At 65.1% G+C, this 461,373-nt stretch carries 437 protein-coding genes, 31 pseudogenes and 1 riboswitch (2 of these 469 only partly in view); of the genes and pseudogenes, 221 read left to right on the forward strand and 247 right to left on the reverse strand.

Annotated elements, in window-relative coordinates:
• The 8 genes in view from OG874_RS16915 to OG874_RS16950 are tightly spaced (at most 12 nt apart) and all read right to left on the reverse strand, a layout consistent with a single transcriptional unit that may run on beyond the window.
• A protein-coding gene (locus tag OG874_RS16915; protein ID WP_330256093.1) for an MCE family protein crosses the window boundary here: on the reverse strand, positions 1-613 show its 5' end (the start). It extends 806 nt beyond the left edge of the window; the window shows 613 of its 1,419 coding nt (coding positions 1-613); the start codon lies at positions 611-613; the stop codon falls past the left edge of the window.
• On the reverse strand, positions 610-1,752 hold the full coding sequence (locus OG874_RS16920; protein ID WP_330256094.1) for an MCE family protein: 1,143 nt from the start codon (positions 1,750-1,752) through the stop codon (positions 610-612). Before OG874_RS16920 ends, OG874_RS16915 begins: the two co-directional genes overlap by 4 nt.
• Complete coding sequence (locus OG874_RS16925; protein WP_330256095.1) at positions 1,752-3,032, reverse strand: MCE family protein; 1,281 nt, start codon at positions 3,030-3,032, stop codon at positions 1,752-1,754. The genes OG874_RS16920 and OG874_RS16925 overlap by 1 nt, the downstream gene beginning before the upstream one ends.
• Entirely contained in the window at positions 3,029-4,144 is a 1,116-nt protein-coding gene (locus OG874_RS16930) for an MCE family protein (protein ID WP_330256096.1), read from the reverse strand. Before OG874_RS16930 ends, OG874_RS16925 begins: the two co-directional genes overlap by 4 nt.
• Complete coding sequence (locus OG874_RS16935) at positions 4,144-5,163, reverse strand: MCE family protein (protein ID WP_330256097.1); 1,020 nt, start codon at positions 5,161-5,163, stop codon at positions 4,144-4,146. Before OG874_RS16935 ends, OG874_RS16930 begins: the two co-directional genes overlap by 1 nt.
• Positions 5,160-6,362 carry an MCE family protein gene (locus OG874_RS16940; protein WP_330256098.1) on the reverse strand — a complete coding sequence of 401 codons (1,203 nt, stop codon included), beginning with the start codon at positions 6,360-6,362 and terminating at the stop codon, positions 5,160-5,162. Before OG874_RS16940 ends, OG874_RS16935 begins: the two co-directional genes overlap by 4 nt.
• Positions 6,363-6,374: 12 nt before the next feature.
• Positions 6,375-7,196 carry an MlaE family ABC transporter permease gene (locus OG874_RS16945; protein WP_330256099.1) on the reverse strand — a complete coding sequence of 274 codons (822 nt, stop codon included), beginning with the start codon at positions 7,194-7,196 and terminating at the stop codon, positions 6,375-6,377.
• Between the two features lie 2 nt (positions 7,197-7,198).
• A complete protein-coding gene (locus OG874_RS16950) occupies positions 7,199-7,915 on the reverse strand; it encodes an MlaE family ABC transporter permease (protein ID WP_330257315.1) in 717 nt (238 codons plus the stop codon).
• A 363-nt stretch (positions 7,916-8,278) separates the two neighbouring features.
• Between OG874_RS16950 and OG874_RS16955 the strand changes: the two genes are divergently transcribed.
• A complete protein-coding gene (locus OG874_RS16955) occupies positions 8,279-9,616 on the forward strand; it encodes a C40 family peptidase (RefSeq protein ID WP_330256100.1) in 1,338 nt (445 codons plus the stop codon).
• 144 nt (positions 9,617-9,760) lie between these two features.
• Here the strand turns inward: OG874_RS16955 and OG874_RS16960 are convergent, their stop codons facing one another.
• On the reverse strand, positions 9,761-10,936 hold the full coding sequence (locus tag OG874_RS16960; protein WP_330256101.1) for a helix-turn-helix transcriptional regulator: 1,176 nt from the start codon (positions 10,934-10,936) through the stop codon (positions 9,761-9,763).
• A 14-nt stretch (positions 10,937-10,950) separates the two neighbouring features.
• On the reverse strand, positions 10,951-12,090 hold the full coding sequence (locus tag OG874_RS16965; RefSeq protein WP_330256102.1) for a LuxR C-terminal-related transcriptional regulator: 1,140 nt from the start codon (positions 12,088-12,090) through the stop codon (positions 10,951-10,953).
• A 327-nt stretch (positions 12,091-12,417) separates the two neighbouring features.
• Here OG874_RS16965 and OG874_RS16970 point away from each other — a divergent pair, with 327 nt between their 5' ends.
• The 7 genes and pseudogenes from OG874_RS16970 (at position 12,418) to OG874_RS17000 (ending at position 21,363) form a co-directional block, all read left to right on the forward strand.
• Positions 12,418-13,398 (forward strand): NAD(P)H-dependent flavin oxidoreductase, encoded by a 981-nt coding sequence (locus OG874_RS16970; protein ID WP_330256103.1) that lies wholly within the window; start codon positions 12,418-12,420, stop codon positions 13,396-13,398.
• Between the two features lie 196 nt (positions 13,399-13,594).
• Entirely contained in the window at positions 13,595-15,193 is a 1,599-nt protein-coding gene (locus OG874_RS16975; RefSeq protein ID WP_330256104.1) for an acyl-CoA carboxylase subunit beta, read from the forward strand.
• 8 nt (positions 15,194-15,201) lie between these two features.
• The gene (locus OG874_RS16980; protein WP_330256105.1) at positions 15,202-17,208 is read left to right on the forward strand and encodes an acetyl/propionyl/methylcrotonyl-CoA carboxylase subunit alpha; all 2,007 of its coding nucleotides are present in this window, start codon (positions 15,202-15,204) and stop codon (positions 17,206-17,208) included.
• Entirely contained in the window at positions 17,205-17,969 is a 765-nt protein-coding gene (locus OG874_RS16985; RefSeq protein WP_330256106.1) for an enoyl-CoA hydratase/isomerase family protein, read from the forward strand. The genes OG874_RS16980 and OG874_RS16985 overlap by 4 nt, the downstream gene beginning before the upstream one ends.
• Positions 17,969-18,769 carry a TIGR03084 family metal-binding protein gene (locus OG874_RS16990; protein WP_330257316.1) on the forward strand — a complete coding sequence of 267 codons (801 nt, stop codon included), beginning with the start codon at positions 17,969-17,971 and terminating at the stop codon, positions 18,767-18,769. The genes OG874_RS16985 and OG874_RS16990 overlap by 1 nt, the downstream gene beginning before the upstream one ends.
• 13 nt (positions 18,770-18,782) lie before the next feature.
• A complete protein-coding gene (locus OG874_RS16995) occupies positions 18,783-20,573 on the forward strand; it encodes an acyclic terpene utilization AtuA family protein (protein ID WP_330256107.1) in 1,791 nt (596 codons plus the stop codon).
• Positions 20,573-21,363, forward strand: a pseudogene (locus tag OG874_RS17000) (acyl-CoA dehydrogenase family protein). The gene OG874_RS16995 and the pseudogene OG874_RS17000 overlap by 1 nt, the downstream one beginning before the upstream one ends.
• 42 nt (positions 21,364-21,405) lie before the next feature.
• Here the strand turns inward: OG874_RS17000 and OG874_RS17005 are convergent.
• The 8 genes from OG874_RS17005 to OG874_RS17040 form a co-directional block, all read right to left on the reverse strand.
• Entirely contained in the window at positions 21,406-21,726 is a 321-nt protein-coding gene (locus tag OG874_RS17005; protein WP_330256108.1) for a GYD domain-containing protein, read from the reverse strand.
• Between the two features lie 211 nt (positions 21,727-21,937).
• Entirely contained in the window at positions 21,938-22,942 is a 1,005-nt protein-coding gene (locus tag OG874_RS17010) for a ketopantoate reductase family protein (RefSeq protein ID WP_330256109.1), read from the reverse strand.
• Positions 22,939-24,594 (reverse strand): ABC transporter ATP-binding protein, encoded by a 1,656-nt coding sequence (locus tag OG874_RS17015; RefSeq protein WP_330256110.1) that lies wholly within the window; start codon positions 24,592-24,594, stop codon positions 22,939-22,941. The genes OG874_RS17010 and OG874_RS17015 overlap by 4 nt, the downstream gene beginning before the upstream one ends.
• Positions 24,591-25,487, reverse strand: a complete 897-nt coding sequence (locus OG874_RS17020; protein ID WP_330256111.1) for an ABC transporter permease — start codon at positions 25,485-25,487, stop codon at positions 24,591-24,593. The genes OG874_RS17015 and OG874_RS17020 overlap by 4 nt, the downstream gene beginning before the upstream one ends.
• A gap of 1 nt (position 25,488) precedes the next feature.
• Entirely contained in the window at positions 25,489-26,445 is a 957-nt protein-coding gene (locus OG874_RS17025; protein ID WP_330256112.1) for an ABC transporter permease, read from the reverse strand.
• A gap of 37 nt (positions 26,446-26,482) precedes the next feature.
• Entirely contained in the window at positions 26,483-28,168 is a 1,686-nt protein-coding gene (locus OG874_RS17030) for an ABC transporter substrate-binding protein (protein ID WP_330256113.1), read from the reverse strand.
• A gap of 70 nt (positions 28,169-28,238) precedes the next feature.
• Positions 28,239-29,417 carry an acyl-CoA dehydrogenase family protein gene (locus OG874_RS17035; RefSeq protein ID WP_330256114.1) on the reverse strand — a complete coding sequence of 393 codons (1,179 nt, stop codon included), beginning with the start codon at positions 29,415-29,417 and terminating at the stop codon, positions 28,239-28,241.
• Positions 29,414-30,601 (reverse strand): LLM class flavin-dependent oxidoreductase, encoded by a 1,188-nt coding sequence (locus tag OG874_RS17040; protein WP_330256115.1) that lies wholly within the window; start codon positions 30,599-30,601, stop codon positions 29,414-29,416. Before OG874_RS17040 ends, OG874_RS17035 begins: the two co-directional genes overlap by 4 nt.
• Positions 30,602-30,872: 271 nt before the next feature.
• On the opposite strand from OG874_RS17040, the gene OG874_RS17045 reads away from it, so the two are divergent.
• Together OG874_RS17045 and OG874_RS17050 are read left to right on the forward strand one after the other, a co-directional pair.
• Entirely contained in the window at positions 30,873-31,751 is an 879-nt protein-coding gene (locus OG874_RS17045; RefSeq protein ID WP_330256116.1) for a LysR family transcriptional regulator, read from the forward strand.
• On the forward strand, positions 31,751-32,623 hold the full coding sequence (locus OG874_RS17050) for a sulfurtransferase (protein WP_330256117.1): 873 nt from the start codon (positions 31,751-31,753) through the stop codon (positions 32,621-32,623). The genes OG874_RS17045 and OG874_RS17050 overlap by 1 nt, the downstream gene beginning before the upstream one ends.
• Before the next feature lie 7 nt (positions 32,624-32,630).
• Here OG874_RS17050 and OG874_RS17055 read toward each other — a convergent pair whose 3' ends face one another.
• From OG874_RS17055 to OG874_RS17075, 5 genes are all read right to left on the reverse strand, one after another.
• Positions 32,631-33,980, reverse strand: a complete 1,350-nt coding sequence (locus tag OG874_RS17055; RefSeq protein WP_330256118.1) for an FAD-binding oxidoreductase — start codon at positions 33,978-33,980, stop codon at positions 32,631-32,633.
• A gap of 466 nt (positions 33,981-34,446) precedes the next feature.
• Positions 34,447-35,505 (reverse strand): endonuclease/exonuclease/phosphatase family protein, encoded by a 1,059-nt coding sequence (locus OG874_RS17060; protein ID WP_330256119.1) that lies wholly within the window; start codon positions 35,503-35,505, stop codon positions 34,447-34,449.
• A 368-nt stretch (positions 35,506-35,873) separates the two neighbouring features.
• Positions 35,874-40,250, reverse strand: coding sequence for a HAMP domain-containing protein (locus tag OG874_RS17065; protein WP_330256120.1), 4,377 nt, complete (start codon positions 40,248-40,250; stop codon positions 35,874-35,876).
• Between the two features lie 57 nt (positions 40,251-40,307).
• A complete protein-coding gene (locus OG874_RS17070) occupies positions 40,308-40,727 on the reverse strand; it encodes a response regulator (protein ID WP_330256121.1) in 420 nt (139 codons plus the stop codon).
• A gap of 731 nt (positions 40,728-41,458) precedes the next feature.
• On the reverse strand, positions 41,459-42,340 hold the full coding sequence (locus OG874_RS17075; protein WP_330256122.1) for a LysR family transcriptional regulator: 882 nt from the start codon (positions 42,338-42,340) through the stop codon (positions 41,459-41,461).
• Positions 42,341-42,428: 88 nt separating this feature from the next.
• On the opposite strand from OG874_RS17075, the gene OG874_RS17080 reads away from it, so the two are divergent.
• Entirely contained in the window at positions 42,429-43,640 is a 1,212-nt protein-coding gene (locus OG874_RS17080) for an MFS transporter (protein WP_330256123.1), read from the forward strand.
• Between the two features lie 416 nt (positions 43,641-44,056).
• Positions 44,057-45,550, forward strand: coding sequence for a wax ester/triacylglycerol synthase family O-acyltransferase (locus OG874_RS17085; RefSeq protein ID WP_330256124.1), 1,494 nt, complete (start codon positions 44,057-44,059; stop codon positions 45,548-45,550).
• Between the two features lie 518 nt (positions 45,551-46,068).
• Here the strand turns inward: OG874_RS17085 and OG874_RS17090 are convergent.
• Positions 46,069-47,211, reverse strand: a complete 1,143-nt coding sequence (locus OG874_RS17090) for a N(5)-(carboxyethyl)ornithine synthase (protein WP_330256125.1) — start codon at positions 47,209-47,211, stop codon at positions 46,069-46,071.
• 69 nt (positions 47,212-47,280) lie between these two features.
• A complete protein-coding gene (locus OG874_RS17095; protein WP_330256126.1) occupies positions 47,281-47,472 on the reverse strand; it encodes a hypothetical protein in 192 nt (63 codons plus the stop codon).
• Positions 47,473-47,775: 303 nt separating this feature from the next.
• On the opposite strand from OG874_RS17095, the gene OG874_RS17100 reads away from it, so the two are divergent.
• On the forward strand, positions 47,776-48,627 hold the full coding sequence (locus OG874_RS17100) for a hypothetical protein (RefSeq protein ID WP_330256127.1): 852 nt from the start codon (positions 47,776-47,778) through the stop codon (positions 48,625-48,627).
• Positions 48,624-49,292, forward strand: coding sequence for a hypothetical protein (locus OG874_RS17105; protein WP_330256128.1), 669 nt, complete (start codon positions 48,624-48,626; stop codon positions 49,290-49,292). The genes OG874_RS17100 and OG874_RS17105 overlap by 4 nt, the downstream gene beginning before the upstream one ends.
• A gap of 186 nt (positions 49,293-49,478) precedes the next feature.
• On the opposite strand, the gene OG874_RS17110 is transcribed toward OG874_RS17105, so the two are convergent.
• Positions 49,479-50,228: a hypothetical protein gene (locus OG874_RS17110; RefSeq protein ID WP_330256129.1), complete on the reverse strand. Its 750-nt coding sequence runs from the start codon at positions 50,226-50,228 to the stop codon at positions 49,479-49,481.
• 387 nt (positions 50,229-50,615) lie between these two features.
• On the opposite strand from OG874_RS17110, the gene OG874_RS17115 reads away from it, so the two are divergent.
• From OG874_RS17115 to OG874_RS17125, 3 genes are all read left to right on the forward strand, one after another.
• Positions 50,616-52,493, forward strand: coding sequence for a peroxidase family protein (locus tag OG874_RS17115; RefSeq protein ID WP_330256130.1), 1,878 nt, complete (start codon positions 50,616-50,618; stop codon positions 52,491-52,493).
• A complete protein-coding gene (locus OG874_RS17120) occupies positions 52,490-53,614 on the forward strand; it encodes a catalase family protein (RefSeq protein WP_330256131.1) in 1,125 nt (374 codons plus the stop codon). Before OG874_RS17115 ends, OG874_RS17120 begins: the two co-directional genes overlap by 4 nt.
• 125 nt (positions 53,615-53,739) lie before the next feature.
• Positions 53,740-56,340 carry a LuxR C-terminal-related transcriptional regulator gene (locus tag OG874_RS17125; RefSeq protein WP_330256132.1) on the forward strand — a complete coding sequence of 867 codons (2,601 nt, stop codon included), beginning with the start codon at positions 53,740-53,742 and terminating at the stop codon, positions 56,338-56,340.
• Between the two features lie 609 nt (positions 56,341-56,949).
• Here OG874_RS17125 and OG874_RS17130 read toward each other — a convergent pair.
• Positions 56,950-57,516 carry a dihydrofolate reductase family protein gene (locus OG874_RS17130; protein ID WP_330256133.1) on the reverse strand — a complete coding sequence of 189 codons (567 nt, stop codon included), beginning with the start codon at positions 57,514-57,516 and terminating at the stop codon, positions 56,950-56,952.
• Positions 57,517-57,897: 381 nt separating this feature from the next.
• Complete coding sequence (locus OG874_RS17135; protein WP_330256134.1) at positions 57,898-58,335, reverse strand: MarR family winged helix-turn-helix transcriptional regulator; 438 nt, start codon at positions 58,333-58,335, stop codon at positions 57,898-57,900.
• Positions 58,336-58,420: 85 nt separating this feature from the next.
• Between OG874_RS17135 and OG874_RS17140 the strand changes: the two genes are divergently transcribed.
• Together OG874_RS17140 and OG874_RS17145 are read left to right on the forward strand one after the other, a co-directional pair.
• Complete coding sequence (locus tag OG874_RS17140; protein ID WP_330256135.1) at positions 58,421-59,662, forward strand: epoxide hydrolase family protein; 1,242 nt, start codon at positions 58,421-58,423, stop codon at positions 59,660-59,662.
• Between the two features lie 111 nt (positions 59,663-59,773).
• Positions 59,774-60,262, forward strand: a complete 489-nt coding sequence (locus OG874_RS17145) for a DUF6228 family protein (RefSeq protein ID WP_330256136.1) — start codon at positions 59,774-59,776, stop codon at positions 60,260-60,262.
• 358 nt (positions 60,263-60,620) lie between these two features.
• Here OG874_RS17145 and OG874_RS17150 read toward each other — a convergent pair whose 3' ends face one another.
• The 6 genes from OG874_RS17150 to OG874_RS17175 all read right to left on the reverse strand — a co-directional run bounded on the left by OG874_RS17150 (position 60,621) and on the right by OG874_RS17175 (position 63,801).
• Positions 60,621-61,382 (reverse strand): ABC transporter permease, encoded by a 762-nt coding sequence (locus OG874_RS17150; protein WP_330256137.1) that lies wholly within the window; start codon positions 61,380-61,382, stop codon positions 60,621-60,623.
• A complete protein-coding gene (locus tag OG874_RS17155; RefSeq protein ID WP_330256138.1) occupies positions 61,379-62,191 on the reverse strand; it encodes an ABC transporter ATP-binding protein in 813 nt (270 codons plus the stop codon). Before OG874_RS17155 ends, OG874_RS17150 begins: the two co-directional genes overlap by 4 nt.
• Positions 62,188-62,556 carry a DUF1048 domain-containing protein gene (locus OG874_RS17160; protein WP_330256139.1) on the reverse strand — a complete coding sequence of 123 codons (369 nt, stop codon included), beginning with the start codon at positions 62,554-62,556 and terminating at the stop codon, positions 62,188-62,190. Before OG874_RS17160 ends, OG874_RS17155 begins: the two co-directional genes overlap by 4 nt.
• Before the next feature lie 2 nt (positions 62,557-62,558).
• On the reverse strand, positions 62,559-62,888 hold the full coding sequence (locus tag OG874_RS17165) for a PadR family transcriptional regulator (protein WP_330256140.1): 330 nt from the start codon (positions 62,886-62,888) through the stop codon (positions 62,559-62,561).
• Between the two features lie 33 nt (positions 62,889-62,921).
• The gene (locus OG874_RS17170) at positions 62,922-63,143 is read right to left on the reverse strand and encodes a hypothetical protein (RefSeq protein WP_330256141.1); all 222 of its coding nucleotides are present in this window, start codon (positions 63,141-63,143) and stop codon (positions 62,922-62,924) included.
• A gap of 85 nt (positions 63,144-63,228) precedes the next feature.
• Complete coding sequence (locus OG874_RS17175) at positions 63,229-63,801, reverse strand: alpha/beta fold hydrolase (protein ID WP_330256142.1); 573 nt, start codon at positions 63,799-63,801, stop codon at positions 63,229-63,231.
• 150 nt (positions 63,802-63,951) lie between these two features.
• On the opposite strand from OG874_RS17175, the gene OG874_RS17180 reads away from it, so the two are divergent.
• Positions 63,952-64,101: a hypothetical protein gene (locus tag OG874_RS17180; protein ID WP_330256143.1), complete on the forward strand. Its 150-nt coding sequence runs from the start codon at positions 63,952-63,954 to the stop codon at positions 64,099-64,101.
• A gap of 141 nt (positions 64,102-64,242) precedes the next feature.
• Here OG874_RS17180 and OG874_RS17185 read toward each other — a convergent pair whose 3' ends face one another.
• The 3 genes from OG874_RS17185 to OG874_RS17195 all read right to left on the reverse strand — a co-directional run bounded on the left by OG874_RS17185 (position 64,243) and on the right by OG874_RS17195 (position 68,404).
• Entirely contained in the window at positions 64,243-66,252 is a 2,010-nt protein-coding gene (locus OG874_RS17185; protein WP_330256144.1) for an APC family permease, read from the reverse strand.
• Between the two features lie 555 nt (positions 66,253-66,807).
• Complete coding sequence (locus tag OG874_RS17190) at positions 66,808-67,476, reverse strand: ammonium transporter (protein ID WP_330256145.1); 669 nt, start codon at positions 67,474-67,476, stop codon at positions 66,808-66,810.
• 265 nt (positions 67,477-67,741) lie between these two features.
• The gene (locus OG874_RS17195) at positions 67,742-68,404 is read right to left on the reverse strand and encodes a hypothetical protein (protein WP_330256146.1); all 663 of its coding nucleotides are present in this window, start codon (positions 68,402-68,404) and stop codon (positions 67,742-67,744) included.
• 447 nt (positions 68,405-68,851) lie between these two features.
• Here OG874_RS17195 and OG874_RS17200 point away from each other — a divergent pair, with 447 nt between their 5' ends.
• The gene (locus tag OG874_RS17200; protein ID WP_330256147.1) at positions 68,852-69,283 is read left to right on the forward strand and encodes a hypothetical protein; all 432 of its coding nucleotides are present in this window, start codon (positions 68,852-68,854) and stop codon (positions 69,281-69,283) included.
• 129 nt (positions 69,284-69,412) lie between these two features.
• Here OG874_RS17200 and OG874_RS17205 read toward each other — a convergent pair whose 3' ends face one another.
• The gene (locus OG874_RS17205; RefSeq protein ID WP_330256148.1) at positions 69,413-69,589 is read right to left on the reverse strand and encodes a hypothetical protein; all 177 of its coding nucleotides are present in this window, start codon (positions 69,587-69,589) and stop codon (positions 69,413-69,415) included.
• 29 nt (positions 69,590-69,618) lie between these two features.
• Here OG874_RS17205 and OG874_RS17210 point away from each other — a divergent pair, with 29 nt between their 5' ends.
• On the forward strand, positions 69,619-69,891 hold the full coding sequence (locus tag OG874_RS17210) for a hypothetical protein (protein WP_330256149.1): 273 nt from the start codon (positions 69,619-69,621) through the stop codon (positions 69,889-69,891).
• A gap of 78 nt (positions 69,892-69,969) precedes the next feature.
• Here the strand turns inward: OG874_RS17210 and OG874_RS17215 are convergent, their stop codons facing one another.
• From OG874_RS17215 to OG874_RS17225, 3 genes are all read right to left on the reverse strand, one after another.
• Positions 69,970-70,152, reverse strand: coding sequence for a hypothetical protein (locus tag OG874_RS17215; RefSeq protein ID WP_330256150.1), 183 nt, complete (start codon positions 70,150-70,152; stop codon positions 69,970-69,972).
• 834 nt (positions 70,153-70,986) lie between these two features.
• Positions 70,987-71,553 carry a cytochrome b gene (locus tag OG874_RS17220; RefSeq protein ID WP_330256151.1) on the reverse strand — a complete coding sequence of 189 codons (567 nt, stop codon included), beginning with the start codon at positions 71,551-71,553 and terminating at the stop codon, positions 70,987-70,989.
• Positions 71,543-72,670, reverse strand: a complete 1,128-nt coding sequence (locus OG874_RS17225) for a catalase (protein WP_442943354.1) — start codon at positions 72,668-72,670, stop codon at positions 71,543-71,545. Before OG874_RS17225 ends, OG874_RS17220 begins: the two co-directional genes overlap by 11 nt.
• A gap of 916 nt (positions 72,671-73,586) precedes the next feature.
• Between OG874_RS17225 and OG874_RS17230 the strand changes: the two genes are divergently transcribed.
• Entirely contained in the window at positions 73,587-75,389 is a 1,803-nt protein-coding gene (locus OG874_RS17230; protein WP_330256152.1) for a serine/threonine-protein kinase PknD, read from the forward strand.
• A gap of 579 nt (positions 75,390-75,968) precedes the next feature.
• Here the strand turns inward: OG874_RS17230 and OG874_RS17235 are convergent.
• From OG874_RS17235 to OG874_RS17250, 4 genes and pseudogenes are all read right to left on the reverse strand, one after another.
• Positions 75,969-76,331, reverse strand: a complete 363-nt coding sequence (locus tag OG874_RS17235; RefSeq protein ID WP_330256153.1) for an alpha/beta fold hydrolase — start codon at positions 76,329-76,331, stop codon at positions 75,969-75,971.
• Between the two features lie 8 nt (positions 76,332-76,339).
• The gene (locus OG874_RS17240; protein ID WP_330256154.1) at positions 76,340-77,368 is read right to left on the reverse strand and encodes a molybdopterin-dependent oxidoreductase; all 1,029 of its coding nucleotides are present in this window, start codon (positions 77,366-77,368) and stop codon (positions 76,340-76,342) included.
• A gap of 215 nt (positions 77,369-77,583) precedes the next feature.
• Positions 77,584-78,049 (reverse strand): annotated as a pseudogene (locus OG874_RS17245) (DUF7144 family membrane protein).
• 682 nt (positions 78,050-78,731) lie between these two features.
• Positions 78,732-79,487, reverse strand: a complete 756-nt coding sequence (locus OG874_RS17250) for a nuclear transport factor 2 family protein (protein WP_330256155.1) — start codon at positions 79,485-79,487, stop codon at positions 78,732-78,734.
• A gap of 149 nt (positions 79,488-79,636) precedes the next feature.
• Between OG874_RS17250 and OG874_RS17255 the strand changes: the two genes are divergently transcribed.
• Positions 79,637-80,302, forward strand: a complete 666-nt coding sequence (locus tag OG874_RS17255; RefSeq protein WP_330256156.1) for a TetR/AcrR family transcriptional regulator — start codon at positions 79,637-79,639, stop codon at positions 80,300-80,302.
• Positions 80,303-80,605: 303 nt separating this feature from the next.
• Here OG874_RS17255 and OG874_RS17260 read toward each other — a convergent pair whose 3' ends face one another.
• Both OG874_RS17260 and OG874_RS17265 read right to left on the reverse strand, forming a co-directional pair.
• Positions 80,606-81,352, reverse strand: a complete 747-nt coding sequence (locus OG874_RS17260) for an SDR family NAD(P)-dependent oxidoreductase (RefSeq protein WP_330256157.1) — start codon at positions 81,350-81,352, stop codon at positions 80,606-80,608.
• Positions 81,349-81,717 (reverse strand): annotated as a pseudogene (locus OG874_RS17265) (phosphotransferase); the annotation flags it as partial. The gene OG874_RS17260 and the pseudogene OG874_RS17265, both read right to left, overlap by 4 nt.
• Between OG874_RS17265 and OG874_RS17270 the strand changes: the two are divergent.
• Positions 81,683-81,952 (forward strand): hypothetical protein, encoded by a 270-nt coding sequence (locus tag OG874_RS17270; protein WP_330256158.1) that lies wholly within the window; start codon positions 81,683-81,685, stop codon positions 81,950-81,952. The pseudogene OG874_RS17265 and the gene OG874_RS17270 overlap by 35 nt on opposite strands.
• Before the next feature lie 33 nt (positions 81,953-81,985).
• On the opposite strand, the gene OG874_RS17275 is transcribed toward OG874_RS17270, so the two are convergent.
• Positions 81,986-83,500, reverse strand: coding sequence for an aldehyde dehydrogenase family protein (locus OG874_RS17275; RefSeq protein WP_330256159.1), 1,515 nt, complete (start codon positions 83,498-83,500; stop codon positions 81,986-81,988).
• Positions 83,501-83,778: 278 nt separating this feature from the next.
• On the opposite strand from OG874_RS17275, the gene OG874_RS17280 reads away from it, so the two are divergent.
• The 4 genes from OG874_RS17280 to OG874_RS17295 all read left to right on the forward strand — a co-directional run bounded on the left by OG874_RS17280 (position 83,779) and on the right by OG874_RS17295 (position 88,126).
• A complete protein-coding gene (locus OG874_RS17280) occupies positions 83,779-85,371 on the forward strand; it encodes an AMP-binding protein (protein ID WP_330256160.1) in 1,593 nt (530 codons plus the stop codon).
• Positions 85,372-85,413: 42 nt separating this feature from the next.
• Entirely contained in the window at positions 85,414-86,220 is an 807-nt protein-coding gene (locus OG874_RS17285) for an enoyl-CoA hydratase/isomerase family protein (protein ID WP_330256161.1), read from the forward strand.
• A gap of 37 nt (positions 86,221-86,257) precedes the next feature.
• Positions 86,258-87,397, forward strand: coding sequence for an acetyl-CoA hydrolase/transferase C-terminal domain-containing protein (locus tag OG874_RS17290; protein WP_330256162.1), 1,140 nt, complete (start codon positions 86,258-86,260; stop codon positions 87,395-87,397).
• Between the two features lie 69 nt (positions 87,398-87,466).
• Positions 87,467-88,126, forward strand: a complete 660-nt coding sequence (locus tag OG874_RS17295; RefSeq protein WP_330257318.1) for a GntR family transcriptional regulator — start codon at positions 87,467-87,469, stop codon at positions 88,124-88,126.
• Here OG874_RS17295 and OG874_RS17300 read toward each other — a convergent pair.
• The gene (locus OG874_RS17300) at positions 88,113-89,927 is read right to left on the reverse strand and encodes an acyclic terpene utilization AtuA family protein (protein ID WP_330256163.1); all 1,815 of its coding nucleotides are present in this window, start codon (positions 89,925-89,927) and stop codon (positions 88,113-88,115) included. The genes OG874_RS17295 and OG874_RS17300 overlap by 14 nt on opposite strands.
• A gap of 3 nt (positions 89,928-89,930) precedes the next feature.
• Positions 89,931-91,115, reverse strand: a complete 1,185-nt coding sequence (locus OG874_RS17305) for an acyl-CoA dehydrogenase family protein (RefSeq protein ID WP_330256164.1) — start codon at positions 91,113-91,115, stop codon at positions 89,931-89,933.
• A gap of 231 nt (positions 91,116-91,346) precedes the next feature.
• Here OG874_RS17305 and OG874_RS17310 point away from each other — a divergent pair, with 231 nt between their 5' ends.
• From OG874_RS17310 to OG874_RS17325, 4 genes are read left to right on the forward strand one after another with little or no spacing between them, the layout of a single operon-like run.
• Positions 91,347-92,105, forward strand: coding sequence for an enoyl-CoA hydratase/isomerase family protein (locus OG874_RS17310; protein ID WP_330256165.1), 759 nt, complete (start codon positions 91,347-91,349; stop codon positions 92,103-92,105).
• Entirely contained in the window at positions 92,102-93,001 is a 900-nt protein-coding gene (locus OG874_RS17315) for an SDR family NAD(P)-dependent oxidoreductase (protein ID WP_330256166.1), read from the forward strand. Before OG874_RS17310 ends, OG874_RS17315 begins: the two co-directional genes overlap by 4 nt.
• A complete protein-coding gene (locus OG874_RS17320) occupies positions 92,998-93,762 on the forward strand; it encodes an enoyl-CoA hydratase/isomerase family protein (RefSeq protein ID WP_330256167.1) in 765 nt (254 codons plus the stop codon). Before OG874_RS17315 ends, OG874_RS17320 begins: the two co-directional genes overlap by 4 nt.
• Entirely contained in the window at positions 93,759-95,651 is a 1,893-nt protein-coding gene (locus OG874_RS17325) for an acetate--CoA ligase (protein ID WP_330256168.1), read from the forward strand. Before OG874_RS17320 ends, OG874_RS17325 begins: the two co-directional genes overlap by 4 nt.
• Positions 95,652-95,744: 93 nt before the next feature.
• Here OG874_RS17325 and OG874_RS17330 read toward each other — a convergent pair whose 3' ends face one another.
• On the reverse strand, positions 95,745-96,947 hold the full coding sequence (locus OG874_RS17330; protein WP_330256169.1) for a cytochrome P450: 1,203 nt from the start codon (positions 96,945-96,947) through the stop codon (positions 95,745-95,747).
• 79 nt (positions 96,948-97,026) lie between these two features.
• Between OG874_RS17330 and OG874_RS17335 the strand changes: the two genes are divergently transcribed.
• Together OG874_RS17335 and OG874_RS17340 are read left to right on the forward strand one after the other, a co-directional pair.
• Positions 97,027-97,689 carry a TetR/AcrR family transcriptional regulator gene (locus tag OG874_RS17335; RefSeq protein ID WP_330256170.1) on the forward strand — a complete coding sequence of 221 codons (663 nt, stop codon included), beginning with the start codon at positions 97,027-97,029 and terminating at the stop codon, positions 97,687-97,689.
• A 418-nt stretch (positions 97,690-98,107) separates the two neighbouring features.
• Complete coding sequence (locus OG874_RS17340) at positions 98,108-98,968, forward strand: SDR family NAD(P)-dependent oxidoreductase (RefSeq protein ID WP_330256171.1); 861 nt, start codon at positions 98,108-98,110, stop codon at positions 98,966-98,968.
• Here OG874_RS17340 and OG874_RS17345 read toward each other — a convergent pair.
• Positions 98,946-99,170, reverse strand: a complete 225-nt coding sequence (locus OG874_RS17345) for a hypothetical protein (protein WP_330256172.1) — start codon at positions 99,168-99,170, stop codon at positions 98,946-98,948. The two genes, OG874_RS17340 and OG874_RS17345, sit on opposite strands and share 23 nt — an antisense overlap.
• 1,125 nt (positions 99,171-100,295) lie before the next feature.
• Here OG874_RS17345 and OG874_RS17350 point away from each other — a divergent pair.
• The 6 genes and pseudogenes from OG874_RS17350 (at position 100,296) to OG874_RS17375 (ending at position 104,662) form a co-directional block, all read left to right on the forward strand.
• Positions 100,296-101,576 (forward strand): family 2 encapsulin nanocompartment cargo protein terpene cyclase, encoded by a 1,281-nt coding sequence (locus OG874_RS17350; protein ID WP_330256173.1) that lies wholly within the window; start codon positions 100,296-100,298, stop codon positions 101,574-101,576.
• A gap of 401 nt (positions 101,577-101,977) precedes the next feature.
• Positions 101,978-102,244, forward strand: a complete 267-nt coding sequence (locus OG874_RS17355; protein WP_330256174.1) for a hypothetical protein — start codon at positions 101,978-101,980, stop codon at positions 102,242-102,244.
• Positions 102,245-102,282: 38 nt separating this feature from the next.
• On the forward strand, positions 102,283-102,582 hold the full coding sequence (locus tag OG874_RS17360) for a hypothetical protein (RefSeq protein WP_330256175.1): 300 nt from the start codon (positions 102,283-102,285) through the stop codon (positions 102,580-102,582).
• A gap of 191 nt (positions 102,583-102,773) precedes the next feature.
• The gene (locus tag OG874_RS17365; protein ID WP_330257319.1) at positions 102,774-103,091 is read left to right on the forward strand and encodes a WXG100 family type VII secretion target; all 318 of its coding nucleotides are present in this window, start codon (positions 102,774-102,776) and stop codon (positions 103,089-103,091) included.
• Between the two features lie 41 nt (positions 103,092-103,132).
• A pseudogene (locus OG874_RS17370) lies at positions 103,133-103,378 on the forward strand (WXG100 family type VII secretion target); the annotation flags it as partial.
• 9 nt (positions 103,379-103,387) lie between these two features.
• On the forward strand, positions 103,388-104,662 hold the full coding sequence (locus tag OG874_RS17375; RefSeq protein ID WP_330256176.1) for a hypothetical protein: 1,275 nt from the start codon (positions 103,388-103,390) through the stop codon (positions 104,660-104,662).
• Between the two features lie 13 nt (positions 104,663-104,675).
• Here the strand turns inward: OG874_RS17375 and OG874_RS17380 are convergent, their stop codons facing one another.
• Both OG874_RS17380 and OG874_RS44745 read right to left on the reverse strand, forming a co-directional pair.
• Positions 104,676-104,987 carry a hypothetical protein gene (locus tag OG874_RS17380; protein WP_330256177.1) on the reverse strand — a complete coding sequence of 104 codons (312 nt, stop codon included), beginning with the start codon at positions 104,985-104,987 and terminating at the stop codon, positions 104,676-104,678.
• Between the two features lie 422 nt (positions 104,988-105,409).
• A pseudogene (locus OG874_RS44745) lies at positions 105,410-105,490 on the reverse strand (helix-turn-helix domain-containing protein); the annotation flags it as partial.
• A 95-nt stretch (positions 105,491-105,585) separates the two neighbouring features.
• On the opposite strand from OG874_RS44745, the gene OG874_RS17390 reads away from it, so the two are divergent.
• From OG874_RS17390 to OG874_RS17405, 4 genes are all read left to right on the forward strand, one after another.
• Positions 105,586-105,981 (forward strand): hypothetical protein, encoded by a 396-nt coding sequence (locus tag OG874_RS17390; protein WP_330256179.1) that lies wholly within the window; start codon positions 105,586-105,588, stop codon positions 105,979-105,981.
• An 80-nt stretch (positions 105,982-106,061) separates the two neighbouring features.
• Entirely contained in the window at positions 106,062-106,226 is a 165-nt protein-coding gene (locus OG874_RS17395; RefSeq protein ID WP_330256180.1) for a hypothetical protein, read from the forward strand.
• A 286-nt stretch (positions 106,227-106,512) separates the two neighbouring features.
• Positions 106,513-107,454: an RNA polymerase sigma factor SigJ gene (sigJ, locus tag OG874_RS17400; RefSeq protein ID WP_330256181.1), complete on the forward strand. Its 942-nt coding sequence runs from the start codon at positions 106,513-106,515 to the stop codon at positions 107,452-107,454.
• A gap of 82 nt (positions 107,455-107,536) precedes the next feature.
• Complete coding sequence (locus OG874_RS17405) at positions 107,537-108,724, forward strand: NAD(P)/FAD-dependent oxidoreductase (RefSeq protein ID WP_330256182.1); 1,188 nt, start codon at positions 107,537-107,539, stop codon at positions 108,722-108,724.
• A 432-nt stretch (positions 108,725-109,156) separates the two neighbouring features.
• On the opposite strand, the gene OG874_RS17410 is transcribed toward OG874_RS17405, so the two are convergent.
• The 15 genes and pseudogenes from OG874_RS17410 to OG874_RS17480 form a co-directional block, all read right to left on the reverse strand.
• Positions 109,157-109,756: a PaaI family thioesterase gene (locus OG874_RS17410; RefSeq protein WP_330256183.1), complete on the reverse strand. Its 600-nt coding sequence runs from the start codon at positions 109,754-109,756 to the stop codon at positions 109,157-109,159.
• Entirely contained in the window at positions 109,753-110,664 is a 912-nt protein-coding gene (locus OG874_RS17415; RefSeq protein ID WP_330256184.1) for an LLM class F420-dependent oxidoreductase, read from the reverse strand. Before OG874_RS17415 ends, OG874_RS17410 begins: the two co-directional genes overlap by 4 nt.
• An 8-nt stretch (positions 110,665-110,672) precedes the next feature.
• Positions 110,673-111,848, reverse strand: a complete 1,176-nt coding sequence (locus OG874_RS17420) for an acyl-CoA dehydrogenase family protein (RefSeq protein WP_330256185.1) — start codon at positions 111,846-111,848, stop codon at positions 110,673-110,675.
• Positions 111,849-111,859: 11 nt separating this feature from the next.
• Complete coding sequence (locus OG874_RS17425; protein ID WP_330256186.1) at positions 111,860-112,444, reverse strand: flavin reductase family protein; 585 nt, start codon at positions 112,442-112,444, stop codon at positions 111,860-111,862.
• 13 nt (positions 112,445-112,457) lie between these two features.
• The gene (locus tag OG874_RS17430) at positions 112,458-112,748 is read right to left on the reverse strand and encodes an alpha/beta fold hydrolase (RefSeq protein ID WP_330256187.1); all 291 of its coding nucleotides are present in this window, start codon (positions 112,746-112,748) and stop codon (positions 112,458-112,460) included.
• Positions 112,749-112,784: 36 nt separating this feature from the next.
• Positions 112,785-113,984, reverse strand: a complete 1,200-nt coding sequence (locus tag OG874_RS17435; protein ID WP_330256188.1) for a thiolase family protein — start codon at positions 113,982-113,984, stop codon at positions 112,785-112,787.
• Between the two features lie 26 nt (positions 113,985-114,010).
• Positions 114,011-115,519, reverse strand: coding sequence for an aldehyde dehydrogenase (locus OG874_RS17440; protein WP_330256189.1), 1,509 nt, complete (start codon positions 115,517-115,519; stop codon positions 114,011-114,013).
• Positions 115,520-115,557: 38 nt separating this feature from the next.
• On the reverse strand, positions 115,558-116,352 hold the full coding sequence (locus OG874_RS17445; RefSeq protein ID WP_330257320.1) for an enoyl-CoA hydratase/isomerase family protein: 795 nt from the start codon (positions 116,350-116,352) through the stop codon (positions 115,558-115,560).
• Positions 116,353-116,475: 123 nt separating this feature from the next.
• A pseudogene (locus tag OG874_RS17450) lies at positions 116,476-117,957 on the reverse strand (AMP-binding protein); the annotation flags it as partial.
• Positions 117,958-117,967: 10 nt separating this feature from the next.
• On the reverse strand, positions 117,968-119,521 hold the full coding sequence (locus OG874_RS17455) for a class I adenylate-forming enzyme family protein (protein ID WP_330256190.1): 1,554 nt from the start codon (positions 119,519-119,521) through the stop codon (positions 117,968-117,970).
• Between the two features lie 60 nt (positions 119,522-119,581).
• On the reverse strand, positions 119,582-120,112 hold the full coding sequence (locus tag OG874_RS17460; protein WP_330256191.1) for an aromatic-ring-hydroxylating dioxygenase subunit beta: 531 nt from the start codon (positions 120,110-120,112) through the stop codon (positions 119,582-119,584).
• Positions 120,109-121,434, reverse strand: coding sequence for an aromatic ring-hydroxylating oxygenase subunit alpha (locus tag OG874_RS17465; protein WP_330256192.1), 1,326 nt, complete (start codon positions 121,432-121,434; stop codon positions 120,109-120,111). The genes OG874_RS17460 and OG874_RS17465 overlap by 4 nt, the downstream gene beginning before the upstream one ends.
• The gene (locus tag OG874_RS17470) at positions 121,431-121,904 is read right to left on the reverse strand and encodes a Zn-ribbon domain-containing OB-fold protein (RefSeq protein ID WP_330256193.1); all 474 of its coding nucleotides are present in this window, start codon (positions 121,902-121,904) and stop codon (positions 121,431-121,433) included. Before OG874_RS17470 ends, OG874_RS17465 begins: the two co-directional genes overlap by 4 nt.
• Entirely contained in the window at positions 121,901-123,052 is a 1,152-nt protein-coding gene (locus OG874_RS17475; RefSeq protein ID WP_330256194.1) for a thiolase family protein, read from the reverse strand. Before OG874_RS17475 ends, OG874_RS17470 begins: the two co-directional genes overlap by 4 nt.
• Complete coding sequence (locus OG874_RS17480; RefSeq protein ID WP_330256195.1) at positions 123,049-123,333, reverse strand: hypothetical protein; 285 nt, start codon at positions 123,331-123,333, stop codon at positions 123,049-123,051. Before OG874_RS17480 ends, OG874_RS17475 begins: the two co-directional genes overlap by 4 nt.
• A gap of 280 nt (positions 123,334-123,613) precedes the next feature.
• On the opposite strand from OG874_RS17480, the gene OG874_RS17485 reads away from it, so the two are divergent.
• The 10 genes and pseudogenes from OG874_RS17485 (at position 123,614) to OG874_RS17530 (ending at position 132,204) form a co-directional block, all read left to right on the forward strand.
• The gene (locus OG874_RS17485) at positions 123,614-124,543 is read left to right on the forward strand and encodes an alpha/beta fold hydrolase (RefSeq protein WP_330256196.1); all 930 of its coding nucleotides are present in this window, start codon (positions 123,614-123,616) and stop codon (positions 124,541-124,543) included.
• Positions 124,536-125,360 (forward strand): 2-oxo-hept-4-ene-1,7-dioate hydratase, encoded by an 825-nt coding sequence (hpaH, locus tag OG874_RS17490; RefSeq protein WP_330256197.1) that lies wholly within the window; start codon positions 124,536-124,538, stop codon positions 125,358-125,360. Before OG874_RS17485 ends, hpaH begins: the two co-directional genes overlap by 8 nt.
• Entirely contained in the window at positions 125,357-126,151 is a 795-nt protein-coding gene (locus OG874_RS17495; RefSeq protein WP_330256198.1) for an aldolase/citrate lyase family protein, read from the forward strand. The genes hpaH and OG874_RS17495 overlap by 4 nt, the downstream gene beginning before the upstream one ends.
• A 74-nt stretch (positions 126,152-126,225) precedes the next feature.
• Complete coding sequence (locus tag OG874_RS17500) at positions 126,226-127,398, forward strand: acyl-CoA dehydrogenase family protein (protein ID WP_330257321.1); 1,173 nt, start codon at positions 126,226-126,228, stop codon at positions 127,396-127,398.
• Between the two features lie 15 nt (positions 127,399-127,413).
• A complete protein-coding gene (locus OG874_RS17505; RefSeq protein WP_330256199.1) occupies positions 127,414-128,442 on the forward strand; it encodes an acyl-CoA dehydrogenase family protein in 1,029 nt (342 codons plus the stop codon).
• A complete protein-coding gene (locus OG874_RS17510; RefSeq protein ID WP_330256200.1) occupies positions 128,439-129,590 on the forward strand; it encodes an acetyl-CoA acetyltransferase in 1,152 nt (383 codons plus the stop codon). The genes OG874_RS17505 and OG874_RS17510 overlap by 4 nt, the downstream gene beginning before the upstream one ends.
• 20 nt (positions 129,591-129,610) lie before the next feature.
• Positions 129,611-130,345 (forward strand): annotated as a pseudogene (locus OG874_RS17515) (class I adenylate-forming enzyme family protein); the annotation flags it as partial.
• The gene (locus OG874_RS17520; RefSeq protein ID WP_330256201.1) at positions 130,342-131,055 is read left to right on the forward strand and encodes a tyrosine-protein phosphatase; all 714 of its coding nucleotides are present in this window, start codon (positions 130,342-130,344) and stop codon (positions 131,053-131,055) included. The pseudogene OG874_RS17515 and the gene OG874_RS17520, both read left to right, overlap by 4 nt.
• A gap of 20 nt (positions 131,056-131,075) precedes the next feature.
• On the forward strand, positions 131,076-131,270 hold the full coding sequence (locus OG874_RS17525) for a ferredoxin (protein WP_330256202.1): 195 nt from the start codon (positions 131,076-131,078) through the stop codon (positions 131,268-131,270).
• 70 nt (positions 131,271-131,340) lie between these two features.
• Positions 131,341-132,204 (forward strand): mycofactocin-coupled SDR family oxidoreductase, encoded by an 864-nt coding sequence (locus OG874_RS17530; RefSeq protein ID WP_330256203.1) that lies wholly within the window; start codon positions 131,341-131,343, stop codon positions 132,202-132,204.
• 126 nt (positions 132,205-132,330) lie between these two features.
• On the opposite strand, the pseudogene OG874_RS17535 reads toward OG874_RS17530, so the two are convergent.
• Positions 132,331-132,438 (reverse strand): annotated as a pseudogene (locus OG874_RS17535) (aldehyde dehydrogenase family protein); the annotation flags it as partial.
• A gap of 1 nt (position 132,439) precedes the next feature.
• Between OG874_RS17535 and OG874_RS17540 the strand changes: the two are divergent.
• Positions 132,440-132,763 (forward strand): FCD domain-containing protein, encoded by a 324-nt coding sequence (locus tag OG874_RS17540; RefSeq protein ID WP_330256204.1) that lies wholly within the window; start codon positions 132,440-132,442, stop codon positions 132,761-132,763.
• Between the two features lie 75 nt (positions 132,764-132,838).
• A complete protein-coding gene (locus OG874_RS17545; protein ID WP_330256205.1) occupies positions 132,839-133,621 on the forward strand; it encodes an enoyl-CoA hydratase in 783 nt (260 codons plus the stop codon).
• Between the two features lie 221 nt (positions 133,622-133,842).
• Here OG874_RS17545 and OG874_RS17550 read toward each other — a convergent pair.
• The 4 genes and pseudogenes from OG874_RS17550 to OG874_RS17565 all read right to left on the reverse strand — a co-directional run.
• Positions 133,843-134,211: pseudogene (locus OG874_RS17550) on the reverse strand (SDR family NAD(P)-dependent oxidoreductase); the annotation flags it as partial.
• A gap of 4 nt (positions 134,212-134,215) precedes the next feature.
• On the reverse strand, positions 134,216-134,659 hold the full coding sequence (locus OG874_RS17555) for a Zn-ribbon domain-containing OB-fold protein (RefSeq protein WP_330256206.1): 444 nt from the start codon (positions 134,657-134,659) through the stop codon (positions 134,216-134,218).
• Positions 134,660-134,665: 6 nt separating this feature from the next.
• Positions 134,666-135,490, reverse strand: coding sequence for an enoyl-CoA hydratase/isomerase family protein (locus tag OG874_RS17560; RefSeq protein WP_330256207.1), 825 nt, complete (start codon positions 135,488-135,490; stop codon positions 134,666-134,668).
• 66 nt (positions 135,491-135,556) lie between these two features.
• Positions 135,557-135,826: pseudogene (locus tag OG874_RS17565) on the reverse strand (cytochrome P450); the annotation flags it as partial.
• 413 nt (positions 135,827-136,239) lie between these two features.
• Here OG874_RS17565 and OG874_RS17570 point away from each other — a divergent pair.
• Complete coding sequence (locus OG874_RS17570; protein ID WP_330256209.1) at positions 136,240-136,848, forward strand: cysteine hydrolase family protein; 609 nt, start codon at positions 136,240-136,242, stop codon at positions 136,846-136,848.
• Positions 136,849-136,865: 17 nt separating this feature from the next.
• Here the strand turns inward: OG874_RS17570 and OG874_RS17575 are convergent, their stop codons facing one another.
• The 4 genes from OG874_RS17575 to OG874_RS17590 all read right to left on the reverse strand — a co-directional run bounded on the left by OG874_RS17575 (position 136,866) and on the right by OG874_RS17590 (position 139,569).
• Complete coding sequence (locus tag OG874_RS17575) at positions 136,866-137,663, reverse strand: SDR family NAD(P)-dependent oxidoreductase (protein WP_330256210.1); 798 nt, start codon at positions 137,661-137,663, stop codon at positions 136,866-136,868.
• Between the two features lie 29 nt (positions 137,664-137,692).
• The gene (locus OG874_RS17580) at positions 137,693-137,908 is read right to left on the reverse strand and encodes a hypothetical protein (protein WP_330256211.1); all 216 of its coding nucleotides are present in this window, start codon (positions 137,906-137,908) and stop codon (positions 137,693-137,695) included.
• Positions 137,909-138,043: 135 nt separating this feature from the next.
• Positions 138,044-138,865: an SDR family NAD(P)-dependent oxidoreductase gene (locus OG874_RS17585; protein ID WP_330256212.1), complete on the reverse strand. Its 822-nt coding sequence runs from the start codon at positions 138,863-138,865 to the stop codon at positions 138,044-138,046.
• Positions 138,866-138,879: 14 nt separating this feature from the next.
• Positions 138,880-139,569: a TetR/AcrR family transcriptional regulator gene (locus tag OG874_RS17590; RefSeq protein ID WP_330256213.1), complete on the reverse strand. Its 690-nt coding sequence runs from the start codon at positions 139,567-139,569 to the stop codon at positions 138,880-138,882.
• Between the two features lie 42 nt (positions 139,570-139,611).
• On the opposite strand from OG874_RS17590, the gene OG874_RS17595 reads away from it, so the two are divergent.
• The gene (locus OG874_RS17595) at positions 139,612-140,403 is read left to right on the forward strand and encodes an SDR family NAD(P)-dependent oxidoreductase (RefSeq protein ID WP_330257322.1); all 792 of its coding nucleotides are present in this window, start codon (positions 139,612-139,614) and stop codon (positions 140,401-140,403) included.
• Positions 140,404-140,432: 29 nt separating this feature from the next.
• Here OG874_RS17595 and OG874_RS17600 read toward each other — a convergent pair whose 3' ends face one another.
• Positions 140,433-141,167, reverse strand: a complete 735-nt coding sequence (locus OG874_RS17600; RefSeq protein WP_330256214.1) for an alpha/beta fold hydrolase — start codon at positions 141,165-141,167, stop codon at positions 140,433-140,435.
• Between the two features lie 107 nt (positions 141,168-141,274).
• Positions 141,275-142,030: an SDR family NAD(P)-dependent oxidoreductase gene (locus OG874_RS17605; RefSeq protein ID WP_330256215.1), complete on the reverse strand. Its 756-nt coding sequence runs from the start codon at positions 142,028-142,030 to the stop codon at positions 141,275-141,277.
• Between the two features lie 329 nt (positions 142,031-142,359).
• Between OG874_RS17605 and OG874_RS17610 the strand changes: the two genes are divergently transcribed.
• A complete protein-coding gene (locus OG874_RS17610; RefSeq protein WP_330256216.1) occupies positions 142,360-143,082 on the forward strand; it encodes an alpha/beta fold hydrolase in 723 nt (240 codons plus the stop codon).
• Positions 143,083-143,340: 258 nt separating this feature from the next.
• On the opposite strand, the gene OG874_RS17615 is transcribed toward OG874_RS17610, so the two are convergent.
• From OG874_RS17615 to OG874_RS17645, 7 genes and pseudogenes are all read right to left on the reverse strand, one after another.
• Entirely contained in the window at positions 143,341-144,096 is a 756-nt protein-coding gene (locus OG874_RS17615) for a hypothetical protein (RefSeq protein WP_330256217.1), read from the reverse strand.
• A gap of 81 nt (positions 144,097-144,177) precedes the next feature.
• A pseudogene (locus OG874_RS17620) lies at positions 144,178-144,297 on the reverse strand (acyl-CoA dehydrogenase family protein); the annotation flags it as partial.
• Positions 144,298-144,307: 10 nt separating this feature from the next.
• Positions 144,308-145,879, reverse strand: coding sequence for an AMP-binding protein (locus OG874_RS17625; protein ID WP_330256218.1), 1,572 nt, complete (start codon positions 145,877-145,879; stop codon positions 144,308-144,310).
• 5 nt (positions 145,880-145,884) lie between these two features.
• Complete coding sequence (locus tag OG874_RS17630) at positions 145,885-146,385, reverse strand: hypothetical protein (RefSeq protein ID WP_330256219.1); 501 nt, start codon at positions 146,383-146,385, stop codon at positions 145,885-145,887.
• Positions 146,386-146,801: 416 nt separating this feature from the next.
• Positions 146,802-147,578, reverse strand: coding sequence for an SDR family NAD(P)-dependent oxidoreductase (locus OG874_RS17635; RefSeq protein WP_330256220.1), 777 nt, complete (start codon positions 147,576-147,578; stop codon positions 146,802-146,804).
• The gene (locus OG874_RS17640; RefSeq protein WP_330256221.1) at positions 147,575-148,861 is read right to left on the reverse strand and encodes an acyl-CoA dehydrogenase family protein; all 1,287 of its coding nucleotides are present in this window, start codon (positions 148,859-148,861) and stop codon (positions 147,575-147,577) included. The genes OG874_RS17635 and OG874_RS17640 overlap by 4 nt, the downstream gene beginning before the upstream one ends.
• A gap of 39 nt (positions 148,862-148,900) precedes the next feature.
• Positions 148,901-149,944, reverse strand: a complete 1,044-nt coding sequence (locus OG874_RS17645; RefSeq protein WP_330256222.1) for a phosphotransferase family protein — start codon at positions 149,942-149,944, stop codon at positions 148,901-148,903.
• Between the two features lie 146 nt (positions 149,945-150,090).
• On the opposite strand from OG874_RS17645, the gene OG874_RS17650 reads away from it, so the two are divergent.
• A complete protein-coding gene (locus tag OG874_RS17650; RefSeq protein WP_330257323.1) occupies positions 150,091-151,077 on the forward strand; it encodes an NADPH:quinone oxidoreductase family protein in 987 nt (328 codons plus the stop codon).
• 62 nt (positions 151,078-151,139) lie between these two features.
• Here the strand turns inward: OG874_RS17650 and OG874_RS17655 are convergent, their stop codons facing one another.
• The 9 genes from OG874_RS17655 to OG874_RS17695 all read right to left on the reverse strand — a co-directional run bounded on the left by OG874_RS17655 (position 151,140) and on the right by OG874_RS17695 (position 161,380).
• The gene (locus OG874_RS17655) at positions 151,140-152,360 is read right to left on the reverse strand and encodes an amidohydrolase family protein (RefSeq protein WP_330256223.1); all 1,221 of its coding nucleotides are present in this window, start codon (positions 152,358-152,360) and stop codon (positions 151,140-151,142) included.
• Between the two features lie 388 nt (positions 152,361-152,748).
• Positions 152,749-154,311 (reverse strand): ABC transporter substrate-binding protein, encoded by a 1,563-nt coding sequence (locus OG874_RS17660; RefSeq protein WP_330256224.1) that lies wholly within the window; start codon positions 154,309-154,311, stop codon positions 152,749-152,751.
• A 3-nt stretch (positions 154,312-154,314) separates the two neighbouring features.
• Positions 154,315-155,907: an ABC transporter substrate-binding protein gene (locus OG874_RS17665; protein ID WP_330256225.1), complete on the reverse strand. Its 1,593-nt coding sequence runs from the start codon at positions 155,905-155,907 to the stop codon at positions 154,315-154,317.
• Between the two features lie 68 nt (positions 155,908-155,975).
• A complete protein-coding gene (locus tag OG874_RS17670; RefSeq protein ID WP_330256226.1) occupies positions 155,976-156,926 on the reverse strand; it encodes an ABC transporter permease in 951 nt (316 codons plus the stop codon).
• A 49-nt stretch (positions 156,927-156,975) separates the two neighbouring features.
• Positions 156,976-157,803 (reverse strand): ATP-binding cassette domain-containing protein, encoded by an 828-nt coding sequence (locus OG874_RS17675; RefSeq protein WP_330256227.1) that lies wholly within the window; start codon positions 157,801-157,803, stop codon positions 156,976-156,978.
• Positions 157,800-158,867, reverse strand: coding sequence for an ABC transporter ATP-binding protein (locus OG874_RS17680; RefSeq protein ID WP_330256228.1), 1,068 nt, complete (start codon positions 158,865-158,867; stop codon positions 157,800-157,802). The genes OG874_RS17675 and OG874_RS17680 overlap by 4 nt, the downstream gene beginning before the upstream one ends.
• A complete protein-coding gene (locus tag OG874_RS17685; protein WP_330256229.1) occupies positions 158,860-159,786 on the reverse strand; it encodes an ABC transporter permease in 927 nt (308 codons plus the stop codon). Before OG874_RS17685 ends, OG874_RS17680 begins: the two co-directional genes overlap by 8 nt.
• The gene (locus tag OG874_RS17690; RefSeq protein ID WP_330256230.1) at positions 159,786-160,970 is read right to left on the reverse strand and encodes a thiolase family protein; all 1,185 of its coding nucleotides are present in this window, start codon (positions 160,968-160,970) and stop codon (positions 159,786-159,788) included. Before OG874_RS17690 ends, OG874_RS17685 begins: the two co-directional genes overlap by 1 nt.
• On the reverse strand, positions 160,967-161,380 hold the full coding sequence (locus OG874_RS17695; RefSeq protein WP_330256231.1) for a Zn-ribbon domain-containing OB-fold protein: 414 nt from the start codon (positions 161,378-161,380) through the stop codon (positions 160,967-160,969). The genes OG874_RS17690 and OG874_RS17695 overlap by 4 nt, the downstream gene beginning before the upstream one ends.
• Positions 161,381-162,054: 674 nt before the next feature.
• On the opposite strand from OG874_RS17695, the gene OG874_RS17700 reads away from it, so the two are divergent.
• On the forward strand, positions 162,055-163,257 hold the full coding sequence (locus tag OG874_RS17700; RefSeq protein ID WP_330257324.1) for a CaiB/BaiF CoA transferase family protein: 1,203 nt from the start codon (positions 162,055-162,057) through the stop codon (positions 163,255-163,257).
• Positions 163,258-163,679: 422 nt separating this feature from the next.
• Here the strand turns inward: OG874_RS17700 and OG874_RS17705 are convergent, their stop codons facing one another.
• The 3 genes from OG874_RS17705 to OG874_RS17715 form a co-directional block, all read right to left on the reverse strand.
• A complete protein-coding gene (locus OG874_RS17705) occupies positions 163,680-164,813 on the reverse strand; it encodes an NDMA-dependent alcohol dehydrogenase (protein ID WP_330256232.1) in 1,134 nt (377 codons plus the stop codon).
• A 31-nt stretch (positions 164,814-164,844) separates the two neighbouring features.
• Entirely contained in the window at positions 164,845-166,281 is a 1,437-nt protein-coding gene (locus OG874_RS17710) for an aldehyde dehydrogenase family protein (RefSeq protein WP_330256233.1), read from the reverse strand.
• A gap of 69 nt (positions 166,282-166,350) precedes the next feature.
• A complete protein-coding gene (locus OG874_RS17715) occupies positions 166,351-167,463 on the reverse strand; it encodes a TIGR03857 family LLM class F420-dependent oxidoreductase (RefSeq protein ID WP_330256234.1) in 1,113 nt (370 codons plus the stop codon).
• A 122-nt stretch (positions 167,464-167,585) separates the two neighbouring features.
• Here OG874_RS17715 and OG874_RS17720 point away from each other — a divergent pair.
• The 5 genes and pseudogenes from OG874_RS17720 to OG874_RS17740 form a co-directional block, all read left to right on the forward strand.
• Positions 167,586-168,401 (forward strand): annotated as a pseudogene (locus OG874_RS17720) (phosphotransferase family protein); the annotation flags it as partial.
• A 291-nt stretch (positions 168,402-168,692) separates the two neighbouring features.
• Positions 168,693-169,142, forward strand: coding sequence for an FAS1-like dehydratase domain-containing protein (locus OG874_RS17725; RefSeq protein ID WP_330257325.1), 450 nt, complete (start codon positions 168,693-168,695; stop codon positions 169,140-169,142).
• A complete protein-coding gene (locus OG874_RS17730; protein WP_330256235.1) occupies positions 169,139-169,567 on the forward strand; it encodes a MaoC/PaaZ C-terminal domain-containing protein in 429 nt (142 codons plus the stop codon). Before OG874_RS17725 ends, OG874_RS17730 begins: the two co-directional genes overlap by 4 nt.
• Positions 169,568-169,632: 65 nt before the next feature.
• Entirely contained in the window at positions 169,633-170,961 is a 1,329-nt protein-coding gene (locus OG874_RS17735) for a TetR/AcrR family transcriptional regulator (RefSeq protein WP_330256236.1), read from the forward strand.
• Between the two features lie 174 nt (positions 170,962-171,135).
• Positions 171,136-171,906, forward strand: coding sequence for an SDR family NAD(P)-dependent oxidoreductase (locus OG874_RS17740; protein WP_330256237.1), 771 nt, complete (start codon positions 171,136-171,138; stop codon positions 171,904-171,906).
• 110 nt (positions 171,907-172,016) lie between these two features.
• Here OG874_RS17740 and OG874_RS17745 read toward each other — a convergent pair whose 3' ends face one another.
• Positions 172,017-173,201, reverse strand: a complete 1,185-nt coding sequence (locus OG874_RS17745) for a CaiB/BaiF CoA transferase family protein (RefSeq protein WP_330256238.1) — start codon at positions 173,199-173,201, stop codon at positions 172,017-172,019.
• Between the two features lie 322 nt (positions 173,202-173,523).
• On the opposite strand from OG874_RS17745, the gene OG874_RS17750 reads away from it, so the two are divergent.
• The 6 genes and pseudogenes from OG874_RS17750 (at position 173,524) to OG874_RS17775 (ending at position 178,827) form a co-directional block, all read left to right on the forward strand.
• The gene (locus OG874_RS17750) at positions 173,524-175,038 is read left to right on the forward strand and encodes a class I adenylate-forming enzyme family protein (RefSeq protein ID WP_330256239.1); all 1,515 of its coding nucleotides are present in this window, start codon (positions 173,524-173,526) and stop codon (positions 175,036-175,038) included.
• 51 nt (positions 175,039-175,089) lie between these two features.
• Entirely contained in the window at positions 175,090-175,395 is a 306-nt protein-coding gene (locus tag OG874_RS17755) for a hypothetical protein (RefSeq protein ID WP_330256240.1), read from the forward strand.
• A gap of 4 nt (positions 175,396-175,399) precedes the next feature.
• The gene (locus tag OG874_RS17760; RefSeq protein WP_330256241.1) at positions 175,400-176,500 is read left to right on the forward strand and encodes a CaiB/BaiF CoA transferase family protein; all 1,101 of its coding nucleotides are present in this window, start codon (positions 175,400-175,402) and stop codon (positions 176,498-176,500) included.
• Positions 176,491-177,585, forward strand: coding sequence for a CaiB/BaiF CoA transferase family protein (locus OG874_RS17765; RefSeq protein WP_442943355.1), 1,095 nt, complete (start codon positions 176,491-176,493; stop codon positions 177,583-177,585). Before OG874_RS17760 ends, OG874_RS17765 begins: the two co-directional genes overlap by 10 nt.
• Before the next feature lie 28 nt (positions 177,586-177,613).
• Positions 177,614-178,423, forward strand: a complete 810-nt coding sequence (locus tag OG874_RS17770; RefSeq protein WP_330256243.1) for a crotonase/enoyl-CoA hydratase family protein — start codon at positions 177,614-177,616, stop codon at positions 178,421-178,423.
• Positions 178,424-178,827: pseudogene (locus OG874_RS17775) on the forward strand (SDR family oxidoreductase).
• Positions 178,828-179,090: 263 nt separating this feature from the next.
• Here the strand turns inward: OG874_RS17775 and OG874_RS17780 are convergent.
• Positions 179,091-179,951: a 3-carboxyethylcatechol 2,3-dioxygenase gene (locus OG874_RS17780; protein ID WP_330256244.1), complete on the reverse strand. Its 861-nt coding sequence runs from the start codon at positions 179,949-179,951 to the stop codon at positions 179,091-179,093.
• Between the two features lie 102 nt (positions 179,952-180,053).
• Here OG874_RS17780 and OG874_RS17785 point away from each other — a divergent pair, with 102 nt between their 5' ends.
• On the forward strand, positions 180,054-180,335 hold the full coding sequence (locus OG874_RS17785) for a transposase (RefSeq protein WP_330256245.1): 282 nt from the start codon (positions 180,054-180,056) through the stop codon (positions 180,333-180,335).
• 349 nt (positions 180,336-180,684) lie between these two features.
• Entirely contained in the window at positions 180,685-180,969 is a 285-nt protein-coding gene (locus OG874_RS17790) for a transposase (protein WP_330256246.1), read from the forward strand.
• A 17-nt stretch (positions 180,970-180,986) separates the two neighbouring features.
• Here the strand turns inward: OG874_RS17790 and OG874_RS17795 are convergent, their stop codons facing one another.
• A complete protein-coding gene (locus OG874_RS17795; RefSeq protein ID WP_330256247.1) occupies positions 180,987-182,027 on the reverse strand; it encodes an IS110 family transposase in 1,041 nt (346 codons plus the stop codon).
• A gap of 254 nt (positions 182,028-182,281) precedes the next feature.
• On the opposite strand from OG874_RS17795, the pseudogene OG874_RS17800 reads away from it, so the two are divergent.
• Positions 182,282-183,151 (forward strand): annotated as a pseudogene (locus OG874_RS17800) (IS3 family transposase); the annotation flags it as partial.
• A 19-nt stretch (positions 183,152-183,170) separates the two neighbouring features.
• On the opposite strand, the gene OG874_RS17805 reads toward OG874_RS17800, so the two are convergent.
• The 4 genes and pseudogenes from OG874_RS17805 to OG874_RS17820 form a co-directional block, all read right to left on the reverse strand.
• Positions 183,171-183,854, reverse strand: coding sequence for an IS4 family transposase (locus OG874_RS17805; protein ID WP_330256248.1), 684 nt, complete (start codon positions 183,852-183,854; stop codon positions 183,171-183,173).
• A gap of 175 nt (positions 183,855-184,029) precedes the next feature.
• On the reverse strand, positions 184,030-184,947 hold the full coding sequence (locus OG874_RS17810; RefSeq protein WP_330256249.1) for an NmrA family NAD(P)-binding protein: 918 nt from the start codon (positions 184,945-184,947) through the stop codon (positions 184,030-184,032).
• A 163-nt stretch (positions 184,948-185,110) separates the two neighbouring features.
• Positions 185,111-185,935, reverse strand: coding sequence for an alpha/beta fold hydrolase (locus OG874_RS17815; protein WP_330257326.1), 825 nt, complete (start codon positions 185,933-185,935; stop codon positions 185,111-185,113).
• A 178-nt stretch (positions 185,936-186,113) separates the two neighbouring features.
• Positions 186,114-186,275: pseudogene (locus tag OG874_RS17820) on the reverse strand (4-hydroxy-2-oxovalerate aldolase); the annotation flags it as partial.
• Positions 186,276-186,319: 44 nt separating this feature from the next.
• Between OG874_RS17820 and OG874_RS17825 the strand changes: the two are divergent.
• The gene (locus tag OG874_RS17825) at positions 186,320-186,574 is read left to right on the forward strand and encodes a hypothetical protein (RefSeq protein WP_330256250.1); all 255 of its coding nucleotides are present in this window, start codon (positions 186,320-186,322) and stop codon (positions 186,572-186,574) included.
• A gap of 397 nt (positions 186,575-186,971) precedes the next feature.
• Here OG874_RS17825 and OG874_RS17830 read toward each other — a convergent pair whose 3' ends face one another.
• Positions 186,972-187,175 carry a hypothetical protein gene (locus OG874_RS17830; protein WP_330256251.1) on the reverse strand — a complete coding sequence of 68 codons (204 nt, stop codon included), beginning with the start codon at positions 187,173-187,175 and terminating at the stop codon, positions 186,972-186,974.
• A gap of 127 nt (positions 187,176-187,302) precedes the next feature.
• On the opposite strand from OG874_RS17830, the gene OG874_RS17835 reads away from it, so the two are divergent.
• From OG874_RS17835 to OG874_RS17850, 4 genes are read left to right on the forward strand one after another with little or no spacing between them, the layout of a single operon-like run.
• A complete protein-coding gene (locus tag OG874_RS17835; RefSeq protein WP_330256252.1) occupies positions 187,303-187,794 on the forward strand; it encodes a nuclear transport factor 2 family protein in 492 nt (163 codons plus the stop codon).
• Positions 187,795-187,848: 54 nt separating this feature from the next.
• Positions 187,849-188,658 carry an MFS transporter gene (locus OG874_RS17840; RefSeq protein ID WP_330256253.1) on the forward strand — a complete coding sequence of 270 codons (810 nt, stop codon included), beginning with the start codon at positions 187,849-187,851 and terminating at the stop codon, positions 188,656-188,658.
• Positions 188,659-188,684: 26 nt separating this feature from the next.
• Complete coding sequence (locus OG874_RS17845; protein WP_330256254.1) at positions 188,685-188,849, forward strand: hypothetical protein; 165 nt, start codon at positions 188,685-188,687, stop codon at positions 188,847-188,849.
• Positions 188,850-188,897: 48 nt separating this feature from the next.
• Complete coding sequence (locus OG874_RS17850; protein WP_330256255.1) at positions 188,898-189,119, forward strand: hypothetical protein; 222 nt, start codon at positions 188,898-188,900, stop codon at positions 189,117-189,119.
• Between the two features lie 185 nt (positions 189,120-189,304).
• Here OG874_RS17850 and OG874_RS17855 read toward each other — a convergent pair whose 3' ends face one another.
• On the reverse strand, positions 189,305-189,709 hold the full coding sequence (locus OG874_RS17855) for a hypothetical protein (RefSeq protein ID WP_330256256.1): 405 nt from the start codon (positions 189,707-189,709) through the stop codon (positions 189,305-189,307).
• A gap of 523 nt (positions 189,710-190,232) precedes the next feature.
• Between OG874_RS17855 and OG874_RS17860 the strand changes: the two genes are divergently transcribed.
• On the forward strand, positions 190,233-191,582 hold the full coding sequence (locus OG874_RS17860) for a family 1 glycosylhydrolase (protein ID WP_330256257.1): 1,350 nt from the start codon (positions 190,233-190,235) through the stop codon (positions 191,580-191,582).
• Positions 191,583-191,684: 102 nt separating this feature from the next.
• Here the strand turns inward: OG874_RS17860 and OG874_RS17865 are convergent, their stop codons facing one another.
• The gene (locus OG874_RS17865; RefSeq protein ID WP_330256258.1) at positions 191,685-192,194 is read right to left on the reverse strand and encodes a TolB family protein; all 510 of its coding nucleotides are present in this window, start codon (positions 192,192-192,194) and stop codon (positions 191,685-191,687) included.
• Between the two features lie 211 nt (positions 192,195-192,405).
• Between OG874_RS17865 and OG874_RS17870 the strand changes: the two genes are divergently transcribed.
• The 3 genes and pseudogenes from OG874_RS17870 (at position 192,406) to OG874_RS17880 (ending at position 193,555) form a co-directional block, all read left to right on the forward strand.
• The gene (locus OG874_RS17870; RefSeq protein ID WP_330256259.1) at positions 192,406-192,651 is read left to right on the forward strand and encodes a hypothetical protein; all 246 of its coding nucleotides are present in this window, start codon (positions 192,406-192,408) and stop codon (positions 192,649-192,651) included.
• Between the two features lie 91 nt (positions 192,652-192,742).
• Positions 192,743-192,910 (forward strand): annotated as a pseudogene (locus OG874_RS17875) (tyrosine-type recombinase/integrase); the annotation flags it as partial.
• Positions 192,911-193,402: 492 nt separating this feature from the next.
• Entirely contained in the window at positions 193,403-193,555 is a 153-nt protein-coding gene (locus tag OG874_RS17880; protein ID WP_330256260.1) for a hypothetical protein, read from the forward strand.
• Positions 193,556-193,681: 126 nt separating this feature from the next.
• Here OG874_RS17880 and OG874_RS17885 read toward each other — a convergent pair whose 3' ends face one another.
• On the reverse strand, positions 193,682-194,359 hold the full coding sequence (locus OG874_RS17885; protein WP_330256261.1) for an MmyB family transcriptional regulator: 678 nt from the start codon (positions 194,357-194,359) through the stop codon (positions 193,682-193,684).
• 509 nt (positions 194,360-194,868) lie between these two features.
• Between OG874_RS17885 and OG874_RS44750 the strand changes: the two are divergent.
• The 3 genes and pseudogenes from OG874_RS44750 to OG874_RS17895 all read left to right on the forward strand — a co-directional run.
• Positions 194,869-195,099: pseudogene (locus OG874_RS44750) on the forward strand (hypothetical protein); the annotation flags it as partial.
• Positions 195,100-195,205: 106 nt separating this feature from the next.
• A complete protein-coding gene (locus tag OG874_RS17890; protein WP_330256262.1) occupies positions 195,206-195,400 on the forward strand; it encodes a hypothetical protein in 195 nt (64 codons plus the stop codon).
• 104 nt (positions 195,401-195,504) lie between these two features.
• Complete coding sequence (locus tag OG874_RS17895) at positions 195,505-196,155, forward strand: hypothetical protein (protein WP_330256263.1); 651 nt, start codon at positions 195,505-195,507, stop codon at positions 196,153-196,155.
• A 353-nt stretch (positions 196,156-196,508) separates the two neighbouring features.
• On the opposite strand, the pseudogene OG874_RS17900 reads toward OG874_RS17895, so the two are convergent.
• Positions 196,509-196,835, reverse strand: a pseudogene (locus OG874_RS17900) (TerD family protein); the annotation flags it as partial.
• A gap of 174 nt (positions 196,836-197,009) precedes the next feature.
• Positions 197,010-197,486 (reverse strand): TerD family protein, encoded by a 477-nt coding sequence (locus OG874_RS17905; protein WP_330256264.1) that lies wholly within the window; start codon positions 197,484-197,486, stop codon positions 197,010-197,012.
• A 257-nt stretch (positions 197,487-197,743) separates the two neighbouring features.
• Between OG874_RS17905 and OG874_RS17910 the strand changes: the two genes are divergently transcribed.
• Both OG874_RS17910 and OG874_RS17915 read left to right on the forward strand, forming a co-directional pair.
• Entirely contained in the window at positions 197,744-197,917 is a 174-nt protein-coding gene (locus tag OG874_RS17910; protein WP_330256265.1) for a hypothetical protein, read from the forward strand.
• 214 nt (positions 197,918-198,131) lie between these two features.
• On the forward strand, positions 198,132-198,332 hold the full coding sequence (locus tag OG874_RS17915; protein WP_330256266.1) for a hypothetical protein: 201 nt from the start codon (positions 198,132-198,134) through the stop codon (positions 198,330-198,332).
• 1,270 nt (positions 198,333-199,602) lie between these two features.
• Here OG874_RS17915 and OG874_RS17920 read toward each other — a convergent pair.
• The 7 genes and pseudogenes from OG874_RS17920 to OG874_RS17950 form a co-directional block, all read right to left on the reverse strand.
• The gene (locus OG874_RS17920; RefSeq protein WP_330256267.1) at positions 199,603-200,058 is read right to left on the reverse strand and encodes a hypothetical protein; all 456 of its coding nucleotides are present in this window, start codon (positions 200,056-200,058) and stop codon (positions 199,603-199,605) included.
• Positions 200,055-200,279, reverse strand: coding sequence for a hypothetical protein (locus tag OG874_RS17925; protein ID WP_330256268.1), 225 nt, complete (start codon positions 200,277-200,279; stop codon positions 200,055-200,057). Before OG874_RS17925 ends, OG874_RS17920 begins: the two co-directional genes overlap by 4 nt.
• Before the next feature lie 63 nt (positions 200,280-200,342).
• Positions 200,343-200,558 (reverse strand): hypothetical protein, encoded by a 216-nt coding sequence (locus tag OG874_RS17930; protein ID WP_330256269.1) that lies wholly within the window; start codon positions 200,556-200,558, stop codon positions 200,343-200,345.
• A complete protein-coding gene (locus tag OG874_RS17935) occupies positions 200,555-201,997 on the reverse strand; it encodes a glycoside hydrolase domain-containing protein (RefSeq protein ID WP_330256270.1) in 1,443 nt (480 codons plus the stop codon). Before OG874_RS17935 ends, OG874_RS17930 begins: the two co-directional genes overlap by 4 nt.
• 126 nt (positions 201,998-202,123) lie before the next feature.
• Positions 202,124-202,861, reverse strand: a complete 738-nt coding sequence (locus tag OG874_RS17940; protein ID WP_330256271.1) for an IPT/TIG domain-containing protein — start codon at positions 202,859-202,861, stop codon at positions 202,124-202,126.
• Between the two features lie 640 nt (positions 202,862-203,501).
• Positions 203,502-204,009, reverse strand: a pseudogene (locus tag OG874_RS17945) (IS110 family transposase); the annotation flags it as partial.
• Between the two features lie 326 nt (positions 204,010-204,335).
• A complete protein-coding gene (locus OG874_RS17950; RefSeq protein WP_330256272.1) occupies positions 204,336-204,773 on the reverse strand; it encodes a hypothetical protein in 438 nt (145 codons plus the stop codon).
• Between the two features lie 500 nt (positions 204,774-205,273).
• Between OG874_RS17950 and OG874_RS17955 the strand changes: the two genes are divergently transcribed.
• Positions 205,274-205,543, forward strand: a complete 270-nt coding sequence (locus tag OG874_RS17955; protein ID WP_330256273.1) for a hypothetical protein — start codon at positions 205,274-205,276, stop codon at positions 205,541-205,543.
• On the opposite strand, the gene OG874_RS17960 is transcribed toward OG874_RS17955, so the two are convergent.
• The 3 genes and pseudogenes from OG874_RS17960 to OG874_RS17965 form a co-directional block, all read right to left on the reverse strand.
• On the reverse strand, positions 205,522-208,341 hold the full coding sequence (locus tag OG874_RS17960) for a P-loop NTPase fold protein (protein WP_330256274.1): 2,820 nt from the start codon (positions 208,339-208,341) through the stop codon (positions 205,522-205,524). The genes OG874_RS17955 and OG874_RS17960 overlap by 22 nt on opposite strands.
• 730 nt (positions 208,342-209,071) lie before the next feature.
• A pseudogene (locus OG874_RS44755) lies at positions 209,072-209,269 on the reverse strand (integrase core domain-containing protein); the annotation flags it as partial.
• Between the two features lie 12 nt (positions 209,270-209,281).
• Complete coding sequence (locus tag OG874_RS17965; protein WP_330256275.1) at positions 209,282-209,995, reverse strand: IS3 family transposase; 714 nt, start codon at positions 209,993-209,995, stop codon at positions 209,282-209,284.
• A gap of 202 nt (positions 209,996-210,197) precedes the next feature.
• Between OG874_RS17965 and OG874_RS17970 the strand changes: the two genes are divergently transcribed.
• The 3 genes from OG874_RS17970 to OG874_RS17980 are packed head-to-tail and all read left to right on the forward strand — an operon-like array spanning position 210,198 to position 213,039.
• Entirely contained in the window at positions 210,198-211,115 is a 918-nt protein-coding gene (locus tag OG874_RS17970; RefSeq protein ID WP_330256276.1) for a site-specific integrase, read from the forward strand.
• Positions 211,115-212,053, forward strand: a complete 939-nt coding sequence (locus OG874_RS17975) for a tyrosine-type recombinase/integrase (RefSeq protein ID WP_330256277.1) — start codon at positions 211,115-211,117, stop codon at positions 212,051-212,053. Before OG874_RS17970 ends, OG874_RS17975 begins: the two co-directional genes overlap by 1 nt.
• The gene (locus tag OG874_RS17980; RefSeq protein WP_330256278.1) at positions 212,050-213,039 is read left to right on the forward strand and encodes a tyrosine-type recombinase/integrase; all 990 of its coding nucleotides are present in this window, start codon (positions 212,050-212,052) and stop codon (positions 213,037-213,039) included. The genes OG874_RS17975 and OG874_RS17980 overlap by 4 nt, the downstream gene beginning before the upstream one ends.
• Before the next feature lie 49 nt (positions 213,040-213,088).
• On the opposite strand, the gene OG874_RS17985 is transcribed toward OG874_RS17980, so the two are convergent.
• From OG874_RS17985 to OG874_RS17995, 3 genes are all read right to left on the reverse strand, one after another.
• Positions 213,089-213,406, reverse strand: coding sequence for a transposase (locus OG874_RS17985; RefSeq protein ID WP_330256279.1), 318 nt, complete (start codon positions 213,404-213,406; stop codon positions 213,089-213,091).
• 170 nt (positions 213,407-213,576) lie between these two features.
• Positions 213,577-214,218 carry a LysE family translocator gene (locus tag OG874_RS17990; protein WP_330256280.1) on the reverse strand — a complete coding sequence of 214 codons (642 nt, stop codon included), beginning with the start codon at positions 214,216-214,218 and terminating at the stop codon, positions 213,577-213,579.
• A gap of 606 nt (positions 214,219-214,824) precedes the next feature.
• Positions 214,825-215,136 (reverse strand): EthD family reductase, encoded by a 312-nt coding sequence (locus OG874_RS17995; protein ID WP_330256281.1) that lies wholly within the window; start codon positions 215,134-215,136, stop codon positions 214,825-214,827.
• Positions 215,137-215,291: 155 nt separating this feature from the next.
• Here OG874_RS17995 and OG874_RS18000 point away from each other — a divergent pair, with 155 nt between their 5' ends.
• The 3 genes from OG874_RS18000 (at position 215,292) to OG874_RS18010 (ending at position 217,665) form a co-directional block, all read left to right on the forward strand.
• Entirely contained in the window at positions 215,292-216,194 is a 903-nt protein-coding gene (locus OG874_RS18000) for a LysR family transcriptional regulator (RefSeq protein ID WP_330256282.1), read from the forward strand.
• Between the two features lie 629 nt (positions 216,195-216,823).
• Positions 216,824-217,051 (forward strand): hypothetical protein, encoded by a 228-nt coding sequence (locus OG874_RS18005; protein WP_330256283.1) that lies wholly within the window; start codon positions 216,824-216,826, stop codon positions 217,049-217,051.
• Positions 217,052-217,362: 311 nt separating this feature from the next.
• Complete coding sequence (locus OG874_RS18010; protein WP_330256284.1) at positions 217,363-217,665, forward strand: hypothetical protein; 303 nt, start codon at positions 217,363-217,365, stop codon at positions 217,663-217,665.
• Between the two features lie 129 nt (positions 217,666-217,794).
• On the opposite strand, the gene OG874_RS18015 is transcribed toward OG874_RS18010, so the two are convergent.
• Together OG874_RS18015 and OG874_RS18020 are read right to left on the reverse strand one after the other, a co-directional pair.
• The gene (locus tag OG874_RS18015) at positions 217,795-217,938 is read right to left on the reverse strand and encodes a hypothetical protein (RefSeq protein ID WP_330256285.1); all 144 of its coding nucleotides are present in this window, start codon (positions 217,936-217,938) and stop codon (positions 217,795-217,797) included.
• Positions 217,935-218,069: a hypothetical protein gene (locus OG874_RS18020; protein ID WP_330256286.1), complete on the reverse strand. Its 135-nt coding sequence runs from the start codon at positions 218,067-218,069 to the stop codon at positions 217,935-217,937. The genes OG874_RS18015 and OG874_RS18020 overlap by 4 nt, the downstream gene beginning before the upstream one ends.
• A 129-nt stretch (positions 218,070-218,198) precedes the next feature.
• Between OG874_RS18020 and OG874_RS18025 the strand changes: the two genes are divergently transcribed.
• The 3 genes from OG874_RS18025 to OG874_RS44760 all read left to right on the forward strand — a co-directional run bounded on the left by OG874_RS18025 (position 218,199) and on the right by OG874_RS44760 (position 220,439).
• Positions 218,199-218,642, forward strand: coding sequence for a phosphotransferase (locus OG874_RS18025; RefSeq protein ID WP_330256287.1), 444 nt, complete (start codon positions 218,199-218,201; stop codon positions 218,640-218,642).
• A gap of 638 nt (positions 218,643-219,280) precedes the next feature.
• The gene (locus OG874_RS18030; RefSeq protein WP_330256288.1) at positions 219,281-219,574 is read left to right on the forward strand and encodes a hypothetical protein; all 294 of its coding nucleotides are present in this window, start codon (positions 219,281-219,283) and stop codon (positions 219,572-219,574) included.
• Positions 219,575-220,238: 664 nt separating this feature from the next.
• On the forward strand, positions 220,239-220,439 hold the full coding sequence (locus tag OG874_RS44760) for a hypothetical protein (RefSeq protein WP_442943409.1): 201 nt from the start codon (positions 220,239-220,241) through the stop codon (positions 220,437-220,439).
• A gap of 48 nt (positions 220,440-220,487) precedes the next feature.
• Here the strand turns inward: OG874_RS44760 and OG874_RS18040 are convergent, their stop codons facing one another.
• Complete coding sequence (locus tag OG874_RS18040) at positions 220,488-221,411, reverse strand: helix-turn-helix domain-containing protein (protein ID WP_329411390.1); 924 nt, start codon at positions 221,409-221,411, stop codon at positions 220,488-220,490.
• Positions 221,412-221,528: 117 nt separating this feature from the next.
• Between OG874_RS18040 and OG874_RS18045 the strand changes: the two genes are divergently transcribed.
• Positions 221,529-222,572, forward strand: a complete 1,044-nt coding sequence (locus OG874_RS18045; protein ID WP_330256289.1) for an NAD(P)-dependent alcohol dehydrogenase — start codon at positions 221,529-221,531, stop codon at positions 222,570-222,572.
• A gap of 1,326 nt (positions 222,573-223,898) precedes the next feature.
• Here OG874_RS18045 and OG874_RS18050 read toward each other — a convergent pair.
• The gene (locus tag OG874_RS18050) at positions 223,899-224,141 is read right to left on the reverse strand and encodes a hypothetical protein (RefSeq protein ID WP_330256290.1); all 243 of its coding nucleotides are present in this window, start codon (positions 224,139-224,141) and stop codon (positions 223,899-223,901) included.
• Between the two features lie 129 nt (positions 224,142-224,270).
• Here OG874_RS18050 and OG874_RS18055 point away from each other — a divergent pair.
• Positions 224,271-224,678, forward strand: a pseudogene (locus OG874_RS18055) (IS1380 family transposase); the annotation flags it as partial.
• A gap of 177 nt (positions 224,679-224,855) precedes the next feature.
• Here OG874_RS18055 and OG874_RS18060 read toward each other — a convergent pair.
• The 9 genes and pseudogenes from OG874_RS18060 to OG874_RS18095 form a co-directional block, all read right to left on the reverse strand.
• Positions 224,856-225,899: a 3-oxoacyl-[acyl-carrier-protein] synthase III C-terminal domain-containing protein gene (locus OG874_RS18060; protein WP_330256291.1), complete on the reverse strand. Its 1,044-nt coding sequence runs from the start codon at positions 225,897-225,899 to the stop codon at positions 224,856-224,858.
• Position 225,900: 1 nt separating this feature from the next.
• A complete protein-coding gene (locus OG874_RS18065) occupies positions 225,901-227,982 on the reverse strand; it encodes an AMP-binding protein (protein WP_330256292.1) in 2,082 nt (693 codons plus the stop codon).
• Positions 227,983-228,243: 261 nt separating this feature from the next.
• A pseudogene (locus OG874_RS44765) lies at positions 228,244-228,474 on the reverse strand (transposase); the annotation flags it as partial.
• A gap of 48 nt (positions 228,475-228,522) precedes the next feature.
• On the reverse strand, positions 228,523-229,524 hold the full coding sequence (locus OG874_RS18070; RefSeq protein ID WP_330256293.1) for a ketoacyl-ACP synthase III family protein: 1,002 nt from the start codon (positions 229,522-229,524) through the stop codon (positions 228,523-228,525).
• Between the two features lie 65 nt (positions 229,525-229,589).
• Positions 229,590-229,853 (reverse strand): acyl carrier protein, encoded by a 264-nt coding sequence (locus OG874_RS18075; protein ID WP_330256294.1) that lies wholly within the window; start codon positions 229,851-229,853, stop codon positions 229,590-229,592.
• A gap of 15 nt (positions 229,854-229,868) precedes the next feature.
• Complete coding sequence (locus tag OG874_RS18080) at positions 229,869-230,807, reverse strand: acyl-ACP desaturase (RefSeq protein WP_330256295.1); 939 nt, start codon at positions 230,805-230,807, stop codon at positions 229,869-229,871.
• A gap of 67 nt (positions 230,808-230,874) precedes the next feature.
• Positions 230,875-232,578 carry an AMP-binding protein gene (locus tag OG874_RS18085; RefSeq protein WP_330256296.1) on the reverse strand — a complete coding sequence of 568 codons (1,704 nt, stop codon included), beginning with the start codon at positions 232,576-232,578 and terminating at the stop codon, positions 230,875-230,877.
• A gap of 1 nt (position 232,579) precedes the next feature.
• A complete protein-coding gene (locus OG874_RS18090) occupies positions 232,580-232,966 on the reverse strand; it encodes a hypothetical protein (protein ID WP_330256297.1) in 387 nt (128 codons plus the stop codon).
• A 624-nt stretch (positions 232,967-233,590) separates the two neighbouring features.
• Positions 233,591-234,724 carry an IS701 family transposase gene (locus OG874_RS18095; protein ID WP_442943356.1) on the reverse strand — a complete coding sequence of 378 codons (1,134 nt, stop codon included), beginning with the start codon at positions 234,722-234,724 and terminating at the stop codon, positions 233,591-233,593.
• 224 nt (positions 234,725-234,948) lie between these two features.
• Here OG874_RS18095 and OG874_RS18100 point away from each other — a divergent pair, with 224 nt between their 5' ends.
• Both OG874_RS18100 and OG874_RS18105 read left to right on the forward strand, forming a co-directional pair.
• The gene (locus tag OG874_RS18100; protein WP_330256298.1) at positions 234,949-236,241 is read left to right on the forward strand and encodes an IS4 family transposase; all 1,293 of its coding nucleotides are present in this window, start codon (positions 234,949-234,951) and stop codon (positions 236,239-236,241) included.
• A gap of 917 nt (positions 236,242-237,158) precedes the next feature.
• Entirely contained in the window at positions 237,159-237,311 is a 153-nt protein-coding gene (locus OG874_RS18105) for a hypothetical protein (protein ID WP_330256299.1), read from the forward strand.
• A gap of 130 nt (positions 237,312-237,441) precedes the next feature.
• On the opposite strand, the gene OG874_RS18110 is transcribed toward OG874_RS18105, so the two are convergent.
• From OG874_RS18110 to OG874_RS18120, 3 genes are all read right to left on the reverse strand, one after another.
• Positions 237,442-238,344 (reverse strand): helix-turn-helix transcriptional regulator, encoded by a 903-nt coding sequence (locus tag OG874_RS18110; RefSeq protein ID WP_330256300.1) that lies wholly within the window; start codon positions 238,342-238,344, stop codon positions 237,442-237,444.
• A gap of 65 nt (positions 238,345-238,409) precedes the next feature.
• Positions 238,410-239,624 carry a hypothetical protein gene (locus OG874_RS18115; protein ID WP_330256301.1) on the reverse strand — a complete coding sequence of 405 codons (1,215 nt, stop codon included), beginning with the start codon at positions 239,622-239,624 and terminating at the stop codon, positions 238,410-238,412.
• A 15-nt stretch (positions 239,625-239,639) separates the two neighbouring features.
• Positions 239,640-240,212, reverse strand: coding sequence for a hemerythrin domain-containing protein (locus tag OG874_RS18120; protein WP_330256302.1), 573 nt, complete (start codon positions 240,210-240,212; stop codon positions 239,640-239,642).
• 266 nt (positions 240,213-240,478) lie between these two features.
• On the opposite strand from OG874_RS18120, the gene OG874_RS18125 reads away from it, so the two are divergent.
• From OG874_RS18125 to OG874_RS18135, 3 genes are read left to right on the forward strand one after another with little or no spacing between them, the layout of a single operon-like run.
• Positions 240,479-241,963, forward strand: coding sequence for a flavin-containing monooxygenase (locus OG874_RS18125; RefSeq protein ID WP_330256303.1), 1,485 nt, complete (start codon positions 240,479-240,481; stop codon positions 241,961-241,963).
• The gene (locus tag OG874_RS18130; RefSeq protein ID WP_330256304.1) at positions 241,960-242,856 is read left to right on the forward strand and encodes a short-chain dehydrogenase/reductase; all 897 of its coding nucleotides are present in this window, start codon (positions 241,960-241,962) and stop codon (positions 242,854-242,856) included. Before OG874_RS18125 ends, OG874_RS18130 begins: the two co-directional genes overlap by 4 nt.
• Positions 242,857-242,869: 13 nt before the next feature.
• On the forward strand, positions 242,870-243,493 hold the full coding sequence (locus tag OG874_RS18135) for a TetR/AcrR family transcriptional regulator (protein WP_330256305.1): 624 nt from the start codon (positions 242,870-242,872) through the stop codon (positions 243,491-243,493).
• 3 nt (positions 243,494-243,496) lie between these two features.
• Here OG874_RS18135 and OG874_RS18140 read toward each other — a convergent pair.
• A pseudogene (locus OG874_RS18140) lies at positions 243,497-244,933 on the reverse strand (thioester reductase domain-containing protein); the annotation flags it as partial.
• 318 nt (positions 244,934-245,251) lie between these two features.
• Here OG874_RS18140 and OG874_RS18145 point away from each other — a divergent pair.
• Positions 245,252-245,881 (forward strand): peptide deformylase, encoded by a 630-nt coding sequence (locus OG874_RS18145; protein WP_330256306.1) that lies wholly within the window; start codon positions 245,252-245,254, stop codon positions 245,879-245,881.
• 31 nt (positions 245,882-245,912) lie between these two features.
• Here the strand turns inward: OG874_RS18145 and OG874_RS18150 are convergent, their stop codons facing one another.
• Positions 245,913-246,683 (reverse strand): SDR family NAD(P)-dependent oxidoreductase, encoded by a 771-nt coding sequence (locus OG874_RS18150; protein ID WP_330256307.1) that lies wholly within the window; start codon positions 246,681-246,683, stop codon positions 245,913-245,915.
• 125 nt (positions 246,684-246,808) lie between these two features.
• Here OG874_RS18150 and OG874_RS18155 point away from each other — a divergent pair, with 125 nt between their 5' ends.
• The gene (locus tag OG874_RS18155) at positions 246,809-247,444 is read left to right on the forward strand and encodes a TetR/AcrR family transcriptional regulator (RefSeq protein WP_330256308.1); all 636 of its coding nucleotides are present in this window, start codon (positions 246,809-246,811) and stop codon (positions 247,442-247,444) included.
• Positions 247,445-247,734: 290 nt separating this feature from the next.
• On the opposite strand, the gene OG874_RS18160 is transcribed toward OG874_RS18155, so the two are convergent.
• A complete protein-coding gene (locus OG874_RS18160; protein ID WP_330256309.1) occupies positions 247,735-248,787 on the reverse strand; it encodes a fatty acid desaturase family protein in 1,053 nt (350 codons plus the stop codon).
• A 292-nt stretch (positions 248,788-249,079) separates the two neighbouring features.
• On the opposite strand from OG874_RS18160, the gene OG874_RS18165 reads away from it, so the two are divergent.
• Positions 249,080-250,531: an MFS transporter gene (locus OG874_RS18165; RefSeq protein WP_330256310.1), complete on the forward strand. Its 1,452-nt coding sequence runs from the start codon at positions 249,080-249,082 to the stop codon at positions 250,529-250,531.
• 218 nt (positions 250,532-250,749) lie between these two features.
• On the opposite strand, the gene OG874_RS18170 is transcribed toward OG874_RS18165, so the two are convergent.
• Positions 250,750-251,628: an alpha/beta hydrolase family esterase gene (locus OG874_RS18170; protein ID WP_330256311.1), complete on the reverse strand. Its 879-nt coding sequence runs from the start codon at positions 251,626-251,628 to the stop codon at positions 250,750-250,752.
• A 115-nt stretch (positions 251,629-251,743) separates the two neighbouring features.
• Here OG874_RS18170 and OG874_RS18175 point away from each other — a divergent pair, with 115 nt between their 5' ends.
• Positions 251,744-252,619, forward strand: a complete 876-nt coding sequence (locus OG874_RS18175; protein ID WP_330256312.1) for an LLM class F420-dependent oxidoreductase — start codon at positions 251,744-251,746, stop codon at positions 252,617-252,619.
• A gap of 49 nt (positions 252,620-252,668) precedes the next feature.
• Here the strand turns inward: OG874_RS18175 and OG874_RS18180 are convergent, their stop codons facing one another.
• Positions 252,669-253,508 carry an alpha/beta fold hydrolase gene (locus OG874_RS18180; RefSeq protein ID WP_330256313.1) on the reverse strand — a complete coding sequence of 280 codons (840 nt, stop codon included), beginning with the start codon at positions 253,506-253,508 and terminating at the stop codon, positions 252,669-252,671.
• A 101-nt stretch (positions 253,509-253,609) separates the two neighbouring features.
• Here OG874_RS18180 and OG874_RS18185 point away from each other — a divergent pair, with 101 nt between their 5' ends.
• The 3 genes from OG874_RS18185 to OG874_RS18195 all read left to right on the forward strand — a co-directional run bounded on the left by OG874_RS18185 (position 253,610) and on the right by OG874_RS18195 (position 257,818).
• Positions 253,610-254,695 (forward strand): LLM class flavin-dependent oxidoreductase, encoded by a 1,086-nt coding sequence (locus OG874_RS18185; protein WP_330256314.1) that lies wholly within the window; start codon positions 253,610-253,612, stop codon positions 254,693-254,695.
• Positions 254,695-256,107, forward strand: coding sequence for an NtaA/DmoA family FMN-dependent monooxygenase (locus OG874_RS18190; RefSeq protein WP_330256315.1), 1,413 nt, complete (start codon positions 254,695-254,697; stop codon positions 256,105-256,107). Before OG874_RS18185 ends, OG874_RS18190 begins: the two co-directional genes overlap by 1 nt.
• A gap of 115 nt (positions 256,108-256,222) precedes the next feature.
• Positions 256,223-257,818, forward strand: coding sequence for a GMC family oxidoreductase (locus OG874_RS18195; protein WP_330256316.1), 1,596 nt, complete (start codon positions 256,223-256,225; stop codon positions 257,816-257,818).
• Positions 257,819-258,362: 544 nt separating this feature from the next.
• Here the strand turns inward: OG874_RS18195 and OG874_RS18200 are convergent.
• From OG874_RS18200 to OG874_RS18210, 3 genes are all read right to left on the reverse strand, one after another.
• A complete protein-coding gene (locus tag OG874_RS18200; protein ID WP_330257327.1) occupies positions 258,363-258,683 on the reverse strand; it encodes a DoxX family protein in 321 nt (106 codons plus the stop codon).
• A 203-nt stretch (positions 258,684-258,886) separates the two neighbouring features.
• A complete protein-coding gene (ilvD, locus tag OG874_RS18205; RefSeq protein WP_330256317.1) occupies positions 258,887-260,593 on the reverse strand; it encodes a dihydroxy-acid dehydratase in 1,707 nt (568 codons plus the stop codon).
• A 239-nt stretch (positions 260,594-260,832) separates the two neighbouring features.
• Positions 260,833-261,306, reverse strand: coding sequence for an HAD-IIIC family phosphatase (locus OG874_RS18210; RefSeq protein ID WP_330256318.1), 474 nt, complete (start codon positions 261,304-261,306; stop codon positions 260,833-260,835).
• A 327-nt stretch (positions 261,307-261,633) separates the two neighbouring features.
• Between OG874_RS18210 and OG874_RS18215 the strand changes: the two genes are divergently transcribed.
• A complete protein-coding gene (locus OG874_RS18215) occupies positions 261,634-262,854 on the forward strand; it encodes a PucR family transcriptional regulator (RefSeq protein WP_330256319.1) in 1,221 nt (406 codons plus the stop codon).
• 258 nt (positions 262,855-263,112) lie between these two features.
• On the opposite strand, the gene OG874_RS18220 is transcribed toward OG874_RS18215, so the two are convergent.
• Complete coding sequence (locus tag OG874_RS18220; RefSeq protein WP_442943357.1) at positions 263,113-263,844, reverse strand: esterase/lipase family protein; 732 nt, start codon at positions 263,842-263,844, stop codon at positions 263,113-263,115.
• A 170-nt stretch (positions 263,845-264,014) separates the two neighbouring features.
• Between OG874_RS18220 and OG874_RS44770 the strand changes: the two are divergent.
• Positions 264,015-264,332, forward strand: a pseudogene (locus OG874_RS44770) (FAS1-like dehydratase domain-containing protein); the annotation flags it as partial.
• A gap of 148 nt (positions 264,333-264,480) precedes the next feature.
• Here the strand turns inward: OG874_RS44770 and OG874_RS18230 are convergent.
• The gene (locus OG874_RS18230; protein ID WP_330256321.1) at positions 264,481-265,530 is read right to left on the reverse strand and encodes an LLM class flavin-dependent oxidoreductase; all 1,050 of its coding nucleotides are present in this window, start codon (positions 265,528-265,530) and stop codon (positions 264,481-264,483) included.
• Positions 265,531-265,709: 179 nt separating this feature from the next.
• Here OG874_RS18230 and OG874_RS18235 point away from each other — a divergent pair, with 179 nt between their 5' ends.
• On the forward strand, positions 265,710-268,433 hold the full coding sequence (locus tag OG874_RS18235; RefSeq protein WP_330256322.1) for a discoidin domain-containing protein: 2,724 nt from the start codon (positions 265,710-265,712) through the stop codon (positions 268,431-268,433).
• A 49-nt stretch (positions 268,434-268,482) separates the two neighbouring features.
• Here OG874_RS18235 and OG874_RS18240 read toward each other — a convergent pair whose 3' ends face one another.
• The 5 genes from OG874_RS18240 to OG874_RS18260 all read right to left on the reverse strand — a co-directional run bounded on the left by OG874_RS18240 (position 268,483) and on the right by OG874_RS18260 (position 273,629).
• Positions 268,483-269,673 carry an ABC transporter permease gene (locus OG874_RS18240; protein WP_330256323.1) on the reverse strand — a complete coding sequence of 397 codons (1,191 nt, stop codon included), beginning with the start codon at positions 269,671-269,673 and terminating at the stop codon, positions 268,483-268,485.
• Positions 269,670-270,548, reverse strand: coding sequence for an ABC transporter ATP-binding protein (locus OG874_RS18245; protein WP_330256324.1), 879 nt, complete (start codon positions 270,546-270,548; stop codon positions 269,670-269,672). The genes OG874_RS18240 and OG874_RS18245 overlap by 4 nt, the downstream gene beginning before the upstream one ends.
• An 85-nt stretch (positions 270,549-270,633) precedes the next feature.
• On the reverse strand, positions 270,634-271,656 hold the full coding sequence (locus OG874_RS18250) for an alpha/beta hydrolase (RefSeq protein WP_330256325.1): 1,023 nt from the start codon (positions 271,654-271,656) through the stop codon (positions 270,634-270,636).
• On the reverse strand, positions 271,653-272,603 hold the full coding sequence (locus OG874_RS18255; protein WP_330256326.1) for an acyl-ACP desaturase: 951 nt from the start codon (positions 272,601-272,603) through the stop codon (positions 271,653-271,655). Before OG874_RS18255 ends, OG874_RS18250 begins: the two co-directional genes overlap by 4 nt.
• A 45-nt stretch (positions 272,604-272,648) precedes the next feature.
• Entirely contained in the window at positions 272,649-273,629 is a 981-nt protein-coding gene (locus OG874_RS18260; protein WP_330256327.1) for a transcriptional regulator, read from the reverse strand.
• A gap of 431 nt (positions 273,630-274,060) precedes the next feature.
• Between OG874_RS18260 and OG874_RS18265 the strand changes: the two genes are divergently transcribed.
• Positions 274,061-275,608, forward strand: a complete 1,548-nt coding sequence (locus tag OG874_RS18265) for an acyl-CoA carboxylase subunit beta (protein ID WP_330256328.1) — start codon at positions 274,061-274,063, stop codon at positions 275,606-275,608.
• Positions 275,609-275,630: 22 nt separating this feature from the next.
• Here the strand turns inward: OG874_RS18265 and OG874_RS18270 are convergent, their stop codons facing one another.
• The 7 genes from OG874_RS18270 to OG874_RS18300 all read right to left on the reverse strand — a co-directional run bounded on the left by OG874_RS18270 (position 275,631) and on the right by OG874_RS18300 (position 283,073).
• Positions 275,631-276,239 carry an Rv1733c family protein gene (locus OG874_RS18270; RefSeq protein ID WP_330256329.1) on the reverse strand — a complete coding sequence of 203 codons (609 nt, stop codon included), beginning with the start codon at positions 276,237-276,239 and terminating at the stop codon, positions 275,631-275,633.
• Entirely contained in the window at positions 276,236-276,883 is a 648-nt protein-coding gene (locus tag OG874_RS18275) for a TetR/AcrR family transcriptional regulator (protein WP_330256330.1), read from the reverse strand. Before OG874_RS18275 ends, OG874_RS18270 begins: the two co-directional genes overlap by 4 nt.
• 55 nt (positions 276,884-276,938) lie before the next feature.
• Positions 276,939-277,775 (reverse strand): SAM-dependent methyltransferase, encoded by an 837-nt coding sequence (locus OG874_RS18280; RefSeq protein WP_330256331.1) that lies wholly within the window; start codon positions 277,773-277,775, stop codon positions 276,939-276,941.
• 88 nt (positions 277,776-277,863) lie between these two features.
• Positions 277,864-278,832 (reverse strand): helix-turn-helix domain-containing protein, encoded by a 969-nt coding sequence (locus OG874_RS18285; protein ID WP_330256332.1) that lies wholly within the window; start codon positions 278,830-278,832, stop codon positions 277,864-277,866.
• 91 nt (positions 278,833-278,923) lie between these two features.
• Positions 278,924-280,027, reverse strand: coding sequence for a fused (3R)-hydroxyacyl-ACP dehydratase subunits HadA/HadB (locus OG874_RS18290; protein WP_330256333.1), 1,104 nt, complete (start codon positions 280,025-280,027; stop codon positions 278,924-278,926).
• Positions 280,028-280,220: 193 nt separating this feature from the next.
• Positions 280,221-281,624 carry a lipase family protein gene (locus OG874_RS18295; RefSeq protein WP_330256334.1) on the reverse strand — a complete coding sequence of 468 codons (1,404 nt, stop codon included), beginning with the start codon at positions 281,622-281,624 and terminating at the stop codon, positions 280,221-280,223.
• Positions 281,625-281,879: 255 nt separating this feature from the next.
• Complete coding sequence (locus OG874_RS18300) at positions 281,880-283,073, reverse strand: lipase family protein (RefSeq protein WP_330256335.1); 1,194 nt, start codon at positions 283,071-283,073, stop codon at positions 281,880-281,882.
• Between the two features lie 303 nt (positions 283,074-283,376).
• Here OG874_RS18300 and OG874_RS18305 point away from each other — a divergent pair, with 303 nt between their 5' ends.
• On the forward strand, positions 283,377-283,619 hold the full coding sequence (locus OG874_RS18305; protein ID WP_330256336.1) for a hypothetical protein: 243 nt from the start codon (positions 283,377-283,379) through the stop codon (positions 283,617-283,619).
• Between the two features lie 5 nt (positions 283,620-283,624).
• Here OG874_RS18305 and OG874_RS18310 read toward each other — a convergent pair whose 3' ends face one another.
• Entirely contained in the window at positions 283,625-284,734 is a 1,110-nt protein-coding gene (locus OG874_RS18310) for a lipase family protein (RefSeq protein WP_330256337.1), read from the reverse strand.
• Positions 284,735-284,874: 140 nt separating this feature from the next.
• Here OG874_RS18310 and OG874_RS18315 point away from each other — a divergent pair, with 140 nt between their 5' ends.
• The 4 genes from OG874_RS18315 (at position 284,875) to OG874_RS18330 (ending at position 287,020) form a co-directional block, all read left to right on the forward strand.
• Positions 284,875-285,429, forward strand: a complete 555-nt coding sequence (locus tag OG874_RS18315; RefSeq protein ID WP_330256338.1) for a DUF2599 domain-containing protein — start codon at positions 284,875-284,877, stop codon at positions 285,427-285,429.
• Positions 285,430-285,450: 21 nt separating this feature from the next.
• Positions 285,451-286,146 carry an SDR family oxidoreductase gene (locus OG874_RS18320; RefSeq protein ID WP_330256339.1) on the forward strand — a complete coding sequence of 232 codons (696 nt, stop codon included), beginning with the start codon at positions 285,451-285,453 and terminating at the stop codon, positions 286,144-286,146.
• A gap of 32 nt (positions 286,147-286,178) precedes the next feature.
• Positions 286,179-286,481 (forward strand): putative quinol monooxygenase, encoded by a 303-nt coding sequence (locus OG874_RS18325; protein ID WP_330256340.1) that lies wholly within the window; start codon positions 286,179-286,181, stop codon positions 286,479-286,481.
• 311 nt (positions 286,482-286,792) lie between these two features.
• Positions 286,793-287,020 carry a hypothetical protein gene (locus tag OG874_RS18330; protein ID WP_330256341.1) on the forward strand — a complete coding sequence of 76 codons (228 nt, stop codon included), beginning with the start codon at positions 286,793-286,795 and terminating at the stop codon, positions 287,018-287,020.
• Between the two features lie 38 nt (positions 287,021-287,058).
• Here the strand turns inward: OG874_RS18330 and OG874_RS18335 are convergent, their stop codons facing one another.
• Positions 287,059-287,700 carry a TetR/AcrR family transcriptional regulator gene (locus OG874_RS18335; RefSeq protein ID WP_330256342.1) on the reverse strand — a complete coding sequence of 214 codons (642 nt, stop codon included), beginning with the start codon at positions 287,698-287,700 and terminating at the stop codon, positions 287,059-287,061.
• A 57-nt stretch (positions 287,701-287,757) separates the two neighbouring features.
• Between OG874_RS18335 and OG874_RS18340 the strand changes: the two genes are divergently transcribed.
• Positions 287,758-288,426 (forward strand): class II aldolase/adducin family protein, encoded by a 669-nt coding sequence (locus OG874_RS18340; protein WP_330256343.1) that lies wholly within the window; start codon positions 287,758-287,760, stop codon positions 288,424-288,426.
• Positions 288,423-289,376 carry a carbohydrate kinase family protein gene (locus tag OG874_RS18345; protein ID WP_330256344.1) on the forward strand — a complete coding sequence of 318 codons (954 nt, stop codon included), beginning with the start codon at positions 288,423-288,425 and terminating at the stop codon, positions 289,374-289,376. Before OG874_RS18340 ends, OG874_RS18345 begins: the two co-directional genes overlap by 4 nt.
• Positions 289,377-289,404: 28 nt before the next feature.
• Here the strand turns inward: OG874_RS18345 and OG874_RS18350 are convergent, their stop codons facing one another.
• Positions 289,405-290,292 carry a helix-turn-helix domain-containing protein gene (locus OG874_RS18350; RefSeq protein WP_330256345.1) on the reverse strand — a complete coding sequence of 296 codons (888 nt, stop codon included), beginning with the start codon at positions 290,290-290,292 and terminating at the stop codon, positions 289,405-289,407.
• An 88-nt stretch (positions 290,293-290,380) separates the two neighbouring features.
• Positions 290,381-290,605 (reverse strand): DUF397 domain-containing protein, encoded by a 225-nt coding sequence (locus tag OG874_RS18355; RefSeq protein ID WP_330256346.1) that lies wholly within the window; start codon positions 290,603-290,605, stop codon positions 290,381-290,383.
• A 440-nt stretch (positions 290,606-291,045) separates the two neighbouring features.
• On the opposite strand from OG874_RS18355, the gene OG874_RS18360 reads away from it, so the two are divergent.
• From OG874_RS18360 to OG874_RS18425, 14 genes are all read left to right on the forward strand, one after another.
• Positions 291,046-291,843, forward strand: a complete 798-nt coding sequence (locus tag OG874_RS18360; protein WP_330256347.1) for an SAM-dependent methyltransferase — start codon at positions 291,046-291,048, stop codon at positions 291,841-291,843.
• 203 nt (positions 291,844-292,046) lie between these two features.
• Entirely contained in the window at positions 292,047-292,283 is a 237-nt protein-coding gene (locus OG874_RS18365) for a hypothetical protein (RefSeq protein ID WP_330256348.1), read from the forward strand.
• Between the two features lie 231 nt (positions 292,284-292,514).
• Positions 292,515-292,712: a hypothetical protein gene (locus OG874_RS18370; RefSeq protein WP_330256349.1), complete on the forward strand. Its 198-nt coding sequence runs from the start codon at positions 292,515-292,517 to the stop codon at positions 292,710-292,712.
• Positions 292,713-292,765: 53 nt separating this feature from the next.
• A complete protein-coding gene (locus OG874_RS18375) occupies positions 292,766-293,068 on the forward strand; it encodes a hypothetical protein (RefSeq protein ID WP_330256350.1) in 303 nt (100 codons plus the stop codon).
• 302 nt (positions 293,069-293,370) lie between these two features.
• The gene (locus tag OG874_RS18380) at positions 293,371-294,630 is read left to right on the forward strand and encodes a PucR family transcriptional regulator (protein WP_330256351.1); all 1,260 of its coding nucleotides are present in this window, start codon (positions 293,371-293,373) and stop codon (positions 294,628-294,630) included.
• Between the two features lie 139 nt (positions 294,631-294,769).
• Positions 294,770-295,204, forward strand: a complete 435-nt coding sequence (locus OG874_RS18385; RefSeq protein WP_330256352.1) for a CBS domain-containing protein — start codon at positions 294,770-294,772, stop codon at positions 295,202-295,204.
• Positions 295,205-295,328: 124 nt separating this feature from the next.
• Positions 295,329-296,666, forward strand: coding sequence for an aminotransferase class V-fold PLP-dependent enzyme (locus OG874_RS18390; RefSeq protein ID WP_330256353.1), 1,338 nt, complete (start codon positions 295,329-295,331; stop codon positions 296,664-296,666).
• Between the two features lie 2 nt (positions 296,667-296,668).
• The gene (locus tag OG874_RS18395) at positions 296,669-297,955 is read left to right on the forward strand and encodes a heavy-metal-associated domain-containing protein (protein WP_330257328.1); all 1,287 of its coding nucleotides are present in this window, start codon (positions 296,669-296,671) and stop codon (positions 297,953-297,955) included.
• Positions 297,952-299,556, forward strand: a complete 1,605-nt coding sequence (locus OG874_RS18400; RefSeq protein WP_330256354.1) for a decarboxylase — start codon at positions 297,952-297,954, stop codon at positions 299,554-299,556. Before OG874_RS18395 ends, OG874_RS18400 begins: the two co-directional genes overlap by 4 nt.
• The gene (locus tag OG874_RS18405; protein ID WP_330256355.1) at positions 299,556-300,875 is read left to right on the forward strand and encodes a pyridoxal-phosphate dependent enzyme; all 1,320 of its coding nucleotides are present in this window, start codon (positions 299,556-299,558) and stop codon (positions 300,873-300,875) included. Before OG874_RS18400 ends, OG874_RS18405 begins: the two co-directional genes overlap by 1 nt.
• A gap of 56 nt (positions 300,876-300,931) precedes the next feature.
• Positions 300,932-301,558 (forward strand): TetR/AcrR family transcriptional regulator, encoded by a 627-nt coding sequence (locus OG874_RS18410; RefSeq protein ID WP_330256356.1) that lies wholly within the window; start codon positions 300,932-300,934, stop codon positions 301,556-301,558.
• A 120-nt stretch (positions 301,559-301,678) separates the two neighbouring features.
• Positions 301,679-301,849, forward strand: a riboswitch (M-box (ykoK) riboswitch).
• Between the two features lie 126 nt (positions 301,850-301,975).
• The gene (locus OG874_RS18415; protein WP_330256357.1) at positions 301,976-302,149 is read left to right on the forward strand and encodes a hypothetical protein; all 174 of its coding nucleotides are present in this window, start codon (positions 301,976-301,978) and stop codon (positions 302,147-302,149) included.
• Positions 302,146-303,882: an ABC transporter permease gene (locus OG874_RS18420; RefSeq protein ID WP_330256358.1), complete on the forward strand. Its 1,737-nt coding sequence runs from the start codon at positions 302,146-302,148 to the stop codon at positions 303,880-303,882. Before OG874_RS18415 ends, OG874_RS18420 begins: the two co-directional genes overlap by 4 nt.
• 25 nt (positions 303,883-303,907) lie before the next feature.
• Positions 303,908-305,242, forward strand: coding sequence for an ABC transporter ATP-binding protein (locus tag OG874_RS18425; RefSeq protein ID WP_330256359.1), 1,335 nt, complete (start codon positions 303,908-303,910; stop codon positions 305,240-305,242).
• Positions 305,243-305,260: 18 nt separating this feature from the next.
• On the opposite strand, the gene OG874_RS18430 is transcribed toward OG874_RS18425, so the two are convergent.
• Together OG874_RS18430 and OG874_RS18435 are read right to left on the reverse strand one after the other, a co-directional pair.
• Complete coding sequence (locus OG874_RS18430; RefSeq protein ID WP_330256360.1) at positions 305,261-306,055, reverse strand: FHA domain-containing protein; 795 nt, start codon at positions 306,053-306,055, stop codon at positions 305,261-305,263.
• A 73-nt stretch (positions 306,056-306,128) separates the two neighbouring features.
• Positions 306,129-309,065, reverse strand: coding sequence for a tetratricopeptide repeat protein (locus OG874_RS18435; RefSeq protein ID WP_330256361.1), 2,937 nt, complete (start codon positions 309,063-309,065; stop codon positions 306,129-306,131).
• A gap of 154 nt (positions 309,066-309,219) precedes the next feature.
• Between OG874_RS18435 and OG874_RS18440 the strand changes: the two genes are divergently transcribed.
• The 6 genes from OG874_RS18440 to ligD all read left to right on the forward strand — a co-directional run bounded on the left by OG874_RS18440 (position 309,220) and on the right by ligD (position 314,221).
• Positions 309,220-310,137 carry a hypothetical protein gene (locus OG874_RS18440; RefSeq protein ID WP_330256362.1) on the forward strand — a complete coding sequence of 306 codons (918 nt, stop codon included), beginning with the start codon at positions 309,220-309,222 and terminating at the stop codon, positions 310,135-310,137.
• Positions 310,138-310,202: 65 nt separating this feature from the next.
• Positions 310,203-310,436: a hypothetical protein gene (locus OG874_RS18445; protein ID WP_330256363.1), complete on the forward strand. Its 234-nt coding sequence runs from the start codon at positions 310,203-310,205 to the stop codon at positions 310,434-310,436.
• 46 nt (positions 310,437-310,482) lie between these two features.
• On the forward strand, positions 310,483-311,583 hold the full coding sequence (locus OG874_RS18450) for an SPFH domain-containing protein (RefSeq protein WP_330256364.1): 1,101 nt from the start codon (positions 310,483-310,485) through the stop codon (positions 311,581-311,583).
• 31 nt (positions 311,584-311,614) lie between these two features.
• The gene (locus tag OG874_RS18455) at positions 311,615-312,013 is read left to right on the forward strand and encodes a cold-shock protein (protein WP_330256365.1); all 399 of its coding nucleotides are present in this window, start codon (positions 311,615-311,617) and stop codon (positions 312,011-312,013) included.
• Between the two features lie 112 nt (positions 312,014-312,125).
• Positions 312,126-313,211: an ATP-dependent DNA ligase gene (locus OG874_RS18460; protein ID WP_330256366.1), complete on the forward strand. Its 1,086-nt coding sequence runs from the start codon at positions 312,126-312,128 to the stop codon at positions 313,209-313,211.
• On the forward strand, positions 313,211-314,221 hold the full coding sequence (gene ligD / locus OG874_RS18465; RefSeq protein WP_330256367.1) for a non-homologous end-joining DNA ligase: 1,011 nt from the start codon (positions 313,211-313,213) through the stop codon (positions 314,219-314,221). Before OG874_RS18460 ends, ligD begins: the two co-directional genes overlap by 1 nt.
• A gap of 11 nt (positions 314,222-314,232) precedes the next feature.
• Here the strand turns inward: ligD and OG874_RS18470 are convergent, their stop codons facing one another.
• Complete coding sequence (locus tag OG874_RS18470; protein WP_330256368.1) at positions 314,233-314,982, reverse strand: hypothetical protein; 750 nt, start codon at positions 314,980-314,982, stop codon at positions 314,233-314,235.
• A 316-nt stretch (positions 314,983-315,298) separates the two neighbouring features.
• Here OG874_RS18470 and OG874_RS18475 point away from each other — a divergent pair, with 316 nt between their 5' ends.
• Positions 315,299-315,667, forward strand: a complete 369-nt coding sequence (locus OG874_RS18475; RefSeq protein WP_330256369.1) for a hypothetical protein — start codon at positions 315,299-315,301, stop codon at positions 315,665-315,667.
• A gap of 26 nt (positions 315,668-315,693) precedes the next feature.
• On the opposite strand, the gene OG874_RS18480 is transcribed toward OG874_RS18475, so the two are convergent.
• From OG874_RS18480 to OG874_RS18490, 3 genes are all read right to left on the reverse strand, one after another.
• Positions 315,694-316,341 carry a TetR/AcrR family transcriptional regulator gene (locus OG874_RS18480; protein WP_442943410.1) on the reverse strand — a complete coding sequence of 216 codons (648 nt, stop codon included), beginning with the start codon at positions 316,339-316,341 and terminating at the stop codon, positions 315,694-315,696.
• A 25-nt stretch (positions 316,342-316,366) separates the two neighbouring features.
• Positions 316,367-317,512 (reverse strand): acyl-CoA dehydrogenase family protein, encoded by a 1,146-nt coding sequence (locus OG874_RS18485; RefSeq protein ID WP_330256370.1) that lies wholly within the window; start codon positions 317,510-317,512, stop codon positions 316,367-316,369.
• A gap of 224 nt (positions 317,513-317,736) precedes the next feature.
• On the reverse strand, positions 317,737-318,825 hold the full coding sequence (locus tag OG874_RS18490) for an NAD(P)H-dependent amine dehydrogenase family protein (RefSeq protein WP_330256371.1): 1,089 nt from the start codon (positions 318,823-318,825) through the stop codon (positions 317,737-317,739).
• A 117-nt stretch (positions 318,826-318,942) separates the two neighbouring features.
• Between OG874_RS18490 and OG874_RS18495 the strand changes: the two genes are divergently transcribed.
• Both OG874_RS18495 and OG874_RS18500 read left to right on the forward strand, forming a co-directional pair.
• Positions 318,943-319,683 carry a glucose 1-dehydrogenase gene (locus tag OG874_RS18495; RefSeq protein WP_330256372.1) on the forward strand — a complete coding sequence of 247 codons (741 nt, stop codon included), beginning with the start codon at positions 318,943-318,945 and terminating at the stop codon, positions 319,681-319,683.
• 171 nt (positions 319,684-319,854) lie between these two features.
• The gene (locus tag OG874_RS18500) at positions 319,855-320,940 is read left to right on the forward strand and encodes an S-(hydroxymethyl)mycothiol dehydrogenase (RefSeq protein ID WP_330256373.1); all 1,086 of its coding nucleotides are present in this window, start codon (positions 319,855-319,857) and stop codon (positions 320,938-320,940) included.
• A 17-nt stretch (positions 320,941-320,957) separates the two neighbouring features.
• On the opposite strand, the pseudogene OG874_RS18505 reads toward OG874_RS18500, so the two are convergent.
• From OG874_RS18505 to OG874_RS18520, 4 genes and pseudogenes are all read right to left on the reverse strand, one after another.
• A pseudogene (locus OG874_RS18505) lies at positions 320,958-321,395 on the reverse strand (cholesterol oxidase); the annotation flags it as partial.
• Between the two features lie 93 nt (positions 321,396-321,488).
• The gene (locus OG874_RS18510; protein ID WP_330256374.1) at positions 321,489-322,841 is read right to left on the reverse strand and encodes a cytochrome P450; all 1,353 of its coding nucleotides are present in this window, start codon (positions 322,839-322,841) and stop codon (positions 321,489-321,491) included.
• 275 nt (positions 322,842-323,116) lie between these two features.
• Positions 323,117-323,692, reverse strand: coding sequence for a TetR/AcrR family transcriptional regulator (locus OG874_RS18515; RefSeq protein ID WP_330256375.1), 576 nt, complete (start codon positions 323,690-323,692; stop codon positions 323,117-323,119).
• A gap of 274 nt (positions 323,693-323,966) precedes the next feature.
• Complete coding sequence (locus OG874_RS18520) at positions 323,967-324,518, reverse strand: nuclear transport factor 2 family protein (protein WP_330256376.1); 552 nt, start codon at positions 324,516-324,518, stop codon at positions 323,967-323,969.
• Between the two features lie 233 nt (positions 324,519-324,751).
• On the opposite strand from OG874_RS18520, the pseudogene OG874_RS18525 reads away from it, so the two are divergent.
• Positions 324,752-325,060 (forward strand): annotated as a pseudogene (locus OG874_RS18525) (aldehyde dehydrogenase family protein); the annotation flags it as partial.
• Between the two features lie 271 nt (positions 325,061-325,331).
• Positions 325,332-326,210: an SDR family NAD(P)-dependent oxidoreductase gene (locus tag OG874_RS18530; protein WP_330257330.1), complete on the forward strand. Its 879-nt coding sequence runs from the start codon at positions 325,332-325,334 to the stop codon at positions 326,208-326,210.
• Between the two features lie 37 nt (positions 326,211-326,247).
• Here OG874_RS18530 and OG874_RS18535 read toward each other — a convergent pair whose 3' ends face one another.
• Both OG874_RS18535 and OG874_RS18540 read right to left on the reverse strand, forming a co-directional pair.
• Positions 326,248-326,484, reverse strand: coding sequence for a hypothetical protein (locus OG874_RS18535; RefSeq protein ID WP_330256377.1), 237 nt, complete (start codon positions 326,482-326,484; stop codon positions 326,248-326,250).
• A 116-nt stretch (positions 326,485-326,600) separates the two neighbouring features.
• A pseudogene (locus OG874_RS18540) lies at positions 326,601-326,806 on the reverse strand (SDR family NAD(P)-dependent oxidoreductase); the annotation flags it as partial.
• 96 nt (positions 326,807-326,902) lie between these two features.
• Between OG874_RS18540 and OG874_RS18545 the strand changes: the two are divergent.
• The gene (locus OG874_RS18545) at positions 326,903-327,319 is read left to right on the forward strand and encodes a hypothetical protein (RefSeq protein WP_330256378.1); all 417 of its coding nucleotides are present in this window, start codon (positions 326,903-326,905) and stop codon (positions 327,317-327,319) included.
• 83 nt (positions 327,320-327,402) lie between these two features.
• Positions 327,403-327,831: pseudogene (locus tag OG874_RS18550) on the forward strand (aldehyde dehydrogenase family protein); the annotation flags it as partial.
• Between the two features lie 244 nt (positions 327,832-328,075).
• On the opposite strand, the gene OG874_RS18555 reads toward OG874_RS18550, so the two are convergent.
• On the reverse strand, positions 328,076-328,639 hold the full coding sequence (locus OG874_RS18555) for a TetR/AcrR family transcriptional regulator (RefSeq protein ID WP_330256379.1): 564 nt from the start codon (positions 328,637-328,639) through the stop codon (positions 328,076-328,078).
• Between the two features lie 373 nt (positions 328,640-329,012).
• On the opposite strand from OG874_RS18555, the gene OG874_RS18565 reads away from it, so the two are divergent.
• From OG874_RS18565 to OG874_RS18585, 5 genes are all read left to right on the forward strand, one after another.
• Complete coding sequence (locus tag OG874_RS18565) at positions 329,013-329,195, forward strand: hypothetical protein (RefSeq protein ID WP_330256380.1); 183 nt, start codon at positions 329,013-329,015, stop codon at positions 329,193-329,195.
• A 107-nt stretch (positions 329,196-329,302) separates the two neighbouring features.
• Complete coding sequence (locus OG874_RS18570; protein WP_330256381.1) at positions 329,303-330,508, forward strand: hypothetical protein; 1,206 nt, start codon at positions 329,303-329,305, stop codon at positions 330,506-330,508.
• A gap of 106 nt (positions 330,509-330,614) precedes the next feature.
• Entirely contained in the window at positions 330,615-332,084 is a 1,470-nt protein-coding gene (locus OG874_RS18575) for an SDR family NAD(P)-dependent oxidoreductase (RefSeq protein WP_330256382.1), read from the forward strand.
• A gap of 73 nt (positions 332,085-332,157) precedes the next feature.
• Positions 332,158-332,937, forward strand: a complete 780-nt coding sequence (locus OG874_RS18580) for an O-methyltransferase (RefSeq protein WP_330256383.1) — start codon at positions 332,158-332,160, stop codon at positions 332,935-332,937.
• Between the two features lie 58 nt (positions 332,938-332,995).
• On the forward strand, positions 332,996-333,385 hold the full coding sequence (locus tag OG874_RS18585; protein WP_330257331.1) for a DUF2784 domain-containing protein: 390 nt from the start codon (positions 332,996-332,998) through the stop codon (positions 333,383-333,385).
• On the opposite strand, the gene OG874_RS18590 is transcribed toward OG874_RS18585, so the two are convergent.
• The gene (locus OG874_RS18590; RefSeq protein ID WP_330256384.1) at positions 333,325-334,083 is read right to left on the reverse strand and encodes a thioesterase II family protein; all 759 of its coding nucleotides are present in this window, start codon (positions 334,081-334,083) and stop codon (positions 333,325-333,327) included. The two genes, OG874_RS18585 and OG874_RS18590, sit on opposite strands and share 61 nt — an antisense overlap.
• Positions 334,084-334,149: 66 nt before the next feature.
• Positions 334,150-335,067: a dienelactone hydrolase family protein gene (locus tag OG874_RS18595; RefSeq protein ID WP_330256385.1), complete on the reverse strand. Its 918-nt coding sequence runs from the start codon at positions 335,065-335,067 to the stop codon at positions 334,150-334,152.
• A 165-nt stretch (positions 335,068-335,232) separates the two neighbouring features.
• On the opposite strand from OG874_RS18595, the gene OG874_RS18600 reads away from it, so the two are divergent.
• Both OG874_RS18600 and OG874_RS18605 read left to right on the forward strand, forming a co-directional pair.
• The gene (locus OG874_RS18600; protein WP_330256386.1) at positions 335,233-336,579 is read left to right on the forward strand and encodes a CoA transferase; all 1,347 of its coding nucleotides are present in this window, start codon (positions 335,233-335,235) and stop codon (positions 336,577-336,579) included.
• A gap of 88 nt (positions 336,580-336,667) precedes the next feature.
• Positions 336,668-336,790: a hypothetical protein gene (locus OG874_RS18605; protein ID WP_330256387.1), complete on the forward strand. Its 123-nt coding sequence runs from the start codon at positions 336,668-336,670 to the stop codon at positions 336,788-336,790.
• Between the two features lie 4 nt (positions 336,791-336,794).
• On the opposite strand, the gene OG874_RS18610 is transcribed toward OG874_RS18605, so the two are convergent.
• Complete coding sequence (locus OG874_RS18610; RefSeq protein ID WP_330256388.1) at positions 336,795-337,367, reverse strand: TetR/AcrR family transcriptional regulator; 573 nt, start codon at positions 337,365-337,367, stop codon at positions 336,795-336,797.
• A gap of 102 nt (positions 337,368-337,469) precedes the next feature.
• On the opposite strand from OG874_RS18610, the gene OG874_RS18615 reads away from it, so the two are divergent.
• From OG874_RS18615 to OG874_RS18625, 3 genes are all read left to right on the forward strand, one after another.
• Positions 337,470-338,678 carry an FAD-dependent monooxygenase gene (locus tag OG874_RS18615; RefSeq protein WP_330256389.1) on the forward strand — a complete coding sequence of 403 codons (1,209 nt, stop codon included), beginning with the start codon at positions 337,470-337,472 and terminating at the stop codon, positions 338,676-338,678.
• A 71-nt stretch (positions 338,679-338,749) separates the two neighbouring features.
• Positions 338,750-339,778 (forward strand): nucleoside hydrolase, encoded by a 1,029-nt coding sequence (locus OG874_RS18620; RefSeq protein ID WP_330256390.1) that lies wholly within the window; start codon positions 338,750-338,752, stop codon positions 339,776-339,778.
• Positions 339,775-340,662 (forward strand): amidohydrolase family protein, encoded by an 888-nt coding sequence (locus OG874_RS18625; protein WP_330256391.1) that lies wholly within the window; start codon positions 339,775-339,777, stop codon positions 340,660-340,662. The genes OG874_RS18620 and OG874_RS18625 overlap by 4 nt, the downstream gene beginning before the upstream one ends.
• 1 nt (position 340,663) lies before the next feature.
• Here the strand turns inward: OG874_RS18625 and OG874_RS18630 are convergent, their stop codons facing one another.
• From OG874_RS18630 to OG874_RS18645, 4 genes are all read right to left on the reverse strand, one after another.
• On the reverse strand, positions 340,664-340,831 hold the full coding sequence (locus OG874_RS18630) for a hypothetical protein (protein WP_330256392.1): 168 nt from the start codon (positions 340,829-340,831) through the stop codon (positions 340,664-340,666).
• Between the two features lie 89 nt (positions 340,832-340,920).
• The gene (meaB, locus tag OG874_RS18635; protein ID WP_330257332.1) at positions 340,921-341,940 is read right to left on the reverse strand and encodes a methylmalonyl Co-A mutase-associated GTPase MeaB; all 1,020 of its coding nucleotides are present in this window, start codon (positions 341,938-341,940) and stop codon (positions 340,921-340,923) included.
• A gap of 23 nt (positions 341,941-341,963) precedes the next feature.
• On the reverse strand, positions 341,964-344,246 hold the full coding sequence (scpA, locus tag OG874_RS18640) for a methylmalonyl-CoA mutase (protein WP_330256393.1): 2,283 nt from the start codon (positions 344,244-344,246) through the stop codon (positions 341,964-341,966).
• Positions 344,246-346,090 (reverse strand): methylmalonyl-CoA mutase family protein, encoded by a 1,845-nt coding sequence (locus OG874_RS18645; RefSeq protein WP_330256394.1) that lies wholly within the window; start codon positions 346,088-346,090, stop codon positions 344,246-344,248. The genes scpA and OG874_RS18645 overlap by 1 nt, the downstream gene beginning before the upstream one ends.
• Before the next feature lie 181 nt (positions 346,091-346,271).
• Between OG874_RS18645 and OG874_RS18650 the strand changes: the two genes are divergently transcribed.
• Positions 346,272-346,949 (forward strand): TVP38/TMEM64 family protein, encoded by a 678-nt coding sequence (locus tag OG874_RS18650; protein ID WP_330256395.1) that lies wholly within the window; start codon positions 346,272-346,274, stop codon positions 346,947-346,949.
• A gap of 78 nt (positions 346,950-347,027) precedes the next feature.
• Here OG874_RS18650 and OG874_RS18655 read toward each other — a convergent pair whose 3' ends face one another.
• The 4 genes from OG874_RS18655 to OG874_RS18670 all read right to left on the reverse strand — a co-directional run bounded on the left by OG874_RS18655 (position 347,028) and on the right by OG874_RS18670 (position 349,229).
• The gene (locus OG874_RS18655; RefSeq protein ID WP_330257333.1) at positions 347,028-347,930 is read right to left on the reverse strand and encodes a S1C family serine protease; all 903 of its coding nucleotides are present in this window, start codon (positions 347,928-347,930) and stop codon (positions 347,028-347,030) included.
• Positions 347,931-347,993: 63 nt separating this feature from the next.
• On the reverse strand, positions 347,994-348,233 hold the full coding sequence (locus OG874_RS18660) for a hypothetical protein (protein ID WP_330256396.1): 240 nt from the start codon (positions 348,231-348,233) through the stop codon (positions 347,994-347,996).
• A 122-nt stretch (positions 348,234-348,355) separates the two neighbouring features.
• On the reverse strand, positions 348,356-348,724 hold the full coding sequence (locus tag OG874_RS18665; protein WP_330256397.1) for a nuclear transport factor 2 family protein: 369 nt from the start codon (positions 348,722-348,724) through the stop codon (positions 348,356-348,358).
• A 112-nt stretch (positions 348,725-348,836) separates the two neighbouring features.
• Positions 348,837-349,229 carry a hypothetical protein gene (locus OG874_RS18670; protein ID WP_330256398.1) on the reverse strand — a complete coding sequence of 131 codons (393 nt, stop codon included), beginning with the start codon at positions 349,227-349,229 and terminating at the stop codon, positions 348,837-348,839.
• 163 nt (positions 349,230-349,392) lie between these two features.
• Between OG874_RS18670 and OG874_RS18675 the strand changes: the two genes are divergently transcribed.
• The 3 genes from OG874_RS18675 to OG874_RS18685 are packed head-to-tail and all read left to right on the forward strand — an operon-like array spanning position 349,393 to position 351,096.
• Positions 349,393-349,710 carry a hypothetical protein gene (locus OG874_RS18675; RefSeq protein ID WP_330256399.1) on the forward strand — a complete coding sequence of 106 codons (318 nt, stop codon included), beginning with the start codon at positions 349,393-349,395 and terminating at the stop codon, positions 349,708-349,710.
• 4 nt (positions 349,711-349,714) lie between these two features.
• A complete protein-coding gene (locus OG874_RS18680) occupies positions 349,715-350,260 on the forward strand; it encodes a DUF6879 family protein (RefSeq protein ID WP_330256400.1) in 546 nt (181 codons plus the stop codon).
• Entirely contained in the window at positions 350,257-351,096 is an 840-nt protein-coding gene (locus OG874_RS18685) for a helix-turn-helix domain-containing protein (protein ID WP_330256401.1), read from the forward strand. The genes OG874_RS18680 and OG874_RS18685 overlap by 4 nt, the downstream gene beginning before the upstream one ends.
• A gap of 12 nt (positions 351,097-351,108) precedes the next feature.
• Here OG874_RS18685 and OG874_RS18690 read toward each other — a convergent pair whose 3' ends face one another.
• The 4 genes from OG874_RS18690 to argS form a co-directional block, all read right to left on the reverse strand.
• Entirely contained in the window at positions 351,109-351,912 is an 804-nt protein-coding gene (locus OG874_RS18690) for an LLM class flavin-dependent oxidoreductase (protein WP_330256402.1), read from the reverse strand.
• Positions 351,913-352,029: 117 nt separating this feature from the next.
• The gene (locus OG874_RS18695) at positions 352,030-353,358 is read right to left on the reverse strand and encodes a YhgE/Pip domain-containing protein (protein ID WP_330256403.1); all 1,329 of its coding nucleotides are present in this window, start codon (positions 353,356-353,358) and stop codon (positions 352,030-352,032) included.
• 185 nt (positions 353,359-353,543) lie between these two features.
• On the reverse strand, positions 353,544-354,044 hold the full coding sequence (locus OG874_RS18700) for a CorA family divalent cation transporter (RefSeq protein WP_330256404.1): 501 nt from the start codon (positions 354,042-354,044) through the stop codon (positions 353,544-353,546).
• Between the two features lie 46 nt (positions 354,045-354,090).
• Positions 354,091-355,848, reverse strand: a complete 1,758-nt coding sequence (gene argS / locus OG874_RS18705; protein WP_330256405.1) for an arginine--tRNA ligase — start codon at positions 355,846-355,848, stop codon at positions 354,091-354,093.
• Between the two features lie 208 nt (positions 355,849-356,056).
• Between argS and OG874_RS18710 the strand changes: the two genes are divergently transcribed.
• Positions 356,057-356,596, forward strand: a complete 540-nt coding sequence (locus tag OG874_RS18710; protein ID WP_330256406.1) for a DUF3558 family protein — start codon at positions 356,057-356,059, stop codon at positions 356,594-356,596.
• A gap of 55 nt (positions 356,597-356,651) precedes the next feature.
• On the opposite strand, the gene OG874_RS18715 is transcribed toward OG874_RS18710, so the two are convergent.
• Both OG874_RS18715 and OG874_RS18720 read right to left on the reverse strand, forming a co-directional pair.
• A complete protein-coding gene (locus OG874_RS18715) occupies positions 356,652-357,881 on the reverse strand; it encodes an SPFH domain-containing protein (protein ID WP_330256407.1) in 1,230 nt (409 codons plus the stop codon).
• Positions 357,881-358,312: an NfeD family protein gene (locus tag OG874_RS18720; RefSeq protein ID WP_330256408.1), complete on the reverse strand. Its 432-nt coding sequence runs from the start codon at positions 358,310-358,312 to the stop codon at positions 357,881-357,883. Before OG874_RS18720 ends, OG874_RS18715 begins: the two co-directional genes overlap by 1 nt.
• A 191-nt stretch (positions 358,313-358,503) precedes the next feature.
• Here OG874_RS18720 and OG874_RS18725 point away from each other — a divergent pair, with 191 nt between their 5' ends.
• The 4 genes from OG874_RS18725 (at position 358,504) to OG874_RS18740 (ending at position 362,617) form a co-directional block, all read left to right on the forward strand.
• A complete protein-coding gene (locus OG874_RS18725; protein ID WP_330256409.1) occupies positions 358,504-359,709 on the forward strand; it encodes a DUF7373 family lipoprotein in 1,206 nt (401 codons plus the stop codon).
• 57 nt (positions 359,710-359,766) lie between these two features.
• Positions 359,767-360,594, forward strand: a complete 828-nt coding sequence (locus OG874_RS18730) for a DUF3097 domain-containing protein (protein ID WP_330256410.1) — start codon at positions 359,767-359,769, stop codon at positions 360,592-360,594.
• Between the two features lie 192 nt (positions 360,595-360,786).
• A complete protein-coding gene (locus tag OG874_RS18735; RefSeq protein ID WP_330256411.1) occupies positions 360,787-361,605 on the forward strand; it encodes a hypothetical protein in 819 nt (272 codons plus the stop codon).
• A gap of 241 nt (positions 361,606-361,846) precedes the next feature.
• Positions 361,847-362,617: a serine protease gene (locus OG874_RS18740; RefSeq protein WP_330256412.1), complete on the forward strand. Its 771-nt coding sequence runs from the start codon at positions 361,847-361,849 to the stop codon at positions 362,615-362,617.
• Between the two features lie 404 nt (positions 362,618-363,021).
• Here the strand turns inward: OG874_RS18740 and OG874_RS18745 are convergent, their stop codons facing one another.
• The 8 genes from OG874_RS18745 to OG874_RS18780 all read right to left on the reverse strand — a co-directional run bounded on the left by OG874_RS18745 (position 363,022) and on the right by OG874_RS18780 (position 371,424).
• Positions 363,022-364,083, reverse strand: coding sequence for a ferrochelatase (locus OG874_RS18745; protein ID WP_330256413.1), 1,062 nt, complete (start codon positions 364,081-364,083; stop codon positions 363,022-363,024).
• 21 nt (positions 364,084-364,104) lie between these two features.
• Complete coding sequence (gene inhA, locus OG874_RS18750; RefSeq protein WP_330256414.1) at positions 364,105-364,941, reverse strand: NADH-dependent enoyl-ACP reductase InhA; 837 nt, start codon at positions 364,939-364,941, stop codon at positions 364,105-364,107.
• 74 nt (positions 364,942-365,015) lie between these two features.
• Positions 365,016-365,732, reverse strand: a complete 717-nt coding sequence (gene fabG1, locus OG874_RS18755) for a 3-oxoacyl-ACP reductase FabG1 (RefSeq protein WP_330256415.1) — start codon at positions 365,730-365,732, stop codon at positions 365,016-365,018.
• Between the two features lie 96 nt (positions 365,733-365,828).
• Positions 365,829-366,833 (reverse strand): VWA domain-containing protein, encoded by a 1,005-nt coding sequence (locus OG874_RS18760; protein ID WP_330256416.1) that lies wholly within the window; start codon positions 366,831-366,833, stop codon positions 365,829-365,831.
• Positions 366,830-367,786 carry a DUF58 domain-containing protein gene (locus tag OG874_RS18765; protein WP_442943411.1) on the reverse strand — a complete coding sequence of 319 codons (957 nt, stop codon included), beginning with the start codon at positions 367,784-367,786 and terminating at the stop codon, positions 366,830-366,832. Before OG874_RS18765 ends, OG874_RS18760 begins: the two co-directional genes overlap by 4 nt.
• 26 nt (positions 367,787-367,812) lie before the next feature.
• Complete coding sequence (locus OG874_RS18770) at positions 367,813-369,018, reverse strand: AAA family ATPase (protein WP_330256418.1); 1,206 nt, start codon at positions 369,016-369,018, stop codon at positions 367,813-367,815.
• 138 nt (positions 369,019-369,156) lie between these two features.
• Positions 369,157-370,584, reverse strand: a complete 1,428-nt coding sequence (locus tag OG874_RS18775; protein ID WP_330256419.1) for an NlpC/P60 family protein — start codon at positions 370,582-370,584, stop codon at positions 369,157-369,159.
• 264 nt (positions 370,585-370,848) lie between these two features.
• The gene (locus OG874_RS18780) at positions 370,849-371,424 is read right to left on the reverse strand and encodes an Rv1476 family membrane protein (RefSeq protein WP_330256420.1); all 576 of its coding nucleotides are present in this window, start codon (positions 371,422-371,424) and stop codon (positions 370,849-370,851) included.
• Positions 371,425-371,776: 352 nt separating this feature from the next.
• On the opposite strand from OG874_RS18780, the gene OG874_RS18785 reads away from it, so the two are divergent.
• Both OG874_RS18785 and OG874_RS18790 read left to right on the forward strand, forming a co-directional pair.
• Positions 371,777-374,608: an aconitate hydratase gene (locus OG874_RS18785; protein WP_442943358.1), complete on the forward strand. Its 2,832-nt coding sequence runs from the start codon at positions 371,777-371,779 to the stop codon at positions 374,606-374,608.
• 144 nt (positions 374,609-374,752) lie between these two features.
• On the forward strand, positions 374,753-375,319 hold the full coding sequence (locus OG874_RS18790; protein ID WP_330256422.1) for a TetR/AcrR family transcriptional regulator: 567 nt from the start codon (positions 374,753-374,755) through the stop codon (positions 375,317-375,319).
• Between the two features lie 14 nt (positions 375,320-375,333).
• Here the strand turns inward: OG874_RS18790 and OG874_RS18795 are convergent, their stop codons facing one another.
• Positions 375,334-376,128, reverse strand: coding sequence for a hypothetical protein (locus tag OG874_RS18795; protein WP_330256423.1), 795 nt, complete (start codon positions 376,126-376,128; stop codon positions 375,334-375,336).
• Positions 376,129-376,212: 84 nt separating this feature from the next.
• Positions 376,213-376,722 carry a MarR family winged helix-turn-helix transcriptional regulator gene (locus OG874_RS18800; protein WP_330256424.1) on the reverse strand — a complete coding sequence of 170 codons (510 nt, stop codon included), beginning with the start codon at positions 376,720-376,722 and terminating at the stop codon, positions 376,213-376,215.
• A gap of 149 nt (positions 376,723-376,871) precedes the next feature.
• On the opposite strand from OG874_RS18800, the gene OG874_RS18805 reads away from it, so the two are divergent.
• The 3 genes from OG874_RS18805 to OG874_RS18815 all read left to right on the forward strand — a co-directional run bounded on the left by OG874_RS18805 (position 376,872) and on the right by OG874_RS18815 (position 379,001).
• Complete coding sequence (locus OG874_RS18805; protein ID WP_330257334.1) at positions 376,872-377,294, forward strand: cupin domain-containing protein; 423 nt, start codon at positions 376,872-376,874, stop codon at positions 377,292-377,294.
• Positions 377,295-377,567: 273 nt separating this feature from the next.
• Entirely contained in the window at positions 377,568-378,026 is a 459-nt protein-coding gene (locus OG874_RS18810; protein WP_330256425.1) for a hypothetical protein, read from the forward strand.
• Positions 378,027-378,038: 12 nt separating this feature from the next.
• Positions 378,039-379,001, forward strand: coding sequence for a hypothetical protein (locus OG874_RS18815; RefSeq protein WP_330256426.1), 963 nt, complete (start codon positions 378,039-378,041; stop codon positions 378,999-379,001).
• 130 nt (positions 379,002-379,131) lie between these two features.
• Here OG874_RS18815 and OG874_RS18820 read toward each other — a convergent pair whose 3' ends face one another.
• The 3 genes from OG874_RS18820 to OG874_RS18830 all read right to left on the reverse strand — a co-directional run bounded on the left by OG874_RS18820 (position 379,132) and on the right by OG874_RS18830 (position 382,440).
• On the reverse strand, positions 379,132-379,365 hold the full coding sequence (locus OG874_RS18820; protein ID WP_330256427.1) for a helix-turn-helix domain-containing protein: 234 nt from the start codon (positions 379,363-379,365) through the stop codon (positions 379,132-379,134).
• Between the two features lie 151 nt (positions 379,366-379,516).
• On the reverse strand, positions 379,517-381,148 hold the full coding sequence (locus OG874_RS18825; RefSeq protein WP_330256428.1) for an ABC-F family ATP-binding cassette domain-containing protein: 1,632 nt from the start codon (positions 381,146-381,148) through the stop codon (positions 379,517-379,519).
• A 263-nt stretch (positions 381,149-381,411) separates the two neighbouring features.
• Positions 381,412-382,440, reverse strand: a complete 1,029-nt coding sequence (locus tag OG874_RS18830; RefSeq protein ID WP_330256429.1) for a transglycosylase SLT domain-containing protein — start codon at positions 382,438-382,440, stop codon at positions 381,412-381,414.
• Positions 382,441-382,716: 276 nt separating this feature from the next.
• Between OG874_RS18830 and OG874_RS18835 the strand changes: the two genes are divergently transcribed.
• Positions 382,717-383,835 (forward strand): TetR/AcrR family transcriptional regulator, encoded by a 1,119-nt coding sequence (locus tag OG874_RS18835; protein WP_330256430.1) that lies wholly within the window; start codon positions 382,717-382,719, stop codon positions 383,833-383,835.
• A 308-nt stretch (positions 383,836-384,143) separates the two neighbouring features.
• Here OG874_RS18835 and OG874_RS18840 read toward each other — a convergent pair whose 3' ends face one another.
• Positions 384,144-385,262 carry a TetR/AcrR family transcriptional regulator gene (locus OG874_RS18840; protein WP_330256431.1) on the reverse strand — a complete coding sequence of 373 codons (1,119 nt, stop codon included), beginning with the start codon at positions 385,260-385,262 and terminating at the stop codon, positions 384,144-384,146.
• Positions 385,263-385,416: 154 nt separating this feature from the next.
• Here OG874_RS18840 and OG874_RS18845 point away from each other — a divergent pair, with 154 nt between their 5' ends.
• The 4 genes from OG874_RS18845 to OG874_RS18860 are packed head-to-tail and all read left to right on the forward strand — an operon-like array spanning position 385,417 to position 389,278.
• Entirely contained in the window at positions 385,417-386,226 is an 810-nt protein-coding gene (locus OG874_RS18845) for a polyprenyl synthetase family protein (protein WP_330256432.1), read from the forward strand.
• Complete coding sequence (locus tag OG874_RS18850) at positions 386,223-387,581, forward strand: cytochrome P450 (RefSeq protein WP_330256433.1); 1,359 nt, start codon at positions 386,223-386,225, stop codon at positions 387,579-387,581. Before OG874_RS18845 ends, OG874_RS18850 begins: the two co-directional genes overlap by 4 nt.
• A 27-nt stretch (positions 387,582-387,608) precedes the next feature.
• Complete coding sequence (locus OG874_RS18855) at positions 387,609-388,502, forward strand: UbiA family prenyltransferase (RefSeq protein WP_330256434.1); 894 nt, start codon at positions 387,609-387,611, stop codon at positions 388,500-388,502.
• A gap of 11 nt (positions 388,503-388,513) precedes the next feature.
• The gene (locus OG874_RS18860) at positions 388,514-389,278 is read left to right on the forward strand and encodes an SDR family oxidoreductase (protein WP_330256435.1); all 765 of its coding nucleotides are present in this window, start codon (positions 388,514-388,516) and stop codon (positions 389,276-389,278) included.
• 103 nt (positions 389,279-389,381) lie between these two features.
• On the opposite strand, the gene OG874_RS18865 is transcribed toward OG874_RS18860, so the two are convergent.
• Genes OG874_RS18865 through OG874_RS18890 form a run of 6 tightly spaced genes read right to left on the reverse strand, consistent with a single transcriptional unit; the run spans position 389,382 to position 397,806 of the window.
• The gene (locus OG874_RS18865; RefSeq protein WP_330256436.1) at positions 389,382-391,655 is read right to left on the reverse strand and encodes an MMPL family transporter; all 2,274 of its coding nucleotides are present in this window, start codon (positions 391,653-391,655) and stop codon (positions 389,382-389,384) included.
• Positions 391,656-391,674: 19 nt separating this feature from the next.
• Positions 391,675-393,093 carry a cytochrome P450 gene (locus OG874_RS18870; RefSeq protein WP_330256437.1) on the reverse strand — a complete coding sequence of 473 codons (1,419 nt, stop codon included), beginning with the start codon at positions 393,091-393,093 and terminating at the stop codon, positions 391,675-391,677.
• Positions 393,094-393,139: 46 nt separating this feature from the next.
• The gene (locus tag OG874_RS18875) at positions 393,140-394,192 is read right to left on the reverse strand and encodes an NAD-dependent epimerase/dehydratase family protein (RefSeq protein ID WP_330256438.1); all 1,053 of its coding nucleotides are present in this window, start codon (positions 394,190-394,192) and stop codon (positions 393,140-393,142) included.
• Positions 394,165-395,862, reverse strand: coding sequence for a fatty acid CoA ligase family protein (locus tag OG874_RS18880; protein ID WP_330256439.1), 1,698 nt, complete (start codon positions 395,860-395,862; stop codon positions 394,165-394,167). Before OG874_RS18880 ends, OG874_RS18875 begins: the two co-directional genes overlap by 28 nt.
• Positions 395,859-396,767, reverse strand: coding sequence for a hypothetical protein (locus OG874_RS18885; protein WP_330256440.1), 909 nt, complete (start codon positions 396,765-396,767; stop codon positions 395,859-395,861). Before OG874_RS18885 ends, OG874_RS18880 begins: the two co-directional genes overlap by 4 nt.
• Position 396,768: 1 nt before the next feature.
• Positions 396,769-397,806 carry a 3-oxoacyl-ACP synthase III family protein gene (locus OG874_RS18890; RefSeq protein WP_330256441.1) on the reverse strand — a complete coding sequence of 346 codons (1,038 nt, stop codon included), beginning with the start codon at positions 397,804-397,806 and terminating at the stop codon, positions 396,769-396,771.
• A gap of 458 nt (positions 397,807-398,264) precedes the next feature.
• Between OG874_RS18890 and OG874_RS18895 the strand changes: the two genes are divergently transcribed.
• From OG874_RS18895 to OG874_RS18905, 3 genes are read left to right on the forward strand one after another with little or no spacing between them, the layout of a single operon-like run.
• Positions 398,265-399,389, forward strand: a complete 1,125-nt coding sequence (locus OG874_RS18895) for a lycopene cyclase family protein (protein ID WP_330256442.1) — start codon at positions 398,265-398,267, stop codon at positions 399,387-399,389.
• Positions 399,389-400,309 carry a non-homologous end joining protein Ku gene (gene ku / locus OG874_RS18900; protein ID WP_330256443.1) on the forward strand — a complete coding sequence of 307 codons (921 nt, stop codon included), beginning with the start codon at positions 399,389-399,391 and terminating at the stop codon, positions 400,307-400,309. Before OG874_RS18895 ends, ku begins: the two co-directional genes overlap by 1 nt.
• Positions 400,310-400,343: 34 nt before the next feature.
• Positions 400,344-400,694, forward strand: coding sequence for a hypothetical protein (locus OG874_RS18905; RefSeq protein WP_330256444.1), 351 nt, complete (start codon positions 400,344-400,346; stop codon positions 400,692-400,694).
• Between the two features lie 24 nt (positions 400,695-400,718).
• Here OG874_RS18905 and OG874_RS18910 read toward each other — a convergent pair whose 3' ends face one another.
• The gene (locus OG874_RS18910) at positions 400,719-401,099 is read right to left on the reverse strand and encodes a nuclear transport factor 2 family protein (protein WP_330256445.1); all 381 of its coding nucleotides are present in this window, start codon (positions 401,097-401,099) and stop codon (positions 400,719-400,721) included.
• An 86-nt stretch (positions 401,100-401,185) separates the two neighbouring features.
• Here OG874_RS18910 and OG874_RS18915 point away from each other — a divergent pair, with 86 nt between their 5' ends.
• Positions 401,186-401,977: a helix-turn-helix domain-containing protein gene (locus OG874_RS18915; protein WP_330256446.1), complete on the forward strand. Its 792-nt coding sequence runs from the start codon at positions 401,186-401,188 to the stop codon at positions 401,975-401,977.
• A 20-nt stretch (positions 401,978-401,997) separates the two neighbouring features.
• Here OG874_RS18915 and OG874_RS18920 read toward each other — a convergent pair whose 3' ends face one another.
• Both OG874_RS18920 and OG874_RS18925 read right to left on the reverse strand, forming a co-directional pair.
• Positions 401,998-402,618 carry a hypothetical protein gene (locus tag OG874_RS18920; protein ID WP_330256447.1) on the reverse strand — a complete coding sequence of 207 codons (621 nt, stop codon included), beginning with the start codon at positions 402,616-402,618 and terminating at the stop codon, positions 401,998-402,000.
• A gap of 54 nt (positions 402,619-402,672) precedes the next feature.
• Positions 402,673-403,260, reverse strand: a complete 588-nt coding sequence (locus tag OG874_RS18925; protein WP_330256448.1) for a helix-turn-helix domain-containing protein — start codon at positions 403,258-403,260, stop codon at positions 402,673-402,675.
• 141 nt (positions 403,261-403,401) lie between these two features.
• Here OG874_RS18925 and OG874_RS18930 point away from each other — a divergent pair, with 141 nt between their 5' ends.
• Positions 403,402-404,457 carry an isopenicillin N synthase family dioxygenase gene (locus OG874_RS18930; protein WP_330256449.1) on the forward strand — a complete coding sequence of 352 codons (1,056 nt, stop codon included), beginning with the start codon at positions 403,402-403,404 and terminating at the stop codon, positions 404,455-404,457.
• A 16-nt stretch (positions 404,458-404,473) separates the two neighbouring features.
• Here OG874_RS18930 and OG874_RS18935 read toward each other — a convergent pair whose 3' ends face one another.
• Complete coding sequence (locus OG874_RS18935) at positions 404,474-405,865, reverse strand: MFS transporter (protein WP_330256450.1); 1,392 nt, start codon at positions 405,863-405,865, stop codon at positions 404,474-404,476.
• Positions 405,866-406,062: 197 nt separating this feature from the next.
• The gene (locus OG874_RS18940; protein ID WP_330256451.1) at positions 406,063-406,929 is read right to left on the reverse strand and encodes a MetQ/NlpA family ABC transporter substrate-binding protein; all 867 of its coding nucleotides are present in this window, start codon (positions 406,927-406,929) and stop codon (positions 406,063-406,065) included.
• A gap of 132 nt (positions 406,930-407,061) precedes the next feature.
• Between OG874_RS18940 and OG874_RS18945 the strand changes: the two genes are divergently transcribed.
• The 3 genes from OG874_RS18945 to OG874_RS18955 are packed head-to-tail and all read left to right on the forward strand — an operon-like array spanning position 407,062 to position 409,653.
• A complete protein-coding gene (locus tag OG874_RS18945) occupies positions 407,062-407,934 on the forward strand; it encodes a MetQ/NlpA family ABC transporter substrate-binding protein (RefSeq protein ID WP_442943359.1) in 873 nt (290 codons plus the stop codon).
• Positions 407,931-408,938, forward strand: coding sequence for a methionine ABC transporter ATP-binding protein (locus OG874_RS18950; RefSeq protein ID WP_330256452.1), 1,008 nt, complete (start codon positions 407,931-407,933; stop codon positions 408,936-408,938). Before OG874_RS18945 ends, OG874_RS18950 begins: the two co-directional genes overlap by 4 nt.
• 52 nt (positions 408,939-408,990) lie before the next feature.
• Positions 408,991-409,653, forward strand: coding sequence for a methionine ABC transporter permease (locus OG874_RS18955; RefSeq protein ID WP_330256453.1), 663 nt, complete (start codon positions 408,991-408,993; stop codon positions 409,651-409,653).
• A gap of 57 nt (positions 409,654-409,710) precedes the next feature.
• On the opposite strand, the gene OG874_RS18960 is transcribed toward OG874_RS18955, so the two are convergent.
• Both OG874_RS18960 and OG874_RS18965 read right to left on the reverse strand, forming a co-directional pair.
• Positions 409,711-410,145, reverse strand: a complete 435-nt coding sequence (locus OG874_RS18960) for a DUF4189 domain-containing protein (RefSeq protein WP_330256454.1) — start codon at positions 410,143-410,145, stop codon at positions 409,711-409,713.
• A 100-nt stretch (positions 410,146-410,245) separates the two neighbouring features.
• Positions 410,246-410,452: a hypothetical protein gene (locus tag OG874_RS18965; protein WP_330256455.1), complete on the reverse strand. Its 207-nt coding sequence runs from the start codon at positions 410,450-410,452 to the stop codon at positions 410,246-410,248.
• Between OG874_RS18965 and OG874_RS18970 the strand changes: the two genes are divergently transcribed.
• Positions 410,451-410,774, forward strand: coding sequence for an SDR family oxidoreductase (locus OG874_RS18970; RefSeq protein WP_330256456.1), 324 nt, complete (start codon positions 410,451-410,453; stop codon positions 410,772-410,774). The genes OG874_RS18965 and OG874_RS18970 overlap by 2 nt on opposite strands.
• Positions 410,775-410,778: 4 nt before the next feature.
• Here the strand turns inward: OG874_RS18970 and OG874_RS18975 are convergent, their stop codons facing one another.
• Genes OG874_RS18975 through OG874_RS19005 form a run of 7 tightly spaced genes read right to left on the reverse strand, consistent with a single transcriptional unit; the run spans position 410,779 to position 417,250 of the window.
• Positions 410,779-411,144: a metal-sulfur cluster assembly factor gene (locus OG874_RS18975; protein ID WP_330256457.1), complete on the reverse strand. Its 366-nt coding sequence runs from the start codon at positions 411,142-411,144 to the stop codon at positions 410,779-410,781.
• A complete protein-coding gene (gene sufU / locus OG874_RS18980; protein WP_330256458.1) occupies positions 411,141-411,635 on the reverse strand; it encodes a Fe-S cluster assembly sulfur transfer protein SufU in 495 nt (164 codons plus the stop codon). The genes OG874_RS18975 and sufU overlap by 4 nt, the downstream gene beginning before the upstream one ends.
• A gap of 3 nt (positions 411,636-411,638) precedes the next feature.
• On the reverse strand, positions 411,639-412,892 hold the full coding sequence (locus OG874_RS18985) for a cysteine desulfurase (protein ID WP_330256459.1): 1,254 nt from the start codon (positions 412,890-412,892) through the stop codon (positions 411,639-411,641).
• 1 nt (position 412,893) lies between these two features.
• Complete coding sequence (gene sufC, locus OG874_RS18990) at positions 412,894-413,712, reverse strand: Fe-S cluster assembly ATPase SufC (protein WP_330256460.1); 819 nt, start codon at positions 413,710-413,712, stop codon at positions 412,894-412,896.
• Between the two features lie 39 nt (positions 413,713-413,751).
• On the reverse strand, positions 413,752-414,999 hold the full coding sequence (sufD, locus tag OG874_RS18995) for a Fe-S cluster assembly protein SufD (RefSeq protein WP_330256461.1): 1,248 nt from the start codon (positions 414,997-414,999) through the stop codon (positions 413,752-413,754).
• Positions 414,999-416,435 (reverse strand): Fe-S cluster assembly protein SufB, encoded by a 1,437-nt coding sequence (gene sufB, locus OG874_RS19000; protein ID WP_330256462.1) that lies wholly within the window; start codon positions 416,433-416,435, stop codon positions 414,999-415,001. Before sufB ends, sufD begins: the two co-directional genes overlap by 1 nt.
• Entirely contained in the window at positions 416,432-417,250 is an 819-nt protein-coding gene (locus OG874_RS19005) for a helix-turn-helix transcriptional regulator (protein WP_330256463.1), read from the reverse strand. The genes sufB and OG874_RS19005 overlap by 4 nt, the downstream gene beginning before the upstream one ends.
• 272 nt (positions 417,251-417,522) lie before the next feature.
• On the opposite strand from OG874_RS19005, the gene mptB reads away from it, so the two are divergent.
• From mptB to OG874_RS44775, 5 genes are all read left to right on the forward strand, one after another.
• A complete protein-coding gene (gene mptB, locus OG874_RS19010; RefSeq protein WP_330256464.1) occupies positions 417,523-419,205 on the forward strand; it encodes a polyprenol phosphomannose-dependent alpha 1,6 mannosyltransferase MptB in 1,683 nt (560 codons plus the stop codon).
• The gene (locus OG874_RS19015) at positions 419,202-420,134 is read left to right on the forward strand and encodes an ABC transporter ATP-binding protein (RefSeq protein WP_330256465.1); all 933 of its coding nucleotides are present in this window, start codon (positions 419,202-419,204) and stop codon (positions 420,132-420,134) included. Before mptB ends, OG874_RS19015 begins: the two co-directional genes overlap by 4 nt.
• Entirely contained in the window at positions 420,131-420,922 is a 792-nt protein-coding gene (locus tag OG874_RS19020) for an ABC transporter permease (protein WP_330256466.1), read from the forward strand. The genes OG874_RS19015 and OG874_RS19020 overlap by 4 nt, the downstream gene beginning before the upstream one ends.
• A 121-nt stretch (positions 420,923-421,043) precedes the next feature.
• Positions 421,044-422,018 carry a COX15/CtaA family protein gene (locus OG874_RS19025; RefSeq protein WP_330256467.1) on the forward strand — a complete coding sequence of 325 codons (975 nt, stop codon included), beginning with the start codon at positions 421,044-421,046 and terminating at the stop codon, positions 422,016-422,018.
• A gap of 249 nt (positions 422,019-422,267) precedes the next feature.
• Positions 422,268-422,603, forward strand: coding sequence for an NAD(P)-dependent oxidoreductase (locus tag OG874_RS44775; protein ID WP_442943360.1), 336 nt, complete (start codon positions 422,268-422,270; stop codon positions 422,601-422,603).
• On the opposite strand, the gene OG874_RS19035 is transcribed toward OG874_RS44775, so the two are convergent.
• The gene (locus OG874_RS19035; RefSeq protein ID WP_330256468.1) at positions 422,501-423,064 is read right to left on the reverse strand and encodes a PadR family transcriptional regulator; all 564 of its coding nucleotides are present in this window, start codon (positions 423,062-423,064) and stop codon (positions 422,501-422,503) included. The two genes, OG874_RS44775 and OG874_RS19035, sit on opposite strands and share 103 nt — an antisense overlap.
• Positions 423,065-423,187: 123 nt before the next feature.
• On the opposite strand from OG874_RS19035, the gene OG874_RS19040 reads away from it, so the two are divergent.
• Positions 423,188-423,604 (forward strand): nuclear transport factor 2 family protein, encoded by a 417-nt coding sequence (locus tag OG874_RS19040; protein WP_330256469.1) that lies wholly within the window; start codon positions 423,188-423,190, stop codon positions 423,602-423,604.
• A gap of 14 nt (positions 423,605-423,618) precedes the next feature.
• Here OG874_RS19040 and OG874_RS19045 read toward each other — a convergent pair whose 3' ends face one another.
• Entirely contained in the window at positions 423,619-424,455 is an 837-nt protein-coding gene (locus OG874_RS19045) for a hypothetical protein (protein ID WP_330256470.1), read from the reverse strand.
• A gap of 189 nt (positions 424,456-424,644) precedes the next feature.
• Here OG874_RS19045 and OG874_RS19050 point away from each other — a divergent pair, with 189 nt between their 5' ends.
• The 4 genes from OG874_RS19050 to OG874_RS19065 all read left to right on the forward strand — a co-directional run bounded on the left by OG874_RS19050 (position 424,645) and on the right by OG874_RS19065 (position 428,012).
• The gene (locus OG874_RS19050) at positions 424,645-425,337 is read left to right on the forward strand and encodes a type 1 glutamine amidotransferase domain-containing protein (protein ID WP_330256471.1); all 693 of its coding nucleotides are present in this window, start codon (positions 424,645-424,647) and stop codon (positions 425,335-425,337) included.
• Positions 425,338-425,361: 24 nt separating this feature from the next.
• A complete protein-coding gene (locus tag OG874_RS19055) occupies positions 425,362-425,955 on the forward strand; it encodes a TetR/AcrR family transcriptional regulator (protein ID WP_330256472.1) in 594 nt (197 codons plus the stop codon).
• A gap of 148 nt (positions 425,956-426,103) precedes the next feature.
• Complete coding sequence (locus tag OG874_RS19060) at positions 426,104-426,976, forward strand: aldo/keto reductase (RefSeq protein WP_330256473.1); 873 nt, start codon at positions 426,104-426,106, stop codon at positions 426,974-426,976.
• A gap of 370 nt (positions 426,977-427,346) precedes the next feature.
• Positions 427,347-428,012 (forward strand): respiratory nitrate reductase subunit gamma, encoded by a 666-nt coding sequence (locus tag OG874_RS19065; protein WP_330256474.1) that lies wholly within the window; start codon positions 427,347-427,349, stop codon positions 428,010-428,012.
• Positions 428,013-428,017: 5 nt separating this feature from the next.
• Here OG874_RS19065 and OG874_RS19070 read toward each other — a convergent pair whose 3' ends face one another.
• Complete coding sequence (locus OG874_RS19070; protein ID WP_330256475.1) at positions 428,018-428,368, reverse strand: hypothetical protein; 351 nt, start codon at positions 428,366-428,368, stop codon at positions 428,018-428,020.
• Positions 428,369-428,430: 62 nt separating this feature from the next.
• Here OG874_RS19070 and OG874_RS19075 point away from each other — a divergent pair, with 62 nt between their 5' ends.
• Positions 428,431-429,396: a quinone oxidoreductase family protein gene (locus OG874_RS19075; protein ID WP_330256476.1), complete on the forward strand. Its 966-nt coding sequence runs from the start codon at positions 428,431-428,433 to the stop codon at positions 429,394-429,396.
• Between the two features lie 112 nt (positions 429,397-429,508).
• Here the strand turns inward: OG874_RS19075 and OG874_RS19080 are convergent, their stop codons facing one another.
• Positions 429,509-430,111, reverse strand: coding sequence for a TetR/AcrR family transcriptional regulator (locus OG874_RS19080; RefSeq protein ID WP_330256477.1), 603 nt, complete (start codon positions 430,109-430,111; stop codon positions 429,509-429,511).
• A gap of 85 nt (positions 430,112-430,196) precedes the next feature.
• Between OG874_RS19080 and OG874_RS19085 the strand changes: the two genes are divergently transcribed.
• Together OG874_RS19085 and OG874_RS19090 are read left to right on the forward strand one after the other, a co-directional pair.
• Complete coding sequence (locus tag OG874_RS19085; RefSeq protein WP_330256478.1) at positions 430,197-430,595, forward strand: FAD-dependent monooxygenase; 399 nt, start codon at positions 430,197-430,199, stop codon at positions 430,593-430,595.
• 26 nt (positions 430,596-430,621) lie between these two features.
• The gene (locus tag OG874_RS19090; protein WP_330256479.1) at positions 430,622-431,323 is read left to right on the forward strand and encodes an FAD-dependent monooxygenase; all 702 of its coding nucleotides are present in this window, start codon (positions 430,622-430,624) and stop codon (positions 431,321-431,323) included.
• Positions 431,324-431,347: 24 nt separating this feature from the next.
• Here the strand turns inward: OG874_RS19090 and OG874_RS19095 are convergent, their stop codons facing one another.
• Complete coding sequence (locus OG874_RS19095) at positions 431,348-432,337, reverse strand: heme o synthase (RefSeq protein ID WP_330256480.1); 990 nt, start codon at positions 432,335-432,337, stop codon at positions 431,348-431,350.
• Between the two features lie 385 nt (positions 432,338-432,722).
• Between OG874_RS19095 and tkt the strand changes: the two genes are divergently transcribed.
• From tkt to pgl, 5 genes and pseudogenes are all read left to right on the forward strand, one after another.
• Complete coding sequence (tkt, locus tag OG874_RS19100) at positions 432,723-434,864, forward strand: transketolase (RefSeq protein ID WP_330256481.1); 2,142 nt, start codon at positions 432,723-432,725, stop codon at positions 434,862-434,864.
• A 6-nt stretch (positions 434,865-434,870) separates the two neighbouring features.
• A pseudogene (gene tal, locus OG874_RS19105) lies at positions 434,871-435,989 on the forward strand (transaldolase); the annotation flags it as partial.
• Positions 435,990-436,077: 88 nt separating this feature from the next.
• Positions 436,078-437,637, forward strand: a complete 1,560-nt coding sequence (gene zwf, locus OG874_RS19110) for a glucose-6-phosphate dehydrogenase (RefSeq protein ID WP_330256482.1) — start codon at positions 436,078-436,080, stop codon at positions 437,635-437,637.
• Positions 437,634-438,542: a glucose-6-phosphate dehydrogenase assembly protein OpcA gene (gene opcA, locus OG874_RS19115; protein ID WP_330256483.1), complete on the forward strand. Its 909-nt coding sequence runs from the start codon at positions 437,634-437,636 to the stop codon at positions 438,540-438,542. Before zwf ends, opcA begins: the two co-directional genes overlap by 4 nt.
• Entirely contained in the window at positions 438,535-439,284 is a 750-nt protein-coding gene (gene pgl, locus OG874_RS19120) for a 6-phosphogluconolactonase (RefSeq protein WP_330256484.1), read from the forward strand. Before opcA ends, pgl begins: the two co-directional genes overlap by 8 nt.
• Before the next feature lie 20 nt (positions 439,285-439,304).
• Here the strand turns inward: pgl and OG874_RS19125 are convergent, their stop codons facing one another.
• Positions 439,305-440,075 carry an amidohydrolase family protein gene (locus OG874_RS19125; protein ID WP_330256485.1) on the reverse strand — a complete coding sequence of 257 codons (771 nt, stop codon included), beginning with the start codon at positions 440,073-440,075 and terminating at the stop codon, positions 439,305-439,307.
• A 67-nt stretch (positions 440,076-440,142) separates the two neighbouring features.
• On the opposite strand from OG874_RS19125, the gene OG874_RS19130 reads away from it, so the two are divergent.
• The 3 genes from OG874_RS19130 to OG874_RS19140 all read left to right on the forward strand — a co-directional run bounded on the left by OG874_RS19130 (position 440,143) and on the right by OG874_RS19140 (position 443,603).
• Positions 440,143-440,517 carry a MerR family transcriptional regulator gene (locus OG874_RS19130; RefSeq protein ID WP_330256486.1) on the forward strand — a complete coding sequence of 125 codons (375 nt, stop codon included), beginning with the start codon at positions 440,143-440,145 and terminating at the stop codon, positions 440,515-440,517.
• 254 nt (positions 440,518-440,771) lie between these two features.
• Positions 440,772-442,991, forward strand: a complete 2,220-nt coding sequence (locus OG874_RS19135) for a thiamine pyrophosphate-dependent enzyme (RefSeq protein WP_330256487.1) — start codon at positions 440,772-440,774, stop codon at positions 442,989-442,991.
• Positions 442,992-443,123: 132 nt separating this feature from the next.
• Positions 443,124-443,603: a hypothetical protein gene (locus tag OG874_RS19140; protein ID WP_330256488.1), complete on the forward strand. Its 480-nt coding sequence runs from the start codon at positions 443,124-443,126 to the stop codon at positions 443,601-443,603.
• Between the two features lie 48 nt (positions 443,604-443,651).
• Here OG874_RS19140 and OG874_RS19145 read toward each other — a convergent pair whose 3' ends face one another.
• The gene (locus OG874_RS19145; protein WP_330256489.1) at positions 443,652-444,641 is read right to left on the reverse strand and encodes an alpha/beta fold hydrolase; all 990 of its coding nucleotides are present in this window, start codon (positions 444,639-444,641) and stop codon (positions 443,652-443,654) included.
• Positions 444,642-444,695: 54 nt separating this feature from the next.
• Between OG874_RS19145 and OG874_RS19150 the strand changes: the two genes are divergently transcribed.
• Positions 444,696-445,544, forward strand: coding sequence for an SDR family NAD(P)-dependent oxidoreductase (locus OG874_RS19150; RefSeq protein ID WP_330256490.1), 849 nt, complete (start codon positions 444,696-444,698; stop codon positions 445,542-445,544).
• Positions 445,545-445,606: 62 nt separating this feature from the next.
• Here OG874_RS19150 and OG874_RS19155 read toward each other — a convergent pair whose 3' ends face one another.
• Positions 445,607-446,440 carry a LysR family transcriptional regulator gene (locus OG874_RS19155; protein ID WP_330256491.1) on the reverse strand — a complete coding sequence of 278 codons (834 nt, stop codon included), beginning with the start codon at positions 446,438-446,440 and terminating at the stop codon, positions 445,607-445,609.
• A gap of 70 nt (positions 446,441-446,510) precedes the next feature.
• Here OG874_RS19155 and OG874_RS19160 point away from each other — a divergent pair, with 70 nt between their 5' ends.
• The gene (locus OG874_RS19160) at positions 446,511-447,656 is read left to right on the forward strand and encodes a YbfB/YjiJ family MFS transporter (RefSeq protein WP_330256492.1); all 1,146 of its coding nucleotides are present in this window, start codon (positions 446,511-446,513) and stop codon (positions 447,654-447,656) included.
• On the opposite strand, the gene secG is transcribed toward OG874_RS19160, so the two are convergent.
• Positions 447,643-447,876, reverse strand: coding sequence for a preprotein translocase subunit SecG (secG, locus tag OG874_RS19165; RefSeq protein WP_063043223.1), 234 nt, complete (start codon positions 447,874-447,876; stop codon positions 447,643-447,645). The genes OG874_RS19160 and secG overlap by 14 nt on opposite strands.
• Positions 447,877-447,934: 58 nt before the next feature.
• Positions 447,935-449,545, reverse strand: a complete 1,611-nt coding sequence (locus OG874_RS19170; protein ID WP_330257336.1) for an MFS transporter — start codon at positions 449,543-449,545, stop codon at positions 447,935-447,937.
• A 1,425-nt stretch (positions 449,546-450,970) separates the two neighbouring features.
• Here OG874_RS19170 and OG874_RS19175 point away from each other — a divergent pair.
• From OG874_RS19175 to OG874_RS19205, 7 genes are all read left to right on the forward strand, one after another.
• On the forward strand, positions 450,971-452,455 hold the full coding sequence (locus OG874_RS19175) for a phenylacetate--CoA ligase family protein (protein ID WP_330256493.1): 1,485 nt from the start codon (positions 450,971-450,973) through the stop codon (positions 452,453-452,455).
• Between the two features lie 6 nt (positions 452,456-452,461).
• Positions 452,462-452,944, forward strand: coding sequence for a hypothetical protein (locus OG874_RS19180; RefSeq protein ID WP_330256494.1), 483 nt, complete (start codon positions 452,462-452,464; stop codon positions 452,942-452,944).
• The gene (locus OG874_RS19185) at positions 452,941-454,155 is read left to right on the forward strand and encodes a cytochrome P450 (RefSeq protein WP_330256495.1); all 1,215 of its coding nucleotides are present in this window, start codon (positions 452,941-452,943) and stop codon (positions 454,153-454,155) included. The genes OG874_RS19180 and OG874_RS19185 overlap by 4 nt, the downstream gene beginning before the upstream one ends.
• A 7-nt stretch (positions 454,156-454,162) precedes the next feature.
• Positions 454,163-454,543: a VOC family protein gene (locus tag OG874_RS19190; protein ID WP_330256496.1), complete on the forward strand. Its 381-nt coding sequence runs from the start codon at positions 454,163-454,165 to the stop codon at positions 454,541-454,543.
• Positions 454,540-455,748 carry a cytochrome P450 gene (locus OG874_RS19195; RefSeq protein ID WP_330256497.1) on the forward strand — a complete coding sequence of 403 codons (1,209 nt, stop codon included), beginning with the start codon at positions 454,540-454,542 and terminating at the stop codon, positions 455,746-455,748. The genes OG874_RS19190 and OG874_RS19195 overlap by 4 nt, the downstream gene beginning before the upstream one ends.
• A gap of 310 nt (positions 455,749-456,058) precedes the next feature.
• Positions 456,059-456,199 carry a hypothetical protein gene (locus OG874_RS19200; RefSeq protein ID WP_330256498.1) on the forward strand — a complete coding sequence of 47 codons (141 nt, stop codon included), beginning with the start codon at positions 456,059-456,061 and terminating at the stop codon, positions 456,197-456,199.
• Between the two features lie 122 nt (positions 456,200-456,321).
• Entirely contained in the window at positions 456,322-456,537 is a 216-nt protein-coding gene (locus tag OG874_RS19205; RefSeq protein WP_330256499.1) for a tail fiber domain-containing protein, read from the forward strand.
• Positions 456,538-456,561: 24 nt separating this feature from the next.
• Here OG874_RS19205 and OG874_RS44780 read toward each other — a convergent pair.
• The 4 genes and pseudogenes from OG874_RS44780 to OG874_RS19215 all read right to left on the reverse strand — a co-directional run.
• Positions 456,562-456,681: pseudogene (locus tag OG874_RS44780) on the reverse strand (cytochrome P450); the annotation flags it as partial.
• Positions 456,682-456,694: 13 nt separating this feature from the next.
• Positions 456,695-457,111: pseudogene (locus tag OG874_RS44785) on the reverse strand (cytochrome P450); the annotation flags it as partial.
• Positions 457,112-457,171: 60 nt separating this feature from the next.
• A complete protein-coding gene (locus tag OG874_RS19210; RefSeq protein ID WP_330256500.1) occupies positions 457,172-457,735 on the reverse strand; it encodes an AraC family transcriptional regulator ligand-binding domain-containing protein in 564 nt (187 codons plus the stop codon).
• A gap of 11 nt (positions 457,736-457,746) precedes the next feature.
• Positions 457,747-458,715, reverse strand: a complete 969-nt coding sequence (locus OG874_RS19215; RefSeq protein ID WP_330256501.1) for an AraC family transcriptional regulator ligand-binding domain-containing protein — start codon at positions 458,713-458,715, stop codon at positions 457,747-457,749.
• A 382-nt stretch (positions 458,716-459,097) separates the two neighbouring features.
• Between OG874_RS19215 and OG874_RS19220 the strand changes: the two genes are divergently transcribed.
• Positions 459,098-459,799 carry a response regulator transcription factor gene (locus tag OG874_RS19220; protein ID WP_330256502.1) on the forward strand — a complete coding sequence of 234 codons (702 nt, stop codon included), beginning with the start codon at positions 459,098-459,100 and terminating at the stop codon, positions 459,797-459,799.
• Positions 459,800-459,958: 159 nt separating this feature from the next.
• Here the strand turns inward: OG874_RS19220 and OG874_RS19225 are convergent, their stop codons facing one another.
• Positions 459,959-461,353 carry a hypothetical protein gene (locus OG874_RS19225; RefSeq protein WP_330256503.1) on the reverse strand — a complete coding sequence of 465 codons (1,395 nt, stop codon included), beginning with the start codon at positions 461,351-461,353 and terminating at the stop codon, positions 459,959-459,961.
• A protein-coding gene (gene idsB / locus OG874_RS19230) for a geranylgeranyl diphosphate synthase IdsB (protein WP_442943412.1) crosses the window boundary here: on the reverse strand, positions 461,353-461,373 show its end. 1,014 nt of this gene lie beyond the right edge of the window; 21 of the gene's 1,035 nt are visible here — the last part of the coding sequence; its start codon lies off the right edge, out of view; the stop codon is at positions 461,353-461,355. Before idsB ends, OG874_RS19225 begins: the two co-directional genes overlap by 1 nt.

Consider the following 461,373-nt stretch of genomic DNA (forward strand, 5'->3'; position numbering starts at 1 on the left):
CCGAATCATTGATCAGGGTGGTCATCGAATCGGTATCCGCGTTCGCCTGATCCAACACTCGGTCCGCACCGTTGAGGAGGCGCTGCAAAGCGTTGCCGGTGCCCCCGAACGCGTTGTGCGTCTCCTCGATCAGGGTGGTCAGCTTGTCCTGGGGAATGGAGGTGAGGCTCGCGTTGAGCGTGTCGATCAGCGGGGCGATGTCCTGCGGCACCGTCGTCCGCGTCACCGGCACCACATCACCGTTGTGCAGGAACGGCCCCTCTGATGACGTGGGCACGAAATCCACATACTGCTCGCCGATGGCCGATCGGCTGTGCACATTGGCCTTGGCCGACACCGGAATTCGTGCCGAGCTGTCCATATTCAGCGTCGCCACCGCACCGGCCGCCGTCGGTGCGACCCCGGTTACGATCCCGACCGTCTTGCCCCGATAGGTGACGTTGGCGCTGTTGTACAGCCCGCCGCTCGTCGCGAGTTCGATCGATACCGTGTAGCGGCCGACGCCGGCCAGCGAGGGCAGGCGCATATAGACGATACCCATGATGACCAGCGCGATCACCGTGAGAATGGCGAAGATGACCAACTGGATCTTGACGAATCTGGAGAGGATCATTTCCCACCTCGGATCGCGACCGAGTCCAGGCCGGCGGTCAACGGATTCTTCGTCGATAACGCCGGGACGCGATCGACAGTTCGCCCGAGGGCCGTTTCGGCATTGGTCAGCAGACCTTCGAGCGCAGTCCCCTGGAGCAGTCCGCGATCGAGCCGCCCGAGCGTCAAATCGACCGTGCCGCTGAGATTTCCGGCATCGCCACGGAAGAACTTCGGGATATTGGCCAGCGGCCACGGATAGGTCGGCAGCAGACCGAGCGCGTTCGGCAGATCGGGACCCGCGTCGGCGAGCGCGCGCATAGCGGGCTCGATATCGCGCAGGTTCTGCTGCAAATCCGCGGAGCTGGCGGTGACCACCCGGTTCGCCGAATCGGCGAAGCCTCCGAGCGAAAGCAAGGTATCGGTGAGCCGCTGCCGCTGCTCTTGCAATATCACCAATGCGGGCGGGATCCGGTCCAGTGCCCCGGCAAGGACGTCGTTCTGCTGCCCGACCGTCGCGGCGAGCCGGTCGAGTCCCTCAGCGGCCGTGAGGATGTCGTCACGCTGGCCGTTGAGGCTCGCGCTGAAGGTGTCGGTCCGGGTGAGCAGATCGCGAATCTCGGACTCGTGGCCGGACAGCGACGCGTTCGCCTGGGTGCTGATCTCCTGTATCTGCGCGAGCCCGCCGCCGTTCAGCACCGTCGACAATGAGGCCAGGGTCTGCTCGGTCGTCGGGTAGGTGCTGGCGTGTTCCATCGGAATGACGCTGCCGTCCTTCAGTTCTCCCGACGCGGGTTCGTTCAGCGGTGCGGCCAGCTCGATGTGCAACGAGCCGAGCAGACTGGTCTGACCGATCTTCGCGGTGGCATTGGCGGGCAGATGCACATCCCGGTCCAGTCGCACCGTGACAAGTGCGTGCCAGCCCTCCAATTGGACGTCGGCGACATTGCCCACCGTGACGTCATTCACCCGAACGCGCGAATTGCGTTGGATGGACATCACATTCGGCATCTGGATCTTGACCGCGTACGCACCGGCCCCGCCGCCCTCGGTGCCCGGCAGCGGCAACGAATTCGGCCCCTGCCAGTCACATCCGGACGCCATGGTCAGGCTGCCGATCAACGCCAATGTCGCGATACAAGAGCGCTGCTCGAACCGCATTACCGACCACCTCCTTGGTTCGGGATGCCGAGCAATCCGGGCAGACCGGCGGCCGCGTCCACCGGTTGGGTGGCCGTCGGAGCGGGTGCCGCACCGCGCAGCCACTGTTCGCTGTAGTCGATCTGCTCCGGGCGCGTGGACAGGCCTGATACCGGATTGATGCCTGCGGGCGGGTAGTTCATCGTGAGCAGTCGCAACACCGGTGCCAGCTGCGAAACGCACAACTTCGCCGCCTCGGCCGCGCCGAGTTGGCTCGCCGATTGGATTGCGCCACAGATGAACTGGACCGGATTGCGGAACTGCGTGACGGCCAGCGCGCCGGTGAACGAACCCTGTGCCGGGTTGTAGATGTTGTAGAAGTTCTGAATCGCGGTCGGCGCGACATGCAGCAGCTGCTCGATATTCGGTCGAACATCGTTGAGCGCCTTGGTCACCGCCGCCAGATCCTCGACCGATTTGGTGGCCCCGTCTCGGTTGTCGGTGACGAACTGCTCGAGTCGGCTCGACATCGCGTCGACACTTTGCAGCGCGCGACCGAGCTCCTGATCGGAGTCGTCGAGCGCGCTCGACACCGAGGCGACATTCTGGTTCAACCGGACGATCTCGGTGTCACTGGCCGACAGTGCCGTCATGAACGCCTGCAGATTCCGCAGGGTGGCGAAGAGATCGTCACGCCCGTCCGACAGCGTCGACATGGCATTCGACAGCTTGGTCAGCGTGTCGTTGATCTGATCACCTCTGCCGCTCAACGCATTCGCCGCCGAGTTCACGAAATCGCCGAGTGCACCGGCCTTGTTCTGCTCCGTCGGATTGATCGACTCGGCCAGCGACTGCAACTGCTTGCGCAGGTCGTCCCATTCGACCGGGACCGCGGTGCGCTCGAGCGGGATTTCGGCGCCGTCGGGCAGCTCGGGACCGCCGGTATAGGCGGGTGTCAACTGGATCGCCCGTGCCGATATCAGGCTCTGTGCAAGGACTACCGCCTTGGCCTGCGCGGGAATCCGGTAGTCGGAGTCGTAGTGGAACTTCACTCGCATCCGGTCGCCGCGCGGATCGATAGCGTCGATCGATCCGATATCGACGCCGAGCATCTTGACGCGGTCACCGACGAACAGGCCGTTGGTGTTGTCGAAGTAGGCGATCGCGGATTTCGTGGTGACCTGGTCGTATACGTGCCAGCCCAGTCCGGCGGCCGCCGCCAGCATCACGGCGCTCACGCTCAGAATCGCGATTCTGGTCTTGGTCGACCGGCCTTTGATGATGGATCGCAACACGGTCATCCTCCCAATCCTGGAAGCGGCGGCAGCCCGGGCAGCGGGGGCAATCCCGGCAGCGCCGGTGCCGGCGCGGGTGCGGGTGCCGGGTCGGTCGACTGCCCGGTCAGTGCGCCGGGATCGATGCCGGCGTCCTTGAATGCCGCGTCGATGAACGGCTGCAGGAACTGTCCCGGAAGCAGATTCATGATGTAGGCCTTGAAGAACGGCCCGGACGCCACCGATTCACCGAGCGAGGTGATGTATTGGCTGGCGGGCAGGATGGCCTTTGCCAGATCGTCCTTGCGCCGATTCAGCAGGTCGGTGACGCCGTTGAGTTGCTCCAGCACCGGGCGCAGCTGCTGCTGGTTCTCGTCGATCAATGCCGCGATATTCGACGTCACGGCCGAAAGGTTGGTCAGCAGGGTCTGGATCGCCTGTCGTCGCTGATTCAGCGCGCCGAACAGCGTATTCGCGTCCAACAGCAATTTGTTGATCTGGTCGCTGCGGCTGCCGAGCACCTTCGTCAGGGATTCGGCGTTGTGGAACAGGTCCTGCACCATCCTGTCCCGCGATCCGACCGAATCCGACAGTCGCGCAACGCCGTTCAACGCGGCGCCCAGATTCGGCGCGGTCTGGTCCAAGGTGCGGCTCAGCGTATCCAGCGCACCGGTCACCTGGCCGAGATCGAGGTTGCTGACGGTTGTCGACAGATCCCCGAGCGCGTCGGTCAGCAGATACGGCGTCGTCGTGTGCTCGATCGGAATCGGCCGATCCGGCGGCAGCTCCTTGTCACCGCGGGGCGTGACCTGAAGGAACTTCTTGCCGAGCACGGTCAACGTCTTGATCGACACCTCGGTGTCGACGCCGAGCGCCGGACCGTCGACATCGAACTTCATCAGCACTTTGTCGCCGTCGAGTTCGACCTTCTCGACCTTCCCGACCTGAACACCGGCCAGAAATACCTTGTCCCCCGCCACCACTCCGCCGGTGTCGCCGAAGTACGCCGAATAGGTGGTGGCCGAACCGAACCAGGAGGTGATCGTGTCGAAGCTCACCGCGACGACGACGAGCGCGATCACGACGAGAATGCCGATCAGGCCGGTCCGTGCGGTCTGCGATTTCTTGATGTTGCTCATCAGGGTGTGCACCTTCCTGCCCGCTGCCCGATGATCGGGATGTAGACCGGATTGCCGCCGGGGCCGTTCACCTTGAGCTGCACGTCGCAGAGATAGAAGGTGAAGAAGTCGCCGTAGAGGCCCAGCCGCGACAGCCGGTTGTACGCGTCGGGCAGACTGCCGAGCGCCCAGTCGACGTATCCCTTATCGGCATTGAGCACACCGGCGAGCCGACCGGCCTCGGTGATATCGGATTTGATGGTGGGCCGCGCGTTCGTCAGCAGATCCGATACCGACCGCGACGCATCGTTGACCCGGACGAGCGCGTCGCCGATGGGATCGGACTGCTCGGCCAGACCGCTGATCAGCTGCTGCAGTTTGTCGATGCCGTCGTTGAATTGGGCGTTGCGCTGATCGACGGTGCCGAGCACGGTGTTCAGGTTGTGGATGACCGATCCGATCAGCTGATCGCGGTCGGCCAGCGTCGAAGTCAGTTCTCCCGCCTGCTGTAGGACGCCGTTGATCGTTCCGCCCTGCCCCTGGAGCACGGCAACCAGCGAGGTCGACAGCCGGTTGACCTGATCGGGTTCGAGCGCCTTGAACAGCGGACGGAATCCGTTGATCAACGCATCGAGATCCAGTGCGGGTACCGTGCGGTCGGCCGGGATGGTCGAATGCTCGGGTTGCGGTGTCGTCGAACCCGGGTTGTCCAGGAGTTCGAGATAGTGTGCGCCGACCAGGTTTTCGTAGCGCACGGCGAGTTTGGTCGACTCGGTCAGCGGCACATCACGATTGAGCGCGAACTCGACCAATGCGGTGCCCTTGCCGACCACCTCGACCGACTTCACCTTGCCGACCTCGACGCCGGCGACGCGGACGAATTCCGCGGACTTCAAACCCGATGCGTCGGAGAATTCGGCTTTGTAGGTCCGCTCCGAGCCGAACCGCATCTGTGCGAACACGATGACGACCGCGGTGGTGAAGAAGAGCATGACCACTGTGAAGACGGACAGCCTGATGATCGTTCCGGATATCTTCATCGTTGCGCAGGCCCTCCCAGGATGTTTCCGAACAGGTATTCCGCGAAGTACGGCGATCCGATGCGGGGCGCGGTCGAGTTGACGATGTTCGCGCCGGTATCGGTGACGAGCACCGGAGCCGGATACATCTCCCGCGTGATCATCGGGTAGCAGCCCGGCTGTCCACCCGGACCGCCGGTAGCGGCTACCTTCGGCAGATTCTCCGGATACCGGTAGGGATCGGCGCCGCCGAGGAATCCGATATCGAGATCGGCGGAATAGCCGGTATTTCCGCCGAACGAGTGCAATTGCGCGTCCCGGGCATCGACGCTCTGGTGCAGCAGACAGGTCAGCTCCGGGCTGTACTTCGACAGCAGTCCCGCGGTGGGGACCAGCAGTCGCATCGAATCGACCAGACCGTGCTCGAGATCGTTGGTCAGCCCAGCGCCCTCCTTGCCGAAGGTGACCGCCGCCTGCAATATCGACACCAGTTCGGATTCCCGCGCGACGACGGAGTCGGCGGTGGTCGTCGCGTAGCCGAGCATTTCGAGCAGCCGTGGCGCGATATCCGCGTAAACACCGGTGACGTCCGCCAGATCGGTCAGGTCGCGCTGGAACTGCGGCAGCGCCGGATTGAGCCGGACCAGCATCGAATCCGCTTTGACCGCAGTGTCGCCGAGCTCCTGTCCCTTACCACGCATGCCGTCCGCAACGGCCGAGAGCGCCGCGTTGAGTTTCGCGGGGTCGATATGCCGCATGACCGATGCGAGGTTCTCGAAGACGGTATTCACCTCGGTGGTGACATTCGTCGATCGCACCTCGGCACCGGCCGCGAGCGGCCGCTGCTGTGGTGCCGACGATGTCTGCAGAGCAACGTATTTGGAGCCGAACGCGGTTGTCGCCTTGATCTCGGCACTGGTGTCCGCGGATAGCAGCGAGAACCGTTTCGAGTCGATATCCAGATTCAAACGCGCCCGGCCGTTACCCTGTGCGACATCGCGGACCCGCCCGATGACGACGCCGTTCAGCTTGACCTTCGCACCCGGTTCCAGGACCAGCCCGGAGCGGTCGGCGACTACGGTGATCGGCACCGTCCGCTTCAGGTTACCGTGAAATGTCAAGGTGCAGAGCAGGATTGCGCCGAGTAGCCCGGCGGTCATCGCGAGGCCGGCCCGCACCAGCGGCGGTTTCTTGTAGTGGTTCTTCCTACCCGTACTCATGGCCCGCGTCCCCTATCCCGCCAGATCGAAGTTGCCGGATACGCCATAGATGGCCAGGGATGCGAACAGCACGACCATCACCACCGCGGCGAGCGACGTGCGCACTGCCCGACCGACGGCCTCCCCCACGCCTGCCGGTCCACCGGCGGCGTTGTACCCGTAGTAGCAGTGGATCAGCATGACCACATTCGCCATCAGCAGCGCCTGCAGAAAGGACCAGGAGATATCGCTGGGCCGCAAGAAGGTGAAGAAGTAGTGGTTGTAGACGCCCGAGGATTGACCGTAGATATTGACCGTGGTCACCTGTGCGGCAAGGAAAGACATCACAACCGCCATCGCGTACAGCGGCACGATCGCCACCATCCCGGCGATCACCCGCGTCGACACCAGATACGACATCGATCGGATTCCGGTGACCTCGAGCGCGTCGATCTCCTCGCTGATCCGCATCGCGCCCAATTGCGCGGTCGACCCGGCGCCGATGGTCGCCGACAAGGCGATCCCGGCGGTGATGGGCGCCATGATGCGCACATTGCAGAACGCGGCGAAGAACCCGGTCAGCGCCTCGACACCGATATTTCCCAGCGAATTGAAGCCTTGGATGGCGGCCAGCGTGCCGCCCGCGAAGGTCATGAACCCGACGATCGCGACGGTGCCGCCGATGACAGCGAGTGTGCCGGTGCCCATGCCGATTTCGGCGATCAGGCGCAGTGTTTCCCGGTTGTAGGCCCGCAGCGCGTGCGGCGCGTAGCGGGCGGCCTTCCAATAGAACAGCGCTTGGTCACCGAGGGATTCCAGGGTCCGGCGCGGTGTCGCGAAAGATAGTGTGGCCATGGTCATTTCCCCGTTCCGTACTTGACGCCGACCGCGGTCGCGACGACGTTCACGGCGAACAGGGCCATAAACGCATAGACCACTGTTTCGTTCACCGCGTCTCCGACGCTCTTCGCCCCGCCCTTCACCGTGAGCCCGCGGTAGCAGGCCACCAGACCGGCGATCAGACCGAAAATGCAGCCCTTGGTTTCAGAAATGACGACCTCCGGCGTACCGGTGACGAAGGTCAGCGAGGATACATAGGCACCCGGCGTGACGTTCTGGAAGAAGACGGAAAAGATGAATCCGCCGACGATGCCGATGGTGATGACCAGACCGTTCAGCAACAACGCAATCAGGGTCGAGGCCAATACCCTTGGCACGACGAGCCTTTGGATCGGATCAATGCCGAGTACCCGCATCGCGTCGATCTCCTCACGGATGGTGCGTGCGCCGAGATCGGCGCATATCGCGGTCGCACCGGCACCAGCGACGACCAATACGGTGACCAGGGGTCCGATCTGCGTCACCGCGCCAAGGGCAGCGCCGGCGCCGGAGAGATCCGCCGCGCCGAATTCCACCAGTAGGACATTCAGCGTGAACACGACCAGGACCGTGAAGGGCACCGCGACGAGCAGTGTGGGCACCAGCGATACCCGGACGATGAACCATGCCTGCAGCACGAATTCGCGCCATTGAAATGGCGGCTTGACCATTGCCCGAAACGTCGCGGCACACATCTCGAAGAAGGCGCCGATCGGGCGCAGTGTGCTTTTCACCGGACAAACGTATGACGCGAATCACCGTGGCCGCGATATCCCTTGGGGGGAAGCGGACCATCCGACCGGGGGATATCCCGAGCGGGCAATCGCTGCCGATCATGCGCGCCACCTGGCCTTTTCCACCGATGCGTGTCAACGGATATCGGCCGATCGGCGAACTACACGACCACCCCGCCCGCGTCGACCTCCCCATTAGGAGGGGGTATCGCCTCTCCGGGGAGGATGTGCTGAAAGTCGTGGCCCCGACATGATGTTTTCGTAATCCGCTTTCGCTGCCGAATTTTCGAGCCGGGCGGAAAGAATACAGAAGGGTGAGAAGCGATGTCGGATCCGATTTCCGTGATCGCCACTATCGTGGCGGCCGCGACAGGGGCGGTCGATAACTCCGAACTTCCGGACGATGCCAAAGTATCGGTGCGGGCGGCGGTCCAATCCGGTGGCGATGCGGCGATGTCGCTCACCGTCCAACTCGACAATGCGGTCGCGCAGCTGCCCGAACCGGCACAACAGGTCGCGCGGCAGGGAATTGGCGACGCCATCGATCGGGTCGCGGCCATGGTGCCGTCGAATGTTCCAGTGACACAACCCGATACCAGAACCGTGTTGCCCGAAGCCGAGGCCGACACCTATGACAGCCAACCCCTGCCGGTTGCGGGTATCACGACGCCATCGTCGAATCCCACCCAATATGCGATCGGCCCAGCACATTTCGCGACCGTGCCGGTGAGCAGTGCCTCGGCAGTGCCCGTGGCGAGCGGTGGGAATATCGCCACGTTCGTGCCCTGGTTCCGGCAGGCAGGTGGTTTGTGCCCGGGTATCAAGGCTCCGACCCTGGCGGCGCTCTATGCGGCCGAGAATGGATTCCGTTACGGCCCAACGGCACCGGTGTCACCGGCCGGGGCACTCGGGCCGGGCCAATTCATGCCCGCCACCTGGGCGATCTACGGTAAGGACGTACACGGCGACGGGATCGCGGACGTCTTCGACGTCGGAGATTCGGTGATGGCCTCCGGTCACCTGCTCTGCGATACCTATCGGGAGATCGAATCCTGGAAGCTGAGCGGGCTGGTCACCGGGGACACCCTCGATCTCACCCTCGCCGCCTACAACGCCGGAGCCGGAGCCGTGCTCCGGTCGGGCGGAATGCCATCGGGAAGCCCGGATTACGAGCATCAGACCAAACCTTACGTCGCCCGGATCCGCGCCACCGAAGAGCATTACGGCTGGCTGCTGGCGCCGGAAGACAGCCTCCGGCACGCCGAGGACAACCTGCACCACGCCGCGGATCTCGGACGCCGAATCATCGATCAGGCGATGAAATATCTTGGCATCCCCTATGTTTGGGGCGGCGGCGGCAGCAGCGGCCCGACCCTCGGCGGCTTCGACTGCTCCGGACTCACCTCCTTCGCCGTGCACGCGGCCTCAGGCGGTGCGGTTTCCCTGCCACGCACATCGCAAACCCAGTGGCAGATCGGCACCGAAATCCCGCTGTCCGAGGCGGCCCCCGGCGACCTGCTGTTCGGCAATTGGGGTCCCGGTGGTCCCGGACATGTCGCCATCTACCTCGGCAACGGCCAGATGATCCACGCCCCCACCCCCGGCGACGTGGTCCGCATCAGCCCGATCATGAATGACATGCAGGCCCGCCGAGTGCGCTGAACGGTGGAGTTGGTTGCCGCGGCACCCCCAGGAAAACGCACCGGGGGTGCTGCGACCTATTCAAGGAAAGCATGTGTGCCGCAACGGCCGCGCCGTCCGCTGGGGGGATTTCGGCAACCCGAAAGGGTGAAGTGCGCTGGGAGCTCACTGTCCCCGCAGCGACCACGCGATGGCCTGCGACCGATTCGCCGCGCCGAATTTGCGCAGAATATGTTTGACATGCGACTTCACGGTGCCCTCGGTGATAACCAGCTCTTCCGCGATCGCGCGATTGGTGGCACCGGCGACCATCAGCCGAAAGACATCCGCCTCACGCTCGGTGAGATCTCCGGTATCGCCGTACGCTCCTGGTGCGGTGATCGACGCGGCTTCCTGCCGTGCGCCCGCACTTTGCCGGGCTAGCTCGACTCCCGTTTCGCACAGTTCGTCCATGCGATCCACGGCGGCGCCGACGAGTTCGCGAACCTGATCACGTTGCCGCCGAAGACGTTCCAGCAGCACCGTCCGCTCATAGATGTGGCTGAAGCCATCGGTGAACGCCCACAGCACATCTCGATCGCCCTCATCGGTGCGACGCGTCAAGGGATAGTGATCGGCGTGCACGAATCCGACGACATCCTCGCCGTGCACGATGGGCGCCACGACATAGGACTTGGACCGACCGGCATCGACGATGATGGGCCGGTATACCGGGGCGTTCGAGGTGTCGTACACCAGCGACGGCCGACGTTTCGACATCAGCTGCGTCTCCGGCGCGCGGGAGTCGAGGGGGATGCTGTGATTGATCCAGTCCACGAACCACGACTCCGCTTCCCGTTCCGCCGAGAAGTGCGCCATCCAGGGCCGCCACGATTTGCCCTCGACCCGCGACAGCACCGCCCGCTGGAATCCGCAACGCAGCACGATCTCCTCGCAGGCCACGTCCAGCAGCGCCGTCGTATCCGGAATGCCGCGCAACCGGCTCAGCCCCGCCGCGCAGTCGGCGAGTCGCTGACTGCGCTGACTCGTATCGTGCAGGTAGAGATCCATTGCGAGCTGCTGCAATTCAAGGATCAAACCGCACAGCCGCTCGGCGGTTTCGATGTCGGTACTGCGCGTATTCCGCAGGCGCGCGATGCAGAAATGGATCAGGTTCGCGACCACCTCCGCCGACCGCCACGGTCCGTCCCACGCCACTCGTGGCAGCGTCGTTTCCGCACCGGCCGTCTCGAATACCGCGTCGCGCAGCACCGCGAGTCGGCTGATCAGATCGCCTTCCCGTCGCCGCCAGCCCTGCCGGAGGCGGCCGGTCGGACTGATACCGATGCCATCGGTTGCCATTGCTATCGCCATTGTCAAACCCGCCGCTCGTTGTTCTCGGCGCGCACATAGCGCGCTATCGCACTGGCGCGATTCGGTGCGCCCATCTTGTGCAGGATGTGCTTGACATGGGATTTCACGGTGCTCTCCGCCACCGTGAGTTGATCTGCCACTTGGGCATTCGTGGCGCCGCTCGCCAATAGCGCGAGCACTTCCCGCTCCCGGCCGGTGAGCTGCGAAAGTCCTTCGCGCACCGACGGTTCGGTGACCTCCGCGGCAAGCAGCACCGCGGGCTCGACATCCGGTATCGCGACCGCGGCGCGAATGGCGGGGCCGGGCAAGTGAACCGGCGCCTGCGCGGGACCGTCTAGTATCCGCTCGGCAGCCCGGAAGGTCTCGGCCAAGCGTTCGCGCTGTTCGGCCAGGCGTGATTCGAGGACCGCCCGTTCGTAGATCAGCCCGACCCCCTCCGCGAAGGTGCGCAGACTATCTCGATCGGCCGTGGCGAGTGGGCGTTGCGACAGATAAGCGTCGGCATGCAGCAAGCCGATCACCGCACCGCCGACGACTATCGGTGCCACCACGTACTCCTGTGTTCGCGACGCCGCCATCAATGGGCGGAAGGTCCGCGGCTCGTACTGCGCGTCCTGCACCAGGGCGGGCAGCCGCCGCCGCACGATCTCCGCTTCCAACATCGGCGATGCCAAGGGGATCTGCAGGTCCGAGATGTAGTCGCTCAGTTCACGATTGAAGCCGCTGTCCTGACCATCGGACAGGAACAACAGTCGCGGCGCCCACATCGAACCGCGCACACTCGAGATCATCGCGCGATCGAATCCACCAGCCGCGCACAGTTCGGCGGGCGCGATGTCGAAGACCTCATCCGGAGTGGTCTTCCTGCGAACGCGCCCGAGCGCCTCGAAGATGCGTCCCGGCGCGTAACTGGGTTGCGCCAAGGCGTGTTTGCGCAACGTGGACTGCACGGCGCTGACATCGGTGAGGAGCTCGCACAGGTCGGTGATATCGGGCGAACCCGCCTGGACGGCGGCCAGCCGCCTGCTCGTTCGCTCGATTGTCAGACCGAGCAGCTGCATGTACGGACGGTTGGCGCCACCACCGGCGGCCTGGCGCGCCAGCTCGTTCACTCGCTCGTTCAGGTCGGAAATCCGCGCCAACAGTTCAGCAAACCTTTGGCCCGGTATCGCTGCCTGTGCCCTCATCATTCCTCGAGCTTCTGCTACCTCGCCGACGAAAAGCCCACTCGGCGTTCCGGATTGACGTCGGGCGTGGCCCGACTTCCGGTCCAACGATCGCGCCACGTTAACAATGTGTTGCACGATTTACTTTCCCGCCCATAATCGGTGATGCAGGTCACTGTGTCAAGGGGTCGCTATCAGCTTTTCTCGCTGTACATCGACGCAGAAACGGCCGATCGGCCGCCAACCGCTCCCAGGACAGCGGCGCTGCTGCCGTTTCTTAGTTACTCGTGATTTACTTTGTAGATGGCTGTACCCGACACCCTCTCGAACCGATTGACGCTCCCGGCCATCGCCGCGCCGATGACCAGCGTGTCCGGGCCTGATCTCGTGATCGCGGCCTGCCGCAACGGCGTGATCGGCGCATTTCCGACGCACAACGCGGCCACCACCCGGCAACTCGATGCCTGGCTGCGGGATATCACCGCGGCACTCAACCCTGACGGCACCGCTCGGATCGCCCCGGTGGCCCCGAATCTGGTGGTGCACCGCACGAACGATCGACTGCGCGAGGACCTCGACTGCCTGGTCCGGCACGGTGTCGAACTGGTGATCACCAGCGTCGGATCACCGCAACCGGTGATCGCGCCGCTGCACGCGATCGGCTGTCGCGTCTTCGCCGATGTCTCGAGCATGGCCCACGTGCGGCGCGCACTCGACGCGGGTGTCGATGGGCTCGTGCTGCTCACCGCGGGCGCGGGCGGACAGACCGGATGGGCGAATCCGTTCGCGTTCGTACGCGCGGTGCGACCACACTTCGACGGGCCGATCGTGCTCGCGGGCGGCGTCAGTGACGGCGCGTCGATGCTCGCGGCCCAGGTGCTCGGCGCCGACCTGGTGTATCTCGGGACCAGGTTCATCGCCACCACGGAGAGCTCGGCGGGGGACGACTACCGCGCGGCGCTGGTCGAATCGACACTCGACGATGTACGGCTGTCCACCCGGGTCGGCGGCATCCCCGCCAGCTTGCTGACCGCCTGGCTCGCACTCGACGACGAATCGCCGCCGGCGATCGCGGCCGAGGGCTTCCAACAGGACCGGCTACTGCGCAATCGGACGGCCTGGAGTGCCGGACACAGCGTGGCGGGCGTCGACGCGATCACCTCGGTCGACGAGCTGGTCCGGACCCTGACGACGCAGTACGAGCTGGCCAGGAACGCGCTCGCGGGGTTCGGACGGCGGCCCGCCGCGGATCTCATATCTGCGGATGCGAACCATGGCCTTTAGTTACTCACAAATCGCATAATCAGCTGCCCGCCGAACTGCCAGTCGCTCAGCTTCCAGCTTTCCCCAGCAAATCGGCAAAGACAAAGCCACTTCCGTGTCCGCAATTTTTGCGTTAGTGTATGGCCATTCACTAACTCGTACGGCTCCAGTCTCCGCGCAAGCCGTGATCGCGACACTCGAATCGAAAGGCGTACGGATGCCCGTACTCAAGTCCGAGGTCGACACCACATCGTCGACGTATCTCGACAACCACCGTGTGCAGTCGGCCGCCATCGGCGCCCTGGAGGAGCAACTCGCCCTGGTCGCCGCGGGCGGCGGCGAGCGCTATGCCAAACGCCATCACGATCGCGGCAAGATGCTTGTCCGCGAGCGGATCGAGCTGCTGATCGATCGCGACGCGCCCTTCATGGAAGTGTCGGCGCTTGCTGCCTGGGGCACCGAATTCAATGTCGGTGCGGCGATCGTGACCGGTGTCGGGCAGGTGTCCGGCGTCGAATGCATGATCATCGCGCACGACCCGACGGTGCGCGGCGGCACCATGAATCCGTACACGCTGCGAAAGAACCTGCGGGCGTTGGAGATTGCCCGCGTCAACCGGCTGCCGGTGGTGTACCTGGTCGAATCGGGCGGCGCCGACCTGCCGACGCAGGCGGAACTGTTCGTGCACGCCGGTCGGATCTTCCACGAGCTGACCGAACTGTCGTCGATGGGCATTCCGACGATCGCCCTGGTATTCGGCAATTCAACCGCCGGTGGGGCCTACGTGCCGGGCATGTGTGATTACGCGGTCCTGGTCGACAAGGGCGCCAAGGTCTTTCTCGGCGGCCCGCCGCTGGTGAAGATGGCCACCGGTGAGGATGCCGACGACGAAGCGCTCGGCGGCGCGGATATGCACTCCCGGATGTCGGGTCTGGCCGATTACTTCGCCGTGGACGAAACCGATGCCATCCGCATCGGGCGCGATATCGTCGCCCACCTGAACTGGCGCAAGCTCGGGCCGGGGCCGACCATGCCCGCCGACGAACCGTGCTACGACCAGGAGGAACTGCTCGGCATTGCTTCCGGCGATGCGCGCGTGCCGTTCGACCCGCGCGAGGTCATCGCCCGCATCGTCGACGGCTCCCGCTTCTCCGAGTACAAACCTCGCTGGGGCACCAGCATCGCGACCGGCTGGGCGTCGATCCACGGCTTTCCGGTCGGCATTCTCGCCAACACCCGCGGCGTGCTGTTCAGCGAAGAGGCCAAGAAGGCAACGGAATTCATCCTGCTGGCCAACCAGACCGACACGCCGCTGATCTTCCTGCACAACGTCACCGGGTTCATGGTCGGCACCGAATACGAGCAGGGCGGCATCATCAAGGACGGCGCCAAGATGATCAATGCCGTTACCAATAGCGACGTCCCGCACATCAGCATCAATATGGGTGGCTCGTTCGGCGCGGGAAACTACGGAATGTCCGGCCGCGCCTACGATCCCCGCTTCATGTTCACCTGGGCCAACGCCAAGCTGGCGGTCATGGGTGCCCAACAGCTGGCCGGTGTGCTCTCCATCGTCGGCAAGGCCGCGGCAGCCGCCGCGGGACGCGAATTCGACCTCGAGGCCGACGCGCAGCGAACCACCGCCATCGAGCGGCAGATCGAGAACGAATCGCATCCGTTCTTCGTCTCCGCCCGCATCTACGACGACGGCGTGATCGATCCGCGCGATACCCGTTCGGTGCTCGGCATGGCCCTGTCCGCTGCCCATTCCAATACAGTCGCCGGACGCCGCGGCTTCGGCGTTTTCAGGATGTGAGTACTGCCATGCCTTCGATCACCAAACTGCTCATCGCCAACCGTGGTGAGATCGCGTCGCGGATCATCCGCACCGCGCGGCAGATGGACATCGCCACCGTGGCGCTGTACTCCGACGCGGACCGCAACGCGCCCTATGTGCTGGCGGCGGACGAATCCGTCCATCTGCCCGGCACCGCGCCCGCCGACACCTACCTGCGCGCTGACCTGGTTCTCGCCGCCGCGCAGCGCACCGGCGCGGACGCGATCCATCCCGGCTACGGATTCCTTTCCGAGAACGAACAATTCGCGCGCGACTGCGCCGCAGCCAGGGTGACCTTCGTCGGCCCGAGCCCCGAGGCGATCGCCGCGATGGGCTCCAAGATCGAGGCGAAGAGCCTGATGGCCGCGGCCGGTGTGCCGGTCCTGCCGGGTGCGACCGTGGCGAACGCGGCGGATACCGACCCCGAACGCCTGCAGGCGGCGGCGCTGGAGATCGGCTTTCCGATCCTGGTGAAGGCGGCCTTCGGCGGCGGTGGGCGCGGTATGCGGATCGTCTCCGAGCAGAGCGAGCTCGTCGAGGCGGTGCACAGTGCCCGGCGCGAGGCCACCTCCGCGTTCGGGAACGGCACGGTCTTTCTGGAGAAGTTCGTCGAAGCACCGCGGCACATCGAGGTGCAGATCTTCGGCGATAGCTTCGGGACCGTGGTGCATCTCGGTGAGCGCGAATGCTCGATTCAGCGCCGTTACCAGAAGATCATCGAGGAATCACCGTCGACCGCCGTCGACGATGCGCTGCGTGACGAACTCGGCCGCGCCGCGGTCGCGGCGGGCAAGGCGCTGTCCTACGAGGGTGCAGGCACGGTGGAATTCGTGATGGCACAGGATGGTTCGTTCTACTTCCTCGAGGTCAACACCCGGCTGCAGGTCGAACATCCCGTCACCGAACTCGTTACCGGCATCGACCTGGTCCGTGGCCAGCTACTCGTCGCATCGGGTGCGCCGTTGCCGGAGGAGATGCTCGATGCCGCGCCGAAGGGGCACGCCGTCGAGGTGCGTCTCTACGCCGAAGACGTTGCGGCGGGCTTCATTCCGGTATCCGGCACGCTGACGACGCTGGAGTTTCCGGTTCTCGACGGCGTCCGTATCGACGCCGGATTCACCTCCGGTTCAGAGGTCAGCACCTACTACGATCCGATGCTCGCCAAGGTGATCGGCTACGGCACGGACCGCAACGCGGCCTGCGACGTGGTCGCCCGTGCACTCGAGGAGGCCCGAGTGCACGGTGTGACGACAAATCGGGATCTACTCATCGGCATCCTGCGCGAGAACGAATTCCGTTCCGGCGCCATCGATACCGGATACCTCGACCGGCACGACCCGGCGGGACTGATGGTTCGCCGCGGGGTCACCGAATCGGTTGTCGCGACACATGCGCTCGTAGCCGCCTTGGCGGCGCAAGCGGACCGGCGCGGCCGATCCGCGATACTGCCCGGTCTGCCATCGGGTTGGCGAACCCTGCCGAGCGCGCCTCAGTCGGTCTCGTTCACCTCCGGCGACGAGCACGTCGATGTGGAATACCGCTTCGACCGCACGCGCCTCACAGCCCGGGTCGGTGACTGGCAGCCGCAGACCATCGAGGTGAATGAGGCGACAGCCGAACTTGTCGATGTGGTCATCGACGGTGTACGCCGCAGATACCGCATAACACGTTCCGGGCCACTGCATTTCATCGATAGCGCGCTCGGCGCGACCGAGCTCCGCGAGGTCGAACGGTTCCCCGATCCCAGCGATATCCAGGAGGCCGGGTCGCTGCTCGCACCCATGCCCGGGACTGTCGTACGCATCGAAGTCGCTGAGGGCCAATCAGTTTCGGCCGGAGATCCGGTACTGGTACTCGAGGCGATGAAGATGGAACACACAATCCGCACACCCGCCGACGGCATTGTCACCAAGATCCCGGTTTCACTGTCCGCGCAAGTCGACGCGGGCCAGGTGCTGGCGATCGTGCATGACGGACAGGCGGCGGACGCATGACCAATGAGGTGCTCTACGAAGTTCGCGATGGTGTCGCGTGGCTGACCATCAACCGGCCCGACGCCCGCAACAGCCTCAACAAGGCGGTCCGGGACGGCCTGTTCGAGGGCGTGCGCCGATTCAACGATGACGACCTGGCCAAGGTGCTCGTACTCACCGGCGTCGGCGACAAAGCGTTCTGCGCCGGTGGCGACCTCAAGGAGATGTCCGAATCGAAGCTCACCATCCCGCCGATCGATTTCGTCCCACAGTTCGGGCGCAATATCGAGGTCGACAAGCCGACGATCGCCGCGGTCAACGGTGCGGCCTTCGCGGGCGGATTTCTGCTGGCGCAGACCTGCGACCTCTGCGTCGCCTCGACCACCGCGACCTTCGCCATCTCCGAAGTGAAGGTGGGACGCGGATCGCCATGGGCCGCACCACTTCCGCTGATGATACCGCGACGCGTCGCCATGGAGATCGTGCTGACCGGCGCACCGATGACCGCCCAGCGGGCGCACGAGATCGGATTCGTCAACCTGCTGGTCGCACCCGACGAGTTACACAGTCGCACAAAGACTCTCGCACAACAGATCGTCGCGAATGCCCCGCTGTCGGTGCTGGCCGGCAAGCGAACCACCACATTGAGCGCCGAGTATCCGTTGCGCGAAGCCTTCGAGCGCGCCGAAAAGATCTGGGCACCGGTGTATTCGAGCGAGGACGCACAGGAGGGCATGTTGGCCTTCGCTCAGAAACGTGCTCCGAAATGGCAGGGGAAGTAATGGCTCTGGACTACACCGCGTTACTGCGCGACGTCGAACAGGAATCGGATCGACTGATCGACGGCCTGTACTCATCGTCGGCCGACGCCTGGGAAACCCCGACCCCGGCAGCCGGATGGGCAATCCGAGACCAGATATCACATCTGGCGTTCTTCGACGATTTCGCACACCTGGCCCTGACCGACGCCGACCAATTTCGACTCGACGCCGCCCAATTGATGGCGCGCGGAACGGATTTCCCCGATCGAGTGGCCGAAGACTACCGGCGCCTCTCCCCTACCGAACTGCTGAATTGGTTCACCGAATCGCGCAACCGGCTCATCACCGCGTTCGCCACGGACGATCCACGGCGTCGGCTGCCGTGGTTCGGACCGGATATGAGCGTGGCCTCCTCGGCCACCGCGCGGCTGATGGAGACCTGGGCACACGGTCAGGACGTCTACGACGCTTTGGGCGTCGGTCACCCGCTCAGCTCAGGGCTGCGCAGCATCGCGCACCTCGGTGTGAGCACATTCGCCTTCGCCCACCGCCTCAATGGCCGCCAGGTACCCGAGGAACCGGTACGCGTCGAACTGGACGCACCCGACACCAACGAGATCTGGACGTGGGGACCCGATGATGCGATGAACCGGGTGACCGGGCCCGCGGAGGATTTCGTCCTCGTGGTCACCCAGCGCCGCCATCCGGACGATACCGACCTGACCGTCGAAGGTGATATCGCGGCGTCGTGGCTGGAAATCGCGCAGGCCTATGCGGGTGCGCCCGGGCGCGGACACGCTCGCCGAATCGCCGCTCATTGAAGGGAAATGACTCATGACGGAGACGACAACTCCGCGTCGACCGGTCCGCATCGGTAACGCGTCGGCGTTCTACGGCGACCGGATCGCGTCCTTCGCGGCGATGGTCGAAGGCGGGCCCGTCGACGTGGTAACCGGCGACTATCTCGCCGAGCTCACCATGTTGATTCTGTGGAAGGCCGAGCAGAAGGATCCCGAGACCGGTTATGCGCGAACGTTTCTGACGCAGTTCGCCCAAGTCGTGCGAACGTGTGCCGAACGTGGCATCAAGGTCGTCGTCAATGCAGGCGGACTCAACCCCGCGGGATTGGCGGCGCGTGTTCGAGCCATCGCCGAGGAAGCGGGCGTCGCGCTGTCGGTCGCGCACATCGAGGGTGACGACATCTCGCAACGCCTGACCGAACTTCAGGCCGCCGGACACCCGCTGCGCCATCTCGACAAGGGGCTGACGCTGGCCGAATCGGGCGCCGAACCGATTTCGGCGAACGCCTATCTCGGTGGCTGGGGGATCGCCGCCGCGCTGGCCCAGGGTGCCGATGTGGTCATCACGCCGCGCGTGACCGACGCGGCGCTGGTGCTCGGTGTGGGCGCCTGGTGGCACAACTGGCGGCGCACGGACTTCGACGCACTGGCCGGGGCGGTGGCGGCGGGTCACATCATCGAGTGCGGACCACAGGCGACCGGCGGCAACTACTCGCAGATGCACGAAATCACCGACCGCCGTTATCCGGGTTCGCCGATCGCCGAGCTGGCCCACGACGGCAGCTTCGTGATCACCAAGCACGAGGGGACCGGCGGATTGGTATCTCCCGGAACCGTTACCGCGCAACTGCTCTACGAGGTCGACTCCGCCGTTTACCTGAACCCGGATGTCGTCGCGCATTTCGACACGCTCGAGCTGATCCAGGATGGCGCGAACCGGGTCCGGGTGTCCGGCGCCACCGGATCCGCCCCGCCCTCGACACTGAAGGTCGCGATGAACTACATCGGCGGCTATCGGAACACGATGACCCTCGTGCTCACCGGGCTGGACATCGAGGAGAAGGCGCGGTGGGCGACCGAGCAGCTGTTCGAAATCCTTGGCGGGCGTGACTCTTTCGACGAGCTGGATGTGCAACTGCTGCGCTATGACGTGGCCGACCCGGTCCGCTTCAGCCAGGCGACCGCGCACCTGCGGGTCACCGTCAAAGATCGTGACCGCGCCAAGGTCGACCGGGCCTTCTCGAATGCCGTGCTGGAACTGGCGGTCGGCGGCTACGCCGGATTCCACACCACGACCCCGCCCACCTCCGCGTCGGAATTCGGGGTGTACTGGCCGACGGTGGTACCGGCCACGGAAATCGAACAGGTCGTCGTGCACGCCGATGGCACGCGCGAGAACATCGCGCACTGTCCGCAGACCGACGACCGTTTCTCGGCGGTCGCCGCCAGCGACGAATACGACACTGTCGCCATCGATTTCGGCCCTACTGCGCGCCGTCCGCTGGGTTCCATCGTGGCGGCTCGATCCGGCGACAAGGGCGGCAAGGCGAATGTCGGAGTCTGGACCGACACCGACGAACGCTGGAATTGGCTGCGGTCACATCTGACCACCGAGAAGTTCACCGAATTGGTCTCCGACGCACAAGGACTCGAAGTGCGCCGCCACGAGTTCCCCAACCTGCGCGCCCTGAACTTCGTCGTCGTCGGCTTCCTCGGCGACGGGGTCGCCTCCTCGACCCGAACCGACCCGCAGGCCAAGGGACTCGGGGAATTCCTTCGCGCGACCTACACCGACGTACCCGACAAACTCGTAGGAGCCCACTGATGGACTTCGCCGAATCGACCGAACAGCAAGAACTTCGGCGGGCAGTCGGGGCGATCACCGACAAATACGGGCCGCAGTACTACGCCGAGCGGGCAGTAGCGCACGAACCGACCACCGAGCTCTGGAAAGACCTGGCCGACCACGGTTTCATCGGGATCAACTTCCCCGAGGAATACGGCGGTGGCGGCGCCGGGATGACCGAATTGGCGATCGTGTGCGAGGAGACCGCCGCACACGGCTGCCCCCAGTTGCTCCTGCTGGTCTCGAGCGCCATATCCGGCGAGTTGCTGACAAAGTACGGCACCGACGCGCAGCGCCGGGAATGGTTGCCGCGCATGGCAGCCGGAACGACCAAGGTCGTCTTCGCCATCACCGAGCCCGATGCCGGATCGAACAGTCACCAGATTTCGACGATCGCTCGGCGCGATGGCAGCGACTACGTGCTCAATGGCACCAAGTACTACATCTCCGGCGTCGACGAGGCGGGCGCACTCATCGTCGTGGCCCGCACCGGCCGTGACGAGTCCAGCGGTGCCGCGCGCATGTCGCTGTTCCTGGTGCCCACCGACACACCCGGTCTTCCAACATCGCGAAGTACGCGGCGGCCGAAGCCGCCGTCGCCGCCGTCGACCAGGCAATCCAGATCCACGGCGGAAACGGTCTCAGCGCCGAGTACGCGCTACTCCCCCAGTGGGGGCTGGCCCGCTTGCTTCGCATCGCCCCGGTCAGCCGAGAGATGATCCTCAACTATGTCGCCCAGCACAGCCTGCGACTGCCCAAGTCGTACTGAACCTCACCGATGTGGATACGAACCCGACCGCGCCACCCTCAGCTATTTGCCCGGTGGCCGGTACTCCGTAGTGCGGTGCACCGCGTCATCCACCTGTTCCGGCGTCAACAGCGGCACGGACTGCGACCGCGCCGCACCGGAAGCGGCCGTCTGAATCGCAAGCACCGCAGCCGCTTCCTCATCGGGAACCGTCCCGATTACGAACAAATCCCGCGCACCCAGTGCGAAATAGCATGATTCGACGGTCCCGCCGATACTTTCCACCATTCGAGTTATCGCGTCACGCCGGGCAGAACCACCCTCCGCCAACAGCCCACCCGCACCCGCGGACGAATAGGTGACCTCCCACAGAAACCTCGGCATATCACCCTCCATACATAGACGAAGACGATGTCCAGCAATCGTTCACTTACGACAGCACAGATGCAAGCCACCACCCCGCGCAGCAGCGGCGCAAGCGTCTGCAGTGACGGAACGCCCGCGATCCGCGGCCGCCCGCTATGGACAGGCCCATGCGGCGCACTATTTGATTCGTCCTGATCAAATACTCTTCGGCGAATCGTCAGCGAAATTTCTACGCGAGATCCGCCAACGATTCCAGACCGGGCAGTTCGAGCCCGCCGCCGGCGCGTGCCGCACGCCCGAGCAGTTGCTGCAGCCGCGCATTGAGCGGGGCCGAAACGCCGTGCAGGCGAGCGAGCATGGCTATTTCGCCATTGAGGTAGTCGACTTCGTTCGAGCCGGCCCCGCGCGCGAAGCTCTGCCAGGTGGACTGTTGGCCGGGCGATACGCCGACCTGCTCGATACCGGCCTGCCGCACGCTCCGGACCAGTGCGGAGGGCTCATGGTGTGCGATCCCGGCCACCGCGAGCACAGCCCGTGTCTCCGCGACCAACGCGGCACCGACGGCATCCTTGACCGTGCGGTCACCGGCCAGCACCTCGAGGCCGTTCTTGACGCTGAACAGAATCTTCGCCGCCTTGTAGGCCCCGATATCCGGCACCGATTCGACCAGGAAATTCGCGGCCCGCACGTCCTCGACGAAGGTCTTCAGCGCGCGTTCCCCGGACGTCGGCGCACCCGCGGCGACCCCGGCGATCACGCTGCCCACATAGGGGCTCCCGCCGACCTGCACCTCGCCGAGCCGCACGTAGTGTGCCGAGATCAGGAAGGTGGCGCCGATGACGGTCGTGAACCATCTGGCTGCCGCGCGCTCGGCGTCTAGGCCGTTCTGCAGGGTGACGACCGGCAGGTGATCGGCGGCGACGCCCACCACTTCGCCCCGCGCATCGCGAACCTCGTGCCAGGCGAGCGCCTGCGCGGCATCGCGCACATCCTGCGTCTTCGACGCGAGTACCAGAATATCGTCGTGAGCCAGTTCGAGATCGTCGGTGATCGCCGCGACCGGCAATCTGATCGCCCGCGTGCCCGCTGCCGTCCGGTAGGAGACCGGGTGCAGCGCGAAGTGGCGCAGCGTGTCGCCGCGGGCGATCAGGCAGACTCCGTGCCCGCACGCACCCAGTTCCGCCGCCAGGCTCACGCCGACCGCCCCGGCGCCGACGATCACATAGCGCGTCATCGGACCGCGATGTCGATCGGCGCGGCGGAGCGACGCCCCGGAATCGCGTCCAGTAGACGTTGCGTGTACGCATGTTGTGGATCACGGAAAACCGCTGCGGCCGAACCCGATTCCACCACTCGCCCCTTATCGAACACCGAGACCGTATGCGCGATCCGCCCGACAACGGCCAGATCGTGCGAGACGAAAAGATAGGTGAGCCCGAGCCTGTCCTGGAGTTCGGTGAGCAGGTTCAGGATCTGCTCCTGCACCGAGACGTCCAGCGCCGAAACCGGCTCATCGAGCAAGACCACCTCGGGTTCGAGCGCGAGCGCCCGCGCGATTGCCACCCGCTGACGTTGGCCGCCGGAAAGTTCTGCGGGCCATCGATCGAGAAAGGTGCGTGGCAGTGCGACCTGATCGAGCAATTCTATCGCCCGCGCCCGGCGACTGGTCCTGGTGCCGATCCGAAACGACACCAACGGCTCGATTACGCTCTCGCGCACCGTGAATCGCGGATCCAGCGAGGCGAACGGATTCTGGTGCACCAATTGGAATCTGCGCCGCAGCGGTCGCACGGCGCGCCATGACAGGTGCGTGATATCCGCGCCACCGAAACGCACCGTGCCGGAGCTAGGTTCGGCCAGTGCCATGGCGATCCGCAGCGTTGTGGTCTTCCCCGAACCGGATTCGCCGACGAGCGCGTGCGTCCGCCCCTTGGCCACCCGGACGGATACGTTGTCGAGCGCGACGAACCGTGCCCGCCGCCCCGCACCGCGGGACCGGAAAACCTTGGTCACCGAATCGAGTTCGAGAATCGGATCGTCCACCTCGATCGCATCGGGCGACAGCACGAATCGTGGCTCGATGACGCCGCCGTGGGTCAGCGCGGGAGCGGCGGCGATCAGCTGGCGGGTGTAGTCGTCCGTCGGATCGACGAGAATGTCGGTGGGAGAACCTTCTTCGACGATCCGACCTTCGCGCATGACGATGACGCGATCGGCACGATCCGCGGCGACGGCCAGATCGTGCGTGATGATCAAAAGGGCGGTTCCGGTATCGCGCACCAATGATTCGAGGTGATCGAGAATGCGTGCCTGCACGGTCACATCGAGCGCGCTGGTCGGTTCGTCGGCGATGATCAGCTCGGGCCGCCCGGCCAGCGCGATGGCGATCAGCACCCGCTGACGTTGCCCGCCGGACAGTTCGTGCGGATACCGCCGGACGCGTTGCTCGGGATCGTCGAGCCCGGCGGTGCGCAGAATATCGAGCACTTCCGTATCGACCTGTGGGCCACGAATCCCGCGCTGCCGCACTGCCTCGGCGACCTGGGCGCCGATGCGCTGGGTGGGGTTGAGGCCGACCATCGGATCCTGCGGTATGAGGCCGACCGTCGATCCGCGCAGTGATCGAACGACTTTCTCACTCGCGCCGCCGATCTCGACCCCGGCGACCCGGATGGTACCGCCGGTGATGCGTCCCGCCTCGGGCAGCAGCCCGATGACGGCATTGGCGGTCGTGGTCTTTCCGGAGCCGGATTCCCCTACCAGAGCGACGATTTCGCCCGCGCGCACGCGTAGCGTCAGATCGTGCACCGCGGGAACCACGACACCATCGCGGGTGTACCCCACAGCCAAGTGATCGATCTCGACAATGGCTTCGGATGCGCTCATCGTCGCAGCTCCTGCAGGGTTTTGGCGAGATGGTTGAGCGACAGCACGGTCGTCGCGACGACCAACCCGGGCATCAATGACACCCATGGCGCGGTCACCAGGAAGTTGCGCCCGTTGGCGACGAGCGTGCCCCATTCGGCCTGTGGCGGCGCCGCGCCGAATCCGAGGAAGCTCAGCGCCGCGACGGCGATGACCGCGGTGCCGAAATCGAGTACCGCCAACACCATGACCGGCCCCCACGAGTTGGGCAGGATGTGCCGCAACAGCACTCGCGTCCAGGACGCGCCACCGGCCCGAGCGGCCTCCACGTACGGCAGCGTCTTCACCCGCAGCACCTCCGAACGGGTCGTGCGGGCGAATCCGGGCAGGATCCCGATGCCGACCGCGATCGCTACCGGAACGGTGCCGAAACCGAGCGCGGTCACGATCGCCAGCGCGAGCAGCAATGCTGGAATCGCCAGCAGTACATCGACCGCGCGCATGATCACCGAATCGGCTATGCCGCCGAAGAATCCGGAGAGCACACCCAGCGCCAAGCCCGCCACCAGGGCGATACCCACCGCGATGAGTGCGGCCTGAATGGTCAGCGTCGAGCCGTAGAGGGTCCGGGCCCACAGATCTCGGCCCACATCATCGGTCCCGAAAAGGTGTGTTCCACTGGGAGCTTGCAGTCGTTCGCTGGGCGAGGTCGCATACGGGTCATAGGAGGTGAAGGTCGACGGCGCGAAGGCGGCCGCGATCACGAACGCGACCACGGCGCCCGTGAGCAAGAACAGTGGCCTGCGGATCAGCCGGACGGCCCGCGCCCGCCGCGGCGCCCATTTGCCGGGTTCCACCGTGGGGCTCGGTGGAACCGATACGGTGGCAGTCGGTTCGATCAGCGTCTGCACCATGTCAGCTCACCTCGGCTCTCGTGGTGTGGGTGATCCGGGGATCGAGCAGCGGATAGATCAGATCGATGAGCAGGTTGACGACGACGAAACCGGTCGCCGCGATCACGACAATCGCGAGCACCACCGGAACGTCCTTGGCGAGCACCGCTTCCTGGGCGAGCTTGCCGATCCCGTTACGGTTGAACACCGTTTCGACGACGATGGCGCTGGTCACCGTGACCCCGACCAGCAGCCCGAAGATGGTCAGCGCGGGGAGTGCGGCATTGCGGAAGGCATGGCGCAACTGCACCTCGCCGCGCGAGAGCCCCTTGGCTCGCGCGGTCACGATGTACTGTTCACGCAGCGTTTCGTGGAAGCTGCGCGTCAGCACCTGCGCGAGTTGGGCGGCCGCGGGGATCGCCATCGTGATCACGGGCAGCACCAGGTGCCGCCAGCCACCGGTACCCATCGACGGCAACCAGCCGAGGTCGAAGGCGAAATACTGAATCAGGACCAGCCCCACCAGGAATGACGGCACCGCGACACCGAGAGCGGGCAGCCGATCCAGCAGCAGGCGCAGCGGCCGATTACGCACAAACGCAGCGAGATAGGCCAGACCGGTGCCGAGCACGACGGCCAGCAGACCCGCGAGTGCGCTGAGCGTCAGGGTACCGCCGAGCCTGACCCCGATCAGGTCGGTGACCGGCACCTGTTTGGCGATGGAGGTCCCGAAATCGCCGTGCAGCGCACCGGACAGCAGCGAGAAGTACTGCTCCAACACCGGGCGGTCGAGCCCGTACTTCGCCTTCGCCGCCGCCAGCTGCTGCGGGGTCAGCGAATCGGTTTCGATGCCCGCGGCGCCGAGCTGAATGGAAACCGGGTCGCTCGGCAACAGGTACAGCACGATGAACGTGACGGTGAAGGCGGCCCAGAGCACCAGGATCGCCTGGGCGACCCGGCCCGCGATATATCGGGTCATCGTCGCGGTTCCTCCTTCCGAGAGTGCGCGGTCGGGGCTACGGCTGGATCCAGGTGTCGTTCAGGGCGAGGAAGCTCTCCGAGGTGAGCCGGAATCCGTTGACCTTGTTGCTGATTCCGGCGTATTGCAGCCGTTCGAACAGCGGGAATGTCACACCCGCGTCGATCAGTAGGTTCTGCAGCTCGCCGTATGCCTGCTGGCTCTTGGTCTTGTCGGTGGCCTGCACGGCCTGCTGGAACAACTGCTGAACCCGGGCCGCGGTCGCCGGTGTCTGCGCGTTGCGGGCCAGCGCCTTCGAGTTGGCCAGCTGCTCGACCAGAATGAACTGCAGCGCACCGGGATCAGCCCTGGTGAAGTAGGTTTCAGCGAGATCGTAGCGACCGCCGGTGATGACACCGGGCCGCTCGGCGGCGGTCACTACATCGATCCGCAGCTCGATCCCGGCCTTGCGCAGCTGATCCTGGAACAATTCCGTTCCGGCTCCGGATTGGGTGGTCAGCAGCGACAGGGTCAGTCGTTTGCCGTCCTTGGCGCGGTATTGCTCACCGGGCGCGAGGCGCCACCCGGCGGCGTCGAGGATACGCCCGGCCTCCTGCGGGTCGTAGCCCAGTTTGCCTGCCTGCGAAACGAAATACGGTGTGGTGCTGTCGAAGCCGCCGCCGACCACCGGGTAGTCGGCACCGTATACCGTTGCCGCATAGGTCTTTACGTCGGTGGCACGGTAGAGCGCCTTGCGCACCTGATCGTCGGCGAGCGGATGCCCCTCCGACACATTGGGGAACAGCGCGAACGACACTCCGGGCAGTGGGCGCGAGCGGATGTATCCGCCGGATCGCTCGATGAGCCGCTGGTCTTCGACTGTGAACGGATTACGCGGCCAGGCGATGTCGATCTGACCGCTGACCAGGTTGCCGGTACGGACGCTGTCCTCGGCCACGTAGGTCACCTGCACTTTGTCCAGGTAGGCCTCGCCGGTGTTCTTGCTCAGCTTCGAACCCCACTGGTATCCGGGCCGTCGGCTCAGCGAAACACCCTGTCCCGGCGTGTATTTATCCAATACGAACAGGCCCGAGCCGACAATGTCGCCCTGGCAGCGCTGCTGGGGCGTCTTCTGGAAGGAAGCGGGCGAGAGCAGTGCGAGATTGGTCGTCGACGTCGCCTGCAGGAACGACGAGTTCGGTTGGCTGAAATGGAATTTCACGGTCTTGGCGTCGAGGACCTCGGTCGACTCGAGGCCGACGATATAGCTGGCGCCGAAGGCGCTGCCGCCGGTCTGGCGCACCAGGTCGAGGAACGCGTCGAAATTCGTCTTCACCGCCGCGGCATCCAGCGGTGCACCGTCCGCGAAGGTGACACCGTCACGCAGAGTGAAGGTGTAGTCACGTCCGTCCGGGCTCACCTGCCAGCCGGTGGCCAGCCACGGGACGATCTCGCCGGTGTCGGGATCCTGATCGGTGAGCGAGTCGGCGAAATTGCGGATCAGGGAACGGTGTTCGATCCAGTAGACCTGGAACGGGTCGACGCACGCGAAGGCCGCGTTATCGGGCCAGAAGGCGATATCGAGGGTGCCGCCGCGCACCGGGTCCTGGCCCGCGCCGGATGGGCCGCTGTCTTTACTCCCCCCGCCGCAGGCCGTCGCTACCAACAGCGTCAGCGCCGCGACAGCGGTTGCGGCCGTGCGTCGACCGGATCTGGCGCGCACGGCATGGAACATCTTCGACATCGTGGGGTGATTCCTCATCGTGAGTCCGAAAGCCGTTGCCCGGCTCGGTACTTGGTTGGTGGGTGGGCGACTATTCGCCCGGCCGCAGCACGGCCCGGCCCGCGGCCAGTACGGCGGCGTCTTCCTGTGGTGGATGCACCCGCACACACAGCACATCGCGTAAGTGCCGCTCCAACGGATTACGGCGGGTCAGGGCCGCGTTGCCGAGAGCGGCGACCGCGGTTTCGACCGCCGCGATCACTGATCTGGCGATCAGCACCTTCACCGGAGACAGTCGATTCGCGACGTCCGGTTCGTCGGCAGCCAGCCGCAGCAGCGTGCCGTACAGCAGCGTTTCGGCCTGAATGATCTGTGTTTCGATCTCACCGGCCACGGCCTGGATGCGTTCGGTGTCGGCGATCGGGTGGCCGAGCGCGGTCGGCACCCTGGTTCGGGCGTACTCGACGAATGCGGTGCGGGCCGCCCGAGCCACGCCCACATAGAGTGCGGCGTGTCCGAACGACGAGGGACCGGCGGTCGCCGCCGGATCCCGGTAGACGCCGTCCTGCTGCGGTATCTCCAGGAAGTTTCCGCGCGGTACGGCGACATCGGTGTAGCTGACATCGTGGGTGTTCGAGGCGCGCAGACCCAGATGGTCCCAGGAATCGCGCCAGGCGATACCGTCCGCATCGGCGGGCACGATGAAATGTCCTACCCGCAAGGGAGTTTCGTCGGTCACGGCCCACACGAGGTGGTAAGCGAGTGCCCGTCCGCCGGTGGCGAAGGTCTTGTGCCCATTGAGAATCCACCCGGACTCGGTACGGCCGGCAACGGTGGCGGGCAGTCCGCCCCGAGCGGGTGCGCCCAGTTCGGGCTCGGCCCGGATCGCGTTCACCAGCGCCGGACCCTCGGCCGATCGGCGCAGCAGCTCGGCGTACACGTCCTCCGGCCAGCCACCGGCTACAGTCTGGATCCGGTGTGCCGCAAGATTATTGGCGGCGATCAGCGCGACCGACGGATCGCCCTCACCGAGTGCCACCAGGATTCGCACCACCTCGAGCGGATCGAGCTCGGGTCCGCCATAGCGCGCGGCCACCGTTGCGGTGAGATAGCCGCCGCGATGCGCGGCCGCCAGACCCGCGGCCGGGATCTCGCCACTGCGGTCGTAAGCGGCTGCAGTGGCGGCGATTTCGGCTGTCAGCGCGGCAAGCGCGGCAGGCGAGGTATCGGGAACGGTCAGGGTGACCGGCCCGGCCGATACGGTGGTCACGACCGCCCCGCCGCGGCCAGCGCACCCGGATGCTCGGCCTGCAGGGTGCCGCGCCGCCCGGTCGCTTCGCGATGCGCCAATTCCTGGCGGACCAGCGGCAATACATAGCGGCCGTAGTCGATAACGTCATTGAGGGTGTCGTAGCCGCGAATAGATACCAGATCAGCGCCGAGGTCGATGTAGTCCACGATCGCCGCGGCCACCGTCTCCGGGCTGCCGACCAATGCGGTGGACGCACCGGCGGCATTGGTCGCCGCGGCCGTGCGGGTCCACAGCGCGCGATCGTAAACGTCTTGGCGACTGGCGAATTCGAGCAGACGCTGCGACCCGACGTTCTCCGGCTTCGCTCCCGCATACTGCTTGCGCAGCGCACCGGTCCGGAAGGTGTGCTCGATCCGAGCGACGTAGTCGTGGGCCTTTGCCCAGGCGAGTTCGTCGGTTCGGTCGATGATCGGACGGAAGGTCACCCAGATGCGCGGGCGATCGGTGCGCCCGGCCGCGGCCGCGATCGCGTGCACCCGTTCGATCTGACTCTTGATATCGGCCAACGGTTCGCCCCAGAAGCTGAATATATCCGCCTTCCGGCCGCCGATGCCGAACGACGCGTCGGAGGAACCGCCGATCGAGATCGGAATGGATCCGGCGTACGGAGCGAATCCGGGTCCGAACCCGTCGAACCGGTAGTGCGCGCCGTCGTGCGAGAACGGCTCGGTCTTCGTCCACGCGTCGCGCAGGATGTCGATGTACTCGTCGGTGCGGGCGTAGCGCTGCTCCTTCGACAGGTAGTCGCCTTGCCGTGCCTGCTCGGCGGCATTGCCGCCGGAGATCAGATGGACCACCGCGCGGCCCTCGGTGAGCTGGTCGAGCGTGGCCAACTGCTGTGCGGCGACGGTCGGGAACACGGTGTTCGGCCGCAGCGCGACAATGGGCTTCAGTCGCTCGCTGAGCTGCCCGACCGCTGAGGCGAGTACGAACGAATCCGCGCTGGCCGACGCGTAGGGCAGCAATGTCAGATCGAAGCCGCCGTCCTCGAGCGCCCGGACATAGCGGCGCAGGAAGGCAAGATCGATGCCGCGGCTGGGTATCGGGTTCAGTTCGGTGGCGGGGTTGAGGTGCGTCAGGCTGATGAACTCCACCTTCGACGCGGCAGTGGCGGGCACCGAATCCCCTGGATCGACTGTCATGCTGGTCCTTCCCGGTCGGCGTGGCGCGGGCGCGCGGCCGTACCGAATTCGCTAGGGCTCGACGGTGGGATGTCATGGTAGGGAGCAGCTGCGCGCCGAAACCAGAGTTTCGATCATGGTTTTCGATCTATATCGCCGATCGGAACCGATAGCCCGGATACCCCCGCTACCAGGATGTTCCGATCTCACAGATTCAAAGGGTGCGCATTTCGGGCCGAATGTAGTTGCGTGGTGCCATCCGAATGTCGAGGCGGAGGCAGGTGGGCGCGCAATGGCAGATCCCTTGGACTTGGTGCATCTACAGACCCTGGTGGCCATCGCCGACACCGGCGGCTTCCGGCGGGCGGCCGACGCACTGCATTTGAGTCAGCCGACCGTCAGCCAGCATGTGCGGTTGTTGGAGCGTCGGCTGAAGCGAACGCTGGTCGAAAAGGACGGCCGCGGTTCACGTTTCACCGTCGACGGCGAACGTTTCGTGGTCGAGGCGCGCACGCTGCTCGCAGCGCACGACCGGCTGCTCGAGCGCTTCGTCGTGACGGATCCGAATCGGATCACCATCGGGTCCACCGAACACGCCGCCGATGGACTGCTGCCGGAACTGCTCGGTGTATTGCGTGGTGCGTATCCGGATGTGTACCTGCACTTTCGGATCGATCGATCCACCAGCCTCACCGAATCGGTGACCAAGGGCGCGCTCGATCTCGCGGTGGTGCTCGGCGGTAATGCCGAACCGGTCGGTGCGGAGGTCGGTGAACTCCAGTTGCGCTGGGTCGCCGCCCCGGGATGGCAGTTGGCCCCCGCCCAGGGCCCGATTTCCCTGGTTGCTTTCGAGGAACCGTGTAGCTTGCGCAAACGCGCCCTGCACCGCCTGGCCGAGTTGGGCTACGACGTCTCGGTCGCCGCCGAATCCGGGAGTCTCGACGGTGTTCTAGCCGCCGCACAGGCAGGCCTTGGTATCGCGCTGCTGCCGTTCCATGCGGCCGTCCCCCGCGGTCTCGCGGAAGTGACCGATTTGCCAACGATGGGCTGCATCGACGTGCGACTGGTCGCCCGACGTGGACTGGGCCCCGATATCGAACTAACCGCCGTCGAGGCGATCACCACGCATTACCGGTCGATGACCGGACGTCAACTGAGGGGAGTCGCGTAATGGGCGCGCACACGGACACACTGATCACCGTCGCGGAACTGGCCGACCTGATCGACGCCGCCGAACCGGTCACCATCCTGGATGTGCGCTGGCAGTTGGGTCGGCCCGACGGCCGCCTCGCCTACGGGGACGGCCATCTTCCCGGCGCGGTCTACGTGGATCTGGAAACCGAGTTGTCCGATCATTCGGCGCGAGGGCGCGGTCGACATCCACTGCCGAGCGGATCCGCCGTACAGGCCGCGGCGCGGCGCTGGGGCGTGCGCGCCGGAGTTCCGATCGTGCTGTACGACAACTGGAATCGAGCAGGCTCGGCGCGGGCCTGGTGGGTGCTGCGGGCCGCGGGTATTCCCGACGTTCGGATTCTCGATGGTGGACTGGCCGCGTGGGTTGCGGCCGGGCGGGGACTCGCGACCGGTGGCGAACATCCACACGATGGTGATATTGAAGTGCCGCACGAAAACCTGTACACCGGAGCGCTTCCAACATTGACCGCCGCGCAGGCCGCCGCCATCACGAACAGCGGCGTGCTGATAGACGCTCGCGCACCCGAACGATTCCGCGGGGAGTCCGAACCGGTCGACCTCGCCGCCGGACACATCCCCGGCGCGCGCAACGTGCCCAACGGCGCCCTCCTCGACGATCGTGGATTCTTCCGCCCCGCAGCGGAACTCGACGCAGTGTTCACCGCCGCCGGCGTCCGCGACGCGGCCGCAGTGGGTGCCTACTGCGGGTCCGGTGTCACCGCGGCGGTGGACATCGCCGCACTCCGGATCATCGGCATCGACGCGGCACTGTTTCCCGGATCGTGGTCGGAGTGGAGCACGGACCCCACTCGTCCGGTCGCGACCGGCCCGGCAGAGGCACGCGCCTGACCGATCATTACACCTTCCCCGGATTGAACAGCCCCGAGGGGTCGAGCGCGGCGCGCACCGCACGCTGTACGCGTAATGCGTCCGGCCCCAGTTCGCGCTCCAACCAGCGCCGCTTGAGCACGCCGACCCCGTGTTCGCCGGTAATCGTGCCACCCAATTCCAGTGCGGTTGCGAATATTTCGTCGGCGGCGTCGGACGCACGCCGCTCGGCCGACGCGTCCTCGGGCGGTACCACGATGATCGGATGCAGATTGCCGTCACCCGCATGGCCGAAGGTGTAGATCTGACTGCGGTGTCGCTCGGCGATCTCGGTGATACGGCGAACGGCATCCGCGATCCGAGTCCTCGGCACCGCGATATCCTCGATCAGCACCCGGCCGTACCGTTCCAGCGCGGGCAGCGCCGAACGGCGGACCGCGAGCAGTTCGTCGGCCACATCCGGATCGTCACCCACCAGGACGCGAGACGTGAACTGCCCAAAGGTGGATTCGATAATCCTGGCCTCCGCGTCGGCACCGAATCCGTCGGTCTGCGCGACCACGAACGCACCAGCCGACTGCGCTCGAACGCCCAAGAAGTCCTGCGCTTCCCGCAGGGACCGCTCATCGAGCAACTCGAGCAGCGACGGCCGCACGCGCGCGGACAGCACCGCGGCCGTGGCCGCGGCGGCCTGCTCGACATCGGCGAAGTAGGCCGCGACGGTCACGGTGCGCACCGGAATCGGGTGCAGCCGCACCGTCGCCGACACGATCACGCCCAGCGTGCCCTCCGATCCGGTGAACAAACTGGTCAGATCCAGGCCCGCAACACCTTTCGCAGTACGCCGTCCGGTGTGGATCAGTCGGCCATCGGCGAGCACAACGCTCAACCCGAGCACCGAATCACCGGTGACGCCGTATTTGACGCAGCGCAGCCCACCGGCATTCGTGGCGATATTGCCGCCGATGGTAGAGATGGCGACGCTGGCCGGATCGGGAACGTAGCGCAGACCGTGCCGCCCGGCCTCGGCGTCGAGTTGTGCCGCGCTGACACCGGCCTGCACCACCGCGAGCTCATCCGCGGGTGCGATCTCGAGTATCCGATCGAGACGGCTCACATCGAGAATCAAGGATCCCGCACCGGCACTCGCGCCCCCGGCCAACCCGCTGCCACCACCCCGCACGACCACCGTCAGACCGGCATCGGCCGCGAGAATCACCGCCCGCCGCACATCGTCGACGTCCGCGGCGACGACCAGCACCTCTGGCGCACTCGACGGCACATAGCCGGAACGGTCGGTCCGGTAGGCGACCGGGATGTCCTCGCCGACATAGACGGCACCGGAGATCGACTCCGTCCAGGTGGTCGAAACAGACATCGAATGGACTCCCTACTTCAGTGGCGTGGGCGGCACGGAAACCGACCATTCATCATGTCCGATCACGGCGCGTACCGATAAGCCAGGAATGATCGAACTGTCCGATAAGTGCCGTCCAATCCCGCGCTGCTGGCCGCGGTCCACGGGTCTCGGTACTGCCACCGTGCCAGGTGTTCAATGGGAGCACCCGGATCTGTCGTACCGCGGACGCACCAGCGACAACGGCCATCACCGCACCGGCCGCGAGCGCTCCGGCCGCCCCTGCCGACCCAAGTCATCAGTGTCACCGGTGTGCCGGCGGGCTGTGATTGTTCGGGTGGGGCCGACTGGTCGGTTTTCTGGCTGGTACAACTGGTCAGAACTGTCGCAGAGGCATTTTCCGCGCCGGCACACTCCGAAGTCCGCGGTGTAGAGGACTTAACGCGATACGACCTCTCAGCCGATGTACACACCCCATCCTCATCTGTCAGTCGGCGAGTTGGTATGTCGCGACGATGCCTTTGTGGTCGCTGCCCCACTGCGCTGGCGAGGCGAGGAAATTGTCCTGGGTTGGTTCCTGCGCTCGGGTATCGCGCACGACGGACCCGCGCGGGCCGATGATGCCGACCGCAGACAGACACAGCGCGGCACCATGAGCGAAGATGTAGTCGACTCGGTCGCGTTCGTCGGCCTCAGGAGCCCAGGCGAGTTCGGAGACATCCACATCGACGTTGTCCGACGGCCAGGTGAGTCCGGGATGGGTTGCCGGGTCCGGATACATCGATCGGTACGCATCGATGAAACCGGCTTGTTGCAGGCGTCGAGTGGTCTCCCACGCCAACACCACACCGTTGTGGTCGAACAAGTTCGCTGTGGCGGGCGTCCAATCCAGCAGGGACGGCTCGTTCAGGTCGCCACCCATGATGACCGAAGACCCGTCGGCGATCTCGGCTTTCGCGTCGGCGAGAAAGTTGCTGATGACCCCGGAGCGGCCCGAAGCCGCGTTGATGCGCTGGATCACGGCAAGGTCGGTCACTGGACCGTCCGGCAGCTTGTTCCACTCGTGCTCGGCGAACTCGCCCGGCGCCGGGGCTCCGGGTCCGTACCCTCGGGGCAGGTTGCAGGCATACCAGCGATACTCCAGATGCGCGGAGTAGACGGTGAGGAGCTTTCCGTCGATGTTCAACCGCGCCTTGACCATCCATTGCAGATCGGCGCTGTCCTGGACCGGAAACACCGACAGAATTCCCGTGTCGTGCGAGGGGACGGCGTTGAACTCGCGCCCCCGCCGCACCAGTTCGGCCGCGACGGCCGTGGTCGCTTCGGTTGCCTCCGAGAGCAGCACGATCGAGGCCTGTGTCGAGATGATGAGATCGGTGATCAGCTGAATACCATTGGAGATTTTGCTGCCGCTGTGCCACGTGTTCAATGCGAGCACCCGGATCTGTCGTGCCGCGGGCACAGCAGCGGCAATGGCCATCACCGCACCGGCCGCGAGCGCTCCGCCCGCCCCTGCCGACCCCAAGTCATCATCGCTTCGCGTCATCAACCCATCATGGCCTCCATCGAGATGCCCACGATTGCGAGCAGTGCTGCTGCAGCACATCCAGGCTCAGGTGAGGGCCTACCGGCTGTCGCGCCGGAAGGATGGCCGTGCTGTTCGACGGCTCACTGGAACCCGCGAAGCGGCATCTCCGGACGGCCGCGAACGCATGGCCGTGCCGGCTCATACGGCTGTCCTGGGGCGGGGACATGCCGATCGGGATCGTGCGGCCCGCATTGCAATTCCCCGATCAGCGCGTCGAATCGGTGACATGATTGGCTTCAGTTTCCTACATCTACCTGCCTAGACTCGAGTCCTGACCACCGGCAGTGCGGTTCCCGCGTGCGCGGTCGCCATTGTTGGCACGTGGCCTATGCCCGGACATCGAGTTCCGCCACCGGGCCTGGTTCGTCGCCCGGCTGGTCGACGGCTTGCAACCACCGGTCGATGCACTCCAGCAGTTCGTCGGGGTCGACGGGTTTGGTGATGTAGTCACTGGCGCCGGATGCCAAGCTCTTCTCCCGATCGCCCGCCATGGCCTTCGCGGTGACCATGATGATCGGGAGCCGGTCGAAGCGGGGCATTCTCCGTATCGCTGCGGTCGTGGCGTGTCCGTCCATCTCCGGCATCATCACGTCCATCACGATTACATCGACACCCGGGTTGGCCTGCAGTGTTTCGATGCCTTTTCGCCCGTTGGGCGCGTGGTCGACCGACATCCCGTTCAGTTCCAGCACTCCCGCGATCGCCAGGACATTGCGTGCATCGTCATCGATGATCAGAACCTTGCGTCCGGCCAGTCTGGGCTGCCCTGCCTGCCGCGCCGGTGTTTCGAGCTCCGTCCGGTGCGGATGGGTCAACAACAGGATGAACCGTTCGCAAAACTCATCAGGCGAAGCCACCAGTTCGACCCGATGGTCGCGGGCATCGGACTCGATAAACCGTTCCTGATCGGGACCGAGTTCACGGACCGGATGGGCAAGCAGCGGAATACTTCTCGACTCCGTGCCCTCGCGCAGCTCACGCAGGAACTCCGCCGTGCAGACGCCCGGCAGGCTCGCGTCCAGCAGGACACACCGATATGGATGGGCCGGCAATGCCTCGAGTGCTTTGTCGGCGGTACCGACGGACTCGATGCGGACCGTTCCCGCGGTGTCCGCAAGTGCCCCGACGACCCCACGGACCAGCCGGGTCAGCGGCCTGCGGCTCTGGTCTTCAATGACAAGTACGGAACGATCGATCGGCTTCGACCGCATCCTCGACTCGGCCGCGACCTCCAGTTGCGGTGTCACCGAAATATAGAGCGTGAACGTACTCCCGACGCCGAGCCGGCTTTCGGCACGAATCTCGCCACCGAGCAAGTTCGCCACCTGCCTGCTGATCGACAGGCCGAGGCCGGTACCGCCGTATCGCCGGCTGGTGGTGCCGTCGGCTTGCTGGAACGCGGTGAAGATGGCCTCCAGGTTTTGCTCTGCGATACCGATTCCGGTGTCGCTCACGGAGAACGCGATGCGGTCGTCCTGCCGCCACACCCTGAGCCGGATCATGCCCTTCTCGGTGAACTTGACCGCATTGGACAACAGGTTGCGTAGCACCTGCCGCAGCCGCTGCTCATCGGTGTTGAGGTGGGTGGGAACGCCCGGTTCGACATCGACGTCGAACTCGAGGCCCTTCTGGCTGATGAGTGGCCGGAACGTGGTCTGCACGTATTCCAGCAACTGCCGCAGCGGCACCAGCTCCCTTTGAATATCCATCCTCCCGGCCTCGACCTTGGACAGGTCGAGAATATCGTCGATCAGCTGCTGTAGATCCTTGCCGGCGGACTGGATCACATTGGCGAATTCGACCTGCTTCGCGGTCAGATTCCGGGTTGTGTTCTGCGCCAATATGCCCGCCAAGATTAGCAGGCTGGTCAACGGTGTGCGCAGCTCGTGCGACATGTTCGCGAGGAACTCCGACTTGTACTTCGACGCCAGCGCGAGCTGTTGGGCACGCTCCTCGATCTCCCGCCGGGCCTGTTCAATTTCGAAGTTCTTGATTTCGATATCGCGGTTCTGGCGGACCAGCAGCTCTGCTTTTTCTTCGAGTGCCGCATTGGACTGTTGCAGCTCTCCCGCAAGTCGCTGCGATTCCTCGAGTAGGGCGTCGGTGCGCGCGTTGGCCATGATCGTGTTGGAATTCACGCCGATGCTTTCCATCAGCTGTTCGAGAAAATCTTGCTGTACCAGCGTGAACCGGCTGAAGGAGGCCAGTTCGATCACACCGAGCACCTGGTCCTCGAACACTATCGGCAGCACGATCAAGTTGACCGGTCGCGCGGCCCCGAGACCGGAGCTGATCTGGATGTAGTCCGACGGTGTCCGGTCGACCACGATCGCCTTTTTGGTCAGCGCCACCTGCCCGACCAGCGACTGGCCGAGCTCGAATACGACGTTGTCCTCATTGCGCCCGTAGCCCGCGATCAGCCGCAGCTCAACTCGGTTTTCTTCGGATTCCATGAAGAAGAACGCGCCGTACTGAGCGCCGACGAGCGGGGTGAGCTGGTTCATGATCAGCTGGGCGACCGCGCTGAGATCCCGGTGTCCCTGTAAGCGTCCGGACATCCGCGCCAGGTTGGTATTGAGCCATGCCTGCTCTTCGTTGGTGCGAGTGGTTTCGCGTAGGGACTGCACCATTGCATTGATGTTGTTCTTGAGTTCGGCGACCTCACCTTGCGCCTCGACAGAAATCGATCGGGTGAGATCTCCGGTCGCCACCGCGCTCGCGACCTCCGCGATGGCACGCACCTGACGCGTCAGGTTGCCGGCGAGCTCATTGACGTTCTCCGTCAGCCGCTTCCAGGTTCCGGATACGCCCTCGACCTCGGCTTGTCCGCCGAGCCGGCCATCCTTACCTACCTCGCGTGCCACCCTGGTCACCTCGGCGGCGAACGCCGACAACGTGTCGACCATGGTGTTGATCGTGGTCTTGAGCTCCAGGATCTCCCCGCGCGCATCGACGTCGATCTTCTGCGAGAGGTTGCCGCGCGCCACGGCCGTGGTGACCTGGGCGATGGACCGAACCTGACTGGTCAGATTGCCTGCCATCGAGTTCACATTATCGGTGAGGCTTTTCCAGGTACCGGCGACATTGGGCACGCGCGCCTGCCCGCCGAGGATGCCCTCGGTGCCCACCTCGCGCGCAACGCGGGTGACCTCATCGGCGAACGACGACAAGGTGTCCACCATCGTATTGATGGTCTGCGCCAGCGCGGCGACCTCGCCCTTGGCTTCGACGGTGATTTTCTGCGATAGGTCGCCGCGAGCAACCGCAGTGGCGACCTGGGCGATCGACCGCACCTGATCGGTCAGATTGTCCGCCATCACATTGACGGACTCGGTCAGACCTTTCCAGGTGCCGGATACGCCTTTCACGTCGGCCTGGCCGCCGAGCCGCCCCTCCGTACCAACCTCGCGGGCGACGCGGGTGACCTCATCGGCGAACGAAGACAAGGTGTCGACCATCGTATTGATGGTGTCCTTCAGCTCGAGGATCTCGCCCCGGGCATCGACCCGGATCTTCTGCGACAAATCCCCACGAGCAACCGCAGTCGTGACCTGGGCGATCGACCGCACCTGATCGGTCAGATTGTCCGCCATCACATTGACGGACTCGGTCAGACCTTTCCAGGTGCCGGATACGCCTTTCACGTCGGCCTGGCCGCCGAGCCGCCCCTCCGTACCAACCTCGCGGGCGACGCGGGTGACCTCATCGGCAAACGCCGAGAGCTGATCCACCATCGTATTGATGGTGTCCTTCAGCTCGAGGATCTCGCCCCGGGCATCGACCCGGATCTTCTGCGACAAATCCCCACGAGCAACCGCAGTGGCGACCTGGGCGATCGACCGCACCTGATCGGTCAGATTGTCCGCCATGAAGTTCACCGACTCCGTCAGGCCCTTCCAGGTGCCCGAGACTCCCAGCACCTGGGCTTGGCCACCGAGTTGACCTTCAGTACCGACTTCGCGGGCGACGCGGGTGACCTCGTCGGCGAACGAAGACAAGGTGTCGACCATCGTATTGATGGTCGACTTCAGCTCCAGGATTTCGCCACGTGCATCCACGGTGATCTTCTGCGACAGGTCGCCCTTCGCCACCGCAGTCGTCACCTCCGCGATCGACCGAACCTGCGCTGTGAGATTGCTCGCCATGATGTTCACCGATTCGGTGAGGTCCCGCCATGTTCCCGATACGCCGGGCACCTGCGCCTGGCCACCCAACCGTCCTTCATTGCCCACCTCTCGGGCGACACGGGTCACCTCGTCGGCAAACGCCGAGAGCTGATCCACCATCGTATTGATGGTGTTCTTCAGCTCCAGCAGCTCTCCTTTGACATCCACGGTGATCTTCTGCGACAGGTCGCCCTGCGCCACCGCTGTGGCTACACCGGCGATGTCGCGGACTTGAGCGGTGAGGTTGTCCGCCATTGCATTCACCGACTCGGTCAAATCCTTCCAAGTGCCCGAGACCCCAGGCACCGACGCCTGGCCGCCGAGCTTGCCCTCGGTGCCCACCTCCCGGGCGACGCGGGTGACCTCGGTGGTGAATAGTGAGAGCTGGTCCACCATGCCGTTGAACACGGTGGCGATCTCGTCCAGCAGCGGATCACCGACCTTGGGCAGGGACCGCCGGAAGTCACCATCGCGTACCGCTTTGAGCCCATCCAACAGGGGCTGCAGGCGTTCGTCGTTGTTGCTTACTCGATCCATGCTGGCAGTGTCTTGGACCATAAGCTGTACCTAACCTAACTTCGCCTCTGCAGCCAGTCAGTGTCCGAGGTCGACGTCGAAGTAATCGTGGCCGGCGGCGACCTGCCGAATGGCGTCCAGTAGGTCGTCGAATACTCCAGTCTTGAGCACCAGGCCAGCACCACCCGCCGCGATCACCCGATCGACCATGGATTGGTTCGCATCCCCGGTAAAGACCAGGACCCTGGTATCCGGGGACACGGCGCGCAGCCGGTCGATCGCATCGATCCCATCGCCATCGGGCAGCCGACGGTCGAGCAGGATGACGTGCGGATGGTGACGGCTCGCAGCACCGATGGCGTCCTCGACCGACCTCGCTATTTCGATGACCTCGATGTCGTCGACGAGCTCGAAGGCGGAGTCCAACGCCATCACCACCATAGGGTGATCTTCCGCCACCAGTAGCCGAGTATGACCAGGGTCGACATCAGCCGACATAGCTGTCAGTCTACATCGACGCCTGTTCGTTGCTGCCAGATTTATACGAGTCGCACTTTCTCATAGAATTTCATGATCTTAATTGACTAGACACAATATTTATCCCGAACTGCGATCCGGATCTCAGGAAGGTAATCAAACCTTCGGAAATCTGTTCATGTCGGTGCAATACCGCTGCAGCCTACCGCCGATACAGCGGTTGACACAGGTCTAGTCGTGATTGATGCCGCATCATCGTATTTCCACAGATCGGAGCACACCTTTATCAGCGGCAATCCTCGTCACCACACCGCGAGTGGAGCAGCATCGAGCTTGCCATCCGCTGATGTCACTGCGACGCTCGGATAACATGCTATTGAGGGCACATGCGGCGGGGCAGCCTTCGCGCTTCACGTGATGGTTATCGGCACCGGGGAGACAAAATATGCGGGGAATATACGACATACACATATCCGGCAATGGGTTGATGGAACGACATCGGACGGTCGGGTGATATATTCAACAATCGCGACTGTCTGTCGATCACTCGAGACCGGTCATCGGTCCTCGCCAGCCAGCGTGCGAGCGTAGTCGCGTAACCGGGTCGCGTCGTGATCAGCCTGGGACGTGCCGAAGTGTCTTTGGAGGATCTGGGTGACTGCGCCGTCTTCGGCCTCGGCCCTGCGGTGCCCGCGTTCTGGCAAGAATCGATGCCGCCGAAGTGTCCTCGGCAGCACCGCCGGGCGTGCGAGCTAACTGCCCACCGCACGCAATGCCTCCAGCACCGCGACCAGCCCCCGGCTACGCGGTTTGTCCCGCCGGATCACCAGCGCGATCGTCCGATGCAGTCGCGGCGTGAGGGTTCGGACGGCCACGAGCGCGTCATCCGCCGGTATCGCCATCCTCGGCAGTACCGCGTATCCGAGCCCGGCACCCACCAACTCTTTGATCGCTGCGACGCTGCCGAGTTCCATCACCGGCTTCACCGTGATGCCCGCCTTGGCGAACCACTGGTCGACGAGTCTGCGGGTATTGCCGCCGGATTCGAACAACACCAGCGGGCGGGCGGCGAGCGTCGCGGGCGTGATCCTGGCAGGTAACCCATGATCGTCAGCTGCGGCGACCACCACGAATTCGTCCTCGAGCACCGGCGTCACCTCGAAGGCGCGCCCTGGTGCGGGCATGGTGATGAACCCCAGATCGATCCGGTTCTCTTCCAGCGATTGCAACAGCCGATCGGTATTGCCGGTATGGACGACCAGTTCCAGCGACGGAAAGCGGCGGCGCAGGTCACGCAGGATCGGTGGCAACAGGTAGACGCATGCGGTCTCTCCGGTGCCGAGCCGAACGCGCCCCGTCGTGCCCTCGGTATACGCGGCAAGGCTTTCCACCGCGGCCACCACGGCGCCCTCGATGCGAGCGGCGTGTTCCAGCAACTCCGACCCGGCCGCTGTCGGCACGACGCGCTTGCCGACCCGTTCGAGCAGCAACACCCCGAGCCGCTGCTCCAGCTGATTGATTCTCAGGCTCACCGCGGGCTGCGTGATGCCGATGCTTTCTGCCGCCGCCGAAAAGCTGCCGTGCTCGATGACCTCGGTAAAGGCGTGCAGCTGGTCGAGATTCAGTTCGGACACGTCTAAGTATTCCTTATGGATTCCATGAGAAATATTAGCACTATTTATACTCGATTTCTCTGATAGACCGGTGCGGGGAGAAGTCGCTGTGGTAGTCGAATGTCGTGCGCGCAAGAACAGCGCCGTTCCCCGCCGGGCACTGCTCTGCCTCGGTATCTCGCAGATGGTCTGCTGGGGTGTCACCTACTATCTGATCGGCATCTTCGGCGACCGGATCGCCGCCGACCTCGGCTGGTCGAGCACCCTTGTACAGGGCGGGTTCTCGGTGGCCCTGCTGATCATGGGCCTCACCTCGGCCGTCACCGGCCGGTGCATCGACCGTTACGGCGGTCGACCGGTGATGGCGGCGGGTTCGGTCCTCGCCGCGTTCGGTTGCGCGGGAGTCGCCGTCGCGACTACTCCGATCGGATACTTCGCGGCCTGGGCCTGTCTCGGATCGGCCATGCGCTGCACGCTGTACGACGCGGCCTTCGCCGCCTTGGCCCGGATCGGCGGTCCGGCGGCGAAACAATCGATGTCGCAGATCACGCTGCTCGGCGGGTTGGCGTCCAGCGTCTTCTGGCCGATCGGCCACGGCCTGGCCGAACTGCTCGGCTGGCGTGGCGCACTGCTCTGCTACGCCGCCTGCGCACTGCTGACGTTGCCACTGCATCTGGTGCTACCGAATAGCACTTACGTTCAACAACTTTCGACGGATGGCGTGGTTACGCCCGCGCCAACGGCGGACGGTCCGCGCGATCGATGGATCGCGGGCGGGCTGTACGCGGTGGTCGTGGCCGGGGCCGGGTTTCTCGCGTCCGGGCTGTCCGCGCACCTGATCGGCATCCTCACCGGCCTCGGACTGGCCGCGACCGCGGCGGTCTGGGTGTCGACTCTACGCGGCATCACCCAATCCGTGGCCAGGCTCTTCGATGTGCTGTTCGGTCGACGTCGACACCCACTCGATCTCAATGTGATAGCCGTTGCGCTGCTGACACTTTCGTTCCCGCCGGGATTCGGCGGCGGGCAACTGGTGATCCTCGCCTTCGCCTGCACCGCCCTCTACGGCGCGGGCAACGGCTTGGCGACCATCACCCGCGGCACCTTGCCGCTCGTCCTGTTCGACCACCGGGACTACGGCTCGTTCACCGGGCGGCTACTGTTGCCCAGTTTCGTCCTATCCGCAGCGGCACCGGTCACCTACGCTGTCATGATCGAAAACTATGGCGCAACAGGCGCTTTGGGTCTGTCGACCGCCGTCGCCCTCGGAATGCTCGCAGCGGCCGTGATACTGCGCGCACGATACCGAGTGACGTCATGAGCGCGATGCTCAGCCGGCCCGATCCGCGAATCCGGGCTTCTCGAGTCCAGATCAATATCTTTCGCGGAAATCCGAGACCACCGGTTACATCGTGCTGGACTCCGGCGGCCACTGCGGTGGTTCGCCAAAGCTAACGCAGTACCGGCACACCCGCGAGTAGAAGGCAGGGATCGCACGTTTGCACAGAATTAACGTATAGAGCACACGATCGCGACCGACAGCACCCCGCCGATCACTAAGCTCAATGACGCGTCTTCGACACCGACATAGGCGTCACCGGAAGAGCGGAGCGGCTCGAACCGGTTCTCTTAGCGCCCGCAGATACCGACAGACCGTAAATGCGTCGCGGCACCAGCGCACCGCCCGTTGAACTGAATCGGCAGTCTGTCCTGACCCAGCGACAACGCGGAGACCCCATGTCCCACGCCGACCTGAAAACCGCCCGCCACCTGGACGTCCGCATCATGACGCCGGGCCAACTCGACAGCGGCACATCCGCTGACCGAGCGACACCTTCGCAAAGAATTCCGCTATCGGGCGACAACGGACCATCCCGGCAACTCAGCTCGCTCGACGTCGCGCTGCTCGATGCCGAATCACCCACCATGCTGCTCCACGTCGGGTCCGTCACGCTGCTGGAACCACCCACCGCAGGTAGCAGCGCGTTGGACATCACGGTAGTGCGGCGGTTGATCGCGAGCCGACTACATCTGATCGCACCCCTGAGGTGGCGATTACGCACCGTCCCGTTGGGTCTGGACCTCCCCTATTGGGAAGACAGCGACACCATCGACCTCGGGTATCACGTGCGCGATACGCGCCTTCCTGAAGGTTCGACCGACTTGGCGCTGGCCGATCTCGCCGCCCGCCTGCACGTGCAGCCGCTCGACCGAAGTCGACCACTGTGGGAATGCCACCTGATCTCGGGGTTGGCCGAAGGTCGCCAAGCCATCTACACCAAGGTGCACCATGCATTGATCGATGGCGTATCCGGGGCCGAGGTCATGGCCGCACTCTTCGATATCGTGCCCGAGCCCCAGCCCGTGCCGCCACCACCCGACGGGGTCCAGTTGGGACGAACGCCCAATCCCGCCGAAATACTCGGCCGCGGCATCGCACACACGATGACCCGCCAGGCCGATCGGGTGCGCCTGCCGCTGCGCCTGGGACCGATGCTGCCGAACGCACTCGCCGACATGCGCAAAGTGAATCCCACGCTACCGGGCAACGGCCCCAACGGCACCGACCGGTCCTTCGCCTTCGTCTCGCTATCGCTCGACACCGTCAAACAGGTCAAGAACAGCTTCGGCGGCACCGTCAACGACGTGGTAATGACATTGTGCACCACCGCATTTCGCCGCTGGCTACTGGACCACGACGCACCGGCCGACGACCCGGCCGTGGCCGCGATCCCAGTATCGGTACGCACCCAGGAGCAACTCGGCACCGCAGGCAACCAGTTCTCCATCATGCTGTGCGAACTACCGATCGGCGAACCCGACCCACAACACCGCCTGAAACTCACCCACGCCGCAATGCTGGCCGCCAAGGACCGCTTCCAAGCCACCCCACCGGCCCTGCTGCACTACGCCACCGCGGCCCTACCGCAGATCCTGCACGGCCTGGCCACCCGCCTACTCCTGCGCGTCGCCGCCCCCGCACTCCCACTGGCCAACATGGTCGTCTCCAACGTGCCCGGGCCGCAGATACCGTTGTACGCCGGGGGAATTCGGGTCGCCGGGAGCTACCCCATCTCCGTACTCACCGACCTGTCCGGCCCGCTCAACATCACCGTCATGTCCTACAACGGCCACCTCGACTTCGGCATCCTCGCCTGCACCGACACCATCCCCGACGTCTGGAACATCGCCACCTACCTCCGAGACGCACTCGCCGAACTAGTTCAATAGCCGCTCACCCGGACCCAGGCATCCACTCGAGCCAAAGCCCCGTGCTGACAACTATCGACAATCAGGATCCTGACAACCCTCACCTACGAATCCTGCCGTCAGCAGGATGGTCTTATCAACCCACCTCGACACGGGTGGCATCAGCTGCTTGGACCGGTCACGCAACCCGTTCACACCCTCGGACCTCGTGGCAACGCATCCGCATTGCAGCGGGACAGCTACATCACGTACTGGAGAATTATCGCGGCGCCGAGAGCGGCAAACGTATCCGAACAACCCACCGCTGTTCTACGAATTGGCGCTGAGAATGGCTGAGGTGCGTCCAACAACGTAGCCGCACTTCATCCAGTGGCACGCAGCTGTCCATTCTGGACGAACTGGCGCCCCCGAAGAACGACAGCGAGGGAGAGCTGTTCACCGTATTGCCCGATGCCGCTCAATCCGCGATACGTTGCAACAGCGGACGACACGAAAAGCGCTGTTGTATCGGGGCGGTGCATGCTGGTGCACCAGCCCGGTCAGACGACCGCGTACGGGTAGGCCGCGGCGCGTCCCTGGAACGAGAGAATCCGTAGATTCTGGACCCGGCCCTCGCGAATCTCGATCGCGCGCCGAATCGTCTCGTTGCCGTCCCAGGCGTCGGGACCGGACATAACGATCGGCAGGTACTCCAGCAGTGCCTCGGAGTTCTCCCAGGTGGCGGAGTTCCACAGGTATGAGGGGGTGTGGTCGACGCCGTAATAATGCAGGTCCTCGCCGAGACTGAACATCGGGTCCGCGAACGAGGTCGGACGGGCCCACTCGAAGCCCATGCCCTCGTCGCAGGAGACGTCGACGAACAGCGTGCCGGGCGTGAACAGTGGCAGATCCTCGTTGAGCACGAACATCAGCGGCTCGTCGGTGTCCTGGAGGATGCAGTTGACGACCACATCGTACTGGGCCAGCATCTGCGCGAGCGGTCCCGGTTCCGGCGCCTTCAGCGCGAGGATCCGGCCGGTGTTGTCCGGGTCGCGCTCGAAATGCTGCATCCGCACCGACGCGAACGGTGCGGCAACCGCTGACACGCTGCGTTGCGTCAGCACCGTCACGTCACTGATGCCGAGCGCCGAGAGGGCACGGACCGCACCGCGGGCAGTGGCGCCGAAACTGATTACAGCCGCCCGCAGCCGCCGCCCGTAGTCCCCACAGGAGCCCCGCAGTTGCAGCGCGTGCAGGACCGAGCAATAGCCGGCCAACTCGTTGTTCTTGTGGAAGACGTGGACGCTGAAGTTACCCTCCTTCGTCCAGTGATTCATCGCCTCCCAAGCGATCAGGGTCAGGCCCCGGTCCACGGCCAGCTGCGTCAGTCGCTCGTCCTGAACACAGTGCGGCCACCCCCACACGACCTGCCCGGGCCGCAGATTCTCCAGATCTTCGGCCGACGGCTTGGGCAACAGCAGCACATCACATTCGGCGAACAACTCCTCGCGCGTGCGGTGCCCAGCGACCAGCGGCTCGAGGCGTTCGTCGGAGTAGCCGAACCGATCGCCGTAGCCGTGCTCCAGAAAGACCCGACTGCGAAGCTTCGGATCGATCCGGTCGACATGCGCCGGATGGATTGCCAATCGGCGCTCATCCGCCTTGCGGGAGGTCCCGATGACACCGACAGTTAGTTGCTTCACCAAACGAGCCTACGCGCAGCAAACGCGCTGCTGCCCCGTAGAGCGCGCCGCGAAGATGTCAGCAATGTGTCAGCTCGCCGGGCCCATCGTGATTGTGCGAATCCTGTTTCGGGCCTCCTCCGCCGCCGCGCTGTTATCGCTGGCGCCGACGACCTCGATGAAGGTCCTTGATCCCTGCGACAGGCAGGTGACCAGCACCGCGACCCCGGATCCGTTGAGGTCACCGGCACCTCCGATGTGTGGGTCGGAGGTGAAGGTCACCGCGAGGCCCTACGACGCGCGTCCCGGACATTGCCAGGGCACGTCTCGAGGGGCCGGATTCGCTTTCGCGATCGTCTTGAATTCGCTGGATCGTGACACGCTGACGACGGCGGAATCGGTGCAGTCCCGCCGCCGTCTATTGCGGCAGCTCCAATAGGTTTGCCCAACTTCGAATGTCGAAATTCCGGTGCAATGGACAGCATCGTCGAAACAGGTAGCGGCCTACCCGCGTCGATATGTCGAGCCGGGGACAGACTGGCTTCGGGACACGAATCCTCGGAGTCTCCATCTCGGAGGGATGACATGAAATGCGACGCACGAGTATTTCCCGTCGTGGTCGCCGCGGCGGCAGTGCTCGGCGTCGTATCGGTGTCGATCGCGGCGGCCCAGCCGTCGACAACCACACCGGTCTCGCCGACAAAGCCGAGCGAAACGACAACCCCGACATGGACGACCTCGACACCGAAATCACCCGGTAGTTCTTCCACGCCCCCGGGATCGACCGGCAATCCCGAGCCCAACTTCAAGCCCACCCTCGAGGCCGTGCCGCCGACTGCCGAACGTGGCACCCAGATCACCGTTCGCGGTAACGGCTGGCCTTGCGACACGGTAAGCATCGCGCCGGACTGGTCGGCACCGGTGACCAGGTACATCGACCAGACCTCGTTCGATACTTCGGTCGAGGTGCCCGCCCGGGCCGCACTCGGCGCACATTGGATCTCGGTCACCTGTGACGCGGGATCGAGCTACCTCGCCCGAAGGACGTCCGTCGAGTTCATCGCCGCACCGGTCACCACCGAAACCACCGAGCCGACAACCCCGCCCGTTACGCCGACACCTGTCTCGCCACCCGCTACGCAACCACTGACCGCGGCGCCACCGGGCGGCAATGACAAGCGGGACAACCACATCGACGACATATTGGGCCTCAGCGCCTTACTCCTCGCCATCGGCGTGGCGACATTTGTGCTACGTCGGCGGGCCACGCGTCCGACTGAACCGGAGCACTCACAACGCCTGCCGCAGGTACGCGTGCAGGTGGTCGAGGATATGAGCCCCGCTGTCCGCATCCGCGAAGTCGCCCGCGCTCCGGCCGTACGGGTTTGGGTGTGCGTCGGCGAGCCACAGCTACACATCAGAGAGGTTCCCCGATGACGAATACGACGACGATCACGACGCGGGGGATTCTTTTCTACGGAAGCACCCGTGAGTCCGGGCTGAACGAGTTGACCGAACATCTCCGCGAGCGCGGTATCGAGCAGTTGGCACTGCGTCGCGCACCGGCTGTCAGCGCCCTGTTGCGATTATCGGCACTGCACGAGGTCGCCGAGGCGGTCGACGGACTGCTCCAACTCGACCTGGGCGGCATCACGGTCGCAGGTTGGCGTCGTTACGAACGACTGCGCAGCGCGGCGATACGCACCCACTCGGGAGGTAGCGAGCAGGTCGAGCTGTTCGAACACGAAATCACCCAAACCTACTGCCCCCGGCTCGATGTCACCATCGACGGAAACCGAGTGGGCGAGTTGAACCTCGAACTCTGCGTCGCCTTACTGCTTCAGCCGCTCACCGCTACCGTCCGCGATGGCCTGCTGGTCGCATTGGGGCCGGGTGACTGCACCATCACGGTATCGATCACCGTGCCGGAACTAGGGCCGATCATGGAGCGCAAACGTACGCTCCACGTTGCGACCCTGGTCGATCTGCGGCGACCGATACCGCTCGTCTACCGCCAGCCCGCGGCACCCACCTCACCGATCGGTCGCACGCAGCGGTATTCGCCGGCCACTCGGGGAGTCTCGGAACAGCGGCGGAGCTGAGCGCGGACCACCTCCCGGCACAGGATGCCGATCTGGTCTGTCCTGGCAGAATGTGCAACCAGTTGACCAGGACGGTGCTCGTCTCGGGGAGTTCGACGAGATTTGCCGAGGGTGTGGCCGGCTCATGCGGGGCGGCGGGCCGTGCGGGTCGAAGGTTGCCCGCGCCGCGGTTCGTCGGCGAAGGGATCACCGGCGGATCGATCGCGCTGTCAACGCGGCGAGCACCTGTTGGGTCTTGGTTTCGCCGGTCTCGATGTGCAGACCACGTCGACGGACTGCGGTCTCGAATCTGCGTTGTCGGTCGATGGCGCGGTTTCGTACTTCGGTGTGTGACTCACTGTGTTCGGGAGTGACTCTCAGTGACAGTTCGAGCAGATCGAGGTCGGCGATCCTCCAGCGTTCAGCATCGACCTCCAGATCCCCTACGCGCACCTCCGTCCACTTCGTCGACGAGATGGGGCCCATGGCCGAGAGGCGGTCGACCGCTACGCCCGGTGGTGTGCAGCTCACCAGGAACTGGCGCTGGGCCGGGTCCAGGGCGGTGGTGACGTCGGCACCGAGCATCGTGGCGTCGTGCAGGGATCCGGCCGGTCGCTCACTGACTGCCGAGGCGGACAGCACCCGGCGTTCTGAGCTCCAGTCTTCTTCGATGCGGTACCGCAGTGCATCGTCGGTGAAGGGGGTGGTCCATCTGCCGACCAGTTGCGAGTGCAGGCAGGGGCGCAGTTTGACGGTGAGGTCGTCGTTCTCGCCGCTGCGTAGCCGGATGACGATCCGGCTCGACAGCAATGTCGGCGCTGTGTCGGGACCGGCGGGGCGGGGCTCGGCGAACCAGATGCGACGGTCGATCGCTGGACGGCCCGTACATTCCAGCCGGGTCAGTGCGTCCGCGACGTCCCCTTCGAGGTTGACCTTGATTTCGATCGGAGTGATCACCCGAGCGCCCTTCCTGTTGCTCGCCGCGGGTGCCGCCCGCGATCGGGTAGCACCATCGAAGACAGCGTCGCCCGATCCGGGGCGGACCGGCGCGCGTACCGCGCTACCCGATTGCTCGGCGTCGGCACCCGCTGCCGCATTACGTCGACGGCGTCACAGCGATACGGGGAGCAACAGCCCGGGTTGCTCGCAATCGAACGGCGCGCCCGCGCGGGGAGGTCGTCGCTACGGAATACGTCGCTCCCCCAGGACTGGCACTTCTGGTGTGGCTATCGGTGTTTGGAGTAGTCCACTACCCGCGACGGGGTGTCTTCTCGCCCCGGAGACTGGGCATTCGATTCGATCTTGTGCGCGCCGCAGCTCGCGCCAGCCAACTGGAGGTTCTCGATGGTCAGGGCAAAGTCGATGATTCCGCCGCCGGTGACCGCTACGCCGCCGCCTCGGTCGGCCCGTCGCCTGTCGCCCGTGGCCCGCTTGTTGGTGGCGGTTGCCGAGGCGCTCGACCGCGGCGTCGGCTGGTTCAGGTTGCCCACCCCGGTGGGGTTGGCTGTCCTTGTCGGCCTGCGCAGTCGGCTGCGGTCGGAGAATCTCTTCGACACCGGTGCCCATCCGGCCGGGCCGCTGCCCACTGACGGGTCTGCCGTCGATGAACACCTGCGTGCACGTACCGTCAACGGGACCTACAACAGTCTCGACGAGCCCCGTGTGGGTTCAGTCGGCTGCCGGTTCGGGCGCAACGTCCCGCTGAAATACACCTACCCGGAAGATTCCGACCGGGTACTGGAACCCAACCCGAGGCTCATCAGTCAGGATCTGTTGACCCGCGACCGATTCCAGCCAGCGACCACCTTGAATCTATTGGCGGCGGCCTGGATTCAATTCGAGGTCCACGATTGGCTCAGCCACGGCGAAGCCGACACCGAGCCCTGGACGGTTCTGCTGCCCGATCGTGATCCGTGGCCGGCGCCGTCGATGACAATCCCGCGCACCCCCACGGTCCCCAGCCCTGAATCCGGCGGCCCACCGACCTACACGACCGATGACACCCATTGGTGGGATGCCTCCCAAATCTATGGCAGCACAGCCAAATTCGCCGCAGCGCTACGGACCGGGGAGAAGGGGCGGCTCGAGGTCGACGAACTGGGACTACCGCCGCTGGATGTGGAGGGCCTGCTGGATCTGTCCAGTGCGGCGGCCAATGCCTGGGTCGGACTCGCTTTGCTGCATTCGCTGTTCATGCGCGAACACAACGCGATCTGCGAGCGCCTTACCCGCCGCTACCCGGACATGAGCGACCAGCAACTCTACGACACCGCACGGCTGGTCAACTCGGCGTTGATCGCCAAGATCCACACCATCGACTGGACACCGGCCATCATCGCCCACCCCACCACCATCGCTGCCATGCGCGCAAACTGGTTCGGTGTCCTCGGTGAGCGGATCGCTCGCAGGTTCGGTCGGCTCAGCAGCAACGAAGTGCTGTGCGGCATACCCGGATCCGCCATAGCAGACCACGGGATCCCCTACTCGCTGACCGAGGAATTCGTCGCCGTGTACCGGATGCATCCCCTCATCCCCGACACCTTCGTGGTCCGCAGCCTGATTGACGACAGTGTCCTCGCCGAGCACCCCTTCCCCGATCTAGAAGTCGCCCACATCCGCGAGCGCCTCGCCGAGACATCCATGGACGCATTGTTCTACTCCTTCGGCCGCGCCCACCCCGGTGCTCTGACCCTGCACAACTATCCGGGCCACCTACAGAAACTTGCTCGCCCCGGCCACCCGCTGATGGACCTCGCGACCGTGGACATCTTGCGGGTCCGTGAACGGGGAGTGCCGCGCTACAACGAGTTCCGCCGCCAGCTGCGCCTACCACCCGCCGCTTCGTTCGAGGAATTGACCGACAACCCGGGGTGGGCGCGTGAACTCGAGCGGGTCTATGGCGATGTGGAACGTGTCGACCTCATGGTCGGGCTCTACGCCGAGCCCAAACCACCTGGATTCGGCTTCAGCGACACCGCATTCCGGGTATTCGTGCTGATGGCCTCGCGACGGCTGTCGGGTGATCGGTTCTTCACCACCGACTTCCGGCCCGAGATCTACACCGAGGCCGGTATGGCGTGGGTACGCGACAACACCATGCGCAGCGTCCTGCTGCGTCACTTCCCCACCTTGGCGCCCGCTCTCGACGGTGTCACCAACCCCTTCGCGCCGTGGCACAGCGTCGACCCGCCGCAGGAGCAGGAAAGGAAACGACCGCGATGACCGACGTGGCAGCACCACACACGACCACCCGCACCTACCTTCGCTACCGAGACGACCTCGAACAACCGCGCCCCGACGAAGAACAGGACATCGACAAGATCATCACGGTGCTGCGGAGCAACAACGAACGCGCCTACCGCAAATACAAACACGGCCTACGCGACGCGCACGCCAAAAGCCACGGCATCCTGCGCGGCGAACTCACCGTCCACCCCAACCTGCCACCCGAACTGGCCCAGGGCCTGTTCGCCACCGCCGCCACCTATCCCGTCATCGCCCGGCTGTCCAGTACCTCCGGCGTGATCCGCAGCGACCAGCTCCGTGGCGTGCGGGGCCTGGGAATCAAGGTGCTCGAAGTAGACGGGCCACGCGTGCTGCCCGGCGACGAGGCCACCACGCAGGACTTCATCATGGTCACCCACCGTGAATTCCTCTTCGCCGACGCCCACGCCTACCTCACCCGGGGAATGCCCACCGCGTGGGTGCTGGCCCGCCTGCCCGACCCCGTCCTGAGGACGGGCAGCGCGATCCTTTCCGCGCTCGACAAGCACGTGTTGCGGCGTATCGGACATCCCCTGCCACCCAACCTGAACGTGTTCGTGCGACCCAACACCCACATCCTGGGCGAAACCTTCTACTCCTCGGCGCCTCTGCGCTACGGCGACTACATCGCCAAACTCCTCTACATCCCGGTCTCACCGGAAGCCAGCGCATTGCAGGGCCAGCCGGTGGGCCGCGACGCGGGCATCAACGCCCACCAGGACATGGTCGTCGACTTCTTCGCCTCCCACAGCGCCGCATATGAGCTTCGCGTGCAGCTGTGCACCGACCCGGACACCATGCCGATCGAGGACGCCACCGTCGCCTGGCCCGAAACCGAGTCACCACACCGCACCGTCGCTACCATCCGCTTCGACATCCAAGACCCCTACACCCCGCAACGACGCGCGTTCGGCGACGACGTACTGTCCTTCAACTCCTGGCGCGGCCTCGACGCCCACCGGCCACTGGGATCGATCAACCGGCTCAAACAACGCGTGTACGAGGCATCCAGCAACTACCGCCACAATGTCAACAACGCCCCCCGCCTCGAACCCACGCCCGACCAGCTTCCACAATGACCACCGCACCGCCCCGACACCCGCACCGGTCATACCCGGCGCAAGACTGGGCCCGCGCCGACGCAGGGCGCTCGCCAGCGAAAACTCGTCGCCGCGGCGGCGGACAAGATCTACACTTATTGCTCATGGGGGACCGCTGGCAGCTGCTGGATCGCCCCGCCGAATACGAGGCGGTTCGTACAGCGTTGACGAGCAGTGACATCGGCGGTGTCGTACTGGTCGGTGCCGCCGGCGTCGGTAAGACCACCCTCGCCCGGCTCGTCACCTTGGCGCTTGACTCTCCCGTGCGGTGGGCGGCTTGCACCGAGTCATCTCAGGCCATCCCCTTGGGTGTATTCGCGCCATGGATCGCCCCGTCGGCCTCGCGCGATCCCATCGCTCTGCTGTGCTCGGCGCGGGAAAACCTTCTCGCCCAACAAGGCACCGTGATAGGAGTCGATGACGCGTATCTGCTCGACAAACTCTCTGCGACCCTGCTGCACCAGATCGCCGTCGACCGCAGCGCTCACATCGTGGCTACCGTCCGCACCGGTGAACCCGTCCCCGACGCAGTCACATCGTTGTGGAAGGACGGCTACCTCGAACGTCTCGAACTGAAGCCGCTGACCAAACAACAGTGCGTCGGCCTCGTCGAGACGGTCCTGAGCGGCATCCTCGAAGGCCTCAGCGCTGACGTCATGTGGGAATCCTCGGGTGGAAACCCTCTGTTCCTACGCAACATGGTCGAAGGTGCGGTCGAGGCAGGCACCCTGACGGAAGTCAACGGGGTCTGGCAACTGCGAGGACCGACCGCGGTGCCCTCCGGGATGGCCGCACTGCTCGACGGGCGGCTCGCCCGCGTGAGCGAGCCGGTCCTGGACGCACTGAAGATGCTGGCCCTCTACGAGCCACTCGACATCGACGTCCTCACCGACCTCGTCGGCGAGGACGCCGTCGATGCCGCCGAGATCGCCGGCCTTATCCGCACCAGCCGTGACGGCTGGTGCGTCAGTGCCCGGTTCAGCCACCCACTACTCGGTGAGGTAGTGCGCCGACGGATCGGCACGGCCGCTGCACGCACGCGCCGGGGCCGCATCGTCGAGATGTTGCGCGACAAGGATCTCAGCACCGCCGCCCACCGGATCCGATTGGCACAACTATGCGTCGACAGTAGCCAGCCCATCGACAACGAACTGTTGATCACCGCCGCCAAAGACGCTGTCGCCCTGTCCAACCTGCCGCTAGGCGAACGCCTCGCGCGCGCCGCCTGTGACCGCGGCGGCGGGCTACCCGCAGCCGAACTGCTCTCGCGGGCCCTGCTGTGGCAGGGCAGGCCGCTCGAAGCCGACGAGATCCTCGCAGACTTCGATCCCGATCGACTCGATCAACTTCAACTCGTCCAATGGGGTATTCCGCGCGCCAGCCTGCTGTTCTGGTGCCTGGGTGATGTCGAACGCGGCCACGAAATATTGGACCTGCTCGGCGACCGCGTCGAACATCCCGCGCTGCACCTGATCGTCGATGCCGCGAACGCGGCAATGGCGGTACACGAGAACAAGATCGCTGCCGGTATCGAGGCCGCCGAAAGTGTGCTCGATGACCCGAACTCGCCGAAACAAGCTATCGACTGGGCGGCGTTCGCCCTCGGCCTTGCGATGCCGGTCGCCGGGCGCGGCGCAGACTTCGCGCCGATAGCGGCCCGGAGCCAGGCCCAGCAGAAAGCCACCGACGGCATGATCCGGGTGATGGTGCGCTACGGCGACGTGCTGGCACTGACTATCATCGGCGAACTCGACCTCGCCGAGCAGCGGGCCAACGAATATAGCGAGTTCTCCTCCGCCGCACAGTTTCTCGGCTGGGCGATCGCCAAAATCGCCGGCGGTGTCGTAGCCACGTACCGCGGCCGCTTCCGGGAGGCGATCACCGCCCTCGAACAGGCACTGGCGGCACTCAACGCCGAAACCTCACTACCGTGGAAACTGCCGGCGCGCCTATTTCTGGCCCGTGCCTACGCGGCGCTCGGCGATATCCGACAAGCCGAACGGGTCATCGGAGACGCCGAGGAACATACCGGACCACACCTGGCCTTGCACGAGCCGCAACGCATGATCGCCCGCGCATGGCTGGCGGCCGGGTCCGGCAGTCAGCATTCTGCGGTCGAACTGGCTCGCAAGGCCGCCGACATCGCTCACACTGCGGGCCAGTACGCGCTGGAAGCCGAAGCGCTGCACCACGCCATCCGATTCGGCGACCGTACCCTCGCTCCACGGCTGGCATCACTCGCCAGCCGTGTACAAGGGCCCGTAGTGGCGATCTACGCACGCCATGCCGCCGCCTTCCAACACTCCGACACGCACGCGCTCTGCACAGTCAGTGTCGAGTTCGAAAACGCCGGACTACTACTGGCGGCCGCAGACGCTGCCGCGCAAGCGGTACCGATTCACGACCACGCGGGACAACGCCGACTCAGCGCGCAAGCCGCAGCCCGCGCCCTGGACCTCGCAGCCCGGTGCGACGGAGCGACCACGCCCGCCATCGCCTCCGCTGCCCACCCCTTGCCGATCACCGAACGCGAACGTGAGATCACCGCCCTCATCGCGCGCGGACTGTCCAACCGTGAGATCGCCGAGCGGCTGTGTGTCTCGGTCCGCACCGTCGAGGGCCACATCTACCGGGCCTGCACCAAACTCGACGCCGCCGACCGCGAACAACTCGCCAAACTGATCTGGGGCGACGTCAAACGATAGCCGCCATGCGTCGCGAGAAACCGCGACGGCGATTCGGAGGCGTTTGCCCGCCGGTACGTCATGGCATCACAGCCACGTGGCACGTGCTGATGTCGAGGACACGGAGGTTCGCTCGATGGGGCGAAACCGCGCTCGAAGCACGACGATCTCGAAGCTACACAAACTACCGGCCCCTACTCAACGAGGTGATCCGGAAGAATACAGACCAGTTGAATACAAGCCCTTACCCAATGGTCAGTCCTGAAACCCCATCTACAAATTCGCACACATCCCAGTACCAACCCACTGATCCCGCAGACCCCGTCGGCACAAACGGCTACCCGGTCGATGAGCCGTGTTGCGACCGTGAACGAGTCAAAGTCCTCCCCAACGGCGCCACGCCAGGCCGCGGGCCGCCGACGGTGTCGCTGCCAGCTGACGGTGTGCGACGGCTCTGCTTCGGGTGAGGCTGGAGCGTCTGTCTATTCTCTTGCGGCAGAATGTGTTTCGGTGATTGAAAGGCGCGGTTCACGGTGGTGAACGCAAGCCGAGACAGCCCGATGTGGACGCTGAGGCGGGCACATCCTGGTGATGAGGCGCGGTTGCGTGCACTGCGGATACAGGCGCTGCTCACCGACGGGTCGGCGTTCCTCGAAACACTGTGCGAGGCAGCGGCATTGGACGCTGCTGCCTGAGAAACCCGCATAGCCCGCTACAGCCGTCGCGGGCACCAGGTCCTGGTGGTCGCGGAGGACCCAGGCAACTCCTCGTGGGTGGGAATGGCGGGCGCTTTCCTGGATTCGGAGCGCGACAGCGATGAGTTCGATCATCCGCCGGTTGGTGCTGGTGCGCCGTCCCTTGCCGCGTGACGCCGGGACAGACCCGCATCTGGACTTCGTCGACGAGACCGGCATCCAGCAGGGCGTGCATGAGGCTCGAGCTCCCCCACAGCCAGATGTTCTTGCCGCTCTGCTCCTCGAGCTCCCGGATGGTGGCGGCCGGGTCGCGCGTCACGGTCGCGGCGGGAAAGTCGCCGCAGGGGGCGTCATCCAGTTTCGACGAGGCGACGAACTTGGTGAGGTTGTTGAGCTTCTCGCCGTACTCGCCCTGTTCATCGGCGTACGGCCAGTAGTCCTTGGCCTGGGCGTAGGTATTCGCGCCGAGAATCATCGCGTCGACCGAGTCGATGACCCCCATCACGCTGTCCTTGAACGCACTGTTGGTGGTATCGGAAAAGGGCTCCCCCCGACACGAAGCTCAGTCCGCCGTCTTCCTCCGCGGCGAGCTGTCTACGGTAACCCACCGCTGGACTATGAGCTTTCGCATAGCGGTGATTCTCCTTCGTCGCGCGGCTCGTTATGGCCGCTCTGTCCCTGGGACGGAGCCAGCGCTACGTTCTCGACATCCGCCAAGCGTGACAAGTGAACGGCTGCGAAAAATCCGGATCGCCGCCGCCGCGATCGTCCGCGATCTCACTACAGCCGCCTATCGCGCGTTCGGCGAACGAGACACGTTGCGGCTCAAAACATCCGATATTGCCGATGAGCGAGCGGTCGGTCGCCGGGTAGATCCTGCGTGTCAGCGCTCTCGCTCCAGCTGGGCGAGCCGGGTGAGGGCGGGCAGCGCGGCGGCGAGTGCCCGACGGTGTGCGGGGCTCAACTCGGAGACCATCGGAACCAGGTACCGGACCCGGTCGTCGTGGCGGGTTTGCCGCACCTGCCGGCCTGCCTCGGTGAGGTGCACGATGACGGCCCGTCCATCGCCAGGGTCACGGCGGCGCAGCACAAGCCCGTCGCGCTCCAAGCGCGCGATGAGTTGAGTGATGCCCGGCTGGGTCAGGTGCTCGGTCTCGGTCAGATCGGTCAGCCGCGCGGGGCCCCGGTGAGCCAGGGTGTCGAGCACCGACAGTGTGGTGAACGGCAGCTTCTCCTGTACCGGGATGCGGATGTAGACGCGGTTGAAGTCCTCGATTACCGCGGCGAAGGCGTCCACGTCGAAATCGTCGATGTCGTCCACACGAACAACTATATCCTGGACTTATATAAGTTGCTTAAATAAGCCACTTATATAAAGTGGGACACCAAACGGCTCAGGAGGCCAGATGAGCGACAGAACCCACGATGCCCGACCGTTCCCCTTGACGCCGACGAAGATTCACGTCCCCGACAGCGTGCTCACCGACCTGCGGCAGCGCCTGGATCTGACCCGCCTGCCCGACGATGTCGGCAATGAAGACTGGTATTACGGCGTGCCTCACAGCTATCTCCAGGAGCTCGTGGACTACTGGCGCAGCGGATACGACTGGCGCGCAGCCGAAGCCGAGATCAACACCTACCAGCATTTCAAGGTCGAAATAGACCGTGTACCAGTGCATTTCATGCGCAGGCCCGGCGTCGGTCCGGATCCGACGCCACTGATTCTGACACATGGCTGGCCCTGGACGTTCTGGCACTGGTCCAAGGTCGCCGACTTGCTGGCGGATCCGGGGGCGCACGGCGGTGATCCGGCCGAGGCGTTCGACGTGATCGTGCCCTCGTTTCCCGGCTTCGGGTTCTCCAGCCCGCTGGAGAACCGCCCGGATGTGAACTTCTGGAAGGTCGCCGACCTCTGGCACACGCTCATGACCGATGTTCTGGGCTACGAGAAATACGGTGCCGCCGGCTGCGACGTGGGCGCGCTGGTCACCGCGCAGCTCGGCCACAAGTACGCCGACGAGTTGTATGCCATCCACATCGGATCCGGACTGAAACTCACCCTGTTCAACGGCGATCGCGCCTGGGACTTCAGCGGCGGACTGCCGATTCCCGACGGCCTGCCCGCCGAGGTACGCGCACGAATCGTGGAGCTGGACAAGCGTTTCGCCGTCCACCTGGCCGCACACCTCCTCGCCCCCAGCACCCTCGCCCACGCCCTGTCCGATTCCCCGGCGGGCATGCTGGCATGGATCCTGGAACGTTGGTTCAAATGGAGCGACAACGGCGGCGACATCGAAACCGTGTTCAGCAGAGACGATCTCCTCACGCACGCCACGATCTACTGGGCCACCAACACCATCGGCACCTCGATACGCCTCTACGCCAACCACAACCGCTACCCCTGGACGCCTTCCCACGACCGTCTCCCGGTCGTGCAGGCCCCCACCGGCATCACCTTCGTGGGCTACGAGAACCCACCCGGCATCAGCACCGCCCAACGCGTCGAACACTTCCGCGCCAGCGACCGCGCCCCGTGGTACAACCACGTCAACCTCACCGTCCACGACCACGGCGGCCACTTCATTCCCTGGGAAATCCCCGACCAATGGACCGGCGACCTACGCCGCACCTTCCGGGGACGGCGCTGACACGCAACAAACTCAGCACCAGGCGAATACCCGCTCATGGCTCCCCTCTCGTGTCAAGGCACGGTCGGCGGGACCCGGCCGAGGAGCGTGGATAGCGGATAACATGCGGTGATGGAGTGCGACTGTGGCCAGGAAGCAGACCAGGGCACGGAAGTATCCCTGGGCGCTCCGGGCGACGGAACGTGGGCTCGGCTGTGGAACCGGGTCGACCCTTGGGGCGATGACTCGATCCAGGTGTGCGTTCAGATCGGGGCTCCCGGGCTACTGGCCGCTGTGCACCAAGTGACACTGACCGTTATGGGCGAGAGCGATCTGGTCTGGTTCTTCGACGACCTGGCTGGCAACTTCACTGGCTGGGACGGTGCCCGCGTCTGGGAGAGCATGGACCACGACCTACGGGTTGAGGCGGTCTTCGCCTCTCGGGGCTATGTAAGCCTGACGTGGACAGTCACGCCGTGGCGGCAAAAGGACGGCAACTGGACGGCCTCGACAACCGTTGTACTCGAGGCGGGTGAACAGATGCTGCAGCTTGCCAGGAACCTCAACCGGTTCCTGGGCCCACCTGCCCCAGGGGAGCTCAGCCCCGGCACGACACGTTGAAACGCCGATCAACCGTTTCTACGGCGCGACGAAGCTGCGCAGCAGCACGGCGAGCACGATCATGATCAGGACCGCTGGAACACGATTGTGCAGTCGTGCGTCATCGCATCCTGGAAGTCGGCGGCCAGCCCATCGCTCGAAACCGTTGGCGCACCTACCTGACTCACGCCGGAGACCGTGGCGAGTACCAACACGGTAGGCGGTGAGCTGGTCGTTTTCGGGCGGCGCCGGTTGTCGAACGCAACAGCACTTGTGACGGCTGAGTGGCACCCGCAGGCAGCCCTTGACCAGTTCCTTGTTATAGCGCGTTAACGCCGGATCCCGCATCGCTACACCACCACCCGACTTGCGGTGGGTGTTAGGAGATCTTGCGGCGGTAAGTGTTCATGGCGAAGAGGTAGGCGACGATGAGGATGCCGACACACCAGGCCAGGGCGGTCCAGATGCCGGTGCCGACCGGCTGCTGTGTGAACAGGTCGCGGATGGTGTTGACGATGGAGGTTACCGGTTGGTGTTCGGCGAAGGCGCGTACCGGGCCGGGCATGGAGTCGGTGGGTACGAATGCCGAGCTGATGAACGGCAGGAATACCAGCGGGTAGGAGAACGCGCCCGCGCCGTCCACGGACTTCGCGGTGAGACCGGGGATGACCGCGAGCCACGTCAGCGCCAGGGTGAACAGGCCCAGGATGGCGGCGACCGCGAGCCAGGCCAATACTCCCGCGCCGGAGCGGAAACCCATGAGCAGGGCAACGAGCACGACGACCACGAGCGAGATCAGGTTGGCGACCAGCGAGGTCAGCACGTGCGCCCACAGGATGGACGAGCGTGCGATCGGCATGGACTGGAATCGCTCGACGATGCCGTTGCTCATATCCATGAAGAGCCGGTATGCGGTGTAGGAGATGCCCGAAGCAATCGTGATGAGCAGAATGCCGGGCAGCAGGTAGGTCACATACGAATCCGTCCCTGTGTTGATCGCGCCGCCGAGCACGTAGACGAACAGCAGCATCATGGCGATCGGCGTGATCGCGGTCGTGATGATGGTGTCCGCGCTGCGTGTGATGTGGCGCAGGGATCGTCCCAGCAGGTATGCGGTGTCGCCGAAGAAATGCGTGGTCATCGTTGTTCCTTGCTCATCCGTGCCGATGCTGCGGCATCGCCGTCCTTGCCTTCGTCACCGACGATGGCGAAGAAGACGTCCTCGAGGGTCGGCTGCTTCTCGACGTACTCGACCTTGGCCGGCGGGAGGAGTTGCTTGAGTTCGGCGAGGGTGCCGTTCACGATGATCCGGCCCTCGTGCAGGATCGCGATCCGGTCGGCGAGTTGTTCGGCCTCGTCGAGATACTGCGTCGTGAGCAGCACCGTGGTGCCGTGCTCGGCGAGTTCCTTGACGGTCTGCCACACCTCGATGCGCGCCTGGGGGTCGAGCCCGGTCGTGGGCTCGTCGAGGAAGATGACCGACGGATTCCCGATGAGGCTCATGGCGATGTCGAGGCGGCGGCGCATGCCACCCGAATACGTCGACACCTTCCGCGTGGCCGCGTCGGTCAGCGAAAAACGCTCGAGCAGGTCATCCGCGATCCGGCCCGGGTCCTTCAAGCGCCGCAAGTGGGCGATCAGCACGAGATTCTCACGCCCGCTGAGGATTTCGTCGACGGCGGCGAATTGTCCGGTGAGGCTGATGGACTCCCGCACGTTCGCCGGTTGCGTGGCGACGTCGAAGCCGTTGACGCCTGCCGTTCCCGCGTCGGCACCGAGTAGCGTGGACAGGATTTTCACGACCGTGGTCTTGCCCGCCCCGTTCGAGCCGAGCAATGCGAAAATGCTTCCCCGCGCCACATCGAAGTCCACGCCGCGCAGCACATGCAGCTCCTTGTAGGACTTCTCCAGACCCTGCACATGGATCGCCGGAGCTTGCCGTGTCGTCATCGACCGGCCCTGCCTTCATTTCCGGTGTCTTCTCCGGCTGCCCGGTCGATGGCGCTGATCAGCCGTTCCCGTTCGCGGTTGATCCACGACTCCTCCTGGTAGTTCCGGGCGAACGCCTCGATGAACTCCACAGGGTCCTCCCCGACGACCGCGCGGATCGGGGTTCGGTCCGCCGCGCTCTGCTCGAACAGATCGACAAGGTCCTCGAACAGCGAAACGCCGCCACCCGATCCGAAGTAGTTCAGGTACCGCTCGCAAGCATCGACTGCCGTGCGATAGCTCTCGGGAAGCTGTTTCGCGCGCGCCTTGTACTGCCACCACCGCCGCTTGTCGCCGATGTCGCCGATCACCTTTTCAATGAACATGATTATTTGCCTCCTTCGTGGAGCTGTTCGAGCCGTTCGGAGAGGAAGCTCCAGGTCCTCCAGAACTCGTCGAGATATTCCTGTCCCTGCGCGTTGAGGGAATACACCTTGCGCGGCGGCCCCTTCTCCGACGGGACCTTCTCCACGTCGACCAGGCCCCTTTTCTCGATCCTGACGAGCAGGGCGTAGACGGTGCCTTCGGCGATGTCGGAGAAGCCCTGATCCCGCAGCCACGCCGTGATTTCGTAGCCGTACGCGGGCCGCACGAACAAGATCGCGAGGACGATGCCTTCCAACGTGCCCTTGAGCATTTCCGTTATCTGCTTGCCCATGGACCACCTCCTTGCGCTACTCAGTGCTACTGACTACTGGTAGATAGTAACACTGAATAGTGGCGGCGCAAGCTGGTTGTCATGAATTCCGACATCGGTTCGTCCATCTCGGTTCGTGGTGTAGAGGGCGGCGCTGCCGTTGGTGGCGGCCTTGTGGGGCGAGCCGGTGGCATCAGCGGCGGCCATCAGCGAGACGGCGCCGTACGCGGCGGTCCGCAGGGTGGTCTTGTTCTGGTCGGTGAGGGTGATGGACATGGTGATGTGCTCCTTGAAATCTGTTGTGATTGAATCGAATTGAACGGACGATGGTGGAACGCGGTCGGGTTGGTGCCCGGGGTATTCAGATCGACGAAACCTCCTGGTCGAGGGCGGCGACCTCGCGTGCGGCGTCGGCGACGGCGCGGAAGTCCTTGCGCAGGATGTGGTCGTGGTTGCTGGCGACCTTCGCGCTGATCTGGATGTTCGGGTTGCGGACAGTCACCGCATCGAGGCCGGCGCGAATCCGTTCCTGCTCATCACCTTTGCTTCCGAACGACGACCCCGAAGCAACCACATACCGCGCCGGGACAGCGATGTTGTCCAGCACCGGACCCAGCTCGCTCTCGCGGGCGAGCCAACCGAGCTCGATGTTGCAGTCCGCCTGCTGCGCGGCGCTCAGCCGCGGGGTCAGGCCCGTCGGGCGCAGCAGCGGCGTGAACCAGCCCAACCGCTTGAACAGCTTCCGGATCCGCGCCTCCATGGCCTCGTCCATCCAGTCATACGGCTGCGCGCCCTCGACCAGGACCGCGCCCACGGCACGGTCAGGATTGCGGCTGGCCCAGTGCGCCGCGACGAACGCCCCGTAGGACCAGCCCACCACCAGCACCCGGTCCACCCCCTGGCCGCCAGAACGGCATCGACGTCGCGCACGCACGCCTCGAAGGAATAGTCGGCCGAGGTCTTCGACTTCTTGCCGCGGGCCCGCTCGTCGTAGGTGATGTGCCGAAAGCCGGGACCAAGCTCGGCGATGACCTTCCGCCAGTACCCCTGAGTGGCGAACTGGCCATTGAGGTAGACCACCGGGATGCCGGAACCGCCGGTGTCGGTGACGGCCAGGGCCGTATCGTCGACCGACACCATGCCGGTCCAGGTCGAGCTGGTCGAGGAAGTGCTGTTGTTCGTCATGCCAGTAACTATCAGCGTCTGGCCTGACACCACCCTGTCACCGACCTGACACGACCACTGAGACGGTGCACTACCAGATCACCAGGCGGGAGATATTGTCAAGAACCTGTGGATCGGCACGTTTCAGGCGACCTCCGTCCCGGAGATTTCGGTCGGGTATTTGAAGAACTAGAGCAGCACGTCGAGACAACTACTCCCCGCCAGGATGCGAACCCGTTATGCCTCTTCGTATTTCGCCGGGACTGTGCTCCTCGCGCGACAGGTCTCGCCGGTTCGAGGACTGCAACTGCCATGGCACGCTGGTCACCATCACGCCCGGTTCGAACAGCAGTCGGGCTTTCAATCGGAGCGAGCTCTGGTTGTGCAGCAGGTTCTCCCACCATCGGCCGACGACGTATTCCGGGATGAAGATACTGATGACATCGCGGGGGCCGGCCTTACGCAAGCGTTTCGTGTAATCCAGGACCGGGCGCGTGATCTCGCGATACGGCGACTCGACCACTATCAGCGGAATGATCACGTTGTGGCGCTCCCAATCCTGGCTCAGCAGGCGGGTTTCGGCGTCGTCCACGTTGACGGTGATCGCGGTGAGGGTATCCGGTCGGGTGGCACGCGCGAACTGCACGGCACGCCGCGACGCCTTGGTCCAGCCCGATACCAGCACTACCGCATGCACCCGGGGTGGCAGTGTTTCCTCGTCGCCGTCCTCGACGGTGAGTTCGGCGCGAACCCTCGTGTAGTGGCGGTGGATCAGGTACATCAGCACGACCAGGACCGGGATTGCGATGACAACCAGGTACGCGCCGTGGGTGAATTTGGTGATCATGACGACGACGAGGACGACACCGGTGAAGCAGGCCCCGAACGCGTTGATCGCCCGCGCTTGGTGGATACGCCTGCGCTCGGCAGGTGTTGTGGCGTCGGCTAATTCGCGGTTCCAGTGCCGGACCATGCCAGCCTGGCACAACGTGAACGAGGTGAACACACCGACGATGTAGAGCTGGATCAATCTGGTCGCCGAACCATCGAAGGCATAGATCAGCGTCCCCGCGATGACGGCGAGCAAGATGATGCCGTTGGAGAATGCCAGCCGGTCGCCGCGGGTGTGGAGCTGGCGTGGCATGTACCGATCCTGCGCCAGAATCGAATTCAGCAGCGGGAACCCGTTGTAGGCGGTGTTGGCCGCCAGGATCAGGATCAACGCGGTCATCACCATGAGGTAGTAGAAGGCGATGCTGTTGCCGCCGAATACCGCCGCCGCGATCTGCGCGATCACCGTACGTTGTGGATCGGTGTGGCAGTCACCGGGGAAGCCGATCAGATCGCAGGCGTTCTCCGTGACACGGGTGTGGGAGATCATGGCCAGTGCGGTCACACCGGAGAACATCGCGATCGAGATGAGCCCCATCGCCGACATCGTGCGGGCCGCGTTGAGCGCCTTGGGTTTGCGGAACGCGGGCACACCGTTGGAGATTGCCTCGACACCGGTCAGGGCGGTACATCCGGAGGAGAACGCACGCAACACCAGGAAGGCCAGCGCCGCGGTGCTGAGGCCGACCTGCTCGGCGCGGATCTCATAGTGGGCGCTTTCGGCGACCGGTGCGTCCCCGAACAGCGCCTTGCCGAGACCGACGACGACCATGAGCATGACCCCGGCGACGAACGCATACGTCGGCACCGCGAACGCGCGACCCGACTCCCGTACACCGCGCAGGTTCATCGCGGTCAGCAACGCGATGAACCCGATATTGATCGCGACTCGATGCGCATTCAGGTCGGGCACCGCGGAGATGATGTTGTCCACTCCTGCCGCGATCGATACCGCCACGGTCATCACGTAGTCGACCAGCAATGCCGCAGCCACCACCAACCCTGGGATCGGTCCCAGGTTCTTCGCGACTACTTCATAGGAGCCGCCGCCGGACGGATATGCCTGCACGACCTGCCGGTAGGACAGCACGACAACCGCGAGCAGGACGACGACCGCGCCGCCGACCCACGGTGCCATATGGATGTAGGCGAGCCCACCCAAGGTGAGGATGAGCAGAATCTCCTGCGTCGCATACGCCACCGACGACAAGGGGTCACTGGCAAAGATCGGCAGCGCCAGTCGCTTCGGCAGCAACGTCTCACCGAGCCGGTCACTACGAAACGGGCGCCCGAGAACAAGACGCTTGACCACGTCGACCGGTGAAACCACGATAAGCGAGCCTATGGCCGACTCGTGGAATTCGGCCTACTCAGTGCCGTAGAGATTCCGTAAAGAAACTAGCGGAAATCCGCAAAATCGCATCAAGAACCGGGCCAGTCAGTGAATGTGCCGCTATTTTCCGCTATTTGATGTACGCCACGACGAGGAGGCCGCCTCGATGAACGACGGACCCGCGGACCTTACGAGCCTGCGCGCGGTGGTGAACCACCGCCACGTCGTGGAGATCCTCAGCGCGCACGGCATGCGCTATCTCGCCGCGGCGGCCCGCGACGGCAGCGCTCAACAAGGCGCTCGTGCAGGGTCGGTTCGACAGGGGCCAACCAGCCTGGCGGGTATCGCTGGCACTCGGGTTGCTGGTGTTAGTCGCCGCCGTCACCTGGTTCGGACATCTCGGCCGCACCCTGCTCGCCGTGCTGACCATGTTGCGGGGACCTCGTCCCAGGACAAGACGGCGCCACGGAACGGCGGCAGGGCTGGGGGCAAATGCCCGGGAACCGTATGCTGGCACTATATCGCGCCTGATGACATCGCATAGCTGATCACCTAATTCGCGGGTTTCAGCGAAGAGTTCTGCGCCCATTTGGTTGTACCGTCGGGCGCGTTGAGCGCGTCGATCAGCTCCACGGCCGAAAGCACCAGGACCGGTCCCCCGGCAGCAATTGTCCCCAGAATGCCGCCGATCCCCGCACCGGCGATCGCGGCAGGTATGCAGCCCACCCCGAACAGGGGCAAACCGACAATGCATCCGGTAACGCCTCCGATGACCAGGCCGATCGCGGTGCCGACGAATGTGCCGATCGTGGCGGCGAGCCCGAGCCGGGTCGAGAACTCCGCCATCGCGGCCTGGTTCTCGACCGGTGATGCGACCGGCGACGCGGCCGGCGCGGCGGGTCGCAGCTCACCGGGCGTCAACCACAACTCCTTTGCGTCTTTGCCGAGTGCGGAGTCGACTGTGAGCACCTTGTCGCCAACGGTGAATCGCGTTGGCACGACCATCACGGGTGCGCCGCTCTCATCGCGAATCGTGAACGAGCTGTGATCGTGGTCGAGCACGAAGGTGCCTCCCGATAGCGTGGTTGTCACTACACGTTCCACCGAGGTGATCTTGTACTCGATGTCATGTTCGGCGGGTGCTTCCGCGCGGGCGGTTACCGGCGCGATTGCTGCAACGCATGCGATACCGATCGCCGCGATGCGCGAGGTTTCGATCACGAAATGTCCTTTTCTATTTCATGGATTCTATTTCACGGACCAGGCAAGCGAGACGGACCTACTGAAGGTGCGCGGCCGTAGACCGGTGGCGATGAGCCAACACAAAACCACAGCCGCAATGTTCTGACCAGCTTCACTGCGAGAAATAGGTGATGGGTGCGGGCAAATGTCGGGAGATCAGGCAACGCACATACCGAAAGCGCGCTTCCCCGCAAGCGTCCGCTGACATCGGATTGCGATATGGGATGGCATCGATGTCCGCGCCTCAGTCGCCATCGTGCCCGTCCGAGAAGTAACTGGGGACGCACGCACGATCCAGCCGGGCGGGATAGGGGTCGCCCAATCGGACCGGTAGGTGACCCTTTCGGTATGCACGGTCCACGTGGATCTGCGATAGCGGTTCGGACCCGAGTGCCCGGAACTCCCACCGTGTTCCCGTGGAATCCGGGTGCCAACCGCCCGGGTCGATCGCGTATACCCGCTGGACCAGTCGGTCGACGACAACGATGGCGTAATGGGCGTTGCGTCTCGCGGCGCTGCTCACCCGCCACCATCGCCGATCTCGCTCGTAGAGCGCTTCGGGAGACCGGAGGGCAGACGGCCCGGCATCCGGCCACGGCTGCGAGATGATGAGCGCAATACGTTCACCGACCGCGGTGAGGGCGCCCCAGCGCTGATAGGTATGCGCCCGGTCCAGGCCCGTGACGGAGGCGACGTCGCCCAGCCCGGCCGTATGGTCGAGGGCGGCGGCAGCAGCTTCAAACATCCCGGCGTCGATCTCGTTCGCGAGCACACTGTGCACTCGCAGCAGGGCTAGTTGGAACTCACGCGCCTCGACGAATTCCAGCTCACCGTCTTCATAGCGAGTCCATGCCTGTGGTCCGAGCCCGCTCAGTTGGCCGGCGAGTCCGACGAGGATAGTCCGCACGGACCGTGACAGCCATAACCTTTCAGTTGCCCACATATCGCGCGCAAAGGCACACTCGCCGCCGTTTACTTGTACATCAGTCATAGCCAAGGACTCTAGCGGCGATATATGCCCAGTTCAAAGATTTACCGGATCGATCTTAATTAAACTTCTTCCGTGATAGCTAGACATTATCCACATGCCCAGTAGTTGGTTCGCAGCTATCTTCTGCTCAATTTCGAGGACATCAGCCGAAACGGTCTTCCGGTCCACGACATCCGCTCGAACAAGACCTGGACCCCAGATAGCAGACCTCGGGCAAGGCGAATGCCCGATGCCCTCCCCCAACCGATCGGCCAGCGTAACGATATGGCGTCCCGCCACCGACGTCTGGGCATATGCGCCTTCCGCGAACACTGTCGATGCTCGAAAAGGGAGTACACACTCATTGCGACACCGACGAATTCAATGACGTCCACGTCCGCCGCCGAACCCGCCGCCACGGCCGACCGGTTCGATTGGTCGATCAGCCACGCCGACGACATGCTTGTGGTGACGTTCGGAGTAGATCGCGCCGGAATCGAGCTACCCGCTCCGCTGCGAATCGGGGTGGAGTTGTTTTTCCAAGACAACGGCCTGTCGGGACCCACCGTCGCTATCGGTGGTCCGGTCGGGCGCCATATCCGGCTCGTCACTGGCATCAGCAAAGCCGATCGGGCCATTGAGTACCTCCAACACTGCGGGGCGGTGCTCCACGTCGGCCGCGCCGCATGGCCCCTGCCCCCCGTTTCGGGACTCGGCCTCGCATGGTCGGCGGGCGGCGGCCACGGCCATCGCATACCCCCGCTCGTAGCGGTCGCCGCCGCGGTTCGAGCGGTACGTCTGTACACCCCCGACTGACTCGAGCAACTCCCGCAGGCGTCACGAACGAATCGTCGCTGACCGCTCGGAAGATGCCGATTCGGCTGCGGCCGAGCAGCATTCGACCTGCGGCCACCACATCCGACGGCGGCTGGCCCGGATGCGGGATCAAACCGTCGAGTTGACGGGCAGCACGCTCGGCGACATCTTCGGTATCTGCTGGTTCTGCACGATGTGGGCGACGCGCATACGGGCGAGTTGGCTGCGTTCGACCGCGATTCCGGCGTCGACCTGGTGGACGCGGCCACCGCGAGCTGCGCGCTGCCCGGGTTGGTCCCCACGCACTCAACGGCACCCGCTACATCGACGGTGGCGTGCCCTCTCCCGACAACGCCGACCTTGCCTCGGGCTATGCGAACGTCGTGGCGCTCTCGCCGTTGGGCGGACGGAGCCGGATGGGGGCAGGCCTGGCAGGCCAGGTCGAGGGCCTGCGCAGGCAGGGCAGCCGCGTCGAGGTGATCACACCGGACGCCGATTCCCGAGCGACATTGGGCACGAACCTGATGGATCCGGCGACCCGCATCCCCGCCGCCCGTGCCGGTTTCGCCCAGGGCAAGCAGGAAGCGACCCGCGTGACGTTCCTCTGACGATGGCACGCCGCCACCCTCCCGTACCCGAACCCCGACCCTGACGTCGGAATTCACCTGGAAATACCTGGTAAACCGTCAGAAACTGAGCACCACACCCGGCAACGGCTCGAGATGATCCAGAATCACCTGAAGCTCCTCCGGCAACACGGTCCCCGCATGCGCGGTCGGCACCGTCGGCACATCCGCCAACCGGTACAGATGCGCCTTCTCCGCAGCATCCAACGACAGCGTCCGCGCCACCGCATTCAACACCTGCACACTGACATTGATGCTGCGCCCTTGTTCCAGCCAGGAGAACCACGGAAAGGGGTACAGATGGACGGACGGATCAACCCACCGCCCAGCAGCTTTAAATCACCAGCTCAGACGGCGTCTTGGTCTTCGCTGCACAGTCCGTGCACGTCCCACAGCACGTATATGATGCTCGACGCCATCCTTCCTTCCCACGGATAACTGTTCGTCGGCGACTCGATCTAGCAACAGGTCGTTCAACGCGATCCCGACGGCTCACTCGTTCCGCATGCCGACCTTTCCGTTACATCCGACAAGCCCTGGAACCACACCACGATCGACGACGGCGCGATGTCCGACTGGCCGCACTCCGGTGTCACGGCGACATCAGCACCGAGGACACGAACGGTCGCGACGCAGACGTGCATCTCAGAATGACAGGATTTGAACCTGCGACCGCTTGACCCCCAGGGAACCGGGATTCGTTGTGGAGAGCCCGGCTAGTGTTCTCCCGTCCAGGTCAGAGGCTTTTCGACGTCCCGCCTGTACCGCTATGTCCTGCCTGTACCGTCCGGTCTTAGCAAGCTCTAGGCACGCTGGATATCGCCTACTAACTGCACTGTGGGCATAGGGTCCGGCTCGACGGAATTCGCAGTGTCGAGCGCGCCGTCGTGCCGGACACCTCCAGTTCTAGCTTGATTTTTAACCTTTGCGGCGAGGCCGCGGTCCGGCGGGTTTCGATGCTGTCTGATTGCTGACAGCCACACCGGTTTCGGGATCGCGCCCGAGGGCAGAGGGCCGACGTCGAGGCGGATCACGGTGCCCTCGATCACCGGTACGTACATCTCACAGGCCTTGCCCTCACGGCTGTTTCACAGGCTCGGGCGTTCGGTTGCGCACCCGCCCGAACGTCATCCGGTAGAGCACGCCGTCCCGGACCACGAGCGTGTGCCACAGCACGCCGGCCAGGTGCGCGGCGAAGGTGAAGTACAGGACGTAGGCGGCGACGATGTGCGCCCACAGCAGCGCGGCGAACACGGTGATGTTCGCCGGCGCGATGGCCGGTAGATACCATGATCCGAACAGGACGATCGGCTGCCCCGACGCCGAGACGAGTCCCCACCCGAACAACGGCTGCAGCACGAGCAGTACGTAGAGCAATCGCTCGGAGTACTTGGCCACCAAGCGGTCCAGTCGCGTCATGCCGGGCGGCCACGGCGGCGGCGTGTGCCGCAGCCGCCAACCGATCCGGATCAGCGCGAATAGCAGGATCGCGAGGCCCAGCGGTTCGTGAATAGTGACAAGCAGGTGGAAGTCGCTGATCGAGCCGACCATGAACACCCCGATAAAGAGCATGGCGATCACGAGCACGGCCATGAGCCAGTGCAGGCAGCGTGCCACAGCGGTGAACCTGGCATCACTGCTCATCGTCGACCGCCGCCACGTTGACCGCGCTGGGAGTGTGCGGTTCGCGGGTCCGCCGCTGGTAGGACTTCGCGTACACCGATGACCGCGCCGCAAGCAGCGGATCGTCGGACGCGTCGATCCCGGTCGGCAGCACGAGCGGGTCGAAGTTGTTGTCGCGGGCGTTGCCCGGCGCCTCGGTCGACACCGAGTCGATGCTGAGCGTGCCGACCTCGACCTGTCGCCGGTTCGCAGGCCAGGCCTGCGTCGCGTCGTTTGTCGGGTCACCCGGCTCCGCGACCGTGACCACCAGCCGCCAGCGCACCGGCTCCCGCGCGACCCGCTCTATCAACGCGTCGAATAGGTAGTCCCGGCCCGCCCCCTGCGTACCCGCGACGAACGGGTCCTCGGCACACAGGCTCCACCGCACCGGCACCGTCGTGCCCGCCGCGTTGGTGAACCGGAACGCGTTGAGCCCGTGGAACGGGCTGTTGAAAAACCCGCTCGACGGCGGCGTCTGGTTGACGACAGCCATCGCGCGCGCCGTCTCCGGGTATTCGGCGAGGAACGCGGCAAGCTTCGCCGGGTCCGGTCGGCCGGTCGCGGCCACCGGCTTCGTGGCGAGCAGCCGGTCGTAGAACCCCTGCGGCACGCGGTCGAGGAAGACCGGGATGTTCACCATCGCGGTGCGCCACTGCTCGCGGTTGGCCAGGTGGAACAGCACCGCGAGCCCGCGCACGGTCGCGTTCGCGTTCGCGTCAGAGACCACTGGCATACCGCCGGACAGCGAGAACCGCGCCGTCACCGGCGTGGCCCCTGGCCGGAACACCGACGCGCTCGACAGCGCGACGCCTGCCCCGTTGCTGGTGAACGTGCCCGAAGCACTCAGGCCCTTGGCGTGGTTGCGTCGGAAACCGTCATGGCGGCCGTAGACCCGCTCGAACCGGTCTACGAACCTCGACGGGCTCAGGCTCTCCGGCGTCAACCAGCCGCCCGCCCACAGGAACGCGCCGACGTTGACCACGGAGATTCCGCCCACCGCGGCCATGCCCACCAGCGCGCCGCGCCGGGGCAGCTCACGTCGCCGCAGGTCCTGACGCTCGGCTGATGGTGCGGGGTCGGGCTGTGTGTGGTCGTCCACACTCTTCTCCCTCGCGACGGTGACGCTGGAAGTATGTCCCGTTGGATGCTACGCAGTGCGCACGCCGACGCGGGCCACGCAGATGGTGACGGGCCGATGCGGCTGCGTGTCGTTCGAGGGGCTCGTCATTCAGCGGCGTTCCAGGCGGGTGCCAGGTCGCAGTGGTCGTAGCGAGTCTGCTTGCGCTGGGTGTAGGACTTCACACGCTACGGATCGGCGATACCCAACTGCTCGGCCAGGTACACGACCACCTCCGCCGGAACTTCGAGTGGGTCCGGGCTGGCGGTAGCGGTGCGGTTTCAGCGCTGTCGATGTAGATGGCCGCTTCCGGCCAGCGGCGGCGCAGGCGGGCGGCAAGGGCTGGACCGCGGTCGATGGCGGCGGTCCCATCGGCCCGGTTGCTAGTCCGGTGCCGGCACCGAGTTCGACGACCGGTGTGCCGCGACGCAGTAGCCCGTCGTCGTGGAGTCGTTGCCATAGGCGCGGCCGGGCAGGGCGGTCTGGCGCGATCGTAGACCTCGGCGTTGGCATGGAAGTGTGCAGCGGTTCGAGCACCCGGGCATCGTAATCGGTTCGCTGTCAGACGGGCCTTTTATGCAAGATGGCCCGGCCTCCGAGTGGTGCTGGACGGCCGGCTTCACGAAGTTGGTCGTATGGCTCAGAGGTACGCTTGACTTGCGACAGGTTTGTTGGCGGATTTCTGACACGATCCGCGCACTCGCACCGGTGGCGGGGCAGCGCCCCGCCGCGTACTTGTCGGCACGAGGATGGCTGGAAATTCGCGCGCCGACGATAGCGCCGACTACTCGGCTGTCTGGCCTGGCTAAATCAACTAGTGTGGGGCTGCCCGCTCGGGCTGGGGTTGGAATGCAAGCAAGTACACCGTTTACCAGTCGGGTGGTTACGGGACGGCACAATGGATGACACGGCAGTGAGTGGCGGGGACGCCACTCGGGGGTCAGCGGAGACGTTCGGACGCTATCGGCTTCTTTCGCTGCTGGGTCAGGGCGGCATGGGCCAGGTGTGGCGGGCGCATGATTCACTGACCAACCGGGTGGTGGCGCTCAAGGTGTTGCCCGAGCGCTTCGCCGATGACGAGCAGCTGCGCGAGCGGTTCCGCCGGGAGTGCCGGGCGGTAGCGCAGTTGACCGAGCCGCATGTGATCCCCATCCACGACTTCGGCGACATCGACGGTCGGCTCTATCTGAATATGCGCTTGATCGAGGGCACCGACCTGCGCAAGGTGATCGCGCAAGAAGGGGCCTTGTCGCCGCAGCGAGCAGTGGCGATCATCGCACAGGTGGCCGGCGCGCTGCAGGCGGCCCACGATGCCGGGCTGGTCCACCGCGATGTCAAACCCACCAACATCCTGCTAGGGGCCGATGAGTTCGCCTCCCTGATCGACTTCGGGATCGCCCACGCCGCCGACGACCGTACGCTGACCACGATCGGCGAGACCATCGGCACGATCGCCTACATGGCGCCGGAGGAGATCGGCGCGGAGATCAAGGCCGATGCCCGAGTGGACGTATACGCGTTGACGTGCGTGCTGTACGAGTGCCTCACCGGCCGGCCGCCGTTTGCGAGCTCAGCGGGGGTGCAGGGTGTGATCGCCCATCACCTGCACACCCCGCCGCCGCGTCCCAGCGCCACTACACCCGACGTACCGCCTGCGTTCGATGCGGTCATCGCCAAGGGAATGGCCAAAAACCCCGACAAGCGTTACCAGACCGTGCGCGAGCTGGCCGCGGCGGCCTGCGCCGTGGTAGACGGTTCCGCGGTCAGCACCACCGGGGGCGTGGCCGCGCGCTATACGCGGCGAATCAGATTGTCGCCCAAGACCGCCGGGCTGCTCGCCGCCGCGGTCGCGGTTACGGTGGTGGCCGCCGTAGCTGTCTTCATCGGTGTCCAACGGGAATCAGGCGGCGGTGGCAGCTCGCCCGCACCTATCGCCTCGGCCTACTCGTCACAGATTCCGCTGCCGTTCACCGGCGTCAGCCTGCCCACCGATGTGGCGGTCGACACGGCGGGCAATGTATACGTCACCGACATGGGTAACGATCGGGTGGTGAAACTGGCGGCAGGCGCGTCGACGTCGACCCCGCTGCCGTTCACCGGCCTGAATAATCCCCAGGGGGTGGCGGTCGACACGGCGGGCAATGTATACGTCACCGACACGAGTAACGATCGGGTGGTGAAACTGGCGGCAGGCGCGTCGACGCCGACCCCGCTGCCGTTCACCGGGCTCAAAGATCCCCAGGGGGTGGCGGTCGACACGGCGGGAGACGTGTACGTCGGCGACCGGGGTAATGATCGGGTGCTGAGGTTGGCGGCGGGCGCGTCGGCGCCGACGACGCTGCCGTTCACGGGGCTCCAAGATCCCCAGGGGGTGGCGGTCGACGCTGCGGGCAACGTATACGTCACCGAATTGAGTACCGAGCGGGTGCTGAGGTTGGCGGCGGGCGCGTCGGCGCCGACCACGTTGCCGGTCATTGGGCTCAAAGATCCCCAGGGTATGGCGGTCGACACGGCGGGGGACTTGTACATCGTCGACTGGGGTAGCCAGTGGGTGGTGAGGTTGGCGGCGGGCGCGTCGACGCCGACCCCGCTGCCGTTCACCGACCTGAAGAATCCCCAGGGTGTGGCGGTCGACACGGCGAACAACGTATACGTCACCGACCTGGGCCCCAATCCGGTGGTGAAACTCCCGGTCGGCTGAACCCACGTTCCGCGTAATTCGGGGGTTCCGGAGATCCTGTATGCAGGCGTCGCACGGACCGAGTACTCGACAAGTCATCGGACATCCGATTCGTCGTTGTGACAGAACATGTCTCAGCAGATCGGCCAGTTGCTCACGACCAACCGTATTCCGGGTGGGACCGGCGAGCTCGAGTTTCGGGAAGGGTGTCCGCTTACTCCGGAGCAGATCGCGGTGGAAGTTGTTCAGGATCATCGCTGGCCCGTACGTCCACAAACTCGGCGCGACGATCTTCCACCGCTACCCCTGGGGCTGGAGCGGCCGAGCCCGACCCGCACGGTCACTTCGGCAACGGGCCACTGTGAAGACGACCGGATCGGGGCCGCCACTCCGCCGCAGCGTCGCCCAGATCTCCCCTGCAGACAGCGAGTTGGTGAGTGCAGGCCGAGGCAGCCCGATGTGGATGCTGAGGCGGGCACATCCTGGTGATGAGGCGCGGTTGCGTGCGCTGGCGCTGCTCATCGACGGGTCGGCGTTCCTCGAAACACTGTGCGAGGCAGCGGCATTGGACGCTGCTGCCTGGGAAACCCGCATAGCCCGCTACAGCCGTCGCGGGCACCAGGTCCTGGTGGTCGCCGAGGACGAATTGCCGACTCCTCGTCGAGGGCCTTCATCAGGCAGACCACATTGCCAACGAGATGTGTCTGGTCGTATTCGTCGACATCGTTGGCCGCGTCGGGACCGGCCATGGCCACGCTGGTCCGGAGCCACCATACGGTAGCCGGCGGCGGCGAGGACCTTGATCTGGTGCCGCGACAAGTACCAAAGGGTGGGGAAGCCGTGGAGCAGGACGACGAGCGGGCCCTCCCCCTTATCGACATAATGCAGGCGTATTCGATTGACCTCCGCGAGGCAATGATTGAACTCCCCCGGATCGTCAACGTTGGGCATGCTTGCGGTCATTGATCGCCTCAGCTCACGGTCACTTCGGTCTTGTACACGCCGGTCCACTCGTAGCCGTTCGGGTTCCAGTAGACCGAGCCGTCAAGCGGCTGGCTTCGGCCGAGATAGTCGAGGGCCCGCGACCAGATCTGGTGGACGCCCGGTTCGAGCGTGGTGCGCGTCGTCCACTGGTACCAGGCGAACGGGCTCTCAGGGGTCTCGAACTCGGCCGACTGCCAGCTACGGCCTTCGTCGAATGAGACCAGCACCGACTCCAGGCGCGCCTTCCCGTCGTTGTACGCGACACCGCTGACCGTGACCTCGCCCGTGCCTAGGGTCGCACCCTGCTCGGGATCGAGGATGTAGCTCATCAGGCGGATGTCCCACGTGGGCCTGCTGTTCTCCAGCGTGAACCGGAACCTTTCCCCCGCTTTGACGGGCGACAACGGCACGCGGTACTCGGTCGCGTGGTAGAAGCACGTCGACTCGGAGGTCTCGAACCGCAGCCGTGACAGCCATTTCAGCTGCATGGTCCCGAAGAACCCTGGCGTCACCAGACGCACCGGCCCGCCATGGATGCCGGGCAGCGCTTCTCCGTTGAGTTCCAGGGCAAGAATGCTCCGCTCCAGGACGTCTCCCACGGGGAGGCTGTGCTCCATGTCCGGCAGCTCACGTCCCGTAGGCAGGTCCCGACCTTCCGCGGTCACGAACTTCACCTGGGAGTCGATCGTAACGTTGTGCTTCTCGAGCACGGCCGAGAGCGGCACACCCCTGAACCTGACGTTGCCCACGCCGCCCTGATTCCACGGGATCCCCGGGATGTCGCGGTACTGCGACCGTCCGTTGCCCGAGCACTGGAGGACCATCTCGTACTCGACCTGCTCCATCTCGAGCAGCTCCTCGGCATGAACGACCAGCCGCGAAGGCTTGATGAGTCCGGCCAGCTCGATCTCCCAACCTTCGACGGGCAGGGGGGCGAGCGTGAGGCCCTCTTCGAGGTCCTGGATGTTGCGCACAAAGAGGGTGTGGGTGTCCGTGATCCGGTGCCCGGCGAGCATGCTGGTCGGGGTTGCCAGGACAAGAGGTCTCTCGGAAAGTACCTCGAGGCACCTGTCCTTGCCCTCAATCCACATCGGACCGTCGCGATCGGTCTGAGCGTCACACATTTTCTCTCCGATGATCGCTGTCGTCTGCTCCCAGCATCAGGATGATTCCGAGATGGCGGTCGCTGTTCCGACGACGGCAGCGATGCGGGCTCACGCTGAACGGTTCGTCAGCTCCAGCAGCGTTCATGAATCAGCTCCGATCGGCGGCTAGATATCGGCCACCTCCAGGTGTATGCCCAGTCGCGCCCGGTGTCCCAGGTCGTCACCGCCCAGATGACAACTACATCCAGCGCGATGATCAGGACCGACCACCACGGGTAATACGGCAGCCACTGGAAGTTGGCAATGATCGACAACCCCGCGATGACAATCGCGACAACGCGCGCCCAGGTCGCACCGGCGACCAAGGCAAATCCGATGACCGCGATAAGAACGCCGAGCGCGAGATGGATCCAGCCCCGCGCCGTGACACTCCAGTTGTAGGTATATTCCACGCCGATGACGATGATGTCGTCCTTCGCCAGCGCAATGCCCTGCACGACCTGGAGAACGCCAACGGTGATGAGAAAAAACCCCGGCAACAATAGCGGTACCCGCGGAAAAACCCTGCTTTACGCTCGAACCCTCGGTCACGACGGTTCACCTCCGCATATTCAGGTTATGGTTCTTCCAGTATGCGCATCGCCGCGTGACCAAGTAGCAGGATAGCGATATCGCCCGAGCACCCGACTCATCGCCCCAACGAGGCATCCCCCGCTCAAAGAATGCGATAAAACCACTGGCCAATCCCCTTCAGGATCGGCTTACAGGATCGCGATCCATGAAACGGGCGACGCTTCTGCTATGCACCAGACGCGAACGACATCCACTGGATTCGTAGGCGCAGACACACTCGTCGGCCGCGCACCGACCAATGGGGCTGGTGGGCGTCTATCCCGAGAGACTGATCGAGGATCCAATAATTCCTGTCGAAAGCGGGTATTGGGTGGAACTCGCGGGCCATTTCATATGTGCACAACATCGTTTGCTTCGGGCAGTCTGACGGCGTCCCATGGCACCCATTGGCGCTCGGGCAAACCCCTCTTCAGCCATTCCCGGCACGGCACCCGGCAAGATGCAAGCCATGTGAGAGCCATACCAATGACACAGGCAGGCAGCCGATTTGGGGGCATCTCACCGGTCACCTGGACCCGATCCTGGCCGGGATCGAGCCCTACCACCAGTCTCTAAGTAGCCGATATGCGCGCACTGACGCCGCCGCCCGAAGCAGCCTGGGGCGACCGCTCGATCCTGTGGGCGCAAGCGTGCTACGTGGTTAGCGGGTGGCGCCGAACGGGATCGTGTTGCGTGCCTTGCGCAGGATCGATGGCAGTCGTGAGGCTTGTGTGATTGCGCGGAACTGCCAACTGTCTTCTGCGGGAACGATTCCTGCCGACTTCATAGCGTCGAGTAGGTCGAAGAGGGTCTCGCCCTCGTACATGCGGCCGTCGGGGGTGAAGTGGTAGCGGTCCACGGCGGTGCATTGGACGAAGGTCCCGACACCATGGATCGCGGGCGCGGACTCGTCGTAGGGGTAGAACCGCAATGGTCCGTCGTGGTGTCCACTGCCGATGTAGCGGATGACTATTCGGGTTTCGCCCTCCGGTGTGATGTCGATGTAGACCTGCCCCGGTAGCGGGTCGTAACGCCAGTCCGGGATGGCGTCGAAGAACGCGAAGTTGTATGTGACGAACTCCTCCTGGCCGACCATCACACGACCGAAGGTGGTCGGATCCTTGTATCGGAGGTCGTCGGTGTACAGCTCGTCGTTGCGCGACATGTCCCGTGCCAGCCAGCTCCACCAGTACTTCTTCGCCCATTCCAGCATCCAGGCGATATCGACACCGAAGGTCTTGTAGTGCTGGATCTTTCGTTCGAAGTCGGCGAACCATTGGCGGGTCATGGCATTGAGCTCGTCCTCGGTGAGCACCGGGACCCGGCCGCCTGCGCGGTTGCCTGCCAGAAACTGCGGTAGCGGCTGCCGCAGGCGCGGTTTCGCCAGTGCCTGCTCGAATAATGCTTCGTCGAACATGTGCCGACTCCTTCTTCATCGGGTGAACCGCCCAACAGGAAACGGCCGATTCCAGTTCATGATGGCATGGCATCGGACTAGAATCAACCGTTTCCAGTTGGCGTTCGGGAGTCGATGTGACAGAAGAAGGACCAAGCGGCGGAGCCGATGTGTCTTCGCCCCCTACCGTCAGGCAGTGGCGCGGCCAGTCCTTGGCCGACCGCTCGCTCGTCCGCCGACGGCAGCTGTTGCAGGCCGGATACGAACTGCTCGGCGGTGGCGGAGTCACCGATGTCACGGTGCGGGCGGTCTGCCGACATGCCCAGCTGAGCCCGCGCTATTTCTATGAAAGCTTCACCGACACGGATGAATTGATCGTCACCATCTACGACGAATGCAATAGCGAAATCGCGTCCGCTATCGCCGTTGCGGTGCCGCGGGCAGATCTCACGGAGTCTGTGCGGGCCGCGATCGATGCCGCAGTCCAGTATTTCGAGACCGACATTCGCCGCGTCCGGATCCTGCTGCGGGAACCGTTGACCAGCCAATTGCTCGCCACGCGGCGAGCGGCCGTGGCGCCGGCTTTCCTGACCTCGATCATGGCGGCCGCTGGGATGACCGACTTGTCACCCCTCGGCGACGCCGAACTCGCCATGTCCGCCAGTGCGCTGTCCGGCGCGCTGGTATCGCTGATGCTCGACTACACCGACCAGCGTCTCGCTGTCACCGCCGCCCAGGTCGCTGACTATGCGACCCGACTCGTCCGGGCCACCGTGCTCGACCTGTCGTTGCCGAAACGGACCCCGGACCCACATGGCATCGGCTACGACAAATGACGATCGAGCCGCAAATCATCCGGTGGCCGCTTCCCGCGCGGTTCGCAGCGGCCACACGGCGCGTCCCGAAGGTCAACGGCCCGAGATTATCTCGGGCCGTTGGTGGTCGGCGGAACTTTGAACTGCCGATTACACGACGTTGGCGCTCGGCGAGTACGGCGGACAGGAGAGCTCAGGTCCACTCGCCGAGCCACTCCCAGCCCCTGTCCTGCGCCCGTAATCGTCCTAATCCCTCGGTGAGGCACTGGTCGAGACTTCGTGCATCCACGCGAAGGCTTGTCGTGAGGGGACGCCTGAACCTATTCATGCACGGTAGCCGTCGGTTCCGGCCCGCGACATGACGATGTTCGGAACCACGGCGCGGGCGGACAAACGCAGTAGCGAGTCGACCATCTCGACCACGTCGTTCACCATCAGCATCTTCTCAGGTGGGATTCGGTCGTGGATCCAGGCACTCATGTCGGTGTCGACGTAGCCGGGGGCGATCGTGGTGGCGGTGACGCCGCGACCGGATTCCTCGGCGTTGAGTGTCGCGACCAGTGAGACGAGTGCGGCTTTGGCCGCGCCGTACATCGACAGGCCGGCTTCGGCGTACACCCCGGTGATCGAGGACAGTGCGATCACCTTCGCGCCGCGGGCGGGTTCGGCCGCCGCCGCAGTCCGCAGCAGTGGGAGCGCGTCCTGGATGAGTTGCAGCGGAGCACGCAGGTTGACGGCGAAGGTTTTGTCGAACCGGCGCATGGACGCGTCCGCGACCGGTTCGGCGTAGCCCACTCCGGCATTCATGATCAGCGCCGACAGCACGCCGAAGCGACGGGAGTGTTCGGCGAGTACTCCGGCCACACCCTCGGCATCGGACATGTCCGCAGCCACGGCGGCGACGTCCACGGCGCCGCCCTCGCGCAACCGGTCTGCGACCGTGTTCAGGCGGTCGGCGTCACGTGCGGTGATGGTCAGTGAATATCCTTGGCGGGCAAGGCGGTCGGCGATGCCCAATCCGATTCCGCGGGATGCGCCGGTGATCAGGGCGGTTCTGTTCGTCTTGGTCAACTCCGGTCTCCTTTCAAGGCGCGCAGTCCGGCTGCCATGAATTCTGGTGTCGCCTCGGCCGCGCGCTCCGCAGCTGATCCGGCATCGGATCCGCGGCGAGCGCGGTGGGTGATGCCTTCGGCAATCACCCCGAGTTTGAAATTGGCCAGTGCGAGATAGAAACCCCAATTGTCCAGAGCACGACCGGATGCGGTGGCATACGCCTGGGCGAGGGTGTCGGGGCGCGGTAGCCGTTCGCTGGTCCACGCCGCATGCGTGCCGAGCACCAGGTCGAATGCCGGGGACCGGTATACGCACATCAGCGCGACATCGGTGAGCGGATCTCCCAGCGTGGACAGCTCCCAGTCCACGACAGCGCGAATCGATGCCGGATCCGACGGGTCCATTCTCGATGAAGGCATTGTTGCGGCGATCACCGAGGAGGGCCTGCCCCACGACCACACACATGTCGCCGGTCGGGCAATCGCAACCATGTGTACCGCACTGCCACAATGGTTTCGACTCGATGGGCCCACTTCACCCGAGCAGATCGCAGCACAGTACGCCGATTTCGCCTTGGGATTGCTCGGACTTCGTCCGGCACTCACACACGCACGATGAAGTGCAACCCATCCGCGGTGTACTGAGCCTCGATCAGAACGTGACGAACACAGACTTGGGCTCGGTACACGAGTGATACCAGTCGAGTCCGAAGTCGCGACCGATGCCCGACTGCTTGTAGCCACCGAAGGGCATCCGAGGATCGAGCTTGAAATAGTCGTTGACCCAGACTGTTCCGGCTTTGATACGCCTCGCGACCGTGTGAGCGCGACGTATGTCGCTAGTCCACACAGCGGCAGCAAGGCCGTATTCGGTGTCGTTGGCCAACCGCACAGCCTCTTCCTCGTCGTCGAACGGAATGACGGCGAGCACTGGGCCGAAGATCTCCTCACGAGCGATCCTCATGTCGTTCGTGACTCCGACGAAGACAGTCGGCTCGACGAAGTAGCCGGTACCGCCGCACGCATTTCCTCCGACAGCCGCGACAGCGCCCTCGTCCTTGCCCAGCGCCAGGTAGGTCGAGACCTTGTCGAGCTGCTGGCGTGATGCCAACGGCCCCACTGCGGAAGCGGGATCCAGGGGGTCACCCACCGTCAGTTCAGACACCTGCTTCACCATCGCTTCGACAAAACGATCGTGGATTCCCCGCTGTACGAACAGGCGGGTACCGGCAAGGCAGACCTGCCCGGTGATCGACACGAAGCCGATGAGTGACGCAGTGACAGCTGCGTCGAGATCGGCATCGTCGAACACGATGTTGGGCGACTTGCCACCGAGTTCGAGCGAGACTCTCTTGAGGTTGGACACCGAGGCGGCCAAAATGCGCCGGCCGGTAGGGGTGGAACCTGTGAACGCGATCTTGTCGATGCCCGGATGCTCGGAAATCGCGCTTCCGGCAGGGTGACCGAGGCCGGTAATGATATTGACGACGCCCGCAGGTAGTCCCGCTTCCACCAGCAGCTCACCGAGTCGCACAGCTGTCAGCGGCGTTGTTTCCGCCGGCTTGATGATGAGCACGTTGCCCGCCGCCAGGATCGGCGAGGACTTCCAGACGAAGTTCGTGACCGGCGAGTTCCACGGAATGATCGCTCCGCATACACCGATCGGATCCCGCAGTGTGTAGTTGAACGAACCGGGGCCCGTCTGCGGGGTGTCACCCTTGATGTGCTCGGCACCGCCCGCGAAGAAGCGGACGGTCTCGGCGGCGTCAGTGATCGATGCAACGGCGGTGGCCAGCGTCATACCGTTGTTCAACGACTCCAGGTGCGACAACTCCGCCCTATGCGAGTCGATGAGGTCGGCCCATTTTCGCAGAATCTTCGCCCGATCGAGTGGTCCCATGAGAGACCACGGTCCCGATTCGAATGCGGCCCGTGCCGCGATGACAGCCTGGTCGACGTCGGCGGCCCCGCCTGCCGCAACACGCCCGATCACCTGTTCGGTGGTCGGATCCAGAACATCGAGTACGTCACCGGATTCGGCCGGCACCCATTCCCCGCCGATGAAAAGCAGCTTGCTCGAATCGCCAAGGAATGCATCGACTTCGGCGTTTCGCGTCCGCTGGGGAGTATCGGATATCCGATCCAAGGTCATCTGTGTCTCCGTCATCTCGAAGTCGGCATCGCTACGCGGCTCGACACCGAGCTCTGCGCCTGGGCGCTGACCGGCTCAAGGTAACGCACGTCACAGTGCGTCGTCAATATTGGAGCCAAACTTACATCCATCTCGCCTGCCGCACAGAGAACGACACGAAGGAGCTTGACCGACTTGTGGTTGCCATCACAGTCTGCTGTGCTAGTTTGGCAACTAAATTGTATCCAGTTTCACAGAACCCGAGTTTCGGCGAATCCGAGGTCGGCGTACTGCTCTACTGCAAAAGGAACGGCGTGGACGATCGCACAATTCTTGGCGCCCTCATCGCATCCGACACGAACGCGCCGGGTGAGATCCGTCTTCGTTTGGTGGGCGACCGCGGCTACACGGCCGGCGAGATACTGGCGAGAGCGGCAAAACTCGCGGGATTGCTCACCAACGTCGGTGCGACGAAGGGCGATCGCATCGCCATCATGATGTCGAACCGCATCGAATTCCTCGACACCTTCTTCGCGGCAGCACACATCGGAGCCCTGTCCGTTCCACTCAACACCAGCCTCAAAGGCCCGATCCTCGAACATATGCTCCGAGACTCCGCACCGGCTGTTCTCGTCATCGACGCATCGTTCGCCGAGGTGATCGGACGAGCTCTCGAGAACACCGGTACCACTGCGCGCGTGCTGGTAATCGACCGTGTTCCGACACCGTTCGCGATGGAGACGCTCGACTACGCGAGTTCGCTCGAACACGCTGCGCCGATACCGTCGGCCGACGTCACAAGATACGACGATGCCTGCATCCTGTACACGTCAGGCACCACCGGACCGTCGAAAGGCGTTCTGCACACTCATAATTCGATCATCTCGTTCGGCGAGAAATCCGACTGGCTGTTCGGATACACGGCGACCGATGTCGCGCACAACTGCCTACCTCTGTTCCACGCGAACGCCCTGTGCGTGACGTTGCTGCCAGCTCTGCGCGCCGGCGGAACCGTCGTTTTCGGTCAGCGTTTCTCCGCCTCCGGGTTCTGGCAGGAGATCCGCGACGAAGGCGCGACCGTCATCTCGATTCTGGGCGCCATGGTTCCGATTCTGTGGGGTGCGAAGCCGCGCGACGATGATGCCGAAAACAATGTGCGGGTCGCCCTGTGCGTTCCTACCCCGTCGTCCGAGATCTACGACTCGTTCGAGCACAGATTCGGCCTGCGTCTGGTGTCGCAATACGGAATGACCGACACGTCCTCGATCATCGGAACACCTCCCGACAAGCCCGGTCGTCCGGGATACGCAGGGGTGGCGCACCCGGACTTCGAATGCGTCGTGGTCGACGAGCACGACGTTCCGTTACCCGATGGAGTCGCCGGTGAACTGGTGGTACGGCCGCGTAAGCCGGAAATCATCATGAGCCGCTACTGGAACAACGCACAAGCGACCATGGAAACGTGGCGCAATCTGTGGTTCCACACCGGTGATGTACTCGTTCGCGAACCGGACGGGTGGTTCAAGTTCATCGACCGGCAGAAGGACGCCATGCGTCGATTCGGCGAGAACATCTCGTCATTCGAGGTCGAGAGTGTCGTCGCGATGCATCCGTCCGTGCACGAAGTCGCCGTCTATGCAGTACCTTCCGAGCTGTCGGAGGACGAGGTCATGGCGGCAATCGTGCTCGTTCCGGGCGTCGACGACGATCTCAGCGACATCGGGCGCTACTGCGACGAGCACCTTCCCTACTTCGCGTCGCCGAGATATCTGGTCTCGGTGGAACAGCTCCCGAAGACGAAGAACGAGAAGGTTCTCAAAAACGAGTTGCGCCGAATCGGCATCACCGATCGGACCGTGGACCGCGGAGCCCGCGGCAGGAAAGCCGCAGCGGCAACACAAAACTGACGACATCACTCGCCACGACTGCTAGTACAGAGGAGCCTTTCCATGTCCCCGGAATACGCCACACGGTTCAAGACTGCCGCTGTGTCCATCGACGACCTCGGAGTGCTCACCATCAGGTTGCATTCGCGGGGCGGCCCGCTCGGATGGAACGGACTCCCCCACCGGGAATTACCGGAACTGTTCGCGAATGTCGCCGCCGATCGCAATGTCCGGGCAGTCATCCTCACTGGAACAGGGGACAGATTCATCGACTTGATCCCATCCTTCGAGGAAGGAGTCGCCCGCGGTGAAGCAACCGCGGCGATGATGGACGAGGGTCTGTTCGAAGGCAACCGATTGATGTCCGCGCTGCTCGGTATCGAGGTCCCGATCATTGCGGCCGTCAACGGTCCGGTGGACGTTCACGCCGAACTCGCCCTCCTCAGTGACATCGTGCTGTGCACGCGGGACACGTACTTCCAGGATGCGGCACATGTGCCGCTGGGCCTCGTGCCCGGTGACGGCGTGCAGGTTGTGTGGCCGATGTTGCTGGGCATCAACCGCGCCCGCTACTTCCTCCTGACCGGTCAGAAGATCGCTGCCGCAGAGGCTCTTCAGCTCGGTGTGGTGTCGGAAGTCGTTGCTGCCGAGGCTCTCACCGATCGCGCCGTTGCCCACGCCCGCCGGTTGGCGGTCTGCAATCCGGTCTTCGTACGAAACACGCGCTTGGTCTTCATCCATCAACTCCGCAGGGCGATGGCGGCCGACTTGTCGGCCGGTCTCGCGCTGGAGGCCGTCGCGTCGCTCTCGGGCGCCAATTGGGACGGACCGTCCGCACCCGAGCCGATCGACACCATCGCCACGACATGACCACCCACACAACGTCGTACGCCGCGGGTCGACGTCAGTGAGAACCGTGCTGTGCGCGGAAGGGCCGGTCGAGCCGCAAGCCGCAATCGAACGCTTCCTCGAACTCCATCCGCCGACTCCGCAGGACCCTGTTCATCTGGTATTCGGTATGCGGCGATCACCACCGACCCTTCCGTTCGCCACCGCGGCCGACGGCTTCACGGTGGGATCGTTCCTACCCGGTCGCGGTTTACGGAACATCGAGCAGCTGACCTACCACCGTATGTCGTACAACCAGATCTGCCGGTCGCTCGCCGATGGCTCGTTTCGCCCCGACGTGCTGATCGCCTGTGCGACAAGTCCCGACGAGCACGGACACCGATCGCTGGGCGGTGTGAACGGATACTTCGATTCCGTCTTGAGGACGGATCCGGCGGTCTTCGTCGAGGAGGTGCCGTGGCTGCCGCACATCACCGGTGCCACCACGCTCACGAGAACAGATGGCGTCGTTCCCAGTCGTGTTACCGACAAGGACACGCAACCCCACTTCTCCGCCTCGTTCGACGAAGTGGACGAGGCGGTGGCCCGTGAGGTGGTCCGACTCCTCCCCGCCAACCCGCGCCTTGCCCTCGGCATCGGGCGGGTGAACGACGCCGTCGCTCGCCAACTCGCCGGTCGCGGAGACGTCGACGTGCTCACCGGCGTCGTCACCGATGCCGTGCGCTGGATGTACAACAGTGGCGCCCTCGGCAGCCGAACGATGCGGGCCATGTCCGTCATCGGGTCTCCGGCGCTGTTGAGGTGGGCATCGTCGTGCGGTGACGTTGAATTGCTGCCGTCGACTCAGATTCACGAACCGAGCTGGTTGTCGGCCCACGACCGTTTCGTCGCAATTCTCGGTGCCATCGATCTGGACCGCTGCGGAAACATCAACTCCGAACGAGCCGGCGGTATAGCCGTGTCCGGAAAAGGAGGTGCGCCGGACTTCGCTCGCGGCGCGCACGACAGTGCGGGCGGCCTGAGCATCGTCGCTCTGCGCAGCAGCGACAAACACCACCGGTCGAAGCTGATCGGACACCGAGAAGACCCGAGCATCAACGGTTCGTTGATAGATGCGGTGGTCACAGAGAAGGGCTCTGCTCTAATCGCAGGTCTGGATGCCGAACAGCGCGCACATGCCCTCGCCGACATTTTCTGACGAGACCGATTTCGGTCCGGAATACCTCGATTGCCCCCTCCCGGACCGTCTCGTAGGATCAACGCTGTGATGACCGCCAATTTTGCCGACGATTTTGCCTCCGACACGCCTGGCGGTGCGGTCGTGCGCGCGGCAACCGACATCCGCGAACTCATCCTTCAGCGCGTGCTTCTGCCCGGTGAGCAGGTACGACAGGAAGACCTGGCGAGCCGACTCGGTATCAGCAGGGGTCCGATCCGCGAAGCACTGCAGGTGCTGGCGGTCGAGGGTGTTGTGCGGTACGAGCGCAACCGCGGCTACTTCGTCACTCGCTTCACTGCCGAGGAAATGCGGCAGCTGTATTTGATTCGCGACCTTCTCGAATCAGAGGTGCTTCGAAGTCTTCCTCCGATGTCGGCGAAGAATCTGAACAGTCTTCGCAAAATCAACAAAAAGATCCAAGAAGATAACAACTCCAGCAGCATTATCCGCCTGAACCGTACATTTCACGACACCCTCACCGAGCATTCCCCCCTCTCGTTACTCAAGAGCGAGCTGGCACATATCGGACGCATGACGACGGCTTATCAGTCACTATCGATCAATTCGCTCGCCAATCGACACCTCGTCGTATCGGATCACGAAGAGATGATCACAGCGCTCGCCGCGAACGACAACGATCTCCTGGTGATCATTTCGCGCCGCCATCGTGAGGCGTCACTCGACCGGCTCACTCCTATTCTGGGATGATCTCCCGCGGCCCGGCCAGCGCAGCGGGGATCTCGACCATACGACTCGCCAAGTACTCGCCAAGACCCTTGCCTTGAGGGTCGATGCGAGTACACGCGGACACACCGTCGCCCAGGTACTGGTAGATCATGAAATTCATCCCGCGCAGATTCGAGAACACATACCGCTCGACACGAAGATCCCCCAGCTCCGGCATCAGCGAGCGCAGCCGGTCCACGGTCAGGAAGTCGTCGAGCCATCGGAATGTCTCGTCGTCACGCGCCCACGCCCCGAGGTTCGCAGATCCCGCTTTATCGCCGGATCGGGTACCGATGATCGAACCCAGTGTCGCCGTGACGGTTCCACTGTCTGCCGACACCGAGTGAACTACGTGTGGGCGACGGCCTTCGGCAACCGGATAAGGCTCGTCGGCAACGCCGTCGATCACCGGCCACGCCACCGGCACCCCGGGCTCCTCGTCGATCAGCACCGATGTGTGCACGAGCTTCTTCTCGATCAGCGCCGGCCATTGGACTCCGAAGAGACGCTCCGACTGCGGCGGAGTCGTCATATAGAAACCCGGAACACTCGATGTCGCAATGGAAACGACTCGGCTCGAGAAGTTGGCACGATCGACGCGCTTGCGATCCCTGTCTCGTACCGTCAGGATCAGCCAGGCCGTCGCCTCTTCGAAATTCCCGTGGATGTCGGCCGGACCGACAGTGGACCAGCGGCACTCGTCGAATGTCTCGGGCTTGCCGATCTCAGCCTCGATCTGTCGGCGCACCCACTCGGTCTTCGCAGCCAGATGAGTACCGGTGAGACCGATCGTCATGGTATTGCGGTATCCGCCTTCGAACGTCAGCGACAGCTTCGCGGTCGACGTCGGCGCAAAACCTACCGTGCCTGAAATACGCACCCGATCCGGGCCGACTCCCTCGACCCGCACGCTTGTCAGATCGGTCACGACGTCGGGGTTCTGATACGCATGACCGTTCACCTCGTAGAACAGCTGTGCCAGAACGGTATCGGCGGTGACCAGACCTCCACTGCCGACACTTTTGCCGATGATCGCAGAGCCGTCGCTGGAAATGTCGGCCAGCGGCATTCCCGGTAGGCCGAGGTCGCCGTGCTCGGCGAAGTAGGAGAAGTTTCCGCCCGTCGCCTGAGCACCGCACTCGATGATGTGCCCCGCAACCACGGCGCTGGCAAGCTTGTCGTAATCGGTTGCCGACCAACCGAATTTCCACGCGGCGGCGCCCACCAGGAGCGACGCGTCGGTGGTACGTGGACAGACCACGATGTCCGCACCTCGCTCCAGGGCCGCCACGATCGGCCAGGCACCCAGGTACGCGTTTGCCGTCAGAACCCGGTGCTGTGACAGGTCGAGCGTCTCATCGGTGTCGATGTTGACCAACTCGAGGTCGGTGTGTTCCGCCAGAACGGTTCGCACATCGTCGCCGACGACGGCAGCGACGCGCAGAGAAATCCCACGCGAGGCGCAGAGTTCTCTGATCGCCGCGGCCAAACCGGGGGCGTCCAGACCTCCGGCATTGGTCACGACTTTGATACCGCGTCGGGCTATTTCGTCGAGATGCAACGCCAGGACGTCGACAAAGGCCGAGACGTATCCGTGGCCACCACGTTGCTCGTTCTTATGCAGTACCAACATGGTGAGTTCGGCGAGGTAATCGCCGATGAGTACGTCCACGTCACTGTCGAGCAACTCGGCCATACCGTCCGTACGGTCACCGTGCCAGCCGGTGAACTGACCGACGCGGAGAGTGTCGCCAGTCGTGCGATACTTCGTTTCGATTGTCATGGGTCAGTAGCTCTTCGGTAGGCCGAGGGTACGTTCTGCGATGAAATTCAGAATCATCTGGTTGTTCACCGGTGCTACTCGCGGAAGTCTCGACTCGATCCACTGACGTCCGATGTGGTACTCCCGCGCAAACGAATAGCCCCCGAAGACCTGCATCGCCGCATCGGTGGACGAGACTGCGGCTTCGCTGCACAGATACTTGGCGGCATTCGCCAACGCGCCGATAGCGGCTCCACCCTTGATGTCGTACTCGTCGACGGCTCGATAGAGCACTTCGGCGGCGGCAAGAAGATCGAGATAGCTCTTGGCCAGCGGGTGCTGGACGCCTTGGTTCTTGCCGATCTGCCGGCCGAACACGACGCGGTCGAGGCTGTACTGCGTCGCCGCTGCCAATGCCCACCTGCCTAGTCCGATGGTCTCCGCCGCGACGAAGAGTCGCTCGCTGTTCAGACTGTGCATGAGATGGTAAAAGCCCTGTCCCACTTCACCGATCACGTCTTCGTAGGCGACCTTCGTACCCTCGAAGAACACTTCGCACGACGCGACCGCGTTCCGGCCGATCTTCGGGATCGGCCGTATCTCGACCGACTCGGCGTGCAGATCGGCGAGGAACAACGTGATCCCCAGCCCGCGACGCTCAGTTGGCCCCGGCTCGGAGGTACGTGCCAGCAGCAATACCTTGTCGCCCCGCAGCGCACCGGTGTTCCAGACTTTGGTTCCGGTGATCCGCCACGAGTTTCCGTCGTCGACTGCCTTCATCGCGATCCGGGTGGTGTCGGTTCCCGCGTCCGGCTCGGTCACTCCGAACGTAGTGTACAAATTTCCTGCGGCGATCTTCGGAAGCCATTCTGCTCGCTGCTTCTCGGTGCCGAATTCGAGGATCGTGGGTGCACAGAGAAGTGGAGTATGAATTGTGCTGCACGCGTTCAGCCCACCACCGCTGGCACCCACTTCCTCGAGGATCGCCACCATATCGGACGTCGATCCGCCGCCGCCCCCGTACTCTTCGGGAATGAGGGTGCCGAGGAATCCCGAGTCCGCGAAGTCCCGGAAGAAGTCCTCGGGGAATTCCTGATCGGCGTCCTGCTGATCCCAGTACGCGACGTCGTACTTCTTGCACAGGTTGCGGACGGCTCGTCGCAAGTCCGCATCCCGGGCCAAGTGCGGAAAGTGGTCGTCGATCGACATTTCTTCTCCAAACGGCAGCAATGCCAATTCGTCGGCAGTATTGTAGCCAATCTACGCGGATGCCTTCCGTTTCGTCAACAAAAAGCAGGCAGTTTTGGATACAATCTTGACGCCAACTCGGCCCTGTGTTCGAATGACCTGGTCACGCTGCCTGCACACAGTGCAGGTTGTAGGACCACTCGGTAGCGGTACAACACCGGTCGATCGTCCGAGAACAGGAACGGCGGATCCATGTCATTGCAGAACTACGAGAACCTACGAACCCACTCCGAGAACGGGATCGCGACGATCACGTTGAGTCGGCCCGGAGGCCGAAACGCGTTCAACACCAACTTCTACGCGGAACTCCGTTCCGCCATCAGGGAAGCCGACGTAGATCCGGGCGTTGCCGGCGTCATCGTGGATTCGGCAGCGGAGCACTTCGCCGTCGGCGGTGATCTGAAGGAGATGCTGGGATACCTCGAGGGTGACCCACCATCGCGGGACCTGTGGAAGTTTCGTGACAGTCTGCCGTTCGAGGCGATCCGGGCGTGCCGCAAGCCGACGATAGCGGTGGTCGACGGCATATGCTGCGGCGGCGGGTTCGCCACCGCAATTTCGTGCGACTTCATCATCGCCTCGCCGGGTTCGCGTTTCGGCACACCGGAGACCAAAGTCGGGCTTATCGACGGGCTGGTCGGTCCAGCTCTGTTCGGTCAGGTGCCGCTACCGGTGCTGAAGTATCTGCTGTTCTCGGGTGAGCTGATCGACGCCGAGTACGCCCGGAGCGTCGGGCTGGTGTTCGAGGTCCTCGAGGCCGACTCACTGCACGCGCGAGCTCAGGAGTTGCTGGCCTCGTTCGCCGCGAACGGGCCCGAGATCCTCGCCGAGTACAAGCGAACTTTCCGTAGCTACGAGCTCCCGGTGAACTACGAAGACACGATGCGCAATCTCTACTCCGACGCGGCAACCCAGGACCGGGTCCGCGGATTCTTCACCCGAAAGAAGTGATCCCCATCGACAACGGAACAACCGAGAACTCGACCCCAGCGCAGACCGCACTCGTCACCGGCGGCGCCAGCGGGATCGGCCGATCGACGGTGCGACTGTTCCTGACCCGAGGATGGTCGGTGGTCGCTGCCGACCTCAACGAATCCTCCGGCCGAGCCCTCCTCGATGAACACCCGAACGAGGTGGCCGCAGGCCGCCTCGCATTCGCCCGAGCGGACGTATCGAGCGAAGAAGACGTCGAGCGGGCCGCGGCACAAGCGGCGTCGCTCACGGGCCATCTCGCGTGCGTAGTGAACAACGCGGGGATCGGAGGCGCGTTCGGACGGATCACGGAAACGTCCGTCGAGGATTGGGACTACACGTTCGCAGTGCTCAGCCGCGGGGTCTTTCTGGGTGTCAAACATGCCGCGAAGATCATGCAAGCGCAGGGAACCGGCGGGGCGATTGTGAACGTCGCCTCGCTTGCCGCGCTCACCGGAGACGCAGGCCCCCAGGCATATTCGGCCGCGAAGGCGAGTGTCGTACACATGAGCCGCGTATTCGCGACCGAACTCGGGCCCCACCGTATCCGGGTCAACTGCGTATGCCCCGGAGCAATCGCGACCCCACTCAATCCATCCGCTTCGCGAGGATTCGACGGCAGTGAGCTGGCACGCGCGCAGCCACTGCCCTTCGTCGGTGAGCCCGAGCATCTGGCCAGCGCTATCTACTTCTTGGGTTCGAGCGAATCCTCCTTCGTCACCGGTCAATACCTCGCGGTAGACGGTGGACTCGAGGCGGCGGGTCCGCGTCTCGGGCAGTACCTCGGGACGGATCCTCGCTACGGCTCCCTGGTGGGCGTCAATAGAGGCAACACCGGTGTCAAGTCCACCGTCCACGGGAAGGCGACCCAGTGAGCGAGGACGTGTGCCTGGTGCGGCGCGAGGGCCGAGTTCTTGTGGTCACCCTGAACCGACCAGCACAGCGCAATGCTCTTAATGCCGAACTGCGGCAACGCCTTCGGGATGCATTCGACGAATTCGAGGCCGACGACGACCTGCGGTGCGCGGTCCTCACCGGAACCGGGAAGACGTTCTGCGCAGGCGGTGATCTAAAGGAGATGGCCTCGCAGTCCGTGCAGATCCCTCCCGAAGAGTGGGGCCTGCTGCTGAGTTCACGTGGGCACGTACCCAAGCCGGTGATCGCCGCGGTCAACGGACACGCCCTTGCGGGCGGCTTCAGGCTCGTTCAACAGAGCGACCTCTGTCTGGCAGCGGACACGGCAGTCTTCGGCATCAGCGAGGTCAAGCGCGGCCGGGGTGCACCGTGGGCGGCTCCACTCATCGACATCGTCTCCAAGCGCGTGATGATGGAACTGTTGCTGACCGGCGAGCCGATGACGGCACAGCGGGCGTACGAGGTGGGGTTCGTCAATCGGGTCGTCCCCGCCGACCGCCTGCTCGACGAAGCACTCTCGATGGCACAGACGGTGGCCGCCAACGCACCGCTGAGCATCGAAGCAGGCAAGAAGCTCGTCGAGATCTCGACCGAGATGGGCTCGACGCTAGCAACGGAATACGCGAACACACTGTACGAGAAGGTATATCGCAGCGACGACGCCATTGAGGGCCCGCGCGCATTCGCTGAGAAACGAGAACCCGTATGGATGGGGCAATGAGCGCACGCTACGACGAGGCACACAAAGCCGCCCTGTCCGACCCGGAGCGGTATTGGGCTCGGCACATCGATCTGATCGACTGGGTGACACCGCCGACGATCATGCTCGATTCGTCCGAGTCACCGCTGTACAGATGGTTTCCCGACGGAACTCTGAACACCTGCTTCAACGCCGTCGATCGACACGTCCTCGCCGGCCACGGTGACCGCACCGCCATCGTGTACGACAGCCCCGTCACGGGAAACTCGGCGTCCGTAACGTACGCAGAGCTGCTCGACAAGGTCAGCGCCGCCGCCGGCGGCCTGCGCGAGTTGGGGGTCGACGCGGGAGATCGTGTCGTCATCTACATGCCGATGATTCCCGAGGCAGTCATCGCGATGTTGGCATGCGCCCGACTCGGTGCCGTTCATTCGGTGGTCTTCGGTGGTTTTGCGCCGCGAGAGCTCGCGGCGCGTATCGACGACGCCCTGCCGGTCGTCGTGATCACCGCCTCGTGCGGCATCGAGCCAGGGCGGATTCTCGACTACAAGACGATGGTGGACGAGGCTCTCGACCTCGCTACGCACGAGCCCGATGCGCTGGTGCTGGTGCAGCGACCTCAGTTGCCTGCCCGCCTCGGCGTTGCGCGCGAACACGATTGGGCCGATGTTCTTCGTCGCGGAGCGGCAGATCCCGCCGGTCCCGTCACCGTCCGAGCAACCGATCCGCTGTACATCCTCTACACATCGGGAACCACCGGCAGGCCCAAGGGTGTGGTTCGCGACAACGGCGGGCATGCCGTCGCAATGGCCTGGTCACTTCCCAACGTGTACGACATCCACCCCGGACAGGTGTGGTGGTCGGCGTCGGATATCGGGTGGGTGGTGGGCCATTCGTACATCGTCTACGCCCCACTCATCAACGGCTCCACCACAGTTCTCTACGAGGGCAAACCCGTCGGCACGCCCGATGCCGGCGCCTTCTGGCGGGTCATCGCGGAACACTCCGTCGAGGGGTTGCTCGCCGCGCCGACCGCAATTCGTGCGATCAGGAAAATGGATCCGGATGGACAGTTGGTCGCCGACCACGACGTGACGTCGCTGCGCAACCTGTTCCTCGCGGGAGAACGACTCGATCCCGACACCTATTCCTGGGCAACGGATCTCCTCGGCAAGCCGGTCGTGGACAACTGGTGGCAAACCGAGACCGGCTGGCCGATAGCTGCCAACCTTCGAGGGTTCGATCCGATGCCGATCAAACCTGGATCACCGACTGTCCCGATACCCGGTTTCGACGTTCGAATACTCGACGAACACGGAGTGCAGGTCGAGCCCGGTACGGACGGAGCGATCTGCATTCGCCTGCCACTGCCACCGGGAACCTTGCCGACGCTGTGGGGTGACGACACCCGATTCGTCGAGTCCTACCTGTCGGCTTTCGACGGGTACTACCTGACCGGGGACGGCGGCCACATCGATGAGGACGGGTATCTCTTCGTCATGGGACGAACCGACGATGTCATCAACGTTGCTGGGCATCGTTTGTCGACCGGCGCCATAGAGGCGGTGCTCTCCGGACATCCTGCCGTCGCCGAATGTGCCGTAATCGGCGCCGCGGACGGTTTGAAGGGCCAGATCCCACGCGGGTTCGTGGTACTGAAGTCCGGTTCGCAGCATGACCGAGAGCAGCTCGCGTCCGAACTGATCGCCTTGGTGCGCAAAGAGATCGGCGCCATCGCGACGCCCAAGGACATCGTTGTCGTAGACGGTCTGCCCAAGACGAGATCTGGCAAGGTCCTCCGCAAGTCGATGCGTGAGATTGCCGACCTCGGCACCACCACCGTGCCGGCAACGATCGAAGATCCGGCCGTTCTCGAGAGCATCCGGTCGGCGCTAGGACCGCTGCGATGACACCGAAACGAGAACAGCGTCAGCCGATTCGGCTGACGCTGTTCTCGCCTTCGTACTGTCTGCTTCCACATCGAAGCCGACCGCCGGTCGTCGTCACGGTCGCAGCGTCACCGGCAACGTGAGAAGCGAACGCAGGATGGCATTGTCGGCGTAGCGAGGCTCGAAGTCGGGGTCCGTCAGCTGTATCGACCCGAATCGGTCCAGTAGGGCATTGAGCGCAATTCCAGCTTCCAGCCGTGACAAGGCAGCACCCACGCAGAAGTGAATTCCCTTGCCGAACGAGACGTGCGCTGCCGGCCCGCTCGCCAGGTTGACTTCGTCGGGGTTCTCGAATTGAGCCGAATCACGATTGGCGGCACCGATCATGACCATCACGCGGGAACCGGCAGGAACCGGCACCCCGTTGATCTCGCTGTCGACGGTCGCCACCCGAGGGAAGCCCTGAATCGGAGACTGCAGCCGAAGGGCCTCCTCGATCGCCGACGGGATCAGCGATCGGTCGGCCCGTACGCTCGCCATCAGATGTGGCTCCTGCAAGAGCATCAACAGGACGGATGACACCAAGTTGACGGTCGTCTCGTTGCCGGCGACCAGGACCACATACGCGATCGCGATTATTTCCTCGGTAGTCAATCGACCCTCGTCCGCCTCGACGAGTGCACCGAGAAAATCGGAGGTGGGAGTGCCACGACGGTCTTCGGTACGTTCTGCAAAATACTGGAGGAGTTCCTGCAGCGACGTGTTCACCTCGATCTGCCGCTGTTCCGACAGGGTGCCGCCGAGCACCTCGGCGGCGTCGTCGGACCACCGCTTGAAGATCGCGAGGTCATCCTTGGGCACGCCCAAGAAGTCGGCGATCACGATCAGCGGTAGCGGCTGCGCGAAGTCGCGGACGAAGTCGACCTGCTCGACCTTCTCGATCGTGTCGACCAGCGCTGCGACGGTATCCGTGACATCCAGCGCGAGTGCACCGAGACGGCGCGGGGTGAACGCGCTGGCGACGATGCGGCGGTAGCGGCGGTGGGACGGCGGATCGTTTGTCAGGAGAGTGCGAACAATTCGATGGCCCTGCGAAAGAACAGCTCTTGCTGCCGGTGCCTGCCTCTGACGAAGACCGGGGCCCGCCTTGGACGAATAGACGTCGGGGTTCGTGAGAACTTCGACGCAGTCGTCGTAGCCGAGAACGAGGTACAGGTCGTCATCCGGGACCTTGTACACAGGGCCTTGCTCCTGTAGTTCGCGGTACCGCGGGAACGGGCACTGAACGACGTCCGGTTCGAACAGTCTCTCTGTCATGGCGACTCCTCAACTCTTTCTCTAGTTCTAACTTAGATTAGAGTGCCATACAAGCCCCGGGCGCCGATAGTCTGAGCGCATGAACGAGGCTGCGAATCCACAGGGCGCCCCAGCTACGACGACCCGAGGGGAGTCGACGAGAGAGCGGATCATGCAAAGCGCGGCACGGGTGCTCGCGAGGAAAGGCTATGCCGCAACTACTTTGGCAGAGATAGCCGAGGGCGCGGGAACGAAGGCCGGCAGCATGTACTACTACATCGACAACAGAGAGGGCCTGATCCGAGGACTCATGACCCGCGGCATCATCGAGACCCACGCGTACGTCAAGCATGCTGTGGAGAACCTCGGTTCGGACGCGACGTCCCAAGACCGACTCGGCGCGGCAATCGGAGCACACATGCGCTTCATGCTCACCGAGAACGACATCGCCCGGGCGAGTATCCGAACGCTGGGTCAGGCACCACCGGATGTACAAGGTCCGGCAATCGAACTACACCGCAGATACGGACACTACTTCTCGAGTTTGATCGAGGATGCGAAGAGTGACGGTTTTCTGGCCACGGACGTAGACGCCCGCTTACTCAGGCTTCTGATCATCGGCGCTGCGAACTGGTCCACCGCCTGGTACCAAACAACAGGCGCTAACTCGGCTGACGACATCGCCGAATTGCTTGTCCGTATGGCCCGTGGTGACTTACTTCCCCCGGGAGACAGCAAGTCCCGGGGCACTGACAACGCGTGAATCCACCTTCGAGAAAGTGACATCGGACGGCGCTGACTGATCAGGACCAGTCGGGTTGATTGGGCACGCCCAAAGGCGATGCCAACGAGACCGTCACGAGTCTGCTCACTGACGCACCGACTTTCATCGGCGCCAGCGACCATTTGGGCTTCGCCACGGGCCGACACTTCTGCGTGCGCGCGCAACTGACGAAGGCCGAGATCGAGAGTGCGATCAGCACGATCCTCTGCCGGTAACGCTGAGGCAATCCCATGTAAGTTGGCAATATTGGCTACAATATTGCGCTCGATGACGTAGCCAGTTACTGTACAAACAGAGTCCTTGTGACGCAGGTCTCATGTCACGTGTAGTTCGTACACGCCCGAGACAGTCAAATTCGGTATTCCTTTCAATCACAACAAGATCGAGGTCGTAGAACATGGGCACGCTGGACGGAAAAGTTGCACTGATCACCGGAGCAGGGCGCGGTATGGGTGCATCCCACGCGAAGGTGCTGGCGCAAAAGGGGGCAGCCGTAGTCATGCTGGACGGCCCCGCGCCAGTTCCCACCGCGGAATACGCGATGTCCACGGGTGAGGCGCTGAAGGCCGTGGCTACCGAAGTATGCGACAAGGGTGGCCGCGCGCTGGCCATCGAAGGTGATGTGCGATCACAGGACGATCTCGACGGTGCCGTGGCGAAGGCGGTGTCCGAGTTCGGCAAGGTCGATCTGCTCGTGGCCAATGCCGGTATCTGGGGCGAGCTTGCACCGATCTGGGAAATGTCGGAGGAGGCATGGCTCGAGACCATAGATATCAATCTTTCGGGACCGTGGCGCACCGTGAAGGCAGTCGCTCCCCGGATGATCGAGAACGGCGTGGGGTCGATCGTGTTGATCTCCTCTGTCGTCGGCATCGGTGAGGGACTGCCCGGATCTGCCAACTACGCCGCCGCCAAGCACGGTGTGATCGGCCTACTGAGAACTGCTGCAATGGAATTAGGTCCGCTCAACATTCGAGTCAACGCAGTGTGCCCGGGGTTCATCCGCACCGGACTTCACGGGTGGCAAGGGGCTGTCGACCTGATGGCCGGCCACCCCGGCGGCACGGAAGAGGATCTGATCCAGGCCGGCCACCACTACGGCATCCTGAAGGGACGCGGCCCCCTGGAGCCCGGCCACGTCAGTGAGATGGTGGCCTTCCTGCTCTCGGACGACGCTTGGGCAGTCACCGGCAGCATCGTTCCTGTCGATGCGGGACACACTATTCTCCCGCGTATCAACCCCGCACCGGCGTATTGATCACCCATCGTGGGGACATCTCCAGCAGGGCCGGCTGAATCGCCTGTAAGTGTTGGGCCCGATCCAGCCCGGCCGCGCTGGTAGGGAAGCTCGCTTCGCCGACCGCGGCACCGGTCGAGGCGGTGACGACCGATATCGCGTGGTTTGCGGCATGGGTGTCGACGCCGATGACGAGTTCGTACTGCTCTGAGACGATAGACATTGACGGCGGAAGTCCTTCCGATGGGCGACGTCGTTGGTCGGCGTCGGCCCGGAAGGAGAACTTCGAGGCAGGCCTGTAATGGGCCACGATCCCGCGGCAACGGGGTCGGGGCAGGCTTCTGATCAAGCCACCGAAGCAAGACCGGGCTGGCGCCGCCGCCACAACCAGTGGACAGATCCCGGCAAGTGCACTCGAGGGCAAAGCGATTCACGAGTCACACCGGAGGGACTGCCCCGACTTTGGATGAGTCAACCAAACCGGGGGCAGTCCCGTTCGCCCAGCGTCGATGTGGTGGTGCCCCTTGGCGTGGAGACCGCATCCGGTTCGACAGACGGAATCTTCGCCAATGGAGCCGTCACCGACCGCAACGGAGCACCGATCGGCGAGGTCATTCTATGGGGCGAGCACGGCAGGCTCAGTGGAATCGAGTACGCCTGTACACGGACGTGCGTCCACAGACGCTGCCCGAGCCCACGCAGATCGAGGTCTCGTAGTCCATCTAGATGTGACGCACCTCGAGGCAGGATTCGCTGACAGAGTGTCGGTGCCCCGTCGTCGGGCCACCACGTTGCCACTCATGAGACCACCGACAGCTGGCCGGAAGTGAAACGGGTTATCGCATTGCCGATTGGCGGACGCCGCCTCCCCAAACGGCCGATAGGCGGCTACTTAACACTGGTGCCAGGGCTGGATCCCGGCCAGGATCTGGTCCAGGTGCCCGGTGGGACGCTCTCCCAGTTCACGTCTGCCCTCCACTCGACGATCCGAACCCGTCCGGCACACCGATCTCACAGCACCGTTCCGAGATATCAGCTCATTCCATCATTCTCTTGCACTGTCGAACACCGCTATATGCCAAGTGACGCTTCGCTTCTCGCATCCCGGTCAGTCGTTCAGAGTCACCGTGACGGAAGCTCGACCGCACAATGCTGCAAGCTTCATGGGCAGGTCCCGTGAGGGGCGGTCGAATGCTCTCACCTCGGCACGAAGGCCCGGTGTCGGAGATCAGCGTGTCGAATCCACCGGATACACGCAATCGCCTGCGGCACTGGGCGAGACGACCGATAGTCGTTTGAGTGCATCGTGCTGTCTCCATCTATGGACCCCTGCGACGGGAGAAGTGTTGTGACAAGTCTCGACAACGACCAGACCAGCCACCGCGACACGGTTACCGACAAGCCGGAACCGCCCGGCGAACGACTCACGCACCTTCTGGCTGGGCCTCACGGCCTGGGCACCGAACTCGCCGCACGCTTCTCGACGATGACCCGGGCCGAGCCCGAACCGGCGGCACCACCCGCGCCCGGCGCGATGCCGGCGGCCACACTGCCCAGTGCCGGCTTACGGCACCTTCGCGGCCCTGGAACTCCACTGGGCGAGAGCGCGTTTCGGATACCGTCCCGGCACGCGACGGCCGAGATCGAGCCCTACCGAGAACTTGCCTGGGGTAACGGTTCCGCGCCGCCACTGTACTGCCCGCCCGCCACCCGGATCGACGACAATCTCGCCGACCGGATCGACGATCGCCTCACCACGTGGGCGGAGTCGATCGGGTTCACCGACGAGGAGCTCGAGAAGCTGCGCCGGACCGGCTACGGACGGCTGGTCATGCTAACCCACACCGATTCCGACGACCCCGACCGACTGCTGGTCCCGGCCCAGATGAACACCGCCTGGTGGATGGCCGACGACTACTACGCCGACGATTCGGCGCTCGGCGCGGACCCGACCCGGCTGCCGCAACGACTCACCTTGGCGATGGCGGCCTTGGATCCGTTGCCCGACGCGGGCGAGTTCACCACTCCGCTGGAGGAGGTGCTGCGGGAAGACAAGGTGCTGCGTGCTTTCGGTTCCGCGATCGCGAATCTGCGCGCCCACGCCACCCCGGGGCAGGTGCAGCGCGGCTGCTACGCGACGTTCACGATGTTCGTGTCCTGGACCGCCTACGCCGCCTGGCGACACACCGGCGAATCACCTTCCGCGTGGGAATATCTCGCCGCCCGCCAGCACGACACCTTCTACACCTCGATGACCCTGATCGACCCCGTCGCCGGGTACGAGCTGCCCGCGAACCTCTTCTACGACGATCGGGTCCGGCAGGCCGTGTTCCGCGCGGGTACCGCCGCCGTCCTGGTCAACGACCTGTTCTCGATCAAGAAGGATGCCGCCGACGAAGTACCCGTCAGCAATATGGTGCTGCAGATCGCCGCCGATCGTGGGTGCTCGCTGGCCGAAGCGACCGAGGTCACCGTCGACCTGCACAACCGGATGGTGCACCAGTTCGAAGCCGACCATCGCGCCCTGCGCGCCATCCCCTCCCCCGAGCTCCAGCTGTTCATGCGCGGCGTTCGCGATTGGATGGGCGGCTCGTTCGAATGGCACAACACGAACCCGCGCTACCGCTAGGTGGGTCATGCCCTGGCGGTAGCCTCCTGATATCGCCTGGGCGGCTCATATCGACCAACCCACCGAGTCCGCCATCGCCTCACTTCGGGTGGCCCTGGCGCAATGGTTCGGGACGCGCCCGAGCGGACCGGTAGGACTGGTCGTCCAGCAGGCATGGGCCGACCTGTCATCGGCTACTTAAAGACTGGCGGTAGGGCTCGATCCCGGCCAGGATCGGGTCCAGGTACCCGGCGGGAGGCTCCCTAATCGGCTGCCCCCGTCGGTATTTGGTGTGGCTCGCTAATGGCTTGCGTCTCACCGGTTGCCGTGCGGGCGTGGCTGGAAAGGGGTTTGCCCTGGCTCGAAGTAGCGGTGCCTTCCCGCACGGACATCCTTTTCCGTTCGGACTCTGGAGGACGCCGGTGACGGTCATCATCGGGATGGACCCGCACAAACGCTCGGCCACCATCGAAATCATCGACCACCGTGCCACAGTGCTGGCCACCGGCCGGTACGGCACCGATACCGCTGGCTACGATGAAATGCTCACTGCGGCAAAGTATTTCCCGGATCGGGTGTGGGCGGTCGAGGGCTGCAACGGTATCGGCCGGCACCTGGCGCATCGGCTGGTACTCACCGTGCTCCGACCATACAGACAGATGTGTCGATGGGCGGACGCTCCGTTTTAGGGACGACTCACGACTCTCGTATCGGAAGTCACATATCAATGCAACTGTCTGCTGGAACCGTCGTGCTAATACTGGCGTTCGTCGTTTCCATGTCGGTTATCTGCGGTCTCGCCGCCGCAGTCGTGTCCATGGCACGCGGACGAACTACGGGCGAAGCCATGACGGGGGCCTTCCGCACGACCTGCGTCGTACTCACCCTCCTTCTGGCGTTCGTCACGGTCGCGGTCCTACTTCTGGTAACCGACTTCAGCTACCGCGACACAGTCAGCACCAACCACCGCTCCATGACTGAGGAGTACAACGTGAACGTTAACTTAGAACCGCTGCGCGACTGCTGAGCGCTACGCACGAAGAAGCCTCAGCCCAGGGCGCGCGACCCCGCAGTCCTGGGCTGAGACTCCGGCAGTGCCCGACCACAGCAGCGTCCACCTCGGCGAGAATTGATCGCAACCACCTGGATGCTCGCACGGGCCGGTGACTACCGAAGGGCGCGAGTAGCATTGCGGCGTGAGTAGTTCTGGGGGGGGGGATACCGAATCCAAGTCACGGGCTTTCCGTCGTACCTGACGAAGTCATTGAACTCGGCCAGCACATGTCGGACCTGGTTCAAGCGCTGAGGTCGGCTCTCGATATCGCTACGCGGGAGGTGGATGGCCTAGCTGGCAGCTGGACTGGAACAGCTGCGGACGCGTTCGGCGAGGGGTGGAGCACCGTCCATGAAGGCGGGACTCAGTTGTTGAACTCCCTTGCTGCTCTGGCCAGTTCGCTCGGCGTGGCAGCAGGTAGTTACCAGCAGCAGGATGGCGCGTCCGCTGCGAACCTTGGCTCGACAAGTCTGGATCTATGAGCAGCCGGTTCACCGTCGATATCGATTAGCTCGAGCAAGTCGCAACCCAGTTGAGCGGGCTGGCCGGGTTCATCGAGGATCAGCTCGATGGACTCGACAGCAGAGTCGCCGCGATTCTTTCGAGAAGCTGGAACGGCGTCGCCGCGGGAGCGTTCGACGATGCGCATTCCCAATGGGTAGCTGAGGCAAAAGAATTCGTCGACAGCATCCGTACTGCGAGCAGTGCGGCGCAACAAGCTCGGGATCGCTACATCGCGGCCGCTGACCTCAACCGCCAGATGTCATAGCGGTCGAGTATGGGCTGGGACATCGATGCCAAGGATTATGAGCGGGCGGCCAAAGAGTGCCACGATCTAGCGACGACGGTGCTCGTCCGAGTCGGCGCGCTGCACAAGGAACTGACCAGATCGTGTACAGGAATGGCCGGTGACTACTCTACGACGCAACAGTGGATTTCGGCGTATGAATCCGCTACCGTGCAATGGATTTCGACGGGCACCCTCTTGGCGGATGCGCTGACTCGATATGGCGATGTGCTCGCGGCCATGGCGTACAACTGGGATGTCTCGAATCAAACTTTGCCGCATCCCGATAGTCCGGTTCCCTCTGCGCCAAGTGGAAACCCCTACAAGGAACCGCACACTGCCAAGGGAGCTAATGGTGCGGGGATAGATATCAAGGGCGTTGGGCTGTCGAAAGTCGAGCCGATCCCAAATGGTGACACCGATAAACTTCGGAGAGCAAAAGATCGAGCCTGGCTTGCGCACGCTCTGAATCCCGATCTGACTGATGCCGGGGATCGGATCAAACGGATCGGGTACAACTTCGACCATTCCACCGAAGTCAATGTCGACGACATCAGGAAACGGTTGAGGACACTTCAAGATGCGGCTATCAGCATCGCTGATGCCTCGAAGAGCATCGAGTTCTCCGTCGGCGACTATTGCGACACTCTGGAGACGTTGCGGACCTCGATCAAAGAGCGCCTGGAAGAGAAGATTTCGAGTGTGACGGTCACAATCGACCTGACCATGGTGGTCATCAAGTGTGCCGCACCGATCTTCAGCAAGGATCTTGAGGATCCGGTGTACATGACAGTGACAACCAGCAGATTCTCGGTCGTGGTGAGCAGTCTGCCGTTCACCAAATTGCCCCCTCTCGACTTCCATGCTTCGCAGTTGCGCGATATCATCGCGCTACCCATAGTCTTGATGGAGGAAAACTCCGGCACGGGTGGCCAGCCCAGAAACGGAAATAGTATCCCCGCACCGGACCTGACTACTGCGAGCGAGAAATATGTGCGGGACAAGCACTATCCGGGTGGCCCGCTGAATACGGAGCGGAAGAGTACATTCTACGCAACCGAGGATCCCTATGCACTCGTCGATGCTGCGAAGAACAGCCCGCCGATCGATCAAGGCGACGGCACCTATCGGCGGGAAGTTACAGTGCCCGACCGATACATCGGAAACGAGTCGAACATGCGGGGTGGCGCAGCGACGCAACGGTATATCGTCGTTCACGACAGGTTCGGGGCGGTAATTACGATGCACCCCGCAGGAGATGAGTAGGGATCAGGTGGCTTTAGACATCGTTGTACAGGACATCAACCATGCCGAGAAACACCGCTTCGGTGACGATGCGGACGAAACGCTGTACAGGCTGTGCGCCGGCCAGCCCGACACCAGTTTGGTACGGGGTATCTACCGGTACGGCGACACCATGTTCAACCGGTACCAGCTCGGCCTGATCCTGGATCAGATCGAGGGGATCGAGGTACGGACCGATGCCGAGCGACAGGCTGTCGACCTGCTGAGGCGGGCGTCGTCGATCGCGCTTCGCGCCAACGGATATCTCCTGTTCGTCGGCGACTGACGGGTAGGACTGGCCAGACATCGGGCGAGCATGCAGCGTGGGCGACGGATCGTATTGCGCCAGCAGCAGGGCGATATACCCAAGGTCGTGGGAAGTAGGCAGCCTGACCAGACATCATCATCGCCCGCTCATAACTGCCCGCCCAGAAACCGCAGGTCGTCCCCGTTATCATGCTCAACACGCCCCATCCGGGGCGCAATCGAGTTGGGGACCGGTTGACCAACTTCCGCAGGGCATCGCGATCCCTCAGACAGCATACGTACCCACGATGACCAGGCGTTTCTCAGTTACCCATGTTTTGTGCGCCCTGCCGAGGACCGGAGCCTGCGACGCTCTATGAAATCGTCACCGCCACAACCAAATTCATCAGCATGATCACCACAACGTCACCCCCTCTCGACTTCCTGCCCGCTGCCTCCAGAAACACCGGCAGGACTTCCCCGAAGGCCAGCCTTGTTCGGGAAATGCCGATACAGCGCACCCGCGGTGATTCCGACCTCCTCGGCGATCTGCGCCATCGACACATTCCATGGTTTCGCATGTGCCTATATCGGCTGACCGACAGGCGATAGCGCGTACTCTCGATCGGATCAAAAGCAACGCGCATCAGGAGGTTCCGATGCCCGCACGCTTGCTCGTCGCGTCGATGCTGACGGTTCTCGGGATCGGTGGTGCGCTCCTCGGCGGTGCCGTGACGGCGGATGCCGCGCCCCGTCCGGATCCGTGGGTCCAGGGTCAGATTGATGGACAGAGCGAGGATGTTCCCGGATTCCTGCGCTCCATCGAATTGTCGGGCGTGGACCGAGGTGGTATCTCCGATGCCAATCTCGTGATCAAGGGCCACCGGATCTGCAACCAGATCTACAGCGCACGTGGCGATCTCAGCAGCGCAGCGCTGCCCAACACCCGTGCCGACGACTTCCACGCGATGGAAGTCGTTGCAGGAGCCAGTATCAAGTACCTGTGCCCGCCAGCCGCCGAGTTCGCCTCGGGCCTCGCCGAGATGGCCCCATAGGCGTCACTTCTCCAGCAGGACGTCATGCAGGCCCCGAAGGTTCCGCTGTTCGGTACTCGTGCCAACGACAATCGCAGGAGTTGGCCGACGCGCTCGCCGAAAGCCAAAGACTCCGAGCGCACTTGGCGGGCATGGGAGGACTGGAGGTCACCAAACTGCCGCGCCTGCGCGACCAGCTCGCGGCGCAGATCACCGAACCCCAGACGCTGCTGGACAGCTTGCGAACGCAAGTGATCGGCACTTGAGAGGGGCAGGGCGTAAGGCCCCGAACTGGCGGCCTCATACACGGTGTGGTGCCCGGTCGACGTGTTGGTTGCTGCTGGTCCCGACAACAGATCTGCACGATTCGCTTGCGCGGGTGCATTACAGCCTTCTTTACCTCGGCACTACGCCCCATACCCACCTCAGTACCGACAGTGCTTGTGCTGTAGAACGACCTGGAGTCCACTCCAGGCAGGCCTTGTTCTCGCGTGAATGCGAAGGTCCGGTACGGCTGGACGCGACCGGTGCGCATGGCCGACCATGGCTGACATGTTGCTCACGCGCGAGGCCGATCTGTTCGAAAGCTCCAGGGGCCGCCTGGAGGCGATCGCCTACCGCTTGCTGGGCTCGGCCGGCGACGCCGAGGACGCGGTGCAGGAGACGTATCTGCGCTGGCAGGCCGCCGACCGCGAGTACGTGGAGACGCCCGAGGCGTGGCTGACCAAGGTGCTCACCAATCTCTGCCTCAACCAGCTCACCTCGGCCCGCGCGCGCCGGGAAACCTATGTGGGGCAATGGCTTCCGGAGCCGGTGCTGGCCGGCGACCCGATGCTGGGCCCGGCCGACACCGTCGAACAGCGTGAATCGGTGTCGATCGCCATGCTCACGCTCATGGAGCGGCTCACCGCCAAGGAGCGCGTGGTGTACGTGCTGCGCGAGGCCTTCGGCTACCCGCACCACGAGATAGCCGACCTGCTCGACATCACCGAATCCAATTGCCAGCAGGTCTATCGCCGCGCCAAACAGCACTTGGCCGTGGAACGGGCGCGCATCGAGGTGGACGAGGCCGCCGCCCGCCGGATCGTGGAGGAATTCCTGACCGCGGCGGTCAGCGGCCGGACCGACGAGCTGGTGCGGTTGCTCACCGATGACGCCGCCATCATCGGCGACGGCGGCGCCTTCTTCGCCACCTTGAACAGGCCGCTCGTCGGCGCCGAGCGCATCGCGCTGTTCGTGCGGCTCGCCATCAAACCCTCGGGCGCCAAGTGGGACAAGCTCGGCGGCAAGCCCACGCCGTTCGCCGCGATCGTCAATGGCAGGCCCGCGCTGGTCCTGGTGGCCGAGGATCGGATCGTCGGCGTCGTGGTGCTGGAGGTGACCGCCGACGGCATCGCCGCCGTGCACGCCCACGTCAACCCCGACAAGCTGGCGCACGCCAATCGCCAGTGGGCGACGTACGCACCGGGAGCGCCCCTGCCCGATCTATGGTGACCCACATCACAGTCAGCTCCTGTCAGCATTCGTGCGGCTGTCCGGTTCAAGTTCCGAACCCACCGAGATTAGGAGCAACACCATGAAGCACCGCATCGTCGTCCTCGGAGCCGGGTACGCCGGAGCCACCGCCGCCGGCCGCCTGGCCAAGCGACTGCACCGCGACGACGTCGAGATCACCCTGGTCAACGCCGATCCCGACTTCGTCGAACGGGTGCGCCTGCACCAGCTCGCCGCCGGGCAGGACCAGCCGGTCCGCCCACTGCGGAAGATGTTCGCCGGCACCGGCGTTCAGGTGCGCATCGCATGGGTCGATTCGGTGGACGCGGACCGCAAGACCGTCGAACTGATCGGCGAGCAGGGGGCCGAGACCCTCGCCTACGACACACTCGTCTACGCCCTGGGCAGCACCGTCGCCGATTTCGGCGTGCCCGGCGTCGTCGAGCACGCCCACCAGGTGGCGAGCAAGCAGGCCGCGCTGCGGCTGCGGGAACGCCTGAACCAGCTGCGGGCGGACGAGACCGTGCTGATCGTGGGTGGCGGCCTGACCAGCATCGAGATCGCCACCGAGATCGCGGAGGCGCGCCCGGATCTGAAGGTCGCCATGGCCGCGCGCGGCGGTGTCGGCGACTGGCTCGACGAGAAGGCGCAGAGCCACCTGCGCGGCGCGTTCGAACGCTTCGGCATCACCGTCCACGAGCACGCCGACGTCACCCGGGTCACCGAAGATGGCGTGGCCACCCGGTCGGGCGCGGAGATCCTCGCGCAAATGACCGTCTGGACAGCGGGATTCGCCGTGCACCCGATCGCGGCCGCCAGCACGCTCACCGTCTCCGAGGCCGGGCGGATCGTCGTCGACGCCACCCAGCGCTCGGTCTCGCACCCGGACGTGTACGCCGTCGGCGATGCCGCGCACGCCGCGGGAGTGGGCGGCAAGACGCTGCGCATGGGCTGCGCCACCGCCTCCCCGATGGCCTGGCTGGGCGCCGACGCCATTGCCGCCCGGCTGACCGGACGTGAAGTCCCCGATGCCCCGATCGGCTACAACAGCCAGTGCATCAGCCTCGGCCGCCGCGATGCCATCGTGCAGAAGGTGACCAAGGAGGATCAGCCGACCTCGAAGGTCGACGTGGGCCGCAAGGCCGCCCGCGTGAAGGAGCTGATCTGCTCGATCGCGGCCTGGTGTGTGAAGCACCCGACCCTGCTGGCGCCGAACCGGCGTCGCCGGGTCGTCGAGACCGGCGCGGCGGCTCCGGTCACGACCGTCTGAGCGCGCGGGTGCGGAACCGGCACAGGTCCGCCCCAGCCGGAACGAGCTGGGGCGGACCGGGATGCGGCAGACCATCAGTGCGCCTGCGCGGCACCTTGTTTCGGCAGCCCGTACACCACCGCGAACGACGCCGCGGTGAGCAGTACCGCCACCCGTGACGATCTGCATGGCGCTCAGGGCGACCGCCGGGCCGTCACCGAGCGCGAAACCGCTGAAGAACACGGTCCCCAGAACGGCTACGCGGGCGCGCCAGGACGGCAGCTACGAAGACGAGATGCGCAAACTACACCGCACTGAACTGAGCGAGCCGGTCCGGACACAACTTCGGGGCTGTGCGAAGGTTCGCACAGCCCCGGGTGGTCGTCACCTACAAGTACCTGGCACCCTCGTCTCGAGTCCGACGGCATTGCCCGGTTGCTCGGAGGCCAGTTGTCACGGCTGCCCCGGCAGCAGCCGCAGAAAGAGCGCTTCGGCGTCGGCCAGCGTCTCGTCTCCGTCGAGCAGGCTGCCGGTGATCCAGGTCTTGCGGCCCTCGATGGCGTCGATCGAGGCCGTCACCCGCAGTGGCCGCCCGACGGGGGTGATCTTCCGGTAGTTCACCTTCAGAAAGGCCGTCCGCGACCCTGGCTGCGCCGCCGTGCTGACGAAAATCCCGAGCACGTCGTCGAACAGCAGCGGGATCATCCCTCCGTGCACCGCACCGTTGCCACCCAGATGAGCCTGGGTGAACGTGACAGTCGCAGTCAGCCTGCGATCGTCGGACTCGTCCACCCGATAGGGAATCAACGACGGATGTCTCCCGCCTCCGGACGGACCCGGCCTGCGCGCCAGACGCTGCTTCTCGTCCGCACCGAAAGCAGTGAGACGCTCTGTCGCAGAACGAAACTCCGCACTGAGTGCGGCAGCGATATCGGGGGGTGGCGCCGATGCCGCAAGGGCCGACTGCATATCCCGGAACGCGTCGACGAGTTCGGCATACGCCGGAGGCGCCGAAGTCGGGACTTGCCCCACCTCGGCGGTGGTCTCGCTCATCGCTGGATCAGCCGTTCTGCCAGTACCGTCACGTCACGACGGAAATCCTCGAAACTTCGGCTGGCAGGTTCGACGCTTATCCAAGACACCCCGGCATCGGCGTAATCGTCCAGTTTCGGCGCGAGCGCGGAACAGAACGCCTCCGAATCACCGGTGCGGAGCAGGTTCTTCTCGAACGGAACGAACGACACGTCGATCGCTGACTTGTCGAGGTCGGCTCGGCTCTTGTTCAGTTCACCGATCTGCTTCGCCAACGATTCGATGTCTTCCAATGGAGGAGTCTTCGTGATCGCGGCCATCTCGGCGGACTGCCCGATCGGCATCCAACCGTCGGCGAGCTCGGTCACACGTCGGCGTGCGGCCTTGCTGTTTCCCCCGATCCAGATCGGGGGCCCACCCTCGGTCGCGGGCAGCGGCAGCGAGAGGTGATCGCGTACGCCGAATTCCGGCCCGTCGTGCTCGGTCCCCACCCAGGTCGCCCGCATGGCTGCGATCGCCTCGTCGAGCAGCTTGCCGCGCCGGGTGAAATCTGCTCCCAGCGCGTCGAATTCGGACTTCAGGTAACCCGCCGCTATCCCTAGCGTGAACCTACCGCCCGACAGCAGATCGAGACTGGCCGCCGCCTTCGCGCCGAGGTATGGACTGCGATATCCGGCGACCATGACGTACGTGATCAGCCGAATACGCGACGTCGCCTGCGCTGCCATACTCAACGCTACGAACGGATCGAAGGCATGGTGGCCGCCGGTCGACAACCATTCCTTGTCCGGATACGGATGTTCGCTCATCGCGATACCATCGAAGCCCGCATCTTCGACCAATCGGGCGACCTCGCCGAGACTGCTGTCGCCGATCCATCGTGTGTAATGCTTGACCGCGCGCATCGGGAATATCAGATTGAACCTCATGTGTTCGCTCATTTCAACAGCTCTCGGGCGATGACGACGCGCTGCACCTCGGTGGCGCCCTCGCCCAGACGCTTCACCCTGAGGTCGCGGAACCATCGCTCCAGCGGAAGCTCGTCGGACAGCCCGAGCGCTCCGTGTATCTGTATGCAGCGGTCGATCACGTCGTAGGCCTTCTCGGTGCCGTACATCTTCGCGATCGATGCGTCGACCTTGACGTCCTTACCCAGATCGGCGTTCCACGCCGCTTGGTACATGAGCAGGCGCGCGGCGCGCAATTCCACCTCGGATTCGACCAGCATCCACTGAATTCCCTGCTTGTCGGCCAACTTTCCGCCGAACACGTCGCGATCCTTGGCCCATCGGCACGCCATGTCGAGTGCCAGCTGGGCGATTCCGATCGGCCCTGCGGGGTAGATGATTCGACTGTGTACGAGAAAGTCGCTGGCCAACGCGAAGCCGCAGCCTTCTTCGCCGACGAGATTGCCTACCGGAACGCGGACATCGTCGAAGTGCAGTTCGTACGGCGAGAACGAGGCGACCACGCCGATGCGGCTGAAAGCCAATCCGGGAGAGCCGTTCTCGACGATGAAACACGAGATTCCGTCGCGGCCTTCGCCGGTGCGGGCATAGACGACGCCCCAGTCCGCGTTCTGCGCATGCGAAGTCCACATCTTGCTGCCGTTCAGCACGTAGTGATCACCGTCGCGAACAGCTTTGAGCTTGATGGCGCGAGCTGGGTCGGAGCCACCGGATGCCTCGCTGATGGCGGTGTACGCCTTGGTCATCGTGCCGTCGATGATCGGCCGCGCGAACTTCTCGAACTGTACGTCGGTCGCCTTGAACATGATGTTCGGAGGGTTGCCGCCGAACGCCCCGAGAGCTGGAAAGAAGGCTCCCATACGACATTTCGCCGCTTCTTCCGCAACGACTGCCTGACCCAACACACTGAGTCCGGCTCCACCGAACTCTTCGGGAGTCTGTAGGGCCCACAACCCTAGAGCACGCGCTTTGGCCTGCAACGGAAGAAGCTGTTCGCGCGGCAGGCCTGCGACGTCGTGCGCCAAGGAGTCCTCGAGTGGACGTACCTCGGTGTCCATGAATCGGCGTACCGTCTCGCGGAGCAGCCGAAACTCCTCCGGGAGCTCCCAGGCACCTGTGACGGATGTCTGTTCGATGGTCGTCATCGACGCGGTATCTACGCTTTCGCACCGAAGCGGCGGGCGCGAGCGTTCTCGAGCTGTGGATGATGGTTCGCGTCGTACTGGGCGATCCAGTCAGCAGGCAGTTTGCCCCACGCTTCGCCGATGCGCAGACGCTGGCCGTCGTTGAGGATCTCCGACGCCACGACGTCACCGACGAAGATCGAGCTCTCCTCGACGTCGAGCGTGCCCATTACGCGAGCCTCGACGTAGCTGTGCGCGTCGAGCAGGATCGGAGCTCCGGTCGTCCCCATCTTGGTACGAAGCTTGCCGATCTTGTCACCGTCCCGCCCCGAACTACCGCCGAGCGTCATCAGAATCTCGAGTGACTTCTGCATCTGTTCTTCTTCGGCGCTGAGCATGTGCATGACGAAAATGCCCGAGTTCGAGACCATGTCGTGGGTCTTGTTGTACTTGGTGAGGCTGATCGTCGCGCGGGGCGCCTCGGGAATGATGCTCGCCGAGCCTGCCGACAGCGACATCAGACCGTTGGCGAATCCGCCGTCGACGGTGGTGATGGCAACGGGAAACGGGCGCAAACCGGCGAGTACACGGTTGGCGACCGCGGGATCGTAGGACATTGGAATCTCTTTTCTATGGATATGATTCGGTCGATTCGAGGGCAGCATCGAGATAGTCGAGGAGGTTCGCGGTGAAGATGTCGTTGTCGTCTCCGGCAACCATGTGGCCCGCGTCTCGGACATCCACGATCTGCGCATGCGGAATCAGCTCGCGCATCTCGGCGACCCCGTCGTCGGAAACGACATCCGACTCCTTGCCCCGCACCAGAAGCACGGGACCGGCGATCCTTCGAGCAGCGCGCTTGGAGCGTTCATAGATGGCGGCGCTGACCGGGGTGTCGAGAGTGTCCAGTTCAACGTTCATCGAGTCGCCCCTCTCTCCGGAGACCAGCCGAGATGATCACTTCGTCGCCGCAGGAACCCGCAACACGATGGCGCCTGCTTGGCCACCACCCGCGCACATCGCCGCGACGGCGTATCCGCCACCGCGGCGTCCCAATTCGTACATCGAGCTGATAACCATTCGAGCGCCCGACGCGGCCACCGGATGTCCGAGGCTGCAACCACTGCCGCTCACGTTGACGATCGATTCATCGATGCCGAGCTTCTTGCACGCCGCGACCGGCACCGAAGCGAACGCCTCGTTGATCTCCCACAGCGCCACGTCGGCGACGGTGATACCCGCGCGATCGAGGACCTTGGGAATGACATCCAGCACGGCCAGTCCCGTCAGCGCGGGATCGATCGCCGTTGCGGCCCAGGCCTCGACCGTCGCCAGCACCGGGAGTCCCTGTTCGGCAGCGAGGTCACTGCCGACCACCATGACAGCGGCAGCCGCGTCGTTCACACCGCTGGCATTGCCCGCGGTGATCGAGAAGCCTTCGATCTCGGGGTGCAGCACCTTCAAGCCCGCAAGCTTCTCGAGGCTGGAGTCACGCCGAGGATGCTCGTCGACGGCGAACTCCTTGCGGGTGCCGTCGGCCTGGAGTACCCGCACGGGCACGATCTCGTCGACGAAAGCACCCGCATCGATCGCGGCGATCGCACGCTGGTGCGACCGAAAAGCCCAGGCGTCCATCTCTTCCCGCGTGAGGTCGACTTCCTCGGCCGTGTTCCAGCCGACCGTGATGGACATGTCCATATTCGGTGCTTCGACCGTGTTCGGGTGCGTCGGCGGCATCCACTTCTCGGTGACCTCGTCGACCCGCCCCGGCGTACGCCACGTCTGGATCGGGCTCGTCGATGTCGATTGCGTACCACCGGCGATGATCACCCGCTCCGCACCGGAGATGACCTGGCCCGCAGCGTTGCCGATCGCGGTCAGCCCACCGGCGCAGTGTCGATTGACGGCTTGGCCGGGCACCTGCGACATGCCGAGTACCACAGCAGCGTGCCGGGCCATGTCACCGCCGCCGTAGTTGGACTCGGCGAGAATGATGTCGTCGATCTGAGAGACGTCGAGCCCGGAGCGTTGTCGCACCTCGGCGACCACGATCTCAGCGAGTTCCATCGCGCTGGTGTCGCGCAGCGTGCCACGGAACGCAGTGCCGATCGCGGTGCGCGCACCGGCGACGATGACCGCATCGATCTTGTCAGCCATAGTTGTATCCTCCGCAGTGGTGATGGTCAGCCGAGCGTGAACGGATCGCGGGTCGCACCGGTGAGTTCCACCCAGATGGCCTTGGTTTCGGTGAAATCCTTGACCGCGTCGATGCCGTTCTCCCGGCCGATGCCGCTGGATCCGACGCCTCCGAACGGCACACTGGGCGCGACCGCGCGGTACGCGTTGACCCAGATGGTTCCCGCGCGGAGCCGACCGGCGATCCGGTGCGCGCGATGGACGTCTTTGGTCCAGACTGCCCCCGCCAGGCCGAATTCGGTTCCGTTCGCGGCGGCGACGGCCTCGTCCTCGTCAGTGAACGTGGAGACCACGAGCACCGGACCGAAGATCTCCTCGACGACAGCGCGCATGTCCGAGGTGACGTTCGTCAGCACCGTGGGCTTGACGAAGTATCCGCCGAGTTCGCTCGAGGCCGCACCTCCGTAGGCAATCGTGGCGCCCTGCTCCTTGGCGGATTCGAAGTGCGAGAGCACCTTTCGATATTGTGGCTCGTTCGATACCGGACCCATCTCCGTCTTCGGATCCTTCGGGTCGCCGAGCACGATCGTCGAGGCCCGATCGACGATCTTGGCGACCAATTCCTCGGCAACGCTTTCGTGCACCAGCAAGCGGCTGCCGGCGAGGCAGGTCTGGCCGGTAGCGGCGAAGATTCCGGAGATCACGCCGTTGGAAGCTGCGTCGAGGTCCGCGTCGGGAAAGACCACTTGAGCTGATTTTCCGCCGAGCTCGAGGGTGAACCGGGTCATGTTCGCCAGAGCGGCGTGCCCCACTTTGATTCCGGTCCCGGTCGATCCGGTGAACGCGATCTTATCGACGTCAGGGTGCGCGGCCAGTGCGGCCCCGGTCTCGGGTCCCCAGCCGGTGACGACGTTGATCACGCCAGGTGGGAAGCCGGCCTCCTCGAACAGCTTCGCGAACGCGACCGTCGAGGCCGGTGTGTGATCGCTCGGTTTGACCACGAACGTGCACCCGGCAGCGAGGCCCGCGGCCAATTTCCAGCTCAGCAACAGCAGCGGCGAATTCCAGGGCGTAATCGCGCCGACGACGCCGACCGGTTCATGCTTGGTGTAGACAAGGTAATTCGGTTTGTCGGTCGGAACGACCGCACCCTCGAGCTTGTCGGCCATGCCAGCGTAATAGTAGTAGTAATCCGGCAGGCTCTTCATCTGACCGGACATCTCACGCAACAGTTTTCCGCCGTCGCGTACCTCGAGCTCAGCCAAGTTCTCGGCCTCACGCGCGATGATGTCGCCGAGTTTCCACAGCAGTTTGCCGCGGGCCGTCGCCGTCAGCCGACCCCACGGACCATCGAGCGCGGCACGGGCGGCCCGGACCGCACGGTCGATGTCGGCGGCCGAACCGTCGGACACTCTGGCCCACGGCACCGCCGAATACGGGTCGGTGCTGTCGTAGGTACGCCCGGAATCCGACTCGACGTCCTCTCCACCGATCAGCAACGAGAAACGAGCGAGCTCGGTCTCGGCGGGGACGGGGTATCCACTACTGCTGCTCAATTCGAGCCTCCCTTGAATGACATCACGCATGTCGATACTCAACGGAATCGAGGTGCGCGCTTGGTCTTGCGCGAGTCGGTGCGACCTTCCCCCGGATTGCCGATCTGCGTGTACGACAGTCCGTGTCGCTTTGCCATCGAGGGGCTCATATCGATCGACTCCCAGATCGCGCGCACGGTTCCCTGAATTGCCTCGGGCCGACGAGCAGCGATCTCGGTGGCCAGCCGATGCGCACGGGTTCGCAGTTCCGAAGTCGGCGTCACCTCGGTGACGATCCCGGCCCGCAGTGCCGTGTCCGCGGTCATACGTTCGTCGCTACCGAGCAGCGCCCATCGCATCACCTCGCCGAATGCGACGCCGCGAGCGAGCATTCCGATCGGCTCCAACGAGGAGACCATGCCACCATTGGCGTGCGGGTCGAAGAACGTCGCGTCCTCGGAACAGATCACGATGTCGGATTCGTTGATGAAGTACATCGCCCCGCCCGCGGCCATGCCCTGCACCGCGCAGATCACCGGCTTCCAGACGCGATGGTGCCGAGGCCCGAGCGATACGCCGGGATCTTCCTGATTCCACCGGTTGCGGTCGGCCCACCACGCTCCCGCGCTCAGATCGACTCCGGTGCAGAACGCGCGTTCTCCGTTGGCGCGCAGCACTGCCACGTGGATGTCGTCATCGTCACGAACTCGCGCCCACACCCGAATCATTTCCCCGGCCATGGCCTCGTTGAAGCAGTTCAGGCGATCGGGACGATTCAACGTGATCGTCGCTATGTGCTCGGCCACCTCGAATTCGATGGTGGTGAACTCGGTGCGGGCACTGTCGGAGGTCATGGCTGCCACCTTCTCGTCGTACCGAGTGAGTGTGTATCGCTGTCGCAGCACCGGTTTGGAGATCTTGCCCAGTGAATTGCGGGGAATGGCATCCACCACTTCCACCTGTTCGGGGAACTTGCGAATATTCAAGGTCGTGGTCCGTAGGTAGTGCCGCACCGACTCGAGTGTGGGTGTGTTGCTGTGGTCGGCCGCAACCACCACCGCGCACACCCGCTCCCCCGATACCGCATCGGGAAGGCCGATCACGGTGAGATCCGCGATCATCGGATCACCGATCAACGTCTCCTCGACCTCACGTGCGGAGATGTTCTCCATCTTCCGCACAATGATGTCCTTGATCCGTCCCGTCACCGCGAGCCGACCGTCGCCGTCGACATAGCCCAGATCGCCACTGCGAAAAAAGCCGTGCGCGTCGATTGCACCCGCGTCGAGCGCACTGTCGACGTACCCACGGAAGAGTTGCGGCCCACGGACGCGGATTTCGCCGATCTCACCGGTGTCCGCCACCCGCTCGCCATCGCAGACGATCCGCACCTCGCCGCCTTCACCGGGGATGCCCTCGCATTCCGCGTGTTGGACGGCGGTGTCATGTGGGGTGCCCCACGTGATGTAGGGGCACTCGGTCATCCCGTAGCCCGAGATGATTCCCACGCCTCCGAGCAACTTCCTCGCCTGGTCGCTGAGGGACCGGGGCCTACCGGAACCGCCCCCGAGAGTGGCTCGCGAATCCTGGAACAGTGGGGCAGCTCCGCGTTCCTCGGCTATCCGCAGGTACTCGTTGGTGAACGGCAGCCCCGACCCCACCAGAGTCACGCGGGCCTCGATGAGTTGGTCGGCATTGCGTTCCGGATCGAAGACCGCGCTCACGATCAGCGAATGCCCGACGAGGAACGCATGCAGCAGGTGTGCGATACCGCCGACGTGAGCGATGGGCACGAAAGCCGCGCAGCGATCCTCCGGTCGGACCTCGAGGTTGGAAACGAATGTCCTTGCCGCAGCGATCAATCCGCGATCAGTGTGTTTGACCCCCTTCGGAGCGGCTGTAGTCCCCGAGGTGTAGAAGATCCAATCGATCGCGTCCTCGCCTCGATCGGACCGATCGTAGGGCGGAAGTTGTGTTGGATCACCCAGTTCCCAGGCGTCGTCGACCACCAGCACCTCGAGCCCCTCGACGGAGGCCTTCACCCGTTCTGCCATGTCGCCGTGCGCGAATCCACGGAACTCGCGGGGAACGATCAACAGCGAGGTGTGTACCTGATCGGTGATGAACTCGACGTCGGCGTCGCGCAACATCGGAATGATCGGGTTCTGAATCGCACCCAGACGGGAGAGCGCCGCGACCATCGCCATGGTGTCGATGCTGCTGGGCATCTGCCACGACACCACGTCGCCGGGCCGAACCCCCTTGGCGTACAACGTCGCCGCGATACCCTCGGACAGTTCGCGGAAGCCACCGAACGTGCAGTGCCGACGGTGCTCGTCCACGGCGAATTCCGCCTCGCGACCGACCTCGGCTCGACCGGTGACCAACTCCCACACCGTCGCCGCGCTCAGCATCTCGCTGGGCCCCGCACCAAGGCCGTCCACCATTTCCCTCGTCATCGCCGGGCCCTTATCCGGCTGCTACTGCGCGAAGATCGTCGGCGATGACGCGCTTGAGAATTTTGCCGGCCGGACCCAGCGGAAACTCGCTTCGGAACACGAAACGTCGAGGCTGCTTGTATCCGGCGAGCTCGGACCGGCAGAGCGCGGTGAGTTCGGCAGTGACCGCCTCGACGTCGATATCGCCGCGTGGTACCACCACGGCGACAGGAGTCTCACCCCACTCGGGATCCGGAACACCTACGACCGCCACCATTTCCACGGCACCGTGGTGCCCGATGACGCGTTCGATCTCCGCCGGATAGACGTTGAATCCGCCCGAGATGATCATGTCGGTCTTCCGGCCGGTGATGTGCAGGTACCGCTCGTCGTCGAGGAACCCGAGATCGCCGGACCACAGACCCGTGGGCCGGAAGGTCTGCGAGGTCTGCTCGGCTCGGTTCCAGTAACCGACCGCGTTGGCATCGGATTCGATGACGATCTCACCGATCTCACCGGCCGGGAGTTCCGCACCGTCGGCGTCGACGATGCGAATCGAGACCATCGGCGTCTCCTGACCACAGGAGGTGAGGATCGACGTCTTGCCCGCGACCATGTCTCGATGGTCCTGCGGCGTGAGAATCGTTGCTTGGCCACCACATTCGGTGAGTCCGTACCGCTGTTGCAGGTCGCAGCCGAGCAGGTCCATCGCCTTGCGCGCCAAGCCGGGAGGGACCGGTGACGAGCCGTAGCTGATCCGGCGCAGACTCGACATGTCGCGAGCGGGGCCGTCCTCGAGGATGCGCAGTGTGCGCTGGAGCATCGTGGGAATGAATGTGGTGAAGGTGACTCCGCTGCGCTCGATCTCGTCGATGACCGCCTGCGGGTCGAACCTCTTGTGGATCACCATCGTCTGTCCGAGATACGTCCACGACACGGTGCGGACCATCCCGCCCGCCGTGAAGAACGGCGTGGTGGCCAAGAAGACATCCGACCGGTTTCCCTCGGTGACCAGGTTGGTGTCGACCGCCTGCGCGAGCAGTGCGCGGTGCGTGTTCACCACGCCCTTGGACCTGCCCGTGGTGCCACTGGTGTAGAGCACGAACAAGATGTCGTCCGGGTCTACCGACGGCAACACGGCGTGCTGCCCCCGGTACAGGGCGGTGTCGTATTCTTGTCCGACAGCGGAATTCACGTCGTCATCGCTGCCGATCCTGACGATCAGGTCGAGGTCGACGAGCTCAGCGCCGAACCGCTCGATCTGGTCGGTGTGCACGATCGCCGCGCGTGCCCCGGAATCGTCGCGCACATGGACCAACTCGTCGGGCGCCAGGCGTATGTTCACCGGCACCGCCACCAGTCCCGCCTTGGCCAACGCGAACGTCGCCTCGGGCCACTCGAGGCAGTTGCGCGCGATCACGAGCACGCGGTCGCCCTTCCGCAAGCCTTGGTCGACGAGATAACGGGCCAACCGACCGGCCCGCTCGTCCACCATCGACCACGTGTGCGTGCGTCCGCCCTCGACCACTGCGGTCTTTTCCGGATATCGCCGCGCGTTGTTCCGCGGAATGTCGCCTACCAGCACAGTTCCTCGCAAGTATTCTCGGGAAGGTTCGCACCTTCGGTGTATCGGTCGGTAGTCCGTTCAGATCAGGAACGCGAGAGTGTCGAGCGGTCCCCCCGCACCGACGAGATGCACTGTCTTGGAAACGAGTTCGAATCCGACGTCGGTGCGGCGCACGGTATGGATCACGCGTCCGGCCCAGATGCGTTGGGTGTGGCGATACTCGAACACCACGAAGTTCGAACCCACCGTCACCGTGTCCTCGGTGGTCTCCAGGACCTCCATGTTGCTCAGCATGCGTCGCATGACCGACGGTGGCGTCTGCGAGTGCCGATTTCCGGTATTGAGCTGCGCGACACGAGACTTGATGCGTCGACGGTTGTCGTAGATGTAGGACAGTTGTGTCCGCGGATCGGTATCCGGATGCATCGGCACCCAGTAGAGTGCGTCGTCGGCCCACAGCAATTCCCACTCGGAGTACCGTCCCTCGTCTGCCAGGCGGGACTCCAGATACAGGAAGCCGGCCACATCGGCGTCCGGCGCGGGCAGCGGTGTCAATGTGCTCGCGACATCGGCCGCGGCTTCGGTGCCGGTGTCTTCGGTGGTGGTCACAGTCGGATCTCCTGTCCCACGACGGCGGCCCACTGACGGTAGAACCCGCGCTGAGGAGTTTCCGCACTCTTGTCGCTGTTCACGATGCCGGTCTCGTCGGTCTCGTCGGTCTCGAGGCCGCGCGACAGGCGAAGCCATTCGGGATCCCGCGCGGCGAGCCCGGCCTGGTTGCGCATCCCGATCTCGCCGTCGTCCGCTATGAGGAATCCGGCGGGCCCCATCGCGCCTTCGGAGCGACGCAGTGTGCGCTCGTTCAACCTGTCCTGTCCGGGGATCATCACCGCGGTGGTGTACGCGATCGTCCGGTCCACATCGATGGGCTCGACGTACATCACGTTCATCTCGGCCAGGAAGAGATTCGGCCAGATGAGGGTGTGCGCGGGTCCCACCACGAGCGCGTCGTGCGCCTTCTCCGCGCCGTGCGCCTGCTCCAGCGCGGCAACGTATTCCGCCAGCTTCTCCCGCGGCGTACGTCCGTACCAGACGAATTCCTCGTCCAGCTTTCGGTATTCGGCGGAGTAGTCGATCTCGGAGTGTCCGTCGCCGATATCTCGTACCACCACCTCGACCTTGGAGGGAATGTGCGAGACCTTCGCTGGCTTGATGGCGTCGTAGACCGACGCGTGTGTGAACAGGGCGTGATAGCCGTCGACGTTGTTCTCCACCACCATCTTCCAGTTCGCGTGGTGCAGGTGCTTCATCCAGTTCGACCGCAGGTCGATCGTGCCGGTGGGCGACAAGTCCAGGACGCGGTCGATCGCTCTCGTGGCACCGCCGAGGTGTTCCTTCAGCGACACGCCGTCGGCGGACAGGGACGCGAAGAGGAAGCCGCCGTAGCTGTCGACGCGCGGAGCCTCGGCCATGCCCAGTTCCGAGCGCACCTTCTTGAACGCGTCACCGTAGCCGTTCCGCATGGGAACCGCCGCCAGCGAGCCGTCGTTGGAGAAGGTCCAACCGTGGTAGGGGCACCGAAAGTTGCTGGCGTTACCCGATTCCGCGTTGCACAGCTTGTTGGCACGGTGCGAGCAACGATTCAGCAGGACGCGCACGACGCCGTCCTTCCCGCGCACCACGACGACGGGATCGTGGCCGATGACGCGAGTCAGGTAGTCCCCCTCCTCGCTCACCTCGCTCTCGTGGGCCACGTACACCCAGCCGGTGCGGAAAATGGTGTCCATCTCCCGCTGGAAGATCTCCGGAGAGGTGTACACCGATCCGTGTACTCGGTCGCCTTGCACAACGTCTGCGACGTCGAACGTGTCCGAGTTCTGCGCAGCGTGCAGCGGCGCCGAACGAGCCACCGTCGGTTCGAGTGTGGTCATGGGCGGGCCTCCGTATCGAGTGGAGCGGGATTGATGCGGGCAGCAGGAATCGAGACGCCGCCGAGTGTGCGAAATCCGATGAGCACGGCGTCACCGATTCGCGGCGCCGTCGAAGTGGGGTCGATCGTCGTCATGATCAGCCGGTGACCACCGGCCAGTTCCACATCGATGATCGGGTACGGCGTGGTCGCCGTGACCAATCCGGCTTCGAGACGGTGCATCAGGGTGGACGAGTGGACAATTCCCACGAGTTCGGTTGATCGCCAATCCTTTTCGAACGAGCCGCACCGATCACACACCTGTTGTTCGAGATCGAGCGGGACGTCGCAGCGGACGCAGAAGGGCAGCACCAACTCGCCGCGAGCCGCTCCGTCGTACAGCGGGGCCATCGGATCCCCGTCGGACTGTGGCGCCAGCCCGTCATCGAGAAGCCAGTCGGTCGCCGTGTCGGTTTCGGTGGTGACGGTCATGCGGCACGCTCGAGCACGAGTGCGGCGTGGTGGTCGACGCGGCCACCGATGCCACCCACCAAGGCGGTATTCGCACCGTCCACCTGACGCTCGCCGCCCTGGCCGCGCAGTTGCACGACAGCCTCGGACAACGGCGTCATCCCCTGAAGGTAGAAGCCGGAGAGCTGGCCGCCGCCCGTATTGGTCGGCAGTACACCGCCCGGGCCGGTTTCGCCGGCCCGGACGAAATCACCGGCCCTGGCACCGCCGGTCAGGTCGTACTCCTCGAGCAGCATCAGCGTCACCGCCGAGAAGGGGTCGTAGAGCTGGGCGGCGTCGAGATCGCCGCGGGTCATTCCGGCTTCGGCCAACGCGTCGTCCACGGCACGGCGACCACCGCCGAACCAGGATTCGCGGCCGGACCGTCGGTGACGAACCGGGTGATCACGCCCGACTCCCCGAATCGTGACGCGTGGGCCGGTGCCGATCGCCGGGTCCGCGGTGACGACGACCGCGACAGCACCGTTGACCGGTCGTGCGCAATCGAGTCGGCGCAGTGGTTCGGCGATCATCGGGCTGGCGTAGTACCCGTCACGGTCGAGCGGGGAACGCACGACGGCGTCGGGGTTGCGCTGCGCCCAGTCGCGGGTGGTGGTGGCGACGGCGCAGAGATCGTCGGCGCTTCCCCCGCTGGTGTGCATCCAGCGGTTGGTCAGCAGCGCATAGGTCGGTACGGAGCCGAGTACGCCGGACGCGCGTTCGAGGCCGCGTGCACCGCTGCGACCACCGCTGTGCGCGTACGTCGAGCCCGCGGCCTTACCCACGGTGAGGGGCGCGTCGGCGAACACGCAGACCACCGCCCGAGCCGCTCCGGACGCGACCGCGCCACGCGCGTGCTGAATCATCGCGATGGTTGTCGCGCCTTTGATTTCGATGTGTTCGAGCAGTCGTAGGTCGCCGAATCCGCCCTGACCGGCAAACGCCACTCCGAGACGGTCCGGGCGAATGCCCTGTGACGAACCAACCAGCAGGCCGTCGATGTCGGAGAGGTCGAGACCAGCGTCGGTAACCGCCGAGCGAGTCGCGGTGCAGGCGAGCACCAGTGGAGATGCGCCGGGTGTCAACGACATCTGGGTCATTCCGAAGCCCACGATCGCGGGAGTGGTCATCGGACGGATCCCCGGATCGGGCCCGAGGACCGATCTCGACGCTCATCGCGATAGTTGCCCACCCGGATCCATTCCTCGCGATCCTCGGGTGTGGCGAGGCACAGACTTGCCAACTCGAGCGGCGACAAGAAGACGTGGTCGCCGGTTTCGGCATCCTCGACCAGCAGGCGCGGACCGTTGCCCGTGTCATCCAGCGAGACGCGAACCACCGCGAACTCGTTGGACAACTGCGCCAGGTGCCGCCGCCTGGCCGGGCGGCGAACCGTTACTTCGTCAGACATTGACCTCAACTCTTTCGATGACCAGGCGGGCGGTCGACCAACTCACGCAGCGGCATGCCGATCGAGGTAACCACCCTCATATGCACATCGTATGCGAGTGTCAGAAACAATGCTGTCGATCGACGGGTTTCATCCAACCCATCGGATACTCTCCCAGTTCAGCGCGTTGGACTGATGGGCTACGAAGATGCACACTATGAATAGTTTCGCATCGAACGGGTACAGAGCGTCAGACCACATCGACCGCTGACGGCGAACTCGGCAACACGGAAGGCTCCCGATGACAGAGACCACGACCGCCGCTCCAGCCACACCGGACTCCGTGGTGGGCACCGTCGACTACCAGAGCATCTGGGGCTATCTCCGCGAGCTCGAGTTCCGTCAGGGCTTCCTCGTTGTCGACAACGTCAGGACCCGATACGCCGAAGCGGGTTCTCCGGACAAGCCGCACGCGATCCTGCTGCACGGCACCGGTGGGCACTGGGAGACGTTCGCACCCAACCTTGCCGCGCTCAGCGAGCACTATCACTGCGTCGCAGTCGATCTCGTGGGCAACGGCTTTTCCGACAAACCAGACTACGACTACGAGATCGCCGTATACGTTCGCCAAATCGTGGCTGTCATGGATCGATTCGGTATGGACAAAGCTCACTTCATCGGCATGTCTCTCGGCGCGTGGGTATCCGCCGCCGTCGCTGTCGAGCACCCCACTCGCGTGCACAAGCTGATTCTGATGTCTCCCGCGGGGCTGGTCGCCACCGCGTCGAACATGGCCAGAATTCGCGCCGAACGCACTGCGGCCGTCGAGAATCCGACATGGGAGTCCATTCACAAGGTCTTCGAACATCTCATCGCAGACGAGTCGCGCCGCCTTCCGGACCTGATCGCTCTGCGCCAGGCCATCTATCGCCGCGAGGACACGCGCGCCTCGATCGAGCACCTGCTGATCCTGCAAGACGCGGCGGCCCGCGACCGCAATCTGATCCCGGAGCAGAAGTGGGCGACCATCACCGCTCCGACCATGATCGTGGCGTCGGGCAAGGACCACGGCGAGTACCAGAGCACCGCGCGAACGGTCGCACGATTGATCCCGAACTCCGAGATCTTCGAAATGGCCGACGTGCGCCACTGGCCGCACTTCGAGGATCCGGACAGTTTCAATCCGGCGGCTCTCACATTCCTCGCGAAATCCGCGCAAGCCGATGGGTGAGACGCTGGGCGAGTCCGCCGTCGCCGACACCGCGGCACGTCTCTACGACGCCGAGAAGACCCGTTCGGCCATCGGGCAACTGTCGCTGCGGTATCCGGCCATGACGATCGAGGACGCCTACGCCGTGCAACGCGCCCTCGTCGATCTGAAGATCGCGGACGGACGCGCCGTTCGGGGACACAAGATCGGACTCACCTCCAAGGTCATGCAGCGTGCGGTCTCGATCTCGGAGCCGGACTACGGCGTGTTGTTCGACGACATGTTCTTCGACGACGGCGGTGTGGTCCCGGTCGGACGCTTCATTCGTCCGCGCGTCGAGGTGGAACTCGCCTTCGTGCTCGGCGAGACACTGAAGGGCCCGGGAGTCACCCTGTACGACGTACTGCGCGCAAGCGAATACGTCACCCCGGCCCTCGAGATCCTCGACGCACGGGTCCAGATGAGCGATCCGGCCACCGGCCATCTCCGTACGATCGTCGACACCATCGCCGACAATGCCGCCGATGCCGGAATCGTGCTCGGCGGCAACGTCGTTCGCCCACTCGATGTCGACCTGCGGTGGGTGGGGGCCCTGCTGCTGCGCAACGCCGCGATCGAGGAGTCGGGACTGGCGGCCGCCGTGCTCAATCACCCCGCGAACGGTGTGGCCTGGCTGGCCAACCGCCTGGCGCCGCACGACGTCGCGCTGCAAGCGGGCGAGATCATCCTCGCGGGGTCGTTCACCAAGCCGGTGTTCGCCGAGCCCGGGGACACGTTCGTGGCGGACTACGGCCCACTCGGAACGGTGTCGATCTACTTCGAACGCGAGGGCCGATGACGCCGGCGAACCGGTGGCGCGACGCACTCCAGGGCGCTGCGCCGCAAATCGGCATGTGGATCGCCTCCGGCAATGCCTACAGCGCCGAGATCTGCGCGGGGTCCGGGGTGGACTGGTTGATGCTCGACCAGGAGCACGTGCCCAACGACCTACGTTCGACACTCGCCCAGTTGCAGGCCGTCGCCGCCTATCCAGTCGAGGTCCTGGTGCGGCCCGCATCCGGCGACCCGGTCGTGATCAAGCAACTACTCGACATCGGTGTCACCAACTTGATCGTGCCGATGGTCGAGTCGGCCGAGCAGGCCGCTGCGCTGGTGGCGTCGACGCGCTACCCACCGAACGGCATCCGAGGGGTCGGCAGCGCTCTCGCGCGCGCCTCCCGCTGGAATCGCACTTCTGACTATCTGACCACCGCGGACGACAGCATCTCCCTGACCGTACAGGTCGAGTCCGTCGCCGGACTCGACGCGGTAGAGGACATCGCGTCGATGCCGGGAGTCGATGCGGTGTTCATCGGACCTGCCGACCTTGCCGCGTCAATGGGGCATCTCGGTAGGCCGCAGATTCCCGAGGTTGTCAACGCCGTAGAGCAGGCTGTTTCAGACATCGTCGCCTGTGGCACCGCGGCCGGGGTCAACGCGTTCGACGAGACGATCGCCCGAAGGTACATGGCGGCCGGAGCTCGGTTCGTTCTCGTCGGTGCCGACGTCACGATCCTCGCCCGTGGCAGCGAGGCGCTCGCGCAGCGTTACCGCGACACGGAAGACACCTCGTCGAATACTTCAATCTGACACTAGTGTCACTTATACTCGTGTGTAGACGGACTGCGGATCGCACACGATTCGCCGCTATGGAAGGCCCGAAGATGGACTTGGACTTCACGAAGGAGCAGGTGGAGTTCCGCGACCAGGTACGTACATGGTTGGACGAGAACAAACCGCGCGAGGTGCGCCCGCGCGACAGTGCGGGGATCCGTGAATACGACATGGCATGGCAACACACGCAGTGGAAAGGCGGTTGGGCCGGCATCTCTTGGCCCACCGAGTACGGCGGCCGCGGCCTGACACTGTTGCAGCAATTGATCTGGTACGAGGAGTACGCCGCCCGTGGATTTCCGGGCATCGACGCGAACTTCGTCGGACTCAGTCACGCCGGGCCGACGCTGATCACCCGCGCCCGCGAAGACCAGAAGGCCTTCCACCTGCCGAAGATCCTCAAGGGTGAAGTTGTCTGGTGTCAGGGCTTCTCCGAACCGGAAGCCGGATCGGATCTGGCCTCGCTGAAGATGAAGGCGACCGTGGACGGCGATTCGCTCGTGGTGAGCGGGCAGAAGATCTGGACGAGTTTCGCGATGAGCGCCGACTACCAGGAGTTGCTGGTACGGACCGATAACACCGGCAGCAAGCACAAGGGCATCACCTGGGTGATCTGCGACATGAGCAGCCCCGGCATCGAGGTGCGCCCGATCCGAACGATCGAGGGTGGCGAGGAATTCTGCGAAGTCTTCTACGACGACGTCCGAATTCCCCTCACCAACATCGTCGGCGACATGGGATCCGGATGGAGCGTAGCGATGTCCACGCTTTCCTTCGAGCGCGGAACAGCATTTACCGCCAACCAGGTGCGCCTGTCGAAAGTCGTCGAGGACCTGATCGAGTTCGCCCGCGATCACGTTGGCCCCGACGGGCACCGCGCCGCCATCAAGGATGACGAGGTATCCCGTCGTCTGGCCCGAGCACGGGCGTCGGTGGCCTCGCTGCGCGCGATGACCTATGTCGGCATCTGCGAGAACCTCGAGTCGGATACGCCAGGCCCGCGGGGCTCGATGCTCAAGCTGCACTACGCCGACCTGTGCAAAGAGGTGGCCGCTTTGGCAATGGACATCGTCGGAGTCGACGCGTTGCGGGATTCGTCCCGCTGGGATCGGAACGGGTGGGTGGGCTACTACCTGTACTCGTTTTCCCAGTCGATCGGTGGAGGAACGTCGGAGATTCAGCGCAACATCATCGGGGAGCGCGTCCTCGGTCTCCCACGATGAACGAAAGAAGCGACCATGAACCTACTTCCCTCGGCAGAGCAGCTCGAAATCATATCTGCTGCTGTCGATTTCGTTGATTCTCGAATGCCATTGTCCGGCATTCGAGATCGTGCCGAACTCGACAACGCGGTGGATCCCGACGTCTGGCGTGAAGGTGCCGAGCTCGGGCTGCTCACCCTCGGGCTGGACGAGGTGCACGGCGGCTCCGGTCGACAACTCGACGACGAAGTGCTGCTGTTCTCGGCGCTGACGAAGCGGTTGGCCACCGGACCGTTCCTGGCGTCGACCCTGGCAGTGCGGATCGCCGCCCGGTGCGGCGACACTGAGCTGACCGAGCGAATCGGTAGTGGTACAGCGATGGTCGGCCTCGGCGAACTTCGTGGCGACGGCGCTTTCGATGCCGACGGCTTCAAGGGATCGTTCGATCTGATCGATTGTGTCGGTGCCTCCCATGTCCTGCTGGTCGCTCGGCACGGCGCGGCGATCGTCGAAATCGGCGAGTTTCCCGACGTCACAGCCGTCGCGGCGATCGACCCCGGTGTCCGGTTGTCCACCTCGACGGTGGTCTCCGGACGAGTCGCGCACTGGCTTCCGGACGACGCCGATCTCATCTGGAGTCGGGCGCAGGTCCTCGCCGCGGCGTCGCTGGCAGGGCTCGCCGAGGCGGCCAGGGACATGGCCACCGAACACGCGAACACGCGAATCCAGTTCGGCAAACCCATCGGTGTCAACCAGGCCATCAAACATCTGTGCGCCGACATGGCTGTCTCCGCTGACGCGTCGATCTCCCAGACCCTGTTCGCCGCGATCGCACTGCAGTCCGGCCGCGCCGACCGTACGTTCCAGATCCTGTCCGCCAAATCGGTCGCCACACGCGCTGCGATCGACAACGCGGCACACGGAATTCAGGTACACGGCGGTATGGGCTACACGTACGAGCACAACGCACATCTTGTTCTCAAACGCGCGCACATCTACGCGCACCTCTTCGGTGAGCCGACGGAAGTGCTCGCCCAACTCCTCGAGGAAGGCGCGGCCCAGTGAGCCGGAAAGTAGCCATCGCCGGCGTGGCCCTGTCCGATGTCGGCAGAGTCGACAGCAAGAACGCCTACGAACTCATGGCGCAAGCCAGCAGGCGAGCACTCGCCGAAGCCGGACTTCGACCCGAGGACATCGACGGGCTCGGATCCACCAGCCAGGGCACGCTGCCGCCTACCGACGTCGGGGAGTATCTCGGTCTGCGACCGCGGTGGATCGACTCCACCTCCGTCGGCGGTGCTTCCTGGGAGGTCATGCTCGCGCATGCCTCCGATGCGATCGCCGCCGGACACGCCGATGTGGTGCTGTTGACCTACGGTTCCACGGCCCGGGCAGACATCCGAAAGGGCTTGCGCGGCGCCAACATCAACTGGGGATCCCGCGGCCCGCTGCAATGGGACGCGCCCTACGGGCACACGCTGATCTCCAAGTACGCCATGGCAGCTCGCCGGCACATGTACCAGTACCGCACCACCATCGAGCAGCTGGCCGAGGTGGCCGTCTCGGCCAGGTTCAATGCCGCGGACAATCCGGAGGCGATGTACCGCGATCCGATCACCGTCGACGACGTGCTGTCGGGGCCGATGATCGCCGACCCCTTCACCAAGCTGCACTGCTGCATTCGCTCCGACGGCGGTGCGGCGGCGGTGCTCGTCGCCGAGGACCGGGTCGAAGACCTGAAGTCCGAACCTGTCTGGGTACTCGGATCCGGCGAAGCCACCTCACACATGCTCACCAGCCAGTGGGATGACATGACCGTCGGTCCCGCCTCGGTCACCGGACCGCTGGCGTTCCGACGGGCCGGACTGAAGCCCGCCGACGTCGACGTCGCCGAGATCTACGACGCCTTCACCTACATGCTGCTGCTGACGATGGAAGACCTCGGATTCTGCGAGAAGGGCGAGGGCGGGAAGTTCGTCGAGTCCGGAGCACTGAGATTGGGCGGCGACCTTCCGACCAACACCGACGGCGGCGGCCTGTCCGCGTGCCACCCGGGCCAACGAGGTCTGTTCCTCATCGTCGAAGCGGTGCGGCAGTTGCGCGGCGAGTCCGGGGTCCGTCAGGTCGAGAACGCGAAAATCGCCTGTGTCAGCGGAACCGGTGGATGGTTCTGCTCCAGTGGCACCGTCCTTCTGGGATCGGAACAACCGTGACGACATCCATTCTGAAGGGCGACTCGTTTCCCGACCTGCGGCTCGGTGTGGTCGCCACCGCCCCGGCCGCACCGGAGCTGATCGAGCGCACCGCACAGCTGATCGGGGTACCGCTGGTGGTGCGCTACGCGATGACCGAGTCACCGACGGTGTGTGGGACCGACATCGGCGATCCTCCCGAGGTGGCCCTCCGCACGGTGGGAAAACCTCAGTCCGGCATGCACGTTCGCGTCACCGATGACGAGGGCACGCCATTGCCGAGCGGCCGAGTCGGCCGCGTGCGCGTGCGGGGCGGCTGCGTTATGCGCGGTTATTGGAACAATCCGGCCATGACCCGGGACGTCTTCGACGACGAAGGGTATTTCATCAGCGGCGACCTCGGCAGCTTCACTGCCGAGGGCAACCTGACACTGGCCGGACGTATCGGAGACATGTACATCCGCGGCGGATTCAACGTCCATCCCCTCGAGGTCGAGCATGTCCTCGCTGACCATCCCGCGGTGAAAGCCGTTGCTGTGGTGGGACATCCGATGCCGGTGATCGGCGAGATCGGAGTGGCGTTCGTGGTGGCCAACGATGAAGCCTCGCCGCCGACGCTGGCCGAGCTGCGCGCATGGGCCGAGCAGCGACTCGGTGACTACAAGGCACCTGATCATATGGTCGTCATCGATGCGATCCCGCTCACCGCCATGTCCAAGACCGATCGAACACGGTTGCGCGAACTCGCCGCCGCGCACCCTCCGGCGGCTCGATGAGTCACGAAACCGTCACCGATACCGATACTCTCGCCAATCTGCGCGACGTCGGTGGACTGCGATGCCTCGACAGCCGCGTCACGAAGACCGGAGTGCTCTATCGCAGTGACGCTCCGTACGTGGGTGATACGAACCCGCTGACCGTAGAGCAGTGGCCGCCGACCGTGGTGGTCGACCTTCGGTCCCTCGCCGAGGTGAACCGGAATCCGTTCGATTGGTCATCGGAGACGGTGCGTCATCACCTGCCGCTGCACGATGGCGCCGCTCCCACCGAAGAAATCCCCCCGGACCTGGCGGGCCTGTACGGACAGATTCTCGATTCCGCACCGGATCGAGTCGCCTCGCTGCTCGGTATCGTCGCGCATGCCGACGGCCCGGTCCTGCTGCACTGCGCCGCGGGTAAAGATCGCACCGGTATCGCGGTCGCAACATTGCTGTTGGCTGCCGGCGTCGAGCCGGCGGCGGTGATCGCCGACTATCTGCTGACCGCGGCCCACATGCCCGCGCTCGGTCGACGTTGGAAGGCCAAGGCCGACAAGAGCTCTCACGGGCGTCCGCTGCCGGCGGCGTGGTTGACAGCTCCCGAGGCCGCGATCGTCTCGGTCGTCCGGCGACTGGCCGATTGGCCGGGCGGCGCGGGCGGATGGCTCGTCGACCACGGTGCGACACGTTCGGATCTGAACCAGTGGCACAGCCGACTACTGACATGAAACACGACGGAAGTAAAACCATGCGAATACACATCGAACTCGATCAGTGCGAGGGCCACGGACTCTGCGCGGCCACTGCGCCCGATCTGTACGACCTCGACGCCGAGGGATACGCCGCCAAGGCCGATCTGCACGTTCCCGAAGGCATGCTCGACAAGGCCGAATCCGGCGTGTCCGCGTGCCCGATGCGGGCCATACGGCTCATCACCCAGTAGCGCTGACCAGCTCGGAAAGCTCTATCCGGACACATTTCTCCGACCCATCGGTGCCGAACAAGGAGTACACATGGCAGGCCGCCTCGAAGGAAAAGTCGCGTTCATCACGGGAGCCGCACGCGGGCAGGGCAGAAGTCACGCCGTGCGTCTCGCGGAAGAAGGTGCCGATATCATCGCCATCGACATCTGCGAGCAGATCGATTCCAACCCCTATCCACTCGCGACACCGGAGGATCTCGCGGAGACCAAGCGGCTCGTCGAGAAGCTCGATCGCCGGATCGTGACGGCCAAAGCCGACGTCCGCGAACGCACCCAACTGCGCGAGGTGATCGACGCCGGAGTGGCCGAACTCGGCCGACTCGACATCGTTCTCGCCAACGCCGGCATCCTGCCCATGGCGATGGGTGATCCGGATCCGATGGATTTCGTCGACGCCACCGACGTGGACCTCGTCGGCGCCATGAACGCAGTCGCCGTTGCCCTTCCGCACTTGCCCGACCACAGTTCCATCGTCATCACCGGTTCCACCGCGGCGATGATTTCGGGCGCCACCGACAACCCGGCGATGGGCCCCGGCAGCGCCGGCTACGGCTGGGCGAAGAAAACCCTCATGGGGTACGTCGAACAGATGGCGTTGCATCTGGCACCGAAGTTCATTCGCGTCAACTGCGTCCATCCCACCAACGTCAACACTCATCTGCTGCACAACGATGGCCTGTACAGCATGTTCCGGCCCGATCTCGACAACCCGACGCGCGAAGACGTCGAACCCGCGTTCACGACATTCCAGGCGATGCCCATCCCCTATGTCGAACCGGTCGACATCTCCAACCTCGTGCTGTTCCTCGCCTCCGACGAAGCGCGCTACATCACCGGCCAGCAGATCCGCGTCGACGCAGGCTCACTGCTGAAGTTCCCCCAGGGACCGAGCTGATCCTCGTCGACGGGTCGCGTCGGCACGGGTCCGATCAACACCGACCGCCGTCATCCGTCACAACGAGCAATTTGTGCACGAATCGAGTTCGTGCACAAGCTGCTCGTGTCGTTTCGGACGGTCGAATCAGCTCACCGGATAGCTGAAGGTCTTGGTCTCGAGGAAGTCCTCGAGTCCTTCGACACCCCATTCGCGTCCGAGACCGCTCTGCTTATAACCACCGAACGGTGCGGTGATGGAATCGCTCGAGGTGTCTGCCGCGGAAACCCTCACGGCCACCATCGATTCGGCGGGGATCGAACGGCTCCGCCAAGTCCTGGCCGACGAAGCCGCCGCCGGCGACTTCCGCGAACGAACCGTCACCGTGCACACCGAGATCGCTCGCTTGACCGGCAATTCCGTACTCGAATTGTTCATCCACGTCGGCAACAACCTTGCCCGACTGCACGGCCTCGCCCCCACCGAGAACGAACGCCGATGGCTGCACGAGCGGCAACACGGAACTCGTCGAATCCATCGTCGCAGGCGACGCTCTGGCGGCCGCCCGCACGGTGCGTAGGCGCCTTCGAGCGATGACTCGTCGCGAAGCCCTCTCCGCGACCAGAAACCCGACAAGGAAAGCAGAGACACGGCCATGACCGAACCGAACGACGCGCTGGTACTGATCGAGCAGCGAGGCCACACCCGAATGCTGACGCTCAATCGGCCGCATGTTCGCAATGCGTTGAGCATCGCCCTGAGCAACGCGCTCGTCGCCGAATTGCGTTCGGCGGACGACGATGTAGACACCCGGGTAATCCTGCTGACCGGGGCGGGCGGCGCCTTCTGCTCCGGCGTCGATCTGAAGGACCTATCCGAGAACGGATTCGACGGGGAGAATTCCGTCGACGGTAATTGCCTCACACATTTGGCGGCGGTGCGCACGCCCGTCGTGGGGCTCGTGTCGGGACCGGCCGTGACCGGCGGCTTCGAGCTGGCACTGGCGTGCGACTTTCTCATCGCGACGCCCGATGCCCGGTTCGCCGACACGCACAGCAGGGTCGGCATCGTTCCCGGCGGCGGGCTGACGGCACGACTCAGCGAGGCCGTCGGGGTACGCCGAGCCCGCCAGATGAGTTCCACCGGCGCATATCTCGATGCCGCCACCGCGCTCGCCTGGGGTGTCGTCAATGAGATCGTGCCGGCCGCGCAGCTGTACGACCGCGGATGGAGTATTGCCGAGGCGATGCTCGCCGCGGACGCGCGGACGCTCGCGGCGGTGTGGAATCTCTACGATGCCGTCTCCGCGGACGGCATAGCCACCGCCGTCGAACGCGAAGCGGTCGTCAACCGAGGATGGAGTGTTGCCGCGGAACAGGTAGCGGGCCGCACGAGCTCCGTGATCGCGCATGGGCGCAGCGAATCCACCGGCCGCTGAGCAGATCTCCTGGTCGACCTCCGCGCCCTTGCCGTCGGTCGGTCGGCCGAACGATTCGCCCGAGCAGCTCCGCAGTCGATCGCCGACACCGACGCGGTCGGTCAGCGTGGTAAAAACACCTCGTCCACGACCGCGCCGATGACAGCCCCGGCTCGGCGATCGCCTTTCACGTCAGCGGGCACACGCCTCCGAAGACCATCTCGGCTACGCCGCTGTCCGGCCTATCCGCCCATGCGCAATCCGGGCGCCCGGGTGCCGAACACGTCGGTGGCGAAGACTCCCCCGAGTTTGTTCGCGTCCCAACGCTTTCCACCATTGGAGACCACGGCTGCCGGGGCCCAGGCTGTCAGCAGCTGAATATTCTCTCCGAGCGCTTTGATGACCTGGCCGCTGACGTGTCCGGCCTCCGGACTCGCCAACCATGCGACCACCGGAGACCCGAGCGAAGGGTCCTTGGGGTCGAACTCGTCCTCGCCACGTTCGTCCGGTTCGATGGCGGGCGCGCTACCTGCCATCGTCGCCGACATCCGAGTACGTCCGCCGGGGCTGATCGCGTTCACCGTCGCACCGATCGACGCGAGTTCGAGAGTCTGATCACGATGCGACGGGACGGAAGACCGTGGCGTCGATGTCGTCGGTGATCGGCCGGAAGAAGACCTCGACGGCCATCCCCACTTCGAGGTCATCCGGGGTGACGCCTTCGATGTTCGTCATCAGGCGCGGCCCCTCGTCGAGTTCGACCATCGCTGCGATATAAGGCAATCGCGATCTGAAGGGATGCAGATCGTTGACGTACACGGTGGAGTACGTATACAAGGTGCCTCGACCGCTCGCTTCGGTTGCCACGATGTCCTCGCTCCAGCAGAACGGGCAGAACGGACGCGGGTAATGGTGCACCTTGGAACAAGCGTTGCACGTCGCGATCAGCAGGGTGCCCTCTTTCGCCGCGTCCCAGTACGGACGGCTGGCGTCTTCGATCGTGGGGAGATCGGCGCGAGGCTTGTCGGCTGGAGGCTTCGGAGTGACGTTGTCAGCCATAGTCGTTCACCATCCCAGGTAGTCGGCGGGGCGCTTCTGCACAAAGGCGCGCACGCCCTCTTTCGAGTCGTGCGCATAGGACTGGATCTCCTGCGCCATGGCCTCGGCAACGAATGACGCGCTGCGATCGGAATCAGGCGAGTCGTTGAACAGCCGCTTGGTCAATGCGATCGCACTGGTGGGAGCGACAGCAAGCCGATCCGCGAATTCGGCGACGGCCGCATCGAGTTCGGCGACCGATACGACTCGATTGATCAGTCCGAGGCCGAGTGCTTCGCCCGCCGTGAGCTTCTCACCGAAGAACACCATCTCCTTGGCCTTCTGCATGCCGATTCGGCGTGGCAGCAGGTACGCACCGCCGCCATCGACGACCAGGCCGCGCTTGACGAAGGACTCGGCGAAGTAGGCAGCATCGGTCGCCACCACGAGATCCGACGCATAGGCCAGATGCGCGCCGATCCCTGCGGCGGCACCCTGCACCACGGTGATCACCGGTTTACCGCAATCGAGCACGGAGGCAACGAGTTTCTGCGCTCCGGTCATGATCGTGCGCATCGGACCGGTGACACGCTTGACGTTCTTGGCGTGACCGTCGGCGAGTGTGACCACATCGGCGCCGGCACAGAAGTGACGACCATTGGCTCGGAGCACGACCACCCGGACGTCAGGGTCGACGTCCGCATCCGAGAACAACTGGATCAACGCATTCCGGTCGTCCGGGCGGATCGCGTTCGCGGCATCCGGCCGGTTGAGGGTGATCGTGAAGATTCCGCCGGATAGCTCCGACAGAATCGCTGCGTCTCGGCTCCGGTCGGTAGCCGTCCCAGTCATCGCAGTCTCCCTACCGCGCCGGTCGAGCGAGCCCGCCGATTACCAATATCTGACATTCTCGTCATATCAAGCGGCTCGCCCGGCACTGTACGTCACCCGGAGATGCTTGATGCCGTTGAGGAAGTTCGAGCGCAGCATGACCGGCTCCCCCACTGCGCGGATGTCCGGGTAGCGCGTGAACAGCTCACGGAAGGCAACGTCCAGTTCGAGCCGCGCCAGGTGGGCGCCGAGACAGAAGTGCGGGCCCGGCGCACCGAAGGCCAAGTGCAGGTTGGGATCCCGAGTGATATCGAACGTGTGAGGCGCGTCGAACACCGACTCGTCCCGATTGGCCGACGCCGGACGAAAAGTCCTCCGGTCGACGGCTGACGTCGAGTATGTCGGAGTGTCGCGTCAGGGCGTAGAAGCCCTTGGCGGGCCCGGTGCCGGGTGCGCCTACCGGGACGAAGACCCGGGAATGGTTGCGTCGCAGATCTGCGAACACCTCGTCGCGCTCGGCAGGATTGTTCTGCCACCAGTTCAAATCGTTGAGGGGCGTCGCGACCTCGTCGGTTTCGATCATTGGAACCGCCTAGTACTGTGATCCAGGTAATCCACCCTCGTGATTCTGGCAGTTGTGTCACTATTTGGCAAGCGACCTGAACAGGTGGTTAGGGAATCTAGATAGCGATATTCGATCGAACAACTGGCTCTACCGTCACGTCGAGAACCGACCGGCGAACCACCTCGATCCGAAAGGCAACAGCCTCGTGAGCAACACGCCCTACGCGTCACCGGCTCTGATCATCAGTGAGTGCCAGCGCGGCATCCTCGAACCGGGCCGATCCATTTCGGCCGAACTCGCAGAGCTGGCTGCCGCACGCCGGGTGGTTCCCCGCACAGCCGAGTTGGCGCGCGAATTCCGATCCCGCGGACTACCCGTCGTGCACTGCATCATCGAGCACCGCGACGACCAGAAGGGCATGGTGGCCAACTCTTACCTGGGCGCCATGGCACTCAGGAACAGATCGATGACGGCCGGTACGACCGACGTCGAGATCCCCGCCGAACTCGGTCCCGAGCCGGGCGATATCGTCAGCTCCCGCGCAACCGGACTGACGGCCTTCTACGGGACCGATCTCGACGCCATGCTGAGGCTCCAGCGAATCGAGACGCTGGTTCTCGCTGGGATCTCCACCAACATCGCACTGCCGGGGTTGGCGCTCGAGGCCGTGAACCGCGGATACTCGGTCGTGCTCGCGGAAGACTGCACCGCCGGATCTTCGCCGCAGACGCACGAATTCATGGTGGCGAACATACTGACACTGCTCACACGCGTCACCCCGGCAGCCGACATCATCGAACGGCTACCGGGGTGATCTGCGAGACGAGGTGATCAGCCGACGGCGACCGCGGCTGCCTCCTCCGCGTCCTGGACGGCGTCCCCGTTGATCGAGAAACCGCCATCCACGGTGACCAGCGAACCCGTCGCGAACGCTGCTTCGTCCGAGACGAGATATGTTGCGGCATAAGCGATATCCATTGGGTTGCCGATCCGAGTCAGTCGTCCACCACCGGTGTGATGTCCCGAGTCGCCCCGACCTGCGACCACTCGACCGACCAGGATGCAGTTCGCCCGGATTCCGTCGGAACTGCCCTCGACCGCGAGCGACCGGGTCAACGAGTTGACCGCGGACTTGGCTGCCCCGTACGCGCCGAACCCTTTGAATCCGGCGACAGACTGACCTGACGAGATGTTCAAGATCGACGCACCTTCCGCCGAAACCAGATGCGGCCAAGCATATTTCGACGCCCAGAACACGTTTCCGGTAACAGTCCCGATCATGATCGACTGCCATTCCTCGTTCGAATACTCGTGAATCGGCTTGATCGTCGTCGCCACTGCCGCCGTAGGGGCAGCGTTGTTCACGAGAGTGGTCAGCGAACCGAAACGTTCGACCGTCGACTCGACCACGGAACGAATACTCGCTTCCGAGGTGACGTCCAGCGAAAAGAACTCGGCAGCTCCGCCCGCGTCCCGTATCCGGGCGACGACCTTGTTTCCTCGGTCGGCACTGCGCCCGGTCACGGCTACTTTCGCACCCTCCGAGGCGAAGTGCTCCGCCATCGAACGGCCGATGCCGCGAGTGGATCCGGAGATCAACACCACCTTGCCGGCCAGTCTCGTTCCCATATGCGTGCTTCCCCTCGCTTCTCTCTCGCTCACAGCGAATCCTGAAGTGCCTGCATGGCGATCAGGCGACGTCGGTTCATCTCGATCGATGCAGCGATATTCGAGTCTTCGGCGCGGGATTCCAAGTCGCTCAGACGGTTTCGGGTCGATTCGATTTCCGCCACCAACCGTTCACCGGCCTCGTCGCGCGTCAACAGATCCTGATCGGTCCAGTCCGCTGCGTCGATGTCCTTGTCTGCGGCCATGCCGACACCATTGCTTTCGATCGAGGCCGGAACGCGCCGCCAGCCACGTCTCGCACGACTCCAACTGGGGCACGACAGCCTGTTCACCTGACTAAATCTGACACTCATGTACGCTAGTGACAGCTGTCACAGCTGTCAATGCGATCCGCCTGCATCCACATGTCGTCGCGCGGCTGCGGCGAATGCGTCCTCGATTCGCCGATGCCGCGCTCTCAGAGACTCGAGCGAGTCGGGATGCGTCACGATGTAGAGGTCGCCTCGCTCGACGGCGTCGGCAACGATCTCCCCCACCACCTCCGCCGCCATGATTCCGCTCGGTTGCCGACGCGTGGTCCTCACGGGCTGGACACCTGGCCGATTGCGTTCACTGTCCGCGATGTCGGATCGCACCATCGCCGGTACCAGCACTCCGACCCCCACCTGCGAATTACGTCGGGCGAGTTCATCACTCACCGTTTCCGTCAGCGCGACCACGCCGAACTTCGATACTCCGTAGGCGGCCAGGCCCGAACCCGTACGCAGCCCGGCGATGGACGCGGTGTTCACGATGAATCCCTGACTCGACGTCGATTCGATGATCGGCAGGAAGACGTTCATTCCGTTGATGACACCCCACAGGTTCACGTCGATCACCCAGCGAAAATCGGCAAGGGTCAGATCGGCGAACGGTGCGATCTTCGCGACGCCGGCGTTGTTGATCGCGATGTCGATGCGACCGTGTCGGGCGAGCACGTCGTCCGCGAGGCGCCGCACGTCTTCGATCCGGCTGACATCGGCGACGATTCCGGGAACGCCGAGTTCTGCCGCGGCCGCTTCGAGCGCGTTCACCTGCACGTCTGCGATCGTCACCGCGGCTCCGCGGGCGATCAGGGAGGCGGCGATCGCATAGCCGATGCCAGCTGCACCACCGGTGACAACCGCACTCCGTCCGGTCAGATCCGGTACACCCACAGCCATGGTCGGCCCTTTCGTCATTGCCGAGTCCGCTTGCCAGAACCGGCTTTCACCGATTCGACGCGCAGCCCGCCGAGGACGAATTCACTGATCCAGTCGATGTCCTCGTCGCTCGGTGCCGTCGAATCCCACAGGTAACGGCGCATGGCGCCGAGTACGAGATCGGAGATGCAAGCCCCATCCCGCACCGTATCACCCCCGAGCGCCTCGAGCGGAGCGGTGAGCAGATCGGAGATCGGCCTGAGCAACTCGTGCTGACTACCGTTGGGGGCTACAGAGCCGGACTGGCTCAGGTGACCGAGCACGGTGCGACTCGTCTTCGCCGCCTCGACGTTGCTGACCTGACGTAGAACTCCGCGTGTCCATGCGGAGATTTGCTCCTTGGGGTCGGCCAGACCGCTCATGCGTGCGTCGATGACCTCCACCACCCGCGCGACTCCCTTTTCCAGGACTGCCAGCACCAGATCGTCCTTGCTCGGAAAGGAGCGATACAGAGTGTGGTTCGAGATCCCGGCCGCCGCGACGATATCGGACACCGATGGCATTGCCGGAGCGGACTTTTCGATCAGCCCCAGGGTGACCTCCAGCAGCCGATCGATTTCGTCTTCGGCCGACTTGCGTTGCCGCTCGGTACGCCGGGCAGCGGCCTGTGCGGCGCGGCTACCCACTGCCGGCGGCCGCGAAACTGATGTATCGTTCTGCATCATGAGTAATCCGATTCTGTTCCTAGGACACTTGTGAGTACCATTATGGACGACAGCACCCATTCCGCGGATGCCGACACCGGCTCCCCGTTCGACCTGTTCAGCCTGGCCGGAAAGATCGCACTGGTGACGGGCGGCAGTCGCGGCATGGGCCGAGAGATGGCTCTCGCGTTCGCCAGAGCCGGCGCCGACGTCGTCGTCGCCAGCCGCAAATTCGAGAACTGCCAAAAGGTCGTGGCCGAGATCGAGTCGATCGGACGCAGCGGTCTTGCCTACAGTTGCCATCTCGGCCATTGGGACGAGATCGAAGGCCTCGTAGACGCGGCATACGACACCTTCGGCACCGTCGACATCCTGGTCAACAATGCGGGCATGTCACCGACATACGACAGCATCACCGACGTCACGGAGAAGATGTACGACAGCGTTCTCGGACTGAACCTCAAGGGGCCGTTTCGACTCACACAACTCGTCGGAACCCGCATGAAGGCACAGGGGTCGGGCAGCGTCATCAACGTGAGCAGCACAGGCTCGCTGCGCCCGATGGGGTCGATCATCCCGTACGCCGCGGCCAAGAACGGACTCAACGCGATGACGGAGGGTTTCGCCGATCTCCTCGGCCCCGAGGTGCGGGTGAACACGCTGATGCCCGGCCAGTACCTGACCGACATCGCGGCGGCATGGGACATGGAGCACACCCTCGAGGCGTCCAAGCGGCTGCACCTCGAGCGAATCGGGCAGCCTCCCGAGATCGTCGGCGCCGCACTCTTTCTCGCCAGTAGGGCATCGAGTTACACATCCGGCACGATCGTCCGTTCGGACGGCGGAATTCCGTGACAGAAGGCGAGTGCCCCGGCAGCGTTCGTTCAGGTGCGGTCGAAGTACTCGGCGAGCACCTTTGCCAGCAGCTCCGGCTCACTGATCATCACGTTGTGACACGTATCGATTTCGACGACGTCCTCGACGCCACCGAGATTGTCGATGTGCGCCCGCTGTTGGTCCGGTGTGACAGCACGGTCCTGACCGGTGATGATCCAGGATCGAGGAATCGACATCGGCATACCACTGCGGTCCACCGGCGTCGTGGCCAGAAGGGCGCTGTCCGCACACAACCCGGCAACACTGAACTCGACCTGTTCCGGAGTCATCCCGTTGCAGAACATCCGCTCTGCGAACTCGCTGGGGAACGGCGCCGGTTCGCCCGGGTCCGCCACCTTCTCCGTCACATCCTGCTGTAAGTCACCGACCAGATCCTGCAGGACCGACTCACCGCTGGGCGGCATTGCCGCCGCGATGAACACCATCCGTGATACCCGCTGTGCGCCAAGGGCTTCCGCCACGCCGGGCACGGTCACACCGGCCATGGAATGGGCGACCAACATCACCTCGTCCGCCCTGATTCGTTCGACGTCGGCGACCACCGAGGCAACACAGTCCGCGATCCCCACGGTCCGAAGATCTGCCGGGTTGGTTCCGCGCCCTGGCAGATCGACAGCGAGTACCTCGATGTTCGGTCGCAGAGCAGCCAAGGCCACGACCGTCGGAGTCCAACACGTCGACGAATGTTGTGCGCCGTGCACAAGCACGATAGCTCTACTCATGATCTTTTATCCTTGTCATTTGTCCAATGCTCCAACAGAATTCCTTCGAGCGGTGGAGCCGACGATTCGCTCTAGTGCGTGTGAGTTTCCCTCGGGCGAGCGAGTGATTACTTCGGCAAGGCCTGCATCATGCCGCCGTCGAGTTCGTAGGTGCTGCCGGTGATGAACGTCGCCTCGTCGGAGAGCAGGAATGCGACCAGATCCGCGACCTCCTGCGGACGCCCCATCCGTCCGAGGGGAATAAGTGAAGCCCACTTCTGCTGTAACTCATCGGGATACGACAGGATCCCGGATGTCGCAATCGTTCCCGGTGCGACGGCATTGACGCGAATGTCGTCCAGCGCGTAGTCGATGGCGGCATTGCGCGTCAGTCCCACGACCCCATGCTTCGACGCGACGTATCCGGGCATCAAGTCAGCGTTCTTGAGCCCGGAACACGAGGTGATGTTCACGATCGATCCACCGCCGTGTGCGACGAAGTGGGTGAGTTCGGCACGCATGCAGAGGAATGTTCCACGGAGATTGACCGAGACGGCCAGATCGAAAGCCGCCGGATCCACTTCGTGAATCCGCTTCAGCGAGTGCGCGATTCCGGCGTTGTTCACCGCGAGATGCAGGCCACCGAACGTCTCGACGGCATGCGCCACCAAGGCCTCGGTATCGGCGCGATCGGATACCTGCGCGTGGACATACGACGCCTGCCCACCCGAATCGGTGACCTCCGAAACCACACGCCCGCCCGCTTCGTCGTCGATGTCAGAAACCACGACAGCCGCACCCTGGGCCGCCAGCAGCTTGGCGCATGACTCACCGATTCCATTACCGGCCCCGGTGACCAGAGCAACCTTGCCATCGAATCGCATGATGCCGTCTCCAAGAATGTGAACAGAGCCACCGGCCGGTTCTCCAAGGCTCGCTATCTGACAGAAACGGACAGTAGTGTGAGTCACACCATATGTCAATAACATGCCTAGCACTGCGCATTTTCAGTTCGGATAGGCTCGATTGCACGAGACATGTCCACACGCTGATCGATTAATTCTGGCATCTATGTCATCTTCTGTCGAACGGCAATGTTCGACTTCGCCGCCGCCGACTCCGACTCCGACGTGACGTTTTCGGTGGATCGCACCGAAAACCGCACAAGTGACGTTATTGTCAGATTGTCGAAATTCACCCGAACGGAGTAGCAGTGATACTCGGTGTCGGACGCAGTTCGAAAGGGCCGGGGCTGCTCGTCACCGCGCTGTCGCACGCCACCGCGATCCACGATGTCGTCCGAGCAGCGCGCAATGGAGATCTCGGTCGAAAGTGGGACAAGGTGGTGCTCACCGGACATTCGTTCGGCACACTCGCCGCGCTTATCGAAGCATCGGTGTTCCAGGATGTCGACGGCATTATCGCCAGCGGAGCCTCGCACGCCCCTGGGCCGCTCGCGATAGCAGACGTCGTCGGCTCCGTCCGTATCGCCGAGCAGGACCCGCTCACCGCGAACGACGTAACCCCTGGTGACGTCACCTATCTCAGTACAGTTGATCTGAGAGCCGCCGAGTTCCACGACCCCGCCGATAGCGATCCCGCAGTCGTCGCGGCGGATGAAGCCGATCGTAAAGCCGGAACCGCGGGCATGTTTCTCACAATTCCAGCGTATATCCCTGCGACACTGAACATTCGAGTTCCGGTACTTCTCGCCAATGGGAGTCGCGACCGGGTGTTCTGCGCCCAGGGCGCGGCATGGTCGCTCACCGACTGCTCGAGCGCCGACAGTCTCTATCGGTCGGAGAAGCCGTTCTACCCGAACGCTGATGTCGAGGCGTACATACTTCCTGGCGCCGGACATTCGATTGATCTCGCCCTCAACAACAAGGACTTCTTCGCGCGCGCGACCGAATGGATCGATGCGCGTTTTCACTAGGGAACCGGGTGCGGAGGAGGTGGAATGGGTTCGGCAGACACCTCGCCGGACCCGCACCGCCGCGGCCGAGAGCGTGGGAATGCCAGGTCCGCGATTCGCGGACCTGGCATTGGTCGAGCCCCGACCATTGGTCGAGCCCCGACTTCGCTCACTCAGCGTCCACCGGACCAATAGAATCTGGACGAGGCGACCCAGGTGTTACCGATTGGTCCCGGTGTCGAGAATCGGATCACACCGTGCGCGCCTGCCTGATATCGCTCACTTCGCCGGAGCGGGTAGGGGCTGGTTGATCGTGGTGAAATACTGGGCCATCGACAAAATCGCCACCGGGGCGGTTACCAGCAGCTGACCAGCGAGGGTTCCCAGCGCGCCGATGGCGAGGATGCCGCCGAGGCAGCCGACCGCGGCAGCGGGAATGAACGGACCGAACAGACCGACGATGGTGACGGCGGCGACCGTGGCACCCGCGATACCGCCGAGGAGGCAGCCGAGCGCGCCGCCACCGATCCCGCCGACGACAGTGCCGACAGTGGCGCCCATGGTCATCGTGCTCGTCATGCGTGACCAGGCAGCCTGCTCACGGTCGTACGGGGTCTTCCACGGCGCAGTATCCTCGTACGGCAATGCTACGGGCTTGTACTGCGCATGCTCCAGGTCGAACAACGGTGTGAGCGTCGCGGTGCGGTCGGTGACAGCGGCCGCAATCGGAAACACGAAATCGTCTACCCGGAACGACAATTCGGTGCCGGCGAGCACTGTTCCGTTGGCGGCCTTGATCTTGAACACACCGTCTTCGACCGCCAGCGACCCGGCATCGGTGCTGACGATCGAGGCCTTGTCCGTGCTGGTCGCCTGATAGTTCACCGCTGCTTCGGTGGCCGAATCGGCGCCAGCGGGTCCGGCGGCAATGCCGAGAGCCGCGGCCAGCAGGGTGGATGTGGCAGTGATCGTGACGCCACGTGCCTTCCCAGATGTGCGTGCGGATCGTGTTTCATCCGCGTTGTTTTTCCGCATTTTGTTCCCTCACTCATTTATTGCAACTCTCGGCCATGGTCGGCCGAGAAGATTCCGCGGGCAGATCGAATCCGCCCGCCGTCATTTACCGCCGCCGCGGAATTCCTCGGGAATCTGTAGGCCGACGATTCCGAGTTCTCCAGCCGCTCGGTTCAGTTCACGCGCGACCATCCCGGCCTTCTCGAACTCGCCGATGCGCGGGGTGACGTGCTCACTCCTGCTTGTTGCTCGTCCAGTACCGGTCCAGCAAGATCCTTTTGAGCAACTTTCCGGTCGGAGTCCGCGGCAGGCTCGGCTCGAACGAAACTGTTCTGGGACACTTGAACCCGGCCAAGGTCATTCGCGTGTAGGCGATCAGTTCGGCTTCGAGTTCTGCACCGCCGAAGAATCCGCTCTCGAGCTCGACGACCGCCTTCACCTGCTGGCCGAATTCGTCGTCTGGTACTCCGACGACGGCTACATCGAGGACTGCGGGATGCTCGGCGAGCCGGTCCTCGATCTCGGCGGGATAGATGTTGACGCCGCCGGAGACGATCAGATCCACCCGGCGTCCGTCCAGGTACAGGTAGCCGTCGTCATCGAGATACCCCAGGTCGCCGAGTGACGCACGGCCCTCGGAGTCGAAGACCCCCGCGGTCTTCTCCGGGGACTTGTGGTAGCTGAAGCGCGGCGCGTGATCGAACCAGACACCGCCTCGGACGTACGGCGGTACCGGAGCGTGATCGTCACCCAGTACCGAAATCGTTCCCGGAGCGGGCTTTCCGACCGACCCGGGATGCTCGAGCCACTCCTGTGGTGAGATGAGCACCATTCCGACGTTCTCACTGCCACCGTAGAACTCGTAGAGGATCGGCCCCCACCAATCCATCATCGCCTGCTTGACCGTGACCGCGCAGGCGGCTCCGGCGTGAATCACACACCGGAGACTGGACACGTCGTAGCGGGCCTTCACCTCGGTCGGCAGTCTGAGCAACCGGACGAACATCGTCGGCACCACGCTGGTGTGCGTGACGGAGTGACGCTCGATCAGCCGGAGCGTCTCTTCGGCCTCGAATCGCTCTGTCAGAACCAGCGTTCCGCCCCACCGGATCACGGAGGTACAACTCTGTAGTGGGTACGCGTGATAGAGCGGAGCCGAGTTGAGCCAGACCGATCCTTCATCGAACCCCCACGTCGCGGCGAACGCCGCAGTCAAGGGATCGCCCTGCGAGAAGGAGACATCGGGCATGTCGCGGAGAATCCCCTTGGGCTTCCCGGTGGTACCGGAGGAATAGAACATGAACGCGCCCTGTCGATTCCCCGCCGTCGAGGGTGTGCCCGGCTCTACTACATCGCAGTAGAGCCGGTCGAACTTGTCGGCGAGTGGCGAATTGTCGCCGTCCGCGACCAGAACGGCTTCGACGGCCGGAGCCGATGCCACCGCGGCGCCGACCAGATCGACGTAGCGGGCGGTGGTGACCACCAGCCGAGCGTCCGAATCCGCGATGACGTGCGCGACCTCGTCGAGCGTCAGGTGTATCCCGACGGCCACCAACCGCACGTTGGTTCGCAGAGCCGCGATCGCGACGACGAGATAGTCGGACCGGTTCTCCATGACTATCGCCACGCGGTCGCCCGCGACTATCCCGCGATCGGTCCAGTTTCCGGCCAAAGCCCGGGATTGTCGCGCGAGCTCGGCGTATGTCAGCGATGTGCCGCCCGGGACCAGGACTGCTATCCGATCGGGATCGCGCTCGGCCCAGTGATCCGGCGTCAACGACGGCGCCTCGGTGGTGACGGACATGGGATCTAATCCTCGGGCTCGTGGGTCCAGCCTGCGACGTGGCTCGCGGCCTTCGTGAGCGACGACCAGGGTGGCAGCCGACGCGGAAGGGGCAGCGGGATCTGTTCCGCGCCATGTTCTTCGAGAAGGGCGGCGAACAATGCCGGGTCACCCGGGAACGGCGCGCCCTCGCCGGCAATGAATCCGTACAGTTCGCATCCGTCGGGTCCGGCGACCCACGGCCCGAACAGATCGCCGTATTCGAGCATGATGTGGCTGCCCACACCGCACACCCCGTCCTTGCTGCGAATCTCCCCCTGGACGATGAAGTTGATGTGATTGCCGTGATGCCCGTGCTGCGGCGTCATCGCACCCGGGTCCCATCTGTTCCAGAACGCGACGTAGTCGGGCGACAGCTCGATCCACTTCTCCCAGATCGATGCGGTATGTCCGTCCTCGAATCGGAATCTCAGCATCTCCTCGGCAGGCACTTCGTCCAGATGTTTGATGCGTGGACCGCCGTACATGATGAGTTCCTCCGCTCGATCCTCGCTACTTCGGCAGAGCTGGCATCATTCCGCCGTCGAGTTCGTAAGTGTTTCCGGTGCGGAAACGACTCCTCGTCGAAGTGCCGCACCGATTCGATTGCCCGCCCCGGTAACCCCAGCAACGTGCCGTCGAATCGCATAGATGTCGTCTCCAGGAATATGTGCGCAGAGCCACCGACCCGTTTCCTCGGTCTGCATCTGACACTAATGGACAGTAATGTGACCCATACCACCTGTCAAGATAGGTGATCTATGGTCACGTTCTGACAGATTGTTCCCGAAACACCGCCAAAAACCTTAAAGTGACGATATTGTCAGATGTATGTCCTTGCCCGAGAAGCATGCGAGAGAGCTCGTCGACCTGCCGGCGCCCTAGGCCGGCAGGTCGACAGCTCCTACCGCATCATGAGGGTGCCGCCGTCGACCGGAAAGACCTGACCGGTCATGAAGCGGGCACCGTTGCTGGACAGGAAGGCGAGAACGGGAACGAAGTGCTCCTCGACGTCACCAAGCTTGCCGCCCAAGGGAACCGCAGACGCCATGAACGCGTCGTGCGCCGCTAACTGCTCGGGTGTCATCGACGCTCGAGTCTTGTCGTACATCGGAGTCCAGATCGCCGGAGCGATCGCATTCACGGTGATGTCGTATCGCGCCCACTCGCGCGCGACGGTGCGCGTCCAAGCCACCACCGCACCTTTGCTGGCCGAGTAGGCGGCCTTGTTGGGCAATCCGTGCACACCGGCAGCAGAGGCGAAGTTGAGAATCTGCCCGCCCGAGGCCCGCAGATGTTCGAAGGCACCCTGATTGGTCAGGAACGTCCCCGTCGCGTTGATGGACATCACCTTCGACCACGTGTCGAAGGTGATGTCCTCGGCGGCGCCGCCCGGTGCGATTCCGGCCGCGTGGATCAGGACGTCGAGCCCTCCGAGGAGTGACACTGCCTGCCCCAGTGCGCTTTTCACCGACTCGGCTTCGGATACGTCACACGCCACGAACTCGGCGCCCGCGTCCTGCGCGATCGAGGCGCCCGGATCCTCCACGAGGTCCATCGACACGACGTTCGCTCCCAGTTTCGGGAATGCCCGTACCAGGCCGGCACCCATACCGCTCGCACCGCCGGTGACCACCACGCGACGGCCGGTCAGTGCGATCGAGTTCTCCTGCACCGTCATCGCTGTCCCCTGATCCCGAGCTCGGCCTCGGCCGCACCGAGTTTGGACGGAATGTGTTCACTGGGCCACAGGGAGTCGATCGCCGTGTACCCGGACAGCACTCCCCTGGCGACCTGGCGCAGGTGTACCTCGGTGGGCCCGTCGACGAGACCCATCACCGGCGCGCTGACCCACATGTGCGCCAACGGGGTGTCCTGGCTGACGCCGAGTGCACCGTGCACCTGGATGGAACGAGAGACGATGTCGTGCAGCACCTTCGGCGTCAGGAACTTGATGGCGCTGATGTCCTTGCGGCACTTCGAGTAGTCCTGGGTCTTGTCGATGAGCCAGGCGGTCTGCAGGACGAACAGGCGAAACTGTGCCAACTGAGCGTACGACTCCGCGATGTAGGTCTGCACGGTCTCGCGCTCGGCGAGCGGCTTGCCGCGCGTGGTGCGACTCAGTGCGCGTTCGCACATCATGTCCAATGCGCGCTGGGCCATACCCACCGTCCGCATGGCGTGGTGGACGCGTCCGCCACCGAGGCGCACCTGGGCCACCTCGAAGGCACGCCCTTCGTCGCCGAGCATCGCGGTCGCAGGCACACGGACATTGTCGTAGTGCATGTACGCGTGCGAACCCTCCGCCGCGGGCTCGTGCATCAGCGCAACGTTGCGTTCGATGACGACGCCTTCGGTATCGGTGGGAACCAGGAACATCGACATGCCCTTGTGCGGGCCCGCGTCCTTGTTCGTGTACGCCATGACGATGCAGAACGTCGAGTACCTCGCGTTGGACGAGAAGTACTTGTAGCCGTTGATGATCCAGTCGTCACCGTCACGAACCGCGGTGGTCTCGAATTGTCCGACGTCGGCGCCGCCCTGCGGCTCCGTCATCGAGTAGCAGGAGAATATCTCTCCGGCCAGCAGCGGAGCCAGGTACTCGGCTTTCTGCTCCGCGGTGCCGAAATGCGCGATGATCTCGGCGTTTCCGGTGTCCGGGGCCTGCGTTCCGAAGATGACCGGCGCCCAAATGGATCGACCGAGAATCTCGTTGAGCAACGCGAGTTTCATCTGACCGTAGCCTTGGCCGCCCAGGGCCGGTTCGAGATGACACGCCCACAGCTGCTGGTCACGAACCTTTTGCTTCAGCGGATCGACGATGCGGCGATGTTCGTCGTCGAGTGGTTTGTAATTGTCGTGTGGCCACACCAGATCGAGTGGCTCGATCTCGTCGCGAACGAACTGAGCCGCCCAGTCCAGTTTCTTCTGAAACTCGGGGTCGGTCTCGAAATCCCATGCCATGAATAACTCCTCGTTTGCGATTACCAGAAAAAGTTCGACTCAGCGGTACGAGGTGGTCCGCGACAACGATGCGGCGAACTCCATCAGTTCGAGTGCGATGGGTCCGAACCGCGCGACGCGCTCGTCCGCCTCGCCTTTGGCGTGCCGAGCGACGCTGGCCTCGAGCACGATGGCGAGCTTGAATCGAGCGAGGATGACGTAGTAGTCCACGGCGGACACGTCGCGTCCGCTGACCGTCGCATAGTGCTCGAGCATCGCCGCACGGGACGGCATCCCGGCGTAGTCGAGGTAGCGGGCGTGTTTCATCGCGTCGCCCTCGGGCGGCCAGCCGACGAGGACCCAGCCGAGGTCCAGCAAGGGATCACCGATCGTCGCCATCTCCCAGTCGATGATCGCGGCGAGTTCGGCGGGCTTCCCGTGACGGTACATCACGTTGGCGAACTGGTAATCGCCGTGCATGATTCCCGGTTCGAAGGTGGACGGGATGTGCTCACTGAGCCACTTCGCCGTCTCGTCCAGACCAGGTAGTTCACGAAACTTGAAGCCGGACAGGTGCGAGAGCCAGCGATCGACTTGCCGTTCGAGAAATCCTTCCGGCTTGCCGAAACCCTCGAGACCGCGGGCCTTCCAGTCCACACGCGCCATCTTCGCCGCGCCGTCCACCAGCTGGATCGCCAGTCCGCCACGGGCGTCGAGGTCGGTATCGAAGGGCGCGATCCAGCCGGCGCCCATCGGGCTCCAGCCGTCGACGAGATCCATCAGGTAGAACGGGCTGCCGATCACCGACTCGTCATCGGTGACCCCGCGCAGCGCCGCGTGCGGAACATCCGTTCCGGCAAGCCCTTTCAGCAGACGGGCCTCCCGCATCAAGACCTTCGCGCGACCTTCGACGCCGTAACTCGGGGGTCGGCGAAGTGCCATCTTCTCGCCGCCACGGGTGATCTCGAAGAGTTCGTTCTGCGACCCGCCCGTCAGGGAACGTGCCTGGGCACGCTCACCGGCACCGGGGAGACCTTGCGCGTCCATCCATCGACTCAGCGATTCGGTGTCCAACGACGGGGTGGTCACTGCTTGATCGGTCATAGTCAGAACATAATGACTCATTTTGCAGAACGCAATTACTCTAGAGAGAAACCTTCACATATTCGCAGGTGGGGAGTCACAGACTGCTCACAGGAGAGGAAACGATGAGCCCGACCCACGCGATGGGCAGCACAGGAGCACCGACGATGTCGGCCGCCCGAATCCACCGACTCGGCACCCCCGACGCGATCGAGATCGACACCGTCGACGTGCCCACACCCGGCCCCGGCGAGATCCTCGTCGAGGTGCACGCGGCCGCCGTGAACTTTCCCGACACCCTGATGATCGCGGGTAACTACCAGACCCGGACTCCACTGCCCTACATCCCCGGACACGAGGCCGCGGGCATCGTGAGCGGCATCGGTGACGGCGTCGACGGCCTCGTCATGGGAGACCGAGTCGCGGTGCTGGCGCCGGGTGCGTTCGCCGAATACCTCGTCGCCCCCGCCGAGGTGGCGACTGCGATACCGGACGGCCTCGACTTCGCTGCCGCGGCGGCGACGTGGGTCTGCCACCTCACCGCCTATCACGCGCTACGTTCGGTTGCCCGAATCTCCTCGGGCAACACGGTTCTGGTCCTCGGAGCGGGTGGTGGCGTCGGGCTCGCAGCCGTCGAGATCGCCGCCGCGATGGGCGCGAAGGTGGTCGCGGCGGCGTCATCTCCGGCCAAGCTCGAGGCCGCCAGATCCAAAGGTGCCCGTGTCACGATCGACTACAGCTCAGGGGATCTGCGCGACAAGTTGCGCGGCACCGTCGGCCCCGGCGCTCTCGATGCGGTCATCGACCCGGTCGGCGGCCGCCACTCCGAGCCCGCGCTGCGCGAAATACGCTGGGGCGGGACGTTCGTCACCCTGGGCTACGCAAGCGGCGAGATCCCCCGAATTCCGGTGAACCTGATACTTCTCAAGGGCGCGGTGATCAAGGGGCTCGAGATCCGAACCTTCGCGCAGCACGACCCGGACAGTGCTTCTCGGGACCGCGCGGAGTTCGCCGACCTGTGGCGCACCGGCCGCATCCGCCCGACCATCCACGCGCGCTATCCATTGCGCGACACCCGCGAGGCACTCGAAGAGGTCGCACAAAGACGGTCGATCGGCAAGACGATCATCGACGTACGTCCCGGGCATCGCTAGGTCGACGACGAAGGGCTGCCCCGCGAAATGCCCCGTGGGGCGCCCTGTCGACGATCGGCGTTTCAGCTCACACGCGGGAAGTGGTACAGCTTTCGCGCGTTGAGTTCGACGATCTTGTGCGCTTCGTCGTCCGGCACCTCGGCAAGCAACTTCTCGGTGAACCGACGGCTGTTGGGCCAGTTCGAATCCGAGTGCGGGTAGTCGCATTCCCAGGTGATGTTGTCGACGCCGATCTGGTGCCGACGCGACACACCCTCGAGGTCATCGATGAAGCAGCCGTAGATGTTCCTCCGGAAGATGTCGGACGGCCGCACTTCCTTGTTCACATTCTGGTACCAGCGATGCTTCTCCCACGTGAGGTCGATACGCTCGAGAAGATAAGGTATCCAACCGATTCCACCCTCGGACAAAGCGACCTTCAGGTTGGGGAACTTGTAGAACACCGGCGAGAACAACAGATCGGCGGTCGCGTACATCGAATTGGTTCCGAACAGCGCGATCATCACAGCCATCGGCGCCTCGGGTGAAGTCATCGGAGCCTTGCCGGAAGATCCGAAGTGCATGCACAACGGCATCTTCGTCTCCTCGGCCGCGCGGAAGACCGGGTCCCAGTGATCGGTGTAGAAGGACGGCAGACCGAGCCCGACAGTGTTCTCCGGGAATGTGATCGCCTTGGCGCCCTTGGCATGACAACGGTAGATCTCTTTCGCCGCCTCCTGCGGATCCCACAGCGGCAGAATGATGAGCGGGATGAAGCGATCGGGGGCGGTGGCGGCCCACTCGTCGAGATGGAAGTCGTTCCACGCCTGAACCGAGAGCAGCGCGAGCTCACTGTCCTTGTGGTCGATGAAGACTGTTCCGGCGAAACGCGGAAACGACGGGAAGCACAACGCAGCCTGAACGCCGTCGATGTCCATGTCGGCGACACGCGCCTTGGGGTCGTAGCAGCCGGGCAGCATGTCCGAATACCGGGTCGGGTCCATGCCGTATTCCTGCGGCTTCTTGCCGGCGACGGCATTGAGGCCGATGTTGGGGTAGACCTTGCCTTCGTACGACCAGACCTGGGCGACCTTGGCCTGTGCTGCACGACCACCTTCACCACGTGCGGACGCGAGCAGCACCTTGGACAGACCTTCGTCGCCGCCGCTCTTGCTCATATCCATCTCGATGATCCGCGGCCCCTCCGCATGGAACTTCTTCGGCAGACGATCCGTCCACACGTTCGGCGGTTCGATGAGGTGATCGTCCACCGAGATCAATTGCATATGGTCCTGAAGCGGCACTGTGGCTCCCTACGTGAATTGGATGACGGCTCTTGGGCGCCGCGCCATCCGATGTGTCAGCATCCGAGGCATGAACAACGGTCAATCTGACATAGTGTCATCGTAGTGATGGCCATCACGAAGGTCAACGCTTGTGGATCTCTACCTGCTGATTACGTTCCGTTTGCCATGGAATCGAACTATTCGATCCTGCCCCGACATCGGTGTTTGTCATATTTCTGACGCTTCGTACATATTACCGTTAAGCCCCATAGCCGTCGTCGCGGTCGAACATCGCACGGTCCTCGACCTCCGGGTCAGTCGACGCGTAGGGGTGTGCATCCCGCTTCGGTCATGCTCAGACTCGTTCTGCTGCAACGGGATCGACGAACGCACCGTGGTGCGGCCCTCAGTGTGACGTTTTACCCGCGTACCGCACATCGAAAATGCTGGTGAAGTCGGACTGCCCAAGAGTGTCCATCCCGACTGTGTGGGACGAATAGGCCGCCATGGTGGGAACGCCGCACAGATAGACGTCGTACGCGTCGTCGGCAGCAACCGAAGAGGCACGCGTCAGCAATCCGGTCCGCTCGTCGTCGGACACAGCGGGATCGAGGCTCCGTAGCACCGCGTTGGAGAACTCGGCGGACGGCGGTGTCGGAAAGCGGTACGCGGCCATGTAGTTCAACAGCAACGACTGCCCGGGCAGCGGGTAGGCCAACCGTGAGTTCAGCAGTGCCTTGTGGCCCCGTTGAAAGGTTGCCTGCGCATCCACAGCCGGGATGGGCTGGAGCCGCACATCGACCCCCACATCCCTCAACTGTGCCTGCACAGCGGTGGCCATCTCCTGCTGTGGCGATGCGCCGGCGACAAAGATCAGGTCGATCGACAGGTCGTCGGGCGCGTTGGCTTCGCGGAGCAACCGCCGAGCCCGGTCCGGATCGAAGGTGTACAACTCGGTTCTGGAGTTGTCGTGGCCGACGACTCCCTCAGGAAGGGGCTGCGACAGCGGCGGACAGGTGCCGTCGAGCAGAGCGTCATTGATTCCCTTGCGATCGATCGCATAGTTCAACGCCTGCCGGACTCGACGATCCTCCAGCCCGGGGGTGCCGATGTCGAGTTGGACGGCGTAGGACTGGACGACCGGATACTGGTGAAATTCGAATCCTCGCTGGCGCAGCACGTTCTGCGCCTCGTCGAACTGATCCGGATCGATCTTGATGGCGTCGACCTGGCCGGACCGGAATGCGTTGAGCCGCGCGTTGTCGTCCGCCAACCCGATCAGCTCGAGGCGTGCCGATTTCTGCGCTTCCGGATCCCAGTACCCCTCGTGCCGGGTGTAGGTGAAGCGATCACCCGGGCGGATCACGTCGAACTCGTACGGCCCGGAACCCACATCGGTAGTGGCGGGATCGGATCCGGCGGCGATCGCCGCCACATCGACGATCGCCGCCTCGGTGGTGGACAGTGCGGATGACAGGTCGATTGCTGGCCGGTTGGTCGAGATGCGAACCGTCCAGGTATCGAGCGCTTCGACATTCGAGATCATGTCGAAGCGACCGGCCACCCTCGATCGCGCGGGATCTCGGGCACGGTCGAGACTGGCGACGACCGCGGCCGCGTCGACCGGCGCACCGCTGTGAAACGAAACATCGTCTCGCAAGAAGAAATCCACCGACGAGCCATCGGGTGCGAACTCCCACGATCGCGCCACCATCGGCGCGATCGCGGGGCCCGCAACCGCCTGTGTCAGTCGGTCGTACACGGGAGACAGGAACGGAAAATCGATTTGATAGTTCCCGGACTGGTGCGGATCCAGGTTGTTGGGGACCACGTTTCCGGCCACCCGCAGCGTTGCTCCACGATCGACCGACCGGGCCCCCTCCCGCGCCTGATCCGGTGTCCCACAGGACGTCAGCATCAACAGACAGATCGAAACCGCGGCCACCCGGGCCACTGTGCCGGTGTTCATCGTCTACGACGTCTTTCCGACGTACCGGGTGTCGACAATGCCGGAGAAATCGCCTTGACCGGCTTTGTCGATACCGAACACCTTGTCCGTGAACGCAGCCTGCGTCGGAATGCCACAGATGAACACGTCGTAGGCATCCTTGGACGCGATCCGCGACGCGGTGGTGTACAGGCCGATCCGCTCCTGGTCACTGATGTTCGGGTCGAGACTCGCGTTGACCGCGTCGGTGAACTCCCGCGAAGGAGCAGTCGGGAACCGCAGCGGCACGAGGTAATTACTCTGCAGCGACTGTGCGGGTGTGGGGTAGGTCAGCCGCGGGTTGAGCAGCGCGTATTTGCCCGTGCCCATTCGCAACTGCGCATCGGCAGTCGACAGCGGGACGATGTCCAGTCCGACACCGACCTCGGCCAACTGCGCCTGGATAGCGGTCGCCATCTCCTGTTGCGGAGAGAGACCGGCGACAGTGATCACCTTCAGCCGTAGATCTGCCGGCGCTTTGGCCTCGGCGAGGAGTTGACGCGCCTTGTCCGGGTCGTAGGTGTATCGGCCGTCGGATTCTTGATCGGTTCCTTCGATCCCCGGCGCGATCGGCTGCGAAATCGGTGCGCACTGATCTTTCAGGAGAGCTCCGTTGATTCCGTTACGATCGATGGCGAAATTGAGCGCCTGACGGACTCGCGGATCTTGGAGACCCGGCTGGCCGATGTCGAGTTGCACCGCATAGTACTGAGCGGCCGGGAAACTGTGGAGTCGATACTGCGGCAGGCGCAGGAGGGTGTTCAAATCATCGGCCTGCCCGGCCTTCGCCAGCATGACGTCGATCTGTCCGCTACGGAACGCATTGAGCCGCGCGTTGTCGTCGGTGATACCGATGATCTCGAGCTTCGCAGCCTTCTGCGCCTCCGGATCCCAGTATCCGTCGAAACGGCTGTAGGTGATGCGGTCGCCACGGCGAACCTCGTCCACGACGTACGGCCCCGATCCTGCCGTTTCCACCGACAGGTCTACGTTGCCGTCGATTGCGGCAGGATTGATGATCGCGGCGACGGTGCTCGACAGCGCTGCCGGTAGGTCGACCGCGGGACGAGACGTCGAGATCCTGACAGTGGTGGGGTCGATCTCTTGGATGCCGGTGATCAACGTCAGCGCGCCCGCCGCACGGGCACGCGTCGGATCAGTCGCTCGTTGCAGGCTCTTCACCACGGCGGCGGCGTTGACGGGGGTACCGTCGTGGAACTTCGCGTCGGTGCGCAACTTGAAATCCGCGGACCTGCCGTCCGGCGCGAACGCCCACGATTGGGCCAACATCGGCGCGATCGCCGGTCCCGCGACCGCCTGTGTGAGTCGGTCGTACACGGGCGAAAGGTAATTGAAATCGATCTGATAGTTCGCCGACTGGTGCGGGTCGAGATTGTTCGGTCCCACCGTCCACGCGTACCGCAGCGTGGCATTGAGATTGACTTTGCTCGGGTCGGCGCCCCGCCCGTCGGCGGTCGACGAAGTACCACCGCCACCGCAGGCCGCGGTGACCGCGGCAACCATTACCAGACTTACCAAAACCTGTAAGCCGAACCGAGTTCGGTTGTGAACCTTCATGACTGTGTCTGTTCCTTTTTCGCAGGGCAAAGGCCGAATTGTCGCCGGAGTGGAGCGGATTCGATCGGCTACTTTCTGATCTTGGGATTGAGGTAGCCGTACGACATGTCGACCAACAGGTTGCAGACGAGCACTACCAACGCACTGATGATGACCACCCCCTGCACCATCGGCAGGTCACGTTGCACCACGGCGGTGTAACCGAGCATTCCCAATCCGGATATGGCGAAGACGAATTCGACCGTGACGGCACCACCGAGGATGCGTCCCATCTGCATACCCAGCACAGTGACGATGGAGATCGCGGCGTTCTTCATCGTGTGCTTCCACAGGACGCTGCGTGCGCTGAGACCCTTCGCCCGCGAGGTGCGCACGTAGTCCTTGTTCATCGCATCGACGATCGAACCGCGTGTCTGACGGGCCAACTCGGCCGCCGACACCGCGGCGAGCGCGATACCCGGCAGAATGAGGTGCCGTGCCCATTCGATGATTCCGCCATCGGCGATCGTCACGTAACCGGTGGCCGGTAGCCACGTTCTGGTGATGGCGAATGTGATGACCAGCAGCAGTCCGAGCACAAACGGTGGAACCGACATCAGCAGTGCTGCAACAGTAGTCACCGCCCGGTCGACGATCGACCCCTGTTTCACCGCTGCCCACACACCGAGCGGAATCCCGATGACTACGGTCAAGATGATCGCCCACAGAGCCAGGGACCCGGTAATCCAGACCCGCTCCATGAGAGCATCGGTCACGGCCTGACCACTGTAGAGGGATGTTCCCAGATCACCGGTGACAGCTTTGCCCACCCACTCCACATATCGGACGATCATGGGCGAGTCGAGATGGAGATTCTGGCGGATCATTTCGATCTGCTCCGGGCTCGCACCGTCACCGGCGATACGAGCCGCCGGATCGGTACCGCGGTTTGCCAATTCGAGCAGGGCGAAGGACAGAAAAGCCACCAGAAGCAGCAACGGTACCGACGCAAGAATGCGGCTGGAGACTAGCTTGAGCATGGACCCGACTCCTCGGTCGCGTGCAGTGTGGTGGTAAGAGACAACTTCGTCATGACGCCGCCAATGCACGGCGCGCGGCGCGTTTTCGTGGATTCATCACCGGAATCGCGGACAGCAGATCCTTGGTGTAGGCATCCTTCGGGTCCTCGAATATCCGCTCGGTAGAACCGGACTCGACGATTTCACCGCGACGCATGACGGTCACGTCGTGAGCGAACATCTTCACCAGAGCCAGGTCGTGGGAGATGAAGAGGTAACTGATCTGGCGCTCCTGCTGCAGGTCCTGCAGAAGATTGAGGACCTGAGCCTGGATAGAGACATCGAGCGCGGCGACGGGCTCGTCGCAGATGATGAGCTCGGGCTCGGTCGCGAGTGCACGGGCAATGGCGATCCGCTGCAGTTGTCCGCCGGAGAACTCGTGCGGATACTTCTCCATCTGGTCGACTCGCAGTCCCACCCGCTCGAGCAGTTCTGCCACCTTGTTCTCGCGTTCCCGACCCCGCAGATCGGTATGCAGCGTCAGGGGTTCCGCTACGGACTGCCCGACGAGCATGCGGGGATCGAGGGAGTTGAACGGATCCTGGAAGATCATGGTGGCCCGACGCCGCAGTCGCCGAACGTTTTTCGACGACATCTGCAGAATGTCGTTACCGAACAGTCTGATCGCGCCGGTGTCGGGCGTCTCCAGTCGCAACGCCATTCGGCCGATCGTGGACTTCCCCGCACCGCTCTCGCCGACGATCGCGCGAGTGCGACCTTTCTCCACTGTGAAGGAAACGTCTTTGACCGCGTGCGTGCGCTCGGTCGCGATACCGAACACGTTGCGCTTCTTGACGAACGACTTGACGATGTTGTCGACTTCGAGAACGGTGGTCATCTCTTGATTCCTTCCAACGCGAGCGCGTCGGCCCGCGCGCAGCGGACCCGGTGCACGTCGGCACCGGTCAACGAGACCGCTCCGCTGTCACAAAGTCCGGCCTGCGCATAGCTACAGCGAGGGTGAAAACGGCAGCCCTCGGGCCAATTCCAGGCTGCCGGAACAGTTCCGGGAATCGCGTACAGACGCTCGGCACGCACCTGAGCGTCCGGAGTCGATGCCAGCAGACCTTCGGTATAGGGGTGCTGCGGGTCGTAGAAGAGTTCCTCGGCTCCGGTGCTCTCCATTACCTGCCCCCCGTACAGCACCGAGACACGGTCGCAGGTCTCGGCGACGACACCGAGGTCGTGGGTGATGAACAGGATGCCCAGCCCCATCCGTCCCTGGAGTTCGGTGAGCAGTTCGAGCACCTGAGCCTGGACCGTCACATCCAATGCGGTCGTCGGCTCGTCGGCGATGAGCACCACCGGTTCGCAGGCCACCGCCATGGCCAGCATGACCCGCTGGCACATCCCGCCACTGAACTGGTGCGGGTACTCGTGCGCGCGAGCGGCCGCATCGGGGATCCCGACGAGTTCGAGCATCTCGACCGCGCGGGCCCACGCCTGACCTCTACCGACACCGTCACTGTGCCGACGGACGACTTCGGCGATCTGGTCTCCGACGGTGAACGCCGGATTGAGCGATCGACGCGGCTCCTGGAAGATCATCCCGATGTCTTTGCCGCGCAGCGCATTCATCTCACGATTGCTCAGCCCGACCAGTTCGCGGCCTTCGAGCTGGACCGATCCGGTGATCTTCACCCGTGGCCCGCTGAGCAAGCCCATGATCGCCAGTGACGTCACCGTCTTGCCGGAACCGGACTCACCCACCAAACCCAAGGTTTCACCACGACGGAGGGTGAGATCGAGATGGTCGACAACCGTCGACCATCCGTGCTCGGTCTTGAACTCGATACACAGGTTCGAGACCTCGAGCACAACCCCACCGATGCATGCGTCGGAACCGCTGCCGCGCAATGTATCCGGTGTCCCGGGCGAGTTCGTCGTGATGTTGTCAGCCATGTGCGCCACGTCCTTCGAAAGCATCGCGCATACCGTCTCCGAAGGTGGAAAGGGCGAGCACGGTCAGCACGATCGCCACCGTCGGCACGATCATGAAGCTGGGTGAGGCATTGACGTTCTGGAATGCGTCTTGCAGCATCGATCCCCAGCTCGCCTGCGGCGATTCCACGCCGAGGCCGAGGAAGCTCAGACTGGCCTCGACGATGATCACGATTCCGGCGCCGAAGGTCAGCTGAATCATCAACGCGGAGCTGGCATTCGGCAGAACATGGCGCCACAGCAAGCGGAAGTTCGAGCACCCCACGCTGCGGCACGCTTCGATGTAGGACTCGCCCGCCACCGCCTGCGCTTCGGATCTGGCCACACGGAACAGTCGGGGAGCCAGCAGCAATCCGACGGCGATCATGGCATTGGTCAAACCCGGCCCCAGGACACTGACGACGGCGAGGGCCAGGATCAGCGGCGGAAGCGCGAGCAATGCTTCCGCGATCCGACTGAGCACCGCGTCGACAGGTCCGCCGACCAAGCCGGCCAGAAGCCCGAACGGGATACCGACCACGGATGCCAAGGCCATCGCCTGCACTATCGCCAACACCGCGATCTGCGTGGCATCGACCAGCCGACTGAACGTGTCACGCCCGTAGCCATCGGTACCGAACCAATGCTCTCCACTCGGCCCTTGCAGTCGTTCACCCAGCGCCTGGGCGTTGGGGTCGTGCGTCATCAGCAATACCCCGAAAACAGCGACGAGCACCAACAGCACCAGAAATGCCAGCGATACCATCGCCGCACCGTTGGACCTCAGCGCGCGCCACTTGCGGCCGCCGCGGAACCGCTTCTTGCGTGAGAGCGGATGCGGCCGTTCGGTCTTCGCTGTACCCGCCGCGGGATCGGGCGACGGCTCGGGGATGGCGGTCATCAGCTGTCCCTCCGTAGCAACAGGCAACCGGCCTCGGGTCCGCCGCCGACTCCCACCGCCGCGATCTCCACGTCCCTGGGGATCTGTCGATCTCCGCCCTCGCCCCATAGTTGGACGCAAGCCTCGTGCAGGAATCCGTAACCGTGCAGTCGACCGGCCGACAACTGTCCGCCGTGCGGGTTGATCGGCAGGGCGCCGTCGAGTCGGTAGCGCTCCTCGTTGTCGAGGAACTGACCGACTTTGCCGTGGTCGGCGAACCCGAACGCCTCGATCCATTGCAGGGTCAAATAACTGAAACCGTCGTAGAGCGTGGCGAAATCGACGTTGTTCGGCGTCAGATCGGTGGTCGCCCACATCGAGGCGGCAGCGTCGAACGGCGCGGTAGTGGTGAAGTCGGCGCGCTGATCCCAGTTGTGGCGCTGGTAGAGACCCGCACCGGCCGCCTCGATGGCGATCGGTGTGTTCTTCAGGCCCTTCGATGCCTCGCGGCGCGAGACGATAATGGCAGTGGCGCCGTCACAAGGCACATCGCAGTCGTAGAGGCCCAGCGGGGTGGAGATCATGCGCGCGCCGAGGTAGTCCTCCATCGTCATCGGAGTGCGGTAGATGGCATTGGGGTTCAACCCCGCGTTGCGGCGACTGTTGATGACGATCTTGCCCAGCTGTTCCCTGGTCAGCCCGAACTCCCACATATACCGTTGGGCGAACATTCCGATCCAGTTCGCCGGTGAAGCCGCGCCGAAGGGCATCCGGAACTCCGAATGCCCGGACGCGCGGGCCATTTTCGAGGTCAGTGCGGCTGCGCGTCCCGACGCCTGAGCGGTCGCCTCCCAGACCGAGCGGAAACAGAGCACGTGGTCGGCCCGCCCCGACGCCACCGCCGCTGCCGCGTCGAGCAAGGTACCGATCTGACCCGAAGTCTCGACGCCGCTGACATGCCACCGCGTTTCGAGTCCGAAGGCGTCGCGCACGTCATGGGTGGTCGCTCCGACGAACCCGCTCTCCGCCGCTACCGGGCCGGGGTAGCTGGCCACCCCGTCGATGTCGTCGAACGACAAACCGGCGTGCTCCACCGCACGCGCCGAAGCCTCGAGGGCGAGAGCGATTCCGGTCCGGCCGATTCGACGACCGATCTGAGACTGTCCGATACCCGTGATCACCGCACGGTTGTCCACGAAGGTCATGCCGTCACCGGCCGGAAGAAAGGAATTGCCACGTCGTCGTGCTCCTCGAAAACGACTTCGACCGCCATACCGATGTCGACCGAGTCGATGTCGACCTCGACCAAGCAGGTGGTGAGGCGAACGTCCGGTTGGTCATCCAGTTCGACGGCCGCGATCACATACGGCGGAGGGAATGCCGGCAGCCATGGGTGATGGTTGACGGTGAACGCCGCGACCTTGCCTCTACCCGACGCGACCTCGGGGGCGACGTCGAGACTGCGGCAACGCCAGCAGGCCCCGACGGGTGGATGGATCCACCCTCTGCACGCTCGGCACCGGGTGATGCGGAGTTCGCCGTCGAATCCACCGGTCCAGAACGCACGGGACTCTTCGGTCACGTCGGGGAGCACTCGACCCGAATCGTTTGACATGTACATCCTCCAACTGCCTTCTGTTCGGTGCCGACGCGGCTGATGATCCATGCCACCCTCGAGGCTGCGAGTGATTCCGGTCACCGTGGACGAAGACTAACATCTGATGGTCGTGTCATGTAAGTACCCGAACATCACCGCACATGACTGGCTTTAGTGTCGAGTAGAACCCACATCAAAGCCGCATACTCTGACATGTGTGTACACATTCAGGTGCGAGAGGTCGTCAGCCGCACACCCGAAAGCGCGCCCTGCGGGATAACCCGCCGCAATATGCATAACAACGTCAGATACAGCGCTCCGCTTACGCAGGGGCCACGCGTCGCGATACTAGCTCTCGCGCGGGCGCCTGACACGAAAAAGCACCACTCTTCGCCACACCGTTGACTCGAACCCCACCCGCCACATCGCAGCAAGGCTGGCATATATCCAGCTCACGTTGCGTATCCAGCTCACGTTGCGCAATTGCCATCGGCCCTCCGGCTTTACCCGCCCTCGCGACGACGATGCATCGAACCCTTGTGACCGTGACCACATACAGCCGGATCTGTTATGTACACTAAGTCAGATGCTTCTCAGCAGCTGGCATCCGAACAGCCCACGGCGCCTGCGCGCACGCGTTCCGATCCACTGCTCCAGCTCTTTCGAAAGGATGCTCTCTCGTGGTCGGTGTAATGAACGGAATCCGAGTCGTCGAGGTCGCGGCGTGGACCTATGTACCGGTGGCAGGCGCGATCCTGACCGAATGGGGCGCTGACGTGCTGAAGATCGAGCATCCCGAGACCGGGGACCCGCAGCGTGGCCTGGTCAGCTCCGGGCTCATCCCCGCCGGTGGCGTGAACCATATGTTCGAACTGCCCAATCGCGGAAAGCGCAGCGTCGCACTGGATTTGAAGACCGAGGAGGGCCGCGACCTGTTGATGAAGATCGTCGCCACCGCGGACGTCTTCCTCACCAACTTCCGCCCCGGCGCCCGTAGGAAACTCCGCATCGATGTCGAGGACGTACGCGCACACAACGACAAGATCATCTACGTCCGTGGATCGGCAGCCGGGCAGCGGGGCGAGGAGGCCGAACGTGGCGGGTACGACATGACCTCGTTCTGGGCCCGCAGCGGCGCCGCCGACAATGTCAGCCCCGACGAGCTGGGATACGCGGTCACCATGCCGGGACCGGCATTCGGAGACACCCTCGGCGGCCTGACACTCGCGGGGGCGATCTCCTCGGCCCTGTTTCATCGTGAACGCACCGGCGAGGCACTGACTGTCGACGGTTCCCTGCTCGCGCTCGGCGCATGGGCAATGGGAGCGACGATCGCAGGCTCGCACGCGTTCGGACTCGATCGATACCCGAAGACCGTTCCCACGACCGCGGCGAACCCGCTCGTCAACAGCTATCGCACCGCCGACGGCCGATCGATCGCGATCGTCATGCTCGAATCCGACCGATACTTCCCGGAACTCATGCGCGTGCTCGAGCGTCCGGAACTGATCGACGATCCACGGTTCGCCAGCCACGCACTGCGCGGGCAGAACCACCTCGCGCTCGTCGAAGTGCTCGCCGCGGGTTTCGCCAGGAAGAGCCTGGAGGAATGGCGGTTCGCGCTGAAGGACATCGATGGTTCGTGGTCGGTCGTACAGACTCCTCGCGAGGTGGTCACCGACCCTCAGGTCGAAGCCAACGACTATATCGCCGACGTCACCGATGCCAACGGAACCGACTTCAAACTCGTCTCGGCGCCAGTGCAATTCGACGAGAAGCCCGGTGACGTCAAGCGCGCGCCCGAACACGGCGAACATACCGATCAGGTACTCGAGGAGATCGGACTGTCGATGGACGAGATCGTCGAACTCAAGGTGAGCGGAGCGGTCCTCTGACAGCCGCCGACGCCCCCACCCGTGCCGTGACATACAACCGGCGCTGATCGGAACATGTTCGGACTCCGCCCGGCCGCCCTGATATCGACAACCATCCTCAGGTCACCTCCGGTGATGACAGACGATATCGGGGCGACCAGCGGCGCGTGCACCTGTTCGTCGCGTCGACCGTGCTCACCAGGACTGTCGGCCTCGTGATCCGGGCACGCACGTACTTCAGGTGGTCGGAGCGGACGGGCTCATCGCCGTGGGTCCGGTGGTGTCGGCAGACGTGCTGTGATCCGGGCGGGTTCGCGGCGACGACCTCTCCCGCTCTGTGTTTCCGCTGAAGGTTCACCGAGTCGCAGCGACGGCGGGACACAACCGAAGAGCCCTGCGGCTTCCGACAGAGCAGCGGCAGGGGCTCACGAGTCCGGTTTCGACTACGCCGCGGATGTCTCCGCAGCGGTGTAACTGAGAACGCCGCGGATGTTACGGCCGGCACGCATGTCGTCGTATCCGTCATTGACCTTCTCGAGCGGGTAGGTCCGAGTGACCATCGCGTCGAGGTCGACCGAACCCGAACCCCACAGCTCGAGAACCTTCGGAATGTCGCCACGGGGGTTCGCCGAACCATAGAGACTTCCCACGATCTGCTTTTCCTGCAATGTGAGATCCATCAGATTCGCGGACACCTCACGCTCGAGCATGGGATGGATGTTGGTGACGACCAACCGGCCACGCTTGGCGATCATCGCGAGGGCCTTCGATACCAGCGCACCTTCACCGACGCCCATGGCGGTGATGAACTTGTCCGCACCGCGATGCCAGGTAGCCTCTGCGACAACAGCTTTGGCCTCTTCCCAGGATGCCGCGACATGAGTGGCACCCATCTTCAGCGCCATCTCCCGCTTGAACTCGTTCGGGTCGATCGCCGTGATCGTGCGCGCACCGGCCAGTCTCGCACCCTGGATCGCCGCGGCGCCGATGCCACCGACACCGGCCACGACCACGGTTTCACCGGGCCGGACGTCCGCGGTGTAGACCGCGGATCCCCATCCGGTGATGAACCCGCATCCCAGCAGGCACGCGCGGTCCAGCGGGTGGTGCGGTTCGATCTTGATGCAGCTCGCTTCGTTCACGACGGTGTGTTCGGCGAAGGAGCCGATACCACAGGCCAGCGCGAGATCGTGCTCCCGGATGTGGTGGCGCGCTGTCCCGTCCTGAATCTGCTTGCCGCTGTAGATCTTCGCACCGAGATCGCACAGGTTCTGATGTCCTGTCGAACACGAGGGACACCGTCCGCAGGACGGGATGAAACTGAATACGACATGGTCGCCCGGCTCGATCCACGAGACGTGCGAGCCCACCGCTTTCACGATGCCCGCACCTTCGTGTCCACCGATGCAGGGCAATGCGAACGGCATGTCACCGGTCACTATGTGCTCGTCCGAGTGACACATTCCTGACGCGTGCAACTCGACGAGCACTTCCTGTTCCTTCGGCGCATCGAGTTCGATCGTCTCGATCGACCAGGGCGAATTGCGTTCCCACAGAACGGCTGCCTGGGTCTGCATGAATGTCCTTCCAACGAAAAGGTGAGGTGAATCAGAGAATGATCGATCGAGGCTCGACGAAGCCGTCGATCCCTTCGGGACCGCCCTCGCGGCCGATGCCAGACTGCTTGAATCCTCCGAAGGGAGATCCGAAATCGATGGGCCCCGCAGAGTTGATGGACACCGATCCGACGCGCAGTCGTGCCGCGACCCGCGCAGCGCGCGCACGATCGGCCGACCACACTGCCGCGGCGAGTCCGTAGTCGGAATCGTTGGCCTGTGCCACGGCGTCGTCGTCGTCTCGATAGGCGATCACCACCGCCACCGGACCGAACAGTTCCGCCCGGGCGATCTCGGCACGATTGTCGACATCGGCGACGATCGTCGGCGCGACGAACCATCCCGAATCCAGCCCCTCCGGTCGGACGCCGCCGGTGACTACGCGCGCACCGTCCGATCGTGCTCGAGCGACAACGTTCTCTATGCGGTCGCGTGCAGCACGATTGATGACCGGGCCGACCTGCGTCGCTCGATCGGCGGGATCGCCGACCTTCAGCCGTCCTACAGCGGCTCCCAGAGCGTCGACCACTTCGTCGTACCGGGATTCGGAAACCAGAATGCGAGTCTGAGCGACGCAGATCTGGCCATTGTTGGCCATCACACCGGTCACGAGCCCACCGACCGTTTCGTCATCGAGGACCACATCGTCCAACACGACGGCCGCGGATTTACCGCCCAGTTCCAGGACACACCGACGAACATCCGCTGCACAGGCCGCACCGATCCTCTTGCCCGCCGCGGTGGATCCGGTGAAGCTGATCTTGTCGACACCGGGGTGCGACACCAGCGCTTCGCCTGTCTCGATGTCGCCGGAGACGATGTTGATCACGCCGTCGGGCAGGCCCGCTGCCTCGATGGCCTCGGTGAGCATCGACAGGGCGAGAGGAGCTTCGGGGGATGGTTTGAACACTACGGTGCAGCCAGCGGCGAGCGCGGGCGCGAGCTTGAGCGCGGCGGTGAACAACGGTGCGTTCCACGGAAGAATCGCACCGACCACGCCCACCGGAAGCCGCTGCACCAGTACCTGCCCGCCCACGGCGGAGGGACGGGTTTCCTCGAAAACGAAGTCTTCGGTGATCTTCTCGTAGGTTCGCAACACACCGACGGTCACGCCGATTTGGCCGAACGAGGCCCACTTTCGCGGTGATCCCACCTCCGCGGACACGACATCAGCCAAGACACTCGAGCGTGCCTGGATCTCGTCGGCCAATCGACCGATCGCGACGGCACGCTCGGCCGGAGTGGTCCGTGTCCACGGCCCGGTGGTCCCCGCCTGGCGCGCCGCGTCGACCGCGGCGTCGACGTCGTCTGTGGTCGCGGCGGTGACGTGGCCCAGGACGGAGCCGTCCGCGGGAGAACACACCGCTATCCGTTCACCGGTACCTGCCCGCCATTTGCCGCTGATGTAGGCGCCGTCGTAGTCGTGCACTTGCGATACCTCTCAGTCGGCCACGGTGGCACCTACAGCAGCCACCGAACCTCGATTCTGGCAGTAATGTCACTTTACGGCAAGGGTCGCCCCAGGACGGGCGCCGACAACGTCTTCGAGTTGATCCGGGGTGCTGCCGTGCAGAACCAGCTCGTCCGCGCCCGAGTCGCGATACCGCTCGAACATCGCCCAGCATTCGCTCGGAGTCCCCAACGCCGCAGCACCACGAACCCACTGCTCGGGCAGCACACGAGCGACCTCGACCAGCTGATCGCGCTCGAGTACCGAATCGGCCGCGCCGCGAACACCGGCCAGGAGTGGATGGTCACGAATGTCGGCGAGCCGCTGCACATCCCAGCCGTTCGCCGTCGCCAACTGCTCGCCGAAAGTAGGAATTTGGTAGTAGGACACCGCACGACCACCGACGACGGCTGCTTCCTCCTCCGCGGACAACCCGGACGCCACGATGACGGTGGCGTAGATCCGCACCGACTTCGGGTCCCGCCCCACGGCGGTCGCGGCAGCACGCACCACATCTGCCGAGCGACGAACGGCCTCCGGCGTCAGGAAAGGATGCAGCAAGACCCCGTCGAAGTGGCGGCCGGCGAGTTCGAGCCCCTTGGATCCGATGGCGGCGAACACCAACGGTGGAACAGGTGCCTCCGGCACGTCGGTCAAGCGCAACGATGGGTATGTTCCCGCAGGTCCGTCGTACTTCACCCGCTCGCCACGACACAGCCGACGAAAGATGTCGACGGAATCGACGATGGATGCGTTGGTCGACTTCGGCAGCCCCACCGCGCTCCACATCTTGTCGACCGACCGACCGATGCCGAGTACGACGCGACCATCCGACAGTCCCTGCGCAGTCATCGCCAACGACGCGAGCAGGGCAGGGTGTCGAGACTGAAAATGCGTTATGCCCGCACCGATCTTGATCGTGCTCGTGACCTGACTGAACGCGCCCGCGAGCACGCCGAAATCCTTGGTTCCCCAGCGTTCACTGAGCCACACAGTGCTCATGCCCAGACGCTGCGCCGCGATGGCCTGCGCGATCGCCGGTCGCGGATCGGGTACGCGACCGGGCAGCGCGTAGCCGCCCAACGCCAAGTCTGTCGGTGCGGATGCGGCGGTCGACTGGTCGCTCAGCGCTGCCTCGCGGGTGGATCCTTGGTGATTCATTCGTCTATTCTGACAGTATTGGTCACATACTTCTGCAATAGTCGGGAACCGGTGGGCGGTTGCGATCACGTGTCGGCCCGGAGGCCATATGCCGCAACTGACGTTCGGAGTCGAGGGAGCACATGGGTTACACGGCGACACGAGGGCAACTCGCGGGCGATGTCCGCGCCATACTCGAACAGTGGTTGCCCGACCGATTGACGGCGGCCGCTCACGCCGACTTCGAGATATCCGAGTTCTCCGCACCGGACGCCGGCTACTCCGGAAAAACAGTGTTCTTCACCGCGTCGTGGACCGATGCCGCCGGTGTGCGCATCCGCCGCGACCTGGTGCTGAGATTGCAGGCTGCCGACCATCAACTTTTCACCGAGCCCGACGCGGTCCGGCAGGCCGAGGTGATGCGGATACTGGGTCGCCACCCCGGTGTGTCGACGCCGACGATCGTTCTCATCGAACGAGACTCGACGGTGCTCGGCGCGCCGTTCTATCTGATGGAGCGGGTCGACGGCCGCACGCCGTCGGACGTCCCGAGCTGGCACAAACGCGGCTGGACCGCCGAGCTCACCGCTGATCAGCGGAAAGTAATGTGCGACAACGCATTACGTGCACTGGTTGCGGTGCACCGGATCGACGATGCCGACGATCTCGCTTTCCTGCGCGGACCCGACACCGGCGCGACACCACTCGAGCGCTACGTCGAGAACGTGCGGCGCTGGTACGAACAGCGTCGCGACGATCTCCTCGTGGGCACCGAGGAACTCGCATCAGCGATGACGGAGTTACTCGACCACGCGCCACACACCGATGCCGAGACCGTGGTCTGGGGAGACGCCCGGGTAGGCAACATGTCCTTCGCCGAGGATCTGTCGGTGTCAGCACTCTACGACTGGGAGACAGCGTCGACCGGTCCGGCGGACATCGACCTCGGATGGTGGTTGATGTTCGAGCGTTATCTGTGCGAAGCGCTCGGCTTCACCAGAATGCCAGGAGTTCCCGACGACGAGGAAACAGTGCGCCGTTACCTGAGCTTCGGTGGTCGACTCATCGGCGACATCTCCTACTTCCAGCTACTGGCTGCGGTGGTACTCGCTCTGATCACCAATCGTCTTGCCCTGCTGCTCATTCGCGACGGCCTCGAGGAAACCACCGCTCGCAGTTATCCCGCGACGGCGGTCGCGCTCGTCGATCGCTACCGCACCGATCGCCTTCAGCAGAGGAGACGCCTGGCCATGACGACCGAGTCCCCCACTCCCGCACCGGTCGGCACGGTGGGCGATAGCTGGGAAGTATTCATCGAACGCGGCAAGATCCGCGAGTTCGCGGCCGCGATGCAGTCGGACAATGCGGCCTACCAGGGACCCGAAGCCGTTGTTCCGCCGACATTTCTGGTCAATGCCGTGCAGTGGGCACCGCCGGGCGCACGTATAACAGTGGGATTCGAGCGCAAACGACTACTGCACGGCGAGCAGGAGTACATCTTCCACGGCGAACTCCCCCGAGCCGGTGACAAACTCGTTGCGCAGGAACGAGTTCTGGACCGATACACCAAGCCCGGCAAGCGGGGCGGCGAGATGACCTTCGCCGTCGTCGCCACCGAGTTCCGCTCCCCCGAGGGCGCGTTGATCGCCGAGGCACGTGCCACGTTCATCCAGACAGCCGCCCGAGGTGAGTCGAAATGACCGAGACCGCCGCGCGAATCACGGTCGGAACCACAGCGCCGCCCCGCGCTTTCGGCCCGCTGACCACCCAGATGTTCGTTCGATACTCCGGCGCGTCAGGTGATCTGAACCCGATGCACTATGACGACACCATCGCCCGAGCAGCAGGAAATCCGTCGGTGTTCTCCCAAGGAATGCATCAGTCCGCACTCCTGGCCACGTTCGCCACCGACTGGCTGGGCGCGACCAACCTTCGTCGGTTCAGTGTGCGGTTCAAAGAACAAGTGTGGCCCGGGGACATTCTGACCTGCACAGGCGAGGTCACCGACACCGAGCCGACCCCCGACGGAAAGCAGCTCGTCACCGTTGCGCTGACCTGTACACGTCAGACCGGTGGCGCGGCGATCACTGGCACCGCCGAATTTCGGGTCGACATCGGCGCGTAATCCAGGCACACACACCGTGGCGTCGGTTCGCTATGCGGGGCCATCTCATCATAGGCTGTTCATCGATGTCAGATAATCCGATAACCCGTCGCGCAAGCTATGGCCCATCGAGTCCTGACGTGGGGACCCGGGGCGCGAACACGCGCAGCAAAATCGTGGATGTGTCACTCGAGTTGTTCGGCGAGGTCGGATTCTTCAACACCTCGGTCGATACCATCGCGAAGGGTGCGGGAATCTCTCGCGCCACCTTGTACCAGTACTTTCCCGGCAAGGACGCGATCTTTCTCGAACTACTCGAGGAGTGCGGCCGCGCCCTCTTCCGCGTCGCGCGTCGGATCGGGCCGCTGGGTCCCACAGACGTGGGGTTCGACAACCTGAACTGGTGGCTCGGCGAATGGAGCTGGGTTTTCGAGAAGTACTCCACCATGTTCGTGCAGTGGACGGGGGTCGCGTCCTCGGACACCGCGGTACGTCCGGAGATCAACCGATTCGTCGGCGGATACAACCACCGAATCGCCGATCGTCTGGTGTCCTCCGGACTGGTCGGCATGGACGCCGACGCCGCTGCCGCGACGATGACAGCGGTCGTGCACAGGATGAACCTGTTCATTCACACCGACCGCGCTTACGGCCGCGACACACAGCCGGTCGTCGACTCAGTGTCGGTCTTCCTGCAGCTCATGCTGTTCCCCGATACGCCCGACTCGGTGCTGAGCGGATTGGGGCTCAGCGCTGTGGGGCACGAATCCATAGATGTCCCTCCGATGCCCGAGGTAGCGGGACTCACCACGCAAGATCGCACCGCCGGATTGAGCAAGCGCGCGATCAGAACGGTGCAGTCGCTGATGGATGCGGGTGCCGTCCAGTTTCGTGAGCGGGGCTACCACCGCACGAGCGTCGACGACATCATCGAACAGGCAGGCCTCGCCCGCGGCACGTTCTACAAGTACTTCAGCGAGAAGCAGGACCTCCTGGTCGCGCTGAGTACCGAAGCCATCGCATCGACAGTCGATTTCGCCGATCGGATCGTGCGGATCGACCCGATGGCATCGGACGACACCGAATTCCGTCAGTGGCTCGACGAATACCTCCACTTCTCGCTGCGCTTTGCCGGGACCATCGACGCCTGGACCGAGCACAGCACCGACAGCGACATCGTGCAGCGTCTGGGGTCGTTCGGGCAGGCGAAGATGGACAGCTCGTTACTGCGAGCCGTCAGATCTCGTAAGCGCGACTACCCGTTCGATCCGGTGATGGCGGCACTGATCTTCCGGGCCGTCATCGCTCGCGTGCCACAGGCGACTCAGGAACTCCCCACGCCCCTCTCGCGCGACGAAGTTCTCGATCTCCTGATCGCGTGCGTGCGACGGGGCTTCTTCACCAGAGCGAGCTGATTTCAGCCGAATCTGACAGTTCGTGTCGTATTGGAATGCGCTGGTGCACCTATACGAAGGCAAGTTCTTGAATATTTCTGACGTTTGTGTCATTTTGACAGGAAGGGCCGGTGCTCGCCGTCTCGACCACGAGCGCCCCCTTCACGACACTCGCGCCAGGAGAGGATCCATCACATGGACATCAGCACAGCGTCCGCGCTCGTCACGGGGGGCGCAGGTGGCCTCGGCGAGGCGACCGTCCGTCAACTCGTGGCCAAGGGCACCGCGGTCGTCATCGCCGATCTCAACGACGAGAAGGGGAAGGCACTCCAGGCCGAACTCGGCGGGAAGGTCAGCTACGTCAGCACCGATGTGATGGATGAGACCAGCGTCAACGCCGCGCTGGCAGTCGCGAACGACCTCGCTCCCTTACGGATCGTGGTCAATGCGCACGGCGGCGGCGCCGGAGCGTCGCGGGTGGTCGGCAAGGACGGCGAACCCGCGTCGTTCGAGCAATTCCAGTGGTACATCAACCTGTTCCTCAACGGCACATTCAACGTGCTGCGACTCGGCGCCGCCAGCATGGCCCGGAACGAGCCCGCCGGCGACAGCGGCCGCGGCGTCATCGTCAACACCGCCAGCATCGCCGCCTTCGAAGGCCAGATCGGTCAGACCGCGTACTCGGCCGCCAAGGGCGGAGTCGTCGGCCTCACCCTGCCCGCCGCACGCGATCTGACCAAGCTCGGCATCCGCGTCATGGCCATCGCGCCGGGGACATTCTTCACCCCTGCTTTCCGGATGGAACGCGAGGAGGCCGAGAAGTTCTGGGGGTCGAATGTTCCGTTCCCCAACCGCATGGGCAGCCCGTCCGAATACGCCGCACTGGTGCAGCACATCGCCGAGAACGACTACCTCAACGGTGAGGTGATCCGGATCGACGGCGCGCTGCGGTTCTCGCCCAAGTAGATCTCGCCGAGGGCCGCATCACGCACAACGGTCCGGTTCGCTCGGAGGATTCCGAGCGAACCGGACCGTTGTCGTTACTGGATACCAACGTCAGAATCAAGGCATTTCACTCAGATCACCGAAGCATCGCGAAGCCGTGCGATCTCCTCTTCGGACCGGCCCAGACCGGCAAGAATCGACCGGGTGTGTTCTCCGAGTCCGGGAACCGGGCCCATCCGAGCCTCCAGACCGCCGAGTGATGCGGGTGGCAGGAGCGCCGCGATGGAGCCGCCGGGTGTGTCCACGTGGCGCCATCTGTCGCGCTCTGCCAACACCGGGTGATCCCACAGTTGATGCATGGTGTTCATCCGAGCGTTGGCGATCGACGCCTCGTCCAGGTTCGCCGCCAATTCGTCTGCGGTGAAACGCTGCACGGCTACGGCGATGATGGATTCGAGTTCGTCTCTGTTGACCACTCGCGCCGGGTTCGTCGCGAACCGCGGGTCCTCGATCAGTTCCGGTTGTCGCAGAACGTCGGTGCACAGCCGACCCCATTCTCGTTGGTTCTGGATCGCCAGCAGGACCGAACCACCGTCGCCTGCGACGACCGGGCCGTACGGCGCGATCGTGGCATGGCGAGCACCCGTGCGCCGCGGGCTCGCTCCGCCGTACTGCGTGTAGTACGCCGGCGAACCCATCCATTCGGTGAGTGCCTCGAAGAGGGACACCGACACCGGCCTGGCCTTGCCGGTGGTCGCCCGAACGTACAGCGCGGTCATGACACCTGCGAACGCGAAGCTCCCGGCGGCGATGTCGGCAACCGAGATACCGGCTTTGGCAACATCTTCCGGGGAACCTGTCACCGAAAGCAGACCGGCCTCGGCTTGCACCAGCAGGTCGTAGGCCTTTCGGTTTCGCCACGGCCCGTCGGCGCCGTATCCGGAAATGTCGCACACGATCAGCGACGGGTGGCTCTGTGCCAGAGCGTCTGGCCCGAGTTCCATTCTCGCCGCAGCACCCGGGCCCAGATTTTGGACGAATACGTCGGCCCTGTCGAGCAACTCGCGCAACAGCTGCCGCCCTTCGGGCGCCTCGAGGTCGAGGGTGATCGATTCCTTGGATCGATTGAGCCACACGAAGTAGCTCGACTGGCCGTGCACGGTCGCGTCGTAGCCGCGGGCGAAATCTCCGGCGTCCGGACGCTCCACTTTGATCACGCGCGCACCGAGGTCCGCGAGTTGTCGGGTGGCGTACGGCGCGGCGACCGCCTGCTCGAGGCTCACGACGGTGATGCCGTCGAGTGGTAATTCGGTCATGGTTCCGCCCTCTGATTCCGATCGGTGCATCAGCGGGTGAGGGGATCGCGGGGAAGTCCGAGCAGGACGCCGGTCATCGAAGTTTGTGACCTTATGTGTCAGATATGGGCTATCCAATCCGGATGGTATCCGACAGGCAAATCCGTGGAACAGTCATGCGACGATGCGGGTCACGATCTCTCTGAGCAGTTCAGCGACCATGTTCCGAGACAAGTCACCGGTCGATCGCTCGATCATCGCCCGATTGTGGACAAGATGTCAGAAGATGACCTATCGTGCTGGGAGCAGTGAAGCACGACACACCAGGAGTGGACAGCCGCCCATGAGCATTTCCCTGATTCTGGAGATGGCGGTCTCGGGCAACCCGGACCGCATCGCACTCTCCGTCGAAGACTCTTCACTGACCTACCAGCAATTCACCGAGTTGGTGGCGGGCGTCGGCAGTGTTCTCATCGAGTCCGGAGCCAAGAGCGTCGTGTTCCTCGGCAGCTCGGGCCTCGAACTCCCCACCCTGCTTTTCGCTTCGGCCTACGCCGGTATCCCGTTCACCCCAGTCAACTACCGGCTCGCTGCCGGGGCGCTGCAAACGTTGATCGCGCGGGTCGACGGAGCGGTGGTCGTAGTCGACCGCTCGTACGCGCAGTCGGTCTCCGGAGTCGAAGCACCGGTCGTGCGCACCGACGAACTGTTCGCGCACGGACGCGAGCGCGTATCCGCGCCGTTGCCCGCCGTCGACGTCGATCCGGAGTCTCCGGCGATCGTGCTGTTCACCAGCGGCACGACCTCCGAACCCAAGGGCGTCGTCCTGCGCCACAGCCACCTGCTGAGCTACGTGATGAGCACGGTCGAGTTCGGTTCGGCGGACGAAGCCGACGCCGCCCTCATCAGCGTCCCGCCCTACCACGTGGCCGGAATGGGCACGATCGTCAGCAACTTCTACGCGTGCAGGCGAATGATCTACCTCCCCAACTTCGATGCCGCGCGATGGGTTTCGCTCGCCCGCGCGCAGCATGCGACATCTGCCATGGTCGTCCCGACCATGCTCGACCGCATCGTCGACCATCTGGGCACCGCACGGGTCGACATCCCGACGTTGAAATCACTGTCCTACGGTGGCGCTCGCATGCCACGGCCCACTCTCGAAGCCGCGCTACGTGGGTTTCCCGGCGTCGGATTCGTCAACGCCTACGGCCTCACCGAGACCAGCTCGACCATCGCCCTGCTCGGACCCGAGGACCACCGAGACGCGCTCGACAGCGACGACCCGGCAGTCGCCGCCCGCCTCGGATCGGTCGGGCGCCCGGTGCCCGGAATAGAGATCGAGATCCGCGACTCCGACGACAACGCGGTTCCGCCCGGCGAACAAGGCGAACTCTGGGTACGCGGGCCACAGGTCTCGGGCGAATACATGGGCTCCGGATCGGTGCTCGACGCCGAAGGATGGTTCCCAACGAAGGACCTCGCCTACCAGGACGCCGACGGGTTCCTCTTCGTCGTCGGACGCAATGACGACACCATCATTCGTGGTGGCGAGAACATCGCGCCCGCGGAGATCGAGGATGTACTCGTCGCGCATCCACTGGTCAGATCGGTTGCCGTCGTTGGTATTCCGGACGACCACTGGGGCCAGGCGATCGTCGCGATGGTGGTACTGAAATCCGGTGCCATCTCCGGGCAGGAGCAGCTTCGCGACTTCGTTCGCGCAAAGCTCCGCGGCTCGCGGACGCCGGATCGCATCGTCTTTCGCAGTGAGTTGCCGAGCACCCTCACCGGAAAAATTCTGCGGAGGAACATCGTCGCGGACATTCTGGCGTCGACCGAGGCCACATCGGCCTGAGGCCGGGCCGAAGTTCACTGCTTTTGTGCAAGAGATTCGAGGAGAGCAAGAATGTTGAAGACCGGAGCCAGACTGCAAAGTCAGGTATGCAGCACACAGGTGATCATCGTCCGTGCGGGCAGTGCCGACGTCGCTCTTCAATGCGGTGGATATCCCATGCTCGAGCTGTCCGAGACTCCCGCCGAAGGCCTCACTGCCGCAGCGGGATTCGCCGAGGGAACCGCGATCGGCAAGCGATACGTCAATGCCGACGGCACCGTCGAGGTACTCGCCACCAAGGCCGGAGCAGGCTCGCTCGCACTCGACGGCACGGCATTGACGCTGAAGGCGGCCAAGCCTCTGCCCTCCAGCGACTGAGCGCGTGGCTACCGACAGCGCCGGCCGCGCCGGTCCGCTGACCGGGATTCGTGTCCTCGAACTTGCCGGAATCGGTCCGGGTCCGCACGCATCGATGATGCTCGCGGATCTGGGCGCGGATGTCGTCCGCATTCAGCGACCGGGCCAGTTGCCCGTGGCCGGAAAGACGCCCAGCCAGCAGTCGCGCGGTAGGACCATCGTCGAGGCCGACCTCAAGAAGCCGGCGGACGTCGAGACCATCCTCGGGTTGGTCGAGCGCGCCGATGTTCTCGTTGAGGGATTTCGTCCCGGCGTGACCGAACGCTTGGGACTCGGGCCGGACGTCGCACTCGTGCGTAATCCTGGCCTGATCTACGGCCGGGTCACCGGCTGGGGTCAGGACGGACCGCGGGCACAGGAACCCGGTCACGACCTCAACTACATCTCGACCACCGGTCTCTTGCACGCGGTTGGCCGGAAGGACGAACGCCCGGTACCGCCACTGAATCTGTTCGGAGACTTCGGTGGTGGATCGATGTTCTTGGTCGTCGGGGTGCTCGCGGCGCTCGTCGAGCGGCAGTCCTCCGGGCTCGGACAGGTCATCGACGCCGCCATGGTCGACGGCGCCCCCGCACTCGGACATTTGCTGTGGTCGATGCGCGGCACCGGCCAGTGGTCCGAAGATCGTGGCACGAACGTCTTCGACGGCAGCGCACCGTTCTACGACACGTATGAGTGCGCGGACGGAAAGTACGTGGCCGTCGGGGCGCTCGAACCGCAGTTCTTCGCGGAACTGCTCCGCGTACTCGACATCGACGCGACAGGCTGGACGCCTCAGCGCGACGAGAGTGGGTGGCCGCAGATGCGCGCGGTGCTCACCGAGCGATTCGCCACTCGGTCACGCGAGGAATGGTCAGCGCTGTTCGGCGGGGTATCAGCCTGTGTCACACCAGTTCTCAGCTTCGCCGAAGCCGCTCTCGATCCGCACATGACCGCACGAAACACCTTCGTCGATATCGACGGTGTGAGCCAACCGGCGCCCGCGCCGCGGTTCTCGAGAACTCCGCCCGCCGTGCCGCTCGCGCCACCACGGCACTCGGTGTCTGCTGCCCGAGTATGGACATGACCTCCTCGAGATCGGAAGGCAGTCTCGCAGGGCTGCGGGTACTCGAGATCGCCAATATCGGGCCCAGTTCTCATGCGGCGATGTTGTTGGCGGACATGGGAGCCGACGTCATCCGAGTGCAGCGCCCGGGTGAACTCGACGCAGATGCCACCGGTCACCTCTCGCGAGGGAGGGTGGTCATAGAGGCCGATCTGAAGACATCGGCCGGAACCGACCTCGTCCGCACCCTGGCCGAGCGGGCCGACGTCTTCATCGAAGGTTTCCGGCCCGGAGTCACCGAGCGACTCGGCATCGGGCCACAGGACATGCTCCGCCTTGCTCCGCGGCTCGTGTACGCGCGTGTCACCGGCTGGGGGCAGGACGGGCCGAACGCGCGGAAGGCCGGGCACGACATCAATTTCCTGGCCCCCACCGGCATCCTGCACGCGATGGGTCGCGTAGGCGAACGGCCGGTCCCTCCGCTGAATCTCATCGCCGGTTTCGGGGCCGGTTCGATGTTTCTCGTCACCGGCATCCTGGCCGCGCTCTGGGAACGACAGTCGTCGGGGCAGGGGCAGGTGGTGGACGTCGCCATGGCCGATGGCGCCGCGCTGCTCGCGCAACAGGCATGGTCCATGCGCGCCACCGGCGCCTGGTCCGACGACCGAGGACACAACCTCGTCGACGGCAGTTGCCCTTTCTGGGATACCTACGAGTGCGCCGACGGCAAGTACATGGCGGTGGGTGCGTTCGAGCCGCTGTTCTACGACAGGTTGCTCGCCGCACTCGACCTCGACCCGAAACATATGCCGCCACAACAGGATCAGGAGCAGTGGCCGACGCTCCGCAGCATCATCGCCGAACGTTTCGCCTCGGACACACGTGAGCACTGGGCCGAAATATTCGAGGACCTCGATGCCTGCGTCACGCCGGTGTCGAGTTTCGCCGAGGCACCGGACAATCCGCACTTTCGGGCCCGAGGCACCTTCACCACGATCGACGGCGTCGTACAACCCGGCCCGGTCCCCGCCTTCTCCCGTACCCCGTCACCGGTTCCCACACCACCCCCGCGCGCGCCCGCTCCCCCCGGCACGACCTGGCAATGAGACAGACCCGAACAGCAGAAGGAATTCGATGTCGGAAACAACGACCACGGCCGATGCACCCGCGTTGATCGAACGTCGTGGGCACGTCATGGTGATCACGCTGAACCGCCCACAGGCCCGCAATGCCGTCAACGCCGAGATGTGCGTTCGTGTCGGTGACGCACTCGAAGAAGCCGATAACGATGCAGATGTCCGCGTCGTCGTCCTGACCGGTGCCGGCGACAAAGCATTCTGCGCAGGCGCTGATCTGAAGGCCCTCTCCCGCGGCGAGAGCGTCATCCCCGCAGGGCGCGAGAAGTGGGGACTGGCGGGCTATGTCTCCCATGCCATTTCCAAGCCGACGATCGCCGCGGTGAACGGGCCCGCGCTCGGGGGCGGTACCGAACTGGTGCTCGCCAGCGACTTGGCTGTCGCCGCCGACACCGCGGTGTTCGGACTGCCCGAAGTCACGCGCGGGCTCATCGCGGGCGCGGGTGGGGCCTTTCGACTGGCCCACGCGCTGCCACCGGTCGTGGCTATGGAACTCTTGCTGACGGGTGACCCGATCACCGCGCAGCAGGCGCTCGAGTTCCACCTGATCAATCGGGTCGTGCCGGCTGATCAGTTGCTGGACACCGCGCTCGGACTGGCCGAAAGAATCGCGGCCAATGCGCCACTGGCCGTCCAGGCGCACAAGCGAATTGCCTTGCAGCAGCATGCCGATGGAAGTCGTCCCGGCGAAGCCGCCGGATGGGCGATGACCAGCGACGCACTCCGTGCGATCGCGCACTCCCAGGATGCGAAGGAAGGCCCCCGCGCGTTCGCTGAGAAGCGCACACCGGTCTGGCAGGGGAAGTAGATGGCCGTGAACACTTCGACACCGACCCGCACTGCCCTGGTGACCGGCGGCACCGGCGGCCTCGGTTCGGCCGTCACCACGCACCTGCTCGAGACCGGATGGCGCGTCGTCGTGCCCTGGCTCGTCCGAGACGAACTCTCCAGGCTGGGTGAACATCCGAATCTGCGTCTCGTTCAGGCAGACCTCTCGGATCCCTTGCGCTGGAATACTTCGACGATCACATTCGAGTCAACGCACTACTCCCGTTCGTAATCGATACGCCGGGCAATCGTGCGGCGATGCCCGATTCGACGCGCAAGGGTTGGGCGAAGCCCGCCGATATCGCGCGCGTCATCGAGTTCCTCCTCTCGGACGACGGTGCGGCGGTAACCGGTGGATCGATACCCGTAACCGGCGTGGACTGAAATCGGTCGAGCGCGGGCGCCGACATGGGCGCTCGCGCTGGGAGGTGTCAAGTCGGCAATGGACAGCGAGAGCTGTTACGAGAGCGTGCTTCTCGCACTGTGTGAGCGTTCGACAGCAAATTCGGACCAACGGCGTCTTACCGCATCGAGCGGGCGGAGAGGCCGCCATCGAGCGCTACTGAAACGCGAACAAAACTGCACTGACTGTCAGATAGTTGCGAGAACGCGTCCGGCAGGTACCGAAATACTCGAATCCGAAGCGGCTAGACGGACGCGGCGACCGCCATTCCGGTGATCCATTCCTCCACCGGCTGGTAGACCATCGCGTCGAGGGACTTTCCGCCACCGGCAGCACCCGCGGCAAGCCAGGTGCGCACTTCATTGGCTCCCGCGCCGGCAGCAGCGTGTGCGTTGTCGCTCAATTCGGCCAACGCTTCGCGATCCCATACGGCAAGGGCATCCAGGAACGACCTGTCCCACTCGGGCTTGATCTTCTTCCGCGCGGCGGGCGACCCCTCGGCGATTATCCGAGCGCGATCCTCGTCGCTGATGTCGTAGGTGTCCACTTCGAGACTCGGCGGCGAGTGCGAGAGACCGCCGGTGCCGATCACGAGAACTCGGCCGTCGGTTCTGTCGAGGTAACGCGAGACGGCATCGCCCAGCGCCAGCACCCTGTGCGCGCGGGGCAAAGGCGCTGTGGCGCAGTTGATCGGAATCGGGATGACGGGATACCTGGCCAGGCCACCGGTGAGGTCACGCAGCGGCTGAGCGAAGGCGTGGTCGAGTTCGATATCGCGACACACACTGACGTCGATGTCGGACGCGAGGAGATGCTCGGCCAGCTCGCGGGCGCGGGCCTGTGGCACGTTCAGACGCGCAGCCGGGAATCCGGCTTCGGCCATGATGCCAGCAGACTGGGCGATAGCGAAGGTCGGCATGATCGTACGAAAGGCGCGCCGATGATCCCCACCGAACAGAACGATGTAATCGGGATCGAAGTCGAGGACCAGCTCGCGCGCACGCGCCAACGCGGCACGGAAGTCCGCGCCGAAGACTTCCTCGACGTCACGGTCCTTGCCCGGGCTGTGACTGGCGCACACCACGAGGCGATCGGGCTCCGACATTCGATCCTCCTGACATTCACTATAAGTGACACAAACGTTAGAACCACTCGGTGGCAAACACAAGGGTCGTCGTTCGCTCAGCGCAGATGACCGTTTCGTGATGTGACGGCCACACCCGAATGCGTCGTTGCCCGGCTGGGGCACGCGCCTCACACGGAAGATCCGGCGCCAGCGCCTGGAAAACCGAGTCGCACCACCCGCCCCAAGGTCGAACGCAAGATCGGCCACCTCATGCGCCGCCGCCACGGCGGTCGCCGCGCACGCGTCCGAGGACGGGTGAAGGTCGCCGCCGACTTCTCGCTGCTTGCCGCGGCGGTCAACCTCGCCCGGCTGGCCGTCCTCGGAATCGACTCCACGACAGGACAACCCGCCGTTATCGCCTGACCGACACACCGCCGCGCACACAGACCAGTCAGCCCCGCCATCACACAGCAGTCACAGCCGAACCTGGTCGATCGGCACGGCGTCTGGATGGGGTGGTTCGATCTGGGGCACATAACGATGATGCCTGTCATCGGAGACTGTCCCAGGGTGGGACACGACCAAAGGTGTCGACGCCATAGTTGGTCGGTAGTCGGTAGAGGAACCCCCGCTTGGCCGGAGGGCCCTCCGGCCAAGCGGGGGTTCCTCACGGCGAACTTCCGCTGCCACATCTGGTGGGGACTGCCCTGGCTTCGGTTGACTCCTGATCTGAGGAGACTGATAGGTCTTCTCTGTGAGAGGATGCGTCACCGTGCCGAAGCCCTACCCCGAAGAATTCCGTCGTGACGTGGTCGCCGTGGCCCGCAAGGGCGAGACGACACTGCGGCAGGTCGCGAAGGATTTCGGGATATCGGAGAGCTGCCTGGCCGGCTGGCTCAAACAAGCCGACATCGAGGACCGACACCGCGCCGGGGTAACCCGTGCCGAGTCGGACGAGCTGCGTGAACTGCGTAAACGCAACAAGCTGCTGGAACAGGAGAACGAGATTCTGCGGCGGGCGGCAGCGTTCTTCGCTCGCGAGCTGCCCCCAAAATGACTCTTCTATGGGTGTTGTCAAGCCATGGCGTGTAGTTGTCGGAACACGGCTCGGCAGACGTAGCGTTTGAGGTTGCGTCTTATCTCGCGGGGTGATTTGCCTTGGGCGCGACTGCGTTCGGCGTAGGCGCGAGTGTCGGCGTCGAAGCTGAGCCGGGTGCGGACGATGACGTCGAAGGCACGGTTGAGTTGGCGGTCGCCGCCGCGGTTGAGGCGGTGGCGGACGGTGTTGCCTGAGGATGCTGGTCGTGGGGCGACGCCGGCCAAGGCTGCGAAGGCGGCTTCGGAGCGTATCCGGCCGTGGTGGGAGTAGGCGCAGATGATGATCGCTGCGGTGACCGGTCCGATGCCGGGCACGGATTGCAGTCCAGGAGAAGTCTTTTCGGCGAGCTGACCGAGCATCGTATGGTTGCCGCGGAGCTGTTTTGTGTGGTCGATGATGCTGCGGGCCAGGCGCTGAGCTTCGGCGCGGGCGATTCGTTGAAGGGAGCCGTCGCCGGTGGTGCGCCAGGCCGCGATAGCAGCGATCTGTGCGTCGGTGACGGGGCGACGAACGTCGACGCCGAGGTCGATGGTGCGCAGCAGGGCGGTAAGTGCGTTTCGGTCGGCGGTGCGTTGCTGGTCGAGCAGTCGGCGGGCGGCGAGCAGTATCCGAAGAGCGGCGCGGTCGCCCGCTGCACGTGGTGAGGCGACGCGTGATTCGTCTTGGCGGAGAACGGACCTGGCAGCGGTTTCGGCGTCGATGGTGTCGGACTTGCCGTCGATGGCTTGCTGCGCGCGGGAGGGCGGGCGGACCTCACCGACCGGTATTCCGGCGTCGAGCAGCGCGGCGGTGAGTTGCGCGCCGTAGGAGGAGGTGCCTTCGACTGCCGCGAAGACCGAGCCAGTTGTGCGGTTGCCTATCCAGGTGATCGCGCGGGCGGTGCCGGCCCGGTGGGTAGGGAATTCGCGCGAGTCGGCGACTGCGCCGGTGCGGGTTTCGATGATGGCGAAGGTGTGGGTGCGGGCGTGGGTGTCCACGCCGATCACATACTCGTAGCGGTCGGCGATGAGCGCCATGTGCTGCTGTTCCTCTCGGGTGGTCGGACCGGCGGGTGGCGCCGGTTGGGGGCACTCGGAGGCAGCTCTGTAACGGGTCACGCCAGACGTGGCGGACAATCTTCTGATCAAGCCATCCGGGTGGGCAGACCGACGCCCGACCCACCACGCGGACAAGTCATTTTCAAGACACCCGTCAGGGGTCGGATATACCCGGAGTCACGCGTGATGAGCCGAAGCGTCAGCCTGCCAGCCGATCTCGGATCAGCCACGCACCATTACAGACCTACCCGCTGGTCCTGGACCTTGCCGCTGACCGAATCCCGGTGGCGGTGGCCTGCCGGGTGTTGGGATTCTCGAAGCAGGCGTTCTACAAGTGGTGCAAAGAACCTGTATCCCAGCGTGATAGGGATGACGCGCATCTGATCAACGCTGCGCTCGATATTCACGCCGACGATCCGGAATTCGGATATCGGTTCATCGCCGACGAGCTCGCCGACCTCGGTTTCGAGGCCGGTGAGAACCGGGTCCAGCGTTTGTGCTCGCTGCAGGGCATCTACAGCGCGTTCGCCAAGAAACGCGGCCTGACCGTCCGGCCAGGCCCGCCGGTCCACGATGACCTGGTTCGCCGTGATTTCACCGCCACCGGCCCGAACCGGCTATGGCTGACCGATATCTCCGAGCACCGCACTGGCGAGGGGAAGCTCTACATCTGCGCGGTAAAGGACGTGTGGTCCAACCGCATCGTCGGCTACAGCATCGACGACCGGATGACCGCCGAACTGGCGTGTTCGGCGTTGCGCAACGCTATCGGCCTGCGGTCACCGACCGGCACCGTTGTTCATTCCGACCGGGGCAGCCAATTTCGTTCCAGGAAGTTCGTAACCTTGTTGTCCCGCAACCGATTGCGGGGCTCTATGGGTCGGGTGGCCGCATGCGCGGACAACTCGGCCATGGAGTCGTGGTTCGCGCTGCTACAACGCAACGTGCTCGACCGGAAGCGGTGGGACACAAAGGAAGAACTGCGTCTGGCCATGGTGTGCTGGATCGAGCGGACTTACCACCGTCGGCGGCGCCAGCGAGGGCTGTCCCGGCTGACTCCGGTCGAGTATGAGACCCTGAACCAGGCCTCACTCGCGGCCTGAAACCACCACAACCCGCGAGTCAATCAGATCCGGGGCAGTCCCGGTTGAGTTTGGCGCGGATCAGCAGATCTGCTCCGGTGCCGGTGATCTGCTCGATCAACGCCGTAACCGCGAAGTTCCGGTCGGCCAGCAACAGCATGCCCGGGCGCAGGCACCCCAAAAGTTGTGGTGCATAGGCTGTCTCCGCGATCCGCAACGGGCCGAACACGACATCGACGACGGTGCGGGTGCCACACGCCACCACCGTCAGCAACCGCAGCATCGGATACCCAGCCTGGGCGTGACCGCCGCCGTGACGCCCGAACTCGGCCACGTTGCCTGGGCTGTCAGCCACGAACACACTGGTGCCGTCGATCGCGCACACCAGCAGTCCCCGCCACCGCCGGGTCCCGGCGGCCGGGCCGGCGAGCAGATCGAACAACGCCTTCAGGGGTTTGACCCCGACGCGGCGCAACGCCTGTGACAAGGCCGGGGAACCCGGACACACGAACGATCCGCCGGGCAGCCCGGCACACAACCGCGCCCATACCTGCCGATACCCGATATCGGAGAACAACGCTCCGGCCAGCAGCAGATACACCACCACCCGCGACGGCAGCAGCCGCACTCGTGACCGCACGGCACCGGCCGTTTCCAGCGCCGCGTCGACCAGGTCGAACGACACGATCCGGGTCAGTTCCCCCAGATGCCCCGGCGCGAACACACCCTCCGCGACCGGCGAGGAACGATCAATGACACACTGAACTGACAGCGGAACTCCTCGATCGAGCGGATTGTCTTGGCGGACAACACCTCTCTACCAACAGTTCCGCTGTCCCCACTCACCACCCCACCCCGCTTGACACACCAGCTCACGCGTTAACTGCGCGGCCTTGGTATTAGCCGCCGAACCGCTCTCGATGGTCAGCGATGTACTGCTCGACCGTCACCGCGGGCTCACCTGTCACTTGTTCGACGTCGTTGGTGATGCGGTTGTACCGGTCGGCGCGGTGCAGCCGCGCCATGGTCGCGATGTGCTGCTCGATGTGCGACGGCAGGCCCGCGGGTTTCAAGATCTGCTCGACCCAGTCGTCGTAGGGGACGTCGACGGCCGTCACCGGAAACCGCAGCGCCCGGGAGAAGCTTCCGGCCAGGTGGTCGATGTCGAGGATCTGCGGCCCCGTCAGTTCGTAAACATGTCGCTGATGATCCTCTGGTGTGCGAAGGATCGCGGCGACTACGCGGGCGACGTCGCTGGCGGCTATGGGTGAGGTCCGGCCGTCGCCGAAGGGCAGCACCAGGGTGTGGCGATCACGGACCGAAGGTGCGTTGAGGAACGTGAAAAGTGGGTTGTCGATGAACACCGTGGGCCGCACGTGGGTGACGGGCAAGCCGGACCAATCCATGACTTGTTCGGTCAGCCAGTGCAACCACTGCTGGTGAGACTCGTCAGTGCTGGTCAACGTCATTTGGGAGACCGTCATCTGTGACATGTTCACGACCTTCTCGAGCCCGCCGTTTTCACGGCCGGCGGCGCAGACGACGGCCGCGGCTTTCAGATAGGACTCCGAGACGCTCATGTTGAAGAACATCCGCTGCACGCCCTGCATCGCGGAGACCACGTCTCGGGGTTCGGTGAGGTCGCCGACCACCACTTGCGCACCGAGTGCGCGCACCGCGTCGGCCCGCTCGTCCTGGCGGTGGACCATGGCTCGTACGCTCGCGCCATCCCGGATAAGTAGTTCGACGACCGAATGGCTCACCCCGCCGGTGCCACCACCAGCGCCGGTGACCAGATAGTCAAGGTTATCGCCCATCATGTCCTCCGCGTCGACAATCGAGTCCCGGTCGAGATTCCGCTACAAATGCTGAAAGCCGAAGCCGCCCTTCTCTGTTGGTGCACGCCAGACTGACGTAGTGCGCGAAGGTCATATTTCGCAGCGGGGAACCGTGCATCCTTTGTGGGTCGACGGCACCGGGCTATGTTTGCAGGAACGCCAGCAGATCAGCGTTGATGGTGTCGGCATGCGTGGTGGGCATTCCGTGCGGGAAACCTTGGTATGTCTTCAGTGTTCCGTTCTGCAGAAGCTTCGCGGATTTCGGACCGGCGGCGACGTAGGGGACGATCTGGTCATCTTCACTGTGCATCACGAGAACCGGCACGGTGATTTTCTCGAGGTCCTTGGTGAAGTCGGTTTGTGAGAACGCCACGATGCCGTCGTAATGGGCCTTGGCTCCACCCATCATTCCCTGGCGCCACCAGTTTTCGATGATCGCCTCCGAGGACTCCACACCCGGCCGGTTGAACCCGTAGAACGGTCCCGAGGGTAGTGCGCGGTAGAACTCCGAGCGGTTGGCGGCGAGTTGGTGCTGAAGATCGTCGAAGACGTCTTTGGGCAGGCCTTCCGGGTTGGCGTCGGTTCTGACCATCAACGGTGGCACTGCGCTGATGAGCACAGCTTTGGACACCCGGCTCCGGCCGTGGCGCGCCAGATAGCGCACCACTTCACCGCCGCCGGTGGAGTGCCCGACATGGATGGCGTCTTCGAGGTCGAGATGGGACGTCAACGCTGCGAGGTCATCGGCGTAGTGGTCCATGTCGTGGCCGTCGCCGGTCTGGGTGGACCGCCCGTGGCCGCGACGGTCATGGGCGATCACGCGGTAGCCATGCCGCAGGAAAAACAGCATCTGGGTATCCCAGTCATCGGCGGACAGTGGCCAGCCGTGGCTGAAGACGATCGGCGGACCCGCTCCCCAGTCCTTATAGAAGATCTCGGTGCCGTCAGCAGTCGTAATTGTGCCCATGTCGTGCCTTTCTTTTGGTGATCGGCTCTGCACATCGACTAGCGGTCCACGAGTTCGTCGCGAGTAACGATAAACGAGTCGGACAGGGTGAACGGGAAGTTCGACAGATCGTCGAGCCCACCTCGGAGTCGTTGTTTCGATAGTGCTTAGACCTGGAAAGGCGCTGGCTGGTGGAGTCGGCCAGCAAGTCCAGGGAGATGTCGACGATGAGGTCTTCTTGTCCGCCGACCAGTCCTCGACGTCCCACCTCTAGCAGGATGGTGCGGACGTCGATGTCGTAGCGCTGCGATGCGGCTTCGGCATGGCGCAGGAAGGACGAGCAGACCCCGGCGTATCCGAGCTGCGCTCGCCAGACCTGCCGGGAAGCGAATCGACACGTCACTCGTGGCAGTCCTCATCGGCATCCCGAACACACTTGGACGCCAACTGCTCCAAGCCGATCCGGCAAATGCCGGCGAATCCCTCCGAAACTGGCTGCGCAGCACCGACATCGACAACCCCACCGAACTGACGCGAATCTCAAACTTCCTCGAAGTCTCGAACCATCTCTCAGACATGCCTATGCCCACAATCCTTGCCCAACTGGCACTGGTGCGTTCCTTCGTCGCACGAGAGCTCGAACAATCACGGCGCCGCTGAAATCGGCTCCGCTCAACCTCGCGCCCCGTCCCCAGCCGCTGTGATCAACCGCTCGATTGCCAGCCGATGTGTGCTGCGCCTGGCCCGCGGCCTCGCCGTCGACCTCGTCGTCCATGGAAGAAACGAACTGCCCCGCAACGACTTACACCAGCACGGGTCGGCGGGGGTGTCGGAACCTGCGCACACAAGCAGCCTGTCCCGCCACCACACCGAAACCCACCCGCCCCGGACCAGGACGGGCCCGAAAGCCACCGAAACCAGTACCCGCCCCACGCTACGACGTGCACATCAAGACACCCAGCAACCAGCAAGCTCCCAAACCCGCCGGGCCGCGACCACACCGCACGGGTTAAAACTCAAGCTAGGCTCCCCAGACACCGACAGCTTCATCAGGTGCTCAAGGGAAGCAGGGCGCTCCCCACTGGCGTAACTCATCGGCGCCCCTGGTCATCGCGGCCCGCCTATCAATGCGCGCCGCGATAGGCGGGGTCGGCGTATGACGCCTTCTGCTTCGCGGGCCGCCCACCAACAGCGTGGTGACCGACACCGCGGCCAGCACGTCGGTGCGCAGGTGCGGGTCGCTGAGGTGCGCGATCAGCATCGTCTTCCCCTTCGCCGCCGTATGTAATTCCCGCAAGACCTACCAGTAATCCGTTGCCACGTCGGTGATTTCGCTCGCCGGAGGCGTAACTCTGGCCCGGTGGCGTGCATGCGGGTAGGAGAAGGGAATGGCTGTCGAGGACGCTCTGGATGTGGTGTTGGCCGAGCGCGCGTGTGAGCGGTTGATCGTGGAGTTCGTGCGGCGCCTGGACCTGGGTGTGCCCGGGGATGTGGCCGAGTTGTTCACCAAGGACGGTGTGTGGGAGTGGCCCGAAGGTGGCCGCCGGGTGCATGGCCGCGCGGCGCTGCGGGACTATTTCGCCTCCCGTCCCGCTGATCGGCTCTCCCGCCGGGTGTCGACCAACATCCTCGTTACCGTCGACACGCCGGTGTCTGCGTCGAGTACCAGTTACTTCACCCCCTACCGCGTCGATGGGCACACCGGCGCGATGGTGGCGGGCAGGGCGCCGGTCAATGTCGGGCACTACGAGGACACTTCGCAGAATCGAGGGCACGTGGCTGCTGGCCACCCGGACCACCGTCATCGCTTTCGGCGGACCGACCGAGAACCTGAGATCAGTCGGCGAGGCCGGCCGGTGACCGGATCCCGGCGCGCGTGAACGGCGTGGTTCCCGGATAGGTTGTCCACGGGGGCAGTTCGGGGAGGGGATCGTGTGCCGGTCGATGATGTCGCGCGATCGCGTTCTCGGTACCCGTTGTTGGCGGTGCCGGGTTTCGGATGGTTCTGGTTCGCCGACGGTGTGTCGATCTTCGGGACCTACATCACCGCCCAAGCCCTGCAACTACTCGCGCTATTGACCCTCGGTGCTTCGAGTTTCGAGCTGGGGGTGCTGCGGGCGGCTCAGTGGTTGCCGTACCTGTTGTTCGGGTTGATCGCGGGGGTGTTGATCGACCGCTACCGGCGCAAACCGGTCGTGGTCGGCGCGGATTTCATCCGGGCCGCGGTGCTGGCTCTGATCCCGTTCTCGGCCGCGGTAGATGTGTTGACGATGCCGCTGCTGATCGGCCTGGTGCTGGTTTTCGGTGCGGTATCGCTGGCCTACGACGTCGCGCACCAGTCGTTACTGCCGAGTCTGGTTCCCGCACCGTTGCTCACCCGGGCCAACGCCCGCCTCGAACAATCAGCAACCCTCGCACAGATCGGCGGTCAAGCGGGCGCGGGGCTGCTGATCAAACTGCTTGGCGCGCCCACGGCGATTCTGATCGACGCACCACCCTACCTGATCTCCGGTCTCGTGATGGCCCGATTGCGGGTCGCGGAACGAACGATCCCACCGCCACCGCAGGCCCGCGACATGGGCAGCGAACTGCGGGAAGGAGTGCGGTGGGTATATCGGCATCGGATGCTCAGCCCGCTGACGTTGGCGACGCATGCGTGGTTTCTGTGCACGTCGATGGTATCGGCGATCTATGTCGTGTTCGTCGTCTCGGACCTGGGATTCGATGCCGCGATGTACGGCTGACCCTCGCCGTCGGTGGAGTCGGCGCTGTGGCGGGTTCCTCGGTCGCGGTCGGGGTCGGAACCCTGCTGGGAGTCGGGCCGGCGATCATCGTCGCCCGCTGGCTGGCCCCTGCCGGATACGCGCTGATCCCGCTGGCACACAGCGGAAGTGGCGGGATCGCGGTGTTGTGTGCGGCGCAGTTCGTGTTCTGACTCTCGGTCGGAAGCGACTCTCCACTGGAGATGGGATATTGCCAGTCGGTGACCCCGAACCGGCTGCTGGGCCGGATGCGCGCCACCATGCGGTCGATGAACCGCGCCGCGGTGGTGATCGGCGCACCACTGGGCGGTGCACTCGCTCTCTGGTGCGGCCAACGCACCACCGTTTGGATCGCGGTCGCAGGACTCGCCGCAGCGGCACTCGCCCTGACCGGATCCAGATTTCGGCACGCCCAGCTCGAAGTCCAGTCGAGGAGCCGATAGTAGAACGGGTGTCGAGCGTGCCCGGACCGGCCTTGAGCCACTGCAGGTACCGGTCGCGTCACCGGCGGGACCGACTGGAAGAAAGACGACTACGAACCGCCCTTTGGGACCAATAACCATCCTTGGGCAGCGCAAAGATCGGCGCCCAGGAGTGAAAGAGTCAACCGGAGCAGGCGTAGAGCGTATTATAGGCTGAAGCCGCTGATGCGATGCTTTGCTTGATAGCGGGAATCGTTCCTATCAAACCAACGCGTGCTCGGCCAATTTGGATGAGATCCGAGCAGAACGTGCGCGGCAGTCGAGGTTATGCCGATAACAAAAATCGACTCCGGAAGCCAGCCGTCGTTGGTGTCGAGCATCTGCATGTTGACAATCAAGTTAGTGGAGTCGATGCGCTGCTTAGACACGTCGAACCGGTAGCTGTCAGTTCGGCCTTGTGCTCTGTCGTCGTGCTTAAGGTCGGGGAAGCTGAGCTCGAGTACTCCCCCTCCCCCCTGCCTTTCGATTTCGAGCTCGAAGTTCGCATCCGAGCCCGCGTTGGTTTCATTCTTCGTTGTGTGAACCACAAATATAGTGTTGACCTGGACCATCGCCTTCTCCTATCTCGTATGAGATTGTCGTCACCATTATTCGTTTGGTTTTCGTCACCATCGCGAGTACTCGACTACTCGATTGCGAGCGCGACAGAAAGGAGGATTTCCAGTGTGAAGCCGGCGGTTGGATACACGGATGGCGGAATTCGGCCGCCTGCGGTATCAGCCTCTCGGTGAGCGCGTACATCGCCGCCTGCCGGATCAGGTGAGGCCCGCACGACCGTCGACGAGTCGATCGCACGCTGGCGGGCCGAGCACTGCGAACCGACTCCTGAACAGGCCGCTGCCACTGAGGCTCGGGCGCGGGCATTGTTCGACCACGCCGACGCCCGACTGCGCGGCCACGGTGCTGCGTGAGGCCCACCGCCGCCGGGACCATCCTCGACGCATCGGCGTCGACATCACGGACGAATCCTTCTGCGTCCCTGGCAATTCTGCGCACTGTAGACGATCTCACGGAGCAAGTGTCGGCTATCGCGCAAACGGCACGGCGACGGTACACCCTGGTTACCCTGAGGTGATGCGATTCCGGTTTCGTCGGTATGCCCTGGCTGTACTCGCCGCCGCCGCGTCGACTCTGCTGCCGTGTACGCACTCTCAGGCGGCGCCGCCGATTCGGCCGGCCGCTGCCATAGCGCCGGTGGACCCGGGCTTCCTCTGGGGTGTCGCCGCATCCGGCTTCCAATCCGAAGGCCATGCGCCCGACAGCAATTGGACGCGGTACATCCCTTCGCACCACGACTACGACGCCCTCAACGATTCGGTCGACTTCTATGACCGCAACGCATCGGACGTCGACTTGGCTGCCGCGCTCGGCGTACGGGTTTTCCGGATCGGGATCGAGTGGGCACGATTGCAGCCCGCGCCGGGAGTCTGGGACGAGCATGCCTTTGGCTTCTACGATGCCGTCATCGCGAATATCGTGCGGGCGGGGATGCGTCCGATGATTACTCTCGACCACTGGGTGTACCCGGGCTGGGCGGTGGATCGCGGCGGTTGGCGCAGTCCGGGCATGGTCGAGGATTGGCTGACCAATATGCGTGCGGTGGTTGATCGCTATGCCTCCCGCAATCCGCTGTGGGTCGCGGTGAACGAGCCTGCCGCATATATCTCGCACGAGGTCCGCAGGGGCGCCGCCGACGCGGGCGAGATGCAGGATCGGATCGCCCAGGCGCACAACGCCATCTACGACTACATCCACCAGGTCCAGCCGGGCGCGCAGGTGACCAGCAACGTCGGCTACGTCGCGGGCGCGGAGGCGGAGGTCAACGGGGGCTTCCTCGACCGCGTCGCGAACCGGCTCGACTATGTCGGCATCGACTACTACTTCGGTTACGACCCGGTGCAGTCATTGCTCGGATCCATCACCAGAGCCATTGGATCGTCGCTTCCGAACTTGCCTGGCCAGAACATTTGGGATCTGCCCTTGCGTACAGAGGGCATCTACTATGCGCTGCAATACTATTCGCGTCGCTTTCCGGACAAGCCGCTGTACATCGTCGAGAACGGCATGCCCACCGAAAACGGTCGCCCCCGCAGCGACGGTTACTCCCGCAGCGATCATCTGCGCGACACCGTCTATTGGATCCAGCGCGCCAAGGCCGACGGCATGAATGTCATCGGCTACAACTACTGGAGCATCACCGACAACTACGAATGGGGCAGCTACACGCCACGTTTCGGCCTCTACACCGTCGACGTGCGCACCGACCCAGCCCTCGTTCGCCGCCCCACCGACGCGGTCGGCACCTACACCCAACTCGTCAACGAGGGCGGTGTCCCCGCAGGCTATCGCCCCACCCGCAGCCCAGCCCTCTGCATCCTGGTCGACCCCCCGACCAGCTGCCTGACCCCGGTCGCGGTGCGGTAGACACGTCCCGGCCGGAGACCGTCATGCTGGCTTCGCCGAGGCAGACACGAGCTGCGTGCCCCTATCCGGCAAGACTTGCGTCCCGTCATCTTTCGTCTGTAGTCAAGAATCGGTTCCTCTGCCCCAACTCGGATGCTGCGCAGTTCGATTCGGATCAGTGAGGCTACGCGGGTTGCTGCCGTCGCTGTTCATCACCCAGACCCAGGCTTTGCCCGTGGCCGTCGCCAGATCACGGGTGAAACGCGTGAACAGGATCGTGCCGTCCGGGGCGAACGACGGATGACCCATGGCGTCATCGGTGAGCGAGCGGACCTGATCGCCATCGACATCCATCATGTAGATCTCCGACCGATCCTTCCCACCCCGGTTGCTGGTGAACACGATCTCGGCTCCGTCCGGGGAGAAGACCGGCTCGGAATTGAAATATCCATCCGTCAGCAGCTGCCGTTGGCCGGTTTCGTCGGATGCCATCACCCAGATCGTGTGGGCTCTGGTGAATACGATCGTCGAACCATCCGGCGAGAACGCCGGATGCTGTAACGATCTCAGGTCGGGGCCGGTTGTGGTGCCGGGGGCGGTGAGTTGCTTCAGCTCGCCGCCGTCGAAGTTCATCACGTAGATGACGCCGCCGCGAACGAAGGCGAGCCGGGCGCTATCGGGGAAAACGTTGGCTGGTATCCGCCGTCGGCGAGTTTCGTGACATTGCTGCCATCTGGATCCATTATCGAGATGGAACGACCACCGACGACGATCTTCGAGCCATCAGGGGCAAAGTGCCGCACGAGATCTGCACGGGATTCGCGGTCTCAATGCGCATCCGCGCATGGTATGGCTGGGTAACGTCTCCTTCGCCTTCTACTTGATCCAGTTCCCAGTAATGGTGCTGATCACCCGAAATCTACTCGGCGGCAAGCAGTTCGGCATTGTCGGCTGGGCCGGGTTCGCGGTCCTGAGCCTGATCGTCTCGACCGCCATCGCCGCAGTGCTGTACCACTGGGTGGATCTGCCCATCATGCGCCGCTTCGCTCGCGTGAAACGAACCACTGAGCCGCAGCCAACGCCGGCCTGAACCGGCGCGCCTCAATGGCTCCCTCTTCGGGTGGCCGTCCTCGCCGGTCACCTGTTCATAGACGATGGTGCGGGTGCGGGTGCGGGTGCGCCGCCAGCGGCATCAGGGTCGGCCGCCACTGTTGCTGCCGCAGCAGATCCAGGCGATCCTTGACGGCTGCGCGGTATTCGATCCGTCGACCGGTGAGTGGGCCGGGAACCTGTGGGACCGGTTGTTGTTCGCGCTGCTGGCCGAGACCGGGATGCGGCTGGGTGAGGCGAGGCAGGGGTCTCCGCAACCACGCGGTTCCTCTGTTGGCGGCGGTTCAAAGCTGCGGGCGGCCTTCAGCGCCGTATGTACCGATGTCGTCTCCTCTAAGGTAGGCCGCGTGTTGTGCGTCGGCGCGGGAGGCGATCTCGGATGCGATCCTGCTTTATTCGAGCCACCGAACAACCGCCACCGCAGGTACCACCACCACGGCCAGGATGACGCCGCCCACGATGTTCTGGGGTTGACTGTTGATCGCGTTGCCGATCGCAACAGCGGCACCAGCCACTACACCAGTCCGCGTGCTGCCACGTCGCCGAAGCGGATGCCAGAACAGGCGAACAGGACCAGAATCGCCCCGGCGGCCGGTGTGCCGCCGACGCGCCGCTGCGCCGCGGTGACCGCCGTTCAGGGAACCGCGCTGCGCGTCGCAGCGGGTCGGCGTCGCAGCGCGCCGCCGGGGCGCTCTTGTCGATGGTGCATGGTTTGAGTATCAGTCACGCTGGTGGACAACGATTCTCACGATCGAGACTGGACACCCGAGGAACTCGCTTACCTCGACAAAGTGTCCGAAGAGCTGGCCGGTCCACTGACCGAACGCCAACTCACGCTCCTGCGACGTTGGTGGAACGGCGGCTACCGCACGTCAGCCGACTAGTACCCGATCACCACCTAGAACATCCACATCCGATGTCGCACAGACCGCCCGGCGCCCATCGTGCCAACGCCCGACGCCATCTTTCGGCCTCCTATGCGCGGCGGCAGGCGCGGAACCCTCCCCGCCCTATCCCGCCGCCACGTGATAACGCTCGCGATGCTCGGTCCAGGGACGCTGCCGCTGCTCCTCGGTCATCGCCAACAACTCACGCAACTTCACCCACGCCAACTCATCAGTCGGCGTATACACCTGCATCCACGCATGCGGCAACGACGGCAAACTCATACTCGTCAAAAACATCTCCAACTCCCCCACCGCCAAATTACGGACCTGCTTCGTCCGACTCGCCGGCACCGCCACATCATTCCGCGCCCACAACGACGCGAAATCCTCACTCTCACCACACAATCCAGTGATGAAATCCTCCCAACCCGGATCACCGAGGTTCTTCGCGTAAGCACCACGCAAATAACCGACCATCCGACGCAGATCATCCCAATTGTGGTGATAAGTGTTGCAACACTGCGGAGTCAGGAACACCCGACCAACGACATTGCGCTCACCGAGCAGAAAACCCGGACACAACGCCTCATACGGCTTGTTATGAGCCAACACGTCATAACGCGCGCTCAGCACGACAGCGGGCAGCGGCTCGAGGTGGTCCAGGATCACCTGAAGCTCCTCCGGCAAAGCGGTTCCCGCATGCGAGGTCGGCACCGTCGGCACATCCGCGAGCCGGTACAGATGCGCCTTCTCCGCGGCGTCCAAGGAGAGCGTGCGGGCCACCGCGTTGAGCACCTGCACACTGACATTGATGCTGCGCCCTTGTTCCAGCCAGGAGAACCACGGAAAGGGGTAGCCATGAGCAACGTCGCCACAGAAGCGTAAAGACGCAGCTCAGACGCATCTTCCGCGTGGATGCACCCCTGAGTCCGCCGTATAGCGGGCTTAACGCGACACCAACACTCAGGGGCGCAGTTCCTCCGCCGAGCTCGCCAAGGGCAGCATCCTCGACATCCTCCGCACTATCGCAACCGCTCCCCGGCAGCATCGGCGACTCAGACTTACCAACGACGAGATCGGCCATGCCGTCACCAGCTACCTACTCACGACGGTGGTCCTCGCCCGCGTCGGCGATCGCCTCCTTGGAGCCTCCATTCGGACCACGCCCTGCCTGAGTTCAACGAGACGACGAAAAGTAGGTGTCAACCGTCAGTTTGAAATAGTGGATTTGGCCCAATTTTGCTGATCAAACGCGTGTCGATCGTGCTGGGGCGCAGACTGATCGCTTATAGACGCGAGTCGTGGTGTTGGTGGATGTCGCGAGAACCGTTGTCGGCCTGTTATTTCCGCATCTGACAAACGTTCCGGTCGATGGTGTCACCGCGACGAGCACGGCGATCCGGTTCGACGCGTCGACATTCGCTCCGTCAGCCGAGCGTCCCCTGTGCGGGTGCCCGCCTGCCAGGATGCACAGTCGTTACGTGCGTCGGATTGCGGACCTGGCCGTCGCGGGTCGTGAGGTGGTAGTCCGGCTGGTGGTGCGCCGGTTCAGACACGTGGAATCGGGCTGTCCGCGAAGTATTTTCAGCGAGCAGGTCACCGAGGTGGTCGGACGGTATCAGCGGCGCAGCCCAATATTGAGTGGAGGTGTCGGCGCGGATCGGGCTGGCGCTCGGTGGGCATGCCGATGCGAGGCTGACCCGGCAGCTGGCGGTGGAGGTATCGCGGTCGACGCTGTTACGGCGAGTGCGTGCGATTCCGTTGCCGGCTATCGGTCACCTGGTGGACGTTGGTGTCGATGACTGGGTCATCCGCCGAGGTCACGTCTACGGACAGTGGTGATCGACAGTGCGTGGTCCTCGCCATCGAGGGTGTGCCGAATGCCAGCGGTATGCCTGCTATGCGGCACAATTGGACGCGGATGAAGGTTCGACCAGAGGTCAGTCATGAATATTCGCAAGACGCTGCTAGTTTCAGTGCTGGCACCGTTGTTGGTTGCCGGCTGCGCACATGAGGGCTCGAAAACCGTCGCGCACGCGGTGATTCAGCCCCCTGCCGCGAGACAGACCTTGCAGGTGCCGGTCGGTCCCGGTCCCTCTGGCACGTACACGGTACAGGCGCAACCGGCTGCGGGCAGCTGCCACTACCGCAAGTCCGGCGACGGGCAGCCACTGCCCGATCCCGCGTGTACCCCGGGAGCGGTCAATCCGAAGGTGGCCGCGGACAGCCTCGGCGACACCATCTGCAAGGGCGGATACACTTCCTCGATCCGCCCGCCGGCCAACATCACCAACCGCGAGAAGGACGCCGACGCGAAGTCCTACGACTACACCGGCCCATTGCATGACGCCGAGTACGACCACCTGGTGTCACTGGAGCTCGGTGGCGACCCGAACGATCCGCGCAACCTGTGGGTGGAGCCACCGTCACCCGATCACAAGCCGGGTGCGGGGCCGAACAATCCGAAAGACGCTGTCGAGAACACGTTGCACGCGCTGGTGTGTTCCGGCAAGGTCGCCTTGACCGACGCCCAGAACGCCATAGCCGCCGACTGGACCATGGCCCTGGTCGTCGTCGGCCACCCCGACGGCAAGTAGACCACCCGCCGTATCGGTTGCGGTGTAACGGGGTTTCCGGTTTCGGCTGCTGGTCGAGTGGAACGATTGTGCTGGCCTTGCCGACGGAATCTGCACGAGAGCTCGGGGTCGGCCGCCGACGTCCTCGCCCATGCCGCACACTGCCTGGTCGAATCGGCCGCCTGGCCAAAGCCCAGCGGCAACGGTCCCACGCCACAACCATCTCTTACTGTCGTGGCGGTCAGAGGTATGGGTCCAGTTGGGTGGCGGCTTCGACCGGGTGTCCGGCTCGGATGGGTGCGCCGAGCGCTTGGAAACTGCCAGACACCCTCGGCGCGACGGACTTTCGCCACGACCATGCCGGTGTGGGCGCCGCCGACACGCAGCTTCGCGCGCGCGAGTTCGGTGTTGGTGGCGTCGTCGACCAGCCGCCAGAACGCGTTGCGGACCCGCTCGAAGGTGTGCCCGGCATAAGAGGTGACGACGAAAACCACCGCAGTCACGTGGGCGGGGAGGCGGGTGAGGTTCACGGCGATGACTTCGTCGTCGCCTTCGCCTTCGCCGGTGAGGTTGTCGCCCTGATGACGTACCGCACCGTCCTTCGAGGTCAGTTGACCGTAGAAGGCGGCGGCGACGAGCTGGTGCTCGGCGAAGATCAACGCCGAGGCGCCGAGATCGATTTCGGCTTCCCGCCCACGCACCCGGATCGGATCCCAGCCCCAACGCCATCTTCACATACGACAACTCCGGACCACCAGGCTTGCGCAACCCCACCCCACCCCCGTCGGCAGACGCGGTCACGTCGGGCAGCTCGATGCGTGGAGCCGGGCGCTGCTGTTGTTGCCGGGGTGGTGTGCTCGGGGAGCCATCAACTATCACGCCGTGGGCGGTGACCAGAGCGGTGAAACCACTGCGGTAACCGTGGCCGAGAGCACGGACCAGCCACCGGTCTCGGCGCGGTCCAGATCCACCGCGACCACCGTCGCCTCACCACCCAAACCCTCGATCACGCACTCGTACAACACGTTTCCGGCACTGTCAGCGATCCACACGAGCGGTGCCGGATAGTCACCCAAATGGTCTTGCTGATCATCGAGGGCAATAACCACCCGGACATAATCGATCCCGACCGGCACCATGTGCAGGGCGATCTCAAGCGGGCTCGGCCCGCCGGGCGAGCCCGCCGCCAGCCGCACCCCCGGCCCGAGCGGCTGGTTGTAGAAGACCAAACCGGCAGCATCGCGGACCCGGCCCTGCGCGGTGAGCAGCAACGCAGACAGCTCGACCGCCGCGGTATGTCGCACCGACACCATGATGTCCTCGACATCGACCACCGCGGACTGTCCTCGCATCAGCTGTAGCGCTACCCGGCCCACCCTAAGTCGACAAACGATCGCCCCTGGGCAATCCGATACGGGTGGCGGGGCGCGACGCCCGGCGATACGTGGCAGCCGGCGCCGAGGTCCATCCCGACCGTTCGCGACGTGAGGCTCGACGCCGTCGTGTGGTGGTCGACATGTCCTATTCTCGTGACCGCGCTGACGATCCCCGCGATCCGTTATCGAGGTGAAGTCATGCTGAGCGCCCAGATCCCGTGCTGGCGGGCTGGATGCCCAGCTTCCCCGACTACCTCTATCTCGCCTACACCAACGCGACCGCCTTCAGCCCCACCGACGTCATGCCGTACACGATCCGCGCCAAGATGATCATGATGCTGCAGTCGGCGGTGTCGCTGATCACGATCGCATTGGTGATCGCCCGCGCGATCGGCCTGTTCAAATAGGCCCCCGCCGAGGGGATGGCGACAGATCGACTGAGAGCGTGGTCAATTCGGGCGCCTCAGGGGCCACAACCGGTGAGGATGAGAGTTGTCGCCGCAAGCTCGACACCCACCACTACCTGAGCGGCACCGCACACGTGGTGGTTCAGCGCTGCCGTGGAGATGGATCGGAGCGTGCTGACCGCTACCCCTGATCGGATGCGAGGATACTCGGGCGGTGGCCTACGAGCAGATTCCGTTGACAGCGTTCGGTGTTCTCGACTCCTGGCAGTGGGATTGGTCGACAACCATCGTCGTCATCGGGTTGGGGTTCGGCTATCGGCGCAGTAATGCGGCCGCGGGCGTGTCGCACGTTGGTTCCGCTGCCCCACGCGACCGCGTTCCACAGCAACCGCAGCGCGCCCGCGGGATCGGCTAGCGCGTGCTCCGCGAACGGCTGATCGACGAGGCCAGCAACCGGTCGGAAAGACCCTGCGCAGCGAATTCTCTTGCTCACCACCGGTGGTCGACATCAACTCCATGCCCATCGATGTAGCCGGGCACATCAACGGCCGCGGCGAACTCGCGCAGCTCGACCGGAACAGCCAGCGTGGACAGGTCGGTCGCGCTCATCCTTGCTGCCAACGGAATCGCCCGTCACTGGCTACGTCGCACACCATGTGTTTGCCGGTCTTGCTGGTTCCGGTCGCTCCCGCCGGGCTGCAGAACGCGCCCGGAGGTCACCGACTTCACAGGCGCTGCCACTGAAGGCGCGACAGGCGCGGGCGCCACCGGAGGCGCGGGGACAACGGTCGGTGCGTCAACCGACTGCGTGGGCGGCGGTGCCGGCACCACGGTCGCGGTCGGTGACGGCACAACCACGATGGTGGAGGTCGGCGCGACTGTCGTCGTGGCGGATGTCGACGCAGTCGTGCCGCTGCCAGGCGACACCGCCCTCACACCTGGGCGACTCAGCTCACCTATAGGACACGCGCCCGCAGGTGTTACCACCGCTTTGGCGGCCGCATCGGACTTGGAGCCGATCTCCTGACATCCACGCGTCAAGCCCCGTGGGCTCCACGGTGATTCGGATCGCGCAGCGACGGTGACGGTGACAGTTGAGTTCCAGCAGCCGTGGACGCTGAGAGTGCGGATCGGAAAGTAGGAGTCACTGGATAATGGCTTCTCTTACCCTGCGGTGACGGCATACCTGCGTTTCGATCTCGGCTCGAAGGGAAACTGTCGCGACGAGCGCGCTCGATACTGTCACATCGACGCAGATCACGTCCGCAAATCACCTGCTATCGAAGCGAATTCGGCACACACTGCGTGAATCGGACACAGCGATGACGCGCAGGGTGATCGCCGACTCGGGGGTCGGAACCGACGGCAGATCGGGCGCAGCCCCGACGGTCGCCGCCGATCGCTTCGGCGGCTTCGTCGCACTCGCGGGCACAATCAGCCGCTATCAGACATGCTTCACAAGGAGCAGGCAATAACATGGCAATTGGTATACGCCATCCAAATAAGGAACTCTGGATATTTTTCAACTACGCGCAGCGAAGCGCTGCTGCGCAGTTTCACACCGAACCCGGTGTTCACCCGGCTCGGTCGAGGCAAGCTTGTCGGGATAGATTTCGACAAATATCCGAGAAGTTCACGCTTTCAGATCTACGGCAACGCGATCGATATCAGCTACGGCACACTGTTCAATCGCCGCAGTGCGGATCTCCGATCGGGTTGGCGGCGCGTTGCTCTGCGGCCTTTTCCGCCCACTTCTGGTAGTCCAAAATCGCTTGTCGCGCCTTTTCCCGTGAATCTGGCTGAGGGTTCGACACCGACACCGCGACAGTGGACATCATGTCGTCGAGATGGCGCTGGTTCTCCGTCGAGATCGCGGACCGGTCCACCAGGCTCAGCTTGAAGTCGGTGTTGCACTCCGCCTGCCGGGCCGTTTGCACTCCGGCGTACACGGTGCTCGCCAGACTCAGCGCAGCAATAACAATCAGCACATACGCGTGCTGCCTGTCAGTATGTGGCACTGTGGGCGCAGCGAAATGTCGATCGCCCAGACTATATTCACGCCAGCCCAGACTCAGACCGGCGAAAAAGCCGATTCCGATGCAAGCCGTCCCGAACAGGAATTGCAGGATCACGCTGTTCACTGGGATCCGCCTTCTTCCGAATGGGCTCCCTTGTTGCGTGATACCTGATACCGTGCGGCGCCCAGGAGCCCGATCAGTGCGCCCATTACCCCATTGGCACCAGTGTTACTCGTGTATCCATCGATCACGAGAGGTGCGAGAAGATTTATCGCCCAGGCCAGCGCCACGATGTACACCAGCGCCGTCAGGGTTCGCGTCGACACGCCGTCCTGCCCGGACATTCACCCTCCTCATCAACACACCCGGGAGCGGTTGCGGCCGGGCACAAAATTCGAGAGGCGCTGCTACCCCGTCTCGTCGGGTTCGGGCCTTCCCACCCGAGCAGGTGTGACCGCTTGCCGGATCAACACGCCCGCGATGATCGGGCTGATCGCGGCATAGCCGGTCACCGCGGCCTCGATCCAACTCGTATCGGTCTGGTGGCCGACGAGCAAAGCGATGACGCCAGTGACGGCAACCAAGATCGACCGGACGAGTGCTGGTTCAGGGATGCGTTTCATTTGGCCCCTTCGATCTCCGCCAGTACAGCCTGCGCACCCGCATCACCCCGCGCGGCTTCCCGCTTCACGAGGTCGACGGCCCAGCCGACACCTTTCAGCGCTTCGCGTTCGACATGCTCCTCGTGGATTCGAGCGTCGATGTTGAGGATGAACCCGACGAGCGTGTCGACCAGGTCGTCGTTGGCACGGTATTTCGACCGCGATCCGAACCGCTTGCCGAGTTCTTCATCTGCCAGGGACATGAGCGCCTCCGATATCGTTGTGCCGTTGTTGATCTCGAATGCCCGCGCGATCACGATGTCGTAGGGGAAGTTGGGGCCGGGGTCCCAGTGGTCGGACTCGTGGAACGCAGCGGTGATGTCGATGTGGCCGACGATCCCCCGCACTCCGTTGGCCGCGTCAGCGGCGCTGATCTTCACGAGTGGGATGCCGTACAGGCGACTCCATTCCGCATACCGCATCGCGGTGCGCTCGAGCAGCTTTCCCTCTTGCTGCCACCGGTCACGCGCCCACTCGGCTCGGCCCATCGCGCATACATGCAGGCCGCGGCGGTTGCCTTGCTCCATCGCTGCCCACGCCTGCTTTTTGTCGGACACCATGCGCACTTCTTCGCCGTCGAAGTCGATCATCGTCTGGTAGGAGCCGTTGCCGGTTCGCTCCAGGTAGCCGATGACCGAGGTGTTCCCGCTCTCGCTCTCGGTGCTGTGCTCAACGATCAGCTGCTTGGTGTTGTCGGCGTCGTTCCACAGCCCGTTCATTTGCTCGCGATATGGAACGAGATCGACTCCAAGCGGATGCCCGCCGGCGCTATCTCCGCCTGTCGCCACAGCGGACCACTGCCCGTAGTCGTGTTCGAGAGTGATGTTCACGTCCACTCCGACGCCGCCGACCGTGCGTTGGTCGATTTCGATCTGGTGAATGTGAGCGGCGGGATGGTCGCCGTTAATCGATGGATCGCCGGACCAGTTGTGCTGCCAGAACCAGGTGGCGACGCCGTCCTCGAGCGCCCAGTCGATGCAGCGCGCGTTGCCGTACATACCGGTCCACTCCAGGCCGACCACCGACGCCCAGCCGCGCAGGAACGGTGCGATCTGCGAATTCCACTCTTGGAGGGAAGGGTTCGAGTCGACGGGCGCGTAGATCGGCCGGTTGCCAGGCCCGCCCGCCTCGGTGTGGTACTTCAGGGCGATCTCGGCGTGCCGGACGCCGCCATCGAATCCGCCGAGCCAATCCGAAGTAGCGCCCTTGCCGTACTGGTAGTTCGAGACGATCTCCAACCCCAACGCGCGCAGGCGATCGCAGTAATCGCGCCGCAGCGGCTTCGCACCGAAGTTCGCGCCGGGCCGTGAGTCCGAGAAGTAGCCGATGACACCGTCGTATCCCGCATAGTTGATGGCTTGCGGGTCGATCAGACTCGCAGAGAAGTCCAACAGTTTCACTGCCTCGCCTCCTCGATCTTGTGGTGAGTGCTGCCGAACCATCGCCTCAGGCAGGGAACGCGTAGTCTGCCCAGGGCGCGGTTCAGCGTCATCCATTGCCCGGGCGTCAGCCGCCCGGGCGCCCGGTCAGACGTAGGTGTAGGACACCCCGTTGCTGGTACCACCCGAGCCGGTGACGGTGACTTGCACCGCGCCCGTCCCCGGGGGGGCGATCGCGGTGAGCTGCGTGCTGGAGTTCACGGTGAAGGTGGTGGCGGTGGTGCCGAACTTCACGGTGAGGGGGCCGGTGAATTCGGTGCCGGTGATCGTGACACTGGTACCGCCCGAGGTGGGTCCCGCCGTCGGGGAGATGGACGTGATGGTGGGTACGACGACATAGGTGTAGGTCGCCCCGTTGCTGGTTCCGCCCGGGGCGGTGACGGTGATCTGCACAATGCCGGTTCCAGCAGGAGCGACAGCCGTGATCTGGGTGTCCGTGACGACCGTGAAGGAGGTTGCCGCCGCACCATCGAAGCTGACTGCGGTGACACCTGTCAGATTGGTGCCGGTGAGGGTGACCGTGTTCCCGCCAGTGGTGGGCCCCTGAGTGGGACTCACGCTGGTCAGGGAAGGAACCGGGAGATAAGTGTAGGAAACACCATTACTGGTACCACCACCCGACGTGGTGACGGTGACCTGCACCGTACCCGACCCCGGAGGGGCGATGGCCGTGATCTGCGTGGGAGAGTCCACCGTGAAAGTCGTCGCCGTCGCGCCGAACTTCACGTTGGTGACAATAGGGACGAACCCGGTGCCGGTAATCGTGACACTGGTATTCCCTGAGGCGGGCCCCGAGGTCGGAGAGAGGGAAGTGATGGTTGGCATGAGTATCTTCTTTCGAGAGTCGATCAGAGCCCCGGCCCGACCCTGGAGCCGTGGGCCGGGGCAGATCGTGGTGCTGGTGAGAGCCAGCCCAGACAGGGGCACGAGAGCATAATTTAGAATTGGCTACATTTCCCTCGCAGAAATTTGACTGGACATAAAGCCATCCACAAACATACGTCTACGGAAATCGTGGCGCAATAGTCTTTTTTGAATACAAGCCGCTAGTCAGAGCAGGTCAGCGGTAGTTTTGGTGGATTTCTCGCGAATTCTGACGGCGTTTTATCATGAATGCCGACGGCGTTTTACCGCGAATTTTGACGGCGTTTTGCCGCGAATTTTGACGGCGTTTCAGGTCGAGTTATTCGCGAATTCTGACGGCATCAGCGATGCGTACCGTTTCTGAATTCGGAACGTTTGTTTCTCACATACGGTCCGGGCCATCCGATGGATCCGAAGCGTGGGCGCCGACGAGCCGCTTGTTGAGCAGACGCAGCGGCAGGCGCGACGGTATCGTCGGCGTGAGTCGGGGCTCGGGTAGGTCAGCGGGTTTGTCGGTGGGTTCGGTTGCCTTGGCATGGGACCCGCGATAGCTGTGGGTGCCGGTCTCGATGATGTTGCCGCCGAAGGTAAGTCGGTCGATGATGGCGGCCGGGAAGTATTCGCGCAGCGCGTGGCACAGCCGCTGCATGTGACGGGTCCGCTCCCAGATCAACGTCTCGTGGGCGCGGCTCAACACCTTCACCGCTTCGACCTCGGCGATATCACCGGCGACGGCGCGCAGTTGGTGCGCGTCGGTTCGCACTATATCCGCCAAGATATGGGCGTCTGCCGCATCGCTCTTCGCCCCTCAGACGCTGCGGCGGTCTCGGTAACGTGCCGCCTCTGCAAGGGGTTCACCGCATAGACCGTATAGACCGTATAGCCTGCCGCCACCAGCGCGGCCACCCAAGGACCGCGATCGGTCTCGATCGCGCTCAATACCTCCGATGACTCGGCGTCGGCACCGTGAAATTCAGCAATTAGCTTGTGAAACTCGACGATTCCAGCTAGACCTTCCGGCAGCTTGGCTCGAGCTTTGGTGCGCCCGTCGGTGCCATCACCTCGATGTCGTGATGGTCCTCCGCCCAGCCGTCGCCGATGAAGAGCAACCCGATTCTCCGTCCTGTCGTGTCAGCCGACCACCGCAGTCATGCGGGAGAAATGTCGCGACCTAACGAACCAGTGCTCACGCCACAACGGGCACGGCATCCCATCAGCGATCCGTATCTTCCGGCTCGCCGGTGAGGGCACTGTCTTTCTGCAGGACTCGGGGTCTCGGTGCTCCGTGTGCTCACCCACCGGCGACTACCGCCTGGAAGCTTAGCTTCCCAGGACCCATTAGGTGCTCCAAAACCTCGATCAATTCAACCTTTGACAAGTCGAATTGTTGGAGTTCAGAGCACCTTTCGCCATTCCAGGGGCACCTCACCGGCAATTACCATGACCGACCGAGACTAGAGCGAGGGAACCCGGCGGCCTTGATGAGCCGTTCGGAACGGCGACGGGCTGTCACCTGTTCCGCCTGTAGCTGTGGTTTGCGTTCGCGGACATAGGCACTGACTCGCTGATACGACACGTCCCGCACGCCATGCTCCTCGAGCAAACGGTGATAGATCCGGGTCGCCGTGTGACGTTGCCCAGGAGGCACATCCAGATCGGCGCGCAGAACATCGTCGATGAACGGCTTGTAGGGATCCAGCTTCTGTGGTCGCGGCGGATACCCCTTACGCGGCTCGGGCCACAGCGACTCCGTCGCGCTGGCCACCGTACGCCACCCGACCCTGTGCTTGCGCTCGATGGCACGCTTGGATAGGCCGGCACGAAGATCCTGGCGGATAGCCGCGTACAGCTCAACTTTCGATATGTCAGACAACGGCAGGCTCCCCTCGCCCCGCAACCGATAACTACACTATAACCGCTGGTGCTGCCTAAATCCGTGACTCCGCAACGCGCCCGCTAGGATTCGTGAGCAACCGCCGTCACGGTTGATGAACAGGAGACGGGCCCGAGGTGGACCTCGATACCGTCCCAAGTAGTGGCAGGTCGTGTTCGGCCAGGCAGGTCGATGCGTTGCTGCTGCGGCAGCGACGCGGCGAGTCACCACGTACCAGCCATGCGCAACAGTGGGAAACACACCGCTACCAACACCTCGCCGCTTGAACCGTCTGGCGAGTCCGGAGACTGATGTGACAGCTAATCCGAGAAGATGAACCCTCCCGAGTTTCGTGCACACTCTGCCGGGCGGAGCGGCAGACTAGCTGCTCCGATTCGCACGTACATTTCAATATCCTCGCGCAATGCCTGCGTACGTGCCTGACAGCGATCTACTGGATCTGCGCGAGTACCTCTTCGTCGACGAAGCCTGGGGGGAAGATGCTCGTCTCCCAGCTGCGTGCCGCCGCACCCGAGCGATCGACCTTGAAGAGCGTGCGATCACAGCGGCTTCGGCTGGGACTGAAGACTTTGGGAACCGAACATGAGAAGGACCGACACGAGGAAGACACGCTGGCTATCAGTAACCTTTTCGTCTCCATGCTTGATGAGGACGCGGAAGCGCTCGGCATGCTGGCCGACCGTCCGAACGCCAACCGGCGAAAGTTCTCGCTGCTTGGCGGCAAGGGTTACACCCCGCCGACGACATAGGGTCTGACCAGAGACAGATGGTCCAGGACGGTGGAAAAGGAGAGGTCGAGCACGGTGCCAGCGTTATCGAGAAACGCAGCGACTCGGGCGGATTCGACAGCATCGGTGATGTTGAGTTGAGCTTCGCGGGCCCATTGTCCAAACGATCCTGCGGCGCTCGCTCGGTCGGATTCCCGTAGCATCCGGCCCAGTGAATCGGGTGTGCCGATGAGGGTAGCCACCAACACAGCCAATGCGTCGGTGTTGTGCGGTTCGGCCGCGAGCCGAGCTCGCACCACGACGTAGATGTTGAGGAATCGTTTTACGCGCCGCGGAGTCGTCGCCACCAGTGGGGCCATCACCTCGAGCGTTGCAAGGTCGTTGTCGGACAATATCAATGCCTCGGCGAGCCGCTCGTCAGCCGACGTCTCAGAAACAGGTGCGGCTATCACGCTCGCGGTGGACCCACCGTCGTCGATCGAGGTTTCAGGATCGGTGCTGTCGGTCGCCGGGAACAATTCATTGCTCGGCCATGATTCAGGGCCGGGATAGCTTGTGACGGTATGCGTCCCGCCACGACTAGCTACCTCGCGGAGGATCGTCTGGCATCCCGCCAGAGTCATCGGCTGCAATGTATAGGTCAGTTGAAAGATTTTCTCGAGGTAGGCCCATGAGGAGGGGGCTTCGTCGCCGGAACCGAGCATCTCCGGAAACGTTGCGCGCAACGATCGGTCGAGACTGCGTGGATCGACACCGACCACGACGACAAACAGTGGCAGCGCAAGGAGCAGATGCACGACTTCCAGCACCTCGACGACCACGTTGGGCGCGCATCGGTCGAGATCGTCAATGTAGAGAACGATCCGTTTGATGCAGACGGATGGGTCCGAAGCCGCGTCACGCAGGTGGCCGCCGAGTCGGCGCAGATCGCGGTGCGCCATTCCGACGACTCCGAGGTGCTCGGCGTACTCGCCGCTGGCAGCCCGGTTCGCGATGTAGTCCTCCAGTAGTCGCGCTGGGGTCAACTCATCGCGCGTTCGGCGGGCAGCATCGAGATCCTCGACAGCCGCAGCTTTTTGTTCCCGGGCAGCGTCGAGCTCGGCGCGCGCGACGGCGGCCTGGGCCTCAAGCTTTTTCAATTCGGCCGCCTGTTTGACGCGTTCCTCTTCAACTCGCTGCTCGATCTGGCATTGCAAACGTTCTGCCGGTCCGAGGAGGCCGCGGGCCAACGTCGATTGCCGCACAATCCACGCAGCAGCGCCCGACCCGGCGGTCGCCAAAGTCGCCATCAACGCAGCGATCGTGTGGAAGGTATCCGGTGACACCGCCGCACCCAGAGTCGTGATGGCTCCGACCATCACGGCGATGAATCCCGCCGCCGCGAGTGGCGACGAGTACCAATGTTTGCCTGCGGTGGCGAGGAACTTGACCTTGGACACCAATGCAATGACCGTGCGGGTCGAGCCGAGGAGCTCGCGTGTGCTGTTGATGGCGGCCGGGATGTTCAGTTCCGCTGCGACTGCCTGAAACTGTTGGCTCACCTCACCATCTGAGGTGATCGCCGCCCAGATATCTCGTGCACGTACGGATTTCAGCGATTCCAGCGTATCGTCATGACGCTCTCGCGCCGATCCGATCTCAGCGGTTATTTCGTCGATTCGCAGCTTGGTAGCGTCGACCCGCTGGTCGGCATCTGCGAGGGCTTCTTGGATTACGGGGATACTCGCAGTCAGCTCCACCAACATCTGATCGGCTGTCGAATCCGGCGGGCACAGTGTCGTGAAGACGTGCTCCAGCAGACTGGCCCACAAATTGCCGCGCGCGTAGTGCCACGCCCCGAAGCGGATGTGCCGCACTGCGGGCTCGAAGACCGTGCCGCCCGGGTCACGCGCAGTGAGCCGGTCGATATTGGCTTCTATCCGACGCATGAAAAATGTCTTGCCGCTGCCCCACTCGCCATAAACCGCAACCGCCAACGGCGGAACCAACCGCGTGGACGCTATCAGCGCGGCCAGCGCGGCAGCGTCCGCATCCACCCCCAAGCTGTCGGGACCCGAGGTCTCATCACCGGCAATACCTGGAATGAGCATCTGCCCCGACCGCAACGCCGGGTGCACGTGCGCGGGTACTGGATTCGCACCGGGCCGAGCCTGATTGTGCACAAGCCACGTCGGTTGCATCTGGGAGTAGCTCGAGTAGTTGGGGATTTGCTTCGGCGCGAGAGCTGGCCCCAGAGCGGCTACTACATCACCACAGGTGAGGCGGGCTCCCGCGTCCGGAATGCCCTCATCGAAGATCTTGACGAGTGCTTCGCTGAATTGGGCCGGCCCGTATGCCGGTCCCTCCACACTTGCTTGTAGAACCTCGACCGGCGTCGTCGCGCCCCTTCCTAGCAGCTGAGCCAATCCGCGCGGCGCATCGCATGAGTCGATCAGCAGAACAAGACCTTCGAGGTCCCCCCGATACAACTGTTCACGCAATCCGTTCAGAAGATGAAAAGCACTGGCCGAATCCGGCTGACTCTCCGAATCAGTGACCAGCAGGTAGAAGTCGTCGGCAGCGGTCGCCGTGGCATGTCCGATAAAGCTGATCATCAGGGTGGAATCGGACTCACGTGCGGCTTCGAAAGCCGACGATATCGCCGCACGCATCTCCGCGAGCGTCGGATCGAGCAGGGGCCGCCCCGTCGCCGCCGCCGACTTCCATTCCCCGTGTGCAGCCAGCGACTCCTCCAGCCGCAGAGCGACTTCGACGATATCCCCCAAGCTTGTCATCGCTCTGCATTGCGAGGCGATGTTCAGTACGAGCCGACCTGCCACGACACCACTATCGCCCACGACACGGTGCCCGTGCGGGGTTCTTACCATTCCCGCCCGCAGCTACCGCGCGACGCGACCAACACCTGCTGCTGTACTGGATCCACCACGGCCGCATCGGTGTCGTATCAGGCATCGAGCGCTTCGACGGCAACGCAGTGCACTTCGTCGACCGCACCGCGCGCGAATACAACACCATCGTGTGGGCCACCGGCTTTCACTCCAGCGTGCCGTTCGCCGAACGCGGTAGGACGCTGGCCCATCCGGCGATTGCGCCAGCACAAGGATCCGTTCACCCTCATCCATCACACCCTCGACAACCAGCGGCTAGCCCCGAAAACACCACACCAACAGCAACATTCACTTCAGGCACCGACGCATCGTGCCCTTACCGAGACTGACCCTGCACCCGAGCAGTTGTTCTTACAGTCCCGCACAACCAGGACCTCTGGGGTGCAACGCAACCCGACGAATCCGCATCCGTCGGATCCGCGTTAAGTTCAACCGGACAGCGGTTGACCTTGCACCTGCCTCCGGGCAGTAGCTGGCGCAGTTGGTCGTGGCCATGCTTCCGCGATCCGAGCTGATCTGATCGCCTACTGTGCACGGCATGAAGATTGCCCGCCGCGCCGTTGACAACGTTCGTGCGTGGACCGGCGCCCACATCATCCGAACGATCGTCTACACAGCTGCGCTGGTCATCTGAGGTTCACCCCGAATAGTGGACAGGGGTTCAAGCAGCTTTTGCTGCGTCTGTCAGGGATTGCTCGTAGCGTAGGGGGCTGAGCATCCCGAGGGCGGAGTGCCGTCGCTCATGGTTGTATCTGTGTATCCAATTGTCAACCGCAGCAACGAGTTCGGTCTTGGTGGCGTAGACGTGGCGGTAGTACGACTCGTGTTTGTAGGTCGACCAAAACGATTCGGCGGGACTGTTGTCCCAACATTATCCGGTATCGCCCATCGACCGTTTCAGCTGGTGGCGGTGACAGGCGTTGACTGTCATCGCCGCGGTGAACTCGCCCCCGCGATCGGAATGCAGCACGGTCCCGTCCACCGGATGCCCACGCACTGCTACGGCCTCGTCGATGGCTCGGCACACCACGTCGGCGCCGATGTGATCGGCCACGACGTGGGCGAGCACGCGGCGGGAATGCCCGTCACGGATGGCGCACAAGTACATGTCGCCCTGTCCGCAGGTCAGATAGGTGAAATCGGTCGTCCAGACCGCGTCGAGGCGCCCTTGATCGAAGTTGCGGCGTACCAGGTCCGGCGGGAACGACGCGGCAGGATCGGTGATCGTGGTGCGGACCTTGAACGTGCGTGGGCTGATGCCCTCGATCCCGATCCGGGCCATGATCGCCGCGACGGTCTTGGCGCTGACCACTTCACCCCGTGCGCGTAGCTCGGCAGTGATCCGCGGAGAACCGTAGGTACCGTCGGACTCGGCGTGGACGTCGAGGATCTTCACCGTCAGATCGGCACGACGCTGCTGACGTAGCGTCGAAACCGTTGCCGTGCAACGTTTCACATACGCGTAGTAACCCGACGTCGACACTCCCAGCAGGCGCGCCATACGACGGATCGAGAATCGTTGCCCCTCGGGGGCGCTGGTGCCCGCGGTCTCGGCGATGTCATCGGGGCCGGCGTACTTCACCATCAGATCGAACCGGGCCGGTTGGTCTGCATCGCGGCAAAGTACGCCGAATTATGCAGCTCGGCATAATTCGGCTTATGCCGCCCGGCGGGTTATGCCGCCCGCTGCCTGAAAGCTGCCGGTCAAGACACCTTTCTGTCGGAATTTTCTCATGTCCGGGTCCAGGCTGGATGGGTCGGTGAGTCCTTCAGGCGGGAGGTTGGTCGTGAGTGTTCAACGGGATTCGGTTGTCGTCACGGTGGATTCGGTCGTAGCGGATTTCCGTCATTGGCTGGCGTGTGAGCGGGCGCTGTCCCCGGCGACGGTGGAATGTTATGGCCGCCAAGCCCGAAGCTTTCTGTCCCGCCTGCCCGCACCACTGGAGCAAACGCTGGCGCAGTTGGATGCGGCTCAGGTGATGGCGTTCATGCTGGACTTCTGTCCGGAACGCAACACGTGGTCGGCGAAGGCGATGGTGACCTCCTTGCGGGCGGTGTTGCGGTTCCTGCACGTCAGTGGCCGAACCCGGGTGGCATTGGCTGGGGCTGTTCCCGCGGTGTCGGGGTGGCGGCTGGCGTCGCTGCCACGAGGAATCGACGCCGCGACCGTGGCACAGATCGTTGCCGGCTGCGACCGGGGCACCGCGCTCGGCCGGCGTAACTACGCCGTGGTGATCATGCTCGTCCGTCTGGGACTACGCAGTGTCGAGGTCACCCGTCTTCGGCTGGGTGACTTCGATTGGCGCGCCGGCGAAGTCACCGTTCACGGCAAAGGCGGCCGGGTCGACCGGTTGCCAGTGCCCGTCGAGGTCGGTGACGCCGTCACGGCCTATCTGACAGCGGGCCGGCCGGTCACCGAGTCGCGTGCGGTGTTCTGCGGGTTACGGCCACCGTTCGGGCCGTTGGCGGCGTGCACGATCTCCACGATCGTCGGACATGCCTGCGATCGTGCCGGGGTCGAGAGGGTGTTCGCTCACCGGCTCAGGCACTCTCTAGCCACCGATCTGTTGCGGGCCGGGGCGTCGTTGCCGGAGATCGGGCAGGTGTTGCGGCACCGCGACATCGCCTCCACCAGCATTTACGCCAAGGTCGATGTCGAGGCGTTGCGTCCGCTGGCGCGGCCGTGGCCGACCGGGGTGCTGTGATGACCGGGTTGGGTGAGGCCGCCGAGGACTACCTCGCGATGCGGCGGGCTCTGGGTTTCACGCTCGTCGGCGAAGCCCGGTTGCTGATGCGGCTGGTCAACTACTGCCACGCACGCGAATGTGAGCATCTGACAACAGAATTGATGCTGGACTGGGCAACCGAACCCGGCCCGCGAGCACATTCGGCCGGAACCTACTATCAGGGCCGCAAGCTGGCGGTCGCGCGGAACTTCGCCCGACACCTGCAGATCCTGGACCCCGTCACCGAAGTCCCGCCCGGCGACCTGCTGACCGCACGCGCGCCGAAACTGATCCCGCACCTGTTCACGCCCGAACAGGTCCAAGCACTGATGCGGGCAGCCGCGCGAATAACGCCGCCGCTCAAGGCAAGTACCTGGTCCACCCTTATCGGGCTGCTCGCGGTGACCGGCATGCGCAGCGGCGAAGCCTGCCGACTCGACCATGACCACGTCGACCTCGACCAGGCCACACTGCTGATCGCGAACACGAAATTCGGCAAGACCCGGCAAGTATTCCTGCATCCGAGCACGATCGCGGCGCTGCGCCGCTACACCGATCTGCGCGACCGTTGCTGCCCGAACCCGGCAACCTCGGCGTTCTTCGTATCCGCACGCGGCGGCAGACTCAACGTGTCCCAGGTCGCACCGTTGTTCGCCACGCTGCTCGACGCCACAGGAATCACCGCCGCCCCAGGCCGGCGCCGGCCGCGCCCGCACGACCTGCGTCACTCGTTCGCTGTCGCGACGCTGATCGATTTCCATCACGACGGGGCACCGGTGGAGCCGCGGCTGCCGGTGCTGTCGACCTGGCTCGGACACGTCGACCCGAAATCCACCTACCACTACCTGCACGCCGCACCGCAGCTGCTCACCCTGGCCGCGCAGCGGATCGACGACCACGAAAGGAGCCGGTCGTGACCGCACTCGCACCGGTGCTGCAACGGTTCTTCACCGAACGGCTGATCCGGCAACGCCAAGCCAGCCCCAATACCATCGCCTCCTACCGTGACACCTTCTCGCTGCTGTTGCGGTTCACGCAATCGCGCACCGGGATCCCGCCGCACCGCCTCGACATCACCGACCTGGACACCGAATTGATCACCGCGTTCCTGCAGCACCTCGAGGAACAGCGAACCAACAGCATCGCCACCCGCAACACCCGGCTCGCAGCGATCCACTCCCTGTTCCGCTACGCCGCCCAGCACACACCTGAACACGCCGACCACATCAGCCGCGTGCTGTCGATCCCGCCGAAACGACACGACCGGACCATCGTCTGCTTCCTTACCAGCGAAGAAACCCAGGCTCTGCTCGTCGCACCCGACCGCACCACCCAACTCGGACGCCGCGACCACACCCTGCTGCGGCTGGCCTGCCAAACCGGACTCCGCGTCTCCGAACTCACCGCACTGACCAGAGACGACATCCACCTCGACACCGGTGCCCACGTCCGCTGCCACGGCAAAGGACGAAAAGACCGCGCTACCCCCATCACCCGGCCCACCGCGGCCACGCTGCGAGCATGGATCACCGAAACCGGCTGCCGGCCCTCAGCCCCGGTCTTCACAACCCGGCAAGGACACCGGCTATCGACCGATGCAGTCGCCCGCCTGGTCACCAAACACGCTGCCACCGCAGCCATCTCGGCACCGACGATCACCAGCAAACGAGTCACCCCACACACCCTTCGCCACACAGCGGCAATGGCGCTGTTGCACAGTGGAACCGACACCGCCGTCATCGCGCTCTGGCTCGGCCACGAAAGCCCCTCCACCACACAGATCTACCTCCACGCCGACATGAGCCTCAAGGAACAAGCCCTCGCCCGCGTCCGACCAATCAACACCAGCCCCGGCCGATACCATCCACCCGACCAGCTACTTGCATTCCTCGAAGAACTCTGACCCGACCCGCCGGATTATGCCGACAAGAATCCTTCGGACGCACCAGCTTTCAGGCAGTGATCGGCATAACCCGCCGGGCGGCATAAGCCGAAGCTTTTGCCAAGAACGCATTGTCCTTCTCCAGCTCGCCGACTTGCCTGCGTAAACGCAGCAACTCGGCTCGCTCGGCCGCGTCCAGAGGTTTCTCACCACCGACCTCGGCCGCGGCGATCCGGCGCCGCTCGTCTTTGACCCAGGTACTGAGCACGGTCTCGTGAATACCGAGTTCACGAGCGACCACAGCGATCGAGCGACCGGAATCGATCACCCGATGAGCAGCCTCGACCTTGTACTCGGCCGTGAACGACCGACGCTTGCGAGGAGGCATAACGGACATCCTTACCAGCAGAACCATCGATCCTGCTAACTCGGTGTCCACTTCCAGGGGTGAACCTCAGGGCGAAGCTCGAGCCGCGAAGCTCAGGGGCGATACAAGCACGGTAATCGGCACTACCGCGCCAACCACTTGCCAGCAGCGTGTTATTCGCGTCGGTCAGCCTAGGCCGGAACCGGGCGGGTCCGGTCGGTAACTAGTAGAACGGCGACGACGCCGAGCATTGTGCCGGTGACCCAGCGTTGTGCCCGCATCCAGAGCGGGCGGCCGGTCAGGAACACTGCGATTGTGGCGGCTCCCATCACGATCAAGCCGTTGACCGTCAGCGCGATACCGATCTGCACTGCGCCCAGCAGCAGGCTCTGCAACCAGACTCGCCCCTGTTCTGGGGTCACGAACTGCGGGATCAACGCCATGTAGATGATCGCGATCTTGGGATTGAGCAGGTTGGTGACCAGCCCCATGCTGAAGAGCCTGCGCGTGGAGTCGGCGGCCAGATCGGAGGGCTCGAACACAGAGATGCCGCCGCGCAACGTCTTCCACGCCAAGTACGCCAGATAAGCTGCGCCGGCCAGCTTCATGCTCAGATACAACCCCGGCACCACCGCGAAGATCGCGGTAATCCCGACGATGGCGGCCACGAGATACACCATGAACCCGACGGCCACACCCGATAGCGATACCAGACCCGCTCGCCGTCCCTGCGATATCGTGCGCGACACCAGATACATCATGTTCGGGCCCGGCGTCAGCACCATTCCCAACTCGGTCGCGGCCACTCCCAACACCGCCGTGGTTTCGATCATGCTCTCATCCTGGGGTTCAGCTGGCTATTTGTCGCGAGCCAGTTCCGACGCACTGGAACCGTAACCGTTGCTGTCGGGAGAACCCGCCGTTGAAACATCGCGGAATCGGCAGATGCGGCCGTTCACGACTACGCGCCCAGCGGCATGACAGGATGCTTCGCGCTGCAATGCTTCTCGCGAGGAGCCGCTAGCCTGCAATCCTGTTTCCGGGATCAGTGGGGGCGCTCACGTTTACGGCTCTGGGGGTGGTCAGGTATTCGATCGGTTCTGGCAGGCAGCAGCTGCGTCCAGGATCAGCTCGGAGAACTCCGCTGGCCGCGCGAGTGGGAAGTAGTGCCCGGCGCGGGGAATGACAAGCGGCCAACCGCGGCAGCGACCGCACGCCGGTCCGGTCCGTCGCCGCCGGGTCGTCGTCGGTGACGGCCGTGGGCTGCCGCCCCCGGCCGTCGCGCCGCACGCGCGCATCAACCACATTGACATCCGGCCGGGACATCGGCCCACGTTTGACGCTCAACGAACCGGCAACCGGGAACGGCGTTCCGCCGATAGCCGGGACCTGGCCGCAACGGCACGCTCCGAACGCGTCCCGGAGCGTGCCGTCCTGCCTCAGCTGGTGCCGTCCTGCACCGGATAGTGGATGATGACCGCACCGCCGGTGGCGTAGTTGACGACATCGGCGGCCACCCGCTGGCCTTGCACCGACGACCGCGCCGCGGCCATGGCGGCGGCGTCAGCGAAGTCGGCTTCGAAGACCGCGAAATACGGCGCTTCTCCCTTGGTCGCCGCCACGTCGAAGCTGTAGCGCCACGCAAGCAGGCCGGGCCAATTCATGACCAGCGGAAGGTGGTTGGTCACGTAGTAGTCGCGGAAGTGGTCAGGGTCGGCGGGTTTGGAATACAGGACCACCAACTTATGCATGACTGCCTCCTGCATCGCTAGGTGTGAGTGCGATGTCCAGTACCGCGGTCAGTTGAATCGTCATATGCGCAGGTTAGGGCTTGATGTGTGGTCGAGGGAAAGACCGGGACGCGATAGACTCAGAACGGATCGTTATCAATCGACAGAGAGGGCATGTGGCGCCGGATACGGTGAGCCTGCGGTACTTTCTGGTGCTGGCGCAGGAGTTGAACTTCACCCGCGCGGCCACACGGATCGGTATCGCGCAGCCCGCACTCAGTGCCCGGATACGCCGATTGGAGGCGGAACTCGGTACGAGCCTGCTGGTTCGCAACACGCGTAGCGTCGTATTGACCACGGCCGGTGCGGCTTTGGCGGAGTCCGCGCCGCCCGCGCTGGCGGCGCTGGAGCGGGCATGGGACACCGCCCGGAATGCGGGGGCCGGTGAACTGGGCACGCTGCGCATCGGATACAGCCTCAGCGCGGGGGCCGAGACGGCACCGGCCCTGGTGGACAGGCTCATTCGCAGCAGCCCGGGACTCGAGGTCAGCGCGGTCCCGATGGCGACACCGGAGATCTCCCCCGCGGTCGCCGACGGCCGCATCGATGCGGGGATCACCCGCGGTGAACAGCCGGGTCGTGGCGTGCGCCGGTTCCTGCTGCGGCGTGTGCGCATCGGGGTCCAATTGGCACAGCATCATCCGCTGGCCGAACACCCGGAGATCGAGATCGCCGATGCGGCCGCGTATCCGCTGCGACTCCCCGACCGTACGGCCAACCCCGTGATCCACGATCAGCTGTCCGCCCTGTTCCGCGACACCCGGCCGAACCCCCGATTCCACACGCCCGCAGTCTCTTTCGACATGTCTCAGCGCGACCTACGCGACGGGCTCACCCTCGCCCCGGCCGGTGAAGCCGCGGTCACGACAACACCGGCCGGTCTCACGTGGCGACCGCTGCAGGGCGCACCCACCTTGACGATCCACCTGGTCCTCCCGCGCGTGCAGTCACCACTACACCGCCGCATCCGTACCGTCGCCAAAACCCTGGCACACGAGCTGCACTGGCTGCCGGACTGACGCGCAGCAGGTCACGCGAGACGGACGTCGGCGGTGGCGAGGCCGACCCGCACGGGGCGATCCCCTCCTCCCACCAGGCCCGCGCGTCACCGAGGCTATCGACCCAGCGCAGATGATCGATCTGCAGCCGATAGTTGGCCCACGACGGCCGCGGCGCGGTCCGCTTCAACCGGTTGTAGTCGCTCTTGGCGCCCGGACCGCCCGCTGTGACGAGCATCCGATCCAATCCGGCCACGCCTGCCGGGACGATGCGTTCGACGACCAGCGCGAAGATCGCCGAGTTGACCTCCTCGCGGATCGCCGCGGCCGCCACCGCCCGGCGTGGATCGCCTGGTTGTTCGAACACGCCAGCGAACAACTGGCACGGGCGGAATATCAGATGCACTACTCCCTCGACCACGCCGGGCACCCGGACCGGCGCACCGCTGATGAATGGTTGATCACCCAACGCGCTTACCACGCCGAGTGCGCCGCTCGCGCGGTCGAACGCGCCCGCCGATTCCACAGCGACCGCCCCAGTGTTGTCGCGGCTCATGCCCCGAGTTGCCCGACGACGGCGAGTTCTACGCGGCGCTGGCCGCCAGCCGGGAATGGACCGGCCACTGGTACTCCCGCGACCCGATCCAAGCGTGGGAACTGTCCAGCAAACCGGTCTGATCCCGCGCCGCCTGGGTCGCGGTGATCTCGCCGACCGGCAGCAACGATGTACCAACGAACCCGAAGCAGACTTCAGCATCACCTTCGTCGACGAAGCCCAAGGCGAGGCAGTCGCCCCGCAACAGGCCAACGTCTTCCTTGAGATCGCACGACGGCAAGCGGGCCAGCAAGACGACGGAACCACCGCCTACAACTCATAATCGGCTTCGATCACCAACTGCCCACCCGAAAACCGCAGGTCGTCCGCGTTCCCATGTTTGACACGCCCGGCCCGAGGCACGAACCTGCGGCAACCGGACCGGAACCGTCACGCCACTGCTATTTGCCGATGACCAGCAGTTTTCGGTGTCGTAGGAGGTTGGCGTACTGGTCGATACCCCCTACCGACATGAACCCCTGGCGCACCCGCCTCGGTGAGCCAGCAGCCGAACGGACGTCCCAAGTGCAGGCGAATCGCGTGGCAGACTGCTCAGATCAATAATTCGAGGCCGAAACCAACCCGGGGCATCAAATGGATCCAGAAGGACCAGCGGTCATCCCAACCGAGTACGTCACTCGCCAGTCGACCCGAATCATCGCGAACGGGCACAGAGACTACAGAGCCGCCAGCATCGCGGAGCCCGACGACGCCTTCGCGTACCCGTTTCCGGATCGGGGCAACCCGATGTTGGAATACCTGGTCCGCAAGGCGAAGGAACTAGAAGACGAGGAAGGTCAGCCACCATACATCTGGTTGGCAGTACACGCCTGGTACGAAGGAGCCCTGCAAACGCTGGCCTCGACGCCTCCGACGCCGAATACCCCCGCCGAATAGCAGCCCCCTCCCCCACGACCGGCGCCACCATAGGACATGAATCGGGCGACGCCAGGGGCGGATGCGTTCGCCGCCCTCGAGGACGGCCTCGATGGCTGCGCCGCCGGATGAGGTGCGGCCCGCTGCCGATCATGGCTTTGGTGCGCTGGTGCAGGTATGTTCCAGGTCAGCGAGGGTGCCGGGGGTGTGGTGGTGCAGCCGTAACGCGTATTCGAGAGTGGTGACCACGACAGACCATTCGTCGGAGTAGGAGAAGGAGACGGTCGGGATCATGCTGAACCGGCCAGCTGCTCGGCCGCAAGATCGACCCGAACCATGTGGCGCACTTCAAGACAGCGCACGGTAATACCGCTGGTCGCGGTTTCTATGCGCGAGATCGATTGCAGCTCAAGCCGTCCTGCCATGGCCCGACTGTGCACTGTTCGCTGAAGGGCGCGGGAAGGCATGCGAAGTCCAGACACCTGCGGCGTCATGACCCGGCCCCCTCCAGCAGCTGGAACGGGTCGGCTGCCATCTGGCTACTGTTGATCCGCATGACGCACACCGAGCTCGAGATCACCGCCGAGTTGGTGCGGGATCTGCTGCGTGCGCAGCACCCCGACCTCGCCGATTATCCTGTGCGGCTCGGCGCGCGTGGCTGGGACAACCAGCTATGGCGGCTCGGCAACGACCTCGCCGTCCGGTTGCCCTGGGCGACCGAGTCCGCGGACGCACCGCTACACAAAGAGCACACCTGGCTGCCTGTCCTCGCCCCGCACCTTCCTCTGCCAGTTCCCGTTCCGCAGCGGATCGGTGAGCCCTCCGAGCGGTTTCCGCGGCCCTGGATCGTCACCACCTGGGTACCGGGCTCGCCTGCCGACCGCGCCCCCGTCACGCACGCTACCGAGGCGGCCGCCATCTTGGCCGCCTTCCTGACCGCACTTCACCAACCCGCCCCCGAACAAGCACCACCGGCCGGAACAGCGGAGGGCCGCTGACCGACTATTGCGAGGGGTTCGCCGAGCAGCTTGCCTCGGCCACCGAGCTGGGGCTGATCCCCGATCCAGACGCCGTCCGCGCGGTCTTCGAAGACGCCGCGACCCTGCGCCGCGCCCGCGGATACGCGGTGCTGCGCGCCCTCGCCGGCATCTTCATCGCAGACGCCGGCGTCCACGGACGCCCCGGCGGCAAGCCCACATGGGGCTCACCCGCCCACGCCGCACTGCGACGCCTCACCGCACCGACCCATCACTGATCAAACGCTTCCGAGCAGAGGGAGCCGATCTCCATAGGTCAGGCCGTAATGCAGGTCCCGGCTGTTCTATGCGCAGTTGGGCCACTCGGGCGCCGATATGATTCGGAGCTAGGTTGATCATCTATACGGATCGTCGTGAGCAAGCCTGAGCAGCAATCGCTTTGGGCTTGCATCATGATCGAGGGGTGTCATATGAGCGCTGTCTGGGCAAGCGTCGTTGCTGTTGTCGGCACACTGCTCGGCTCGTTTACTACATACGGGTTTCAGCGACGAAATGCCATCAGAGCAGAGGATATTGCACGCGCTGTACGTCTTCGGCATGAGCGGATAGCTGCCTACAGTGAGTGCGCGGGAGCGCTTGCGGACCTGAGGCGAGGTCTGGTGACTCTTTGGCTCCGAAAGTCCGACTCCGGCGATACCGCTGCGGCGTACGGAGAGGTCGACCGGCTCGGCAGTCTCGCACACGCCGCGAAGCTGCGCCTGGAGCTGGTGTCCGCGCGTCCCGAGCCACTGCTGGACGCGGCGGCAGCCCAGGTCAACGATCTGATCAAGGCCGAGAATTTGACAGAACTCAGATCCCGGGAGCGCGCGGTGGAGGGTGCCTTGTCCGCGTTCATAGCAGACGCGGCGGCGCGACTCCAGACTGATTACCACGGCGGCGTAAGCAGGCGCTGAACGGCCGCTTACCGAGCGGTTTTCCGCCGTTCACAGCCTGCGCGAGATTCGGCCGGACGGTCAGCTTCTGAGACAACGGCTGCCCCGCCGGACGACGGACAGCCACCAACGGGGCGACGGATACAGACAAGCGGGCATGTCGACGGCTTCTGATAGTCGTATCCCGTACCAACCGTCAACGACGTCTCACAGCATGAGGACTTGACTCAAGGGACTCAAACGCCGTCTGGCCGACCATGTTTGGCGCATCATGATCGCCGACGAACAACACCACACGATCGGGGCGGGCTCCGCAGGACAGTCGAGGGCGACTACGAAATCCTGCGCGGCCGGCTCAACCCCGCACACCAACACTTCGGATCAGTCACTTCCGGAACCCGCCACCGAACAGGCTACGACCAAACCCGCTCCAGCAGCTTGACAAACACAGAGGAACGAACCCCCGCCTGGCCAGGATCGGCTTCCCCGGTGCCCGGCAAGTTCTCGAAGTCGAGCGCACCCGAACCAGCGGCCGCAAGATCAGCGGGGCGAGATCATCGCCCAACTCGAGGTGCCGACGCTAACCGATGGCACGGTAGACACGCTTGGCGCACGTGCGCTCACCTCCGAACACACGCTACTGCCCACTGTGCTGCAGCAGATAGCTCGCGGACGAAGGGCACAGGTGCACTGGTCAATCACTCGCACCCGAGGGCGCGGTCATCAAAGCAGCGGCGGCGTCACCACATCGCGGGGCCCTCTCGCACTCGTGTGCAACGGCGATCGCATTCGCCTCGATGTACCCAACCGCACCGTTGATCTCCTCGTCGACGATGAGGAACTCGACATACGCCGTACCCGACCTGGTGCTGCACCTCCAGCATGATCGGGGGGAGCGATGCGACCGGACGCGAAACCCAGCCCAGCCGGGGCGTCAGGGGCGGGTTGAGTTGATGGGCGCTTGGGCGGCGTCCGTGCCCCAGCTGGCCAGGAGACACAGCGCCTCCGCCGACGGCGAGCCCGGTTCCGCGTGGTAGACACACAGGTACTGCTCCGCGTCGTCCGGGAGGTACAACGTCTCGTACGCCAGGGTCAGCTCACCGACCAGAGGGTGCCGCATCCGCTTCACACCATGCCCCTTTTCCTTCACGTCATGCGTGGCCCACAGCCGCCGGAACTCCTCGCTCTTGACCGATAGTTCCCCCACCAGCGCCGACAGCTCCGGGTCGTCCGGATGCTGGCCCGCGTACAGCCGCAGATAGCTGACCATGTCGGACGCCTTGGAATCCCAGTCCAGGAACAGCCGCCGGTAGTCGGGAGAAAGAAAGGTCAGCCGCGCCCAATTGCGTTCGGCGGGCGGCAGCTGCCCCCAGTCGCCGAAGAGCGCCGCCGCCATCTGGTTCCAGGCGAGGATCTCCGACCGCGCCCCGGCCACGTACGCGGGCATCCTGTCCATCGACTCCAGCAGTTGCTGCAACGTGACCCGCACCTGCTGCTGCTTGGGTGCCCGATACTTGCGCCGCAGTTGCTTGGGCTTGGCGAGGTGGGTGAGGTGCGCGTGCTCGGCGTCGGTCAGCCGCAGGGCGCGCGCGATCGAGTCGAGCACCTCCGCCGACACATTGCGCCCGTTGCCCTGCTCCAGCCGTGTGTAGTAAGCCACCGAGACCCCGGCCAGCTGAGCCAGTTCCTCGCGACGCAGGCCCGGCACCCGCCGGTGCCGCCCTTGCCAGGGAATCCCTACGTCACCCGGCTCGAGCCGGGCCCGGCGCGTACGCAAGAACTCGCTGAGCTCGGCGCGCTGGTCCAGGCCGTCGGAGTGGGCGGCCTGAGCGTCGTCCGGGGCAGGATTGTCGCTCATGCTCTCCAGTATTCCCGGTCGTACGACTACGAGCCTGATCCTGTCAGTGGTAGGACCACTGGACGTACGCAAAGCATGGCCTAGGCGAGTGCCGGTTCGTCCAGCACGCTGGAAGCCATGACCACCACTGTTGCCGCATATGCCGCGCCCAGCGCCAAGGCTCCGCTGGAGCGCACCACCATCGAGCGCCGCACGGTCGGCGAGCACGACGTACTGATCGCCATCAAGTTCGCCGGGATCTGCCACTCCGACATTCACCAGGCCCGTGCGGGCTGGGGTGAGGCCATCTTCCCGATGGTCCCGGGGCACGAGATCGCCGGCGTCGTCGAGGCGGTCGGTTCCGGTGTGACGAAGTTCAAGGTCGGCGACCGCGTCGGCGTCGGCTGCATGGTCGACTCCTGCCGCGAATGCGAGCCCTGCCGCAACGGCCAGGAGCAGCACTGTGTGCAGGGAAATGTGCAGACCTACAACGGCATCGGCAAGGACGGCGAACCCACCTACGGCGGCTACTCACAGAAGGTCGTCGTCGCCGAGGCATTCACCGTACGCATCCCCGAGGGCCTCCCCCTCGACGTCGCGGCGCCGCTGCTGTGCGCCGGCATCACCACGTACTCCCCGCTCAAGCACTGGGGCGCCGGCCCCGGCAAGAAGGTCGCTGTGATCGGCCTGGGCGGCCTGGGACATATGGGCGTCAAGATCGCCCACGCTCTCGGCGCGGAAGTCACCGTCCTGTCGCAGTCGCTGCGCAAGAAGGACGACGGCCTGAAGCTGGGCGCCGACCACTACTACGCCACCAGCGATCCGAAAACGTTCGAGGAGCTGGCCGGTTCCTTCGACATCATCCTCTCCACGGTGTCCGCGCCGCTGAACTTCGGCGCCTACCTGAGCCTGCTGAAGACGGCCGGCGCGCTGGTGAACGTGGGCGCTCCCGAGGAACCCATCTCGCTGAACCTGTTCTCGCTGATCGGGGGCGCCAAGATCCTCGCCGGCTCCATGATCGGCGGCATCGCCGAGACCCAGGAGATGCTCGACTTCTGCGCCGAGCACGGCCTGGGCGCAGAGATCGAGCTGATCGAGGCGAGCCAGATCAACGAAGCGTACGAACGGGTCGACAACTCGGACGTGCGCTACCGCTTCGTGATCGACACGGCCACGATCTGATCGACACCTCGTTGGTCGGGGGCGCACTCACCGTGCCATCGGCCTGATCCCACGGGTAATCGAAGCCCTCCTCGGGCTCCGGCAACATCGCGCACAGAGAGATCGCCGGATCCCAGGAGGGCTCGCCATGTCCGCGGACGCTTGGTTACGCTTCGTCCTCCCCTGATTTCTCGTCTTTCTATGCCGCACATAGGGCGCACCGAAAGTCGGCTATGCGCTATCGGATGCCCTGGATCACTACACCCGCCGGCCCATCCGAAGAATCCGATACAAACCAGAATGCAAACCGTGGGGTTTCCGCGGGGCTGGGCCAAATAGAAACAGGTCAGGACCGGCACAATACTGGTCCTGACCTGCTATTTTGAGTGGGCCTAACGCTTCACAACCCGAACACTTTGACGGTCGAAGGGCCAGCGATTCTTATCAGGCCGATAGGCACCCGGCGGGTATGAGCGGTCGTAACCGCTACTCGGCACCGAGTCAGTGGCACGGCGGCGGCACGATCCGGTATCTGGTGTCCGATGTGGCTGGGTCGTCGCAACAAGGCTTGCTGATGGGATGATTTACGCGGCTGCGCGGTCCAACACGGCTTCGTGAAAGTGACTCGCGCGTCCAATCATTAGGCGCGTGATAGAGATCCACGCGACAAACTTCCCCGACACCGATCACCCGGGCGTCGAGCAGGGACTCAGTAGGCAGGTCCGTGCACGTTCCGCACTGGGTAGCGCGATGGCGACGAACTGCCGTTCCTACAGCCGTGGAATGCAATCGCAGAGTCGATGTGCAGTGCAGACGTGTCGTGCGAAGTACCGTCACCATCACGTCCTAGCGATGAGAGCACATCGATTCATGCGCTCTCGAGTGGCCCGGGACAGGCCCGCTTCAACCAGTGGGGAGGGGGCGCAGTGGCTGGCACTGACGCAAGAGGGAGACGATGCGGGAGCCGTGGATACGCTTCGCCATGCATACTCGATGGCACCGGAATTCGTTGGTCACATGCCCTTGGCCCACACACTGACCAACGAGCTACTGACCCGTCAAGGTAGGCAACCGCTGGATGTCCGGTGCGGCCTGCCCTTCCGCCTTGTCTTCCGCTGTTGTGTCGTCCGATCTCGATTCCACCGCTCGGCGTCCTCCCTTCCGGTCGTGATCGGAGGACAGACGCGAAGAGCGCTCGGCGGCCCTAGCCCACCAGCCCTGGGTGTCCACCCAAGCGTCACCGCACTGGAGAAAGACGTTCGCAACTGGATCGATCAGTGGAACGCGAACCCGCGGTCGGTCCGTATGGCGCAAAACCGCCGAACTCGACTCCCTCATTCGATACCTTCAACGGATTTCACACCGGTAATCTCGCATTGACGAGCCGCTAGCCGTGAGCCACAAGCGCGGGGCCGAACATCCGGGGATAGTGTGCGCTGACGGCAACTCGAGATCATAGGCTTTGGTGAACGTGTCCGCGCCGAAGGTGAAGATCAGCCGATCATCGAGCAACAGTTCCAGCGTCTGGACATCCCCGGCCAGCTGCGCAGCCTGGAGCCGCCTTTCTGCCTCCCGTAAGGTTTTTTCCATGACACTTACCTCGCCAGATCATCATTGTCATAGTCCTCCCATTTCCTTAAGGCCGGGCGAGGATCGTCGGTACGATTGCGGGGGCCGAAAACTCGACTGGCTTCTATAGCCACCGGTCCCGAAGCGGTGACCGCCCAGTTGATCGTGCGCCGTGTCCGCGATGCTGCTCGTCAGGACGAATTGTTCCCGGTCTGGCGGTATCACCCGTTCTTCACCGACTCGACCGCACCAGTCATGGACGCCGACCTCACTCACCGCCACCACGCCGTCATCGAAACCGTGTTCGCCGACCTGATCGACGGCCCGCTGGCCCAAATGCCGTCCGGGCGTTTCGGCGCGAACTCTGCCTCGGTGCTGTGTGCGGCGATCGCCCACAACCTGCGCCGCGCTGCCGGCGTGCTCGCCGACCAGCATCTGGGCCGTGCTCGCGGGGCAACCCTGCGCCGCAGGATCATCAACATTCCCGCTCGTTTCACCCGACTGCGACGCAGACCCGTCCTGCACCCGCCCGCGCACTGGCCCTGGGCGCAGGCCTGGCGGCCGGTTATGACACGCCACCACCACTTCACTCTCGACCGCCTGAACACCGCGAAACGCCCCCTACGACCAGAAGTAACAGTGGAAAGGCCGAGCAGACCAGCGGCTACCCGCCACCCAAAAGCCAGTGGGCCGCGCACCTGAACGCTATTGAATCCCAGCTGATCCGATCGGATGTCAAAAAACGAAAGTAAAAGCGCAGAAAGACATTCCGGCACTGCCGACCCAGCCGACGGCCCGGTCGCCGGGCCGTACCACACCTTGCTCGAGCGCCGAAGAGATCGCGGCGGGCACCGACGCGGACACGATGTTGCCGGTCCGGTCGTACACATGGTGGACAATCGAGCCCAGCCCGGCCTTATCGGCCATACCCTGCCAGTAGCGTTTACTGGAGGCGTGTGTGAAAAGCGCCTTCACCTCGTCCAACGGCACCGTGAGCCGCTCGAACACCGCGTGCGCCTCGGCCGCGCCGAGCTCGTGCATCTCGAAGCCGAAGGAGGTGAAGGAGCCGACGCCGTTGGCCGCCAGCTTATCCGACGGATCGCAGAAACCCTCGTACCCTTCGAGGGTCACATTGCACAGCGGCGCGAGGTCGGGCCGGGAGGCGAAGTGGAACTCCCAAGGCTCGTTGCCCTCGGCGGTGAGCACAGTCGCGGTGGCGGCCTCGCCGAGGGTGTAGGCGGGGAAGGCCGACTCCAGTACGTCGAGCCGCGGCATGCGCAGCAGCTGCGGGAACACCGCGCCACCCCAGCGCAGGTTGAATTCGGCATTGACGATCAGCGCATTGCGGAATTGTCCGGTGCGGAATAGGGATTCAGAGACTTGCACCGCGCGGGTCCAGCTCATGCACGCGTCGATGATGTCGAAGCAGTGCGCGTTCCCGAGCCCGAGCGCCGCGGCGCAGTGGTAGGCGCCGCCCGGCTCGATGAAACCGCGACCGATACCGGTGTAGATCAGCAGGTCGATGTCCTCGCGGCGCAGCCCGGCCTGTTCCAGGGCCTTGTTCGCGGCCGTGCGCAGCAGGTCGATGGGCCGCTCACCCTCATCGAGCCACTGCCGGGTGTCCGAACCCGAGTACCTCAGGTAGTACTCCACCTTGCGCAGGGCGTCGACAAGATCGCCGTCGAAAGTATCGGCGCTGTGCTCGGCGATGAGCTCGATGATGTCTGAATTGCTGATCGTGCGCGAGGGCAAGCCCGCGATCGCGGATCGAATTTTCATATCAGTGCGCTCCTACCGCGGGATCGCCGGCCGGAGCGTCCTGCCCGGCGGCGGTGATGTGCTTGGCTATCGCATGGGTCATCGCCGTGATCGACGGCGCGTCCCAGATCAGTTCCGGCGGGAAACGTTTGCCCGACCATTTCTCCAGATGCTCCTGCAAAGTCATCTGATTCACCGAGGTGAGCCCGAGTTCGGCCGGTGACCGGTCGGCGTCGACCGTCCGGCCCTGGGGCACATGATGGGCAATACATTCGAGGGTCTGCGCCAACAGGCCCTGCGTGACCAGCACGACCATCGAAGGCAATCCTGCGGAGGTGGCTTCGGTCGCCGGCGTGCTGCTTTCGATCGGTACGGCGTCTTCCCAACGGTAGACCTCGCTGAGCGAACCCGCGAGGAAGTCGGACTTGCAGCCCTGGCGGCGCAGTTTGCCGCTGGTGGTGCGCGGCACGGAGCCCTGCGCGATGAACACGATCGCGCCCGGCGCGATTCCGTGGTTGCGGGCCACGGCGTCGCGGATCACCGTGATCAGCTGCTCGGGATCGCGATCCTCGGCACGATGCTCGGCGGCGATGACCAGGCTCTCCTGGTCATCGCGGTCGACTGAGAACGCGAGAACTGCTCCGACACGCAGTGATTCGTCGCTGTTGACCACCGTTGTCTCGATATCCTCGAGGTAGTGGTTGACGCCGTTGACGATCATCAGGTTCTTGATGCGGCCACAGACATAGAGCTCACCTTCGTGCACGAACCCGAGATCGCCGGTCCGCAGATAGGCGCGGTCATCGTCGGATCCGGTAATACGGGCACGAAACGTTTCCGCGCTGACCTCCGGACGGTTCCAATAGCCGGGCGAGACGATCGGGCCACTGACCCAGATCTCACCGACCTCATCCGCGGCCAGCTCCAAGCCGGACTCCGGTCCGACGATGGCGATTTCGGTCGGCAGCACCGGGGCGCCACAGCCGACCAGTTCGGTCGCTGGGGTCGTATCGGCGACCACCACCTTGCCCCGGCCGAGCGCCTCGCTGTCGAACCGTGTCGAGACGAAGGCTGAGCCGGGGATATCCGAGGTGACCTTCAGCACCGCCTCGGCCAGGCCGTAACCCGGAGCCAGCGCGGTCGGGCGTAGCCCGTGCGGGGTGAAGGCATCGCGAAATCGGTCGAGTGCCGCCCTGCGGACCGGTTCGGCGCCGGCGCTCACCAATCGCCAGCTACTCAGGTCGAGACCGGCTCGCTGTTCCGGCGTCGTCTTTGCCACGCAGCGATCGAACGCGAAAATCGGTGAAGCGCTGTGGGTACCACGATATTTCGAGACTGCGGACAGCCACAGGATCGGATTCTTCACGAAGGAGGACGGTGCCATCAGTATGGCCCGGATACCCGAGAACACCGGCATCAGCACGCCGCTGATTTGCCCGAAGTCGTGGAAGTGCGGCAGCCAGGACACCACGACGCTGTCTGAGTCGACCTCCCAGGTGTACACCAGCTCGGCGCACTGCTGCAGCAGCATCGCGGAGGTGATAATGACACCCTTCGGCGACGATGTGGACCCCGACGTATATTGCAGATAAGCAATTTCGGAAGTATTCGGATGAATCTCCGGCAGCGGGTCCGGGCCGTCTTCTATCGAATCCGAGGCGATTCTCGGCAAAGATTCCACATATGTCGTGCTGCGCAATTCTCCCATTTCGGCAATCACGGCCGACGTGCTGATCACAATGCTCGCCGCGCTGTCGAGAGCGACTTCGTCGACATTTTCAATTCGCGAACGCTGCGGCGGAAAGAGTGGTACGGCGATAACGCCGGCATACAAGCAGGCATAGAACGAGACCACATAGTCCAACCCCGGCGGGTGTAGCAGCAACGCGCGGTCTCCGCCGGATACATTGACTTTGCGGGTCATCTCGTACGCGAGCACCCTAGCGCGCCTGTCGAGTTCACGGTAGGTGAGCGCATCGACCTCGCGACCCTCATCGTCGAGAAAGACGAAGGCAATATCCTCGCCTTTCTCGGTGACGCGCGCGCTCAGCAGTTCGAGCCAGTTCTCGAACACTGCGGGCGGAAACGGTACTGAGTCCTTCATGAGCACAACCTGGGATTCTACAGGGGCACACGGGAGAAACCTTCCCACCTGAGAATGAACTCTCCCCAACACTGTTCACCGCTGACGTCGATCTTTCGACGGGCCCGCGGCCAGGCGTGGTCGGGTTCGGATCGGGTTCTCGCTGACAGTGGGTCGACTTCTGCAACCGCCACGCCGTCGTTGCCGAACCGGGCACGGTGTCGACAGTCGCGCACGGCCCGGCGATGACGGAGCGGTTCCTGGTCATACCCCGGCCTACACCCACACCATGAACCGTCGATGCGCGGTCGGCACGCTCACCCCGAACGACGGCGGCAGATGCCGCCACGCGCATCTACTGGTCAACACAAACACCACCGCAGTGAGCACCGTCCGTTCAGCCACCGGTGCGGTGCCGCCGCCCTGCGGCCTGGGCGTGAACTCGGGTGGTAGCGGATTTGCGAGGTCCCATAACGCATCCGGGACCAATTTCTGAGCAAGCCTGTCGACCAAGGGTCACCCGATGCCGGACAACGAATTACACCCAGGTAAGATGTCCTCTCAGCTGATCGTGATCGTTTGCGCCGCGTCCGCGGTATCGGCCCCCACGATGACGGCGGTCACATTGAAACCCATGCCGACGTTGACCAGTAACCCGTATTCACCGGGCGACATCAGCTGATTGTCCTGAATGTGTGCGAGGTTGGCGAGCAGGTCTCCAGCACCGAGATGGCCTGTTTCACTGCATAATTCGAGTGGACGAGGAAGTCCTCTCGGTAGTGCGGGATAGTAGACCCGGCGTAGCAGGGTGCTGCCCAATCTGCTGAACGCGACCAAGCGGATCCGGGGATCATCCGGTTCGAGTCCGGTGGTGCTCAGGACGGCGGCGACGGCGGTTGATATCGCACTCCGCATGGCGGGGACTTCGGCAGGGTTCAGAATCTGTTCCACGGGTTCCGAACCAGACGTCGCGAACGGCTGGGAGAACTGTAATCCGGTGTCCGGCCGCCCCGCCGAGGCGATGGCCTGGACCATCAACCGGCGCGGGCGCCGGTCCAGTACCGCGGCTGTCGCGCCGTCGCCGAGCAACATGCCGTGGCTGCCGTGGCGCACCCATTTCGTGTGCGGGTCGTGGTCGAATACGTCGCCGGTCGCCACCAGTGCCGTCCGGTACCGGCCGCTGTTCAGCATTTCGGCGGCCAGTTCGAGCGCGATGGCGCCACCGCCGGATTTCTGCTGGATACCGATGGTCACCGCTTCATGCGAACCTATCAGCTGTGCCAGCCGGGCATGCGGAATGGGCATGGCGTCGCCTTGATCGTAGACCCAGGCATAGATCACGAGATCGATCTGCGATGGTTGATAGCCACCGCGCCGTAGGGCGTCTACCGCGGCGGGTACGGCGAGATCCGTCACGGGATTCCCGTCGCAGACGGGAATCCGCCGGTAGCCTTCCAGGTCGCATATCGCGGCATCGTCCTCGTCGATTCCGCTGCCCCGTGCGGTCTCGCGCCGGTCGGGCAGGCAGGTAGTCGCGGCGGCGATCCCAACCGGAAGGGCCATTCTCGCCGGAGTCTGCGTAGCGGGTTCAGCTTGCGTGGATCTGGTTATCGCAGCGAGTAGTCCCATTAGACGTGCGTGCCCGACGATGATTTCGTGACGATCTGCGCCAGCTCGCCGACGGTCGCTGCCCCGAAGATCGCTTCGTCGTCGTCCAATACGATCCCGAAGTGGTCTTCGATACGGGTGAGGATCCGCATGAACCGTACCGATTCGATATTGGGCAGCTGCTCGATGACGTCATCGAGCTGAACTTCTGTCTTCAGTTCCTCCTTGAACAGATCACACACGGCGACGCCGGTTGCGGCAGCTGTTTCGGTGGGGTTTGGCATAGTCGACTCCCTAGGTCAGTTCGATTGGAGCTGTGGGTCCTGGCGCATGGACTCGAAGCGGCGGCATGCCAACTCGATCCGGTTGGTATAGCGGCCGATCCGGTCCTGCGCTTGCCTTCCGGCTGGGCCCAGGTCTGTCCGGTCGAGCAGACGCAGATGGCGCACGTATGGGTTGATGACCGAGTCGATATGCATCCGGCTGGTGTAGACGCCGGCCTTCTTGAATTGCTGCGACAACGCGGTGAAATCGGGTATCTGCTGGGCGGGTCCGCCGAAAACGGTGATCACATCGCAGAGCGCGACCATCGCATCCTCGGGATCGATTTCGAGTGCGGCCTCCACCAGATTCCGGTAGAAGATCATGTGCAGATTCTCGTCGGCTGCCAGTCTGGCCATAATGCGGTCACAGATCGGGTCGTTGCTGATCATTCCGGTACTGCGGTGAACCACCCGAGCTTGTAATTCCGACATGCTGAGCATCATGATGGTGCGCAGCACCCCGTCGCCCTCGTGCGCGTTGACGTACCCATTCGCCATATGCGCCATCCGTGCCCGTTCCAGCGCGACCGGATCCACTGCCCGGGTGGTATGCAGATAGTCCCGCAGCACCACGGAATGCCGGGCTTCTTCGGCGCACCATTGACGCACCCATTCGGCCCAGGCGCCGTTGTTTCCGTGAGCGGACAGGATGGTGAAGAAATAGCTCGGCAGATTGTCCTCCCCGAGCAGCGCTACGATAAGGGATGCTCGTGCGTGTTCGGATATTCTGCTTTGACCGGGTTCCCATGGGTCGCCACCCAGTGGTCCGTCGAAGTTGGAGCCCTCGCTCCACGGGACGAATTGATGCGGGAACCATTCCTTGGTGAGGCCGAGATGCCGGTCCAGATTATCCGCGACGACCGGCGCCAAATAGGTCATTATGCCGAGTTCATGCTTTTCCGTCTTATCTGTCATTATGGCCTCTTCTACATACCCGGTCGAGCGTTTCATCCGCGCAGTGCGCGAATTATCTTGTCGGTAATCAGGTGTGACCCGCGTCGGGAAGTCGTGCGGCAGCCGCAAGGCGCTGCCATTTTCCGCTGGTGGAGCGGGTGAGAAAGCCGGGCGAAACCGGATGCACCCGAACTGCGGAAAGATCGAGTTCGGCGGTCACCTGTTTGCGAACCCGCTCGATCAGTGCTGGGTAATCTGTTTCTGGACAGTCGGATTCGACGATCAAGCCGACATATTCTACGACCCGGCCGTCCGCGGTGTGCTCAGTGTCGGCGAACGCTACCGCTCGGCCCCGGTAAACACCCGGCACCGTGCGAGCAACATGTTCGGCGTCCGAGGGAAAGTAATTACGGCCGTTCACGATCACCATTTCCTTACGCCGGCCGCCGACATAGAGTTGACTCTCGTGCCAGAATCCGAGATCTCCGGTTCGCAGCCAGCTGCCGTCGAATAGTTCGGCGGTGGACCCGGGATCTCGGTAATAGCCGGCCGTCACCGCGGTGCCGCGGATCTGGATCTCACCCAGTTGATCCTCAGCACACTGGGAGCCGTCACCGGCAGTGATACGCACTTCCAGACCGAGCACGGGCCGCCCGGTGGAGACGAGACCGGTAGCCGCAGGATCTCCAGCGGTCAGCGTATGCACCACACCGCTTTCCGCCAGAGTATTGCGGTCGGCCCACAGGGTGGCGGGTCGGCTGCCCGGCTGCGAGAATGTGATGGCCAGGGTGGCCTCGGCCATTCCATAGGCTGGAAACATCACCGACGGTCCGACACCCGCTGGTGCGAGTGCGGCGTCGAAGTCTTCAAGAGTTTGCGGCGAGAGCACCTCTCCGCCGTTGATGGCCAGTCGCCATCGGGAAAGGTCGAGTGCCGCAACCAGATCAGGGTTGGCACGGGCCACGCGGGCGATCAGGTCATACCCGAAATTCGGGGCAGTGGTGATGGTGGCGCCGGTGTCGGCGAGGACCTGCAGAAACCGCTCCGGCCGCCGGATGAAAGTCTGCGGGGAGACGAGATTGACCTGCATTCCGGACAGCAGCCCGGACATCATGCCGAAGAGGCCCATATCGTGGTAGAGCGGAGTCCACTGCGTCCAGACGTCAGCAGCCGTCATCTCTCCTGAGCGCACGATCCCCGTCAGGCCGGCCATGATGTTCGCGTGGGTCAGCAGGACGCCACGCGGCGCCCGGGTGCTGCCCGATGTGAACTGCACGAACGCGGGGCTGTCCGACTGCAGACCCGGCAGCGCTCCGGCACCGGGCGTGCTCTCCGCGACAGTGATGAGCCGCAGACCTGGACAGACCTTCCGCAGCTCACTCGCCACGGATTCGTACTCCGGCCCGGTCACTACGGTCTGCAGCCCAGCCACGTCAACGAGCTGTTTGAGGTGTCGGGCTTGCTTCGCCGGGTGGATCGCAGTCACCGGGAGGACGGTCGCCGCGCTCCCAGCGCGGATGACGGCGAACCACGCGATGAGAAACTCGGGACCCGGCGGAAGCAGAATCCCCACCACGGCACCAGGTTCAGGACCGGATAGCAACCCATGAGCAAAACGCTTCGAGGCGCCTGCCAGCTCGACCAGGCCGATCCGCTCGCCACCGCGCGGTCGGTCGGGGAAACGGATATCCTGGCCACGTGATTCGGCACTCGCAGCGAGGGTAACCAGCGCCTCGCCCAGGGTGGACGCCTCGCCCAGGATGGAATTGGTCCAGACCGATGATGCGGTCATGTCATCGCCGCCCACACCAATTCCGTTGTCCCGCCACCTGCTCGGCAACCGACAGGACAGCGGCTGGCCACTGCGCTGTCGATCCGCTGAACTGCCCCATAACGACCACCTTGAGCACGCCGAGCCAGCCCCGTCTTTGCGGCTGAAATTGACTGGCCCGATCGTACCATTGCTTGTCTAATGACATTGAATTACAGTCTATTTCGGATTTCGGGTGGCCGTGTATGCGCAGCTGGAGCTTCGGAGTAAGCGGGAAGACAACCGGCAGCGACGCCAGCGCGCGATGGAACGGGCCAGGACGCCAGCCGAGCTGCCCCGCCGGGAATGCGAGCCCGAGTTCCGGCAGGGCGTCCAGCAACTGATCGATCGCAGCGGCCGCAATCAGCATCGTCGGCGACTGTGCGGGACAGCAGTGCGGGCCCGAACCCCAGGCGAGATTCCACCGATAGTTCAGCCTCGAACCACCGATCGGTTACTGGCGGGTTGGGCCGGCGTGAATAGAAAAACGCTCTTTGAGCAGCAACCTATCCCTCGACTTGCGCTGCGGGCGGCGTGCACAACGGAGAGGCAGGGGCGCTGCCATTGGCCGGGCGCACGTCGTTGGAATGGGTGAGTCTGCATTCGTAACTCGGATTGGCACCGCCCAGGTCGACTGCCGTGTCTAGCGCGATCAACCGTGGCACGACCACCGTCCCTCGACGACAATCGACAGCTCCATCGCAGCCACGCGGCATCCAGGGCGGTTGGTCAAGACGATTGCTATCGAATCCGCCGGTCCGGTCTCGGTGGACACAGCTGCACACGCGACCGCGTCGATTTCGGCAAACAGGATCTAGTACTGCAACGACACTCAGGTGAGTGGGTGGCCGCGGCGTCGGTAGTGGGATAGGCGGGCTTGGTGTTGTCGGCGGCGCCGCCATCTCGACCAGGCCCAGATACGGTCGGCCCGGTGGTGGGGGGGTGAGCACGAAGGCGATGAGTAGGCGGCGGATCTCCGGTAGGGTGAAGGCGATCATGTCTTCGTTGGTTTCGGCGATTCCCCTTTTGCGGCAATGGTTTTCGACGCTGCCAGCCAGGCGAGGGCGAGCATCGACAGGGTGATGTGGGCGTACCAGGCGCGCCAGGTACGGACCTGGTAGTGGTCGAGCCCGGCCTCGCCCTTGGCCTGCTGAAACGCCTCCTCGATATGCCACCGGGATCCAGCGGTCCAAGCCAGGTCGACCAGTCGGGAGGCATGCGGCCCGTAGCAGAGGTAGTAGGCGATCTCGGTTGGGTTGCTGATGCTGCGGCGCGCGAGCAGCCAGTGCCCGCGCCCGCGGGCCCAGGTGCCGTCGATGGGGCGCCGAGCCCAGTCGTATTCGCGCGGCCCGTGCGCGCCGGCGCCGACCGACAGCCGCTGCCATGCCGACGCTGGTAGTTCGGCGATCAGTACATCAGCGCGTTCGATGCGGTCTGCGCGGGTACATACCTGTTGGTCGCAGCGGGTGGCCACCACGTAGAACACGTCGCGTGCGTCCAGCCAGTCGCGCAGGTAACCGGCTTGGCCGTAAGCCTCATCGGCAGTGAACCACGCGAAGGGCACCCCTGCGGCCAGGGCTCGCTCGAGCATCGTGATCATCAACCGCGGCTTCTCGGCGAACCCGACCTCGTCGGGGATCCCGGCGGCTCGGCAGCGGTCACGGTCGCCGGTCCACGAGACCGGAACATACAGTTCACGATCGATCAGGGCATGCCCACGGGCCGAGGCGTACGCCAAGAACACCCCGACCTGACAATTTTCGATACGACCGGCCGTGCCCGAGTACTGGCGTTGCACCCCAGCAGATTTCACGCCCTTCTTCAGGAAACCGGTCTCGTCACCGGCCAGCACCGCCTCCGGGTCACCGAGATGTTCGACCACGTAGGCCCGTACGTCATCACGCACCCCGTCGACAGCCCAGTCAGCCTTGCGCAGCAACCGCTGCATCCCCTCCGGGCCCGCCTCACCCGCACGCTCGGCGAGTGTCCACCCGTTCTTGCGTTCCAGACCAGCCAACAGCCCCGATACATACTCACGCGCCCGAGCCCGCGGCTCCGACCGCGCGAACCGGACCCCGATCCGCGACATCAACGAATCAAACTCGGCCACAACACGATCCAACACCACACGTCAGATCTACCAGCATCAACTCATGTAGGTGTCGTTGCAGTACTAAAGGCAAGGCCGCGCAGTTAACGCGTGAGCTGGTGTGTCAAGCGGGGTGGGGTGGTGAGTGGGGACAGCGGAACTGTTGGTAGAGAGGTGTTGTCCGCCAAGACAATCCGCTCGATCGAGGAGTTCCGCTGTCAGTTCAGTGTGTCATTGATCGTTCCTCGCCGGTCGCGGAGGGTGTGTTCGCGCCGGGGCATCTGGGGGAACTGACCCGGATCGTGTCGTTCGACCTGGTCGACGCGGCGCTGGAAACGGCCGGTGCCGTGCGGTCACGAGTGCGGCTGCTGCCGTCGCGGGTGGTGGTGTATCTGCTGCTGGCCGGAGCGTTGTTCTCCGATATCGGGTATCGGCAGGTATGGGCGCGGTTGTGTGCCGGGCTGCCCGGCGGATCGTTCGTGTGTCCTGGTTCCCCGGCCTTGTCACAGGCGTTGCGCCGCGTCGGGGTCAAACCCCTGAAGGCGTTGTTCGATCTGCTCGCCGGCCCGGCCGCCGGGACCCGGCGGTGGCGGGGACTGCTGGTGTGCGCGATCGACGGCACCAGTGTGTTCGTGGCTGACAGCCCAGGCAACGTGGCCGAGTTCGGGCGTCACGGCGGCGGTCACGCCCAGGCTGGGTATCCGATGCTGCGGTTGCTGACGGTGGTGGCGTGTGGCACCCGCACCGTCGTCGATGTCGTGTTCGGCCCGTTGCGGATCGCGGAAACAGCCTATGCACCACAACTTTTGGGGTGCCTGCGCCCAGGCATGCTGTTGCTGGCCGACCGGAACTTCGCGGTCACGGCGTTGATCGAGCAGATCACCGGCACCGGAGCAGATCTGCTGATCCGCGCCAAACTCAACCGGCGCGTCCCCGCGATCGCGCGGTTGGGTGACAGATCGTGGCTGACCCGCACCGGTACGGCGACCGTGCGCGTGATCGACGCCGAGATCGCCGTCAGCTGCGCCGGCGGGCCACGCCGGGTCGAGCGGTACCGGCTGATCACAACCCTGACCGACGACAAGCGTTATCCAGCAAAGGAATTGGTGGATCTCTACCATCAGCGGTGGGAGATCGAAACCAGCTATTTCGAACTGAAATCGACCATCCTCGGCGGGCGGGTGCTGCGCGCCCGCACCCCGGCCGGGGTCGCCCAAGAGGTCTACGCCTTGTTGATCACCTACCAGGCGCTGCGCACCGCGATCGCCGATACCGCGCTCGCCACACCGAGTTTCAGCCCCGACCGCGGCAGTTTCACCATCGCCGTGCACACCGCCCGCGATCAGCTCATCCAGGCCACCGGAGTTCTCGCCACCACCACGATCAACCTGATCGGCACCATCGGCCGCGCGGTCCTGTCCAGCCCGATGCCACTACGACGCCAACGCTCCAGCCCCCGCATCGTCAAACGTGCCATCTCCAAACACCGCGCCAAGGGCGACATCGACCGCAACATCTACAAAACCCAGATCAGCGTTCATATCCTGCCCGGTTGACAACCGAGCAGAAACCCAAACTGCGCGGCCTTGGTACTAAAGGACACCGGGACTTGAATCCGGCGCGTCTAGCCAGTTCCGCGACACTCCTTGCCGCTCATCAGCATGCATTCCTCGGACACCATTTTCGCCACCCCCCTGACCGCATCATCAGGCAGACACACCAGCGCGACGCACCGAATCAACCCCGCCGCAGTGCATCTCGTAACTTGGCGCGATGATCTTCCACCGCTGCCCCTGGGGCTGGAGCGGCCGAGCCCGACCCGCACGGTTACGGTGACGACGGGCCACTGTGAAACGACCGGATCGGGCCGCAACACCACCTCAACGTCTCCCCGATCTCCCCTACCGACCGCGACACCAATAGTTGCTGGCGCGCATCTACAGGGCGGCAATGAGGCTGAATCACCCGCCCATCGAGGAGCGCACATCCACCTCGAATCCCGGTTCTATTACCACAGAGGATGACTCACGGATAGGACCGTGAATCAAGGACCGTAACTTGAACCGGAATCACTAATCCTCGCTGCTGTCCATCGAGACGACCACCTTGTCCCGAGCATCAACCGATCCCGCACCGACAGTTCAGCGACGGCAATCAATCATCCAAACAACACCGATCCGATCGCCCTCAGCTTCCGTAATCGCAAACCCGCCAGGATGATTCGAGAACGCACGGGACACGCTCCGCCGGACAGCCCAAACTTGTTGTGGCGCAATCACCGAAAACACGCTTTCATGGAACTGGGATGACGTGCGAATCGGCACGAAAGCGATCACTCATGTCTCCGATGCCCGCCCCACACCGAGCGGCCCAGCCCCGACTCATGGCTCCAACACCAACCTCATGGTCAGTCGTTGACAATCCGCCACTGGCGACCACAGCACCATCTGCGCCCTGAATGCCAGTCACACCGGTGGACAACGACTCTCACGATCGAGACTGGACACCCGAGGAACTCGCATACCTCGACAAAGTATCCGAAGAGCTGGCCGGTCCACTGACCGAACGCCAACTCACACTCCTGCGACGTTGGTGGAACGGCGGCTACCGCACCTCAGCCGAGTAGTACCCGATCACCGCCTCAGGACATCCACATCCGATCTCGTGCGCACCGCCCGGCGCCCATCACTTCCAACGCCCGACGCCATCTTTCGGCCGCGTATGCCCGGCGGCAGGCGCGGGAACCCTCCCCCGCCCTATCCCGCCGCCGCATGATAACGGTCGCGATGCTCGGTCCACGGACGCTGCCGCTGCTCCTCGCTCATCGCCAACAACTCACGCAACTTCACCCACGCCAACTCATCAGTCGGCGTATACACCTGCATCCACGCATGCGGCAACGACGGCAAACTCATACTCGTCAAAAACATCTCCAACTCCCCCACCGCCAAATTACGGACCTGCTTCGTCCGACTCGCCGGCACCGCCACATCATTACGCGCCCACAACGACGCGAAATCCTCACTCTCACCACACAACCCAGTAATAAAATCCTCCCAACCGGGATCACCCAAATTCTTCGCATACGCGCCACGCAAATAACCGACCATCCGGCGCAGATCGTCCCAATTATGGTGATAGGTGTTGCAACACTGCGGAGTCAGAAACACCCGACGCACGACATTGCGCTCACCGAGCAGAAAACCCGGACACAACGCCTCATACGGCTTGTTATGAGCCAACACGTCATAACGCGCGCTCAACACCACCGCCGGGAGCGGCTCGAGATGATCCAGAATCACCTGAAGCTCCTCCGGCAACGCGGTACCCGCGTGCGCGGTCGGCACGGTGGGCACATCGGCGAGGCGGTACAGATGCGCCTTCTCCGCGGCATCCAGCGACAACGTCCGCGCCACCGCATTCAACACCTGCACACTCACATTTATGCTGCGCCCTTGTTCAAGCCACGTGTACCAGGTGATCCCGATGCCGGCCAGCTGCGCGACCTCCTCGCGGCGCAGGCCCGGCGTCCGACGGCGCGGGCCGGGCGGCAGTCCGACCTCGTCGGGGGTGATCCGCGCTCGCCGCGACTTCAGGAAGGCGCCTAACTCGGCGCGGCGCGCCTTGCGCACCGCGCGAACGTCCACTAGATCGGCCATCCTGAGATGATCCCTCAAACCGCTAGCAGTATCCAGGTGCTGCCAGTACCAGTTTTGGCGTGCCGTCAGCGCCAGTGCGGGCGGCGCGCGGTGTCGACCAATCGCCACTTCTCCGGCGGCGCGGTGTCGTCGTAGTAGTAGACGGTGTTCGGCAGCAGTGTTTCCGAGAACGCGCCGGCCTCGGCGGCGAAGGTGGCTCGGGCGGCCTCGTGCAGCACGTCCGAGTCGGCGCCGAGGCGCTTGCGCGCGAGCTCGGCGAGGTAGTCGAGGGCATGGTGGCCCATGAAGCTGTCGTAGGTCAGACTGCCGATATGCGGCGCCGGGACCGGCAGATCGTTGCCGATGACATTCATCGGCGGTAAGGGGCGGTCCAGCCCCTGCTGTCGGCGGATCTCGGGGTCGACGTAGACACCGCAATCGCGATATCGCACTTCGACCTCGCGCGCGTCGAGGGTGAACGACACCAGGGCGTTCTGGCCGTGCGGTTCCAACAGGCACCCTGTCGAGATGGCCGTGCGCACCCACAGGCGAATCATCGGCGAAATTATCCGGTCGGCGATGAACGTCTCCGCCCGAACACCGCTCACCTCGACCAACTGTTCGAGCAGTGTCGGATCTTCCGAGGCTCGAATGTCGTTGCCGTACAGGGCGAACAGCGGCACCGTATAGGTGCCGCCATCGAAGGGCGGAGCGTCACGCACCACGAATCCCCAAGCGTCGCTTCCGGATCCGAATACACCACCGCATACTTCAGCCAAACAGGGAGCGTTCAGAGCTGCAAGCTCGTCGGCCACCCACAATTCCAACTCGATCATGGGCTTGCGCAGCCGCCGAGTGAATCGCGATATCCGACGCGGATAGTGCAGCTTGAGCTGGTGGGGTTGTACCGCCGCGCCGTCGATCGTCTCGACGAACACCGTGCGCGCGTTGGCCAGCGGCACCACTTCGAACAGCGGCCCCGGCGCGCAATCGAGCAACTCCGCGCGTCCGACGAGGTCAGCGGATGCCAAGGCATCGGGATGCACAGGAAGCAGCATGCGCTCACCATCGTGGTACAGCTGCGGCAGTGCCGACGCGATGCTGTTCGTCTGAAGCCCCCCGAGCGTCTCGGGAACCCAGAAGCTCGGCATCGTGAACGACCGGGTGCCCCACTGCGGGTGGAACACCGGCGAGATGTCGGTGATATCGGCGTACTTGCTGTACGTTCGGGTGCCGCCGCCGAGGTAGCGCTCGGCGGCATGCCACCACTCGATCGGATCGGCCGCCGCGAGCAGGTGCATGCCGATCACCCTAATTCAGCGGGAGCTGTCACCCTGGCGGTGACGCAAGTCCCGCAGCACATCTCGGACCCGGTCGAATACGGCCAGCGGCGGGCTCATCACCAGATTCGCCAGGCCGGTTTCACCAGCGTGCGGATGCGGGCGAGTCGGTGCGAGCCTTTCGGCGGCGCGCACCATTCCGGCCCAGCGTTCGAGCTGATTCACCGAGAACTGCTTACGCAGGAACGGGAATTCCTCACTCTCCTCCTGTGCGGCATGCGCGGCGAAGGCATCGGCGAAATCGGAGAGCTTCTTATCGAAGTCGGGATGGTCGACGCCGAGATCGTAGAGTTCGGCAAGGCCACGCTTGACGTGATTCTCCTCGTCCAGCCTGGGCCGCACGATGTCATCGGCGCCGAATGCGGCACGCCGCGCCACCGGATGGACCACTTCCTCCTCGGCGGTTTCGTGCACCGCCAGCAATCGCACCAAATCGGTGAACAGTTCCCGCTTATCCGCCTCGCCCGTTTTCAGCTTGTCGAGCAGGTGCCGGATCTGCTCGTGCTGAGCGGTCAGGAGGTCGATCACATTCTCATCCAGATTTCCCATCGTGCACCTCACTTCTGCCGCGACGGCATGAATGAATACATCCTCCCTCGCGAGCCGACCCACGCGCCACGTTTCCGCGCGCAAGCTCCCGGCGAACCACGACCGGGCCGTTGATCAGCGGCGATCGCGACATCCCTTGACACCGGCGCACCGTAAAGGAATCATGTGATTCTATTGGAATCGGATGATTCCTTTGAGGCAACGGCGCTCGTCTCGTTCGCCTGATATGCGCGGTGCGGACTGCTGGTCCGCGGCGAGGAGTGCGGATGGATCACCCAACACCGGAACCCCGGGCCGAACATCTGCCGATCGTCGTCATCGGCGCTGGATTCGCCGGAATCGGGTTGGCGGTGAAATTGCATGCGGCCGGATTTCACGACTTCGTAATCCTCGAACGCGGCGCCGATCTCGGGGGCACCTGGAGCGCCAATACCTATCCGGGCTGTGCGTGCGATGTGCCATCGATGCTGTACTCGTATTCCTTTGCCCCGAATCCGAATTGGTCGCGCCGCTACGGCACCCAACCGGAGATCCTCGACTATTTGCGCGGTGTGGCCGAGAAATACGGTGTGCCGCAGCATATTCGATACAACACCGAAGTGCTCGACGCGAAATGGGAGGAGTCCGTTGGACGGTGGCGCATCCGCACCGCACAGGGGTCGCTGACTGCCGATGTTCTGATTTCGGCGATCGGGCCGTTCAGTGAGGCACAGATCCCCCGACTGCCCGGTAGCGCGAATTTCACCGGAGCTCAGTTCCATTCCCTGCATTGGGATCACGAGCACGATTTGACCGGTGAGCGGGTCGCGGTGATCGGCACCGGCGCGTCCGCGGTGCAGTTCATTCCCGAGATCCAACCCGCGGTGGGGCGACTGACGGTGTTCCAGCGCTCGGCGCCGTGGATCGTGCCGCGCATGGATTGGGCGACCAGTCCGATCGAGCGCACGCTGCTGCGTCGGATGCCGCTGCTGGGCAAGACGATCCGCGCGGCCTACTTCACCGGCATCGAGGGGTTCGGCCTGGTCGGGTTCGTGGACAAGCGCTTCCGGCATCCCTTCGAGGCGCTCGGCCGTTGGCAGTTACGACGACAGGTTCGCGATGCGGCGCTGCGTCGGAAGCTGACGCCCGACTACATGATCGGCTGCAAACGCGCGATCTTCTCCGACGCCTACTACCCCGCCCTGAGCCAGCCGAATGTCGAGGTGGAGACCTCCGGCATCGCCGAGGTGCGGCCGCGCTCGATCGTCACCGCGGACGGCACCGAACACGAGGTGGACACCATCATCTGGGGTACCGGATTCGGCGTGCCACCAGGGATATTCGAGGCCATTCACGACACCGGCGGGCGCACGCTCGCGCAGCTGTACCGCGACCGCCCGCAAAGCTATCTCGGCACCACGGTCACCGGATTTCCCAACTTCTTCACCACCCTGGGCCCGTTCGGCGCGGCCGGGAATCAGTCGGCGATCTTCATGATCGAGGCCCAGATACGCTATATCGTGGACGCGGTAAAGAACATGCGCGACAACAATCTTCGCCGGATCGAGGTGCGCCCGCAGGCGCAGCAGGCATTTCTGGACGAGATGGAGCAGCGCAGCCGCGACACCGTCTGGGTGACCGGCGGCTGCCGCAGCTACTACCAAACCGCCGACGGACATCACAACGCCGGCCTCTATCCGAACTGGAGCTTCGAATACGCCAGCCGCACAAAGCGATTCGACTCCGACGCCTATCATACCGAGGCATCATGAACCTGCTGAAATTGCTGCCCACCAACCCTACGTTCGACGTCGAAGACAAGGTGGCCATCGTCACCGGCGCCGGACGCGGCATCGGCCTCGAATTGGCGCGGATCCTGCACCGGCGCGGCGCGACCGTCGCCATGCTCGACCTCGACGAAGCCGAAGTCCACACTGCCGCAGCACAACTGGGGTCGCACGCGATCGCCCTGCGCGCCGATGTCGCCGACCGGGACAGCATGGTCGCGGCCATCGCAGCGGTCCGTGAGCGCTTCGGCCGCATCGACGTGGTGGTCGCCAATGCCGGTGTCACCCCGGTGCCCGCAACGTTGCGAACGATGGACCCGGCCGACTTCGACCGTGTGCTCGGGGTCAATCTCACCGGGGTCTTCAACACCGTCCGGCCCGCGCTCGACGATGTCATCGCCGTCGGCGGACATGTCGTCGTGGTCTCCTCGTGCGCGGCATTCGCACCCGGTATGGGCGGCTCGCCCTACATGATCAGCAAGGCAGGTGTCGAACAGCTCGGCCGCGCCCTGCGGGTCGAACTCGCCGCATCCGGCGCCAGCGCGGGGGTCGCCTACTTCGGCATCGTCGACACCGCCATGACGCATCACACGCTCGACGACGACGAATTCGGTCGCGCGGCCGACGCCATGCTCCCCTGGCCGCTCAACCAGCGCATCAGCGCCGCCAGCGCCGCGGCGACCATCGCCGACGGCATCGCCCGCCGCGCCGCGCGCACCATCGCGCCCCGTGTCTGGGAGCCCTATGCCCTGCTGCGCGGCGCGATCAACGTGCTCATGGATCAGTACCTCAGCACCGACGAACACGCGCGGGACCTGCTCCGCAAGCTCGAACAACGCGCGGGCAAGCGCCCACGCAGCGAGTCCACGCCGACGTGACATGATCGAATCCGTGAGTTCGTCAGCCACCACGTGGCGCGGCAGCACCATGGCAAGCCGCAGCGCCGAGCGTCGCGAGCAGCTCGTGCGGGCCGGTTCCGCGCTGCTCGGCGGCGAAGGCGCGGCCGCGACCACCATGCGGGCGGTCTGCCGAGAGGCGGGGCTGAGCCTGCGGTATTTCTACGAGAGCTTCCCCGATCGTGACGCCCTGCTCATCGAGGTCTACGACCAAACGGCGCGCGGGCTGGTCGATGCCGTCACCACCCGCCTCGGCAATGCTCCGGCCGACCGAACCGCCCGCGTCCGAGCGGCTTTCGACGCCGCCGCGCAGTACTTCGCGGACGACCCGCGTCGCGGACGGATCATGTTCCGCGAAACCCTCGCCGACGACACCCTGCGCGCCCATGGAGCCGATGCGCTGCCGACCTTCGTCACGCTGGTCGCCACCCAACTCGCGCCGGAGCGGGCCGAGCGGCTGCGCGCCGACACGGGCCGAATTCCTATGCCGGTCAGCGCGATATCCGGTGCGCTCGTCGCCTTGTTCCTCGATTGGCTCGACGGCGGTGTCGAAAACAACCGTGACGAAGTGGTCGACTATGCGACCCGCCTCACCATCACCATCCTCGATCTCGCCTGACCATTACACCAGAGCCCGCAATCGCAGATCGGCCACGTACTTGTCGATGAGCGCGGGCGTCAGGTGCGGAATGTAGTTATCGGGACCGATATTCGCGGCTTGAACGGCGGCGGTGAAACCCTTGGCCGGGATGGCCGAGCCACGCCGGGTGAACATGTCCGGGACATTGAGCTGGCCGCCGAATCGACTGTGCGCCAGGATCATATCGGATCGGAACACCGCGACCGGCAGCCCGCACCGGTTGTGCGCTTCCCGCAGTAGGACCTCGCCCGCCCACTTGCTGTTGCCGTAGCCGTTGGCGTAGCCGTCGTCGATGGCTCGCGCCGGGCTGATTTCGCGGATGTCGCCGTCTTCCTCGAATTTCGACGGATGGATCTGGGCGGCGACCGCGACGGTGGACAGATAGGTGACGGGTTTGATCCGCGTGGTGATGGCCAGGCGGATGACTTCCGCGGTACCAACGACATTGGGGCCGAAGAGCTGGTCGTAGGGCAGCACATGGTTGACCAGTGCGGCCGGGTGCACGATCAGATCCACGGTGTCGGCCAATCTATTCCAGGTCGCGTCGGCCAAGCCGAGATCCGGCTCGCCGATATCCCCGGCCAGCACTTCCAGGCGGCGGTCGGCCAGCTCTCGGTAATGCCGGATCAGCTCAGGGTCACCACTGTCGAAGGCGTCGTCGAGTCGCTTGCGGGCCGCGTCGGCGTCCTTGCCGCGGACGATGCAGACGAGCGTGGCGCCCGTCTTGTCCAGTCGTTCCAGCCATTCCAGGCAGAGGAAGCGGCCCAGATAGCCGTTGGCACCCGTCAGCAGGACCGTCTGTGTCGCAGTCGTGCTCGGAAGCGTTGTCGCGGTGGTGATGGTTTGCGCGTCGATGAACTTGTCCAAGGTCAGTTCATCGGCACGCGCGAGCTCACCGTGCGTGTGCACCGACGCGAATGTGGGCGTGATCGATCCGGCTGCTTGCGCCGATTCGACATACTCCGCCAGCTCGCGCAGACCGTTGGCAGGGCTGACGATAACGCCCACCGGTACGTCGATGTCGAAGATATCGCGGAGCAGATTCGAAAACGACAGCGCGGAAAGGGAATCGCCGCCCAGATCGGTGAAATGCGCGTCCGGTCGCAGATCGGTTGTCGCGCAACCCAGTAACGCCCGGGCGGCGCGACTCACCGTTTCGAGCACCGGCAGGTCGGCGGCTTCGCGGCGCAGCGCCAGCAGTTCGTTCGCCTGCCCTTCGGCCTGCTCCGCGTACAGCTCTTGCAGCCGCTCGCCATAACGTTCAATGAGCTTGGGCCGCAACAACTTACCGATACCGGAGAGCAAACCGTTCTCGGCGGTGAAGGGTTCGGTCTCGATCAGGAAATCGCGCGGGATCTCATAGGATTTGAGAGCGGCGTCCTTCGCGATCCGCTGCAGCGAATCACTCAGTGCCGCCTTCGAATCGGCGCCGCGTAATCTGGGATAGGCGCAGTCCGGGTTCTCGCATCGCGGCGAAGATCTCCGGCATCGGTTGCGCATCCCGAATGTCCTGATGGGCGGCGTACAGGTCGGTAATCCGACGCATGAGCCGTTCCATCCGCGTATTACTCATCATGGCCAGCCTCCCGTGATTCGCTCCTCAACCGTCGGTCGTTCCGTGCACAGATAGATGGCGCCTATATTCCTACTAATACGTTAGCTTGCCTAAATATTCCAGATTCGGCAATGAGCCCCGCCAGATCATTGTGCCGCCGCTCACCTTGCGATCCTGAGACCATGACGATCTCCCTCCCCGACCTGGTCGAGGCCCTGCTCGACGGTGTGCGTCCGCTGCCCATCGTGATCGCGGGCGATCCCGTACTGCGAAATCCGGCCGCACCATACGACGGTCAGCTGACAGCCGCACAGTTGGACCGATTGGTGCTGGCCATGCGCGAAACGATGCATGCCGCGCCAGGTGTGGGATTGGCCGCGCCGCAGGTCGGCATACCGCTGCGGCTCGCGGTGCTGGAGGATCCGGCCGAAGTGACCGACGAGATTCGCGCGGCTCGCGTCCGGGTGCCGCTCCCGTTCCGGGTACTGGTCAACCCGACCTACGAACCCATCGGCGCGACCCACGCCACGTTCTTCGAGGGCTGCCTGAGTGTCCCCGGATGGCAGGCAGTCGTCGCCCGGCATGCGCGGGTGCGGCTGCGCGGTCAGGACGAGCGGGGACGCGAGTTGGACGAGGAGGTGACGGGATGGCCCGCGCGGATCGTGCAGCACGAGACCGACCACCTCGACGGGACGCTCTACATCGATAGCGCTGTCACTCGTTCGCTGACTTCCACACAGGCCATGGCCGAGCACTGGTCCCAGCCGACGCCCGCCGCGGCTGGCAAGGCGCTCGGATTCGACTGGCCCTGAACGCTTTTCGTCCGAACTCCGATCGCCGCGCCTACATGTGGGTGCCGCCGTCGATGCGGATCTCGGTGCCGGTGATGAACGCGCCGTCGTCGGAGGCGAGCATGGCGACCACGCCCGCGACCGTCTCCGGGGCGGCGAAGCCCTGGCCGATGGCGGGGATCAGCTTGCCGAACAGGCTGAAGTCGGCGTCGGCGGGCAGGCCGGGACCGCGGCCGTCGGTCATATCGCTGGAGATGGAACCGGGTGCGACCGCGACGACGCGCAGGCCCTGCTTCGCGTACTCGGCGGCCAGCGCGTGGGTCATCGACATGATGCCGCCCTTGGAGGCCGCGTAGGCGGACATGTAGGGGTGGGCGAAGAAGGTGGAGGTCGAGGCGAAGTTCACGATCACGCCGTGCGCGGTGGCCAGCAGTGCGGGTAGCGCCTCGCGGATCATCAGGAAGGTGCCGGTCAGGTTGGTCGTGATGATCCGGTTCCAGTCCGCCAGGGCCATCTCATGGGTGTGCGCGGAGCGCAGGATGCCCGCGGCGTTCACAAGAACGTCCAGGCCGCCGAGGTTTTCGACGGCAAGGGCGACGCCTTGGCGCACCGAGTTCTCGTCGCCGACATCGATACGAGTGGCGCTCAGGCGCTCGCCCACACCCTGATCGGCGGCCTGCTTCGCGGTCTCCGCGAGACCCGCCTCGTTGATATCGACGCCGACGACCAGCCCGCCCTCGGCCAGCACCCGGTGCACGGTGGCCCGGCCGATACCGGATCCGGCGCCGGTGATCAGGACGCGGCGATCGGTGAAACGCTCCATTGCGAAAACCTCCTGGCAAGTACTTTAGTAGCTCTCGCGACACGTTACGCCTATGTGGCACGATGTGCCACATAGGCATTCTGGGCTAGGCTCGAGTCGAACAACCCGCACAGGAGGTGGCGATCGTGCCGACTATCAGTGCCGAGTCGATGGCGCGGCGGCCCTCGCTGGCCGAACGCCGCAAGACGCAGACCCGCTTCGAGATCGCCAAGACGGCGGCGAAACTCTTCGCCGAACACGGCACCGCCGATGTCACCGCCGACCAGATCGCGGCGGCCGCCGGCATCGGACTGCGCACCTTCTACCGGTACTGCCGCACCAAGGAAGACGCGATCGAACCGATGCTCTCCGCCGGTGCCGAACGCTGGCTGGCCGATATCGAATCCGGCCCCCGCCGCCTGCCGACCCTCGAGGAACTCGAGGCGGCCGCGGTGCGCGCACTGACACCGGACACCGACACCGAAGACCTGCGCATCACCCGCGGGCTACTCCAGGCGATGGCCGATGATCAGGCCCTGCGGTCGGTCTGGCATCGCATCAATCTCGACGGCGAGGACGCGCTGTACCGAACGCTCACCGGGTTGGCCGGCGCTGACGCAGATCCGTTGCGATTGCGGCTGATCGCCGGTGCCACCGCGGGCGCGATCCGCATCGCGCTCGAACAGTGGGCCGCAACCAATGGACCGACCAGCGGCCCGGGGTCCGCCGCCGATCTCGTCGTCCGCTGCATCAGTGAGCTCACCGCGGGGTTGCGCGACTGACGCCGGTCGGCGCGGGAGGCGTCCGTGGTCAATACCGAAGCGAATCCTAGTCCGCCCGGTCCGATTCGGCCGCTGGCTACGTGGCCGATTGAGCCCGGTTCACGGTATCGGGTGCACTCGCGAAACCACCGGTGTGCGGCGGTTCTAGGCATGGCAGGTACTGACCACCTCCGGTCCACCCGGCATCTTCGGTGTGGTCAGCGCAGATGCGCGAGGGAGGATTGCTGTGGCGACGTCACGCCCGATGCCAGCCGCACTCGACGGCGACAACGCGCAAGGTTCACCAATCCTCAACCCTTCCGGGGCATTTCGACCGGTCTGGTGAGTTGGCCGACCGCATGCAGGTGACGTAGCGCCTGGGCGTAGGAGTCCAGGAGGCTGGTCTCAGCGTAGGGAACCCCGATCTCGGTGCAGAACTGCGCGACCATCGGCTGGGCGCGGCGCAGGTTGGGCCGCGGCATCGACGGGAACAAGTGATGCTCGATCTGGTAGTTCAAGCCGCCCATGGCCGCGTCGACGAATCGGCCGCCGCGGACATTTCGAGACGTGAGCACCTGACGGCGCAGGAAGTCGGTCGAGTCGCCCTCGGCGAGTACTTCCATCCCCTTGTGGTTCGGCGCGAAGGTGCACCCCATGTAGAACCCGAACAGGCCCTGCTGCACAACGATGAAGGCCACTGCTTTGCCCGGCGACAGGACCAGGAATACCGCGGCGAGGTATCCGGCGGCGTGCGCGGCAAGCAGCACCGCCTCCCAGCCACGGTTCGGGATCGCCCAGCGCAGCACCGCCCGGACACTCGCGTAGTGCAGACTGCCTGCCTCCAGGAACAGCATCGGAAAGAACAGCCAGGCCTGGTAGCGGAAAATCAGCCGCCGGAAACCCCTTCCGGTCCGTGCTCGATCGCCGGAATGGGCCAGCACCCCGCTGACGTCGGGATCCGCACCCTCGGTATTGGGATGGGCGTGGTGCCGGTTGTGATTGCTGACCCACCAGCCGATGCTGAGCCCGATACCGAGATTGCCCGCGATCACACCGAACAGATAGTTGGCCCGGCGCGAGCCGAAGATCTGCCGGTGCCCGGCATCATGGCCGAGGAAGGCGAGCTGGGCGAACACCGCCGCCAGGAATACGGCGGTACCCAGCTGCCACCACGAGTCGCCGACAAAGACGAACGCGGCCCACCCGGCCACCAACGCTCCCCCGGTGACCGCACTCCGCCAGCCGTAGTACCGCAACCGCTGATCCAACAGTTCCGCCTGCCGCACCCGACGCAACAACACCGCATACTCGCTGCCCCGCGCCACAGCAGGCAGCCCGATCTTCCCGGTCGGGAGTTCTATCACCACAAGCGGCCTACACATCCTGTTGTCATTGATCGTCTGGGCTCTGATCGCCGTTCTTCGAGCCTTGTCCGACTGTAGGCGCCAACTATAGAAAGTCGGCAAACGGCGGCCCCTTCTCGACAAAAGGATGTCGCGATGAGACCACCACCAGGTGAACAGGGGTGCGGATCGGCACCATATCTACATGACGATCGGGAACAATGATTCATGAACTCCCGCCAGCCAGGTGTTGCCAATACCAGTGTTGTTGGACTCCTGTTACTGGTATCGGATCGGTTGCAAGCTCTATGACATGACTCAGACCTTGCAGCCGACGAACGCAGCGGCCACGCCGACCGCTGCGGGTTCGGCGGTTCAGCCTGCCGCGCTCGGTGCGCGGCGCACTATCGCGGTGCTCGCGGTGCTGCTCACCGGACAGTTCATGGCGGTGCTCGACGCCGCGATCGTCAATGTCGCCATTCCTTCTATTCGTACCTCGTTGCACACCAGCGGATCCGCGCTGCAGCTGATCGTCGCCGGGTATGTGATCGCCTATGCCGTATTGCTGGTTACCGGTGCGCGATTGGGCGATCGGTTCACTCAGCGGACCACCTTCATCACCGGGCTCGCGGTATTCACCATCACCTCGCTGGCTTGCGGGTTGGCGTGGAATGAGTTCTCGCTCATAGTGTTCCGATTCTTGCAGGGTGCGGGTGCGGCGGCCATGATCCCGCAGATCATGACGATGATCCAGCGGAATTTCACTGGCAACGCCAGGGCCAAGGCGCTCAGTATGTACTCGGCGATCATCTCCGGCGGTATGGTCGTCGGCCAGGTGGCGGGTGGATTGATCGTCAACGCCGATCTTTTCGGCAGCAGCTGGCGGGGTGTATTCCTGGTGAACGTGCCGATCGGCGCGGCGCTGCTGTTGATCGCGCCGAAGGTACTGCACACGGCAACCGCACGATTCGCCCGGAAGCTGGACCTGGCCGGTCTGACGATGCTCACCGTCTCGGTGCTGTTGATCGTGCTGCCGATGGTACTGGGACATGAGCAGAACTGGCCGCTGTGGACCTGGATCGCGTTGGGCGCCAGTGTGATCGGCATCGGACTGTTCGTGGCGATCGAGCGCGCCGTCGCGGCGCGCGACGGTGAGCCGCTGTTCGCGCAGCGGGTGCTGAGATCGCCGGGCCTGGCACTGACCGCGGCCACGCTGTTCACGATCATGGCCACCTTCGGCGGCTGGATGTTCGTGATGGCGATCCACCTGCAGAGCACCCTCGGCTACACCGCACTGCACGCGGGCCTGCTGTTCATCCCGATGGGCGTGACGTTCGCGCTGGCCAGCCTGAACTGGGAGCGCATCCCACAGCGCTACCACGCCATCATGATTCCGCTCGGCCTGGTGGTCGGCGCGTCCACCATGGTGATGCTCGGCGCCATGCTGCGCAACGACGCGGACTTCGGACCGCTGCCGCTGGTGGTATTCGGCATTCAAGGCATCGGCTTCGGACTCGCGTTCAGCCCGTTGATGACGCGGACCCTGGCGAAGATCCCGATGGCGTTGGCCGCCGATGCCAGCGGAATTCTGGTGACCAGTGTGCAGCTGGGCGTCGTGGTCGGCATCGCGGTCTTCGGCTCGGTGTTCCTCGGCCTCGTCGGCAGTACGACGCTTTCCGCCGCACATGCGTTGGGCGGCACCGCGATTGCGGAGGGCGTGACGGTGCTCGTCGCGGCGGCGCTCTCCGCTCGCGCGGCGCGGTAAACCACCGCCGCGCGATTCGGCCCGCGCAGCGCAGTAGGCCATACAAGATCCAGGATCCCGGGTTCGTTGCGCAACGGACCCGGGATCCTGCTGTGGGCGCCTCAGGAGGCGGCGATAGCGGCCGTGGCTCCCGTCATCACGCCCAGGATCGTGGACAACGACATCGCCGAACCTCCTTGTGCCGCAATGGGCGACGACCGTGCCGAACGCGAATTATTTCAGAGTTTGCGTGCTGCTGCCGGTACCAGCAGGGGGCGCGCGAAGCGGTAGATCTCTTCGGCCGCATCGAATTCCAGCGACACAGCACTGTTCGGACCGCCTGCCCATTCGTCCGGGACCGGGGTACCGGGCCAGGTGTGGCCGCCGTCGAAAACCGACCATGCGCTCACCGCGGCGCCGCCGACGCCACCATCGACGGTATGACGATTCGACTGGCCGGTGCCGATGGTGGCACCGTCGCCGACGCAGCTGTCGATGGCACGCCAGTGCGCGGCCGAATCCACCAATCCTAGTGTCCGGCCACGTAATTCACCGCTCGTACCCACTCGCCGTGAATGGCCGCCGGTGATCGGTACGAGTTGGTCGGCGGTCCCGTTCATCAGCATCGCGGAGACCGCATGGGTCGGCCGGTGGTTGCGCAGCGCGGCGGGCAGCCCCCCGGCGACCGCGGCGAACACCGCGACCTGATCGCTGGCCTCGAGTGCCAATCGGTGGGACATGAACGCGCCGTTGGATATTCCGGCGACGATGGTCCGATCCGGGTGGGTGCCGAACCTGTCGGCACACCAGTCGATCAGGGCACGCAGGAAGGTGACGTCGTCGACCCCGGCCTCGTCGGCCGCGGTCACGCCGCGTCCGTCCGCCCAACATCCTCGGCAGCCGTCGGGATATCCGACCGCGATGCCCCATTCGTCGGCATGCGCCGCGAAGCTGGTCCACTCGTACATCGAGAGGCCCGGGGACCGCGGATCATCGCCGGACAGATTGCCGTGCAACACCAGCACCAGCGGAACGTCGCGATCACGGGGCGGACGCACGGTGAAGGTGCGAATACGCCCGTCGATCGTCAACTCATCCGCCACCAGGTCATCGGACATCGGCCAGCCTTCTCGCACGAGATCCAGCATAAGCGCCTCGATCTACTTGACTTGGAGTGCACTCCAGCACTTAGCGTGTCGATGAAGGGGATTCGACATACGACAGGATCGATTGATGGAACTCGGTTTTCACATTCCGATATTCGACATCGACGGTGGGACCACGGCCATTGCCGGTGAGCTGGCCAGGGTGGGCGCCGCGGCGGAGGCGGCCGGTGCGACCTGGTTGTCCTTCATGGACCATTATTTTCAGATCGAGCCGACGGGCTTGCCTGCGGAATCGAACATGCTGGAGGGCTACACCACGCTCGGCTATCTGGCTGCGCATACCTCCCGTATCGAGCTCGGCCTGCTGGTCACCGGGGTGACCTACCGGCATCCTGGCCTGCTCGCCAAGATCGTCACCACCCTCGACGTGCTCACCGGTGGGCGGGCCGCGCTGGGTGTCGGCGCCGCGTGGTTCGAGCGCGAGCACCAGGGGCTCGGCGTGCCGTTCCCGCCGATCGCCGAACGATTCGAGCGGCTGGAGGAGACGCTCCGCATCTGCCTGCAGATGTGGGACCCACAGGACAACGGACCGTTCGAGGGCAAGCACTACCAGCTCGCCGAGACGCTCTGCTCACCGCAGCCGATCAACCGGCCCAAGGTGCTCATCGGCGGTAGCGGCGAACGCAAGACACTGCGGCTGGTCGCGCAATACGGCGACGCGTGCAACCTCTTCGGTTCCTCGCCCGAGGATGTCGAGCACAAGCTCGACGTGCTGCGACGGCATTGCGACGATGTCGGGCGCGACTACAATGAGATCCGCACGACCATCATGGCCAACAACCCGAGGCCGAATCCGGACAACCGCGACGAGTTCGTTCGGCAGATGGCCGATTACGCCAAGCTCGGCGTGCACACCGTCATCATCACCCCGACCACCGGATCGCCCGCCGCGTGGATCGATGGCATGGCGCCGACCGTGCCACAACTCGCCGAACTCGGCTGAGCCGGTTCACGATCGCGCCGACGTGATCCGCCTCCGAGATCCCCTGGCCTCACGGGATCTCGGGGGTCGATCCACCGGTCAGCGCTCCTGTTGTGGCCAGAATCGTCCGCGCGACCAGCTTCGGGTCATCGATCATCGGCACATGCCCGACACCGGGTAGGACCTCGAAACGCGCCTGCGGGATGCGCTGGCGGGCAATGCTGCCGTTGACCTGCGACGGCAGAATTGCATCCCGGCCGGACCAGGCCAACGTGACCGGGCACGGCAGTTCCGGCACCGTCGCTATCTGTTCGCGGGTGGTCAAGAGATCCTCGGTGACAGCGCAGCCGATCAGATCGTCGGCCGCCGCCAGCGCTTGTTTCGGCGTCAATCTGTCGGCGCGACAGGCGATATCGCGCATCGACACCCGCCGGATCAGGCCCGAGCGCAACGCCAACGGCTGAATTCGGCGGGTCAGTCGAGTGAGGCCGGCCATTCTGCGCAGCTTCCGCACCCCGGCCGTCTGCGCGTGGCCACCTGCGTCCCAGAATCCGGCGGGCGACAGCGCGCACACGGTCAGCGCCCGCCCACGCAATGCCAGCTCGATGGCCATCCACCCGCCCAAGGAATTCCCCGCGAGGTGGACGCGCTCGAGCCCGAGATCGTCGAGCATCCGCTGCGCACCGTCGACCAGATCGGACACGGTGGCCGGGTGCCGCGGCACCGGCGGCCCGCCCCGATGCCCCAGCGCCGTCAGCGCGACCACCTCGTGATGGGCGGACAGCAGCGGAGCGACATCGTCCCACGCCTTGGCGGACATGGTGACACCGTGCAGGAGAACGAGTGGAGATTTGCCGGAGGCCATGAGCGAGTTCACCACACTCGGTACGTAACCGTCGACGGGTGCCACCGGTGGTGCGGTCGACCAGGACAACGGCCGTTGAGCGATAGTTCCGATCACCGCGACGCAAACAATGGCGGCGGCGGCCAAGTTTGACGATCGTCATACCTATGACGGTGACCAGAAACGTCTTCGCGGTGGGCATCGAACTGGACGGCGCGGGATACCACCCGGCCGCCTGGCGGCGTGCGACGCACGAGCCGGACCAGCTCCTGACCGGACGCACCCTGCACAATCGAGTCAGCGCAGCCGAGAACGCCGGTTTCACGCTGGCAACCTTCGACGATTCGATCCTGCCGCCCGCCGGCCGGGCGGCCGGGCGGATCGACGCGATCACCCGCGCCTCCTACGTCGCGGCGACGACCAGCACCATCGGACTGGTCGCGACGGTGGCGACCACCTACGCCGAACCGTTCCACACCTCCTCGCAGCTGGCCACCCTGGACTACGCCTCCCGTGGGCGTGGCGGCTGGATCGCGACCGCCGACCCCGCCGCCGCCGCGACCACCTGGGGTCGACCGGCGCGCACCACCGAGCCGGAACTCGCTCGGGAACAACGGGATTCGATCGAGGTGGCGCGCCGCCTGTGGGATTCGTGGGAGGACGACGCCGCCGTGCGCGATTATGCGGCGAGTAGATTCCTCGATCGCGACAAGCTGCACTACATCGACTTCAGCGGTGAGACCTTCTCGGTGAAGGGACCGGCGATTGTGCCCCGGCCGCCCCAGGGTCAGGTGGTCGTCTTCGCCGACGGCACCACCGAACCCGGCGAGGCGGATGTGATCCTGGTATCCGGCCCGGATCTGGCCCAGACCCTGGCCGCCGCGGATCGCGCCCGCGGCACCGGTGCACTCGTCTTCGCCGAACTCGATATCGCCCTGGACATCCCGGCCGCGACCGCCGCCGAACGGCTCGCGGAACTGAACGAGCACACCCCCGCTGATCCCGGCTCGCGCCTGAGCTTCGAGGGTGCACCGGCCGATCTCGTCCGGCTCGTCACCGAACTCTCCCACCACGTCGATGGCGTGCGGCTGCATCCGGCCGTCATCGACGAAGACCTTCCGGCGCTGGCCCGCTACGTCCTGCCCGCACTGTTCCGGTCCGGAGTGACCCATCGCCCGGTTCCCGGTTCGACCCTGCGCGCCAATCTCGGCCTGGCGCGGCCGATCAATCGATACGCGAAGGATCAGCACTGATGAATACAGCATCGCGAAGCGATTCAGTGCGGGGTGGCGCTCGGGCGACGGGTGGGCAAGTTCCGTTTCCCGACGCGCAGGTCCATTTCGGCGTCTTCTTCCAGGGTGTCAACCACTCCACCATCTGGTCGGACCCGAGCAGCGGCTCGCAGATCGACTTCGAAACGTTCCGGCGCACCATCACCACCGCCGAACGCGGACTGTTCGACGCATTCTTTCTCGGTGAGGGCCTGCGGCTGCGCGAACAGAACGGCAAGCTCCTCGATACCGATATCGCGGGACGACCCGATGCGATCGCCCAACTCGCGGCGCTGGCCGGGATCACCCGCCATATCGGCCTGGTCGCCACCCAGAACACCACCTACAACGAGCCCGCCGACCTGGCCCGCCGACTGTCCGGCCTGGATCTGCTCTCCGGCGGCCGCGCCGGCTGGAACGCGGTGACCACCGACAATGCCTGGACCGGCGAGAACTTCCGGCGCGGCGGGTTCCTAGACCACGCGCAGCGCTACGAGCGCGCGGGCGAGTTCATCAGCGCCGCCCGCGAGATCTGGGATGCCTGGGCCGACCACGCGATCGCCCCTACACGCACCGGATCCGATTGGGCCGCACCGGATTCGATCCGCACCGTGGCCCGCGAGAACGAGCACTTCCAGGTCGAGATCACCCCGACGCTGCCGCGCAGCGCCCAGGGGCATCCGGTGATCTTCCAGGCCGGGGACTCCCCCCAGGGTCGCGATTTCGCGGCGGCCAACGCCGATGTCATCTTCTCCAGGCACGGAACGCATTTCGACGCCGCGCTGGCCTTCGCGAACGATATTCGCGACCGGCTCGAAAAGGCGGGCCGCCCGGCCGACGACATCAAGATCCTGCCCGGCACCCAGATCGTGTTGGCGGAGCGGGAATCCGAGGTCGAGGAGAAGGCGCGCTGGGTGCTGGAGGGTCAATTCACCGGTCAGACCGCACTTTCGCTGGTCGGCCAGGTATGGGGTCGCGATCTGTCCGACCTCGATCCGGATGGCCCGCTACCCGCGCAGGATCCACAGCCGCGAGTGATCTCGGGCGAACGCGGTGCGCAGCGCGACGGTCAGGATCCGGTGGCGATCGCACGCGAATGGCGCGCGCTGGCCGAGGCCAAGAACCTCTCGCTGCGCCAGGTCGCCATCGAGACCTCCCAGCGGTCCGGATTCGCCGGTACACCCGGTCAGGTGGCCGACGAACTCACCCGCTGGGTGCGCAACGGCGCGACGCACGGATTCAATATTTCGCCGTATCTGGTGCCCACCGGACTCGATGAGATCGTGGACTGGCTGGTCCCCGAACTACAGGAGCGTGGCTCGTATCGCGCCGAGTACACCGGTACGACCCTGCGCGAGCATCTCGGATTGCGCCCGCCGCTCACCAGGCGCTGACCGAGACCGCCACCGGTCCGATCGGCGAAAGATAGCCGGTTTTGTCAGGAAAACTGACCCCGGACCGCGTCCTACTCGTATGTTTGCCATACGCAGTGCAGATCGGAGTGGGACAGTGCAAGCAGGGGTTACCGCGGACTATGTAATCGTCGGCGCTGGGTCCGCGGGCGCGGTGCTGGCCAACCGGCTCAGCGACGACCCGAATGTGACGGTGGTGCTGCTCGAGGCGGGACCGCCGGATAAGAACAAATACGCCCATATTCCGGCGGCGTTCGCGAAACTGTTCCGCTCGGAGGTGGATTGGGATTACCTCACCGAACCCCAGCCCGAGCTGAAGAATCGGCAGATCTACTGGCCGCGCGGCAAGATGTTCGGCGGGTCCTCGTCGATGAACGCGATGATGTGGGTGCGCGGATTCCGCGCCGACTACGACGAGTGGGCGCTGCTGGCCGGGGACGAGTGGGGGTTCGCGGCGGCGGTCGAGCAGTTCCGCAAGATCGAGAGCGTCGAGGACGCCCAGTATCCGGATGAGGGCGCGACCGGGCCACTACACATCTCGCGCCAGCGCAGTCCGCGCGCGCTGACCGCCGCCTACCTCGCCGCGGTCCAGGAATCCGGGTTCCTGGTGGAGCCGCCGAACCGGCCGCAGCCGGAGGGGTTCAGCCAGACCATGGTCACCCAGCACGGCGGCCGGCGGTGGAGCACCTCCGACGCGTATCTGAAGCTCGCGATGCGCCGCCCGAACCTGATCGTGCAGGCCGAGGCGCTGGCGTCGCGGATCATCTTCGAAACCTCACCGACCGGAGCGCCGCGCGCGGTGGGTGTGGAATACCGCCAGGGCGGGGTCACCCAGACGGTGTCCGCGCGGCGCGAGGTCGTGCTGTCCGGTGGCGCGATCAACAGCCCGCAGCTGCTCATGCTCTCCGGTGTCGGCGACGAGGACGAGCTTGCGCGCCACCACATTCCGGTTGTCCACCATGCGCCGGAGGTGGGCGCCAATCTGCAAGACCACCTGGTGGCGGCGCTCGGCTACGGAGTCGAATCCGATTCGCTGTTCACCGCGGAGAAGCCGCGGCAACTGCTCGACTATCTGATCCGGCACCGTGGCATGCTCACCTCCAATGTCGGTGAGGCCTACGGCTTCATCCGCAGCCGGTCCGATCTCGAACTACCCGACCTGGAGCTGGTCTTCGCGCCGGCGCCGTTCTACTACGAGGGGCTCGAGGATCCGACCGAGCACGGCGTCGTACTGGCCACGGTGCTGCTACGCCCGCACAGCCGCGGTCGCATCTCACTGGCATCGGGCGAACCGACCGACAAGCCGGTCATCGACCCGCGCTACCTGTCCGACAGCGGCGGCGCGGACCGTGCGGCGATCATGTCGGGTCTGCGCGTCTGCGCCGAACTCGCCGCCGCGCCGTCGATGAAGGCCGTCCTCGGCCCGCTCATCTACCCTCCGCAGGCGCCCGCGGAACTGGAAGGCGCGATGGAACTGACCCTCAACGGTTATTCGCACACGCTGTACCACCCGGTCGGCACCTGCCGGATGGGCACCGATAGTGGCAGCGTGGTCACGCCGCGGCTGGAGGTACGTGGGGTGCAAGGGCTTCGCGTCGCCGATGCGTCGGTGATGCCGCTGCTCATCCGCGGGCATACGCACGCCCCGAGCGTATTCATCGGCGAACAGGCGGCGCAGTTCATCCTGGGCTAGCCTCAGAGCCGAATGTGCTCGACGCCCACCAGGCTCGGCGCACTCGGCCGCGCGACTCATCATCGGTCTTCGGGTTCAGCCCGCACGATCCGGCTATGCGCTCCGCGACCTGTCCGATCGAGATGTCGTCGGTGCGGATGTATTCGGCGAACTCGGGCTGCCCGAGCCGGTCCAGCCGAAACCGCGGGACCAGATGGGAATGGGCAGACCAACTCCCAACGATGGGCTCTCGAGCGCCGACATTGGGCTCGAAATGGCATGCACTGCAACGTTGCACGTCATGCGTATACGCAGAAAGTGCTGTGCGGCATCGAATGTCAAGCATGCACGCTCCTTCGGCGTGACCGTTGAAATGGTCTGCACACCCAGTCTCGTTGCCGCACACCCGCTCTACTGGGCGCTTGCGACGCCGGGCGGGTGGCTACGGAAACGGTGTCGGCGATGACGGATGCCCAGCGGCGAAACGGGTGGGCGGCAAATCGGATCGCGGCGGTCAGACGAGTGACGGTCGGTCATCGCGCCGCGCCCGGGTGCGCGGTCAGGATCAGGCGAAGGCGAACAGGCCGAGTGATGCCACGGCCAAGGCCAAGTACGGGAGAGGGTGAGTGATGTGGGAGTACCACTTGGCGCGCAGGATGGTGAGCACCGCGCCGAGGAAGAACAGGACCAGGCAGATGGCGGCGGTCAAGCCGAGGGGTGGGATGGCCAGGCCGATCAGCAGGCCGAGTCCGCCGAGGGCTTTGAGGACGGCCAATGGGGTGAGCGCCCATTGCGGAATGCCGTAGCCCTTCATGGTTTCGCGCACCTGGTCCGCCTTGACGACATCGAAGCCCGCGGCGACGAATGCGCCGAGGGCGGCGAGGATGGTGACGACGACAGGTCGCCACTCTCGCGCTGGTCAACGGCACGGTCGGCATCATCGTCGCCCCGCGTGGCAAGCTGCTGCTTGCCCTGACCGTCACGGTCGAGCACAACCGGATCGCCGCCTACGAAGTGATCGCCGACCCGACCCGGCTGCGCGAACTCGACCTCGCGATGCTGCCCGAATCACCGTGAGCTGTCGGCCCATCAATCGCAGACGGCTCCGTAGGACGCGGAACCGACCAGCTTCGAATATTTGGCGAGCACGCCGCGGGTGTAGCGGGGCGGCAACGGTTTCCAGCCTTCGCGGCGGGTGGTGAGTTCGTCGGCATCGATCAGCAGGTCGAGCGTGCCCGCACCCACATCGAGGCGGATCTGGTCACCATCGCGCACGAAGGCGATCGGACCGCCGTCGACCGCTTCCGGGGCGACGTGTCCGACGCACAGTCCCGTGGTGCCGCCGGAGAACCGTCCGTCGGTGAGCAGCAGCACGTCCTTGCCGAGTCCCGCGCCCTTGATGGCTGCCGTGATCGCGAGCATCTCGCGCATTCCCGGGCCGCCCTTGGGACCCTCGTATCGGATGACCACCACGTCCCCGGCCGCGATCGTGCCGTCCTCCAGCGCGTCCATCGCCGCCCGCTCGCGATCGAAAACCCTTGCGGTGCCGGTGAATACGTCGGAGTCGAAACCCGCCGACTTGACCACGGCGCCGCCGGGCGCGAGCGATCCGGCGAGAATGGTGATGCCGCCGGTCGGATGGATCGGCGATGTCATGGCGCGGACCACCTTGCCGTCCGGATCCGGCGGCGCGATATCGGCCAGATTCTGCGCGACGGTCCGCCCGGTGACGGTCAGGCAGTCGCCGTGCAGCAGCCCGGCATCGAGCAGCACCTTCATCATGACCGGGACCCCACCGATCCGGTCCACATCCGTCATCACATGTTGCCCAAAGGGTTTCACGTCCGCGAGGTGCGGCACCTTGCGACCGATACGGGCGAAATCCGCCAGTGCCAGATCCACCTTCGCATCGTGTGCGATCGCCAGCAGGTGCAGTACGGCATTGGTGGAGCCGCCGAATGCCATCACGACCGCGATCGCGTTCTCGAAGGCCTCCTTGGTGAGAATGTCGGAGGTGGTGATCCCCCGCCGCAGCAACTCCACCACCGCCTCGCCGCTGTGTCGCGCATAGCCGTCGCGACGCCGATCGGTCGCCGGCGGCGCCGCACTGCCCGGCAGCGACATGCCCAATGCCTCGGCCGCGCTGGCCATGGTGTTGGCGGTGTACATCCCGCCGCAGGCGCCCTCACCCGGACAGATGGCCCGCTCGATGGCGTCCACGTCCGCGCGGCTCATCAACCCGCGCGCGCACGCGCCGACCGCCTCGAAGGCATCGATGATCGTCACCTCGCGCTCGCTGCCGTCGGAGAGTTTCGCGATACCGGGCAGGATCGAGCCGGCGTACAGGAACACACTCGCCAAGTTCAGCCGGGCCGCCGCCATCAGCATGCCGGGCAACGATTTATCGCATCCGGCGAGCAGCACCGACCCATCGAGCCGCTCGGCCTGCATCACCGTTTCCACACTGTCGGCGATCACCTCTCGCGATACCAGCGAGAAGTGCATGCCCTCATGCCCCATCGAGATGCCGTCGGAAACCGAGATGGTGCCGAATTCCATGGGATATCCGCCGCCCGCGAACACGCCCTCCTTGCACGCCTTGGCGAGCCGATCCAGCGACAGATTGCACGGCGTGATCTCGTTCCAGGACGAGGCCACCCCGATCTGCGACTTCCCCCAGTCCCCGTCGTCCATCCCGACCGCGCGCAGCATCCCACGAGCCGCGGTCTTCTCCAGACCATCGGTGACGTCGCGACTGCGCGGCTTGATATCCGGACCGTTCGCATCATTCGCCATGCCCACATCATTCCCCGCCCGAACCCCCACCGCCGCCACCCACGCCGATCCCGCCCGATCGAGCCCAGTACAGCCGGGCATGCGCCTGGACCGACGCATTCCTACCCGCGGTGCGATAGCCACTCAGGCGTTGCGAATTCGCGGATCGATCTCGGCCATATGTACTTCGGCCCACTCACGCGGCGATGACCGACATCGTCAGCGAATAGCGAATAGCGACGATGCCCCGCCACGTGTGACTATCCCGTGATGCTCGCGAAGCCCATGGGTGGTGTGGGCGATGGGCCGGTGCGCAGCACCGGGCGGAAGTCGGGTAGCGCCGGCAGTATGTCGGCATTGCGGGCCGCGTAGCAGCGCACGCGCGGTAGCGCCCGGGTGACCTCCGCGCGCTCCACCGGCTCGGCGTCGATGAACCCGATGGTGTCCAACTCGAGGCCGAGCGTGTGTGCGATCCGGACCAGGGACGACGACTTGCGGCCCCAGCCGATCTCGATGGCCGAGAACATGTCGTAGAGCCCGTAGCGGTACAGCTTTTTCAGGGTGAGGTCACGGTCGCTCCGGCTGGCCACGGCGTGCCAGATGCCGCGCTCACTGAGCAGGTGCAGCGAGCGCAGGGCGTCGGGCCGTGGCGCGCCGCTGGTCGCATCGCATACGACACCATTCCAGAGGGTGTTGTCCAGTTCCCAGACAAGACATCTCAGAGCCGGTGCCATCGCCTGCCCCTATCGGTTGGTCATCGCTGCCTCTCCTGCCGCGCCATCGGCAGATGGGTACTAGCACACCATCCAGCGAGCGGCACGTGCCGGACAAGCCCCCGCTGCCATGGGAGCCCGTTCGGCCGAGGTGATACTACCGACACCGCTGACGAATACGCCCATGCCGTCGGCATCGCAGCATCGCTGACCACTGTGACCACTCACAAGGACATGCCGGCCCGGCTGGCGCACTCTCACAGAACCATGCGAACCGGTCCAAAGCTGACCTTGGACAGTTACCGTGAATGCGCTACACAGCAACATCGGGGGCAGAAGGAGACGCCAATGTCGGTCGACAATTCGTCCCGGCCTACCCTCACCCTCTCCGGCAAACCGATGTCAACCTCGCTCAAGGACGTTCGCGCGCTGTCCCGGCAGATGGTCGTCCACTTCGTGGACAACGTCATCCCGTGCGGCACCCTGCCCGGGGAAGCGATCAGCGGTGATATCACCGCCAGCACTCGGGTCTGCCTCGAGATCGCGGTCAGCATGCTCGACGGCAAGGACATTCCGGAGAAGCTGCGGCGCCTGGAAGACCACGCGGCGGGCTGGGCGCGCGAGGGCGTGCCGATCGACACCATCCTGCACTCGATCCACGAGGGCTTCCAGATGGGCCTGGACCTGGTGGTGTCCAGTGCGACCAACAAGGACTACGACAATCTGGTCGACGGCGGCAAGATGATCATCGAGCTGCTCGACAAGCTCACCTCGGCGATTTCGGTCGCCTATATCCGAGAGCTGCGTTCGGTCGTCAGCGAACACCACACCGCCGTGCACACCCTCACCTCCGCGCTGCTCGGTGGCCACAGCACCTCCACCATGGCCCGCGAATGCGGCATCGCCATCGCGGAGTCCTATGCCGTACTGGCCGTGGCGATTCCGCCACATCGCGATGAGCACAATCCGATGGTCGACGCCCAGGTGGTGGCCCGGCGCAAACTGCGCCGGGTGCAGGCCGAACTCGCGATGCAGTGCGGCGCGAGCGCGTTGTCGCTGCTCAGCGTGGACGGCGGCACCGTGCTGATTCCCGCCAATCGCTTCGATAACGATCAACTCGACGCCGTGGTCGCCAAGCTCACGCACGCCGCGCAGGTCGGGATCACCTCGACCATGGTCGCGGCCACGCCGGAACTGATCCCGAACGCCGCCGACCAGGCGCACGAACTCCTCGATATGGTGCAGCGCCTGCAGGCGGTGGCCGGTCTCTACCGTTTCGACGAACTCGCCCTCGAATACCAGCTCACCCGCCCGGGCCCCGGTCGCGAATACCTCGGTTCGCTGCTGGATTCCCTGGACGAACACCCCGAACTGCTGGAAACTCTGCAGCGGCACATCGGCAACAACCTCAACCGGCAGCGCACCGCGCGGGTACTGCACGTGCACACCAATACCGTCGACTACCGCCTCAAACGCATCGGACAACTCACCGGCTTCGACCCGTCGCAGCCGTCGGGCCTCTGGTATCTGCGTTCGGCACTGGTCGCCCGCACCTACCGCACCTCCTGACCAACCGACGACACCCGCCGGCCGATCGCAGGGGATCGGCCGGCGGGTGTGCACCGATACCCCGATGCCCACCGAGCGGGCTGTGCGGACGCCGCTCGGTGGGCACACCGCTACGCGCCTCACGCGGGCCGGGAAACAGAGGCGGGGTAAGAATCTGCTTCACCGGCACGGGTTCGCGCAGCGGTCGGCGCACCCGCCGAACAGGCCGGAGGATTCAAGTTTCGTCCTATCCGGCGGGTGCACGGCTATGTGGGCGGCTTACAGCGATCCACCACCGCCGATCACCCAGGTGACCAGATTCTTCACCTTGTCCGCACCACCCTCGAACTTGGTGTACCAGTTGGCCATCGAGCCGCCCTGGGAATGCGCGACGATATCCACCTCGGGCGCTCCGGTCGCGGCCAGCACCCGATCGACGAAGGTGGCCAGTTGTTTTGCCGAATCCTGGATGTAGCCAGTGCCCATCACACCGGGCAGCACTGAACCGAGGCCGCCGCCCTGCGCGATATTCGAGCGACCGTAGTTGAAGGTGAACACGCAGAACCCGGCGTCCTTCATCGGCTGGCTCATATAGGCGAAGCCGTTGTAGGCGTTCATCCAGGTGCCGTGCACCGCGACGACCGGTCGCGGATGTGCCGCGGTCGGCTTGCAGTTCCACTCGTTGGTGCCCGGCGGCGCCGCGTCCGGATTGAGCAGGCCGTAGCCGAAGGCGGCCAGCCACGAGGTCATCGGCGGGCCGTAACCCTTTGTGTCACTGGCGTATCCGCCCGACAATCCGGAGCTGCTGCCGGAGCCGCCGTAGCAGTTACCCGACCCGTTGCCCGATCCGGCGCCGCTGCCCGAGGTGCAGGCCGACCCGGTACCCGCACTGCCCGAATTCGCGACCGGCTTGCGGCCCGCGGCGATGAAATCGGCCAGGGCCTGTTCCGACGCTTGTTCGGTCGGCGTCGGATCCGGATTCGCGTTCGCGGCGACGCCGGTCATGCTCATAGGTTTCCCATAGAGATGCGACACAACGGGCCGTGACGGCCACAATTCGATCATGCCGAATCGGTGAATTGTCCAGACAACCAAGGAATCACGAGGAATTCGCGGAAATCGGGACAATCATGGATCCACGTTTTCGCAATCGGCGGCCACACCGAAAGACAGGAGCGAATATGAATGACAACGTCATCGACGCCGTTGCCCAACCCGCCGCCCAGGCCCGGGCGCTGCTCGAGCACCGATACCGGTCACCGGTCAGCTACGAGATCGAGCGCGAGAAGATTCGCGAATTCGCGCACGCGGTACCGGATTTTCATCCGGCACACTGGAATGAGGAGGCGGCAGCGCAACTCGGCTTCGACGGCTTGATCACGCCGCGCACATTCGCCTCGATAATCATGCTGCGCGTCCACCGCGAAATACTCGACACGCTCATCACCGGCTATGACCCGGCCCGTGTTCTGCATGCCGATCAAGTACTCGACATCGGCCGACCGTTGGTCGCGGGAGACCGGGTGACCTGCGATGTCTATTTCGAATCGTTCCGGCATTTCGCGGATTACGACGTGCTGGCGATCAAGAGCGGTGCAAAGCCACTATCGCCCTGGATGCCAGATCCCACGGCCGTAGGCTTTTCGGCTACGCCGCCGCCGAAGTGCGGTTCCCCGTACCGGATTGAGCCACCTCGAGCAGTCGCGCGAGCCTGCGATGCGAATCCAGCCGCGCGGTTCGATCGTAAGTGCTGGTGTGCACGAGGATCTCGTCGGCACCGGTCCGAGCGACCAAGCCCGCCAACGCCTCCGCCACCTCGTCCTCGGTACCGTGAATGTGATCGCGCAGCGCCTCGCCGAAGATCCGGCGTTCGCGTTCGGTCATCGTCATGATTTCGATCGCTGCGGGCGGCATGAGCACCGGGAACTCGCCACGCGTGCGCGAATACGCGGTCGACCACGCCTCGGGCAGCAGCAGCCGATGCGCTTGCTCGGTGGTGTCGGCGATCACTACCGCACCGGAGACGACGACATACGGTTCGGCACCCCACGGAGTCGGTTGGAACTCGGCTCGATATCGCTCGATCGCCTCGACCATCCGGTCTTCCCCTGCGATCGAGGCGATCACCAGCGGCAGCCCGAAACGCGCCGCCCGCTCCGCACCGGATCCGGTCGCCAGTAGGAAAGCGGGCACCCGCAGCCCTTCGGCCGGCCACGCGTGCACACCCGACTTACCACGCGCAAAGTATTCGAGCACGTCGGCGAGCTGCTGATCGAAATCATCGGCATCGCTCTTGCCATGTCCGAGCGCCCGCCGGACCCCATCGGTGAATCCCACCGACCGCCCGAGACCCATATCGATCCGCCCCGGATACAGCGACTCCAAGACCCCGAACTGCTCGGCCACCACCAACGGTTGATGGTTCGGCAGCATCACACCGCCGGTGCCGATCCGAATCCGCGAGGTCGCCGCCGCGACCGCCGCCGCCAACACGGTCGGCGCCGACCCCGCCACACCGGGCACGCTGTGATGTTCGGCGACCCAGAACCGGTGGTAGCCCCACCGCTCGGCCAACCGCGCGAACTCCACCGTCTCGCGCAGCGCCTCGGGATGGCTCTGGCCTTGTCGAACGCGGGACCGGTCCAAGATCGAGAACCGAACCGATCCGAGCGGGTTTGCCGCGTGCACCGAAGTCATATCGGAGTCAACGCGCGTACCTCCGACGCATTCCGCGCTCGCACGACACTGCTCCCGCACTGACCGCTGTCCGGCGTGCTCGATGCCAGAATGGAGCCGCACAACTGCGAGAACCGGTCGCGATAGTCGACGCACGTCGCGGCTCGGCACGTTCATCCATGCGCGATGTGGAGGTGCGAATGTCCGCGATTGCCCCGATCTTCGAACGAGCACGTCGACGCACCACGATTGCGCTGGTCATCGTGTTGGCCGCGACGGCAGCATTGTTCGCGGGGTGCCATGCAGGTCCGGTGTCGAGCGAGGTATGCCCCGGTGACGGGTCGGCTTCGACGCCGGCGTGGGCCCCGTCGAGCTCGCAGGTGGACGCGCCGATCGACGCGCATCCGTTCGTCGGCAATGGCTATCTCGGATTGCGGGTTCCGCCGCGTGGCATGGGCTACACCGCGACGAACGAGATGACCGGCTGGCCGCTCTACACACCCGCATACGACGGCGCGTTCGTCGCCGGCCTGTATGCGCGCACACCCGGTGTGGCCGATGGCCGCGAGGTCGCGGCGGCCATTCCGAACTGGTCCGCGCTGCTGGTCGGCGTCGGCGAGCACACCTATTCCCCCACCACGCCGTCGGCGCAGATCACGAATTTCGCACAGACACTGCACCTGCGATGCGGACTCGTGCGCACCCGACTCACCTGGACCACGCCGGATGGCAAGGCCACCGACCTGGTCTACGACGTGCTCACCGACCGCACCGATCAACACGTCGGCGCGGTGCATCTCACGGTCGTGCCGCACTGGTCGGGTGAGATGGTCGTCGCCGATGTACTCGACGGGGCCGGCGCGCGGCGGCTGCGCCAGACCGATGTGGGCGCGCGCGACGACGACAGCATCCGGGTCGGCTTCCGCACCGACGGGACCGATGTCGGCGGCGATATCGTCTCGGTGTTGCGTCCGGGGCAAGGCGTCCAGTCGAATGCGATTCAGCAGCTGCCACCGGACCGCGATCTGAGTGCGCGGCAGGAGGTTCGGTTTCCGGTGCGGGACAGCGATTCGTACCAGATGACGAAGTTCGTCGGCGTCGACACCACGCGCACCTCCCCCGATCCGGTGGCGACGGCCTTCGATGCCGCACAGCGGGCCGTTCGATCCGGGTGGGCGGCGCTGCTCGCCGGTACCGCGACCGCGTGGCGTTCGCTCTGGCGTGGCGACATCGAGGTACCCGATCAGCCGGACGCGCAGACCTGGGCACGCGGTGCGCTCTACTCGCTCTACTCGAGCACGAATTCCCTGCAGGACAACAGTATTTCGCCCGTCGGACTGAGCAGCGACAACTACGGCGGCACGGTGTTCTGGGATGCCGACATCTGGATGTTTCCCGCGCTACTGCAATTTTCGCCGCAGTTGGCGAAATCCGTTGTGGAGTACCGATATCGCACCCTGCCCGCGGCACAGGCGAACGCGCGACGGCTCGGCTACCGCGGCGCGTTCTACCCGTGGACCAGCGCGAGCAGCGGCGATCTCGACGAATGCCACAGCTGGGATCCGCCGCACTGCCTGACCCAGATCCATCTCCAAGGCGATGTGTCGCTGGCTGCCTGGCAGTACTACACCGCCACCGGCGATAACGACTACCTGCGCGATCGCGGGTGGCCGATCATGCGCGGGGTCGCCGAATTCTGGGCGTCGCGGGTGACGCGCAACGATGACGGCAGCTACTCCATTCGTGATGTCGCAGGTCCCGATGAATACAGCAACGGGGTGAACGACTCCGTTTACACCAATGCGGTCGCCGCACTCGCCCTACGCAATGCCGCCCGGGCCGCCGAGATTCTGCACGAACAGCGTCCGCCCGAATGGACCACGATCGCCGACGGCCTGCGCATGCCGTTCGATGGCGCACAACGGATCTTCGTCCAATTCGACGGATACACCGGCACTCCCATCAAACAGGCCGACACCGTACTACTGATCTACCCGTTGGACTGGCCGATGCCGCCGGACGTCGCGGCTCATGTGCTCGAATACTATTCGGCGCGAACAGATCCTGACGGCCCGGCAATGACCGATTCGGTGCACGCCATCGACGCGGCGAAGATCGGCATGCCGGGCTGTGCGGCCGACACCTACCTCGAACGCGCCGCCCGTCCCTTCGTGCGCGCACCCTTCGGACAGTTCGCCGAGGCGCGCGGCGAGAAGGCCGGGGCCAAGGACCCACTGGCCGGCGCACCCGCCTTCACCTTCGTCACCGCCGCGGGCGGTTTCCTGCAATCCTTCACCAATGGACTGCTCGGACTGCGCTTCGACACCGACGGAATACGTATCGCACCCACACTTCCGCCCGAACTGCGCCAGGGCCTGACTATCCGTGGAATCCACTGGCAGGGGCGAACTTTCGACGCGGCCATCGGAGCGGACGAGACGACATTGACGCTGACCGATGGTCAACCGATGCAGGTCCGAACGGACTCCGAAACTCGCCTCCTCACCGAGGACGCCACGTTCGGCACCCGACGCCCCGACCTCACCCCGACCGATAATCTCGCCCGCTGCAAGCCGGTCACCACCACGTCCGACGAGCCGGGCAAATACGCCGACGCCGCAGTCGACGGTAGTACCGCCACCGGCTGGGCGCCCAACGGTCCCCAAGGTGCGCTCACCGTCGACCTCGGGAAGGAAACCCCCATCGATCGAATCGTGCCGCACTGGACCGAACCCGCCCCGGCCACAATCACTTTCACGATCTCCGCAGACGAGCACACCTGGACCCCCGTCACCGTGAATCCGGCAACGGGAACCCTTCCCAGCGCGGTCTCGGCCCGCTACGTGCGTATCGAACTCACGGCAACGAACCCAGCCACGCATCCCGGCGTCCGCGAACTCGAGATCTCCGGCCCCCGAACGTGATCCGTGGTCAATGAAACTCAGTTCGCCGCAGCCAACATGCCGTGAATCCTCAGTCCTGCACCTTCAGCGCCTGCCGAATCGTCAGGCGGCCTTGGGTTTGCATGAGGGAGCGACGATAGATCTTCTCCGCGAGTACGACGATGCCGTAGGACGCGACCGCCATCAGAACCAGCGCGACCAACGGCTCCCACCAGGAGGCCGTGCCTTCGGCCAACCGGCCCGGCATGGCGACGATGGACAACACCGGGACATAGGACGCAACCACGCGACCGGGGCCGGACAGGAAGATTCCGGCGAACAGCACCGCGATGATGAGCAATGACAGTGGTGTGGCAGTGGATTGGATGTCCTCGCTGCGCGTCGCGAGCGAACCCGCGACCGCCCATAGGCTGGCCAGTGCGAGGAAGCCGACAACGAAGAAGACGATGAACCAGCCTGCGGCACCGGCGATCTCGGTGACCTGATCCCCCTTGCCGGTGAATGCCAGGCCGATCAGTCCCGCGCTGACGAACAGTGCGAGCTGCCCGAACGCCATGATCGTATTACCGATCACCTTGCCGATCAGCAACTGCCGCAACGGAATCGCGCTGGCGAGGATTTCAACGATACGGTTCTGCTTCTCCTCGACCACGCTCTGCGCGATGGACATGCCGAACAAGAACGAGGCCATATAGAACAAGAACGCGAAAACGAAGGAGACGACCTTGGCCAGACCGGGATCGACGGCGGTCGGGTCGAGCAGGTTGTAGGCGACGGCGCTGCCTCGGCTCAACGCCTCCATCGAGGTTCCGGCAGCAGCGGCATTGTGCTGCACCGTGATCTGCCGCACCGCGGCCGTCACATAGGTCGCGGCATTGTCGTCCTCCCCGGCCTTGCCGAGCAGCCGCCATTCGCCCGCCGCGGCGGGCACCAACCCGACATCCACGGCGTCATCGCGCACCTGCTGTTCGACAGCGGCCACGTCGGCCTCCGCACGCGGGGTGAAAGTGACGTTCTTATCGGCACTTTCGGCGAGACTGTTCGCGATCGCGATGATCTGATCGGCGCCCGCGCCGGTGATCGCCACATCGATCTTGTCGGTGCGACCGCTCACGAACCCGCTGATGACCAGCGACGCGACAATGGCCACGATCGTAATGATGGTCGAGATGAGGAAATTGCGATCGTGCAGCTTCACCGCGACCTCACGCGCGGCGACAATGCGCCATACCCCGCGCGGCGCTGATCCGGTCTCGGTCATGCCGTCACCTCCCGGTAGATCTCCGATACCGACGGCCGCACCTCGGCCAACTCACGTACCGAACCCCGTGCCAGCGCCTCGGTGAGCAATTCGTCGGTGGTCGTACCGGTCAACTCCAGCAATACACCCGAGCCGTTGCGCTCGAGCACGCTGACTCCAGCGAACCCGCCGAGCCACTCCGTATCCCCGCCGAACACCAGCCGGTACCGCTTCCCACCAACACCACGCAACTCCTCGACCGCCCCCTGCCCGACCACCCGACCCGCCGCCAGGATCACCAACTGATCGCATAATCGCTCCACCAGATCGAGTTGATGTGAGGAGAACAGCACCGGCACACCCTGCCCGGCATACTCCCGCAGCAACTCGGCCATCGAATCGACCGCGACCGGATCCAAACCGGAGAAGGGTTCGTCCAGAATCAGCACATCCGGCTCCGCGATCACCGCCGCCGCGATCTGCACGCGCTGCTGATTCCCCAGCGAGAGCGACTCCAACTTGTCCTTACCGCGATCCTCCAGCGCGAACCGCTCCAGCAGATCGGCCGCATGCCGCTTGGCCTCGGCGGCGGATTGCCCACGCAACCGAGCCAGATAGACCAGCTGATCGAGCACCGGCTGCTTCGGATACAGTCCGCGCTCCTCGGGCATATAACCGAACGACCGCCGATCCACGACCGTCACCGGCCGCCCCCGCCACCGGACCTCGCCACCATGGATGGCCAACACACCCATGATCATTCGCATCGTGGTGGTCTTGCCCGCGCCATTGCCCCCGACGAACCCGGTCAGCGCTCCCGGCCGCACCGCGAACGACACGTCGTCGACCGCCACCTTGTCCCCGAATCGGCGCAGCAGATGCGCGACTTCCAGCATCGAAATCTCCCCTCCGTCGACTTGCCCTCACCCTACCGACGCGATATGCCGAGACAAGCCGCATCAGCTCAGGAGTGTCGCGGAGTCACTGCGGTGCGGGCAGCCCGAGCGCTGGGGCGAGCACCCGCCAGGCACGCGGCAATTGGGCCTCGAAATCGGGCCAGGTGTGCATACCCGCCGGGCCATAGTCGACGGTGGCGGGAATGTTCAGCTCGGCGAGGCGGGCGGCGAAGCGCTCGGTGCACGCGCGCGCGCCGGCCTCCAGTGCAACGCCCCCTCCTGCCGTCTTCAAGGCTTCGACGAGGTTCGCAGCGTTCGAGACGGCGACCAGGTCGGCGTTGGTCGGCAAGCCGGTGGCCGCGGACAGGTAGATGGCGGTGCCCCGCAGCTCGGATGCCTTCAGCACACTGTCGTGCGCACCCCACTCGGGCGAATCGGGTGGGCCCCAGAGATTTTCGACATTGCCGCCCCGCGACGCAACCGTGATCGTGGTGACCGCGCGGCCGAGTTCATCTGCCGTGGAATAACATCCACTCATCCCCGCGACAGCACGATAGCGACCCGGATACCGCTGAGCCAGCATCATGGCGGCCTGCGCTCCCATCGATACGCCCGCGATCGCCCGCCGCCCGTCGGTGCGCAGATAGGACTCGATGATCGGTGGGAGTTCGGAGATCAGGAACGTCTCCCACCGATTGATTCCGAGCGCGGCGTCGCGACGCTGCCAGTCGCTGTACATGCTCCCGGTGCCGCCGCTGGTCAGCACGACATCGACCGGCTTATCGGCGAAGAATTCCGCCGCACCTCCCTTGCTCAGCCAACCCGAGGTCGCCTCGCCGTCAACGCCGTCCAGCAGATACAGCAGCGGGTGCGGCCCGGAACCGCTGCCGCGCAAAACATCCACCGTGATGACCCGGCGCATAGCGGCCGAGGCGATCGAAAAGCGTTCGTGGCGTGGGCCGATGGTCTCGATACTGATCGTCCCGGTCCGTGTCATGGCGGGATCCACGGCAGGCGGTGCGGGGGGCGGATCGGCCAGTGCGGGCGCGGGCGCTACCACGGCGATGAGGGCCATCGCCGCCGCGGTGATCGGTGCTCGCAGACTCATGACGCGGTGGCGGCTCGCTCTGTGTGTCTGGCGGCCGCGCGGTCGCGCAGCTCCTCGAAACGTGTTGCCTTGATGGCCAATTCGTCGAGGTAGACGGCGATTTCGTCGCGGGCGCGGGCCCCGTCGCCGGAGAGGTCGGTGCGCTCGAAGACATTCCAGGCGCGCAGCATCGGGCGCAGCACGATGTCCAGATGCTGGCGCAGATCATAGATGCCGTTCTTGGCCAGTACCACCGCATTACGGCGGAAGTTAGGCTGGGTGAGCCCGGGCATCTGGAACCCGGTCACGACATCGGTGATCGCGCGCAGGGTCTCGTTCGGTGTGAGGTCGAGGGCGGCGGCACTGAGGTCGCGGTAGAAGATCATATGCAGATTCTCGTCGGCGGCGATGCGTTGCAGCATACGCTCGGCGATGGGCTCATTACAGGCGATGCCGGTATTTCTGTGACTTATCCTGGTAGCCAGTTCTTGCAACGTAACATACGCGACCGAACGCAGGAACTGCGGCCCCTTGTCAGGTTTCTCGACACCCGTTGTCATATGCGCCATTCTGGCCTGTTCCAGGGCCACCGGGTCGACCGCGCGGGTCACCACGAGATAATCGCGCATGACGATCGCATGGCGATTCTCCTCCGCTGTCCAGCGCCCCACCCAGGTCCCCCAGACCCCGTCCAGCGAGAACGACTCCGAGATCTCCCGGTGATAGGAGGGCAGATTGTCCTCGGTGAGCAGGTTGGTGACCATCGCCGTGCGCGCGACCTCGGACAGCTCCGATTGTCCCGGCTCCCAATCGATGCCACCCATAGCCGCGAAATTGCGGCCGTCGTCCCACGGCACGTAATCGTGTGGTTGCCACGCCTTGGCCTTGCGCAGATGCTCGTCGAGATTGCGCTCGGCGACGGGCTCCAGTTCGCGCAGAATATCGAGATCGGTCAAGGCGGTTGTCACACGTACTCCTTCGGTCAACCCCGAATCGACGATAGGGACACTCGTTCAGGCCGAACGGGTGATTCGGTGATCGTTGGGCGTAGTGACTACCGGTCGCCGGGCCTGCTGGAGCCCGTCACAAGCGATCGCCTCCGGTAAGTCGGCCAGTTGGTACAGACCGGGCGGGCGGCCCGCGGCCTGCAGACCGGCGAGCAGTTCGTGTGCCAACGCGGCCAGTTCGGGAATCCGAGCGGTGTCACCGGAGGTCACCACCGCGGTCAACGGCACCTCGGCGGCCTCGCTCACCAGGTCGAGCACCTCCGGGGTCAGCGCCAACGGTGTCATGGCGGAGATCTCGTCGATTGGCACCAAGACGGTGCCACCCTCGTCGGACAGCAGCGACAGGGCACGAGAGCCCAGCGGATTCGCCAGCGCCGCCTGGATTCGGCGCAGCTTGCGGCGCGCCGCGGACGGCGCGCCCATACCCGGTCTTCGCTCGTCCGGATGCGCGGGAATCGCGACGGCGACAACCTGATATGACGCGGCCACGGTGAATCCGGCCCGACGCGTCAGCCGCGCGACGCCGTGACCGCTGAGCAGCGCCGATACCAGCGACTGCGCGGTGGTCTGCTGTTCCCGCGCGACCTGACGATGCTCGTCGAGATATGCCGTCGAGGTCGCGGTCGTCACCATTTCCAGCACGCGCACGATCAGCCCGGCCGCCGCCGCCACCTGATCGGCATTTTCGCCCGCGGCCTGCTGGGTCAGGAATTCCAGTCCGACCCGGACGCCATCGTGATACGCGTCCAGCACAGTTTCCAGCGCAATCCCCTCGCGGGCCCACCGCGCGGCCGATCCGGTGATCGCCGCAGGCTGCGCCACGACCGGAACCAACCGCGGCTCGAGCACTCGCGCGGCCTCCGCCAGACAGCTGCGCGTGATAGTACCGAGATCTTCCCGCCGTGCGCGCCTCGCCTGGAAAGTCAAATATTCGACCAGTTTCGATTCCAAGCTCTTGACGCCCGAATCAGCCTGTTTACCCACCATGACTGTAAAAGGCTAGCCTTGTTTCGCACCGAATTGCGTGCCCGACCACGGAATTAGGAAAGTCATCACCTCGCATCGACGACCTTGGGCGAAATCACAAGCAGCGGACCGATTCTCGGCCGCAATATTCCGGTCATTCAGATGATCAGATCGCGGCGGCGAGACCGCCCCGCCCGGCGGGCGGCAGCAGCTGCGGACGACGGCTGTAACGACCGTCGCAGATCTACCGACCCCATCAGTGGGCAACCCGCCGGTACCCACGCGCGTGGTGGTTCAAACCAGAGCACACCCAGCGAACCTGTGAGCTGTCCCATGGCTAAGGTGGGAGTTCTGTGCTGCGGGTCATATGCCCGATAGCATCGAGCGTCTTGTAACAGTTCGGTCAACCCCGGGTCATGCACGACGACATTCGAAGGATGGCATATCCCCCTATGAGCGGCACGCGAGAGAAGCTGGAGGAACTCCGGGACATCCTGGAGCTTGCCGAGGAGCCCGCCGGTGAAACCGGCATCGCGAAGCGCAAGAGCAAGGGCATACCGAGCGCGCGCGAACGCGTGCGCATGCTGCTCGATCCGGGCTCCTTCGTCGAGATGGGTGCGCTCATGCGTGCGCCCGGATCCGACGGCATGTACGGCGACGGCGTGGTTACCGGCCGCGGCTACATCGACGGCCGGCCGGTGGTGGTCATCGCGCACGATCAGACCGTGCACGGCGGTTCGGTCGGCGAGATGTTCGGCCGAAAGGTCGCCGCCGCCATGGAATTCGCGCAGGAGAACGCCTGCCCGGTGGTCGCGATCAACGATTCCGGCGGCGCCCGCATCCAGGATGCGGTGACCTCGCTCGCCTGGTACGCGCTGATGTGCCGCCGCCAGGAGGACCTGTCCGGATTCGTGCCGATGGTCGCGGTCATGCTCGGCAAGTGCGCGGCCGGTTCGGTCTACGGACCGGTGAATATGGACGTGCTGGTCGCGACCGAGAAGTCGTACATGTTCGTCACCGGCCCGGAGGTCATCAAGGCGGTGACCGGCGAAACCGTGAGTGCGGAGGAACTCGGCGGCGCCGCGGTCCAGGCCGAGATCGGCACCATCCACCATGTCGCCCCCGACGAGCAGGCGGCCTTCGACTGGGTGCGATCCTACCTGAGCTACCTGCCCTCGAGCTGCCTCGAGCAGCCGCCGGTGCTGAATCCCGGCCTGGAACCCGAGACGACCAGCCACGATCTGGAGCTGGACTCGGTCATACCGGACGCGGACAAGGTCGGCTACGACATGCACGAGATCCTGCTGCGGATCTTCGACGACGGCGCCTTCCACGAGATCGGCGCCGCCACCGCGCAGAACCTGATCACCGGATTCGCGCGGGTCGACGGCCGCAGCGTGGGCGTGGTCGCCAACCAGCCGCAGGTGCTCGGCGGCGCGCTCGACGCGAAATGCTCGGACAAGGCGACCTACTTCATCCGGTTCTGCGACGCGTATGGGCTGCCCGTCATCTTCGTCGTCGACACCCCCGGCGTCCTGCCCGGTGTCGAGGAGGAGCGCAACGGCGTCATCAAACGCGGCGGCCGGTTCTTCCGCGCGGTGATCGAGGCGACCGTGCCGATCGTGACCATCGTGACGCGCAAGGCCTACGGCGGCGGCTACGCCGTGATGGGCTGCAAGCAGCTCGGCGCAGATATCAGTCTGGCTTGGCCGACCGCGCGCATCGCCGTCATGGGTGCGGAGAGCATGGTCGGCATCATCGGCCGCAGGCAGCTGGAGGCGACCCCGGCCGATCAGCGCGCCGCCGCGCGCCAGCAGATGATCGACTTCTACAACGCCACCATGGCCACGCCGTGGATCGCGGCCGAGCGCGGCTATATCGATGCCGTCATCGAGCCGTCGCAGACCCGGCTGGAGATCCGCAAGGCCCTGCGGCTACTGCGGGACAAGGGCGCGGTCAGGAAGCACACCCCCCGCAAGCACAGCCTCTTCCCGATCTGAGCGGGATGTCCGGCCGAGGCGGCTACGCCTGATCCGGACGCGTGCCGTGATTGCCCCACATGCGTTCCACGGTGGCCCATTCGGCCTCCCAGAGCCGCGCCCGCCGACGATCGAGCCCGCGCCGCAACAGGGCGTAGCCGCAACCGAAGCAGACCATGATCGCGAAGACCAAGCCCGTAGTGATCACCAACGCCTTGCTGAACGCCCGCGTACTCGACGGCGGCTCGCTGACCCGGCCCGCGCCATCGAGCCAAATCCGCACGGTGGCACCGGCTTTCAGCACACCGGTGGCCTGATAGTCACTGGTGTGCGTGGCACCCTGCGCATCGCGCCACTGCACCCGGGCCGGCGTGATCGGCGCGTACAACGGCGCCTTGCCGACCTCCAGCACCGTCGCGTCGACCTGGTGCAACTGCGCGGCCTGGGCTTGCGCGATACGGTCTTCGGTCTGGTAGATCCGCCCACCGACCGATATCGACAGCAGCGGAGCGATGATCAGGAACAGCAGCGTCAAGGTCGCGGCGACCGCCAATTGCAGGCGATCTTCGCGGCGGCGCATCGGATTCCGATCCAAGCCGACACGGCGGCAGGTGCGGCGAACAACGCTCGGCGACCTGGTTGCTGCGGTCATGACGATGACACCTCGCTCTGTAATTCAGCGGTCAGCCCGATAAGGGTGTCGAAGAACATATCGATGAGGTCGGGCAACCCGTCGGTGTCCGAACCCGCGCTCCAGGCCTGCAGGGCGGCGATGAGCAGTCCGGACCCGGCCGCGACGGCTACCTCCGGACGCCGGTCCACGGTCGGATCGACATCGAGTCTGGCGGCGATGATCCGCACCGACTCACGCTGTCCGTCCAACCGGATGCGCTGATAGCCAGCGGCCAGCGTCGGCTCGTCCTCGAAGCGCTGGAACAACGCCAAGCGCCGGGCCAGCCGCGCGGCCTTGTCCCCGGTATATTCGGCGGCCAGCCAATCGTGCAGGGCATTGCGGTAAGCGGCCAGTGGCGGCTCGCCCACGGGGCGCCGGCACAGGGCCTCGTTGAACAGATGCACGTCCTGGTCGATTTCACCGAGCACGGCCTCCTCGATGGAGGAGAAATGACGACTGAAGGTCCGCCGGGTGACCCCGGCGCGCTCCGCGATGTCCTCGACCGCCACCGAACCCAGCCCACGCTCGTTGAGCAGGTCGAATGCGGCACGGGACATGGCCGCGCGACTGCGTAGCGTGCGCAGCCTGCGTCCGTCGAGGTCGACTTCGTCGTCGATACCCATACCGGCAGTCTACGCCCTATTGTCCCATCGGGACATTAGTTCGGGATTATCCGATTCAGGGCTTTCGGGCCAGCCCCGTCACGATGAGCTGCTCCCATACGGTCAACTCCCGGCCGCCGGCGCCGATCTCGGCGGCGGGGGCCGGATCCGGACGCCATTGCGCCGACGGAACGATCGCGGGTTCGAGGAGTTCGAGGTCGCCGAAGAGGGCGCGGATCTCCGCGTGGTCGCGCCAGCGGCCGCGACCGAACGTGGCCTGCAACTTCCGCTCGGCCGCGGCGGTCTGCTCATTGTGGCCGGAACAGAAGTGCGTGATGAAAACGTGACTGCCGGAAGGGATCTGATCGGTCCAGTAGCGCACGGCGGCCGCCGGATCCTCATCATCGTTGAAATGGTGCAGGATCGAGCTGAAGATGACGCCGACGGGCTGCTCGAAGTCGATCAACCGCGCGACATCGGGATGGTTGCGGATCGACTTCGGATCGCGGGCGTCGGCCTGGATCACCGCGGTGTTGTCGTCGGTGGCCAGCAGCGCGCGGCCGTGCGCGAGCACGATCGGATCATGGTCGACGTAGACCACCCGCGCGTCGGACGCTTGGCGCTTGGCGACCTGATGCACGTTGTCCGCGGTCGGCAGACCGCTGCCGAGGTCGATGAACTGCCGCATGCCGTCGCGGGCCATATCGCGAACCGCGCGGATCAGCGCCTGCCTGCTGCTGAACGCGATCGCCACCGAACCGGGCAGATTCTCCTTGAAATGATTACCCACCTCCTGGTCGACGAGGTAGTTGTCCTTACCGCCGAGCAGGTAGTCGTAGACCCGAGCGATACTCGGTTTGCTCTGATCGATCTCCCGACTGAGTCGAGTTCCTGGCGCAACGTCGTCGGTCATGGTCAACACCTTCGTCCACAGGACCTGTGTGGCTCCTATCGTAGGAGACCCGGCACCGCACAGTACACACTCGACGAACTCGGCATGGTCACCGGTGCCGCGAGTTCACTTGTGTCTCAGCGGAATCGGCGGCCGCGGCAGGGTGATCGACCGTTTCCGGATGCCGTTCGCACAGGGCGCGCAACAGTCCCGGGGTGTACTCCGGCGGCGCGGCATGGACCGATAGCTGATTCGCCACCGCGCGGTACGCGTCGAGGTCGGCGCCCTTGTCCAGATACAGCGCGCTGGTCAATTGCTGCAAGTAGACGATGTCGGGCAGATCGGCCTCGGCGAAGCGCAGCATGGTGAACGCGCCGTCGGCCAGCACCGGTCCGCCGACATGATCGGGCAGCACCTGCAGGGTGATATGCGGCTCGTCGGCGACGCGCAGCAGGTGCTCGAGCTGAGCCCGCCACACCGTCGACCCGCCGATCGGCCGACGCAGCGCCGCCTCCTCGACGATCAGCCACAGCTGCGGCGGGTGCGGGCGGCGCAGGATCTCCTGGCGGCGCAGCCGCAGCGCGACCCGCCGCTCGATCGCCTCCGACGATTCGGCGGAATGGGCCAGTGCCAGCAGCGCCCGCGCGTAGTCGGCGGTCTGCAGCAGTTCCGGCACCGCCCTCGGCTCGTAGCAGCGAATCAGCTTGGCCGCCTGCTCGAGGCCGAGGTAGGTGTCGAACCACTTCGGCAGCCAATCGCTGTCGCGATGCCACCAACCGGACGCGTTCGCCTGGCGTGCGAGTTCCTTGAACTCCTCGCGCTCCTCGGGATCGACGACCCCGTAGAGCGTCAGCAGATCGACCAGATCGCGTTCCCGGAAACCGGTGCGGCCCAATTCCAGTCGACTGATCTTGGAGTGCGAACCACGGATCGCCTCCCCCGCATCCTCGCGCGAGATCTCACAGGCCTCCCGTAGCCGTCGCATGCGGCTGCCGAGCATCATCCGCAGCACGGTGGGCCCACCGTCGGCGGCAGGGTTGTTCCCGGAAAATGAATGTCGCACTTCCGAAGCACGCATTCACTGAGTCTGCCACGGAATTGCCACAACTAGCTAGATCCAAAATGCCCCATTTCCACAAACACTCGTACATCTGCATGTGCATTTCGGATCAGCGCAGCAGCACCTCGGCGGTGGCCCGGCCGAACAACTTGCGGCCCTCGGAGATCGCGGTGAGCGCGATGGTCGCCGCCCGCCGCCGCGGATCGAGAGATTTGACGCGGCCACGGAATTCGATCTCGGTGTACCGGGTCGCGGAGACCGGCGCGAAGCCGGAGAACCGCACCCCGTATTCGGTCACCGCCGCCGGATCGCCCAGCCAGTCGGTGAGATAGCTCGCGCCCAGGCCCATGGTGAGCAATCCGTGCGAGACCACATCGGGCAGGCCCGCGGTGTCCGCGACGTGATCGCTGAAGTGGATCGGATTCGAATCACCCGATACCCCAGCGTAATTCACCAGATCGCCGCGAGACAGCGGTACGACGCGGGTGGGCAGTTCCATGCCGACCCGCAGGTCGTCGAACGTCGGGACGCCGCGCGGCACCCGGACCTGTGTCTCGTCCACCGTGGCTTCGGGTAGCACCTCGTCGAGGCATTCGATGATGCCGGTATCCACGGCACGGCCCCGCGGTCGCTCGGTCGCGCTCAGCCGATGGGTCAGCGCTTGGCCGCTCATGATGACGCCGTCCACCGCCGTCACCAGCTCGGTGGCGACCTCGGCGCCGGTCCGCGCGACCACGGTGGTGTACGCGGTCTGCAACAGCTCTTTGTGCTGGTTGGTGAGCACATTCCGGGTGACCATGAAATCCATGTCACCGAACTGCCGGAACGATTCCACGAAGGAGTCGCAGTGCAGGCGGTCGCCGGCGACCAGCGGGCGGTGCACCGTGATGCTCTGCTCGGTCTGCAGCACCTGGCTGATGTCATAGCCGGTCAGCACCGAATCGAACATCTTGCGCTGCACCAGCAGCCAGACGATCGAGGAGAAGGTCAGCGGCGCGATCAGCGCGTCGTAGCCGAGGTCCCCTGCCGCGTCCTCGTTCCAGTGCGCGGGATGGAAATCCCGTACTGCCCTGGCGAATTCGCGAATCTTCTCGCGCCCGACCTCGTAGTGATCGGCCATCCGATAGCGACGGCCGACCATCGCGGCAGCCTGTTCGGACCCGCTGAGTGGTGCCGACGCTGGTTCTGCCACAGCGGTGGTGATGTCGTTCATATGCCTCTTTCCCGAATCCGGCCTGTTACCCCGCCCGGACCGGCCCACCGTAGGCGATACGGCGGGCAGCGCTCGACGCGCTCGACGGCAAGTCCGGGTACAACAACAACTGAGGAGGATGGATACCGTCACGTGTCATAGATCGCGGCCGCGGCGCCGAGCGCAACCACCACGGCGGATCGCCAGAGGATCCTTAACATTCATCGGGTGCCGGGACACCCTGCAGACGCTGGTCCAGCCAGCTCATCGCCTCCGGATAGCCGAGACCGCCGGCGATGATGTGCTCGCCGAGCACACTGCGATACACCGCGGGCACGCCGAGACCGCATTGTTCCTGGTAGAGGTTGCGGGCGCCCTCGGCGGGGATCCAGAACTCCTGCTCGCCGTTATAGATGTAGAGCGGCGTCGCCGACTTCATACCCGCCATCCGCGTGGCTGTGTAGATCTCCGAGGCGACCTCGGAGTGCAGTGGATCGGGGATGTTCGCGGCGATATCGATCGGCAGCATGAGCACACCGACCGCCCCGAACACACTGCCGCAAAGATCCTTGAGCGGTGACGTCGCCGCCCACTGCGCCAGATTGTTCATACTCGCCAGGATCTCGGGGCGTTCGCGGCCGACACCGAAGGTCGCGGCGATGAACACTCCCGAGGCGAGGTTGGCGTTCATGCTGCGCGCGAGGATCTCGTAGTCGGCCGGCACGCCGCCGAGTGCGGCGCCGACAATCGATCCGGCCAACTCCGGTGCGTAGCTGTCGATCAGCTTCACCGCACCATGCGTGGCGATGGCGCCGCCGGAGTATCCGGTCATGCCGAATCGGCTGTCGCCGAACTCATCCGAGCGCAGCCCGCGCACCGCTCGAATGGCGTCCAGGACGGCGTGTCCCGCGACATATGGCTCGGCATAGGCCATCCACGGGCCCTCATGGTCCGGAATCAACACGGCGTATCCGCGCAATGCCGCCAATTGTGTTGTGGGCGGGAGGAAGTCGGTGATGCTGGTGTTACGCGACCAGCCGTGCGCGAAGGTGTAGCCGGGCGTGCAGTCCCGGCCCAGTGCGTCGATCGGTAGATTGTTCACCACCACCGGTCTGGTACCGGGACCGGACCAGGCCGTGGCCGGAATGATCAGTGTGGCAGTGGCATACGACGCCGCGCCGCGCGAATCGGTGGTGCGGTACTTCAGCAGCAGCGCCTGCCGGATCGGCACCAGCACCAGGGGTGCGGCCGTCGCGCTCACATCGCGGACCTCGACGACCTCGCCCGCGGTGAAACTCTCCAGATTCTCCGGCCACGCGTCGAAGATCGGATCGCCGATCGGGGTCGGCAGCGCAGCCGCCCGTAGTGCGGCCAGTCCCGGAGTGAGCGTCGTTGCCTCCATCATGGGACCTGATGGATGCGGCGCGGCGGCGATCGGCGGTGGCGGGATGACGCTGTCGATCCACTGCTGCAGATCGGGCAGGATCGAACCGGGATCGGTCGGGATCGGCAGTTGGGGCAGGCCGGGAATGGCGGGCGGCGGTTCGGCGGCCGCCTCCCCCATCGCCATCGGACATACCAGGACCAGCGCGAACAGGGTGACACGCAGGCATCTCATGGCACACGCCCCAGGGTTCGACGTCGGGTTCCCTGACGCCCGGGAAAAAATGGTGCCTTCGACCCCGAAATACCCCTTTACCGAGGCCAGAAAGTCAGGCTAACCGACCACGCCCGGCCGGCGACCCCGCCGTGCCCGAGTTGTGTGTGTCACGTCGCCGAATCGCAACAATCCGAGCCGAATCCCCTTGTCCAGCAAAGCGGATTCGGCTCGGTTGGCTCCGGCGGTGCGCCGGAGCTCACCACTGTGCCCGTATCAACAGTTGCTCGGCGCCGCCTCCCCACGGAATCGCGCATCCAGCCAGGTCAGCGCGGCTGGGATACCGAGCACCGCCGCGGTCAGATGATCGGGGACCGGGATCTGTTCGGACTGCACCCGTGCTCCGGCCGCGCACCAGCGCTTATCGGTATTGACCACCGCATCCACCGGAATCAGTCCGTCGATCGGCGAATGCCATTCGAAGATCGGCGTTTTCGGCACACCGTCGTAGAGTTCGAGGCTGTTCTCCTCCACTACCCGGCGTGCGGTGGCGTCGTTGATCATCGAGGTGGTCTTCGCGAAGTCCAGCGCGCCGCGGCCCGCGCCCGTGGCCAGAATGTCGTTGGTGCAGCTGTTGGCGATCGCGGCACGGGCGGCCAAACCGCGGTCGTTGAGTTGATCGCTGAGCGGGAAGCGGTCCGGATACTCCCGCTCCAGGCCGAGTCCCGCCGCCAGCGCGAGGCCGAACACCGGATGCGAGCCGAGGCCGAGTCCCTCCAGCATCTTCACCAGATTCATCGGAACACCGCCCATCGCGGCTCCGGCGATCTCCAGCTCCGGGGCGTACTTCGGCGCCAGCGCGGCCGCCCAGGCGGTTGCCATACCGCCGCCGGAGTAGCCGACCATCGCGACCGGACTCTTGCGGACCTGCAACTCGGCGACCTGCTTGACCGCCCGGATGCCGTCGAGGGTGATGGTGCCGCCCAATTTGGCCGCGCCATAGGCGAAATTCGGACCGAGATGGTCCGGCAGCGCGACACTCCAGCCGCGCGAGAGCAGGACGTTCCAGCCCGGCGCCTCGCGCACGATGAGATTCGGATCGCCGGTGTAGAGCACCCGCGATACCGAGCACTCCGCGCCGAGGCCGTTGATGATGTGCTGATAGGAGAGCAAGGGGCCGTCGGCGGCGTGCGCCTTCGGGGTGAGCACCGTGGTGGTCGCCGCGATCGGCTGCCCCTCGGAGCTGGTGGACCGGAACCGCACGACGGTCACGGTGGTATCCGGGAAGATCAGCAGCGGCGGCATCACCCGCGTCGCGATCACATCACCGGGCTTCTTATCCGCCAGATTCGGCGGTGTCGCATAGAAGGGGTCGGGGTCCGGGGCGGGATAAAGGGGTGTGGTGTGGGCGGTGCCGGCCGCTGCCAACACCATCATCAGACCGGCTGCGATCGCACCAATTTTGCGCATCGGTCTTCGTAGGGCCTGTCTCATCGACGTATGCCTCCAGAGTGTGGTCCAACTTGCGAACATCGTCGGCGGCAATCGTTGCGAAAGGCAGTCCTGGAGTCAAACATTTGGATAATTCACAAGTCTCGGAGGCATCAGCTGTGATCGCCGGGTGGGGGCAATCGTGACTGTCTCCCAAGGCGAGGTGTCGTGTCTGTGACATGTCCAGCTGATCAGCCCGAACATGTTCCGCACCATGGTGCGCGACTTACCGTCACAACTATCGACAAAGTGAGTCGGGTCGGGGACTGAGGAGACGGTGGCATGGACGGCACTGCACGAGATTCGGTGTATCCGACGGACATCCAGGAGTTACCGACACGACGGATCACCGTCTACTTCGACGGTCCCACACCGGAGGACGCGCTCATCCTGGAATACGCGGCCACCCGCGCCGAGGCATGGGAATTCACCTCGGCGGCCCTGAACGACGGGCTGACCGTGACGGTGGATGGCAAGATACGACCGGGATTACGCCGCCTGCCGTGCCGATCACTGTGGCACTGACGGCATTACGCCAGCACGCGGCGCAGGAAGGCCAGCGCGTCCGGTAGTGCCTCGGCCGCCGCGCCGAGGTGATCGCCCGGATAGACGCCGACTTGCAGGTCGGCTCCGCCGGATCGCAGATCGGCAATCAGCTTGACGCTCAATGGAGCTGGCACTTCCAGGTCGGTCAGCCCCTGACCGATGAACAACGGCACCGTCTGCCCCTCGATCGGGATCCGCAGCATCGATCGCACCACCGCATCCAACGCGGGCCCCGACAACTGCCTGCTCAGCATCTGCCCGATGGCGATGTCGTGCACCAGCGCGTCTGCGTCGTTCACACACTCCGACTCCACCATCCGCAGCACCTCCTGCCCGATCGATGTGAGATAGCCGTCGATATCGAGTTCCGGTGCGGTAGCACGCAATCCGGCCAGGATCAGCCCGAAGTAGGTGGTGGTCTTGCGCAATGGCAGCCGGGGCACCCACGGCCCGGCCACCGTCACGCCGTACTCCAGATTCGACGGCGCACCGGTGGCCACCGCACCGCGCAATTCCAGTTCCGGCGCGTCGGACGGTCCGAGGGCCGAGGCGAACAGCGCGGTCTGCCCGCCCTGCGACTGTCCGAAGACCGCCCAGCGCACGCCGAGGGCCGGTGTCACCGCACGGGCCGCGCGTACACCGTCGATCACACTGCGTGCCTGCGACGGCCCGTCGAGGTACGGGTGAGTGCCCGGCGTGCCGAGCCCGACATAGTCGGAGATCACCACGGCGAATCCGGCGTGTAGCAGCTCCGGATAGACCGTCTCCAGGTAGAACGCACGCGGCTGGAGCGTGAACGCGCACTGGTCGGCGATGCCCACGGTGCCGTGCGCATAGGCCACGATCGGCCAGCCACCCGGCGGCGGCGGGCCCGGCGGCAGATAGATCGCGGCCGTACTCTGCATCGGCCAACGCGGCCCGCGCGACCAATAGGTGATCCGCTCCGCCAGCGCCGCACCGTCCACCCGCAGCGCGCCGGAGAGCTCTACGGTCTCGGTGACCACACCGGGGGCGTCGCTCCCCTGCGCCGCCGCGGGCGCGGACAGCGCGACCGCCACCGCGACCGCGCCGGCGATTATCCGAGCCCGCGCCATCGACCGACTATCGCCAGCTCGCCCACTGGTCGGCAAGACACCACAATCGGTGGCCCCAGCGACGGGCCGATCCGGATGTCCATTGCACCGCCGCGCGATGACTACCCTCGAGGACGGACAACCCTGCGAGAGGATCGATAGTGACCCAGCCGAACCCAGGTGCACCGGAGCACACCGGACGACGTCCGGGTATGCGGTGTCGCACGACGACCGGCAAGGGGTCACCCGCGGTGCGCTTGGGAGTAGCGGTGCTGTGCTCCGGACTCGCCGTCGTTGGATGCGGCTCCGAGGAGTCGCCATCCACCACCACAGCCGCACCGACGACAACGACGACCGCGCCCGCGAGTACGACCGTGGCCGGGATGCCGACCGTCGATCCCTACGCCGGTATGCCGCTCATCGACCACACCACCTGGACCGAGGCCGCCGACGGCCCGCGGCTGCTGGTCTACCCGACCCAGGCCGGTCGACTCGAGGCCTTCCCCGATACCGATGAGCGGGCCTGGCAGGAGGTGCTCGCGCAATCACCCGACGCCGACACTCCCGGCATGCGCGACCAGTTCGTCTGTCACTGGGTCTGGGCCCGGATGGTGCAGCCGAACAAGGAGAGCTGGAATCTCGAGCCCTGGCGTCCGGCGGTGGGCTACCAGGCCACCGTCCAGGCCTCGTGTAATCCCGGAGGACCCGAACGCTGACCAACTAGAAAGGACCCACCCATGCGCGTCGTCATCGCAGGTGGACACGGCAAGATCGCATTACTGCTCGCCGAAATACTCACCGGTCGCGGTGACCGTGTCGACAGCCTGATCCGCAACGCCGACCACACCGACGAGGTCGCCGCGACCGGTGCGCAAGCGGTCGTCTTCGATCTGGAACACAGCACAATCGCGGAACTCGCCGCCGTCGTAAAGGATTCCGACGCTGTGATTTTCGCGGCCGGTGCGGGCGCGGGCAGTGGTGCGGCGCGCAAGTACACGGTGGACAAGGGTGGTTCGGTGCTGTTGGCCGATGCCGCCGAGGCGGCCGGGATCCGCCGGTTCGTGCAGATCTCTACCATGGGCGCCGGAAAACCGCCCGCGCCCGGCACCGACGAGGTCTGGGCCGCCTACCTCGACGCTAAGACCCAGGCCGAGGACGACCTGCGCGCACGCGATCTGGATTGGACCATCCTGCGCCCCGGTCGCCTGCTCGATGCGGCCGCGACCGATCGGGTCACCCTGAGCCCGCCGCCGGTGCCGCACGGCAGCGTCACCCGCGCGGATGTCGCCGCCGTCATCGCCGAAATCCTGTCCGCCCCGCACACCGTGCATGCCACACTCGAGCTCGTCGCAGGCAACACACCGGTAACGCTCGCGGTCTCCAATTTTGGTAGCCAAATAGTCGCCGAAAGCGGTGCCGCAGTTACCGATTGACCTTTTTCGCCGCTGGAATGGAGAACATTACCGTGTTCAGTCGCATCATTTCCCTGAAGCTCCGACCCGGATCCCGGGAGGAATTCCTCGCCGCGGTGAGCCGCAGTGCCACCGCATCGGTGCGCGAGGAACCCGGTTGCCTGCGATTCGATGTCTGCGCGGACCGCGTTGATCCGCACCGGTTTTTCCTCTACCAGGTCTATGTTGATGACGAGGCCGCCGAAGCCCACCATTTCACCGAGCATTTCCTGGCCTGGCGCTGCGCTGCCGACCGTTATGTCGAGCCGGGCACTCAGGTGCACTACAGCACCGACGTTCTGGTCAATGCGAAATGATCGGGCCGAAACAACCCCCTGTCGGCGCCGGTTCGCGGATGATTAGCAGATGCGAAAACCCAACTGCGAACACATAATCGATCGTGCAGATGTGCTTGCATCTGAAAGGCACACCGACCTAAACTCAGTCCCGCAAGGCTTTACAGGGGACAACCAGGGGAGGCCGCGTGGGTGAACCAAGGGCCGATGTCGCCATGGGTTTGCTGCCGCCAGACGTCAGGGGCGTTCGAATGGACCAACCACTTCACGGCGGCCGGCTCGGGATCGCCGAAGCCGCACTGGCCGACCAGCCAGCGAACGGTATAACAACTATGAGCACACCGTCGACCCGAAGCGGTCAGCGCAGTACCGCGTACTCGCGAGAAACCGCAGTCGCTTTCGTCATCGATGCCGTCGAGTCCACCGGTGCGGCCACTCGACACGATTTCGACATCGACCGGATCGTCACCACCGCGCACGCGATGGCCGACGACTGGGATCTCGAGGCGCTACAGCCGGATACGTTCTGGCGCATCGCCTCCAGCTTCATCAAGCAGTGACTCAGTCGCCAATGATGTAGCGGCGCAATCGAATTGCGTCACGTCTCGGTCGGCGATGCCCACTGCGACGTGTAGGCACGCAATGCGATCTTGGCCTCGCGCAACAGATTCGGGTCACCATCCGGGTCGGACCGGAATGCTTCCTGCATGACCGCGTCGCCCATCAGGTGCGCGGCGCGGCACGCGATATCGAGTCCCTCGATATCGGCGACGGCGCCCTGTGCCAGCATGACATCGCGCAGCAGCACCGCCATCCGTCGTTTGTGTTCGCGGTCGGCGGCCCGAGCGGCTTCGTTGAGGTCCTTGCCGAACCAGAGCGCACGGAAGCCGGGCTCGTCCCGGTACACCTGCGCGAAAGCGTCCACCAGCACGCCGACCGGATCGTCCCAGCGCTCGCGGCGTGCGATATCGAGCAGGAGGGCCGCTTTGGCCTCGAGTTGCTCGAGGTAGGACGCGGCGAGGGTCTCGATGACGGCCTCGCGATCCGGTAGGTACTGATAGAGCGAGCCGACCGAAATCCGTGCCTCGGCAGCCACTCTGATCATCGTCAACGCCTCGACGCCCTCGGTAGCGATCAGTCGGTCCGCCACCTCCAGCACGCGCGCCAGTCGCTCCCGGCTGCGCGCCTGAATGGGCACGCGACGCAAGCCCGCTTCGGGAAGAGCGCGGCCGACCGGCACGGATTACCTCCGAACAGTAATGTGAATGAGATTCAGGTTTTCGGTAGAGTATGCCGGATGACCACCATCGCGCCAATCGAACGCGCCGAGGTCGCCGCCGCCTGCCTGCGCCTCGCCGAGCAGGGACTGCTGATCGGCACCGCGGGCAACGTGAGCCTGCGCTTCGGTGATCTGGTCGCCATCACCGCCACCGGCGCGGTGCTCGCCGAGGTCTGCGCGGACGATGTCACCGTGGTCGATCTCGCGGGCACCGTGGTCGCCGGCCGCTACGCGCCGACCTCCGAATTGGGTTTGCATCTCGATGTCTATCGCGCCTACGCGACACAGGCGATCGTGCATACACACGCACCGAAGTCGACGGCCATTGCCTGTGTGCTCGACGAGTTGCCGGTCATCCACTATCAGCAGCTGCTGTTGGGCGGTTCGACGAAGGTCGCGCCGTTCCACCCGTTCGGTACCGCGGAACTCGCGGACGCGGTGCGAGAGGCCTTGCGGGGCAGGCAATCCGCGCTGCTGGCCAATCACGGTGCCGTCACCCTCGGCATGTCCATGGACAAGGCGGTCGAGTCCGCACTGCTGCTGGAGTGGGCCTGTGCGCTGTATCTCGACGCCATGGCCCTCGGCACGCCGCGCGAATTGTCGGCGCGGCAGCAGGCCGCGGTCGTGGAGGTGGCGCTGCGCACCGGATACGGCACCCGCAAACCACTGGAGAAGGACACGCCATGAAGGTAATCGCCCTGGGCGCACATGTATTGGACATTTTGGTCCGACCCGTGGCGGCCATCCCCGAGGGACAGCAGACCGCACTGGTCGAGGATATCCGCGTCACGGCGGCGGGCACCGCCGCGGGCACCGCACTCACCCTCGCCAAGCTCGGCGCGGACGTCCGGACCGCAGGTGCGATCGGCGCCGATGCCTCGGGCGATATCCTGCTCACGCTGCTCGCCAAGGCGGGCATCGACACAGAACTGGTGGTGCGCAAGGAAAACCAGCCCACCTCGTCCTCGGTGCTGCCGATCCGCCCCAACGGCGAACGCCCCAGCCTGCATCTGTTGGGCGCCAACCCGCTCTACACCGTGGACGATGTCGACTGGGCCGCGCTCGCCGACGCCGATCACCTGCATCTCGGTGGACCGGAGCTGATCGGCGCGGTCAACGCCGCGCGAATCCTGCGGCATGCCAAGGAGAACGGCGTCACCACCTCGGTCGATCTGATCGCGCCGGGCGCACTTGGCAGCCTGGACGCCATTGCCGCGGTACTCCCGCATACCGACTACTTCCTGCCCAACGACGAACAGGTACTCGGCTTCACCGGTGCCACCGATCTCACCGCAGGTTGCGCGGTGCTGCTGGATGCGGGTGCCGGCGTTCTCGCGATCACTCGAGGCGCCGACGGCACCTTGCTGGTCGACCCCGACGGATATCACGACATTCCCGCCTTCGCCGTCGATATCGTCGATACCACCGGCTGCGGCGACGCCTTCTCCGCCGGATTCATCCGTGCCATCGCCCTCGGTCGCGGCCTGCGCGATGCCGCGATCCTCGGCAATGCGGTCGCCGCACTCGTCGCCCGCGGCCTCGGCAGCGACTACGGCGAATTCGATCTCGCCGCCGCCGACGCCTTCGCCGCCGTAACCCCGACCCTCGCCGCCGAACCGGGCATACCGAGTCGATAGGCGGGAATCACCACTGCCGCAACGGCACTCAGGATTCCTTGGCGTATTCGGCGAGGATCTTCAGCGACTCGCCGGGCGGCTCGGCCTGCACGCTCAATCGGTCCATGACCGAGAGGTACAACGCCAGATCCTGCTTCCGATCGAGGTACAGCGCACTGGTCAGGTGCTCGAGATAGACGATATCGGGCAGTTCTTCCTCGGCGAAGCGCAGGATGCTGAACGAACTGCCCGCCGCCGCGTGCTCACCCGCCGAGTACGGCAGGACCTGCACGGTGACGTTCGGCAATTGCGCGAGCTCGATGAGGTGTTCCATCTGCTCCCGGTGCACGCGCGGCCCACCGACAGGGCGATGCAGCGCGGCCTCGTCGATGATCGCCCAGATGGTCGGCGGATCGGCGCGGTGCAGCACCTCTTGCCTGCGGATCCGGACCTGAACCCGCCGATCCATATCGGCGTCCTCGTAGCCGAGCGACATTACCGCCCTGGCATATTCGGTGGTCTGCAACAGCCCGGGCACCAGGTGCGCCTCATAGGTACGAATCTTGCTGGCGGCCTGTTCCAAGCCGAGGTAGGTGCCGAACCAGGACGGCAGCAAATCGCTGTAGCGATGCCACCAGCCTGGCTCGTTCGCCTGCTTGGCCAGATCCAGGAACCGTTGCCGCTCCTCGGCGTCGGAGACGCCGTACAGGGTCAGCAGGTCGCGGATATCGCGTTCCTTGAAACCGGTGCGACCCAACTCGAGACGACTGATCTTGGCGTGTGAACCGCGAATGTGGTCACCTGCGGCTTCCCGGGTGATACCTCTCTTCACCCGGAGGTCGCGCAGCTGACCACCCAGCGCGATCCGCAATACCGTTGGACCACGTTCCACGACAACCGATTGCACACGACCGTCGTCATCGGGTTCTGCGATCATGAAGTCATCTCCGATACTCGGGTTTGACCACAGTGTGTCACAAATACCACGTTTCGAAACACACCGCACCGATCGCCAATGTTACCGCTCAGCTAGTCAGGTCGTCGAACTCCCCGGCTTTCGCGCCGCGGACGAATGCGTCGATCTCCGGTCGGGTGTAGAAGAGCATGCCACCTTCGGGGTCACGCGAATTACGAACGGCGATCAGACCATCCGAAGCCTCGGCGACTTCCACACAGTTACCGCCGGACGGACCGCTGAACGAACTCTTGCGCCAAGCGCCCTTGATCTTGTGTGTACCGGTGTTCCACATCTTTCCCACTCCTCGGCTACTTGCAGTGTGAGATGTACGCTCGAGCGGCCTTGCAGATGCGCGCTCAAACGTTCTTGCATTTGCACCTACATCTGCAAGATAGCATGAAGTCCACCCCTTGCGACACAGAAGAATTCAGACCTGCCGGTTCGCTTCGTGACCCCTGTTCGACCGGTTACGGATGTGCCGCGTGTGCCGTCTCCGACCGAAGCCCTCTCGACGGAACGGACGCCGAGACCATCGCCGCACAGCGCCGGCAATGCGCACCGCGCGAGCCGGCCTCGTCGCCGCGAAAAGACGTGATCAACTACTCGATCCACCGGATCGGTCGAATCGAATCTTGTACTGTCACAGTGCACATCGGATGTGCCGGCCATTCGCGACACCGCCGCCGGAGCAATCCGGGTTACCGCATACCGTTCGCCGAGGAGTCCAGTCCCATGTCCGACGATCACAGCCCGCTCATCCGTACCGATATCCCCCATTCCGCGCGAATCTGGAATTACTGGATGGGCGGCAAGGACTATTACGAGATCGATCGGATCGCCGGTGACGCCGGCGTCGAAGTGGACCCCGACATCACCACCATGGCGGTGCAGTCACGACAGTTCCTCATTCGCGCGGTGCGCTACCTGGCGGGCGAGCAGGGCATCCGGCAGTTCCTCGATATCGGCACCGGCCTGCCGACCATGCAGAACACCCACGAGGTGGCCCAGGCCGTAGCGCCCGAGTCGAAGGTCGTTTATGTCGACAACGATCCGCTGGTGCTCGCCACCGCGCGGGCGCTGCTCACCAGCACCACTCCGGAGGGCGTGACCACCTACGTCGACGCCGACTTCCACAATCCAGAGCTGATCATCTCCGACGCCAAGAACGTGCTCAATTTCAACGAGCCGATCGGGGTGATGTTCATGGGCGTGCTCGGTCACGCCAAGACCTACGACGAACTGCTGCGCATCGTGCACACCGTGCTCGATGCCGTACCCGCGGGCAGCTTCCTGGTCATGTGGGACGGCACCGACGACAGTAAGGACTACGTCACGCTGTGTGAGAACTACACCGGCACCGGCGGCGTCCCCTACGTTCCCCGCCCCCAGGCCGAGATTCGCGCGATCTTCGACGGTCTGGAACTGGTGCAGCCCGGATTCGTCTCCATCACCCAGTGGCGCACGGATCAGACGGAAGTGGGCGAGGCCCGGCCGATCTCCGCCTATGGCGCGGTCGCGCGCAAGGCCTAAACGCCAAGCGGCACAACGGCGGTCCTCGGCCATCCGGCCGAGACCGCCGTTCATATTTCTATTGGTCGTTCGTGCAAATGTACTTGCATCTGCAAGCTACAACAGCTTAAACTCAGAGCCACAATCGGGGAGGTACGCAGGGAGTTCGCGCCTCGCGTCACCATATTCATCCTCCCCAACGGCAGACGCGAGGGGCGATCGAGATGAGTACGCCATTCCGAACCCAGCGTGGGGCCGCGATCGCCGGAGGTTCCGGGATCGACACCCTGCGGCAATGCACGGCGCCGGATTTCGCGCCGCTCGATTGTGCCGCCGAACCACCCGGTCTCACCTATCGCCAGGCCCGCGAGATCCTGCATCTGCACGAGGTGCACGGTCCGCAATGTCGCCAGTGGCTCGCCGCCGCGGCCTACCTATCGGCCGGACTCGACGACGAATAACGTTCGGCGCCAACAGCTCCGCAATCGTCCAGCAGCCCCGTAGACCCGGCTCGAATCGGACAAGCCCCAAATCACTTCGCACGCACCGATGTTCGTGCGGATGTGCTTGCATCTGCACGAGACACCGCTCTAGACTCGTGTGCGACAAGTAACCAGGGGATTCGCATCCGGGAGCCAGTGCCATCGTCGCCACCAGGCCTTCTCGGCGCCAGAGGCAACAGGGGCGTTCGTATGAACAGACAGCACGCTGCCGGCCGGCTCGGAATCGCCGATGTCGCCGCCGCTTACGGCGCCGAAGCGCTGCAGCGGCGCATCGCCGAATTACGGGCCAGTGGCCAGCACTACGCCGCCATCGCGATCGAGCACGAAATCCGCAGTGGCGCAGTGGCAGACGATACCGATCTGCGCAATCAGCAAGGCGCGGCCTAGATTCCGCCGCCCCCGCCGATGAACCAAGGGTTGAAGGCACACACCAGATTCGGATGATTGTTGATCGCCCGCCCGAGCGTAGCCATGCCGAGCAAAGTGGTGCCGTGATGGGTCGAACCGAAGGTGACCAGTCGCGCCACTTCGCCCTCGCCCCCTTCGAATTTCAGGTACTGGTCGGCCTGATGAAATCGGCGAGCCCCTGCTCTGTCGGCGTGATGGCAGGTTCCGCCCCCGCAACCCCTGGACCGAAACCGACCGCCAAGACGGTGGCCCCATCGATCACCGTGCAGGACAATGCTTTCCGACTGATCGTTTCGAGCGACCTGCAAGCAGTCGCAAGCGGCAATCTCCGATGAATACGTCGCGTCATTTCGAACCTTCCTGGGCTGCCGACAACCGGCCCGGCGACGCAGGCGAACCGCTCGCAAACACCGAATCCGTCGCCAACGTTAAGGCGGCTGGTCACGGGATTTCGGCGACTCGCGGCGGCGCTGGAGCTTCCCACCACGGCACATGGCCCGTTTGTGCACAACGCACAACGATGCGGGCCCGCAATGGATCTAGCCGAACCTTCCCCGGGTTCATAACCTTTTCGTATAGTGATGCAACGATTCGGACGCAGATCTATCACGTCCGAGGTGGCACTGGAGTAACGCGAATGACCTTCTCCGCCCTGGATCTGTCCGTCGAAGCTACGGACCCTGTCCTAGAGATCGGCGGGCAGCCCGCGTCGATACCCTTGATGAACACCGACCGCGTGGCCTCGCGCATGGTCGGCTACTTCGCCACCTGTATGGCGCCATGCCGCACGCTGCCCGGCGAGCAGTTGCGCGGCGACGTCACCAAGTTGACCCGCAGCTGCCTGGCACTGGCGGCCGAAATGTTCGACAAGCGAACGGTTCCCGGCGATGAGCAGCTCGGCGAGGTCCGCGAGGCGGCCGCGCAGTGGGCCCGCGAGGCGGTGCCGCTCGGCACCATCCTGCGCGCCTATCACGAGGGACTGCGCATCGCGTTCGGACTGGTGACCGCACGTGCCAAGGCCGACGATATCGATGAACTGCTCGTCGCCACCGATCTCATGCTCGAACTCCTCGAGGCGATCACCGTGGCGGTCTCGGACGCCTATGTCGAAGAACAGCATCTGGTCGCGAGAGAACACCAGACCGCGACGCAGACCCTGGCGTCGGCGCTGTTGAGCGGACGCGGCAGTTCCGCGCTCGCCCGCCAGGCCGGCATCCCGATCGCCGACTCATATCAGGTAGTGGCGCTGTCGGTTCCGGAACATTCCGACGAACGCGATCCGCGAGTCGATTCCCAAGTCGCGGCCCGCAGGAAGCTACGCAGGCTGCAGTCGGAGCTGGCCACCGTCTTCGAATCGCGGGTGCTGGCGCTACTGAGCACCAAGGGTGGGACGCTGCTCGTCCCGATCGAGGACGGTGCGCCGATCCTGACCACCGAAACACTCGGGCTGCTGGCCGAATCCGCTGAGGTACCGCTCACCGCGACGCTGGTCACCAGCGAGACCGACCAGATACCCGATGCCGCGGATCAGGCCCACGAGCTACTCAATCTGGTGCGGGTGGGCGGGCGCAATCCGGGCCTGTACCAGATGGCCGACCTGGCCGTGGAGTACCAACTCACCCGTGGCGGTCCCGCCACCCGACGCCTCGCCACCATTCTCGACCCGCTCGACGCCCATCCCGAACTCTCCGACACCATGCGCGCATACCTCGGCAACGATATGAACCGCCAGCTCACCGCGCGCCAGCTCTACGTGCACCCGAATACCGTCGACTACCGGCTGCGCCGCATCGCCCAGTTGACCTCGATCGATCTGGCCACCTCGGCCGGCATCTCACAGGCGGCCATCGCCCTACTCGCCCGTGATCTCCACCGCAGCGTCGCCCGGCGGCTGTGAATCCGCGTTCCAGCTGTACTATGTGCCAGGTCTGAACTGTCGACACCTCTGAACATCTCCACCCTGATACGGATTTGTGCTGGTCACGAGATCACGAACGAGTCATCCTGGAACTGCCGCGACATCTGGATGGTGGACTATGCGAATAGCGGAGATCTTACGCAGGAAGGGCAGCGACGTGGCCACGGTCACGCCCGAGACCACGGTACGCACCTTGCTCGCCACGCTGGCCGAACACAATATCGGGGCGGTGGTGGTATCGCCGGACGGCAACCGGATCGTCGGCATGGCCTCCGAGCGCGATGTGGTGCGCGGTCTGCACGCGCACGGCTCCGATCTGCTCGATATCCCGGTCTCGGAGATCATGACCGTCGATGTGCACACCTGCGCGCCCGATGACCGCGTCGACAGTCTGCGCGGCACGATGACCGAGCACCGCATCCGGCACCTGCCCGTGGTCCACGAGGGCCGCCTGATCGGCATCGTCAGCATCGGCGATGTCGTCAAGAGCGCGATCTCCGAACTGGCCACCGAGCGCCAGCAGCTCGTCGAATACGTGCAGGGACAGTACTAAGGGGCCCCGGGTACCTGCGGCTTCCGAAATACGTTGTCCACGAGAACCTTCGAAGTTCGCAGCCGACCTTTTCCAGCGACCTGCAAACAGTCGCTACGGTAAGTGCGTATCGTTGGTGGCGTCCATGGCGTTCTCGGAAGGGAGCGGCACCTTGGTGTCACCTGCGTCCGGGACGCATCTAGCCCGGCCATCCACCACCCGGCCGCCGGTCTCGGCCCCGCGGATACCGGAATCAGCACCTTCCGCCGCCACCGTGCGCGGACTCTTCCCGGCGCTCGCCGAATCCACCGAGGTCTATCTCGATAGCGCGGCCACCACGCAGAAACCGCTGCCGGTCATCGAGACCATCCACCGCTACCACACTTCGCGCACCGCCAATGCCGGTCGCGGCACCTACCCGTGGGCGACCGATCTGACCACGCGCTTGGCGCGGGTCCGGGCTCGCACCGCCACTTTCATCGGCGCGCGGCACCCCGAGGAAGTGGTTTTCACCGGCGGCGCGACCGCGGCACTCAACGCGGTCGCGCTCTCCTGGGGTCTGGCCGTGCTCGAGGACGGCGACGAAATCCTCTACAACCCGCGCGATCACGCCTCGAATGTCCATCCGTGGCACCACTTACGGCAGGTGCTGGCCCGCTTCGGCCGTCACATCGAACTGGTCCCCTATCGGGTGACCGAACTCGGCGAAGCCGATACCGCCGATATCCTGGCCAAACTCACCCCGCGCACCCGGCTGATCACCACCAGCCATCTGCATCACGTGTTCGGCGGCCTCACCACGCTGGAGGAGTTGCGCGGCAAGCTCGATCCCGAAATTCTGCTGTGCTTCGACTGCAGCCAGAGCGGCGGACACCTACCGGTGGATGTCACCGAACTCGGCGCCGACTTCGCGGTTTTCGCCGCGCACAAGATGTTCGGCGCCCCAGGCACCGGAATCCTCTACTGCCACAGCAGGGTTCACGATCGGCTGCTGCCGTTCCTGCCCGGCGGTAATACCGGGGTCAGCCTCACCGATACCGGGTTGGCTCCGGCCGGTATGCCGGAACTGCTCGAAGGCGGCACCCAGAACATTCCGGGCATCCTCGCTCTCGGCAGCGCGCTGGAGGTGCTGGAGTCCCTGGATGTCGGCGTCATCGCCGCGCACAATCGCGCACTCACGTTGCGGCTCATCGACAATCTGCGTCCGGTGCCCGGCCTGGAATTCCTGCCCGGGCCCGCACACGCGCCGTGTGCGATCGGCTACGGCATCGTGTCCTTCACGCTCGCGGGCATCTCCTCGACCGATCTCGGATTCGTGTTGAGCGAGTTGGGTTTTCTCGTTCGCACCGGCTTACACTGCACGCCCGGGGGTGATGCCGACAGCACGGATTCGGTGCGGGTCAGCACGCACATCTACAACACCCTCGACGAGATCGACCGCTTCACGACATGCGTCACGACGATTGCCGAGGAGGTCATGTGAGAATGGACGACACCCCGCGCTACGACCGGCGGGCCGCGTCCCGGGTGCTGGCGGGGCTCACCGAACCCGGACTGTTCGCCACCCCCATCACCATCCCTCCCGCGCGACATATCGAATACACCTGCGCCGCACTGCGTCCCGAGCCCAATAGCCACCTCACCTACTCGCAGCGGCTGTATCTGCAGCGATTCATGCGCCCGTGCCAGCCGTACCAGGTCACCAGCGCATCACACCGGATCGCCTGGACCGACAGCGATGGCATCCCCAACACCGGCCACTTCCGCGCGGACGGACTCGGGCCGCTGGTGCCGATCGCCATGCGCGAAACCGTCCTGGTGCTCTGGCATGCCCTCGCCGCCGATTCCACACTGGCCCAACGTGTCGACGGCCTGGGCTCGCGTGAGCACGCGGTGCTCCACGGCACCACCACCGATCATGATCCGATCGAGATCTTCCGCGTCGGCATCGAGGCGGCCGGGCGCGCACTGGCCCAGCACGCACTGCTGGCCCGGCAGACCCAATATCGCAGCGCGGCCGAATTCGCCAGGGGCATACATGATTCCGGCATCTTCGCGGCGGTGGCCACCCGCTGGTACTGGGAGCTCCAGGCCTCCACCTATCGGCGTGGCATGATCCCGGTGACGCTGGCCGCCCAACCCGACGGCACGGTGCGCTACACCGCCGACACGGTGGCGACGCTGCGCGCGATGAAGGATGCCACCATCGAGGACGCGCACAATGTCATGCGGCGGGCCACGCGGGTGGAGGGTTTGAGCGTCGACGCGGCCATCGCGAAGTATCACGACGACCTCGACCTCATCTCCCGTCAGTACGCGCTGCTGCCGTCGAATACCCGGCCGGCGTGCCTGGCCGCCATGCCGCATCATCTCGGCGGCGGCCACTACACCTTGCTGCCAGTGGTGGTGGACCAGTTCGTCGCGATCTTCGAACAGCTCGTCGAGCGGATCCGGATCACCGAGGTGAGCGCCGATCTCGACGAGTCGACCGCCGACGCCCCCGCCGCCGCCGAGGACCAGATCTTCTATGTGCCCGATATGAGCTGCCAGCACTGTGTTCGCACGATCACCGGCGCGCTGGAGTCGATGGGCATCAAGGTGATCGAGATCGATCTGCCGAGTAAGCGGGTGGTGGCGGAGTTCCGAAGTCCGCGCAACCGGGCGCGCGCGTTCGAGACGATCCGCGATGGCGGTTACAACCCGGTGGCCGAGAAACCCGTGTCGGGCGCGTTGGCGGCCGCGGAGTCTCAGCCCACGGAAACCGCGGTATGACGGCACCGCTACCGGCGCTACCCGCGAAGATCCATCCGCTGGTACGCGCGTTTCTCGATACCCGCGACGCCGTCGAAGAGACGCTGATTCGCTTCGGATCCCCGGTCCACCTCTTGTTTCCGCAGGTCTACGCGGAAAACCTGAAACGGTTCCGCGCGGTGCTGGACACCAGCGGCGCGCGCTACCGAATCTGCTACGCGCACAAGGTGAATCAATCGCGCGCCTTCGTGCGTACCGCCGAGCACGCCGGCATCGCGATCGATGTCGCATCGGCACCTGAGCTGGCCAGTGCCATCGGCGCCGGATTCGGGCCGATGCGCATCGAGGTGACCGGGCCGAAAGGGGAAGCGTTCCTACGTGATCTGATCGATTGCGGCGTCACCATCAATGTGGACAATCTGTGGGAGTTGCGGCGGATCACCGAACTGGCCGGTGATCGCGCGAGAGTTCCGGTGCTGCTGCGGGTTTCCGGCTTCGACGACGCTTCGGTCAGCCGGTTCGGCGTGCCGCTGGCACATATGGATCGCGCCTTCGATCTGCTCTCGGCCAATCGTCGGCGAATCGCTTTCCTGGGCTTCGCCTTTCACATCGATTCTGGCGAGCCCGCGGAACGTATCCGGGCCATCGACGCCTGCCTCGAGCTGGTCGAGCGCGCATATGGGCACGGACTCGGCCCGTCGGTATTGAATATCGGCGGCGGCTTCCGGCAGGTGTTCACCGCCGACGCGGATCGGTTCGACGGGTATGTGCGCGCGTTGCGCGAGTCGCTGCTCGGCCGCGGCGAACCGATGAGCTGGTCGAACAATACCTTCGGCTATCACGTCGATAATGGTGCGGTGCACGGGATTCCGGTGTTCCACAAGTACGCGAACACCGTACCCGCGACGCGCATGCTCGACGATCTGCTTGGCGCCGCATTGGAGCGTCACGGCGGTCGCACGGTGGCCCAGGTAGCTGGGGACAATATGCTCGACATCTGGCTGGAGCCGGGCAAGGCGTTGGTCGATCATGCGGGGGTGACGGTGGCGCGGGTGGAGTTCATCAAGGAACTCGCCGATCGCACGGTGCTGGTCAATCTCGATCTCAGCCGAGATCAGGTGACACCGGCCGATCAGGAGGTCATGGTCGATCCGGTGATCTTGCCGAGTATCGCGCATATGCCGAGCACCGCACCCGGATCCGACGGTGCCATCACGGGGCCGCCCAGCAACGGCGCCGACACCATGCCGACGCTGCGCCCGGTAGCCGGATCCGGTCCGGTCGGTGCGTATTTCGCCGGACGCCTGTGTCTGGAGCGCGATCTGATCACCAACCACAAGGTCTGGTTATCCGAGTGCCCGCGCCAGGGTGATCTGGTGGTCTTCCCGAATACCGCCGCCTATCACATGGATCTGTCCGCGGCGTCGGCATCGATGCATCCGCTGCCTGCGAAACTCGCCGTCGTGCATCGTGCGGGCAGTTTCCAGGTGTACCGCGATACCGATTACGAACCGCTCATTCCGGTCGGCCTGCCGCCCCCGCGCCGCACGACCCCGCGCGGCCCGCGCCGTCCACCACAGCCGCGCCGATCGTCCCCGCCCCGATCCTCCGGAGCGCCGTAATGCGCTACGACCACATCACCGACCTGATCGGCAATACACCGCTGCTGCGCTTGGATCCGGCCGTGCACGGACTGACCAATGTCGAGCTGTACGCGAAACTGGAGTCGCACAATCCCTTCGGCTCGGTCAAGGACCGGGTGGCCTGGGGCATGATTCGCGATGATCTCGATGAGATCCGCGCGGGCGGGCAGCGGCTCATCGAGGCCTCCAGCGGTAATACCGCCAAGGCGCTGCGGATTCTGGGCGCGGTGCACGGCATCGGCCTGCGCGCGGTGACCAACCGGATCAAGGTCGCCGAGGTGCGAGATCTGCTGCAGCTGTTCGGCACCGAGATCGTGGAGCTACCCGGTCTGTCCGAATGTCCGGATCCGACCACGCCGAACGACGTGTATTCGGTGATCGAGGCGACCATGGCCAAAGATCCGGGCGCCTACTACCACCCCTCGCAATACACCAACGAGAAGAACATCGAGGCGCATCACCACGGCACCGGCCGGGAGATCCACGAGGATCTGGCCGCGGACGGCATCACCCGGGTCGACTATCTCGTCGGCGGGCTCGGCACCACCGGCTCTACCCGCGGCACCGCCACCTACCTGCGCAAGCACAATCCCGAATTGCGCACCATCGCCGTGGTTTCCGATCGCTCGGACTTCATTCCCGGCATCCGCTCGGAGAGCGAGATGTGGGATGTCGGGCTGTTCCAACCCGACTTCTACGACCGCATCGTCACCATCGACTCCGCCCGCGCGGTGGACGCGACCCTTGCCCTCGCCACCGGTTTCGGCATCCTGGCCGGTCCCACCAGCGGCGCGAGCTATGCGGCTGCCCTGGAAAGCCTCGGTGAGCAAGCTGCTACGTCGGATGAGCCGGTGGTGGCGGTCTTCATCGTCTGCGATCGACTGGAACCGTACCTGTCGTATATCAAGAAGCGCAGGCCCGAACTCTTCGACCGCGCCGACCGTCGCCGCGCGCCGACCACCGCCGAACTCGCGGCCGTCCCGGCCCTTTCGCCCGATGAGCTGGCCGAACTGGATCGCACCGACCGGCCCACCATTGTCGACACCCGCGGCGCGATGGCCTACCGGATCGGCCATGTGCCGGGTGCGATCAATATCCGCGACGACCAACTCGACGATATGTTCGCCCAAGGCATCCCGTTCTCCCGGTCGCGGCCGCTGGTGTTCGTCTGCCCGGTCGGCGAATTGTCGCTGCGCTTCGCCGCGATCGCCAGGCAGGACGGGTTCGAGGCCACCAGTCTCAGCGGCGGGATCGTCGCATGGCGTGATGCCGGATATGCGATGGAACGCGGGGGCTGAAATCCGGGCATCGCCTGCGTAGTCCTGCCTTGACGGCCAGGCATTAGTGTGAGCAGGTGCAGACAGACCAGGAATCAGACGACGATGCCGGTCCCCGCATCTGGGGCGGAACGACGCTCACCGAGCGCAGGGAGGCCCGCCGTGCCGCACTGCTCGAGGCCGCACTCGACCTGATCGGGGAATCGGGCGCGAGCGGGGTCACCATGCGCGCGGTATGTCGGCAAGCCAACCTCACCGACCGGTACTTCTATGAAAGCTTCACCAGCCGCGACGAGCTGCTGGACGTGCTCTACCGCCAGGTCGCCGACGAATTCCTGGAGCCGATGACCGCGTTCGCGGCCGCGGATCCCTCCCGTGACCGCGAACTGTCGGAGATTCTGGTCGACAAGGTGCTCGCCGATCCGCGCAAATCGCGGCTGTTCCTGGTCGAGCCGTATTCGAGCACCGGCCTCGGCCAGACCACCATCGCCGTGATGCCGGTCTTCACCCGGCTCATGCAGGATCACCTGTTCGCCCATATCGAGGATCCGGTGCGGCGCAGACTGGCCGCGGTCACCATGGCCAGCGGCAATGCGGGCATGTTCTCCGCCTGGTTGAACGGATCGCTGCGCGCCACCCGTGAGCAGGTGATCGACCACTGTACGGCGACAATCACCGCCTACCGCGCGATGTATCAGTCCTGACCCGATCCCGGCCGGGTACGACAGATTCTGTCGGACAACCACATTCGCACCGCGCGGTGCGACCGCGCTCACAGTCGGGTTGCCAACTTCGGGGGGTCGGGTGTTTACTTGCCAGCGCAAGGTGCCGATCGTTCGCTGAGGCTCCTTCACGGATACAGGCCAGCGACCCCGAACGTCGAGAGACGCCCCGGGTCAGGACAGATCTCCCCGGCTTAAGGGTTGATCCCGATTGGCTCCCGAATTGTCGGGTTCACGCCGTGAAGTGCCAAAGGTCTTACGAGGAGGGGTCACCACCGGCATGTTTGTCGGATTCCTCCTGGCCGCTCTGCGACGATTACTGATGGCGCGCGGTTGTGCCGTGCGCATGATCGGAAGAAGGAGGTGAGCCGGATGCCCGGCGGGAATAGTACGAAACCCATGTTAGCCAACTATTCACTCGGCGACACCTCCAGTGCGCGTGCCGAACTCACCGGGGATCAGCGCGATGACCGGCAGATGGAATCGGCGGTCAGCAGGCTGAGCTTGGAGCCGTCGGTGACCAGCGTCGGCTGGCATATCTCGGTCGACGAGACGGATGGGGCGCGGGCATGACCGCATTGCGTTCGTTCCCGTCCCGCGACGCCCTCGATCGGCCACGCACTCGGGTGGCCGATGTGGTGGTGTTCGCCGGTGCGGCGGTACTCATCTGGGGCGTCATCCGGATCTCGTCGAGCGTCGCGGTGCCGTTCGACCAAACCTCCGCGCCCGCAACGGTTTCCACCGATGCTGGCGAACTGCCGTACTACGCGGCCCGGTCGCTGCTGCGGATGTTCGTCGCACTCGGACTCTCGATCGTGTTCACCTTCGTCTACGCGACCGCGGCCGCCCGACTACGCCGGGCTCGCACCGTCCTGCTGCCCGCACTCGACATCCTGCAGTCGGTGCCGATTCTCGGCTTCCTGTCCTTCACCGTCGCCGGATTCATCGCACTGTTCCCCGGCTCGGAGCTCGGACTCGAATCCGCCGCCGTCTTCGCGATTTTCACCTCGCAGGCCTGGAATATGGCCTTCGCCTTCTACCACAGCCTGGTCGCCCAGCCGCGCGAACTGGACGAGGCCTCGCGCAACCTGAGACTGTCACGCTGGCAACGTTTCTGGCGGGTGGATGTGCCCAGCGGCATGATCCCGCTGGTCTGGAACGGCATGATGAGCTTCGGCGGCGGCTGGTTCTTCCTGGTCGCCTCGGAGGCGATCAGCGTGAACAACCACAAGTACGCGCTGCCCGGCATCGGGTCCTATGTCGCGACGGCGACCGCGAACAGCGAACTCGGCAAGGTGTTCATCGCGATCGGCGTCATGATCCTCATGGTCGTCGGCGTGAACTTCTTCTTCTGGCGTCCGCTCGTGGCCTGGGCGCAGCGGTTCCGGGTCGAGGATTCCGAAGCCGCCGAAGCACCGCGCAGCATCATGCTCGATCTACTTCGGCGCTCACATATTCCGGGACTGTTCGGCCGGATCCTCGGGCCGCTGGTCGCACCGCTGGATCGGCTGATGAGCGTATTCGGACTCGCCGAATACCCGCTGCACACCCCGGTTTCCCGGCGGCGCGTCGGTGATGTGGTGTTCGCGGCGGTAGTGATCGCCGCGATCGGCTACGGCGGCTATCGCGTGGCCGCCTACATCGAATCCACCGCGGGCTTCGGCGAAGTCGGGCATGCGTTCGGATTGGGTTTTCTGACGTTGCTGCGCGTCATTGTGCTGCTCATCGTCGCCACGGCGATCTGGGTGCCCATCGGGGTCTGGATCGGGTTGAACCCCAAGGTATCCCGGATCGCCCAGCCCATCGTGCAGGTGCTGGCCAGCTTCCCGGCGAACTTCCTGTTCCCGCTGGTCACCGCAGCGCTCGTGTGGAGCGGTGCGAGCCTGAACTGGGCGGGGACCATCCTGATGGCGCTGGGGGCGCAGTGGTACATCCTGTTCAACGTCATCGCCGGCGCCAGCGCGGTGCCCAACGATCTGCGCGAGGCGGCCGCGAATCTGCGACTGCCACGGGCACTGTGGTGGCGCAAGCTGATCCTGCCCGCCATCTTCCCCAGTTACGTGACCGGCGGTATCACCGCGGCGGGCGGCGCATGGAACGCGTCGATCGTCGCAGAGGTGGTGCAGTACGGATCCACCACGCTGGTCGCGGCCGGGCTCGGTTCGTATATCGCGCAGGCGACCGAGGCGGGCGATCTGCCGCGCATACTCATCGGCGTCCTCGTAATGAGCATCTATGTCGTCGGCATCAACCGGCTGTTCTGGCGGCGCTTGTACGCCCTTGCCGAGCGGCGGTATTCGCTATGACAACTGTTTCGACAGGAGGTCGATCATGACCGCGACAACCAATGGCGAAGTGCTGCTGGACATCTCCGGTGTGAGCAAATACTTCACCGGCGCGGCGGGCGACGAACTGCGCGTGCTCGACGGTATCGACCTGCAGCTGCACAGCGGTGAGATCGTCGCGCTGCTCGGCCGTTCGGGTTCGGGCAAGTCGACGCTGCTGCGCATCATCGCCGGGCTCATCGCGCCGACCAACGGGCAGGTCCGCTATCGAGGGACCGAGCTCAAGGGCGCGAATCCCGGTGCCGCACTGGTCTTCCAATCCTTCGCGCTGATGCCATGGCTGACCGTGCAGGGCAATGTCGAGCTCGGCCTCGCCGCCCGCAATGTGGCGCCCACCGAACGCACGCAGCGCGCCCTGGCCGCCATCGATATGATCGGCCTGGACGGCTTCGAGACCGCCTATCCCAAAGAGCTTTCCGGCGGCATGCGCCAACGCGTCGGCTTCGCACGGGCATTGGTGCTCGAGCCCGACCTACTGCTGATGGACGAGCCATTCTCGGCCCTCGACGTGCTGACTGCGGAGAACCTGCGCACCGAACTCGTAAACCTCTGGGCCACAGATGGTTTCCCGACCAAGTCGATCTGCGTGGTCACCCACAACATCGAAGAGGCGGTACTGCTCGCCGACCGCGTGGTGGTCCTCGGCGCGAATCCGGGCCGCATCGTCGCCGAGATCACGGTCGACCAGCCGCGCCCGCGCGATCGCCGCACCGCCGCCTTCGAGAACCTCGTCGACGAAATCTATGGACTGCTCACCGGTCGCGATATCCAACCCGCCACGCCCGCACCGGATATCGCGACGCCCACCGCACGCCCGCTGCCCGACGCCTCCGTCGGCGGCCTGGCCGGTCTGGTGGAACTGGTCTACGCCAATGGCGGCCGCGCCGACCTCCCGGATATCGCCGACGAACTCAACTTCGAAATCGACGACCTGCTCCCCCTCGTCGACGCCGCCACCCTGCTCGGCTTCAGCACCGTGGAATCCGGCGATGTGCTGCTCACCGAGATCGGCAACCGCTTCACCACCGCCGATATCCAGCAGAGTAAGCAGATCTTCGCCGAACAGGCCCGCCACCGCGCCCCACTGGTGCGCACCATCTGCAAGGGGCTGGCGGGCAGCCGGGACGGCACCCTGCGCGCCGGATTCTTCCTCGACCTGCTGCGCCGCGGCTTCGGCCCCGAAGACGCCCGCCGCCAACTGGATATCGCCATCGATTGGGGTCGCTACGCCGAACTGTACGACTACGACACCGATTCCGACCGGATCACCGCCGACCCGGCCGCTGATCTGTTCGACGCCCGACCAACGCGATCCGCTTGACCGAAAATATGGCGGCTTTCACTGCTCGATCAGAGTGAACACGAATTCGAAGTCACCGATGCGGACCGTCGCACCGTCGCGCAATGCCACACTGTCGACGATGCGCACGCCATCGATGTACACACCGTTCGACGACCACAGATCCTTGATCACGAAGCACAGCCCGTTGTCCACGACCACGGCATGCTGGCGGCTGACCTTGCCGTGCTCGAGCACGATGTCGTTATCGGGCAGCCGCCCGATCCGCGTCACACAGCCCGAAAGCGGGTAGACCTCGCCCAGCTGGTCGCGCAGTTCGGCGCGCGCACCGGCGGAACTCTGTTCGTCGTCGAGCGCGGCGGCGTAGGCGTCGGCGAAGCCTAGCCCACGCACATCCGCCAGCACCGGGCCCCGCCATTGGCCGAGCGCACTCGACAGCGATTCGCTGGCCGCGGCGAATCGACCAGCCGACAAGGCCCGCACTCCTGACTCCTTGCGCGCTCGGAACCGCTGGACATCGCACGTCCCGTCGGTCACCGAGATCCGATAGCCTGCACCGACCTGGGCGAGCAGGGCACGAGCGTCGAGTCCCGCGGCACGCAGCGGTTTGCGCAGGTTCGAGGTGATGGTGTGCAGGCTCACCCGCACATCCGAGGGCGGATTCTGCTCCCATACCGCCTGCGCGAGCGCGTCCACCGAGACCGGATGATTGGCGTTGATCAACAGATATGCCAGCACCGCACGCTGTTTCAGCCCGCCGACCGGCTGCGCAACGCCATCGATCGACAGTTGCACCGGCCCGAGCACGCCGAATTGCGCCCGCATATCGGCCATCGCCGCACTCCTTACGACGGGGCCGTCGGTCAGGCGATGGCCCCGCAAGAACAGTATCGCCGCCGCGGGCCCACTATCCGCCGGATCGGGCGCGCCAATATTCCAGGTTGCTGCGGGTGAGCAGGGTGTGCGGATGGTCGGGGCCGAGGACCCGGATCTGGTCGACCAGCAGCAGTTCGTATTCGGTGATGGCGGTGCCGACATCGCTCGCTTCGCCGTGGCAGCCCGCCAGGCAGTTGCGCGTGTGCAGAGTGTCTGGATGATCCGGGCCGAGAACGCGCAGCTGATCGGCGAGCAGGGTCGCGTATTCGGTGATGGCCCTGGTCGTTTCGCCGCTTTCCCGACGCCAGCGCGCCACGCTGATGCGGGTGCGCAATGTCTGGGCGTCATCCGGGCCGAGGACGCGGATCTGGTCGACCAGCAGCAGCTCGAATTCGGTGAATGCCCGCGCCAGCTCACCCGCCATGGCCCGTGAACGCGCGAGATGCAGTCGGGTGCGCAGGGTTTGCGGGTCGAGCGGGCCGAGGATGCGTTGCTGATCGGCGATCAGCTGTTCGAATTCGAGCACCGCGCGGCGCAGGCTGCCGCGTTCGCTGCGCCAGTAGGCCATGCTGTTGCGGGCGCGCAGCGTCCAAGGGTGATCGGTGCCGAGAATCCTTGTGTGATCGATGACGAGTCGTTCGAATTCGGCGACGGCCCGCTCCAGCTGACCGGTGTGGCCGCGCCAATCCGCGATGTCGTAGCGGGTGGTCACCGTATCGAGGTCATCGGCGCCGAGCACGCGTGTCTGGTCGCGGGCCAACTCTTCCAGCGCATCGACTGCGGCGGCGAAATCGCCGCTGCGGCCGTGGCAGTTCGCGAGGTGGTTGCGCACCAGCAGTGTGACGCGATGGTCCGGGCCCAGGGCGGCGGTGAAGCTCGGCAACCAGGCGGCCCACAGATCCCGATTGTCGACCACGCGTGGGGTTTCCAGCGATTCGAGATAGCCGAAGGCGGCGGCCGCGTCGCCGTAGGCCAGATAGTGCCGGACCGCCGCGCCGCGCGCATACGTGGCCGCACGATCGGTGGTGCCCGCTTCGATGGCCGCGATCACGGCCCGGTGCGCGTCTTCGATATGGACGCCGAGCCGGTCGCATTCGTCGGTCAGACCAGGGATCAGGGCCGCGTGGGTGATGCCGAGCGATTCGTCGTCGGTGCCCGGACGACTCCGGGTGACCAGCACGCCCAAACCCGCTGTGAGATCCCGGATTCCAGCGATACTCGCGTCGGCACCGAGCTCACGCATGGCCACGTCGAGCAGTTCCAGCGGCAGCACCGGACCGACACCCGCCGCGACCAGTACACCGAGCAGCGCACCGATGGCCCAGGCATCGGTGGTATTCGGCGCGATATTCGGCCCGTCACCCGCCGCCGAGCGCACGGCGGCGGTGACCCGCAGCGCCACCAGACCGTCGACACCGATATCCTCGGCCACCACCCGATCGGTGACCTCGGTGGCGACCTCGGCCAGCAGCCCGGCCAGCAGCCAGCCCGCCGCGGCCGCCGGGGAATCGGCACGTGCCGTGGGTGTTTCGGCGAGCCGCGCGTCGATCCAGCCGACCCACTCCTGCTCGTCGACGGCGGCGCGCGCATATCCCGACGATTCCACGATCGCGGCGATATCCTCGGCGACCGGCTCGGCGACCACGATCCGGTGCATTTGCGACAGCGCCGGATCGTCCTCGAAACCGAGTCCCTGCCGGATCCCGGCGATTACCCGGACGTGCGCGAGCTCGGGTCGACGGGTCAACTCGGCGACGGCGGCGACCAGCAGCCGCTGGGTGCCGCGCTCCGGTTCGTTCAGTCCGTCGACGACGATGGTGACCCGGCGACCCCCGCCGCCCAAATCCGCCAGCGGTTGTCGCACTTCGATATCGAAGACATCGAGTTCGGTGGCGCTGTGTTCGGCGCGCGCCCGGGCGACCGCTACCGCGGCGCGAAATCCGGGCAGCCGGGTGCTCAATTGCGCGGACAGTTCCGCGGCGACCGCCTCGACGGAACTGCTGACTGTCAAAAATACGGCGGCCGTAATGTATTCGGGTGCGACCGGGAGCGTGTCGACCAGGCTGGGTCGGATCAGCATCGCCAGCAGCGTCGATTTGCCGACACCGGGCGGTCCGATCACGCCACGCAACCGGTAGCTGCCGGATCCGACGATATCGTCCAGCGTCTCGCGCACGGCCGGGGTCAGCAACAGTCTGCGGGTCAGGTGATCGACGAAACCCGCTGCCGGACGGCCCGCTACGGCATCACCGCGGCGCGCGATATTCGGCACCAGCCACAGGCCGGGATCACCGCCCTCAGCTGCGGATACGGTGCCCGAAGTGAAGGACAGATGCTCCGGCTGCTGCCGCGTACACGCGGCGGCGATCGGATCGACCAGATCCGACGGCAGCAGATTCTCACCGCGCGCGGGCAATCCGGCCGCGAAGGTGGACAACAGCGTCCGGGTGAAACATCCCGCATAGGCAGGCCCGTCACCGGCCGCGACCAGCAACTCCATCCGACCCGACGCCCGCGACAGCAGATCGGTCCAGCGCCGGGCCGCGCCGAGCACACCCTGCTCGGTCTCACACGCGTCGACCAGTACCACCAGTCCGTCCAACGCCGATTGATTCAGTCGCTCCCGAATCTCCTGCGTCAGATGGAATGCCGTATGCGAGGTCGGTACCGCGGGCGAATCATGGCCGAGCAGAAAGAAATCCTCCGCACTGGTCGCCGTGCCGTGCCCGACGAATCCGATCAGCAGCGTCGCCTGCTCCCGCGCCGCCGCCTCGAACGCCTCGTCGACCGCCGCAACCAGTTGCGCCACCGTCGGATTCAGCACCGGCCCGGCATTCGCGGTCGCCGCCCGCCACCCGCCGGCCGCGGTCAGACTCCCGTACAACCCCGCGGCCAGCTCACCGGTGAACCCTAGGTCCGCCAGCGCCGCACACTCCGATCCGACAATCAGGGCGAGCCTTCCTCCCATGCCAGCACCACCATTCCCACCATCGACTCCCTGACGACCCTCGACACCCCGACGCCGTAGCGACTGCTTGCAGGTCGCTCGAAAGGGTCGGCCACCGCGCGTGGTAGGAAGGTACCCGAACACGACATCATGGCAAGTGACACGGGGGCGGCTGATGGCGGCGATAGTGCTGGTACACGGGATCGCACAGGAGCAATACGGTGCGGATCTATTGGAGGCCCAATGGCTTCCGGCCCTAGCGGCGGGGGTACGCACGGCCGGGCACGCCGAGCTGGCGGATCAGCTGTGGCGCGGGCAACGCCCCGGTGTGCTCGAAGTGCGAATGGCGTTCTACGGCAATGCTTTTCTGGATCCCGGCGCACAAGGCGGCGGTGCGCCGGTCGGCGAGGAGTCCGAACTCACCGAGCGGCTTGCCGAGGCCTGGCTGGCGATCGCCGCCGGGCAGGCGGCCGATCAGCGAGATCGACTCGAAGCGCAGCGGTACCTGGACAATTCGGCGCTCGGCGCCGAGGGCGCGCAGGGTTTCGGGCGCAAGGCCAGGCCAGCGGCGAATGCGCTGACCAAGCTGAAGTGGTTCGCGCCCTTCGGTTTCGGTATGGCGGGTAAATTCGTCAACCAGTCGCTGACACAGGTCAGCAAATATCTGGCAGAGGATACGGTGCGCGAATTCGCGCAACGGCAAGTGCTCGACCTGATCGGTCCGGAGACCCGGCTCGTCATCGGACATTCGCTCGGATCGGTGGTCGCCTATGAAGCGATGCATCGCACCCGGCAGCCCGCGGCATTGGTGACGTTGGGTTCGCCGTTGGCGCTGCAGTCCATCATCTATCCGCTGCTACGACCGCAACCGCCGACCGTCCCTGCCGCGCTCACCCGTTGGGAGAATCTGGCCGACCGCGACGATATCGTCGCGGCCCATCTGGATCTCGCGCCCTATTTCCCGCCCGCACCCGGACATGACGTGGTCCCGACGACCCATCCCGAACTCGACAATGGTTCGAGTCCACACGATGCGGCGCACTATCTCACCAAGAAATCGGTCGGACGGATCATTGCCGAGTCCCTGTCGTAACCGGAGCGCGCCGGGATCGCGCGTACGCTGACAACTCTGGCGCCGAGTGCGAGGAGTTCACCGCGATGACCGACCCCGCGCAAGGTTTGACGGGTACGCTCACCTCGCCGATCCGGGGCGCCGGAACGCTCGGCGAAGTATTGGTTGCGATTCGCGGGGGCACGGAGATATATATCGCACGGGCGGCCGAGCCGATCTCGGCAGGGGAATCTGTCTTGATCATCGCGGTACATCCGGGCCGCATCGTCGACGTCGTGCCCTGGATTCCGCTGGTGCCCGCGCAGACCGACGAAATGTGATATCGCGACCACGATCTACGAAGTACGAAACTGTTATGGAGGCACTGTGCTGGGTTATCACGTTCCGGATCCTGACGAGGCAATGCTGGTCAGCGGCGCCAAGAGCAGGGATAACGCGCCATTCGGCGTTGTCATCGGGCGCGGCAAATGGGTGATGCCGTTCTTCCGCAAGGTGAGCTATCTGTCGCTGGCGATGTTCGAGGCGGAGATCAAGGAGCGGTGCGTCACCAAGCAGGCCATCCAGCTCGAGGTGCGCGCGGTGATCGCGTTCAAGGTCGCCAATGACACCCAGTCGATTGTCAATGCGGCCCAACGCTTCCTGTCCGAACAGGAGCGGGAAATGTCGGTGCTGACCGGGCGCATCTTCTCCGGACATCTGCGCTCGATCGTCGGCTCGATGACCGTCGAGGAGATCATCCGCGAACGCCAGCGGCTGGCCGACGAGGTGCTGGTGGCCTCCAAGGTGGAGATGAGCAATATCGGCCTGTGGGTCGATTCGTTCCAAATCCAGTCCATCGATGACGGCAATCTCGGGTACATCACCGCACTCGCCGCACCGCACAATGCGGCGGTACAGCGGGATGCGCAGATCGCACAATCACAGGCCGCACAGGTCGCCGCCGAGGCCGAACAGGAATCGCTGCGCCGCCGAGCCGAATATCAGCGCGAGACCGCCATTCTCAAGGCGCAGTATCAGCAGGATATCGACAAGGCCAATGCCGAAGCGGCACAGGCCGGTCCGCTCGCGGAGGCCAAAGCGCTGCAGGAGGTGCTCACCGCGCAGGCCGAACAGGCCCGCAAGGAGGCCGAACTGCGCGAACAGCAACTGCAGGCCGAAGTCGTGAAACCCGCACTGGCCGAAGCAGAACGGGTGCGCATCCTCGCCGTGGCGGAAGCGGACCGGACCCGGATCCAGGCCGAGGCCGCGGCCTCGAACAACCGGATCGCGTTGGATCAGTTACTGATCGAGCAGCTGCCCGAAATCGTCAAGCAGGCCTCCAACGGACTGGCAAACGCCAACCTCACGGTGCTCAACGGACCGGACGGTGTCGGCGAATTGGTCAACGGAATGGTCGGTCAGGGCCTCACTGTTTTCAACTCGTTACAAAAGGCGCTTTCATCCAACGACGGGGATAATGCGGGCTAAAGTGGCCGAGTAGCGACGGCGCGAGGAGCAGGTGTTGGTGTCCATCGGGAAATTGGTGTCGTTCGACAGTTCGCGGGGATTCGGGTTCATTCGGCCCGATGATGGTGGCCCGGATGTGTTCGTTCATGTGAACGACATCGGGCTGGACGAGGACGAGTTGCGCCAAGGCCGGGTGTTCGAATTCGATGTCACCGAGGGGGATCGCGGGCCGAAGGCGGTCAACCTGGCGGTAGTGGGCGGTCAGCCGATTCCACCGGCGCCACGGCACAAGAAGGACAGGTCGTCCTCGGGCCAGTTGACCGCCACCGAACACAAGCGCCTGATCACCGAGCTACTACTCGACGCGAGCCCAGCCCTCACCGCCGGTGAAATCCTCACCATCCGCGACCGCCTCACCGCCTTCGCCGACCAGCACGGCTGGCTCGACTGAAGTTCACGATCTTGTCGGTCCGCAGATCTACGATCGAGCCGGAGCCCGCACCGATGAATCCATGTCGCCCGCGACGTCGACATCGGTGAGGACACGACCCGAGGAGGATCCTGTGGACCTACCGGTGATGCCACCCGTGCGGCCGATGCTGGCGAAAACGGCGCCGTCGGTGCCACGCGAGCCGGGGTTGAGTTACGAACCGAAATGGGACGGTTTTCGCTGTGTCGTGTTCCGCGACGGCGATGAGGTGGAACTCGGTTCGCGCAACGACCGTCCGCTCACCCGCTATTTCCCGGAGGTCGCCGAACTACTGAAGGCGGCGCTGCCGAATAAATGCGTGGTGGATGGCGAAATCGTGGTGGTCACCGATGAGGGACTCGATTTCGATACCCTGCAGAACCGACTGCATCCGGCGGCCTCGCGCGTCAACAAGCTGGCCAAGGAAACCCCCGCGAGTTTCGTCGCGTTCGATCTGCTGGCCCTCAGCGATAAGGACCTCACCGGCGAACCGTTCGCCGAACGCCGGCGGTTGCTCGAAACCATTCTCGATACCGAACTCGCCCGCGTACATCTCACGCCGATCACCCAGGATCCCGATGTCGCCGAGGACTGGTTCACCCGCTTCGAGGGCGCGGGTTTCGACGGTGTGATGGTCAAGGCCGACGATCTGTCCTATCTGCAGGACAAGCGGGTGATGCTCAAGGTCAAGCACGAGCGCACCGCGGACTGTGTGGTGGCCGGTTTCCGCTGGCACAAGGACGGCGAGGGCGTCGGCTCGCTCCTGCTCGGACTGTTCGACGACGAGGGCAATATGCATCATGTCGGGGTGGCGAGCAGTTTCACGGCGGCCAAACGCAAGTCGCTGGTGGACGAGCTGAAACCGTTGCGGGAGAACGCATTGGCGAACCACCCGTGGCGGGAATGGGCGGATGCGGCCGCGCAGGCGAAGGCCGACGGCAAGATGCCCGGCGGGGTGAGCCGCTGGACCGGCGGCAAGGATCTGTCCTGGGAGGCCCTGCGCCCGGAGTTGGTCGCCGAGGTCCGTTACGAACACGTGCAATCCGGCCGATTGCGCCACGGCGGCAGGCTGGTTCGCTTCCGCGCCGACCGCACACCGGAGTCGTGCACCTACGCGCAGCTCGACGAGGTCGCACCGGCCGAGTTGAGCGCCATCTTCAGTGAAGCCGGGGGCAAGTAATGGGTGCGTCGATCGATATCGAGGTCGACGGCAGAACCGTCGCCATCAGCAATCCCGATAAGGTCTATTTCACCAAGCGCGGTGAGACGAAACTCGATCTCGTGCGGTACTACCAGGCCGTCGCCGTACCGTTCCTGAAGGTGGTGGGCGATCGGCCACTGCTGTTGGAGCGGTATCCCGATGGGGCGTCGGGGAAGTCGTGGTTCCAGAAGCGGGTGCCGAAATCCGCGCCGGACTGGCTGCACACCGTCGAGGTCTCCACACCCAACGGCACCACCAGCGACGCACTGGTCGCGCACGATCTCGCACACATTCTGTGGGCGGTGAATCAGGGCTGCCTCGGCTTTCACGTCTGGCCCAATCACATCGACGATCTCAGCATCGCCGATGAGCTGCGCATCGACCTCGACCCATCCCCCGGCATCACTTTCGACGATCTGAAGCACGCCGCTGTGCTCACCCGGGAGCTGTTCACCGAACTCGGCATCGACTCCTGGATCAAGACCTCAGGTTCGCGCGGTCTGCACATTTACGTTGCGCTGGAACCGGAGTGGGACGGCTACCAGGTCCGCGCGGCCGCGGTCGCGCTGGCCCGTGAGCTGGAACGGCGACATCCGGACCAGATCACCGCGCAGTGGTGGAAAGAGGAGCGCGGCAGCCGCGTCTTCATCGACTTCAACCAGAACGCGCCGCACAAAACGGTTTTCGGTGCGTGGTGTGTGCGGCCGAAGGTCGGTGGACAGGTCTCGACACCGATCTCCTGGTCCGATCTGGACACCGTGGTCCCCGAGGAATTGACCATCGCGACCGTTCCCGCGCGGCTGGCCGAACTCGGTGATCCGTGGGCGGAGCGCCCGGCTCAATCCATCGAGCCACTGCTGAAAATGTCGGAGCGGGATATGGCGTCCGGGCTCATGGACGCACCGTGGCCACCGCAATATCCGAAGATGCCGAACGAGCCGCCGCGGGTGCAGCCGAGCCGGGCCAAGAAGGCGGAGTCGGAAGGCTAGCTACCGGAGGGCTATTCGGTCCACAGCACCCATGCCTTGCCTTCACACGTGAGGGCGCGCCCGTCCGCCGTGCGGGCGCTCTTCGTCGAACCGTCGCATTTGGTCCCGGCCTCGGCCGTGGTTCCTCCGATGGTGTACGGGCCGTTCCACTGGTACACGCCGCCACTGGCCAGGCACAGCAGTGTGGATCCGTCCGCCCCGGTGCCGATGCGCCCGGGATCGGTACACACCGTGCCCTTCTTCGGCGTCACCGCCGACGCGGTCGTCGTGACCGGGGGCGGCGCGACGGTGGGCGCCACCGTCGGCTGCGGCGCCACGGTCTGGGCGATGGTCGAGGGCAGCGAGACACTCGATACGGTCGGGTTCCGGGTCGCCCCGGATAGCGCGTCGGAGAAGTTGCTGCCCGACAGTACGACGAACCCGGCGATCCCGACCACCTCGATCACCCCGAGCAGCAGCGCACAGGTCGCCATCGTCTTACCGCGCGGATGACTGAAGGCGATGAACCCGAACACGATCCCGACCGGGAACAGACCGAGCAGCGCGGCCACGAGCGCGACGACGGCATACGGGTTGACGATGGGCGGGATCTCCACCCGTAGTCGACCCGCGCGACGGCTCCGGTTCGGCGGCTCGGCCTCCGGCCACCGGTCGGTTTGGTCCGGCTCCGGCCAACGGCCGACCGACCCCACCTCCTGCTCGTACTCTTCGGCCGGTGCCTCCGGCCAGCGCTCGCGCTCACGGTTGTCCGTCCGTGCCATCCAGGTCCCTCTTCCACACCACCAACCGCGCCGGAACCTCGAACTGCCCGGACCGCCCCGATATCGACAAAGGATAGGGGGCAATGGCCGCAACATCATCCCAAACGGCCGATCAATCGTCATCAAACCGTAATCGCGAATGCCGCCATGTCAACTCCGACCGTACTCGACCGTGCCGAACCAGGATTCAGCGGCGGGCAACTCGAGCACCGGAGTAACAACCCGGCAAACGGCACTCGCGTGTCGCGGTGGCGAGGTCCATGCTGGTGGCGACAACGTGTGACCCATGCGTTGCCCCTTCAGCACAGGAGGATCCATGCGCGGCAAAGCCGATTCGACAGGACAAGGCGCTCGGCCGTGGCATTCCCATGCGGGCGACCTACTCGGTGACGACTACAACATCCCCGGCATCATTCTGTGCGCACTGGGCATCGTCGCCATGGCGTGCACGCTCACCGCGGCCGGATACGGCTTCACCGGCTGGACGCAGATCGGCGCGATCGCCACGGCCGCGCTCTGGATCACCGGCATCGGCGCGCTGCTGGTGGAGCACCGCCGCGAGGAAATCATCGAGTTGAAGTACGGCCGGGGCGGGCACGCGCCGGGACACGTGCGCCCGGTGCGTTACAGCGCCACCGAGCGCGGCTTGGCCGCGGGCGCACCGCCGACCGAATTGACGGGTTGACCCACCAGCCGCAGCTGGACACCGGGTCAGTGGCCACGGTCCACCTTCGGCATGGTTTCGGCGATCAGCGTCATCAGCATGTCGGCCAGCAGCACATGCACCTGGACGCGGGTGAGCGTGCCGCGGGTGATCCATTCCCGACCGGCGACTTTCACCAGTCCACCGAAGGCGCGGACCAACGCGCGCAACTCCGTGCTGTGGGCCGAGTCCGCGCGACCGACCATCAACAGCAACCGCTCGGCGGCCGCGTCGTCGGCCTGGTCCAGGATGTGCTGTACCTCGGGATCGTCACCGACGCCCTCGTGGCTGGTCACCTTGACCCAGGTGCTGCCGTGTTCGGAGATCACGTCCAGCAGCCAGTGCACGCTGGCCTCGACGCGCTCGCGATCGGTCCCGGTCGGCGCGACCATATCGTCGAGGCGCGGCAGCGTGACCATCCGGCGCACCACCGCGAGATACAGATCGCGCTTGTTGCCGAAGTAGTGGTTGATCAGACCGCGCGCGACCCCAGCGCGCTGTGCGAGCTCCGCGGTGGAGACCGCCGCGTACGGCCGCTCGCCGAACATGTCGATCGCGCATTCGAGGATCTGCGCGCGTCGCTCGTCCGGTTCCAGTCTGCGCCTGCGCGGTTGCGCCTCCTCGGTGACCACCGAGGAGGTGTTGTCGCCGACGATCGCCGGACAGTCGCTCGCGGCGATCTCAGAGTGACCGGGCAATGAGATCCTTCATCACCTCGTTGCTACCCGCGAGGATGCGCAGCACGCGGGCGCCGGTGTAGAGCTGGGAAATCGGGTACTCCGTCATGTAGCCGTAGCCGCCGAACAGTTGCAGGCAGCGATCGACCACAATACCGAGTTGATCGGTGAGCCAGTACTTCGACATTGCAGCAGTGGGAATATCGAGTTCGCCGCGCAGATGCTTGACAATGCAGTCGTCAAGGAAGATTCGGCTCACCTTGGCGATGGTCGCGCATTCGGCCATCTCGAATTTGGTGTTCTGCATCGCGAACAGCGGCTTGCCGAACGCCTCGCGGCCCTTGGTGTAGTCGACGGTCAGCCGCACCGCCTTTTCCATCATGGCGACCGCGATGAGGCCGGTGACCAGGCGCTCCTGGGCCAGCAGCTGCATCATCTGATAGAAGCCCTGGCCCTCGGCCTCGCCCAGCAGATTCGACGCGGGCACCCGCAGGCCGTCGAAGAACAGCTCTGCGGTGTCCTGGGCCTTGCCGCCGATCTTGTTCAGGATTCGGCCACGTGTGAAGCCGGGGGTATCGTCGCCGACCTCGGCGAAGATCAGTGAGACGCCTGCGGCGCCCTTGGTCGGATCGGTCTTGGCGGCGATGATGATGCCGTCGCAGAGCCAGCCGTTGGTGATGAAGATCTTCGAGCCGGTGATGACGTATTCGTCGCCCTCGCGGACCGCGCGGGTCTTGATGTTCTGCAGATCCGAGCCGGTGCCCGGTTCGGTCATGCCAATGGACAGCACCATTTCACCGGTCGCGGCCTTGGGCAGTACCCGCTGCTTGAGGTCCTCGGTGCCGAAGTGGTGGATGTAGGGCGCGATGATCGCGCTGTGCACCGGCATGCCGAGTGCGCCGTCACCCGCGAACGCCTGTTCCTCGATGATGGCGGCCTCATGCGCGAAGGTGCCGCCACCGCCGCCGTATTCGGTCGGGATCGCGGCGCACAGCAGGCCGAGTTCACCGGCCCGGTTGTACAGCACACGGTCGGGATGCCCCTGGGCGACGAACTTCTCCTCGTGTGGGACGACTTCCTTCTCGAAGTAGGTTCGCGCCAGTTCCCGTACCGCCTCGACCTCGTCGTCACTCCATGCGGCGCGTGCCATCGCAGAATCCTTTGCCTATCGCGCGAGCCTCCGCACCCGCGTCTCGTCATCAGACTGGCGCACTATTGGCATGATGTCAACAAAGCGGCACACAGCAGGTCGAGACGGGTTCATGAGGCTGAAATGCGGTCGAATGGCAGATGACCCCGCACACCGAGCCGCACTGGAACGTCCAGGGCTGCTATATCACCGAGACCTGCCGCTGCGGGCCTTCGCGGGCCGCTTCAAACAGTAGAAGATTCCAGGGCGAAGATGCCGGGCCGGGTGACGAGCGGGAGATCTAGCATCGTCCGGATGCCCGGTTCGGCCGCCACCACTGCGGGGATCGCATTCACGATTCGCCCGGCGGCCGCCACGATGGCCGCGTGGTTGTGGTCGCCCTTCCGGCTGGTGGGACAGATATCCACGAGGTACGAAGGCTCACCGACGATTTCGACACGATAGGACCCGCCCGGCTGCGCGGGCTGTGGCCAGTCCGGGCACAGGTCCTCGCGCAAGCGCGTGATGTGCTCGACCACGATCACCGGCCGATCCCCGACCATGCCGCGCACCTCGAAACGCAGCGCCGCGAGACCACCCTGCGGAATCCGGCCCGCCGCGATATCGAACGCCTCAGGGGCAACAACGCGCTCGTAGCCCTCTGTCACCGCATCGAGCTCGATGCCGAGGCCCGCCGCCAGTTGCCGGATCGCGGCACCCCAGGCGATGCTCAGGATGCCGGGCTGCAACAGCATCGGCAGCTCGTCGAGTGGTTTGCCGAACCCCATCACGTCGAACATGACGATCGCGCCATCGTAGGTGGCGTAGTCGGCGATCTCGGTGCAGCGGATCTGCTCGACACGCTGGCAGGTACCCGCCAGCGCGAACGGCAGTAGATCGTTGGCGAAGCCCGGATCCACACCCGTGACGAACAGACTCGAATTCCCCTCCTTGGCCGCCTGTTCCACCTGATCGATGTACTTACCGGGCAACACCTTCCACGGATACTGCAACATTCCGGGAGCCGATCCGACGACGTCGACGCCCGCGGCCAAGATCCGGCGGCAGTCTTCGATCGCCTCCTGGATGCGAGTGTCGCCCATCGCGCAGTAGACGACACATTCCGGTTCGGTCGCCAACAAGGCATCGATGGTGTCGACCGCTGCGATACCGGTCGGCGCGTCCAGCCCGGCGAGATCACCGGCGTCCCGGCCCACCTTGCCCGGCGTCGAGACGCACACGCCGGTCAGCTCGTAGCGGGGGCTTTCGATCAGACCGGCGAGTGCGAGCCGGCCGACGTTCCCGGTGCCGATGTGGGCTACGCGAATGGGCATGAAAGTTCTCCTCAAAGGCAGTCCTGAAGCGACCGGACCACAATTTGGTCCATAGTCCATTCATATATCCAGACACTAGTCTGGATAAGGTTCCGATCACATGCTAGCGTGGCGACCATGGGACGTGTAGACGGCAAAGTGGCACTCATCAGTGGCGGCGCCCGTGGAATGGGCGCCGCACACGCTCAACTGCTGGTGGCCGAGGGAGCACAGGTCGTCATCGGCGACGTGCTCGCCGACGAAGGCAAGGCGATTACCGAAACACTCGGTGACGCAGCGCGTTTCGTCCACCTCGACGTCAGCGATCCAGCGGACTGGGACGCCGCGGTCACGCTGGCGAAGCACGAGTTCGGCACGCTGAACGTCTTGGTCAACAATGCCGGGATCGCCAATGGCGCACCGCTGCAGAAGTTCGATCTCGACAAGTGGCGCCGCATCATCGACGTCAACCTGACGGGCACCTTCCTCGGTATGCGCGCTGTCGTCGAGCCGATGATCGCCGCGGGCGGCGGTTCGATCATCAACGTCTCCTCCATCGAGGGCTTGCGTGGTGCACCGTGGGCACACGGCTACGTCGCCTCGAAGTGGGGTGTGCGCGGCCTGGCGAAGTCGGCGGCGCTGGAACTCGCCCAGCACAACATTCGCGTCAATTCCTTGCACCCCGGCCTGATTCGCACACCGATGACCGCAGGCATCCCCGACGACATGGTCACAATCCCACTCGGGCGTCCCGGTACTTCTGAAGAAGTCGCGACCTTCGTCGTCTTCCTGGCCAGCGACGAATCCTCCTACGCCACCGGATCGGAGTTCATCGTGGACGGTGGCCTGGTCACCGGGGTGCCACACAAGACTTCCTGAACCCCCGGGGTCGATTCGGCCGACCGCTCCCAAACCCCTGCTAGTTCGGCTGCCTCGTTGCTCCGGACATCCGCTCGGCCCCGTACCGCGACAGTGGGGTCGTCCTGATCGCGGTCCGGGGCCGAGCGCCTTCTTCTCCCACCATCAACAACCCCGCAAAAGGTGGTCCTGATGACCGAGGTCGTCCGCGGTGTCATCGCCCGCGAAGTCGGCGCGCCCGTCGAGGTGGTGCCGATCTGCATCCCCGATCCCGGACCGCACGAGGTGATCGTCCGTGTGCTGGCATGCGGTGTCTGTCATACCGATCTCACGTATCGAGAAGGCGGAATCAGCAACGAATTTCCGTTCCTGCTCGGCCATGAGGCGGCCGGCATAGTCGACCGTGTCGGTGACTCGGTCACGTCTGTTCAGGTCGACGATTTCGTGATCCTGAACTGGCGGGCGGTCTGCGGACGCTGCCGCGCGTGCCGCCGCGGCCGACCGTGGTACTGCTTCGACACGTTCAACGCTGAGCAACGAATGACGCTGGACGACGGCACCGAGCTCACACCGGCACTCGGCATCGGCGCCTTCGCCGACAAGACCCTGGTGCACGAAGGTCAGTGCACCGTAGTCGATTCCAGCACCGATCCGGCCGTGGCGGGGCTGCTCGGCTGCGGTGTCATGGCGGGCTTGGGCGCCGCGATGTATACCGGCGGCGTGGGGCGTGGCGACAGCGTGGCGGTGATCGGTTGCGGCGGCGTCGGTGCGGCCGCGATCGCCGGTGCCCGGCTCGCGGGCGCGACGACCATCATCGCGGTGGACCGGGACGAATCGAAGCTGATCACCGCCGTCGACCTCGGCGCGACCCATACCGTCGACGCGGACGAGCAGGACCCGATCGCCCGAATCCAGGAGTACACAGCGGGTTTCGGCGCCGACGTGGTCATCGACGCCGTCGGCCGTCCGGAGACCTGGCAACAAGCGTTCTACGCACGCGATCTGGCAGGGACCGTGGTGCTGGTGGGCGTGCCGACACCCGAGATGCGCATCGATATGCCACTGCTGGACTTCTTCTCTCGCGGCGGCGCCCTCAAATCGTCCTGGTACGGCGACTGTCTCCCAGAACGCGACTTCCCAGCCCTCATCTCGCTCTACCGGCAGGGTCGACTACCGCTCAGCGTGTTCGTCACCGAACGCATCGGCCTCGACGATATCGAAGACTCTTTTGCCACCATGAAATCCGGGGAAGTCTTGCGGTCGGTCGTCACTATGTGACCGCTGCACTGGTTGTCACGGTTCCTCGTTTCCCAGTCCAGCTGTTCGGGGAACTCCGAGTCGAACACGTGCCGTCCGGGTTGCAGCGACATCCCTTGGTAGACAAGCGATCCACCGCCGACACCGGCTGCACACAGTACGGTCATGCGCTCGCCCGGCACGGCCTCCAACAGTCCTGGATAGAGGTCGAAGGCCACCGGCTTGCCGAACAGATTCGGCGCCGACTTGTACCAGAGCCCCCGTTTGTCGGGCGTCGCCGCGCTCGGAAAGGTGTCGGCGTTCGGACCGGTCGGCCAGCGTAACCCTCGTTCGAGCACCAGAACCGGCACCCCGGCCTCGGCCAGCCGCAGCGCGGTGACCCCGCCGCCGATCACGATCACGCGATGCTCGTCGCGGACCTGGCGGACGCGGCGCACCTGGGCCGCGATCCCGGCTTGGGCTAGCGGCACAACCATTGCCGCCGCCGCGATCCCGGCGGTGGCTCCGACCAGCAACGACCGCCGGCATCCGGAGATGCCGGTGGCGGACGGCCCGAGTCGGGTCGTGAGTTACCGCCGCCGGCGGCGGTAACGGACGCGGCACGGCTGCTGCAGCTGCACCACCATCTTGGAGTGGTCGTTACGGTAGGTGTCCGACGGCTGGGACAGCTCGAATTCCCAGTCCCGCAACAGGATCGAGAAGATCGCCTTCAGCTGCATGAGCGCGAACGGCGCCCCGACACACCGATGCCTGCCCGCCCCGAAGGGAATCCAGGTCCAGCGGTTGACGATGTCTTCCTGCCGCGGATCGAGGTAGCGGCTCGGATCGAAGGTGTCCGGCTCGGGGAAGTCCTCGGGAATCCGATTGGAGACCGCGGGCGTGGCCGCGACCATATCGCCGTCCGCGATCTGGTGCCCGCACACCTCGAATTCGCCACGGGCGATGCGCATCACGATGATAAGCGGCGGATGCAGCCGCAACGCCTCCTTCAGCGACGCCTCCAGATTCGGAATCTGGCGCAACGCGTTGTGGCTGACTTCCGAATCGTCGGCGTACAACCCGTCGAGCTCGGTGACCACCGCGTCCAATATTTCGGGGTTACGCAGCAATTCGATGGTCGTCCACGCCGCTGTGCCGGAGGTGGTGTGGTGCCCGGCGAACATCATCGAAATGAAGATGCCGGTGATCTCGCTGGCCGAGAATCGCGGCGCGCCGCTCTCGTCCGTGACCGACATCAGCACGTCGAGCATGTCGCGAAAGTCCTTACCGGACGGCGGATTCGCCGCGCGGCCGTCCATAATCGCTTGCACCAGCTCGACGAGTTTCACGCGGGCTTCGTCGCGGCGGCGGAAGCTGTCGATCGGGGCATACGGATCGACGTAGGCCAGCGCGTCCGTGCCCTGCTCCAGCTCGTGGTAGAGATGCGCGAACCGCGAATCGAGCTCGTTGCGGAACTTCAGCCCGATCAGGCAGGCCGAGGACGTATAGATCGTCAGCTCGGCGAAGAACTCGAGCAGGTCGATCTCGCCCTCGTCGTCCCAGGTCGCCAGCATCCGATCCACCTCGGCGGCGATGGTCGCGGCGTGCCCGCGCATGAAGTCGGCGCGCAGCGCCTGGTTGTGCAACATCTCTTTGCGGCGTTCCGGACTGGCGTCGAATACCACGCCCTCGCCGAAGATCGGTTTCATGAACGGATAGGCAGCACCCTGGTCGAGGTCCTCATCACTGGCCCGGAAGAAGAATTCGTTCGCCTCTGCACCCGACAGCAGCACAACATCACGCCCGGCGAGCTCGAAGGTCCCCACGTCGCCGCATTCGGCCCGAACACGCCGCATCAGCGCGATCGGATCAGTGCGGAACTCCTCGAGGTGCCCGTGCTCGTCGGCTCCGCCGGATACCCGCCGCGGCTTGACCAGTGTCATTGGGAAATCCTTTCCGCATGCCTGCCCAAACATGTGATGGACACATGTCCGGACACTACTACGGTTGGACATCCAGTACAAGACCACGGCCGTATTCAGCCTGGGCCGACGATGGCCGAGTGTGCGCACGGCAAATCGATTGGCGGCCTTCATAATTTCGGGCGTGTTCATGGTTCGCTAACCGCTGCCGCAGGTTCGCGCGGAGTTCGGCGACACATCTGCGGCTATGTGGCGCGCGTCAGGCGCCGAACTGCATCGCGCCCCGCCCCGCCGGCTCAGCTCAGCAGGCGCTTGGCGGACGCCGCCAGCAGATCAGCGACCTCCGAGTAGGACATGTGCCCCATCCCGCCGCGCAGCAAAGCGCCGGAGTACAGCAACTCGAGAATGTCGAGCGATTCCTGATCATCCGTGCCGAGCCCGAATTGGATCCGACGGCGAATCTCGGCCCCGATCCGCACCCGCAGGTGCTTCACATCGGGATCGTCACCCAGCAGCGCATTGCTGACCGCCGCAGCCAATGCGGGCTCATCGGCAAGGAGCATCGCTATCTGGCGCAGTATCGCGTCCACACGCTCTACTCGATCCAGTCCATCCATCTCGGGCAGAGGCGTGGCGGCCAACCGGCGCCAGTACACCTCGGAAATCAGATGTTCCTTCGAGGAGAAATACGTGTACGCCGTGGCCGTGCCCACCCCCGCCTCCGCAGCCACGAGCCGTATCGTCGTGCCCGAGTACCCTTCACGAGACAACACCTCGACGACCGCGATCGTAAGGCGGTCGACGGTGTCGGCCTGCTTCTCGGTCAGACGTCGCCGAGTGGCTTCGGCTCCGGAGTACGCAAGTTCAGACATATGTCTGGACATTACTACGGACTGCCGAACTCGGGCAATTGCCACGCCGTGAATTCGTCGATCGCCGTACCGATGCGCCTGTCGAATTCGTCGGTCAGCCACGCGCGTTGGTCGGGGAAGCGGCAGAGCGCCCAGATTCCAGCTGGGCCATAATGAATTCCGCGGGGTCGCGCCCCTGCCTGATTTTCGGATCGGCGGCGCTGAAGAGATTGTCGGCGGCCTTGGCCACGGCCTCGCGGTCCGACTCGGCGATGCTTTCAGCGGATGAATTCGGTCACCACAGCGGCGTCGGGCCCGCGCCGATCTGGTACCAGCCCGGCAGCGGATCGCCGGACACCGAACGCTTGATGCGTTTCTGCATGCCGTCGGACAGCGCATTGTTCGTGATCATCTCCATGAACAGGGCGCTGACATTGCCGAAGTCGAAAAAGTCGCGCTGCCAGGACCATTGGAAGTTGCCTGCGTAGCGGAACCAGCTGCCGCCGATACCAGCGGGCGAATAGTTGGCGCCGTCGGCGCGCTTTGCGTCACTGATCTGCTCCCACAAACCGATGATGTTGCCGCTGCGGTCGTCGATGACGAAGTCCCGATAGGTGTAGACCCAGCCTTCTAGGCCCTCCATCTCGGTGCCGAGCGCCCACTCGCGGATCTCTTTACGGCCGACGGCCATGAATTCCTGGGTGGGGCCATAGTTCCAGCCATAGGTCGCGTCTTCGGTGTAGAACTCGGCGAGTGGGCGCCAATCGCCTGCGGCCTCGCAGTCCTTGTTGGCCTGCACCCAGCGTTGCACCATATCGTCGAGTTCGGCGCGATCGAAATCAGTCACAGCAGTGGTCCTTTTCCAGATCAGCGTGAATCTTGGCTGCCCGGGGGTGCCGAAGCGGCGGAGCGAGTAGCGCGCACCACAGGGCACGAGCTGGATGGACATTCCAGAGAGACACGCAGATGGACATTTGTCTGGACAGTAGCACCGACAACTGTTCATAACAATGCTTGCACTGCATCGCCGGGCCGAACTATATTCCGAACAACTGTCCAGACATCATATCGGAGACCTATATGAGCGGTCTTGTTTCTGACGAAGGCACTTCCCTGCTGATCGGCGGCAAGCTGGTCCCCGGCGGATCCGGCGTCTTCGCGACCATCAATCCCGCCACCGAAAAAACTCTCGGCCACGCCGCCAACGCTTCGGCCGATGACATGGACGCCGCCATCGCCGCCGCCCGGGAAGCTTTCGACGGCACCGACTGGTCCCGCGATCATGCGTTCCGCGCCCACTGCGTGCGCCAACTCCGCGACGCTATGCGCGCGCACATTGACGATCTGCGCTCCATCACGGTCGCCGAGGTGGGCGCACCCGTCATGTTGGGCTTGGCCTAAACCGGTGCAGTCGCATATCCCGGTGCTCATCGGCGCTGCCGGGACCGAAACGACCTTCCAGTGGATCGCGCGCACCGGCGACGGCTGGATCACCACGCCGACCGAGACCGATATCTCGGCGCGGATCGCGTTGCCGCGCAAAACCTGGATCGCGGCCGACCGGGTGGGCCGGCCACGCGTGGTCGTGCTGGATTACAAGGTGGCATTGCGCGGCGCCGTCTTCCGCCGCCACGTGCACACGAACCCGAGGAGCCGGAACATGACCGAAGAACCGATGCTGTCCGGCAGAGGTGCCGTCGTGATCGGTGGTGGCAGTGGTATCGGGCTCGCGGTCGCCGAGTTGCTGGCCGGCCACGGCGCGGGCGTCGTGATCAACTCGAGAGATGAGTCCGCGGTACAGGGGGCGGCGGAAACCATCACGCGCGCAGGCGGAAACGCGGTGGGCGTCGCGGGATCCGCTGCCGATGAGGCGGTCGCCGAACGCCTCATCGCCACCTGCACATCCACTTACGACAACATCGATATACTCGTCAACTGCGCTGGGATCGCCGAGCCTGCTCGGTCATCGATCCTGGATGTGCGCACCCGCGATTGGCGGGCACTGCTTGATTCGCATATCACCACCGTGTTCAACACCTGCCGCGTCGCGGCGCCGGTCATGGCCGCGCGTGGCTCCGGCTCGATCATCACCACGGGATCGTTTGCTTACCTGGGCGATTACGGCGGCACCGGATATCCGGCAGGCAAAGGCGCGGTCATCAGTTTGACCCTGGCCATTGCCGCCGAACTGAGGCGATCCGGCGTGCGCGTCAACGCCGTCTGCCCCGGAGCCAAGACTCGGCTGTCTACCGGACCGGACTACGAGGCCCATATCCACGATCTGCACGACCGTGGGCTACTCGACGAAATGACTATGCAGGCATCGCTCGACGCTCCACCGCCCGAATACGCCGCGGCACTATATCTGTATCTGGCGTCCGATTTCGCCCGGCAGGTCACAGGTGAAATCTTCGTCACCGCAGGCGGATTCGTCGGTTCGTTCCCCCGTCCGGCGCTGGCGCCGATCGGATATCGCGATCATCACAACGAGCCGCCCTGGTCTGTTGCCGAACTCCATGCGCTGATCGAGAAGCGGTAAGACGTTGGAGGCCGGCCACTTCGGCCCCACGCTGCTGTCAGCCCTGACGCGCAGTGGCCACCATATGCTCCGTGCGGGTGAACTTCACCCGTGGACGGTTGGCCGCGGCACCGTTGGCGCGTTCGGCGGCGTCGATCAGGCCCCAGCCACTCCGGTCGACGAGATTCGGGCATCGCTGCGCCAACAGCGTCGACAGATCTGAACGCCCTCGTGCGGGCCGTGCCATTCGACCAGCCCGGAAATCGTCGACCAGCGCCGCCATAGCCGACGGCACGCAACACCAGTGTCGTGTCCAAGTTCTCGGTCTCATTGGTGGGCACCGCGACCGCCGAGCCCGGTTCCTCGTGGATTTCATTGCGTACCAGCCGAATCGAGTCGACGCGATGCTCGCCGACCCGCGGGCAGCACGAGCTTGGTGCCGACCATGACGCCGTAGATGTTCACGTCGAGGATGCGGCGGGTGATCGCGTCCGCCTCGTCCACGAAACGCCCGACCGGCATGATCCTTGCATTGTTGACCAGCACATCGGTGGGCCCCAGGTCTGCTCGACCTCGTCGAGGAACACGCGGAACGAGCTCAGGTTGGTCACGTCGAGTGCGAGCGCGGCCGAGAGTCGAAGATCAAAGCATCATGAGTCGAATATTGTGCTCGACACTAGTCTGGAATAGTATTCGGACACATGTACGGTCCCATGTCTGAAGCGGGCCCCTCCGCTGATCCCCACGGTGATCGGGCCGACGGGCCCGATCGCTTGCTCGATGCGGCCGCGACAGTGGCGGCAACACCGGGCCACGACGGCCTGACCACCCACGCCGCAGAGGCAGGCGAAGACCAGCCGGGTCATGCGGTGACAGAGCCGATACCAGTTCGGCGCAAGGGATTTCAGGCCGACGCCGCCTACCTGCAACTCCTTCGAGCCCAGACGGCGAGTGTGGTCCGGGCCAGGGTTCGCGCCGCACTCGGTCCGCGCGCGAATGCCGCCGCCGCCGAACAACTCGAGGCCATCTACACGGGAGCGCTGCTCAACGCCGGCCTCGGATACGCCGCGAGAGGTCGTAGCGCACCATCAGCCGATCAGGTTGTCCAGAGCATCCTGAACCGGCGCTGAGGCTCAGACGTGGAGCGTGCCGTCGCGCGGGCCGCGCCACCCAACCCGCCTGGGCCGCCCGCGATGTCGGCGAACGAGCCGATATTCTGCGCGACGCCGTGGCGATCATCTCAGCCCGGCGCGGAGATATCGCCGAGACCATCCGCACGGAGACCGGAAAGCCACACGCCGAGGCGCTCGGCGTGGAAATCGTGCCCGCCTGCGACTTCGTCAACTACTGGACCCGCCGCGCCCGCCGCGACCTGCGACCACACCGGCAACGACTGCACGGCTACCTCCGCCCACTGAAGAAGCTGTACATCCGATACCAGCCGCTCGGCGTCGTCGGCGTGATCACGCCCTGGAACGTCCCGTTCGCCCTCACGCTCAATCCCGTTGTGCAAGCACTGCTCGCGGGCAACACGGTGATCTGCAAACCGTCGGAGGTAACGCCGCGGTCGGGCGAATGGGCGGTGCGGGTCCTGCCCGAGGCGGGCGTGCCCGAGGAGGTCGTCCAGGTACTGCACGGCGACGGGGAAACCGGTGCTGCCCTGGTGAATTCAGATATCGACAAGGTGAGCTTCACCGGCCGCGCGGGCCTGAGCGGTCGCGGAAATCCGTCAGCACGACAGCAATTCGACGAGGCATGGAGTTGGACAATAGTGCGGTGCGGTGGTTCTCGGATGGCGCGGCTGCGACCGTCCAAACCGGTCATGGTGCTGGGCGCGGTACTGCTGGGAGCGGGGACGCGCACCGGCGCGATACGCTTTGCCCGCGTCAGCCGAACAGCCGGCGAGCGCACGCCTGCAACAGATCGGCGACCTGCTCGTAGGACAGCAGCCCGATCCCGCCCTGCAGCAGCGCACCGGCGTACAGCAGCTCGAGCATGTCGAGGCTTTCCCGATCCTCTGCGGCGAGGGCCGTCGCGAGCCGACTACGAATCTCGGTGCCGATACGCACACGCAGATGCTTCACATCAGGATCGTCACCGAGCAACGCGTTGCTGACAGCCCCTGCCAGCGCGGGCTCATCCGCCACCAGCATCGACACCTGTCGCAGCACCGCGATCACGCGGGGGACCTCGTCCAGGCCCGCCATATCGGGAACTGGCATGGCGGTCAGGCGCCGCCAGTACACCTCCGAGATCAAATGTTCTTTGGACGAAAAATACGTGTAGGCGGTGGCCGTGCCGACACCTGCCGCTGAGGCGACCAGCCGTATCGACGTGCCCGAATACCCTTCGCGGGCCAGTACTTCCACCGCCGCGACAGTCAGGCGATCGACGGTGTCGGCCTGCTTCTCGGTCAGCCGCCGCCGGGTAGCTTCGATTCCGGTGGACATATGTATGGACGGTACTACAGAATAGAGTCCGAGACCACTCGGACCTGGGCCGGAAGGCGCCCTCAGTCGGCAGGGCGGCCGTGCTGGAGATACGAGACGATTGCATTGACCAGGCCGCGGCGAGCCTCGCCGAGGTCGGCGTAGGTGCCCAGTTGATTCTCGCCGCGTACGTGAAATGGCGGCACTCATCCCCGGTGCGATGCGTGGGCTGGTATCACGAGCCGGACTAGCCTTCGCTCGATCTCAACCCTCCGGACGATCGACCATCGAGGTCCTCGAAGAAGTCGAACTCGCGCCGAATCCATTTACTACGTGCAGGTTCGTCCGTACTCGACGACGATCGGCTCGAGCTCGTCCGGGGTGGCGCCGTGCGGTGCAGATCTGGGAGGCGGTCTGCGATCCGCGCGCCAATACCCGGATCGCCTCGTTCACCGCCGTCGCCGGTCCGAATCTCGATCACGTCGGAATCACGTTGCGCGAGTTGGCATCCCAACCGCGACGGGCCGTGCGGCTGGTGGCCTCCACCGACCAGCGGCCGAATTGCGACCGGAGGTGATCCGCGCCTGCGGTCCTGTGCACGATCGGCTGATCGGCGCGTAAGTCTCACCAGCCGTGGTCAACTCAGCTGGCCGGGAAATCGGGCGAGATGGTACTTTGCGGGCCATGACCGGACCGGGGGAACAACACAATCAACCCAACGACGCCTGGTGGGCGCGCGAACAGGCGCCACAGGGGCCGCAGTATTCACAATCGGATCCGACGATGGTCGGGCAGCCGGGTCAGTTGCCACCGCAGCCGGGAGTGCCGGCCGCGGACCAGCAGGTCGGCGCTGCGGGGCAATCGGCCGGCGCAGTGCAGCAGCCCGCTGATCCGACGATTCTGCGGCAGTCATTCGATCAGCCCGGGGCCGCGCCCGCCGGCTATCAATCCGGGACCGGGTATCAGCAGCCGGGGTATCAGCAGTCGTCACCGGGATATCCGCAGCCCGGGTTCCAGCAGCCCGGGTTCCAGCAGCAGCCCGCGCCAGGATTCCAGCAGGAGCCTGCGCCCGGGTACCAGCAAGCGGGATTCCAACAGTCAGCGCCGGGATTCCAGCAATCAGGGTTCCAGCAACCCGCGCCGGGTTTCCAACAGCCGGGGTTCCAGCAGGCAGGCTTCCAGCAACCGCCACCCGGATACCCGCAGCCACCCAAATCCGGTGGCAAGGGCTGGCTTTGGGCACTCGGCGCGATCGTGGTCACCTCCGCGGTCTGGGCCGGAGCCATGTTCGCGATCGGTGCCTTCGATGCGGGCAAGGCCGATATCAGCACGGACGCCGACCTGCGCGGCTACAAATACGTCGACAATCTCTGCGACCTCACCGACACCTCGCCATATACGAGCGCGGGCTTCGCGCTCTCGAAGAGCGATTCCTCGGGCGACACCTACCCCAAGCACAAGGGCTCCAAGCACGCCGCGGTCGATTCTATGGGTTGCGATGTCCGCTTCACGCCGTCGGGGTCGACCGAGAAGTACGACTACGCCGCCATCTACACCAGCGCCCAGGTGCACAAGCAGACCAACCCGGGCCCGGAATTCACCGCGACCTATGAGACCTGGTCACAGACCGAATACGGCAAGGACGCGAAGATCGACAAGATCTCCGGGCTCGGCGACCAGGCGTACCTGATCACCGGCAAGCACAAGGCCGACGATCCGACGGCCGACGTCTCCGTGGCCGTGCGCGATGGCTGGACGACCTATCACATCAGCTGGTCGCAGTACTCCTCCAGCTCGTCGAAGTCTCCGGGAAAGATCCTCAGCGCCGCCGAGGCCACCGAGTTGCTGAAGAAGACCGCCAACTCGACAATGAGCAAGCTGCGCAAATAACCGGCGTCCGGTCGGCGTCGGCCCGCCCGCGCCGACCGGTCAGCACCTCGAATGCGACAATGGGTGGGTCAACCTCCCTGTTCACGAAGGACAAACCCGCATTCCGATGGCCGAGAACACCGCGTCGACGATTACCGCACCAGCGCCGAGCGACCGGGTCATCGACCCCGATGAGTTGGCGATCTGCCTGCGGGTGCTCGACCAGGCCGGGCAGTTGGACAGGGACGATCCCGATTCGATCGCCGTGCAGCGCGCGGTCGGCCACATGTTCAAGAAGCTCAAGCAGCGCAGGCGAGTCGAGGCCAGGGACGCGGTCGCCGAAGCCGATCGTGCGGTGGTCGCGTCGACCGCGACCGGATCGCCGAATCGGATCGATGACGAGACCGCGGGTATTCCGCTGAGCTCGAATGCCGCGGGCGCCAGCGCGGGCACGCTGATCCGGCCGCGGCCCTGCTACATCTGCAAACAGCGCTACACCCGCGTCGACGCGTTCTACCACCAGCTGTGCCCGGATTGCGCCGCGAGTAGCCACACGAAGCGGGACGCCCGTACCGATCTCAGCGGGCGGCGCGCGCTGCTGACCGGCGGTCGCGCCAAGATCGGCATGTATATCGCACTGCGGCTGCTGCGCGACGGCGCGCACACCACCATCACCACGCGGTTCCCGAACGATGCCATCCGCCGCTTCGCCGCCATGGACGACAGCGCCGACTGGCTGCACCGGCTGCGCATCGTCGGTATCGACCTGCGCGATCCGGCGCAGGTCGTCGCGCTCGCCGACGATGTCGCGGCACAGGGACCGCTGGATATTCTGATCAACAATGCCGCCCAGACCGTGCGGCGCTCCCCCGGCGCGTACAGCGCGCTGGTCGATGCCGAATCCGGTCCGCTGCCCGCGGGCGTGCTGCCGGATGTGGTCGCCTTCGGCAAGACCATGCAGGCGCACCCCACCGCGCTCACCGCCTCCCTGACGCCGACCCTGACCTCCGCCGACGTCGCCGAACTCGCACTGGTCGCGGGATCGGCTACGCCGGAACGCATTTCGCGCGGTATCGCGATCGATGCCGGTGGTCTGGTGCCGGATCTGGCGCATACCAACAGCTGGGTGCAGACCGTGGCCGAGGTGGATCCGACCGAACTGCTCGAAGTCCAGCTGTGCAATTCGGTCGCGCCGTTCATCCTGGTCTCGCGGCTGCGCCCGACCATGGCCGCAGCCGGGGCCCGCCGCAAATACGTGGTCAACGTCTCCGCCATGGAGGGCCAGTTCTCCCGCGCGTACAAGGGCGCGGGCCATCCGCACACCAATATGGCCAAGGCCGCGCTGAATATGTTGACCCGCACCAGCGCGCGGGAGATGTTCGAAGAGGATTCGATCCTGATGACCGCCGTCGACACCGGCTGGATCACCGACGAACGCCCCCACTTCACCAAGGTTCGGCTCGCGGATGAGGGCTTCCACGCCCCGCTCGACCTGGTCGACGGCGCGGCCCGCGTCTACGACCCGATCGTCCAGGGCGAGACCGGCACCGACCTCTACGGCTGCTTCCTCAAGGACTACCAGCCCGCCCCCTGGTAAACCGGACAGCCGACTGCCGGGTTCGGGCGCGGCGAACCGCCGTGGCCTCGGGTGGGGCGGCAGAATCGCCTGTATGGCGAAGAAGAGTGGGCTCGGGGCCCAAATACGTGATCGGATGCCGTTTCTGCGCTGGTCGAATATTCGTTTCGCGCTCGGCAGTCGCAGTGTGCTGCGCACCGGCCAGGTAGGCGACGGCCGGGAACAGGCCCTGCGCGATCACGTCCTCGCCCATGCCGCCAAGGGCGATCCGGCCGGTGTCATCGACGCCATCGACGATTTCGCCCGAAACCGCAGCATGCTCATGAACGTAGGCGACGAAAAGGGTCTGCTCCTCGATGCCGCGGTCCGCCGCGCCGATCCGAGCCTGCTGCTCGAGCTGGGCGCGTACTGCGGCTACAGCGCGGTGCGCACCGGCCACACCATGCCACCAGGTGCGCGCCTGGTGTCGGTGGAGGCCAGCGCCGCCAACGCCGAAATCGCCCGCGCCGTCATCGAACATGCGGGCCTGGCCGACCGGGTCAGCGTCGTGGTCGGCAAGATCGGCGATGGTGGCGATACTATGCGGCGGCTCGCCACCGAATACGGATTCGCGGACGGCGCATTGGATTTCGTCTTCATCGACCATGAAAAGACCGCATACCTGCCGGACTTGCGGACGATTATGGCGGCCGGCTGGCTGCACCCGGGTTCGATCGTGGTCGCCGACAACATCAAGGTGCCCGGCGCACCGGGATATCGGCACTACATGCACGAGCGCGAGGGCACCGAGTGGCGAACCGTCGAGCACAAGACGCATGTCGAGTACCAGTCATTGCTCGCCGACCTGGTCCTCGAGTCCGAATATTTGGGCTGAGACCCACACAATCTTTGTGCTGATGCCCAGCGCCACGGCACGCGACTACCCTGGGCATATGCTGTACCGCCTGCTCGCCGACGCCACCGCCATCGCGCATTTCGCGTTCGTGGCGTATGTGGTGGTGGGCGGGTTTCTGGCGTGGCGGTGGCCGCGCACCATTTGGCTGCACCTGATCGCCTTCGGGTGGGGGTTCAGCACGGTCCTGATCGGATTCGATTGCCCGCTCACCTATTTGGAGAATTGGGCGCGACATCGAGCGGGTATGGCCGGGCTCCCGTCGAGTGGGTTCATCGACCACTACCTGACCGGAGTCATCTATCCGGAGGGCGCGTTGGGTTTGGTGCGCACCCTGGTCGCGGTGTGTGTGGTGGTGTCCTGGGTGGGCTATGTGTGGAGGGTGCGGGCGATGAGGTCGGCGACCTCGGCGACCTTGTCATCGAGATAGAAGTGCCCGCCAGGAAAGACCGCGTGCTCGAAGGCGCCGCTCGTGTGCTCGCGCCACTGCTCGCCCTGCCCCGGAGTCATCGTGGGGTCGTCGGTGCTGACCAAGACCGAGACGTCACAGGACAACGGGGCGCCCTCGCGATAGCGGTAGGTCTCGATGGCCTGGTAGTCGCTGCGCACCGCGGGCAGCACCAGTTCCGCGAGGCCGGGTTCATCACGCAGGATCTTGACCGACGCGGGATCGGTTGCCAGCCGCTCCAGATCGCCGATCAGGTCGTCGTCGGAGCCGAGGTGCAGTCGGCGCTCCTCGACGAAAGTCGGTGCGGGACGGCCGGATACGAACAGCGTCGTGATCGGCTGACCTTTACGCTCCAGACGGCGTGCGGTTTCGAAGGCCACCGTCGCGCCCATGCTGTGACCGAATAGTGAAAGCTGCTGCACCGGGCCCTGATCCAGCACCTCCTCCACAATCCGATCGACGAGGGCGTCCATGTCATCGATCGCGGGTTCACCGAGCCGGTCCTGCCGACCCGGATACTGCACGGCCACGACCGCGACGCCACCGTCGATCCGCTCGGCCAGTGCGCGATATACGGTGACCGCGCCCCCGCCCGGCGGGAAACACAGCAGCTGGTGGCGCGGCGCGCTATGCGCCCGCAGCACCCGCAGCCAGTCCGTCCCGACGATGGCTCTACCCACAACGATCTCCTTCTCCGTCGAAAGTCCCACCCCCGACACCGTTATCGGTGCTGCCACCGGTGCGTTTCAGTCGAGATACTCGCCGTACCAGTCCAGGACCCGACGCCAGGCCTCGGCGGCGGCGGTGGGGTTGTAGCGGGGGCCGGTGTCGTTGAAGAAGGCGTGGTCCGCGTTCGGGGCGACGTAGATCTCATGGGTGAGTCCAGCGCGGTCCAGCGCCGCTTCCGCGGTGGGGCGCGAAGCAATCACCCGCTCGTCCTTGGCGGCGTAGATCCCGAGCACCGCGGCCTTGGCGCCGGACAGGTCACCGTTCTCCGGGAACGGACCGTAAAACGGTGTCGCCGCCGCGAGATTCGCCGTGCCGGCCGCCAGCAGCAGCCAGACCAGACCGCCGCCGAAGCAGAACCCGGTGGCGCCGACCTTCTTACCCGGCACCCGGCGCTCCAACTCCGCGATCCCGGCCTGCAGATCGCCGATGAACTGCTCCGGCGCGATCTTGCCGAGTTCGGCGGTGGCCGCGGCCGGATCGGTGAACGCGGCGGTGCCGCCGAGTTCGGACAGCAGGTCCACGGCCAGCGCGGAATAGCCGGCACCCGCGAAACGCCCTGTCACCGAACGGATATGGTCGGTGAGTCCCTTGTTCTCGTGAATGACGAGCACACTGCCGCGCGGCTGCGGCGCGGCCGCCCACGCGGCCTGCAACGTGCGGGCGGCCGGCCCGGCGAAGGTGATCGCGGTGGCGGGCACGGCGTCACTCACGCCCGGCGGTGCCGGCGCGGCCGAGCCGGACGGCGTCGAGCCACTGGCCGTCGGTCCGGAACTCGACGGTTCGCCGCCACTGGAACAGGCCGCCAGCAGCGCGACGGCGGCGGGAGCGCCCATGCCGAGCAGGCCGAGTCGGCGTAGCGCTTCGCGCCGGCCGAGCAGGCCGTCGGCATGATCGGTGGCGATTTCTTCGGCGATGTAACGCTGAAGCGGCGTCATGGCACCGACCCTAGGCCGCGGCGGACGGGGGCGCACCCGTTCCAAACAGAAATTCCGCATTAGCCCCGCACCGATGCGCGGGCCCGCGACACGTGAGCGAATCGACACCGGCCGCCACCGAGAGCGATCACCGGCCACCGCGCGCAGACTATTACTCTGGGTGTGGTGATTGCGCACGAACAGCTGGTCCGCGACTACGAAGCCGGAGTCGGTGTCACCCCCTCCGATGCTCCCCCTTCCGCCGATCCGGGCAGCTGTTTGGCTGCGACACTGCCGGTTTGGGCGCTGGCCGCCGGATCGGTGGCCGCGGTGACGGCGGCGGCGAACCGAATACGAGACGCGCACCAGCTGAATCCCGTGCGGCACCGGCTGGATCCAGATCGGATCACCGCGGCGTTCTCCAGTGAGCGCCTGCTGCGTATCGGCGGTGCGCCCGCCACGCTGTTCGCCGATCTGTCCGGGTTCTTCCCCACCTTCGACGGCTGGGTCCGCACGCACGCCAACTATCCGCACCATCGCGCCAGGTTGCTGGCGTCGCTCGGACTACCCGATGACGCACCCGTCGATCTGGCGGTCGCGCAGATGGCGATGCGCCGAGCCAGCGATATCGAGGAGCTGGCGGCCGCGCACGGCGCCATCGCCGTGCAGGTGCGCACCGAACAGGAGTGGGCCGCGAGCCCACAGGGTGAGGCGGCCGCATCGGGGCCGCTGGTGGCGATCGAGACCCGGGCCGATCGCGGCGAGATCGGCTTGCCGGTCGGCGCGGCGCCGTTGCAGCCGTTGCGCGGTGTCCGGGTGCTCGATCTGACCCGGGTGCTCGCCGGACCGGTGGCGACCCGAACGCTCGCGCTACTCGGCGCCGAGGTGCTGCGGATCGATCCGCCGCAGCTGCCCGAGATCCCGTGGCAGTACCACGACACCTGCCAGGGCAAGCGCTCCACGCTGCTGGATCTGCGCACGCAGCTGCCGCTGGTCAACGACCTGCTCGCCTCGGCCGATGTGTTGATCACCGGCTATCGGCCCGGTGCGTTGGCCCATACCGGACTCACCGCCGCCGCGCGTCCCGGCCTTGTGCACGGTCGGGTTTCCGCCTGGGGCGAGTCCGGCCCGTGGGGCGAGCGGCGCGGCTTCGACAGCATCGTGCAGGCCGCGACCGGTATCTCGATCGTCGAGGGCGCACCCGCTGTGCCGGGGGCGCTGCCCGCGCAGGCCCTCGACCACGCCTCCGGCTATCTGCTCGCCGCCGGCGTAATCGATGCGCTCGTCGCCCGCGCGTATGACGGCATCGGACGTGACGTCCGAGTCGCGCTGGCGCGCACCGCGTCCTGGCTTCTGCACGTACCCGGCCGCACGCCGCGCCACCCGCAGGCCGCGATGCCGAGCCCGATGGCGGCGATCACGCACGGCAGGGTGACCACTGCCGCACCGGCGCTCGCCGAGTACCCCGACTACACCTGGCCCGCACCGCGATACGGCGCGGACCGACCCGCCTGGCCTCTCCCCGCGCGATAGGTAATCCGCGTGGCGGCATGACCCCTCATCGACACCACCGCTGCGGACGGATCCCGAACCGTGGATACCAACCTGTGCCGGTCCACGAGTGAACTCGCCGAGCCGCTCGCGGGAGTGGATCGGGCTCGGGGTGCTCGCACTCGCCGTACTGGCACTTTCGGTGCTGCAGCTGCAGCGTATCCCGGCCGGACTGGAACCGGATCGGTCCTGAGTCGTCAGGAATCGCCGGCCAAGGCAGCTATGGCCTTGGCCAGTCGCGCGCCGTCCGGGAGGTTGCCGCCACGGGTGATCGTCCACAGGATGCCGAGTCCCTGGGTCAATACGAAGTACAGCTCCCCAATCGCCTGAGCGGTGTCCTCATCGAGGTCGGGATGCGCTTCCCGCACGGCGCGGCCGAGGTCTGCATAAGCGCCGGAGAGGCTTTCGGCCATATACGTTTGCGACTCCGGTGTACGCGCGACGCGCACCAGATTCTCCAGACTCGCCAGCATGCCTTCGCGGTTGTCCTCGAAGATCTGCGGCATGCCGTTCCACAGATGCGCGAATGCCTCCAGTTGCGGCTGACCGCTGCCGTCGCGGACCAGCGCGTCCATCCGGTCGCCGATATCGGTGCCGAGCGCCTCGGCCAGCGCCTCGGTGATCAGCCGATCCTTGGAGCCGAAGTGGTAGCCGATCGCGGCCAGGCTCACCCCCGCCGCGGCGGCGATATCGCGGGCGGTCGTCTTCGCGACGCCGCGTTCGATGATGGCCTTGCGCGCTCCCGCCAAGAGGTCTTCACGGTTTCCCATGACCTCAGCCTACACTCGTCTGAGACATTCGTACTAGACGCCCGTGCCAACCGTGTGTTAAACATTTGTCTAACACATTCGTTCTACAGATTGGCCCCGGTCATGAGCACAAGCAACTCCCTCCACGTCCTGGTGAGCGGCGGCGGCATCGCGGGTAACGCCGTCGCGCTGCAACTGCTGCGCGCGGGCATCCGAACCACTGTTGTCGAGCGCGCCGCCGCGCCGCGTCCCGGCGGACAGGCAGTCGACCTGCGCGGACCCAGTCGCGAGGTGGCCGAGCGGATGGGGCTCATGCCCGGTATCCGCAAATACCAACTCGACGAGCGCGGCATGGCCTATGTCGAGGAGAACGGCCGGGAATTCGTCCGCATGCCGGCGGAGATGTTCGACGGCAAGGGTCCGGTAGCCGATATCGAGATCACCCGCGGCGATCTGAATCAGGTGCTGCTCACCGAAGTCGCCAGCGCGGCGGGCGAGCTCGACTACCGCTACGGCGAATGGATCCAGGCGCTGACTCAGGACGACGCCGGGGTCGATGTCACGTTCGCGTCCGGTCGCACCGAACGCTTCGACCTGGTCGTCGGCGCCGATGGCGTGCACTCCGCGACGCGGCAGCTGGCCTTCGGGCCGGCGGAACAGTTCGTCACCTACCTCGGCGGCTACATGTCCTTCTTCACCATGCCGACGCCCGCCGGGACCGAACCGGGCTGGTTCAAGATGCACACCGTGCCCAGCGCCGCGGTCGCGATTCGCCCGGATGCCGATCCGGCCACCTCGAAGGCGATCGTCACCATGCGCACCGAGGCCGATCCGGCGCTGCGCCGCGATGTGGCGGCACAGCAGCGGCTCATCCACGACATGCTGGCCGAGGCGGGCTGGGAGACACCGGCCGTGCTCGACGCGATGACCACGACCCCGGACTTCTACTTCGACATGCTGGCTCGCGTCGATATGCCGTCGCTGTCCACCGGCCGGGTCACCCTGCTCGGTGATTCCGGCTTCTGCGGCTCCCCGATGACCGGTATGGGCACCGCCATGGCGATTGTCGGCGCGTATGTCCTGGCCGGTGAAATCGCCGCCGCGCCGAATGATCTCCGGACGGCGCTGACCCGCTATGAGGAGATCGTCACGCCATTCCTCGACAAGGCCAAGGAACTGCCCGGCGGCGGCATCAAGATGATGCTGCCCACCTCGCGCCTCGGCACGCGGATGGCGCGCACCAGCATGAAGCTGATGACCTCGCGGCTGATGCGGCCGCTGATGCTCAAGATGATGTCCAACACCGACGACTACGTACTCCCGACGTACTGAGCCGTCGGCGGGTCTGGAACGAACCGGCGAGACCGGCTCGCTAGGCTCGACCGGTGCGGCAAAGGATCATCATGGACGTCGATACCGGGATCGATGATTCACTCGCGCTGCTGTATCTGCTCGCCTCCCCGGAAGCCGAGATCGTAGGGATCGCCGCCACCGCGGGCAATGTGCCCGCCCCGCGGGTGGCGGCGAACAACCTGGCTTGGCTGGATGTATGCCGAGCCCCCAACATCGAGGTCGCGCTCGGCGCCGCCGAACCCCTGGCAATCCCGTTGCGCACCACCGAGGACACGCACGGGCCGCAGGGGGTCGGCTACGCGGAATTGCCGGAATCCGCGCGCTCGCTCTCGGATCGATCCGCCGCGCAGATGTGGGTCGACCTGGTGCGCGAGGCACCGGGCGAGATCATCGGACTCTGCACCGGCCCACTGACCAATCTGGCACTCGCCCTGCGGCTCGAGCCGCGGCTACCGCTGCTGCTGCGACGGCTGGTGATCATGGGCGGGGCGTTCAATCATCCCGGCAACACCACCCCGACCAATGAATGGAATGTGCACGTGGACCCGGAAGCGGCCAAGGAGGTCTTCGACGCCTTCTCCGCCGCACCGGCCGAGCGGCGACCGCTCGTATGCGCACTCGATATCACCGAGACCATCGAAATGCGGCCCGAGCATGTGGCACAACTCGCCGAACGCGCGAAAAGCCTTCCCGTCGAGATGGTTTCGGAGACAGACCCGCCGGAGGCCAGGTCGACCACGAGCAATCCCATCGTGCGCCACTTCACCGATGCGGTGCGGTTCTACTTCGACTTCCACAAGCTCTATGACCAGGGCTATCTCGCACATATGCACGACCCGTTCGCCGCGGCCGTCGCACTGGATCCCGGACTCGCCGGCACGCGACCCGCGACGGTCGACGTCGAACTCCGCGGCACCCTCACCCGAGCCACCACGGTGGCGGACTGGGCGGGCATGTGGGGGCGGGAACCCAACGCCGACATCGTGATCGGCACCGACCCGGACGTGTTCTTCGATCGGCTGATCACCAGGGTCGGCGATTTCGCCCGCTCGGTCTATCCGCAGGAGGACGCTCGATGATCGGCGACAGCGACGACAATACTTATCTCGCCGACTTCCGCACCCGGCTCGATCTGCCCGGAATCATCGACGTCCATACCCATTTCATGCCGGAGCAGGTAATGGCCAAGGTGTGGGCGTACTTCGATTCGGCCGGTCCGCTGGTCGGCCGGGAGTGGCCCATCGCCTACCGCGACGATGAACAGGTCCGGTTGAAGACGTTGCGCGGCTTCGGTGTTCGCGCCTTCACCTCGCTGGTGTACCCGCACAAAGCGGATATGGCGGCGTGGCTCAACGAATGGACCGCCGACTTCGCCGCGCGCACCCCGGATTGCCTGCACACCGCGACGTTCTATCCCGAACACCACGCAGCCAGCTACGTGGAGGCGGCGATCGAGCGCGGAGCGCGGGTGTTCAAGGTCCATGTGCAGGTCGGCGATTTCCATCCCGGCGACCCGCTGCTGAATCCGGTGTGGGGCATGATCGAGGACGCCCGGATACCGGTGCTGATCCATTGCGGCTCTGGCCCGGCAGCCGGTGAATACACCGGTCCGGAACCCATTGCCGGTCTGCTGCAACGCTTTCCGCATCTGCGGCTGATCATCGCACATATGGGCACACCCGAATATTCCGAGTTCCTCGATCTGGCACAGGATTACCCGGGCGTACACCTCGACACGACCATGGTGTGGACCGATTTCACCGAGGCCACCGCACCCTTCCCCACCTCGGAGCGCGATAGGTTGCGCTACTTCAGCGACCGGATCCTGTTCGGCAGCGACTTCCCGAATATTCCGTACTCCTATGGACATTCGATCTACGCACTCGAACGTCTCGACCTGGGCGACGCCTGGCTCCAACAGGTCTGCTACCGCAATGCCGCCCGCCTGTTCGGCATCACTTGATTCAGGCGGACGCGACGGTGAAGCGGGTTCGGCGGTGGGTGGGGCGCTCGGCTTCGTCGAGGAGCGCGACCGCGAAGTCCTCCATGGAGATGGTCGAGACACCGTCGTCTCGGGTGCGGAGTTCGTCCGCACCGAGGCGGTAGACACCGGTCCGCTCCCCCGGCAGCAATTCGGCGGGTGGGCTCAGATAGGCCCAGTCGGTGGCAGTTTCGGCGCGGCAGAGCGCCAGCTGGTCGGGGCTGCCGCCACCGGCCCCGCTCAGCTGTCGAACGCGTCCAGAATCTGCTCCGCAGCCAACGCCGCAGTCAGCGTCCCATCACGCACCTGCTTCTCCACTTGCGCGCGAATCGCTTTCACATTCGGGTTCTCGGCGAGGCGACGCAGCAACTGATCGTGCACCATGGTCCAGGTCCAATCGACCTGTTGGCGACGGCGCTTCTCCGCGAATTCACCCGCCTCGGTGAGCACCCGGCGGTGTTCGAGGACCGTGTCCCAGAACTTGTCCAGGCCATGGCCTTCCAGCCCGCTCATGGTGAGCACCGGTGGCCGCCAGAGCGCGTCGTGCGGGTGGATGAGGCGCAGCGCCCCGGCCAGTTCGCGGGCCGCGGCCTTTGCCTCGATCTCGTGTTTGCCGTCGGCCTTGTTGACCGCGACCAGATCGGCGAGTTCCAGCACGCCCTTCTTGATGCCCTGCAACTGATCTCCGGTGCGGGCCAGGGTGAGGAAGCAGAAGACGTCGACCATATTCGCGACCGTCACCTCGGACTGGCCGACGCCGACCGTCTCCACCAGGATCACGTCATAGCCCGCGGCCTCGAGCAGCACGATGGTCTCACGGGTCGCCTTGGCCACACCGCCGAGGGTGCCCGCGGTCGGCGAGGGACGGATGTAGGCGTTGCGCTCCAACGACAGTCGCGCCATGCGCGTCTTGTCGCCGAGGATCGACCCACCGGTGCGGGTGGAGGACGGGTCGACCGCCAGCACCGCGACCCGGTGACCCTTGCCGATCAGGTCCATGCCGAGCGCGTCGATGAATGTCGATTTGCCGACGCCCGGAACACCGGTGATACCGACCCGATTCGAGGTGACCGTATCGGTGGGCGGGGTCAGTTGCAGCAGCAGTCGCTGTGCCAGCTCCCGATGGTCGGCCCTGGTCGACTCGACCAGAGTGATCGCCCGCGCCAAGGCGGCCCGCTCCTGGGAGCGGACCGCCGCTGCGAGTGCGTCTACATCAATGGCGCGCGGACGCCCACCCGTCGCCCGACCACCACCGCCCATCGAATCGCTGCGCGATGCTGCATTCATTCGGCGCTGCCGCCACCGATCTCGTGACCCAGTTCCGAAGCGAGCTTCTTCAGCAGGTCGATCGCGGCGTCGGCGATCACGGTGCCGGGCGGGAAGATCGCCGCCGCACCGGCCGCGTACAGCTCCTCGAAGTCACCGGGCGGGATGACACCGCCGACGATGACCATGATGTCGGGTCGCCCGACATCGGCCAGTGCCTGCCGCAGGGCCGGCACCAGCGTGAGGTGGCCTGCCGCCAGCGAGGACACACCGACGACGTGCACGTCGTTATCGGCCGCCTGCTGCGCCACCTCTTCCGGGGTCTGGAACAGCGGGCCCACGTCGACGTCGAAGCCGAGGTCGGCGAAGGCCGTGGCGATCACCTTCTGACCTCGGTCGTGCCCGTCCTGGCCCATCTTGGCGACCAGGATGCGCGGCCGACGGCCTTCCGCGTCGGCGAACTCCTCGACGAGTTCGATCGCCTTGCTGATATTGGTCACCTTCCCGGCCTCGTCGCGGTACACACCGGAGAGCGTACGGATTTCGGCCTGGTGGCGGCCGTACACCTGCTCCAGCGCATCGGAGATCTCCCCGACGGTGGCCTTGGCGCGCGCGGCGTCGATGGCGAGCGCGAGGAGGTTGTTCTCCATGCCGCCCTCCGAGGACGCTGCCGCGCGGGTCAACTCGGCAAGAGCGCGCTCGACCTCGGCCGAATCACGTTCGGCCCGAAGGCGTTGCAGCTTCTCGATCTGCTCGGCGCGCACCCGTGAGTTCTCGACCTTGAGGACCTCGACCTGCTGGTCCTCCTCCACCTGGTACTTGTTCACACCGATCACCGGCTGCTGGCCGGTGTCGATGCGCGCCTGGGTACGAGCGGCGGCCTCCTCGATGCGCAGCTTCGGAATGCCCTCGCCGATCGCCTGCGCCATACCACCGTGTGCCTCGACCTCGGCGATATGCGCACGGGCACGGTTGGCCAGCTGGTGGGTCAGCCACTCGACGTAATACGAACCGCCCCATGGGTCGATCGGCCGCGTCGTATTGGACTCCTGCTGGATCAGCAGCTGGGTGTTGCGGGCGATGCGCGCGGAGAAGTCCGTCGGCAACGCCAGCGCCTCGTCGAGGGCGTTGGTGTGCAGCGACTGGGTGTGGCCCTGGGTCGCGGCCATCGCCTCGATGCAGGTGCGCGCCACATTGTTGTAGGCGTCCTGTGCGGTGAGCGACCAGCCGGAGGTCTGCGAATGTGTCCGCAGCGACAGCGATTTCGCGCTCTTCGGCTCGAACTTCGCGACCAGTTCGCTCCAGAGCAGCCGTCCCGCACGGAGTTTGGCGACCTCCATGAAGAAGTTCATGCCGATGGCCCAGAAGAACGACAGTCGCGGTGCGAACTTGTCGACCTCCATGCCCGCGGCGATACCCGCGCGGATGTACTCGACGCCGTCGGCGAGGGTGTAGGCCAGTTCCAGGTCGGCCGTGGCTCCGGCCTCCTGAATGTGGTAGCCGGAGATGGAGATCGAGTTGAACTTCGGCATCTTCGCGCTGGCGTAGGCGAAGATATCGGAGATGATCCGCATCGAGGGCTTGGGCGGATAGATGTAGGTGTTGCGGACCATGAACTCCTTCAGAATGTCGTTCTGAATGGTTCCGGCCAGCTGTTCCGGCGCGACGCCCTGCTCTTCGGCCGCGACGACATACAGCGCCAGGATCGGCAGCACCGCGCCGTTCATGGTCATCGACACACTGACCTGATCCAGCGGAATGTGGTCGAAGAGCTGACGCATGTCGAGGATGGAATCGATGGCGACACCGGCCATGCCGACGTCACCCTGCACACGCGGGTGGTCGGAGTCGTAGCCACGGTGCGTCGCCAGGTCGAAGGCGACCGACAGGCCCTTCTGGCCCGCCTGCAGATTGCGGCGGTAGAAGGCGTTCGAGTCCGCGGCGGTGGAGAAGCCTGCGTACTGGCGGATGGTCCACGGCTGGTTCACATACATCGTCGGGTACGGTCCGCGCACGAACGGCGCGATACCGGGGACGCTGTCCAGCGGATACCCTTCGGCCGCAACGGCATCCCGATCGGCCTTGGTGAAAACCGGTGGCACTTCGATGCCTTCGGGCGTGGACCACACCAGCTGTTCGGGGGTGTAGTTGTTCGCCTCGGCAGCCGCGCTCACGTACGCATCGACCTGCGCGGCGTTCACCTCGGCGGGCTCCGCCGGCCGCTCGGCCAGCGGCACGTCGGCGAAACTACCGATGATGTGCTCGATTTCACCTGGCTTATCGATATCACTCAGTGTCATCAGGCTCCCACTTTCTCCAGCAGGCCGGACAGCGCCGCGACCGCGTCGATGCGGGCCGCGAGGTATCCGTCCGGGCGCTGCGCACCGCTCAGGTCGGCGACCGCCTGCTCGGCGCCGGCCAGCAGCACTGTCTCGATCCCGGCGGCACGCAACTGGTCGACCGCCGCGCCGGCCACAACGCCGTAGCGCTTGTCCGAACCGCATAGCACCGCGATTGTGGCACCGGATTCCGTTGCCGCCGCACCGATTCCGGCGATCTCCAGCGGACCGGGGTTGATCGACTCGATACCGCCCGAGGCCAGCAGATTCGCGATGAACGTGACCCGCACATTGTGCTCGGCCACCGTCCCGAGCGGAACCAACAGCGCACGCGGGCGAGCACCGTTGGCGGCGAGGTAGGCATCCGAGCGGTTGCGCAGCGCCTCGAACGCCGCACCATAGCGAGCCACCTGCCCGGCCTGGCGCGCCGTGTCCGTCAGCGGCTGCTCGGCCAGATTCGGGAATTCGTTCACGCCGGTGACCGCCGTCTTGCGGTGTGCCACATCGGCATCCCGCGCCGCCCTGGTGGCCGCGATGCGCTCGGCGAGCAGACCGGACGCCAGCGCGGCCGAATAACCGCCCGCCGCCTCGATCTCCTGCATGAACTCCCACGCCTTGGCGGCGAGCGCGGCGGTGAGATCCTCGACGTACCAGGAGCCCGCGCCCGGATCCTGCACGTGACCGAGGTGCGACTCCTCGAGCAGCAGCAGCTGGGTATTGCGAGCCATCCGGTCCGCGAACGACTTCGAGACGCCGAGTTCGCCCGGCGGCAGCGCCGAATCGAAGGGCAGCACCGTCACGGTGTCCGCGCCGCCGACGCCCGCGCCGAAGGCGGCGAGGGTGGTGCGCAGCATGTTCACCCACGGGTCGCGCTGGGTCATCATCGCCGCGGAGGTCACCGCATGCTGGGGTGCGTCGCCGAAGGCGGGTGCTCCGCACACATGCGCGACGCGAGCCCAGAGCTGGCGGGCCGCACGGAATTTCGCGACGGTGGCGAACTGGTCGTCGGTCGCGGCGAAGCGGAACGCCAACTGCTCGAAGGCATCCGCGATGTCCTGCCCCTCGGTGAGCGCACGCAGATAGGCCAGGCCCGCGGCGACCGCCGCACCGAGCTCCTGCGCGTCCGAGGCGCCCGCGTCGTGAAAGACGGTGCCGTCCACCGTGATCGCGCGGACGGTCTCCGACCGCGTCGTCGCCTGCCCGGCCAGCGCGACCGCCTCGGCCAGATCCACATCGGCGGCTCCGGCGAAGCGACTGGTGAGCGGGGCCGCACCGAGTGCGACCTGGATACCGGACCGGTCGGCCACCTGGTAGCCGTCGAGCGCCGCGAAGACCTCTTGTGCCGCAGCGGAAACCGCGCTTCCGGCATCGAGGGTCAACGGCGCGAGCTCGAACAGGAGGCCCGATAGCGCCGCCGGCAGTTCGGCCACCGGCACACCGCGCTCGCCGACACCGAGCCACAGTGCGCTGATCCCGTTCTCGAGACCGGCCAGGAGTTCGCGATTCGCGGCGGCGCCGTCGCGTGCGCCGACGTAGGCACTCACGTACCAGCCGCGATGCACGTCCCGGGTGGCGTCGCGACCACGTACGAACGGATATTCGCCGGGTAGCGGCAGTTCGGCCCGCTCGTCCGCGCGGGTGTACAGCGGGGCGATGGTCAGACCGTCGTAGGTCTTCTCCTCGAGCAGCTTCTCGGGCTCCTCTGGAAGCTCGGCGACGTCGACCCTGCGGGCTTTCGCCAGCACCCCGGCCACGCCCTTACGCCATGCGGCGTAATCGGGCACCGGCTCTGAAGCAATCGGCATAGCTGCTGTTCCTCTTCCAGTCGACCACGGGCGCACGCGCAGTGTGCGTCCGAAACCGTTGCATTCGCCCAGCTCAGCGAGCACATCAGTTAACGAGCATTCGTCCCGTTTCTTCTGATGCTAGCGGCAGCTACGCAGCCGGTTCTCCCTGGCCGCCACTACCAACCGGTAACCTGGCGCGGTGACCAGGCTGATCCGCGACCCACGTATCGTCGCCCTGCTCGTCGGCGGCGCGGCGCTGTTCGTCGCGGCCATGCTCGTCCCGCTACCGACACCGCAACAGATGCAGGACTGGGCCACCTCCGTCGGCCCGATCTTCCCGCTGCTGTTCTTCGTCGTCCACGCGTTGGTCACGGTGGCTCCGGTGCCGCGCACGGTGCTGACGGTCAGCGCGGGTGTGCTGTTCGGCCCGGCCCTCGGCATCGTCTTGGCCGCCTCCGCCACCACGGTCAGCGCGGCGCTGGCCATCCTGCTCGTGCGCGCCCTCGACCGCGACCGAGTCGCCGCGCACCTCACCCACCCGGCGGTCCGTGCCATCGACGAGCGCCTCGAACGCCGCGGCTGGCTGGCCGTCGGCTCGCTTCGCCTGATCGCCTTCGCCCCGTTCTCGGTGATCAACTACTGCTGCGGCCTGTCCTCGATCCGCTTCTGGCCATATCTGATCGCCACGATCATCGGCATCCTTCCGGGCACCATCGGCACCGTCATCCTCGGCGACGCGCTGACCGGCAATACCCATCCCGGCATGCTCGCGGTCTCCGGAGCGCTGATCGCCATCGGCATCATCGGTTTGGTCGTCGACGCCCGCTGGTCACAGCGGCACGAGCCGGCCCCTGAGCAGGTCTCGGTAACCGGCTGACGCTGCCCCACAGGGATCGCGCAATCGCGGGACGGCCGCCATCCGCCGGATACATCGTCCTGCGGAGACGACCGAACCTCAGTCCACGGTCAATTCGATAGGCACGGCGAAGACGTCGACCATGGCACCGTTGCGCAGCACGGTCACCGGCATCGACACCCCGATCGCGTCACCGAACAACTGGCGTTGGATGCCTTGTGCGTCACCAACTTCCGAACGGGCGACGCTGAGCACGAGATCACCGCGGCGGAGTCCGGCGTAGTCGGCGGGACCGCCGCGGACCACCTCGACGATGCGAACACCCGCCTGCTGGCCGGTGCGGGCGGCGACCGTGGCCGGCAATGGGGCGGGGACGCCGACAAGGCCTAGGTAAGCGCGGCGAACTCTACCGTCCTTCAGCAGAGTGGTGATGATGCGGCGCGTGGTCGCATTGATCGGAATCGCAAGGCCGAGACCGACTCCCGCGACCGCGGTATTGATGCCGACCACTCGCCCCACCGAATCCGACAGCGCGCCACCGGAATTACCCGGGTTCAATGCGGCGTCGGTCTGGATCACGTCCTCGATCACTCGTCCGGCGCGCCGCGAGGCGACCGGCACCGCACGCCCCAGCGCGCTCACCACGCCCGCGGTCACCGAGCCCGCCAACCCCAACGGGCTCCCGACCGCGACCACCAACTGACCGACGACCAACTTGTCGGCATCACCGAGTACGACCGCACCGGGAGCGCCGCCGCGGGCCCGCAGCACCGCCAGATCCGAGAGCGGATCCACGCCGACAACGTCGATGCGCGACTCCACTCCATCGGCGAAGACAACATCGCCGCTGCCAGTCGAGCCGACGACATGGGCGTTGGTCAAGAGGAATCCGTCATCGGTGAAGACCACCGCGGATCCGCTCCCCCGCCGGGTTCGCACGCTCGCCACGTGCGGGGTTACCGACGCGGCCACCGTGATGACGGTGCGCGAGTACGCGTCCATCGCGGATTCGTCGAGATCGTGTTGTCTCGTGGCGTCGTCATCCACGCTGACCACCCACCCTGCTCATCGGGCGCGCTCGATTTCGAGGGCGCCCTCTCCAGCATGCCCCACCGCCACCGTCGTCGCACCGTGTTCGCCACAGGCGCAACCAGATTCATCCGATATCTGCGATATCGTCCATGCTGACGTCGGGGCCGTGCTCGGCGAGCGCGCGAAAGTGGCGTCCACGAGCTCGCCGCGCACCTTCTCCCGATGCTCGCGCCAGCGTTCGGTGCGGGCGTCCGGGCGCAACGGGCGTGCCACGCGAACTCCGACCGGCGGCCGCCATGGTGTCATGGTATTCGATACCGTCGGTACCGGCCGCGACCAGCGGCTACCCCACGCGATCTCCGAACGGCGGGCAGAGTGCGGGCACGATATCGGGACTACGCCCCGGGCACCCGATCCAGGAAGCCGTGCACACCGATGATGCGGCCGTCCGCGGCCAGGGTGATCACATCGGTTCCGGCGACCGGCGCGCTCCCGTCGGCCGCCGAGACCAGCTCCCAGGAGAACCGGGCGGTGTTGTGATGGCCGTCCACCGCGCCGAGCTGCCGGAACTCGAAACCGGGGAACTGCTGATGCACTCCCCCGATGGCGGCGGCCAACTGCTCGTGACCGGCGACATCGGCCAGCGGATCGGTGTAGAAGCCGTCCTCGAGCCACGCGGCGGCCACCGCCTTGGCGCGCACGTCATCGTCGGTGGCGTTCCACGCGGTGAAGTACCGGTCCACCGCGTCCTCATATTGCGACATAGCGAATCATCCTCTGCTGGAAGGTATTTCGGTCATCCGCCGGAGGCTCCGATGCGGATGACTCCACCTTGCCCGCTACCGGTCACGGAGTCGATTACGCGCGAGGTAAGGATCAGCGGGCGAACCAGCGCGGCCACTGATAGCCGCGTTCCCAGACCCCGTCCCCGCAGACCACGACCAGGTCGCAGACCTCGGTGACCGCGCGCCGCGATGCCCAGATGTGCTCTCTGCTCGGCACGATGACCGCATGCGCACCGCAGCGCGCGATCGCCGCGAGCAGCCGCGCGACCGGGTCGCCCTGCGGACCCACCTTCATCGAGACCAGGTTGTAGTCCCGTCTGGCCGCGCAAGTCCGGATGGCCCGCACATCGTAATCCACCAGCGATCCCGAAATATCCCACCTGACGAAACCGATCGCCCACGGTTTCGTCGCCGCCCCGTTGCCAAGTGCCGATGTTTCGCTTCGCAACAGTTCGACAACCTCCCATGATTCGGACCCATTCATCGCCCACACCTGTCTGCCAGCACCTAGCACAACGGTAGGAAACCGGATGGGCTCGGCACCATGGTTTTGCGGGGATTTGCGGGAGCTGTTGACCCCCGTGGCGCTGACCGGCGACGATTATTTACAGCCAGCGCAATTCTCCACGCGAGACGAGGCCACTCTCATGCGTATACAACTGCTCGGCGGACCCACCAACAACACCGGCTCACCCCGGCTCTGGATCGATGAGGATCGACATCAATATCTCGTCCAGGGCTACCGGGTGGCCCATCACGCCAACCACGTCGAAATCCCGCACATGCTGCTGGGCTGGCTACAGCCCGGAACCTTTATCGGCGCTCCCCTGCACGACTCCGGACACGGCTCGTTCACCCTGGCCGGTCAGCCGGTCACCGATCCGGATGCCCTGGCGCACATGCGGATTCCCGAACACGAAACCGCAGTCGCGGTCCCGGTCGGACAGAGCCCGTGGGAATGGTAATGCAATGCTCTTCTTCACGATCGAGGAAACCAACGATCTCATTCGCGAAACCCGCAGCGACGCTTTCCATCTCGAGGTGTCCGATGATCACTCACAGGTCTCCGACGAAACCGAGCCGATGCGCCGGGTGCTGGCCGGGCTCCCGCCCTTCGAGGAGCAGTCCTATCCGCCGTCCTGGCGGGCCTGGGAGGAGCTCACCAGCGAGGTCGCCGGACGCGGGGTACCGATCCGGCGCGTTCGGGTGGTGTCCGAGCCGCTCACCGACTATGTTCGCTTCCTGCACGCACTGACCGACCGAAATCAGCGCTACGGCGAGGATATCCGCTGGCTGCCACGCCATCTCGCCGATCCCTCGGAGTACACCGACGACGAGTGGTGGCTGCTCGACGAGACGGTCGCCTTTACAATCTTCACCAAGACCGGCGACCTGGCGGGCGCGGCGGTTACCACCGATCCCGTCCTGGTCGAACGCTGCACAACAGTACGAGATACGCTGTGGAACAAAGCAATTCCGCACCACGACTATATGCCCGGCGGGCGGAGTGGATGACCGGTGTCGAGCAGTCCCGGCAAGCCTTCGGGGCACGTTTACGTGAACTGCGCAAAGCCGCACATCTGACCGGTGTGCAGCTCGCGGCCGCTGCGGGTTGGCATTCGGCGAAGGTGTCGCGCATCGAGCACGGCAAGCAGACGCCCGGCGATCACGACCTCGCCGAGTGGTGCCGGTTGTGCGGCGCCGAGCTGCTACTGCCGGATCTGCGTGCGGCGCTGGCGAATATCGAAGCGCTCTGGCAGGAGTGGCGGCGCATCGCCGCGACCGGACATGCCCAGCAGCAACGCCGCCGCATCGAGCTGGAATCGCGCGCCAGCACGATCCGCAACTACGAGCACGCGGTCGTCCCCGGCCTGCTGCAGACCGAGCCCTACGCCAGGGCCGTCCTGGAGACCTGCATCGACTTCGTCGGCGGCATCGACGATATCGACCGGGCCGTGACGGCACGCGTTGCGCGCCAGCGGATTCTGCACCACGGCACCCATCGCGTCTGCATTCTGCTGGCCGAACAGGCGCTCTACACCACCGTCGGCGACAACGATGTGATGACCGGGCAGCTCGAACGCCTGCTCGACCTGATGCCGCTGCCGAGGCTGTCGCTCGGGATCATTCCGAGGACTGCGGAGTTCCTGTACACCACAACGTGTTTCGTGCTCCTCGACAAGCGGATCGCCGAGGTCGAGACGATCTCGGCGGGTCTCACCATCACCCAGCCACGGGAGCTCGCGTACTACGAGAAGACCTGGGCGGCGCTGCACCGCCAAGCTCGCTACGGTGAAGCCGCCCGTGCCATGATCACCGACGCGCTGAAACAGCGGCTGACGCAGCGATAATGCCGCGCACGGTCACAGTGCCGCACGGAGCTTCGCGGCGTTCTCGTAATCGCGCTGCCATTCGGGCCCGGTCGGGGCGAGGATGACGCGTTCGACGCCGGCGTCCCGGTGGGCGAGGAGCAGTTCGGTGGCCGCCGCGGGGTCCGCGGGCAGTGCCGGCGCGACAACGGTGACGGCGGGCGCCGGCCGATCGAATTGGGCGGCAAGGGTGCGCAATTCGTCGATATCGGCGGCGAGCTGTTCGAGTCCCGGCTGCAGGGTGATCCAGCCGTCGGCGAATTCGGCGGCCCGACGCCGGGCCCGAGTCCCATTGCCCGCCACCAGGACCGGCGGCATCACCGAGCCCGGCGCGAGCGCCACGTCGACACCGTGCACCGTCGCGGTCGCACCGGTCACGAGATCGGGGAGCACCCGCAGCGCATCGTCGGTGCGGCGGCCGCGGTCCTCGAATGCCATACCGGCGGCACGCCAACCGATATCGCCGTGCGCCGGATTCCCGGTGCCGACGCCGAGCAGCAACCGGTTCGCCGAGACGTACTGCAGCGTGCTGATCTGTTTGGCCGCCCAGGCCACCGGGCGCAGCGCGAGCAGCATGACATTGTAGCCGATCCGGATCCGGTCGGTGACCGCCGCCGCGGTCGCGAGCGTCACGGTGCTGTCCAGCATGGGCGCGCTCGCCACGAGATGGTCTGTGGACCAGACCGATTCGAGTCCGAGCTGCTCGGCGAGGCGGGCACTGGCGCGCACATCGCCGAGGATCGGCTTGCGGGGATCGGGTGTCGAGGTCGGGAGGATCACGCCGATTTCGAGGGTCATTGCCGGTCCAATCCGTTGTCGTCACCGGCCGAGAAATGCTCGGCCGGTCAGCACAACGTTAGGAAAGGATTGCGAGCGTTCCAATGGCCCTATTGCTCATGCTGATGTCTCGAACGCTCACTCGTCGGCGGACTCCGGCGGGGCGGACGCTGCCACCTGCGCGACAGGCCTGCGGTGCAGCCCCTTCCGGTCGTAGTACAAGGTCACCGCCGCACCGAGGACCGCACCGATACCGAGCCCGAGCAGCGCCATCCAGCTGCCGCGCGCGAGCCCCGCGGACCCGCTGGCATTGAAGTACAGGATGGCCCGCACCCCGAGGAACACCTGGTGCATCGGTTCGAACGTGGCCAGCCACGAGAAGTACGCCGGTGTCGCTTCGATCGGCACACTGCCGCCCGACGACGGTAGGCCGAGCACGATGAACAGGATCAGATTGACCAGCAACCCCGCCGTGCCGAGCGCGGCAAGTATCGACAGAGCGGTCACCCCGACCGCGATGATGGCGAGTACGCAGTAGAGGAACAGAGCGAGCGGATGATCGAGCGGCACATCCAATGCCGCTGCGACACCGAGGAATACCGCGGAGACGATCGGCGCGGTGACGATCAAGATCGCCCACTTCAGCAGCAGCGTGCGGAACCGGGAGATCGGCGCGGGCGGATAGTGGACGTACCAGGGACCGTATTCGGTCGGTAGGAAACCGAGTGCGGAGTCGGTCATCGAATGGATGATCATCGCACCGGTAAACCCGGCGAGCAGCACCAATAATGTGTAGAAGAACGCAGACAGCCCCTGCCCGGTACCGTCGGGCAGCGGCCGATACGGCGCGACCACCACCTGGATCGGATGGGCCAACATCAACTGACTGGCCCCGGCCAATTCGGGCGCCGCGCCGCCACCGGCGGGTTGTAACTGGGCCTGCACGGTATCGGTGAGCTGCTTGCCGACCGTCTCGTCGACGCGACTCAGCGCCTCATCGGCGATGCGCTGCATCACCCCTGTGGCGAAGCTGCCCGCCCGGGGGTTGGTATGCACCGTGATGATCGGCTGCTCGACCTTGCCGGGCACCACCCCGGCCGCGCCTAGAATGGCCAGCCGCTTGGTGAAGTCACTCGGGATGACGATCGCGCCGTAGGCGCGGCCCTGCCGCAGCTGCCGTTGCGCCTCGGCGAATCCGACGACCTGCAGGTCGATCTTGTCGGCGGGCAGACCGGCGATGAGGGCGTCGGTGATCTGATCGCCGACATTGGTCGGCTTGCCGCCCAGGATGTCGCCGTCGTCCTGGTTGACCAGAGTGACGCGGAAATCGTGCAGATTCTTGGCCGGATTGACCACGTACGCGAGATACATCGTGGCCAGCAGCGACATGAGCAGCGTGACCACGGCGATCGGGGCGATCCAGGCCCGTGGCCGCAGCCGGCGGGCGGCCGTGCCGTCAGTCGTCATGGGTCGCACGGTAATCCGTCGCACCTACCTTTCGGTACTGATCGGGCGCGTGTCGGTGGCTGGTCACACCGCGATACCGGTCCCCATGACCGAGACCGCGGTCACAGCTCCGCCTCGCTGGCGCTCGGCTGCGCTGCGCCCGACGGTGCTGTGTTCATGGCTCCCTCGCTGCGCTCGGTCACACCTCACCGCAACCAGCCCTTGCGTTTGATGTAGACCAGCGGAATCACCGCTGCCACCAAGGTCATCAGGGTGGTGGCGAGAAAGCCGTATTCCCACTCCAGTTCCGGCATCCAGGTGAAGTTCATGCCGTAGAACGTCGCGATCAGGGTCGGAGGCAGGAAGACCGCGGTGATGATGGTGAAGACCTTGACGATCTGGTTCTGCTTCACGTCGAGCCAGGTCATCACCGATTGCTGCAGATAGCGCACCCTGTCGTGTTCGAAGCCGGCGTGCTGCTTCACGCCGTCGATATCGGCGATCAGGATGGCGATCAGGCCCTCCAGATCACCCGCGGGCGTATCGGCCATCAGATGTCTTGCGGCCCTTGCCAATTGGAGTTGGGTCTCCTGTACGCGGGAGACGATCTCCTCCGCCGCGTTCATCCGCGACATGGTCCCGCGCATATCCGCGACCCTCGTTAACGAGCCGGCCGCACGCGCACGCCGACCTTTGTCGGATTCCATCTGGCGTCGACCGCCGACGAAGTCCCGCGATTCCGCGCCTGAGTGGTCACATGCGCTCGGGCGCAGCGATTCCCAGCAGGCCGAGTCCGTGTGCGAGCGTCCGCGCAGTCAATTCGCACAGCGCCAAGCGGTTTCCACGAACCGGCTCGGCCGCGGTGAGCACCGGGCAGCTCTCGTAGAAGCCGGTGAAGTCGCGGGCGAGGTCGTAGAGGTAGCCGCACAGGCGATGGGGTTCCAGCGTTGCGGCAACCTCGGCGACGATCGTGGCGTAGGCGTCGAGTTCGAGCGCCAGGGCCCGTTCGGCGGGCTCGGGGGTGACGGCCGGATCGATGCGCGCGGTGTGGTCTCCCGCTTTGCGCAGGATGGAACGGATTCTCGCGTGCGCGTATTGGAGGTAGACGCTGGTATTGCCGTTCAACGCGACCATGCGGTCCAGGTCGAAGGTGTAGTCCTTGACCCGGGAGGTGGACAGGTCGGCGTACTTCACCGCGCCGATGCCGGTCGGTTCGGCGATGGCGTTCAGTTCGGCGCCGGGCAATTCCGGGTTCCGTTCCGCGACAACGGCTCTGGCCTCGGCGACGGCATCGTCCAGTAGATCTAGCAGCCGTACGGTGCCGCCCGCGCGGGTTTTGAAGGGACGCCCATCCGGCCCGAGCACCGCTCCGTAAGCGATATGTTCAGCGTCGATATCGTCGGTCAACCATCCGGCCCGCCGGGCGGTTTCGAAGATGAGCCTAAAGTGCAGGGCCTGACGGGAATCGGTGACGTACAGCAGCCGCTGGGCACGCAAGGTGTGCACCCGGTAGCGGATCGTCGCCAAATCCGTTGTGTCGTAGCCATATCCGCCGTCGCGCTTGCGCACCATCAGCGCGACGGGTCGGTCGTCGGGGCCGGTGACTTCCCGGGAGAATACGACCAGGGCACCCTCGCTCTGCACGGCGATGCCCTTATCGACCAGTTCGGTGATGGTGTCGGCCAGCATGAGGTTGTAGAACGACTCGCCGACGTAGTCGTCGGCGGTGAGCAGCACCCCCAGCCGATCGTAGATATCGCCGAATGCCCGCTCCGATTCGGCGACGATCTCCCGCCACCGAGCCGAGGTGGCCGGATCGCCGGACTGCAGCGCGACCACGCGAGTACGGGCGCGATCCGCGAATGCGGGGTCACCGTCGAATACCGCGCGCGCCGCCTTGTACAACCCGTCCAGCGCCGACACCGCCGAAGCGTCGCCGCTCAGCTCATCGTGACGCCACCGCAGCTCGGGATGCTCGTCCAGATACTGGATCAGCATCCCGAACTGAGTCCCCCAGTCCCCCAAGTGATTCTGCCGAATCACCGGAGCGCCCAGAAAGCTCAGCACGCGTGCGATGCTGTCGCCGATGATGGTGGTCCGCAGATGCCCGACATGCATCTCCTTGGCGATGTTGGGCGCGGAGTAGTCGACCACTGTCCGCCGCCCGCCCTCGGATGCCGGTACACCGAGCCGGTCATCGCTCAGCCGCGCCGAAACCTGTTCCCACACAGCGTGATCGGACACCGTGAGGTTGAGGAATCCAGGCCCCGACACCGTCGCGAACAGCCCGGCATCCGAACCCAACGCCTCGACCAACTCCGTCGCGAATTCCACGGGCCGCACGCCCACTCGCTTGGCCACCGCGAGCGCGACATTCGACTGGAAGTCCGCGCGCTCCGAGCGTCGCACCACCGGATCCGCGCCCGCGACCTGCGGACGCGTTCGACCGATCGCCACACTCACGGCCCCGGCTACCCGATCCAGCAATGGCAACACCCCGGAATCACCCACGCGCAGTCCCTCCTATCGGTTCGGACCTGCGAGTATTCCAGCGCACCCGCACCTGGGCCGAATCATTTTCGCCGACCTCTCCGGGTCGACGCGGAGCATGCCGTTGCTGGTCCCGGACGTCCGCGATCGCAGAGAAGGCCGCCATCGAGCGAGCCCCGGTAGCCTTGGCCGGTAAACGCAGGGCTGGGTTCCGGAGAAGGGAGCGGATATGACCGCATTCCGCGCACGCGGCATCGCGCCGGCCGTGCTCATCGTGGCCGGACTCGCCGCGGGGTGTTCCGACACTGCGACACCGGATGCGGGCCCCACCGCCGCACCGGCCGCCAATTCCCTGTCGAACTGCACACCGCTGACCGAGGAGCAGATCAGCCGCGCCGCACAGGCCGACACCCTCACCGCCCACCACCGTCCGCCGGTTTGCGTCTGGCAGGCGCAACGCGGCGATGACGAATCCGAGCTGACCTTCACCTTCTCCGACCGTGAATCCCTGCAGCAGCGATGGCAGCAGGCCGACAGCGATGGCTTCCAGACCGAGCATCTGACGATCACCGAGCAGATCTTCGGTGCGACTGTCACCGCGACCGGCTTCTACATCCGCGACCCCCACGACCCGGGCGACTGCGCGGTCGCCGCCGCCGACAACGGCACCATCGTCTGGCGCGTCCAAAACCATTCGCACACAACGACACCCGACCCCTGTGCCACCGCGCTCCAATTGGCAACGCTGACCATAGATCTCGCGCCTTAGCAAAACGAAACCACCCCGGACTCCGAAAGACCCGGGGTGGTTGCGATGTCGCGAACTATTGCGACGGCGGCTGCCAGGGCTGGCCCTGCGGACCGTCGGGTCGGTACGGCGGCTGCTGGGGCGGGATCTGCGGTGGGATGACCGGTTGGTGCGGCGAGGACTGGGGCTGGCGGGTCACCGAAGTAACCGGACCCTCGACCGGCGCGCGGGCGTCGGCCTCCGCGGCGCGGACCGCCTGTTCGATGGCTGGATCCCGGGCCGTATCGAACCAGCCGGCGACATCGGAGTCATCCTCCGGCTTGCTGGCCACATCGTCGGCCGGGGCGGGTTCATAACGGAAGACGCCATCCTCGCCCTTGGTCGCGAAGTTCTGCGCGAAACCCTCGAGGGCCTTGCCGAAATCGCTCGGCACCAGCCATACCTTGTTCGCGTCGCCGCGCGCGACCAGCGGCAGGGTCTGCATGTATTGGTAGGCAAGCAGTTCCGGCGTCGGCTTACCGGATTTGATTGCGGCGAAGACCTTTTCGATGGCCTTGGCCTGGCCCTGCGCCTGCAGGTACGACGCGGCGCGTTCGCCCTGGGCCCGCAGGATGCGGCTCTGCCGTTCACCTTCGGCCGCCAGAATCGCCGACTGCTTGGCACCCTCCGCGGACAGGATCGCGGCCTGTTTGGTGCCCTCGGCCGTCTTGATCTGCGACTCCCGGGTGCCCTCCGCGGTCAGGATCATCGCGCGCTTCTCGCGATCGGCCTTCATCTGCTTCTCCATCGACTCCTGGATCGATGGCGGCGGATCGATACTCTTCAGCTCGACCCGCGCGACGCGCAGACCCCAGCGGCCGGTGGCCTCGTCGAGCACACCACGCAGCTGACCGTTGATCTGGTCGCGCGAGGTCAGCGTCTGCTCCAGGGTCATACCGCCGACCACGTTGCGCAGTGTCGTGACGGTGAGCTGCTCGACGGCCGCGATGTAGTTGCTGATCTCATACACTGCCGCCTGCGGACTCGTCACCTGGAAGTAGACGACGGTGTCGATATGCAGGGTCAGGTTGTCCTCGGTGATCACCGGCTGCGGCGGGAAGGACACCACCCGCTCGCGTAGGTCGACCTTCGCCCGGATCCGGTCCGCGAACGGCACCAGGAACGTCAACTGACCCGAGACGGTGCGCGAATATCGGCCGAGTCGCTCGATAACGGCCGCCTCTGCCTGTGGGACAAGGGCTATCGATTTGAAGACCACCACCACGACCAACAACACGAGGACTGCGGCAACGATCAGTACAGCCATTACGGCCCCTTCCAGACGACGGCGGTCGCGCCATCGATCTTCATGACGTACACCGTGGTTCCCTTCGGATACTCGACCGTCGTATCCAACGGTCGCGCGGTCCACTCTTCGCCGCCGATTTTGACCAGGCCGCTGTGCTCGGCCACCTGCTCCAGCACCAGCGCCTGCTTACCCATCAGCGCGTCGACATTCGTCGGGATCGGCGGCGGAGTTCCAAAGCGCCGCCGCAGAACCGGGCGCACGCCGAGCAGCAGCACCAGCGACAGCACCGCGAAGATCACGGCGTCGACGACCAGCCCGGTACCGGCCACCGCACCGACTCCCGCAGTACCGAGCGCGGCGACGCCCAGCATCAGCAGTGTGAGGTCCCCGGTGAGCATCTCCGCCGCCGCGAGCAGTAAACCCGCGACCAGCCAAACGATTGCGGCCACCAGCCCACTGTAGTTGTCCGAAGCACTTCTGTGGCGCGACAAACCAAGATCAGCACGACGGATCGGCGGACCTGTGGGACCGCGGGTCCGTTCCAGTCGGACCGCCGTAGACCCATCCCGCTGAAAACCGCTGAACCAATCCGCGCCCGCATCCGTAATCGCACAAACGTCGCGTGAGAGAGGGGCCTGGCATGTTTCGGAGATCACGTGCCGCACTACTGACCGCCGGTGTGGCGCTGACGGGCCTGCTGACCGCGTGCGGCATCGCTGGGACGGCGATTCCCGGCGAGCTCGACGTCCGCAAACTGGAGGTCGGTCCCTACCCGGTCGACAAATACCGCTACGAGCAGAGCGCGAACGGCAAGGGCACGCTACTCGAAGGCATTCGGATGGCCGACGCCGTCGTTCCCGCGGTACGCATCGATCCCACCCTGACGGCCGGCATCCATGCGGGCGTCGTACCCGACAGCGACCAAGCGATCAACGGCTTCCTCGCCAGTGTGTCGAAGCCGATCCTCGACCGCCACAAAATGGTCGTCGGCTACGAGACGATCGGCGCGGATCAACCTTTCACCACCGACCGGGGCGCGGGCCCCGGGGTCACCGTCGATCTGCAACTGCTGATGCGCTTCCCCAGCGAGGCCGATGCCACCCAGGCCGCGCGCGAACTCGAGTCCGCCGACTTCGACTTCGCACCAGGCCAGAATCGCCGACTCCAGCTCAGCGAATACCCCAACGCGCTGATCCACTGGCGGCCAGGTGTGCCCAATATCGGGACCTTCGTCGCGTACCGGGAATTCGTCGTCTTCCTGTTCATCCAACGTCCCAGCGCGGATGAACGCGACCTACTCGGCTGGGTCCGCAAAACCCTCGACAACGAAATGCCGGTACTCGAAAAATTCCGACCGACACCGCTCGACAAGATCGATACACTGCAGGTCGACCCCGAGGGCCTGCTCGCCCGCGTCGCGGTCCGCGACCGGACCAGCCACAGCCTCGACCCCGCACTCTTCAGCGTGCAGCCCGCGGTCGCTTTGGTGCATACCGCGACCAACCAGGCCGCCGCCCAACGGATGATCGACGAAACCGGTATCGACGCCTTCGCCGTGGTCGACAACAGCATCGTATTCCGGGTGCGCGACCGCGCCCAGGGCCCGAATCTCATCACCCAGCTCAGTGCCGGAGCGGGCGACGAATTCGATCCCATCGATGGGCCCAAGGACGTGCCCGGTGCGCAATGCCAGCGGCTCAACCCCCGCGGCGATACCGAGGTGCAGTACAAGAACCGCTGCTATGTCGCCTATCAGCGCTACGTCGGCTTCGTCACCAGCGATAACGAAGCCGACGTCCGGCAGCGAGTCGCGGCACAGTACGCGCTGCTCGCCAATAGTCTGTGACCGGCACGCCAACTCGGTTGCGCCGCAACCCGATGCGGCGGTGCTAGTTTCGGGCGGGTGAGCGGGCGTGACATCTATGGCGGCGACATCTTCTCCGGGCATTCGCGAGCGAAGCAGCGAACAGTACCGACGGTGGTCGCCGAGCGCGATCTCGTGGTGGAGGACGCGGCGAGTGGATTCTGCGGCGCCGTGGTGGGATTCGATCGAAGTTACGACGGCGAGTTCGTGAAGCTGGAGGACGCGCGCGGTGCGGTGCGGTTGTTCGCGTTGCGCGAGGCGGCTTTCCTGATCGACGGCGAGCCGGTCACGTTGGTTCGCCCCAAGGCCGCGGCACCCACGAAGCCGACCCGGTCGGCGTCGGGTTCCACGCGGGTCGAGGGGCTGCGCGCGCAGGTCGCCAAGACCAGTCGGATCTGGGTCGAGGGCGTGCACGATGCCGCGCTGGTGGAGCGGGTCTGGGGGCACGATCTGCGGGTCGAGGGCGTGGTGGTCGAACATCTCGAGGGTTTGGACAATCTGGCCGAACGGCTGACCGAATTCGCGCCGGGACCGGGTCGGCGCGTCGGGGTGCTGGTCGATCACCTGGTCACCGGTTCCAAGGAGACCCAGCTGACCACCGGGCTCGGTAAAAATGTGCTGGTCACCGGGCATCCCTACATCGATGTGTGGCAGGCCGTGCGTCCGACGGCGGTCGGCATCGAGGCGTGGCCGCAGGTGCCGCGCGGCGAGGACTGGAAGACCGGCATCTGCCGCCGCCTCGGTTGGGGCACACCGCAGGAGGGGTGGCGGCGGGTCTACAATGCCGTCGAATCCTTCCGCGATCTGGAAGCCCCCCTGATCGGTGCGGTGGAGCGGCTCATCGACTTCGTCACCGAGCCGACGTGATCAAGATCATTACAGGGTCCATTCGATGAAACCCTATCCCACTGACCGGAATTCGGCCCGTGCGTGTGCCGCCGAGAAGCACTCGGGTTTCCAGGTACCCGAGGTACCGGCTGTCGAATCGATGCGCGCAGCTCACCGGGGTATCCAGCATGGATGCCCCCGAGTCGCGACCCTCCTTTATGCTCGATAATTATGTGCTCTCCTAGTGCCACGCTGACGGTGTGGGCCGGCTCATGGCTGGCCGGTTGCAGCGCGCCCGACGACATTCTGGAGGCGTTGTACGCCTGGGCGCCGCGGCACACCATCGCCGCGGGCGACCCGGTGACCGGCGGTCGCGACGACCTGCCGTGGTCCTCGCGCGGGAACCTGCCGGGTACCGGAGTCATGGCGCTTCTCAAGGTGATTCGCGAGGCCATGGCGCAGCCCGGCGCCCAGCTGCGACTGGTGCTGCCCGTGCCCGGCGACGTGCGCGGACTGCCGACCGGAACGGCCTTCGCGGCGGATGCCATCGAGGCGGGTGAAGGACTGCTGTTCGGTGTGCCCGGCAGCGAGGGCACCGGACTGATCCCCCAGTGGGCCGACGACGACACCCTGCAGTGGACCATCTACAGCACGCCGATCCCGTCCGCGCCCGGCCCGGACCTGTCGCTCGGCGAAGCCGAATTCACCATGCGCGAGGCGGTGCGCGACGCCGCCGACGCCCTGATGCGCCTGCACACCACCGCGGTTGGCGCGGTCGCCGACGCCGACCCCCGCGAACTCATCGAAGCCGAACTCGCCGACTACTCCCGCCACGACTATCCGGAATCAATCCCGTTGCGCGCCAGGCGAATCCTCGACACCGCCGACCACGTTGCCGCAATCCTCACGGTCGCCCAACGCGAACCAGCCTCCTCCCCGACCTCCGCCACCGCCACCGGAGCCCAGGAAGACCTGCTACGCCCGCTATGGGATGCGATCCGCGCAGCCCGCTTGGTGGCGGTGCATGCCGCGGCCCGAGGTAGCTCCTAGAACGCCGAGACGGTCGCGCCGGGTTGTCCCAGCGGGCAGGCAAGAACAGCACCTCCCCAGACGAGCTCAGGGCAGCATCCCGAGGCAGCGCCGTCTCTAGGCAGTGAGTCCGGCATCCCCGGACACCAACGACGCCAGCATCTCGCAGCGACGTGCAAGGGCTTCTTGCCTCCGGAGGCAAGAAGGGCCAGGGCTCTGGTTGAATGGTCCGACTGATCGGCTACGTCATTCGGGAGGCGGCATGGTCCGCATAGCTCGCATTGCCGCGGTGCTGGCCGCCGCACTCATCGGCGCGGGCGCACCCGCCGCCAGTCCTGCGGCGGCGATCGTCGGCGGTAGTACCGTAGTGGCGAGCGACTACCCATGGCTTGCCGCCATCGGCAGCCCGGTGTTCCTCATCCGGCCGTCCGGACAGTTCTGTGGCGGTGCGCTCATCGCGCCCGACCGAGTGGTGACAGCGGCGCACTGCGTCAACTTGGCTCGGCTGCTCCCGCAGGCCCTGACCGTCACCTTCGGCCGTAGCGACCTGCGCATACGCGATGGAGTCACGGTGGGAGTCAAGGAGATTCGCATCCACCCCGATTTCCGGGACACCGATTTCGACGGCGAAACCGTGCACCACAATGACCTCGCGATCCTCATCCTCGATGAGCCGAGGCCGGGGCCTTACCTGGAAGTCGCCGCGCCACAGCGCGATCCGCGCGCATACGGCGACACCGGCACTATCCTCGGCTGGGGCGCGACAACCGAGAGCGACACCTCGAATACGCTCCTGCGGTCCGCCACCGTCCCCATCGTCCTCGACACCACATGCGCCGCCGCCTATGGCCCCGCCTTCGACCCCGCCGAGATGCTCTGCGCCGGATCGCCCGACGCTGATACCGCCGAATACGACAGCGGCGATCCACTTCTCGCCGCAGGCCGCCTGATCGGCCTCACCTCCTGGGGCGAGGGCAGCGCCCGCCCAGGGTTCCCCGGCGTGTATGCCCACCTCACCACCGTGAGCTTCTGACCAACCACGGAAATGCGGACACCTTTTATCGGGTTCTGCTCGGCGGTCGAGGCCCCATAGTGGACGGGTCGTCGACGCGCACGGAAACGTCTTCGTCGCCGATCTCACCAGCCGGGTGCTAGAGCTGGAGCAGGAGGGACGAACACCGCGACGGAGCTTGCCTTCGCTGGTTTGACGGGTCCGGACGGGGTCGCCGCCGGCCGGACCGGCGCCGTGTACATCGTCGACACGAACGCCGATCGGGTGCTCGTGCTGGCAGGTTGCTGACGACCGGGATCGCGGGGTGGCCGGGGCTTTGACGCCCGGGGACGCAAACCGGCGGCTCGTCGGGCTGGCTGAGGCCCCGATCGCCCCGGGTGGCAGGATCGACCGCTTCGCATGGAAAGTCGACGTCCACTTGAAAGCTAGGTTGCCGTGGCAGGGCGGCGGGGCGGGGTGCAGCAGCCGATCGCACAGGGTGCACCGTTTACGGTGCAGCCGTAACCGGTGATGTCGCCGAGTCGGCGTGGCGGAGTACCGGTCAGGTGCTCGTTGATCAGTTCGACGACCAACTGGGCGAAGCGAGGATCGGTGCCAGGGGTGGCGGCCCTGGCGAACGCCATACCCAGTTCCTCGGCCTTATCCCTGGCTTCGTTGTCCAGATCCCAGATGACTTCGAGGTGATCGGATACGAAACCGACCGGGCAGACCACGACCGCATCCACGCCCTTGCCGGACAGATCCTCGAGATGATCGACGATATCCGGATCGAGCCAAGGGATCTGCGGTGGACCGGAGCGGGACTGCCACACCAGCTCATAGTCGGTGAATCCCGTTGCGACGGCGCACAATCGGGCGGCCTCGGCGACCTGGCGACTGTACAGACGGCCCCCATCGGCAGGCGGCCCCGCGGAAATATCGGCCGATACCGGGATCGAGTGTGCGGTGAACACCAGTCGAGCACCTTCCCGGCGCTCCGCGGGAAGAGAACCCACCGCAGCATGAATCGCCTCGGCGAATGCCTCGATCAACAGCGGGTGATCGAAGTACTGCCGCAACTTCACCAGCTCCGGCGCATCCGCACCGAAAGCCGTACGCGCCCTGCTGATGTCCTCGTCGTACTGCAGACAGCCGGAGTATCCGCCCCACGCCGAGGTCGGAAACACCAACGCCGAGCCCACACCATCGGCGGCCATCCGCGCGACGGTGTCCTCCACCATCGGATCCCAGTTCCGATTGCCGAAGTACACCGGCAGCGCGATCTCAGCGGCTCGAAGTTCGCGCTCGACCGCGGCAATGATGTCGCGATTGAGCGCATTGATCGGCGACACACCACCGAAATGCAGATAATGCTGCGCGACTTCGTCGAGACGTTCGCGCGGCACTCCCCGGCCCCGAGTGACGTTCTCCAGGAACGGCATCACGTCCTCGGGTCGCTCGGGACCGCCGAACGAGAGCAGCAGCAGGGCGTCGACGGCCCGAACCACGGTGTCTCCCTTCGGATTACCTCAGTTGATCGACATGTTCTCCGGGAACCAGGTGTTGTGGCTGGCTCCGCCGTCGACGTAGATGATCGAACCCGTGGTGCCGGGCAGCCAGTCCGAGAGCAGCGTGACGATCGACTTCGCCACCACGGTCGGGTCGTCGACATCCCAGCCGATCGGCGAGGCGCCGTCCCAGTAGGTGTTGAGCTGGTTCAGCTTGGCCGCGTCGTCGGTCGCGGTGCCCGCGATGGCCTTTGCCGCGAGGGTTTTGATCGGCCCGGCCGCGATCAGGTTCGAGCGAATCCGCTTGGCGGAGCCGACCTCGCGCGCCACGTACCGGTTCACCGACTCCAGCGCGGCCTTGGCCACGCCCATCCAGTTGTAGAACGGCATCGCGGTGCGCGGATCGAAGTCCATGCCGACGATCGAGCCGCCCTCGTTCATGACCGGCAGCACCGCGCGGGCCAGCGAGGCGTAGCTCCATGCCGAGATCTCGAATGCCTTGGCCGCGTCCGGACCCGGCCCGTCCAGGAACGGTCGTGCCTCCGGACCCATCAGCGTGCGTGGCGCGAACGCGATCGAATGCAGCACGCCGTCGACGCCGTCCGGCGCCAGCTCGCGCACCTTATCCGACAGTGCGGCGAGATCGTCCTCGCTGGTCACATCGAGCGGGATGGCCGGGGCGACCTCCTGCGGCAGCCGCTTGGCGATCCGATCGATCAACCGCAGCCGCTCCGGAATGCCGGTGATGATCACCGTCGCGCCCTGCTCCTGCGCGACCGCGGCCGCGTGGAAGGCGATCGACGAATCGGTGATGATGCCGGTGATCAGGATGGTCTTGCCTTCGAGCAATCCGCCCATGGGTTTTCGGTTCTCCTCGGTCGAAGTTCGTGGGGTGTGCGTCCGCCGAGGCGACGCACCGTTTTCGGGTTGTCTCAGTGGCCCATGCCCATGCCGCCGTCGACCGGAATCACCGCGCCGGACACATAGGCCGAATCCTCGGAGGCCAGAAAGCTGATCACCGCGGCGACGTCTTCCGGCTGGCCGAGGCGCTGCAACGGAATGAACTTCTTCGCCGTGTCACGCAGATCGTCGGGCAGCTCGGCCGTCATATCGGTCTCGATGAAGCCGGGCGCAACCACATTCGCGGTGATCGAGCGCGAGCCGAGCTCACGAGTGATCGAGCGCGCCAGACCGATCACACCGGCCTTCGACGAGGCGTAGTTGATCTGGCCGGGGCCGCCGCCGAGACCGACGACCGAGCCGAGGAAGATCATCCGGCCCCAGCGCGCCCGCAGCATGGCCCGATTGGCTCGCTTGGCACAACGGAACGCACCGGTCAGGTTCGCGTCGATGACCCGGGTGAACTGCTCCTCGCTCATCCGCATCAGCAGGGTGTCATCGGTGATGCCCGCGTTGGCGACCAGCACCTCCACCGGCCCCTGCCGCTCCTCGACCTCGGTAAAGGCCGCATCCACCGATTCCGTATCCGTCACATCGCATTTCACACCGAACAGACCGTCCGGCACCCCCGACCCACGATGCGTAACGGCCACCTTGTGCCCATCGGAGAGCAGACGCTGTGCGACCGCGAGTCCGATGCCGCGGTTACCACCGGTCACCAGGACCGACCGGGATGTGATGTTCGACATGAGGACCAACCTATCTGTTCGGGTTCGTGCGCCACGCCCGGGCTACATATAGCTCGCTATGCGGTCCGAGCGTGTCGGCTACGACGACGTGGACGACTACGGCAGGCGTTGACGATAGAGCAAGCCGGTAACTACACCGGCAGCGACGAGCAACATGCCGAGCAAAAGCCACGGCCTACTCGCATCGCCCCTGGTCATCTCGTAGCCGATCTGCTCTTCGAGAGTGTCGTACACGGCGGTGAGTTCGGTCAGGCTCGAGGCGGTATAGAAGTCACCACCGGAGAGCTTGGCGATCTCGCGCAACGCATCATCGTCGACAGGGACCTTGACGCGCTGTGCGCCCTTGCCGTCCTGGTCCGGAATCTCCACGGTGCCCCATGAGGTGCCGAATGAAATCGTCGACACCGGAACGCCTTTGTTCTTCGCCAGGCGGGCCGCGGTGAAGCCGTGCCGTGGATTGTCGACATCCTTGTCGTCGGGCACGGTCTGCTTACCGTCCGACATCAGCACGATGCGTGCGGGCGGCGGCGTCTCCGCACCGCCCAGCACCGTGGCGATGGTGTCGATCGACTGCAGCGCGGTGAGAATGCCCTCACCGGTCGCGGTGCGCTCGGCGAGCTTGATGTTGTCGATGGCCGCCTTGACGGCCTCACGATTCGTCGTCGGCGGCACCATGACCGAGGCGGTGCCCGCGAAGGTGACGAAGCCGAGGTTGATGCCGGGCGGCAACCCATCGACGAATTCCTTACCCGCCTTCTGCGCCACCTTCAGTCGCGACGGCGGCACGTCGGTGGCCTCCATGGACAGCGAAACGTCCATCACCAGCACGACTGTCGCGCGATTGCGCGGCACCTTCTTGACCGCCGTCGGCCCGGCGGCCGCGATGGTGAGGAACACCAGACCGACCAGCATCAGCGCGATCGGCACGTGCCGGATCGGACTCGGCCGCGATGGCGCGACCTTCTCCAGCAGCTCCATATTGCTGAACCGCAGCATGTGCCGGTGGCGACTGCGCTGAACAAGGATGTAGCCCAACGCGATGAGCACGACGACGGCGAGGAAGCCCAGCCAGACCAGCGCGGTGAAATGCGAAATACTCACTGGCGCGGTGCCCGTCCGCTCGGGGCGCCGAACGCGTGGCGCCGGGTGGAGACGAACCGGACCACATCCGAGATCCAGTCCCGATCGGTCTGCAGGGTGAGCACCGGTGCGCCGCAACTGCGCAAGGCCTGTTCGACCTGGACGCGATGGCGTTGCGCGGCGGCCCCGAAATCGGCGCGCAGTGCGGGCGTCACGCTGAATTCGCGGGTGCGCCCGGTCTCCGGATCATGCAGCACCACATCGCCCACATCTGGCAGCGACAGATCGCGCGGATCGAGCACCTCGACCGCGAGCAGATCATGGCGCGCCGAAATCGCGCGCAGTGAACGCTGCCAGTTGATGTCACCGAGGAAATCGCTGATGACCACCGCGAGTCCGCGCTTGCGCTGCGGGCGGCGCAGCGATTCGATCGCCTCGCGCAGATCACCGCGCACGCCGTCGCGGGCGTGCGGCGTGGTCGCGATATCGCGCAGCATCGACTGTGCGTGCACCCGGCCGCTGCGCGCGGGAATGCGCACCAACTGCTCACCGGTCGCGACGACCGCGCCGATCCGATTGCCGCCACCCCTGGTGAGGTGGGTGATCGCCGCGGCGGCCGCGATCGCCAGATCGCGCTTCTGACACAGCGCGGTGCCGAAATCTAGGCTGGCCGACAGGTCGACCACCATCCAGGTCTCGAGTTCCCGGTCCGCGATCATCTGCCGCACATGCGGATGGGTCGTGCGGGCGGTGACCGACCAATCCATCTGCCGCACATCGTCGCCGGGCTGATATGTCCGAGCCTCACCCGGCTCCGAGCCGGGACCCGGGATCAATCCGAGGTGGTCGCCGTGCAGGACACCGTCGAGCCTGCGGCGGACGGTCAGTTCCAGCGTTTTCAGCGCCGCCGTCAGCTTCGGATCGGCGAGTTCACCCGATCGGAAGGACGGCGGTGCGTGCGGTGACGTCGGCACAGGTGGAACCGGATCAGATGCCGAGGTCACTTCGGCTGGTTATTGCCGGAAGCGGGAGACATCTGCGCGACCGGCGGCTGCGGCACCGCATCCTGAGGAGGTGCGGGCGGCTGCGGAATCTGCGGCGCGCCGTGCGGACCCATGGCTGCGGCGGCCGGAGCGGGCGCGGCGGCAGCGCCCGGCGCCACGGCCTGCGGCGCGACCTGCGGCAGCCCGACCGTCTGCAGCACGCGCTTGATCACATCGTCCGGGCTGATCTCATCGGCGAGCGCGTCGTAGGACAGCACCAGACGGTGGCGCAGCACATCCGGAATCACCTCGACGACATCCTGCGGCACCACATAATCGCGACCGCGGATCAGCGCGACCGCGCGGGCCGCGGCGATGATGCCGAGGCTGGCGCGCGGTGAGGCGCCGTAGGCGATCCAGCTGGCCACATCCTGCATGCCGAAGTCGGCGGGCCTACGGGTCGCCACGATCACCCGGACCACGTAGTCGACCAGCGCATGGTGCACGAACGTATTCGCCGCCACCTTCTGCAGCCGGATCAGCTCGGCGGGATCCAGGATCGGCTTGGCCTCCGGCGGAGTCACACCCATCCGGTAGATGATCTCGCGCTCTTCCTCCACCGACGGGTAGTCGACGACGACCTTGAACAGAAAGCGGTCGCGCTGCGCCTCGGGCAGCGGGTACACGCCCTCGCTCTCGATCGGATTCTGCGTCGCCATGACCAGGAACGGATCGGGCATCGGGTAGGTCTTGCCACCGATCGACACGTGCCGCTCGGCCATCACCTCGAGCAGCGCGGACTGCACCTTGGCCGGCGCGCGGTTGATCTCGTCGGCGAGTACGAAGTTCGCGACCACCGGGCCGAGTTCGGTATCGAATTCTTCCCGGCCCTGACGGTAGATCCGGGTACCGATGAGGTCGGTGGGCACCAGGTCGGGGGTGAACTGGACGCGCGAGAACGAACCGCCGACGACCCTGGCAAAGGTCTCGACCGCAAGGGTTTTGGCGATACCCGGGACACCCTCGAGCAGTACGTGACCGCGTGCCAGCACCCCGACGAGCAGCCGTTCGACGAGCCGATCCTGGCCGACGATAACGCGCTTGACCTCGTATATCGCCTTCTCGAGGGTCTGGACGTCACGCTCCAGGGTGCTGGGTGCGGGAGCAGCGGCCTCTTTCGCCAAACTTGCCCCGCTCACACCGTCCGTCGAAGTCACCAACATCCCCGCTTTCGCTTTGGTCCTGTGCGTGCTGCCACAACTATTCCAGGTAATGGCCGCATACGCCGCAACCGGACCCGAGATCACGGCAAATCAACAGGTTTGCGCGGTCGGGTTCGCGACGTAGGGCCCAGCCTAGGGTCAGGAGACGATCCGCACCGCGTACGGCATGATCCCGCCCTCGCGCACCGGGGAGACGCGGACGACCTCACCGGACTGCGGCGCCTCCACCATCTTCCCGTTTCCGAGGTAGAGGGCAACGTGTTCGCTGCCGTTCGGCCCCCAGAACAGCATGTCGCCGCGGGTCCGTTCGCCGACCGGGACCCGGGTGCCCGCGTTGTACTGATAGCCGCTGTAGTGCGGCAGCGAGACGCCGATCCCGGCGAACGCGTAGATCATCAGACCCGAGCAGTCGAAGCCGACCTTGTCGTAGTCGCCGTAGCTGTCGGCGACACCGCCGTCGTGGATGCCGAGAGTCGGCCCGTCCTCGTCGCCGCCACCCCAGGCATAGATGACGCCCAGCTGGGACATCGCGCGATCGACAACGGTTTCGACCGCGTCGGAGCCGCCGATCGAGGGCATGCTCGGCGTGGTTGTGCGCGGCCTGGTCTGGCGCGGCGGCGGCGAATCCTCCATCTGAACGTGCGGACGCTTGCCCGCGCCGGTTTGCGCAGCGCGATCCTTGGCGGCCTGATCCTGTGCCGCGCGGGCGGCGGCGGCCGCGGCGGCCGCGCGCACGGCGGCCTCCTCGGCCTTGCGCTGTTGGTCCCACGCCAGATAGGCCTCGCGTTGGCCTTGTAGCCCGGCCACATTCGTGCGCGCGATATCCAAGCGCCCCTGCGCCGACGTGCGCTCGCGTAGTAGCCCCTCCCGTTCGGCGGCCTGCTGATCCTGTTCGGCCTTCACCGCGGCGACCGCGTGCTCGGCGTCGGCCTTCTTCTGCTCGGCCTCGGCAGCGGCCGCGTCGGCGAGCGACTTCGCCCGGCGCGCAATGGAATTCTTATTGCCCTGATCGATCTGGGCGCGGCGCAGCGAATCGAGCACCGACCGCTGATTCTTCGACACCAGGGTGAACACCTGGGCGCGATCGAGGGCGACGTCCGGGGTGGCCGAGGATAGATAAGTGACCATCGAGGTCGCGGCGGGCCGGGTGTAGGCCTGTATCACGAACTGGTCGAAATTGCGCCGGGCCTGCTCGACTTGCGTTGCGGCGTCGGCGAGTTCGCGCTGGCTGTCCACCACCGCCGCCGCGGCCACATCGGCGGCATCGCGCGCGTCCTGCAGATCGACGAGGGCCTTGTTGACCTCCTCGCGCTTCTGAGCAATGGCGGCGTCGAGCTCCTGCAGCTTCTGATCCGCCGCGGCGACCTGATTGATCAGCGCGCCGACCTCGCTCACTCTGGCGTCGACTTGCGCTCCGGCGTCGGCGATCTGGCCGTCGCTCGGGTTCGGTGGAGCAGGCGGCACCGCGGCTACGGGTCCGGCCGTGACAAGCACAGCGGCAGTGACCAGCAACCCTAGAGCGACCCACAGCGGACGCCGAGAACCGGCTACGCCGTTGTTGCGCATCGCACCTCCCAAGGACCCGACTCCGGCTGAACCTCACGAGCCCCCTGCGAACCATCCCACTCAGTGGTTGACAGATAGCTCTCTCAACACTTCTTCCCCATCAGACATCATTCGAACCGTACGACACATCCGTCACCAATGAAACTCCAGTAACAGAACTACGTACGCGTAATTCGCCGATTGCCCAGAGATAGCCGCATGAGTGCGGGGATTCGGCCAGTCAAAACAAACCGACCGCTAGGAAAAGCCGCTGAACGGGTACCGCTACGCCGTGGAGTCCAGGTCGTCGTCGCGACTCGACACCCCTACCAGCACAGACTCCTCAGCCGGACGACGGGACTTCAGCCAATACAGTCCACCCACCACGAGCGCCGCGCCCACAAGCAACACACTGGTGATCGCGGTCCAGGAGAACCCCTCCGGCTGGTCCAGCCGATCGACGAAGATCTGCGCCGCCTGTGCCGAATGACCCTGCTGACTCTTGGACGCGTCCTCGGCCCACTCCAGCTTCACCCGGCTGATCGAATCGCTGTAGGTGCCGACCCAGTCGTCGCTCAGCACCACCACAGTGCCGTGCTCGGTCTTGCCGACCGCGGTGGCCAGGTCACGTAGATTGGAGTCGTGGCCTGGATTGCCGGGAATCACCACGACACTGAGTTCGATGCCATGGCTTCGAGCGTCGGCGACGACCGCCTCGAGCGCGTCCTGGTCCTTACCCTTCGGAGTGGCGACATGGTTGTCGGCGACATCCTCCTTGATCTGGGCCAAGGTCTTATCGTCGATACCAGGCGGCAACTCGGCACGCATGGGTGGGAAAGCCAAGATGCAGGAGTCGGTCATCTTCCATCCGGTCTGTCGAGCCGCATCGGCACGCGAGGCGACGGGCATCCAAAACTGCGGGGTGAACCGGCACTTGCCCACCGGCCACCCCGACTAGCTCGAAAGCACAGTACGCGACGGAGTGTCGCACCACCTCCGGACGGCGTGCAGAACGGCCCCCGTGCGTTTCACAGGACAAGCGTACTGTTAGGCTCGAAGGCGCGAGGAGCCAGCGTCCTACCGCGCTGGAGCCCTCCAAAGAGCCGTAGCGACTGCTTGCAGGTCGCTCGAAAGAACCAGCCGTAGCGACTGCTTGCAGGTCGCTCGAAAGAACCAGCCATCGGCACAGCCCCGCCGGTGGCCACCCTCACAGATGAGTGGAGCTGACGTGACGACAAGTAACGATACTTTCGGCGCCAAGGGCACCCTCGAGGTCGGAAGCAACTCCTACGAGATCTTCCGTCTCTCGGCCGTGCCCGGCACCGAAAAACTCCCCTACGCACTGAAGGTTCTCGCGGAGAACCTGCTCCGCACCGAGGACGGCGCCAACATCACCGCCGATCACATTCGCGCCATCGCGAATTGGGATCCCTCGGCCCAGCCCAGCATCGAGATCCAGTTCACCCCGGCGCGCGTGATCATGCAGGACTTCACCGGCGTGCCCTGCATCGTCGACCTCGCTACCATGCGTGAAGCCGTCGCCACGCTCGGTGGTGACCCGAACAAGGTCAACCCGCTGGCCCCCGCCGAAATGGTCATCGACCACTCCGTCATCATCGACGTCTTCGGCCGCGCCGACGCCTTCGAGCGCAACGTCGACATCGAATACTCCCGTAACGGCGAGCGCTACCAGTTCCTGCGCTGGGGCCAGGGCGCGTTCGACGACTTCAAGGTCGTCCCCCCCGGCACCGGCATCGTGCACCAGGTCAACATCGAGCACCTGGCCCGCACCGTCATGGTCCGCAATGGCCAGGCCTACCCGGACACCTGTGTCGGCACCGACTCGCACACCACGATGGTCAACGGCCTCGGCGTATTGGGTTGGGGCGTCGGCGGTATCGAGGCCGAGGCGGCCATGCTGGGCCAGCCCGTTTCGATGCTGATCCCGCGCGTGGTCGGCTTCAAGCTGACCGGTGAGATCAAGCCGGGCGTCACCGCCACCGACGTGGTGCTCACCGTCACCGACATGCTGCGCAAGCACGGCGTGGTCGGCAAATTCGTCGAGTTCTACGGCAAGGGTGTGGCCGAGGTTCCGCTGGCCAACCGCGCCACCCTCGGCAATATGAGCCCCGAATTCGGTTCCACCGCGGCGATCTTCCCGATCGACGCGGTCACCATCGACTACCTGCGCCTGACCGGCCGCAGTGACGACCAACTCGCGCTCGTCGAGGCGTATGCCAAGGAACAGGGCATGTGGCACGACGCCGAGCACGAGCCCGCGTACTCGGAGTACCTGGAGCTCGACTTGGGCGACGTGGTGCCGTCCATCGCTGGCCCGAAGCGTCCGCAGGACCGAATCCTGTTGTCGGACAGCAAGACCGCGTTCCGCAAGGACATCCACAACTACACCAGCGACGCCGAGAGCGGCCCCGCCGCCGTCACTCCGCACTCGCACTTGGACGAGGCCGTCGAGGAGTCCTTCCCGGCCAGCGATCCGGCCGTGCTGTCCTTCGCCGACGACGACGCGATCCTGCCGTCGGCCGCGAACGGCGCCACCGGCCGCCCGAGCAAGCCGGTCGCGGTCTCCAGCGAGGAGTACGGCGACTTCATCCTCGACCACGGTGCGGTAGTGGTCGCCTCGATCACCTCCTGCACCAATACCTCCAACCCGTCGGTCATGCTCGGCGCCGCTCTGCTCGCCCGCAACGCCGTCGAGAAGGGCCTGACCTCCAAGCCGTGGGTGAAGACCTCGATGGCGCCGGGTTCGCAGGTCGTCAATGATTACTACAACAAGGCCGGTCTGTGGCCCTACCTGGAGAAGCTCGGCTTCTTCCTGGTCGGCTACGGCTGCGCCACCTGCATCGGCAACACCGGTCCGCTGCCGGACGCGGTGTCCAAGGCGATCAACGAGAACGACCTCTCGGTCACCGCGGTGCTCTCGGGTAACCGCAACTTCGAAGGCCGCATCTCCCCCGACGTGAAGATGAACTACCTGGCCTCCCCGCCGCTGGTCATCGCGTACGCGCTCGCGGGCACCATGGACTTCGACTTCGAGACCGACGCGCTCGGCAAGGACTCCGACGGCAACGACGTCTTCCTGAAGGACATCTGGCCCTCGCCGAAGGAGATCGAGCAGACCATCGCCTCCTCGATCAGCCAGGACATGTTCATCAAGTCCTACGCCGACGTGTTCAAGGGCGACGAGCGCTGGCGTTCGCTGCCCACCCCGGAGGGCAAGATCTTCGACTGGGACGCCAAGTCGACCTACGTCCGCAAGCCTCCGTACTTCGACGGCATGCCGCAGACCCCGGCGCCCGTCACCGATATCAAGGGCGCGCGAGTGCTTGCGCTGCTGGGCGATTCGGTCACCACCGACCACATCTCCCCTGCGGGCAACATCAAGCCCGGTACCCCGGCCGCGCAGTACCTCGAGGGCCACGGCGTCGAGCGCAAGGATTACAACTCCTACGGCTCGCGTCGCGGTAACCACGAGGTGATGATCCGCGGCACCTTCGCCAACATCCGGCTGCGCAACCAGCTGCTCGACGACGTCTCGGGTGGTTACACCCGCGACTTCACCCAGGACGGTGGCCCGCAGGCGTTCATCTACGACGCCTCGCAGAACTACCAGGCCGCGGGCATCCCGCTGGTCGTGCTCGGCGGCAAGGAGTACGGCTCGGGTTCCTCGCGTGACTGGGCCGCCAAGGGCACCTCGCTGCTCGGCGTGAAGGCCGTCATCACCGAGTCCTTCGAGCGCATCCACCGCTCGAACCTCATTGGTATGGGTGTCATTCCGCTGCAGTTCCCGGCCGGTGAGTCGGCCGCGTCGCTGAAGCTGGACGGTACCGAGACCTTCGATATCGAGGGCATCACCAAGCTGAACGAGGGTGCGACTCCGAAGACTCTGAAGGTAACCGCCACCAAGGACAACGGTGATGTCATCACCTTCGACGCGGTGGTCCGGATCGACACCCCCGGTGAGGCCGACTACTACCGCAACGGTGGCATCCTGCAGTTCGTGCTGCGCAATATGATTCGCGGCTGATCGACTGTGCGGTAGTGGGTCCGCGCACCGCATCCGTGCGGTGCGCGGACCTCTTCACTTAGCGCACAGCCGTTTTTCGCGCTGCACAGCAGTTTCAGCCCGCTTCGCACCGCATTGCCCGCTTCGCTCGGAGGAGCCCGCCAGATGCCCAAAGTCAGTGACGATCACCTCGCCGCCCGGCGTAGTCAGATTCTCGACGGGGCGCGGGCCTGTTTCGGCGAATACGGGTACGACGGTGCCACCGTACGCCGACTGGAAGAAGCCATCGGGCTCTCCCGCGGTGCCATCTTCCATCACTTCCGGGATAAGGACGCGCTGTTCCTGGCCCTCGCGCAAGAAGACGCGAACCGCATGGCCGATGTCGCGGCCAACCAGGGGCTGGTCCAGGTCATGCGCGATATGCTGGCGCACCCCGAGCAATTCAATTGGCTCGGAACACGTTTGGAGATCGCGCGGAGGTTGCGCACCGATCCCGAATTCCGTGCGGGCTGGACCCAGCGCTCGGCCGAACTGACCGCCGCTACCCTCGCTCGGCTGGAACGCCGCAAAGCCGCTGGCGCACTGCGCGACGACGTCCCCACCGATGTACTGCTCGGCTATCTGGATCTGGTGCTGGACGGCTTGATCGCCCGTATCGCTTCGGGCCACACGAATGAAAACCTTTCGGCGGTGCTGGATCTCGTCGAAGCTTCGGTGCGCCGCAAGGAGTGAGATTCACCGCCGGGTCAGAAGTTGGCGTTGATGTAGTCGGCGGCGTGGGTGGTCCAGAGGACGTTGGTGCCGGGCATGTTGTGGCCGGAGTAGAGAACGTGCTGGCCGTCGGGCCAGGGGGTGAGGTAGCCGATTACGCCGTTGACCGCCGTGGCGTAGCGGTTGATGTTGGCGATGGGGTCGATCATCAGAAAGCGGAGCAGTTCGGCGAAGATCAGTGGGGCCACGTTGCCGATGCGGGCGCCTTCTACGAAGGAGAACGGTGAGATACCGACATCGATTACACGCAGTGGGGAGTCCCCGGGTGTCGAGGTGATGATGTCGTTCGGGTTCGCGTATTCGCGGACCTTGACGACAGCGGGCCAATCGCCGCGTTCGCCGTGCAGGCCATAGGTCGTTGCCGGGCAGAGGTTGCCGACCGATTGGCCGCGCTTGCGCAGCGGGTTGGCGATACTGACGGCGAACGCGATCTCCAGCGGTGAACCGTCGGCATTCTTGTAGATGCCCGACTTCACCCCTTCGAGGATTTTGCTCGCACAGATACTGCCGAGTGAATAGCTCAGCAGCCCACAGACATTCGGCGAGTCCTGGATCGCCTGCACACCGGCCGCGACGCCGAGTCGGATCGAAGTATCCAGCGATGGGCCCCACACGTCCGGCGTGGGACCGACCGAGGCGGGCCAGTCCGGCTCGAACGCGGTGAAGCGATGGGTGTCGAGCAGTTTGGTGACATCGCGGAGCATGCCGGCCGGTGTCCCGTTGCTGTTCCGCGGCTCGCCGGTACCGCGGAGGGTGATGATGTCGATCATCGGATTCTCCTTGTGCACCGCACTTCGGTGCGATAGCTCCAGGTTGAACCTATGACGTCGTAGAAACCCGAGTAGCGAACTACCTCATTTCGCGCCTCCCTCGAGGCTGCCGAGCAACACACGGGCGATCCGGTCGAGTTCGCGCCGGTCCTTCGCGGATAGCACCGACAACATGCGGGTTTCGTTCTCGGTGTGCGCGGTGACCACGGTGTCGATCAGTTTGCGTCCCGCATCGGTAAGCGCGACCCGCACCGCACGCCGATCCTCGGCATCGGCGATGCGCCGGACCAGCTTCGCCGACTCCAGGCGATCGAGCCGCCCGGTCATCCCCGCACGCGACAGCATCAGCGTGTCGGCGAGCACCGACGGGTTCAGCTCGAACGGCGCCCCCGAACGCCGCAGTGCGGCAAGCACATCGAACTCCCCCCGCTGCAGCCCGTGCGCGGTGAACACCGCCTCGATCTCCCGCTGTGCGACGACGAGCAGCCGGCCGAGCCGCCCGACCACACCCATTGCCTCCAACTCGAGGTCCGGTCGTTCCCGGTTCCACTGCTCGACGATCGCGTCCACCGGATCTTGTTTCATCTCACCCATGGACAAGATTCTATTCGCTGAGATATAGTTCGGTAGCGAATTATCAACAACCGAATCACTTGGAGAGCATCGTGAGCACCACCACCGACCGCAAGTTCGCCATCCGCCAACCCAACGACGCCGAGACCCTGGTGACCCCGTCGGTCACCATGCGCCTGCTCATCGACTCGAACGAGGCGGGCGGTGCGGTCAGCCACCTGGAGGTCAACATGGCCACGGGCGCGGACGGCGCCGCCCCGCACTACCACACCAAGTCCGACGAGCTGTTCTACGTCGCGGACGGTGAACTGCAGGTGCTGGCGGGCGATGAGATCGTCACCGTGGGCGCGGGCGGTTCGATCGTCGTCCCCAAGCTGATGCCGCACGCCTTCGGCGCGACCCCGGACAGCTCGGCGCGGATCCTGATCGCGCTGATGCCGGCCGTCGAACGCTTCGGCTACTTCCGGCTGCTCGACCGGTTGGTCAAGGGCGAGGCGAGCTTCGAGGATCTCGCGGCATCGCAGGAGGAGTACGACAACTGGTTCGTGGAATCCCCCGAGTGGTGGGCCGAGCGCAACGCCAACCGTCGTTGAGTTCACGCCTGCGCCACTGCAATATTGAACGCACAACCGCCAACTGCGGGCAATACAAACCGAACGAATCCGTCCGGAAGTAGCTCAACGATTGCGGGAGCTCGTTTGTGCTCACACCGAAAATCTTTCGGCGCAAGCGCATCCCGAGTTCAAATCTGGTTTGCCAGCGGCTGTGAAATCTGTCGATCCGAACCGAGCGGGACCCCTTGCGCGATATGATCCAGTTCCCGCTCGGGGGTCCTGGCAAATCGCGAGCAGATCGGAGAGCTCACTATGACCGACGCAATCCACCTCCCCGGTACCGCACCGACGGGTGACCGCGTCCCCGCGTTGCAGGGACTGCTGGTGGCCGAGTCGGAACGAGATTTCACCGTCAGAGTGACCGAAGGAACGTGGACCTTTCGGCGCGACGACGTGCTTCGGGTACTGGACTGGACCGATGACGCGGCCGCCGAGCGCGACGGCCGCCCGGTGCGGATGGATATCCGCCCGGGCGCGACCGCCGATTTCACCCGGCGCCTGCGCATCGACCTCGTCGACCGGCCGATGACGCTGTCCGCGGAACCCTCCGCGGCACTGGGAGATGAAGCGCTGCAACAACTCACCACATCCTGGGCCGACGGCCTCCAGCTCGCCGAATGCCCGGGCGTCAGCGGTGCGACCTTCACTTACTGCCAAACCAAATCGCTCGCGACAAGCGACGACGGCATAAACTGCGACAGTCTCGACTGAACGGGACTGCGTATGGCGGCGCGCCGGACAGGTTCGGTCCTCATCGTCTCCGAATCCGATGATCTGCACGGCACCGCGATGGCGGCGACGTTGCGAGAACACCACGGGCTCAGCCCGATTCAGCTCGACCTGCGCGACTTCCCGCGCGAATCCGGAAGTTTCCGGCTCGATCGGCTCGGCACCGCGCGTTCGCTCTCACATGTGATCGGACTCGATGACGTCCGTTCGGTCTGGTGGCGCCGACCGCATCCGGCACAGGTTCCCGCCGGTGTGCGCGCCTCGGACGACGCCTTTCGGCAAGCCGAATGCGATGGCTTCATTCAGGGTCTGCTGTGGTCGATTCCGGCGTACTGGGTCAACGATCCCGGCGCCGATCGCACCGCCAGCCGCAAGATCGTGCAGTTGGAGACCGCGCGGCGCGCCGGATTCGTGATCCCGGAGACGCTGATCACCAACGACCCGGACGAGGCCCGCAGTTTCGTCGAATCACGTTCGGGCCCGGTCGTTTACAAGCGAACCGGCACCGGGCGCGCCGAGTTCGCCGAAACCAGGATCATCACCAGGGCCGATTTCGGCAGGCTCGCCGGGATCCGTTCCGCACCGACCACCTTCCAGGACTACATCGATGCCGAATGCGATCTGCGCGTGGTGTGGATGGATGGTGTCGAATGGGCGGTCCGTATCGACTCGCAGTCCGGCGTCGGCCGAGTCGATTCGCGGCTGGACACCACCGTCGACTTCGCGCCCGAGTATCTGCCCGCCTCGGTCAGCAAGTCGCTGGCCACCCTGATGGGCGCGCTCGGCCTGAGTTTCGGCGTGCTGGATCTGCGCCTGGGCCTCGACGGCGAGTACTACTTTCTCGAGGTCAACCCACAGGGTCAGTTCGCGTACCTGGAGATCAAGACGGGTCTGCCGATGTTCCGCAGCCTCGCCAACCTGCTGGTCCACGGCGACGGGGCCGTACCGGGCTACTGAGCCGTCACCCGGCCGAACTCGGTACGCCGCCCGCAAGTTGCGAGCAACCTATCCAGCGGCGTCGGACGCGCTGAATCCCCGCAGTGTGGGGGATTCACTTCGCCCACACTGGGATTCAGATCCAGGAACGCTACTGGTTCTTACGGCGGTTGGCACCGCCGCGGCTGCGGAGTTGCACATGCGACTCCACCAGCACGTTGTGGATGAAGCCGTAGGAGCGGCCGGTGGTCCGGGCCAGCGATCGAATGCTGGCACCGGCCTCGTACTGCTTCTTCAACTGGGTTTGCAGACGGTCTCGTGATTTCCCCGTGACGCGTGTGCCCTTCCCCAGTGTGGACTTGACTTGTGTGGGCCTGTCGCTCATGGCTTCCTCCGAGTCGCCGAGCCGCGTCTTTCCAGGCTAGACACTCAACAGGCTGTGATCAACGGGTCTTTGTGATGAATATCACCAGATACCCGTTTCCGGGAAGTGAAAACCTACCGCCCGCAACGAAACTCCGCCCCGAAGGCACGGATCAGGCCAGCTGAATCAGCTCCAAATACTCCGCCGACCAGTGATCTTCCTGGCCGTCCGGCAGCAAGATCACCCGTTCCGGAGACAATGCCTCCGCCGCGCCCGGGTCGTGGGTGACCAGGACGACCGCACCCGCGTAGGTGCGCAGCGCGTCGAGGACCTGTTCACGGGAAATCGGGTCCAGGTTGTTGGTCGGCTCGTCGAGCAGTAGCACGTTGGCCGCCGAGGAGACCAGGCCCGCCAGCGCGAGGCGGGTCTTCTCACCGCCGGACAGGGTGCCCGCGGGCTGTTCCAGCTGCGGACCGGAGAACATGAACGCGCCGAGCAGACCGCGCAGCTCCTGCTCCCCCGCGTCCGGCGCGGCGTGGCGGATGTTCTCCCATACTGTGGCCTGATCGTCGAGGGTGTCGTGCTCCTGTGCGAAATAGCCGATCTTGAGCCCGTGGCCGGGCACCAGACCGCCCGCGGTCGGCGTCTCCACCCCGGCCAGCAGCCGCAGCAAGGTGGTCTTGCCCGCGCCGTTGAGGCCGAGCACCACGACTCGGCTGCCACGGTCGATGGCCAGGTCGACGCCGGTGAAGATCTCCAGGGAGCCGTAGACCTTGGTCAGGTTCTCGGCCATCAGCGGGGTCTTGCCGCAGGTGGCGGGTTCGGGGAACTTGATACGCGCGACCTTGTCCGCCACCCGCACCTCGTCGAGTTCGGCCATCAGCCGGTCCGCGCGCTTGGCCATATTCTGTGCCGCAGTGGCTTTCGTGGCCTTGGCGCCGAGTTTGGCGGCCTGGGCGCGCAGTGCGCTGGCCTTCTTCTCGGCGTTGGCACGTTCCCGGCGGCGGCGCTGTTCGTCGGTGGCGCGCGCGTCCAGGTACTTCTGCCAGCCCATGTTGTAGACGTCGGCCTCACCGCGCACCGCGTCCAGGAACCAGACCTTGTTCACCACATCGCCGAGCAGTTCGACATCGTGGCTGATCACGATGAGTCCGCCGTCGTGATTCTGCAGAAAGCCGCGCAGCCAGGTGATGGAGTCGGCGTCGAGGTGGTTGGTCGGCTCGTCGAGCAACAGGATGGTGTCCGAGCGGCCGCCACTGCCGTCGGAGGCGGCGAACAGGATGCGCGCCAACTCGATTCGGCGACGCTGACCACCGGAGAGCGTGCGCAGCGCTTGGCCGAGCACACGATCGGGCAGGCCGAGGCTGTTGCAGATGCGGGCCGCGTCACTCTCGGCGACGTAACCGCCGAGCGCCGAGAAACGCTCCTCGAGCCGACCGTACTTGCGCACCGCCTTCTCGCGTTCGGCGTCATCGACCACCTCGGCCATCAGCGCCTGCTGCTTCTCCATATCGCGCAGCAGCGTGTCCAGGCCGCGGGCGGAGAGCACGCGGTCACGAGCCAGCACATCGAGGTTGCCCTCGCGCGGATCCTGCGGCAGATAGCCGATATCACTGGAACGCAAAATCTTTCCGGCGTACGGCTCGCCCTCCCCCGCCAGTATGCGCAGCGTGGTGGTCTTGCCCGCGCCATTGCGTCCGACCAGTCCGATCCGGTCGCCGGACTGCACCCGCAGCGCCGGTCCAGGGGCCGACAGCAGGGTGCGGACTCCGGCCCGGACCTCCAGGTCCGTCGCGGTGATCACAGGCGTCTCCTCGCTGATCAGGTCGAGCGACCGGCAAGCAGTCGCTACGGGTACGTGGTGCTGGTCGGTAGCTACTCGATTGTGCGATGCGAATACGCACAAGAACCACTGATTTTACCCGGCTCCGGAGGTGCTTCTGACACCCGCGATCCAGGTGTGACCGCACTAACTCTCCGAGCCGTCCCAGCGAGACCGACTGCGCGGATCCCGCTCGGCACCGCCGTCATCATCGCAATGGCCCGCAGAGTACAACCGCTAGCGGCTCAGTAGCCCTTCGGTGACCGGCGGGCGTCGGCCTGCTGCACGTTCGACGTCAAATTGGAGCCGTCCTGCGCGACGTCGTAGCGGTGCATCACATAGTTCATGCTGGCCGCGATATTGGCTGTCGGATCGGTGATATTCGAGGACGTTCCGGCGACGTGGTAGCTCGAAAACGTGCCCGGGATGGTCTGCGTCAGGCCCTGCGAAGCGTGTCCGGCAGCGGCATTCGAGTCCCAATTGTTGATGGAGTCGGTGTTGCCGCCCGATTCGCGTTTGATCAGGGTCATGTACCCCTCGGTCCACTTCGCGCGGGCGGCGGGATCGGTGATGCCCAGAGCGTCCAGGGCCTTCCCGATGTATTGCCTGAGCTCGTCATCGCTGAGACGGCGGCCGTCGCCACCACCGGTTGTCGCGGTGACGGGATCTGTATACGGGCTCTTGGAGCCGGAGTAGCTGCCGCCGCCCCCGCCGCCACCTGACGACACGGGATAACTCCCGACCCCTGACGGGCTGTAGTTGTTCGACGAGGCCGCGTCATTCACACCACCGGCCTGTTCGTTCATCTCGTCGTATGCTTCCGACACCGTTGTCGCCGCGTCGCCGACTTCCTTGTCGATTCCTACGATCGCATTCATCTGCAACTCGACGGTGGGGTTCAGCGGCACACCAATTTGGGGATCGAGAACCCCCTTGACGAAATCCACCAGATTCTTGACTTCGGTGTACACCGTGTTCGCCAGGTCCGCCGATTTCTGCGCCATACCCGCCATACCGACGATCTTGGTATCCAACGAGTTCAGCTCGTCCCGGTACTTCGTGGCGTCGCTCTGCTTGGCGTGGTACTTCGTGACGATGTCGCCGGACTTCAGCTGCGACTCCCCCAAGCCATCCAGGCCCGCGACCGTGATCGACTCCGCCGAGCCAGTGCCCACCGGCTTCGCCAACTTCGCCAGCGCCACCTCTATATGGCCGGCGTAGGCGTTGAGGATAGGGGCATCGGGGCGCGACGGCAGCGATGTGTCGACACTCATGCTCCACCTTCCGCCGATACCCTGTCCGGCAGCCTAACCCCGACTCGGGCGGCACCCTCGCCACTGATGTTCCCGCCGGTGAGAACAGCGGCCGCAGCCCCCGAAATTTGAGATGCCATGAACATCTGGATGATAATCGCATCAGAGCTGCGTCCCCCAGCGTCCGAGCGGCAACTTTGCCGGGTGACCTGGCACTGGCACCGGAACGGGCAGGCACGCACTACCGTCGAGCGGGTACGCCGGCGGTCAGCGATCCGTGGATAAGCGAAGGAACCGATGGGACGGCTGAGCAGGGCTGAGCAGCAGGAGATCACCCGCGGGCGGGTGCTGGACGCGGCCAAGGTCGAGTTCACCGAGCGCGGCTTCCGCGGCTCGACCGTCGACGGCATCGCGGACCGGGCCGAACTCACCCGCGGGGCCGTGTACTCGAACTTCCCCGGCAAGCGTGCCCTCTATTTCGCCGTGCTGGCCCGCGAAGCCGAACAGGCCCCGGCACCGTCGGCACACCCGGCCGGTGCGACGCCGGCAGCCGCCCTCGGAATGTTCGCGAGCACCTGGGCCGAGCGTCTGCCACGATCGAACAGGTACGCCTACACCGCATCCGAACAGCGACTCAGCTCCCCCGTCCTCAGCATCGACCTGATACCCGAGATCCAGGGCGACGAGCGAATCCGGTGGTCGTTCTCGCAGCTGATGAAACTCGACGCCATCCTGCTCGGCGCCACCCTCGGCGCGCTCGACCAACAGCGAGGCGCGCCACAGCGGTTCCTGCGCATCGCGGAGTCGGTGTTGACCATCCTGTACGGCGCGACCCAGTTGTCCTTCGCCGCACCCGATTTCGTCGACCCGGCACATGTCGTCGGATTGTGCGAGCAGATCGCATCGCTCGAATCGGTCGACGACGCTCCCGCACCGCCGCACGAGGTCACCGGCCCGCACCCTCAGTACGTGAACGAACTCTGGTCACCGCCAATCTGTTTCGACATGCTGCGAAATACGACCGCGCGTCCGGACGGCGACCGCGTCGTCACCGTCCTCGGCATGCACAGGATCGCTGCCATCCAGCACCTGATCGCGCTGTCACCCCCGCATACGGACATCACTCTCGCCCTGGTCACCGACGATCGAACCGGCGAACTCGCGCCCCTGGCCCGACTCGCCCTCGCGGACTTCAGCCGCTCGCTGCGATACGCATTCCCGGATTCGGCCCTCCCCGACATCCAGGTGATAGTCGATGAATCCGGCGCGATCCCCACCGCCTGCGGTCTCGAGTCGGTCGACGACAACACCGAAGCGGCCGTCGTCATCTCCGCAGGCCGCATCACACTCCGCGCGAGCGGACCCGATGCCTGTCACACCGCGTTCGCCGCGTCTCCCGAACGGACAAAGGTCTAGCCGATTTGCTGGTCCAGCCGATGTGCTGCCGTTCTGCCTGCCCCGCCCGGGCAGAACGGCAGCAACCGTTGAACGAAACGCTGGATTCGCGCCGCGTCCGGGCAGATAACTGCCATCGATCGAACTTCCTCAGCGGGGCGGCGGCGATGCGCTGCGGATCCGTGAGCTGCAGACGATCGATTAAGATGTTACCAACATCTGGATGATGTTGTCATCCGGAATCGCGGCGCGAGATGTTCTGCGGCCCCTCGGAGCGCGGCACCCAGCAATACCCGAGCCATTGATCAGCATCCGGCGGCCGGTGGTTTTCAATTCCTCAGGGGCACAAACATTTTCGCCACGATCGCGGCGCATGCACCCCGACCGGCCGCCCGCGCGGTCACTCTGCCGCCGTCGATGAGCAGCGCCATTTCGCTGTCGTCATCAACGGCGTCGACTCCACAAGCCCTGGCGAGATCGCCGGACTCGTCGAGAACTACCTGGATGCCGAGCGCCGGTGGTTGCGGAAATGCCGCGCGCAGGGATCGACCGAGGTCGGCGATCGCCAGCCGGGCAAGGGGTGCCACCTCGGCCGCGTCCGCCGTAACCATCGCGACGGTGATGCGGCAATTGATCGGCAGCATTCGGAGAATGATTTCGGCGGCGCCGAGTTTGTTCACGCCGAGCACCGCCACCATGCCTTGCGCGTGCAGATCGGCGGCCACGGCGCGAACCAAGTCCAGGCACGTCGGTGGCGCCCACACCTCGTCGACATCCGCGGCTTGCGTGTCCTCGGCGCGGAGCACCGGCGGCCCTGGATCATCCAGCCGCAGGTGCACCATTTGCTCGCACACCGTGGCGATCTTGGCTGGATCGACGAATTCCGGTGCGACGAAGGACAATTGGGTTGCGCCATAGAGAACCGTGAGGACGGACTCGGCAACACCGAGCCACCGCCCCGGCGGTTCACGCCCGGCCGCGCCGTCCTCCAGCATGCCCAACGAGTGCCCGAGGAGTACGGCATCGAGTTTGATCAACTGGGCGAACGGACCGCGCAACAGCTCGGTGTCCATGAGTTCGGGAACGAGATCGATGGCCAGCATGGGCGATTGCAGCTGGGACTTTCCGTGCCGCGGATAGTTCGCCGAGCGCGGCAGATGGGCGATCCAGGTGCGCGCGAATCGACCCAGCGCGACGCTCGGTGAGCGCGGCGGAGCATCGTCGACGGGAGCCGCAGCACGCTCGGCTTCTTCGGCGAGAACAGCTAGAAATAACGCCCGCTTACCGGGGAAGTTGGAGTACACCGCACCTCGGGTCAGATTCGCGCGTTCCGCGATCCCGTCCACTGTCGCCCCACGAAAACCGCGTTCGGCGAATTCGGCGCAGGCCGCCGCCAGGACATTGTCGCGGTTGCGTTGCTGCTGTTCGTTTCTACTCAGACGACCCATAGGTCTTCACCAACCACTCTGTTCGCTTCTCAGATGTGCAGATCATCTGGATGTTGCTAACATTCGGATGGTACCTAGCCGAGTAGCGGCTCGGAGTTGAAGCTGAAACCGCTTGCCCCGGCGAGCGATCTATCACCGACGAAGGGGACGCGCAGTGGGCACCACGACCGAGCAGTCCAGGTCGCGAACCGCGGCCGCCGTGCTCGGCGGGGCCAGGCAACTGGTCGAGCCCGCGTATCTGTCCTCCCTCGACCGCATTGCCCCGCCGATGCGGATGCTCGCGGGCTACTACGCCGGATGGTGGGACGAGACGGGGAAACCCCCGAACCGCCCCGCCGGCGCCGCCATCCGTCCAGCGCTGGTGTTGGCCGCCGCAAAGGCCGTGGGGGCCACCGACATTCGGCAATGTGTCAACGAAGCCGTCGCTGTCGAGCTGATCCACGATTTCGCACTCGTGCACGACGAGTTGGTCGACGGTGACCCGCGACGCCGTCCTGGTGCGGCAGCCTGGTCGATTTCCGGCCGGAACGCGGCGCTGCTCGCCGGGGAAACATTGCTCGCGGTGGCGATCAATGAGCTGGTGGACCGACCGAGCGTCACCGTACTGGCCAAAGCGCTTGCCGCGGTCTGTGATGGGCAGTGGCCATATCCCGAACTCGAATACCCGGGAACCACCGAGTTTGCTGAAGGTTCGCCGATGGCGGAGCAACGCACCCTACTATCGTGCGCCTGCGAGATGGGGGCCATCGCAGGCGGCGCGCACGCAGCGGAATACCGCGCATTGGCAGAGTTCGGACGGCATCTCGAGATGGCATGCCGGTTGACCGAACGCGCCGGCGCGGCCGAACAAGAAGCCGACGAAGAGGTTCGCGCAGCGTTGGCATGTCTGTCCGAATTCTCGGCCGACGAGAGCACCGAAGATCTGCGGCTGCTCGCGGACCTGGTCACCAGCGGGTCGGTATGACTCGCACGCTGGACTCCATTCCGCTCGCCAGGGCAAGCGTGCCGATCCTCGGTCACGGACTGCGCTTTCTGGCCGACCCATTGGGGTTCATCTCATCCCTCTACGTGAACGGGGACATGGCTCGGGTTCGCCTCGGCCCCTTGACGGTCGTGGTGGTCGGCGACCCCGAACTGACCCGGGCGGTCCTACTCGATGATCGGACCTTCGATCGCGGTGGTCCGCTCTACGATCGGTCACGGGAGTTCGCCGGTGATGGCATCGGAACGTGTCCGCACAGCCGCCACCGTCGGCAGCGTCGGCTGTGTCAGCCCGCGTTCGGGCCCGAGCGAGTACCCGGCTATGCCGACGCCATGATCAGCGCGATCGATGATGTGCTGCGGCACTGGGATGACGGCCGGATCGTCGATATCAGCACGGAGATGTCGAAACTCACTATCCGAGTGGCAGTTCGGACCATGTTCTCGACATCCCTGCCGGAACACCTATTTCAGCAGCTCGCCGACGACTTCGCGGTGCTCGCCGGGACGATGTTCCGGCGAATGGTGTTGCCGCCGATCATCAATCGGCTGCCGCTGCCGGGAAACCGGCGTTACTACCGGGCCAGGGGACGGTTGCGGGCCGTGGCTGCCGATCTGATCGAACAGCGGCGGGCCGACGGTCGCGACCACGGCGACCTGTTGTCCGCCCTGATGGCCGCGCGTGATCCCGACTCGACCGGCCACCGCATCGTGCTCAACGATGAGGAACTGATCGATCAGGTCTTCACTTTTTTGTTCGCCGGTGCGGAAACCACGGCGAGCACCCTGGCCTGGGCGCTGTACCTGCTCACCCGGAGCCCGGACGCCGCGCGGCAGGTGCACGAGGAAGTCGACTCCGTGCTGTCCCAAGCGACCGCCCACTACGACGACATCCCGAAGCTGCCGGTCGTCAACCGGGTCATCACCGAGACGCTGCGGCTGTATCCGGCCGGATGGCTGCTCACGCGGGTCGTATCCACCGACACGGAATTGAACGGCATAACACTGCCCGCGGGCACCACCGTCGCGGTCAGCCCGCACCTCATCCATCGACGCGCGGATATCTACGAACGTGCCGAACAATTCGTTCCGGATCGATGGCTCGACACAGTCCCGGACCGAATGACCTACATCCCCTTCGGCGCCGGGGCCCGACGCTGCATCGGCGATCAATTCGGGCTCGTCGAAGCCGTCCTGGCACTGGCCACCATCACCGCACGCTGGCGACTGGCTCCGCTCACCGCTCGACCGGTATCCCCCGGACTCGAACACCTACCCGCGCCGACCAATCTCGAGATGCGGGCCTGGCGACGCCGGCCGACGGCCACAGCCGCCTGACAACCCTGAAACGACCGGATCACGAAGATGGCAGCGCACGCGGCGACACTCGAGTGCCCCTGCCCTTCCCGGCTGCTGCGCGAACTGCAGATCTGCTGGTCGTTCACCCGGGGAGATCTGACCGCGACAGTACTGCCGGCCACCACCTTCGCCCTGGCCGCGTGGATGAGCGCCGCCACACCGCGGTCGGCCCTGCCGACGGTGATCATCTGGTGCCTGAGCTACTTCTGGCTCTACATCTACACCTTCGATCTTTCCAACCAACTGATCGGCATCGAAGAGGACCGGCTGAACAAGCCGCATCGTCCACTGGTGGTCGGGCTGATCACGCCACGCGAAGCATGGTGGCGGCTCGGCGTGACGACCACCGCGTTCCTGACACTCGGGGCGGCGCTCGGTGTCCTGGAATGGACCGCGCTGTGGGTCGCGGCCTGGGTCTTCCACAACCATCTCGGCGGCGCCCGGGCCGCGTGGGGTAAGAATGCCGCGATGGTGGCGGGCACCATCGCGCAACTGGCGGCCGCCTGGCAGATCGTGACTCCGCTGACGGCTGCGGCCTGGACCTGGATCCTCACCATCGCCATACCGCTCGGTGTGCTGGTATCGCTGCAAGATCTGCGAGATATCGACGGAGACTTGGCTATTGGTCGACGAACGGCCGTTGCCGTCGTCGGCGAGACGGCATGCCGATGGTTCTTCGCCGCGGCGTTCACCGGGTACCCGGTGGCGTTGTATCTGCTCCTCTACCGCCATGCGCCGACCATCGCGATGCTGCTCGGCGGAGCGGGGGCGCTGCTGTCGCTCACCATCGCCTACCGGGTCGTCCGCCTGCGTAGTCGCCGCGCCGACCACACGACCTACCTGCTCTACACCCTGTGGTATTGCGTGACCTTGGCCAGTGCGGTTTTCGCGTTGCGGTAGCGTGCCATCACATGACGACCGATCTGTTGGGCAAGAGCGCACTCGTTTCCGGAGCCAGCCGGGGCATCGGCCATGCCGTAGCGGCGGAGCTGCTGCGACGCGGCGCCAATGTGCTGATCACGGCGCGCAAGCCGGAGCCGCTCGAGCAGGCGGCGACGGAACTGCGGGCGCTCGGCCATCAGGGCGAGGTCATCGCGCTCGCGGGTAATTCCGGCGATGCGGACAGTCGGGCCGCGGCGGTCGAGCGGGTGGTCTCGGAGTTCGGCTCGCTGGACATCCTGATCAACAACACCGGCATCAATCCGGTCTACGGCTCGCTGATGGACGCCGATCTGGAGGCGGTGCGCAAGATCTTTGACGTCAATGTCGTCGCCGCGCTCGGCTATGTGCAAGAGGCCTACAAGGCGTGGATGCGCGACCACGGTGGCGCGGTGGTGAATGTGGCCAGCGTGGCCGGTCTGCGCTCGACCGGGGTGATCGCGGCGTATGGCGCGTCCAAGGCCGCGCTGATCCGGCTCACCGACGAACTGGCCTGGCAGCTGGGCCCGAAGATCCGAGTGAACGCGGTCGCGCCGGGTGTCGTCAAGACCAAATTCGCCGACGCGCTGTATTCGGCCGACGAGGAGCAGGCAGCGAGTGTGTATCCGATGAAGCGCCTCGGCACACCGGAGGATGTGGCGCGGCTGATCGGGTTCCTGGCCTCGGACGAGGCGGCGTGGATCACCGGCGAGACCGTCCGCGTCGACGGCGGGTTGCTGTCGACCGGCGGAATCTGAGGCGGCACACGGCAATCCGCTGTCAGCCTGCGGAACCGGAGGCGTCCCAACAAGTCCTATGGCCGCGCGGCGAATACCGCGCGGCCATAGGGTTTTTCGTCGCCTACACCCGCGCGGGTCGACGTAGATCGTCCAGGTCCGGCAGTGCCGGCCCGGACGGTCCCTCGTCGAATCCGAAGCGCTCGTGCAGTTTTTCGAGCGGACCCGGCGCCCACCAGTTCCAGTCGCCGAGCAGTTTCATCACAGCGGGCAGCAGGAAGCCGCGCACCAGCGTCGCGTCCACCAGCACCGCCAGCGGCAGGCCGATACCGAAGGACTTCATGAAGGTGATGTCGGAGGCCAGAAATCCCAAGAACACCAACGAGATCAGCACCGCGGCGGCGGTGACGATCCGGCCGATCTTCTCCAGCCCGTGTGCGACGGCGGCTTCGTTCTTGCCGGTGCGTTCGTACTCCTCGAGGATCCGCGACAGCAGGAACACCTGATAGTCCATGGCCAGACCGAAGGCGACACCGAAGAGCATGACCGGCACCGTCGGCGGCAGGTCCCCGGTCACGGTGAAATCGAGCAGTCCCGACAGGTGACCGTCCTGGAAGATCCACACCAGCGCGCCGAAGGTCGCGGTAAGGCTGAGCGCACTGAGCACGATCGCCACCAGTGGCAGCACCACGCTGCCGGTCAGCAGGAACAGCACGATCAGCATGACGATCACGACGTAGGCCAGCGCCAGCGGCAACGCGGAGGTCACCGCGTCGAGTGAATCGGCGCTGGCGGCCGCGATGCCGCCGACCAAAGCGGGCGACGGTGCGGGTACCGCGCGCAGATCCTTCGCGACTCGATCCAGCAGACCAGGATCGCTGGTATCCGGCGTCACCGAAAGGTATGCGGCGTCCTGGGTTTCGAAGTGCGCGTGCTGCGTCATCGGCGGGGCGAGCTGCCCGCCATGGGCGTAGCTGCCGGTGGCGGTGTCGACGCGGCCGACGTTGTCGACCTCGGAGAGTTTCCTGGCGTACGCGTCCAGTCCGGATTTACCGTCGGGCAGCACGACGAACAGGCCGTTGGTATCGGTGGCGGCGAAGTCGCGCTGGATGATCTCGGTGATCTGCCGGTTGTTCATCGATTCCGGCAGCGCCCGCTCATCGGGGAAGCCGAGTTTCACGCCGAGGAACGGGGTGCCGAGCAGCAGCAGGAATGCCGTGACGGCCAATCCGATGGGCATCGGCTTGCGCATGACGAATACCGCGAGCCGATGCCAGAAGCCCTCACCCGGCGCGGGTCGTTGCGGACGGAAGAACCACCCGAGTTGGCCGCGATCGATGCGGCTACCGAGCAGCCGCAGAATCGCGGGCAGCACTGTCAGCGATACCGTGGCGGCGATCACCGCGACCGCCAGCCCCGCATAGCCAATGGAGCGCACCGCGAGCAGTGGGAAGAACAGCAGGCCCGAGATCGCGACCGCGACGGTGACCGCCGAGAACGCCACGGTGCGCCCGGCCGAGCGCATCGTCGCGGCGACGGCCGGGCCGGTCTGGGCTCCGGCGGCCAGTTCGTCGCGGTAGCGGCTGATGATCAGCAGGCTGTAGTCGATCGCCAGACCGAGGCCGAGCAGGGTGGCGACGTTGGTCGCGGTCGCGGCGAGATCGGTGACCAGGGTGATCAGATACAGCGCGCCCATGGTGATCATGACGGTCACCGCCGCCACTACCAGCGGCAGGCTGGCCGCCACCAAACCGCCGAAAACGAACAGCAGGGCGATCAGGGTGATCGGGAAGGCGATCGATTCGCCGACGACGGCGTCCTTTTCACTCTGTTTCACGGTCTCGTGCAACAACATCGCGTAGCCGCCGACGCGCACCTCGACCGGGCCGTGCGCGCCGCCGTAGCGGTCCGCGAGCCCGCCGACCCGCTGGTCGACATCGCCTTCTTCGCCGAGGATGCTGGCGACGATCAGCCCCGACTTGCCGTCATCGCTGCGCAGTGCGGGTGACTTGTCCATCCAATAGGACGTGACACCGGCGACACTCGGTTCGTCCTTCAGTGTCTGCGCTAATTCGACTGCGGCACTGGCAGATTCGGGATCGTCGACCGAGCCATCAGTGCGCACCAGCAACACGAAGTTCGGCGGCGCCGCACCGAAGGTGTCGCGCAGAATCTCGGTGGCCCGGCTGGCTTCCCCACCGGGATCGCTGTAGCCACCGCCCTGCACCTTGTCGAACAACGTCGAGCTGAGCATCCCCATCACCAGCGCGAGCCCGGCGAATATGCCGAGAATCCACTTGCTGCGCCGCGTAGCGACTGCTTGCAGGTCGCTCGAAATGGTCAGCGTAGCGACTGCTTGCCGGTCGCTCGAATTGGTCAGCTTGGTCAGTTCGAACACCCCACACCCTCATCACTCGTTAAGCCGCGCCGCGATCGCTGTCTGACGAATCCGCGACGTGCCCGGCTCGCACCTGCCTGGTCACCACCCGCATCGGCAGATGCTTCGGGTGCACCAGGGCGCCGATCACCGTCTCTTGCACCGCGATACCGGGCATCGGGCGCAGGCGCCAGCGCCCGCCGATCGTAGCAACCTGCAGCGCAACCTCGGTGAGCGAGAACACGTTTCCCGGACACTGGCGGGTGCCCATGCCGAACGGCAGGTAGGCCCCCTTGGGCCGGGACTCCATCGCCGCGGGCAGCCAGCGGTCCGGGTCGAACTTTTCGGGGTCCGGGAAGACCGCGGGATCCCGGTGTACCGCGACGGGACACACCAGCAGCATGGCCCCCTTCGGCAACGCCTTGCCGCCGAGTTCGTAGTTCGCCGGCACATCGCGCACGGTCAGCCACGGCGAGTACACCCGCAGTGTCTCCATGACGATCCGCTTGGTCAGATCGAGCCGGCCCAGGTCGGCGAATTCAGCCGGGCGACCGATGAGAACCGCGTCGATCTCCGCGTGAAAAGCGGCCTCCAGCTCGGGATTCCGGCCCAGTTCGTGGAATACCCAGGACAGCGTCATACCGGTGGCTTCGGTGCCGCCGACCAGGAAGTTGATCAGCTCATCATGGACCTGGGCGTCGGTAAGCGCGACACCGTCCTCATCGCGGGCCTTGATCAGGGTGTCGAGCAGGTCGCCGTGATCCAGCGTCGGGTCGGCGGCCAGATCGGCGCGGTAGGCCGCGATGATCTTGCGGGTGGCCGACTTCATGCCCGCGACAAGACCTTCGAAGCGGCGGTTGCTCGGCAGCGGCAGTTTGTCGATCCAGGCCGGGCGGGTGACGCGGCGGGCGAGCAATGTCATCACCGGTGTGAGCATCTGATGGATCTCCGCGCCCGTCTCCGCGCCGAGGTCGCCGGAGAACAACGCGCCCGCTACGGTACGCAACGCCAGGTCGTGCATCTCCTCGTTGACGGCGACCAGCTGGCCGTCGCGCCATGCCTCGGCACGTTCCGCCCCCAGCTGCGTCATCACACTGGCGTACTGCGCGATACGGCCTCTTGCGAAGGCAGGGGCGATCATTCGGCGTTCCCGCTTGTGCCGCGGACCGGAGAGCACGGTGACACCCGCGCCGAGCAGTGCTTCGGCGCGGTCGATCATCGAGCCCTGATCGGAAAGGCCGACGAAGGCCTCCCGGATCAGATCGGGTTCGGTGACGACATAGGTGTCGTAGCCCGGAATCTTCACCCGCACCACGGGTCCGAGTCCCGACAGCGTCTGCAGGAAGCGGTAGGGCCCGCGAGCCAGGCGGTGCGAATGTCCGATGAAAGGTAGTGCGCCGGGTGCGGTCGGCACCGCGACGGCAGCGGTCGGGCGGCTGGTCAGCCGGGTGGTCATCATGCGAGTCTCCTAGGCGGGGATAGACTTTCGCTCGAACGCGGGGCGATCAGCCGCGGGCCAGCACGGCCTCGACGCCACCGACCTGTCCGACCCATTCGACGTAAGCGGCGAGCCCGTCGGCCGGTGACACCGTCGGCGCGTAGCCGAAATCCCGTGTGGCGGCACTGGTGTCGTAGGTGTTGGAGACGGTCAACGCGGCAGTGGTCCAACTGGACAGCGGCGGCGGGTACCGCTCCTTGATCGCGGGCACCCGCCAGATGGTGTCGAAGACCGCGATGGCGGCATCGAATATCGGTTTGGGGATGGTGCGGGTCGGTGGTGTCAGATCCAAGGCGACCGCCAGCTCGTTGACGAACTTCCACAGGTCGACGTCCTCGGAGTCGGCGAGGAAGTAGGCATTGCCCGCGACCTGGTCCGATCGCGCCGCCTGCAGACAGGCCTGTGCGGCGTGCTCGCAGTAGGTGATCGACACCATCACGTTCTTGCCACCGGAGAGGTCGGGTAGCCTGCCGGACTTCAGCTTTCGCAGCAGCAGCGTCATCCAGCCCGAGGAGCGCGGACCCCAGATCATCCGCGGCCGCAGCGCGCAGGTCACGAAATCGGGGGTGTTGGTGGCGAGGACGAGCTGTTCGGCGGCGACCTTGGTCGCCACGTACAGGCTCTTCGGATCCGTCACGTACGGCTCGGATTCGTCGACGCCGAACCGGTCGGTGTCATAGGAGGTGGCGACCGATGGGCTACTGACGAAGACGAACCGGCCGACACCCGCCTGCTGCGCGGCTTTCATCAGCCGCCGGGTGCCCTCCACGTTGGCCTCCCAGAACTGGGCGCGGCTGCCGACCTCCGCGACGTGTCCGGCGCTGTGATAGACCACATCGACGCCCTTGCATGCGGTCACCAGCGATTCGTAGTCGCCGAGATCGCCTGCCACCGTTTCGAGTTCGGACACCGTCGACAGGTATCCGAGATCGCTCGACGGCCGCACGACGGCGCGCACCTCGTCGCCCGCCCGTACCGCGGTGTCGACGATGTGACTGCCGAGGAATCCGGATGCCCCGGTGACCAATGCCTTCATGGCGTCATACCCTTTCCGGCCCATTCGGCCAGTTCCTCGCGCCCGATCTTGGCGTTGTGCCGGATATCGACCGGGAATCCTGGATGGGCGCCGAATACCTTGATGGGCCTGGTGATTTCGCGCTCGCGGGCGATGGACCATAGTTCCCGCTGCACGCGCGGGATCTCGGCGGCCGCGACGCCGGTGCGTAATTCGAAGCACAGCACCGGAACCTGCGCATCCGGCGCACCGACACCGACGAGCGCGGTGCGGTACACATCGGGATGGGTGTTGAAGATCTGCTCGCATTGGACAGTGAACAGATCCCCGGCCGCGGTGCGGACCCGCTGAGCGGAGCGGCCGCAGAACCACAGTCGTCCGGATTCGTCCTGCCAGGCCAGATCTCCGACGCGGTGCCAGCGGCGTACGGTGCCGTCCGGCCGCGTCTCATCGATCTTGTTGCGAGCGTCGGCAGCGCGGTCGCGGTGGTAGGCGGTGCTGACTTGCGCTCCGGTGGAGACGATTTCGCCGATCTGGCCCTGCGGCAGCACCAGATCGTCGTGCCAGGTGGTGATCTCGTCATCGGAGATGGTGATGATGCGAATCCGTGCCTCGTTTTCGGATACCGCACTCTCGGATTCCGGGATCGGGCGGCCGACGCAGGTGCCCGCGCCCTCGGCCGTATGCTTGCGGGTCTCCTCGAGTTCGGACCATTCGAGCGTGGTCAGCGGCAGCGCCTCGGTCGCGCCATAGGTGGTGAAGACATCCGCTGACTCACCGAGCGCGGCCCGAACACCCGCCAGCGCGTCGAGATTCGCGGGTGCACCCATGGAGATGACGCGGACCAAGCTCGGCAGTCTGGTGCCGGTCCGCGTCAGGTATTCGCCGAGCGGACCGAGCAGTGCGGGTGAGGCGGTGCCATCGGTGGCCTCGAAACTGGTGACGACATCGGCGAGCAATGCGGGATCGGCCTTCGACACCCGCACCGGATCGACCGGCCCGAGCACGACGTGCGCGCCCTGCAGCAGGTCGAAGATGCCGAACAGCGGTACCGAGGTCAGTGAAACGAAACCCGTTGGGCGACCGTGCAACTGCTCGATCACTCGCAGCGAGGCGGCGAATCCGGCCCTGGTGAATTCCACGCCCTTCGCCGGCCCGGTGCTGCCGGTGGTGAAGGCGATCATCAGCAGATCGTCGGGCGCGTGGGCGATTTCCGCGGCAGCGGCACCCGTCTGCCGGCGCATCGCGAGCAGTGTGTGCCCGCCCCAGAACGAACGCCCGGCGGTCACGTGCACCCGAACCGAGCGAAAGGTGCGCCGCGCCGCGAGCCGCACCAGATGTGCCACGGGGATGCCGATGAAGGCCTCCGCGCCGACACTACGGAAGCAGTGCAGCATTCGGCGCACGCCCATGCCCGGGTCCACCACGACCGGCACCGCGCCGACCTCGAACAGCGCGAAGATCACCGCGAACAGATCGGGATCGGGCTTGACCATCACGATGGTCTTGACGCCCTTGGTGATCCCGATGCGCTCGAACGCCGCCGCATAGGAGCGCACCCGCGTGCCGAATTCGGCGAAGGTCAGCACCGCGAAGCCGAGATCCGCAGCACGCTCGGCGCGTTCGGGATGCGCGACCGTCGGGTAGCTGATCGCGGGCAGGTCGGCGCGCTCCTCGATCCGGCGATCCAGGAGTGCACTGAGGTCTCGGCTCATCCGGCACCACCGCCCGGAACCGTGTAGCCGACGCATCCGGCGATCGGACCGGATCCCGCCGCGACCAACAGCAATTCGTCACCGGGCCTCAGCTCACCGGTCTCCAGCAGTTGGTGGTAGCCGATAATGAGACCCGAACTGCCCGCGTCGAGGTCGCCGGTCGCGGCCTGATGCGCACGAGCGAAACCGAATTCGCCCGCCAAGCCGGCCGCGAAGCCGGGCACCGGGTTATTGGTGACCAGCACCCGCCGCGTCTCCGGCCGATCGGCCAGATACGAGCGCACCGCGGCGCAGGCAGCGCCGGCGACCAATTCGGCGTAGTCGTCGGCGACATCGACGGTGATCGAGCGTTGTCCATCATTGCCCATCGCCTTCAGATCGAGGTAACCGGCGACACCGGGGTGGGTGCCGACCACACGCGGCAGCGGCGCGGGGATGTGCACGCGATCGAAGCCGGTGTCGGCATCGATGCCCTTGGTCACCAACAACGCCGCGCCGACCGCGGCGTAGCGGAAGTCGGACGGTGCGTTCTCGGCACCGCCGGGATGTGCGTCGCTGCCGACGATCAGCACCCGCTCGACTGTGCCGTTCTGCAGCAGCGCGCCCGCGGCCTGCAGCGCGTTGAGCACGCCGCAGGCCCCGTTGCGCAGATCGAGCGAGAAACCCGCCCGCGAGGATCCGGCCTGGTAATCCAGGTGCATCCCCAGTTCCTTCTGGATCAGGGCGGCGTTCGACGGCTCGACGATATTGCTGTCGCAGTAGACGCCCACATTGATCAGCACGTCGACGTCATTCGGGTCGACGCCCGCCCCCGAGAGGCACTCCCCGGCCGCCCGGACTGCGTGATCGATCGAGCCGAGGGTGGGGTCGGCGCTGACGGCGGACCGCTGAATAATAAATGTCATCTCATCCCACCAATGCACTGATAGTTGCCGACAAGACACCGAAGACCATTCCAGACGCCGTCGGGACGAAACAGATCTTCGCCCGCTTCGGGATCTCGCCACGCGAAATGTAGTCGTGCAGCACCAGGAAATGCGTACTTGCTCCGGTGTTGCCATATTTCTCGACGGTCGCCAGTCGTGGCGGCAGCTCGGCGCCGTGAATCTTGCTGCCGGACTCGGCGAGCTTCTCGGTGAATCCGACGCCGAGCTGGTGGAATACGATGAAGTCGAACTTCTCCGCGGCGAATGTGGTGCCGCGTTTCGCGAGAATATCGCGGTGGAATTCGGCCCAGGTTTCGCGGCGCGGCGCGGCCTGCATGGTGAGATTGTCGGTCAACATGATCATGTTCTCGCTGGCGTCGCTCGGTTTGGCGATACACAACGGCGAGTACTCGGCACAGGTCGTCAGGTCGACGTAGTGCAGCACGTCGTCCTCGTCGACCGCCGGATCCAGAATGACCGCGACCGCGGCGTCGGCGAGGGTCAGCGCGGCGAACTGTGGATCGCGCACATCGATCGCCTCGGCGAGTGCGCCCTCGGTCACCGGTGAGATCACCTCGGGCGTGACCACCATGCCGTTGCGCACTACACCGGCGCGAATCATGTTGTCCAGCAGATAGATTCCGGTCATGGTGCCACCGCACGCGTTCGCCACGTCATAACCGGACGCGTTGACCGCGCCGATGCGCCGGGCGATCTCCTGCGCGGCAGACGGTTCGAAGACCATGTGGAAACCGTCGTGCACCGTGGTTGCGCCGCAGATGATGATGTCGAGGTCGGCGGCGTCCAGGCCGGACTTCGCCAGTGCGTCCCGCGCGGCGCGTGCGCCGAGAGTCAGGGTGTCCTCGACGGTGCGATCCACCAGATATCGGTGGCCGATGCCGGTAATTCGCTCGACGTCGAACTCGCCGCCGCTCGTCATCCGACCGAGTACTTCGGAGGTGGTGTATTCGCCGGCCGGAAGGGCGGCTCCAAGGGCGCGTAATCGGGAAGAATTCACCGTAGCGGTCCTTTCGACAGAGACGGGCAGCACAAACTTCCCGCTGGCACGACAATGGCCTCGGGCAGACGGTGCGGGAATGCCGTTCCACACAATTGGGGAACAGAAGATTTCGAAATCAACACTGATTTCGGTGATCGGATCCGGATTGCCCGACCCTCGGCAATCCGACCGACAACGCCGAGCATACGGCGCACGAGAGAACGTGACCAGCCGGATCATGGCGGCTTGCTACTGGCGAGTCACATCGCTGCTGGAAAATCCGGATCTACCATGATCGCATTATGAAGAATGTCACCGTCGATATCTGTGAACTATCACCACGCAACGGGTGCAGATCCGCCCAGAAGTAAGCTCCGCACGAACGACGAACCGATCCCGCCGACCGAAGGATCCGACCTGCCCACCGCCGAACCCGCTGTGCCACACCGGCATCCGTGCCCCGCGTGGAACGCCCCATGAGCGAGCGAGCCATCGACACAGCCGCCGACATCATCGTCTGCGGACTAGGTCCCGCCGGGCGCGCGCTCGCGCATCGCTGCCTGGCGCACGGAATGTCGGTCACCGCAATCGATCCGCTGCCGGACCGGCAGTGGTCGGCAACCTATGCGGGGTGGGCCGACGAGCTGCCGCGATGGCTGGATCCGGCGGCAGTGGCGGCCACCGTGGATCAGCCGACGGCCTGGGGGACTCGGCCGCATCGACTCGACCGGCCCTACGTCGTCTTCGATTCCCAGCGGCTGCGCGCCGCACTGGATCTCGACGGCGCGCGGGTACTGGCGGATCGCGTCGTCGAACTTCGCCGCGAGACAGTGACTTTGGCTTCCGGAGCGGTGCTGAGGTCGGAGCGGGTGATCGATGCCCGTGGCGTCGCCCGCTCCCCCGAGCTGGCCGAACAGACCGCGTACGGCGTGATCATCGGTCGTGGCGCGGATCTCGAACCGTTGTTCATGGACTGGCGCGCGGACAACGGCGCGTTGCCGACACAACCGCGCTCGTTCCTTTACGCGGTGCCGCTGGGCGGCGCATCGATGCTGTTGGAAGAGACCTGCCTGGCCGGGCGACCCGCCATCGACACCACGATATTGCGCGACCGACTGCACCACCGATTGCGCTCCCGCGGTATCGAACTCACCGGCACCGAACCGATCGAACGGGTGCGTTTCCCGGTGCAGGGCGGCCGACCGGGGCGGCGCACCTTCGGCGCGGCAGGCGCATTCACCCATCCCGCAACGGGTTACAGCGTTACCGCAGCACTCACCGCCGCCGATGCGGTCGCCCTCGGCTCGTCGGCCTGGCCCGCACAGGCCCGAGCGGTGCACGCGTTGCGGGCGGCCGGTCTGCGCGCCCTTCTCGCTCTACCGCCCGCCGACATTCCCGTCTTCTTCGATGCCTTCTTCACCATGCCGCCGGAGCGGCAGCGGGCGTATGTCTCGGGCCGGACCGACCTCGGCGGCACCGTCGCCGCCATGCGGACCCTCTTCACCGCGCTGCCGCCCGAACTCCGTCGGCGCGTCGCGACCGCGACACTCGGGATGCCGATTCGCTCGCGCATTCGAATGGGTTCGGCCATCATGGAGTGATGGCACGAGCTATCTGGAAGGGCTCGATTGCGTTCGGGCTGGTAAACGTCCCTGTCAAGGTCTACACCGCCACCGAGGATCACGACATCCGGTTCCACCAGGTGCACGCCAAGGATGGCGGGCGGATCAAGTACGACCGGGTGTGCACGGTCTGCGGCAAATCCGTGCAATACGCCGACATCGACAAGGCCTACGAATCCCCCGAGGGCGATAAGGTCATCCTGACCGACGAGGACTTCGCCAAACTGCCCGCCGCCGAGAAGCACGAGATTCCGGTGCTGCAGTTCGTGCCATCCGAGCAGATCGACCCGATCCTGTTCGAGAAGAGCTACTACCTCGAACCGGACTCGAATACCCCCAAGGCCTACGTACTGCTGGCGACCACGCTGGAGCGCATCGATCGGACCGCGCTCGTGCATTTCACGTTGCGCCAGAAGACCCGGCTCTCCGCGCTGCGGGTACGCGATGGCGTGCTGGTGCTGCAGACCCTGCTGTGGCCCGACGAGGTCCGCGCGGTCGACTTCGAATCCCTCGACGGCGTCGCCGAGCCGAAGCCGCAGGAGATCAAGATGGCCGAGACACTCGTCGAGACCATGTCCGACGATTTCGACCCCGACCAGTTCACCGACGAGTACCAGATCGAACTGAAGCGAGTGCTCGACGAGGCCATTGCCAGCGGCACCGGCAAACTCGTCAGCCAGCCCGAGGCGCCACCCGCCGAAATGGACGCCGAGGTCGTGGATCTGGTCGCCGCCCTGCAGCGCAGTCTCGAAGCCAGCGGCCGCCGGGCCGCGAAGGCCGACGACGGCGCCGCGAAGAAGACGGCACCGGCGAAGAAGACCGCGAAGGCCGCGAAGAAGACCCCGGCCGAACCCGCCAAGAAAACCGCCAAGAAAACCGCCGCCCGCAAGGGCGCGTGAGGATAGCCCGCACACCGCTGGCAAACTGGGCGGCATGGACCCCGCGATAGCGATCGTCCCGATGGGCCTCGGCCATTTACGCCAGGTGCTCGATCTCGGATACGAGGTATTCGACACCACCCTCGAGCCTTACACCTCATGGTCGCTGACCTCGGTGGCCGAACATCTGGACAGCCCCGATAACGCATGCTGGGTCGCCCTCGACTCCGATCGGGTGGTCGGATTCGTGCTCGGCTCGATGGAGTTCGAACACCGCGGCGTCAGTGACGTTGTTCGTCCGGCCGAATCCGAAGGAGCCCGAACCGGATTCGGCCGACGAGGCGTTGCCCGCGGTGCCGCCGGGCGCCAAGCGGGCGCTCATCCGCCGCGGCCGACTGGCCGGTGACGGGCGGGGCGCCCGCTAGCCGGATCAGAACATGCCGTGCGGGATCCAATCGGCGTCGGGCACGGGTTGCACGACATCCCAGTGCTCGGTGATCACACCGTCGACCAGTCGCCAGATGTCCACCACCGCGCTACCGCGCGGATCGTCCTGCGCGATCATGTGGTAGTGCACGACGGCGTATTCGTCGTCGGCGATAACCCGTTTGATCTCCAGTCGGGCCGTGGCCACCGGTGAGTTCGCGGTGAATTCGATGAAGGCGTCGCGGCCCGACGGGTTGCCGGGGCTGTGCTCGATGAAGTTCTCGTGCAACAGCTCGCGCAGCACCTCGATATTGCCCTTGGTGAACTCGGCGAGGCCGCGCAGTACGAGATCCTTGTTGCGGGATGCCAGTTTGTCGTTCGTCATGGGGTAACCGTCGCAGCAGCGCGGTAAGCGTGTCGATTACCTGCCATGTAATGGCGGCGCCGGTTCGGTGTCGCGATACTGGGCGAGTGGATAACGATCGTCGCGTCGGTGCGCTGTTGCGCGACTGGCGCCTGCGGCGCAAGCTCAGCCAGCTCGAACTGTCGGTGCAGTCCGGAATCTCCACGCGGCACGTGAGTTTCGTGGAGACCGGGCGAACCATCCCGAGCCCCGCGATGATCGAGCGGTTCGCCGAACATCTGGGCATACCGTTGCGCGAACGCAATCGGCTGCTGGTCGCGGCCGGGCACGCGCCGACGTACCAGCATCGGGCACTCGACGATCCGGACCTAACGCACGCGCGGACCGCGGTCCGGCGGGTACTCGACGCCCACAAACCCTTTCCCGCGCTGGCCATCGATCGGCAGTGGAATCTGTTGTTCGCCAATGCCGCGGCAGAGGTCTTCTTCGAGGACGTGTCCGCGGAGTTACTGGAGCCGCCGATCAACATGATGCGAATTGGGCTGCACCCCAAGGGATTCGCTTCGCGGGTGCGCAATATCGAGCAGGTGCGCGGGTTCCTGCTCACCCGGCTCGCCCGGCAGGCCGCGGAGTCCGGCGATCCCGAATTGATTGCGCTGCACGAGGAATTGAGCGCATTCGGCCGTGCCGACGGACCGGTGCGGCTCGATCCGGCGGATATCGCGCTGCCGATTCACCTTCGGCACCGGGATGCCGAGCTGTCGCTGTTCAATACGATCATGCGGTTCGGCGCGGCCTTCGATGTCACACTCGACGAGATCGCCATCGAGTCGTACTTTCCCGCCGACGCCGCCACGGCCGCCTACCTCACCGAACTGGTTCCCGTGGCCGGACCGTAAACCGCTGGGACACAGTCGGTTCAGGCCTCGGCGGCCCGCGCCTTTCCCTCTTCGAAGAACTCGAGCAGGCTCGCGACCGTATTCACGTCGTCGCGCGGCCGCAGCGCGCCGAAGGACGCGTTCCAGAATTCACCGGTGCGCGGCGTCCATGGCCCGACATACGCATAGGGCCCTGGGTGAGTCGAATCTCCTGGTGATACACCGTAATTGACTTCGTTCAGCGCGCTGGACAGATCGAAATGCTCCGGCCACAGCACCGGAATGACCTCGCGCGCAGTGCGGCGTAGCGCCGAATCGCCGAGCGCGAACCAGTCCGCGATCAGCGCCGCGGCGTCGGCATCGACCACGAGCGGGTCGCCCGGTTCGGCGCCCGTGGTGTCGGCATAGACATTGGCCGGCGCCTGCGCTTCGAAGCCCGCGGCGGCCGCGACCTTCTCGAAGGTGCCCGTGAGCGGGGTCCGCCCCTCCGGCCACACCAGATCGGTGCCGACCACCGAGACCGGCCACTGCGCACCGCCGAACCCGCCGTGCGCGACCCGCAGTCGGATGGTCCCGAACCGCTGATACTGCGGGCCCGCGATCAACAACTCCCCCACCGCGTGCAGTGCGCGCCGGGTGTTCCGATAGGTGATCTCGTCCACCCGGAAATCATCTCCGCTGCGGGCCGCCACCGCCAGCGAATCGCCCGATGGGGATCAGGCCGGACGCGCGATGACCAGCAGTACGTGGGCCGGCTTGTCGTCGACCAGTTGCCAGCGGTCCCGCATGGTGGCCGGGAAGCTGATGAAATCTCTCGCGCCGAGGCGGAATCGCCCCGCGCCGACAATCTCGACCGCGAGCTCGCCGGAGACCACGTAGAGACCGCTCACCCCGGTCGATTCGAACCACTCCCCGATGTGTTGACCGGGTTCGACGCGGTATTCGATGACCTCGAGCGGACTATTCGGCCGCAGGTGCAGCGCCCGACCGATGGCAGCGTCGGGGCGGTCCGCGACCGGGATCAACGTGCCCTCGTCGGCACGCACCACCCGGACCCGCTCCGATTCCGGTGCGGGCAGCAGATCGCCGGGAGCGACGCCCAAAGCCCCGGCCAGCCGATAGGTGGTAACCATCGAAGGCGCGCTGACGCCCCGCTCGATCTGGCTCAGGAACGGTTGGCTGATTCCGGCCCGCTTCGCGAGCTCCCGCATCGACAGTCCGGACTGCTCGCGCAGCGCCCGCACCACGCCGCCGACCAGGGCAGCCAGGCTGGATTCGTCATCGGCGACGTCGGTTTCGGGCACGGCGGTAGGCTGTCCGATCGCCGACGCGGACGGCGATCCGGGATTAACCTGACCGTGACGCAGGTGCACGTTCACGACATATGGATATCAGATTCTGATTGCTGTCGCTTATCATCAAGATGTCGAAAGAGGGAGGACGCCGTGGAATTCCATGTGCCCGTCATCGATATTTCGCCGTACGTCGCAGCCGGTTCCGATGCCGAACGCCGGGCGGTGGCCCGCGCGATCGATGCGGCCGCGAGCACCGTCGGTTTCATGCAGATTACCGGTCACGCCGTTCCGCAATGGGTGCTCGACGATTTCGCGACCGCCCTCGACTCCTTCTTCGACCTCGACCCGGCAACGAAGCTGGACTACCGCAACCCACCCGAGGTCAACCGTGGTTACTCTCCACCCAAGAGCGAGAGTCTCAGCCTGAGCCTCGGCGTCGAATCTGCCACCCGGATGAACGATTTCTTCGAGGCGTTCAATATCGGCATCGCCGCGGACGCCTATCCCGGGGTCGAGTTGTCCCCGCGCGACTTCGCCGAAAACCTGTGGCCGACACAGGTTCCCGGATTCCGCGCGCCGGTCGAGGCATACTTCGCGCACGCGACCCGATTGGCCAGAACCCTCACCACCATCTTCGCCGACGCGCTGGACCTGCCACCCGGATACTTCAACCGCTTCACCGACCACTCCCTCGATGTGCTGCGCATGAACAACTACGCGCTGCCACCGGGCACCGTGGATCTCGACGGCGAACTCACCGGCATGGGCGAGCACACCGACTACGGCATCGTCACCGTCCTGTGGGCGGACCAGGTACCCGGGCTGCAAGTCCTCGGCGCAGACACGCGGTGGCACGACGTACAACCCGCCGATGACGCCCTGCTCGTCAACCTCGGCGACCTGATGTCGCGCTGGACCAACGAACGCTGGCTGTCCACCCTGCACCGCGTCATGCCGCCCATCACCAACGGAACCATCCAAAGACGCCGCAGCGCAGCCTATTTCCACGACGGCAACACCGACGCGGTGATCGAAACCCTGCCTTCGTGCGTGGGCGAGGGCAGCAAGTACGAACCGATCACCATCGCCGATCATCTCCACGCGAAGCTCGCGGGTTCCCGTGCGCTGCAGCCGAATACGAATGCGTCCCGGGAAGCGGCCCGTGTCCTCGCCGCATCGGGCTATCCCCTGAGCGGCAGCGACTAGCCTCAGCAGGGATTTGTCATGATTCCTGATCGAAGTGGATGCGTTGGATGGTGCCCATGACCGCCAGCGCGATCAAAGCCAGCACACCGTGCCCGGCGACGAACCAGAGCGCGGTATCGAAGGAACCGGTCGCCTCGACCAGATAGCCGATCACGATCGGGGTGACGATACCGGCGATATTGCCGCACGCGTTCATCGTGGCCCCCACAAAACTCATCGCCTGCGGCGGCGCGATATCGGTAGTGATCGCCCACCCCAGCGAACCCACACCCTTACCCAGAAACGCCACGACCATGATCACCACGATCACCGTGGTGCTGTCACTGAAATTCGACAACGCGATCGCGATCGTCAACACCATCCCCACCGCCGCCGGGATCTTACGCGCCACGGTCAACGATCCACCACGACGCAAGATCGCATCCGAGACGACCCCACCACCCAGACCACCCACGAACCCCGCCAACGCCGGCAGCGCGGCGATGAAACCGACATCGACCAACGACAGGCCGCGGCCCTTGTTCAGGTAAACCGGGAACCAGGTGATGAAAAAATAGGTCAACGCGTTCACCGCATACTGGAACAGATACACCCCCCACAACGGCCGAGTCGAAAAAATCCGCGCCAGAGTGCGCCGATTGAGCGGGGCACGCTCGGCCTGCACGGTCCCGCGCTCGTCCAAATCGACCAATGCGCCGCTGGCGCGGATCGACTCCAACTCCTCTGGTGTAACGCGTCGGTGTTCACGCGGGGTGTTCATCCACCGCGCCCACAACACCGCCAAACCGAACCCGAGTACACCCAACAGCACGAACACCCAACGCCACCCATAAACATGAGTGACCCACGCCATAATCGGCGCGAACATCACCGTCGCGAAATACTGCGCCGAATTGAACACCGCCGTCGCCCGCCCACGCTCAGCAGTCGGAAACCACATCGTCGCCACCCGCGCATTCGCCGGAAAAGCCGGCGACTCGAACGCACCCAACAACAACCGCAACCCGAACACCAACACCAACGCCGCCAACACCGGCACCGTGACCACACCAACCAGACTGATCGCCGCGGTCACCGCAGTCCACAACACCAGACTCCCCGCATACACCCGCCGCGCCCCGAACCGATCCAACAACATCCCACCCGGCAACTGCGCCACCACATACGCCCAACTGAACGCCGAGAAAACGTAGCCCAACTGCACCGAAGTGAACCCCAAACCCTCCTTCACCGCACTACCAGTAATCGACAAACTACTGCGATCGGCATAATTCACGGTCGTGATGACGAACAACAACCCCAACACCAGATAACGCGTCGGAACACGACGACGACCCGACGACCCGACGTCGGCCTGATCCGGGGCGCCGCCCCCGCCGACGGTCGCTACCGTTTCCCGCTTCAACATCGTCGTCCTCCTATGACCAGCGAGTGTGGTCTGCATCACCCACAACTCGGCATGCAAGGAGGCTACGACCCCTAGTTGATACCAGTCGAACACTAATTTGGTATTGCGTGATACCGAAAATGGCATCAGACCTAGTTCCGGCGACTTGGGAGTCAGCGGTTTGAGCACCGAAGGAGGTCGGGCACGGTTGACCGGTACTACTTGCGGAACTTGGTCTCCAGATCGGCCAGGGTGGCCTGCAGATCGGCCGGGTCGTTGGTCTTGAAGATGCCCTGGTAGCCGGTCTCGGCGCGGACGGCCGCCTCGACCTCCGGATCGTGGTAAAGCCTGGCCAGCGCAAGCAGTTTCGGGTTGTCCTTGTCTTCGGCGCGGGCGGCGAAGACGTTGATGTACTGCTCGAGCTCCGGTCGTTCGGGATCGTCGGTGAAGATGACCTCGTTCTTGGTGAGGCCGGCCGGGCGGGCGAAGGTGTCGTCGACGAATGCGGCATCGACGCTCTCCAGGGACTGCGCGGTCAGCGTCGGATCGATAGTCTTCAGACTTATCGTCGAGGCGCCGGTGTCCACGTCTTCGATCTTCGAATCCCAGCTCGCGCCGCCCTTCAGCACGATCAGCCCGGCGGCCGCCAGCCCGAGCAGCGGCCGGACCTGGTTGGCCGGATTGTTGCTGAGGGTGATCTGACCGCCCTTGGGGATCTCCGCCACCGATTTGTGCTTGCGCGAGTACAGGGTCAACGGGAAGATCTCGGTCGCGCCGACGGGCACCAGGGTGTCGTTGTTGCGGACGTTGTAGTTGGCCAGGTACCGCACGTGCTGGAACTTGTTGAGGTCGATCCGGCGCTGATTCAGCGCCGGATTCGGCTGGTTGTAGTCGGTGAAATTGACGAACTCGACGGCAATACCCTGCTCGGCGGCCTTCTTCTTGTACACATCCCAATGCGGAAGAGCGAGATCGTTCACACCGATGCGCACCACGTCGGTATTGCGTTCCTCCCCACACGCCACGGCACCGGCGGCCAGGGCAAACAACAACGGAATCACCAGAACACGGCGCAGCAATCGCATTGCAGGCAACCTAGACGGACGTCCAACTTGTTGCCAGTGTTTCGCTCAGCCCAATCCAAACCGTTGCCCGTCCTCTCGGTGCATCGCTTGGATTACCGGGTTCATATCGCGACGAGCAATTCGGGAGCACGAGTGAAATTCCATCGGGTACTGGCGATCCCGGTCCTGGTAGCAACCGCGGCCCTCACCCTCACGGCGTGCGGCGACGACAAAGCTTCCGCCGACAACGTAGTCCGCATCGGCACCACCGACAAGGATCACGCCTGGGACGTCTTCGAAGAGAAGGCGAAGTCACAGGGCATCACCCTGCGGATCACCAACTTCTCCGACTACAAGCAGCCGAATCTGGCCCTGTCGCAGAAGCAGATCGATCTGAATCTGTTCCAGCATCTGCAGTTCCTCGGCGCCTACAACGTGGCCAACAACGACACCCTGACCCCGATCGCCTCGACCTATATCGTGCCGCTCGGGCTCTACTCCAAGAAGCACAAGTCGGTCGCGGATCTGCCACAGGGCGCCGAGATCGCGATCCCCAACGATCCGACCAACCAGGCGCGGGCGCTGTTCGTACTGCAGGCCGCCGGTTTGCTGAAGCTCTCGGGCGACGCCAAGTCGCCGACCCCCGCCGATATCGATAAGGGCGCGTCCAAGGTCAAGGTGACCCCGGTCGACGCGGCGCAGACCGCGCTCTCACTTGCCTCGGTCGACGGCTCGATCATCAACAACACCTTCCTCGAGCGTTCCGGCATCGACCCCACTTCGGCGCTGTACAAAGATGATCCGAAGAATCCGGCGGCCGAACCGTACATCAATGTCGTGGTGTCGCGGGCCGCCGACAAGAACAACGAGCTCTACCAGAAGGTTGCCCAGCTCTGGCACGATCCGGAGGTACAGCAGGCGCACGCCCAGGTCACCAAGAACACCGCCGTCGAGGTCGAGCGGACCGGCCCTGAACTGGAGCAGATTCTGACCCGGGTGCAGCAGACCATCAAAGACGGCAAGTGAGCGAGCAGGTTCCCGCCGTCGAATTCCGCTCGGTCACCAAGGTTTTCGGCAAGGGCGCGGATCGGCATATCGCGCTCAACGATATCGATCTGCGCATCGAGCAGGGCGAGATCTTCGGTGTGATCGGCTATTCCGGCGCGGGAAAGAGCACGCTGGTCCGGCTGATCAATGCGCTGGAGAAGCCGACCACCGGCACCATCGAGGTCTCCGGCACGCCCATCACGGGGGTACGCGAGGCCGAGGTGCGCCGCATCCGCCGGGATATCGGCATGGTGTTCCAGCAGTTCAATCTGTTCCGATCACGCACGGCCGCAGGCAATATCGAATATCCGCTGAAGGTCGCGGGCTGGAAGCGCGCCGAACGCAAAGCGCGGGTCAAAGAATTACTGGAGTTCGTCGGGCTCGCTGAAAAAGCCCGCAGCTATCCGGACCAGCTCTCCGGCGGACAGAAGCAGCGGGTCGGCATCGCGCGCGCCCTGGCGACTTCGCCGTCGCTGCTGCTCGCGGACGAATCGACCTCGGCGCTGGATCCGGAGACCACCGGTGAGGTGCTGCGGCTGCTGAAGAAGATCAACCGCGAGCTCGGGGTCACCATCGTGGTGATCACGCACGAGATGGACGTGATCCGCGCGGTGGCCGATCGGGTGGCGGTGCTCGCCGAAGGGCAGATCGTCGAACTCGCCGGCACCTTCGAGGTTTTCGCATCTCCGCAGGCGCCGCCGACGCGGTCGTTCGTGGAAACCGTGCTGCACAACCGGCCCGATGCCGAGGAGCTGCGGCGGCTCGGCGAACTGCACGGCGGGCGGCTGGTCACCGTGGACATCGATGACGAGCGCGGGATCGGCGCGGCTCTGACCGTCGCCGCGCAGGCGGGTGTCGGGTTCGAGGTGGTCTACGGCGGGGTGAGCACGTTGCAGGACAAGACCTTCGGCAGTGTGACGCTCGCGCTGCGTGGTTCCGATGACGACGTGGACAAGGTGATCGACGAACTCGATCGCCGCTAGCGGCTGCTTGCAGGTCGCTCGAAACGACCCGCACGGCTTGAAAGGAGTACCGATGCATACGGATTGGGACAAACTCCGCCCGGTACTGACCGAGGCCATCGGCACCACGATCTATTTGGTGCTGCTCACATTCGTGGTGGGCGGGTTGATCGGGCTGTTCCTCGGCACGGCCCTCTACACCACTCGCAAGGGTGGACTACTGGCCAACGCACCGATCAATGTGCTGCTCAACGTCCTGGTGAACGTGGTTCGGCCGATTCCGTTCATCATCCTGCTCGCGGCGCTCGGGCCGGTGACGCTGGAGGTGGTCGGGACGACGATCGGCACCGAGGCCGCGGGCTTCGTGATGATCGTGGCGGCGTCCTTCGGTATCGCGCGCATCGTGGAACAGAATCTGGTGACGGTGGATCCCGGCGTGATAGAGGCGGCCAGGGCCGTCGGCGCCGGACCACTGCGGATCATTCTGACGCTGCTGATCCCAGAAGCGTTGGGCCCCTTGGCCCTCGGCTACACGTTCGTGGTTATCGCCATCGTCGATATGTCCGCCATGGCGGGTACGGTCGGTGGCGGCGGGCTCGGTGATTTCGCACTGGTCTACGGATATCAGCGCTTCGATTGGCAGGTCACGCTGGTAGCCACCCTCATCATTATCGCTGGTGTGCAGGGGATTCAGTTCCTCGGCAATTTCATCGCGCGGAAGGTGCTACGCCGCTGAGGCTCGCACCGAAAAGTGCGCTCTCGACGCGGATGACGTCGAGAGCGCACATTTCGATCAACTCGCGTTCGCGGTGCACTGCGAATCGACGATGCGCGGTGCGCGCGGCACGGAGCTGCCGAAGTTCAGCAACGGCGGCGGAGCGGTCGGCCCAGCGTTGGCGATCGCCTGCTGCTCGGCCTCGGCCCTGGTCGGCGCCCAGGCCCAGCCAAGGTGATCGTCGCCATTGCGGGCGACGGCCGCGCACGCGTTGGCGAACTGGACGATGATGTGGCAGCTGGGCAAGCCGCAGTGCTGTACCGCGACGCGGTCGGAATCCGCCCAGTTCGCGTAGTTGTACGCCCAGCCGAGGGTCGCATCGCCCTGTGCTGAGACCGAGATCGCCAGCGAGCCGTAGAGGCCACCGTCCGCCTGTGCCGCACCGGCCCCGACGGCGATGAACGCACCCGCGGACGCGGCCGCCAGCCCCACGGCTTTGGACGATAGTGACATGTGATGTCTCCCCAGTTCAGAATTAGCTTCGGATCGAATCCTGGTCGGCATGATCCGAATTGTCCAAATCTTTGTATCACCTGGGTCCGACAAAACGGAGTCAGCGATCCTGCAGTGTCACAGCGCCTCCCGTGCTCGGTGCGACTCGGCCCCACGGCGGCAGTACATCCCGCCAATCGGCGGGCCAATTCACCAGCGCGATAACCATCATGATCACCAGATGGATCGGAGCGGAGGTGCCCTGCCAGAACGGCGCGTCATCGATGAGATGGGTGGTCACCGCACCGGTCAGGACCAGCACCAGCATGGCCGCGCCGAGAAATCTGCTCTCTCGGCGCGGAAGCACCGGCGATGGCGGTACTGCCATTGCGGTGCGGGCGGATCTGAGTGAGCCCGATGACATCGACAAGTTGTTCGACCGGGTGGATACCGAGTTCGGTGCGCTCAACGGGCTCGTCAACAATGCGGCCACGCTCGAAACCCAACGCAGGGTGGATGAATTCGATGCCGAACGGTTGCGGCGCATCATGAGCGTCAACGTCATCGGGCCGATCCTGTGCGTGCGCAACGCGATTCGGCGGATGTCCTACGTCACCGGTTCCTTCCTCGACCTCGCCGGTGGACGATGAGTGTCTAGACCGTGAAGCCGAGGGCGCGCAGTTGTTCGCGGCCGTCCTCGGTGATCTTGTCCGGGCCCCACGGCGGCACCCAGACCCAGTTGATCTTGAGGTCTTCGACAAGGCCGCTGCGGACCAGGGCGTTGCGGGACTGGTCCTCGATGACATCGGTCAGCGGGCAGGCCGCGGAGGTCAGGGTCATATCGAGGATGCAGATCTCCTCCTCGACCGCGAGGCCGTAGACGAGCCCTAGGTCGACCACGTTGATGCCGAGTTCGGGGTCGACGACATCGCGCATCGCCTCCTCGATGTCCTCGAGGCGTTTGATGTCCTCTTCGGACAGCTGCGGCTGTTCGGTGGTTTCGGTAGGTGTTTCACTCATGACGAGGCCCCATTCGTGGACGTGTTGCTGCCCATTATCCGCTTGGCATCTTCGGCGGCGGTAATCCGGACCACCGCATCCTTGAACGCCATCCAGCCCAGCAGTGCGCACTTCACCCGCGCCGGGTACTTGGATACACCGGCGAGCGCTATGCCGTCACCGATCATATCCTCATCACCCTCGACAGTGCCGCGGCTGGAGATCATCTCGCTGTACGAATCGACGACCTTCAGCGCCTGCTGCACCGGCAGCCCGATCACCTGATCGGTGAGAATCGAAGTTGCGGCCTGACTGATCGAACAACCCTGACCGTCATAGGACACATCGGCGACGTCACCCTTGTCGTCGAGGTGGACGCGCAAGGTCACCTCGTCACCGCAGGTCGGGTTCACGTGGTGCACCTCGGCACCGAACGGCTCCCGCAGCCCGCGGTGATGCGGGTGCTTGTAGTGGTCCAGGATCACTTCCTGGTACATCTGCTCCATGCGCATGTCTTATGCAACTCCAAAGAACCGCTGAGCCTTCCGCACCGCGGCGACCAGTGCGTCCACCTCATCGAGGGTGTTGTAGACGGCGAAGGAGGCACGGGCGGTCGCGGGCACACCGAGGCGGCGCATCAGCGGCCAGGCGCAGTGGTGGCCGACCCGCACGGCGACGCCCTCGTCGTCCAGAATCTGCCCGACATCGTGCGCGTGGATGCCCTCGACCACGAACGACACCGCGCCACCGCGGTCGATGTTCTCGGCCGGGCCGATGATCCGGACGCCGTCGATCGCGGCGAGGCCGTCCAGTGCCGCACCGGTGAGCGAGTGCTCATGTGCCGCAACGGCTTCCATGCCGATCTGTTCGAGATACCGCACGGCCGCGCCCAATCCGACCACCTGCGAGGTCATCGGCACACCGGCCTCGAACCGCTGCGGCGGCGGGGCGTAGGTGGTGCGCTCCATGGTGACCGTCTCGATCATCGAGCCGCCGGTGATGAACGGCGGCGTCTCCGCGAGCAGCGCGCGCCGCCCGTAGAGCACGCCGACACCGGACGGGCCGAGCATCTTATGCCCGGAGAATGCGGCGAAGTCGATATCCAGCTCGCGGAAGTTCACCGGCATATGCGGTACCGACTGGCAGGCGTCGAGCACCGTCACAGCGCCGACTTCCTTTGCCCGACGGACCAATTCGGCGACATCGGTGACCGCACCGGTCACATTCGACTGATGGGTGAACGCGACAACCTTGGTGGCCGAAGACAATTCGAGTGAATCGAGATCGATCCGGCCGTCATCGGTGACGCCGTACCACTTCAGAGTGGCACCGGTGCGCCGCGCAAGCTCTTGCCACGGAACAAGATTCGCGTGATGTTCCAGCTCGGTGATGACGATCTCGTCGCCGGGGCCCACGTGGTACGGGAACCGACTGTCGGCGAACGAGTAGGTGACCAGGTTCAGCGATTCGGTCGCGTTCTTGGTGAACACGATCTCATCGGCGTCCACGCCGACGAACCGGCCGATATCGACCCGCGCGCCCTCGTAGGCGTCGGTGGCCTCCTCGGCCAGCTGGTGCGCACCGCGGTGCACCGCAGAATTGCGTTCGGTGAGGAACTCCCGTTCCGCATCGAGCACCGCGAGCGGACGCTGCGAGGTCGCGCCGGAGTCCAAGTACACCAACGTTTTCCCATCCCGAACCGTGCGGCTCAGGATCGGGAAGTCGGCCCGGATCCGGGCGACGTCGAGGGTACGGACCGTGGCGGTCATATCAGGCTCCCGCGGTTGCAGATTCGGGGACGGCAGTCGGCGGAGCCGACGGGGTGGGTGAGCTCTGGGTGAAGCGGACGTAGCCGTTGGCATCGAGTTCCTCGGCCAGCTCGGCGCCGCCCTCGGCGACGATGCGGCCACCGACGAACACGTGCACGAATTCGGGCTGGATGTAACGCAGGATCCGGGTGTAGTGCGTGATCAGCAGCACGCCACCGTTCTCGCGTTCCTTGTAGCGGTTGACGCCCTCGGAGACGATGCGCAGCGCGTCCACGTCCAGGCCGGAGTCGGTCTCGTCCAGGATGGCGATCTTCGGCTTGAGCAGGCCCAGCTGCAGAATCTCGTGGCGCTTCTTCTCACCGCCGGAGAAGCCCTCGTTCACGCTGCGCTCGGCGAAGGCGGCGTCGATCTCCAGTTCGCTCATCGACTCCTTCACCTCCTTGACCCAGGTGCGCAGCTTGGGGGCCTCGCCGCGGACCGCGGTGGCCGCGGTGCGCAGGAAGTTCGACATCGAGACGCCGGGAACCTCGACCGGGTACTGCATGGCCAGGAACAGACCCGCCCGCGCGCGCTCGTCGACGGACATCGACATGACGTCCTCGCCGTCGAGGGTGATCGAGCCGGAGGTCACCGTGTACTTCGGGTGCCCGGCGATCGCGTACGACAGGGTCGACTTGCCGGAACCGTTGGGGCCCATGATCGCGTGCGTCTCACCGGAGGAGATGGTGAGATTCACGCCCTTGAGGATCTTGATGGGCTCGCCGGACTCGTCCGGGTTGGCGACCTCGACGTGCAGGTCCTTGATTTCCAGGGTGGTCATCGAATTCGAATTCCTTTGTGGGGAGTAGGTTTCAGTCGGTTAGACGCCGATCGCGGCGAGTTCGGCCTCGATGGCCGCCTCCAGCCGCTCCCGGATCTCGGGGACCGCGATCTTCTGGATGATCTCGTGGAAGAAGCCACGCACCACCAGACGGCGGGCCGCATCCTCCGGAATACCGCGAGCGCGCAGGTAGAACAGCTGCTCGTCGTCGAAACGACCGGTCGCGGAGGCGTGTCCGGCGCCGACGATCTCACCGGTCTCGATCTCCAGGTTCGGCACCGAATCGGCGCGCGCGCCGTCGGTGAGCACCAGGTTGCGGTTCACCTCGAAGGTGTCGGTGCCCTCGGCGGCGGCGCGGATGAGCACGTCACCGACCCACACCGTGCGGGCATCACCCTTGGGCGAATGCGGATCGCCCTGCAGCGCACCCTTGTACAGCACATTCGACTTGCAGTGCGGGACCGCGTGATCGATGAGCAGGCGCTGCTCGAAATGCTGACCGGCATCGGCGAAATAGAGGCCGAGCAGTTCGGCGTCGCCGCCGGGACCGTCGTAGCGGACATTCGCGGTGAGGCGCACCAGATCGCCGCCGAGGGTCACCGCGATATGCCGCAGGGTCGCGTCGCGACCGAGCTTGGCGTGGTGCGCGGTGGTGTTCACGGCATCGTCGGCCCAGTCCTGGACCGCGACAACGGTCAGCTTCGCACTGTCACCCAGCACGAATTCGACGTTCTCGGCATAGGTTCCGCTGCCACGCTGGTCAATGACCACGGTGGCGACGGCGAAATTGCCGAGGCGAATCTGCAGGTGCCCATAGGCGGTCTTGCCCTCGCCGGGACCGGTGACCGTGACGACCACCGCCTCGGCGACCTCGGTCTCCGCGCCGACCGACACGACCGTCGCCGACTCGAAGCCCGAGTATGCCTGGGCGGCAACGCGATCCGACGGCACACCAGCCACGCCGAGACGAGAATCGGTGCGCGCCACCGTCTCCACGTTCACTCCGGCGACCGAGGAGACCTCGACCGTGGCCTTGCCGTCGCGGACCGCGGTGCCGTCGTGCAGGCCACGCAGTCGACGCAGCGGGGTGAAACGCCACGCCTCGTCCTTGCCCCTAGGCACCTCGAAGGCGTTCACGTCGTAGGAGGTGAAGACCTCACCCTTGTTGGTCGCGGCTCCTGCGCCCGGGTTCTGAATCGGCTTGGCCGTGGGATTCTCGCCCTCGACCGCTCCCGCGAGAGCGGAGCCTGCGGAGCGACCCAGCAAAGTACTGTCGCCAGTCGCCATCAGCCAACGGCCCCTTCCATCTGCAGCTCGATGAGCCGGTTCAGTTCCAACGCGTATTCCATCGGGAGTTCCTTGGCGATGGGCTCGACGAAGCCGCGCACCACCATCGCCATGGCCTCGTCCTCGGTGAGGCCGCGGCTCATCAGGTAGAACAGCTGGTCCGCGGACACCTTCGAGACGGTGGCCTCGTGCCCCATCGTTACGTCGTCCTCGCGGATGTCGACGTAGGGGTAGGTGTCGGAGCGGCTGATCGTATCGACGAGCAGCGCATCGCATTTCACGGTCGACTTGGAGCCGTACGCGCCCTTGTTCACCTGCACCAGACCGCGGTAGGAAGCACGCCCACCGCCACGCGCCACCGACTTGCTGATGATGGTGGACGAGGTGTGCGGCGCCAGGTGCAGCATCTTCGCGCCGGTGTCCTGGTGCTGACCGGGACCGGCGAAGGCCACCGACAGGACCTCACCACGGGCGTACTCACCGGTCATCCAGACCGCCGGGTACTTCATGGTGACCTTGGAGCCGATATTGCCGTCGACCCATTCCATGGTCGCGCCCGCCTCGGCCTTGGCCCGCTTGGTGACCAGGTTGTAGACGTTGTTCGACCAGTTCTGGATGGTGGTGTAGCGGCAGCGACCGCCCTTCTTCACGATGATCTCGACGACCGCGGAGTGCAGCGAATCGGACTTGTAGATCGGCGCGGTGCAGCCCTCGACATAGTGCACGTAGGCGCCCTCGTCGACGATGATCAGCGTCCGCTCGAACTGGCCCATGTTCTCGGTGTTGATCCGGAAGTAGGCCTGCAGCGGAATGTCGACCTGCACGCCCGGCGGCACGTAGATGAACGAGCCACCCGACCACACGGCGGTGTTCAGCGCGGAGAATTTGTTGTCACCGGCCGGAATGACCGAACCGAAGTACTTCTCGAAGATCTCCGGGTGCTCGCGCAGACCGGTGTCGGTGTCGAGGAAGATGACGCCCTGCTTCTCCAGGTCCTCGCGGATCGAGTGGTAGACGACCTCCGACTCGTACTGCGCGGCGACACCGGCGACCAGGCGCTGCTTCTCCGCCTCCGGGATGCCGAGCTTGTCGTAGGTGTTCTTGATGTCCTCGGGGAGATCTTCCCAGCTCTCGGCCTGCTTCTCGCTGGAGCGCACGAAGTACTTGATGTTGTCGAAGTCGATGCCGTCGAGGTTGGAGCCCCAGTTCGGCATGGGCTTGCGATCGAAGATGCGCAGCGCCTTGAGCCGCTGTTCGAGCATCCACTCGGTCTCGTTCTTCTTGGCCGAGATGTCGCGGACGACAGCCTCGGACAGGCCTCGTTGCGCACTGGCACCGGCCACATCCGAATCGGCCCAGCCGTAACCGTAGTTGCCCAGGGAAGCGATGGTTTCTTCCTGAGTGAGCGGTTGCACCTGGTCGGTGGTCGTCGTCATTCGGCACTCCTTCCGGAGTCGTTCGTACGTACCGCTGCGGGCTGTGCAGCGGTTGATGGAGCTGTCTTCTTATCGGTAATAGGCAGAACGAACAGCGGCACGTGGGTCGTGCACGCGCAATCGCCGTTGGCGATCGTCGCAAGTCGCTGTACGTGGGTTCCGAGCAGGTCCCGGAAAGCCTCGAGTTCGGCCTCGCACAACTGCGGGAATTCCTCGGCCACGTGCGCCACCGGGCAGTGGTGCTGGCAGATCTGTACGCCCGCGCCGACCTTGCGGGTGGACGCGGCGAAGCCGGCATCGGTGAAGGCCTCGGCGATCTCCTCCGCCTTGGCGGTGGTGATCTCCGGAGTGTGTTCGCCGACCGGTTCGATGCCCTCGACAATGGTCCTGGCCCGCTTGCGCGCGAATTCGGTGATGGCCTGTTCGCCGCCGACCTCACCGAGCTGACGGATGGCCGCTCCGGCCAGATCGTCGTAGGCGTGCCCGAGCCGTCCCCGCCCCACGGCCGTGAGCTGGTATTGCTTGGCCGGCCGGCCGCGCCCCTTCTGCTGCCACGGCGCCGAACGGCTGGCCCGCGCCTGACCGGATCCGATCAGCGCGTCCAAGTGCCGCCTGACACCGGCCGGCGTCAGGCCGAGCTTGCTGCCGATCGCGGTCGCGGTGATCGGCCCCTGTTCGAGCAGCAGTTGCACGACCGCGGCTCGGGTATGTCCCTCACCGCCCGCGACCAGGGTCGCAGGCGCGGCAGGGGACGCGGCACCGGTACGGCGACCGGTCCCTCCGTCCTCGTCGTGCGACAAACCCACGGTTTTCACAACACCAGTGTGACGGAATTACTTCCCGGAATCTAATAAGGGTGCCCTGAGTTACGGTGCCGATGACCTGCGCGGAAGCGCGGCCGCGGCCGAGAACGGGCGACGGCGAGTTCGCCACCTGCACCTCTTGCGCCGCGGGAGGTCTGCGCATCCGACGGAATTGCCAGTGCGATTTAGGCCACATATTGCTGATCTAAATCGAATCGGCGGCACACACCTCTTCTGGTGCCCGTGCATACGCTCGCCGGTTCATCCGAACTAGGCTGCGTCTCGTGGCGGTACTCGAGGGCGCACGGCGCAGGACACTGGCATTCGGGCGCCGGGCACTCGGACTCGATGTGCCCGCCGCCGATCACAGCATCGCACTGTTGCACAGCGACGAGACCGAGGTGCCCGGACTCGATCGCAAGGAGACCGCGCAACTCGACCGGATTCGGTTGCTCGGCGCGACCGGAACCGTATTGATGGCGATCAGCGCGCTCGGGATCGGCGCGCAACCCGTCCAGCAGAACCCGACCTCCGGAGTGCGGATACTCGGGATCTTCGCCCGCGCGCACACCGGATCGCTGGCGATGTGCATGATCGGCACCGTCGTGGTCGTGATGGCCTGGCTGCTGCTCGGCCGGTTCGCGGTCGGCGGTATCGGTGGGTCGCCGCTGCACCGATTGAGCCGATCGCAGCTGGATCGGACGCTGCTGCTGTGGATCATTCCGCTCAGCATCGCGCCGCCGCTGTTCAGCAATGACGTCTATTCCTATCTCGCACAGAGCGAGATCGCGGCGCGCGGGATCGATCCGTATCAGGAGGGGCCGGTCGCCGGGCTCGGGATCGACAATGTGCTGACCAATAACGTCCCGACGATCTGGCGAGATACGCCCGCGCCCTATGGCCCGCTGTTCCTCTGGATGGGTCGCGGCATCGCCGAACTCACCGGCGACAACATCATTCTCGGCGTATGGGTGCATCGGCTGCTCGCACTGGCCGGAGTCGCGCTGATCGTCTGGGCGCTGCCTCGACTTTCGGTGCGCTGCGGTGTCGCACCGGTGAGTGCGCTGTGGCTGGGCGCGGCGAACCCCCTCGTGCTGTTCCACCTGGTCGGCGGGGTGCACAATGACGCGCTGATGCTCGGGCTGATGCTGGCCGGAATGGAATTCGCGCTGCGCGCCATCGAGGACACCCATCCGTTCGATGGGCGGGCCTATGCGCTGCTGATATTCGGGGTGGTGGTGATAGCACTGTCGTCCTCGATCAAGTTCACCTCCATCATCGCGCTCGGATTCGTCGGTATGGCCTTGGCGCGCAGATGGGGTACGAGCCTGCGCACACTCGTGATTTCGGCGCTGATGCTCGGCGCGATCGCCATCGGCACAACACTTTTCATCAGTTCGGTCAGCGGGCTCGGATTCGGCTGGATCTACACGCTGAACACCGCGAGCGCGGTCCGCAGTTGGATGTCGTTGCCGACGGCATTGGGCATCGTCACCGGATTCGGTGGGGTGCTGCTCGGGCTCGGGGACAACACGACGGCGCTGCTCAGCATCACGCGGCCGATCGCGGCGGTGGTCGCGGCGTTCGTGACCGTCCGCATGCTGGTGGCGACGGGGACCGGGCGATTGCATCCGGTCGGGGCGCTCGGGGTCGCGCTGGGTGCGATCGTGCTGCTGTTCCCAGTGGTCCAGCCGTGGTATCTGCTGTGGGCGATCGTGCCGTTGGCCGCGTGGGCGACCAAGCCGGTCTTCCGCGTGCCCGCGGTCGCGTTCTCGGCGGTGGTGAGCGTGATCCTGATGCCGCGCGGCGCGGATCTCGAGGTGTTCCAGATCGTCGGTGCGGCCATTGCCACGGTGATCGTCTCGCTGCTGTTCATCATGATCACCCGCAATGCGTTGCCGTGGCGCGGTCAGGCGGGGGTGTCGGCTCCGTCACAGCAAGCCACCTCTTACGGTGTGTCATCGTGACTGCCGATTCCGGACCCGCCGTTCGCGTCGACGGCGTCGTCAAGCGTTACGGCGAGACCATCGCGGTCGACGGGATCAGCTTCGATGTCGAACGGGCGCAGGTGCTGGCCCTGCTCGGCCCGAACGGCGCGGGTAAGACCACGACCGTCGAGATGTGCGAGGGCTTCAACGCGCCGGATGCGGGTTCGGTCCGGGTGCTCGGACTCGATCCGATCGCCGACTCCGACCGGCTGCGTGCGCGCATCGGCGTCATGCTGCAGGGCGGCGGCGCGTACCCGGGTGCGCGGGCGGGCGAGATGCTCGACTTGGTCGCGGCCTACTCCGCCGACCCGCTCGATCCCGACTGGTTGCTGAAGACGCTGGGCCTGCAGGACAACCGGCGCACCCCGTATCGCCGCCTCTCCGGCGGCCAGCAGCAGCGGCTCGCGTTGGCGTGCGCGCTGGTCGGGAAGCCGGAGATCGTTTTCCTCGACGAGCCGACCGCGGGCCTGGACGCACAGGCCCGGCTCATCGTGTGGGAGCTGATCGACGCGCTGCGCCGCGACGGGGTGACCGTCTTGCTCACCACGCACATGATGGATGAGGCCGAGCAGCTCGCCGACCAGTTGGTGATCATCGATCACGGCCGGATCGTCGCCCTCGGAACGCCCGCCGAGGTCACCGCGCACGGTGCGGCCGGACAGCTACGCTTCACCGCCCCACCGAAACTCGATCTGCGCCTGTTGAAAATGGCGCTGCCGGAAGGCTTCTCGCCCCGCGAGACAACGCCCGGATCGTATCTGGTCGAGGGCGAGATCGACCCGCAGGTGCTGGCGACGGTCACCGCGTGGTGCGCGCAGCAGAATGTGCTGGCGACCGATATCCGGATCGACCAGCGCCGCCTCGAAGACGTCTTTCTGGAACTCACCGGACGGGACCTACGCGGATGAACCAGTCGGATCTGGTCGAAAACCGTTTCGCCCCTGGCACTTTCACTCCCGATCCGCGCCCGAGCGGCCGCTTCGCGATGATGATTGCGCAGACCCGGCTCGAGCTGATCCTGTTGCTGCGCAATGGCGAACAGCTGCTGCTCACCATGTTCATTCCGATCACGCTGCTGGTCGGGCTGAGCCTGTTGCCGTTCGGCGACCTCGGCGACGAGCGGGTCGACAAGATCGTGCCCGCGGTGATGATGGTCGCGGTCATGTCGACCGCGTTCACCGGGCAGGCCATCGCGGTCGGCTTCGACCGCCGCTACGGTGCGCTCAAACGACTCGGCGCGACCCCGCTCCCGCGCTGGGGCATCGTGACGGGCAAGAGCGCCGCGGTGCTGATCGTGGTGGTGTTGCAGGCGATTCTGTTGGGAGCCATCGGATTTGCGCTCGGCTGGCGACCCGACCTCGCGGGGCTCGGGCTCGGCGCGGTGGTCATCGCGCTCGGCACCGCGACGTTCGCGGCGATGGGGCTGCTGCTCGGCGGCACACTCAAGGCGGAGGTCGTGCTGGCGCTGGCGAATATCCTCTGGTTCGTGATGCTCGGCATCGCGAGTGTGGTGTTCGCGTCCGATGATCTGCCATCGGCGGTGAATGTGGTTGTGCGGCTGGTGCCGTCGGGGGCGCTCGCGGTCACGCTGGAAGACGCGATGCGCAATAGCGTCGACTGGTTCGGCATCGCTGTTCTCGCCGCCTGGGGTGCGGTCTGCGGCGTCCTCGCGACCCGCTTCTTCCGCTTCGACTAGGCGGCCGCACCTGCAGGGACCACATCGCAGAACGTTTGCGCCACCGATCGCGATCTTGGCCAACGACGGAATGTAGTAGACCGGCTGCGGGCAGTGAATGCAGCCCGGCTACCATCGTTGCGTGCTGTATCGCGCATTCCTGCGACTCGTCGATCTGCTCCCGCTGCCCTCGCCGCGGGTGCAGCGCTCGATCGCCGTCGCGGTCATCGTCTCCCAGGCCGGCATCGCCGTCACCGGCGCGATCGTGCGCGTCACGGCATCGGGACTCGGCTGCCCGACCTGGCCGCAATGCTTCCCCGGCAGCTTCACCCCGACCGGTGTCGCCGAAGTTCCGGTGCTGCACCAGACCGTCGAGTTCAGCAATCGCCTGCTGTCGTTCGCGGTGACGCTGTGCGCGGCGCTCATCGTGCTCGCCGTCACTCGCGCCCGCCGCCGGCGCGAGGTGCTGGTGTACGCGTGGCTGATGCCGGGCGGTACCGTCCTGCAGGCGGTCATCGGCGGTATCACCGTGCGCAGCGGGCTGCTGTGGTGGACGGTTTCGGTCCATCTGCTGGCCTCGATGCTGATGGTGTGGGTCGCGGTGGTGATGTTCGCGAAGGTCAGCGAACCCGATGACGGCATCGAGGTGATCCAGGCGCCCGCGCCCCTGCGCTGGCTGACCGGCCTGAGCGGTATCGCCCTCGCCGCCGTACTCGTCGCCGGGACCCTGGTCACCGGCGCGGGGCCGCATGCGGGCGATAAGAGCATCGAGCGTCCCGTCGAACGCCTCCAGGTCGAGATCGTCACCCTGGTGCACCTGCACTCCCAGCTGCTGGTCGGCTACCTCGCCCTGCTCATCGGCTTGGCCTTCGGCCTCTTCGCCGTCGGTATCACCGCCGCCGTCCGCACCCGCCTGTTCGTACTCCTCGGCCTGGTCTGCGCCCAGTCCCTCGTCGGCATCGTCCAGTACTTCACCGATGTCCCCGCGGCCCTCGTCGCCACTCACGTCGGTGGCGCCGCGGCCTGCACCGCCGCCACCGCTGCCCTCTGGGCCTCGCTCCGAACCCGCGAACGAGTCTGCACACCGGTCCCGAACGCAACCAAACAGTCGGCGTAGTCGGCTGATCCATGGCCGCTGTGGCCGGACTCCCGTACACCGCTTGGCAATTGGCGCACGCCCGGCCGAGCCCGGGTCATCACCGACTCCGGCCCCAACGGCTGCGCCGCCAACGTACGCGGCCCGGCAGCGGCGCAGAGTGACATCGCCGGTGGGCGTCGAAAGGTCCGATGATCGGATGCAATTCGGTGACCGAAGCCCCGAGCGCGGCTAGCCTGGCAGGCATGCCGATCACTGTCCTTGTGCCAGATGATTACGGAGTCGGGACGGCTACGCGCGGCGCTGGATGTCACCGATCCGGAGCCGTTACCGGCCGACCATTCGCTCTGGACCGCACCGGGCTTGCTGCTGACGCCTCACGTCGCAGGCAACAGCCGAGGCGTCGTCGAACGCGCCTACTCCGTCGTCGCGGCGGAGTCGCTCGATATGCGGCCGGCGAGTTGCCGAAAAACCTGGTACGCGGCGATTACTGACAACCCGATTCAGACGTGCGCTCGCGTGCGCCCATCGATGACCTTCAGCGCCAACTCGGCCCACCGCAGGTTCTCCTGCTCGAATGAGATGCCGCGCAGCAGTGTGAGATAGGGCCCGACGCGTCCGGCGTCGGCGAGAAAGTCATCTTCGGTGCGCCCATCGAGTAGCCGGGCCCGAAGCCGTTCGTAGCGCGCCAGTTTCGCCGTCGCCCACTCAGCCCGCTCGGCGATCGCGGCCCGAACCGCCGCCGCATCCCCACTGTCCAGGGCCGAAACCTTCACCAGCAGCTCATCCCGGATCGCGGTGGGCTTGGACGGCTCAACAGTGAAGGCGCGCAACGCATCTCGCCCTGCCGCAGTGAGCGAGTACAGCCGCTTGTTGGGCCTGCGCTCCTGCTCGACGAGCCTGGCCGCGAGCAGACCAGCAGCGGTCATCCGGTCCAGTTCCCGATAGAGCTGCTGCGGTGTGGCCATCCAGAAATTGGCCACCGAGGCATCGAACCCCTTGGCCAGGTCATAGCCCGACGCCTCGCCCTCGAGCAACGCGGCGAGCACGGCATTGCGAAGCGCCATCGGCCGACCATATCACCAATATGATTATTCAAAAAATTGTCCACTCACCCATGGACACCAGCACTGATACAGCGCTACGGTACGAAGACCCTAGTCAACTAGTTGCATATGAAAGGTGGCGCGATGCATCCCTTCCGCAAGGCAGTCGAGGCGCTGGACGCGGCGGCGGTCGAGGCGCTGCTGGCCGACAATGTGGTGTTCACCAGCCCGGTGGCATTCCAGCCCTATCCGGGCAAGCCCATCACCGCGGCGATTCTGCGCGGTGTCATGCGGGTCTTCGAGGACTTCCGCTATATCCGGGAGATCGCCGATCCAGGCGGTCGCGATCACGCCCTGGTGTTCGAGGCGAAGGTGAACGGCAAGCACGTCACCGGCTGCGATTTCATCCACCTCGACGCGGACGGCAAGATCGACGATCTGATGGTCATGGTCCGTCCGCTCTCGGCGGCGACCGCGCTGGCCGAGGCGATGGGCGCGCAATTCGATCGGATCAAACAGGAAGCGATCGAACAGACTCAGCGCGAAGCCGCCGGCGCATAACCGATTTCGACGACTCAGCCCAACCGCGGCCGGGTCGCCCGCGCGAGCAGCCGGATCAGCGAATCCGATGCCAGCTGCCCGCGCTGGATGCGCAGTCCGGCATAACACGGATCACCGTTGTCGACGAGTTCGACGATCATCGGCTCGTCCAAATGCTCTGCGGCGAAGGCATATACGTGCTCGAGCTTGGGCACGATCAGTCCGTAGTCGAGGGTCCGCGCCACCCGCCCCTCCAGCGCGAGCACCGCGTTGACGGAGGAATTCGTCAGCGGATACACCTCCGGGAACACATTGCGCAGGTCGAGGAACAGCCGTACCGAGCTGCGGCGCGGGTCGGCCGACCAGCCGCCGAGCCGCCCGAACCGGCCGAGTGCGAGCCGCGGCCGCGCCACCAGCGCATGCGTGAACAGCACGCGCATCAACGTCACGTTGATCATCAACCGCTCGGCGGGCAGCTCGGCCTCGGCCAACTCCTGATGCTCCAGATAACCGGCGACGATGCTGCGATTGTGTGCCCGGTACCACGCCGTCGGCGAAGGGGCGGTGAGGAATTCGAGCCACAACCGAGCGCCGGGCGTCGAACCGTCGCGGACACCGGCGTGATGCAACAGCGCGGCTTCCAGTTTGTCGTGCAGTAGTCGGTCGTTGATCGCGCGCCACCACGGACTGCCGGTCTCGGGGTCGAATACGCCACGGGCGAGTTCCCAACGCAGGAAGGCGATTTCGGCGCGGCCGTAGGCGCGCAGTGCCGGTGGGTAGAAACCCTCGGCCAGCGCGATGCGCTGGTGCGCGTCGGCATGCGCGGCGCCGACCCGCCGAGCCGCCAGCTCGCTCGCCTTATCCGCGTTCATCGCCCCCTACTTTACGAGCCGAAAGCGGTCCGTACCCGGCACCGCAGACCCATCAGTATTTCGATGTCTCTTATTCAGGATCCTATTGGTGCTCCGATGAACGGCTGCCTAACGTTGGCATCGCGACGAACTGACACTATGGATGCGGAACGTCAGTGCGTCGAACGAATCCCCGATCAGGAGGCACAGATGTCGAAGATTCTTTTCGTCATGACCGGCGTCGACTACTGGACGCTGGCCGACGGCACCAAACACCCGACCGGTTACTGGGCCGAAGAGGTGGTCGCACCGTACGACGCATTCAAGGCGGCGGGTCACGAGATCGTGGTGGCCACACCCGGCGGCGTGGTTCCCACCGTCGACCGGGGCAGTCTCGCGCCGGAGGTGAACGGCGGCGCGGACGGTGCGGACGCGATCGCACGGACCCTCGCCGAGGCGACCGAGTTGCGTAAGCCGATCCGGCTCGAGGACGCCGATCTCGCCGAATACGATGCGGTCTACTACCCGGGCGGGCACGGGCCGATGGAAGATCTGTCGGTGAATGCCGACTCCGGCGCGCTGCTCGATGCCGCACTGGCCTCGGGCAAACCACTCGGCGTGGTCTGCCATGCGCCCGCCGCACTATTGGCGACCGCCATCGATGGCGACTCATCGTTCGCGGGCTACCGCGTCACCGGATTCACCAATGCCGAGGAGGCACAAGCCGGTTTCGCCGATAAGGCCAAGTGGCTGCTCGAGGATCGTTTGGTCGAGCTCGGCGTCGATTTCCGCGTCGGCGAGCCGTGGGCGCCACATATCGAGATCGATCGCAATCTCTACACCGGCCAGAATCCCGCGTCGTCGGCACCGCTGGCCGCGGAGATCGTCAAAGCGCTGGGCTGACCCGAGAGAGCTGGGCTGAATCCGATGGCCGCCGACCGAACCACCGATGTACTCGATGCGACGCAGCGTTGCCTGATCCGCTACGGCATGCGGCGCACCACGATGGACGACATCGCCGGTGAGATGGCGATGTCACGGTCGGCGATTTACCAATACGTGCGCAACAAGGAGGACGCGGTCCGTCAGCTCAGCGCGCGTATGCACGATCAGGCGCTGCACGCCGCACGGCGAGCCGCCGCCGAGCACTGCCCCGTCGCGGATCGAGTGCACGGAATCCTCACGGCCAAACTGGATCTCGTCTGCGGCCCGTTCGCCGACTCCCCGCACGCCGCCGAATTACTCGACGAGCAGGCCCGGGTCAGCGGCGACATCTGCCGCGACTTCACCGCCGACCTCATCGCCCTGCTCACGGAGGTCTTCGCCGAGGCGCGCGTGGCACAACCAGACGAGGCCGCCCAGATCAGTCTGGCCATCCTCGTCGGCCTCATCGAAACCGACCACACCGACCTCCTACGCCCCGCCCTCACCGCCACCATCCCCAGCCTCGCGACCGCGCCGCCCTGGGATCGAGATCAGGTGGGCCTGGTAGCGGCACCGCCCGACCAGCCCCGCCACTAGTTCCACTTGATCTTGATCCCAGCGGGGCATAGATGAAGCGGCTGATGCGTTGGCGCCAGAGGGACGGTGTGCGAACCATGCCCACTCATGGTCGCCCGGACCGCTGACGTCACGACACCGTGATACCTACTTCCCATGGAGTGACCGTATGACCACATCCACCACCGCACGTCCCGCCGACGCCTCGGGCACCTTCGCGCTCGGCGGCGATCTGACCGTCAACCGCCTCGGCTACGGCGCGATGCAGATCACCGGCCCCGGTGTCTGGGGCGATCCGAAGGATCCGGCCGAGGCGGTGCGCGTGCTGCGCCGCGCCGTCGAGCTGGGCGTCAACTTCATCGACACCGCGGACTCCTATGGCCCGTTCGTCAGCGAGAACCTCATTCGCGAGGCTCTGCACCCGTATGCCGACGATCTGGTCATCGCTACCAAGGGCGGTCTCACCCGGTCCGGTCCCGGCGACTGGCGTCCGGTCGGCCGGCCCGAATACCTGCGCCAGCAGCTGCATCTGAGTCTGCGCCACCTCGGGGTCGAGCGGATCGACCTGTACCAGTTGCATCGCATCGATGCGGCAGTACCGCTCGCCGATCAGCTCGGCGCGCTCGTGGAGCTGCAGCGCGAGGGCAAGATTCGCCATATCGGTGTATCCGAGGTCAGCGTCGAACAGCTGAAGCAGGCCCGCGAGATCGCCGAGATCGTCTCGGTACAGAACCTCTACAACCTCGCCAACCGCAGCGCCGAGGACGTCCTGAACTACGCCGAGGCCAATAACATCGCCTTCATCCCGTGGTTCCCCATCGCCACCGGCGAACTCGCGCGTCCGGGCGGACCGCTGGACACCTTCGCCAAGAAGCACGATGCCAGCCCGTCACAGTTGGCGCTGGCCTGGCTGCTGCGTCGCTCGCCGGTGATCCTGCCGATTCCGGGCACCTCCAGCGTCGCGCATGTGGAGCAGAACACCGCGGCCGCCACCGTCACGCTCACCGACGAGGAGTTCGCCGCGCTCTCCGCCGCGGTCTGAACATCCTGAAATCCGCCTTGCGATCGGCCTCGAGCAGCACCCGCCGCCCGAGGCCGATCGGCGTCCGGCTATCCGGATGGACGTCCTGACATCGGCCTTGGCCCGAGACCATCCAGCAGGCGAGTGCGCACACTTCGATTGCGCGCGAATCCCTGCTTCCCGCAATGAATCCCCGCGCGAATGGATAGAAGAACGGCGAGATCGACCTGGATCTCGCGAAGTAGACCGCAGCGGTCGGGCGGCGATCCGCTGACGGCTCGCCGCCGATCGCCGCAGTACCCCGCGGTAAGGGCCGTTGTTCCCTTGTTCGGCCCGCGCCACTCTGCGAACGTGAAACGCCTGATCATCGGCAAGCGGAAAGTATTCGCCCGTGGCATCGCTGTTATGGGTCGCGCTACCCTACGGCGCATTTCTATCGTTCGTGTTGGGTCACGTGTGGCGGTACCGGCGCGACGGCTTCCGCAGCTATACCCGTAGCCCGGAGATGGACCGCACCGAGCGATTCGGGACGATGGCATTCCGGACCGGGGTCGGCCTGGTTGTCGTCGCCCGCGTCGCCAGTGTGATCACCGCGCAGCCACAAGCTCGCCCGGCCGGTGCGATCCATGCCGTCATCATGACCGCGCAGATCGTCGGCCTCACCACTGCGGCGATCGGTGCGGTGTTGCTGTTCATCCCGGATCTGATCTCGGGTACCGGCGTGCCCGCGATCACCCCGATCGATCGCATCACCTTCCCCGCCCTGACGGCCGCGCTGCTCTCCGGTGTGTTCATCGAGTTCGGCCACGGCGAGCGCGAATATCGCAGGGCCGAAACGCTATTCGCCTGGTTCCGATCGCTGTTCACGATCGATCCGTATCCGGAGGCGATGGCGCACGCCCCGCTGATCTACCAGGCGCGCGCACTGATCCTGCTGCTGATCATCGGGATCTGGCCATATACCCGGCTGGCGGGCATCTTCGCGGGCCCGATCACGCGACTGATCCTGCGAGCCCTCCCGCGCCGTGGTCTCGACGGCGCGATCACCAGAGCGTGAACTGCTCAGTTCTCGTTGCGCGCCTTCGGAAAACGAGTCTGCCGCGCGACCCAACCGGCCATTTTCGCCCAGTGGCCCTTTCGCGGGGTGACGATCGAGGTCAGCTCACGGTCCCATTCATCGGCCTCGCTGAGACCGTCGACCGTCTCGATCAACTCCTTGGCAGTGGCCAGATCGGCGACGACACGGTCGCCGAGGATGCCATCCGAGCCGACCAGGGTGACGCGCACACCCAAACGACCGATCGGCTGCAGGACGGCGGTGGCCGAGCCGCCGTGCTCGGCGACGAATCCCTTGACGGAATCCACTAGGGAACCGGACAGCTTCACCGTGGCCGGGGCGGCTTGAGCACTCATGCCGGCTATCTTACTGACCGGTACGTTCAGGTCCACTCCCCGTGGGGTGTAGAACAGATCGCATGCGCGCTATTCAGGTTTCCGAACATGGCGGTCCCGAAGTCCTGAAATATGTCGAGGTGCCGGATCCGACGATCGGTCCGGATCAGCTGCTCGTCGATGCCGACGCGATCGGCATCAACTTCATCGACACCTACATTCGCACCGGCCGCTATCCGCAGCCGGTCCCCTACGTACCCGGCGCCGAGGGCACCGGCGTGGTGGCCGAGGTCGGCGCCGCGGTGACCGAGTTCGCCGTCGGCGACCGGGTCGCCTGGGCCGCCGCACCCGGCAGCTACGCCGAGCGGGTCGCGGTGCCGGCCGCGGTCGCGGTCAAGGTGCCCGACGGCGTCGACGCACCGGTGGCCGCCTCGGCGCTGCTGCAGGGCATGACCGCGCACTACCTGATCGAATCGATCTACAAACCCGAACCCGGTGAAACCGTGCTGGTGCACGCGGGCGCGGGCGGTGTCGGCCTGCTGCTCACCCAGCTCGCCGCGACGCGTGGCGTTCGGGTGATCACCACCGTATCCTCCGACGCGAAGGAAAAATTGTCCCGCGAGGCGGGTGCGGCCGAGGTGCTGCGCTACGGCGACGATCTCGCAGATCGAGTCCGCGCACTGACCGATGGCGTCGGTGTCGCCGCCGCCTACGACGGGGTCGGCGCGGCCACCTTCGAAGCCAGCCTGGCCTCGGTCCGCATCCGCGGCACGATCGCCCTGTTCGGCGCGGCCAGCGGACCGGTGCCGCCGTTCGATCTGCAGCGTCTCAACCCGGCGGGCTCACTGTTCGTCACCCGGCCGACCCTGGTCCACTACACCCGCGACCGCGCCGAATTGCTTTGGCGCGCAGGCGATATCCTCGCCGCCATCGCGAATGACACGCTGCACGTCCGGATCGGGGCGTCCTATCCGCTCGCCGAGGCCACGCAGGCGCATCAGGATCTGGAGGGCCGCAAGACGACCGGCTCCATCGTGCTGCTGCCCTGAGGCTCGGCACCGATTTCGAATCGTGACAGCTCATCGAGGCCGTCGGTCCCACACTTCGGTGACCGGCGGCCTCGATCATCGCTCCCGCACGCCCGTGCGCGACGGTCCTCGGTCAGTAATCGCGACCGGTGAGCCCGCGATAGATGAAGCGGGTCAGGCCCTCGATCGCCTGCTCATCGGTCAACTCGACCGTGCCGTCCTCGACCTGCACCAGCATGCTCTGGGTCATCGAGTACATCATCGCCACACTCGCGTCGACGGTGCTCGGCGGATGTAACCCCTGATCGGCGAACCCGTCGAAATGGTCGAGGACATCCGCCCGCTGCGCGATGCCGAACTCTCCGAGCATCCTGGCGAATTCTGGGCTGACGAGCGCCGCCTGGCTCATCGCGCGCAGCTCCGAGGTGTGCTCGCGGGCGAATTTCCAGTATCCGGCCACGTGGTAGCGCACACCTTCGGGATCGCTGAAATCCGCGATGTGACTCGGATCTTCGGCGCGCTGATCCCCCGCCGCCGCCATATCCTTCAGCAGCGCCTGGAGCAGCTCTTCCTTGCTCGCGAAGTGGTTGTAGAACGATCCGGCCGCCCGGCCCGCGGCCGTGGTGATGTCGGTGATCTTGGTATTCAGATACCCCCGCTCGGCGAATAGTCGCAGCGCGGCGGCCTTCAGCGCCTGTTCGGTTTCTGCGGATTTCTCCCGGCGACTCAGCGACATCGACATCACCTCCTTGACAACGAAAGGTACCAACCCAAATACTGAACTAATATTCAGTGAAAAACAATTCAGTTTGGAGCTCACCATGCACCCCCAGGTACTCATCGCAGGCGCCGGCCCCACCGGCCTGACCCTCGCCCTCGATCTGGCCCGCCGCGACATCCCGGTGCGCATCATCGATCAGGCCACCGAATTCTTCCCCGGTTCGCGCGGCGACGGCATCCAGCCGCGCACCCTCGAGGTCTTCGAGGATCTCGGCGTATTGGACGCGGTGCTCACGGCCGGATCGCCGACACCGGTGATGCGCGCGTACTTCGGCGGTGAATTCGCCGGCCAGCGGCGGATGGCCGATCCGGTCGAGCCGACGCCCGCGATCCCCTACCCCAATCTCTGGGTGCTCGGCCAGTCGCGGACCGAGGCGATCCTGCGCGACCGGCGTCCCCACTGCCCGGCGGCAGCCAGTTCCAGCTCGCAGCGCCGCTGAAGGGTGATGCCGAACCGTCGCTCGCGGTGCTGCAGGAGTTCATCGATCGCTACGCCGGAAATCCGGATATCGTGCTCACCGATCTCACCTGGGCCACGGTGTGGCGGCCGAATATCCGCCTGGCACAACGCTTCCGGGAGGGTCGCGGCTTCCTGGCCGGTGACGCCGCGCACGTGCATCCGCCCACCGGCGGACAGGGCCTGAACACCGGCATCCAGGATGCCTACAACCTCGGCTGGAAGCTCGCCGCCGCCGTCGCGGGCGACGAATCACTGTTGGACAGTTACGAATCCGAGCGCCGGACGGTGGCCGCTCGCGTGCTCGGCATCAGCACCGAACTGCTGGACAAGTTGGTCGACGGTGACGAGGACGCGATGCAGCGCGGCGAGGAAACCCGGCAATTGGACATCAGCTACCGCGATCCGGCGAATCGAGGCGCACTCGTCGCGGGCGATCGCGCCCCCGACGCACCACTCAAAGATGATGCGGGACAGCCGATTCGACTCTTCGACCTGTTCCGCGGCCCGCATGCCACGCTGCTGTCGTTCGGCGAAACCAGCATTCAGCCGGAATCGGGCGAGCGGTCGTACACGGTGATCCGCCCGGGCCAGCAGGCGACCGGCCGCTATGTGGTGGATGTGGACGGACACGCCTTCACCGCCTACCACGCGGTCAACGGCACGGTCGTTCGAATTCGCCCCGACGGCTACCTCGCCGACCACCGCTGACCCGCGTGGGCGGGCTGGGCGCGACTAGCCGAAGAAGCTGCCGATCGTGTCCCAGCCGAGCACCGAGTCCACGGCGAGCCCGCAGAACACCACGGCCAGATAGTTGTTGGACTGCAGGAACAGTCGCAGCGGTTTCACCGATTCACCGCGCCGCACACCGGAGTACAGCTGGTGCGCCATGAGCAGGAACCATGCTCCGGCCACCAGCGCGACGGCCGCGTAGACCACACCGGTCGCGGGGGCCAACGCGAGCGTGGTGAGCACGGTGAGCCAGGTGTAGATCACGATCTGTTTGGTAACGACCTGTTCGGTGGCGACCACCGGCAGCATCGGCACCCCGGCCGCGCGGTAGTCCTCCTTGTAGCGCATGGCCAGCGCCCAGGTGTGCGGCGGCGTCCAGAAGAAGATGACGCCGAACAGTGCGATCGCGGGCCAGCCGATGGTGCCGGTCACCGCCGACCAGCCGACCAGGGCGGGCATGCATCCGGCGGCGCCGCCCCACACCACATTCTGCGAGGTGCGGCGTTTGAGGCCGAGGGTGTAGACAAAGACGTAGAAGAGAATCGTCGCGACCACCAGCACACCGCTGAGCAGATTCGCCTGCCACCACAGCCAGGCGAACGAGCCGATGCCGAGCACCACACCGAAGACGAAGGCATGCGAGGTGGGCACGGCCTCCCGGGCCAGCGGCCGCTTCGCGGTCCGCTTCATCACCTTGTCGATATCGGCGTCGGCGACACAGTTGAGTGTGTTCGCGCTCGCGGCGCCCATCCAGCCACCGAACAGGGTCGCCAGGATCAGGCGGAGATCGGCGTGGCCGCGGTCGGCCAGCAGCATCGTCGGAATCGTCGCGACGAGCAACAGTTCGATGACGCGCGGCTTGGTCAGCGCGATATAGGCGAGTGGTCGCCGCAGTAGTCGGGACAGCAGGCCATCGCCGGTCAACCGGTCGGCCAGCGCCGTCGCGGAGGAGCCGTGTGCGCCATTGCCACCCGGCTGTTGCCCAATCCGCACTGTCTCTCCTCGCACGCTGTGCATCGCATCCGGCCTGGAACAGCAGCGCGCTATCCCCTGCTCGTGCTGGTGCGGCGCGGCTACTACTACAGACGATGGTAGACCCAGCCCCACAGCGTTGTTTCCATAGCCCCTCGCTCCGGCACACCGTAGAAGCGATTCGACAGCACCGCCGCGACCGGTCGGTACCCGGGCACGCATCGGTCACCTCACGGTCTGCGGCGGGAAACGAACAGCGACACGTAACCGGAGTAAGCCGGGTTCCTCACATGCCGGTCATCGGGCACATCTAGGGTGGTTGGGGTAACCCGGTTCGCACTCCACCGCTGCCGTGCGTGCATCTGAAGCCACCGTCGACGAAACCAATGTCAGGAGAACCTCGGTCGTGTCAGTCACCGACGACATCCGCGCCCTCACTCAGCCGACCCACCCGGACGACTGGACGGATCTGGACACCAAGGCCGTCGACACCGTCCGTGTCCTAGCCGCCGACGCGGTGCAGAACACCGGGAACGGCCACCCCGGCACCGCGATGAGCCTGGCGCCGCTGGCCTACGCGCTCTACCAGCGCGCCATGCGCCTCGACCCGAGCGACCCGAGCTGGGTCGGCCGGGACCGCTTCGTGCTGTCCTGTGGTCACTCCAGCGTGACCCAGTACATCCAGCTCTACCTGGCCGGTTTCGGCCTGGAACTCGATGATCTGAAGAACCTGCGCAAGTGGGGCTCACTCACCCCGGGCCACCCCGAATTCCGGCACACCGACGGCGTCGAGATCACCACCGGCCCGCTGGGTCAGGGTCTGGCCTCCGCGGTCGGCATGGCGATGGCGGCGCGACGCGAGCGCGGTCTGTTCGACCCGGACGCCGCCCCGGGCACCAGCCCGTTCGACCACTTCATCTATGTGATCGCCTCCGATGGTGACATGGAGGAGGGCGTCACCTCCGAGGCGTCCTCGCTCGCGGGCACCCAGCAGCTCGGCAACCTGGTCGTGATCTACGACGACAACAAGATCTCCATCGAGGACGACACCACCATCGCCTTCACCGAGGATGTCGCCGCGCGCTACGAGGCCTACGGCTGGCACGTGCAGACCGTCGAGGGCGGCGAGGACGTGGTGGCGATCGAGAACGCGATCGCGGCGGCCAAGGCGCAGACGGACAAGCCGTCGATCATCGTGCTGCGCACCATCATCGGCTACCCGGCACCGACCAAGATGAACACCGGTGCCGCGCACGGTGCCGCGCTCGGCGCGGACGAGGTGGCCGCCACCAAGAAGATCCTCGGCTTCGACCCGGAACAGAGCTTCCAGGTCGACGGCGCCGTTATCGCACACACCCGCAAGGTCATCGAGCGCGGGCAGGCGGCGCATAAGGAATGGCAGCAGCAGTTCGACGCGTGGGCGGCCGCCAACCCGGAGAACAAGGCACTGTTCGATCGCCTCGCCAAGCGCGACCTGCCCGCGGGCTGGACCGCGAATCTGCCCACCTACGAGGCGGATCCGAAGGGTATGGCCACCCGCAAGGCCTCCGGCAAGGTGCTCGCCGCACTCGCGCCGGTGCTGCCCGAGCTGTGGGGCGGTTCGGCCGACCTCGCCGAATCCAACAACACCACCATGCCGGACACACCGAGCTTCGGACCGGAGTCCATCTCGACCGGTATGTGGAAGGCCAACCCGTACGGCCGCACCCTGCACTTCGGTGTGCGCGAGCACGCCATGGGTTCGATCCTCAACGGCATCGCCCTGCACGGCCCGACCCGCCCGTACGGCGGCACCTTCCTCGTCTTCTCCGACTACATGCGCCCCGCGGTGCGCTTGGCCGCGCTGATGCGGATCCCGGCGATCTACGTCTGGACGCACGACTCCATCGGCCTCGGCGAGGACGGCCCGACCCATCAGCCGATCGAGCACCTGGCCGCGCTGCGCGCCATTCCCGGTCTCAATGTGGTCCGCCCCGGCGACGCCAACGAGACCACGTACGCGTGGCGCACCATCCTCGAGCGCGACAGCAGCGAGCACACCTCGCACTTCTCGGTCTCCGAGCCCGCGCACCAGGACGGCCCGTCGGCGCTCGCGCTGACCCGCCAGGATCTGCCGATCCAGGAGGGCACCAGCTACGAAGGTGTCAAGAAGGGCGGCTACGTGCTGGCCGAGGCCTCGACCGGCACCCCGCAGGTGATCCTGATCGCCACCGGTTCCGAGCTCCAGCTCGCCGTCGACGCCCGCACTACGCTGGAGGCGCAGGGCATCGGCACCCGGGTGGTCTCGATGCCGTGTGTGGAGTGGTTCGACGCGCAGGACAAGGCTTATCGGGACGAGGTGCTGCCCCCCGCAGTCGCCGCCCGGGTGGCCGTCGAGGCAGGTATCGCGATGCCGTGGCACCGGTTCACCGGTGATGCGGGCGAGATCGTGTCGATCGAGCACTTCGGCGCCTCCGCTGATTTCAAGACGCTGTTCCGTGAGTTCGGCATCACCGCCGAAGCCGTTGTCGCTGCCGCGCAGCGCACGCTGGAAAACGTGAAGGGATAAGAGGCCATGGCACAGAACGAAAATCTCGCCGCCCTGTCGGCCGCGGGTGTCTCGGTGTGGCTCGATGATCTGTCGCGGGACCGGATCCAGTCCGGCAACCTGGCCGAACTCATCGCAACCCGCGGCGTCGTCGGCGTCACCACCAATCCGACCATCTTCCAGGGCGCCCTGAGCCAGGGGCACGCCTATGACGGGCAAGTGAAAGAGCTTGCCGCCCAAGGCGCGGACGTGGATTCGGCGATCCGCACCATCACCACCGACGATGTCCGCGCCGCGTGCGACGTACTCGCCGGGGTGTACGAGGCCTCCAACGGTGTCGACGGCCGGGTCTCCATCGAGGTCGACCCGCGCCTGGCCTTCGACGCCGACCAGACCGTCGCCCAGGCCATCGACCTGTGGAAGACGGTGGACCGGCCCAACCTGTTCATCAAGATTCCGGCCACCGAGGCGGGCCTGCCCGCGATCACCCGGGTGATCGCGGAGGGCATCAGCGTGAACGTCACGCTGATCTTCTCGGTCGAGCGCTACCGCCAGGTGATGGGCTCGTACCTGGACGGTCTGCGCAACGCCAAGGGCGCCAGCCACGATCTGGCCAAGATCCATTCGGTCGCTTCGTTCTTCGTCTCCCGCGTGGACACCGAGATCGACAAGCGGCTCGAGGCCATCGGCACCCCCGAGGCGCTGGCGCTGCGCGGACAGGCGGGCGTCGCGAACGCGCGCCTGGCCTACGCCGAGTACCAGGACGTCTTCGACGGCGGCGCGCACACCTCCACCTACGCGCACCTCGGTGCCGCCGGCGCGAATCGCCAACGGCCGCTGTGGGCTTCGACCGGCGTGAAGAATCCGGAGTACTCCGACACCCTCTACGTCACCGAGCTGGTGGCGAAGAATACGGTGAACACGCTGCCGGAGAAGACCCTCGAGGCCGTCGCCGATCACGGCGAGATCCGTGGCGACACCATGAGCGGCACCGCCGCGGCCGCGCAGGAGGTCTTCGACAAGCTCACCGCGGTCGGCATCGACCTCGACGACGTATTCGACGTACTCGAGCGCGAGGGTGTGGAAAAGTTCGAAAAGTCCTGGGAGGAGCTGCTTTCCGCCACTACGGCAGAACTCGCTGCATCTGATTCGGCCGCTGCGGGGACCTCCGTGGCCACGCAAGCTACCTCCTCCGGGCCTGACGCACCGGCCGGGACCGGGAGCAACTGACCCGATGGCCGGGACACAGACGAATACCTGGAAGAACCCGCTCCGTGACGAGCGGGACAAGCGGGTCCCGCGCATCGCGGGACCGTGCAGCTTGGTGATCTTCGGTGTCACCGGCGATCTTTCCCGGAAGAAGCTGATGCCCGCCATCTACGACCTGGCGAACCGGGGGCTGCTGCCCCCGGGTTTCGCGCTGGTCGGCTTCGCCCGCCGTGACTACGCGGACGAGGATTTCGCGAAGGTCGTGCTCGAAGCGGTGCAGGCGCACGCCCGCACGCCTTTCCGCCAGGAGGTCTGGGACCACCTGGCCGAGGGCATCCGCTTCGTACAGGGCTCCTTCGATGACGACAGCGCCTTCGCCAAACTCGCCGACACGCTGGCGCGGCTGGACAAGGATCGCGGCACCGGCGGCAATCACGCCTTCTACCTGTCGATTCCGCCGAATATGTTCCCGGTGGTGCTCGATCAGCTCTCCGAGCACAAGCTGGCCCAGCCGACGACCACCGACGCCGAGGGCCGCAAGCCGTGGCGCCGGGTGGTGATCGAAAAGCCCTTCGGACACGATCTGGACAGCGCGGTCGAACTCAATGCGCTGGTCAACCGGGTATTCCCGGAGGAGACGGTGTTCCGCATCGATCACTATCTCGGTAAGGAGACGGTGCAGAACATCCTGGCGCTGCGCTTCGCCAACCAGCTCTACGATCCGATCTGGAACGCCAATTACGTCGATCACGTCCAGATCACCATGGCCGAGGACATCGGATTGGGCGGTCGCGCGGGCTATTACGACGGCATCGGCGCGGCCCGCGACGTCATCCAGAACCATCTGCTGCAGCTGCTCGCGCTGACCGCGATGGAGGAGCCGATCAGCTTCGAGCCCAAGCAGTTGCAGGCCGAGAAGATCAAGGTGCTATCGGCGACCAAACTCGTTGAGCCCCTCGATGAGACCACCGCGCGCGGACAGTACGCGGAAGGTTGGCAGGGCGGCGAACATGTGGTCGGGCTGCTCGACGAGGAGGGTTTCGATCCGCAGTCGCGCACCGAGACCTACGCGGCGATCACCATGGAGGTCGACACTCGGCGTTGGGCGGGTGTGCCGTTCTATCTGCGCACCGGAAAACGCTTGGGCCGCAGGGTGACCGAGATCGCGGTGGTGTTCAAGCGGGCGCCGCATCTGCCGTTCGACAATACGATGACCGAGGATCTCGGCCAGAACGCCCTGGTCATCCGGGTGCAGCCCGATGAGGGCATCACCACGCGATTCGGTTCGAAGGTGCCCGGGTCGAGTATGGAAGTGCGCGACGTCAATATGGATTTCAGCTACGGCGAGTCGTTCACCGAATCCTCTCCCGAGGCCTACGAACGCCTGATCCTCGACGTACTGCTCGGGGTGCCGTCGCTGTTCCCGGTGAACGCGGAGGTCGAATTGTCCTGGCGCATATTGGATCCGGTCCTCGACCACTGGGCGAGCGACGGTAAGCCCGAGCCATACGAGGCGGGTACCTGGGGTCCGGCCTCGGCCGATGAAATGCTGGCCCGCACCGGGCGCGAATGGCGGCGGCCATGATCGTCGACATGCCGGAGACCACCACCGCAGAAGTCACCAAACGCCTGGTGCGGCTTCGGGAGAGCAACGGCGTGATCACCATGGGCCGGGTGCTGACCCTGGTCGTGTGCACGCTGGACAGCTCCGAGGCCGAGGACGCCATCGACGCCGCCAACGACGCCAGCCGCGAACATCCCTGTCGGGTGGTCGTGCTGGCGCGTGGCGACCGGGATGCGCAGACGCGGCTGGACGCGCAGATCCGCGTCGGCGGCGATGCGGGCGCGGCCGAGGTGATAGTGCTGCGGCTGCAGGGTGATCTGATCAACCACGAGAGCAGCGTCGTCATCCCGTTCCTGCTCCCCGATACACCCGTGGTCGCTTGGTGGCCCCGCGGCGCTCCGGAGTTCCCGTCCAAGGATTCGGTGGGGCGCTTGGCGACTCGTCGCATCACCGACGCCACCTTCGCGGCCGATCCGCAGGCGACGATCAAGAAGCGGCTCGGCAGCTACGCCTCCGGCGATACCGATCTGGCGTGGAGTCGGATCACCTACTGGCGGGCGTTGCTCGCGGCGGCCATAGACGAGCCACCGTTCGAGCCGGTCGATTCGGTGATCGTCTCCGGACTGCGCGACGAACCCGCGCTGGATATGCTCGCCGGTTGGCTGGCCGCCCGGCTCGACTGTCCGGTGCGTCGCCGTTCGGGGGCGCTGCGGGTGGAGGTGCATCGCCCGACGGCGTCGGTCGCGATCGAGCGACCGCAGACCGGCCGGACCGCGACCCTGACCCGCACCGGCGACCCGGATCAGCGAATCGCCCTGGCGCGCCGGGAAACTCGCGACTGCCTCGCCGAAGAACTGCGGCGGCTGGATGCCGACGAGATCTATGCCGAGGCACTCGCCGGAATCGAGAAGGTGACCTATGAGTGAGCGCGGCGATTTCCCCGCGAACACCGTCGAGGTGCACGACGATACCGATGCGCTGATCGCCGCGGCGGCGGCGCGATTCGTCGAGGTCGTGGTGGCGGCGCAGGCGGCGCGCGGGTCCGCGTCGGTCGTAGTGACCGGCGGCGGAACCGGGATCGGACTGTTGGAACTGGTGCGCAAATCGCCCGGGGATATCGACTGGTCGACGGTCGATGTGTTCTGGGGTGACGAGCGGTTCGTGCCCGCGGGAGATGCCGAGCGCAATGATCTGCAGGCGCGGCAGGCACTGTTGGACCATGTGCCGGTGGATCCGTCGCGAGTGCATGCGGTCGCGACGTCCGACGGTGAATATCCGGATCCGGTCGAGGCGGCGGCGGAATACTCCGCGGCGGTGCACGCGTACCTCGCCGAGCACGGAGCTTTCGATCTGCACCTGCTCGGTATGGGTGGCGAGGGGCATGTGAATTCACTGTTCCCGCATACCGATGCGGTTCGCGAACAGCACGAACTCGTTGTCGCCGTACCGGATTCGCCGAAGCCGCCGCCCGTGCGGGTCACGCTGACGCTGCCCGCCGTACGTCGCTCTCGACATGTTGTGTTGGTTGTCGGCGGTGCCGCCAAAGCCGAGGCCGTCGCCGCGGCGCTCGCCGGTGCGGATCCGGTCGATATCCCGGCCGCGGGTGCCGCCGGGATCGACTCCACCACTTGGCTACTGGACCGCGCCGCGGCCGCCGCGTTGTCCTGACGCCGCGGCCGTGTGTTCTGCTAGGTCAGTAAGTGCTGGACGGTTCCGCCCAGGACCAGTTCGCGGACCTGCGGGGAGCGGGTGGCTCGTTCGACGGTGAGGCGGGCGATCACCGGGTCGCCGTAGGGCGCGTCCGAGCCGAAGAGAGTGCGCTCGGGAATTTCGGCGATGGCCAGGCGGACCGCGAAAACGATACTGGCGGTGGAGAGTTCGAGATACATGTTCGGGGTGTCACGTACGAGTTCGATCGCGTCCATCCAGTGCGCGCCGCCGAGTTGGGATACCACCAGGGGCACGCGCGGGTAGCGTCGCGCCAAGTCGGCCAGGGTCTGCAGATCGGATGCGGTCGTCGGCGCGGCACCGTGGACGACGACGGGCAGCCCATCGTGGTCGGTGGCGGCGCGGAGTACCGGCTCGATGAGTGCGGCCCGGTCGGGTGGCGGAGTCAGCTCGCCGATACCGCGCAGGCCTCGGCCGGCCACGTCGCGGTCGACCAGGCCAGCCACATCGGGTGCGTCGAGCGGCACCGAGGCGAAGCCGATGAATCGGTCCGGGTACGCGGTGAGTGCCGCGTCGAGTTCGCGTCGAGCGGTTTCGCGACCGAGGTGACCGCCCCCAGCGAGCGCTTGCCGCAGCCGGTCCATCTCCTTGCGCAGTTCGCTGAGATCTCGGGCCCGCTCGGGATGTGGTCGGGTCATGAAGAGCACGGTCTTGTCCACGCCCGCCTCATCCAGTAGCGCGATGTGGTCTTCGAGTGGGTCGTGCACGTGGCTGTGTGCGTCGATGATCAACGGTTCTCCTCAGGAATCGGGTGACGTCGGCGAGTGTTGATCCCTGACACCATGGGAAGGTCAAGTCGTGCTGATCGGTGAACTGGCGGGCCGTACCCGCACCAGCGAGCGGCTGCTGCGGTATTACGAGCGTGTCGGCCTGCTCGCGGCCGACCGCCGCCACAACGGATACCGCGAGTACGCCGACGACGCCGAGCAACGGGTCACGCAAATCCGCGCACTGCTCGCCGCAGGCCTGTCCACGAGGGTGATCAAGCAGTTGCTCCCGTGTACCCGCGACGGCGGTGCGCTACGGGCCTGCCCAGGCGTGCTGCCTGCGCTACATGATCGACTGGCCGAACTGGACCGCCGCGCGGCCGAACTGGATGCCGCCCGCGATCTGTTGCGGCGCACGATCGCCGAGACCGAGCAGTCGGGCGCAGCGCCACATAGGTCACGCTGATCCACGCGACCCCTCAACGCCGTGCAAGGCGCGCCCATCTCGCGCCGCCGCAGCGCCGATATGCCGCTGATAAAGCGACCGCCGCTATCGCCTCTCGCCGCCTCAGCGGGAATGCGCACCTACATCGGAGATATCCGACAAATCAGCCATTCGGGCCGGGTGATACTCGGAGAAGTTCCTTGCGGACGCTGCGATGATCAAAATAGTTACAGAATGGGGTGCCGGGAGGGGTGCACGTCGGAGATGATCGCACGGTGAGCGAACAGCGAGTCGACCTTGATGAGCGGTTTCGTGCCGAGATATCGGCGCTGACGCCGCAACCGAGCCGTCCCGTCGAGCAGCCGGCCGAGACGGGCAGACTGACCGGGCCACAGTGTCTGGAACTGTTCGAATCACAGGCGACGAGTAGGCATCTCGACCTCGCGGCGCGGCGGTTGGGCAGCGCGAAACGCGGCTACTACAGCATCGGGTCCTCCGGCCACGAGGGTAATGCGGCGGTCGCGGCAGCCTTGCGCCCGACCGATCCGGCGCTGCTGCACTATCGCTCCGGTGCGTTCTTCGTGCACCGGGCCAGGCAGGTGCCCGGTCTGGACCCGATCCGGGATGTGCTGCTCGGGGTTGTCGCCGCGGCCGCCGATCCGATCTCCGGCGGCAGACACAAGGTTTTCGGCAGCAAACCGGCCGCGGTGATCCCGCAGACCTCCACCATCGCCTCGCATCTGCCGCGCGCGGTCGGACTCGCGTTCGCGATCGAACGCGCGGCACGCCTCGGCCTCGCCTGCGAATGGCCGTCGGATTCGGTGGTGCTCTGCAGTTTCGGCGATGCCTCGGCCAACCACTCCACCGCCGCCGGCGCCATCAACGCCGCGATTCATACTGCACACCAAGGGGTTTCGCTGCCGCTGCTGTTCGTCTGCGAGGACAACGGAATCGGCATCAGCGTCCCGACACCACCGGATTGGATCGAACAGGCTTACGGCATCCGCGTCGGCCTGCAGTACTTCGACGCGGACGGTTGCGATCTCCTCGACGCCGCGCTGACCGCTGCCGAAGCCGCCGACTGGGTGCGCGAGCACCGCAAACCCGCCTTCCTGCACCTGCGCACCGTCCGCCTCATGGGCCACGCCGGATCCGATGTCGAATCCGCCTACCGCCGCCCCACCGATATCACCGCAGACCTGCTCCGCGACCCGGTAACCGCGACCGCTCGATTCCTGGTCGCCAAGGGCGTGGCCACTCCGGCCGAAGTCCTGGACCGCTACGACGATATCGGCGCACGGGTCACCGCAATGGCCGAATTGGTGTGGCGTGAACCGAAATTGAACTCCGCCACGGCGGTCGTCGCACCCTTGGCACCGCTGCACCCAGACTTGGTGCAGGCTGATGTCCTCCGTCGAAAGTCACTCGAGGCTGACAACACTGGCGCTCCTTACAGCACGGAAGCTGTTGCGGCAAGCGGTGATCCGGTGACATTGGCGCAGGCGATCAATCAAACGCTGGCGAGCCTGCTCACTCGGGACGCGGACGTGCTCGTATTCGGTGAGGATGTCGGGCGCAAGGGCGGCGTGTACGGCGTCACCAAGGGTCTGCAGAGGCAGTTCGGGACGCGGCGCGTCTTCGATACGCTGCTCGACGAACAGAGCGTGCTGGGAACGGCTTTGGGAGCCGGGCTCGCGGGATTCGTACCGATTCCGGAGATCCAGTATCTCGCCTACGTGCACAATGCCGCCGACCAACTGCGCGGGGAAGCCGCGACATTGTCGTACTTCTCCCATGGGCGATATCAGAATCCGATGGTCGTCCGCATCGCCGGATATGCCTACCAGAAGGGTTTCGGCGGCCACTTCCACAATGACAATTCCATTGCGGCATTGCGCGATATCCCAAGTCTGGTCGTCGCCTCCCCCGCGCGCGCCGATGATGCCGCCGCCATGCTCCGCACCTGTGTCTCCGCCGCCCGCGTCGACGGCCGGGTCTGCGTCTATTTGGAGCCCATCGCCCTCTACCACACCCGTGACCTGCACCACCCCGGCGACAATGCTTGGCTCGCAACGACTTCCGATACCGACCACATCGCGATCGGCCGCGCCCGCGTCTACGGCGACGGCAATGACCTCACCATCGTCACCTTCGCCAACGGCGTCCCCATGAGCTTGCGTGCGGCACAACGCCTCTCGGACCAAGGCATCCGCGCCCGCGTCCTCGACCTGCGCTGGCTCGCCCCACTCCCCCTCGACGACCTCCTGCACCACGCGCGCGCTACCGGTCGCGTCCTCATCGCCGACGAAACCCGCCACAGCGGCGGCGTCTCCGAATCTCTCTGCGCCGCCCTTATCGACGCGGGCTTCGACGGCCGCATCACTCGCGTAACCAGCCGAGACTCCTTCATCCCCCTCGGCCCCGCCGCCGACACCGTCCTCCTGCACGAGTCCCACATAGAATCCGCCGCGGCCGAACTCCTCGCAAACCGCTGACCAGCCCCGCAAACGCTCCGGTCGCGCCATCGGATCCGACACGCCGAAGCCGACTTCTGGTGAATCGGATTCGGCGGCGCGCTGCGGGAAATACAGTAGAACGGACGGTGACCAGCGGCGGAAGGGCACGCGATGACCACGATGTCCATGCTCGGCGAGGTACGGCCCGAACACCATCGGGCGATCGATCAGGATCTAGTGCTGTTGCACTACCTGCGCTCCTTCCGCATGCCCGTGCTCGACGTGTGGTCCGCCTGCGCCGAACGCCGTCAGCTGGATCGCTGGTTCGGCAAGGTATCCGGCGGCAACGGCAATCTGACCATCGAACCGATCGACGGTCCGGTCCCCGGCCCCATCGCGATCCGCGTCGATGACTGCCGCGCTCCACACGATCTGGTCATCCACATCGATGGCGGCATCCTCGAACTGCATATGACCCAGGTCGGCGTCATCACGAACGTCGAACTGATCCGCCGCCACATCTGCCCGGCCGACGCGTGCTCGGTAGGTCCGCGCTGGCAGTACCTCCTGGACCGGCTCACCGCCTACCTGGACAACCGGCCGCTCCCCACCTGGGCCGACTACCCCGAACTCACCAACGAATACCGCTGACCTGGGATCCTTCCGCCCCCTTGGTCGGGCCGGCTGTCGAGCACTGGGCTAAGCGACGACGTTCGCGGAGTTCGGGACCAGGTCACGGAGATGATCCGTGATCAACGCGTTGACCTCGTTCGTCCGTTCCAACTGGACGAGATGGCCCGCGTCCGCGACCTTGGTGACGGCGCGCAGATCCGGGACATTATCGCGGAGCGTGGCGAGGGGATCACGGCCGCTGAAGCCTTCCATATCCGGATCGCGGTCGCCGTAGAGGAAGTAGGTCGGGACGTCGATCTTGGCATCGGCGAATTCGGCGGTCAGTTCCCAGTTCCGATCAAGGGCCCGATACCAATTGAGACCGCCGGTGACGCCGGTCCGCTCGAAATCCTGGGCGAGGGTGTCGAATTCGGCGATGGACAGCCACCGCCACGGCAGCAGCGGGGCTTCCGGAAGGACGTCCAGGTAGCCGGTCCCTTCGGCGGGGAACCGCCAGGTATCGAGGTAGTGGTAGTCGGCACTGAGGGAGAAGTAGACCCGCGCCAGAAATTCCCTGGTGCGGCCCCCGAGTTCAGCGTCGGCGAGGCCCGGCTTCTGAAAGTAGTCCAAATGCAGGAAATGTCGTTCGGCGGCTTTGGCCCACAGCTGTGACGGCGGGCGAGGTGGCCGCGGGGCAAACGGGTTGTTGAGCACGATGACCCCACTCACCCGCTCCGGGGCGCGCAGCGCCAGCTCCCAGACCAGAGCGGCGCCGAAGTCCAGACCCACGAAGACCGCCTGATCGGCGCCGATGTCATCGAGCAGACCCAGCAGGTCACCGATGACGGCGCGGTTGGTGTAGCCCTCGATATCGGCGGGAACGTCCGTACGCCCGTACCCGCGCAGATCGGGCGCGATGGCCCGGTAGCCGGCCGCGGCGACCGCCTCGAGCTGTCGATGCCACATGAACCAGGTGTGCGGGAAGCCGTGACAGAAGATCACCGGATGACCTTCGCCCTGTTCAGCGACATGCATACGAATGCCGTTGCCCGTCACGAACCGATGGGTGAACTCCACTACGGCCTCCAAACCCTAGAACGTGTTCTTATTTCACGGTAGTGTCCCAAAATCGTGAACGGAATACCTCAGGTTCTCGGCGGCCGGGTCGCCGTGGTGACCGGCGCGAGCCGCGGCATCGGTAAGGGCATCGCGCTGGAGCTGGGCGCCGCAGGCGCGACGGTGTACGTCACCGGACGGTCGGCCACACCGGGGCGCCTGCCCGGAACCGTGCACGCGACCGCCGCGGCGATCGATGGGCTCGGCGGTGTGGGAATTCCGTTCGTCTGCGACCATCGCGACGACGATGCGGTCGAGCGTCTCTTCGAGCGGATCCGCGCCGAGCACGGCCGACTGGACGTACTGGTGAACAACGTCTACAACTCCCCGGCCGCCGCACGCTGGCTCGGCAAACCGTTCTGGGAGGTGCCGCCGAAAGCCTGGGATGAGACGTTCGACGTGGGCGTCCGATCACATTACGCGGCCAGTGTTTTCGCCGCTCCCCTGTTGATCGAATCGGCTGGGCTGATCGCGAACATCTCCTCCCCCGGTTCGCAGCGCTACATGCACAACGCGGTATACGGCGTGGCGAAAACCGCGCTGGATCGGCTCACCGCCGATATGGCACACGATCTCGCCGACACCGGCGTCACCGTCGTCTCGCTCTGGCCCGGCATCGTCGATACCGAACTGCTGCAACTGGTTCCGCCGAATGCGCAGGGCCGCCGCCTGGTCACCCTCCCCGGCGAAGGCACCTATGACCTCGACGACGCCGAATCCCCGCGCTTCCCCGGCCGCGCCGTCGTCGCCCTGGCCGCCGATCCGGACCGTCGTACACGCACCGGATCAGCCTGGCGCATTGCCGATCTCGCCGAGGAATACGGCTTCACCGACGTCGACGGCCGCATCCCGCGCAACGACTGACGCCGATCGGCCCCACTCAGCGTCGACGATACGGGCGCCACCGCCCCCTGCGCACGACCTACTCACGCGACGCTGAGAAAGCGCTGAACCGATCGCAACGGCGCCGGTTTCACCCGCCACGTCAGGTAGATATGCGATCGCGGCGCATCCACGATATCGACATACACCACACCGGGGTGCGGCGCACGAGTGCGGGCCAGCACGGGCACGATGCCGATACCCCGTTCCGCCGCAACGAGTTCGATCCATTCGTCGAAATTCGTGCAGGTGATGACGGTGCGGTTCGGGTCGGGCCGATCCCATGATTCGGCAGTGGTAGTACCGGATACGGTATTGGCCACCAATGGATAATGCGCCAGATCAGCCCAATGCACCTCGACCGCGTCCGCCAACGGGGAATGCACCGACACCGCCAGTACCCGCCGCTCGGAACCGATCTCACGCGACTCGAGGTGGTGTGGCAGCCAGATATCGTTGCGGTGAATGGCGATATCGATCGACCGATCGTCGAGCGCGGCCATCGGATCCTCCACGCGGCGCAGCGAGATCCGGCCCCCGAGCGCCTCGTATCGAGTGCGAGTCGCGGTGAACCAGGCATCGGGCAGCAGCCAGGAGAATCCGACCTCGACCGTGGCGCGCCTGCGCAGATCCGCCTGGACGGAATCGATATCGCCGATGATGCGTCTGGCATGTTCGAGCAGTTCCAGGCCCTCCTCCGTCAACTCGAAGCGCCGCGACGTTCGTTCGATCAATCGGCATTCGACGAACCGTTCCAACTGCTGGATGGTTCGGGTCAGCGCGGGCTGGCTGAAGTGCAGGCGGGCCGCGGCGCGGGTGTAGTTCGTCTCCTCGCAGAGTGCGAGGTACGCCCGCAGGTGCCGCAGCTCGATATCCATGCGTCAAGCGTATACATCGTGCGCAGAAAGTATTTCATAGCGTCGACGGCGGACCGTACCGTCGGAGGTTGTGACCGCATCAGCACTGCTCGACACCGCGCGCCGCACCCTCGCACCGGCACTCGCCGCAGGTGCCGGCCTGGCCGGCGCGATGGGTGTCGGCCGCTTCGCCTACACCCCACTGCTGCCCGCCATGGTGGACGCGCACCGCATCGACGCTCACGATGGCGCGCTCATCGCCGCCGCCAACTACGCGGGCTACCTCGCGGGTGCCGTACTGCTGACGCGGCGACCGAACCTCAACAGTCGCACAGCATTTCGCGTTTCAGCCGGCATCCTGGTGGTCAGCGAGGCGCTGGTCGCGCTGCCCGGCCCGATCGTGCTGCCCGCACTGCTGCGATTGATCGCGGGCCTGGCCAGCGCGGTGTTGTTCGTCGGGTGCGCGGGCGCGATCGCCCGGCTCGGCGGCCAGGGGCACGGGGCGGGCATCGCCTTCGGCGGGGTCGGTTTCGGTATCGCCCTCACCGGGTTGGCGGCGCTGGCCGCGCGACCTGTGCTGCCCTGGCAGGGTCTGTGGCTCGGCGCCGCAGGACTGACCGCCGTGCTGCTACTTCCCGCCCTCCGACTCGATATCCACCCGGGCCGGCACAGCACCGGAGTAGTAGCCCTGGCTAAACGCTCGAGCACGGCTTGGCGCGCGCTGCTCATCGCGTACACCCTCGAGGGCGTCGGGTACATCGTGATCGGCACATTCCTCGTCGCCGCGGTCGGCGCGCACAATGCGGCGCTGGGCTCGGCGATGTGGGTGATAGTCGGCGTAGCGGCCGCGCCGGCGGTGCTGTGGAGTATGGCCGCGCGGCGCTGGACCCCCACGACCGCCATGGTCCTCGCGCTGCTCGCCCAATGCGCGGCAGCGGCGCTACTCGCCGGGTCGACGACGACATGGCCCGCGATCGTCGCTGCGGCGCTATTCGGCGGCACGTTCATGGGCATCACCATGCTCGCGATCCGACTCGGCACCGAGTTGACCGACCACCGGGCCGCGGCGACGCTCACCGCAGGCTACGGCGCCGGGCAGATGCTGGGTCCACTGCTGGTCGCGCCGGTTATCGGCGACGGCTATGCGGTGGCCTTCGGGATCGCGACCGTGGTGCTGGCGATGGCAACGGCAGCGGCCGTCGTCGTCGCTCGCGACGGCCAACTCAAGCGAACTTGATCTCCAGGCCGATGCCGAGGATGGCGATGAGCCAGATCAGACCGGTGAAGATGGTGATGCGGTCGAGGTTCTTCTCGACGACGGTCGAACCCGACAGGCTGGACTGCACGCCGCCACCAAACAAGCTGGACAGACCTCCACCCTTGGCGCGGTGCAGCAGCACCAGCAGCACCAGCAGCACGCTGGTGACGATCAGGAGGATATCCAGGAACATCCGCATGCCGGACAGTCTATGGGGGTACATCCGTACCTGCATAATCAGCCCAGCCGAACGCTTCCTAGGGCGGCTCCACCGCGACCAGGTGGGTGGTGGTGTCCGCGCCGATCATGAACTCCGCGACGGCGCGTTCCCGCAGTTGATCCTGGGCGGTGAGCCGCACCTGATGCTGATGCATGTGCTCGGACCAGGAACGCACCACGAACGCCTCGACATACCGGTCGAGGATCCCGACATCGCGATACAGCCGCCACTCCATCGCGCCGGTGCGCTGCATGGACCGTCCGACGAACACCATCGCCGCCAGGAATTCGTCGACTTTCTCCGGCGGCACATCGTAGGTGCGCAGTACCAGCACCGGTCCGTCCTCCGGATCCGGCTCGACCACGAGTTGCGGTTCGGGCCAGAAGGCGGTCGGGCTCAGGTCCAGTTCCTCCGCGTTGTGGCGGATCGGCAGCCACACCGAACTCAGCGCGGAACCGGCCAGCAGTACCGCGGCGGCGAGCAGCGCCGTCACCGAACTCACCGCGCCCGCGACCAGACCCCACACCAGCGATCCGATTGCCTGGCCGCCCATGAACACCAGCATGTACACCGAAAGCCCGCGCGCCCGCACCCAGGCCGGCAGCAGCAACTGCATGGTCGAATTCATCGTCGACATCGCCAGCAGCCACGCGAATCCAGCGCCGACCAGCAGCACCAGCACCACCGGCATGCTGTGCAGCACCGCCGCGCCTGCCGAGGCGATGCCGAACAGGATCGCGGCCGCGGTCAGTCGCTGAGTCGGTGTCAGCAGTGCCCGCACCCGCGACAGGCCGACGGCACCCAGCACCGCGCCGAGCCCGAGCGCACCGAGCAGCAGACCGTAACCGGATGAGGACTGCCCGAGTTCGTCACGCGCGATGACCGGCAGCAACGCCCACACCGCGCTCGCCGGAGCGATGAACAGGATCGAGCGCAGTAGCACCCGGCGGATCGCGGGCGCGGCGCGAATGAACCGGGTGCCCGCCTGCAGCGCCGCCAGCGGACGTTCGCTGGGCAGCTTCCGTTCCTTCGTCGGTCTGCGCCAGATGAGCAGCACCGCGACGATGCCGCCGAATGACACCGCGTTCAGCGCGAACACCAGCGTCGGCCCCGACAGTGAGACCAGCACACCCGCAATGGCGGGGCCGACCGCGCGCCCGATATTGATATTCATACTGCCCAACGCGGCGGCGGACGGAATCTGTTCGCGCGGAACGAGTTCGGGCTGAATCGCCTGCCAAGCGGGTGCGGTCAACGCTTGACCGCAGCCGAGCAGGAACAGCAACGTCAACAACACCCCCGGGGTGGTATGCCCGGTGGCCGTCGTCACCGCGAGCACCCCGGCCAGCACCGCCATAGCCGTCTGCGCGCCGAGCAACAGCCTGCGCCGATCCAGCAGATCCGCCAGCACCCCCGACGGAATCGACAGCAGCATCACCGGCAACGTGGTAGCGGTCTGCACAAACGCGACCAACGTCGCGGCATTCGGTTGATCGACCAGAATCCACTGTGCCCCCACCGTCTGCATCCAGGTCCCGAGATTCGACACCAGTTGCGCGATCCACAGCGCCCGATAGATCCGCGACCGCAACGGCGCCCAGGTGGATAGTGGAGTCGCAGCATCTGCAGTGGTCACGGCCCCGAGCATAACCACGGGAGCTGTACGAGCCGCTGGCGTGGGAGCCCCGGCCTGGGATGTGGTGGCAGCCAAACGTACACGAGGAGTGCGGTTTGCGAGGTCCCACTCGTGGAGCTGACGCTCTAGCAAGTCGGCTCGAAGCTGGGGACGGATACTGGGACGGTGCGAATGGCACTACTCCGACGCGGCGTACAGATGCTTTGCAACCACTGCCATTCGGCACTAGCAGCCATGTCGTCTACTGATATATATGGATTCTCATAAATAAACCCGCTGAAGCTACTCGATGGCACAGCTGAACGTGGAGCGCCACATGGCCAAGCGGACAGTGAACGATGCTGCGGGACAACGGTGTAGAGATCATGGCGCGGCGGGCAACTCCGTCGAGAATGAGCGTTCAGCGCGGGCGGAGTCCTCGGCATCATGGCCCACCGCATCCCACCCCGGCTCGACTATCGGGGCGGCATTGTGGGCCTGGACGGCCCTACTCGTCCCGATTGCGACCATCCGGGCTGCTGCCGGAGCAACCGCTTAGGAAGACGACATCCGGCTACAACGCTCGCAGTAACCCCGGGCCCGGCGGCTAACCCTGCGGGAACCGCTGGGCAGCATCGCGGGCGCGACCGGTGCGATCCTGCTGCGCGGCGCTTTCGGGTACGGCACCCGCAAGATCGTGCGCGCCGCCCTGCGCACCGACGCGAATCCCACACTGCGCGATCGTCAGTATGCCGGGTGCCTGACAGGTCTGGTGCTTCGGTGGTGCCGCGTTGCCACGGAATCCGGGTCAGCACCTCACTGGAAGGCGATAGGGATGGCGCCGACGATGGCCGGCCTCCATGGAGGGGGCACGGAGGCCGGCTGTCGCTCAGAACTTGGTTATCGCCGCTGCGGCGACAGCTTCCTGGAACAGGATGTTGCTGAGGACCAGAGTGCCGATTGCCGCCACCGAGGCGGCCAGACGTTTGATGCCCATGATGTTCTCCTTGACGTTGGTCCGCATATGGTGGCCTGCGGATTCGAATTCTCCGACACCAGAATTTTGTGTTGCTCGCAATCCACGTGCCAGCCGGGGAACGGAAACTTGAAACAATCTTAAGACTTACCGTAGCCGGGAATTTACATACTCATCTGCATTCTTCGACCTGAGCGCGAGCTGGAGTGACCTCAGCCCGATGCGCTACCAGCGAATTCGAATGATTTTCAACGCTCTGACCTCCTGCGAATGCGAAAACGTCAGCTAGGAGCGCAGTACCCGTAGTTAAAGAGCAAGCTAAGAAATCTCTGGTGTGCACCGAGGACGTTGAGCGTGGATTGCGGCCTCCACCTGGGGTTTTGCGGGTTTCTGGTATCTGTTTCCTTCACGATCGAGCATTGTTTCGGGATTTCCGATGGTCTACCGTCCTCGCTATCGGTTTCGAGATCGGAAGGTAAGCGATGCTGTTGCTACGTGACGATGGCGCTCGCGCCAGCATGATGGCGTTGGCGGAACGTCACCTGGCAACCATCCGGGATGTACGTGCCGGGCGTGGCGACCTGCGTGCACTGCATGCAAGGAAGCTGGTGGACACCCTTGCGGCGGCGGCTCATTCGAAGTTGTACGCGGACTCTTTGAGTGAATGGCGTGATGACACGGTTATCTTGCAGGCCAGGCGGATTCCGGCCGAGGAACTACTGTATAAAACATTTTCCAGCCTCCCGATGCTCGACCGGGGCGAGCTGCGGAAACGTTCCCGCGATGCTTTCACGCGCGAGATCGACAGTTTCGTGCATTACTACGAATCGTCGGGCACAACGGGTGACCCGGTGGCGGCGCCGAAGGCGGTCGACGATCTTGTCGTGAATACGGTAAATATCGGGGAGATGTGGGCGCGTCTGATCGGTCCGGGGGATTCGGCGCTGATTTTGATCAATGGCCCGTTCGCGCCGGCTGGTTATCAGTTCGAGAAAGTGCTCGAGTATGTGGGTGTGATGTCGTTACGGGTTTGGGTCGACAACGTTACGGGAGACTACACCCGTGTTCTGCGGTTGACCCGCGAGCTTTCGGTGAACACCTATGTAGGATCCGCGTCACGGCTGCTCGAGTTGCTACATTTCGCGCTACGCCACGGTGCGCCGATGCCGCGTTTCGACCAGCTGTTGCTGATGGCCGAACAGACCGGTCCCGACTTCTTGCACCACCTCGAGAAACTCACCGGGGCGAAGGCATATGTCGGCTGCTACGGCTCATCCGAAACCGGGACGACCGCGGTGACATGTGAAATGGGAAGCCTGCACCTTCAGACGCAGAGTTTTGTGTTCGAGCTCCATGACGAGCGGGCCACCCGGTTGGTGGACGGCGCCGTCGGCGATACAGGCGAATTGGTGGTCACCACACTGGATTTACCGGCAAGACCTTTGGTGCGGTATCGGACCGGCGATCTCGTCGAAGTGACCGGCATCCCCTGCGTGTGCGGGCTCGCGACGCCGGTGGTGCGGACACTAGGGCGCGAGCAGGACGTATTGCGGCTCGCGGGCGACGGGGTACGGCAGGAGGACTTCGAAGCGGTGCTGTGGAGCGACAACGACGGGCCGACGGTATTGAACTACATGCTGGTCCATCGGGGAATCGACGTCGTGTGTCTGGTCACCACCGATCGGGAGCCGGATAAGGCGTGGACCGCGGCGGCGACCCAGCGGCTCGGCCCCCTGTTCGATGGGCACCGTTTCGCCGTAGCGACGGTGGACACGCTGCCACCGCTGGCCGCGCAGGGGTCTTATGTCGGGTGGAAGCTGTCGCGGGTGCTGGACCTCGATGACAGCGGCATGTGGGATCGGCTGCCACCCCCCATCGACACTGTGGTCGCGGCGACGCTCGCCGATATCGAAGCGGTAACCGGGTTGCGGCCCGCCCAGCTGACCAAGGCCAGAGAAGGAAGCTGATTCACTATGGCACTCACCGATCCGATGTCCGATGCGGAGAAGACACAGTTCGTGCTCGGCGTCTACTTTCGCACCCAGGCCGCCATCGAGCGGTTTCTCGGCCCCGCAGCACTACCGCAGTGGACGGAGCACGTGGCGGCCATCAATGCCGAGGCCACCCGTAAGCGCCTGCCGGACCGCGCCGGTCATGCCCGCGACCTTTTGGTCGGCCTGGCGACCATGCTGGAGGTCTACGACTCGGAGACGACCTGCACACAGGACCCCGACCAGTTCGGCCTCGAGGTCCATCGTTGCGGCATCTACGACTACCGGGAACGCGCACAGCGGCAAGGGGTCGAGCTGACACTCGCGCGTCCGTGCGAATTCTGTGTCGACATGCACCACCGCACGGCCGACCACCTCGGTATCGCGGTAGAGCATGAACTCGGCGAGCGCAGCTGCCGATGGGTCACCCACGTACCAGCCGAAGACGGGAAGCCGACGTCGTGACCGCGAATTCCACGCTCCCACTGCCGTACCGCCGTGATCCGAGGAGCCCCATCGATCCCGATCAGGAATTCACCCGGCTGCGCGCCGAGGAACCGATCGTCCGTGTACAGCTCAACAGTGCGGACTGGGTGTGGCTGGTCACGCGGTTCGACGACGCCCGGCAAGCGCTCGGCGATCCGCACTTCAGCAGCGAACTCACCCCGCTGGGCATCGTGCTACCCGAACCCGAGAACCGCACGCTCGCCGAGGAACTGCGCTCCCGACAACCGGGCACGTTCATCGAATGCGACCCACCCGAGCACACTCGACTACGCCAGATGGTGGCAGGGGAGTTCACCGCGGCACGGATGTCGCGGCTGCGACCGATGGTCGAAGAAGTCGTCGACACCTGTCTGGACGCGATGGCGGCCGCTGGGCCTCCCGTCGATCTCATCGACACCTACGCGCTGCCGGTGCCATCGGGCATCATTCGCGACATGCTGGGCATACCCGCCGACGAGGAATTCGACTTCGCCGGACTCACCGCGATCATGACCGATGTCATGTCGGACCTGGAGACGCTGATCCCGGCACGCGACGCCCTCCGCTCCGGAATGCGGGAACTGGTAACCCGAACCCGCACCGACCCTGGCGACACTGTGCTGGGTCGGATCATCACTGAATACCGTGACAGCGTCACCGACGAGGAACTTGTCGGCATCGGCAATCTGCTGCTGGTGGCCGGCCACGAGACAACGGCGAACATGCTCGGCATCGGCACCCTCGCGCTCCTGCAGCACCCCGACCAACTCGCGATGCTGCGCGACGGGCACGTGGATACCGACGACGCGATCGACGAACTCGTACGCTACGTATCCATCCCCCAACACGGAGAGATCAGGACCGCCACCCAAGACGTCATCATCAACGGAACCCTGATCCGCAGAGGGGAACAAGTGCTGGTGGCGATACCGTCGGCCAACCGCGACGCGACCCGGTTCCCCGACCCGGACCGCCTCGACCTCGCTAGGGCGCCCCGCACCCACCTCGCCTACGGCCACGGCCTGCACCACTGCGTCGGCAAATCACTGGCCCGCCTCGAAATGCGCATCGCCTTCCCCGCCTTGCTGCGCCGATTCCCCACCCTCCGACTGGCCGCCCCGGTCGACGACATCCCCTTCCGGCGGTCCAACGTCACCTACGGGGTTCGCGCCCTACCGGTCACCTGGTAAGCCGCCCATGTCCAACATCACCGCAGTGATAGCCAGGGTCGTCGTCGCCGACCTCGACCAAGCCATCCCGCTCTACCAGGGCCTCTCCGGCTCCGAGAAGGTCAACCGGTTCGGTTTCGCCGGTGTGGAACTCGCAAGCATCGGCCCCTTTCTGCTGCTCGCGGGCCCAGACGCCGCCGCATACGCGAACCGGACGGCGACGTTGCTGGTCAAACAGATCACCCCGGTTATCGATGAGATCGAGCGCGCAGGCGGCCAGATCCTGGAAGGCCCGGCTCCCGGTCCCAACGGCGACCGGCTGATCGCACGCAACCCGGATGGGGCGATCTTCGAATACATCCAAGTAACCGCAGCCGCAGAAACAACCCATCATGGGGAGTTGAGATGACAACAGACCTGACCTCCGCCGCCTTTCTCGACATCTTCAACCCGCAGTTCGACTTCGACAGTCCCGAAGTAGCGCGGGCACGAGAGCAGAACTGGTACGCCGACAGCCCCATCGGGCCGATCGCATTACGGCATCGGGAAGTATCCGCGCTGCTCAGGGATTCCCGGTTCCGGCTCGGCGGCGAGGCCTACATGGCGCTGCACGGCATCACCGAAGGCCCACTGTTCCATTGGTGGATGAACACCTTGATGAGTGTGGACGACGACAGCCACACCCGCCTGCGCGGGTTGGTCGGCAAAGCGTTCACCCCCCGCGTCGTCGAGAACCTCCGCCCATTCACCCGAACGACCGCGGCCCGTCTTGCCGACCAGATCGCTGAACAGGTATCGCTCGACTTCGTCTCGGCCTTCGCCGACCCGCTGCCTGCCTTGGTGATATGTGAGCTGCTCGGCGTGCCGACCGAGGACTACGACCAGTTCCATGGATGGTCAGCAGATATCGGTCTCGCGTTCGCGACCGGCGGACTCGATGGCGAGGTGTTGGACAGAGTCGATCACGCGGTCACCGAGATGAGTACCTACATAGCGTCGCTCATCACGCGCCGCCGGGCAGCGCCCGGCACCGATCTCATCTCCGCCCTGATCGCCGCGCAGTCCGACGGCGGCTCGCTCAGCGCCGGGGAGCTGCACAACCTCGTCCTACTACTGGTCTGGGCAGGCCAAGACACCACCTCCCGCCAACTCGGACGGGCACTCGTCGCCTTCAGCGAACACCCCGATCAGTGGGAACTCCTGCGTGCCGACCCGAGCCTGGTACCCCACGCCGTCGCGGAGATCTTCCGCTGGACGCCACAGGCACGAATGATCCAGCGGTTCGCGAATATCGATTGTTCCCTGGGCGGCCTGGACTTCTCCGCGGACAGCGTCGTATTCAGCTGCATCCCAGCCGCCAACCGCGACCCACGCGTATTCGAGAACCCCACCTGCTTCGACATCCGCCGAACTCCTCAACCACGCGAACTCGTCTTCGGCGGTGGCACCTACCACTGCATCGGCGTGGCCCTGGCACACTTGGAAATGGCCGAAGGATTGACCGCTCTGGTCAATCGCCTCGGGCCCCCCACAGTGACCGGCCCCGTCCACTGGCGCCCCCATCTCGCCATGATCCACGGGCCGGACTTCCTACCGATCACCTTCAGCGGGTAGGAGTTCCGGCCGTCGCGGCGGGCGGTCACCAGTGGGAGAGCCGACGATCGGTGCGTCAAGAACGCCTCAGGCGAAGCATGAGGGCCACAGTGCGCGGATGCGCGACTTCCATCGACTGGGAACTCGCCGCGCCTCGGCGGTGTCGCCGCTGGGTATGAGCGTGCATGCGCCTCTTTTAAGAGAAGGTCAAGAGCTATTCCCCGACTGGCAGCACCCAATGCGTGGAACACACAATTGCCGGTGTCGGAGAAACGGATCTGCGGGGCCTGGCCTGGATCCCCAACAGAAAGGAAACGACGAGATTGCGAGCTTGACCACGGTCGCCCGGATCGCCGTTATTGCCGCGGCGGGCACGGGACTGGCCACAGTCGCGACCGGTGTCGCCAGCGCGATCGTCGATAGCGATAGGACGATAAAGCGCGATTTCGCCATGGTGGTGTGGGACCACTGAGAGTGTTCGGTCTACATCGGGGCCGGCGTGGTCGGGCGCCGGCCCTGCAGATCCCGTCCGATTCCGCGAGCGAGCCGACGCTGGGCCACTCGATGAACGGGCACGATATCCTCGGGGAAGTCGTGAAACTGCCGATCAGCACCTGGCGGTACGAATGGGAACCGCCAGACGTGCGCCACGTGGGGCCGATGGCCCAGGATTGGAAAGCCGCCTTCGGGCTCGGCGATAGCGACAAAGTGATCTACAACGTAGACGCGAGTGGTGTCGCCCTGGTCTGCATTCAAGCCCTGCAACGGCAGATCGTCGAACTTCGCGCGGAAATCGACCGGCTCCGGTGACCATCGATCCGGGTCGAACGTGTTCGGATCGGCGAACAGCCGCGGATCTCGTTGCACCACATACGGACTGATGATCACCGATGCGCCAGCGGGAATCCGGTGTCCCGTTAGTTCTACCTCCTCGGTGGCACGGCGGGTGATTATCCAAGCAACGCAGCGCCTCGCTGATCACCTGGGCGGTGTAGGTCAGCTGCCTGGCGTCGGCATACTCGGCGGGCCGCCCCTCGAGCACCTGGTCCACCTCGGCATGCAGCCGCTCCTCGATGTCCGGATGCTCGGTCAGTACGTGGAACACCCACGACAACGCTGCCGCCGTGGTCTCCGATCCAGCCATCAGGATCGCCATGATCTGGTCGTGAATCTCATTGTGCGACATTGCTTTTCCAGTCTCAGTGTCGCGCGCATCGAACAGCATGCCAAGTAGGTCGGGTTCGCCGGTGTCGCTACCGCGATAGTCGGCGACGACCTTGTCGATCATCGGGTGCAGCCGCGCAAGTAGTGCCGCGTATTCCCGGTTGCGTGCGAGCGGGAGCCTGTTCAGCACCGGCAGACTGGTCAGCCGCTGGTGAATCAGGTCGAAGCAGCCGAAGGCGTCCGATGAACTTCTTCAACGCCCCCTTGAATCTGTCGTCCTTTATTGTTCCGTCGTCTTCATCCGCCCAGCGCCGCTGGGCGCGCCGGAATGACCTGGCAGCGGCGCGGTCTGCCGCAAACGGACCCGAACCGGATCGACCGTCCTACCGGTTGCCCGCGCAGCGCGGGCTGGCAACCCTGCGAACGCGACCTGCATCGTCAGATCTCGGCCACGTCCCTCACCGCGCAGTGACCCGATGTCGAAAGTCAGTTCCTCCTCGGCAAGGGCAAAGGTGAAGTTGGTGGTCAGTGTGTTGAGGTAGGCACCCATCCGCGCGAACCCTTCGGCTACTGTCGGCGCCGTCATGAATAGATAACCGGTGAGGCCCTGGCCCCGGGGATCGTGGATTCGCCCGACTTGTAGTGCGAAGTCCGGATCGTCGAGCTTGTGCTCGACAAGTTCCCACGCCCGCAGGCTGCGGCCACTCGGCACAACCGCCCGGCTGTTGGACAGCATCCATTCGGGGATGTCGGCCTCCCCGGCAAGCTGCCGCCGCACCGATTCGGGCAGCCCCACATTGTCGAGGGCAAGTCTGGGCAGCAGGACCAAATCTTCCGTGTCCATCTTGACGTTTCTCAGTTCTGTCTTTCCCCGGCTGCCCAGCGCCGCTGCGCGCGTCGCAATGCCCTGGCATCGGAATAACCGACTTGGCGTGCTATCTCGATCCTGCTCATCAGAAGTTGCAGATTCGGGTCCTCCATTCGCGCACAGCGGGCACGATCGAGTTCACGCCGCCAGGTAGTTCCCTCCTCCGTGAGCCGTCGCTGCAGGCTGCGCCGACTCGTGGCCATTCTCCGTGCAGCGTGGTCCAGGGTGATAGGGCCGTCGCCGAGCATCTTCAGCAATTGATGGTGCAGTTGGTCCGACCACGACGTGGGCGGTGGCGGCGCCGTCGGCAGAGTCTGCGCGTACCGGAGCAGCATGTCCGCCAGCATGGGGTCGGCAGTTACAAGCGGCAGTGCCAGATCCGCGGTGCGGAAGGTGAGTTGGTCTGTCGGAGCACCGAAATCGACCTGGCCGGTACCGAAAGCCTCGACGAAATCGGCCTGCCGCCGAGGCGCTTTCTGTTGAAGACGGACCCGCACCGGATAGACCGCCCTGCCGGTTGCGCGCCGTGCGCGTTCGGGCATCCCCGCGAGTCCGACTTGTATCGTCAGGTCTCGGCCACGTCCTTCACCGCCGAGCGACACCGTATCGAATGTCACTTCCTCTTCGGTCTCCTCGGCAAGGGCGAAGGTGAAGTTGGTGGTAAGGGTATTGAGGTACGCACCGGTCGTGGCGAACCCTTCGCCCAGCGTGGGCGCCGTCATAAATAGATAAGCGTGCAGGCCCAGACACCGCGGGTCGTGGGTCAGCCCGACACGCAGTGCGACATGCGGGTCGTTCAACTCGTGCTCGACGAGTTCCCACACCCGCCGGCTGCGGTCGCTCGGCACAGCAGCCGCGTTGCCGGCCAGCATCCAACCGGGCACGTCGGCCTCATCCGCAAGCCGCTGGCGCACCTGCTCGGACAGCCCTACGTTGTCGAGGGCGAGTCTGGGCATCAGGATCGAATCCACCGCATCCATATACACGCAATCCTGATTGAAAAAAAATGGCGCGTTCGAAGCGTACATCGGCGCGTTCGGTGCGTATTCCTAAGTGTGACAATCGAAACACCGCCACGGTCGGCGCCGATCAGTCTCACTCGGGCGGGCATTGTGTCCGGCCCATCACCCCACCCACCTGCAGCCATTCCGGGCCTGTACTCGCCCGGCCGCAGTAATCCCGACTTGCAGCGACATTGGCACATTCGGAGCACATTTCGGCACATTCGGTCCTTCTTCCCAACCCCGGCGCCGGGAATCATTTTGCGTACCCGGTGGCCTGCGGAAATCATTCGCAGACCTGCTGGTCATCGAGATCACGGTCAGGAAGGTGAGACATATGCGGCTGATCATGATCGACGATGACGACGACAGCGGTGCCGTGGCGAAGGCACTCGAGCTCCAGGGCCACGAGGTGGATCGCAAGCGTCGAGGGGCCGACCTATTGCTGAAACACCGCGGCTATGACGCGGTCCTACTCGACCTCTGCCTACCGGATATGGATGGGCTGCTGGTGGTGCGGAAGCTGCGTGAAGTCAGCTCGGTGCCGGTCGTGATCCTCGCCGCGCGCACCGACGAGCGCACAATCGTGCTCGGGCTGCGCAACGGAGCCGACGACTACGTAGCGAAACCCGCGCGCATCGAGGAACTGACGGCCCGGCTGGAAGCGGTCACACGACGCGCCGACCATCGGCAGCCCACACCGAGCGCGCTGATCGTCTCCGGAGACGTTCGCGTGGATCTGGCGGCACGGCAGGTCGAAGTGGCTGGGCAGATGGTTCCGCTCACACGGCTCGAGTTCGAGCTGTTGCGGGTCCTGATCCAGCGGCCCGGTGTCGCGGTCAGCCGTCAGCAATTGATGGACCGCGTCTGGGGCGACGCATTCCTTGGGGTGTCACGGACGCTGTACGTGCATATGGCCGCTCTACGTGCCAAGTTGAACCGCCCCGGACTGATCACGAATGTCCGTGGGTACGGCTACCGCTGGGTCCCGGATCCATACACGGCAAAGGCCGGGCCGAACATGCTACGAGCAGGATAGGCATGGGCTTGCCATGACACTGAATGCATCCGAATTGGCATAGCACCGGGAACCCGCCGCCGCCTCGGTTTCACCGCCTGATCGGTCAGGCGACTTCACGCGTCGCGGTGCTACGTGGGCAAGCCCGGGGGAATCGGGGGCCCGACGTTGACGGCGCTTTCATGGCCTCGGCACGAATAACGCAAGGGCGTCGGCCATCGAGATGTCGCGCTGGAGGGTCGCCCCGCAGAGCACAGCGATTTCGGCGGCCCGCCACCGGCCGATCCCGGCCATGACATGTCGCCGGCGTACCCGGTTGAGAACATCCAGCGCGGACTCGGTCAACTCGGTAATACCTCTGTCGTTCGGGACGGGGACAGCGACCGCCGCCGCGTCCTCGTCTCGTTGTCGGTTGGGCTTGTAGAGGTACTTCTTCGCCACCATCAGGTGTGCAGCCGACAGCCGCGCGTTGAGCTCCAGTAGCAGGTAGCACTCACCGAGGGCCGGATACCGACGCAGTTTGTTTGCCAACTCGGAGTCGGACGCAGTGGCCACGTCGACGGTGGACAACCCGGCCTCGTCCAGCAAGACCTTGGGTAGTGAAGGTCGTGTGGCCGCGTCGGTGACCAGCTGTCGCTCGTCCGCCAGCAATCCGGCGTGGATCCGCTGGACGTGGCGGGTATAGCCGGGCAGGTCGATTCCGGTCATCAGGTCGCGCACGATGAATTGAATGTCCTGCGGGCCGCTGGGCGGGACATCATCGTGATCCCAATGCACCGCGTACTGGCGAAAGACATCGACGAAGTGGGGCACCGACAGTGTCCCGCGCTCGTCGCCTCGATGGAATTCCAGCAACAGCCGCCGAACACCGGCCAGCATCAGTCGAGCCGTAGCGAATCGCTCGGCGAGCTCATCGCTACTCATCGCGGATGTCCCACCGGCCCAGATCGGTTGCAGGGCTTGGTTTGCGGCCAACTCGAGGGTTTCGCAGCGCTTGAACAGCTCGATGATCAACGTTTCGCCGATCTCGGCGGTATAGGTGCGAATACGACCGTCGTCGAAGACGCTGGGTAGCGTGCAGATGCGGCTGCTGCCCAGGTATGCACTCATCTCCGGCGCGTTCCACCGGATGAGAGACGCATAGGCATCCCGATCCGGGTGTCCCGTACCCGAATGTGCGACAAGGGTGCTGAAATAGGCCCGAAACGGTGTTCCCCGTTCGCCGACGCGCAGTAGTTCCAAGCCACGTCCAGGGTCGCGGCCGGCCAGGTCGAGGTTCTCCCGCTGGCTGTAGCTGGTAACCGAGGAACCGACAATGCCCAACTCGACGATCAGTCGCCGCGCCTCGCATGGATCGTTGGTGGCCGCCGACGGCAGGTGGGCAAGTGCCTTGTTCGCCAGACCGGTGAAGCCAGAGGCAGTTAGCGTGCCTTGGACGACACGCGAGCCAAGAGCAGGAAGCACATCGCTGACCCAGGCCGAGAACGTGCCGCCATACGCTGGACGCGGATAGGGCTGTTCGGACACCGATCGACCCACCACGCCACTTGTCATCCAGGAATCGGGCAAGATCATCACCGGTTCCGATGCGCCAC

Source organism: Nocardia sp. NBC_00565 (genome assembly GCF_036345915.1).
In the GTDB taxonomy this organism is placed as follows: domain Bacteria; phylum Actinomycetota; class Actinomycetes; order Mycobacteriales; family Mycobacteriaceae; genus Nocardia.

Bases quoted from the DNA above. Each gene is read 5' to 3' on its own strand.
- OG874_RS16920 (WP_330256094.1), bottom strand. From the start codon at position 1,752: ATGCGGTTCGAGCAGCGCTCTTGTATCGCGACATTGGCGTTGATCGGC.
- OG874_RS16925 (WP_330256095.1), bottom strand. From the start codon at position 3,032: ATGACCGTGTTGCGATCCATCATCAAAGGCCGGTCGACCAAGACCAGA.
- OG874_RS16930 (WP_330256096.1), bottom strand. From the start codon at position 4,144: ATGAGCAACATCAAGAAATCGCAGACCGCACGGACCGGCCTGATCGGC.
- OG874_RS16935 (WP_330256097.1), bottom strand. From the start codon at position 5,163: ATGAAGATATCCGGAACGATCATCAGGCTGTCCGTCTTCACAGTGGTC.
- OG874_RS16940 (WP_330256098.1), bottom strand. From the start codon at position 6,362: ATGAGTACGGGTAGGAAGAACCACTACAAGAAACCGCCGCTGGTGCGG.
- OG874_RS16945 (WP_330256099.1), bottom strand. From the start codon at position 7,196: ATGGCCACACTATCTTTCGCGACACCGCGCCGGACCCTGGAATCCCTC.
- OG874_RS16950 (WP_330257315.1), bottom strand. From the start codon at position 7,915: ATGTGTGCCGCGACGTTTCGGGCAATGGTCAAGCCGCCATTTCAATGG.
- OG874_RS16955 (WP_330256100.1), top strand. From the start codon at position 8,279: ATGTCGGATCCGATTTCCGTGATCGCCACTATCGTGGCGGCCGCGACA.
- OG874_RS16960 (WP_330256101.1), bottom strand. From the start codon at position 10,936: ATGGCAACCGATGGCATCGGTATCAGTCCGACCGGCCGCCTCCGGCAG.
- OG874_RS16970 (WP_330256103.1), top strand. From the start codon at position 12,418: ATGGCTGTACCCGACACCCTCTCGAACCGATTGACGCTCCCGGCCATC.
- OG874_RS16975 (WP_330256104.1), top strand. From the start codon at position 13,595: ATGCCCGTACTCAAGTCCGAGGTCGACACCACATCGTCGACGTATCTC.
- OG874_RS16980 (WP_330256105.1), top strand. From the start codon at position 15,202: ATGCCTTCGATCACCAAACTGCTCATCGCCAACCGTGGTGAGATCGCG.
- OG874_RS16985 (WP_330256106.1), top strand. From the start codon at position 17,205: ATGACCAATGAGGTGCTCTACGAAGTTCGCGATGGTGTCGCGTGGCTG.
- OG874_RS16990 (WP_330257316.1), top strand. From the start codon at position 17,969: ATGGCTCTGGACTACACCGCGTTACTGCGCGACGTCGAACAGGAATCG.
- OG874_RS16995 (WP_330256107.1), top strand. From the start codon at position 18,783: ATGACGGAGACGACAACTCCGCGTCGACCGGTCCGCATCGGTAACGCG.
- OG874_RS17005 (WP_330256108.1), bottom strand. From the start codon at position 21,726: ATGCCGAGGTTTCTGTGGGAGGTCACCTATTCGTCCGCGGGTGCGGGT.
- OG874_RS17010 (WP_330256109.1), bottom strand. From the start codon at position 22,942: ATGACGCGCTATGTGATCGTCGGCGCCGGGGCGGTCGGCGTGAGCCTG.
- OG874_RS17015 (WP_330256110.1), bottom strand. From the start codon at position 24,594: ATGAGCGCATCCGAAGCCATTGTCGAGATCGATCACTTGGCTGTGGGG.
- OG874_RS17020 (WP_330256111.1), bottom strand. From the start codon at position 25,487: ATGGTGCAGACGCTGATCGAACCGACTGCCACCGTATCGGTTCCACCG.
- OG874_RS17025 (WP_330256112.1), bottom strand. From the start codon at position 26,445: ATGACCCGATATATCGCGGGCCGGGTCGCCCAGGCGATCCTGGTGCTC.
- OG874_RS17030 (WP_330256113.1), bottom strand. From the start codon at position 28,168: ATGTCGAAGATGTTCCATGCCGTGCGCGCCAGATCCGGTCGACGCACG.
- OG874_RS17040 (WP_330256115.1), bottom strand. From the start codon at position 30,601: ATGACAGTCGATCCAGGGGATTCGGTGCCCGCCACTGCCGCGTCGAAG.
- OG874_RS17045 (WP_330256116.1), top strand. From the start codon at position 30,873: ATGGCAGATCCCTTGGACTTGGTGCATCTACAGACCCTGGTGGCCATC.
- OG874_RS17050 (WP_330256117.1), top strand. From the start codon at position 31,751: ATGGGCGCGCACACGGACACACTGATCACCGTCGCGGAACTGGCCGAC.
- OG874_RS17055 (WP_330256118.1), bottom strand. From the start codon at position 33,980: ATGTCTGTTTCGACCACCTGGACGGAGTCGATCTCCGGTGCCGTCTAT.
- OG874_RS17060 (WP_330256119.1), bottom strand. From the start codon at position 35,505: ATGACGCGAAGCGATGATGACTTGGGGTCGGCAGGGGCGGGCGGAGCG.
- OG874_RS17065 (WP_330256120.1), bottom strand. From the start codon at position 40,250: ATGGATCGAGTAAGCAACAACGACGAACGCCTGCAGCCCCTGTTGGAT.
- OG874_RS17070 (WP_330256121.1), bottom strand. From the start codon at position 40,727: ATGTCGGCTGATGTCGACCCTGGTCATACTCGGCTACTGGTGGCGGAA.
- OG874_RS17085 (WP_330256124.1), top strand. From the start codon at position 44,057: ATGTCCCACGCCGACCTGAAAACCGCCCGCCACCTGGACGTCCGCATC.
- OG874_RS17100 (WP_330256127.1), top strand. From the start codon at position 47,776: ATGAAATGCGACGCACGAGTATTTCCCGTCGTGGTCGCCGCGGCGGCA.
- OG874_RS17105 (WP_330256128.1), top strand. From the start codon at position 48,624: ATGACGAATACGACGACGATCACGACGCGGGGGATTCTTTTCTACGGA.
- OG874_RS17115 (WP_330256130.1), top strand. From the start codon at position 50,616: ATGGTCAGGGCAAAGTCGATGATTCCGCCGCCGGTGACCGCTACGCCG.
- OG874_RS17120 (WP_330256131.1), top strand. From the start codon at position 52,490: ATGACCGACGTGGCAGCACCACACACGACCACCCGCACCTACCTTCGC.
- OG874_RS17125 (WP_330256132.1), top strand. From the start codon at position 53,740: ATGGGGGACCGCTGGCAGCTGCTGGATCGCCCCGCCGAATACGAGGCG.
- OG874_RS17130 (WP_330256133.1), bottom strand. From the start codon at position 57,516: ATGGGGGTCATCGACTCGGTCGACGCGATGATTCTCGGCGCGAATACC.
- OG874_RS17140 (WP_330256135.1), top strand. From the start codon at position 58,421: ATGAGCGACAGAACCCACGATGCCCGACCGTTCCCCTTGACGCCGACG.
- OG874_RS17145 (WP_330256136.1), top strand. From the start codon at position 59,774: ATGGAGTGCGACTGTGGCCAGGAAGCAGACCAGGGCACGGAAGTATCC.
- OG874_RS17150 (WP_330256137.1), bottom strand. From the start codon at position 61,382: ATGACCACGCATTTCTTCGGCGACACCGCATACCTGCTGGGACGATCC.
- OG874_RS17155 (WP_330256138.1), bottom strand. From the start codon at position 62,191: ATGACGACACGGCAAGCTCCGGCGATCCATGTGCAGGGTCTGGAGAAG.
- OG874_RS17160 (WP_330256139.1), bottom strand. From the start codon at position 62,556: ATGTTCATTGAAAAGGTGATCGGCGACATCGGCGACAAGCGGCGGTGG.
- OG874_RS17165 (WP_330256140.1), bottom strand. From the start codon at position 62,888: ATGGGCAAGCAGATAACGGAAATGCTCAAGGGCACGTTGGAAGGCATC.
- OG874_RS17170 (WP_330256141.1), bottom strand. From the start codon at position 63,143: ATGTCCATCACCCTCACCGACCAGAACAAGACCACCCTGCGGACCGCC.
- OG874_RS17180 (WP_330256143.1), top strand. From the start codon at position 63,952: ATGCCGGAACCGCCGGTGTCGGTGACGGCCAGGGCCGTATCGTCGACC.
- OG874_RS17200 (WP_330256147.1), top strand. From the start codon at position 68,852: ATGACGTCCACGTCCGCCGCCGAACCCGCCGCCACGGCCGACCGGTTC.
- OG874_RS17220 (WP_330256151.1), bottom strand. From the start codon at position 71,553: ATGAGCAGTGATGCCAGGTTCACCGCTGTGGCACGCTGCCTGCACTGG.
- OG874_RS17230 (WP_330256152.1), top strand. From the start codon at position 73,587: ATGGATGACACGGCAGTGAGTGGCGGGGACGCCACTCGGGGGTCAGCG.
- OG874_RS17235 (WP_330256153.1), bottom strand. From the start codon at position 76,331: ATGACCGCAAGCATGCCCAACGTTGACGATCCGGGGGAGTTCAATCAT.
- OG874_RS17240 (WP_330256154.1), bottom strand. From the start codon at position 77,368: ATGCTCGCCGGGCACCGGATCACGGACACCCACACCCTCTTTGTGCGC.
- OG874_RS17250 (WP_330256155.1), bottom strand. From the start codon at position 79,487: ATGTTCGACGAAGCATTATTCGAGCAGGCACTGGCGAAACCGCGCCTG.
- OG874_RS17275 (WP_330256159.1), bottom strand. From the start codon at position 83,500: ATGACGGAGACACAGATGACCTTGGATCGGATATCCGATACTCCCCAG.
- OG874_RS17285 (WP_330256161.1), top strand. From the start codon at position 85,414: ATGTCCCCGGAATACGCCACACGGTTCAAGACTGCCGCTGTGTCCATC.
- OG874_RS17295 (WP_330257318.1), top strand. From the start codon at position 87,467: ATGACCGCCAATTTTGCCGACGATTTTGCCTCCGACACGCCTGGCGGT.
- OG874_RS17300 (WP_330256163.1), bottom strand. From the start codon at position 89,927: ATGACAATCGAAACGAAGTATCGCACGACTGGCGACACTCTCCGCGTC.
- OG874_RS17305 (WP_330256164.1), bottom strand. From the start codon at position 91,115: ATGTCGATCGACGACCACTTTCCGCACTTGGCCCGGGATGCGGACTTG.
- OG874_RS17310 (WP_330256165.1), top strand. From the start codon at position 91,347: ATGTCATTGCAGAACTACGAGAACCTACGAACCCACTCCGAGAACGGG.
- OG874_RS17325 (WP_330256168.1), top strand. From the start codon at position 93,759: ATGAGCGCACGCTACGACGAGGCACACAAAGCCGCCCTGTCCGACCCG.
- OG874_RS17330 (WP_330256169.1), bottom strand. From the start codon at position 96,947: ATGACAGAGAGACTGTTCGAACCGGACGTCGTTCAGTGCCCGTTCCCG.
- OG874_RS17335 (WP_330256170.1), top strand. From the start codon at position 97,027: ATGAACGAGGCTGCGAATCCACAGGGCGCCCCAGCTACGACGACCCGA.
- OG874_RS17340 (WP_330256171.1), top strand. From the start codon at position 98,108: ATGGGCACGCTGGACGGAAAAGTTGCACTGATCACCGGAGCAGGGCGC.
- OG874_RS17345 (WP_330256172.1), bottom strand. From the start codon at position 99,170: ATGTCTATCGTCTCAGAGCAGTACGAACTCGTCATCGGCGTCGACACC.
- OG874_RS17360 (WP_330256175.1), top strand. From the start codon at position 102,283: ATGCAACTGTCTGCTGGAACCGTCGTGCTAATACTGGCGTTCGTCGTT.
- OG874_RS17375 (WP_330256176.1), top strand. From the start codon at position 103,388: ATGGGCTGGGACATCGATGCCAAGGATTATGAGCGGGCGGCCAAAGAG.
- OG874_RS17380 (WP_330256177.1), bottom strand. From the start codon at position 104,987: ATGTCTGGCCAGTCCTACCCGTCAGTCGCCGACGAACAGGAGATATCC.
- OG874_RS17390 (WP_330256179.1), top strand. From the start codon at position 105,586: ATGCCCGCACGCTTGCTCGTCGCGTCGATGCTGACGGTTCTCGGGATC.
- sigJ (WP_330256181.1), top strand. From the start codon at position 106,513: ATGTTGCTCACGCGCGAGGCCGATCTGTTCGAAAGCTCCAGGGGCCGC.
- OG874_RS17405 (WP_330256182.1), top strand. From the start codon at position 107,537: ATGAAGCACCGCATCGTCGTCCTCGGAGCCGGGTACGCCGGAGCCACC.
- OG874_RS17410 (WP_330256183.1), bottom strand. From the start codon at position 109,756: ATGAGCGAGACCACCGCCGAGGTGGGGCAAGTCCCGACTTCGGCGCCT.
- OG874_RS17415 (WP_330256184.1), bottom strand. From the start codon at position 110,664: ATGAGGTTCAATCTGATATTCCCGATGCGCGCGGTCAAGCATTACACA.
- OG874_RS17420 (WP_330256185.1), bottom strand. From the start codon at position 111,848: ATGACGACCATCGAACAGACATCCGTCACAGGTGCCTGGGAGCTCCCG.
- OG874_RS17425 (WP_330256186.1), bottom strand. From the start codon at position 112,444: ATGTCCTACGATCCCGCGGTCGCCAACCGTGTACTCGCCGGTTTGCGC.
- OG874_RS17430 (WP_330256187.1), bottom strand. From the start codon at position 112,748: ATGAACGTTGAACTGGACACTCTCGACACCCCGGTCAGCGCCGCCATC.
- OG874_RS17435 (WP_330256188.1), bottom strand. From the start codon at position 113,984: ATGGCTGACAAGATCGATGCGGTCATCGTCGCCGGTGCGCGCACCGCG.
- OG874_RS17445 (WP_330257320.1), bottom strand. From the start codon at position 116,352: ATGACCTCCGACAGTGCCCGCACCGAGTTCACCACCATCGAATTCGAG.
- OG874_RS17465 (WP_330256192.1), bottom strand. From the start codon at position 121,434: ATGACCACACTCGAACCGACGGTGGCTCGTTCGGCGCCGCTGCACGCT.
- OG874_RS17470 (WP_330256193.1), bottom strand. From the start codon at position 121,904: ATGACCGTCACCACCGAAACCGACACGGCGACCGACTGGCTTCTCGAT.
- OG874_RS17475 (WP_330256194.1), bottom strand. From the start codon at position 123,052: ATGACCACTCCCGCGATCGTGGGCTTCGGAATGACCCAGATGTCGTTG.
- OG874_RS17480 (WP_330256195.1), bottom strand. From the start codon at position 123,333: ATGTCTGACGAAGTAACGGTTCGCCGCCCGGCCAGGCGGCGGCACCTG.
- OG874_RS17485 (WP_330256196.1), top strand. From the start codon at position 123,614: ATGACAGAGACCACGACCGCCGCTCCAGCCACACCGGACTCCGTGGTG.
- hpaH (WP_330256197.1), top strand. From the start codon at position 124,536: ATGGGTGAGACGCTGGGCGAGTCCGCCGTCGCCGACACCGCGGCACGT.
- OG874_RS17495 (WP_330256198.1), top strand. From the start codon at position 125,357: ATGACGCCGGCGAACCGGTGGCGCGACGCACTCCAGGGCGCTGCGCCG.
- OG874_RS17500 (WP_330257321.1), top strand. From the start codon at position 126,226: ATGGACTTGGACTTCACGAAGGAGCAGGTGGAGTTCCGCGACCAGGTA.
- OG874_RS17505 (WP_330256199.1), top strand. From the start codon at position 127,414: ATGAACCTACTTCCCTCGGCAGAGCAGCTCGAAATCATATCTGCTGCT.
- OG874_RS17520 (WP_330256201.1), top strand. From the start codon at position 130,342: ATGAGTCACGAAACCGTCACCGATACCGATACTCTCGCCAATCTGCGC.
- OG874_RS17525 (WP_330256202.1), top strand. From the start codon at position 131,076: ATGCGAATACACATCGAACTCGATCAGTGCGAGGGCCACGGACTCTGC.
- OG874_RS17530 (WP_330256203.1), top strand. From the start codon at position 131,341: ATGGCAGGCCGCCTCGAAGGAAAAGTCGCGTTCATCACGGGAGCCGCA.
- OG874_RS17540 (WP_330256204.1), top strand. From the start codon at position 132,440: ATGGAATCGCTCGAGGTGTCTGCCGCGGAAACCCTCACGGCCACCATC.
- OG874_RS17545 (WP_330256205.1), top strand. From the start codon at position 132,839: ATGACCGAACCGAACGACGCGCTGGTACTGATCGAGCAGCGAGGCCAC.
- OG874_RS17555 (WP_330256206.1), bottom strand. From the start codon at position 134,659: ATGGCTGACAACGTCACTCCGAAGCCTCCAGCCGACAAGCCTCGCGCC.
- OG874_RS17560 (WP_330256207.1), bottom strand. From the start codon at position 135,490: ATGACTGGGACGGCTACCGACCGGAGCCGAGACGCAGCGATTCTGTCG.
- OG874_RS17575 (WP_330256210.1), bottom strand. From the start codon at position 137,663: ATGGGAACGAGACTGGCCGGCAAGGTGGTGTTGATCTCCGGATCCACT.
- OG874_RS17580 (WP_330256211.1), bottom strand. From the start codon at position 137,908: ATGGCCGCAGACAAGGACATCGACGCAGCGGACTGGACCGATCAGGAT.
- OG874_RS17585 (WP_330256212.1), bottom strand. From the start codon at position 138,865: ATGGCTGTGGGTGTACCGGATCTGACCGGACGGAGTGCGGTTGTCACC.
- OG874_RS17590 (WP_330256213.1), bottom strand. From the start codon at position 139,569: ATGATGCAGAACGATACATCAGTTTCGCGGCCGCCGGCAGTGGGTAGC.
- OG874_RS17595 (WP_330257322.1), top strand. From the start codon at position 139,612: ATGGACGACAGCACCCATTCCGCGGATGCCGACACCGGCTCCCCGTTC.
- OG874_RS17600 (WP_330256214.1), bottom strand. From the start codon at position 141,167: ATGAGTAGAGCTATCGTGCTTGTGCACGGCGCACAACATTCGTCGACG.
- OG874_RS17605 (WP_330256215.1), bottom strand. From the start codon at position 142,030: ATGCGATTCGATGGCAAGGTTGCTCTGGTCACCGGGGCCGGTAATGGA.
- OG874_RS17615 (WP_330256217.1), bottom strand. From the start codon at position 144,096: ATGCGGAAAAACAACGCGGATGAAACACGATCCGCACGCACATCTGGG.
- OG874_RS17625 (WP_330256218.1), bottom strand. From the start codon at position 145,879: ATGTCCGTCACCACCGAGGCGCCGTCGTTGACGCCGGATCACTGGGCC.
- OG874_RS17630 (WP_330256219.1), bottom strand. From the start codon at position 146,385: ATGTACGGCGGTCCACGCATCAAACATCTGGACGAAGTGCCTGCCGAG.
- OG874_RS17635 (WP_330256220.1), bottom strand. From the start codon at position 147,578: ATGACGGTGCAGGAGAACTCGATCGCACTGACCGGCCGTCGCGTGGTG.
- OG874_RS17640 (WP_330256221.1), bottom strand. From the start codon at position 148,861: ATGGCATGGGATTTCGAGACCGACCCCGAGTTTCAGAAGAAACTGGAC.
- OG874_RS17645 (WP_330256222.1), bottom strand. From the start codon at position 149,944: ATGACCGATCAAGCAGTGACCACCCCGTCGTTGGACACCGAATCGCTG.
- OG874_RS17650 (WP_330257323.1), top strand. From the start codon at position 150,091: ATGTCGGCCGCCCGAATCCACCGACTCGGCACCCCCGACGCGATCGAG.
- OG874_RS17660 (WP_330256224.1), bottom strand. From the start codon at position 154,311: ATGAACACCGGCACAGTGGCCCGGGTGGCCGCGGTTTCGATCTGTCTG.
- OG874_RS17665 (WP_330256225.1), bottom strand. From the start codon at position 155,907: ATGAAGGTTCACAACCGAACTCGGTTCGGCTTACAGGTTTTGGTAAGT.
- OG874_RS17670 (WP_330256226.1), bottom strand. From the start codon at position 156,926: ATGCTCAAGCTAGTCTCCAGCCGCATTCTTGCGTCGGTACCGTTGCTG.
- OG874_RS17675 (WP_330256227.1), bottom strand. From the start codon at position 157,803: ATGACCACCGTTCTCGAAGTCGACAACATCGTCAAGTCGTTCGTCAAG.
- OG874_RS17680 (WP_330256228.1), bottom strand. From the start codon at position 158,867: ATGGCTGACAACATCACGACGAACTCGCCCGGGACACCGGATACATTG.
- OG874_RS17685 (WP_330256229.1), bottom strand. From the start codon at position 159,786: ATGACCGCCATCCCCGAGCCGTCGCCCGATCCCGCGGCGGGTACAGCG.
- OG874_RS17690 (WP_330256230.1), bottom strand. From the start codon at position 160,970: ATGACCTTCGTGGACAACCGTGCGGTGATCACGGGTATCGGACAGTCT.
- OG874_RS17695 (WP_330256231.1), bottom strand. From the start codon at position 161,380: ATGTCAAACGATTCGGGTCGAGTGCTCCCCGACGTGACCGAAGAGTCC.
- OG874_RS17700 (WP_330257324.1), top strand. From the start codon at position 162,055: ATGAACGGAATCCGAGTCGTCGAGGTCGCGGCGTGGACCTATGTACCG.
- OG874_RS17705 (WP_330256232.1), bottom strand. From the start codon at position 164,813: ATGCAGACCCAGGCAGCCGTTCTGTGGGAACGCAATTCGCCCTGGTCG.
- OG874_RS17715 (WP_330256234.1), bottom strand. From the start codon at position 167,463: ATGAATCACCAAGGATCCACCCGCGAGGCAGCGCTGAGCGACCAGTCG.
- OG874_RS17725 (WP_330257325.1), top strand. From the start codon at position 168,693: ATGACGACCGAGTCCCCCACTCCCGCACCGGTCGGCACGGTGGGCGAT.
- OG874_RS17730 (WP_330256235.1), top strand. From the start codon at position 169,139: ATGACCGAGACCGCCGCGCGAATCACGGTCGGAACCACAGCGCCGCCC.
- OG874_RS17735 (WP_330256236.1), top strand. From the start codon at position 169,633: ATGTCAGATAATCCGATAACCCGTCGCGCAAGCTATGGCCCATCGAGT.
- OG874_RS17740 (WP_330256237.1), top strand. From the start codon at position 171,136: ATGGACATCAGCACAGCGTCCGCGCTCGTCACGGGGGGCGCAGGTGGC.
- OG874_RS17745 (WP_330256238.1), bottom strand. From the start codon at position 173,201: ATGACCGAATTACCACTCGACGGCATCACCGTCGTGAGCCTCGAGCAG.
- OG874_RS17750 (WP_330256239.1), top strand. From the start codon at position 173,524: ATGAGCATTTCCCTGATTCTGGAGATGGCGGTCTCGGGCAACCCGGAC.
- OG874_RS17755 (WP_330256240.1), top strand. From the start codon at position 175,090: ATGTTGAAGACCGGAGCCAGACTGCAAAGTCAGGTATGCAGCACACAG.
- OG874_RS17765 (WP_442943355.1), top strand. From the start codon at position 176,491: ATGGACATGACCTCCTCGAGATCGGAAGGCAGTCTCGCAGGGCTGCGG.
- OG874_RS17770 (WP_330256243.1), top strand. From the start codon at position 177,614: ATGTCGGAAACAACGACCACGGCCGATGCACCCGCGTTGATCGAACGT.
- OG874_RS17780 (WP_330256244.1), bottom strand. From the start codon at position 179,951: ATGTCGGAGCCCGATCGCCTCGTGGTGTGCGCCAGTCACAGCCCGGGC.
- OG874_RS17795 (WP_330256247.1), bottom strand. From the start codon at position 182,027: ATGGCGCTCATCGCCGACCGCTACGAGTATGTGATCGGCGTGGACACC.
- OG874_RS17810 (WP_330256249.1), bottom strand. From the start codon at position 184,947: ATGGGCGATAACCTTGACTATCTGGTCACCGGCGCTGGTGGTGGCACC.
- OG874_RS17815 (WP_330257326.1), bottom strand. From the start codon at position 185,935: ATGGGCACAATTACGACTGCTGACGGCACCGAGATCTTCTATAAGGAC.
- OG874_RS17830 (WP_330256251.1), bottom strand. From the start codon at position 187,175: ATGCTGATCGCGCACCTCAGCGACCCGCACCTGCGCACCGACGTGCTG.
- OG874_RS17835 (WP_330256252.1), top strand. From the start codon at position 187,303: ATGGCTGTCGAGGACGCTCTGGATGTGGTGTTGGCCGAGCGCGCGTGT.
- OG874_RS17855 (WP_330256256.1), bottom strand. From the start codon at position 189,709: ATGGTCCAGGTCAACACTATATTTGTGGTTCACACAACGAAGAATGAA.
- OG874_RS17860 (WP_330256257.1), top strand. From the start codon at position 190,233: ATGCGATTCCGGTTTCGTCGGTATGCCCTGGCTGTACTCGCCGCCGCC.
- OG874_RS17865 (WP_330256258.1), bottom strand. From the start codon at position 192,194: ATGAACTTCGACGGCGGCGAGCTGAAGCAACTCACCGCCCCCGGCACC.
- OG874_RS17870 (WP_330256259.1), top strand. From the start codon at position 192,406: ATGGTATGGCTGGGTAACGTCTCCTTCGCCTTCTACTTGATCCAGTTC.
- OG874_RS17895 (WP_330256263.1), top strand. From the start codon at position 195,505: ATGAATATTCGCAAGACGCTGCTAGTTTCAGTGCTGGCACCGTTGTTG.
- OG874_RS17905 (WP_330256264.1), bottom strand. From the start codon at position 197,486: ATGCGAGGACAGTCCGCGGTGGTCGATGTCGAGGACATCATGGTGTCG.
- OG874_RS17910 (WP_330256265.1), top strand. From the start codon at position 197,744: ATGCCCAGCTTCCCCGACTACCTCTATCTCGCCTACACCAACGCGACC.
- OG874_RS17925 (WP_330256268.1), bottom strand. From the start codon at position 200,279: ATGTCCGGGCAGGACGGCGTGTCGACGCGAACCCTGACGGCGCTGGTG.
- OG874_RS17930 (WP_330256269.1), bottom strand. From the start codon at position 200,558: ATGAAACGCATCCCTGAACCAGCACTCGTCCGGTCGATCTTGGTTGCC.
- OG874_RS17940 (WP_330256271.1), bottom strand. From the start codon at position 202,861: ATGCCAACCATCACTTCCCTCTCTCCGACCTCGGGGCCCGCCTCAGGG.
- OG874_RS17955 (WP_330256273.1), top strand. From the start codon at position 205,274: ATGCTCGTCTCCCAGCTGCGTGCCGCCGCACCCGAGCGATCGACCTTG.
- OG874_RS17965 (WP_330256275.1), bottom strand. From the start codon at position 209,995: ATGGTGAAGTACGCCGGCCCCGATGACATCGCCGAGACCGCGGGCACC.
- OG874_RS17975 (WP_330256277.1), top strand. From the start codon at position 211,115: ATGACCGGGTTGGGTGAGGCCGCCGAGGACTACCTCGCGATGCGGCGG.
- OG874_RS17985 (WP_330256279.1), bottom strand. From the start codon at position 213,406: ATGCCTCCTCGCAAGCGTCGGTCGTTCACGGCCGAGTACAAGGTCGAG.
- OG874_RS17990 (WP_330256280.1), bottom strand. From the start codon at position 214,218: ATGATCGAAACCACGGCGGTGTTGGGAGTGGCCGCGACCGAGTTGGGA.
- OG874_RS17995 (WP_330256281.1), bottom strand. From the start codon at position 215,136: ATGCATAAGTTGGTGGTCCTGTATTCCAAACCCGCCGACCCTGACCAC.
- OG874_RS18010 (WP_330256284.1), top strand. From the start codon at position 217,363: ATGGATCCAGAAGGACCAGCGGTCATCCCAACCGAGTACGTCACTCGC.
- OG874_RS18015 (WP_330256285.1), bottom strand. From the start codon at position 217,938: ATGATCCCGACCGTCTCCTTCTCCTACTCCGACGAATGGTCTGTCGTG.
- OG874_RS18020 (WP_330256286.1), bottom strand. From the start codon at position 218,069: ATGGCAGGACGGCTTGAGCTGCAATCGATCTCGCGCATAGAAACCGCG.
- OG874_RS18025 (WP_330256287.1), top strand. From the start codon at position 218,199: ATGACGCACACCGAGCTCGAGATCACCGCCGAGTTGGTGCGGGATCTG.
- OG874_RS18040 (WP_329411390.1), bottom strand. From the start codon at position 221,411: ATGAGCGACAATCCTGCCCCGGACGACGCTCAGGCCGCCCACTCCGAC.
- OG874_RS18045 (WP_330256289.1), top strand. From the start codon at position 221,529: ATGACCACCACTGTTGCCGCATATGCCGCGCCCAGCGCCAAGGCTCCG.
- OG874_RS18050 (WP_330256290.1), bottom strand. From the start codon at position 224,141: ATGGAAAAAACCTTACGGGAGGCAGAAAGGCGGCTCCAGGCTGCGCAG.
- OG874_RS18060 (WP_330256291.1), bottom strand. From the start codon at position 225,899: ATGAAAATTCGATCCGCGATCGCGGGCTTGCCCTCGCGCACGATCAGC.
- OG874_RS18065 (WP_330256292.1), bottom strand. From the start codon at position 227,982: ATGAAGGACTCAGTACCGTTTCCGCCCGCAGTGTTCGAGAACTGGCTC.
- OG874_RS18070 (WP_330256293.1), bottom strand. From the start codon at position 229,524: ATGGCCCTTCCGGTTGGGATCGCCGCCGCGACTACCTGCCTGCCCGAC.
- OG874_RS18075 (WP_330256294.1), bottom strand. From the start codon at position 229,853: ATGCCAAACCCCACCGAAACAGCTGCCGCAACCGGCGTCGCCGTGTGT.
- OG874_RS18080 (WP_330256295.1), bottom strand. From the start codon at position 230,807: ATGACAGATAAGACGGAAAAGCATGAACTCGGCATAATGACCTATTTG.
- OG874_RS18085 (WP_330256296.1), bottom strand. From the start codon at position 232,578: ATGACCGCATCATCGGTCTGGACCAATTCCATCCTGGGCGAGGCGTCC.
- OG874_RS18090 (WP_330256297.1), bottom strand. From the start codon at position 232,966: ATGCTGATTGCGGCCGCTGCGATCGATCAGTTGCTGGACGCCCTGCCG.
- OG874_RS18110 (WP_330256300.1), bottom strand. From the start codon at position 238,344: ATGGCCGATCTAGTGGACGTTCGCGCGGTGCGCAAGGCGCGCCGCGCC.
- OG874_RS18115 (WP_330256301.1), bottom strand. From the start codon at position 239,624: ATGCACCTGCTCGCGGCGGCCGATCCGATCGAGTGGTGGCATGCCGCC.
- OG874_RS18120 (WP_330256302.1), bottom strand. From the start codon at position 240,212: ATGGGAAATCTGGATGAGAATGTGATCGACCTCCTGACCGCTCAGCAC.
- OG874_RS18125 (WP_330256303.1), top strand. From the start codon at position 240,479: ATGGATCACCCAACACCGGAACCCCGGGCCGAACATCTGCCGATCGTC.
- OG874_RS18130 (WP_330256304.1), top strand. From the start codon at position 241,960: ATGAACCTGCTGAAATTGCTGCCCACCAACCCTACGTTCGACGTCGAA.
- OG874_RS18145 (WP_330256306.1), top strand. From the start codon at position 245,252: ATGACGATCTCCCTCCCCGACCTGGTCGAGGCCCTGCTCGACGGTGTG.
- OG874_RS18150 (WP_330256307.1), bottom strand. From the start codon at position 246,683: ATGGAGCGTTTCACCGATCGCCGCGTCCTGATCACCGGCGCCGGATCC.
- OG874_RS18165 (WP_330256310.1), top strand. From the start codon at position 249,080: ATGACTCAGACCTTGCAGCCGACGAACGCAGCGGCCACGCCGACCGCT.
- OG874_RS18170 (WP_330256311.1), bottom strand. From the start codon at position 251,628: ATGTCCGATGACCTGGTGGCGGATGAGTTGACGATCGACGGGCGTATT.
- OG874_RS18175 (WP_330256312.1), top strand. From the start codon at position 251,744: ATGGAACTCGGTTTTCACATTCCGATATTCGACATCGACGGTGGGACC.
- OG874_RS18185 (WP_330256314.1), top strand. From the start codon at position 253,610: ATGACGGTGACCAGAAACGTCTTCGCGGTGGGCATCGAACTGGACGGC.
- OG874_RS18190 (WP_330256315.1), top strand. From the start codon at position 254,695: ATGAATACAGCATCGCGAAGCGATTCAGTGCGGGGTGGCGCTCGGGCG.
- ilvD (WP_330256317.1), bottom strand. From the start codon at position 260,593: ATGGCGAATGATGCGAACGGTCCGGATATCAAGCCGCGCAGTCGCGAC.
- OG874_RS18210 (WP_330256318.1), bottom strand. From the start codon at position 261,306: ATGGCACCGGCTCTGAGATGTCTTGTCTGGGAACTGGACAACACCCTC.
- OG874_RS18215 (WP_330256319.1), top strand. From the start codon at position 261,634: ATGTCGGTCGACAATTCGTCCCGGCCTACCCTCACCCTCTCCGGCAAA.
- OG874_RS18220 (WP_442943357.1), bottom strand. From the start codon at position 263,844: ATGAGCATGACCGGCGTCGCCGCGAACGCGAATCCGGATCCGACGCCG.
- OG874_RS18230 (WP_330256321.1), bottom strand. From the start codon at position 265,530: ATGACTTCGGTGCACGCGGCAAACCCGCTCGGATCGGTTCGGTTCTCG.
- OG874_RS18235 (WP_330256322.1), top strand. From the start codon at position 265,710: ATGTCCGCGATTGCCCCGATCTTCGAACGAGCACGTCGACGCACCACG.
- OG874_RS18240 (WP_330256323.1), bottom strand. From the start codon at position 269,673: ATGACCGAGACCGGATCAGCGCCGCGCGGGGTATGGCGCATTGTCGCC.
- OG874_RS18245 (WP_330256324.1), bottom strand. From the start codon at position 270,548: ATGCTGGAAGTCGCGCATCTGCTGCGCCGATTCGGGGACAAGGTGGCG.
- OG874_RS18250 (WP_330256325.1), bottom strand. From the start codon at position 271,656: ATGAGTCTGCGAGCACCGATCACCGCGGCGGCGATGGCCCTCATCGCC.
- OG874_RS18260 (WP_330256327.1), bottom strand. From the start codon at position 273,629: ATGGTGGGTAAACAGGCTGATTCGGGCGTCAAGAGCTTGGAATCGAAA.
- OG874_RS18265 (WP_330256328.1), top strand. From the start codon at position 274,061: ATGAGCGGCACGCGAGAGAAGCTGGAGGAACTCCGGGACATCCTGGAG.
- OG874_RS18270 (WP_330256329.1), bottom strand. From the start codon at position 276,239: ATGACCGCAGCAACCAGGTCGCCGAGCGTTGTTCGCCGCACCTGCCGC.
- OG874_RS18275 (WP_330256330.1), bottom strand. From the start codon at position 276,883: ATGGGTATCGACGACGAAGTCGACCTCGACGGACGCAGGCTGCGCACG.
- OG874_RS18280 (WP_330256331.1), bottom strand. From the start codon at position 277,775: ATGACCGACGACGTTGCGCCAGGAACTCGACTCAGTCGGGAGATCGAT.
- OG874_RS18285 (WP_330256332.1), bottom strand. From the start codon at position 278,832: ATGCGTGCTTCGGAAGTGCGACATTCATTTTCCGGGAACAACCCTGCC.
- OG874_RS18290 (WP_330256333.1), bottom strand. From the start codon at position 280,027: ATGAACGACATCACCACCGCTGTGGCAGAACCAGCGTCGGCACCACTC.
- OG874_RS18295 (WP_330256334.1), bottom strand. From the start codon at position 281,624: ATGAGATGCCTGCGTGTCACCCTGTTCGCGCTGGTCCTGGTATGTCCG.
- OG874_RS18300 (WP_330256335.1), bottom strand. From the start codon at position 283,073: ATGCGCAAAATTGGTGCGATCGCAGCCGGTCTGATGATGGTGTTGGCA.
- OG874_RS18305 (WP_330256336.1), top strand. From the start codon at position 283,377: ATGGACGGCACTGCACGAGATTCGGTGTATCCGACGGACATCCAGGAG.
- OG874_RS18310 (WP_330256337.1), bottom strand. From the start codon at position 284,734: ATGGCGCGGGCTCGGATAATCGCCGGCGCGGTCGCGGTGGCGGTCGCG.
- OG874_RS18320 (WP_330256339.1), top strand. From the start codon at position 285,451: ATGCGCGTCGTCATCGCAGGTGGACACGGCAAGATCGCATTACTGCTC.
- OG874_RS18330 (WP_330256341.1), top strand. From the start codon at position 286,793: ATGAGCACACCGTCGACCCGAAGCGGTCAGCGCAGTACCGCGTACTCG.
- OG874_RS18340 (WP_330256343.1), top strand. From the start codon at position 287,758: ATGACCACCATCGCGCCAATCGAACGCGCCGAGGTCGCCGCCGCCTGC.
- OG874_RS18345 (WP_330256344.1), top strand. From the start codon at position 288,423: ATGAAGGTAATCGCCCTGGGCGCACATGTATTGGACATTTTGGTCCGA.
- OG874_RS18350 (WP_330256345.1), bottom strand. From the start codon at position 290,292: ATGATCGCAGAACCCGATGACGACGGTCGTGTGCAATCGGTTGTCGTG.
- OG874_RS18355 (WP_330256346.1), bottom strand. From the start codon at position 290,605: ATGTGGAACACCGGTACACACAAGATCAAGGGCGCTTGGCGCAAGAGT.
- OG874_RS18360 (WP_330256347.1), top strand. From the start codon at position 291,046: ATGTCCGACGATCACAGCCCGCTCATCCGTACCGATATCCCCCATTCC.
- OG874_RS18365 (WP_330256348.1), top strand. From the start codon at position 292,047: ATGAGTACGCCATTCCGAACCCAGCGTGGGGCCGCGATCGCCGGAGGT.
- OG874_RS18370 (WP_330256349.1), top strand. From the start codon at position 292,515: ATGAACAGACAGCACGCTGCCGGCCGGCTCGGAATCGCCGATGTCGCC.
- OG874_RS18375 (WP_330256350.1), top strand. From the start codon at position 292,766: ATGATTGTTGATCGCCCGCCCGAGCGTAGCCATGCCGAGCAAAGTGGT.
- OG874_RS18380 (WP_330256351.1), top strand. From the start codon at position 293,371: ATGACCTTCTCCGCCCTGGATCTGTCCGTCGAAGCTACGGACCCTGTC.
- OG874_RS18385 (WP_330256352.1), top strand. From the start codon at position 294,770: ATGCGAATAGCGGAGATCTTACGCAGGAAGGGCAGCGACGTGGCCACG.
- OG874_RS18390 (WP_330256353.1), top strand. From the start codon at position 295,329: ATGGCGTTCTCGGAAGGGAGCGGCACCTTGGTGTCACCTGCGTCCGGG.
- OG874_RS18395 (WP_330257328.1), top strand. From the start codon at position 296,669: ATGGACGACACCCCGCGCTACGACCGGCGGGCCGCGTCCCGGGTGCTG.
- OG874_RS18400 (WP_330256354.1), top strand. From the start codon at position 297,952: ATGACGGCACCGCTACCGGCGCTACCCGCGAAGATCCATCCGCTGGTA.
- OG874_RS18405 (WP_330256355.1), top strand. From the start codon at position 299,556: ATGCGCTACGACCACATCACCGACCTGATCGGCAATACACCGCTGCTG.
- OG874_RS18415 (WP_330256357.1), top strand. From the start codon at position 301,976: ATGTTAGCCAACTATTCACTCGGCGACACCTCCAGTGCGCGTGCCGAA.
- OG874_RS18420 (WP_330256358.1), top strand. From the start codon at position 302,146: ATGACCGCATTGCGTTCGTTCCCGTCCCGCGACGCCCTCGATCGGCCA.
- OG874_RS18425 (WP_330256359.1), top strand. From the start codon at position 303,908: ATGACCGCGACAACCAATGGCGAAGTGCTGCTGGACATCTCCGGTGTG.
- OG874_RS18430 (WP_330256360.1), bottom strand. From the start codon at position 306,055: ATGGCCGATATGCGGGCGCAATTCGGCGTGCTCGGGCCGGTGCAACTG.
- OG874_RS18435 (WP_330256361.1), bottom strand. From the start codon at position 309,065: ATGGGAGGAAGGCTCGCCCTGATTGTCGGATCGGAGTGTGCGGCGCTG.
- OG874_RS18440 (WP_330256362.1), top strand. From the start codon at position 309,220: ATGGCGGCGATAGTGCTGGTACACGGGATCGCACAGGAGCAATACGGT.
- OG874_RS18445 (WP_330256363.1), top strand. From the start codon at position 310,203: ATGACCGACCCCGCGCAAGGTTTGACGGGTACGCTCACCTCGCCGATC.
- ligD (WP_330256367.1), top strand. From the start codon at position 313,211: ATGGGTGCGTCGATCGATATCGAGGTCGACGGCAGAACCGTCGCCATC.
- OG874_RS18470 (WP_330256368.1), bottom strand. From the start codon at position 314,982: ATGGCACGGACGGACAACCGTGAGCGCGAGCGCTGGCCGGAGGCACCG.
- OG874_RS18475 (WP_330256369.1), top strand. From the start codon at position 315,299: ATGCGCGGCAAAGCCGATTCGACAGGACAAGGCGCTCGGCCGTGGCAT.
- OG874_RS18485 (WP_330256370.1), bottom strand. From the start codon at position 317,512: ATGGCACGCGCCGCATGGAGTGACGACGAGGTCGAGGCGGTACGGGAA.
- OG874_RS18490 (WP_330256371.1), bottom strand. From the start codon at position 318,825: ATGCCCATTCGCGTAGCCCACATCGGCACCGGGAACGTCGGCCGGCTC.
- OG874_RS18495 (WP_330256372.1), top strand. From the start codon at position 318,943: ATGGGACGTGTAGACGGCAAAGTGGCACTCATCAGTGGCGGCGCCCGT.
- OG874_RS18500 (WP_330256373.1), top strand. From the start codon at position 319,855: ATGACCGAGGTCGTCCGCGGTGTCATCGCCCGCGAAGTCGGCGCGCCC.
- OG874_RS18510 (WP_330256374.1), bottom strand. From the start codon at position 322,841: ATGACACTGGTCAAGCCGCGGCGGGTATCCGGCGGAGCCGACGAGCAC.
- OG874_RS18515 (WP_330256375.1), bottom strand. From the start codon at position 323,692: ATGTCTGAACTTGCGTACTCCGGAGCCGAAGCCACTCGGCGACGTCTG.
- OG874_RS18530 (WP_330257330.1), top strand. From the start codon at position 325,332: ATGACCGAAGAACCGATGCTGTCCGGCAGAGGTGCCGTCGTGATCGGT.
- OG874_RS18545 (WP_330256378.1), top strand. From the start codon at position 326,903: ATGTCTGAAGCGGGCCCCTCCGCTGATCCCCACGGTGATCGGGCCGAC.
- OG874_RS18555 (WP_330256379.1), bottom strand. From the start codon at position 328,639: ATGTCCACCGGAATCGAAGCTACCCGGCGGCGGCTGACCGAGAAGCAG.
- OG874_RS18570 (WP_330256381.1), top strand. From the start codon at position 329,303: ATGACCGGACCGGGGGAACAACACAATCAACCCAACGACGCCTGGTGG.
- OG874_RS18575 (WP_330256382.1), top strand. From the start codon at position 330,615: ATGGCCGAGAACACCGCGTCGACGATTACCGCACCAGCGCCGAGCGAC.
- OG874_RS18580 (WP_330256383.1), top strand. From the start codon at position 332,158: ATGGCGAAGAAGAGTGGGCTCGGGGCCCAAATACGTGATCGGATGCCG.
- OG874_RS18585 (WP_330257331.1), top strand. From the start codon at position 332,996: ATGCTGTACCGCCTGCTCGCCGACGCCACCGCCATCGCGCATTTCGCG.
- OG874_RS18595 (WP_330256385.1), bottom strand. From the start codon at position 335,067: ATGACGCCGCTTCAGCGTTACATCGCCGAAGAAATCGCCACCGATCAT.
- OG874_RS18610 (WP_330256388.1), bottom strand. From the start codon at position 337,367: ATGGGAAACCGTGAAGACCTCTTGGCGGGAGCGCGCAAGGCCATCATC.
- OG874_RS18615 (WP_330256389.1), top strand. From the start codon at position 337,470: ATGAGCACAAGCAACTCCCTCCACGTCCTGGTGAGCGGCGGCGGCATC.
- OG874_RS18620 (WP_330256390.1), top strand. From the start codon at position 338,750: ATGGACGTCGATACCGGGATCGATGATTCACTCGCGCTGCTGTATCTG.
- OG874_RS18625 (WP_330256391.1), top strand. From the start codon at position 339,775: ATGATCGGCGACAGCGACGACAATACTTATCTCGCCGACTTCCGCACC.
- meaB (WP_330257332.1), bottom strand. From the start codon at position 341,940: ATGGGCGGTGGTGGTCGGGCGACGGGTGGGCGTCCGCGCGCCATTGAT.
- scpA (WP_330256393.1), bottom strand. From the start codon at position 344,246: ATGACACTGAGTGATATCGATAAGCCAGGTGAAATCGAGCACATCATC.
- OG874_RS18645 (WP_330256394.1), bottom strand. From the start codon at position 346,090: ATGCCGATTGCTTCAGAGCCGGTGCCCGATTACGCCGCATGGCGTAAG.
- OG874_RS18655 (WP_330257333.1), bottom strand. From the start codon at position 347,930: ATGGACGCGTACTCGCGCACCGTCATCACGGTGGCCGCGTCGGTAACC.
- OG874_RS18665 (WP_330256397.1), bottom strand. From the start codon at position 348,724: ATGTCGCAATATGAGGACGCGGTGGACCGGTACTTCACCGCGTGGAAC.
- OG874_RS18670 (WP_330256398.1), bottom strand. From the start codon at position 349,229: ATGAATGGGTCCGAATCATGGGAGGTTGTCGAACTGTTGCGAAGCGAA.
- OG874_RS18675 (WP_330256399.1), top strand. From the start codon at position 349,393: ATGCGTATACAACTGCTCGGCGGACCCACCAACAACACCGGCTCACCC.
- OG874_RS18680 (WP_330256400.1), top strand. From the start codon at position 349,715: ATGCTCTTCTTCACGATCGAGGAAACCAACGATCTCATTCGCGAAACC.
- OG874_RS18685 (WP_330256401.1), top strand. From the start codon at position 350,257: ATGACCGGTGTCGAGCAGTCCCGGCAAGCCTTCGGGGCACGTTTACGT.
- OG874_RS18690 (WP_330256402.1), bottom strand. From the start codon at position 351,912: ATGACCCTCGAAATCGGCGTGATCCTCCCGACCTCGACACCCGATCCC.
- OG874_RS18695 (WP_330256403.1), bottom strand. From the start codon at position 353,358: ATGACGACTGACGGCACGGCCGCCCGCCGGCTGCGGCCACGGGCCTGG.
- OG874_RS18700 (WP_330256404.1), bottom strand. From the start codon at position 354,044: ATGGAATCCGACAAAGGTCGGCGTGCGCGTGCGGCCGGCTCGTTAACG.
- OG874_RS18710 (WP_330256406.1), top strand. From the start codon at position 356,057: ATGACCGCATTCCGCGCACGCGGCATCGCGCCGGCCGTGCTCATCGTG.
- OG874_RS18715 (WP_330256407.1), bottom strand. From the start codon at position 357,881: ATGGCTGTACTGATCGTTGCCGCAGTCCTCGTGTTGTTGGTCGTGGTG.
- OG874_RS18725 (WP_330256409.1), top strand. From the start codon at position 358,504: ATGTTTCGGAGATCACGTGCCGCACTACTGACCGCCGGTGTGGCGCTG.
- OG874_RS18735 (WP_330256411.1), top strand. From the start codon at position 360,787: ATGTGCTCTCCTAGTGCCACGCTGACGGTGTGGGCCGGCTCATGGCTG.
- OG874_RS18740 (WP_330256412.1), top strand. From the start codon at position 361,847: ATGGTCCGCATAGCTCGCATTGCCGCGGTGCTGGCCGCCGCACTCATC.
- inhA (WP_330256414.1), bottom strand. From the start codon at position 364,941: ATGGGCGGATTGCTCGAAGGCAAGACCATCCTGATCACCGGCATCATC.
- fabG1 (WP_330256415.1), bottom strand. From the start codon at position 365,732: ATGTCGAACATCACATCCCGGTCGGTCCTGGTGACCGGTGGTAACCGC.
- OG874_RS18770 (WP_330256418.1), bottom strand. From the start codon at position 369,018: ATGTTGGTGACTTCGACGGACGGTGTGAGCGGGGCAAGTTTGGCGAAA.
- OG874_RS18775 (WP_330256419.1), bottom strand. From the start codon at position 370,584: ATGCGCAACAACGGCGTAGCCGGTTCTCGGCGTCCGCTGTGGGTCGCT.
- OG874_RS18780 (WP_330256420.1), bottom strand. From the start codon at position 371,424: ATGACCGACTCCTGCATCTTGGCTTTCCCACCCATGCGTGCCGAGTTG.
- OG874_RS18785 (WP_442943358.1), top strand. From the start codon at position 371,777: ATGAGTGGAGCTGACGTGACGACAAGTAACGATACTTTCGGCGCCAAG.
- OG874_RS18790 (WP_330256422.1), top strand. From the start codon at position 374,753: ATGCCCAAAGTCAGTGACGATCACCTCGCCGCCCGGCGTAGTCAGATT.
- OG874_RS18795 (WP_330256423.1), bottom strand. From the start codon at position 376,128: ATGATCGACATCATCACCCTCCGCGGTACCGGCGAGCCGCGGAACAGC.
- OG874_RS18800 (WP_330256424.1), bottom strand. From the start codon at position 376,722: ATGGGTGAGATGAAACAAGATCCGGTGGACGCGATCGTCGAGCAGTGG.
- OG874_RS18805 (WP_330257334.1), top strand. From the start codon at position 376,872: ATGCGCCTGCTCATCGACTCGAACGAGGCGGGCGGTGCGGTCAGCCAC.
- OG874_RS18810 (WP_330256425.1), top strand. From the start codon at position 377,568: ATGACCGACGCAATCCACCTCCCCGGTACCGCACCGACGGGTGACCGC.
- OG874_RS18815 (WP_330256426.1), top strand. From the start codon at position 378,039: ATGGCGGCGCGCCGGACAGGTTCGGTCCTCATCGTCTCCGAATCCGAT.
- OG874_RS18820 (WP_330256427.1), bottom strand. From the start codon at position 379,365: ATGAGCGACAGGCCCACACAAGTCAAGTCCACACTGGGGAAGGGCACA.
- OG874_RS18830 (WP_330256429.1), bottom strand. From the start codon at position 382,440: ATGAGTGTCGACACATCGCTGCCGTCGCGCCCCGATGCCCCTATCCTC.
- OG874_RS18835 (WP_330256430.1), top strand. From the start codon at position 382,717: ATGGGACGGCTGAGCAGGGCTGAGCAGCAGGAGATCACCCGCGGGCGG.
- OG874_RS18840 (WP_330256431.1), bottom strand. From the start codon at position 385,262: ATGGGTCGTCTGAGTAGAAACGAACAGCAGCAACGCAACCGCGACAAT.
- OG874_RS18850 (WP_330256433.1), top strand. From the start codon at position 386,223: ATGACTCGCACGCTGGACTCCATTCCGCTCGCCAGGGCAAGCGTGCCG.
- OG874_RS18855 (WP_330256434.1), top strand. From the start codon at position 387,609: ATGGCAGCGCACGCGGCGACACTCGAGTGCCCCTGCCCTTCCCGGCTG.
- OG874_RS18860 (WP_330256435.1), top strand. From the start codon at position 388,514: ATGACGACCGATCTGTTGGGCAAGAGCGCACTCGTTTCCGGAGCCAGC.
- OG874_RS18870 (WP_330256437.1), bottom strand. From the start codon at position 393,093: ATGATGACCACCCGGCTGACCAGCCGCCCGACCGCTGCCGTCGCGGTG.
- OG874_RS18875 (WP_330256438.1), bottom strand. From the start codon at position 394,192: ATGGGCCGGAAAGGGTATGACGCCATGAAGGCATTGGTCACCGGGGCA.
- OG874_RS18880 (WP_330256439.1), bottom strand. From the start codon at position 395,862: ATGAGCCGAGACCTCAGTGCACTCCTGGATCGCCGGATCGAGGAGCGC.
- OG874_RS18885 (WP_330256440.1), bottom strand. From the start codon at position 396,767: ATGACATTTATTATTCAGCGGTCCGCCGTCAGCGCCGACCCCACCCTC.
- OG874_RS18895 (WP_330256442.1), top strand. From the start codon at position 398,265: ATGAGCGAGCGAGCCATCGACACAGCCGCCGACATCATCGTCTGCGGA.
- ku (WP_330256443.1), top strand. From the start codon at position 399,389: ATGGCACGAGCTATCTGGAAGGGCTCGATTGCGTTCGGGCTGGTAAAC.
- OG874_RS18905 (WP_330256444.1), top strand. From the start codon at position 400,344: ATGGACCCCGCGATAGCGATCGTCCCGATGGGCCTCGGCCATTTACGC.
- OG874_RS18910 (WP_330256445.1), bottom strand. From the start codon at position 401,099: ATGACGAACGACAAACTGGCATCCCGCAACAAGGATCTCGTACTGCGC.
- OG874_RS18935 (WP_330256450.1), bottom strand. From the start codon at position 405,865: ATGTTGAAGCGGGAAACGGTAGCGACCGTCGGCGGGGGCGGCGCCCCG.
- OG874_RS18940 (WP_330256451.1), bottom strand. From the start codon at position 406,929: ATGCGATTGCTGCGCCGTGTTCTGGTGATTCCGTTGTTGTTTGCCCTG.
- OG874_RS18955 (WP_330256453.1), top strand. From the start codon at position 408,991: ATGCATACGGATTGGGACAAACTCCGCCCGGTACTGACCGAGGCCATC.
- OG874_RS18960 (WP_330256454.1), bottom strand. From the start codon at position 410,145: ATGTCACTATCGTCCAAAGCCGTGGGGCTGGCGGCCGCGTCCGCGGGT.
- OG874_RS18970 (WP_330256456.1), top strand. From the start codon at position 410,451: ATGGCCGCGCCGAGAAATCTGCTCTCTCGGCGCGGAAGCACCGGCGAT.
- OG874_RS18965 (WP_330256455.1), bottom strand. From the start codon at position 410,452: ATGCTGGTGCTGGTCCTGACCGGTGCGGTGACCACCCATCTCATCGAT.
- OG874_RS18975 (WP_330256457.1), bottom strand. From the start codon at position 411,144: ATGAGTGAAACACCTACCGAAACCACCGAACAGCCGCAGCTGTCCGAA.
- sufU (WP_330256458.1), bottom strand. From the start codon at position 411,635: ATGCGCATGGAGCAGATGTACCAGGAAGTGATCCTGGACCACTACAAG.
- OG874_RS18985 (WP_330256459.1), bottom strand. From the start codon at position 412,892: ATGACCGCCACGGTCCGTACCCTCGACGTCGCCCGGATCCGGGCCGAC.
- sufC (WP_330256460.1), bottom strand. From the start codon at position 413,712: ATGACCACCCTGGAAATCAAGGACCTGCACGTCGAGGTCGCCAACCCG.
- sufD (WP_330256461.1), bottom strand. From the start codon at position 414,999: ATGGCGACTGGCGACAGTACTTTGCTGGGTCGCTCCGCAGGCTCCGCT.
- sufB (WP_330256462.1), bottom strand. From the start codon at position 416,435: ATGACGACGACCACCGACCAGGTGCAACCGCTCACTCAGGAAGAAACC.
- OG874_RS19020 (WP_330256466.1), top strand. From the start codon at position 420,131: ATGAACCAGTCGGATCTGGTCGAAAACCGTTTCGCCCCTGGCACTTTC.
- OG874_RS44775 (WP_442943360.1), top strand. From the start codon at position 422,268: ATGATTACGGAGTCGGGACGGCTACGCGCGGCGCTGGATGTCACCGAT.
- OG874_RS19035 (WP_330256468.1), bottom strand. From the start codon at position 423,064: ATGGCGCTTCGCAATGCCGTGCTCGCCGCGTTGCTCGAGGGCGAGGCG.
- OG874_RS19040 (WP_330256469.1), top strand. From the start codon at position 423,188: ATGCATCCCTTCCGCAAGGCAGTCGAGGCGCTGGACGCGGCGGCGGTC.
- OG874_RS19045 (WP_330256470.1), bottom strand. From the start codon at position 424,455: ATGAACGCGGATAAGGCGAGCGAGCTGGCGGCTCGGCGGGTCGGCGCC.
- OG874_RS19050 (WP_330256471.1), top strand. From the start codon at position 424,645: ATGTCGAAGATTCTTTTCGTCATGACCGGCGTCGACTACTGGACGCTG.
- OG874_RS19055 (WP_330256472.1), top strand. From the start codon at position 425,362: ATGGCCGCCGACCGAACCACCGATGTACTCGATGCGACGCAGCGTTGC.
- OG874_RS19060 (WP_330256473.1), top strand. From the start codon at position 426,104: ATGACCACATCCACCACCGCACGTCCCGCCGACGCCTCGGGCACCTTC.
- OG874_RS19070 (WP_330256475.1), bottom strand. From the start codon at position 428,368: ATGAGTGCTCAAGCCGCCCCGGCCACGGTGAAGCTGTCCGGTTCCCTA.
- OG874_RS19075 (WP_330256476.1), top strand. From the start codon at position 428,431: ATGCGCGCTATTCAGGTTTCCGAACATGGCGGTCCCGAAGTCCTGAAA.
- OG874_RS19080 (WP_330256477.1), bottom strand. From the start codon at position 430,111: ATGTCGCTGAGTCGCCGGGAGAAATCCGCAGAAACCGAACAGGCGCTG.
- OG874_RS19085 (WP_330256478.1), top strand. From the start codon at position 430,197: ATGCACCCCCAGGTACTCATCGCAGGCGCCGGCCCCACCGGCCTGACC.
- zwf (WP_330256482.1), top strand. From the start codon at position 436,078: ATGGCCGGGACACAGACGAATACCTGGAAGAACCCGCTCCGTGACGAG.
- opcA (WP_330256483.1), top strand. From the start codon at position 437,634: ATGATCGTCGACATGCCGGAGACCACCACCGCAGAAGTCACCAAACGC.
- pgl (WP_330256484.1), top strand. From the start codon at position 438,535: ATGAGTGAGCGCGGCGATTTCCCCGCGAACACCGTCGAGGTGCACGAC.
- OG874_RS19140 (WP_330256488.1), top strand. From the start codon at position 443,124: ATGACCACGATGTCCATGCTCGGCGAGGTACGGCCCGAACACCATCGG.
- OG874_RS19155 (WP_330256491.1), bottom strand. From the start codon at position 446,440: ATGGATATCGAGCTGCGGCACCTGCGGGCGTACCTCGCACTCTGCGAG.
- secG (WP_063043223.1), bottom strand. From the start codon at position 447,876: ATGCGGATGTTCCTGGATATCCTCCTGATCGTCACCAGCGTGCTGCTG.
- OG874_RS19170 (WP_330257336.1), bottom strand. From the start codon at position 449,545: ATGCTCGGGGCCGTGACCACTGCAGATGCTGCGACTCCACTATCCACC.
- OG874_RS19175 (WP_330256493.1), top strand. From the start codon at position 450,971: ATGCTGTTGCTACGTGACGATGGCGCTCGCGCCAGCATGATGGCGTTG.
- OG874_RS19180 (WP_330256494.1), top strand. From the start codon at position 452,462: ATGGCACTCACCGATCCGATGTCCGATGCGGAGAAGACACAGTTCGTG.
- OG874_RS19190 (WP_330256496.1), top strand. From the start codon at position 454,163: ATGTCCAACATCACCGCAGTGATAGCCAGGGTCGTCGTCGCCGACCTC.
- OG874_RS19195 (WP_330256497.1), top strand. From the start codon at position 454,540: ATGACAACAGACCTGACCTCCGCCGCCTTTCTCGACATCTTCAACCCG.
- OG874_RS19210 (WP_330256500.1), bottom strand. From the start codon at position 457,735: ATGGACACGGAAGATTTGGTCCTGCTGCCCAGACTTGCCCTCGACAAT.
- OG874_RS19215 (WP_330256501.1), bottom strand. From the start codon at position 458,715: ATGCCCAGACTCGCCCTCGACAACGTAGGGCTGTCCGAGCAGGTGCGC.
- OG874_RS19220 (WP_330256502.1), top strand. From the start codon at position 459,098: ATGCGGCTGATCATGATCGACGATGACGACGACAGCGGTGCCGTGGCG.
- OG874_RS19225 (WP_330256503.1), bottom strand. From the start codon at position 461,353: ATGATCTTGCCCGATTCCTGGATGACAAGTGGCGTGGTGGGTCGATCG.